Raw genomic sequence first — 454,524 nt, 5'->3', positions numbered from 1 at the left:
TCAACCGCGGCCCCTATCAGGCGGCCAGCGCCCAGCTTGCGGCGAGCCCGATCATGCGCGGCCAGCGCAGTGCGCTGTCCCGCCGCGAAGCGCTGATTTTGCAGTCCCTGATCAACCACCCCTGGCTGCTGCACGACCATCTCGAAGAGGTGGCGGCGCTGGAACTGGCCCATCCGGAGGCCAACAAGCTCCGCGCCGCCATTATCGCGGCCTTCGCCAGCGAACACCACCATTCGCCCGAGCCCGAGGAGCAGGCCGAGAAAATGCGGGCCGATCTTGAGGCGCGGGGATTTTCTCAAATACTTCAAAGGGTTGGGGCTGCGATCACGACCTCGGCGGTGTGGGGCGTGCAGCCGGGGGCAGCAAGGGAAGATGTTCTTTCCACTTGGCAGCAGCTCGTTACCTTGCATCAGAAAACCCACGCCTTACTTAGGGAAAAGAAGGATGCCGAGCTGGCCTTGGGCGAGGAGCCCAGCGATGCCAATTTGGCGTGGCTGGTGGACGTGAGCGCCCGGCTGGTGTCTCTGGACGGCACCGAGGCCCTGATCGAGGGTTTTGGCGAGCTTTCGGGCCGGTTCCGGCGCAGCGTTTGATGAAAAAATGATGCGGACGGCTGCGGCCGGGGCCGTTAAAAGACTCGCCAAACCCATGGTTTGGCTGCAAAAACAGGGTTAAGCGAAACTTAATAGCCGCACCGTTATTGGTGCAGACACCGGCGAGACGGGGGTTCGGGGGTGGCGACAGTCTGCGCCGCCCTTTCCGCGTCGAAAGAGCGTGATCCGGAAAAGTGAAAACCGGTTTTCCGGAAGGATCACGCTCAAACAAAGAATAGAGCGAGATGACGTTTCGAAGAAACGTCGTCGCGCTCGGTGACATTAGTGATTCAATGCGAGATGCGGCCGCATCTCGCATGAGCGCGTTTCGGGAGCTTGATGAATGGCCACCAAGGCAAAGACGCTGCAGGTTAAAGACAAGGAAAAAGACGACAAGGCAGCGGACACGCCTGAGAAGGATTCTCCGGACGCGCCGTCGCCGTTGCTCGATCTGTCGGACGCCGCCGTCAAGAAGATGATCAAGCAGGCCAAGAAGCGCGGCTTCGTGACCTTCGATCAGCTCAACGAAGTGCTGCCCTCCGACACCACCTCGCCCGAACAGATCGAAGACATCATGTCGATGCTCTCCGACATGGGCATCAACGTGTCGGAAGCCGAAGAGGCCGACTCCGAGGACGAGAAGGAAGAGGCCGACGACGAGACCGACAACGAACTGGTCGAAGTCACGCAGAAGGCCGTCACCGAGGTCAAGAAATCCGAGCCCGGCGAGCGCACCGACGATCCCGTCCGCATGTATCTGCGCGAGATGGGCACCGTTGAATTGCTCTCTCGCGAAGGCGAAATCGCAATTGCCAAACGCATCGAGGCCGGCCGCGAGGCGATGATCGCGGGCCTCTGCGAAAGCCCGCTGACCTTCCAGGCCATCATCATCTGGCGCGACGAATTGAACGAAGGAAAGATCTTCCTTCGCGACATCATCGATCTCGAAGCCACTTACGCCGGCCCCGACGCCAAGAACAACATGAACCCGGCGCTGCTGGCAGCACCGCTCGGCCCCGACGGCCAGCCGCTGGCTGCCGCCAACGGCAATGGCGTGGCAGCGCCTTCGCATGTGGCGCCGCCCGCCGCCCCGCCGGCGCCCACTCCGTTCCGCGCCGCGCCCGCGGCTGCGCCCGGTGGCGATACGGAAGAAAAGGATCCGGCCGAGGCCGCCGCCGAAGGCGACATGGACGACGACGAGTTCGAAAACCAGATGTCGCTCGCCGCCATCGAGGCCGAGCTGAAGCCGAAGGTGGTCGAGACCTTCGACAAGATCGCCTCCGAGTACAAGAAGCTGCGGCGCCTGCAGGAACAGGACATCGCCAACCAGCTGCAGAGCGAGACGCTGTCGCCCTCGCAGGAGCGCAAATACAAGAAGCTGAAGGACGAAATCATCGTCGAGGTGAAGTCGCTGCGGCTGAACCAGGCCCGTATCGATTCGCTGGTCGAGCAGCTCTACGACATCAACAAGAAGCTGGTCTCGTTTGAGGGCCGCCTGCTGCGCCTCGGCGACAGCCACGGCGTCGCGCGCGAGGACTTTTTGCGCAACTATCAGGGCTCGGAGCTCGATCCGCGCTGGCTCAACCGGGTCTCGAAACTCTCGGCAAAAGGCTGGAAGAATTTCGTCCATCACGAAAAGGACCGCATCAAGGAGCTGCGCCACGAGATCCAGTCGCTGGCAGCCTTGACCGGGCTCGAGATCGGCGAATTCCGCAAGATCGTGCACGGCGTGCAGAAGGGCGAGCGCGAGGCGCGCCAGGCCAAGAAGGAAATGGTCGAGGCCAATCTGCGTCTCGTGATCTCGATCGCCAAGAAATACACCAACCGCGGCCTGCAGTTCCTCGACCTGATTCAGGAAGGCAACATCGGGTTGATGAAGGCGGTCGACAAATTCGAATACCGCCGCGGCTACAAGTTCTCGACCTATGCGACGTGGTGGATCCGGCAGGCGATCACCCGCTCGATCGCCGACCAGGCGCGCACCATCCGCATTCCCGTGCACATGATCGAGACCATCAACAAGATCGTGCGCACCTCGCGCCAGATGCTCAACGAGATCGGCCGCGAGCCGACCCCGGAAGAGCTCGCCGAAAAGCTCGGCATGCCCTTGGAGAAAGTTCGAAAAGTTCTCAAGATCGCCAAAGAGCCGCTGTCGCTGGAAACCCCGGTGGGCGACGAGGAAGACTCGCATCTCGGCGATTTCATCGAGGACAAGAACGCGATCCTCCCGATCGACGCCGCGATCCAGAGCAATCTCCGCGAAACCACGACGCGGGTGCTGGCCTCGCTGACCCCCCGCGAAGAACGCGTGCTCCGCATGCGCTTCGGCATCGGCATGAACACCGACCACACGCTGGAAGAGGTCGGGCAGCAGTTCTCGGTAACCAGAGAGCGTATTCGCCAGATCGAAGCGAAGGCGCTGAGGAAGCTGAAGCATCCGTCGAGGAGCAGGAAGCTCAGGTCGTTCCTGGACAACTGACCGGCGAGCGCCATGGCCAAATCGCGGCATCTCACAATCAACATGGCGGCCCTGGTGGCCGCCATTTTCATGTGTGCCGCGCTCAACCCCGCGACGGCGCAGCCCGACAAGCGGAGTGGGGTCGGTCCCTGTCGTCAGGGCGAGCTATCGCTCATCGCGAAGCTCGACAGCGGCGAGGACAACACGGCCGATTATCGCGAGGTCTATGAGGCCGTCGTGCAGACCTGTGAGCCGGTGGCGGCGGCGACGGCGCCCTCGCAGCCGCACGCTAGCCAGGCAGAATGCCGCAAACTCGCCGTTGCGGTGCTCGATACCATCGAGGGACGGCAAAATGAACACCAGGGGTTTTGTCCAGGCCCGCACGCACTTCGCGCAATCCTGCGCGCCCCGTTGAGGGCGTAGCATCATGACCGGGCATCGCCTTGTTGTCTGGTACAACACGCGCTGCCCTGTTTGCGACGCCGGGATCGACTGGCAACGCAACAAGCTGCTCGCCGCGGTCATTCCAATAAGCCTAGCGAAAATGAATTTCCCTAAGTCCAATCGCTCCCAAGTCTAATTATTCAAAGAACTCAAACCTACGGTTAGTCCAGACTGACGTATCAAACACCCGTAGAGGGCTTGAACGTAATGCCTCTAAAAATGCCTCACTTCCTACAGTGTAGTCTTCTCCCAAATCTCCCGCTATATGTCTAAGTTGCGTAGTGGCATAGGAGAAGGCCTCATCTGGCGGCGCGTCTGATGCGGTCAAAAATACCGTGCTAAATATCTGGAGACGAGCGACGGAATCTTGATTTTCTCTATCGGGCGATAGATCGCGTAAAAACGCTGCAATCGGAATATCACCTCGTAAAAATATTCTATATTGAGAAATTACGCCAGAGTACTCATCGATTCCGCTGAATGGTGTCTTTGGATAAGCGAGCCATAACTGTCGCGCGGTCTTATTAGAAGCGGGACTGCCAGTTCGTCGGTCTGCCAAGCCTCTTATATGGTGGTCCAGATAATCTGTGACCCTAACATCGCGCCGTTCGGAATTCGGTGCACGCCTCATGAGTTCCTGAACTCTTATCCAGTGTTCAGAGGTGCGTTCACCCCACCTAATGTCGACCCGTCGCAGACTCTCGTTCGCCTTGATTTCGTGTGGCTCAAATTCCAGTTCGACTGAATCGCGGAGCATCGAGCTGATGTCTAGGTTGTACAAGACAGTGTTGCTTGGTAGCTCCTGTGCCGAGTCGTTCAATGCCTTCACGAGATCCGATACAGTTGAGTTTGACTTGGTTTCCCTGACAAGTTGCTCAGCCGATCGAACTAGTTGGCAATCAACTGTCCAAAAAACCTCTTCCTTCGCTAATTCGTTGAAGTTGACATTCGTCCGCCTCCCGTTCTTCTCCACAATGTAGATTGGTAGACCTTTCATGCGATCCCGCAATTCATTCGGCAATACGGCGTCCCCGCCTGCGCCGGAACGAAAACCAAAAGGCACTAGCGTAATCGCGTTGTTGGCTGCCCACGTCAAAGAATAGTTTTCGACTTGAGTGAGACGCTTAATCTCATCTTTGACATGGTCAACGTAAAGCTCATAAAGCGTTGAGTACAAGGCATCACGCTCGGGCGTAGACTCTAGTTGAGCTGCACCCGGTTCCGAGGACACCGAGTTAGGTGTTTTATGGAGCAGGAGGTGTGTCATGGAGAGACGGCAGTTTACGCGAGAGTTCAAGCTTGAGGCTGTACGCCTGATCAAGGAGCGCGGCGTGTCGTATGCGCAGGCGTCAGCAGACCTTGGCGTTCATCCAACGCAGTTGCGCAATTGGGTGAAGCAGCTGGCGGACGATCCGCAGCATGCATTCCCCGGCCAGGGCCAGATGAAGCCGGAGCAGTTGGAGATCGCGCAGCTCAAGCGCGAGGTCGCCAAGCTGAGAGCCGAACGGGACATCCTAAAAAAAGCCGCGGCCTACTTCGCGAAGGAATCAACATGAAGTTCGCCTTCATCGCGAAGCACCGGGGGATCTGGCCGGCGGAATGGTTGTGCGGGGCGCTCGGTGTCTCGCGGGGTGGGTTCTATGCCTGGCTGACACGGCCGCGCAGCCAACGCAGCCGGAGCGATGAGGAGTTGGGCGCGAAGGTTCGCGCCAGTTTCCTCGCCAGCGATCGAACCTATGGCGCGAGGCGAGTGTGGCACGACATGTTGGCGGAAGGCGGGTTGTGTGGACTGCATCGGATCGAGCGTTTGATGCGGCTACAGGCTCTCAAAGCCCGTCCACGACGGCGGCGACTGCCGCCCGATCTGGGTGAGCGGCAGGTCGCCGCCGTCGCTCCCAACGTGCTCGACCGCAGCTTCGATGCGTCCGCTCCCAACCGCAAATGGATCGCTGACTTCACGTACGTGTGGACAGCGGAGGGTTGGCTCTATGTTGCCGCTGTCGTCGATCTCTTCTCCCGCCGTGTGGTTGGTTGGTCGATGAACGCAGCGATGACGGCCCAGCTCGTCACTGACGCCCTGGTGATGGCGATCTGGCGACGGGGCAAACCGGACGCGCTCTTGCATCATTCCGATCGCGGCAGCCAATACACCAGCGAACAGTTCCAGCGGCTGATGGCCGATCACGGCGTCGTCTGCTCGATGAGCCGGTCAGGCAACGTCTGGGATAACGCGGCGATGGAGAGCTTCTTCTCGTCATTGAAGACCGAGCGGACTACGCGCAGAGTGTACCGAACGAGGGATGACGCCAAGGCTGACGTCTTCGATTATATTGAGCGCTTCTACAATCCGAAACGCCGGCACTCGACGATCGGATATTTGAGCCCTATGGAGTTCGAGCAGCAGGCTGGATTAGCTTAAGCAGGTGTCAACAGAACCGGGTGCAGCTCAGTGCCCGCCTCTCAGCGTAAGATGCGAGGGTTAGATCTGTCATCGTTAACCTCTAAAGAGAAAACGCGTAGCGTAAATGATTAGTCCTACACGCGATTAGGTGGGCTCTAAATGAAGCCGTATCGCAATACGCGGGCAATGTAGAGTATATTCTCCTGTTATCCTCAATCATCGGGTGAGTGTCAAAATTCGAACTAGGGGAGTCGTGTCATGGTGCGGCGCGAAAGGAGGTGCTTTGATATGGGCGCAAGGCTCAATGTAGGCATCGTCAGTGCTTCCTTGCTGTTTTCTGCCCTCACCTTCGCCACGCTCTCCTTCGCCTCCCGCCGCCGCGGCGACTGCTGAGCGATGAACGAAGTCACAAAAATCAAATGGCTCGGCGACTATCGCTTGCACGCAACGTTCAGCGATGGGGTAATGGGCGAGCACGACTTTTCCGCGCTGGTTGCGCAGGCTGGACCCATGGTTCAGCCGCTGCGTGACCCTGCGTATTTCGCGCGCGTGTTTCTGGACGATCCATTGCCGGACGTCGGCAGGCGCGGTGCGGATCTGGTCCGTGGTCAGGGTAATTCCGATCATGAAGGCTCTCCTTTTGACCTGCCCTGCTAAGCAAAGCCGCCGCGGAGAATTTGATGCGGATCAATGGTCGGGCGCCGCCACCAGGAAGGCGCAAAAGCTGCGTTTTTGACGCGCCGCTTTCGGTCGTGGCATGGTGGATGCCGTGGGAAGAACTTTTAAGGATTTCAGTATGCTCGGACGTTGCCTGGCCGTCATTGTCGCTGTCTTGTTTGCCGCTACCCCCGCATTCGCCGCCCGCTGTGGCGGCGATTTCAACAGCTTCGTCCAAAACATCTCGGCGGAGGCGGGGTCCGCCGGCATCTCGCAAGGCGTGATCTCTCAGGCGCTCGGCGGCGTGCAGCAGGACATGGGCGTGCTCGCCTTCGACCGGCGCCAGCGCGGCACCTTCAACAAGACTTTTGAGCAATATGTCTCGACCCGCGTCGGCGCCGGGCGGATCAATGGCGGGCGGGCGATGCTGCAGCGGCATGCTGCGCTGCTGTCGAGCATCGAGCAAAAGTTCGGGGTGCCGCGGCAGATCCTGGTGGCGATCTGGGGGCTGGAGACCGATTTCGGCAAGGGCGACATGGGCAAGCTTCCGGTGTTTCGCGTGCTCGCGACCATGGCGCATGATTGCCGCCGCACCGAACTGTTCCAGACCGAGCTGCTCTCGGCGCTGAAGATCCTGCAGCGCGGCGATCTGCGTTTGAACGACATGATCGGCGCCTATGCCGGCGAGATCGGCCAGACGCAATTTCTGCCGTCGTCCTACATCAAATACGGCGTCGATTTCGACGGCGACGGCCGCGTCGACCTCCGCCACAGCGTGCCCGACGTGCTCGCCTCGACCGCGAACCTCCTGCACACCAGCGGCTTCAAACTGGGCGCGCCGTACGGCGAGGGGAGTGCGAATTTCGAAGCGATGCGCGAGTGGAACAGGGCCACGATCTATCGCAAGACGATCGCGTATTTTGCGGATCAGCTGGTGGGGCGGTGATTTAGACTCTGTCATTCCGGGGCGATGCGCAGCATCGAACCCGGAATCTCGAGATTCCGGGTCTGGTGCTAACGCACCATCCCGGAATGACGGAGCCTGAATTCCAGCACTTCCGTCATTGCGAGGAGCGCAGCGACGAAGCAATCCATTCTTTCTTTCTGCGGCTCGATGGATTGCTTCGCGGAGCCTGTCATCGGGCGCGCATTCGCGCGACCCGGTGGCTCGCGAAGACGAGCGCGCGGTTACTTCCCCGCCTGCGCCGTCATCTTCTCGATCCGCCGCTGCAGCACCGCCCAGTAAGTCCCCGGCCGGAACCGTTGCAGCAGATCCATGAATCGCGCGTCGTTGCCGATCAGAATCCGCGGCGCGTTCTTCTCGATGCCTTCGATGATGCGCAAGGCGGCGGCGGTCGGCGTGGTCCTGGCGATGGCATCGAAGCGGTCGATCGATTGCGCGCGGCGGGCGTTGTCGGTGACGCCAACGCCGGTGCGCGAGTTGCGGGCGATGTTGGTGCCGACGCCGCCGGGATGCACGACGGAGAGCCGCACCGGGCTGGTCGCCATCGCAAGCTCATGCCGCAGGCTTTCGGAAAATCCGCGCACCGCGAATTTTGCCGCGCAATAGGCCGACTGGCCGGGCGGGGCGATGATGCCGAAGATCGAGGACAAATTGACGATGTGCGCCGCGGGCTGTTGGGCCAGATGCGGCAGGAAGGCGCGGGTCGCATGCACCACGCCCCAGAAATTGATGTTGAACAGCCAGTCCATCTGGGCCTGGTCGATCTCGTTGAACTGGCCGAGCAGGGCGACGCCGGCATTGTTGATGACGATGTTCAGGCCTGCGTGGGCGGCGATGGCGGCGGCGGCAAAATCCTGGATCTGGCCGGGCTCGCCGACATCGACGCGATGCACGCTGACCTTGCACCTGGAGGTTTTGACGATCTCGGCCGCCACCGCCTGCAGCCCGGCTTCGTCGCGATCGGCGAGCGCCAGATCGGCGCCACGCGCGGCGAGTTCGAGCGCAAGCGCCCGGCCGATGCCGCTGGCGGCGCCGGTCACGGCGGCCGCACTTCCGGAAATCGCAGTCATGGAAATGGGCTCCAAAAGGGGAAGGTCTTAGTCCGCAACCCTTGTACGGCAGGCCGGCTTTGGCAACTGGGCCCGGCGGGACGCGCGTCGCTTCCGCGGCCAGGCCGGCCGTGATATGGCAGCCCGAAATTCACGGGGGATATCGCCGATGACGCTCTCGTTCCTGCTGACCTCGCTGATCGTGGTCGTGTCCCCCGGCACCGGCGTGCTGTACACGCTGGCGGTGGCGCTGACGTCGGGCGCGCGGGCCAGCGTCGCCGCCGCCTTCGGCTGCACGCTCGGGATCGTCCCGCATATGCTGGCGGCGATGCTGGGGCTGGCCGCGGTGCTGCACACCAGTGCGGTTGCTTTTGCGGCGCTGAAATGGTGCGGCGTGGTCTATCTGCTCTATATGGCCTGGCAGGCGCTGCGCGAAACCGGGGCGCTCGCGATCGAGGCGCGGCCTGAGGAGGCGCGTTCGAGCCGGCGCGTGGTGGTCACCGGCTTCCTGATCAACATCCTCAATCCAAAACTGTCGATCTTCTTTCTCGCCTTCCTGCCGCAATTCATCGCGGTCGATGAGGCCCACCCGCTGGGACGGATGCTGGAATTGAGCGCGGCCTTCATGGCGATGACGTTGGCGGTATTCGTGGTCCACGGCATGTTCGCAGCCGGCGTGCGCGACCGCGTCATCACGCGGCCCAGGGTAATGGCCTGGCTGCGCCGCAGTTTTGCATTGGGCTTTGCCGCGCTCGGGGCGAAGCTGGCGTTTGCGGAAAGGTAGGAGGGTGACTACTTCCGTCATTGCGAGGAGCGAAGCGACGAAGCAATCCATACTTCCTTTGCCGCCCCATGGACCCAGAATCAAAAAGGCGGGCCTTGAGCCCGCCGTTTTCGAAAGATCATGCCTGGCGTTGGATGCCCGGGCGGAGCTGAGCGCCCCACCCGGGCCTGAAGTCACTTCTTCGACTTCTTGGCCTTCTTCGCCTTCTTCGCCTTTTTCGCCTTCTTCGCTTTCTTAGCCATAGTATCCTCTCAAGGGTTTAATGGATTGAAACGCGACACCGAGGCATGCTTGGCGGAGGGCTAGCCTCGCAACATCCTCGATCACAATCCCAACAGATTCGCGGCGCGCTGCCGCGTGCTGTCACGCCGCGGTCACGATGTTATCCACAGTTGTTATGCATTTTGACGTGATTTTCTCCGAAAATGCAGCTGCGCGACGCCATCGGCGTCGCCGCGTCACGGTTAACGCGGCCCCAACGCGCTGCGCTCTTCATCAATTTAAAACCACGGTGGAGATTGCGAAGGCCACGGTCAGAGTCCGTTAAGCGGCATGGCTGCAACTTGTCGGCAAGACAACAGGGATTGTCGTGGGGGGAGACGCCTTGAGGCGCGAAAGCTCTGGGCGGGCGGATAACAGGGGAGACGCGGCCATGTGCGTTGCGGGTTTGCGATGCTGAGCGTTCCGACGCTGTGGACGGTGTTCGTCATCAATTTTCTGGCGCTGGGCCTGATCTGGGCCTACGTCATGCGCAGCTATCCGTCGTTCGATGCGGCCCGGTTCTGGACCGGGTCGGCGTTCGTCGCGGCGGTCGGCGCGGCGATGGCGATGCTGCGCGTCGTGATGACGGAGTCGCTGCTGCCGCTGCTCGCCGCCGGCACCGCTCTGGTCTTTGCCGCCTGCCTCGCCGCGATGGGCATCAAGAAGTTCTTCGGCCGGCCGGTGACGTGGCGCGCCACCTTGCTGATCACGGGACTGACCTTTGCGGGCCTCGCCTTCTTCATCTTCGGCAACGACAGCGTGAGGATGCGGGTTTCGATCTATTCGATCGCCCAGTCGCTGCCGCTCCTGCTGACCCTGAGGCTGCTGCTGACGCCGCATGAGGGCCGCATCAATCCGGGCGCCCGGCTGGCCGGTACCGTCTCCATTCTCATCATCTCGTTCTATGCCCTGCGGCTGATCGCTTGCGTCGTCAGTGGCGGCGGCGAATTCTCCTTCCTGCAGTTCGACCAGCTGCAGTCGGTCATGATCCTGGTGCTGGTGTTCCTGTCGATGGCGCTGAATTTCGGCTTCCTGCTGATGGCGATGGACCGGCTGCGCAACGAAGTCGCTGATCTTGCGCTGCTCGACGACCTCACCGGCGTCGCCAACCGGCGGCATCTGGTGCAGCGGCTGACCGAGGAATGCGCCCGATCGGAGCGCAGCGGCCAGCCGTTCGCGCTGCTGGTGATCGATCTCGACGGATTCAAGAGCATCAACGACACCCACGGCCATGCCGCCGGCGACTTTTGCCTGCAGCATTTCACCCTGATGGCGCAGACCCGCCTGCGGCCGGGCGACCTCCTGGCGCGCACCGGCGGCGACGAATTCTGCATCGTACTGCCCTCCTCGACGCTGCGCGAGGGCGCGATGATCGCGCGCCGCGTGCTGGAAGTCTGCCGCCTGGACGCCGAGCAATGCGTAGGCTCCGATATTCCGATCGCGGTCTCGATCGGCGTCGCGCAATGGAGCCGGGAGATCGGCCCATTCCCGGACCGCCTGATCGCCGCCGCCGACCACGCGCTTTACGACGCCAAGAAGAGCGGCCGGAATTGCTTTGCGGCCTACGACCCGGCGCCGCCGCTGGTGCCCGGGATCGAAATCCCGGCGCTGTCGGACGTGACGCTGCGCAGGCGTGCGTGAGCGTGCTATCCAGTAAATTCACTGGATGAGAGAGCGATGATCTTCCGTCTGATTGCAACGGCGCTGTTCGCCATCGCGCTGTTTACTTCGGCCTCCGCGCAGACGCCCGACCTCGCGACGATCGCGCGGTCGTCGGGTACGCCCGACATTCCCGGCCTGAAGATGGTTTGGCTGTCGCCCTGGGGCGACGTCGCAAAGGCCCACCCCTGGCGCAACATCATCGTGCACCAGACCGAGGGGCCGGTCGGTTCCGCGCGCGGGGGCGCCGAGGCGCAGTTCAGGATCCCGACCAGGCGCGGCGTCATGGTCTGGGTCGAAACCGACGGCACGGTCTATTGGGCGGTGGCGGATCATCTCGTCCCCACCCATACCGACGGCGCCGACCGCAACGACAACAAATATATCGACAACGGCAAGACCTATCACCAGGTGAACAAGGACACCTCGATCGGCGTGGAATTCGCGGGCAATTATCCCGATGTCACGCGCGGGCCGACCGACGCGCAGGTCGCGGCGTGGCGGATTTTGGTGAAGGTCCTGCGCGCGCGCTACGATATCCCGCTCGATCGCGTCTATGCCCATAACTGGATCGACTTCAAGGACGCCCGCTATTGCGAAGGCTGCGCGCTGGCAAAAATGGCGCGGGAGTGGGGAGAGTAGGGCCGCGCGCCGCTCAGATCGGGTGCGTCATCCAGCGAAAAATGCGGCTGATCAGTCCGGGCGGCCGCGGCACTTGCGGCTCCGGCCCGGCCTCGTCGGGCGCGACGCAGCGCGCGTAAAAATATTCCAGAAACCTCATGTCGTTCGGCTCGGTGACGGTGAATTTCTCGTCGCCGAAGAACACCGTGTACTCGTAGAAGAACGGCCCGATCAGCGGCACGGTGGCCGGTGTCGCGCGGTCCTTGGAGATCACGAATTCGGTCGGATCGAGCCCGTTCGCGGTCATGGCCTGCTCGAGCTGCGGCAGCCTGCGCATGAATTCGGCGGAAAAGCCGCCGATGGTTGATTGCAGGGTGATCGCCACGATGCGCCTCGTCTGCTGCCGCGCCGGCCGATGGACGGCGTTGGTCTCTCCCTGTCTTAGTCGATTGACCGGACCCGCGGGTTCAAGCAATCTCGGCGCGTGGCCGGGAGGGGCACAACTTGAAGGGTTTTGGATCATGGCCGAATTCACCGTCAATCCGCAGCGCTTCGATCCCTACAAGAATTTCAAATTCCGCGTGAAATGGGATGGCCAGTACGTCGCCGGCATCTCAAAAGTCAGCGCGCTCAGGCGGACCACCGAAGTGGTCGAGCATCGCGAGGGCGGCGATCCCTCGATGTGGCGCAAATCGCCCGGCATTACCCGGTTCGATCCGATCACGCTGGAGCGCGGCGTCACCCACGACCCGGCGTTCGAGCAATGGGCCAACAAGGTCTGGAGTTTTGGCGCAGCACCGGGGTCCGAAGTGTCGCTGAAGGACTTCCGCAAGGACATCACCATCGACATGTTCAACGAAGCCGGTCAGCTCGTGCTGTCCTACAAGGTGTTTCGCTGCTGGGTTTCCGAATATCAGGCGCTGCCCGATCTCGACGCCAACGCCAATGCGGTGGCGATCCAGCATATCAAGCTCGAGAACGAAGGCTGGGAGCGCGACACCGCGGTGGTGGAGCCGGCCGAGCCGAGCTTCGGGTAGTTGAATCTCGATCGTCGTCGCCCGGCAAAAGCGCGAAGCGCGTCTTCGCGATAGGTGTCCGGGCGATCCAGCGTTCCAGAGGCCGTAGCTGTTGCGCGTCGTCTCTCGACCGCCGCGGCGTACTGGGTCCCCCGCTTTCGCGGAGGACGACAGTCCTTGTGTCGAAGCCGAGCGCCCCCAAACAAAAAGCCGGCGTTGCCGCCGGCTTTCGTTACCTCTTGCCTTGACCGCGTGCTTAGAGCGCGGCTTCCAGTGCGGCCTGTTCCTGCCGGGCGATCGTGCCTTTGACGGCCGACTGCACCTTCTCGAAGGCGCGGACCTCGATCTGCCGCACGCGTTCGCGTGACACGCCGAATTCGGCGGCGAGATCTTCCAGCGTCATCGGCTCTTCCGCCAGACGGCGCGCTTCGAAGATGCGGCGTTCCCTGGGGTTGAGCACGCCGATGGCGCCGTTCAGCGCCTGACGGCGATGATCGAACTCTTCATGTTCGGCCATCATGGCTTCCTGGTTGGGCGAGTTATCGACCAGCCAGTCCTGCCATTCGCCGGCTTCGCCGTCGTCACGGATCGGCGCGTTGAGCGACGCATCGCCGCCGAGACGGCGGTTCATGTCGACCACGTCCTGAGCCGTCACGCCGAGGCGCTTGGCAATGATTGCCACCTGGTCGGGGCGAAGATCGCCTTCGTCCAGCGCGGAGATCTTGCTCTTCGCCTTGCGCAGGTTGAAGAACAGCTTCTTCTGGTTCGCGGTGGTGCCCATTTTCACGAGCGACCAGGAACGCAGGATGTACTCTTGTATCGACGCCTTGATCCACCACATGGCGTAGGTAGCGAGCCGAAAGCCCTTCTCGGGCTCGAACCGCTTGACCGCCTGCATCAGGCCGACATTGCCTTCCGAGACGACCTCGGAGATCGGCAAGCCGTAGCCGCGATAGCCCATGGCGATCTTGGCCACGAGCCGGAGATGGCTGGTGACAAGGTGATGTGCCGCGTCGCGATCGTCATGTTCGCGCCAGCGCTTGGCGAACATGTATTCCTGCTGGGGCTCCAGCATCGGAAATTTGCGGATCTCGGCGAGGTATCGGGAAAGTCCGGATTCTCCATTGAGAACCGGTAAGGTAGCTGTACGGGCCATTCTAGCGCCCTCCAGTGGTTCAGGCCCCCGATAGCGGCGGGCCCGGCAGACGGCCGCTTTGTCAAAGCCGGTCGGCCTGCGATGTTCCGCGTTGGATATTCAACGCAGGTGCAACATACACCAAAACGAGGCCGATAGGGAAGGATTGCTGACGTCACGTCCCCGTGTGGCTGCCATAACCTGTTGGCATAACAGCACTTTTCCAAAGGCCCTGCGTCATAGCGCCGCTTCGAGGGCGCTTTGCAGGAGAAGCAAATCCTCCGGCAAAGGCGCTTCCCAATGCAAAAGTTCCCCGGTCCGGGGATGTTCCAGGGCCAGGAGGTAAGCATGTAGGGCCTGCCGGCCGAGGGCGGTCAGGGCCGCCTGGGCCTTCTGCCCGAGGTGGCCGGCCTTGGTCTTGAAGTGCGAGCCGTAAACGGTGTCGCCCATCAGGGGATGGCCGAGATGGGACAGGTGCACGCGGATCTGATGGGTCCGTCCGGTCTCGAGCTGGCAGGCCAGCAGCGAGGCCACCGGCTTGCCGTCGCGCCCGGAAAACGCCTCGCGCAACTCCCAATGGGTGACCGCCTCGCGTCCGCTTTCGCGCACCGCCATCTTTTCGCGGGCATAGGGATGCCGGTCGATCGGCGCGTCCACGGTGCCGCGCTGGCGGGTCGGCACGCCCCAGACAAAGGCCATATAGCCGCGCTGCATCGGCCCGGTGCGGCCGTGATCGGCGAATTGCGCGGTCAGCGACGCATGCGCGCGGTCATTCTTGGCCACCACCATCAGTCCGGTGGTGTCCTTGTCGAGCCGGTGCACGATGCCCGGCCGCTTGACGCCGCCGATGCCGGAAAGGCTGGCGCCGCAATGGGCGATCAACGCATTCACCAGCGTGCCGGTCTCATGACCGGCGGCGGGATGCACCACCAGGCCTTTCGGCTTGTCGATGACGATGATGTCGTCGTCCTCGTAAGTAATGTCGAGCGGGATATCCTCGGCCCCCGGCTCGGGCGGGGTGGCTTCCGGAACGTCGATTGTGATCGTATCGCCTTTCGCGACATGATAAGCGGGGTCGCGGATGGGGGCACCCTTGGCGGCGACGGAACCGGCGAGGATCAGCGCCTTCAGCCGCGAGCGCGACAGTTCAGGGCGGAGCACCGCGAGCACGCGGTCGAGCCGGAGCGAGCCCTCGTCGCCACCGACCGTGACTTCCAGCCGTTGACCGCTATTCGACGAAAAGCCTTGTTCCAAAGCAGAGCCTTGTTCAAAAGAAGAATGTTGCATGACCGATACCGTTGCGCCCGAACCGACCCCCGAGCAGGCCGCGTTGTTCGCGCGGGTGCGGCGGATGATGCTGATCGCAGGCCTCACCTCGGCGCTGGCCGTGGCCGTCGTCCTGATCGCCGTTGGCTACCGCCTTTATCGCGGCGAGGGAAGCGCGACGGCCGCTTCCACCGACATGACCGCGGCCTTGCCGAAGGGCGCCCGCATCGTCTCCACCGGCGTCGCCGGCGACCGGCTGGCGGTGACGCTTGATATAGGCGGTGTGACCGAAATCCACACGTTTGACGCGAAGACGCTAAAACCCGCCGGAAAGCTCAAATTCGTCATCGAGCCCTGAGGTCTCCGTCACCTGACTCGCCGAAGTCCGCCTTCGGACGAAGGCGGTTGGCCGGGCATAGCCGTCCGAAGGACGGCGTCGCTTCCGCTCGCCTATGACCCGGCCATCCACGCCTTTCTTCATTTGGCAGCCAGGACGTGGATGCCCGGGTCGAGCCCGGGCATGACGAATAGAAGCTTCCGTCTTGCAGCCGGCGGAATTCGCAGCTATTCCCTGCCACACACGCTCCCTTCGTCTAGCGGTTAGGACGCGGCCCTCTCAAGGCTGAAACAGGGGTTCGATTCCCCTAGGGAGCGCCAGCGGCTCTAGAAGCGCTGAGATTTCAAAAACATCCCGCAAATCATGGCTTTGACTGCGCTCCGGTGGTAGCACTAGGTCGTAGCTTTGATGCGTGCGTTGATGGGACTGATCAAGGACAGACACGGGACGTACTACGCTCAGCGGAAGGTGCCTGAACGCCTCCAAGAAGTAGTCGCGCGCGTCCTCAATTCCGAGAAACCCAAGCAGGTCTTTCTCAAGAAATCCCTCGGCACCAAGGTGTTGAAGGAAGCGAACGTTGCTGCCACGCACGTCTTGGCAGACTTCAATCGGACACTGGCCACTGCCGAGGCCCTGCTCAAAGAACGTCCCGTAATATCGTCGCTCTCCGATGCGCAGATAAAGCGAATGGCCGAGTGGGTGTACGCCACGGCGCTGAAGGAAGATGAAGCGTTAAGGTTTTCGCGCAGGCTAGAGACAATCGGACCACACGGCGAGAATGTTAACGCGGATGTTCTGAGGGACATCTTACAAGATTGTAGACAGCAGTTTGCTGTCGGGGATGTTTCTTTCGCCGAGCAGCACGCCCAAAACGCCCTAGCAAGCTTTGGTATCACGCTAACCCGGGGTCTAGCATCTCAAGCGCTAGAGCGGTGACTTCGATATCCCTCGACAGGCGCAGCTTCGCCCGGATGATCCCGTCAGCTAAGTTCTGCGCTCGTTCCTCGAGCCAGCTATCTTTGTCAAACGCCTGCTTCTCCTTCCCCTCTAGCGTGTCTTGTGCCTGCCTCCAACTAAGGTCTCCAATCCCCTCGTATTGCCCGCTGTGCAACTTCGTCCACGCATCGCGCATCCGGTTCACTGTGCCTTTCCCGACTCCGCACAGTGCCATTGTCTCGCTGATACTGTCCGGCCAATCTCCCGGCTTGCCCTCCTTCACTAGCCTCCATGCCGCCTCTGTTTTGTCTTTAGTTGTCATGGGCAGCTTGTTTTTAGTGTTGCGCCCCAGTGCCTCCCGGACGGCTTCATCCAAGCTGCCGTTAAACACTATTGCCGGGATATCGCCTTTCCACCCTGCCGTGATGTAGGCGGCTAGACGGTGATGCCCGTCCATCACGTAGTGCTTATCAGCCACTGGAAAGACGAGAATCGGCTCTAGCGCGCCCGTGTTCTGTGCAGCCTTCGCCAATTCGAGAATATGGTCGTCGCTAGGAATCATGTTGTATTGAGGTATTCTCCACTGGAACACCTTCTCAGCCACGCGGATGTCCTTCCGCTTGAGCCCCACTACAGCGCCCGACGCCGCGTGCTTTCGTACCCCCCCGGCATTAGCAGCTAGCTTCGCCGCGAGGGTGTCTACGGTTTGTCCTGTGTCCCCGGGCCTCTTGATGCCTGCGCGTGTGATGGCGCGCCGCCTATCTGTCTCTTTTCGTTTAGTCGCCATCACTGCTCCGTTGGCTCTTCAATCTGATTGGCGTTCTTCCTGTTACTAACTTCCCATGCGCGCCTAACTTTCGAAAGCAAAGCCGCGCCCTTCTCACTGATAAAGGATCGATTAATTCGAAGGTCTTGTCTGTCGCGCCGCTGTTCAATGATGTTCATGCCTTCGCCGCCGCGCCTGTCGCGTTCTCCTAAGTCCAACAGGTGGCGTGTCATGACGGCTTTATACATCCCGGCTTCGTGGGCGTACTCGGAGACCGCGCGCCCTTCCTTTTCAGCGACCGCCAGAAAGCTAATAATGTAGCTGGCTGGGATTGTCGGATTGAGTGCTACGAAAGGCTCTAGTGCCAAGCGCAAGGCTTTAGCTGCCTGTCTAGTCTCGTCCGACAATAGCGACTTGTAGCCAACTGGCGTGTGTGCGTTAGTCATGTGTGCGTGATGCTTTCGCTGGTGTCCCGGCGTTATGCGCCCGGTGTCTCTTGGTTGCTTTGGTGGTGTCGCGTGTACGCGGTGGTACGCCCAGTGGCTTGACACGCGACAAGTCAAGGCCGGGATAGGTGATGCGATTGATGGCGTCAGATAGCGCCGCAGCGCCCCAGCGGGACAGCATGGCATTGGCACCGTAGCCGCCACTAACAGTGGACGCTTGTGCGTGGCCTATAAGGTCCTCACGTATCTCATGGTCAGCGCCGCCCCTACGCAGCGCGTCCTTCACTGTATGCCTGAAGCTATGAAAGACCTTGGCTTTGTCGGTCACGCCCCCTTCGTCACGCAGATACCGACCAAACCATTTCGACCACGCGGGCACACCGGCGCTCCCATTGTCTGGTGCTAGGGAAGGGAATAGCCAAGCATCCACACCATCCGCACTGCGGCGGGCCTCTACGTAGTCCAGAAAACCCAAGTGGATCACTTCCTGGTGGACGGGTACAACGCGCTCTGAGGCGTCTGTCTTAGTCCGCTTGCCCCGTGCTTTCTCGGTCACGAAGTAGAGCAGAGCCACACCAGTCTTGGCATCAACCTTCACGTTGTCAGCGGTGAGGTGGCCTAGCTCTGCCTGCCTCGCTCCGGCGTAGAGCGCAAGCACCGGCAGCCAAAACCCGGCCGCTCCGTGGGCACCAAGTGGAAAGCGGTGTTCGGTGAACAGCGGCGCGTTGAACAGGGATTGTAATTCTGCAACCTCAAACGACGTTCGCTCAGAGCGTTCCGTTGGCAATCTCAGTCTGCTGAAGGGGTCGGCCCACTGCACGTCATCGGGGATCAAGCCATTATCGCTGGCCCATACACAGATGGCTTGCACGCCGCCAAGTTGCTTGTTGATGGTGGCTGCGGTGATCCGTGGCGCTTCTGGGTGCTCGCGGCCCCAGGCGGCTTGCTCCGGCAACGTGGCCCCTAGCAGGCTGCCAGTGCGGTGGCGCGGGACCTCTTGAAGGGCCTTACGGTATTCCAGCGCGTGCCGCTTCTTGATTGCCGCCACAGCCATGTTTCCGTGGAGCTGGATGAACATGTCCACTGCACGGCTCGTCTCATTCACGGTGCCCTTGGGCCTAACGCGGTGCTTCTTCCAGCCTTCCAGCGCCTCTTGCAGTGTCCCGCCTTCGCCATGCCCAGCTAAGGGCTTGGAATCAGGTAGGCGCGGAGTTTCAATAACTGCACCCGCATAACGAAGCCCAATGTCATCAAGGGCCTTCAGAAACGCCTTGGCGCTTTCGATGCAAAGATTATGATAGGCCGTGCCGCTTTGGTTTACCGGAGGCGCTCATGGAGCACTGGGCCCCGCCGCGCCCCCCCTTTGATCCGACTAAGGTACCCGAGGATGAGCTGGACGAAGATGGCCAATCGTGAAAAGCTTTTTCATTTGTAATTGCCCCATGACGCTTCGCTTCTCATCATGTTCGTTAAAGATTGACAACCCGTAAGGCATTTCCGGACCGTCATTGCAAACCGATGCTACCCGCCAAAAATATCTCGCTCCTGCCCAAGGGCAGCGCATAACCCGCCCGCGATGGCGGGAAATGTTACCAAGCGGCTTTGGGAAATGTCTGATATTGTTGATGTGTTGCAAGCTTGGGAAATGTCGTCGTGACCAAAATTTTGGGAGAAATGACCACCGCTGCACTTAGGGATTTTGCAAACGTCGGCGCACTAGCAGGAACTGAGTGTGACCCAAGCAAGATTAGGGTCGAAGTTCTCAACAAGCCCCACAAGCCCAGCGGGCTTCCGACCGGAAAGATGGCGGTTTATTGTTTCTTTCTCAACGGACAAGCATTGAAGGTTGGCATCGCGGGACCAAACAGCGACGCCCGATATCGATCACAGCATTACAATCCAAATAGCGCCGGCAGCAATCTTGCCAAATCTATTTTGACGTATCCGAGCAAAATTGGCATTGCGCCGCTGCACACCAACTTCGTAGGTACTTGGATCAAGGAGCACACTGACCGCATTAATATCTTGCTTCCGGACTCCTTTGAGAGGCGAATTCTCTCTATGCTTGAGACCTTTCTGCACGCCAGATGGAAACCAATATATGAGGGCCGCGAATCTTGATCGCTGATGATGGTCGAAGGGCGCTCAATTGAAACCCCGCTGTGCCATTTCATCGAATGGGACAGTAGTGCTGGCTTGAAGCGCATCGCCGCCAGTCACATTTCATAAGGATCGGGGATCGTTGGCCCGACACCCTGGCAACGCACCCACCGGCCTCATTGAAGGTCGCGTGCGTCCAAATAAGAGCGAGCACGGGCTGCGTTCGAGCACCGCTCGACACAGTACCTCTACGCAAACGCAACGGCACGAGTCGTCGAGGGAGACCTTGGCGGCTTTTTGCGTGTGGCCAGATATGCGCCAAGAAACAGCCTCGGCGCGGACGTCGTGCCGAGGCAGCTATTACACCGGATGATGATAGTCCGGGTGATGATGCTAAAACGATTGATGATCTCGGTGAGCCGAGGTCACACGAAAGGTGTCACTCCCGATCCAGCGCACAGAGATTGGGACCAAACTCAATCCGGCCAGACGGTGATTTTTTCAGCCAATCCTTATACTCAGAACCATCTGGTCCATAGAGACCGAATGCCTCTGTGCACATTTTCGCAGGATTGCTGGTGAGACGTTTCACCATTCCTGACAAGGTTTCATTCAAGGAAGGTGAACCGAAACCATCTGCGCCACCAGCATGGCCTCGACGGAGTCCCTCGGCTTGATGCTCTTCACCATCGAAATCATGAAAGCGAGATTGACCTCGTCGGAATTCCCGCCGCTCACGCTGGCCTTTACCAGCTGTCGGAGGATGCCATGCATCGCATCGCGGTCGGCGACCCCCAGTGCGTCAGCCATGAGCTGTTCGCCGAGCTCCGGATCAGGATGGTCGATCGAGAAGCCGTGCGACAGAAGCGTTATCCGCGGGGCTGCGGCAGCTTTGGCCTGGTCGGTTGAAGCGATCGCCGTTGGCATAGTGAGGTTGGGAGCGATGTTCATGTCCATATTCCTCCATATTCTTTGGCACGCGCCGGCAAGCGCGCCGTTGGGCCACGCGCAGGCGATCGTTCGCCGCGGCGAGCCGGTGCAATTTCAATTGTGGGTGAGCATTTTTGAGCCGCAATCCAACCGAAACAGCCCGCCATTGGCGGAGCGACGGGCGCTTACAAGATTGCGGGATGATGAAGGAATGCCCGTGATTTGCCCGACGTGTCAACGTGCTTTCGAAGCATCCATGCCGGCCGCCTGTTACTTTGCATGGGGTTGTTTTCAATATTTTGGGATCGCGCACCTTCGAAGGGGAGTTATCCGACGTCACCCGCAGTGATGCCGGCAAAGGCGCGGTGCGATACGCATTGGCAGGACCTGCGTCTCAATATCCGCGGGGCGCCTAACAGCATTATACTGCAATCTCAATAACATATGAGTTCGCAGTTTTATTCTGAATGGCGCGCCACTTTACCGCCACTCCGGACAAAACTGCGAACACGGACGCCAGTTCCGTGGGCGGCATGCGGGGAAGCGTCATGCTCTTGCTGGACGGCTTCCTTGACGCGGGGCCAGGCTGACCAGGGCGGAAGCGATCGGCTGGTCCGGCCCTGACCCCAGGCGTTCAGATCAGCTTCGTTCCTCAGTTCCGGGCGAGGGAGTTTCGTGCACCCGCGTCCACCGCCCTGACGCACAATCCCGATCAACGATTCAGGCGGCAGGCGTCCCTCATTTCGGCTATGCTCAAGCCATGACGATCGGGATTACCGGACCCGAACGGAAGGTACCAAGACATAGCGCCTTGGTCGGGGTCATCATTGCGGCCATTGTCGGTGGGATTTGCCTGATCCTGCTTGGGCTCGCGAGCGACTTCCTGGTTGACTGGTTGTGGTTTTCGTCGATCGGTTATCTGCAGGTTTTCTGGACAACAATCGGCGCTAAAGTCGTCGTCCTTTTTGCGGTCTGGATCGGAACTGCTGTCGTCCTTTGGTTGAACGGATGGCTTGCGGGGCGTTTTGCCCGACGGCGGCCGACGCATTCCGTTGCCGCCTTCGTGTCCAGTCTTGCGGGCAATGTGCCGCCGCCCGACCTGTTCTCGGTCATGCGCGATCGGCTGCCATGGTCCTGGATTATCGCGGGCGGCGCAGGTTTGCTCGCTCTGCTGGTTGCCGCGGCAGAAGTCGGTAATTGGGGCGTCATCCTGCGGTTCTTCTATCACGTCCCCTACGGTGCAGACGACCCGCTCTTCAACAACGACATCAGTTTCTATCTCTTCGTACTGCCGGCCTATATCCTCATCAAGAACTGGATGCTGCTCACACTCGTTCTGAGCGCGCTGTTTGCCGCAACGATCTACTGGGTGCATGGCGACATTGAATATGACATTCATCGCCAATCGGTGTCGCCGACGGTAGTTGCGCACGGCTCGGCATTACTCGGCCTCCTTTTCCTCGTGAAAGCCTGGTCCTACGGTCTTGACCGTTATCTGCTGCTCTATGGCGACAACGGCGTTGTCGTCGGCGCAAGCTACACCGATATCCATGTCGGGCTGCCGGGCCTGTGGCTAATGATCGGGCTGTCGGTCATTGCGGCGCTGACTGCGTTGGCAAACCTTGGGATGAGGACCTACCGGCTTCCTGCCGCTGCGTTCATGCTCGTCGTGATCGGCTCGTTCGTGCTGACCGGCGTAGCTCCCGCGTTGTTCCGGCGGGTGTTTGTCAAACCAAGCGAGTTGCAGCTGGAGAAGCCCTACATCGAACGCAACATCGCCGCGACCCGGCAGGCATACAATCTCGATCGGATCGCGGCCAAGCCGTTTGCTGCCGAACAGAAGCTTACTTCCAAGATGCTCGACGCCAACAAGGCGACAATCGAGAATATCAGGCTGTGGGACTGGCTGCCCCTGTCGAATACCTACGCGCAGCTGCAGGAGATCCGCACCTACTACAAATTCCATGATCTTGACGTTGATCGCTACTGGCTCGACGGCTCCTACCAGAGCGTAATGCTCTCGGCTCGCGAATTGCGGCCCTCCTTGCTGCCGCCGAATGCCCAGACCTGGGTCAACCGCCACGTGCTGTTTACGCACGGCAACGGGGCGGTGATGAGCCCGGTTACTCGCAAGAGCACTGAAGGGCTGCCATTCTTCTATCTGCGCGACATTCCTCCGGTGGCGGACGGAGGCCCCCAGATCCATGAACCGCGCATCTACTTCGGCGAAGAGCCCGACAGCTACGTCATCGTCAAGGGAAGCACACCTGAGTTCGACTATCCGAAGGGGAAAGACAATGCCTACGCGGCTTATGACGGTACGGGTGGCATTCCGATAGGGGCGATGGTGTGGAGAGGCCTGTTTGCCTTTTACTTCAACGATCCAAACCTGATTCTCTCAAGCTATATCACCACCGACAGCCGGATCATGATCCGCCGTAATATCGAGGAGCGGGTACGAATGATCGCGCCGTTCCTCATGCTCGATCACGATCCTTATCTGGTCATCGGCAACGGGCGGATGTTCTGGATGCAGGACGCCTATACGGTGAGTTCCTATTTCCCTTCTGCGCAGCCGGCGCAAGACATGGATCTCAACTACATTCGCAATTCAGTGAAGGTGATCGTCGATGCCTATAACGGAACCGTTGACTTTTATCTGATGGACACCGGCGACCCCGTCGCCGGCACCTACCAGCGCATCTTTCCGAACTTGTTCAAGCCGTTTTCGGCCATGCCGGCCGAGCTGCAGAAGCACATTCGCTATCCGGAGGACCTGTTCCTGATTCAGGCGCGGCTCTATCAGAGCTACCACATGGAGGACGCCGACGTTTTCTATAACCGTGAGGATCTCTGGCAATTCCCGCGCCAGCCGGGCGGCGACGGCATCGCAACGATGGCCCCATATTACATCATCATGCGGCTGCCCGGCGAACCGCAGGCCGAGTTCTTCCTCATGCTCCCCATGGTGCCGAGCCGCCGCGACAATATGATCGCGTGGCTCGCTGCGCGTTGTGACGCGCCCGACTACGGCAAGCTGATTGTCTACGAGTTCCCCAAGGAGAGGCTCGTCTACGGGCCGTTCCAGATCGAGGCGCGGATCAATCAGAATACCGAGATATCGCAACAACTCACGCTGTGGAATCAGATGGGCTCGCGGGTGATCCGCGGCGCGAACTTGCTCGTGATCCCGATCGAGAACTCGATCCTTTATGTGACGCCGCTCTATATGCGCGCGGAGCAGGGACACCTGCCGGAGCTGAAACGCGTGATCGCAGCCGACGGTGAACATGTGGTGATGAGGGAGACCCTCGCCGAGGCCTTGTCAGCGCTGTTCGTGGAACCCGGCGCTGCGCCGGCAGTTTCAAACACCACGGAGGGGATGCCCGTGACAGGCGCAGAGGCAAGTCAAGCGCGGGAGGTGCTTGATCGCTACAATCAAGCGGTGGAGCGATTGAAGTCCGGAGATTGGAAAGGCTTCGGCGCGCAGTTCGATGCAATGCGCAAGCCCTTGGAGGAGATGAACCGTCAATCCACGGGCCACTAGCGCGATTGAGCTTCGCTTAAGGGACCGCGGCTGCGCGATCTTCCCCGGCGGATCGCCCACCGTTCGTGGCTTTGGCGCATGACGCGATCGAGCGCGGGACGCGAACCGAGTGTCTTCCCGGGAATGCAGGCGATGACGGCGTTACGGTCCTCGATGCCTTGCTCATCGACGATCCATGTCTGCAATTCCTCACCGGCAAGCCGCGCGGCGATCCGGTCAGGCGTCGGATCAATGTCGTTTGCGACCGTGACGTTCATCACGATCCGCCCGCCCGGTGCGAGGCGGGAACGGATCGCGTCGCAGGTCTCGGTATCGAACTCTTCCATGAAGCGAAATCCGGGGCCGCCGACGTCGATAGCAATGCCGTCATAGTAGGCGCGGTCGTCGAACACGAATTTCCGGAAGTCCGAGACGATGCAGGGCAATTCGTCCGGCAGCTCGAAATATCGTTGTGCGAGGATGAAGCTGATCGGGTTGTTGTCGACGATGGTCAGCCGCTTGCCAAGGCGCGACAGCCTGGTCGCAAGCGTTCCGCCGCCGCAGCCCAGCACGAGGATGTGTCGGGAGCGCAACAGAAGTTCGTCCATCAGCTTGACGTAGGTGAACACGCTTTCGCCGTCGGGCGTTGCCTGGCTTTGCCGCACGCCTTCCTCGAAATACACGCGCGTGCCGTCCCAGGAGCACTCGACGATATCGATCCAGCCGTTCCTGCCTTGATAGCGTCCCAGCAATTTCACGGCGGATAACCACGTAAAGAGTTGAGCATCAGAATAGATGCACAGAACATCTATTATCATGTGACGTGTAGTACGCCAACACTTTCAGGAAGGGCGCATAATGTTTCCGCATCTGGTGCGGGGTTCGCGACAAGCCTCGGACAGCTCGGGGCTGTTCCAAGGGGCCGAACCCCCGATGATATATTTTGCATCTGATTTGATGCTTGAAGCACCAATTCGTATGGTGTAGATATATTCGATGCCAATCTCAGCGGAGACCGCCTTTTCATGATTACGGCCAACCAGCTCAGGGCGGCCCGTGCGCTCCTGAACATTGATCAGCGGCAAACCGCCGACCTTGCAGATCTTTCGGTCCCTACCATCCAGCGCATGGAAGCGAGCGACGGCGTGATCCGCGGCAACGTCGATTCCCTGATGAAGCTGGTTTCGGCACTGGAGAATGCAGGGATCGAATTGATCAATCCGGGGATGACGAGTTCGACAGGTGGTCGCGGCGTTCGTCTCAGGGAACACGTGACGAAGCCAAAGATCAAGAACATCAAGCAGTCCAAACCTTCGCTGCCGCGGACATTGGAACGGACCCGCTGACGTTGCTCTCAAGCAATGGATGTGGCGTCTTTGGCCGTTCGATCGAGCAGGGCGAGCAGTCCCTGCAAAATCGTAACCGGCGGCGGCGGACAGCCGGGAATATGAAGATCGACGGGAACGACCTGCGAGACCCCTCCGACCACCGCGTAGCTGCCGGCAAAACACCCGCCATCCCGCGCGCAATCTCCCACCGCAACGACCCATTTCGGATCCGGGGTCGCATGATAGGTTCGCTCCAGCGCATCGCGCATGTTTTTGGTCACGGGCCCGGTGACCATGAGAACGTCGGCGTGGCGGGGCGAGGCGACGAACCGGATGCCGAAACGTTCGACGTCGTAATAGGCATTGTTCAGCGCGTGGATCTCCAGCTCGCACCCGTTGCATGATCCAGCGTCGATTTCGCGGATCGAGAGGCTTCGGCCGAGGCGCCGCCGCGCGGCGCGCTGCAGCGCCGCCGCGAGTTCCTCGACGGCGGTCGGGTCCAGCGCGGGTGCTGGCTCCGTGAACGGTCCCTGGAAAAAACTTTGAAAGAGAAGTTTGCGCATCGCCTTCTCCTACAGGTCCTGGCCGGAATAGGAACAGTTGAACGATTTGTTGCAGAGTGGAAAGTCGGCGACGATGTTGTCCTCGATGGCCGCCTCGAGCAGCGGCCACTGAAACCAGGACGGATCGCGAAGATGGCAGCGGTCGATGCGGCCGCCGTCGAGCCGGAGCCAGACCATGATGTCGCCCCTGAAACCTTCGACCAGCGCCATGCCCTCGCGCGGTCCCGCCGCGGCGCCGACCGGTACGCGCAGCGGGCCGCCGGGAAGCCGGTCCAGAATCTGATTTGCCAGCGAAAGGCTCTGCTCCACTTCACGAATCCGAATCCAGACCCGGGCGTTCACGTCACCCTCGTCGAGCACCGGTACCTCGAAGCGCAGATCGTCATACGGGGGATATCCGGGAGCGCGGCGGGTGTCGAAGGCGCGCCCGGACGCACGGCCGACATAGCCTCCCGCAGCATATTGCTTTGCCAGGGCCGCCGTGACGACGCCGGTGCCGACGGTGCGATCCTGAAGCGAGGCGGTGTTGTCGTAGAGTTCGACAAGTGCGGGAAAGCGAACGGGGATATTGTCGAGCGTCGCACGGATGGCCGCTTGCCCGTTCTCGTCGAGGTCGCGAACAAGCCCGCCGGGAACGATAACGTCCCGCATCAGGCGGTGACCGAAGGCTGTGTTCGCCGCGCGGAGAACGTCCTCGCGCAGCACGTTGCAATGGGCCTGCATCAAGCCGAAGGACGCGTCGTTGCAGATCGCGCCGATGTCGCCGAGATGATTGGCAAGCCTTTCAAGCTCAGCAAGCAGCGCCCGCAGCCAGACCGCGCGGTCCGGCACGGCAAGTTGCAGCGCCGCCTCGACGGCCTTCGAAAACGCGTAAGCATAGGCGACGGTGCTGTCGCCGGATACGCGTCCGGCCAGTTGCGCGCCGCGCTCGACGCTGGCGCCGCGCATCAGCCCCTCGATACCCTTGTGCGTATATCCCAGCCGCTGTTCCAGCCGGACCACGGTCTCACCGCTGGCGGTAAACCGGAAATGCCCGGGCTCGATGATGCCCGCATGCACCGGACCGACGGCGATCTGGTGCAGGCCATCGCCTTCCGCCGCGAGGAAGCGGTACGGCGCCGTTGTCGACAACGCGCTGATGCGATCCCCTAAGGGAAACCGCACGCTCCAACGGTTTTGATCGAGCCAGGGGCGGCTATCGGGCAAGTCTTGCGCGAACAATCCGAACAGGTCGTTGATCGTGCGCTCCAATCGCAGCGCCGGCGGATGGTATTTTCCGACCGAGGGATAAACGCGATCGGGGCAATCCAGGCTGACAACCGCGATATCCGCTGTGTCCCGATCGATGATCGCCATGTGTACCGTCGAGGGCTCACCCCAGAGGCCAAGCAGGCTCCAGCGTCCCTGCGCCAGTTCGCTTGCCGCAAAATTCCAGAGATGTGCATCGGCTACGGCGCGCGGCCATGGGCTGTGTTGCTGGATCGTGCGGCCTTCCTGCATCAGATCGATCAGCGATGGCATATCCCGTTCATCCCTCAACTATCCAAGCAGACGAGCGACGTGCTGGAACCAGACGACGAGCGGCGCGGGAAGATAGATTCCCGCGCAAAGAACCAGTGCAAGATGCGCGAACATCGGCACGTAGGAAGCGTCCGCCGACGCCGAGCTGCCGCGAGGCTGGCCGAACGCCACGCTGGTCAGGCGCAACGTCAATGCGCCGAAGGCCAGCAGCAGCCCGAACACCAGCGCGATGGCGAGCAGCGGCTGCCGCGCGAAGGTCGAACTCACGACCAGAAATTCACTCATGAAGATGCCGAGCGGCGGCAGTCCGGCGATTGCGATGACGCCCGCCACAAAACCCCAGCCAAGCACCGGATGGGTCACGGTCAGGCCCCGGATCCGGTTGATCCGCTGCGTGCCCTTGATCTGCGAGATATGACCGACGGCGTAGAAGATCGCCGACTTGGTCAGGCTGTGCATCACCATGTGCAGCAGCCCGGCGAAATTGGCCAGCGGGCCGCCCATTCCGAACGCAAACACGATGATGCCCATATGCTCGATCGAGGAGTAGGCGAACAGCCGTTTGATGTCGCGCCGGCGGTACAGCATGAACGCCGCGAAGATCAGCGAGACCAGGCCCATCGTCACCATCAGCGGGCCCGGCGCGATCGCGGAAGGATTGGCGACGAGCAATATCTTGAAGCGCAACAGCGCATAGAGCGCGACGTTCAGCAGCAGGCCCGACAGCACGGCCGATATCGGCGTCGGACCCTCGGCGTGCGCGTCGGGCAGCCAGGCGTGCAGCGGCGCGAGGCCGACCTTGGTCCCGTAGCCGAGAAACAGGAATATGAAGGCGACATTGAGCAGCTCCGGATCGAAGGCGGCGGCATGCCGGATCAACAGCGTCCAGACCATGCCGTCCTGGCCTTCGCCCACGATCGGCCGCGCCGCCATGTAGACGAGGATGGTGCCGAACAGCGCGAAGGCAATGCCGACGCTGCCAAGGATGAAATATTTCCACGCCGCTTCCAGCGCGGCGTGGGTGCGATAGATGCCGACCATCAGCACCGTGGTGAGCGTTGCGATTTCCACCGCGACCCACATCAGGCCGATATTGTTCGACACGAACGCCAGATTCATGCCGAACATCATGGTCTGGTACATGGCGTGGTAGAAACGCATGTACAGCGGCGTCAACTGGCCGGTTTCGAGTTCATGGGCGATGTAGCTAGCGCTGAAGATGCTGGTGGTGAAGCCGACGAAGGTGTTGAGCACGATGAAGACGATGTTGAGGTCGTCGACCAGCACATAGGGTCCCGGCTGCGGACGCTCGATCACGAACAGCGACAGCGCCGCCAGGAATGTCGCGAAACTGGCCACGACGTTCAGGCGCGCGGTGAGCCGGTAGCCGGGCAGCGCGGCCAGCAACGCCGCCGAGCCGATCGGGATCAGCAGCACTGCGGCCACGGGATCGAAGGAAGCCGCGCTCATCGGTGCTCGCCCCGGTAGTCGTCGAGCGCGGAGACATCGACGGAATCGAAGCGTTCGCGGATCCGGAACAGGAAGATGCCGATCACGATGAAGGCGATCAGGATCGAGAAGGCGACGCTGATCTCGACCACGAGCGGCATGCCTTTGGCGCCCGTAGCCGCCAGCACGAGGCCGTTCTCGAGCGACATGAATCCCACGACCTGGCTGACGGCATTGCGCCGCGTCACCATGACCAGAAGTCCGAGCAGCACGACCGAGAGGGCGAAGGCGAGATCCTCGCGCGCCAGCGGATCGGCCTCGGCGGTGACCCGCAGCATGAGCACCATCGAGAGCGCGACCAGGGCCATCCCGGCCAGCATGGTCGGGCCGATGCCGACGGCCGACTCGATGTCGCGATGAATGCCAAGCTGCTTGACGATGCGGTGCAGCGCCACCGGAATGACGATCGCCTTGAACACGAGCGCGATGGCCGCCGTGATGTAGAGATGCGGCGCTTGCTGGACAAAGGCCTGCCAGGCGACGGAAAGCGCGAGCACCACGGCGTGGAACGCAAAGACGTTGAGCAGCGAATAGAGCCGGTCCTGATACAGCATCATGAAGCTGATCAGGACCAGCCCGCCGGCCAGCGTATGCGAGACGTCGAAGGCGAGGCTGTGCATCTGCATCAGAAGCTCCTCGACACGAACAGAAGCAACGTACCGAGCAGGCCCAGCATCAGCGCGGCCCCGAGAAACTGTGGAATGCGGAAAACCCGCATCTTCGCCGTCGCCGTCTCGAACAGCGCCAGCAAAAAGCCGGCGACGGCGAGTTTGACGATGTAGGCGCCGGCGCCGATGGCGTAGGCCAGCGGGCCGGTGCCGAACAGCGCGATCTTCCAGGGCAGGAACACGCAGGCGATCAGCGAGATATAGAGCAGGAGCTTGAGAAAGGCGCCGAACTCGATCATCGCGAGGTGACGTCCCGAATATTCGAGAACCATCGCCTCATGCACCATGGTGAGTTCCAGATGCGTGGCCGGGTTGTCGACCGGAATGCGCGCGTTCTCGGCGAGCGCCACCATGATGAGCGCGATCAGCGCCATCCCCAGCGATACCCGTAAGCCGACGTAGGACGAGGCCAGGAAATTTGCGACCGTCGAAAGCTGGGTCGAGCCGGCAACCAGCGCCATGCAGAACACGATCAGCAGCATCGCAGGCTCCGCCAATGCCGCGATCATGACTTCGCGGCTGGATCCGATGCCGCCAAAACTGGTGCCGACATCCATTCCTGCGAGCGCCAGAAAGAACCGCGCGCTTCCGAGCAGCGCCACGATGGCGATCAGGTCGGCGGTCCAGTTGAACGGCAGGCCGGTCGCAAAGGTCGGCACCAAGGCGGCGGCAACCCAGATCGCGGCGAACGTCACATAGGGTGTCACGCGGAACAGCCACGAGGCGTTGTCGGCCAGCACCACCTCCTTGCGCAGCAAGCGCAGCAGATCGCGATAGGGCTGAAACATGGATGCGCCCTGGCGACGCACCAGCCGCGCCTTGATCTTGCGTACGAAGCCGGTCAGCAGCGGCGCCAGCAACAGCACCAGCAGCATCTGCACACCCTGGACGATGATGTCGGAGATCACGACCATATCGCGAGCACCAGCAGCAGCGTGACGAGGGTGGCGAAGACCAGACTGAGATATTGCCGGATGGTCAGGAATTGCAGGCGGTTGAGCCAATCGGCGGAATAGCCGACCGCGCCCGCGATTGGCGCGTACATTCCCTCCCAAACCAGATCGTGCAATTCGATTCGGAGCCGTGCCGGCCTGGTATCTCCGGGCGCCGGCATCTCGACATGGTCGCGGGCGTGGAACAGCAGCGTGCCGAACACGCGGCGGATCGGCTGCGCAAAACTTCCCGCCGAATACTGCGCCGCGGGCGTGGAATCGGAAAAGCCGCAGCCCCAGGCAGGCCCCCGCCGCAGCGCATGCGAGGCGAAGCGATGGATAAAGAAGACGGCAAGGGAAGCGGATATCGTGATGAACACCATCACCAGCAATCCGTTGTATGAACTGCGGCTCTCCGCGATCGGCACGATCGAAAGCCAGGGTTCATTGGCCTGGATCGGCATCCGGCCACTTAGAATCGCGGTTGTGATCGGTGAAAGCGCGTCGATCACCAGCCCCGGCAGGATTCCGGCCAGCAAGCAGAGCGCGGCAAGGATGAACATGGCGACAAGCGAGTAGCGGTCGACCTCATGGGCGGTTTCAGCCGCCGCTCCGCGCGGCCGTCCGAGAAACGTCACGCCGTAGGCCTTGACGAAGCACGCCGCGGCCAGCGCCGCCGCCAGGGCCAATAGCGCGCCGACCGCGGGCACCGTGATCTTCAGCGCCCATTGCGGCAGTTCCGGACTTTGCAGCACGGCCTGGAACATCAGCCATTCCGAAACGAAGCCGTTGAAGGGCGGAAGCGCCGAGATCGCGACGCAGCCGACGAGAACGGCGAAACTCGTCTGCGGCATGCGATGAATGAGGCCGCCCAATTTTTCCATGTCGCGCTCGCCCGTCGCGGTCAGGACGGCGCCGGCCCCGAAGAACAGCAGGCTTTTGAACAAGGAGTGGTTGAGCACGTGGAACAACGCCGCGGTGAAGGCCAGCGCCGCCGCGAGCTTGAGGCCGTTGGCCTGAAAGGCCAGTGCAAGGCCCAGGCTTGCGAAGATGACGCCGATATTCTCGATCGTGCTGTAGGCCAGCAGGCGCTTCAGGTCCTTTTCCATCATCGCATAGAGGATCCCCATGACGGCGGTGATGCCGCCGAGGATCAGCACGACCACGCTGGCCCACCAGGTAGGCTGTCCCAAGAGGTCGAAGATGACGCGAATGAAGCCGTAGATCGCGACCTTGGTCATGACGCCGCTCATCAGCGCCGAAACATGGCTTGGCGCCGCCGGATGCGCGAGCGGCAGCCACACGTGCAACGGCACCAGGCCGGCCTTTGAACCGGCGCCGAGCAACATCAGGATCAGCACCAACGTTGCTGCATAGGGGGTGTGTTGGGCGATGCGGATGGCGGCAAATCCGTAATCTCCCGCCGGTCCGGCCAGCAGGCCGAAGGCCAGCAGCAAGGCGAGCGTGCCGAAGCTCGCCATCACGAGATAGACATAACCCGCCTTGGCGTTGCCGGGTTCGCGATGATGCGCCATGACCAGCGCCCAGGAAGCCAGCGACATGAATTCCCAGCACAGCAGATAGGAAAACGCATCGTCCGCCAGCACCACCAGATTCATCCCGGCCAGAAAGGCGGGGAAGAACGGCAGCACGCGGTGCGGTGCTGGTTCGTGGTGGCCGTAGCCGAGGCCATAGAGGCTTGCCGACGCACCCCCCAGATTGACCACCACGAGAAAGAACGATGCGAGCGCATCCATGCGGAAATGGGCGCCAAGCCACGGTAGTCCGATCGGCAAGGTCAGGTCGGAGATATCAGGCACGCCGCCGAGCAGCGAGCGGATCGACCCGAACAAGGCGAGCAGGGAAACAGCCAGCGTGAGGCTGTAAACGATCGCCGTGGCGCTCTTGGCGCGGCTCAGGAAGATCGTAAGCCCGGCGATCCCCAATAATCCCGCGACACATGACATTTGCAAGACGACGGGAGCCATCAAACGCGCCCCCGCGTGCCGATCGACGTTTTGTGCTCTGCCTGATTGTCCAGATAGGCCTTATCGTCCAGATAAGCCTTGGCCGAACCCGAATTCATCTTCAGACGCACCCCGCGTCCCTGCGAATGGCTGACGGCTCCTTCTTCAATCATCTCGATCCCGGCGGCGTCGAATGCGGCGATCAACTTGACCAGCGAATCGACATTGCCTCGAACCATCGTTTCGCTCGCCTCCATTTGCTGGAGGGTCGGCACGGAGAGCCCGGAGAGTTTTGCGAGCCGGCGCTGATCGACGCCGAGAAGCAGCCTGGCAGCCCGCAATTGAGCTGCCGTGATCATCGGTCGGAACCCCAGCCAATATCAAACATCATTCCTGCATCCTAACTAATGATGTTAAAGTGTCAATAAATGATATCTGAAATATCTATTCTAAGGGATGCCTCTCGGGCGATGGAATGCGGATTTGGGGGGGCGCGGCATACCGGGCGCCGAACCGTTCAGCGCTGCGATCGTCATGGCAACGTCGCTTGCGCCCGCAGCTACGCCGGCAAGGGCGTTGTGCGGTATGCGTGGTGACGTGGGAAGTGTGGTCGCGATAATGATCCGTGCTGCACCTCATGTTCGACCCCAAGGGCATGCGCCGAATTGGCAGGATGCGGCAAGGTGGCTGTTCGAGCGCGGCTATCGGGAGTCGGTCGGGCGCGTCGTAGACGAAAAAACCAAGGAATTGCCCAGGGCATCGCTCGCCTATCCCGATGTGAACAGCGAGTGGAAGAATCCTGTCGTGTTGCGCTTCATGCCCGTCATTCCCCTGAGCCTCGTCAAAGGCGACCGGCTTTTGAATTATTTCTCAATCATGTCGACGGTTGGCACGCCGCAGGCCGTTGCCGCCCAGGAAATGTGCATCGAATGCCTGTTCCGGCGGACAAGGCGACCGAGTGTCATCACATTGCATTGATGAGCGCTGACTAGTCGTCGAAATCGGCTTGCTGGACATTGAAAGCGCTGCGGCCGCGACCTAACTCGGGTTCCGAGGTATGCATGACGGAACCCACGACAAACAGTTGCGGAGCGGCAGGTCGCGACGTTCAGTGCAGGACGCGCCCGCTTGCCGGCGTCATCGTCCTGCTGGTTTGTCTGACGATCCTGATCACCTTCTCTGTTGCCGGTGATTGGCTGGAAAACGGCATGACGTTGCCGCAAGAGGACATCGTGACGTTGGCGCAAGAGGATATCTCGCCTTTCTGCCCGATGCCTGCGGAGCTCGGGTTTTCTCTTGCTGGCCTGTCGCGAGAGGCGAGACAGCACCCCGCTCGCTCGAAAGCCCATTTTATCAGGACAAGAGATGAGTGACGCAGGCGTGCTCGTTTCTCTCAATGGAGGCTGAGCAATTTTCGGCTCGCTCGCATCGACCTGAGTGAGTTGTTATTCTATCGATGACTCCTGATGCCTGTTCCGGGTATAAAGTGATCCTTCAGAGCCGCTATCGCCCCTGAGAGGTCATGTGACTGCACCCAATCCCGCCGCAGGCAAACCGGTCGATCCCGCTTCTCTCGTCAATGTGCCGCGATTGGTGACGGCCTATTTCGCGAACAAGCCCGATCCGGGTGATCCCCTGCAACGCGTTGCCTTCGGCACGTCGGGACACCGGGGCTCATCGTTCAGGAATGCCTTCAACGAAGATCATATCCTGGCGACGACGCAGGCGATCTGCGATTACCGCCGCGCCAACGGCCTGACTGGCCCGCTGTTCATCGGCATCGACACTCACGCTCTCGCTGAGCCGGCGCTGGCCAGCGCCATCGAGGTATTTGCCGCCAACGGCGTCGACATCATGATCGACGATCGCGGCGGCTTCACGCCAACCCCGGTGATCTCGCACGCGATCCTGAGCTACAACAAGGGCAGGACGAGCGGCCTCGCCGACGGTGTCGTCATCACGCCCTCGCACAATCCCCCCGAGGACGGCGGCTACAAGTATAATCCGCCGCATGGCGGCCCGGCCGATACGGACGTCACGGCGATCGTCGAAAAGAATGCAAACGCCTATCTCACCGCCGGCCTCAAGGGCGTCGCGCGGATGCCTTACGAGCGGGCCCGCAAGGCGCAATCGACGCATCTCTACGACTATATCGGTCCCTACGTCGCCGATCTCGGCAACGTCGTGGACATGGCGCTGGTGAAATCGTCCGGTGTGAAAATCGGCATCGATCCGCTCGGCGGCGCGGCCGTTCACTATTGGCAGCCGATCATCGAACATTACGGGATCAACGCCACGATCGTGAACGACGCCGTCGACCCGACATTCCGCTTCATGACGGCGGACTGGGACGGCAAGATCCGGATGGATTGTTCTTCCCCATTTGCGATGGCCAGCCTGATCCGGATGCGCGGCAAATTCGACGTCGCCTTTGCCAACGATACCGATGCCGACCGGCACGGCATCGTGACGCGCTCGAACGGCCTGATGAACCCAAACCATTTTTTGGCGACCGCGATCGCCTATCTGTTCAAGCATCGGCCGGAATGGGGACAGCGGGCGGCGATCGGCAAGACCATCGTCAGCAGTTCGATCATCGACCGCGTCGCAGCCAAGCTGAAGCGCAAGCTGGTCGAAACCCCGGTCGGTTTCAAATGGTTCGTCGATGGACTTGGCTCCGGCGCATTCGGGTTTGCCGGCGAGGAAAGCGCCGGCGCGTCGTTCCTGAAGCGGGACGGCTCGGCCTGGACCACCGACAAGGATGGCATCGTGATGGGGCTTCTGGCCGCCGAAATCCTCGCCAAAACCGGCCGCGATCCCAGTCAGTTGTTTGCCGGACTGACCGAAGAGATCGGCGTTCCCTTCTACGAGCGAATCGACGTGCCGGCGACGCCGAAGCAAAAAAGCGCCTTGAAGGCGCTGGGGCCGGAGCAACTCAATATGAAGGAGCTCGCCGGCGAACCGGTCCGCGCTGTCAGGACCAAGGCGCCCGGCAACGATCAATCCTTCGGCGGCATCAAGGTCGAGGCTGAGACGGGCTGGTACGCCGCGAGACCATCAGGCACCGAGGACGTCTACAAGATCTATGCGGAGAGTTTTCGCGACAAGAGCCATTTGAGCCTGATCCAGCGCGAGGCCCAGTCCGCCCTCGCGCGGGTGTTCGACTGACCCGCACGGGAGCCCCCTTTTCTAAGCCGGCAGGGAAAAGCATGAAGCAGCCTCACGCCACAGCGGTCTTGCCGGCATTCCTGCTGCGGAGCGTTGCCGCCGCCATCGCGCTGCTGCTGTCGCTGTCCGGCGCTGCGTTGGCCGAGCCGGTTTTCTCCTTCGACAGCTCGCCCGGAAAGCTGCCGAAGACGGTTATTCCCGTCCACTACGCGATCGAGCTGACGCCGGATCTGGAAAGCCTCGCGCTTCCCGGTGTCGAGATTGTCGATATCGAGGTGCGCGAGCCCGTGACGCGGCTGACGCTGAATGCCGTCGACACGAGTTTCGCTTCCGCCGGCCTCGACGACGACGCACAGCGCGCCGATGTTACGCTCGATGCCGGTGCGCAGACCGCGACGCTCAGCTTTGCGCAGCCGATCACGCCCGGCGCGCACCGCTTACGGATCGCGTTCACGGCGCGGATCAACAAATTCGGCACCGGCCTCTTTTACGTCGACTATCCGACCGGCAACGGCACGAAGCGGCTGCTCTCGAGCAAACTCGAGCCGGCCGACGCGCGACGGATCTTTCCATGCTGGGATGAGCCCGCGTTCAAGGCGACGTTCGCGCTGACGGTGACGGTGCCAAGCTCGTTCCTGGCGGTCGGCAACATGCCGGTCGTGCGCGAGGAGCCGGCAGGATCAAACCTGAAAGAGGTCGCCTTCGCGCCGACGCCAAAAATGTCGAGCTATCTGTTCGTGCTCACCGTCGGCGAACTCGAACGCCTGACCGCGGACGCCGATGGCGTGACCGTCGGCGTGGTCACGACATCAGGCAAAAGCGGGCAGGGCCGCTTTGCGCTCGACAGCGCGGTGAAGCTGTTGGCGTATTACAACGATTATTTCGGCGTCAAATATCCGCTGCCGAAACTCGATCTGCTGGCGGTGCCGGGCGGCTTCAGCGGCGCCATGGAGAACTGGGGCGGCATTACCTTCTTCGAAAGCCGGCTGTTGTTCGACCCCGCGACCAACGCGGATAGCGCGCGGCGCGGCATCTTCAACATCCTGGCGCATGAGATGGCGCATCAATGGTTCGGCGATCTCGTCACCATGGGCTGGTGGGATAATCTCTGGCTCAATGAGGGCTTTGCGAGCTGGATGGCGACCAAGGCGTCGGAACAGTTTTATCCGCAATGGCAGAACTGGCTGAACGGCTACGGCCAGAAGCAATTCGCGCTGGCGCTCGACGCGCGGCGGACCTCGCATCCGATCCAGCAGCCGGTCGCCGACCACAGCGAGGCCACCGTCGCGTTCGACGCCATCACCTACAACAAAGGCCAGGCGCTGATCCGTATGCTGGAGAACTATCTCGGCGAGGGAGCGTTCCGCGACGGCATCCGCAAATACATGGTTGCGCACGCCTACGGCAACACCACCACCGCCGATCTCTGGCAGGCATTGGAAAGCGCGGCCGGCAAACCCGTGACCGGCATCGCCGCCTCCTTCACCGAGCAGGACGGCGTGCCGCTGATCACAGCCGAGACCGCGTGCACCGGCGATGCGCAGCGCATGACGCTGCGGCAGGACCGGTTCGTGATCGCGCCGAGGCAAACGACCGGCGCGGCGCCGCTGCCGCCGCGAAGCTGGCAAATCCCGGTCGCGCTCGGGCCGCTGCCCGTCACGCGGCCGGCGGACGTCGTGCTGCTTCAGGGCAGTGCCGACATTGCCGCGGGCAGCTGCGGCGAAGCCATCAAGGTCAATCTCGGCGATATCGGCTATTACCGCGTCGAATACGGTCCCAACAGCCGCGCCGCGCTGATGAAGTCGCTGGCGCAGATGCCGGTGGAGGATCGCGTCAATTTCGTCGCCGATAGCTGGGCGCTGGTGCAGGCCGGGCGAGCCGAGCCGCCGACCTATCTCGCCCTGATCAAGGCGCTCGGCCCCGACGACCGCCGCGCGGTGTGGGACCAGGTGATCGGCGCCCTGACCGGGCTCAATCGTCTGGCGCGCGATCGCGCCGAGCGCCCGGCGCTGCAGGCCTATGCCCGCGCCAGATTGCGCCCGGTGTTCGACCGGCTGGGCTGGGAGGGCAGCGGCTCGGGCGATGATGACACCACCTTGCTGCGCGCCAGCCTGATCGGGGCGCTCGGCGAGTTCGGAGACCAGGACATCCTCACTGAGGCCAAACGGCGGTTCGCGGGCTTCCTGCAGGATCCGAAATCGCTGCCCAACGCGCTGCGCGACGCCGTCACCCATCTCGTCGGCATCAGCGCCGACCGGCCGACCTACGACACGCTGCTGGCGCTGGCGCGCAAAAGCACCGTCACCAACGAGCGCGTGCGTTATTATTACGCGGCGGCCAGCGCGCGCGATGCGACGCTGGCAGGCGACACGCTGGCGCTGACCCTGACCGACGAACTGCCGAGCACGATCGTCTCGGGCCTGATCAGTACGGTCGCTTCCGCCGGCGAACAGCCCGATCTGGCGTGGGCTTTCGTGCAGAAGAATTTCGATACACTGCTCGCCAGACAAGGGCCGTCGTTCCGCGACCAGTTCGTTCCGAACTTCATGACCAATTTCACCGACGACGCCCATGCCGCCGAACTCAAAGCCTTTGCGCCGGCGCAGTCGACCAGCGGCGGCCGGGTGATGGTGGCGCGGGCGCTGGAGTCGATTGCGATCTCGGCCGATCTCAAGGCGCGCGCGCTGCCGCCGGTCGATGCCTGGATCAGGGAGCGCAAATAAAGGAGGCGGTTGCGCCTCGTCTCAATGCGCGGCGTCGAGGCAGGCATTGAGCCTGCCTTCGCTGCCCGGGACGGCCGCGCTCCAGCGCTTGAGTTGCACCTCGCCGACTTTCCGGATGTTGGCTTCGGAATAGTCGCCGCCTAAAAGCCTCCTGGTGCCTCCGAGCACCAGCACGGCCAGCGACGCGCCCTCGAGATGCTGCCGGCGGGGTTCGGCGAGGTCGATGTCGAGACTGTCGACATCCCCAGCGTCTTCTATTCGCCTGCGCTCGTCCAGCAGCGCCTTGTTGAAGGCGATCGATCCTTCGCCAAAATGGTCATAGGGGCCGGTGTCGCCGGCGATGCCGTAGGCGATATGCAATCCCGCCGGCGTCTTGAGGAAACCGATGGCGATGTCGCCGAGTCCGATTCCGCCGAACTTTTCCGTGGGAACGACGAGGAACGGGACCTTTTCCGAATCGAGATATTGCCCCGGCTTGCACCCGTCGGTGCGGGTCGGGCTGGCTTTCTTGAACGTCGTGGCGGAGATGAAATATCCGGAATATTCGGACTCCTGTCCGAACCGGCAGGGATAGCCCTTATGGGTGGCCGGAACGATTTTGGTGTTGAACGCAAAGGTCAGATTGCGTTCCTTCCAGTGGATCAGGTTGAAATCGCGCGGCCCCTCGGGCGCCGCGATCGACTTCAGCGGCAGCGGGACCAGCTTCTGATCGCGGATCAACGGCCACAGCTCGCGCCAGTTCGGCAGGAACGTGGGCGCGTCCGCGGTTTGCGACTTCGGATCGGCGCGCTTCAGCCGCGCGGCACCCAGAAACAGCCGCATGCCGGCATCGGAAAAATTGTCGAGCGCACAGATCCGTCGCGACGGCTGGTCCGCCGACGGGCTGCAATCGCCGAACGGGTCCTCGGCGTGATAGGCGCGGCCGGCGCCGTCGGCGTCGACCGAGATCCGGCCGAGCTTTGCGAACATCTGGCGGACGCCCGAGGGGCCGCCACGATTGTCGATCAGCACCGGAAACGATTTGGAGTCGGTGCCGCGCGAGACCTTCATGGCTGCGGCATTCATCCGGCAGGACGGCGACATCGCCGGATCGACATTGACGAATTCGACGCGGGAGCCTTCCCGGTGGTGGGCGCTCAATTGCTCGATGATGGACGCGAGGTCCGCATCACTGGGGCGTTCCTGCGCCTTCGCGCCGGTCGCAGGCGATCCCAGCAAAATCGCAACCGCGAGGATTGGCGGTAGCGTCAGGAAATACGAAAAAGGGCGGATTGAACGTCGGTGGATTCCTGAATCAATTCTTCCATCAATTTCTGGGTTCCGATGCAACATCGTCCATCACAAGCTGGTTGAGGCCACAGATCAGCGGATATGACACGTAGCCGTCGTGAAGCGCCACCACGTTGTCATAGGCCCTCAGATTCCACATCGGATCGTTCGCCGTGACGATCGATTGGGTCCCGCTTTTCAACAGATATTGCCGGAATTGAATTTCGAGATGGCCGCTGGCGGTCGGTCGCGGCCGGACAGGGGTGACGTTCGGCGTCTCCCGGTCCGGGACGACCTTGCTGTCGGCGTGGACTTGGTGGTCGCTACCCAGACGGATATGGGAATAGCCGCTGTCCCAGCCTTCGTACGGTTTCAGCAGAGGATTGTGCCGCACCTTCCATAGCCAGTGATCGGCCATCGCGCATTCCGAGAAATAGGCCGAGCCGGCGTTGTTGTAGAGGGTCTGATGGCCGATGGTGTTGTTGGCGACCAACTCGCCGGTGGTGCCGAACGGCAGCGGCGATTGCCAATTGGGCTCCTGGAACTTGCCGTAGGGCGGGCGCATCGGGTCCATGTGCCCGATCGTCAGGGTGTCGTCGGAATCCGCATTCGTGAACGGAATGTTGCGAACCACCCCCGCGGCGAATTTCAAGGTGCCGACAATGCTGCGCTCGCAGATATTGGCCAACGGCTGCCATTTTCCGCAGGCGTCCGGCTTGCCCTTCGGAAACCACGCCGCGAGGCGATCGAGGGTTTCCGACAGCGGTTGAAAATTGCCCTTGAACAAAGGAAACGCGTCGTGCGTGGCCCAGTCATAATGGGCCAGTGATTTCATCTCGTCGGTTTCCTCGTCGCGTCCCTTGAGCGTTTTCAACTCGAGCTGGGTCAGGGCTGCCGCGGGCCACGCGAACGCCGACGTGACCGATATGTAGACCGGCGGCTGGTTGGGCGGATAGAATCCGGTATCGGCCTGGGCGCGTGGATCCGTACCCATGGTGTATTCAGGGAAATGCACGCGCAGCCGCATTTCACGCTGGATCGACGTCCACTTCCACGCCTCGGCCGCCGGATTGAGCAACACCACAAGGTTTCCGAGCGGGGGCTGCAGGACTTCGCCGGGCTTGTGCTGTCTGATTTGCTCGATCATCGCGGAATTCAGTCCGGTCGCCAGGATGTTTCCGCCGAGGCTGTGCCCGAGAATGATGAGACGCTCGGACTTCGACATGTCGGCGTTGCGTTGTTTCAGCAGCAGATCGATCTGCCGCAGCGACGAAATGACGGAAGGGGCGATCCTTTCGCTGATCGGCTTGCGGTCGAACAAGGTGAGGAGAGCGGGAAAATCGCCGACCATGGCCTTGAACAGCCCGGCAACGCGGTGGCCCAGAAAGCCCAAATTGCGGTCGGCGAAGGCTTCGATCGCGCGCTCGTTCACCCGGGCGCCGCGCCAGCCGACGAACACGGCCGTGACGGTGTAGTCGCAATCCTTGCCCGTGGTCTTGCAGCGGTAATCCAGCGCGCTGGCCGCATGGGCGGCGTAGATCCTTGCGTTGGCGACGTTGTCGTCGCCGATGCGTGCATCGTGGCGCCAGCCGTGGATGAAGACCAGGACGTAGTTGTTCTTTTGCTTCCGCAGATGTCCCTCGAGGACCTCCAGCTGCGAATGGGCGAGGACGGCGCCGTGGACGCCCTTTTCGACCAGCCGGCCGGACTCCTGGAACTCTACGAAGGAAAGATAATAGGCGATCGGTCCGATCGGCCGGTCGCTGTTGTACCAGAGTGGTGTCGGCTGAGACGGCACGACATGGTACTGCAGCATGCATTCGAGACCGGTCTTGTCCCTGCCGAGCGCCCGTTGCGCGTCGTCCTCGCTGTTCTTGTAGGTCGCCAGCAGCAGGGGATTGTTCTGTTGCAGGTCGCAGGCGTTGGGATGGCTTGTCTCTTCCGGAGAGACGTAGCGGTAGGCGATGTTTCGCGGGGAAACCCACGTGGCTTCGATGAGGAAGACCAGCAGTGCGATCGTCAGCAACACGCCGAACAGGGCCAGCCATGCTCTCAGCAGCAGTCGCGGCAACCCCATGGCCCAGCCGAACGCAACGAGGAGACATACCCCCACAAAGCGGAGAACAACGAGCAATATGGCCATGGTTATCCCTCAACCGGAACACGCACAATCCAACGGGCGTACAACAAAAAATATCAGATAGATCACAGTTGCCGGTGACCGCAGACGACATTCAAGTGGAGCAGGGGTCCGCAGCCGTCCGGTAAACGGCATCATTCTAGTTCGCAATCCGGCAAATAGTAAACGGATGCGTCTTCTACTCCAGCGATAGACGGGCGGCTCCGCGGGCTTTTCGAGCGACGATCCTCGTCAAGGGGTTGCAAATGGTCCTGCAACCGTCTTGCATGACGCGCTTTCCGCAACGCTCTTAACGCTGCCCGACCGTTATATCGGCGCGTCTCAGGTTTGATTTCGCATGGCTGATTTTCACGGCGTCTTTCCCTACCTGGTCTCTCCGGTCGACGCATCCGGCCAAATCCGCACCGAGGTGCTGGGCCGGCTGTGCGACGATCTCATCAAGTCGGGTGTGCACGGGCTGACGCCGCTCGGCTCGACCGGCGAGTTCGCCTATCTCAACAATGCGCAGCGCGCGGCCGTGGTGCAGACCACGATCGAAGCCGCCAAGGGCCGCGTGCCGGTAGTGGCCGGTGTCGCCTCGACCTCGATCGCGGACGCGGTGGCGCAGGCCAAGGCCTGTCAAAAACTCGGCGCCGACGGCATCCTGGCGATCCTGGAGGCGTATTTTCCGCTCGCCGACGCGCAGGTGGAATCCTATTTTCGCAGCGTTGCCGATGCGGTCGATATTCCCGTGGTGATCTACACCAATCCGCAATTCCAGCGTTCGGATCTGACGCTCGACGTCATCGAGCGCCTCGCCGCCCATCCGCGCATCGGCTACATCAAGGATGCTTCCACCAATACCGGCCGGCTGCTGTCGATCATGAACCGGTGCGGCGACAATATTAAAGTGTTCTCGGCGTCGGCCCACATCCCGGCGGCGGTGATGCTGATCGGCGGCCTCGGGTGGATGGCGGGTCCGGCCTGCATCATCCCGCGGCAGAGCGTCGAGCTCTACAACCTCTGCCGGCGTGCGCGCTGGGACGAGGCGATGATGCTGCAGCGGAAACTCTGGCGCATCAACGAAGCCTTTGCCCGCTTCAATCTCGCCGCCTGCATCAAGGCCGGGCTTGCGATCCAGGGCTACGAAGTCGGCGATCCCGTCCCGCCGCAGGCGGCATTGACCGCGGATCAGCGCAAGGTGGTTGAGGCGGCGCTCCGGGACGTCGGGTGACTGGCTTGCGAGTTGCATGGCTTCGTCATTCCGGGGCGCGCGTTAGCGCGAGCCCGGAATGACGGCGGTGGTTGGTTGTTTCCCTCCAAAATTCCGCTAAAACCCGCCCGATCCAACAAGAGACTCGAAGGACAAACTGATGAACATTCTTCCCGGCAATCTACGTTTCGGTGCGGGCCAGCCGGTCAAGCGTTTGGAAGACCAGCGGCTGCTGACCGGGAAGGGACAGTTCATCGACGACAAGCCGGAGGAGGGCGCGCTGTGGCTGTATGTGCTGCGCTCGCCCCATGCCCACGCCAGGATCGTCTCGATCGATACCAAGGCCGCGGCCGGGATGCCGGGCGTGGAAGTCGTTTACACCGGCGCCGACCTGATCAAGGACGATATCGGTACCCTCCCGACATTGGCGATCTTCAAGCGGCCGGACGGCAAGCCGATGACGGTGCCTCCGCGCCGCCTGCTCGCCCATGAGATCGTGCGCTTCGCCGGCGAGGCAGTCGCCGCCGTCGTGGCGACATCGCGCGTGCTGGCGCAGACCGCGGCCGAGGCGATCGAAATCGATTATGAGGTGCTGCCCTCGGTGGTCGATCCGCTTCAAGCCACCAAGCCCGGCGCGCCCGTGGTGTGGCCGGAGGCATCAGACAATATCGTCGCCGCGATGAGCTATGGCGACGCCGCCAAGGTCGAAGCGGCCTTTGCCAACGCCACGCATACCGTCTCGCTCGATCTGGTCAGCCAGCGGCTGATCCCCTCCGCGATGGAGCCGCGCTCGACCATTGCCGAGATCGACAAGAAGACCGGCCGGCTGATCCTGCACGTGCAGTCGCAGACGCCAGGTTCGACCCGCGACCTTCTCGCCGAGTCGATCCTGAAGCGGCCGAAGGAAAGCGTCCGCGTGCTGGTCGGCGATATCGGCGGTGGCTTTGGGCAGAAGACCAGCCTCTATCCCGAAGACGGTGTCGTGGCCTATGCCGCGACAAAACTGGGAAAGAAGATCCGCTGGCGCGGCGATCGCACCGACGAATTCGTCGGCGGCACGCATGGCCGCGACCTGACCTCGACCGGCGAATTCGCGCTCGACGCCAAGGGCCGCGTGCTGGCCTATCGGGTGCGGTCGGTCGGCGGCACCGGCGCCTACAGTTCGGGCACGGCCAATATCATTCCGCTGGTGCTCGGGCCCTTCGTGCAGACCGGCGTCTACGATCTGCCGCTGGTGCATTTCGAGGTCAAATCGGTCATGACCAATACCGCACCGGTCGGCGCCTATCGCGGCGCAGGCCGGCCGGAGGCGGTGTTCATCGTCGAGCGGCTGATGGACGCTGCCGCGCGCCAGATCGGAATGGATCCCCGCACCATCCGCAAGGTGAACTACATCAAGCCGGCGCAACTGCCCTACACCAATGCGGTCGGCCAGGTGTACGATTCCGGCGCGTTCACGCATATGCTGGAGCGCGCCTCCGATCTCGCCGACTGGAACGGCTTTACCGCGCGCAAGAAGGCCGCGAAGAAGAAGGGCCTGCTCTACGGCCGCGGTCTCACCAGCTACATCGAATGGACCGGCGGACGCGCGCACACCGAGAAGGTCTCGCTGCATGCGACCGCCGAAGGGCGGATCATCCTGCATTCCGGCACCATGGCGATGGGGCAGGGGCTGCAGACCACCTACACCCAGATGGTTTCGGAATCGCTCGGCATTGCCATGGACAGGATCGACGTGGTGCAGGGCGACACCGATCTTGCCACCGGCTTCGGCAGCGTCGGTTCGCGCTCGCTGTTCGTCGGCGGCACGGCGGTCGCGGTGTCGACCAGCGACATGATCACCAAGGCGCGCGAGAAGGCGTCGAACGTGCTGGAGACCTCGGTCGAGGATATCGAATATCGCGACGGTTTTCTCACCGTGGTCGGCACCGACAGGCGGATCAGCCTGTTCGAGATCGCGAAAAATGAAGACGGCGCGCGGCTCAGCGTCGACAGTGAAGGCGAAGTCGACGGGCCGAGCTGGCCCAACGGCACGCATATCTGCGAAGTCGAGATCGATCCCGAAACCGGCGTCAGCAAGGTCGTGCGCTACACCACGGTCGACGACGTCGGTATCGCCGTCAATCCGATGCTGGTGGCCGGCCAGGTCCATGGCGGCGTCGCCCAGGGCATCGGGCAGGCGCTGTATGAAGGCGTGTCGTACGATTCCGAAGGGCAGCTGCTGACCGCGAGCTATCAGGACTACTGCGTGCCGCGCGCCGACGACATTCCGCCGATTGCGGTGACGCTCGATGAATCCGCACCCTGCAAGACCAATCCGCTCGGCGCTAAGGGCTGCGGCGAATCCGGCGCGATCGGCGGCCCGCCCTGCATCACCAATGGCGTGATGGATGCGCTCAGCGAGCTCGGCATCAAGCAGCTCAACACCCCGCTGACGCCAGCCAAGATCTGGCAGGCGATCAGGGATGCGAAGGCGGCAGGAGGATAGTTGCCGTCATTCCGGGGCGCGTCGAAGACGCGAACCCGGAATCTCGCGCCACAATTTCGAGGTTCCGGGTTCGATGCTGCGCATCGCCCCGGAACGACGGCGTGTGGCGCCTACAACCCCAGCACCATCTTCGCGACAATATCGCGCTGGATCTCCGATGAGCCGCCGAAGATGGTGTAGGCCCGGCTGTTGAGATATTCCGGCACCACCGGCAACATCTCCTCGGGTATCCCAGGCTGCTCGTTGAGCTTGTAGAACGGCCGCACCGGCTCGACATAGAGGCCGTCGTTGCCGATCACCTCGACGCCGAGCCGGGTCACGGCCTGGCGAATTTCACTGACGCGCAATTTCAGCAGCGACGAGACCGCGCCCGGATTCTGTCCGGTTTGCAGCGCCGACAGCACGCGCAGCTCGGTCATTTCCAGCGTGTCGATATCGACCTCGATCTCGGATATCCTTAACCCGATATCGGGATCGTCGATGGCGCGGCCGGTGGCGTCGGATTCGGCGAGATCGGAAACCGTCTTCAGCGCCTCGCGCAGCTTGGCCGAGGCGATGCCGGAGCCGCGTTCGAACTCGAGCAGATATTTGCCATAGGTCCAGCCCTTGCCCTCCTCGCCGACGCGGTTGGCGACGGGGACGCGGACGTCGTCGAAGAACACCTGGTTGACCTCGTGATCGCCGCCGATGGTCAGGATCGGCCTCGTCGTGATGCCCGGGCTGTTCATGTCGATCAGGATGAAACTGATGCCGTCCTGCTGGCGCTCGGTGTCGTTGGTGCGCACCAATGCGAACATGCGGTTGGCGTGATGCGCATGCGTGGTCCAGATTTTTGTGCCGTTGATGATGTAGTCGTTACCGTCGCGCACGGCCCTGGTTTTCAGCGAGGCGAGATCGGAGCCGGAGCCCGGTTCGGAATAGCCCTGGCACCAGTAATCCTCGCCGGAGAGAATTCGCGGCAGATAGAAATTCTTTTGCTCGGGCGAGCCGAAGCCGATGATGACGGGGCCGACCATCTTGACGCCCATCACGTTGACGTTCGGCGTGCCGGCGCGGGCGCATTCGGCCTCAAAAATCCAGCGCTGCGCCGCCGTCCAGGCGGGCCCGCCATATTCCACCGGCCATCCCGGCGCGCCCCAGCCCTTTTTGTGCAGGGCTCTCTGCCAGGCCATGCCGATGTCGGGATCGGAGAACACCGACGGTGTCAGCGCGGTGGCGCGCTTGATGTCCGGCGTCAGGTTGGCGGCGATGAAGTCGCGGACTTCCCGTTCGAAGGCGCGCTCCTCGGTACTGAAACTGAGATCCATGTCGCGCTCCGCTCAGGTTTGAATGGGACGCCCGCCCAATGCGGCGTGGCGGCGATAATGGTGGGCGCTGCCGCCGAACAGCGTGTCGAAGGCGAGCAACCGCTTGAAATAGGAGCCGATGTCGAGCTCTTCGGTGACGCCCATGGCGCCGTGCAGCTGGACCGATTGCTCGGCGACGAAGCGCGCGCATTTGCCGATTTTTGCTTTCGCGCCCGACGCGGCACGGCTGCGCGCGGTGGGTTCGGCGTCGACCATCAGCGCGGCACGCAACGCCATCGAGCGGGCCTCGTCGCATTGCATCGCCATGTCGGCGAGGCGGTGACGGATCACCTGATTGGCGGACAGCGGCCGGCCGAACTGTTTTCGCATTTTCGTGTATTCGAGCGTGGTGTCGAGCAGGGTCTGCATGATGCCGACCGCCTCGGCGCCAAGAGCGGCCATCGCGCGGTCGACCACGGCTTCGATCGCAGGCAGCGCGTCGCTGCCGTCGCCGAGCAACGCGTCGGCGGGCAGGCGAACATCCGACAAATCAAGATTGCAGGCGCGGCCGCCGCCTAATCTTGGAAAATCGTGCGACGCGAGCCCGGGCGTGCCTGCCGGCATCAGGAACAAGCACAATTTTCCGGGCGTACCGTTGTCGCCGGCGACCCGCGCCGAGACGATGATCTGGCCGGCCGCGTTGCCGTCTAGCACTGCGGTCTTGTGGCCATCGAGACACCAGCCATCGGAGGTCTTGCTTGCGGCGGTTGCGACCTTGGCCAGATCGAAGCGCGCCGCGCGTTCCGAATGCGCGAACGCCAGATAAAGCGAACCGTCGGCGATTTTGGGTAACAGCGCCTGCTTCTGCGCCTCGCTGCCGGATTCCGATATCAGCGCAGCGCCGATCACCACCGTCGAGAGATAGGGCTCCGAGACGAGGCCGCGCCCGAATGCTTCCATCAAAATTCCGGTCTCGATGGCGCCGCCGCCAAGCCCGCCATAATTTTCCGGAATCGGCAGCGCCAGCCAGCCAAGATCGGCGAACTGTTTCCAGATCGCCGCACTGAAGCCGAGCGGATCGCTGGCCTGGCGCCGCCGGTGATCGGCATCATAGGTCTCGCTGACAAAGCGGTCGGCACTTTCGCGCAGCAGCCGCTGCTCGTCGCTCAAGGTAAGGTCCATCTGATTTACTTCGCTACGGCCGGTTTCCTGACGGAGGGATGAAGACCCGCGGGATCCACCACCATTCCGAATTCCTGCAGATTATGCGCGTGACATAGCTGATGCAGCGCGAACGCCTGCTCGATCGCGGCCGGCTGCCCCATGACGTCAACCGAGCGATTGACGGCTTCCTTGGTCAGTTTCAGCGCAAAGGCGGGTTTGGCCGCGATCTTCTGCGCCAGCGCCATCACGAACGACGAAAGCTCCGCGCGTGGCACCACGTGATTGACCATGCCGAGCCGGTGCGCTTCGTCGGCGCTCCAGGCGTCGGCGGTGAACAGCAACTCCTTGGCCTTGCGCGGACCGAGTTCCCAGGGGTGGACGAACCACTCGACGCCGCAGACGCCCATGGTGACCACGGGATCGCAGAATTCCGCGTCCTGGCTGGCGACAATGAGGTCGCAGGCCCATGCCAGCATCAACCCGCCGGCGATGCACTTGCCGTGCACTTCCGCGATCATGGGCTTTGCCAGATTGCGCCAGCGCCGCGTGATCTGCAGGTAAATCTCCTGCTCGCGCGCGAAGCGGCCATGGGCGTTGGGCTCGGCAAAACCGCCCCAATTTCCGACCGGCGGAAAATCGACGCCGGCGGCGTTTTTACCTCCGGGGCGCAGATCGTGGCCGGCGGAGAAATGCGGGCCGTTGCCGGCAAGGATGATGACCTTGACCGAATCGTCCTGCACCGCCTGGTCGAAGGCGGTGTTGAGATCGTAGGTCATCTGCAGGTTTTGGGCGTTGCGCGCCTCGGGGCGGCTCATCACGATCCGCGCGATGGACGGTGCCGGCCGCTCGACGATGATGGTCTCGAACCTGTTTTCTGTTGTTTTCATGGATCCTCCCGGGATCGAGTTGAACCATGATGACTAGTTCGGAGACTGATAGGCAAGAACTATCATCCGCAAAAAATGAATCTGGACGCGGCCGCGCGCGGGATTACCTCGCGAGACTGTTCTGATACGTTGGCGGAAGGTTTCACCGGGAGAACTTCGATGCGTAAATTTTGGACCGTGCTGGCGGCGCTGGCGACGCTGAGTTTAACCAATTGCGGCTATAACACGATCCAGACCAATGACGAACAGGTCAAGTCGAACTGGTCGGAGGTGGTCAACCAGTATCAGCGCCGCGCCGACCTCGTGCCGAACCTGGTCAATTCGGTGAAGGGCTTTGCGCAGCAGGAAAAGGACGTGCTGCTGGGGGTCACCAACGCCCGCGCCAAGGTCGGCAGCATTCAGGCGACGCCCGAAGTGCTCAACGATCCCGCGGCGTTCCAGAAATTCACCGCAGCCCAGGGTGAACTCTCCAGCGCGCTATCGCGATTGCTGGTCGTGACCGAGAACTATCCGCAGCTGAAATCGGATGCCTTGTTTCGCGATCTGATGGCGCAGCTCGAGGGCACCGAGAACCGCATCACGGTGGCGCGCAACCGCTACATCAAATCGGTGCAGGACTATAATGTCGGCATCCGCACCTTTCCGAACAATTTGACCGCGATGATGTTCGGCTACAAGGAAAAGCCGAATTTTTCGGTCGAGAACGAGAAAGAAATCTCTGTCGCGCCGAAAGTTGACTTCAATCCCGCGCCGGCGGCCCCGTCGAAATAGCCAATCGTAATAGCCAACAGCAAGAATTTGACCGCGATGAACGCTGCAAGAGCCATTCTGCTTGCGCTGCTGCTGGGCTGGATTTTTCCAGGCTTGTCGCCAGCTTTGGCCGACGTCGCGGTGCCGCCGCTGGTGGGGCGCGTCGTCGACCAGACCGGAACACTGTCCAGTGGCGAACTTGACTCGCTTCAGCAAACCCTGAGGGCTTTCGAAGCGAGAAAAGGCAGCCAGATCGCGGTCCTGATCGTGCCGACCACCGCGCCCGAGACAATCGAGCAATATTCACTGCGGGTCGCCGAGGCCTGGAAGATCGGCCGCAAGAGGATCGACGACGGCGCTATTCTTGTGGTCGCCAAGAACGACTACAGGCTTCGCATCGAGGTCGGCTACGGCCTCGAAGGCGCGCTGACCGACATCACCTCAAAACGTATCATCGACGAAATCATCACTCCGAGATTCCGCAGCGGCGATTTTGCCGGCGGCATTTCCGCGGGCGTCGATCGGATTATCCGGGTCATCGACGGCGAAAAATTACCGGCGCCGGAGCAGCCGCATCGGCAAGGTTCGACGAGGTCGTTCGATCCGACCGACCTGTTCAATCCGTTCCTCATCATCCCGGTACTGCTGTTCGGCGGCATGATGCGCGGCGTGCTGGGACGGCTGGTCGGATCGGCCGTATCCGGCGGCCTGGTAGCGCTGATCGCCTGGTTCTTCTTCGGTTCGCTGCTCGCGGCGGCACTCTCGGGCGTGATCGCGTCGATCTTCGTGATGTTCAGCGATGCCATCACTGCGCCTGCGCCGGGCGGTCGTGGCAGGGGCGGCTGGTCGGGCGGCGGTTATAGCGGCGGCGGCTCCTGGTCCAGTGGCGGCAGCAGTAGCAGCAGTTCGAGCGACAGCGACAGCGGCGGCGGTGGCGGCAGCTTTGGCGGCGGCGGCGCGTCTGGAAGCTGGTAGAGAGAGCTGGGACATGGGCATCGGACGCATCGGCAAACATCTTCTCCATCACCACTGGTGGCTGCGGCGCTATTTTCCGCGAAGCGTGCTTGATGCGATCGAGCGGGCGATCAGGGCCGGCGAAGCCACGCATTCCGGCCAGGTCCGCTTTGTGGTGGAAGGCGCGCTCGACGGCGCGCCGCTGTTCCGGGATCAGCCGGCGCGGGAGCGGGCGCTGGATATTTTCTCGCAATTGCGGATCTGGGACACCGAGCATAATAACGGCGTGCTGATCTACCTGCTGCTCGCCGACCGTAATGTCGAGATCATCGCCGATCGCGGCATCGACGCCAAGGTCGGCGCGGCCGGTTGGGAGAAGATCTGCAGAGAGATGGAAACGGATTTTCGGGCGGCCAGGTTCGAAAGCGGCGTAATCAAGGGGATCGAGGCGGTGTCGCGGCAACTGGCGGCGCATTTTCCCGGCCGCGGCGGCGGACCGAACGAACTGCCGGATGCGCCGGTGGTGATGTAGCTCACCACACCGGGCCTAAACCAATGGATAGCCGGTTCCATCCGATTCCATGTGCGAGCCTACCTCGGTATCGTTTGGCCATACCCGCGTGCAATGGCGTCAGCCGGCGCTGGGTGCTACCGATCAAGGTAGAAGTAGCAAGCGGAATGCAAAGCAGCGGAACCGGACCCACGAGGCGGCAGCTGCAAGACAAGGTCGGCGGCGTAACGCCCGCCGGCCTTTTTCTTGATCCAGGGGCGAGCTGAACTTCTCGACATTTTGCGAATAGCGCGTCACCTCGCACGATCAAGTTGCGTCACACGATATCTACTATCCCGCAGGGTTATCGCTCTCATAACTTTCACGAACACCACGCCATCCAGCCACGATGCGAAGCCGGCAATGCTCTGAATTTACTTTCGCTTTCGGCGGCTGATGTCCGCTTTGCCGCCGAAAGCGACCAAATAGCAGACATCTCGATATGTCCGTTTCGTGCCGCCAGAAGCGGACGTCGCTGGCGGACCGGTTGCTTGCGCAGTCGCGTACAAATCACCTCAATCGCCTACAAGCTCGATCCTTCGACAGAGCGTATCCTGCATGAAAACTGGTGCGGACGAATTTGTGCTTGCCACGAATGCGAGGCGGACGCATGAGCTTGCGGTTCAACGAATTGGCGCAAAGGCGCCTCAGGACGGGCCCAGAAGATAAAGTTTATCAGGTCGTGAAGCTCGCGAGGGTTATCGACGCGCTGGCGGTGGAGGGAATCTCGGTGGAGAACGCACTTGCTGGCGTGCGTATATCCAGAAATGCAACGTCTTCGCCCGCCACGCGCGTCTCGCTCAATCAAATCATCGAATGTTACCGCAACGCCAATAAGCTTTGTCGTAATCCCCATTTTGCCTATAGCGCTGGCCTGCGATTCCACGTCACCGACTATGGGATGTATGGTTTCGCCATGCTCAGCAGCACGAACTATCGCCGAACTATGCAATTCGCAGTGAAGTACCATCAGCTCGCGACACCACTTGCCGAAATTGACTTTAAGGAGGCGGGCGGCTGCGGGATCTGGACATTTACTCCGATGGCGCATCCACGCATTGATGCCTCCCTTTACAGGTTTCTCGTTGAAATGCAGTTCGGCATTACCGTATCGCTTCACCGCGACTTCATAGGATCCTCGTTTGCCGGGCGGGAGCTCCATGTCACGTATGGTGCGCCGGACGACGCGCCAAAGTATTCGGAGATGTTTGGATGTCCGGTGTTGTTCAGGCAATCCGAGAATCAGCTTCGGTTTGACGCGGCCTGGCTCGATTGCACGCCGAAGCTCGGAAGCGAAATAACTTATTTGGCGGTGGTCGAGCTATGCGATCGCCTGATGGAGGATCTTCAGCTTCGCCTTGGGCTGGCTGGCAAAGTTCGGCAACTTCTTCTGACCAATTTGCTGCGACCGTTAAGTTTCAGCGACGTTGCAAGCAATCTAAACATGAGCGCCCGCACGCTTCGAAGAAAGCTGCGCGAAGAAAAAACATCTTTCCGCAACTTGGTCGATGAATTGCGCATGGAAATGGCAATTAGATATCTGCGTGAAACGGACCTGACGGTCGAACACATTTCCGGGTCACTGGGCTTTAGCGACGTTGCCAGTTTTAGGCAGGCATTCCGCCGCTGGACCAAGGTGGCGCCGCATAAGTTCAGGCAGATGTCCGGCGAGACTTCGGCATCCGCCTAATCACTTGAATATTGGCCGGTTTCACCAGCTCTTTGGCCGAAACCAATCTTTTCTCAGCTCAAACTGTCGCTAAACCCTCTTTTCGGTTTGGACAGCCATGGGAGCTATCGCGAACTGCGGCTGGAGCCGTTTTACTGCGCTCACCGTCTGAGCCGAGGAACTGCACCGCATGAACGAGAGTCCACGGAGAAAGGACCGCTTCCGAGCCGCAAGATCGGGTGACCGAACTCATCGAGCAACAGACGGCCATCTCGGAAGTGCTGCGCGCCATTGCGAGCTCGCCGCACGACTTGCAGCCCATCTTCGACGTCATCCTCGACAGCGCCACACGTCTCTGCCGAGCAGACGCAGGCAGCTTACGTCTCTCTGATGAAAGCGGCTTTCGTCTCGTGGCGGTGCGAGCGGACCCCCTTTGGGTTAGTCAGCTGTGGTCATCATTCTCGGTGCTCGAAATGGGGAGCTTTCGGAGTCGATTGGCCACAAGCAGGTTACCCACCCACATCCCTGACTTGACAGCACTTGAAGGCGATCGTCGGGATGATTTTTTGATCGCGGCGGTGAACGCAGGTCTTCGAACGGGCCTGGTTGTGCCGTTACTCAAAGACAATGAGATAGTCGGGATGATTATTCTGGGCCGCAAACAGGTGCAGCCGTTCACCGACAAACAGATTTCCTTATTCGGGGATTTCGCTGCGCAAGCCACCATTGCCTTGGAGAGCACCCGCCGCGAGCGGCAATATCGCGAGGCGCAGATGGCGCTGGCGCACGCGAACCGCATCACGACGATCGGCCAATTGACGGCCTCGATCACCCATGAAGTGAACCAGCCGATCACAGCAACGGTCACATACGCGTTAGCCGCTCGGCGCTGGCTAAGCGCGGAGCCACCGGATTTCGGCGAGGTGAGCGAGGCGCTCGCCGGTATCATAACGGAGGGTAATCGTGCGAGCCAGGTCATCGGGCGAACCCGCGCGCTCATAAAAAAAGCGCCTCCTCGGAAGGATGCGTTCTGCATCAACAACGCGATTCTCGAAGTCGTGGCGCTGACCCGCACCGAAGCAGCGAACAATGGCGTGTTGGTACGGACGCAGCTCGCAGAAGGGCTGCCGCCTGTCCAGGGCGATCGGGTCCAGCTGCAACAAGTGATGCTGAACTTGATCGTCAATGCCATTCAGGCCATGAGTGGTATTGGGGGAGGCGCGCGCGAATTACACGTCAGCACCGTGAGTATTGAGCCGGAGGGCGTGTGCGTCGCGGTGCGGGACACCGGGCCGGGGCTGAGCCCGGAGAGCCTGTCGCGTCTGTTCGAGCCATTCTACACGACCAAACCCGAGGGCATGGGCTTGGGCCTGTCTATCTGCCGCTCAATCATCGAAGCTCACGGCGGACGGCTGTGGGCGATCCCGTGCGAACCGCAGGGTGCTCTCTTTCAGTTTACGATCCCTGCCACCCGAGCGGACGGATCGTGATCGAGTCGATGTCGCTCTTTGGCACAAACCGGCGGTTTGAGGTCGGGCAGAGCATGTCCGCTCTGCCCGGGTATTTCAGACATCAACTTGGCGAGGTCGCGAGTACGGCCTTCGATCCGGAGTTTCGTCCGGATCGACCAGACGTGTTGAGGTCGCAGCGGTGGCTTTGCCCCGGTCAGCTTACCCTTGTTCCACGGCACTCGCTTGGGCGCGGGGGTCGCATTCACTTGATCCTGCATGGCCATACTCCTCGGCTCGGTTACAGAGGTCGAGAAGCATGTGCCACTATATAGGCGCAGGAATCAGGTCGGTTTTCGGTCCAAAGCGGACTTCGGGTCCGACGTCGCCTGCTTGTGTTGCCCATCTGGCACCCAGGTCCCGCCGAGTTTGCATTGTGGACCTGCCCACCGCTCATTATGGTCGGCGTGTTGCTGAATAGGTAAAGCGGGAGCGGCTTATGAAGCGCCTAATACAACTTATCACTCTGATCCTGCTGCTGCCCCCTGCCGCCGCCGGTGAAACCACCCAAAATACCTTCGCTCTCCAGCTCCGTGAAGAGATATGGGCAATTCCTTCAGCCGTCCCAATGTTGGCGTACATGATCCGTCCGATCGGCGAAGGACCATTTCCGCTTCTGGTCATGAACCACGGAGTTTCGCTTGATCCGAGGGAACGAAGCTACTTTCCCGTGATCGAGTTTCGCGACGCAGCGATTTGGTTCGCCAGGCAGGGGTACGTCGTCGTCGCGCCTGTGCGTCCAGGATATGGCGCCACAGCTATCGAAATCCCCGAGCGAGGCCTGTTCGGGCTCTTTTTCTCAGGCGTCGGCAATTGTTTGGACGCCAACTTTCGAGATGCCGGACTTGCTATTGCCTCGATTAACAAGTGGGTGATCGAATACATGTCGGTTCAGCCGTTCATCAAGCGGGATGAAGTCGTTGTCGTCGGTCAATCGGGAGGCGGCTGGGGCGCGATCGCACTTGCCAGCCAGAATCCAACATCAGTGCGTGCCATTGTTGGCTTTGCGGCCGGGCGCGGCGGCCACTTAAACGGTAAACCGAACAACAATTGCGCCCCGGACAATCTGGTTGAGGCGGCGGCCCAGTTCGGACGAACGGCCAGGATACCGATGTTATGGATTTACACTCATAACGACAGCTACTTCGGGCCCGAACTTACGAAGCGATTGGCGGCGGCTTTTCAAGCCGCCGGCGGCAACGTCGAATATCACCTCCTGCCGGATTTTGGGGGAGACGGTCATTTCATGATCGACTCAGCCGATGCCGTGCAACTATGGGCTCCGCTGGTATCCGAATTTCTGAAGAACCATCGATAGGAACGACCGTCCGTTTGTAAGAGGGGTCTGGCCATGAATCTTCAAACCGCCCGATCAATCAACAGCCCCGAAGCATGGCGATCGGTCCTGGTTGCCTTCATGGCGCTGGGCATTTCAATGGCTGGGACAGTGGCGAATAGCCAACAAGTCATCCCGTTTGGTGACGTACCCGCAACGGCCGATTTTTCCGAAGCCGAGATTGCTGCGCGAGGACAGCAGAAGCTTCCAAACCTTACCTATTCGACCTGGAAGAAACTGTGCTTCCGGGGTGCACAGGGTGCAGATGCGAAAATGGTCTGCCGCACATCCATCGAAGGCAAGTCCGACCTGGGCCAAATAATCCTCAAGGTTGATCTCATCGAACGCGAAGATGCCCCTTCCACACGATTGCAGATCTTCGTTCCGACTGGAAACCTTCTGCAGCCCGGCATCAGACTTACCGTAGATAAGGGTGCCTCAATTCTCGTTCCTTACACGATTTGCTTGGCAAACGGCTGCGTGGCGGCAACTGTTCCCGAACCGAAACTCCTAAGCGAACTCGAAACCGGCAGAATGCTTTCTCTTGAAGCAGTCAATTCCAATGTCGTTACCGTCATTGCTTCGCTGTCGCTCGACAACTTTGCAAGCGCCCGCCAAGGCGTCGCTGCCCAAGTTTTCGAGCAGAAGCTGGAAGGAAATTGGGAACGGCCCACGGACGAAGGCAACAGAAAATAGCTTTGCGAATTCGAGCGGGCGCGCCGTCTTGGCCCAAGCAAAACTAAAAGTTTGTGGATAGGAATTTCCGTTTTGAGAACGGTCGCACTCCCGAGAGCATGGTCTGGAATTGGCACCTTTGAGACATGCTGACGGAAGCCGAGAACGTCTGCTTATTGGGTTAGACCGGAGTGCGCCGGGAAGACCGGCAAGGAGTAGATGGTGCAAGTCCATCACGATGAAGGAGTAGCGAACCGCATCGACCCCGAGTCATGCGCAGATGCCGGCGAGGGCATCGGCGAAGCGTTGACAGGGGAGCGCATAGGCCAGCCATTGAGCCGCGAAAGTACCCTCATCCTGGGTGCCGACGTCGTTCCGGTGACGGAAGGCAACACGGATGGGCGCGACAACGCGAGCGCCCAGACGGCCCGGCGTGGTCTTAGACACTGGCATGTGCGGAAGCTCCTTGTGGGCGCGAGGTAACTCGCGTCCCTACCGCGAAAGTGGCCCTGCTTTTGACCCGTTTAGGACTTGGGCATAGCCGGACATCGGCCGACAATTCTGATATATACCATTCAATTTCCCCGAGCTTGGGGGGTCTTGAGCAGCGAGCACGTAGAGCGGCCGCTGGCAGCTACTCTGGCCGCGGGAGTTCACGGGCATCGCAGGTCCGCAGAAATACAGCGGCAAGGACATGGTGAACCCGCACGGGAGCCTGCCGGTTTTCGAACTACGAGGCTTTAGTATTACGGTTGTACGCGCTGCAATTAAGGCATGCAGCGATGTCCATCGGCCGACGCGTCTGGAGTGACGAGCATGATGTCGACGAAAATACCCCTTTGGCTTCGCTTTTTCCTGCTTGTCAGCGTAGCCGTCTTTGCGGCAGGCGCAGGTCTCCTTGCCTATCGGTACTATACTCATCCGGTAACGCTTAACGTGGCGGCCGGCTCGATCGACGGTGAGGCTGCCAAGGCCATGTCAGCCATAGCGAACGAGCTCGTTTCAACGAACGCGCCGGTACGGCTCAAAGTCATCGACAGCGGCACGGCGCTTGAGGCCGCTAACGCTTTTTCCGCGGGCAAAGTCGATCTCGCCGTGGTTCGCGGCGATGTCGGCGATTTGTCTCAGGCGCAAGCCGTCGTCGTCGTCAGCCATATGGTCGTGCTGATCATCGCGCCGCCCGGATCTTCCATCGACAGCATCGAAAGTCTGAAGGGACATACAGTCGGCGTGGTCGGCGGCGCAGCGAACGCCAAGATTGTCGATGTGCTCACCAAGGAATACGATCTGGCGAGCGCAAAAGTTGCGTTCAAGAACCTTGCTTTGACGGATGTGCGGCAAGCCATTCAGTCAAAACAGGTCAGTGCGCTGCTTGTCGTGATTCCCCTGGCCGAAAAATATCTCTCGCTCGTTCGCGGCTTTTTTCAGCTGGATCACAAGAAGGCGCCGGTGCTGATCCCAATCGAATCGGCGGCGGCAATTGCAGAGGGCGAACGTGCCTTTGAAAGTTTCGACGTCCCGAAGGGCACGCTGCGGGGAGCGCCGCCGGTTCCGGACGATGACCTGACGACGTTGAGGACCTCGTTATATCTGGTAGCGCAGAAGAAGCTCGGCACCGATCTCGTCACCAGCCTGACCCAGGCGATCATGAGGGTGCGCAGGGATCTTCTGCGCGAGCAGCCCATTTTCGCGCAGATCACCGCGCCCAGCACCGACCAGGATGCCTACCTTCCGCTGCACCCTGGAGCGGCAGCCGTTTACAACAGCACCACGCAGAGTTTTATGGATGAATACGGCAACTGGATCTATCTGACGCCGATGGTGCTGGGCGGCGTTGCCACCATGCTTGCCACGGCGTGGAATTTTCTCGGCATCGGCAAGTTCGCACCCGAAGGCCCGCTGGATTCCCTTTATGCCCTGGTGCGCCGGATTCGGAACGTCGACACTGAGGCCGAGCTGTCGGAGATCGAAGAGGAAATCGACAACATTCTAAGGGCGGAGCGCGCCAAATCGGCTGCCGGAGACGAGAGCGCGGTCGACGCTGTCACATTGAACGTGGCAGCCCATCGGCTGGAGAGCTTGATTCACGACCGACGCACATCGATCGCTAAGGGAGCCGCAGTTGCCTCCGCGGCGTAGGCGACACACCGCTAAGTCGCGACACGCCGCGGTACCGCGATTGCCGGAACCACAGAATAACAACCCAAGGAGAGCCGTCATGAAACATCTGATGATTCCCCCGTACTGCTGGCAGGAAGCCTCATCGCCCTTAGCGCGATGGAAGCCGGCGCCGTCGTTTGCGCTCGTGGGGTGGTTCGCGCAGGCTGCGTCGCCGCCGGAGGGGCTGCCGTCGTGATGACGGCGCCCGTGGTGACAGCGCCGGTCGTCCGTCCTGCCGGTGCGGTTGTCGCGCCGCGGGCGCCCGTTGTTCGGCGCAGGGTGTACTGACAGGCCACGACGCATCAGGATGCCCCATCAACGATACTCGGCAGAGACCGAGGCTGCGCTCAGGCGAACGAGCTTGAGGCTACGGCCTAAAACTGGATGACCAACAGAGAGACGGCCGCTGCCTCGCGACACACTGGTGAATCATGAATGCAATCGCGTTATCGTGCATCACGTTTGTATGCATCTCTGGAGGCGCCCTGCTCGGTATGTTCCTTCCTGGGCATCACCTGAGCACAGATGACAAGGATGTGGTCAGGTTGGGCACAGGCCTCATCGGGACGATAGCCGCGCTTGTTCTCGGCTTGCTGATCGCCTCGGCGAAGGGCTCCTACGACACGCAGAGCACTCAAGTCACGCAGATGACGAGTAATGTTGTCGTGCTCGACAATCTGCTGGCGCAGTACGGACCGGAGACGAACGACGTACGCAATCTGTTGCGGCGCGCCATCGTTGTTTTAGCCGATCGAATGTGGCGCGAGAAAAGTTCCGAGGTTGCCAAGGCGACCCCCTTCGAGGCGAGCGCCGCAAGCGACGCATTCTTTGCGAAGCTTCAGCAGCTTTCGCCGCAGAACGATTCCCAGCGCTCCCTGCAAGCCAGGGCCATACAGATCGCCACCGACATTGCGCAAACCCGCCTGCTGCTGTTCGCACAGACGAACAACTCAATCCCTATGCCGTTCCTGGTGGTGCTGATTTTCTGGCTCACCATCATCTTTGGAAGCTTCGGTCTGTTTGCCAAACCCAGCGCAACCGTTTTCGGCTCGCTGTTCGTTTTTGCACTGTCGGCCGCCGGGGCGATCTACCTGGTCCTGGAGCTGGGTCAGCCATTTGCGGGTTTGATGCAAATTTCCAGCGCGCCACTGCGCAACGCCCTCACGCCGCTCAGTCCCTAAGCCATTCGCATCATCGGGGTTGCCGGCCAGAGCAAGCCCCGACTGCTATCGCGGTCGTCGCGACCTGCTGCAGCGGCTTTTCGAATTGATCAAGATGCGCGTCGTGCTGATATGTCCAAATCTGGCACTTTTCACACGTGGCCTCGGTGCACCGGCATGTCCGTTAGCGAGGACAGAGCGGACAACAATATGAAGCGTTCTAATGTGTGCCGATGGTGTTTGCCCAAGCCCGACTGTCACCGCAGGCGCCGTCGAACATTTCGCAATTATAGGGAAAATTGCAGGGCTCGGGACCATAGACCGGGCCGTGATCGAACCCGGAGCAGTCGGTGGTCCTCAGGGGGAAGCGAGCAACCGGACGACGCCTGTGATGCCTGGCGTCATAATTGCTGGCCTGAGCTACCGGTTGTTCTCGGCAGGTTGAACTGCTGCGACTGCAGCGAAGGGCCGACGCATCATTCGAGCCCGCACCTAACACAACGATGATGATTACCGGAACCCACAGAGTTATCCGAAACAACATCGGCACACCTGTTCAAGCTGCTCAATCGCGGTGCGTCGATCAGTTCGAAATGTCATTTTCAATTCTCTATGTCGTCGCACGGAACCGTGGTAGCAGTCCCGGAGTTCGAAGCAAGTAAGCAACGCTGACGCTTGGATACCGTGATTGACAATCTCAATTTCGCCGATGGCGCCCGCATTTACGCATAGCGGACTCTCGCGGGCCCTCCGCCCGGCAGATTTGTGGGTTCACGGCCTGGAGTGCGATGGGCCAGCAGCGCCTTCCTGTATGTAAAAACTGCACGACCGCCACCTTCGAGCGAAGAAAGTCATGCGAGATCGAGGAAGGCGCACAAAAATGCTCTGAATTTACTTCCGCTTTCGGCGGTATAGCGAACATGACTGGACTTGCTACTGGCTCGCCCAGGTCGCGAATGATCCAGAGCGGACCTCCGGTCGTGGGCCATCCACGGATGCGCCAATCTCAAAGGAACGATTCTAGATTGCGCCGCTCGAGACGCGCGCGTCGCCAACAGATGAGTTCGCCGCGCATTCCGCTATCATCCAAATGCATGAAGACGTCGGCTCCGCATGGTGCTTGGCGTTCGGTAGATGACTCTCGGGACGTCCCCTCATGCTCAACGGAGACCCGCTCAGCGAGAGCTATCGCGCCACCAGTCCGCAGATATCGTTGCCGACTATGTCAGCTCTTTCGAAGTGGGCTATTGCGCGGCGTTGTGGCGGAAAGTCGAACAGCCTTTGCTCGAATGCATTCTGCGCCCACTCGGAGGGCCAGAGCGAACAAGCCTCGATTTCGCCTGCGGAGGAGTTTTGCATTGTCGCTCCGGTCGGACGTAGAGGTATCGATCAACCGCTTGGTACACGGGAAACGAGCGATCCTTGATCTTTATCAAGGAGATCATAAGGTCAGTCATGGTGGATGGTCCAGCTGCCTAGTCCGGGCGTCGACGATGTCGGATCCAGGATCACCAACGCCGGAGATAAATTTCCGCCCAGGCATTGGCTATGCCGGCGGCCTGGTCACAATTGGCGTGATTTATTTCGCCCTGGCAAAAGGCGGCCTTGCTCTCGCCTCCATTCATCCCAGTGCAACGCCAATTTGGCCACCGACGGGTGTCGCGCTGGCGGCGGTGTTGTTGTGGGGATATCGGACTTGGCCCGCAATCTTCACGGCGGCGGCGATCGCCAATGCGACGACCGCCGGCTCGGTTGCCACCGCAATTGCGATTGCGACCGGTAACTCTCTTGAAGCGGTTGTTGGCGCTTACCTGATCAATCGATGGTCGAGCGGATGTAATACGTTTTCGAAGCCAAATTCTGTCGCGAAGTTTGCTCTGATTTGCGTCGCGATCGCGACACCGATCAGCGCCAGCATTGGACTGACCAGCCTGGCAACCGCCGGGTACATCGAACGGACGAATTTCGCGAACGCCTGGGTCACATGGTGGCTGGGAGATGTGACCGGCGCGCTGGTCATCGCCCCCGTTATCGTGCTTTGGGCATCAAGGCCCCACCATGCTTTCAACCGCAAGGAATTTTTGGAGACGGTCGGCGTCCTCGCAACAGCGGCAGCTGTTGGACTCATTGCTTTCAGTCCCCTGATCGAGCAAACGCCGAGCCGAACTCCACTGGGTTTTCTTGCGATCCTGCCCATGTTGTGGGCGGCGCTGCGCCGCGGTCCACGTGACACCGCAACGGTTGCGCTGGTGCTTGCGGGCATCACGATTTGGGGGACGCTCACGGGCGGCGGCCCCTTCACGACCGCGGATCTCAACGTTTCATTCCTGCTGGTGTTGATGTTCTTGATCAGTATTACCGTTCCAAGCTTGTTACTGAGCGCCGACGTCGAGGTGCGCAAGAAAGCGGAGGGAAGTCTGCGCCGCGCGCAGATTGGACTCGAGCGGAAGGTCGCAGAGCGTACGCGAGAGCTGGAGCTCGCCAATGCGGCAAAATCGCGCTTTCTTGCCATGGCAAGCCATGATTTGCGGCAGCCATTACATGCATTGGGCCTGTTCGTTGCACAGCTGCGCACGCCGCTCAAACCGGGGGAAAGGACAAAGACGATCGAGCGGATCGATGCAACGCGCAAGGAAATGGATGAAATGTTCAATTCGCTCCTGGATATTTCCAGGCTCGATGCCGGGGTCCTTACACCCAAAATTACCGAATTCCCGATCGCGCGCCTGTTGCAAAAAATTGAGACGACGTTTGATCAGGCAACGCGAGAAAAAGGCTTGCGTCTACGCGTTAGGCGAAGTGACGCCTGGGTGCGGAGCGACGCCATGCTGCTCGAACGCATACTGCTCAATCTGGTATCCAATGCTGTGCGCTATTCATTGCGGGGTGGGATCATCGTCGGATGTCGTCGGCGCGGTGAAATGTTGCGTATTGAAGTATGGGATAGCGGTCCCGGCATTCCTGAGGATCAGAAGCAGAATATCTTTGGCGAGTTTTTTCAACTTCCTGCCCCAGAACGGAACCGGTACGGCGGCCTGGGGCTCGGCCTGGCTATTGTCGACAGACTTCGCGGACTTCTCAACCACCAAATCGAATTGGCTTCGACTGTGGGCCGAGGTTCGCGATTCGCAATCCTGGTTCCGATCGCCGATGAATGCGTCACATCCACCGAGCCCGTCGACTCCCCTCGCCCCGCGGCCTTTGCGGTCGAAGGCAAGGTAATTCTTGTTATTGCCGATGCTTCAATTGTGCTGGAGGGAACGGGCGGATTGCTGGGCAAATGGGGATACTCCGTCCTTACCACCGGATCCGACGAAGCTGCACTTATCAGACTTGCAGAGCGTCAACAACGCCCCGATCTTATAATCTCGGATTATCATCTTGCGAGCGGAAAGACCGGGATCCGGGCAATCGAACAAATTAATGCGGCGTTTGGTTCTTCAATTCCAGCTATTCTCATCACCGGCGATACTGCACCTGAACCATTACGTGACGCCAGGGATAGAGGATACATTTTGCTGCACAAGCCTGTCGACCCAATGCGGCTCCGCGCTGTCATGCACAAGTTCTTTAGGGATCATGACGATAGGAGAGATACCGGGGCGGCTTTATGACCCGGATTTCGGCGACAATTCCCAGCCCAGTTTTCCTACCTTTACTACTGCCTCGGTGCGGCTCGTTACGTTGAGCGCCTTGAGAACGACCGTGATGTGGTTCTTCACTGTCGGCACTGCCATATTGAGGGTCTTGGCAATGATCTTGTTGCTTTTTCCCTTCATCAGGAGCGCAAGCACTTCAATCTGCCGATCGGTCAACCCGAGACCCCTGGGAGAGTCCCGCGTCGCTAGCTTATTTGTAAGCCGCGGAGACGTTGTTTCCTCAAGAATCTCCGAGGGAATGTAAATACCGCCGGAGAACACCAGCTTAATGGCGTTGAGCATGACCTCACGTTCGGTGGTTTTCGGGATGAAACCCAGAGCGCCAAGTTTGAAAGCGCGCTTGACTGTGTCTTGATCATCCGAGGACGAGAGAATGATGATAGCAATGGTCGCATCGCGGTCACGCAGTTCGCGGAGGACAGAGAAGCCATCTCGATCGGGCAAATTGATATCAAGCAAAATCAGGCTGATGTCGGGATGTTGCTCGACCATGTGCATTGCCTGACAGCTGTTCGAGGCTTCGAATATGACGGCTTCTCGCTTCAGTTGTTTCAGGACCGCGTGTAACGCCTCGCGGATCAATGCATGATCGTCGACAATAAGAACTTTCATAAAAGCTCTCCGTCATCCCATTGCACGGAGATCCAATTAAAAAATCATACACCCACCTTCGGGTCTTTGGCGAGGAAGAAGCCGGCGAAAGACTGGCTCCCGAAACCGTCCATCCTCCATCCCTGGCCCAACCGGCGGTTCGCCGTCAGGTACTCAAGGTAGGAGCCGAATGCCGTTGTGTTGCTGTAATTGTAATTACCTCACAGCAGCACACCGAAAAAGGCGAGTACCGACCACGAGACTTTGCCTCTGCGCAATGGCGATTGATAACGAGATCGGTACGGTACCTTGATCATAGGACCTAGGAACCTCTCTCTGTGGACCTCCGGCTGATTTACGCGCTGTGCCGTTGAACGATGATCGTCAACGGAAACTCACGCGCCAGGAGGTTCTACCAAGCGCCGCCATAGATCGTTATCGCAATAGCTTTCGTGGCCGGGTTCGGCGTGAGGCAGCTCTGGACGGCGCCGTTGTCACGACCCGGCAGTGCGGCGGCGAATTTTTTGTCAAATTCGGTCCCTCTTGAAGCGCGCTCGCACGCCGGACGGGGCAACCAGATGCATGATCGAACTGCCAACCCGAAGCCATTGGTAGGCGCGCTGCCGGAGCTGGAAGGCCACGGCCGCGATCTGCGCATTGATGCCTGCCGCGGCATCGCGCTCTGGTGCATCTTTCTTGACCACGTCCCCTACAACATCGGCAGCTGGCTGACGCTGCGCAACTACGGCTTCAGCGATGCCGCGGAAGTGTTCATGTTCGTCTCGGGTGTGACCTGCGCACTGGCCTACGGCAAGGCACGGTGGTGCGGGGGCTGGACCGGCGTGATCGGCCGGACGCTGCGGCGAAGCTGGGATATTTATGTCGCATTTCTGCTGCTCACGCTGGCCTGCGCCATCATGGTTCACCTCGCAGGCAGCGGCCATCTTGCCGACGAGAGCAATACGCGCATTCTGTTGGAACAGCCGGGCGTGACGTTCGCGCACGCGGCGATCCTGCAATACCGCCCCGTCAACACCGACGTCTTGCCGCTCTTCGTGCTTTATCACCTTTTGTTCGCGCCGCTGCTGTGGCTGCTGCTGCGAGTGCCGAACGCAACGCTCGGCGCGTCGTTGTTGCTTTACGCACTGGTGCAGGTCTTCGGCTGGACCATCCCGGCATGGCCGAGCAACCACTGGTTCTTCAATCCGCTGGCCTGGCAGCTGCCATTTGTGCTTGGCGCGTGGTGGATCATCGAAGGCAAGAGAATCCGGCCGTGGGTGACCTCACACAGCGCGCTTGTGGCTGCCGTTCTCTATCTGGCGTTCAGCCTCATCATCGCATTGAGCCGGAGCATCAAACCGCTGGAAGCGCTGGTCCCGCAGGCGCTGCTGGAACTGCTCTACCCGATGGACAAATCGAATCTCGATCCATTGCGACTGCTGCATTTTTTGGCCCTTGCGGTTTTGGTGGTATGGTTCGTGCCTCGCAATTGGCGAGGCCTGACGACGGCGGTGATGCGCGGCGCCATTCTCTGTGGCCGGAACTCGCTGCCAATCTACTGCATCGGCGTTCTCCTTTCGCTCGCCAGCCACCTGGCGCTGCTCGACATCTCGGACGGGCTGACGATGCAGATCGCGCTCAGTGTTGGTGGCGTCCTGGTGATGATCGTGGCGGCGATGCTGCTGAACCTGATCAAGACCAGGCAGCCGCCGCACGCGAAGCCCGTCGAGCAGCCAACCAGGTTTGAGCTGGTCGTCAACCTCAAGAACCTCAAGACGGCCAAGGCGCTCGGCGTTCACATTCCGCCCACGCGGTTCACCCGGACCGACGAAATGATCGAATAAAGAGGCTGCTTGCTCCGGTGCGCGACAGCGGATGTTTGAAGGACTGTGCCTGACGGGTGAGAGTTCTGGTCGGATCCCGTTGGGCCACCGGTAGTTCGCTTGAAATTGCCGCCGTTTGGATCGCCCGCCTCTATGTCGAAGATAGTGGCTGACTGTGAAGTATTTTACATCCCTGTGTTCTTGGCCCGGGCTAGGATAGCGAAAGGCTTCTTGCTCTTTGAAGGAAGCATCCGATGCTCGCGACAATCAAATGGAACTCCCGGTACAACGCTCGCGAATGGACGACGATGGCAGTAGCTCTCGTCGCCCAACTCAGCGTACTGAACACATTGCGACGGAAGAGTGAAAGCAAACCAAGGCGGCCACTCTGGAAACACTTCGACGACACCCATCATTGGGACTCGACCGCGGAGGAATGGGTCCCCAACGATGATCAGTGATCGTGCAACGTGTTGTGCATTGCGCAGGCCGAATTCCGTGGCTTCAATATTCTCTCGCTGACGGGCCCGTCGAGCGCAGCGATCGCCTACAAGTAGTCGGTGGCGATGTGAGTTCGTGCCGGCTTGATAGTGGTCAAGCGTTTTGCTCTTGGTCGTTTGCCGACCGCTTCGGGAAACCAGCCGGATGGCCGATTCCGGTACTGTTCGGACCCCATCGGTCGCGGAGATGGTGCCCGTTCGCGGCGCTAAAGCGGATGTGCCGGGCACATCGTCGGAACGACGCGACTGACCCTCACCGGCCAGGCGCGTTCAGTGCTCATCATGAGAGCCCCGACATTTCCTGCCGTTAGCGTGTTCCGTTGCTACAAGTGCAATTGCGTCGCGGGGGGGGGGTCGTTGCGGATCGAGTGACCCGCTTGCCAAGCAGCCCGAAGCTGAACGGGAATGGTGTTGAAGCCGTCGCCACTTGCATCCGATGGTTTGGCCTTCGGCTAGTAGCGAGGTGCAGAATCTGTTTGCGAAACTGTTAGAAAAACGATTTGACCGTCAGCCCTGCTGCTCGGGCATCCTGTATGAATGTATGCGCTTCCTCACTGGACATTGTAAGGTCAACGCCGCCGAGGAATTCCTCTCCTTTGGCTGTGTTCGCACGGAACATCGTCTCGTGTCTGCCTATATCGACCGTATAATCAATGTCGCTTGGTGCTTCGGGCATGGCATCCTCCTCGATCCCGAAGCGAGCATATTGTGTCGATTTCAACCGTTCCCACAAGGCGGCAATTGCCAGATAGCGCTGCGGCGCGGTCGATCGTGATTGGGGGGTGAAGCAGCGTGCTCAGTATCTGCGGCACATCGCGTCATTTCGTGGCGCTGTGGAATTTGGCGGCTATCGGGGCATAGCGGACTCTCGCGGGCCCTCCGCCCGGTAGATTTGTGGGTTCACGGCCTGGAGTCCGATGGGCCAGCAGCGCCTTCCTGTATGTAAAAACTGCACGACCGCTACCTTCGAGCGAAGAAAATCATGCGAGAGGAGGGAAGGCGCACAAAAATGCTCTGAGTTTACTTCCGCTTTCGGCGGTATAGCGAACATGACCGAACTTGCTACTGGCTCGCCCAGGTCGCGATTGACCCATGCCGATTATCGAGTGATGTCGTTGCGACAATGCGCCTCATCCATCCCCAATGGCCAATTCGCAACGAATACGCCTACTCATTAATACCCAATCATCCGCGTCCGGGTCTGCCAAGCTGGAGCTTGCGGGACTTGGAATCCGTTGTATTGTGAAGCGAAGCATGCGGAATTCGCATGGCTGCAGCCTGAAGGGCGCGGTCACCATAAACAGGCGCGAACCAACGTGCCGGTTTTTGGATGGAGACCGACATGGTCGTTGGCGGATCGTTTGACACGTTCCCCAAATTGCTTCTGCGAAATGCCGCGCAGTTTGGCAGCCGTCCGGCGTTTCGGCATAAGGATCTTGGCATCTGGCAGACGTGGACCTGGACCCAGGTCGCCGAGATCGTGCGTGCTTATGCCGCGGGCATGCAGCGACTTGGATTGCAGCCAGGAGACACCATCGCCATCGTCGGTTCCAACCGGCCGAAGCTCTACTGGACCGTGATGGCAGCGCAGACGCTGCGCGCGATTCCGGTTCCGGTCTATTCGGATGCGGTGGCTGACGAGCTTGCCTATGTCCTCGCTCACGCCGATGTAAAGTTTGTCGCCGCGCAAGATCAGGAACAGGTCGATAAGGTCTTGTCCGTATCGCACCGGGTGCCGCATCTCCACACGATCGTTTATGACGAGCCGCGCGGACTCCGTGACTACGATCACAGCCGATTGACCGCAATCCACGATGTGATCGAAGACGGCCGCGCCGCGCTTGCGGCCAACGCTGCGCTTGGCGGGCAGATCGATGAACTCATCCGGCACGGTGAAGGTTCTGACATCTCGGTCATCCTCTACACCTCGGGAACAACCGGCGCGTCGAAGGGCGTCATGCTGTCGGCGCGGGGCTGCATCGATGCAGCGACGGATACTGTCAGATTCGACCGATTGACCGACCACGACGTGGCGCTCGCCTACCTGCCGCTCGCCTGGGTGGGCGATCATTACCTCAATTATGCACAGGGCCTTGTCGCTGGATTCTGCATGGCGTGTCCCGAGAGCGGTGAGACGATCGAGCAGGATTTGCGCGAGATCGGACCAACTTTCTATTTCGCTCCGCCGCGCGTTTTCGAGGCCATGCTGACGCGGGTGATGATCCGCATGGAGGACGCTGCGGCAATCAAGCGGCGAATGTTCAACTACTTCCTTGGCATTGCACGGCGGCATGGCGAGTCGATTTTGACCGGAAAGCCGACGCCGCTGTCAGGCCGGTTGCTCTATGCGCTCGGGCGCTTGATGGTCTACGAGCCCCTTAAAAACGTTCTCGGCCTGTCTTGCGTGCGCGTTGCCTATACTGCAGGTGAGGCCATCGGTCCGGATCTTTTCGCGTTTTACCGCTCGATCGGACTGAACCTGAAGCAACTCTACGGTCAGACCGAAGCGTTCCTCTATGTCACTTGTCAGCCTGATGGAGAGATCTACTCCGATACGGTTGGTCCGGCTGCGCCGAACGTCGACATCCGCATTGCGGAATCAGGCGAAGTGCAGTTCCGCTCACCCGGCATGTTTGTCGGATATTTCAAGGATCAGGCGAAGACCGCGGAGGCCATGACGTCCGACGGTTACGTCAAGACTGGCGATGCCGGTTTCTTCGACGAGAAGACGGGGCATCTGAAGATCATCGATCGTGCGAAGGATGTCGGTCGGCTGGCTGACGGCACGATGTTTGCGCCGAAGTATCTTGAGAACAAATTGAAGTTCTTTCCCAACATCAAGGAAGCGGTCGCTTTCGGCGATTCCAGGGAGTTTGTTTGCGCCATTATCAACATCGACCCGGTCGCTGTGGCGAACTGGGCCGAACGTAACAACATCGCCTTCGGTTCCTATCAGGAGCTGGCGGGGCATCCGCTGGTCTACGACATGGTGGCGAAAGATGTTGTCGAGGTGAACCGCGCCCTCGCGGAGGGAAAGGTGCTGGCGGGCGCGCAGATCCGCCGCTTTTTCATTCTGCACAAGGAACTCGACGCGGACGATGGCGAATTGACCCGCACGCAGAAACTTCGTCGCGGGTTCATTGCCGAGCGTTATGCGCCGCTGGTCACGGCGCTCTATGACGGTTCGCATGAAGCCGACATCTCCACCGAGGTCACTTTTGAGGATGGCCGCAAGGGCGTGATTGCTGCACGGATCAAGATCCGCGACTTGCAAACAACCGGTGCGAGAGAACCTCTGGGGAAGGCCGCATGAGGATGCCGGACACGAGCGAATTCTTGCTTCAGGTCGAAGGGGTATCGCTGGCTTTTGGCGGGGTGAAAGCCCTGAGGGACGTTTCGTTTGACATCAGGAAGGGCGAAATTCGCGCCATCATCGGGCCGAACGGCGCTGGCAAAACCTCGATGCTCAACGTCATCAACGGCTTCTATCATCCCAATCGCGGCGCCATCACTTTCAAGGGCCGGACCCGCGCCCGGATGCAGTCGTTCGAGGCGTCCCGTGGCGGCATCGCGCGCACCTTTCAAAACGTCGCACTGTTCAAGGGAATGAGCGCGCTCGACAACATTATGGCTGGCCGCACATTGAAGATGCGCCGGGGCCTTCTGTGGCAGATGCTGCGTTACGGCCCTGCGCTGGCAGAGGAGATCGAGCATCGGAACCGGGTCGAGGAGATCATCGATTTTCTGGAGATTGAGGCGATCCGCAAGGTGCCGGTTGCGCGTTTGCCATATGGCCTGCAGAAACGCGTTGAACTCGGCCGTGCCCTTGCAATGGAGCCTGATCTTCTGCTCCTCGACGAGCCGATGGCAGGCATGAACCTCGAGGAGAAGGAGGACATGTCGCGGTTCATCATCGACGTGAGCAATCATTTCGGCACGACTATTGCGCTGATCGAGCACGACATGGCTGTAGTGATGGATCTCGCCCATCGCGTGGTCGTGCTCGATCATGGCGTGAAGATCGCCGACGGCACGCCGGATGAGGTCAAGAAGAATCAGGGCGTCATCGACGCCTATCTCGGCGTCGCGCACTAAGGAGCATTGCGTGATCGCGTTGGGTCAATTTCTCGAAGTGCTGATCGGCGGATTGATGTCCGGCGTGCTGTATTCGCTGGTTGCGCTCGGCTTCGTGTTGATCTTCAAAGCATCTGGTGTCTTTAATTTTGCCCAGGGCGCAATGGTATTGCTCGCAGGGCTGGCGCTGGTCCGCTCGCTTGACTTCCTGGTGGCCAAGGGTTTCCCGCTTTGGGCTGCGATCATCATCGGCATCGGCTTCGCCGTCGTGATCATGGCGATAACGGCTTGGCTGATCGAGCGGTTCGTGATTGGACCTCTTGTCAACCAGGACGGCCTCACGCTGTTCATGTCCACCATCGGCGCGACATTCATCCTCGAAGGCGCTGCGCAGATGATCTTCGGTTCCGATGCTTACCCTTTGCGGCTGTTTCCGACGGATGCCTGGTTCTTGTTTGAAAACCTCTTTCCGGGTGGAATTCTGGTCAACAAGCTGGATGTCTGGGGCGGTCTTATCGCCGGCATTCTGGTCGCGGGTCTGGCGATCTTCTTCCAGCGTACCAAGACCGGTCGCGCACTCCGGGCGGTTGCCGACGACCACCTGGCCGCGCAGTCGGTCGGGATTCCGATCAACTGGATCTGGTTCGTGGTCTGGCTTGTCGCCGGTCTCGTTGCGCTGGTTGCGGCGACCGTGTGGGGCACCAAGCTGGGCGTACAGTACTCCATCACTTTTCTCGCGCTGAAGGCCTTGCCGGTTCTGATCATTGGGGGTCTTACCTCGGTTCCGGGGGCCATTGTCGGCGGGCTCATTGTAGGTGCGGGTGAGAAGATCGCGGAGGTTTTCCTGGGGTCGTATATTGGTGGTGGTATCGAATATTGGTTCGCCTTTGTGCTGGCGTTGGCGGTGCTGCTTGTGCGGCCGCAGGGCCTGTTCGGCGAGCGAATCATCGAACGCATCTGAGGCGAGGAGTTAGTCGTGCTTTATCGCGAGGCTGGCCAATTCAAGACGACCTACGCGGAGGATATGGCGATCTTCCCGATCCGCCAGGACCGTATTGCGCTCGGTATCTTGCTCGGGATCGCCTTCATCGGGGTGCCGCTGCTGGCGACTTTCCACGTTTGGCCGTTCGCCGGCGACTATCTGCTGTGGGCCATTCTGTTGCCTTTCCTGATCCTCGCACTCGCCGCGATCGGCGTGAACATTCTCGTCGGCTATTGCGGGCAGATCTCGCTCGGCAGCGGCGCCTTCATGGCCGTCGGCGCCTATTCAGCTTACAAGTTGGGGACCGGCGTTCATATTCCGCTCGCCTGGCTTGGCTTCGCGATTTCGATTCCACCATTACCTGTGCTGGCATCTATTTTGCTCGGCGGGCTCATGGCGGCGGTCGTTGGAATCCTGTTCGGTGTTCCCAGTCTACGGATCAAAGGCCTCTATCTGGCGGTTGCCACGCTCGCAGCGCAATTCTTCTTCGACTGGGTGTTCCTGCGGGTGCCGTGGTTTACCAATTACGCGCCCTCGGGGTCGGTCAATGCACCGGCACTGAACTTCTTCGGTCTGGTCATAGGCACGCCGATCGAGCGCTATCTGCTGTGCCTGACCTTCGTAACGGTGTTCGCGGTTCTGGCGAAGAACCTTGTCCGCGGCAATCTCGGCAGACAATGGATGGCAATCCGCGACATGGACATTGCCGCCGAGCTGATCGGGATCCGGCCACTCTACGCAAAGCTCACGGCTTTCGCGGTCTCCTCATTTATCGTCGGCGTGGCGGGCGCACTCTGGGCGTTCGTCTATCTGGGCTCGTGGGAGCCGCTAGCGTTCTCGATCGACCGTTCGCTGCAACTCCTGTTCATGGTGATCATCGGCGGGTTGGGATCGATCATGGGGTCGTTCGTCGGTGCGGCCTTTATCCTCATTCTGCCGATCATGCTGAACCTGATTCCAACCGAACTCGGTGTGCCGCTGTCGACAGAAACGATCACGCACCTGGAGTTCATCATCTTCGGATCGCTGATCTGCTATCTTCTGATCAAAGAGCCACATGGGTTTGCCCGACTCATTTCGATTGGCAAGGAGAAGCTCAGACTTTGGCCGTTTCCCTACTGAAGGGGCGGTCGGTGCGAAGGGGGCCGGAGATCGCAACGCGGAGCGGCGGTCGTTGGCAGAAGGAGCAAGCAAGCCCGCAAAACAAAAACAAGACCCGTTACCGCAAAACCGGGCTGAAGGAGGAGGACGTCGATATGGTACGCAACAAACTGATACTGGCGGCAGCCATCCTATCGGGCGCGGCGCTTGCCGCTCCGGCTGCGGCGCAAAACGAGCAGTTCATCCCGATACTGTCCTACCGGACGGGCGCGTACGCCGTGAATGGCGTGCCGTACGCAAACGGCGTGGCCGACTACTACAACCTGATCAACGAGCGCGACGGCGGCATCAACGGCGTCAAGCTTTTGGTCGAGGAATGCGAGACCGGCTACGCCACCGACAAGGGCGTTGAGTGTTACGAGCGTCTCAAGGGCAAGGGGCCGACCGGCGCGGCCTTCTTCAATCCGCTGTCGACCGGCATTACCTTCGCCCTCACCGAAAAAACCACGACTGACAAGATCCCGATTATCACGATGGGCTATGGCCGCGCCGATTCCAAGAACGGAGCCGTGTTCGCGTACAATTTCCCGCTGCTTGGCACGTACTGGTCGGCGGCCGATATCGCGATCCAACACATCGCCAAGGAGGTCGGTGGCTTCGACAAGCTGAAAGGCAAGAAGATTTCGCTGGTCTATCACGACAGCCCTTACGGCAAGGAGCCGATACCGATGCTGCAGGTGTTGGCAAAGAAGCACGGCTTTGAGTTTACGCCGATCCCGGTCACGCACCCCGGTGTCGAACAGAAGTCGCAATGGCTGGCGATCCGCCAGAACCGGCCGGACTATGTTTTAGTCTGGGGCTGGGGCGTCATGAACGGCACGGCAGTCAAGGAAGCGGCGGCCGTTGCCTATCCGCGCGACAAGATGATCGGTGTTTGGTGGTCGGGCGCAGAGCCGGATGTAACACCCGCAGGCGATCAAGCCATCGGCTACAAGGCGCTGATGCTTCAGCATGGTGCCGGCAGGTTTGCCGTGCACGCCGACCTGGAGAAGTACGTCTATGCAAAAGGCAAGGGGGCGTCGGAGCCTGGCAAGGTCGGCGAGGTTCTGTATAACCGCGGCATGGTGAACGCCATGCTCGGGGTGGAGGCGATCCGCAAGGCGCAGGAAAAGTTCGGCAAGAAGCCGCTCACGGGCGAGCAGGTCCGCTGGGGTCTGGAGAACCTCAACCTCTCTGAAGCACGTCTCAGGGAACTCGGCTTCGAGGGCATGTTGAAGCCGATCAGGATTTCCTGCTCCGACCACGAGGGGGCGCGGGACGGGCGCGTACAGCAGTGGGACGGCAAGGGCTGGAAAATCATCTCCGACTGGTACACGGCCAACCAATCCGACACTGAACCGCTCGTCGACGAGGTTTCCGGGAAATATGCCGCGGACAAGAAGATTCAGCCGCGCGATTGCTCGAAAGAAAGCTGAACTCATCTGGGCGATCCGGGAGGAGCGTTCGCCTCCTCCCGGATGTTCCGAAAGTCGCAACCGTTTGGAGGGAGCAGCGTGTCAATCTCCAAGGCCGCCACGGCGACAGAAGCGGCAGCGCCGTTTCTGTCGGTCAACAATATCGAGGTTGTCTACGATCACGTCATCCTCGTGTTGAAGGGTGTATCGCTGGATGTGCCGCGGGGCGGAATCGTCGCGCTTCTCGGCGCCAATGGTGCGGGCAAGACAACGACGCTGAAGGCGGTCTCCAATCTGCTGCATGCGGAACGCGGCGAGGTCACCAAGGGCTCGATCCTGTTCGATGGCGTCGAAGTGCAGTCGCTTTCGCCAAACGATCTGGTGCGGCGCGGCTGCATTCAGGTGATGGAGGGGCGGCGCTGCTTCGCTCACCTTACTGTCGACGAGAATCTCCTGACCGGAGCCTTCACGCGCAGCGACGGCAGGTCCGCGATCGCGCAGGATCTGGAGCGAGTCTATGCCTATTTTCCTCGTCTCAGGGAGCGGCGTGATTCCACCGCCGGCTATACGTCGGGCGGCGAACAGCAGATGTGCGCGATCGGCCGTGCACTGATGTCGCGCCCGAAGATGATCCTGCTGGACGAGCCTTCAATGGGCCTCGCGCCGCAGATCGTGGAAGAGATCTTCGAGATCGTGAAGGATCTCAACGTCAAGGAAAATGTCTCGTTTCTTCTCGCCGAGCAGAACACCAATATGGCGCTCAAATATGCCAGCCACGGATACATCCTCGAAAATGGCCGCGTCGTGATGGACGGCGAGGCGCGGGCGCTCGCCGCAAATGAGGACGTCAAGGAATTCTATCTTGGCGTCGCCGGGGACAAGCGCAAATCATTTCGCGATGTGAAGCACTACAAGCGGCGCAAACGTTGGCTCGTTTAGGCGATGACGCTGAGTGATCGGCCTTCGTTGAGTGGTCCGGAGCAGATGTAATGGAGGGGCCGCCCCTCTTCTAGCCACTGGGTTCGAGTGCAATCCGGTTTGATGATGTTCCGGCTAAAGATAGTTGGTCGATGTCGCTCTTTGGCACATCGCGTCATTTCGCGGCGCTGCGGAATTTGGCGGCTATCGGGGCATAGCGGACTCTCGCGGGCGCTCCGCCCGGCAGATTTATGGGTTCACGGCCTGGAGTCCGATGGGCCAGCAGCGCCTTCCTGTATGTAAAAACTGCACGACCGCTACCTTCGAGCGAAGAAAGCCATGCGAGATCGAGGGAAGGCGCACAAAAATGCAGTTTTTGGTAGCGGGGAGGGCGATCTACCCGCGCGCAAAGGCTGACCTGCGACTATCGCTGAACAGGTCACCACTGTGCCCGACGGGCAAATCAGCAGCCGTGCCGTTCATCTTCGTGTCCAGCCTCTTTCGAAAAAATATTCTGCTTTGCGCATGACCCAAATCAGTGGCTATCTCGGCGCGTCCCGTTCCGACAAGAGGGGCGGATCGCGCGTCGTCACGAACGCGGAGCGGGATGCGGTGGACGCGAGAGCGTCAGGCGTGCAAGATGATCGCAGGGCGAGGCAACTCGTGAGCGGTAACAGTGCGCAGGACGAACGGCGCTGTTAGCGTACGGCAAAACCGTGTGGTCCCGACACCCGTTGCTGGTGTCAAGCTGTCGGTGGCGACGTCGATTCAACCGGATCGATCAGCCGTAGAGTCGACAACGACGGTGACAAGACGAATTCGTCGCCGGGGAGAGCACGGCATAAGCCGTAAAGCCATTGCGCGGGGAATGCCGGATTGCTCCGACTGTACCTGTATGCTCGTGTGCGTCTTCGATGCACATCTTTGCACACGAGACCGCGGGTGCAGCAAGCACCCGGCATTCCCTGCTCCCTCGTTTTCGAGGGTGACACCTTTCAAAACCCGGGCGCTTCGCGCAGCGGGACAGGCGCACCTATGTGTTTTCGGCTGTTCTGGAACTGGACTGCAGGGTTACGCCTTCACCGACGGCCGTTCCGCAACGCGGGCCATCCACGCCACGATGTTGCTGTTGGCTGTGTCCAGCGGCTGCCCGACCTGGCCACCGAAGTCGAGCCAGCAATAGAGCAGGATATCGGCCAGCGTAAAACGCTTGCCGCACAGATACTCCCTGCCGTCCGCCATCTGGCCGTTGAGCCATTGCAGGCGGTTGGCCGCGATCATCTTGAGGCCGGGAGAGGCCTCCGGCGCGCAGGGGATCCGGTTCTGGAAGAACTTCAGCGCCTCGCCGAAGCGATAGCCGTTGGCGAGCGGTTCGCAGATGTTGAGGTCGACCCGGCGCGTCCACATCCGGCACTCGGCGCGCTGCTCCGGCGTCTCACCGATCATCGCCGGCTTCGGATTCTTCTCCTCGAGATATTCGCAGATCGCGGTGACCTCCGAGAGATAATGGCCGTCGTCGAGTTCGAGCGCCGGCATCTGGCCGTGCGGATTGCGCTTCAGATGATCGGCCTCGCGATTCTCGCCCTTGCGCAGGTCGACGGCCTGCTTCGGCATGTCGATGCCCTTTTCCGCCATGAACATTCGGACAATGCGCGGGTTCGGTCCGATCGAATCGTAAAACTTCATTTTGTTCTCTCTCCCTTTTTCTTGCGAAGGCGTCGTTGTTGCTGCCGTTGAACAGGCCGCCGCGGCGTTTGTCAAATGGATGGATCACATTCGGCCGATGGTTCTGATCCGCAGCTTGCCGCTGCTCGTGCAGAATTCAGAGATGATAGGGGAATAAATCAGGACGTCCTGGACTCCGGCGACGCCTCGCGCGCTCTAATTATCGTCGAGCTTGTTGAGGTCGCGCACCGATTGCATGATCGGCTCGAAATTCGCCCGCGCGTCCAGCGCGTCGAACAATTGCGCGGTGTCCGACAACAGCGTGTGCGAGCGCTGGATGGCGATCCGTACGTCCTCCTGCGGCGTGTCGGACAAACGTCCATGGCCGGACAGCAGGATCTTGGAATTCAAGCCCTTCAGCCGCTCCAGCGACTGGATGTAGTCGGCGATGCTGCCGGAGCCGAACACGCCACCCATCACGCCGCCGGGCATCAAGGTGTCGGCGGCGAACAACAGCCCCTTGTCCTGGTCGAACAGCGAGATGCAGGCCGAGGTGTGGCCGGGCGTGTACATCACATTGAGACGGAAATTGCCGAGGTCGATCAAATTGCCTTCTTCGAGCCAGATGTCGACATTGATCGGCACGTTCGGCTCGTTGAACATCTTGCGCAGCATCGAAAAGTCGTCGCGCAGCATGATCTTGTTGGCGGCCAGCCGGTGCGCGGCGATGAAGGTGCGGCCGGAAAAATGCCAGGCCGCGCCGATGTGGTCGAGATGCTCGTGGCTCAGCACCACCATGTCGATCTTGTCGGGCGGGCAGCCGACGTGATTGAGGCATTGCACGAGATGCGGATAGTTCGACGACAGGCCGACGTCGATCATGATGGTGCGCGAACTGCCGCGCACCAGATAGGTGTTGGCCGCGCGGTTCTTAAAGCGGACCTGGTAGACATCCTCGGCCGCCCGGATCAGCGTGCAGGCGTCGGTATCGAGCAGGATCTTGAACGGACTGGGTTTGCGCTCGCTCATGAATTCGCTGCGGCTTTGAAGGTGACGGCGTTCGACGCCCGCAGGCGTTTGCTGAGCGCGTCCATGATCATCAGCGCGAACGCCGGCTGCTGGCTGACCAGATAGACGAAGCGGGCATGGTTGATCCGCATCACGCGGGTATGTGGTGCGGCCGCGATCGCGGTCGCCGAACGGGACGAGCCGTCGATCACGGCCATCTCGCCGAAGAACTCACCCTTGCCGAGCGTCACGATGACGGTCTTGCCGGCGCCCGAGACCTTGGCGATCTCGACTTTGCCCTCGAGCACCACGAACAGCTCGCGCCCGGTCGAGCCTTCCTCAAAAATGACGTCATCGACATCAAATTCGTTGATGCATTTCTCGATGGCCATGGTGCGCGCCCTGCCTTTCTGGCTGGTTGGTCGGCCCATGTTAGTCGGGAAACAGGCCAGCGCAAACGGAGCTGTCGGGATTGCCGCAGGGCAACATTGGGACAAGGGACGAAATCTCAGGCCACCCCGCCGCCTTGTTATGGGCCAGAACCGGCCCGGATCAGTTCCTAAAATTTCGGTAAGGCCTTCAGCAGTAACGATTTCGCAAGCAATAAAAGTTACCAAATGGTCAACCTGATCAGGAGATTTGAACGTGAGTGAGCACCAGTCCGAGCCCATCAGCGGTGAATCCGGTCTCGTTGGCGCCGGGCCGGCCGCTCCTGACGTGTCCCCGGCAAGCGCGCCGGTAGCGGCGCAGGCCAATGTCGAGTCCCCGCTGCTCGCGCCGGAACAGGAAGAGACCGGTCCCAAGCCGGACGCTCCCAAGGTCGAGGCTCCCAAGATCGAGGCTCCCAAGGTCGAGGCTCCCAAGGTCGAGGCTCCCAAGGTCGAGGCTTCGAAGCCTGAGGAAGCCAGGCCGGAGGCGCCGCGCTTCCCCGGCAAGCTCATGATCATGTCCCCAGGCGATCGCACCTGGAACGGCGACCGCACAGGTTCAAAGCCGGAAGCCGAGAAGAGCGCCGAGCCATCGGGCAAGCCCCGGATGGCTGCGATGGCGGCCGTAGTGGCGCTGGCGACGGTAGCGGGTGGGCTCGGCGGCGCTCTGGCAACCGCGGGCCTCGGGCATTTTCTCGGCGGCGAGCAGGCGGTAGCGAAAGACAGCGCGCTGGAAGCCTCGGTGACGCGGATCGATGCCGATATCGTCGCGTTGAAGGCCAGCGTCGAACATACGTCCAAGATTGGGATGAGCCAGTTCAACAAGACCAGCGATCGCCTCGACAAGGTCGAGAAGGCGCAGGCCGAGCCGGCCGCCAAACTCGCAAAACTCAGCGAGGCCGTGGACAAGCTCCGCGCCACGCCGCCGGCCGCCGTTGCGGCGGCGAACTCTGTCGCGGCAAAGGAAGTCACGGGATCGGTAACGCCGCCGGCAACGGCCGCAGCGGCTCTGGCCAAGACTGAAGTCGGCAGGTTGCCGACCGTTGAGGGCTGGACACTGCGCGACGTCGCCAATGGCGGCGCGCTGATCGAAAGCCGGCGCGGCATCTATGAAGTCTATGCCGGCGATCCCATCCCGGGCGTCGGCCGGGTCGACGCGATCCGCAAGCAGGACGGCCGCTGGGTGGTCGTGACCAGCAAGGGCCTGATCGTCGCGCGCTGATTTAAGCGAAATCCAAAGACCAGGGCGCTTCACCGTGATGTGAAGCGCCTTTTTACTTGAATAGGTCTGTTGGCGCGGTGTTAGTGAGGCATGAGCCGCGCGTTGCGATTTCCTGTTATCCTGTTCGCCCTGCTGTGCAGCGCTTTGCCGGCGCGCACGGCGCCCGCCGCGGCGCTGGAGCGCGGGGTGGCAATCATCGATCCCGCAGCGCTGCGCGAACTCGACCGCGAACGATTTGGCCTCAGCGGCATGCTGCTGCCGATGCGATCATCCAATATCCCGCTCACCAACAGCCAGTTGTTCGCGTGGCCGTCGATGGTTCCGGTCCGCCAGGCGATCGACGGCGAATTCGATCGATACATCGCCAGGCACAAGGCTGACATGCCGAACGAAACCATCGGCGTCGGCGACGGCTTTGATTTCCAATTACTCGACCGCACTCAACTTTACTCCCCCGACACGCGTTTCGTGCTGTCGGGCATCGTCAACCGGATGGACCGTGCTTACGTGTCCGAAGCGAGTTGCGGCGAGATCCGGCTGATCTATCGTTTGACCCGCACGGATGTGCCTTTGATCGGCGAAAACGCGGTATCGCAGCGCCTGCCGATGACGCTGAATCTCGTGCTGAAGGCCAAAGGCGGTCTCGGAATCGACCACAGCGGTGCAGCGATCACGTGCTCCGAGATCGCGCGCCGCTGGCTCGCCGCCGGCGAGTTGTCGCTGACGGGCCCGGCGCTTGCGGAAAAGCTCCTGGCGAAGGACGGACCGCTCGATCTGATCGCTCCCGAAAATATTGACCGCATCGAAACCAATCTTCAGATCGCGCACGCGCCGAAATCGGCTCTGCGCGATTTCCGCACCGACTATTTGTTGAAGGTGTTCAACTACAATGCGCAGGCGCAGCGCTTCGAGGAAGCGCCGATGGAGAACCAGATCGACCGCAACCGGATTCTGGCCGATGACAGCCTCAGGCGCGATTTCAAGAATTGGCTGCTCGACCCCAGGCATTTTGGCGAGCTCGACCGCGGTACGATCCTGATCCCGGAAAAGTTCCTGGCCACCGGCGCGATCGCGCCGACGCCGGTTGGATTTGATACTTCCGCGCTGCAGCCGGAGTTTGGTCTGTTGCAAGGCGAGGGGGCTGAGGCCAAGCCCGTCTTTGCGGAGAGCGACGTCGTGGCCGCGCTGAGGAAGGCGGCGGCTGATGGGGTGAAGCTGCAAAACATCCGCTCGGTCGGCGGTTTCGAGCGGAGGCTGAACGACATCACCTGTTCGGGCTGCCATCAGACCCGCGGCATCGGCGGCTTCCATTTCCCTGGTGTCGACTGGATGGCAGCAAAGCCTTCCAATTCAACGGTCGTGCCGGCCTCGCCGCATTTCTTCGGCGACCAGATCCGCCGCCGCGATATTCTTGCCGCATTGCGGGATGGCAGACCGCCGGATTACTCCCGCGGCTTCTCCAGCCGCCCGCAATCGCGCGGTAGCGCGGAATTGGCCGGAACCGAATACGGCGATGGCTGGGGCGCGCATTGCTATCAGCCATCCGCGAAGGGAGCCGATAACGACAAGAGTTTCAGCGCTTGGGGCTGTGCGGAGGGACTGGCCTGTCAGGCGGCCGGCAAGGCCTCGCGCATGGGGATGTGTTTCGTCAAGACCTCCCGGTAAATTGGCCTTTTGTAGCCGTTCGTCAGATTGACAGTAGACTTACTAATCGTGTTCTATCGCGGCGAATTGTTTCAGGGACGGAAATATGGACGAAGTCACTATCGTCGGCGCCGGCATCGGCGGCCTGACGCTCGCCCTTGCGCTGCACGAGGCCAATATTCCCTGCCGCATTTTCGAGTCGGCCGCCGAAATCAGGGCGGTCGGCGTCGGCATCAATCTGCTGCCGCATGCGACCAGGGAACTCGCGACACTCGGTCTTGAACAGGCGCTGGCAAAGGTCGCGATCGCGACCACGGACGCGACCTTCTTCAATCGCTTTGGTCAGTTGATCTATCAGGAGCCGCTCGGTCGTGCGGCGGGCTACGATCATCCCCAATTCTCCATTCACCGTGGCGACCTGCAGCAGGTGTTGCTCGATGCTTTCGTGGCGCGCGCGGGTGCCGACCGGCTGCTCACCAACCATCATTGCGTCGGCGTCGAACAGGATGACGCCGGCGTCACCGTGACGTTCTCTGATGGGCCGGGAGGCGCCAACCGCTCGACCGTGCGCGGCAGCGTTGCGATCGCCTGCGACGGCATCAATTCCGCGCTTCGCAAGCAGTTTTTCCCGAACGAGGGCGAGCCGCGCTATTCCGGCGTCAACATGTGGCGCGGCGTGACGCGCTGGAAGCCGATACTGTCGGGCGCCAGCATGGTACGCGCCGGCTGGCTGGCGCATGGCAAGATGGTGGTCTATCCGATCCGCGCCGCAGGCGCGGATGGACTGCAACTCGTCAACTGGGTCGCCGAAATCGAAACCCCGACCTATCGCAAGCGCGACTGGAACCGGGCCGGTTCGCTCGATGATTTCACCGGCGCTTTCGCCGACTGGCATTTCGAGTGGCTCGATGTGCCCGCCCTGATCCGCGCCGCTGACAGCGTGCTGGAATTCCCGATGGTCGATCAGGACCCGCTGCCGCGCTGGAGTTTTGGCCGGGTGACGCTGCTCGGCGACGCCGCGCATCCGATGGTGCCGCGCGGCTCCAACGGCGCGGGCCAGGCGATCCTCGATGCACGCGCGCTGACCTCTGCACTGAAGGAGCATGCCGATCCGGTTGCGGCGCTGGCGGCCTATGAAAAGCAACGGCTGGAGGCGACCACGCGCGTCGTTCTCACCAACCGCACCAATCCGCCGGATGCGATCCTGCGCGAGGTGTTTCAGCGCACCGGCGATCGGCCGTTTGGCGCGATCGAGGACGTCATCAGCCGCGACGAGCTTGTCGGTCTTTCCGAAGGCTACAAGCAGATCGCCGGCTATTCGAAGGAAGCACTGCGCGGGTAAGGGCCGGAAAGTCCTGCCGTAAGAGTTGAATTCGCGCTAGGCTCGGCAAGACGGTCGACAAGAACCGCGGCCCGGGATTTTTGGGGGAGAGACGATCATGGCGGATTCTCAGTCTCAGGGCGCATCGCTTGATGTCGCCGGCGCATCACTTGATGTCGCCGGCTACATCGATCGGCAGCCGGTCGGGGTTTTTCAGATCAAGCTGCTGCTGACCTGCGCGGCAGTCTTGCTTCTTGACGGCTTCGATACCACCGCCATCGGCTTTGTGGCGCCCTCGCTGGCCAAGGAGTGGGGGCTGACCAAGGCCGCGCTCGGGCCGGTGTTCAGCGCGGGGCTGTTTGGGCTGATGATCGGTGCGCTGACGCTCGGACCGCTGGCGGACCGTATCGGGCGCAAGAAGATCATCGTCTTTTCGACGCTGGCGTTCGGCATCGGCACGCTGGTCACCGCGTTCGTCCCGGACGTCAACGCGCTCCTGGCGATCCGGTTTCTGACCGGGCTCGGTCTCGGCGGCGCGATGCCGAATACCATTGCCATGACCTCCGAGTTCAACCCGCAACGCCGCCGCGCCACCATGGTGATGATCATGTTTTGCGGCTTTTCGCTCGGCGCCGCCCTCGGTGGCCTGCTGGCGGCGGCGCTGATTCCGCAATTCGGCTGGCGCTCGGTGTTCGTCGTTGGCGGCGCTGCGCCATTGTTGCTGGTGCCGATCCTGGCACTGCGGCTGCCGGAATCCGTGCGCTTCCTGGCGCTGACCGGGCACGCCAATGCGCGCGTTGCCGAACTGCTTGCTCTCATCAATCCGAAGGCCGCATTTGCGGCGGCGACGCAGTTCGTCGTGCATGAACCGGTTCTGGCCGGAATGCCGGTGCAGCATCTCTTCAGGGAGAAGCGAACGCTTCCCACGCTGTTGCTGTGGGTGGTGTTCTTCATGAGCCTGCTCGACCTCTATTTCCTGACGAACTGGCTGCCCACGGTGCTCAACGATCTCGGCGCCTCGGTATCCACCTCGGCGGTGATCGGATCAATGCTGCAGGTCGGAGGCGTGGTCGGCGCCTTTGCGCTTGGCAGCGTCATCGACCGCTTCTCGTTTCGCGCGCTGGCGCTGGTGTATTTCATCGCGGTTTTCGCGGTCGGCGCGATCGGCCAGCTCGGGCATTCGACGGTCTTCGTCACCATGGCGATCTTCGTCGCCGGGTTTTGCATGGTGGGCGGCCAGATCGCCGCCAACGCGCTCGCGGCTGCGTTCTATCCGACCTCGGTCAGGGCCACCGGGGTCGGCTGGGCGCTCGGCATCGGCCGGGCCGGCTCGATCATCGGGCCTTTGGTGGGCGGGGCGCTGATGACCGCGAAATGGAGCACGGGATCGGTCTTCATGGCGGCGGCGATCGCGGCTTTGTGCGCGGCGCTGGCGGCATTCTCGCTGAGCCGGCTTGCGGGCATGAGCGGCGGCAAGGGCGCGGCCGACCAGCCGTCATCGTTTGATGCTACACTGCAGCCGGCGACGACAACCGGGTCTTGACCAGGACTTGAGCGGAGACCGGCCGATGAGCTCTTCCGACCAGGACAACAAGCAGCGCAATCGCGAGATCGCGGAAAACGAGGCGGAACGGCAGGCGGTGGGCGACGTCCGCGTCAGCGTCTGGGCAATCGCGCTCACGGTCATCGCCGGCGTGATCGTGTTTGGCATCGTCTGGGCGTGGCTCAATCGATGAGCGGGATAGTCGTCATCCTGAGAGGCTGTGAAGCGATCTCGGACCTCATCCTGAGGAGCGGCGTCTTCGCCGCGTCTCGAAGGATGGCCGCGAGTCCGTGTGTTGCGTCCATCCTTCGAGACGCTTGCTTCGCCACGGGCCGTACTCATCCTTCGAGGCGCGCAAAAGCGCGCACCTCCAGCGGCAACGGCTTCGCCGTTGCGCAGGGATGACGGAGCATGTGCGAGAGGGCCGCTCCGATCTAGAGTCATCATGCCTCAGGCGTAGTGCTTGAGCCGCTTGCCGGGCAATTGAGCGACCGCCACTTGCTCGGTGCCACCTCTCCCATCGACGGCGGATATATCCGACTTCGACAAATTGAGATGCCCAACTCGGGTAAACCCGAGTTGGGGTGGGAGAGGTGACGAAACCGCCGTTGATGCGAGCAAGAAAGTTTAAGCGACAGTGTGGATCAAGCCACCGCGCCGGAGGCCCGCAACTTGCCAATCGCGGCCTCGTCATAACCGGCATTGCGGAGGATCTCGTCGGAGTGCTCGCCGAGGCCGGGCGGCTTGCGGGGCTGGACCTTTTTGGATCCGTCGACCCAGATCGGGCTGCTGATGGTCAGCATGGTGTCGTTCTCGAACGGCACCAGCACTTCGTTATCGATCATCTGCTGGTCGTTCGGAATATCGTCGAGGATGCCGACCACGCCGAACACCAACCCGTTGCCGTCGAGAATCTTGCGCCATTCGGCCAGCGGTTTGGTGGCAAAGGTCTCGTCGAAAATCTTGATCAGTTCCAGCGACCGCGCGTGGCGGTCGGGCTTGGTGGCAAATCGGGGATCGGTGACGAGATCCTCCCGCTCGAGGCAGCGCGCCAGCGTCGGCCACTGCCGGTCTTCATTGAGCAGCGACAGGATCAGCCAGCGCCCGTCCTTGCACTGGTAGTGGTTGGTCACCGCGTTCAGCGCGCGCTCGCGCGGGCGCCGTTCGCCGAATTTGGCGCCGACCAGCTTGGCCTGCGCCAGCACCGACGCCGCCCAGACGCCGTTGGCCATCAGGTTGGAACTGACATGCGACCCCTTGCCGGTGCGTTCGCGCTTGTAGAGCGCGGTCACGATCGCGCCGTAAAATGCCATCGCGCAGGGGTGATCGCCCATGCCGGCGATCGATCGGGCCGGCGTGGTATTTTGATCGGCGCGGACCAGATCCATCAGCCCCGAGCGCGCCCAATAGGCGTTGGAGTCGAAGCCGGGCTTGTTGGCTTCCTCGCCCTTTTCGCCGTAACCTGTGAACGACGCATAGATCAGGCGGTCGTTGAGATGCGCCAGATGGTCGTGGGTGATGCCCAACTTGGCGCGGACCTGCGGCGGCATGTTGGTGATGAAGACGTCGGCCTCGGCGACGAGGCGATACAGCACCGCCTGCGCCTCCGGTTTTGTGAGGTCGAGCGCCAGGCTCTTCTTGTTGCGGGCTTCCAATAGCCACGCGAAATTGTGCTCGCTATGGGGATAGCCCGGCAGATTCGGCAGATTGCGGTAGGGATCGCCCGATCCCGGCGGCTCGATCTTGATCACGTCGGCGCCGAAATCCGACAGCACGGTGGCGGCCGCGGGGGCTGCGATGAAACTCGCGCAATCCAGAACCTTGAGGCCGTCAAAAATGCCTTTTTCCATAGTGGCGTCGCTCCGGTGAGGTTTTGTTGGTTTTATTTCGGGGGCTGGAATTATCCCGCGTGATGATCCCGATGAAGGGCCATTTGACCCATGTTGGGGGCGCGATGCAACGGGGCTCGGCGTCATTCCGCGGCGGTGCGAAGCATCGAACTAGGTGCGCAATTGCGCACCTGAGGTCTGGTGCTAACGCACCATCCCGGAAGGACGAAGACCGGATTGCTTCGCGCTCCTCGCAACGACGGGAACTACTCCTCGCCCGCCATCAGTGCCGCGTTACCGCCCGCCGCCGCGGTGTTGACCGTCACCGTCTGTTCGGTCGCAAAGCGCGCCAGATAATGCGGGCCGCCGGCCTTCGGGCCGGTGCCTGACAGGCCATGGCCGCCGAACGGCTGCACGCCGACCACGGCGCCGATCATGTTGCGGTTGACGTAGATATTGCCGGCCTGAAGGCCATCGATCACGTCGTCGACGGTATCGTCGATCCGCGAGTGGATGCCGAGCGTCAGCCCATAGCCCGAGCGCTCGATCGATTGCAGGACCTGGTCAAGCCGGTTGGCGCGGTAACGCACCACGTGCAGCACCGGCCCGAACACTTCCTCGGTGAGTTGGCCGGCGTCGGACAATTCGAAAATATGCGGCGCGACGAAATTGCCAGCTGGCGCTGCGCCCGCGAAATGTACGCGCGCCTCCTGCTTCATCCGCGCGATATGCGCGTCCAGCCGCGCTTTTGCATCCATGTCGATCACCGGGCCGATATGGGTGGCCGGATCGGACGGGTCGCCGATTCGCAGTTCGCGCGCTGCGCCTGCGATCATCTCGATCACGCGGTCGGCGACGTCGTCCTGCACGAACAGCAGCCGCAGCGCCGAGCAGCGCTGTCCGGCGGAGCGGAACGCCGACGTCACGACGTCGTCGGCGACCTGTTCGGGCAAGGCCGTGGCGTCGACGATCATCGCATTGATGCCGCCGGTTTCCGCAATCAGCGGCACGATCGGGCCGTCCTTGGCGGCAAGCTGGCGATTGATCGCGCGCGCGACCTCGGTCGAGCCGGTGAACACGACACCCGCGGCGTCACGATGCGCCACCAGGTCAGCGCCGATCCGGCCGTCGCCCTGCACCAGATGCAGCGCGGAAGCGGGCACGCCGGCTTGGTGCAGCAAGCTGACCGCTTCCGCGGCGATCAACGGCGTCTGCTCGGCCGGCTTTGCGACCACGGCGTTGCCGGCCATCAGCGCCGCCGTGACCTGGCCGAGAAAGATCGCCAGCGGGAAATTCCACGGCGAGATCGCGATGAAGACGCCGCGGCCGCGTAGAACGAGCACATTGCTCTCGCCGGTCGGCCCGGGCATCGCCTCGCTCTCGCCAAACAGCTTTTTGCCCTGCGCGGCATAGTAGCGGCAGAAGTCGGCGGCCTCGCGCACTTCGGACAGCGCATCGTCCAGCGTCTTGCCGCCCTCGCGTTGCAACAACGCGATGAAATGCGGGCTTCGCTGTTCGAGCAAGTCGGCAGCTCTCTCAAGGATTTTCGCGCGTGTGTCCGCCGGTGTACGGCTCCAGGCCCTGAACCCCGCGCGGGCGGCGGCGATGGCTGCATTGGCATCCGCTGGCGTCGCCGCGACAATGCTTGCCGTCGCGGGCGCGGCTTCCACGGCGACGGCCGAGATCAGTTGGCCCAACGCCGCCTGCTCGCCGAATTCGATGCCGCGGGAATTTTCTCGCTGCGGCGAAAACAGATCGCGCGGCAGCGGGATGTTCGGATGCCGCGCATTCCCGGCCGTGCCGATGACATCGGCCGGACGCCGCAGCAGCGCCGCTACCGGTACCGTCTCGTCGGCGGCCAGTGCGACAAAGGACGAGTTGGCACCATTCTCGAGCAACCGCCGCACCAGATAGGCCAGCAGGTCGCGGTGGCTGCCGACCGGCGCATAGGTGCGAAAGGCGATGTCGGGGCGGTCTTCGCCAAGCTGCGCATACAGCGCTTCGCCCATGCCATGCAGGCGCTGGAACTCGAAATCGCTTCCACCATCGGCGAGTTCGAGAATGGTCGCGACCGTCAGCGCATTATGCGTTGCGAATTGCGGAAAGAGCCGCGGCCGCAAGCCTAACAATTGTTGCGCGCAGTCGATGTAGTTCAGATCCGTCATCGCCTTGCGGGTGAACACCGGATAGCCGTCGAGCCCGCGCTCCTGCGCGCGCTTGATCTCGGTGTCCCAATAGGCACCCTTGACCAGCCGCACCATCATCCGCCGGTTCAGACTGCGCGCCAGATCGTCAACATACGCGATCACATCGCGCGCGCGCTTCTGGTAGGTCTGGATCGCCAGCCCGAAGCCGTCCCAGCCCGCGAGCGATGTGTCCGCGAAGGCCGCGGCGATCACGTCGAGCGACAGTTCCAGCCGGTCGGCTTCCTCCGCATCGACGGTGAAATTCAGATCATGGGCCTTGGCTTGCCGTGCCAGCTCGATCAGCCGCGGCACCAGTTCCGTCATCACGCGCGAAGCGCTCACCGCTTCGAAGCGCGGATGCAGGGCGGAAAGTTTGACGGATATGCCGGGCCGGTCGGGCAGGGGACGGTCATCGGCGGCGCGGCCGATGGCTTCGATCGCGCGCGCATAGGAGTTGAAATAGCGCTCGGCATCATCAGCGGTGCGCGCGCCTTCGCCGAGCATGTCGAAGGAGTAGCGCGGAGGATGCGCAGAATGCGGTTGCGCCCGCGCCAGCGCGGCCTCGATGGTTTCGCCGAGCACGAAATGGCTGCCCATCAGCCGCATCGCTTGCCGCGTGGCAGCGCGCACCGCGGGGGCACCCAGCCGTTTGGTCAATCGCCCGATCGTGCCCTGCGGGGTCTCGCCCGGCTGGATCACGCGGGATGACAGGCCGAGCGCCCATGCCGACGCATTGACCAGGAACGCGCTGGACCTGGTCTCGTGGCGCACAAAATCGCCCTGGCCGAGCTTGTCCTCGATGAACTGGTCGGCGGTGCGGGCGTCCGGCACGCGCAGCAGCGCTTCGGCGAGCACCATCAGCGCCAGGCCCTCTTTGGTCGACAGCGCGAACTCGCGCAGCATGTCTTCGACGCCGCCCAGGGGATCGTCATTGGCGCGGATGGCCGCGATCAGATGCGCCGCCGTGCGGTCGATTCTTTGCTCCTGCTCGGCGCCCAGTTTGGCGGTGGCGAGCAGCCGGGCCGCGATCGCGACGTCATCGGGTGCGTACGGCGCGCTGAACGGTGGAAGCTGTGATGTCTCAGCCGGCATGACATTTCCTGAGCCTTGCCGAAATCTACTGCGGTCCCGACCGCAGTTCGATAGACAAATTGGTCATTTTGCCATAGAAAATTAGGATAAATCAGATACTAGCCGGATAAATGAACGATATTGACAAAATAGACCGCAAAATCCTCTCTATCCTTCAAGGGGATGGACGGATTGCCAATGTTGAATTGGCCGAGCGGATCGGGCTGTCGCCAACCTCGATCGGCGAGCGGCTGAAGCGGCTGCAACGCGACGGGTTTATCGAGGGCTATGGCGCCCGGCTCAATCCGCACCGGCTGGGTCTTGGGCTGCTGGTATTCGTCGAGGTGATGCTCGACAAGACCACGCCGGATATCTTCGAGCGGTTCGCGAAGGCCGTGCAGACCGCGCCGGAAGTGCTGGAGTGCCACATGGTCGCTGGCGGCTTCGACTATCTGGTGAAAGCCCGCGTCGCCGACATGACCGCCTATCGCCGGTTCCTCGGCGAGAGCCTGCTGGCGCTGCCGGGCGTGCGCGAGACGCGGACCTACGCCGTGATGGAAGAGGTCAAGCGCGATGCGCCGCTGCCGGTCGGCTAAGGGATGCTTGAGGAGGCGTGATCCACAGGCGGCGGCAAGCACATTGGCAGCGGGAAACGGTTACGTTAATTCTACGACGGCTTCTTCCAGATGGCAGGGATCATGAGAAACGCCGGAACGCGAATAAGGCTTGCAGGCGCGATCGCGCTATTCGTGATGGCGCTGGCCGGCATCCAGCCGGCGAAGGCGCTCGAGATGAGCCCGGCGATCGCGGCGCTCTACACCACGGTGTCGATCTATCCGCCGTCCGCGAAATCCATGACGGTTTGCTATGGCTTTGTTTGCCGCCGCCGCGAGATCCTCGATTTCACCGCCGGCGATCGCAGCGCGCTGACGCAGATCATGGCGGCTGGCCACGCCTCGGCCGCGGCCGAGCGCGCGGCGGTGCAGAAGGCGGTGATCTGGTTCGACCGGCGCATGGGCCCGGTCATCGGCACCAACAAACGCGTCGCGAAAGCGGATTTCCGCTACTTCGACGACAAGCATAATTTCGATTGCTGGGATACGACCCGCAACACCACCAGCCTGTTGCTGGTGCTGCAGGAATGGCACCTGTTCAAATATCACGTGGTGGGCGATCCGCATTATCGCGGCAACACGCTGGTGCTGCAGACGCCGCACAACACCGCGGTGCTGGTCGAGCGCGCGACCAGGATGCAATGGGTCGTGGATCTCTGGCCGCGCGGCTATCTGCAGCCGCCGGATGTCATGACGGTCGAGCGATGGGTTACCGAAGACTGAGCGCGCGCCGCCGCCCAGTCGACCAATGCCCGGGCCGGCGCGATGTTTTCATGCCAAATTCTGCAACGGTCCGAAGAACGGGACAGGGCCCTTGTTCGGAAAATTCAGGAGTTGTCGAAGAAGGTGCCCTGCGGGGACAGCGGACAACAGCGTGGCACCTGCCCGTGACGCGATCGCGCGGCGCATCGATCGTACAGGTCTAGAGAAAGCCGAGCGAAGGCGGTGCTCGCTCCGCCGAACGCTCACAGTTTTTTGAGAGTTTTTTCAAGCCCCACTCCCGGATCAGGTCCGAGAGTGCGCCGTTGCCGATCGCGCTTTTGCGCTAAACCTTGAGGTTCTCGGCCGAGGTCTTGCCGCGATTGGCAATCTCTTCGTACTCGACGGTCTGTCCTTCGTTAAGCGTCGAAAGACCGGCTTTCTCAACCGCCGAAATGTGAACGAAAACGTCCTTGCCACCATTGCTGGGCTGGATGAAACCATAACCCTTGGTCGGATTGAACCACTTCACCGTACCTTTAGCCATTCACGTCGTCTCCGCGGAATCAAAAAACAAAAACGGACCGCCGGTCCCCGCACACACCGGCCTGCCCGAGGTCAGGATACGCGGGTTGGGGCAAACTGGGTAGCGCAAACGATAGCGGGGATTTGGCAAAAATGAGGTTTATGACACCGCATTTCCGCCTTTTTGCCTGTTTCGCGATCATTTGAGGCGGCCAAAATGCGGCCGGGTGACGCTCCCCATAGCCCGGAAACCGGCCCGGCCGGCCCGCGCAGGCGGGCGCATGAGGTGGCGATAATCCGGCGTCATCGGCGGTGCGCTCCCTTTCCCGCGCTTGCGGGGGAGGGTTGGGTGGGGGTGTTTCCGCGTGCTCGTCGGGTCGATAGCCGTTTCCCCCACCCGCCGCGCTTCGCGCCATAGCCGAGGCTTTGCTTCGGCGTTCCTATCTAAGAACGGCCGCCGAAGGCGGCCTATGCTCCCCCCGCAAGCGGGAGAGGTGACGAGGAGCGAAGACCGGCCGCCGGATTTTAGTACGTCGCGGCGAGATACTCGACGATCTTGCCGACGTCCGCCTCGTCGATCGGCGCGCCATAGACCTTGATCATCTTGGTCACTTCCGCAGCCCAAAAATCCTTTTTGAATTTTTCGCCCTGCGGCTGCGTCTTGATGTAGTCGGCGGAGTGACAGGCGGTGCAATTGTTCTGCACCACTTCGAGATTGGGTCCCGGCTTGAAGGCGGCGGTTTCTTCCGGAAGCGTGTAGTTCACGGGCGCCGCGGCGGCCGCAACGACACCGAGGCCTGCGACGGCGGCGAGCGCGAGGAGAAGCTGATGTTTCATGACCATTGTCCTCACGCCGCGGTGACGCGAACGGTTTCGACGACGTTGCGCAGATAACCGGCGGGATTCCACAACGGATCCATCGGCTGCGTGTCGCCGGCATTGTTGGTGGCGCGCACCTTGATTTCGCTGGCGCCCGCCGCGAGCGCGACCTTCAGCTTCCATTCGCGGAACGAATATTTGCCGAGGTCCTTGCCGAGTTTTGCCGGCGTCCAGGTCTTGCCGCCGTCGATCGAAACCGCGACCTCCTTGATGCCCTTGCCGCCGTCGAACGCGATGCCCTTCAGCGTCGTGCCGCCCGGCTTGAGCCTGGCGCCGTCGGTGACGTTGGTGATGAACGAGCGCACGGTGAAACGGTTGATCGGGATCGTCGCCTTCGGCGCGGTGCCGGGCTCGACGCTGTTGTTGGGCGTGTCCGGAATCCGGTAGGCGGATTTCATCCAGAAGCCGTCGAACACGCTGTCGATCACGGTGATCTCGTTCAGGTGTTTGACCCAATAGGTGCCGTAATAGCCGGGCACGATCAGCCGAAGCGGAAAGCCGTTGAGGAACGGCAGGTCGTCGCCATTCATGCCATAGGCCAGCATCACCTCGCCGTCGCTGGCGTGATCGATATCGAGCGCCTTGACGAAATCGGGCGTCCTGTCGCTGACCGGCCCGTCCATCCCGCCGAAGGTGACCTGCTTGGCGCCCGGCTGCACGCCGGCCATATCGAGCACGGCTTTCAGCGGCACGCCGCGCCAGCGCGCATTGCCCATCGCGCCGTTGGCGAGCTGGCCGCCGGCGACGCGCGGACTGAAGAACCCGCGGCTGTTGCCCGAACATTGATTGACGGCGACGAGCTCGACCGGTTTGAGCTTCTTGATCTCTTTCAGCGAAAGTTTTTGGGGCTTGTCGACCTTGCCCTTGATCTCCAGCGTGAACTTGTCGGGATCGAGATCGTAGGGAATGTCGGCCAGATGATAGCGGACGAAAAACGCGTTGTTCGGCGTGATCGGGCCGTCGTTGAAGATCGGAAACGGCGTTTCCAGCTGCGGCGGCCGGCTGGTCAGGCCGATCATCGGGCGCTTCTGCGGGTATCTCACCAGCGGCCGTTCGCCATTGTCGAACGGCAGCGTCACCGTATCGAGTGCGAGTGCCCTCGACGAACCCAGGCCCGTCACCAGCGCCGCCACGCCGGCGCGTTTCATCAATTCCCGTCTATCGAGCATCGCGCTTCCTCCGAAGCTTTTTCTGTTTGAGTCGGTCATCACCGAACTCATCCAGCAGATGTCGCATCGCAGGGTGCCAAGTCAATTCATGCTTTCGCAGTGTGCGTATGACATTGCGTTGCACAACCGAAAACCCCGGCCGCATCAGGCGACCGGGGCTTCCCGGACTTGACGAACTGCGGTTGGATCAGTAGCCGCAGACGTTGACGGTGCGATACCGGTAGCCGTACGGCGTCATGACCGGGCGGGTCACGTAGCAGCCGCCGTCGACGTCGCCGCCGATAAAGCCGATGCCGAAGCCGTGGCCCCAGTGGTGATGATAGCCACCCCATCCACCACCCCACCCGCCGCCCCAGGGCTTGGCGGAAGCGGCGGTCGGAGCCAGCGCCATGGCGCTGAGGGAAGCTGCGGCAACAAGAGCGAGAGTTACTTTGCGAAGCATGGTCGTTCTCCTTCAATGATGCGCCTCGAACGTTTCGTCTTGGCGCGGGTTTCAGTTTCAGTTCCAGTCTTACCCATCGCCCATCAGTCGCACCCCCAACAAAGGGGGTTCGAGAAAATTGCATTCCGTTCGGGGACAATTTTCTGAATGCTTGTTCAGGTGTGAGAAAGATCACGTAGCGGCAGCGGAGGCGATTCAAGCCGTCGCGATGTGTTTGCCGTTCCCTCAGCGTCATTGCGAGGAGCAAAGCGACGAAGCAATCCATTCTTTCTTCGCGCGGCGAGATGGATTGCTTCGCTTCGCTCGCAATGACGGACCCGTTGATGGGACCGGTGCTGGTGCCCTTATGCCGCCTCGACCTGCTCGCCAGCGACCAGCGCCGACAATGCCCGCGCCTCCGCGACGGTGCGCACGATCATCGGCTCGTTGCGGCCGCGGATCGCGACTTCCTGCTGCGGCAGGGCGTCGGCCGGCAACCCCGCCGTGGCGCGTACCTCGTCGGAGATGACTGCCTCGCATGCGAGACTCTTGGTCATGTCCTGCAGCCGTGCCGCGACATTGACGGCGTCGCCGAGTGCGGTGAACACCATGTGGTCGCGGTAGCCGATGTCTCCGACGATCACCTCGCCGCCGTGAATGCCGATGCCGAAGCGGATCGGCTCGCGCAAATCATGGCTGAGGAATTGATTCAACTCATCGACATTGGCGGCGATCATCGCCGCGGCCTTCAGCGACTGACGGCAGGCATCCTGCCGGCCGGTGGTGAGCCCGAACAGCGCCAGCATGCCGTCGCCAACGAACTGGTTCGGCCTGCCGCCGCTTTCGATCACCGCCTGCGACACCGCGCCGAGGAAGCGGTTGACGATGAACACGGTGTCGAACGGCAGCCGCTTTTCCGCAAGTTTTGTGGAGCCGCGCATGTCGACGAACATGCTGACGAGATAGCGCTCCTGGCCGACCCGGGTCGGATTCGACGCGTGCGAGCCCGCCGACGTCGCGTGCGGCAGAAAAAGCTGGAAGAACGAAAGATCGGTTGTCGGCCGCAACTGGCAGGCCAGGCGAATGGAGGGGTCAGTCGTCCCGACCCGGCTGAGCACAAAAGCCTCGCGCTGCGAAGGCTCCGGGAGCGCGCTGCAGTCGCCGATGATGCGGATGCGGCAGGTGGAGCAGCGGGCACGGCCGCCGCACACGCTGGCATGGGGTACGTTGTTGCGCAGGCTTGCCTCGAGCACGCTCAGCCCCTTCGGCACCCGAACGGTCCGTCCGTTGCCGTAGGACAGATTGACCATGCCGCCGCGGCGCTCGTGGATCGTGCGTGCGCCCTTTGCCAGCAGCACGACGACGATGAGGCCCAGATAGCCGATCAGGAAATAATCCTCGATGTCGCTCAATACGGCCTGTTCGGCCCAGGTGCCGACCTTGTCCGGCACGAGATTCTCCGCCCGCCATTCGGGACTGTCGTTGTCGACGACGTTTCGTCCGCCTTGATAGAGGCCGAGCATCGCCAGCGTCGGAATCAGCACCGCCACGGCGAGCAGAAACGGCGCGGCGGTCTTGAAAAATGCTTTCATCCGCAGCCAGAAATAGAGGCCGATGCAGCCATGGACCCAGGCGATGGTAATGACCGCGAACATCAGCCACGCCTTGAGCGGCCACACGATCCAGTACGCAAAAAACACCTGCGGATAGAGTTTTTGGTGTCCGTATAGCGCCTGGCCGATCCGCACCCCGACAATGTGGGTGATGATCAGCGCCGGAATGCTCAGCCCCAGCACCAGCTGCAGCGGCTCGATCGCTTTCCAGTGGAACTGGCGGCGTTGATACAGCGCCCAGATGCCGAGCGCGGTGTGAACGAGGCAGCAGGCATAGAACACGATCCCGACCGGCGGGAATTGCCAGAACAGGATGTGCCAATGGACGCCGATGGCCAGGGCCTCCATCGAGATATTGCCAAGCGCATGATTGAGGAAATGGCTGACGAGATAGGCGAACAGCACCATGCCGCTGGCAAGACGGATTTGCCGCAGACTGATGCCGCGGACCAACGTCGCCAGTTGCTCTCTAGAAAATTCGGCCATGCGAACCATGTAATACAGTATCGGCGATAGTATTGTTTAATTCCCGTGGTGAATACCCTCCAGGGTCCTCCCGGCGATCAACCATTTTCCTCCGCGGCACGTTGACACCCCCCGAGGCTTCGAGGAGAAAGCGCCGTGACGATGGCCCCGCCCGATAACGGACGCGTGAAACCGGACAGCCCTGCTTTCCGGCAGCTGCTGGCCGTGGTGTCGCTGGTCGCGGTGCTGACATTGATGCGGCTGATCTACGCCCATGTGCTCGATCTGCGCACCGACGAGGCCTATTACTGGACCTGGTCGAAGGAGAGCGCGCTGTCCTTCCTCGATCATCCGCCGATGATCGCCTGGTTCATCCGCTTCGGCACCGCGATCTTCGGCGATACCAGTCTCGGCGTGCGGTTTGCCGGCATATTGGCGATGCTGGTCACGCAGCTGCTGCTCGCCGATATCGTCCGCCGTGTCACCCATGATGTTCGCGCGGTGGTGTTCGCGGTGCTGATGCCGGAGGCGGCGCTGTATTACGGGCTGTTGATGGCGAAAGTGTCGCCCGACACCGCGATGATCCCGTTTGCGGTCGCGATGCTGTGGGCGCTGGTCCGGCTCACCGAGAGTGGCAATCCGCGCTGGTGGCTCGCGGCCGGCCTGTTCGCGGGGCTGGCGCTGCTCTCGAAATTCACCGCGGTCATGCTGGTGCCGGCGGTGCTGGCGTTCGCGCTGGTGCCGGACTGGCGCCGGCGCTGGCTGCTCAGCCCTTATCCCTGGGTGGCGGCATTGATCGCAGTAGTCGTATTTTCGCCGGTGCTGATCTGGAATGAGCAGCACGACTGGGCGTCGTTCCGGTTCCAGTTCGTGCGCGCGGTGGCGACCCATGATGTGTCGCTGCGCACGGTGGGCGAATTTATCGGCCTGCAGTTCGGCCTCGTCGGGTTCGTGATGCTCCCGGTGGTATTGTCGGGCGTGACGCTGACAGCGTGGCGTGGTTATCGCAGGCGCGAGCCGGTCGCGATCCTGCTGTCGACATCGGTGCTGGTCCCCTTCCTGTATTTCTGCTGGAAATCGCTGACGCTGCGGGTCGGCGACACCTGGCCGATGTTCCTCTGGCTCGCCGGCTTTGCCGCCGCCGCCATCAATCTGGCGGTGCTGCCGCGCGAAAAATGGTCGGAATGGATCATCCAGTCGACGTTGTGGTGGGCGAGGGTGGCCGTGATTTCCGGCATCGCCTTTGTCGTCGGCGTGTTCTTCTACTACGTCGCCGCACCCTGGAATCTGATCGGCCGGACCGATCCGGTCGGCGGCGAGGCGGGATACGAGCAGGTCGCGGCGCGCGCACGGGATCAGTTGAAGAGAACCGGCGCGACCTGGATCGCAACCACGGATTATCGCACTTATGCGATGCTGCGTTGGCACTTCAACGGCCGTGTTCCCGTCGTCCAGATCAACGAGCGCGGTCGCTTCCAGGGCTTTGCCGATCCCGGCATGGACCGGATCAAGGATCATCCTGGCCTTTACGTTGCGCGCGAGCCCGACAACCGCCTGCCGCTGTGGAACGAGATCAAGGCGGAGCGGCTACCGCTGGAGCGGGTCGAGCGAAGCTGGCGCGGGGTCGTGATGGATACCTACGCGCTGGAAAAACTGACCGGCTGGACGCCGGAGCTTTCGCCGCCGCCGGAGTCACCGCTGTTTCGCTGGCGCGTGCTGGCCTTCTCCTTCTCCCGGCAGGCGGTGGGGCGTGTCGTGCGCAGCTTGGGAGACGATGACTACTCTCGCGCCTACGTCGTGATGCCTACGCACAGAATTCTTGAAGAATGGGCACGCAGAGTTGAACGCGAGATGAGCCCGACTGCGAGGGCGGAAGGCCGGCCTCCTACAAAGAAGACATGTCCGACCTGCGAGGCCCAAAATCCCCGCGATGCAATTGCATGCGCGGAGTGCGGTCACGAATTTCCGCCTCGACCTCATCAGGCGTTCAAGTCCTGCGATAAGTGTGGTGCATTGAACTTGATGGGAGCCGCGGTGTGCCAGTCATGTGGTCAGTCCTTCCGTTTGGATTTCGAGATTACTCTCAATGAATCGCTACGGGTTGGTGCCATTGTTCGTGGCATGGACTTAGACGAAGATGAGGTGCGCGACGGTGAGGAACACAAGACCGAGATTTTAGCAAACGTACTTGGGAGCGGAGATGACGCCCTAATAAAAGTCATCAAGCAACTACCAGAGGAGAGCTGGGGGCGTTTGCGAAAAATCCTTAATCGCGAATGAACCTCAACCAGTGAGGTTGGAGGTGGTCACAATGGGTGGTCCCTGGGGAGCACCGCCCGAACGTGGATCACCACTAAGGACTGAACAACGATTTGCGAAGACTGGAGCTGTGGAGCGCGCCACATGGCGCAGCGATTGTTGTGGCGTGCGCCAGAACGAGCGGGCCGCTTCTCATCCATTGTGAAATTCTCACCAGGCGCTTCTTCCGGTATCCTTTCTGGAGGTGTATGGTTCGGTGCTACTTTCTGGGAGCTGCCACAGCGGACGTGCCGAGGTCCCCATTTTAGCGGCAGCGTCAGAGCCACCGGCGGGCACTAAGCCTCAATAGGCCACTACTTTTTTGGCTGTTCTGCGGCACTCGATGCATCGAGTGCGCTCGCGCACGCGTTTAGAGGAGACTTCAATGAACAAGCATTTCGTGGTTACGGTTGTGTGTTCCAGTCTCGGCTTGATCGGCGCAACCGGATTTGCGCTGGCGGAAACGGTCGGGCGACTTGAATGCGGCGTTGTTGGCGCGGTAAGCTCGGACCCCATCGGTGACAAGGATGGGCACCTGCTCCGCAGTGTCCAATATTCTTGCCTTGGTGCGGACGGACTGCTGAAAGGCGCACTGTACTCAGGGTCTTCGACCAGTCAGTGGGATGGCCCTCAAGGAACGTATCTGTCTGGCGGCGGAATTATCCGGGTGGCCGGGGGGCTCGCGGTTACCCAACTCACCGAGGGTACAGGGTCCACTATCATGAAGGATGGCAAACCCGCCGGTATCGAAGCCTCTGGAAAAGGGCTGATCAAGTTCGCTTCCGGCACCCTTGCCGCACTATCAGGAAAGGCCGACAGATGGGAAGCCAAACCGGCAGGTTTTGGTCGATTTACCCTCGAAATTACGGCTGACGGCGAACCGGGGACTGTCGGCGCGCGCCAGCAATAGCATCTACGGCGCAACGATGGCTTTCGTCAGCCACGGGACGCTCCTGTCTTGAGTGAAGGTTGCGAAGCCTTCATCTCAGGACAGGACGCCATATAAACCGCTATGGAGTAAACCTTCTCGCCTTGTGGGAGAAGGTGCATTAGGCGGCCTTTGGCCGCCGTCAAAATTAACGCCGATGCTTTGCATCGGCTAAGCGAAGGCTGCCGGATGCGGGGTCTCTCTCCGCGAAGAAAGTGCCTGTTGAGCGAACCCCTCACCCAAGCGAGTTGGTTGTCGGCGCCGCAGTTGCCCTCTCCCACAAGGGGAGAGGGCGTTGCGATTGGCATCGTCTGAACCTCACTCCTCTTCCTCGCGCTTGCGCAGCAAATCCCTGGCGAGGTCGGCGAGCGCCGGGCGCGGCAGGGCGGTGAACGGCAGCGGGCGGGTGACGTCGATGGCGGCGAGGCCCAGCCGCGCCGTCAGCAATCCGTTCAGCATGCCCTCGCCGAGCCGCTGCGAGAGTTTTGCGGCGATGCCGTGGCCGAGCATCTGCTGGATCAGGCTGTCGCTGGCCGCCATGCCGCCGGTGATGGCAAGATGGCCGATGACGTGGCGCATCAGGCGGATCATGCCGAGCGTGCCCGGCCGCCCGCCATAGAGCCGCGCCAGTTGCCGGATCATGCGCAGCGACGCCACGAACACGAACAGGACGTCGAACAGCGCGCGTGGGCTCACGGCGGTCACGATGGAAACCCGCTGCGCCGCTGATGACACCAGCCGCCGCGCCTCCTGATCGAGCGGTGACATCAATTCGCGTTCCGCCAGCTTAATCATGTCGGCGCCGTCGATGATGTCGTCGGTATGGCCCTGCAGCGATGCGCGGGCGCGCGCCAGTTGCGGGTTCTGGTGCGCCAGCTTGAGCAGATCGCCGACGATGGCCCGGCTGGCGGCGCGGTCGTCGCTGAGCAGCACCTCTGCGGCGCGCAGATGCAGTTTTTCGATGGTGGCAAGCCGCGCCAGTCCGAAGGCCTCGCGCGCGATCACGACGGTCAGCGCCAGTGCGGCAACCGACGAAAACGCCAGCCCGAGGAAGCCGAGGCTTTCGCTGCGCGCAAACAGATCCTCGATCAGGTTGACGACGCCGAGTCCGGAGCCGAGCAGCACCAGCCCTGCGACTGCGGCCCAGAACACCGCACCCCAGCGAAGGCCGCGCCGCACCGGGAGCAGCGGCGCGTCGATCGGCACCGGCAGCAGCGCGGGGTCGGGTTCCTTGGTGATCTGGACCGTGCCGCGGGCGGGGCGGCCGGTGTCATCGGGGTCCACCACGATCACGCCGGGATCGTCGAGCTTGAAGGTCGCCGGCCGCCGATGAGACGTTTTCTCGCTCATTGCAGTCTGTCTCCGATCAGGAACTGGAGGGCGCGGTCAAGGCGGATGTGAGGCAAGGCCGGCTCGTCCTCGCTGTCGCGTTCGAGCTGCGGCGGCCGGAACCGCAGGAAGCGGAAATCGGCCTTTTCGGAAGGCGTGCTGGAGAGGCCGCGAAACTCGCCCTTGAACAGCGCTTCGGGGTCGCTGGGCAGATCGCCAGGAAAGGTCGCGACCTCGGTGTTGCCGTCGAACGTCTCGCCATCGGCGATTTCGCCGGGCGCGGGCATCCCGAGGATCGAGGGCAATTTGTCCCGGCCGCGTGCGACGGTTGCCTCGCGGGTGGCGCGCACGGCGGCCAGCGCCACGACGTCGATCGCGGCTCCCGTATGTTCGGCGCGATCGGCGGCCTTGGCGACCGCGCGCCGCAGCACCGCTTCGAGGCGGTCGTGGCTCGAATGGTGCAGATGGTCGGCCTTGGTGGCCGCGAACAAGATGCGGTCGATCCGCGGCCGGAACAGGTTGCTGAACAGCGTGCTGCGACCGATCCGGAAACAATCGAGAATGCCGGTCAGCGCCGCCTCCAGATCGTGCAGCGCTTCGGGCCCGGCGTTGAAGGCGGCGAGCGCATCGACCAGCACGATCTGGCGATCGAGCCGCGCGAAATGATCGCGAAAGAACGGACGAACCACGACGTCCTTGTAGGCCTCGTAGCGCCGCCGCATCATCGCCCACAGCGAACCGTCCGGTGCGGTGCCGTCGGCTGACACGTCCAGCGGCGCAAAGGTCAGCGCCGGGGTATTGGCCAGATTGCCCGGCATCAGGAAGCGGCCGGGCGGCAGCAGGCTCATCGCAAAGCGCTCGTCGCGGCAGGCGCGTAAGTAATCCGTGAACAGTTTTGCGGCCGCGCGCGTCGCCTGTTCGTCCTCGCGGCCCTCGGCGCTCAGCGTCTTCAGATGGTCATGCCACGGCACCGCCAGTTTTGCGCGCGGCCCCTCGCGCGACAGCGCAAGGCTCTCGGCGGACCATTGTTCATAGCTCTTGTGGAGCAGGGGCAGATCGAGCAGCCATTCGCCGGGATAGTCGACGATATCGAGGGTCAGCGTGCGGTCGGCGCCGTTTTGCCGCTGGTAGTCGATCACCAGCCGTAACTCGGAGATATCGACGGTCGAGTTCGGCCAGTGCCGCTCCTCGATCAGGGTGCGGACGTGGTTCTCATAGTCGAACCGCGGCACCGCGTCGTCGGGCTGCGGCTCCAGCCGGGCGCGGGCGATCCGCCCGGTCGCGTAGGGCTCGAACACCGGAAAACGGCCGCCGCGGGTCAGGCCGTGGATCAGCGCCGTGATGAACACGGTCTTGCCGGCGCGCGACAGCCCGGTGACGCCGAGCCGCACCGTCGGATTGAACAGACTGTCGCCGTAGTCCAGCAGGGCCCGCGCCGACAGGCGCGCTTCCTCGATAATATCCTGAATACGGGGGGGCATGCGGGGGCGGCACTCGCGAGAAAAAAGCGGGCAATTGGCGGGATATCACCCCGAAAGTGGCGATTGGCGGGCCAAAATCAAGCTTCACATTTCGGACGCGATGACCGGTCAAGGGTTTGAACGGTTCGTTGACCTCCTGAGACCTATGTTTTATCGCTGACGAAAGTGGCCAGGCCGACATGACTGTCTTTAGACTGAAGCAACTCGCCTCGACGTCGATCCAGGCCGCGGCCGGGGCCATGCATTGGAACTACGACCGGGCCGAGCTGATCGCCGACGGGGTCGTGCATGTCGTTGGCGTCTGTTTTGGCGTCGTGGCCGCCACCGTCCTGATCGTGCTGACGGTGGTTTACGCCACCGCGCTCGACGTCGCCGCAGTGTCGGTCTATGTCGCGGGCCTGCTGGCGATGCTGGTGATGTCGGCGACCTATAATCTCTGGCCGGTGTCGCGCGCCAAATGGGTGCTGCGCCGCTTCGACCATTCGGCGATCTATGTGCTGATCGCGGCGACCTATACGCCGTTCATCATGGAACTGAAGGGCAGCTATTTCGCCATCGCACTCCTGATCGGGGTGTGGTGCGTCGCAATCGTCGGTGTCGCGCTCAAGCTGGCGTTGCCCGGGCGTTACGACCGCCTCGCGGTGGGGCTTTATCTGGCGATGGGCTGGAGCGGCATGATGCTGTATGACAAAGTGGTGAAGGCGCTGCCGGCCATGGCGCTGGGCTTCATCTTCGCGGGCGGTGTACTGTACAGCCTCGGGGTGATCTTTCACGCCTGGCAGCGGCTGCGTTTCCAGAACGCGATCTGGCATTGCTTTGTGCTGATGGGCGCAGCCTGCCACTACACGGCAATCCTCAACGTGGTTCTGACCTGAAAACAAAAACATAAAGGGGAGAACGACCATGCAGGTGGCTGGCAAAGTCGTGGTTGTGACCGGTGGCGGCAACGGCATCGGAAAGGCGCTGTGCGAGGCGTTTCATCGCGCGGGCGCGGCCAGGGTGGTGGTCGCCGATATCGATCCCGACAGCGCACGCGCCGTCGCCACGCCGATCGGCGGGGCGGCCTTCAAATGCGATGTCGGCAAGGAAAAGGACATCCTCCACGTCATCGAGGAGACCGAGCATCAATTCGGCCCGATTGCGCTGTTCTGCTCCAACGCCGGCATCGGCGGCGGCTTCGATCCGCTGTCGGTCAACGCCGGCGGCACCTCCGACGAACCCTGGTCGCGAAGCTGGGCTGTTCACGTCATGGCGCATGTCTATGCCGCGCGGCACCTGATTCCGCGCATGAAGGCGCGCGGCGGCGGCTATTTCCTCAACACGATTTCGGCGGCGGGCCTGCTGTCCCAGGTCGGCAGTCCGGCCTATTCCGCCACCAAGCACGCCGCGGTGGGCTTTGCGGAAAATCTCGCGATCTCGCACAAGGCGGACGGCATCAAGGTTTCGATCCTGTGTCCGCAGGGCGTCGATACCAACATGCTGCGGTCGATCCCGAAGGGCCCGCAATCCGGCGACGGCGACCTGACGCCGGAGCAGGTGGCGCAGGATGCATTGGCGGGGCTCGAGCAGGAGACCTTCGTGATCCTGCCGCACCCGCAGGTGCTCGGCTACATGCGCAAGAAGACCGAGAATTACGACCGCTGGATATCAGGCATGGCGAAGATCCAGGCCAGGATGCGGCAAGCCTACGGGAAGTGAGGGCCGTTCGTCATTCCGGGGCGATGCGCCCTCAACGTCATTGCGAGCGAAGCGAAGCAATCCATAGCGCGGCGCAACGGATGGATGGATTGCTTCGTCGCTATCGCTCCTCGCAATGACGTTGATAGAGCTTAGCTCTCAGCCCTTCTGCGCGTAGAGCAGCGGCACCGCGGAATCCACCGTCACCTCGATCAGGCTGGTGCCGTGACGCCCGAGTCCGCGCTTGAGCGCGGCGGCGAGGTCGGATGATTTGCTGACGCGAACGGCGTCGCAGCCCATGCCTTCGGCGAGCTTGACGAAGTCGATGTCGGGCAGTTCGAGGCCGGGCACGTTGCGCACCTGCATCACCTGGCTGAACGAGCGCATCGCGCCGTAGCCGGAATTGTTGAGCACCACCACCGTCAGCGGCAGCTTGCGTTGCGCTGCGGTCCACAGCGCCTGGATCGAATACATCGCCGAGCCGTCGCCGATCAGGCAGACGGTCCGGCTGCCGGGACGGCCCAGCGCCATGCCGACCGCGGCCGGCAGGCTGTAGCCGAGGCCGCCGCTGGCCATGGTGTAAAAACTGTCCTGCCCGCGCATCGGCATGAACTTTTGCATCGCCGGGCGATGCGACGGGGCTTCTTCCACCAGCACGTCCTGCGGCCCCATGGCGGCGGAGAGCGAATGCAACAGAAACTCGACCGGGATCGGATCGGCTGCAGCCGGCGCCGGTGGCAACATCCGGCCGGTTGGTACCGCACGTTTGGTCTCGGGCAGCATTTCCAGCAGCATCGCCAGTGCCGGCTTCATGGTCGCGATGATGCTGGTGCCCGACGGCGTGACCGCCGCTGCGGTCGGATCGTCGGTGATCTGGAAAATCGTGGTGGCGCCGTCGAAGATCGAAGCGTGGCCTTCGACATGGAAGGTGAAGACCGGCGCGCCGATCACGACCACCAGATCATGCTCGCGCAGCGCATCCGAGAGCTGGCCGGGTGAAGCGTGCAAAAAACCCGCGAATTGCGAATGCCGTTCCGGAAACGAGCAGCGCGCCGAGAACGGACTGGCCCAGACCGCGGCCTTGGCCTTTTCGGCGACCTTCACCATCAGATCGACGGCCTCGGCGCGATCGACGCCGGGGCCGACCACGAGGGCAGGGCGCCTGGCTTCCGAAAGCGCTGCGGCCAGCGCCTTCATCGTTTCAGCATCGGGGCCGAGTTCGCGGCTGACCTTGCGGGCCTCGACCGGTTGCGTCGCGCGCGCCCAGTCGTCGATTGGCACCGAGACGAAGGTCGGCCCGCAGGGCGGCTGCATCGCGACGTAATAGGCGCGCGCGATCGCCGCCGGCACATCTTCAGGTCGCGCCGGCTCGACGCTGAATTTGACGTAAGGCCGCGGGAATTCCGTCGCGCGCTCGGCATAGAGAAACGGAGACAACGGCATGATCGAGCGCGCCTGCTGGCCCGCGGTAATGACGAGCGGCGTCTGGTTACGGTAGGCGTTGAAGATATTACCCATCGCATTGCCGACGCCGGCCGCGGAATGCAGATTGACGAAGCCGGCGTTGCGGCTCGCCTGCGCATAGCCATCGGCCATGCCGACGACGGAGGCTTCCTGCAGGCCCAGCACATAGTCGATGTCGTCGGGCCAGTCGCTGAGGAACGGCAATTCGGTCGACCCGGGATTGCCGAAGACTTTCTTGATGCCGAACGCGCGCAGCAGGCCGAAGGTGGCGTCCTTGACCGTGGTCGAGGCGTTCGTGATTTTGACTGGTTTGCGGGACGACACTTGTGACCCTCAAGATCTGGTTGCGTACTCTGTCATTCCGGGATGGTGCGTTAGCACCAGACCCGGAATCTCGAGATTCCGGGTTCGATGCTTCGCATCGCCCCGGAATGACGTCAACGTTCTACCACGTCGCCGTGCCCTTCATCGTGGGCTGGCCCTGTGAATTCGCGGTCCACAATTCCATGCCGGCGGCGGTGTCGTTGGCATTGACCGAAAACTCGCTGCCTTCGAACAGCGGCTGCACGCCGCGATAGCCAAGTTTCTTCGGCGGCGTGCCGCCATGCAGCTTGGCGGCGAATTCGACAATGAAAGCCGCCTGCAGCGGGCCGTGGAACACGAGACCCGGATAGCCCTCGACCTTGGTGACGTAGTCGCGGTCGTAATGGATGCGGTGGCCGTTGAAGGTCAGCGCCGAATAGCGAAACAGCAGCACGGGATCGGCCATATGGCTTTCGCGATGTTTTGCGACCGGAGCCGGCGGCGGCGCCTTGGCCGGTGCGGCCGGTGCTGCGCCCGACATGTCGCGATAGACGATGTCCTGCCGCTCACGGATCGCGGTGCCGCGCGGCGTCGTGATCGTGTGTTCGACCGAGACGAAGCACAACACGCCGGTAGAGCCGGTCTTCATCGTCACGTCGGAAATGCGGGAAGTGCGTTTCGCCTCATCGCCGACGCGCAAGGCGTCGACAAACTCGAGTTCGCCGCCGGCCCACATCCGGCGCGGCAGCGGCACCGGCGGCAGGAAACCGCCGCGGGTCGGATGGCCGTCCTGGCTCAGCTGCGACATCGCAAACACCGGCTGCGCCAGGCACCAATGCGTGGTGAAGGGGACTGCGTCGCCCGCTTTGGGTTCGCCGATCTCCTGGAACAGCGTCGCGCGCAAACCCTTCACCAGTTGCGCGGTGACGATGTCGGATGCCTCGGTGCTGCGGCCGATCCATTGCCGCAAATGGTCGAGATCGAGTTTTTCGGCGACGGCTTCGGTCATGATGATTTCGCCCGGACACGAGGGGTTTTCGGCAGTTCGCTGTGCTGGCCGATGCCGGGCACCGCGCCGTAGTGGCGGGGTTGGCCGACGAAGATCGCGGCCGGCGCGGCATAGGTCACCTTGCCGTTCGGCGTATCGACCTCGATGCGGCGCAGATGCGGATGCACGGCGAGATCGGCCATGGTGTTGACCTCGGCGAACGCGATGTCGGCGTCGGCGAGCTTCTTCAAAAGCACGTCGCGCGTCATGGCCGCAAAGCTGTCGCCGACGGTCTTGTCGGTAGCCACGCGGTTGCGGACGCGCTCGACCATGTTGGCGAAGCGGGGATCGCCTGGCAGTTCGGGCTGATCAAGCACCTCGGCACAAAGCTTCTTCCATTCGCGCTCGCTCTGGATCGAGATCAGGATGCCCTTGCCGTCCCTGGAGCTGAACACGCCGTAGGGCGCGATCGAGGGATGCGCCAGCGCCATCCGCTTCGGCGGATTGCCGGCTTCCGAATTGATCAGCGGAACCGCCATCCAGTCGGCCATCACGTCGAACATCGAGATCCTGATGTCGGCGCCCACGCCCGTGCGTCCCCGCGCGATCAGCGCCTCGAGGATCGACGCATGCGCGGTGGCGCCGGTGGCGATATCGACCACGGAAATGCCGACGCGCGAAGGCCCCTCCGGACCGCCGGTGATCGAGGCCAAGCCGCTCTCGGCCTGGATCAGCAGATCATAGGCCTTGCGGTCGGCGTAGGGGCCGTCGTCGCCATAGCCCGAGATGGTGCAGCAGATCAGCGCCGGATAATCCTTGCGCAGGCGCTCAAGCGAGAAGCCGAGCTTGTCCATCGATCCCGGCTTTAGATTTTGCAGCAGCACATCCGCGCCCGCGATCAGCGCTTCCAGCGCCGCGCGCCCTTCCCTGGTGGCGAGATCGACGACCATCGAATCCTTGCCGCGGTTGAGCCAGACAAAGTAGCTGCTCTGTCCCTTGGCTGCGGCGTCGTAGCCGCGGGCAAAGTCGCCCTCCGGCCGCTCCACCTTGATGACATGGGCGCCGGCATCGGCCAGCCGCGAGCTGCAGAACGGTGCGGCGACCGCCTGTTCGACGGCGACGACGATCAATCCTTCAAGCGGCAGCATCGGCGTTCTCAGTAGGAGCGGGGCATGCCGAGCACATGCTCGGCGACGAACGACAGGATGAGATTGGTCGAGATCGGCGCGACCTGGTAGAGCCGCGTCTCGCGGAACTTGCGCTCGACGTCGTATTCCTCCGCAAAGCCGAAGCCGCCATGGGTCTGCACGCAGGCATTGGCGGCGTCCCAGGACGCGTCGGCCGCCAGCATCTTGGCCATATTGGCCTCGGCGCCGCAATCGAGCCCGGCCTCGTATTTTCGGGTGGCTTCTTTGACCATCAGCTCGGCGGCGCGCATCGCCGCGTAGGCTTTTGCGATCGGGAACTGAACGCCCTGGTTCTGGCCGATCGGACGGCCGAACACCTTGCGCTCGTTGGCATAGGCGGTGGCCTTGGCGATGAACCATTTGGCGTCGCCGATGCATTCGGCCGATATCAGGATGCGCTCGGCATTCATGCCGGACAGGATGTAGCGAAAGCCCTTGCCTTCCTCGCCGATCAGGTTTTCCGCCGGCACCCGCATGTCCGTGAAGAACACTTCCGTGGTGGCGTGGTTCATCATGGTCCGGATCGGGCGAATCTCCAAGCCGTGGCCCTTGGCCTCGCGCATGTCGACGATGAACACCGACAGACCATCGGTGCGCTTCTTGGCCTGTTCCTTCGGCGTGGTCCGCGCCAGCAGGATCATCAGGTCGGAATATTCGGCGCGGCTGGTCCAGATCTTCTGGCCGTTGACGACATAGCCGTTGTTGCCATCGCGTTTCGCAAACGTCTTCAGCGACGAAGTATCGGTGCCGCTGGTCGGCTCGGTGACGCCAAAGGCCTGCAGCCGCAATTCGCCGCTGGCGATCTTCGGCAGCCATTTTGCCTTTTGCTCGTCGCTGCCGTGCCGCAGCAGCGTGCCCATGGTGTACATCTGGGCGTGGCAGCCGCCGCCATTGCATCCGGCGCGCTGGATCTCCTCGAGGATCGCGGCCGCCGCCGACAGCTTCAGTCCGGCGCCGTCATATTCCTCGGGGATCAGCACCGAGAGGTAGCCGGCCGCAGTCAGCGCATCGACGAACTCGCTGGGATATTTCATCTCGCGATCGAGCTTGCGCCAGTATTCACCGGGGAACTGGGCGCAGAGTTTGGCAACCGCGTTGCGGATGTCAGCAAATTCGTCGTTGTGGTGTTCTGTGGCGGTCATCGGAACTCGGTTGGAGGATCGAGGGTACGCATATTGGCGGTGCCAAATGCGCAGAGGCCGAAGAACTGCACCAGATCGCCGCGCTGCGCCAGTGCAAGTTCGGCATAGCCGGTTTTCACTTCGGCAAAGCCACCCGCGCCGGCAAAACCCTTCGCCGTGATCGATACGGCAAGGTCCGGCGGATCGGGGGCGGCGGCCAAGAAAGGGCTATGCCGGAATACGGACCGGCAACGACTCGATGCCGCGCACAAAACTGGAATAGACCCGCTTCGGCTCGCCGACCACCTCGATGCGGTCGAAGCGTTTCAGCATCTCCTGCCACACGATCTTGAGCTGCAACTCGGCGAGCCGCATGCCGACGCAGCGGTGAATGCCGAAGCCGAACGACAGATGGGTGCGGGGCCGGGCGCGGTCGATGATGAATTCGTCGGGCTTCTCGATGCCCTCCTCGTCGCGGTTGCCCGAGACGTACCACATCACGACGCGCTCGCCTTTTTTGATCTTCTTATCCCCGATTTCGGTATCGACCAAAGCGGTACGCCGCATGTGCGCCAGCGGGGTCTGCCAGCGGATCACTTCCGGCACCATGGAGTCGATCAGCGCGGGATTGTCGCGCAGCTTCTGATACTGGTCGGGATACTCGTTCAGTGCCAGCACCGAGCCGCTCATGGTGTTGCGGGTGGTGTCGTTGCCGCCGACGATCAAGAGGATGAGGTTACCCATCAGATTGTCGGAATCCATGTGACGCGTCGCGTCGCTGTGCGCCATCATCGACAGCAGGTCATTGCGCGGCGGGGCATTGACGCGCTCGTTCCAGAGTTTGCCGAAATAGGCCGCGCATTCGTCCATTTCGGCGCGGCGCTGCTCCGCCGATTCCACGATGCCGCTCTTGGGCAGCGCGGTCGAGACGTCGGACCAGCGTGTCAGCTTGCGCCGCTCTTCCCAGGGGAAGTCGAACAGCGTCGCCAGCATCTGCGTGGTCAGCTCAATCGAGACGCGGTCGACGAAATTGAAGGTCTCGTTGCGCGGCAGATTGTCGAGCACCTTGATCGAGCGTTCACGGATCAGTTTTGCGAGTTCGTCCAGATGCGTCGGCGTGAACATCGGCGACACGGTCTTGCGCTGGGCCGAGTGCCGCGGCTGGTCCATCGCGATGAAACTCGGCCAGTCGTAGCCCACCGGCACGTCGCGGATCGAGATACCGCCGAGTGAGACGTCGGAGGAGAAGATGCCGTGGTTGGTATCGACATGCATGATGTCGTTATATTTGGTGACCGACCAATAGGGCTCGATCGGCGCGTTGGTGCAGTAATGCACCGGCTCTTCCTTGCGCAGCCGTTCGAACCAGGGCCACAGCGTATCGTCCTGGAACAGCTTTGGCGCGCCGGGGTGAAAATCCTTCAGGGGCGTGGCATAGGCTTCTTCGCGCGCGAGGCGCAAAAGTTCGGCCCTATCGGCCCGGATGGCGGTCTGGACGTTCATCGGATCGATCCTTGAGCGCGCGTGAAGGAGTTGATTATCCGGCGATGCGGACCGGCAACGTCTCGTAGCCTTTGACAAAGCTGGAATACACCCGCTTGGGCTCGTCCACCACCTCAATCGTGTCGAAGCGCTTGAGGATTTCTTCCCAGATGATCTTCAACTGCAGCTCCGCCAGGCGCAGCCCAACGCAGCGATGGATGCCGAAGCCGAACGAGATGTGGGTGCGCGGCCGCGCGCGGTCGATGATGAACTCGTAGGGGCGGTCGATGGCCTCCTCGTCGCGGTTGCCCGAGACGTACCACATCACGACCTTGTCGCCCTTCCTGAATTTCTTGCCGCGGAATTCGATGTCCTCGAGCGCGGTCCGGCGCATATGCGCCAACGGCGTCTGCCAGCGGATCACTTCCGGCACGAAACTGTCGATCAATGCGGGGTTTTCGCGCAGCTTCCTGTACTGGTCGGGATGCTTGCTTAAGGCATAGATGCTGCCCGACAGCGTGTTGCGGGTGGTGTCGTTGCCGCCGACGATCAGCAGGATCAAATTGCCGAGGAAGTTCCTTGGGTCCATGTCGCGCGTGGCGTCGCTGTGCGCCATCATCGACAACAGATCGCTCTTCGGCGGCTGATTGATCCGCTCCTTCCAGAGCTTTGCGAAATAGCTCGCGCATTCCAGCAGCTCAGCCTGACGTTCGTCCTCTGTTGCGACCAGCCCGCCTACGCCGGGCAACGTCGTTGCGATGTCGGACCAGCGCGTCAGCTTGCGGCGGTCCTCCCAGGGGAAGTCGAACAGCACGGCCAGCATCTGCGTGGTCAGTTCGATCGAGACCCGATCGACCCAGTCGAACACCTCGTTTCTGGGCAAATTGTCGAGGCACTCGGTGGAGCGCTTGCGGATATTGATGGCGAGCTGGTCGAGATGGGTCGGCGTGAACATCGGGGCTACGGTTTTGCGCTGCGCCCCGTGCCGCGGCTGGTCCATGGCGATGAAGCTTTCGCGCCGCAAATCGGCGGGCGCGTCACGGATGGTAATGCCGCCGAGCGACGCCGCCGACGAGAACACCGAATGGTTGGTCTCGATGTCCATGATGTCGTTGTACTTGGTCACCGACCAATAGGGACCGAACATGCTGTCCTTGCAGTAATGCACCGGCTCTTCCTTGCGCAGCCGGTCGAAATACGGCCAGAAGGAATCGGTCTTGAACAGTTCGGGATCGCCCGGATCGAAGTCGGCCAGCGGCATGGCATAAGCGCGCTCGCGGGCGGCTTCCTGCTGGGCGTCTTTAGCAAGATCGATGGTCCCGTGCATGGGTGTCTCCCTGACTGGTATCCCACCGGAGCGTGGCCGGAGGGGCAATGTTTTACCCAATTACATCCCGAGCCGGGCGTCAGCGCAAGGGCTGCTTGCGCGCATTTGGCCGCATCGGCGACGCGGTCCGGCGAGGGGGCGATTCCGGCCCGTTTCGACCCGTGACAAGGGCATTGGCAGGGACTAAGGCTGTTTGAAACAACGTTTAATTCGCCGGAGGCCGCCCGACCATGATTCCCAACGCGTACCGGATCTTCAATTTCGATCTCGGCGAGACCGCGGATGCGATTCGCGAGACCGTCCATGCCTTCTCCTCGAACGAGATCGCGCCGCGCGCCGCCGAAATCGACCGGAGCAATCAGTTCCCGCGGGATCTCTGGCCCAAGATCGGCGCGCTCGGCCTGCACGGGATTACCGTCGAGGAGGAATATGGCGGCTCGGGCCTCGGCTATCTCGAGCATTGCATCGCGGTCGAGGAGATGTCGCGGGCGTCGGCCGCGGTCGGCCTGTCCTACGGCGCCCATTCCAACCTCTGCGTCAACCAGATCCGCCGCAACGGCAGCGACGCGCAGAAGCGGAAATATTTGCCGAAACTGATCTCGGGCGAACACGTCGGCTCGCTGGCGATGTCGGAACCGAACGCCGGCTCCGACGTGGTGTCGATGAAGACCCGCGCCGACAAGAAGGGCGACCGCTTCGTGCTCAACGGCAGCAAGATGTGGATCACCAACGGGCCGGTCGCCGATACGCTGGTGGTCTATGCCAAGACCGACCTTGACGCCGGTCCACGCGGCATGACCGCCTTCATCATCGAAAAAGGCATGAAGGGATTTTCCACCGCGCAAAAGCTCGACAAGCTCGGCATGCGCGGCTCCGACACCTGCGAACTGGTGTTCGAGGATTGCGAAGTGCCGGAAGAAAACGTGCTCAGCGAAGTCGGCCGCGGCGTCAACGTGCTGATGAGTGGCCTCGATTACGAACGCGCGGTGCTGGCCGCGGGCCCGCTCGGCATCATGCAGGCGTGCATGGACGTGGTGCTGCCCTACGTGCACGAGCGCAAGCAGTTCGGTGAGCCGATCGGCACCTTCCAGCTGGTGCAGGGCAAGATCGCCGACATGTACACCACCATGAATGCGTCGCGGGCTTATGTGTATGCGGTGGCGAAAGCCTGCGACCGCGGCGAGACCACGCGCGAGGATGCCGCCGGCGCCATTCTCTACGCGGCGGAAAAGGCCACCCAATGCGCGCTCGACGCGATCCAGCTGCTCGGCGGCAACGGCTACATCAACGACTATCCGACCGGCCGCCTGCTGCGCGACGCCAAGCTCTACGAGATCGGCGCCGGCACCAGCGAGATCCGGCGCATGCTGATCGGCCGGGAGCTGTTCGACAAATCGGCGTAGAGCTTTTCCGGTTCAGACGACCATGGCCGCGCACCCAGGCGTGCCGCCATGAGTTGGCCCAACCGGAGAGCGCGCAGCCAAATTCGGATTGAAGCGAGTTTGATGAAGGCCAGATAGTTGGCCGCGAGTTTGTCGTATCGGGTCGCGACACGTTTGCTTGATCTTTGTTGAATAACCGTTCGATTAAATTGCGCGCGCGGGCGCGCTATTGGTGTTGCAGTACCGGATAGAACCTCCACGGAGGAAATTCCGATATGCTGAACCGGCCTTAATCTTCCGGCGTACTCCGACATTTGTTATTTTGTCCGCTGGAATGCCAATCAAGAAGCCGGGGCTCACCTGGACTGACAGAAATCAACTCCGTGGACCGCTCATTCGACCGAGCGGTCAAGGCTTACAACGAGGCCGAGCAGGCTCTCGGCCACCATAGCATTAGGAGGTTGATCATGACGCGCATCTCGACATTCCGTTTGGTGAGCGCGTTAGCCGCGCTTGCGTTCGTAGTAGTGCTCGTCGTCCTGGGCGGCAAGGCCATTTCCGCGCAGGACAAATACACTGTGCAAGTGCCGAATGGGCTCGCGTTCTCTGAGTTCAGGGGATACGAGGACTGGCCAGTGATCGCGATCAGTGAGAACGGAGGCAAGATCGCTGTGATCGTAGGGAATCCGGCAATGATCGACGCCTATAAGGAAGGCGTGCCCGGCAATGGCAAGCCTTTCCCGGACGGCGCCAAGATGTCGAAAATTCATTGGAACCCGAAAAAACAAGAGACGTACCCCGGTCAGCCAACGGTGCCAGGTACCCAGCATGACGTTGATTTCATGGTGAAGGACAGCAAGAGGTTCGCGGACAGCGGCGGATGGGGATGGGGCGCGTTCGACTATGACGCGGCGTCCGATACGTTTAAGCCCGCCACTGTAGCGGACGATCCGCCGCAGGAAAACGATGCGAAGTGCGGGTTCGCGTGCCACACGGTGGTGCAGAACCGCGACTACGTATTCACGGAGTATGGAAAGAGGTGAGTATCGGACAGCGGGAGCCAACGAGGTTGATCAGTCCGAACCGGTGCTCGTTCTGGATTGATGTCGAAGCTTAAGGCAGGGCTATGCGCCGCAGTCGGTAGACTCGGTCCAAAATCACCTCCGAAGAACGAAGATGCGTTAGTTGGCCAAACCCCGTCGCAAGCCTTACGGCCGCTCGGCCTTGTCGTCGATCAAATAGCTGAAGCAGAGGCTGATAGCGAGCCAATGCCGGGGTGTTGACGGACGGACTTCAAGGGGCCCACCAAGCTGAATCAGTTTGATCAAGGTCATGACAACTGCGCCGAACAGGTGATGGCTGATGTCCACACATGGCACGTTTGAGACATTCGGCGATGTCTGTTCTTCGGTCGCTAACATGGGAAAAGCGGACGTAACGCGGACATCCCATTTCGGTAGCTATTGACCCATAGCGGAAGTCGCTCGCGCTTCATTCAAAATTGAGCATTCTGCGGGCAAAAGGTTGACGAAACTAGCTTTCACAACCTAGTGACGCTTGGGCGGCTCAACATGGAAGCCGCGTTTGGGAAAACTCCGAAAATGAAGGACATCTCGATAAAAGGGTGTCTCGTCGTGCTCGGAACACCGGTGGTCCTGGTGATCCTTGTGATCGGTTTCTTCTGGCTCAGTTTTCACGATGTTCATGTGCGCTATCGGCTGACCGTCGAAGTACAGGACGGCGATCAGATCAAGACCGGATCGAGCGTCATCGACGCGTCCTACAGCGTACAACCCGATTGGTCATGGAGCGGCCCTGGCGCTGGCCTTAGCAGTTTGACCGGATATGCGCCAACCGTCGACCTGGGTGAAAAGGGGATGCTCTTCCTGACGTTCGAGAGCGTAACGCGAACCCCTGACAATATTCGGGCGCGAAATAAGCAGTTTTTCTGCGCAAATGATGATATCTGGTGCTTGCCCTTCGCGGCCTATGGCAAACCCGGCACGGGCGTAGCCACTGGCACTCAGTTCAGTGAACAGAAGGCCGCGCTTGACGAGTTGCTTCGCCAAAGCGGGCCGCGCGACGTGCCTTTTGCCATGTTGCCCGAGCTAGCTCGGTTCCGAGATATCAACGAATCGCTTTCGCTTACGCCGATCTCACTTAACAATCTTTCTGCGAGCTTTGGACCCGGTGTCGCACTCAAACGCGTCATCCTTCAATTGACAGATGATCGAGTAACGCCGCCGCCGGAAAACTGGCCGAAATGGCTGAAGGAAAAGGGCCAGATGTCTGGCAAACTTAGGGGGTATCCCAATGACTGACGGGACTGCCGCCGCTTTCCATGCCGCAGCGTATGAGTCCGCAGTTGGCACTTTTCGGAAGTGACCGCTCTGACGCGTGATGTCCGTTGTTCGGGGTAGACCGGAAGTCGCGCGGCGGGGCCGTCAGCACGGTTTTTGACCCGAACCGGTCATTGCGGGCGAGAGAAAATCAGCTCTATACTCTCAAGACGCCGACAGCTGTGGAGGCGGTCATGCCCAAAGGAATCCGTCATCCTTCAGGGGATGCTGTAGCTGGAAACGGTCTGATCGACCGGCGTGCACTGCTCGGGCAGGGCGTTGCTATAGCAGGCGCGCTCAGCACGGGCGTCGGGGCCTCGCTGACAAGCGCCGCGGCCGAGCCACTCAAGGATGATCCATGGAGCCTTGAGCCCGGTTCAAGCATCAAATCGTATGAGCTGCCGTCTCGGTTTGAGAAGAACGTCGCGCGGACGCTGAACAACCCCGACGGCCTGCCATTCGTTCAAACTGCGCGTACCCCGCATCACATGCTAAACGGAATGATCACGCCGAATGGCCTGCACTTCGTGGTCGCCTATGGCGGCCCGCCCGACATCGATCCGGATAAACACCGCCTCGTGATCCACGGCCTCGTCAAACGCCCCTTGATGTTCACGCTTGAGGCACTTGCGCGCTATCCGATGGTGTCGCGTATCAGCTTCCTGGAATGCGGCGGCAACAGCGCACCGCTGTTTTCCCCCCAGCCGCTGCAGGGCAACGTTCAGGCACTGCACGGCCTCGCGTCTTGTGCTGAATGGACGGGTGTGAAGCTCTCCACCCTGCTCGAAGAAACCGGCATTGATCCAAAGGCGAAATGGTTCATCGCCGAAGGCGCGGACGCGCCTCACCTGACACGCAGCGTGCCCATGGCGAAGGCCTTGGACGACGCCATGATCGCCCTCTATCAAAATGGCGAGCGCCTCACGCCGAGTAACGGATATCCGGTGCGCCTGCTGTTGCCCGGCTACGAGGGCAACATGAACGTCAAGTATCTGCGGCGCATCAAGCTCGTGGCGGAACCAGCCATGGGCTTCTGGGAGACCAAGACCTACACGCAGCTTCTCCCGAACGGCGAGGCATACCAGTTTTATTTCCTGCAAGAAGTCAAATCGTTCATCACGCAGCCGTCTCCCGGAATGACCCTAAAGCAGCCCGGCCTTTACCAGATTTCCGGTGTCGCATATTCCGGCACCGGCCGTATCGCCAGGGTTATGGTTTCGGCCGATGGCGGGCAGAGTTGGGCCGAAGCGGCGCTGCAGGAGCCGGTATTGGCGAAGGCTTTCACCCGTTTCCGCATGGCTTGGCATTGGAACGGTGGCCCCGCAATACTTCAAAGCCGGGCCTGGGATGAAGCCGGGAACTTCCAACCCACACGCGCCGAGTTCGTAGCTCAGCGCGGCGAGTTGAAGAATGTCCCACCGATCGGGGCGTTTCCCAACCAGCACTTCAACGCGGTCACTAGTTGGGCGGTCGACGCCAAAGGGCAGATCAGCCATGCCTATACATAGAATTTTCGTCTACAGCGCTTCGTTGGTGTTCGCTCTGAGCATCAGCGTAGCGTTCGCCGACGGGCCCAACCTTGGCACGCCTATCGACCCCGCCGACGTCGCGGCTTGGGATATCGGCGTTATGCCTGACGGCTCCGGCCTGCCGGCAGGAAGCGGTACCCCGGCGCAAGGCGAGCGGATATACGCGGAAAAATGCGTCGCCTGCCACGACAAGGACGGCAAGAACAAATTCGGTTTTTCACCACTGTTCGGAGGCGGCAAGATCACGGACATATCGGCCGGGATGAAGACTATCGCGAACTTTTGGCCTTATTCCACGACGCTCTTCGACTTCATCCGGAGAGGGATGCCGTGGCAGCAGCCGAAGTCACTCACCGACGACGAGGTCTACGCTCTGACCGCGTTCATCCTGGCGAAAAACAAACTCATAGGTGAGACCGACACGATGAACCCCGAGACGCTGCCCAAGGTGCGGATGCCGAACCGTGGTGGCTTCATCATCCGTTTCCCCGATAGAATTTAAGTTGAAATGTCGGCTCATGGCCCATCGCGTCATTTCGCTGCGCGGCAGAATTTGGTCGCTATCGGGGGCGTAGCGGACATCGATCAAGCTACACCAATCAAGCTCGATTTATGAGTACGCAACCCTAGTCTGTTGCTTTGACACGTTTTCTTCACCGCATTCCCCCGAAAACGCCGTGAATTCGAACCGGATCACATTCCCCGCGACAAATCTGTGGTCTAATCCTGAATTGCCGCTGCCCTGGAGTTGATCCGTGAACCAGATGAGTTGGACCCCGTCGGGACCGCCGGCGCCGCCCCCCGGTCCGCCGCCGATGCCGGTGGCGTTTGCCGGCGATCGTGCGGATTTCTTTCGCCTGGTGCAGCGCGGCGCCGGGCTGGAATTCGTCACCCTCGGCTTTTACCGGTTCTGGCTCGCGACCGATATTCGCCGTCATCGGTGGTCGCATACGGAGATCGACGGCGACGCGGCGGAATATACCGGCCGGGGCAAGGAGTTGCTGATCGGCTTCCTGATCGCAATGGCGATCCTCGTACCGGTGTATCTCGCCTACTTCCTCGCGGGTCTCGAAGCCGAGCGCGTCAAGGCGTTCGCCAGCTTTCCGCTGTTCGTCTTCTTCTATGTGTTCGGCCAGTTCGCGATCTACCGGGCGCGGCGCTATCGCCTGACGCGAACGGTGTGGCGCGGGGTGCGGTTCTGGATGAGCGGTTCGGGCTGGGCGTACGCCGCGCGCGCGACGCTATGGGGCCTGTTGGTGATGGTGACCCTCGGACTGGCGCTGCCGTGGCGCGAGGCCGCGCTCGAGCGCTACAAGATGCGCCATTCATTCTATGGCGACCTGCAGGGAAGTTTTGAGGGGCGCGGCTGGGAGTTCTTCAAGCGCGGCTGGTGGCTGTGGCTGCTGGCGCCGATCGCCTATTTGGTGTGGCCGATGGCGCCCTTCGTCTATGGCGCGTTCAGGGCGGTGGAATGGCGCTGGTGGCTGTCGGGCATCCGGTTCGGCGGCGTGCGGCTGGAATCGACGTTGCGAAAAAGCGCGCTGATCGGCCTGTACTGGAAGGTGATCGGCTGGATCGCCTTCCTTGCGGCGGTATTCGCCGCCTATCTGGTGATATGCTCGGCGCTGGTCGCAAGCATGAGCGGAACGCCGTTCGAACAGTTCTTCAAATCGCAGGAGTTCCTCAAGAGCATTCCGTTGCTGGTGCTGGCAGGTCTGGGCTATCTGATGGTTGTGCTGGCGATCAACGTGGTGATGCGGGTCTATCTGATGCGCGATCTCTGGGTCAGAATTGTGGGATCGACGATCGTCCTTGACATTGGGGCGGCGGCGAACGTCTCCGCCCGAGGCGAACTGGCGAATGCGCTCGGCGAAGGTTTTGCCGACGGGCTCGATGTCGCCGGCTTCTAGCCCATGACCAGTATGCCCACCGAGAGTGGCGCAACCAGCGTTCCGTCGCCGCCGTTGGGCGGCTCGGCCATTTTTTTCGACGGGACGTCGAGCCAGCGGCGCGCGGTCACGCTCCGCTTCGCCAACCGGCTTGAAATCAGCGAGGGCGAACGGACGCTTGGCGTGTGGGCCTATGCCGACATCCGCCGCGCCGACAGTCCGCCCGGTACGCTGCGCCTGAGCTGCGTGACGGCGCCCACGCTGGCGCGGCTCGAGGTTCGCGACACCACGGTCGCGGCCGAGCTAGTCGCCCGCTGCAACAGAATGGACGAGAATGTTCCCGGCCGCGGCGTTGCGGCCATTGTCGGCTGGTCTCTCGCGGCCACCGCCTCGATCATTGCCGTCGTACTGTTCGGGGTCCCGCTCGCCGCCGATCGCCTGACGCCGCTGGTGCCGGATGTGTTCGAACGGCGGCTCGGCGACGTCGCGGATGGGCAGGTCAAGGCGCTGTTCGGCGGCAAGGTTTGCGACGATGCGGTCGGACAGCAGGCCTTTGCCAAGCTGGTCACAGCGCTTCGTGAACCCGCCGGGCTCGATCCGTCGGTGCAATCCGGCGTGCTGGCGACGCCGGTTCCCAACGCCTTCGCGCTGCCCGGCGGCAAGGTCTATCTGTTCAACGGATTGCTGGCGAAGGCGGAGAATGCCGACGAGATCGCAGGCGTCCTTGCCCACGAACTCGGTCATCTCAAGCATCGCGACAACATGCGGGGCCTCATCCACAACGGCGGCACGTCGTTTCTGATCGGACTGTTGTTCGGCGATATCACCGGTTCCGGCGCGCTGATCTTCGCGTCCCGCACGCTGGTGACGGCGTCCCATTCGCGCGAAGCCGAACAGAATGCCGATGATTTCGCCATCGACATCATGCACAGGCTCGGCCGGCCGACGAAACCGATGGGGGAGTTGCTGTTTCGCGTCACCGGAAAGGAAGGCAAGGGCTTGTCCATCATCTCCAGCCATCCCCTGACCGAGGATCGTCTGGCGCGGATGAGCCGGGAAGACCGGCCAGCCTCAGGGCCGCCGCTGCTGACACCGGAGGAGTGGAAATCGCTGAAATCGATCTGCGGTCCTGATCCGAAATTGTGATCGACCGGTCCGGCCGGATATTCGTTACCGTCCGGCGGTTTTTCGCGACCGCGCCGCGGCGACCGGCGCGGAAGCCGCATTGGCCGGCTTGGCGTCCCAGACCGCCTGCATGATCGAGAAGGCGTGTGAAATCGCCGGCTCATGCCGTCGCGATGTCAGGCAGGCCAGGCTGAGATCGCAGGTCAGCGTCACCCTGTCGGCGATCACGTAGTTCTGCTTGCGCGGCAGGCGTTGTTCGAGCACGACGTCGCGGGCGAGACAGAGGCAGACACCGGATTCGACGAAATCGATCATGGCTTCTTCCTGATCGGTATAGGCGACGCGCTTCGGCAAGGGGCCCAGCGGCCGGAAGATATCGTCGAGCAGCCGCCGGTGCGCCGAAGCGGGCGGCGTGGCCAGCCACGGCAGGCCGGCAAGGTCCGCCCAATCCCTTCCCATCACCTGGTCGCTCCATTCGATGGGGGCGATGACGCGGTAGTCATAGCTCAGCAGCGGAATGAGCTGGAATTTGCCGCCTTCGATCTTGCGCTCGGAAAAGGCCGGCAGCGAAAGCTGCTCGGCGGGCGTCGCATCGACGTAATAGCCGACGTCGAGTTCGCCCTTGCCGATCTGGGTCAGCACGTCGTCGCTCATGCCGTAGCGCAGGAAGACCTCGGTCCGCTGCGATTTGGCCAAGCTTCGCACGAACGGCCCGAGCCGGGTGAACTCGGGATCGAGGATGGTGCCGACCCGAAGCGTTCCGCGCTGGGACTCCTTCAGCGATTCCGCCATCGTGCGGAAATCCGAGGTCGCCGATACCGCCTTGTGTGCCAGCGGGAGCAGGGCGGCCCCGGCTTCGGTCAGCGTGAAACCGCCCGGGGTGCGGTTGAAAAGCTGCAGGCCGGTGCTCTCCTCGAGCCCCTTCAGCTGCAGGCTGACGGCGGGCTGGGTCAGGTTGAGAGACGAGGCTGCCCGCGAGACGGTGCCTTCGCGGGCCACGGTGATGAAGCAACGCAGGGCTTGGGTGCGCGGGAGGTCGTTCATTTGAAAATCTTATATAACATTTCCAAGAACTCATTAGACATGAATCACCCTTGTAAGTCACAACTTTTGGACAACGAAACTCTGCGTTGTCGTGTGCGGAACCCGTCACTCCGTTTCGTGAAAGCGCTGTTGAAGATCGACGATCCGGAAGTCGAGCAGGCGCTGGCCGTCATCCTTGGACCGGCTGGCGGCAGCCCGTCAGGCGGAGAGCGGCATGCCGCCGCCGTCGCCCGAGAGCCCGCACGCCGAGCCGCCGCAGGATTGATTTGATCCACCGTCATTGCCGGGCATAGCAGTCCGAAGGACGGCGTCGCTTCCGCTCGCCTATGCCCGGCAATCCATCATTCTTGAGCGAGAAATCTTTTTGGATGGATGCGCGGGTCAAGCCCGCGCATGACGAATTGGAGATACGGCCATCAGCATCAGCCCGCGCTAGGACTGTTCACTCCGCCAGATTATTGACCTTCTTGACCCAGGCGCGCACGTCCGCGAGCACGTCCGGCAGCACTGCCTTGACCTCCTCGACCGTCATGCCGGCCTTGATCCGGGGGTCGTAGAGCACATTGAGGATGTACTGGTCGTAGACGTCGAAAAAGCCCATCGAGACATTGTCGTTGAACATGGTCCAGGGCACGCTGGAGGTATCGTTGATCGGCCCCAGCGACTGCAGCAATTCCTCATAGGCGCAATCGAGGAAGACGAAGTCGCCATTATCGACGGTGAGGATCACGTCGGAATGTTCGATCTCGAACCGTTCGTTCTTGCGGAAGCCTGACAGGCACTGCGGATCCAGCGACGAGCGGATCTCTTTCGCCCGTTCGCTGCCGTAGAACGTGGTGATGGTGCGATAGAGGTCGCGGTCGCGCACCAGTTTCACCAGCACATTGGCATCGTCGCCGTTATTGGCCATGGCGATGTCGAGATGCTGCACCCGCGCTGCGATGTCGGCCACGACTTTCGCAAGCTGGGCCTTGCGGTCCGCGCGGGTGCCGTCGGCGAACACCCGCACCGGCGTGTCGTATTTGCGGATGCGGTCGACCTTGCCGGCGAGATGATATTCGGCGCCGAACGCGGTCTTCAGAAAGCCGTCGACGATCTCACTGTCGGTGAAGCTCTTCTTCTCGGCGCGCTGGCGTTGCGCTATGGCGGGAATTTCGGCGCCGGCGGCGGGCGGCGCGACAGCCCCGCCGAGTACGGCGGCAACCAAGGCGGCTGCGAGCATTCGCGGAAATAGGGACCGGCCATTGGCGCTCATTGAAATGACGCTGCAGCAATCGGCAGAATCGCGCAAGGATTGTTTCGGGCGCGCCCAACCGCCGGAAAGATGCCGGGTTCCCTGACCGGCACGCGGCCCTAATTCTTCACGACCACCGTAGTGCCGATGGAGACGCGGCCATAGAGGTCGGTGACGTCGTCATTGGTCATGCGGAAGCAGCCCGATGATACCGCCTGTCCGATCGTCTCGGGTTCGTTCGAGCCGTGGATGCGATACAGCGTCGAGCCCAGATAGATCGCGCGGGCGCCGAGCGGGTTGTCGATGCCGCCGGCCATATGGCGCGGCAGATCGGGACGCCGCGCCAGCATCTGCGACGGCGGCGTCCAGCTCGGCCATTCCTTTTTCGCCGTGATGCGGTGGGTTCCGCTCCAGCGAAAACCGTCGCGGCCGACGCCGATGCCGTAGCGCAGCGCCTGGCCCTTTCCGAGCACCAGATAGAGCCGGCGTTCGGCGGTGTTGATGACGATGGTGCCGGGCGCATAATTGCTCGCAAAGCTGACGGTGGTGCGCGGGATCGGGCTCGCGCCGCCGCCGCCGAAGAAGTTCGGACCGCCGCCCATGATGTCGCGCGAGTCGGTGCCGAAGAAGCCAGAACCTCCGAAGTTTTGCGCCTGTACGTGGCCGGCGCCGGCCAGCATGATCAGTGCGGCAAACAGCAAAGCAACGAAGCGGGTCATTTTCTTCCTCGCTAAAAAATCAAATACGCGCAAGACAGGCCATAATCGCCGCGATTTCGCAAGCAACCAGTCCGTGAAGCCGCCTATTTCAAACGGTGCGGTTAAAAAAGGCAACACGCCGCAGGCGATGGCTGCAATGATCAGCTAAACCTTTGACGAAACGTGTGAACAATGATTGATCTTGATCGGCCTTCGAGAAAAATCGCGGACGGGAGCGAGACATGAACGGTGCGGAAAGTCTGGTGCGGACATTGGTCGCGGGCGGCGTCGACGTCTGCTTCTCCAATCCAGGCACCTCGGAGATGCATTTCGTCGCTGCCCTTGACCGGGTCGAGGGCATGCGCTGCGTGCTCGGCCTGTTCGAGGGCGTGGTGACGGGTGCCGCCGACGGCTACTTCCGCATGAAGGGCACGCCGGCCTCGACGCTGCTGCATCTCGGACCCGGCCTCGCCAACGGCCTTGCCAACCTGCACAACGCCAAGAAGGCGAATTCCGGCATCGTCAACATCGTCGGCCAGCACGCCACCTACCACATCGGCTACAACGCGCCGCTGACCTCCGACATCGAGGGGCTGGCGCGGCCGATGTCGGCCTGGGTGCGGACTTCGCCGGATGCCAAATCCGTTGCCGCCGACGGCGCGGCCGCGATTGCTGCCGCCAAAAGCGCGCCGCCGCAGATCGCGACCCTCATTCTTCCCGCCGACACCGCCTGGAACGAGGCCGACGGCATTGCCGAGGCGCCGGCAGAAGGCCAGCGTGCCAATTACTCCGCGCAGGCGGTGGACCATGCGGCCAAGGTGTTGCGCAATGGCGGGGCAGAGACGCTGCTGCTGATGACCGGCAGCGCGCTGACCGAAAAGGGCCTGGCGCTGGCGGCGCAGATCGCGGGCAAGACCGGCTGCAAGGTGATGGGCCAGACCTATAATCCCAGGATGGCGCGCGGCAGGGGCCGGTTCGCGATCGACCGGATTCCCTATGTGATCGAGCTGGCTTTGCCGATCCTGAAGGATTTCAAGAACATCGTGCTGGTCGAGGCCAACGACCCGGTGGCGTTCTTCGCCTATCCGAACAAGCCGAGCATGCTCAAGCCGCAGGGCTGCGAGGTGCATCGCATGACCACGGGCGCCGAAAACTCGGTCGCCGCGCTGGAAGCGCTGGCCTCCGCGCTCGGCGCCAAGCCGGAGAACCGGCAGCCGCAAAAAATGGTCGAGATCGCCAGGCCGACCGGGGCTTTGACCTACGCCTCGATCGCGCAGGCGCTCGCCATGGCGATCCCGGAAAACGCCATCGTGGTCGACGAATCCATCACCACCGGGCGCGGCTTCTTTCCGCCGACGGCGGCCGCCGCCCCGCACGACTGGCTGCAGAACATGGGCGGCTCGATCGGTTTCTCGACGCCGGTGGCGACCGGCGCTGCGGTGGCCTGCCCGGACCGCAAGGTGATCTGCATGGTCGGCGACGGCAGCGCGATGTACACGCTGCAATCGCTGTGGACGCAGGCCCGCGAAGGCCTCAACGTGGTCACGATTGTATTCGCTAATCGCATCTACCAGATTCTGCGCGGCGAGTTCGACGGCGTCGGCGCCGGCGAGCCGGGCCAGCGCGCGCTCGACATGCTGAAGATCGACCGGCCGACCATCGACTTCGTCTCGCTCGCCAAGGGCATGGGCGTGCCGGGCCGCGCAGTCGACAATGCCGACGATCTTAACAAGGCGTTGGCGGAAGCCATCGCCGAGCCGGGACCGCGTTTGATCGAAGTGCTGATGTAAGGGCGGCCGTCGCCGCCCGTCTGTCGGAGGCGACATGCAGGCGGAGTTGCACAAGCTTGTCGGCGCGATCCGGGAGTTTTATGCCCGCGAGGTGCATTTGTTCGAAAAGGATCTGGGCGAGCGCACGCTCACCCACCGCCTGGCGGCACAGATCGAAAAGCACTTTCCGGGCTGGGAAGTCGACTGCGACTATGATCGGCTGGGCGAGCGGACGCTGCGGCTGCCCCATGGGACGGTCGTCTCGACCGACGATCATTTCGGAAAGTCGATCTATCCCGACATTGTCGTGCACCAGCGGGAAATTCCCAACAATCTGCTCACGATCGAAGTGCGCAAGGCGAACAACCATCAGCCGCTCGCACACGACCAGCACAAGCTGCAGGCGCTGACCGATCCGCATCTGTGGTTCGCCTACCGGATCGGCGTGCTGGTAACGCTCGGCAAGCAGCAGGTGACGTCGTCGGAGGTCTATGTCGGCGGCGCGCTGGACATGAGCCTGTCCGGCTTCTTCGCCCAGCAGCTGAAGGATGTGGGGTTGGAAGCAAGGTAGAGCGTGATGGATTTGGACGGGGCGGCCACTTCTCCTTCTCCCCGCATGCGGGGGGAAGGTCGGGATGAGGGGGACTCTCCGCGCATTCGGTGTCGCGGAGAGCCCCCCTCACCCGAAGCCTTCGGCTTCGACCTCTCCCCGCAAGCGGGGCGAGGTGAACCGCACGCCGATCAACGAAAACCCATCAGCCGCTACGCCGCGATGCTCGGGAAGCTCAGTTCGCAGACCAGGCCTTCGGGCTTCCAGTGCCGGCTGATGCTGCCGCTCAGCGTGCGGATCACGCCGTCGACGGCGCCGACGCCAAATCCCTTGCGCACGGGTTCGGCGGTTCGCGGGCCGCCGGATTCCGTCCAGTGCAGCAGGAGATTGTCGGCCGCGTCGGTTTGCCAGCTGATGTCGATCGTGCCGCTCGGTTTCGACAGCGAGCCGTATTTGGCGGCGTTGGTCGCGAGCTCATGCACGGACACTGCGATCGCCTGCGCCAGCGTTGCCGGCAGCCTGATATCGCAGCCCGTGATGCTGACCCGCCTGGCATCGTTGGCGGCATAGGGCCGGAGTTCTTCCTCGATGATGGTCTTGAGGCTGGCGCCGGTCCAGCGCGACACCGAGAACAGCCGCTGCACATTGGCCAGCGCGCTCAAGCGGCCCTGAAACGCCGCCTGAAACTCTTCCGCGGTATCGGCCTTGGTCAATCGCAGCATCGCCTGGATTACGGCGAGCAGATTGTTGGACCTGTGGTCGACTTCCTGGGTCAACAGCATCATCCGCTCTTCGGCCTGCTTGCGGGTGGTGATGTCCACCAGCATGTTGACGGCGCCGATCAGCCGGCCAGACTCGTCGCGAAGCGGCGTCGGATAGGGCATGAAGCAGATGCGCGAGCCGTCCGGCCGTTCGGCGATCGCTTCCATGTCCCGGACCGGGCGATTTTCCTTGAGCGCAATCGCCATCGGACAATCTTCATGGGCCAGCGGCGTGCCGTCCGGCAGGAACAGCTTCCAGGTCACGCACCACATGTCGCCGATTTTCGGCGTCCGTCCGGCGAATTCTACGCAGCCGCGGTTGAAGAACGTGATCCGTCCCTGGGCGTCGGTCGTGTAGATGGCGGCGGGCAGCGCCTGCAGCAGGTCGCGGAATTGCTTTTCGTGGGATTGGGTTTCGTCCGGGGCGCCGGATGCGATGGCGGCGTGTTCGGCCAGGATCCTTTCGAGATCGGCCTCATCCGAATGCCTGAACAAATTCAACATTATCCGCCCTGTCACCAAACGCCACACCGATGGCAATGGTCGCTAATTCGTCACAAAGGCAAAGGTTCCTGCGGGTTGGTTGCACTGGCTAAAAATAGCGGAAATCCGACCCGGGCCGCGATGACGTGCGCAGGCCGGTGCCGGCGAATGAGCCAAGGCCAAGCGACAAGGCCAAGCGACAAGGTCAAGTGACGGGTCAAATGAAAGGGCCGCCCGAAGGCGGCCCTTCTGTGCTGCTCGCTCCGTTACTTCGCGTCGTCGCTCGACTTCTTGGCCGGCTTTTTTGACTTCTTTTTGGATGCCATCTTGGTCTTCGGTGCGTCGCCCTTGCTCATCGTGTCGCCGCTCTGGGCTGCGGGCGCCGTGGTGCTTCCGGCCTTGTCCGGTGTTTGTGCCGAGACGGTCGAGGACACAAAGGCGAGGGCGGTGGCGGCGAGGATAAGTCTGCGCATCAGTTAGATCTCCAAGTGTTTTTTAGTGAAGTGTTTTTCAGTGAAGTGTTTTTTTCCTGGTGCTCGTCCCAGGGGGGTTCTCCGGCATGCGTCAACCGAACCGGTACGCCCTCGGTTCCACAGCCTGGATCAGTTATCCGTGAGCAGCGCGTGTACGGCAGGAGCGGGCAATCCTGCGCATTTCGATCGCAATCGCCGTTCAGACGCTTGCGATTGCGGTCGCCGGGTTCCCGTCGCATGATCGATGCGTGCGCGACGGCTGCAGTGCCGGCAACATGAACAGGGAGCGGAACGATGGCCAAGGGCTGCGACCTATTGGTGGCGGCGCTGGAGAACGAAGGTGTCGACCGCATCTTCGCGCTGCCCGGCGAGGAAAACCTCGACGTTCTGGAATCGCTGCGCCATTCGAAGATCAAACTCGTGCTGACCCGGCACGAGCAGGCCGCGGCCTTCATGGCGGCGACCCACGGCCGGCTGACCGGGCATCCCGGCGTCTGCCTGTCGACGCTCGGGCCCGGCGCGCTGAATTTCACCACCGCCGCGGCCTATGCCCATCTCGGCGCCATGCCGATGCTGATGCTCACCGGCCAGAAGGCGATCAAGAGCGCGCGGCAGGCCCGGTTCCAGATCGTGGACATCGTGGGCGCGATGCGGCCGCTGACCAAGATGACGCGGCAGATCGTTTCCGCAGCCTCGATCCCGGCGATGGTGCGCGACGCTTTCCGCGTCGCCGTCGAGGAACGGCCGGGCCCCGTGCATCTCGAATTGCCCGAGGACATCGCCGCAGAGCCGGCCGACGCGCCCCTGATGTTGCCGCATCCGGTCGACCGGCCGGTGGCGTCCGCCGCAGCGATCGATCGAACGGTCGCGATGATCCTGGAGGCAAAACGTCCGCTGATCATGATCGGCGCCGCCGGCAACCGGCCGCGCCTCGTCGACGCGCTGTCCGATTTCGTGCGCCGCACCCGCATTCCCTTCTTCAACACCCAGATGGGCAAGGGTGCCGTCACCGGCGGCTCGAATCTCTATCTCGGCACGGCCGCGCTCTCGGAACGCGATTATGTCCATGACGCGATCGACCGCGCCGATTTGATCATCGCCATCGGCCACGACACGGTGGAGAAGCCGCCTTTCCTGATGGGCAAGGCCACAGGCGGTCCCAAGGTGATCCATGTCGGCTTCGTCTCCGCCAATGTGGAGGAGGTGTTCTATCCCGACGCCGAGCTGATCGGCGACATCGGCGCATCCGTCGCAGCACTTGCCGGACGGCTGGAGGGCAAGCTTACGCCGGATCAGGGTATGCCGGAGCTTCGCAAAAACATTCTTGCCCACATCAACGAGCGCGCCGAGGACGAGCGCTTCCCGATCATTCCGCAGCGTCTCGTGCACGACGTCCGCGCGGTGATGCCGGAGGATGGCATCGTTTGCCTCGACAACGGCATGTACAAGATCTGGTTCGCGCGCAATTACCGCACCCATGTCGCCAACACCCTGCTGCTCGACAACGCGCTCGCCACCATGGGCGCGGGATTGCCCTCGGCGATCTCGGCCAAACTTCTCAACCCTCATCGCCCTGTGATGGCGCTGTGTGGCGACGGCGGTTTCATGATGAACAGCCAGGAGCTGGAAACCGCGGTGCGGCTGAAGCTTGATCTGGTGGTCGTGATCGTCGAGGATTTTGCCTATGGCATGATCCGCTGGAAGCAGGCGGTCGATCACTTCACCGACTTCGGCATGACTTTTGGTAATCCGGATTTCGTCACTTATGCCGAGTCCTATGGCGGCCACGGTCATCGCGTCGCCTCCGCCGCCGACCTGGTTCCGACGCTGGAAGCCGCGTTCGCGGCCGGCGGCGTCCACATCGTCGCGGTGCCGATCGACTACAGCGAGAACACGCGCGTGCTGGTGGATGAGCTGGGCGGGCGGGTTGGCAATGTGGACGCTGGGTGAGAACCTGACCGAAAGACGATCGGTGTTTTCAGGTCCCGCTAACAACTTGAAAATGATTTGTGCGCCGTTTGAAATCCATAGCGCTGGCGTGCAAGTAAAAGGCAGAGGTCGCCAGCTGAGGCGGCCCGAGGAACGATGGCCATGTGGCTCATCTTGACCGACGCTTGATCCGGTTCTTCGCCGGAGCGGGTCTCTTTGCGTTGACCTTTTCGAGCCAACAGATAGCTGTGGAGCTATCTGTTGGCGTTCATTAGGTGCCGGAGTAGTAGTTGTATCCAGCAAAACGAGAATGGACTTCATTCAGGTGAGAGTTGATCTATCCTACCGTCACTGCCGGTGCGGAGACCCGACTTGGGGACGATAATTTCTAGCCTCGATGCGCACAAGCACTTGCGCGCCACAATGACGGCCTGCAGCTGGCGAGCCGGTTGGCGCTCGCTGCTGATCCGGGCCTATGAGGATCCGGCAGAGGCCGAGGAATTCGTAACTCCCGCTACTCGCGATCATTTGATCGTTCTCGTTACCGGTGGCTCCTGCGACCTGGAGGTCCGCTATCGCAACGGCTGGCAGCACTCTCATTCCGAGCCGGGTCACATTGGTATGACGGCTCCGGGACAAGCCGCTACACTGCGATGGCGGGGCAACACGACACACAGCAACCTGCAGCTCCATCTTCCGGCCGCGACCATCGAACGCGTTGCACGAGAACTCAGGCGTAAAGGTCCCGCGGCCCCGATCTTGCCGAGCGGTATCGGAAGCAGCGATCCCCTGGTGAGCCAGCTGATGCTGAGTCTGAGCGCTGCGTTTCAAGAATCCGCGCCAGATCTTTATGCTCAGACTGCGGGAGAGATGTTGGCCGCCCATCTCTTGGTCAGGTACGGCCGCTACGGGGAGCCGCACTACCGCAATCCGAGCGACGGCCGGCTGCGCAAGGTCGAAGACTTCATGCGCGAGAATCTCGCGTCCGCAGTGAGTCTGGAGGATCTGGCGCGCGAGGCAGGAGTCAGTCGGTTCCACCTGCTGAGATTGTACAAGAAGCTGTATGGGCAGACTCCCCTGCAGCGTCTGACCTTCCTTCGCATGGAAGAGGCAAAGAGCCTCTTGCAGGGCCGGAACGAAACGATTCCGACCATTGCCGCCAGATGTGGATATGAGAATCCATCGCATTTTGCGACCGCCTTTCGGCGGGTGGTGGGGGTGACGCCGAGGTCCTATCGCCGATAGATCCATAGCAGGATCGACGAAACTGGCGGCAATAACGCGGGCATCAAAGCAATCCCGCGAGCGACGGTCCGTTCGGGCTGCAATATAGATCTCGTTCCTCAACACTCTATTGGTGCGGGATTGGTGCGGGATGACATACGTTCTCAAGATAAATGGGAAGTCGCATAAGGTGGACGTGGACGGCGAGACGCCCCTGCTATGGGTGCTGCGCGACGTTCTCAAGATGACAGGAACGAAGTTTGGATGCGGTATGGCGCTTTGCGGCGCTTGTACGGTTCACATAGACGGCGCGGCGACACGATCTTGCATCACCACGGTCGACAGTGTCGGGGAGGCCGCAGTGACTACTATCGAAGCCATCGGCGAGACTCCTGCTGGCCGGAAGGTGCAGCGGGCTTGGCTCGATCAAGACGTCGTTCAGTGCGGATATTGTCAGTCGGGGCAGATCATGGCGGCAGCTGCGCTGCTGGCGAGCAATCCACGCCCGACGGACTCGGAGATAAACGACGCGATGTCCGGCAATGTATGCCGATGCGGCACCTACAATCGCATTCGAGCTGCCATAAAATACGCGAGCGAGGGAGGGCGTTAACAATGCGGCAAACCACCGACACGCTCACGCGGCCAGTATCGGGCGCAGACGAAGCAAGAGTCTCTCGCAGAGCGCTCCTGAAGGTCGGTGCGACCGCGGCAGGGGGACTCGCCCTGGCGGTTGCCCTGCCGTCCTGGTCCATGGCTGATGGAAGCGATAGCGGCGCGATCTTGAATGCGTTCGTGAGAATTGAGCCCGACGGCCGCGTACGCTTGACCATACCGTCAGTCGAGATGGGGCAGGGGGTCTATACCTCGCTCTCGATGCTCTTGGCGGAGGAGCTCGAAGTCAAGCTCGACCAGATCGAGGTCGAACACGCGCCTCCGAATGACGCCCTCTACGCCAATCCGTTCCTGCATTTACAGGCGACAGGATTGTCAGCCTCGATCCGGGGTTTCTGGTTACCCCTTCGGCAAGCTGGCGCCGCGGCGCGCCTCATGTTGGTCGCGGCGGCGGCCCGGCGTTGGAAAGTCGACCCGGCGGCCTGCACCGTCAAGGATGGAGTGGTTTTGCATCCGTCGGGCGCCAGGTCGCTGCCCTATCGGGACTTGCTGCGATCCGCGGCCGAATCGGGACCTCCCGCTCTCGATCGCATCAAGCTGAAGGAGCAAGGACAGTTCAGTCTCATTGGAACATCCCCGAAGAGACTTGAGGCTCCCGACAAGATCAGTGGACGAACGCAGTTCGGAATCGACGTGGTGCTGCCGGGCCTGAAGGTCGCGGCGATAGCAATATCTCCGGTGCTTGGAGGAAGACCCAAGGCCGTGAACCAGAGCGCGGCACTCGCGATCAAGGGTGTGCATCAGGTGGTCGCGGTCGATAAGGCGGTAGCCGTCGTTGCCGACCATATGGGCGCTGCCAAGAAGGGTTTGGAAGCCGCCGCGATACAGTGGGACGACGGTCCTAACGCCTCGATAGATAGTAAGAAGCTCGTCGAGCAGCTCAAGAAGGCATCCGAAAGCCCGGGGGTCGTGGCGAGAAACGAGGGCCAGTTCGAGCAGGCGTTCTCCGGCGCGGCTCGGCGTTTGGACGCGGTCTATGAGTTGCCGTTTCTGGCTCACGCAGCCATGGAGCCGATGAATTGCACGGTGCACTATCGGAAGGACATCTGCGAAATCTGGGTCGGCACGCAGCAGCCCACCGTTACGCAGGCGCGGTCGCGACGCTCACTGGAATGCCGAAGGAAGCCATTGTGATCCACAATCAGTATTTGGGTGGAGGCTTCGGCCGTCGGCTTGAGCCAGATGGTACCCTTCTCGCGGTCAAAATTGCCAAGCAGATCGACGGTCCCGTCAAGGTGATCTGGAGCCGCGAGGAGGACATCCAGCACGATCTATACCGACCCTACTACTACGATCGGATATCGGCGGGTCTCGACGAGGCGGGAAGACCTGTCGCGTGGCACCATCGGGTATGCGGCTCTTCGGTCGTGGCCCGGTTTTCTCCGCCCCTGTTCAAAAACGGTTTGGATTTCGATGCGATCGAAGGGGCTGCCGAGCCGCCCTACGCAATTCCCAACATTCTCGTCGAATACGTTCGGGCCGAGCCGCCCGGCATTACGACCGGGTTTTGGCGTGGTGTAGGACCGGTACACAACGTCTTCATCGTCGAGAGCTTCATGGATGAGCTGGCCTCAGCGGCCAGGCAGGATCCCGTCGAATTCCGCAGGAATCTTCTAGCTCACAATCCCCGAGCTTTGGCGGTCCTGGATCTTGCCGTGCAGAAGGCCGGCTGGGGTCAGCCGATGCCTCGCGGAAAGGGCAGGGGCGTCTCACTTCAGTTCGCCTTTGGAAGCTATCTTTCGCAAGTGGCGGAGGTGGCCGTCGACGAGAAAGGAAATGTGAGGGTGGAACGTATCGTCTGCGCGGTGGATTGTGGATTGCCGGTCAATCCGAAGATGATCGACGCACAAATACAGAGCGGAACGATCTTCGGACTCACGGCTGCGCTGCGCGGCGCGATAACGATCAAGGACGGCCGAGTCGAGCAAGGCAACTTTGACTCTTATCCGCCGCTGCGCATCGATGAAACGCCACCAATCGAGACCCATATAGTGGCGAGCACGGCTGATCCTGGCGGCTTGGGCGAAGCGGCTACAGCCGCTGTGGCCCCCGCGGTCACGAATGCCATTTTCGCGGCGACGGGGCGCCGCATCAGAAGGCTGCCGATACAGCCGGCCTAAAATTGGACGCCGATGGGGGCGCATTGCCTCATCAATAATGTTACCGGAGAACTGACCGTCAGGATTAGGGCGGCGATACCGAATCGGATCGGTGTCGCCGATGGCAGGACGGATCAGCATGGGTGCGCGGCGCGAGATCACGGCGGCGGTGGTAGACCGCTATCGATCTGCGGGGCGGGCAGATAAGGGGCGCATTCTCGACGAGCTTTGCGCGGTGACGGGCTGGCATCGCAAGCACGCGGTTCGGGCGCTTGCCATCCATGTCGCAATTTCGCCGGAGGCCCGGCGGCAGCGAAGGCCGACCTATGGCGCCCCTATCAGGGATGCGCTGGTGGCGCTGTGGGAGGCCTCGGATCGGATCTGCGGCAAGCGGCTCAGGGTAATGATTCCGACGTTGCTGCCTTCGCTGGAGCGGCATGGCCGGCTCAAGCTCGACCATGCCGATCGAGCGCTGGTGCTCGGCGTCAGCGCAGCCACGATTGATCGCCTGCTGGTCGAGACCAAAATTGCCGCAGCCGGCGGTAAGCGCCGGCGGGTCGGCTTTTATTCGGCGGTACGGCGTGAAGTTCCGATCCGGACGTTCAACGACTGGCACGATCCGCCGCCGGGGTTCTGCGAGGTCGACATGGTGGCTCATGGCGGCACATCTGTAGCTGGCTCGTTCATTCAGACGTTGACGATGGTCGACGTCGCGACCGGTTGGACCGAATGCATGCCGTTGGTGACGCGCGAGAGCGGCCTCGTCGTGCGAGCCATGGAGTGCGCACAGAACCTGTTTCCCTGGCTCATTCGTGGCGCCGACTTCGACAACGACAGCGCGTTTATGAACGATGTCGTCGTGCCCTGGTGTCGCATGCAAAAGATCGAGGTGACACGCTCGCGCGCCTACAAGAAGAATGATCAGGCGTTCGTCGAGCAGAAGAATGGCGCGGTCGTCCGGCGACTGGTGGGATACGGTCGCTTCGATGGCGTCGAGACGACACGCGTGCTGGAACGCTTGTATGCCGCATCGCGGCTGCACACCAACTTCTTCCAGCCGTCCTTCAAACTGAAGGACAAGCGACGCGAGGGCGCGAAAGTGATCAAGCGCTATCATGTTCCGGCCACGCCCTATGCGCGCGCACTGGCGCATCCGAAGTTGAGCAAAGGCGTCAAACGGCGTCTTCGAGAGCTTTATCGCACGCTCGATCCCGTGGCCCTGCTGGCCGAGATGAGGGACGCCCAGACGGAGCTCGGCACGCGCGTCGGCGCCCGAGCGGGCAAGCTCGCGGCAGCAGCCAGCCCACCGGCTCCGGCAACGAACGCGGCAGCGTTCGCGAAGGGGCTCGGCAATGATGTGCATCTGGGGGAGCAGCGCATCATCCATCGGCGCATGCACAAGCCATACAAAAAGCGCATGAAAATGCCATCGATGCTCGATCCGCACCTCGCCGACATCGAGCGCTGGCTGGCGGCCGAACCTCGTCTGACCGCGCTGGCCATCCTCGGTCGTCTCGCCGAACACTCCCCCGAACAATTCGGGCCGCCGCAGCACACCATCGTGCAGCGCTTGTTGCGATCACTCAGACGCAACGCAGCCGAGGTGATCATCCCGCGCATGGCCGGGGGTACGGCACCGGCCACCATTGGTGATCCCGGGACTGGGGCCGGCGCTGCGTGTGATGGGCACTCCGCGACGTCCCCAGTCCCTCCGATCCTGCGAGCAACGACGCAACCTCGGCCCGGCCGACAGTCGGAGCTACATCCGTCAAGCGAAAGTAACATCCTCAGATGAGGCAATACGGGGGGCAAAGTTGAACGCCGATCGACACTTCGGTCCCGGTCCGCCGAAGCTTTAGCGAAGGAGGGCACAAGGCCGGGCATGATGAGAGTCTGAGGTGGAACCGGCGACCGTTGCCGGCGTTGTCGTTGCGGGCGGGTCTCGAGGAGAAGCGCCATGCACCGGCGATCAGCAACGGGACCGACCGACGCGATGCTCGGCCCCGGCGACGATGAAGCCCCTTATGCCGTCGGTTGGACCCTCAGCGGCCTGGTAACGCTGGGCACGATCGTCACGGTCTGGGTGTTCGGGATGTGAGGCGTCGTATCGATGATCGACACAGGGGATCGAACCGCGGTGATACCCAACCCACGAGAAACCAGGTGGATGCCATGACCTTCGGATATCTCCAGCCGTTTTCCTTCCAGATCTGTCCTCGCACCGGCCCGACTGTTTCCCACATCCGCCATGGCGTGACGGAAATAACCCTGAGCGACGGCCGATCGGTTCGCGCCACGTTGCACGTGCGGTCCGTCACAGCCGACCCGAAAAAGCCGGGTAAGATCGACGTGTCTTACAATGTGGTCGCAGAAGTCATCAACACGCCGGACGTCCCAATTCTTGATGTGCACGAAACGATTCAGTGATGGCCGGACAATTTTCGATGTGAGAATGTTGCGTTCTCGAAGTCCTGCTGGCGCTACCTCTGCAGCGCCCGCTTGCCGCCGGTCAGGAGCAGCCCCAGCCGACGTCCGATCAATAATCCCGCTACCAGCAGCACGCACCACACCGGAAAGAAAAACAGCGTCAGGATTCCGGCGTCCTCGGGCTCTTTCTGCAGCAGCCATTTGACGACGCCGACCGGTGCGAACAAGCCGATCGCGCCGCCGGTCAGGCTGGTGATGAGGATGACGAGTTTTTGCAGGCTCATCGGCGGCTAGTTCGGCAAGCGTCTGGTGAGGTCCGACTCGCCAGGGAATTTCATCCGGATCGCCAGCGCTTCCCGGTACAGATGTGAAAAGCAGATCAGCAATGAGCTGCACAACACGAAGATCGCAAGACTGTCGTAGTCTTCACGGGTGAGGGGATTGAATTCGAAGATCGGCGGCATGAACGCCCACCACACGATCGGGATCGCGAGAACGGCCGCAAAAATGCCGGCCGGAACGCCGCCCAAAAGGCTCGCCATCAGGATCGCAGGAAAGAACGCGGCGAAGTACAGCGTGGCGCCGAAAGAGGCCAACACCTCCTGCATGGTCGCTGCAAAAACGACGGCCAAAAATGCAGCCATGAAGGTGGAGAGCGACCACGGTTTTAGCTTGAGGATGTAATCGGCACCATTACCCATCGAACGCCCCTGAAATCCAACGCTTAAAACTCAAGGGTATCGGAGGCGGAACACAAATAAAAGCCCGGTAAAAGCCCGGATCGGCGTGACGGCCGGGGCCGGTTTCCGGGAATTGGCCGGCGCTAGAGCCTGCGCGCGCAGGGCGATTTCGTAAGCCGATTCAACGTGATTTGCCCTGTCCAGACCTTCCCGCGAAAATATTCCTCTTCCCACCTCCCCCAAATCACCGGTAGAAACCCCGCCGTCTCATCCCTCAGAGGGGCGTTGGCCATCGTCACGAACGTTGGGATGGGATGCGGTGGACGCGGCAGCGTCGTCGCGCGAGGCGATCGCAGGGCGGGCTTCGGCTTGTGAACGATCGGCCAGCGCGTAGACGAACAGCGCTGAAGCGTACGGCAAAACCGTGTGGTCCTGGCACCCGTTGCTGGTGCTAAATCGGCGGAGGTCTTTCGAGCCCAACCGGGCATTCGAAATACCTTAATCCGCCGATGACGGTGACAAGACGAATTCGTCGCCGGGGAGAGCGCGGCATAAGCCGTAAAACCATTGTGCGGGGAATGCCGGAATGCTCCGACTGTACCTGTATGCTCGTGTGCGCTTTCTTTTGTGCATTTTGCGCACGAGACCGCGGGTGCAGCAAGCACCCGGCATTCCCTGCGCCCTCTTTCGGGCGGAAGATTTTTCAACAGCTCGGGCGTATCACGCCGCGAGACGCGAAGGCATGTCATGGGAGCGTCATTGCGAGCGCAGCGAAGCAATCCATTTGGCCGCGCAAAAGAAAGAATGGATTGCTTCGCTGCGCTCGCAATGACGTGGATAAGTCAGTGCCACACCCCTGGTCGTCATCACCCGCGCATGCGGGGGATCCAGTATTCCAGAGACGCGAGCGATTGAACCGAGAGGCCGCGGCGTACTGGATCCCCCGCATGCGCGGGGGATGACGGCTCTGTCGTCATTGCGAGGAGCGACGCGACGAATTGGTCGCGGGGCGAGATGAGGCATGCGGTCGCTCGGCATACGGAACCTGCTGCGGTCAATTCCTCGCCGCAATTATTGAGGTAAATGAACCGTGGCAGGGCAACACAGGACGACGACATGGAGTTTCTCATCCTTGCTGTCATCATCGGCGCGAGCTTTGGCTTGGGGTATGGCGCACGCGAACTCGTTTCCCGCCAACGCCGTCACAGGCGCAGACACAGGCTCCGGGACTGGCCCGGCGAGGCGGTCCCTCGTCCGAACCCAGAGCTGCAAAATCCAGAACCGGATCGGCGGCCTGTCGAACCGGCAGGGGATTTTACCATCGATCTCGATCGCCTGCAGATCGCAGCGAACGACGATCGTGCCGGCCGCGACCGGCGATCGCGGGACGGACGGCGTGTCGATCCGGGAATCCGGCGAAACGAGCTTGATGTCGCCGTGCAGGATTTACTGGTCGAACTCAACCGGCTCTCATCTCACGAAGACGCGTCGCCTGGTCCGGCCAATTTCCAGCGGTCGGGTTAAAGCCGGGATCGCGCTTTGCGCTCTGTCTGTGAATGTCTCTGCCGGGCCTGGCGGCAAAATCAAATATGGTGGACGCACAAGGGATCGAACCTTGGACCTCTCCCGTGTGAAGGGAACGCTCTCCCGCTGAGCTATGCGTCCGGGATTTTTGGCGCACGACCAGAGGCCCTAAAGCGGCGCCGGATCGCAAAGATGCCTCGTCAGAGCCCGCGATTTACGAAGTGCAGGCCCATAGTGTCAAGCGATCAGTCAGGTCAAGGGCGAAGAGATTTACGCCCCCTGCTGGCGAGCGCGGGAGGCATGCGACTGCAGCGCCCGGATCCGTTCGGCCAGCGTGCCGCCGCCTTCGGGGATGGCGGCTGGCGCCGCGGCGCCATTGGCCGGTTTGGGCGGGGTTTTGGGCGCCGCCGGTTCCGCGGCCAGCATGGCCTCGATCGCCGAATTCGGACCCTCGAGCTGCATCGCGAGTTTTGCGACTTCGGCGGCGATGTCGTTGATGCGCTCGCGCAGCAGCGCGTTTTCCATCCGCTCGGTCGCCCAGGAACTCTCGGCCTGCTGCTGGATCGCGTTGATGTCGCGCTGCAATTTGGCGCGTTCGTCGCGCGCGACGCGGAGTTGATCCTCGACCGCGGCCTTCTCGGTGCGCAGCTTTTCGATCGCGGGCGAATTGCCGCCGCCGCTCAGGGCGGCGATCTCGACGTGCAATTCCTTGGCCATGCGGTCGGCGGCCTCGTTGGCCTGCTTGAGCTGGTTGTTTTCATATTCGCGTTCGGCGAGCAGCTTGCCTTGCGTCGCCAGCCGGCCTTCGAGATCGTTGACGCGGTTGCCGAGCATCTCGGCTTCCTTGACCTGGACGATCAATTGGCGGTCCAGATCGGTGACGCGCTGGCTCAAATTCTCAACCTGGCTGCGCGCCTCGTTGAGTTCACGCGTCGCGTTTTCGGATTCGGTCCGCTCCTGTGCGAGACGGGCCTGGGTTGCCGCGAATTCCTTTTCGGCGTCGCCGACGCGGCCCTTCAATTCCTCGATCTGCGTGCGCACCGCGATCAGTTCGACCTGGCGGCTGTCCGCCATCAACGATCGGTTGGACAATTCGTGATTGATCTTGGCAAGCTCGCCTTGCTTGTCGGTCAGCGCGTGTTCGGCATTGCGCAGCATCTCGGTCTTGGCGGCGAATTCCTCTTCGGTCGCGCGCAACTGCTCCTTGACCGCCTTCTCGCGGGCTTCGAGCGAAAAGATCGTGGCGTTCTTTTCGCCAAGCTCGATCTTCATGCGGTTGATCGCATCGGATTTCTTGCCGAGTTCGGCGAGCTGGCTGGTGGTCTTGTTCTTGAGCTGGTCGACGCTCATCTCGAGCCGCCGCGCCGACATCGCGAATTCCGCGCGCAACTGGTCCTTGTCGGCCTGGATTTCGGCCATCGACAGCGGGGTGGCGGCCTCGAGACGCCGGGTCGTCAGCCGGACCGCGCGGTTATGCACCAGCGGCACGATCATCAGACCGAACAGCATCGAGACCAGAAAACCGATCGCCAGATACATGATCGGTTCGATCATGGATGGTTACTCCCCGCGGCAATAAACAAATCGTTAATCACAATGCCATGGCGGACCGGCAAAAGGCCAGCCCAATGCCGCGTTAACGTGAATCGTCAACCGGAGGCGTTGCTGTCCCGGACGTTGCCCCGAAAGAGGACGTCAGAACGGGTTCCAGGTCGCGCGCGGGGTGTATTTGAGGTAGCCGATATTGGCGCCGAGCCTCAAGCCGATGCCGGAGCGGATCGGCACCAGCACGATGTTGTTGGCGGTCAGCGCGGTCATGCCGAAGCCGCCGACGATATAGGCCGAGCCGTCGATGCCGACGAAGCGCTGGTAGATCGCGTTGGTGGCCGGCAGATTGTAGACCAGCGTCATGGTGCGAGCGCCGTCGCCGCCCCAGTCGAAGCCGACCGAGGGACCCTGCCAGTAGACCCGCAAGTCGCCGGCATTCTTGGTGTAGAGCGTGCCTTCGCCATAGCGCAGGCCGGCCACGAAGGCGCCCGAGCCTTCTTCGCCCAGCACGTAGCCATTGGGCAGGCCCCATTGGCTGACCGCGCGCTCGATGATGGAGGCGAGCCCGCGCGAGACGTTGCCGAAGAATTTGTGCCCGGCGCCGACCAGTTCGTCCGGCCCGTAGGTGTTGGGCTGGCGCTGTGGCGGAGGTGCCTGCGGCGGCAGCTGTTCCGGTGGCGGTGCCTGCTGCGCCGAGACGGGCACGGTCCAGCACATCAGCGCGGCGAGCGCTACCGCGGCTAGGCGTGATGCGAAAATCATAAAGAACCCCTGGTATCGAATTCTGGCCGCCACCTTAACCTGTCACCAACAAGCACGGCTCTAGGTTGCGTCCAGTGTCCCCTCGACTCGAATGTTATCGGTACCAACTATGACGGCACAACGGCAGGAAAGATACGGTTGGCCCCTCGGCAAGGCCTTTTTGGCCCTATTGGCGGGCTTTTTCGCGTCTATTTGCCTTGATTTGCCCGGCTGTGATTTATCGGCCCTGGCCGCGACCACCGAACGGGTGGTGGTGAACCACTATTCGGGCCTCGCCATCGAAGGTTTCGACCCCGTCGCCTATTTCACCGATTCCATCGCGGTCCAGGGCGTGGTGGACTTCGAGGCCTCGGAATCGGGCGCGGTCTGGCGGTTCCGCAACGAGGGCAACCGCGCCTCGTTCGTGGCCCATCCCGAGGTCTACAGCCCGCAATTCGGCGGCTACGATCCGGTCGATCTGGGGCGCGGCGTGACCTATGCCGGTAACCCGCGGTTTTGGCTGGTGACGGGCGCGCGGCTTTATCTGTTCGGCCGCGAGCAAAGCCGCGACGCCTTCGCCGCCGATCCGGCCCGTTTCCTGAAAGGCGCCACCGCGCGCTGGCCGGAGCTGGAACAGACCCTGGCGCAGTAAATCAGGACGCTGCCGAAGGATCGCCCCAGGCGATGAACTCCGGCACGATGAAATCCGCAGCACCCGAGCCGAAATGCAAGGCGGCGCCCTTCGAATCCGTGATCTTGCCGCCGGCGGCCGTGACCACCGCATGGCCCGCCGCGACATCCCATTCGCAGGTCGGCGACAGGCGGGGATAGATATCGACGCCGCCCTCGGCCACCCGGCCGAATTTGACCGCCGAGCCGAGCACGGCCCGAACCGCGCCCGATCTCGCCGCGATAAACGCTTCGGTCCGCTCATCGCCATGCGAGCGGCTGACCGCCACGGTCCAGGGCGCGCCACGCGGCGGGCAGGGACGCGTATGGATCGGCTCGACGCGTGGGGCCGCCCCGTCGCGCATCGTCAGCCGCTCCGCGCCGCGGCCGACGATGCCGCGCCAGATCACACCGAGCGCCGGCGCGCCGACGATGCCGAGCAGCGGCGTCCCGTCGGTTATCAGCGCCAGATTGACGGTGAATTCGTTGCGGCCGGCGACGAATTCCTTGGTGCCGTCGAGCGGGTCGATCAGGAAGAAGCTGCCCTTATATGGTAGCCGCGCCAGCTGGACGCGCTCCTCGGACAGCGAAGGCAGGTGGGGGGCCAGCCGCGCGAGGCCGTCGGCGATGATACGGTCGGCTGCGAGATCGGCTTCGGTCACCGGCGATCCGTCGGACTTGCCGTCGACCTGCATGGCCGAACGGTTGACGGCAAGGATAGCGGCGCCGGCCCGGATCACCAGATCGGTCAGCGGTTCGATCAGGCTGGCGGCGGCGTCGCGATCGATCACGGGGGGAAGTGCCTCATTCATATGCGGGGCTCATAGGCTGTTCGTGTTCCCCTGTCATGGCCGCAAGCTGGCCGCACGCGCGTCCACAGTGTATCAAGCCAGCGCGCATGCGTGATTCGTAACTGCCCGCTTCTCGCGCGGCCCTCCAGGAACATCTGATGTCTGCCACTCCGTCTCCCGGTCCCGCTCCCGATGCCCTCGAACTGGCGGCGTTGTTGTGTTCGCGAGTCTGCCATGATCTCATCAGTCCGGTTGGCGCGATCGTCAATGGGCTTGAGGTTCTCGACGATAATCCGAAGCCCGAAGACCGCGAATTCGCCCTCGATCTGATTCGCAAGAGCGCCAAGACCGCCTCGGCACGATTGCAGTTCTGCCGGCTGGCGTTCGGCGCCGCCGGATCGGCCGGCGCGCAGATCGATCTCGGCGACGCCCAGAACATGGCGCGGGGCCACATCGAGGACGGCAAGATCACCATCACCTGGAATTTGCCGCGCCTGCTGTTGCCGAAGAACCGGGTCAAGCTGCTGTTGAATATGCTGGTCATTGCGCAGCAGACGATCCCGCGCGGCGGCACGCTGACGATCGATCCGGTCGGCGACGGTGAGACGATGAGCTTTCGCGTTACCGCCGCCGGTCTGAACGCCCGCCTGCCGCAAAATATCGCCGACCTCCTGAGCGCGAGTTCGACCGCTTCGGTCGATGCGCATGCGGTGCAGCCCTATTACACCCGGCTGCTCGCACAGGCCTGCGGGCTCAGCGTGACGCTTGCGCCCGACGGGGAAAAAGTGGTCGTCGCCGCCTCCTGAAGCGCGGCCCGGCGCGAACATGGTTAACCAAAGGTTGATCGCCGGTAATCGGATTCGATGAAGCCGTCTTATCTCTTTGTTGATCCCGTTCTTTTCCAATTGCTCAACCAATATTAAACGGTTTGCATAGAAGCTGGCCAAATTCCGTAAGGCGCGTCGATGTCGCGTGCCCGTACGTGCGAAGGCCAGTTTCATGGATGATTTGTTGCGTGAATTTCTGACCGAGACCAGCGAGAGCCTGGATACGGTCGACAATCAGTTGGTGAAGTTCGAGCAGGACCCGAGCGACGCCAAGATTCTGGATAACATCTTCCGTCTGGTTCACACCATCAAGGGCACTTGCGGCTTTCTCGGCCTGCCGCGGCTGGAAGCGCTGGCGCATGCCGGCGAGACGCTGATGGGCAAATTCCGCGACGGCATGCCGGTGACCGCGGGCGCCGTGACGCTGATCCTGTCGTCGATCGACCGCATCAAGGAAATCCTCGCCGGGCTGGAAGCGACCGAGAACGAACCCGAAGGCACTGACGAAGACCTGATCGAGAAGCTGCATGAGATGGCCGAAGGCGGCGCCCATGCCGCAGCGGCCGAGGTTGCAGCGGCAGCCGTACCGGTTGTTGCGTCGCCGCCGGTTCAGCCCGCGGCGCAGGGCACGCTGGTGAATCAGGTGCTGGAACGGCCGTTGCGACCCGGCGAAGTCTCGCTCGACGATCTCGAACGCGCCTTCCGCGAGACCGCCATCGAAGTCGCGCCCGCGCCGCAGGCTGTGGCTCCCGCCGCCAAGCCGGCTGCACCGGCGCCGAAGCAGGAGGCGGCCCCGGCCGCTGCGGCCGAGCCCGCCGCCGCATCGAAGGAGAAAAAGCCGTCCGTGAGGAAGGCCCCTGCCGCCGCCGACGGCGATGTCCAGGAAGCCGACAAGATCGCCAACCAGTCGATCCGAGTCAACGTGGATACGCTGGAACATCTGATGACCATGGTTTCCGAACTGGTCTTGACCCGCAACCAGCTGCTGGAGATCAGCAGGCGCAACGAGGACACCGAGTTCAAGGTGCCGCTGCAGCGATTGTCGAACGTCACCGCCGAGTTGCAGGAAGGCGTGATGAAGACGCGGATGCAGCCGATCGGCAATGCCTGGCAGAAATTGCCCCGCATCGTGCGCGATCTTTCCGGCGAACTCGGCAAGCAGATCGAACTGGAGATGCACGGCGCCGACACCGAGCTCGACCGCCAGGTGCTCGACCTGATCAAGGATCCCCTGACCCATATGGTGCGCAACTCCGCCGACCACGGCCTGGAGACCCCGGCCGAGCGCGCCGCGGCCGGCAAGGGCGAGCAGGGCACGATCCGGTTATCCGCCTATCACGAGGGCGGCCACATCATCATCTGCATCGCCGACAATGGCCGCGGCCTCAACACCGAGCGGATCAAGGCCAAGGCAGTCCAGAACGGTCTCGTCAGCGAGGCCGAGCTGGAGAAGATGACCGAAGCCCAGATCCACAAGTTCATCTTCGCGCCGGGCTTCTCGACCGCCGCCGCCATCACCTCGGTGTCCGGCCGCGGCGTCGGCATGGACGTGGTGCGCACCAATATCGACCAGATCGGCGGCACCATCGACGTCAAGTCGGTGGCCGGCGAGGGTTCAAGCGTCACCATCAAGATCCCGCTGACGCTCGCCATCGTCTCCGCCCTGATCGTGGAAGCCGCCGGCGACCGCTTTGCGATCCCGCAATTGTCGGTGGTCGAGCTGGTGCGCGCCCGCGCCAACTCCGAACACCGCATCGAGCGCATCAAGGACACCGCGGTCTTGCGGCTGCGCAACAAGCTGTTGCCGCTGATGCATCTGAAGAAGCTCTTGAAGATCGATGACGGCACCTCCTCCGATCCCGAGAACGGTTTTATCGTGGTGACGCAGGTCGGCAGCCAGACCTTTGGCATCGTGGTCGACGGCGTGTTCCACACCGAAGAGATCGTGGTCAAGCCGATGTCGACCAAGCTGCGCCACATCGACATGTTCTCCGGCAATACCATTCTGGGCGATGGCGCCGTGATCATGATCATCGACCCCAACGGGATCGCAAAAGCGCTCGGCGCCGCCGGCTCGACCGCCCAGGGGATGGCGGATGAGAACGCCGCGTCCCATGCCAATTCCGGCGAACAGCTGACCTCGCTGCTGGTGTTCCGCGCCGGCAATGCCCAGCCCAAGGCGGTGCCGCTCGGCCTCGTCACCCGTCTGGAAGAGATCTCGACCGACAAGATCGAACTCAGTAACGGCCGCTACATGGTGCAATACCGCGAGCAGCTGATGCCGCTTGTGCAGATGCACGGAGTCAATGTCCAGACCGCGGGCTCGCAGCCGATCCTGGTGTTCGCTGATGACGGCCGCTCGATGGGCCTTGTGGTCGACGAGATCATCGACATCGTCGAGGAACGCCTGCACATCGAGGTCGCCGGTTCCGGTGAGGGCATTCTGGGGTCGGCCGTGATCAAGGGTCAGGCCACCGAAGTGATCGACGTCGGCCACTTCCTGCCGATGGCGTTTGCCGACTGGTTCTCGCGCAAGGAGATGCGCCCGGCCGCGACCGCGCAATCGGTGCTGCTGGTCGACGATTCCGCCTTCTTCCGCAACATGCTGGCGCCGGTGCTCAAGGCCGCCGGCTACCGGGTGCGGGTCGCCCCCAATGCGCAGGAAGGCCTGACCGCCCTGCGTTCGGGACAAGTCTTCGACGTGGTGCTGACCGACATCGAGATGCCCGACATGAACGGGTTCGAGTTCGCGGAAGTTATCCGCGCCGACCAGCATCTGAGCACGATGCCGATCATCGCGCTGTCCTCGATGGTGTCGCCGGCGGCGATCGAGCGCGGGCGGCAGGCCGGCTTCCACGATTACGTCGCCAAGTTCGACCGTCCCGGCCTGATCGCGGCGCTGAAGGAACAGACCGCCGAGACCAGGCGCGCGGCTTAAGGGAATGAGATGATGACAAGCAAGACCGATACCATCGAGGGCACGGTTGCCGAATACGTCACCGCCGTGATCGGCGGGCAGCTGTTCGGCCTGCCGATCTCGCGGGTGCAGGACGTGTTCATGCCGGAGCGGCTGACGCGGGTGCCGCTGTCGTCGGCCGAGATCGCCGGCGTGCTCAATCTGCGCGGCCGCATCGTCACCGTGGTCGACATGCGCGCGCGGCTGGGCCTGCCCAAAAACGACGACGGCAAGCCGCCGATGGCGGTCGGCGTCGATTTGCGCGGCGAATCCTACGGGCTCCTGATCGACCAGATCGGCGAGGTTCTCAGGCTGCCCGACGACAGCCGCGAGGAAAACCCCGTCAACCTCGATCCCCGCATGGCCAAACTCGCCGGCGGTGTCCACAGACTGGACGGACAGCTCATGGTCGTCCTCGATGTCGATCGCGTCCTCGAAATCGTGCCCGCCCTGGTGGCGGCGTAACAGCAACGCAAGCGTACTAAAAACTGAAAATGGAAACGTCCCTTCGCGGGATTGGGAAGTAGAGGCCGAAAATGAGAACATGTCTGGTCGTCGATGACTCCAGCGTCATTCGAAAGGTCGCACGTCGTATCCTGGAAGGTCTGGATTTCCAGATCGTCGAAGCCGAGGACGGCGAGAAAGCGCTTGAAGTCTGCAAGCGCGCCATGCCCGAGGCGGTTCTGCTCGACTGGAACATGCCCGTGATGGACGGCTATGAGTTCCTCGGCAATCTGCGCCGCATGCCCGGTGGCGACGCGCCCAAGGTGGTGTTCTGCACCACCGAAAACGATGTCGCGCATATCGCGCGTGCGCTGCATGCCGGCGCCAACGAATACATCATGAAGCCGTTCGATAAGGACATCGTGACCGCGAAGTTCCAGGAAGTCGGCCTCATCTGATCTCGCGTATCCGGTCCGGCGGCAGAGCGGCCTTCGGCGTTAGTGTTGTAACCGTGCCGTTTGAGCCGTTGGTGAAGTAATGAGCGTTGCGTTGACAAGTTCCCCGGCTCCGACTTCGACACGGCAAGAGCCGCTGCGGGTGATGGTGGTCGACGACTCCGTCGTGATCCGCGGCATGATCGCGCGCTGGATCGGCGCCGAACCGGATATGGTGGTCGCGGCCTCGCTGCGCACCGGCCTGGATGCGGTCAACCAGCTCGAGCGCATCAACCCCGACGTCGCCGTGCTCGATATCGAAATGCCGGAACTCGACGGCATTTCCGCGCTGCCGCAACTGCTGGCGAAGAAGCGCAACCTCATCGTCATCATGGCGTCGACCCTGACTCGCCGTAACGCGGAGATCAGCTTCAAGGCGCTGTCGCTGGGCGCATCCGATTATATCCCAAAGCCCGAAAGCACCCGCGAAGCCGCCGCCGCCGAGACCTTTCGCCACCATCTGATCCAGAAGATCCGTCACCTCGGCGCCAAGGCGCGCCGCGGCGCGTCCACGCCGGCGAGCCCGCCTCTGGCGCCCGTGCTCGATCGGTCGCGCGACCCATCGGCCCGTCATACACCGGCGCCGGCGGCGCAGCCGCAGCTGATGCGCCGTCCGTTCAGCATGCTGGCGCCGCGCGTGCTCCTGATCGGTTCGTCGACTGGGGGACCGCAGGCCCTGATGTCGCTGGTCGCCGAGATCGGACCGGTGATCGATCGTTTTCCGGTGCTGATCACCCAGCACATGCCGCCGACCTTCACCACGATTCTTGCCGAGCATCTGGCGCGCACCAGTCGCCGTCCGGCGCACGAGGCCATTGACGGCGAGATCGTCAAGGCCGGCCAGATCTATCTGGCGCCCGGTGGCCGCCATATGCGCGTCGTGCGCCATGGCGCGGATGCCGCGATCGCGCTCGACGACGGACCGCCGGTGAATTTCTGCAAGCCCGCCGTCGATCCGTTGTTCAGCTCCGCGATCGATGTCTGGCAGGGCGGCATCATGTCGGTGATCCTGACCGGTATGGGCTCCGACGGCATGCGCGGCGGCAAGGACATCGTCGCCGCCGGCGGCAGCGTGATGGCCCAGGACGAGGCGACGAGCGTGGTCTGGGGCATGCCCGGTGCGGCCGCCAATGCAGGCATCTGTGCTGCCATCCTGCCGCTCAATCAGATCGGGCCGAAACTGGTTCGGGTGTTTTCGGGAGATCGTTCGTGACGCCTTCCGACTATGAGTATCTGCGCAGGCTTCTGAAAGAGCGTTCTGGCCTCGATCTGTCTGCCGACAAGCAATATCTGGTCGAAAGCCGCCTGGTGCCGCTGGCGCGCAAGTCGGGCCTTCCCGGTATTCCCGAACTCGTCCAGAAGATGAAGAGCGGGGCCGACGCCTTGACCGCCGAAGTGGTCGAGGCGATGACCACCAATGAGACGTTTTTCTTTCGCGACAAAATTCCGTTCGATCATATGAAGGAGACGGTGATTCCGGCGCTGGTTCAGGCGCGGGCTGCCCGCCGCAGCCTGCGGATCTGGTGCGCGGCTTCCTCCACCGGGCAGGAGCCGTATTCGATCGCGATGTGCCTGAAGGAGTTTGGTTCGGCGCTTGCGGGCTGGCGGACCGAGATTGTCGCGACCGACCTGTCGCAGGCCGTGCTGGAAAAATCCAAAGCCGGCATCTTCAGCCAGTTTGAAGTGCAGCGCGGTTTGCCGATCCAGATGCTGGTCAAGTATTTCACCCAAACCGGGGAGCTTTGGCAGCTCAACGCCGAGATCCGCGCCATGGTGCAGCACCGCCAGCTCAATTTGCTGCAGGATTTCTCCCACCTCGGCACCTTCGACGTGATCTTCTGCCGCAACGTCCTGATCTATTTCGACCAGGACACCAAGGCCAATATCTTCGATCGCCTCTCGCGCATGCTCGAACCCGACGGCGTGCTGGCGCTGGGTGCCGCCGAATCCGTGGTCGGCATCACCAACACCTTCAAGCCGTATCCGGAGCGGCGCGGGCTTTATCGTCCGAACGCCGCGCCGGCGGCGCGCGCCGGCGTCACGATCATGGCGCCGCCCGCGTTGAGAGTGGTGGCTTCGGCGCGTTGAGCGCGACGGCTGAGAGGCCGTCGTCTTCGCTTGATGATGCTCTACAGGATCGCGTGCGGCAGGAACCGCGACGTATTGCCGGTGATCGGATTCTCGTCCTCGCGGATCGACAGGCCGCACGGCGCATGGTCGACCAGCCAGCTTCCAAGCACCGGATACTGACCGGAAAAATTCGGTAGCTGCGCCAGCGCCTGCCGGACGAAACCCTCGGCGCCATACGGTCCTTCCTGCTCGACGAGCGTGGTGCCGGCGCTGACCAGCGCGATGTTGGCGCCCTCGCGCGAGTATAGCGGCTTGCGCACGAACGACGTGCCGAGCTTCGCTGCGTTCGGATCGTCCTCGAAATAGGCCGGCAGCAAATTGGGGTGGTTCGGAAACATCTCCCATAGCAGCGGAAGAATGCCCTTGTTGGAAAGGATCGCCTTCCATGGCGGCTCGATCCAGCGCGTCGGCGCCTTCGCAAGTTTTGCGCCGAACGCGTCGCGAAACATCCATTCCCAGGGATAGAGCTTGAACGCGAGCTCGATTTCGCGATCGTCGAGATCGACGAAGCTGCCGTCGTCGCGCAATCCGATGTCCTCGATGTCGATCAGCGTGGTCCCAAGTCCGGCCTGGCTTGCGGTATCCTCCAGATAAGCCAGCGTGCCGGCATCCTCGGTATTGTCGGTCATGCCGGCGAGATGAAGGTGATGCGCGCCGCCGAGTTTGTTCCAGGCCTCGATCAGGCGTTCATGGATCGAATTGAATTGATCGGCGCGCCTGGGGATGATGTTTCGTTCGATCGCCTGTTCGAGCCAGGTCCACTGGAACACCGCCGCTTCGAAAATCGAGGTCGGAGTGTCCGCGTTGTATTCCAGCAATTTTGCCGGGTTGCGGGCGTCGAAACTTAGATCGAGCCGGCCATAGAGGCTGCCATCGTCGCGGTGCCAGCTCTCCGAAATCAGCGGCCAGAAGGCTTCCGGTATCTTCAACCGGCCGAGATAATCCTCATCGTCGACGGCATGGCCGACGAGTTCGAGGCACATCGCGTCGATCTCGCCGGTCGGCTGCTCGATCTGGCGTTCGATCTCATCGAGCGTGAAGGCGTAGTAGGCCCGCTCGTCCCAATAGCGCTCGCCGTCGATGGTGTGAAAATCGAACCCGGCGCTTTCGGCGGTCGCACGCCAGTCGTCGCGTTCGGGACAGATGATGCGCTGCATTGGCGTTATTGGCGCACGGTCTTGTCGAAAAGCCGATTCCCGCTTTTTTGGATCATGCGTCAGCCGCCGCCATGGCCGTGACCACCGCCGTGACCATGGGCGTGGCCGTGGAAGCGAACACCGCCGAAGCCGCCATAGGCCGCGCGGCAGTAAGGCTTGCCGCCCGGACCGGGCACGGCCGTATTGCCGGGACCACAGTCCCTTCGCGGCACCAGGCCCATCGATACGGCCCCGATCGCCGCACTTCCCATCAATGTCAGCACCACACGACGCGAGCGTTTCATGGTTGCGATCCTGCTTTCTGAGGGTCCGGAGCGGGTGCGAGTTTCCATCACCTCGTGGCGTCGGGGCAAGCAAAAGCGCTCCGTTTCACGGCAACGTGCGGGAAAAAGCTGGTGTGATCAACCGCCGCCGGAAAAATGCGCGGCAAAGCTGTGCGCAAACGAGCCGAAGCCGCCGCGCGTCACCCCGCCCGAGCCGGAATCGGAGCCGCCCGATGACGCATGGCTCGAGGTGGAATCGCCCGAGAAGAAACTGCTGCGGGAGGAGTAGCCTCCGCCACCCGAGCCACCGGATGAGGATCCCCGCGGGGGACATTCGGCGTTCATTTGCGGGATCGCCGGACCCGCCATTCCCGGAGAAGATGGCCGGCAATTCTCGTTTGGCATCAGCGCGTAGGCGCCGCCGCCGATCGCGAGCGTGCCCATCATGAGCAGCCCGACGTGTCCGGAACGCTTCAACGGTGGCTGCGGGCCCGGCCGCGCCACAACCGGCCGGCGTTTCCCGAATTCCTTGTTCGGAGACTTATCCATGGTCAGTAGATCATGCAGGCGGCGTTGAGCGCGCCCGCGGCCAGCGAGGAAAGTCCGAGCCAGATCGCGGCCGCAAGTTCGCCCGCAGCGATCCGCGCCGACAGGTTCGGCACCGGTATCTTGACGATGTAATAGACGATGATCTGGACCATCAGCGCGATCGTGCTCCAGATCAGGCAATCCCAGACATTGGCGGCGTGGGCGATGGCGCTGACCACCGGCAGCACGAAGCCGAGCAGGCTGAGCCCCAGGGCGATCGCCGCCGCCGGGTCATTCTCCCGGATCAGCTTGAATTCATCGTGCGGCGTGACGCGGGTGTAGACGAAGAGATAGGCGACGACGGCGACAAGCGCCGTGCAGAAATAGACCAGGAACGCCGGCAGCCCGGCGAGCGATTGTAGGATCATTGAGGGCGCCCCGACTCGTCCCGCTTCGCAGCAGCATAGCGCATTGGTCGATGGACGCGAAGCGCTGGTTCAATTTCGAAAGATCGATGGCCTTTCGATCCTCACGCCGCCGCAACGAACGGCCCGTGTCTGTGATCGGCTTCACAGAGAATCCCGGAATGGTCGTCTATAACGCATGCAACCTGCAGTGTTATTCGAATTGGATGACCGACGGATTCCAGCCCTGACATTTTGGAGGAGAGCGACGATGAGACGATCGATCAATACCGCACTCGTTTGTGGTTTATTTCTTCTCCCCCATCTCCCGGCTGCGGCGCAGTCGACGCCGAATCCGGCGATGACGGCGCCGGATCAGGTGGCCTGGCAGCTCTTCATCCAGGCCAATACCCGGGCCGGCGGCAGCAACTCGACATTCGAGACCTGGGCGAGCGACAGCGACACGTTCAAGCCCACCCCGCAATTCCCGACCGGCGCGACGCCGCCGGCATTGCGGCGGCCGATCCTGCCGGCGCTCGCGCGCGAGGGCGTGCAGCAAAGCGGCGGACTGCTTCCCGCGTTGCCGCCCGGCATCGCGCAGGGCGCCACCGAAGAAACCCGCCACAACAAGGCGACGTTCGACTTCATCGTGCAAAACAACCTCTACAAGGTCTCCGGCCTCAAGGCCGCGTTCGGCAAGAATTTGCAGTTCCCGATCGACTCCACGGAGGTCAAGGCGAACTGGATGGCGGTCAGCGATATTCCAGCCTTCACCAATAACCGGGTCACGCTCGCGCAGGTGCCGCAACTCTACCACGTCAACAGCTCCGGCGGCGTCCAGTATGCGATGGTGGCGATGCACGTCATCAGCAAGCTGGTGCCGAACTGGACCTGGGCGACCTTCGAGCACAAGCTCAACCCGGCCAGGTGCGATATCCTCGGCTGCAAGGATGCGTTCGGGGCGCAGACGGCGTTCGTGGCCTCGAACCCCGTCGCTGGCCAGGGTTATCCCGATTGCACCAAGACGCAGGCACTGACCGCCATGCTGGCCAACGCGGACATCGATCCCGTCTATTCGAATTATTGCCTCAAGGGCTCGCAGACCGACTTTGTCGATAATGTCGGTCTCGATATTCGCGTGGGCAATTCCGTGACCGAGGACACCTTCGTGGCCACCGCATCATGCATGACCTGCCACGGCCGGGCCGTGTTCGACAAAACCGGCAAACCGACATCGGTCGCCGGATTCCTCTCGTTCACCGCCAACGGTCCGATCGGTCCGATCGGCCCGTTGCTGCCCGCATGGTACTGGACCTTCAACAGCCAGCCGCCGATTTTCGAAGGCAAGCCCGGCCTCAGCCAACTCACCACCTCGGCCGATTTCGTCTGGTCGATTCCATTATGCGCGATCGACGATACGCAGAATCCGATACCCGCCAGCAATTGCGCCGGAAAATAAAACGGGCTGAAACGTGGGCAGGACCGGGCAAAAGGTAGCGCTCGCCGGCGGTTATCGCGCCGAACCGGAAGGCGCGACTTACGTCGGCGACGTCGACCCGGATCAGCGGATCGTCATTACTGTGCACCTGAAGCGGCGCTCGCCCGACCAATTTCAGCCGGGCAGCGCCGGCGACCTTGCTCGGCTTTCGAAGCCGATCACGCGCCGCGCGCTTTCCGCGCAGCGCCGCCGCACCCACGCCCGGGCGGCGGCGCGGATCAGGAAGCTCGCGAAGGCAAACCACGTCACCGTGCGCAGCTTCGATCTGGCCCAGCGGATCGTGGTGCTGGAAGCAACCGCGCGCACCTTGGCCGAGGTGCTGGGCGCGACGCTGCGGATCTATGATGACGGTCAAAATCGCTTTCGCGCGCGCGTCGGCCAGTTGATGATCCCAAAAGAGATCGCGCCGTGGACCCGTGCCATTCTCGGCTTCGACACGCGGCCGTTTGCGGTGAGGCCGGTGAATGTCGTGCGGCCGCTGGCCGGCGCGGGAGGCGGACCCGGATTGTGGCCGACCGAAGTCGCAGCCCTTTACGGCATCCCGCTGGACCACGACGTGTCGTCGGTCTGCGTCGGCATCATCGCGCTTGGCGGCGGCTATCTTGGCTCCGATCTCGCCAAGGCGCTGGATGGGATGGGGCGGACGGCCCCTCGCATCATCGACAAATCCGTCGTCGTCGACACCCCGGCCGCGGAAGAGGGGTCGGTACCGGCGGCGAACGGCAACAATTTCGGCGGCGGCACGGTATCCGACCAGGAGATCGCGCTCGATCTCCAGATCCTGGCCGGTCTGCTGCCGAAGGCCAGGATCGTGGTCTATTTCGCCGGCAATACCACCCAGAGCCTGGTTGGCGCGATCAATGCGGCGATCTTCGATGACGTCAATCGGCCGCAGGTGCTTTCGGTCAGCTGGGGCAGCGCCGAGAAATTCTGGTCGGATTCGGCGCGCGACGCCATGCAGGCGGTGCTGGCCGATGCGAAACGGCTGCAAGTCACCGTGCTGTTCGCCGCCGGCGATGAACTGGCGACGGGCGGATTGACCGACGGCAGGGCTCACGTCTGGTTCCCCGCTTCCAGCCCCTATGCGCTGAGCTGCGGCGGAACGTCGCCGACGCTGGGTGCCGGCGGGACCGGCATCGGCGCGGAAGCGGTCTGGAACGACGGATCGAGCGGGACCGGCGGCGGAATCAGCGATGCCTTTCCGGTGCCGGCCTACCAATCCGGTCTGGCGCTGCCGCCCTCGGTCAACGACGGCGCCAGGCGGCGGGGCGTCCCCGATGTCGCCGGTGCCGCCGCCGGCACGCCCGGTTATCGCATCGTCCTCAATGGCGCCGAGGTGATCAAGGACGGCACCAGCGCGGTCGCCCCCTTATGGGCAGGCTTGATCGCGATCGCCAACGCCAGGCGCGGCGCGCCGCTCGGCTTCGTCAATTCCACGCTCTATGCCAACCCGTCCTCGTTTCGCCAGATCGACCAGGGCAACAACCGCGTCGGCGGCAAAGGCTATGACGCGGGGCCGGGCTGGAATGCGTGTACGGGATTGGGCGTGCCGAACGGCGCCGACGTCATCGCCGCACTCGCCGCGGCGCCGGTGGCATGACGGCGTTGGACGCGATGACGGCCGAACTACCATGGGCTTTTGTGCTAGTTAATGTTCCTTAAAGTTGCATCGAGAAACTGGTTTTGCTAGGCTAACGACGTTGTGGGAGCAAGCGATGGTTTGGGCTCTCGACAAGCAGGACTCGCCGGCAGCTGGGTCGCCGCGCGAGCAGGTTGCTACGGAAGCTGCCGGGATCGGCACGACCGTCCGCCCGGGCAAGGTGGGCAGCTACGCCCTTCCGCTGAATGACCCTATCGCGCGCAACGACTGGGCCTGGTTCGGCGGGGCGATATTCAACCCGATGCACCGGTTGTGCGGGCAGGTCGAAGTCGAAGACCGATTTTTATGCTGTGACTGAATTTTGGCTCCCGCGCGTTTGCGGCGCGGGCGCAACGGAGTTGCCGCTGAAGTAAGAGATTTTGGCCGAGTGAGGCTGCAATGAGCGTCATTGAATATCAAGATTTCGAGCTAGAGATCAGTTCCGATCCGGCCGGCAGTGGGCCGCAACAATACTATGGCAAGGTGCTGCGGTCGCCGGCCGGGGAAACGCCGCGATGCAAGGTGAAGTTCTGGTTCTCGGAGCCGGGCGCGCTCGCCAAGCTGCGCGGCGATCTGGAAAATGCCGTTCTGGAAATCGACGACAAGAATCGCCATGGCCTCGCCTCGCGCGGGGAAAAAGTCCTGCGCGAGTTTGGACAGGAGGTTTTTCGCAGCATCTTCGTGAATACGCCGTCGATCCAGGATCTTTACGCGCGGAGCAAGAGCAAGGACCTGAGAATCAAGCTACGCATCGAGTCCGCTGAACTGGCCGGACTGCCTTGGGAATATCTCTACGAAGAAAACGAGATGCCAAGCTTTGTCAGCCTTCGGCTGCCGATCGTGCGCTATCTCGAGACGGCGGGACAGGCCGCGCAAATGGGCGTCAAGGGCCCGCTTCGGATTCTCGGCATGATTGCCGATCCGGCGACCGCGGGCTGGCCGAAACTGGACGTCATCAAGGAAAGGGAACGCATCAACAGGGGAACGGACAGGCTGCAGCGTGAAGGGCGTGTCGACTTCCAATGGGTTCCGGGCGGGACCGGAAAAGACCTGATGACCAAGCTGCAGGAAGGCGAGTGGCACATTTTTCATTTCATCGGGCATGGCGGCGTCGAGGAACTGGATGAAGACGGCGGTGCGAGCAGTTTCGACGAGACCGGTTTCATCGTCATGGTCGACGAGGACGGCAAGCCGGTAAAGAAGTTCGCTTCCGATCTCGCGGTGATGCTGACCGGTGCACGCAAATCCCTGCGTCTTATCGTTCTTAACTGCTGCGAGAGCGCCAAGATCAATGTCGGCGACCGGTTCGGAAATCCGGCAATAGGTCTGATGCGGACCGGATGGTTGCCGGCAGTCGTCGCCATGCAGTTTCCGATCACCGATACTGCGGCGATTTCGATGTCGGAGGGATTTTATACCGCCTTGGCGAGTAACAGCCCGGTCGACAATGCGATTACGACGGCACGTCAATTCATCCAGAACGGATCGCGGGTCGAATGGGGAATTCCGGTTCTGTACATGCGTTCGGCCGACGGGAAGATTTTCGACGTCGAACACAACCCGCCCCTTGAAGCGACGGCTGCAGCGGTCAAGCCTTCCAGGGAAGTGCTGCTGCTGCAGCGCGCGGAATTCATGCTCGTCGCCGACGCGGCTTCCGGCTCTTCGGAAGAACTCGAGCAACTGTGCCAACGCGGCCAGGCACTGCTTGCCGGCCTTGAGGGCGACACGGAACTTGCCGCGCGTCTTGCAAAAATCTATCTCGATCTGGGAACCCTGCAACAGCGTCAAAAGCTGATCCCGAAAGCCGCTGCCAGCTTCGCCATGATGCTGAAGCTGGATCCTGCCAGGGCCGAGTATCGCGTACGCCGCGCCAATTTCAACGCGATGGTGGGACTCTACGAAAACGCGTTGGCCGATATTACCGAGGCGATCAAGCTCCAGCCGGACAACCCCGAGTTCTACTGGATCAAGGGCATCATTTGCGGCATGTCTTCGGGTCCCGACAACAGGCGCGGCTTCCTGGATGAGGCGATCAAGGCGTATGGCGTTGCGATCTCGCGGAACGCGCAAGAACCGAAATACCTCGTCTCGCGCGCGAACGCCTATGCGCAGATCAAGAATCCCGAGAACGCGCTGAAGGACATGGACGCGGCGATCGCGCTGGCGCCGGATAACGCGGATTTCATGTCGCAAAGAACGAGAATCGAGCGCCAGGCGAACGCTAGTCAGACAGCGTAAGAGAGGTCAGATGCCCGCCGTGGCTGGCCTGCATTATCGAGCGTAGCCGCGCATAGGAGGCCACTGTGTCGCTTGAAACGCTTCTCGAGGGATTGAACGATCTTGGTACGCATCTGGGCGGACCGCTGATCGTCGTCCTGTTTTATTGGTTCAGGTTCCGTACGCTGAAGGGTACCCGGTCCTACACCACGCGTGCATTGTTCTATTTCGGCGTCACCACCTTCATCATTCCGTTCGTCGTGATCTACGCGTTGCTTCCGGCCAAGCTGTCGCCCCTGGCGGCAATGTGGCTGGCGATCTTCGTTTGGCTGGTACCTGTTATTCCCCTTGCGTGGCGCAACTTTTGTCAGGGCATTGCCGGGATTCCGACCTGTGCGTTCGACCTCCGCGACGAGTTGGCAGGATCCCCCTTCGAACTCAGGCCTGAAGACTGCGACGTCATCCGGCGAAAGTTCGGGCGGATCGGCTACCAGATTGACGATTTTGTCGCCGTGCAATCAACCGCCATCCAGTCTCGCCTGCTGAAGGTCGCCGCCATCATGCACCATCTGGAGCAGTGGTGCGCGAACGGCGAAACGTTCATCGAGCGCAACTCCGAACATTATGCCGAGCTGCTGCGCGTCTTTGACCTGGTTTCGTTCAAGGCGGTTCGCACGCTCAAGAGCAGCGCGGCAGTCTACGGGGCGATCATGCATGAGGGCAAAGTTGAGCCCGACGACTGGCACGCACTCGACACGCTTGCCGCGCAAGACAGTCCGAGCAATCAACTTCAGCTGGCGGCCCAGAACGCGGCGGGAGGCATGCTGGAGGATTTGCGCAAGGACCTGGATTTTATGCTCGACAATCTGTTGCTGTTCATTGCGCGTGCCGCATTGGCGGGGGAGGGGGATTTTGCCGGCCGCAAACGCCGGCTGGAAGCAATCGGATTCACGATGAAGGCGCCGCCACCCGGCATCATGTGGACCGTGGCGACCGCGGTGGCGGTGACGGTGGCGTGGTCGTTGCTCTGGCTGATCGTCCTGCGCGGTAAGATTGATATCCCGGGCGCCTTCGGCATCGCCCGCACATTAACGGTCACGCCGGTGGAATTCATCGTCACTTTCTGGCTGGTCCATCATCTCAAGCGTCAATACGCGTTCGCAAACGAGGGTATCTTCGGTCGAGCTCCGATCGGGTTTATCCTGTCGGCCGGTCTTTTGGTCGTGCTGCCGATTCTGCCGCTTCAGGTCTATTTCGACTACAATCAGTTTTACGACCGAAACTTCTGGCAGGTGGTTTTGGGCGATCTGCCTGTGTTGCTGTTTCCCTGGAGCATCGGAACGATGACCGCCCTGCTGGTGCAGGATTCGATGTGGAGCAGCTACAAATCCCGGCGGATGAAGCGCGTGCTGGACGGCCTGGTGTTCGGAGCCGGCATGGTGGTGGCGGTGCTGTTGATCTCGGCCATTCACAGGGTGTCGGATATTCCGGTCATGGAGCTGCTGGACCGTACCTCCGCGGTCGTGATGGTCCTGGGCGTGTTCGTTTGCACCTTCGCCTTTGGATTTGTCATCGGATATCTGGTGATCGCCCGGATCCGGGAGAGCTCGTCGTCATCATACGTGGCCGACAAGGCTTTGATGCCAGACCAGGCGCTGGTGCGCGCGTAGCCGCGGCAGCGGTGAGGGGCTGGGACAGCCTCTCCGCAAACGAAAACCCCGCCATTTGCGGCGGGGTCCAGTCGGGAGGAGCGAGCCTCGCGGCGCGCGGAAAACCCTGAGAGATCAGGCGGGGATGCGTTCTTCGACTTCGTGCGGCTCGCGCAGCACATAGCCGCGGCCCCACACGGTCTCGATGAAGTTCCGGCCTTCGGAAGCGTTCGCCAGCTTCTTGCGCAGCTTGCAGATGAAGACGTCGATGATCTTCAGCTCCGGCTCGTCCATGCCGCCATAGAGATGGTTGAGGAACATTTCCTTGGTGAGGGTGGTGCCCTTGCGGAGCGAGAGCAGCTCCAGCATCTGGTATTCCTTGCCCGTCAGATGCACGCGCTGGCCGCCGACCTCGACCGTCTTGGTGTCGAGATTGACCACGAGGTCGCCGGTCTGGATCACCGACTGGGCGTGGCCCTTGGAGCGGCGCACGATCGCATGGATGCGCGCAACCAGTTCGTCCTTGTGGAAGGGCTTGGTCATGTAGTCGTCGGCGCCGACGCCGAGACCTTTGACCTTGTCCTCGATCCCGGCGAGGCCGGAGAGGATCAGAATGGGGGTCTTGATCTTCGACACCCGAAGCTGCTTCAGCACGTCATAGCCGGACATGTCGGGCAAATTGAGGTCGAGAAGGATAATGTCGTAGTCGTAAAGCTTACCGAGATCGACGCCTTCTTCCCCGAGGTCCGTCGTATAGACGTTGAAACTCTCGGATTTAAGCATCAATTCGATCGACTGCGCGACGGCGCTGTCATCTTCTATCAGCAAAACGCGCATGCCAGTCCCCTATAGTCGCCGCTCCGGGCGTCAGGTCGGCCGCACTTGCGGCACTCAAAACGCCTTTGAACAACTGATTCGGATCCTGACCGGATATGGTTAACAAAAACTGATTCCTGTTCGCAAGCTCTAACCGTGCAATTTTTGTCGAATCGCCATAAGATATTGCGTCGAAGCAGCTTTTCTTATCCGTTCTCGTTCAGGTTCCACTTTAAGAGGCGGGCCTAACCGACTCCCCCGACTCATCCTTCTTCTGATGGACGAGCGTTCTCAGTCACCAAAGACAGTGACGTAATGATTAACGATGCGGGTAAACACGAGGTTAAGCGCCCCGTTCAAAAAAGCGGAAACTTAAGGTTTTCGCAATGAAGGCGCTCGCGGAGCAGATCGGCGACATCGACGGCGTCAATATATATGGCCGCGTGGTCGGCGTGCGCGGGCTGATGGTCGAGATCGCCGGACCCATCCATGCGATGTCGGTCGGCGCGCGCATCGTGATCGACACCGGCGGCAACCGCTTCATCCCCGCCGAGGTGATCGGCTTTAGTGGCAACAATGCTGTCGTGATGCCGTTCGCGGGCCTCGAAGGTGTCCGGCGCGGCTGCCGCGCGGTGATCGCCAATGCCGCCAGTCAAGTGCGGCCGTCGCCGTACTGGCTCGGCCGCGTCATCAACGCCATGGGTGAACCGATCGACGGCAAGGGGCCATTGGCGCAGGGCCCGTCGCCGATGCCCTATCGCAACTCGCCGCCGCCGGCGCATTCGCGCCAGCGCGTCGGCGCGCCGCTCGATCTTGGCGTGCGGGCGCTGAATACCTTCCTGACTTGCTGCCGCGGTCAGCGGCTCGGCATCTTCGCCGGTTCCGGTGTCGGCAAATCGGTGCTGCTGTCGATGCTGGCGCGCAACGTCGATGCGGACATTACGGTCATTGGCCTGATCGGCGAACGCGGCCGCGAGGTGCAGGAATTTTTGCAGGACGACCTCGGCGATGAAGGCCTGGCGCGCTCGGTGGTGGTGGTCGCGACATCAGACGAGCCGGCCTTGATGCGGCGGCAGGCGGCTTATCTGACCCTGGCAATCGCGGAATATTTTCGCGACGAAGGCAAGGACGTGCTGTGCCTGATGGACTCGGTGACGCGGTTTGCGATGGCGCAGCGCGAGATCGGGTTGTCGGCCGGCGAGCCGCCGACCGCCAAGGGCTACACGCCGACCGTGTTCACCGAATTGCCGAAGCTTCTGGAGCGGGCCGGACCGGGCACCAGCGCCGGCACTATCACCGGTATCTTTACCGTGCTGGTCGATGGCGACGACCACAATGAGCCGATTGCGGATGCGGTGCGCGGCATCTTGGATGGCCACGTCATGATGCAGCGATCGATCGCCGAGCGCGGACGGTTTCCGGCAATCAACGTCCTCAAATCGGTCTCCCGGACCATGCCGAAATCGGCCGACCCGGCCTATCTGCCCGTCATCACCAAGGCGCGGCAGGTGATGGCGACCTATGCCGATATGGAGGAACTGATCCGGCTCGGGGCCTATCGGGCAGGTTCCAGCGTCGAGGTCGACGAGGCGATCCGGCTGCACGAGCCGCTGGAGGGGTTCCTTCGCCAGGCCAAGGAGGAAAACGCCAGCCTGGGCACCGGTTACCAGCAACTAGCGCAGATCCTCGCGAATTTGGAAACGGAACGCTAACTTTGTCAGGCCATCATCCCCGGCGCACCATTAGCTATGCCGGCGGGGCCCTCGGGGGGAGCCGGCTTTGTCCCGCGTTCAAAATGGGACTTCTGGGGAGTATGAGTCGATGAAGTCACGTGAAACGCTGATCCGCCTGAAGAAATTTCAGGTCGATGAAAAGCGCCGAAGGGTCACCCAGATCGAAGGCATGATTGCCGACTTTCAGCGGATGTCGGTCGACCTCGAGCGCGAAATCCAGACCGAACAGGACCGGGCCGGGATCAACGATCCCACCCATTTCGCCTACCCGACCTATGCCAAGGCGGCGATCCAGCGGCGGGAGAATCTGACCCGCTCCGCCGACGAACTGCGCATCCAGCTCGAAGACGCCAAGAGCCTGCTGAGCGAAGCCTTCGAGGAGCTCAAGAAGGTCGAACTGCTGGACGAGCGTGATCAGGCGCGCGAGCGCGCCGAAGAAAACGCCCGGGAGCAGGCCGACATGGACAGTATCGGCCTGATGCGCGCCCGCATCGGCGCCATCGCCTGACGCCTCCGCGCCAATCCGAATATTCAATCGAAAGCCCGGGCCCCAAGGCCCGGGTTTTTAGTTTGATAATGCCCCTCCGTCCGGCGAGTTGGTGGCCGATTTGGAGCAGGGTATGCTACCAAGGATTCTCGACACCTCCCGGCGTAACAAGCGATGGGGGATCGCGATTGGGGGACGCTGAATGCTGACGCCAGCTGAGCTGGTCTGGCTGATTGCCGCTGTTGCCAAGGGGGATGAAGCCGCTTTTGAGCGGCTTTACGCCGCCACGCGCGCGAAACTCTTCGGCGTGGTGCTTCGTATCTTGCGGCGACAGGATCTAGCGGAGGAGGTCATTCAGGAGACTTACGTCAAGATCTGGAACAGTGCCGGACAGTTCAATCCGGCGCTTGCTTCGCCGATTACATGGATGGCGTCGATCGCGCGCAACCGCGCCATCGACGTGGTGCGCAAGCGCAGTGAAACCTCGATCGAGGAGGAGCCGACGGCGATGGAAGTGGCCGCCGATTCGCCGGATCCGTTGGCGCGCCGCGAGATGACGGAAGAGTTGAAGCGGTTGCTGGAGTGCGTCGGCCGCCTGGAGCCGGATCGGCAGAAGCTGGTGCTGCTGGCCTATTACAACGGCTGGAGCCGCGAGCAGCTGGCCGCGAAGTTCGAGACGCCCGTGAATACGGTGAAGACCTGGCTGCGCCGCAGCATGATGGATATCCGGGAGTGTCTCGGGCTTTGAAGGTTCTTGGACTCTGAATGATGGCCTATAGCGAAGATCATATCGCGCTCGCCGCGGAATACGCCCTCGGCACCCTCGATGCCGACGAACGCGCGCAGGTCGAGACCATGATGGCCGTCGACACCGAATTCACCGCCATCGTCCGCGCGTGGGAGCACCGGCTCGGCGCGCTCAACCAGATGGTCGGATCGGTCGAGCCGCGGCCGATCGTCTGGGAGAACATTCGCGCCACCGTTGGACACGCCGAGCCGCAGACGCCGATGGTGCTGCCGGAAGCGCCGCCGCCGCCGGCAGCACCCGTCGTCGCCGAACAGCCTGCCGCCGCCGTCGAGTCCGCTCCCGTCGCGGACAATTCGAACGTGATCCAGTTGGCAAGCCGGGAGCGGCGGTGGCGCAATATCGCGTCCTTTGCCAGCGCAATCGCGGCGGCGCTGATCGCGATGCTCGCGGTGCAGGTCTTCCAGCCGGACCTGCTGCCCGAGGGCCTTCGCCCGAAAGCGCGCACGCAGGTGGTCGAGGTAAAGACCCAGGTTCCGCCGGCACCGCCGTCGGCGCAATATGTCGCGCTGCTGCAGCCAAACGGCGGGGCGCCCGCGTTCATTCTGACGCTCGACGCCGCCACCATGAATTTCACCGTGCGCAAGGTCGGCGCCGCCGCCGAGCCCGGCAAGAGCTTTGAGCTCTGGCTGATCTCCGACAAGCTGCCGCAACCGCGTTCGCTCGGCGTGATCGGGGCTGCCGATTTTACCGCGCGGCCGGTGCTGGCGTCCTACGATGCCAATACCGTCAACACCGCGACCTATGCGGTGACGGTCGAGCAGGAGGGCGGATCGCCCGATGGCAGGCCGCACTCGGCGCCGGTGTATACCGGCAAGCTGATCGAGACCGTGCCGGCGCGCTGAGTTCCTGACCCCCCAAAGAGAAAACGCCCGTGGGGAGCGGGCGTTTTCGGTAGTCAACTTGGGGTAGTTGGGGTCTTATATATCCACGTTGGCGACTTTGGGGGGCTATTAAAGAGCCAGCGTGAATTGGTGAATTCCGTAGGTCCTCTTAGCGTACGAGTGAATTGTTCGAACTGGTGACCGCGACCGGCTTGCCGGCCTTCATCACCCGCGCCGTCTGGGTATAGCCTTCGTCCGAACCGGTGTAGCGCGCCGAGATGCTGACGCCAGCGACCAGGATACCCGCGAAGAGGGCAACGACCACGATCTTGAGATGGGTCATGCGGTCCGCGCTGTAGAACGAATGGTTCATGGAAGTCTCCTGCCGCCTTCCTGCGTTGAGTCTTCGTCGATCTCGTTCGCAGGCAGGTTCAACACCTCACGTCAAGGAACGTAGGGATTCCTCTTTTAGTTCCACAGAGGCGATCACAAGGCGGTGAAAAGACTTGAACGGGCGCGATTGAGGAAATCACGCACAACGCGAATATCAAGTTTTATATAATCATTTCAATTAGTTAAATGCGTCGAAGGCGAGTGGTCGAAACCACCCGCCCCACTGGCTCCCCCGACAAACCATTTGCCTGTGGCGAATAAGTCTCGCCGCCGGCGCTTGATTTGCCGCCAGCCCTAGACACTGCCGACCGTTTTCAGCCGCGCCCGCGGGTGGATTTCCGCCTGCGACAGCACGGTCGTCTGCGAGCGGAAGCGCTCGACCAGCGACCGCACGAACGGGCGGATCGAAGCCGAGGTCACCAGCACCGGCGCCTCGCCCTCGCGGGCGGCCTGCTCAAAGGCGTTCCGCACCGCGGTCATGAACTCCGACAGCTTTGACGGCTGCATCGCGAGGCTGCGATCGTCGCCGGTGCCGACCAGCGACTCGGCAAAGGCCTGCTCCCATTTGGCCGACAGCGCGATCAGCGGCAGATAGCCGTTGTGGGAGGTGTTTTGCGCGCAGATCTGCCGCGCCAGCCGGGCGCGGACGTGCTCGACCATGGTGGCGGGACTGCGCGAGAACGCCAGCGCATCGGCAATGCCTTCGAGGATGGTGGAGAGGTCGCGGATCGAGATGCGTTCGGCCAGCAGCAATTGCAGCACGCGCTGGATGCCCGATATCGTGACCTGGCTCGGCACGATATCCTTGACCAGTTCGCCCTGTTCCTTCGGCAGGTCCTTCAACAGCTTCTGCACCTCGCCGTAGGACAGCAAGTCGCTCATGTTGTTCTTGAGCAACTCGGTCAGATGGGTCGACAGCACGGTGGCGGCGTCGACCACCGTATACCCCTTCAGCGAGGCTTCCTCCTTCAGGCTGGCATCGACCCAGGTGGCGGGCAGACCAAAGGTCGGCTCGATGGTGTGGATGCCGGGCATGCCGACCTGGTTGCCGGCGGGATCCATGACCATGAACTGGTTCGGCCAGATCTTGCCGGAGCCTGCGTCCACTTCCTTGATCTTGATGATGTAGGTATTGGCCTCGAGCTGCACATTGTCGAGGATGCGCACCGCCGGCATCACAAACCCCATTTCGACCGCGAGCGAACGGCGCAGCGCCTTGATCTGCTCGGTCAGCCGATCGGTGCCGTCGGGGCCGTTGACCAGCGGCAGCAGCGCATAGCCGAGTTCGATCTTGAGATCGTCGATCTTGAGCGAGTTCGAGATCGGCTCTTCCGCCGCGGCACTGGCCGCTGCCGCCGCTGCCGCCGGCGCATTCGCCTCGGCCGCCGCCGCAGCCCGGGTGGAGCGGTTGTGGTTGCGCGCCTTCCAGGCCAGCGCAGCCGCGCCGCCGCCGAGCGCCAGGAAGGGGAGCATCGGAATGCCCGGCAGCAGCGCCAGCACCAGCATCACGCCGGCCGACATGCCGAGCGCCTGCGGATAGCCCGAGAGCTGCCGGATCAGCGCCTTGTCGGCGGCGCCGCTGATGCCGGCCTTGGAGACCAGCAAGCCCGCCGCGGTGGAGACGATCAGCGCCGGCACCTGCGTGACCAGGCCGTCGCCGACGGTCAGCACGGTGTAGGTCTTGGCGGCTTCGCCGAACGAGAGGCCCTGCTGGGCGACGCCGATGATGATGCCGCCGATCACGTTGATGAAAACGATCAGGAGGCCGGCGACCGCGTCGCCGCGGACGAATTTCGAGGCGCCGTCCATGGCGCCGAAGAAGCCGCTTTCGTCCTCCAGCGCCTTGCGGCGCTCTTTTGCGACCTTCTCGTCGATCAGGCCGGCGGACAGGTCGGCGTCGATCGCCATCTGCTTGCCGGGCATCGAGTCCAGTTGAAAGCGCGCTGCTACTTCGGCGATGCGGCCCGAACCCTTGGTGATGACGACGAAGTTCACGATCACCAGGATCGCAAACACGATAATTCCGATCACGAAATTACCGCTCATTACGAAATTGCCGAACGCCTCGATGACGTGGCCGGCCGCCGCCGTCCCTTCATGGCCGTGCGCCAGGATCAGCCGCGTCGAGGCCATGTTGAGCGACAGCCGCAGCATGGTCGAGATCAGCAGGATGGTCGGGAACGAGGAGAATTCCAGCGGCGCCTGGATGAACAGCGACGTCATCAGGATCAGGATCGACACCGTGATCGAGATCGCCAGAAACAGGTCGAGCACGATCGAGGGCAGCGGCAGGATCAGCACCACCAGGATGGTGAGAACGCCGAACGCCAGCGCCAGATCGCCGCGCCGCAGGATGTCGCCGATTTCACTTAAACTGGGAAACTTGTTGCTGGCGGCTGCGCCCTGACCAGCGGTGACATCGACCATGGTAGCTGCTTCCCCCCGCGAATGCCGGCTGCGGGCGCCAAACGTCTGCGCGGCGGCCGATAGACCACCGTTTCGAAAGTGAGGCACCGCATTGGCGTCCACGGGGGTACTCCCGTCTCTCGCGCGACCGACGACACTCGACTTCACTCGGCAATTTTTGCCGTGTGTATGGTTAGCAAAGGGTTAATTTCCAGCGTCATTCCGGGATGGTCCGAAGGACCAGACCTCAGATGCGCAATTGCGCATCGGGGAATCTCGAAATTGTGGCGCGAGATTCCGGGTTCGATGCTGTCGCATCGCCCCGGAATGACGCTGGATGGCTTCGCCCCACACCCACCGCTGTCATCGCCCGGCTTGACCGGGCGACCCAGTACGCCGCGCCTTCTCGGCTCAAACATCAACCGCCAGCCCCGTCATTGCGAGCGAAGCGAAGCAATCCATTCTTTCTTTGCGTGGCCAAATGGATTGCTTCGCTTCGCTCGCAATGACGACAAAACACACCTCCGCATTCCCGCGGCGCGTTTCGCCCGGGCCTTGCAAATCGTTTCGCCCACAGAGAAGAGGGCGCAGGGAACGCCGGGTGCTTGCTGCACCCGCGGTCTCGCGTGCAAAAAAACAATAGCAAGCGCACACGAGCATACAGGCACAGTCGGAGCATTCCGGCGTCCCTGCGCAATGGTTTTACGGCTTATGCCGTGCTCTCCTCGGCGACGAATTCGTCTTGTCACCGTCATCGGCGGATTGAAGGAATTGCCGCGCCCGGTTGGGCTCGAAAAACCTCCGCCGACTTGACACCAGCAACGGGTGCCAGGACCACACGGTTTTGCCGTACGCTTCAGCGCCGTTCGTCTGTCGCGCCGGCCATTCGCTCACAGGCGTGAAGCCTGCCCTGCGAACCGTAGCCAGGTGAACGACCCGTGGTATCGCGGTCCGAAGTTGGGCGCACCGCAAGGCTCAATCGCCCAGGGCGATACGCTCGACAACACGCTGACCTTCGACCAGCTGCCGTGACCGAGGAGGCCGCCTCGGTTGGCGGCCTCTTTCATTTCCGATGTTTGCGCCGGGATAATTAGAGTTACGGTGACTAAGCGGCGTTGCGGACCGCGAGGCCGCTGGCTGAGTACCCACCTTCTGCATTGACTCATTGTTCATGTTTTGTTCTTAATATGCCTCTCCCGACCTGGAGGCTCCCATGGACAACAGACTTAACGAATTACGACGCAAAATCAAAACTTTACGCCTGGAAATGCTGGACCTGGAAGCGACCACCCGCGGCCAAATCCGGCAAGACCAGGATTGCACGGCCTCAGCCAGTCAGACGATGGCGATGAGGAAGGAATTGGCCGGTCTCGTCCGGCAATGGGGCATTCTCGGCGGCGGCGATCGGCTTCCGACGATCACGGAACGGCTGCGGGAAACCTACCGTCCGGTCGTCAGGCCGAAGCCCGTACCGGAGAAAATGCAAAAGCGCCGGCTCGTCGCCCGAGGCCGCTGATCGGTTACGGTGACAGTGCACTCAATTGACAATCGACAACTAAATGCACTGTCACCGCAGTAACCGGCGACGCTCGCTCTCGCCGGGTCACTCACCTTGTTATTGCCGCGTCAAGCGAACCAGGTCCTGCCTCAGGAGATAGAACGAGACGGCGAGCAGAACGACGTCCTTCATCAAGAAGGGGACGTTGCCGGTCATCGCAGGGAAGCCGCCGGCGGCGAGGTCCCAGCCCTCCGGCATGAACGGAATGATGGTGACGGTCGCGATGAAGGTGCCGGTCGAGCCGAGGGCGCCAAGAACGCCGAGCCGCTTGTCCCAGAAGCCTGCGAGCAGCAGGGACCCGAAGGTCCACTCCGAGACGCCCAGGAAATAGCTGGCGCCGGCGTGGCCGAACACCGGATACAGCCACCAGATCAGCGGCCCGTTGTCGATGAACGGCACCAGTCTTTCGAACTCGTACGGAAACCACTTCTGGTAACCGAAGAAGAAGAACATGATCACCATCGCGGTCCGGACGACGTGGTAGTCGAGATCCTCCGCAAGCAGGCCGGATCTGTGCAGTGCGCGCACAAGCGGATTTTGAGTGGTGGTGGAAAGCGTAGTCATGGTCGTGATCCTTTCATTCGAGATTTGACGGGAGATCGGCTTCACGCGACTGCGGGGAAGTCGATCTCGGTGTCGTTGATGCGGTTGAAGACGTTGGTGAAGACGGTGGTCGCGAAGGCCAGGCTGATCTCCACCAGTTGGGCGTCGCTGTAGCCCGCCAGCTTGATCGCGGCGAAATCCCCGTCGCTGACGGTGCCGCTGGACTGCGCGAGCTTGCGGACGAAGCCGACCAGCGCATCGCGCCTGGCGTCGCCGGTGGGCTGACCCTCGCGGATCTGCTTGAGTTCCTCCGGCTTCACGCCGGCGAGCCTGGCCAGATGGTTGTGGGCGGCGACGCAGTAGTCGCAGCCTCCGGCGGCGCTGATGACGAGCTTGATGACCTCCTGATCGCGCTTGGTCAGGGTGCCGGTAGCGAGCGTGGAGTCGGCGAACAGGATCGACTTGAGGGCGCCGGGGCCATGGGCGGCGATGGCCGCGAAGGTGTTCGGGACGCTGCCGATCGCCTTCTTGATCTGGGCATAAACCTGGCCCGACGGACCGGTGTCAGATTCGAGGTTGGGAACTGAAAGACGGGACATGGTGGCACTCCTTGTTTGGGGTTGGTGAATGATTGCGGAGTCACAGTATGGTCGGGTCTTGATACTTTGAATGCCGCGTTGTCTTGACTATATGCTCCATCGTCTCACGATGGGTACTTTCAGGAGGTCGCGATGGATTGGCTAAGCCGGCTGTTCGAAATGATGCCGGTGCGCGGGCGGCTCGACCTGCGCTGCAACTACGGCACCCCCTGGCGCATCGACCAGGGTCCGGGCGAGGCGAACGAAATCCCGTATCACGCCGTGCTCGCCGGCTCCGCGACGCTGGAGGATCCGGCGGGAGGCCGATCGCTGCAGTTGAGTGCCGGCGACATTCTTCTGCTTCCCGGCAACCCACGGCACGTCATGCACGATGGCAGCGGGGCCGCGTCCCTGCCGGCCCGCAACCGTGCGTCCCTCAACTTCACGATCAGCGAAAACCTGGGCTCGGACGAACGGCTCGATCTGTTGTGCGGACACTTTGCGATCGCGCCTCCGCACGACCGGCTGCTGCGCAGCTATCTGCCGCCGCGCCTCGTCGTGCATGCCGACACTCACACTGGACAGAAGGAAACCGTCGCGCAGCTCGCAGGCCTTGTCGCGCTGATGCGAAGCGAGTCCGCGGACGATCATCTCGGCGGCCGCGCGATGCTGAACGCGCTGTCGACGGCGATGTTCGCGCTTGTGCTGCGGCTCGCCAGCGAGACCGAAGATGCGCCACGCGGCATTCTTGCCTTGGCTGGTCATCCACGCCTCGCACCGGCGGTGGCCGCTCTGTTCAACGAACCCGCGCGCGCATGGTCGCTGCCCGACCTTGCCCGCCTGTGCAACATGTCGCGGGCAACGCTTGCGCGGCAATTCCAGGAGAAGCTCGGGCGCTCGGCCAGCGATCTCCTGACCGACATCCGGATGGCGCTCGCCGCGAACGAACTGAAAAAATCTTCTCTTTCCACCGGCGCCGTGGCGGAGGCCGTAGGCTATCAATCGGAAGCGGCGTTCCAACGCGCCTTCAAGGGCTACATGGGCATCACGCCGGCGCAGTGGCGCAAGATGCAGGAGCCACCCGGCCAGGATATCTTTGCAAGGCTGGCGGTCCCGGGCGACGCGAATCTGATAGAGGCCGAGGGTGGCGGAGCGGCTACGGTGCCAGTGCACTCAATTGATAATTAAACTGTCGCCGCAGTTCCCCGAACGGCTCTCGCCGGGTCATGTGCGGCGGCGTTGGGGCGGCCTACGGCGGCGGGGCACATCCAACCGTTGCCAGAGTTCCGCCCGGCATTGGTTTCAATCGGGCCGTCCAAATTCTCAGCCCCAAATTTTATTGAACCTTGGCATGGCCTTTGCTGACCTAATATCGTCGGGGGGATTTCAGGGGCCCCGGGACTGAACCAACGCCGCCAAGCGATCATATTCCGCTTGGGCGGCGTTGTGCTTTTCTCAGGTGTCCTGATCTGGAATGCGGAGTGTCCTAATTTGGACAAGCACCCGCCCTCCCGGGTACCGGCCAGTTTCGACCCCTGGTGGCCCAATTTATTTTGGCCGTGGCCTGATTTGAAGCTGTCACGAGCGTGCGACAGTTTTCGCCCGTAGTTTTCCGGTCATGAACAAAGTTCCGCCACCGAACCTTAGGTAAATCGGGTTCGGGACAAGATAGAGGCGGGGGCGAATGAAAAAGGGCGATGTGACTTGCTCTGCGTGCGGAGCCGGTTTTCGGCGGCTTGAGCTGGCATCTGGGCCCGCGACCCAGGGCGAATACCGTTGTCCCACCTGTGGCGAGATTTTGGAAAAGTTCGACGGCAACGCGTTCGTCGCCTATCGCCTCACAATCCAGCCTTCGATAAGGGGCGTGCGCGATTAAGGCCGCCCTCAGCTGATGAACTTCTTTAACTATCTGTTAAATTTCGGGCAGCATGATGCTCCCATGAGAGTAATGACGGCCACTATGGTTGCTCTCCTCATACTCAATTTTGTGGATGAGCATTTCAACGGCGCCCAATATTCCCGCGGGGCGATGGCCGTCATTGCGCACATTGCGAGATCGTTCGGCTAGGCCGCCTCAGTTGGCGGTCTTTTTCATGACAGACCCTTGCCGTCCCCTTGCCGCCGAAAATGCCGGGATTTTCGACACGGGCTTTGATGCTGCTCAATGCTGCGTTCGCCGACAATCGTAAGAACCCTCCAACGTCACCACGAACTGCCTGGGGAGGGAGCCTCGGCGATCCCGTCCGACCGACCGACCGCGGGTTAGCACCTCCGGGAACCTGCGCTCGCTAGATCCGATGTGGTGCCGACGAGTGGTCGGAGGCGCGGGCGCGCAGGTCGTCTGCAGTGTTGCTGCGCCTTCCAATCTTGCAGGAGGCTAAGATGTCAATTGCCACCGATCTTGACGATCTCGAGTCCGCGGTGCGCGGCGCACTATCGACGACACGGGCGACCGCTGCCTGCCCCTTCCATCCCGACGTAACGATCCGGGTCGGCGATGACGCGGCCGAGACCCATGCCTTCTATCGCGCGAGGAACCTGGTCAAGAGCGACGGCCGCGGCTGGAATCATGAGTTGCTGATCGAAGAGATCGCTCGCCAGCTCGCCGACGCTGCCGACCGCGTGTGTCCTCGATGTTCGGATGAGTCTTGTGCTTAAGGCCGCTGCGTGCGAATCTGCGACCGATGGAATTCGGATCCCAAGTTGCTGAAAGGATTCTCGACCAGGTCGCGGATGCCGTGATCTATGCAAACCGTTCCGGCGAGATCATCCTGTGGAACCGCGCGTCCGCCGCGCTGTTTGGCTACCCGGCGAAGGAGGCGCTCGGCCAAAGTCTCGACCTGATCATTCCCGAGCATCTGCGAGCCTCGCACTGGCGTGGCTTCAACGCTGCGATCGGGAACGGCCATACGAAGCTCGAAGGCCGGCCTACGTTGACCCGCGCGGTGCATAAGAGCGGACGCAGGATCTACGTCGAGATGACCTTCGCGGTCGTCACAGGCGACAAAGATGAGGTGATCGGCTCGGTCGCGGTGGCACGAGACGTAACCGACCGCATCGAAAGAGAGCGCTCTGCGAATCGCGCCTCCTGAGCCTTAACCCCCGATTTTGGCGGGAGCCCTTTGGCAAAGGGCGAGCACGCACCAGGAAGTGACGGAAGCCGCGCGCCAACTGAGTGTGCCAAAGCGATATTCGGCCCCTCGCGATGTCCCATTCTCCACAGCGCCATCCTGTATGACGTTTTTATGTATTGACATCCTCGAAAATTTTTTGATCGAGAGTCGCAAAGCGAACGGACAGCTCGCCTTTCGTCGAGACATAGTTGCATCCGGGCTGGATGGAAGCTCAAACAAAACTGATCGAACCCGGGAGCGGACAGTCTCCGCCTCCACGCACTTTCGTGACGCAAACCAGCGTCGCGGGAAATGATGTCGCTTGAACAGGAGATGGTGCCGTGAGTGAAGCTGAAGTGAAAGCCGGACTGAACGGAACGAACGGTTTTGCGATGCCGTTGTTCGGACTCCCGAAGATCGCGTTGCCCAGCATGTTCAGCGAGCTTTCCGAGCAGGGCGTCGCCCGCGCAAAGGAAGGCTGCGAGAAGATCAAGGCCGCGTCGGAGGAGATGGCGGAGGCGTTGCGCGAGACCTATTCGAGCAATGCCCGGAGCACGACCGACTACGGGCTCAAGGTCATCGAGATCTCGAACGCCAATACCGCCGCCGCGATCGATTTCTTCGCCCATCTGCTGGGCAGCAAGTCGCCGACGGATGTCTTCAGCCTGTCGGCTGCGCAAGCGCAAAAGGCTTTCGACACCGCATCGGCCCAAAGCAAGGACTTGTGGGAGCTTACCCAGAGGCTCGCGGCGGAAACCGGCGAGCCGATCAGGAAGCGCGTCGCCAAGGTGCTCCACCAGAGCAACTAAAAAACGGGCGCTCAATATCCAGCGTTCGTTCAGGAGGGTGACCCGGCCGGTTGGAATAAGCCCCGCCACGAGCAAGCTTCCCCAAGCTACCCGATGCTCGAGCAGACAACGGGCAGGTGCGCGATGCCCCCCAAGTAGGCGCACCGACAAGAGGCGCAAATCCAACCGGCCGGCTTTTTTGCTTCAAAACCAAATCCAGGGGAGGTTCACATGGGTATGGTCATGGTCAAATGCCCGCAAACCGGACAGGCGATCCCTACCGGCATCAAGACCGATCGCGAGAGCTTTCGGCAGAGCCCGGTGTTTTTCGCGCGCACCCGTTGCCTGATCTGCCACACCGATCACAGCTGGTTCGCACGCGAAGCCTGGGTCGATGAACCGAGTGCGCGGGCGCTGCACCGGGGCGCGGGCTCTCTCGCGTAATCACCGCGCGAAAACGGGCTCACATCGCATCATCAGTTTCACGCACTGCAGCAGCCGGCATCGCCAAAACGCGAGATTGGGCCGTCGAGAAGATCTGCTCGACTTCGAGATGCATGGCGCCGTGGCATTCGCAGGCCGCCGCCGCGAGCCGCGATCGGTCGACCTCGATCTGGCCTCGACGATCGGATCTGATCGCTCCCGACGCGCGCAGTTTGCGCATCAGGAGCGTTACCGTCGTTCGTCGCACACCAAGGATTTGCGACAGCGTCTCCTGGGTGAGCGGGAATACGTCGTGGTCGATGCGGTCGCGAAGATGGAGCAGCCAGCGTGCCATGCGGGCTTCGACCGGATGCAGCGCATTACAGGCCACGCCAAGCTGAAACTGTACCAGCATCGCCCTGAAGTGAATCAGGACCGCGTGCCGGATCGCGGGGCTGCGGTTGAACGCGGCGTGGAATCGCGACGCGGGAATCCGCGAGGCGGTGCCTGCCGCACGAACGATGGCGGTAATGGCCGAAGGTGACGGCCCCAGCACGGAAAGAATACCGATCGCCCCCTCGTGCCCGATTGCTGCGGTCGCAACCGTCTGCCCGTTCGCCATATCGATCATCAGCGAGATGGCGCCGCTGTCAGGGAAGAAGACATGCTCGATCGGGTCACCCGCTTGCGAGAGAACCGAGTCCTGATGGAGTGCGACCGTCTCCAGCTCGGGCGCCAGCAGATCGAAGTCCGCCGGCGGTAGGGCTGCGAGAAGGCGGTTACCAATTCCGCCGGGGCGCGTCACACCGGGTGACCCGCAATCAGGCGTCCTTCTTCATTTCGAGCGGCGCGGAACGGCGGCCCTGGCTTTTGTTCAGATCGGTTTTCTCTATCCGCACCGGGATCCGACTCACTTGCAGACGCCTTGGCTCTCAACAAACAAAACTCCAACCACTCGCGACCGCGAGACAGAAAATTCTCAACATTCTTAAACGACTAGATGCACTCAACATTCTTAAACGACTAGATGCAAGCGCGCGGCCGGAGACAACTGCAAAATGCGTATGGGTCAAAGTGCCGCTCCGCATGAGTTCCAATTTCCGGCACGCGGCAAATGCTGCTGTCAGCAGAAAAGGCGAATGAAAGGCATGTCTCCGTGACACGCTGATGTGGCTGCCCACGATCAGTGGTCTGCCTGGCAAACGGCGGATTACGCTTCGCCAATCAACCTCACGCGCTGTTCCGCCGTTTTTGTCCGGCGCCAGAGCGGGATGTATCGTCGAATGGACGATGATGGCTGCCGAGAGGATTCGATTGCGAGCAGCAGGATCGTCACCAGAGTTCCCTGTAGTCCGGAAACAGTTTGAGTGTCGCGTCGTAGCGCACCGGCACGATCCAGGGTAGCGCCAGCCTGAATATCACGTTCGCAAGGGCGGACGTATGGCGTGCATAGAGATCGATGGGATCGAGCCGGTGTCTCATATGCAGCTTCGGATCATAGTTTAGACCGCTGCTGCGAAACCATTTGTACCCGTTGCTGATCCCCCAACTGATCATGTCGCGAACGATGTAGTGATAAAGATGCAGGTCGAGTGCAACGGTGTAGTCGAAACCCACGTACTCCGCGTACAGCGAATCTCCTTGCACCATGCAAAGGCTGAAGGCCACCAGCGTGTTTCCGCGACGCCAGGCGAAGAACCGAACCTTATCGCTCATTCGCTGGCCGATCTGGCGGAAAAAGTCCCTGGTCAGCTTCTCGAATTGCATTTTCGAGCGCTCGAACACCTGAAGATAGAGGGGGTAAATCTCATCGACGAAACTTGCGGCATCGTCGGTGACGCTCATGCGAATGTCCGATACGCCGGCCGTCGCCGCGAGCTTCTTGCGCAATTTCCTTCGCGATGAGCTTCTCAGCGCCTTTTCCGTGTAGGCGTCGAAGCTGTCATATCCGATGTCGAGCATCGTCATGGGCATGCTCGGCGCCCGCGTGAAGCCGCGTTGCACGAAGCAGTGAAGTACTTCGCGATAGCGAGAAGGAAATTCCTTCAATACGATGAGTTGCGCGTTCAGCGATCTCGCTTGCCTGACGATGCCGTTCGACAAGGTCTCCGCGACGATGTCTGCAGGCAGAGTTTCAGTGGTTGCGAGATGAGCCTCCCCGGCGGAACAGCCGACCATCAAAGCGCGCAGTTTAAGGAAGCGCGGATAGAAGCGCCGGACGAGCGAAATCCAGTGGATTCGTTCAGCGCCAAGCCCTTCGAGAATATCCTGATCGACGAGGAAGAACGGCTGGATCGCCCGTACCTGGCCGTTGTTATCGACAATCGCAAAATACCGGTACTCGAAGTTATCCCGGAGAGTGTCGTCAAGGATCTCGTAGTACCGATGATCTTTTCGCTGGTCGGCGAAAGTAGATGTCCAGGGCGCGCATCCGGACAATTCGGCGCGCGACACTACGGAAATCGAGAACGATTCACGCGGCGTGCGGGAAATGCCCGGAATAATAGCGCCCATCTCACAACTCCGCGGGGCTCCACTAAGATTCATGACCCCGCGCGAAGCTAATTATTTCCCGCGTCTTCAGTTGCGGCCGCGCCGGCGCGCAAGAAGCGTAAGAGAGAGTTTCTGACTTGGAATTCTGACTTGGAATTTAGAAACCAACATGCGCGCCTCTGGAGGCCGCGCTGGTTTGTCGCAACGGTGAAATGAACCTGACTGCAAAAAAGAAAACTCGGTATTTACGCTCAGTGAGCGCGCTGCGCGTGCACCTCGCGGGGCGAGTACGGCTGCGTCAAAAAGTCGGAACTGACACATCGAACAGGCGTTGAAGCTTTTGGGGGCAGGTTTCCAGGTTCAGACAAGCCAGGGAGGAGAGTTCATGTCAGTCAAGGCAGTCTTTCGATCGGTCCTTTGTTCTCTCGTGATGGTCGGCGTGTTCTCGCCCGCCCAAGCCCTGACCCAGCAGGAGCTTGTCGCCAAACTTGAATCCGCGGGCTATTCGCAAGTCCGGGATATCAAATCCACCGCTGAAGGCATAGCCGTCAAGGCGACCAAGAACGGCAAGGAGGTTTCCCTCGTCGTCGATAGCAGCGGCCAAATCAAAGAGCGACAGTAAGCGGGGTGGCCGAACGGGTGCGCGTGAGGCGCGCAGCCAGCGCGTGGGGGCGGGTTCATCGAAGGCGTAACCGGCCAGTTCGCGTTGGCAACCGGTGGGTTCGGAACAAGTCTTTCGTCCACGCCCGCCGGTTTCACGCCCGGCGGGCTCGGTGGCCGCATCCAAACTCTCATGAGGCGGAAGGGCTTCAAGCAGTCTTGTTTCAAGCTGTCTTGTTTCAAGCTGTCTTGTTTCAAGCTGTCTTGGCAAACATCGTCAGGACACCGTCGACGATGTTGATAGCCACGACTTGTGACGAGTTCAGGCCCTTGGCCTTAAGCACAGCCGCCGCCTCCGGCGTCGCGTCAATAGACTTCCGGAGCGACCGAATATCTTCCTCGCGTGTGTTGGCCACGAGTTCATCGACTTTCGAGCGCACCGCCGGTTGCAGATCCTTGACGTCGACGACCTGTATGCTCCGTATGACCGTGCTGGACTGAGGAGTCTGTGCCTCGGATTGCGAGGGCGCTCCTTGTGCCTGCGCGAAAGCCGGCGTCCCCAGGGAGAGGGCTGCAATGATGACGGATGCTGTAACGATGCGCATGCTCACTCCTTTTCAGTTTGCCTGGAGCGTGATGACTTCTCTTCGAATCGTCATCTCGCTCCAGCTTTTTGCTTGAGCATGATCTCCGCGCAAACGCTTCGCGTTTGTCACGAAGGAAAACCGGTATCCATTTTTCCGGATCATGCTCTGGAAAAACTTCTATCCACGAAATTTGGTTGGCGTCTGATTCCCATGTGGCCATTCAGTGAAACCAATGCGGCTGCAATGCGCGCGAAAGCCCGCCGGTTTACGCCGGCGGGCTTTCGCGGACGGAACCTTTGCGCGGCTCGGCAGTTTTATGATGACAGCGGCGGAACCGGGAAACCGGCAGTCGCGTATAGAGCCGCACGGAGTAACGCCCGGGGCGGCTTTATGCGTTAGACCACCCTGCGCTCCGGAGAGATATCGTGCGAATAATGAGTACACTCCACGATCGCCGAGAGTGCGGCCCGTCTCAGCGCTACCGGATCTCGCTCGCCTTTCGCGGCGCATGCAAGTATGTGAGACGCCATTTCGGCCTTCGTCGTCGACGTGCGCTTTGCCTCGGGGAGCATGACCGCGGCATCGTCAAGGACTGCCCTCATCAGTTCGATTAGCTCGGGCTGAAAAACCGCTCCAGTTGCACCCATCGCCGTCCTCCCACTCGCTACCCGTTTTCTTCTTTATCCGATGCGGTGATTTGAGCGCGTCTGTTGAACGGACGCAAAGCTTATTTTTCATTGCGGCTGATCGTCGCTGGGCGTGCGGCGCAACAAGTCGACATCAAGTCTGCACCGTGGTTTTCCGGATAGACGCCGCGTCGTCGTTCCCCTGAGAATAGGGGCATTCATCTCCTAATCGTTCATGCAGTAATACTGGCGCGGTTGCCCGGCGGTTTATCAAAATCGCCGGGCTTTAAATTTGCGGGATCTTGCTTGACCGTCGCAACTGGCATCCGGCGCGGGGGCGATTGAATGAGGCTCCAACTGCGGCGGCCTTACTTTGGCGGCTGTAGTTCGCTCTTGAGCCAGCCCGTGGCCTTTTCAGTCTTCAGGGGATCGGGTTCGAACGTCGCTATCTTGCGGTCCAATTGCCAGAGCTCGATGGCGTGACCCGTTACCAGCGACGCGGCCTGTTCCCTGGCCGCGTCATCGTCGGCGCAGGTGAGATCGATGCGCTGCTTGATATGGCCATCCTCGCCTAGGACGTAAGCTTGATACTCAAGCATCTGGCGGCCTCCGTAGCCGCAACCGATGGAACTTACTTGGTGTCCCACCTGGTTCCTTGGCAAGGAACCTTCTTCATCACCGGAGACCCTTTGGGGGTACCCCATAATTTCCATGGAGAACGCACGGCCGCAACCTCATGACGCTTGTTAAGCGTCAGATCAGGCCACGGCTAAATTCAACCTGAACCACGCGTCGGAACAGGCCAATGCGCGTTCCGCTGGAAGAAGCACGGTTTGAAGCGCATATTCGGCGAATGACGACGATTGTCCGATGTACCAATTGCGGCGCCGAGTACAGACGCACTGAAGAAAAGTTCTTGGTGCCACACACCGGTCACGCAAACTGTAAGGTCTGCGGCGACACGCTGGAGTCCTGGCTGGAAAACACCCATGTTCCCATCTTCGAGTTGATCAAACGTGCGGACGGAACGCCTGAATGAGGCCGCGACCTGTCGGCGCCAGGATGGCTTAACCTGGGCAAAATGAATCGCGGCCAGGAAATTGGCGCGGTCCGACGAGAGGTGCAGTGGCACTGTAATTCTGTCAGCGTAGTTCTTCAGCCTTCGCTATTCGCGCTTCCGCCGGACAAGCCGCTCATCCACGTCGGCACCGGAAAAATGATCGCTCGCGCCGGGAACGTTATGGTGTCGTGATCATTCCAAATCCAAGGCGTGCGAAGCAAAACGCCAGGCAGGGGTCTCCCTATCAGGGATTTCCATTTCGTCAGCAAGAGATGGAGTTCCGCCAGGCAGGCAGAGCAACCTGATGCTTGCCGCCGCGACAAGCCTCGGATGGGCATTTCCTGCCGGGGCGTAACCATCAGCGAAAACAGGTCTGGCAAGGCTGCGCGCAGACCGTCAGCAATCGGGGCAGGGCGCAATCCAAACGGCTGAAGGAAAGACAGGCCATGAAACTGAATTCGACACAGCTGGAACGAACCCTGAGCCAGTTTGCGGCGGAAGTGCTGCCAGACGATCATCCGGCCCTCAAGCAATTGAGCAACATTTACGGGGATCACACGTTCTTTCTGGACGGGAGCGGCCTCAACGTGCTGGAGCCCGCAGACACTGCGGAAACGGACGCTCAGACCGGCGAAATTGTGAGCCTTGCCGACTGGAGCGATGCGACGCTCACAAGCCTGCGGCCGCACGAGCCGGAACCGACCGGTGTGCTCGTCGTGCTCGCAGCAAAGCACTGATCGGTTGCGACCCTGTCATTCCGGGTTCGATGCTTCGCATCGACCCGGAATGACGGTTACTGCGAAAACCGCTGCCGATTCCGCTTCATCAAGAACCCGCCACTCGCGCCTACCCCGCCGCTCGCCGCGGCATCGCATCCGCGGCAACATCGGCCGGCGCGGGCACCTGCATCAGGATCGTCTGGTTCGCCGTTGCGATCTCGATCCCGCATTCCTGGAATCGCCGCTTCATGCGGCGGTTGAATTCGCGCTGCACCGGCCAGCGGCCGGCGTCGGTACAGCGGATCTGACCGACGATCGAGGCCATCGCGCCGTCCACCCGGTCGACGCCCCACAATTCGAGTTGGCCGCGGATCATCGAGCGGTATTCGGCCTCGTGGCGCATTTCGTCGACGATGTCCTTCAGGATCTGGCCGGCGCGGTCGGTGTCTTCCTTGTAGGCCACGTTGACGCTGACGGCGGCATTGCCGGCACCGCGGCTGGCATTGGTGAGCGTCGTCACCGCGCTGAAGGGAACGATGTGCACCGCGCCGTCGGCGGCGCGCAGGCGGATGGTGCGGATCGAGACGTTCTCGACCGTGCCCGATAGCCCCGACACCGTGACGTTGTCGCCGACCTGGACGGTGTTCTCCAGCAGCAGAAACAAGCCGGTGATGAGATCCTGCACCAGCTTCTGCGAGCCGAAGCCGATGGCAATGCCGACGATGCCGGCGCCGGCCAATAAGGGTGCTACGTTGACGCCGATTTCGCTCAGCGCGGTCAAACCGACCACTGTCACGATCAGGCATAATAGCGCCGTCCGCAGCATCGGCTGAAAGGTGCGCAGCCGGGCCGCGCGGGCGTAATGGCCGTCGCGCGACAGCGCATTCACCTGGCGGTCCATCAGCGCGTTTGCGATCTCCCAGATCGCCGCCGCCGCAAGCGCTGCGATGCCGATTGTCACCACCGCCGACAACAGCCGGCCGCCGATCTGCCCGCCATAGAACCAGACCATGGCGTCGACACCCCAGACCTCCAGCATGGCCACGAAGCCGATGAAGGCAATGACGGAAGCGACGATCCTGCGCAGCAGCGGGAGATAGCGGTTGGCGCGGATTTCCAGCCCGGGGAAGCGCTGCAGGAGTTCCGGGCTGATGCGGAAGCCGCGATCGATCAGGCTCAGCACCACGATGGTGGCGAGACGGCTGATCAGCGCGACCGCGACGGTGCCGACGAAATATTGCAGCAGCAGCGTGTAGCCGTTGTGGATATTGAGCGCCCACACCGCCCACAGCGCGAGGTCGAGCGCGATTGCCAGATAGTGCCACAGCCCGGCGAGACGATTGCGCACACGGGCCGCGGCGCCGTCACGGCCGGCCGGCGCGCGAATGGCCTCGGCGACGGGCCGGCGGCACTGCAGGATGATGACGACGACAAAGAGATGCACGACCAGCATCACCAGGTGCAGCAGCGCCGCATAGCCGACGCGGTGCAGGCCGAGCAGCAGCGCCACGTTCGCAAAGGCGATGCCCGACACGGCGACGGTGACAATGCGCCGCGCCCAGATCTCGATATAGACCGCGGTTTCGGCGCTGGCACGGAACAGACCGAACGGCCCCGCCAGAGCCCGCACGACGCAGATCAGCCCGCGCGACAGCGCGTAGGCATTCACCACCGCGAGGATCACGAGGCGGGTGGTGGCGAGATCGCCGATCCCGGTCCCCAGCAACATTGTGGCGACGCCGACGAAGACCAATACCGGAAGCAGCTCGAGCGCGAGACGTCCCAGCACGAATGGCAGCCGGACCAGCGATTGCCAGGCGCGCGCCAGGCTGAGGTGCCGTCGATTCCGTTCGCCCGCCGCGGTCACATCCGCGGCCGAGGAGGGCGGATCGGCCATCGCCTGCGTCTGCGCCGGCGCACGCGCGGCTTGCGGAATGCGCGCTTCCAGCAGCGCCACCGGCCGCCTGATCAGGCGGAAGATCAGCCATTCGGCAGCCAAGGCGCAACCGAACACCAGCGCCAGTTTCCAGGCGATATTGAGCAACTGGTCATAGGCCGCGGGATCGTTAGCGGTCCGCACGATCCAGTAATAGAACGCCGGAAAGTGCGTCAGCGACCGCGCCATATAAGCGAACTCGTGCGAGATATCGCCGACCTGCTCGGACACCGTCAGCAGGAGCTGGGCGCCAAGGCTGTCCGCGGTGAGCGGAATCGCGTGGTGCGGTTCGGGCGCTGGCGGTGCGGCTTGCGACTGCGGCGCGGGTTGGGCCTGCGGCGCGGCCTTGGCGATTGCGCGCAAGATATCGATCATCTGCGCGCGCTTGGTGTCGTCCAGCAGCGTGTCGAGGGCGCGGTTGGCCTGTTCGGGCGTCAGCGTATCGCTGCCATGGGCGGCTGAGGCGGCTTTGTGGGGAGCGGCGCCGGTCTGTGCCAGAGCAGGCCCGGCGAGCAGCGCGAAGGTGAGCAGGATCGCGGACAGGAGTTGGCACAGACGTTGGTGCGACACGAAAGCCCCTTTTTGAAAATTGTGCACGACGGCAAGGCCGGAGCCGGTATTGCCTTCGCGCAAGCGTCATGTCGGATCGCCCCTTTTCGCCGTTATCCTGTGTCGGAAGTTGGCCAGTGAGACGGCTTTGTCTTGGTATTTATTGTTGTATTTTCAATTGCAGTGCTGGGCTGCACTGTCATGGTATTACGTATACGCGGAAGTGCTGACCACCGTGAGAGATCAGTCTACCTGGCGCAGGGAACTTTCGGTTCCTCTCGGCGTCATCTAAAGGTGACGCGATGAGGCCTGGCGCGGGAGGGTGCCATGTCGAGGTTCCGGATTGGAATTGCCGTTGTCGTTCTGGCAACCCTGCTGTCGAGTGCGGCCCCGGCCGGAGTGCGTCTTGGCATCAGCCCCCTTGGGGTCGCGAGATTCGCGGTAGGGCGCGTATTGTCGCTGGGTGGGTTACATCACCGTCGTGCCTTTGCCCGTCACGGCCAGATCCGCACGGCCTCCCTCAGGCCGCAAGACGTCCGCATTGCCATGGATTCCGGGCTTGGCAGCCCGGCGGCGCGCCGGCAGATCGTCGCGGCTGCAGCGCTGGCCGGCTGGCATGGCGGCCGCGACGCGAACGGGTGGTGGCGACACGGCGACGGCGGATATGGCTGGGTCGGGCCGCTGTTTTGGCCATTCGCCATCTACGATATCTACGACTACGCCGTCTGGGGCGACGGCACCGGCTTCTGGGACTACGGTTATCCGGACATCTATGCCGCGATCTTTGCGCCTTACGGCCATGATGATCTCGCCGCCTATGCGGGACGGAGCCCGCACGGCCCAGGACAGCTCAACTCAAGACATCTCAGCTCGAGATATCGCAGGGTCCCCTTGCTGCAGCAGCTCTGCGGCGATGACAGAAACGACGTTGCCGGCCTCGCCATCGATCAGATGCAGCAGGCGATCCAGCCGAACGAGGTGCTGCGCGCCGCCCTGGACGGTCTTGCCAACGCATTGATCCCGGCCGCCCAGATGATTCAGGCGTCGTGTCCGACCCAGACGGCGTTGACGGCGCCGGGCCGATTGGCCGTCATGCAGCAGCGCATCGGGGCGATGATCATGGCGGCGTCAGCCGTGCAGCAGCCGCTGGGGAAATTCTATGACCTGCTGGAAGACGAGCAGGAAGCACGGCTCAATGCCCTCGCCGAAGACCGGCGCAAGATCTCCGCCGCGAACGGGGCCACGGAAGCGCCTGCCCAGGCTTGCGGCGTGGCGCAGCCGGCCGCGTTGCAATGGCCGGCGGACGAGATCGAGGCCAGGCTGCACCCGAACGATACGCAACGCGCCGCGCTCAAAGCGCTGCAGGACGCCAACGCCAGGGCGGTCGACATCCTGAACGCCGGCTGCCAGCCGGACGACGCCACCACACCGCCCGCGCGTCTCGACGCAATGCAGGGGCGGCTCGAGGCTCTGCAGCGAGCGGTCTATCTGGTGAGCGTCGCGCTCGAAAATTTCTATGCGACGCTGAGCGACGAGCAGAAGGCGCAGTTCGAGGCGATCGGACAAAAACGAACGGCGTGATTTCCGTTTCCATTGCCGTCACTGAGCCACTGAGTTACGGCCACAGAGTTAGGGGGACCGTGCACTTAACACTGCGCCCATTCTTCAACATGCTTCGCGGCCGCCATGTTCATGTTCCCATCGTCCCAGGCCAGAGCAATCGGTTGCGATTGATGAGCTTCCCCGAGGGATATCGCCACCTTGCCTACCTGCAGATAGCGATCGGTTATTCGGTCAGCCCCGACATGCCGGGCGTGACGGGACCGGAGGTCGAATCGCTCCATGTTAAAGGCGCTCAATGGCTAAAGGGCGCATCCATCGAAGTGATCGACCGCAAGGCGCAGCGTCTTGCGGCTTGGCCGCTATCGCTACTGCCGGTCTCCTGGGCTAGAACAGCAAGATACAGTTTGAGCTGGTGCAGCCCACGCTGCCGAGCCAGGATCATGAAGAGACGACAATGACCACACCTTGCATCATTACGGTCGCCATCACCGGTTCACTTCCGCAGAAGTCCGACAACCCGGCCGTGCCCATAACCGTCAGCGAGCAGATCGAGTCGACCCAGGCGGCTTTCGAGGCCGGCGCCACCCTGGTCCACGCGCATGTGCGCAAGGACGATGGTTCACCCACATCCGACCCAGAGCGCTTTGGGAAGCTGGTAGAGGGCCTGCGCAAGCATTGCCCCGGCATGGTTATCCAGCTTTCGACGGGCGGCCGCTCCGGCGCCGGGCGCGAGCGTGGTGGCATGATCCCGCTCAAGCCTGACATGTGCTCGCTTTCCACCGGCTCGTGCAACTTCCCGACACGCGTCTACGAGAATAGCCCGGACCTGGTGGAATGGCTCGCATCCGAGATGCGCACATATGGCGTGAAGCCCGAGATCGAGGCCTTCGATCTGTCGATGATCTTCAAAGCCGTCGAGATGCAAAAAGCCGGCAAAATAACAGGTCCGTTGCACGTTCAGTTTGTGATGGGCGTGAAGAATGCCATGCCGGTCGACCGCGAAGTATTCGAATTCTACACTGCGACGCTAAAGCGCCTCGCCCCGGACGCGACCTGGACAGGCGCCGGTATTGGTCGCGACCAGATCACGCTCAATCGCTGGTCGCTTGAGCTTGGTGGCCACTGTCGCACTGGTCTTGAAGACAATGTGCGCCTCGACCGCGACACCCTTGCGCCGTCCAACGCGGCACTTGTTGAGCGCATCGTCGAAATGGCCGGTTCGTACGGGCGCCGACCCGCTACCGTAGCAGAGACAAGGCAGTTGCTGCGGCTAAACGCCTAACGTAGCGTCCGCCGTAGCTCGGAGCGCGAAGGCGGAAGGCGTAATCCGACATTTTGTCTTCGATCGAACGGCGGATTACGCTGATCCGCCGTACGGGCCGCATGAGCACAGCGATATGCGGGTGCCTGAGGAAATCCCGGATCTCCGCCGCCGAAAAGCCGCGCCGTTAACCAGCCGTTAACCAAGGACGCCGATCTTTAACCATTCACTAAGAATGGCGAGTCGAGCACGATGGACGCGATTGCGAAGGCCACACGTCAGCCAATCCGGATGAGGGGCCGCTCATTCGTTGCGTTTACATTCTGTCCGGTGGTTCCGATCGCCGGCTGGCTGGAGGAAATAGACGTCACGCTCGGCCGCTCGCCCGGCTTTTTCGTCGGCAAGCCGGTGGTGCTCGACCTGTCCGCCGTGGACCTCAGCCAATCGGCCATCGCTCACCTCGTCACCAGCCTCGAGCAACGCAATATCCGCGTCCTCGGCATCGAGGGCGTGGATGAAGCCCGCCTCACCACCAGCATGCCGCCGCTGCTGACCGGAGGGCGCAACTGCATGATCGCCTCGAACGAACCGAAAAAGCGCGAAGCCAAGCCGAAGCCGGCGTCGCTCCTGCTCGAAAGCCCGGTGCGCTCCGGCCAGTCGATCTTTTGCGAAGGCGATGTGACCGTGCTGGGTTCGGTCGGTTCGGGCGCGGAGATCGTCGCCGGAGGATCCATTCACGTTTACGGCGCGCTTCGCGGCCGCGCGATGGCTGGTTTCAGCGGCAATTCGTCCGCGCGGATATTCTGCCAGAAGATCGAAGCCGAACTGCTGGCCATCGACGGCTACTACCGGACCGCTGAACAAATCGACTCCGCCTTGCGCAACCGACCGGCTCAGGCCTGGCTCGAGGGCGACATCATGAAGATCACACCGCTGAATTAATTCGACTGAAGGAGATAGCGATGGCCAAAGTCTTGGTCGTGACGTCTGGCAAGGGCGGGGTCGGTAAGACGACTACCACCGCGGCGCTCGGTGCGGCGCTCGCGCAAATGGGAGAAAAGGTCGTCGTCGTCGATTTCGACGTCGGCCTGCGGAATCTCGATCTCATTATGGGGGCGGAGCGACGGGTCGTATTCGACTTCATCAATGTCGCGCAGGGCGTGGCCAAGCTTTCGCAGGCGCTTATCCGCGATAAGCGCCTCGAGAATCTGTGGTTGCTTCCGGCATCGCAGACCCGGGACAAGGATGCCCTGACCGATGAAGGCGTCAGGAGTATCATTGACGATTTGCGAACCAGATTTGACTGGGTTCTCTGCGACAGTCCGGCGGGCATCGAGCGTGGGGCCATGCTGGCGATGCGCTATGCCGACGAGGCTGTTATCGTCACCAACCCCGAAGTCTCCTCCGTGCGCGACTCCGACCGCATCATCGGAATGCTCGATTCAAAGACGGTGAAGGCGGAGCGGGGCGAGCGGGTGGAGAAGCATGTGCTGATCACCCGCTATGACCCGGCGCGCGCGGCGCGGGGAGAAATGCTCAGCATCGACGATATCCTCGAGATACTGGCGACGCCGCTGCTCGGAATCATTCCCGAGAGCCAGGACGTCCTGCGCGCGTCGAACGTCGGATCGCCGGTCACCCTGAATAATGCCGCCTGCGCGCCGGCGTGCGCCTATACCGACGCCGCGCGCCGTTTGATGGGCGAAACCGTCGCGATGATGGTTCCGACCGAGCGAAAAGGCCTGATCAACCGGTTACTGGGACGGAGGGCGGCATGATGGATCTGCGGCGGCTCTTCGGCGGCCGTACTGCTTCCGCGCCTGTTGCACGGGAACGGTTGCAGATTTTGCTCGCGCACGAGCGCGGGTTGCGCGGCCAGCCCGACCTGCTGGGACTGCTGCGGTCGGAGATCCTGGCCGTGGTATCCCGGCATGTCGTGCTCGATCCGGACAAGGTCATCGTCAGGATGGAGAGGGGCAAGACGGTCTCGACGCTTGAAGTCGATATCGAGGTGCCCAACAATTTCGAACGATCAAGAGCCGTGGCTGCGACATGATCGCCGACAGCAACAGCAACATCGCCTGGCACAGGGTCCAGCTGAAGAAGAACCGCGACGCCGTGCGGGCGCTGGAAATTGCCCGGTTCAGGACCGGCGAAATCGGCGGTGCGAGCGGCCAGACGCAAAGCACGATCGCCAAACTGAAGCAGAGGATCGCCGAATCCGAGCGATGCATCGCTGCCCATGAGCGGCGAACCAAGCGGCCGGTCGCGACCGACCTGCAAAGCCTCGCCCGCGTGAGCTGGAGCAGCTGGAACGGGCTCGGCGCCAGCCGGCGCTGAGGAAACGGCTGAACGGCCTGAAATTGGTGGCAGCGCTGTCGGCTGCCACCAATCTACTTACTTGAAGGGCGGGTCGTAGGAAGCGCGAAGCTGAGCCGCTTTTTGCCGAATCGGTATGATCTCGTCCTGTGTCAGCAGGCGGGTGAGCTTCACGTTCTGAAGGGTGCCGGCTGCGACAACGATGCCAGCGATCGCCGGCGCTGCACCAGGATCAGGCACGTCGAAGATTGTCAGCACTCCAGGGCCGTCGACCGGGGTGCTGTACATCGAGATCAATTTGCCGCCGGCAGCCTCGATCAGTTTCTTGGCCGCTTCGGCGCGACTTTGGGTCGGGTTCTCCAAAATGCCGTTGAGAGCGCGTGGCGTGTATTGTCCGGTGAGGCAGAAATGCATGGCGATCTCCTCTGGTGTTTGGTTCAAACAACTAGGTCCCCATTGGGGCACCGCCGCCCGATCTTCCCTGCACAGACCGCATGCGATGATTCTCGGCGCTTCGTTCCGCCGGATTTTTCAGGTTCACCGCAACGAAAGGGAGGCCTCAGCTACTTGGGGAAACTGAGGCCTCTTCGCGGCTCCTTGCGGGAGCGCCGGACGTTTCAGGGGGCGATGTCCGGCTCCGGAAATGATGCGGAGGTTTCGGAATTCCGGCAATGAACTTTATGAAGCTGTGCAGTTTCTTCGGAAGTAATCCGAATTAGTTTCGGCCCGGTCACCCGCCGCCGGCGATCTGCTCCCACCCCTTCAGCGGCGGCTGCGCAAGCGTTTTCCTGGCTTCTTCCAGTTCGGCGGCACGCTGTGCGGCTGACGTCATGGCGTTGGCGGCGACATTGTAACGGTCCGCCATATACTGAATTGGAAATATGAACTGTCCGTTCGTCACCTTGTAGATGCCGAATTCCGCCAGCAGCGCTGCGACGCATTTATCGTACGCGCGATAATATTCGGCCCGGGCCGCCAGCATTTTGGAGATCACAGCGGCGATTTCCGCGTGCCGCCTGTCGATGTCCTGCATAAACCTGTTGGCGACATTCTTTTCCATACTCAGTGAGAGCGCGTAATTTTCGAGCCTGTCGCGCTCGGCCTTGAGGAGGGCGAGGTAGCGCGGCATGAATGTCGTCGCGTTGGTTTCCGCGACCTTCAAATCGCGGCGAAGGGCCTCGAGATCGGCGCGGCTCGCTGCCGCCAGGGTGATACCCCTCGAAAGCGCCGGTGGTTCAATTTCACGGGACAGCTTTTCACTGGCAGCGCTGGTCTCCAGGGCGGCCGTGGTCGCCATCGCCATCAGCTTCAGGAATCTGTTTGCCGGATATCGTGCCAGCGCCTCGTCGATCGAGGCCGCATTGTTGATGGCTTCGAGCGCCATCCGGCTTTCCTGAGAGGCGATATTTTCCTGAAGCTTGCCCAGGTAATAGACCCCGACCGAGAGCGCCGCCGCAACGACGAACAGGAGCACGAAGGCGATCGCAATGCGCGCCTTCGCCCTCTGATCCGAAAGTGCTGCCACGGTGTCCCTTCCTGCTCGAGCAGCGTTGTTTTACGCTTTTTCTCCCTGCTTGGCGATTGTCGGGCCCGGATGGGCAGTGGATTACGCTTCGTTTACTCAAGGCGCGCGCGCCAGAACGATCAAGCCTGATGCAATCAGGCCCACGCCGGCGGCGCGGCTGAGCCGGTGGCCGAGCGGCAGCAACTTCTCGCACGCGACATAGAGGGCGATGCCGGCGATCCAGAACAGGTTCATGATACCGCTGACGAACAGCAGCGCCATCAGGAACCAGCAACAGCCGAGGCAGTAGCTGCCGTGCCGGAGCCCCATACGCAATGCACCCGCTGCGCCCGGCCGCCAGTGCCGGCTCAGGAACAGCACCGGGCTCTGGCAGTAGCGCAGGCAAACGCTCTTGACGGGCGTGAACTGGTAAAACCCCGCCAACAGCAAAATGACGCCGCCAAGCACGGCGCTGGTGCTCGCCATCGCCATCGACAGCAGGCCAGCGCGTTCGAGTGCCCACTGGGCCAGGGTCGCAACAAGGCTGAAGCCCGCCCATATCAGGAGATAGCCACCGAGAAAGATCCAGGCATCGACGAAGGGGGACACCGATGCCGCTTGCCTGCGCTTGATGGCCGCGAATAGCAGGACCATGGGCGCTGCACTCGACACCATCATGGCGATCATCATGATCGACCACATGATGAACATCAGCGCGGCATAGGACGGCGACCATGGCATCGGGTCCATCGGCATGTCGGCCATGCTCATGTCGATGCCTGCGCCGGCAAACAGATAGGTCCAGGCCAGCGCCGTCACCCCGGCAATGCCGCCTGCAACGATCAGGCGGTCATGCCGCAAGATTTGTTCGAGCGCTGACGTGTCGCTCATGCCGTCACCTCGCTAGAGCGTTTTCGAGCGAAGGCTCCGGCGCAGCGTCAAGCTGCAACGCCATCGGGGGTCTGGACGACGTTGGCAAGCGAGCTATGCGTGCCCTTCGTTTCAAACTTGATCGCCCCGGTCGAGCGGATGTTGGCCGAGGCGACTTCGGCGGCCCTGTGCTCAAAGCCTTCCGGCATCACGACCTGAATGCGATGCGCAGCGCCCGTCACCGGGTTCTTGATCGGCTCGACCTCGGTCTCCAGCACACCCTTGGCGACGACACGCGCGACGCGCCCGTTCTTGTCGAATGAAAACTCGAAGGGCGCAAACACCGGATCGTGGATCTTGGTTACGATCACGCTGAGGATCTGGAACAGCGTGCCCTCGGCGGAATGCTTGCCCGACATGATTTCGAACAGCGCCTGGCGCTGTTCCGGGGTAGCGCGCTCGTCGATAATCGGCTGCAGTTGCCCATTGCCCTCATGCAGCGCTCCGGGAAAATGTACGGTTCCGGCGAACACGAGACCATCAAGCCCAGTGCCCTCGAAGTGTCCCTTGGTAATCCTCATGCCGACCATGCCCTTGCAAAAGCCGTGGGTCGGCAGGGCATTGAAATCGCAGGGACAGCCGAACGCGCAATTGCAATTCTTGATCCATTCGCCTTCGAGGCGCCAGTCGGATGCAGCCATAGTTACACCTCCCGCAATACTTTTGGTTGGATGATGCAGCCGCTTGAGAATCCCCTTCGGGTTGGAAATGTCCGGGTCAATGTGAACGGAATCAGGACCTGTGTTGCTCCAGCAAGCCACACTGGATTAGCGGACTGCCATTGCGTCCTGATCGCGGCTAAGCATATCAGCGAGCATCCGCGCCGTACAGGACACCACTCCTGTCTTAATTTCGATCGTCGCCCTCGCTCAAGCAAGGCGTGGATGCCCGGCTCAAGCCAGCTCAAGGCCGGGCATGACGGCGCTTAGGTAGCGGATCATTTGCCGGTCTTTTGTCGGGGCAGCTGCACGGTTTCGCCCGGGCCGGTCGTCCTTCGTCTCGAATCCGGGCTCGAATTTGGCGGGGTTGAACCAGCGATGATGCTGAAAAGACCGGGGCCTTGTTGGTGGTCCCTGACGACGCTGCCGGGAATGGAGGCGACGGCCCCGGTTCCGCCGGAGGTGCCTTGGGCCAGGGAAGGTTGCGTTAACGCCAGCACGGCAGCAGCGGCGAGCACGAAACAGGCTATGTGCGATTTCATTTGGGTTTCCTTTTGAAATCGTGTCGAAGCGCGTGTGTAGTCGTCATTAGGCTCGAACTCCCCGACGGACTTCGTTTCAAAGAATATACATTCGCTTGGCTGCGGTAAGCGCGCCGCTGCATCCCGTGCGATCGCCCCTGGCATCCAACCGCTTGGCGCGGGCCATCGTCGTCGAGAATTTCGATTGCAGGCGCTTTTGGGCCTGCTTCAAGGAAGCGGGTGTTGGCTGCCGATTAAGTTGGGCGCCAACCGACTGTGGCGCCGTCAATCCCGCGTTCGGATTTCCCGCCGACTGGCGTATGGCGGCTTCGAATTGAGCAATGTCTTCGCTGCAAGGACCGGCCTTCGCGACCGGAATACTGAAGCAGAGCACCGCGCAAACGATCAGTCCCGTCGTTCCCAAAAGTTTTGGCATCGGACCTCGCCTCCCTCATTGCTCAACTTGGGATCGTCATTGATCCCCGCTGTTATAGCCCAAATCCGGATTGCCCATAATGATCCTGTGATGCCGCGCGCCTATGCCCGGACGGCGCCGGCCGATCCGCCCTGCGTGCCCGCCTTGTGGAGTCGCGCGGCTGGATGCACTCTGGTTCGGCATTTGATCGCTTCGGGGAGCGAACGGTTGACCGATGCACCGCACGAGATATTCGATCAGTTGACGGTCGGCAGGCTGCCCGACAAATTGCCCCATGAACTCGAGCTCTCGCTCAAGCCATCCGGCAGGGCTTGCCGCAGCTTAGGATTTGATCGGGCCGCATCCCGTGCGGCAAGCGGTCGGCTAACAGGGAGGAGCGAGCATGACTTCGCTGTATTTTCCGCTCTGGCTTCGCTTCGTCGTGCTGGTCGGCGCGGTCGGTCTTGCGGCCGGCGCCGGCCTGTTTGCCTATCGGTACTATACCCGCCCGGTGACTTTGAGCGTGGCGGTCGGCTCGATTGACGGCGAAGCTGCCAAGGCCATGTCGGCCATTGCAAGCCGGCTCGCGACTACCAACGCGGCGGTGCGGCTCAAGGTGGTCGACAGCGGCACCGCGCTTGAAGCGGCTAATGCGTTTGCAGCCGGCAAGGTGGACTTGGCCGTGGTTCGCGGCGATGTCGGCGACCTGTCGCAAGCGCGCGCCGTGGTCGTTGTCAGCCACATGGTCGTCCTCATCGTCGCGCCGCCGGGTTCAAGCGTCGACAGCATGGACAAACTGAAGGGACGCCGTGTCGGGGTGATTAGCGCGAGCACCAATGCCAAAGTCGTCGAGGCGCTGAGCAAGGAATACGGGTTGGATCGGCAGAAAGTGTTCAAGGATATCGCCTTGACGGATGCCCGGCGCGCCCTTCAATCCAAAGAGGTTGCAGCACTGCTCGTCGTGATTCCCCTGGCGCAAAAATATTTGTCGCTGGTGCGAAGCTTGTCCCAGCAGGGGTCGAAAGCGCTGCCGGTGCTGATCCCGGTCGATTCCGCGGCGGCGATCGCCGAAACCGAGCGTGCCTTCGAGAGTTTCGACGTCCCGAAAGGCACCTTGCGCGGCGCGCCGCCGGTGCCGGATGACGATCTGACCACCCTGAGAACATCACTCTATCTGGTTGCGAACAAGAAGCTCGGTTCGGATCTGGTCGCCACTCTCACGCAGACCATCATGAACGTCCGCAGGGATCTGTTGGCCGAGGATCCGATCTTCGGGCAGATCACCGCACCCAGCACCGATCAGGATGCCTACCTTGCGCTGCACCCCGGGGCGGCCGCCGTCTACAACGGCACCCAGCAGAGTTTTATGGATGAATACGGCAACTGGATCTATCTGACGCCGATGGCGCTCGGCGCCGCGGCCACCGTGCTTGCCGCGGCCTGGAAGTTCCTGGGACTTGGGGCGCCTTTCACCGGACAGGGCCCGCTGGATTCGCTCTATGCCCTCGGGCGCCGGATTCGCAAAGCCGGCACCGAGGCCGAGCTTTTGGAAATCGAGGAGGAGATCGACGCCATTCTCGGCGCGCAACGCGCCAGGACGGCGCGCGGGGACGAGAGCGCAGTGGATGACGCGACGCTGAATGTCGCCGCCCATCGGCTGGAGGGCTTGATTCACGATCGGCGATCCATGCTTGCGAAGAAGCCTGCTGTGGCCTCTGCCGCCTGATCCGGGCGCCTAGAGCCTTTTCCGTTCCGATTGAATCGGAACGGGGCTCTATTTCTTTTTTTTGACGCGTTTTCTTGGCGCGAACCGGTATCCACTTCGCTGGAAAACGCTCTAAACCTACAGCTTCAGCACATCCGCATACACCAGCCGCTGCTGCGATTGGCCCGCGGTGCCGGTCTGGTAGATCTCGAACTCCTCCAGCCGCAGCCGGAACGCGCGTGTGCCGCGCTGCGCCGGCAAAATGATGGGCGAAGTCCACAGCGTTGTCGCTCCCGGCCCCTTGATCGGCGTCAGCGTTTGCGTCGACAGCGGCACCCACGCGGCATCGCCGGTGGCGTTCTTGGCCTGGGCTTCGACCGTTACCTGCAGCAATGATTGGGCGGTGTTCGCGAACAGCACGCCGGTCACCGCCAATTGCAACAGCGTCGGGTCGAAGCCGTCGAAGGCGATGCTCGCCGCCCGATCCGGCACCAACTGCACGTAATCGGCGAGCACGACGCGCGAGAGGTGGGCGTCGGGCAGCGATTTCGGCTGGTAGCGCGCCAGCGCCAGGCGGATGAAGGGGAAATAGGCGACGCCGGAATCGAGCTCGATATCGCAATACCACAATTGCCGGTCGACGTCGTAACCGACGGAATGTCCCGCCACCGAGATCGGTATGTTGCCGAAGCCCGGCGGCCATTCTAGCGTGAGCCCGCTGGCAATGTCGACTGCGTTGCGGAAATGCTGCGGCAGCGGCACCGCTTGCGACGGTGGCGGCGGCGCGTCCCAAATCGGGTCCATGCCCCACTGCGTCACGACGGCCGACAAATAGTCGGGGACGGTGAACGCAGTGAAGGTGCCTTGCTGCGGCGGCACGCAACCCCACAGCACGACGCCGAGCAGTTCGCCCGCGCCGGAGGAGAACCACGGCCGATCGAGATAGACCCTGAGCCCGCCGCCGCCGCGCGCGCTGACGTTCCACGTGCCTTCGGTCTTGTCGGACCAGCCGAAGGTCGGCAGCACATACAACACCTTGGGCGCCGCCGGGCGCGCGGTGTTGAGGATGTCGAGCGTCAGGGGCACGGAGTCGCGGGTGAAGTCGCTTGCCGGCCGCGTCAGGCTGTCGGCAAAATACTCGCGGAAGCGCGAGGTCGCCGTGGCGACGTACGTTACGCTGCGATATTTGGTGTCGTGAAATTCATGGGCGCCGTCGATCTTCTGCGAGATCGCGTTGCGCTCGACCGGAGTCTCGAAGGCGCGGGTTTGCGCCGGCGGCGTCTTCGGCTGCGGGCCGGGGCCGCCGTCGTCGATGGTCTCGACCCAGATCGCATTGATGTCGAGCCTGATCGTGCTCTTGCCGCTCAGCGGAATGTCGTCGGTCAGCCGCGCCTTGGTGCCGCCGAGCGTGCGCGCGGCGGCCAGATCCTGGAATTGCGGCTCGATCAGCGGCTGCTGCACCGCGTGCACCAAGGTCAGGACCCGCGGCGGCGTCAGCATCCAGTGCCCGCCATTGTCGGCCAGTTGCTGCAGCACCGCGAGATTGGGCGGGCCAGCTTCCAGGATCCAGCCCCAGATCGCCAGCTTCGCCAGCGCGTCGGCGGTGGGATAGCAGCTCAGCACCACCGCGATCTCGTCCGCCTTGGCGATCCGCACGGTCAGGAAGCGCTCTTGCGCCGTCTCGGTCAGCACCGGCGCGCCGGCGCCTTCCGCCAGCACGATGCGGAACGGCCGCTCGTTCGGCCATGTCCCGGTGAAGGGAACGGTGAAGACCGTGCCCGCAGCTACGCCGGGAAGGTTGACGAAAGCGGCGCCGGCCGCGAGCGGATCCGGCAGATAAGGCAGCACGAGCTGCGCCTCGGGATGCGGCACCGGCTGGTCGGGATGCGCGGGGTCGACGCCGAGATCGCCGTCCTTCTGCGTCAGCATGGTGTAGACGGTCTTGTCGAGCCCCGTCGGCGTGTCGAACATGCCGTGCACCTCGGCCGTCTCCTGCGACACTTTTGCGGGCGCGAGGTGGCGTTCGGAGGGCGCTGCGGCCGGCGTGTTGAAGTTGCTGCGGATCACGATGCGGTCGACGGATTCGCCGGGCGTCGTGGTCGGGCTCAGCGCCGCACGCAGCACCACTACGGGCGCCGCGATCGGCTCATAGCGCAGATAGGGCACCGGCTGCGGCGGAATGCTGAAAGAGGCGTGGATCGACGCGTCGGGCGGCAGGCTGTTGCCGGCAAGGTCGACGGCACGCGCGCGGAATTGGTAGCTGGCGCCGAACCGCAGCCGCGGCAGCCTGTTGTCGTTGGGCGTCAGGACCGGCTTGAATGTCACCACCAGCTTGAACTCGGTCTGCGCCGGGTTCTCTGGCGTCGCCGCGGTGTCGCTCGGGCCCACCGTCTTGCCGATCCGCGGCACCGCGAGGCTCCAGCCGGCCCAGCGGAACAACGATTCCGGCAGATAGAGATCCGGCGATGTGCCGTCGGCCGATTGGCTGGTGGCGAGCGCGGTAAAACCTTCGTCCGGATCGAGGTGGCGGACGAGGTTGACGTTCTGGAAATCGTAGGTGCCGTCGCGCCGGCACAGCGAATGCCATTTGCCGCTCAGGCTGTCCCAGACATCGATGCGATAGCCGCGCGTGAGGTCGTCGGCGGCAAGCACCGGTCCATTTTGCGGGTTGGCGACGATGGCGCCATTTTGCGCGCTCGCGGCGCCGAAGCGGTCATGCAGCTGCACCGCACGTCCCTGGCGGGTGGCGGCGAAGCCGGCGGAGCGCAACGAGGGAAAGCCAAAGCGCTTGGCGCTGCCAGGGGTTCGCGTGACATGGTCGAGGCGGCCGAGGTTGAAGGCGAAGTCGAGCATCTTGTGCGCGGCGCCATCCACGTCGACCTCGACCGCGTCGTAGTTGCCGCCGCCAAGCTGCAGCATGCCGTCGGCGACCTCGGTGCCTGCCGCCGGCTGGAAACGCCGGCGCGTGGTGTCGACCTGGTAGGCGGTCCACGGAGACATCGGCGCCGGTCCCGCGAGCTGCGGAATGACCTGGATGTTTCCGGCCGCCGGAACGGTTGTCGGCAGCTCCAGGTCGACCACCAGGCCGAGCCGCCGCAGCAGTTCCGGATATTGCGAGAGCCGGCTCACCACGTCGTGGAAATCGAGTTTTGGCAAGGTCTGCTTTTGCAGCGGCGCGGGCGTGCCGTCGGGGTTACGCCGCGACAGGAACTGATGGAAGGTGCGGACCTGGTAGAAATCGGTGGCGGGTGTGCCGAAGGCGGGCGGGATGGCGTGGCCGTCCAACAGCCGGACTTCGATCGCGGCAGCGGTGCGCTGTTCGAGCTCGGGCAGCACCAGGGAGATCGTAACGAGGTCGGTGATGGTGCGCGGCGAATCCTCGAAATTGAGATCGCCGCGCGTCGGCGGCTGGTCCGGCGTCTGGATCGCCACCGCCTGGTAGGCGTTCTTCAGGAACGCCAGCACCTTGCGCACGGGATAGGAGCGGATGTTCTGCGTCGTGCGCTGCTCGAATTGGTAGGAGCGCACATAGGTGTCCTTGTTGAACAGCGCCGCCCACAGCGGCGATTCCAGCGGAATCGTAGCGGCGCGCGTCACCGTGAACGCCGGTCCGCCCTGAACCTGTACCTTGAACTGCAGCGGCCCGATGGTCGCCGGCCAGTCCTGCAGCTGCGGGAAGAACTGCTGCAGCGTGCCGTCGACGCCATTGTCGGTCACGAGCCGCGGCGAGAGATAGACCGACAGCACGAGCTTGTCGCCGACGGTCGTGAAGCCGTTGGGCAGCGCGGTCCACATCATGTTGCGAATACTCATGGCCTTCGCTCCTTACGCGGCGAACGCGTCGCAATACTCGTTCCAGTCTCCGGGCGCGATCAGATCGGCAAACGAAACGGTCGGGTCGCCGAACTCGCGCCGCAGCGACAGCGACACCGAGGCGCTGAACATCAGCACGTCCACTTCCACGGTAACGGAGGCCTCGCCGGCGATCTTGCAGGCGGCGCCGCCGCCGGCGGGATAGAAGGTGAAGCCGAGGTAGAACTCCACCGAGAGCGTGATCAGCCCGAGTACGTTGGCGGAGCCGCCCGCGCGCAGATAGCCGGTGAGCTGCGAGTGCTGGGTGGCGAAGTCGAGCTTCAGATAGACGCCCGCCATGATGTGGACGTTGGCGCTGGCCACCACCAGATCGATCGAGACGTTGGCGCCGAACTCGATCGATGCCTCCAGCATCTCGATGCCGTCGGGGCCAAGCTCCAGCCCGAAGAACCCGCCGCCGCCGAGCAGCGACACGCTGACCAGGAACGGATGCTGGCGTTCGCTGAAGGCGAAGCGGAAGCGGATCGGAGCGCCGACGAACGACAGCTCCAGCGCGGCGCCGAGCCGAATGTTCTCGATGCTGAAGACGCCGACGCCGATGCTGGGGATCGCCAGCGAGTATCCGACCGTCACCCCCTGCGAGGTCACCTCGATCGCCGGCGGGTCGGAGAAGCCGCTGGAGGGAATGAGTTGCTGCAGCTGGTTCAGGAACGCCAGATCGCCCTCGAAACTGATGTCGCCCATATTGGCGCTGAGGTCGAGCTTCTTGCCGGGCGAAGCGGTGAAGTCGACGGAGTTGAAATGCAGCTTGATGACGCTGAGCAGATCGAGGTCGAAGCTGCGCATATGGCCGGTGACCGTCGCATCCGGCGTTCCGCCGCCGATCGGCGTGGTGATGACGACGTCGAGCTCCAGATTCTTGGGCGCGTCGGGCGCGGTGAAATGCAAATTGGCCACGCCGCCCGCCCAGTCCTGCACGTCGGGCTTCCACGCCAGCGTCGTCACGATCTGGGTGGGCGATCGGGTGGTCACGAGCTGCGGCGCCTTTTCCGGGGCGCCGGTGATGTCCAGGATCACCTGGATGACGTCGGAGAGCGGAACGACGCCGAGCAGCTTGGCGTCGGCGATGGCGCCAAAATATTGTTTCGGATCGAATTTGCCCTGGGAGAAGGTGTCGAGCGCGCCGCCGGTGCCGGAGACCGTGCCGAAATCGCGCGACAGGCCGCCGACGTTCAAATTCGGCGTGGCGACGCCGCCGGTCTTGTCGCCGCCGAAGGCGACGCCGAGCGCGTTGACCAGTTGGATGAAAACGCCGCCCTTGTCGAAATTGCTTTGGACATAATGCGGATAGAACACGATCTGCACCGGGCTGGACGAGCCGGTGATCTGTTGCAGCGCCGGGATGGTCACTTGTGCCGCCGAAATCGTATCGAGGATGGGATAGAAGATCGGCTGACCCGGCGGCGGCGGGATAAAGACGTTGAAGAGCGCGGCGTTGAAGGTCATGGTCGACGTGTTGAACGTCGTGCCGCCGGGCTTGGTGCTGGCCGCGAAGGCGATCGACTGGCCACCCATGTCGCGCTGGCGGATCGAAAGATCGGAGCCGGTGTAGAGCGCGTACCCGCCGGTCTGCGACTGCATGTCGCTCAGCGCGATCACCAGCGGCATCGAGAAGTCCGAATTATTGCCGTCCCAGTCCGTCGCGACGATGTGGAACAGGAACGGCTGTCCGCTGACCGTCGGTATGAAATAATTCCAGTTGCCGCCGGGCGGCGTGTCGAGATTCGGCGTCACCAGCGTCGTGATGCGAATCTTTTTGAACGGAAAGTTGCGGCCGCCGCTCGCCGTCGTAGTCGCGAGAAAACTGTAGTCCTTCTCCGGCTCGGTGATCACGACGTAGTGGCGCTGCATCTGATAGGCGGTGGTCGGGCCAGTGGGGTTATCGAGAAATTTGCGCTCGGTCACCTTGACCCGCACCGCGCGGTTGCCGACGGGACAGGCAAACGCCGCGTCGATCACCTTGACGTAATTGTCCCGGCCTGTGGCCGCGCGGTGGCGCCATCCCACGATCGTGAAGGCGCCGCCGGGGGGCCAGCGTCCGTCGAGGTCGAGCCAGGCGCCGAGCGACGACAGCATCAGGCGGTCGACCTGGACGGCCTTGGGCGGCAATTGCGGATTCGAGAAGTCCGATGAACGCACCACGATCTGGTCGCGGTCCATCGTGCTCAGCGACATCAGGAAGGGTGAAGAGTCCGTCGTGGGCGGCGGCCCTGGTCGGTAGTCGGGAGACCACAGCGCGCGCACCGTCCGTGTTGCCGCGGACTGCTCGTCGACGATGGGCACGCCACCCTGAATTTTCTTGACCCCGAGCCGGGTGTGCCAGAGTTCGGTCTGGGTGCCGTGCGTGACCGCGTCGGTTTGATTGGCCCAGCCGGCGGTGGCATTGGGCGAGAGAAACAGCGACCACGGCGCTTCGATCGCGGTCTCCGTCGGCTGCGGCGGCGTCGGCGCCGGACCGTTCGCCGGCTGGGGCGGCGGATCCGGCAACGCCGCGGCGCGCGACACGTTGAGATCGTAGGCCGCCCATTGCAGCAGGCCCGCAAGATCGTACGGCACCTGGCTCACGCCGGTGCCGAGCTTGAAGACGAGGCGACTCGGCCCCGCCGCCAGCGCCTGTACCGGAGGGCTCGCCGGCAGCGGCGGCGGCACCTCGGGAAAGGCCTGGTCGACGATATTCTGCGGCCCGTTGAAGCGCGCGGTCAGCAATCCGTCGGCGGTGGCGTCGATGCGCGCAAGGCGCGGCGCCAGCCCGCCGCCGCCTTCGAGCGCGAGATTGCCGAACAGAAAATCGAGCGCCAGCAAATCGTCGCGCCGGAGCAGCGCCACGGCGAATTCCGGCAGCGACAGCGTTGGCTGCGTGGCAATGGCGGCGGCGGCCAGCACACCCCAGCCCGGTGTCGTGCCCGGCTTGGCGACGAAGTTCAGCGGCGACGTTCCGCTGAGCGGCAACGGCGTTGCCGCGGCGGCGCCGGCGAGCGGTGCGGCCGCCTGCAGCAAAGCCGGCGCGCAGCGGCGCGTGGTCACCGAGCCGCCGGTCGCATCGAGTTCGAAGGCGGAAGCGCCGGCGGGGTTGCCGACCTGGAGCGCAAAGCCGTCCCGTTGCAGCCATAGCGGGGTTGCCGGAAACTGAGCGGAAAGAAACGTCTGGTTGGTCTCGAAATCGATGGCAAAGCGCGCCGCGGAGAGCGGGACGACCAGCGCATGGCCGTCGAGATTGGTGATACTGCCGCCGGGCGCGAAGGCGAGCTTGTCGGTGCTGGTCGATTGCGCCAGCAGCGTGTGATCCGCGTCCGTCGCCGAGTTCTCGCCGGCCTCGATGTCGATTTCGTCGAACAGGTTCGGTTGCGGCGTCAGCGTGCCGATATCGAGCGCCAGCGGCGACGGCTTCAGGTCCCAGTTGAGGCTGCGGCGGTGCAACGTCATCAGCGTGCGCTTCTGCTTGGGCGCGCTGCGCAGGCTCGGTTGCCCCGGCGTCAGCACGCGGAGCAGGAAGCTGTTGGCGGATTGCGATGTGGCGCCGAGCCCTGTGACGGCCGCGATGCCGTTGCCGGCATAGGTCGTCTGCCATTCTGGCGCAAACATCGCGGAGGCGGCGTTCTGAAGCGCGAGCTTGCCGGCGGCACCGAGCGTGCAGGCGGTCGCGGCGAGGGTGACCGGCGAAGCCAGCCGCTGACTGCCGGCGAGCCAGCGCTCCAGCACGGCTTGACCATGAAAGCCGCCCAGCGACATGGCCATGTCCATCGGTGTGCCGGTTGCGGTCTTCGCTGCGAGCGTCATGACGAAATCCGCCGTCAGGCTCGTCCCGGCGTAGAGCGCGCCCTTCAACTCGATGCGATACCCTGTGAGCAGTGGACCGTAGGTCAGGACCGGAGTGCCGCCGAACCACTTCTCATCGACAAGCCAGCGGAGCACACCATTGAGCTTGAAGCCGACGAGGCCGGGGCCGGTGACGATTTGCACGGTTCCGGGCAACGGAAGCGGAATCGGCGGCGGCTCGGGGATCAGCGTGGCAAGATCGCCGCGCAGGAGCGTCAGGTTCAGTGGCATCGTCCACCTCCTGTTGCGGTCCGAACGTTGCCAAAAGCGCATCTTTCCTGGGTGACGCGTTACGGCAACCCGGAGACGAGAAGTTATACTATCACACGCTCGTGGCGATTGCATGATAGGCGACGTTTTTTCTTTTTCGGCTCGCCGCGAAACGGCAGCAAAGCTCCCCCATTCGAGAGTTCTCGCGGTTATCGATGCATCCGGATTGGCGTGACGGGTTATCGCTGTTCGCGCGCGGCGACAGTCCGCTGCCGCCACGCCATGGCCGCAACGCTTCGGCCGGCTATGACGATCCTGTGATCTGGTTTCGCGGCGAAGCGGGCGAAGAAACATTACACCCGGTCGACGAAACCATTTTTGCGGAGCCTCGAAAACGGCCGGAAATCTTGGTCGGGCACGATGATGCGATTGAACCGCCAAATAATGGGAGCGCTGCCATGCTCGCCGAAAAGTTTCTTTTAATTGTCGAATCCCTGATCCGGGCCCAGGGCCAAAGCTACCCGGATGGCAGCACACGGGTCGTCAGCACGTCGCCGCACGTCCCTGTCCAGCTGCCGGCCCGGAGCGGCAAGTAAATTTGATGAGCCTGCGCGCCGGCGTTGAGGGGGCGATGCCGGTGAATGGCCGGACAACGGTTCTAGGCGCGTGAAGAACTTGTGCGAAACGCCGGTTCAGCGCCGCACGAAGAGTATCGCGCCGTAGGTCAATCCGGCGCCAGCCAGCACCGGTGCGGCCTGATCTGTCCCGCAGGTGAGGCGGTTGGTGCCGCCTAATCCCCACGCATCTGCATGCCCAATATCGCGCCATGGCGGTTGACCTCTGGGCAATTGCCGTCGAAGTTGCGCGCGCCGTGGATATTTCTTCTGATCTTGCCCCAAATTCCGAGCTGTTCGTTCCCGACTCGCGCCGGGCATGGGCGCGGCTTGCCGTCGCCGTCCTGATCGGCTCGCTCGGCAGCGTCGGCATGTGGTCGGTCGTGGTCGCGCTCCCGGTGGTGCAGACGGAGTTCGGCGCGGGCCGGGGCACGGCCTCGCTGGCCTTTACGATGGTGATGCTCGGCTTCGGCTCCGGCGGAGTGCTGACCGGCAAGATCACCGACCGCTACGGCATCGTCACCGCGATCGGGGTTGGCATCGGCATCCTCGCTCTCGGCTATATCGGCGCCGGCATGTCGTCGTCGATCTGGCAATTCATCCTGGTGCATTTCGCCATCGGGCTGTCTTCGTCGGCGACCTTCGGTCCGCTGATGGCGGAAGCCTCGCACTGGTTCTACCGCTACCGCGGGCTCGCGGTCGCGATTGCCGCCAGCGGCAACTACATCGGCGGCACGATCTGGCCGCCGCTGGTGAACTTTGGCATGCAGTCGATCGGCTGGCGCAGCACCCATATCGCGGTCGGCCTCTTCGCCGCGGTGGCGATGGCGCTGGCGCTGGTGGCGCTGCGGCTCTTGATGGGCGCCGGCACCCGCCGCAATCATCAGAACGCGCCGCCGCCGCGGGTCGATTTGCGGCTCTCCACCAATGCGCTGACCGCGATCCTGGCGCTGGCCTCGATCGCCTGCTGCGTGGCGATGTCGATGCCGCAGGTTCACATCGTCGCCTATTGCGGCGATCTCGGCTATGGCGTCGCGCGCGGCGCCGAGATGCTGTCGCTGATGCTGGGCTTTGGCATCATCAGCCGCATCGGCTCTGGCTTTCTGGCCGACCGGATCGGCGGCATCGCCACGCTCCTGATCGGCTCGATCGCGCAAGGCACCGCGCTGTTGTTCTACCTGTTCTTCGACAGCCTGACCTCGCTCTACATCATCTCCGCGATGTTCGGCCTGTTCCAGGGCGGCATCGTGCCGAGCTACGCCATCATCGTGCGCGAGGCGATGCCGGCCTCGGAAGCCGCCACGCGCGTCGGCATCGTGATCTTCGCCTCCGTGTTCGGCATGTCGTTCGGCGGCTTCATCTCCGGCGTGATTTTTGACGCCACCGGCTCCTACGGCGCCGCCTTCCTCAACGGCATCGCCTGGAACGCGGTCAACGTCACCATCATGCTGTCCTTGCTGTGGCGCGCGCGGCAGCGGCTGGCGATGGCGTAGTCTCTTACCTCGCCCCGCTTGCGGGGCGAGGGAGAAGAGCGCCTCACACCGCCTGTCCCGCCTTCAACAGACTGCACCCCGTGATCTTCAAACTGCCGTCGGGCTGCTCCTCCAGCGTATAGAGCGCTTCCCAGGCCTCGCCGTCGGCGTCGATGATATGGACGCGCTGGGCGATCTGGCCGTCGGCGGCGCGCGCCTCGCCAAATTCGAAGCTCTTGTGGCGGTAGACCGGCGCGTAATTGTTCTGCACCATGTACATGAAGATGTCGGGCTGCCGGAACATCTGCTGGATCTCGGGCGCCGCATAGGAATAGGCGGCTGCAGCGTCGTCGTGGCTGAAGGCCTGCTCCTGCGAGCGGATCACGCTTTGCGCGGCGGCGATGTCGTCCGCCGCGCGGGCGGGCAGGGCGATCGAAACCAGGAATGCGAGAAGCAGGACGATGGCGCGCATGGGGCTGCTCCGTTGCCGATGCACCTGTTACGTTTTACATCGAATGCCGGCTTCCCGCCTGCGCAATTAAATTGCACCGTAGATGACGAGGCCGATGCCTGCGGCGATGAAGATCAGGCCGAGGACACGCATGTATCTTGTGTAGTTCTCTTCCGAGAACATGCGGATCGCGGTGCTGGTCTTCATCCACAGGCCGCGACGAAACATCGTCGGCTTCCAGAGATAGATCAGGCCGATCAGGATCAGCGCGATGCCATAAATCGTCCCGGTCATGGTGGCTCCCGCGGTTCTTTGGCGGTGCAGTCGCCGCAAAAGCTATATCGGCGGGAATGCGGGCGGAAGGGGTTATTGGCCCAGCGTCAGGCGCCGCGTGCCGGAGGCGGTCAGGCCGAGTTCGCCGAGCCGCCGGACCGCGTAGCCGAGGCCAACCAGGCGCTCCCAGTGCAATTGCGGGATTTCAAGCTGCGCGTCGCCCTTGCTGACTTCGCGCAAGGAGGCGAACTCTTCCATACTCAGGGCAGGGTGCTGATCTGTCATTCGGCGACCTCGTCGGTCCAGACCTTGAAACTGACCAGCGTGTTCGGTCCGAACGTCTGGGTGATCGGAACGTCGGAAGCATCGCGTCCCTGCGCGATCAGGATGCGGCCGATCCGCGGCACGAAGCTGCGGGGATCGAAAGTGTGCCAGCGGCCGCCGAGATAGGCCTCGAACCAGCCGGCGAAATCGCCGGCGGCCCAGGGTTTTGGTGTCCCCATGTCGCCGAGATATCCGGTGCAGTAGCGCGCCGGAATGTTCATGCAGCGGCAGAACGTGATGGCGAGATGGGCATAGTCGCGGCAGACGCCCTGGCCCTCGCTGTAAGCTTCGAAGGCGGTCTTGGTGGCGCGGGCGTGCTCGTATCCGAACGCGATGTGGCGATGGACGAACTCGCAGATCGCCTGCACCCGGGCCCAGCCCGGCGGCGTGTTCTCGAACAATTTCCACGCGATGTCCGAAAGCCGGTCGGTCTCGCAATAGCGGCTGCCGAGCAGATAAACCAATGTGTCGGTGGGCAGGTCCTCGACGGCATGCTGAGTCGCGGAAGCAAACACCGGATCCGGCAGGCCGCTGTCGCGGACGACGCCATCGGCGGCCAGACGCATCCGGCCGGCGGGTGCGACAATACGGCTGCACCAATTACCGAACAGGTCGCGGTAAGGCGTGATCGGCACCGAAGGGTTGGTGGTCAGGAAATCGGGCACGATGACGTCAGAGGCGCGCGTGAAATGCGTGCCCAGCACCATGATCATCGGGGTTGGCTGAGGGAAATCGTACAGCATTTCGAATCCGACGCGAATCTTCATTCGAAATGCTTTCCTGACTGGTATCTTGTCGAAATGGCTACGAAGCCGTCGAATACAAGGCGTTGGCTGCCTTATTCGATCAAATGCGGTCGAAAGCCGAGAAAACGATAGCTAATTGCCGCAAAAGCGCGCACGCTGCGCCGATGTCCGAACATTCAGATGTTTCGTCGCGCAGGTACGCTGGGCTGTGGGCATGACCATGCGCTCGCGGCGGGAAACGGTTCATTTCAGGCATTCGTTCCGCATCAAGGGGATCGATCGCCAGCTCGCGCCCGGCGACTACGAGGTCATCACCGACGAGGAAATGATCGAAGGTCTTTCATTTCCGTGCTATCGGCGCGTCGCCACCATGATCATGGTTCCCGGTGCGCCGCCGCAGCGTTCGGCTATGGAAATGATCTCGATCAGCTCGGTCGATCTGTCCGACGCGCAGCGCATCGACGCGAGCGCACCCCGTGACTGAAATCCCGATCGATCTCGACAAGCATCGCGGCATGGCGGCGCAAAAGGCCACCGATATCCGCCGGGTGCTCGCCGACGTCGAGGCCAACGCAAAACTGCTGCGCGAAACACAAGGCGTCGTCGAAATCCAGCTCCTTGCCGTGCCAGCCACTTCATGGCCCGAGGCGGTGGCAAAGGCGCGTTACGTGCTGAACCTGTATTCCGCCAGCCTCGCGCCATCCGACACCCATCACCGCGATCTCGTGACAGCGGTGCTTGCGGACCTTACCCGGCTCTCCGGTGAGAACTGAACGAAACGATTGTTCGACCGAACAACTGAAAACTTCATCCATCCCGCTCGATGCAAGATCGAACGGCCCAACCGAAAGCAACTGATGCAAAATCTCTCGCCCCGTCACGTCAAGACCGAAGAATCGCTGCGCCTGGGTGTCGTCTCCGGCTGGTACTCCACCAAGGTGAGCGGAACTTTCGTCTCGGGCCCGCATGATTCCGAGGCCGCCTGCCTCAGCCGGATCGCCGAGATCGATCCGCCGCCGGCCAAGAAAAAAAGATGAGCGGAGAAACAAGCAGGGTCGTTGCTCCGCTCAAGGAGGAAAGTCCGATGACGCTCGCACGCGGCAGTATCAGAGGTTACGAATACGATCGCATGGTGCTCTCGTTTTCCATGATGGACGGCGCGAGGGAAGTATCCTGCGCCGTCAGTGCCTCGGCGATGGATGATCTGGAACACGTCTCGCGCACCGCGCCGGAGCAACGCGAAGCGCAATTCCTGCGATTGCGCGACCAGATCGAGCAACGCGCGTCGCGCAAGTTCGTTGCGAGAGAGTTCGAGGGCAATCCAGCCGGCATCATCCTGCGCAGCATCGATTTTCGCGGCTGATCCGGCGACGGTTTCCGGCGTCAAAACCGACCGCCGGCGAACTGCTCACGCGTCACCTTCGCATCTCCCGCAAATTCTGCTTCGCTTCGGGATCACCCAGCGCCCCCGCCTTTTCGAACCATTGGCGGCCGACCTTGAGATCGCGTCGCACGCCGTCGCCCTCGTTGTAGATCGCGTCGGCGTCGTTCCTTGCCTCAATTGAAGCGCCCTTGTGCAAAATACAGCAATACCTGCGGAACCCTGCGTCTCCAGCGCCGTTGCCACCTGATCCCCAAGTGTAGCGGGATTGGCGACCAGCCGCAGTCAGCAGTCTGAAAAATGATTAACTCTCTCACGGCCGTGATACCACAGTGCGCGAGGCCCGTCTGGTGACGGCGCGACGCTGAGGCCCCCTTCATGATGGCTCTCGATCATTCCCGCATCCCGCCAATTGTGCTCGTCGTTGAAGACGAGATGCTGCTGCGTATGCGGGTGGTCGGTATGGTGGAAGACGCCGGCTACATTTCGGTCGAGGCCGTGGATGCGGACGAGGCCTTTGCCATCCTGCAGTCCAGGTCCGATATCGCGCTGCTGTTCACCGATATCCAGATGCCGGGCAGCATGAACGGGCTCGAGTTGGCGCACGCCGTCCACATGCGCTGGCCGCCGATCAAGATCATCCTGGCGTCCGGGCAGTTGCACCTATCTCGGAGCGATATCCCGCCTGACAGCCGCTTTTTCGGAAAACCGCTCAAGTCCGGCGAAATGATCGCCGAGATGCAGGATATGCTGGGCCATGCCTGAGGTCGGCGAGGGCAAAAAATCGCGAATATCGCTGCATTTCCTGGCCAGGCTGCTGGAATCATTACCCTAAAGAAATGTCCGGAACCGGACAGATGGTGGTATTTGTTGACGATGTTCAAAATCGACCATGATGAGGACGCCTCCGGCCTGGAGTCCGATCCGACGTCTCCCCAAGAGCTTTTGGTGGCAGAGAACGTCAGCCTCCGGTTGCTGCTGACGCAGGCGAAGCTCAGCGCCGAGACCCTGCTGGCCCAGGCCGGCATCGACGCCAAGGAACGCGAGGCGTCGGACAAGCTGCAAAAGCTGATCCTGGAAGAGCTTCACCATCGCATCAAGAACACGCTCGCAACGGTGAGCGCCATTGCATCGCAAAGCCTGCGCAATGCGCCGAGCACGCAGCATGCGCAAGCCGCGATCGAAGGCCGTCTGCTAGCGCTCGGCCGCGCCCACGATCTTCTGTTGCAGGCGCGCTGGACCGGCGCGGACTTGCGAACGATCGTTCGGGGCGCGACCGAACCTTTCGATAATCCGGATACGCCCAGATTTTCGATCGATGGGCCCGACGTCCAGATCGCTTCAGGCGCCGTCATTGCGATCGCAATGACCCTCAACGAGCTCTGCACCAACACCACGAAATTCGGCGCCCTGTCGGTGCCCGCAGGACATGTCGACATTAGCTGGGCAAAGGACGCCACGGCGTCGCGGCTGCACTTCGTCTGGAAGGAACAGGATGGTCCGGTGGTCGAGGCCCCGACCAGGCAGAGTTTTGGTACGCGTCTGATCGAGACGCTCGGCAGGCAACTGAAGGGCGACGTCAAGTTGACCTACGAATCGAGCGGATTTGTTTACTCACTCAATGTTCCTCTGGACTCTCTCGCATTGTGAGCGGGCTCGCGCATAATGACTTTGAGTCGAATCGGTGCCGGCGTTCGGGCCACCTCTCCCCGCTTGCGGACCGCAAGCGGGGAGAGGGAGAGTTGGTCAAGTTCTCTCAAAACGTCGGCGGCGTGCAGGCGCTGATCACTTCGCAGGGCTTTGCGCCGACGCAGCGGAAACGGTGTGGCCGGCGGCTTTCGAAATAATAGGCATCGCCGGGATCGAGGATGTGGCGCTCGTCGTCGACCGTCACCTCCAGCCGGCCGGAAACGACGACGCCGCCTTCCTCGCCCTCGTGAACCAGCGGCACCCGGCCGGTGTCGCTGCCGGGCTCGTAGCGCTCCTTCAGGATCTGCAAGGCGCGGCCGAACAGATTGTCGCCGACCTGGCGATACGAAATCGGCTTCTTGCCGATTTCGGTCAATTCGTCGGAGCGGTAAAACGCTTTCTGCTTCCGCTCCGGCTCGAGGGCGAAGAATTCGGCCAGTCCCATCGGAATGCCGTCGAGGATGCGCTTGAGCGCGCCGACGGAGGGATTCATCTGGTTGGATTCGATCAGCGAGATCGTCGAATTGGTCACGCCGGAGCGCTTTGCGAGTTCGCGCTGCGAGACCTTGTGACGCGCCCGAATGAATCGCAGCCGTCCACCGATATCGACGCTCATCGAGAAATCCCTGTTGCAGGTGTTGCGGATCGCGCAAATATGCACCTCACCCCTCAACAAGATCAATGGGTTGCGGCAGCGCAGAAAAGGGCTTGTTGCGGTCCCATTAGCGTGGTTCGGCTGCTTCAGTCAGCAATGGAGCGACGCCGTGACCCTTCATCAGATTCCGAACACCCTGCAAACCGATTCGTTCTGGATGCCGTTCACGGCCAACCGGCAGTTCAAGAAAGCGCCGCGTCTGTTCGCCTCGGCCGAGGGCATGCATTACACGACCGTCGACGGCCGGAAGGTGATCGATGGCTCGGCCGGCCTCTGGTGCGTCAATGCCGGCCACGGCCGCCGCCAGATCGCCGCCGCCGTCGAGCGGCAGCTGACGAACCTCGACTTCGCGCCCTCGTTCAACATGGGCCATCCGCTCGCCTTCGATTTCGCCGAGCGGCTCGCCGAGATCGCGCCAAAGGGCCTCGACCGCATCTTCTTCACCAATTCAGGCTCCGAGTCGGTCGATACTGCGCTGAAGATCGCGCTCGCCTATCACCGCGCCGCCGGGCAGCCGACCCGCACCCGCCTGATCGGCCGCGAGCGCGGCTATCACGGCGTCGGCTTCGGCGGCATGTCGGTCGGCGGCATGGTCGCCAACCGCCGCGCCTTCGCAACCCATTTGCCAGGCGTCGATCACATCCGCCACACCCATGACCTTAAGCGCAACGCCTTCGCCAAGGATCAGCCGGAGCATGGCGCCGAACTCGCCGACGACATCGAGCGGCTGGTGGCGCTGCATGGCGCCGAGACCATCGCTGCCGTGATCGTCGAGCCGGTGCCGGGCTCGACCGCCGTGCTGCCGCCGCCGAAAGGCTATCTGCAGCGCTTACGCGAACTGTGCGACAAGCACGGCATCCTCCTGATCTTCGACGAGGTCATCACCGGATTCGGCCGGCTCGGCGCGCCGTTCGCCGCCGATTTCTTCGGCGTCACGCCGGACCTGATGACGACTGCGAAGGGCATCACCAACGGCACCGTGCCTTGCGGCGCGGTGTTCGCGAGCCGCAAGATCCACGACGAGCTGATGAACGGTCCGGAAGGCGCGATCGAACTGTTCCACGGCTACACCTATTCGGCGCATCCGGTGGCTTGCGCCGCGGGTATTGCGACGCTCGATATCTACAAGGACGAGGGCCTGCTAACCCGCGGCGCCTCGCTGGCCGAATACTGGCGCGATGCCCTGCATTCGCTCAAGGGCCTTCCGAACGTCGTCGACATCCGCAATGTCGGCCTGATGGGAGCCGTCGAGGTCGCGCCGCGCAAGGACGGTGTGGGCGCGCGCGGCTATGACGTGATGGTCGACTGCTTCAATCGCGGCCTTTACCTGCGCATGAGCGGCGATTCCTTTGCGATGTCGCCGCCGCTGATCGTCGAGCGCAGCCATATCGACGAGATGGTCTCGATTCTCGGCGACGCCATCAAACGCGTGGCCTGATCCTTGCTCCAGCTGCGGTATCGAACATCGAGCGGCCGCGAGGCGATGCCGCAGCAGGAGCTTGAAGGATCGTGAAAGTTATCGTTCTCGGCAGCGGCGTCATCGGCGTCACCTCGGCCTATTATCTCGCCAGGGCGGGCCATGAGGTGACGGTGATCGACCGTCAGCCAAAACCTGCGCTCGAGACCAGCTTTGCCAATGCCGGCGAGGTATCGCCGGGCTATTCCTCGCCCTGGGCCGGTCCCGGCGTCCCGGTCAAGGCGGTCAAATGGCTGTTGATGAAGCACGGCCCGCTGGTGATCCGGCCGAAGCTCGATCCTGTGATGTGGATCTGGCTCTTGAAGATGCTGCGCAACTGCACCTCCGCGCGTTACGCCGTCAACAAGAGCCGGATGATTCCGATCGCCGAATACAGCCGCGACTGCCTGCGCGCGTTGCGCAGCGAGACCGGCATTCACTACGACGAGCGCGAGCGCGGCACGTTGCAATTGTTTCGCTATTCTGCGCAGCTCGACCACACCGCCGACGACGTCGCGGTGCTCAAGCAAAATGGCGTTCCGTTTGAGGTGCTGGATCGCGACGGCTGCGTCGCCGCGGAGCCGGCGCTCGCTGCGGTGAAGGACAAGATCGCCGGGGGCTTGCGGCTGCCGCAGGACGAGACCGGCGACTGCCACATGTTTACCCAGGCGCTCGCGGCTGAGGCTGAAAAGCTCGGTGTGCGCTTTATGTTCAATGTCGGGATCGAAGGGTTGAACGCCGACGCCATGCGCATCACCGGCGTTGTCACCTCGACTGGCGTGATGCAGGCCGATGCATATGTGCTGGCGCTCGGCAGCTGGTCGCCGCGGCTGGTCAGGCCGCTCGGCATTTCACTGCCGGTGCATCCCGTGAAGGGCTATTCGATCACGGTGCCGATCACGGATCCCGATGGCGCGCCGGTGTCGACGGTGATGGACGAAAGCTACAAGGTCGCGATCACGCGGCTCGGTGACCGCATCCGCGTCGGCGGTACCGCCGAAATCTCCGGCTATTCCGACAAGCTTTATGCGGCACGCCGCGCCACGCTCGACCATTCCCTGACCGATCTGTTCCCGCGCGGCGGCGATCTCAAGAAGGCGACGTTCTGGTGCGGCCTGCGCCCGATGACGCCCGACGGCCCGCCGGTGATCGGCGCGACGCGTTACAGCAATCTGCATCTCAACACCGGCCATGGCACGCTCGGCTGGACCATGGCCTGCGGGTCGGGGCGGGTGCTCGCTGATTTGCTGTCGGGGCGGAAGCCCGACATCGATACCAGCGAGCTTGCGATCAGCCGGTATGATCACAGGTTTGGGTGACGGGTCGGGACCGCATCGTCGTCATTACTGGCACCAGACCAAGGCGCGATTGGCGCACGGTCCAGGACGCGCCGGGCTACACGCGATTCAGTGCCTGCTCGTGAGCGTTCAGAGCCTTCTTCAATAGCGCCGGCAACGTCTTGGCATACACTTCAATGAACGTGGCGTCGCCGTTCGACTGAGGCTCGTACGCGGCTTGCGCGGCGACGCGTACGGCCTTGGCTTCGCACTTCGCGAAGAGATGCCAGAACCAATCCGGCTTCTCGTCCATCGCCTCTTTGTGCATCTTGATAACGGCGCCGCCTACGGCACCCATGGCGCTTACGACACCCGGGCTCATGGCGCTGATGGCGGCCGGGCTCATGATATCTTCGCGGGCGTCGGTCGCGGCTGCTCGTGCTTTGCCATGCTTCGCTTGGTTCGGCATGCTCGGCTCCCTTGATTTACCCTGCATAAAAGGAGCCTAGACCGCGAAGGTTGACGGCCTCTGAAGCGACAATCCTAAATTCATATTTTCGATTTCGTTCGAGTATATCTAAATTTTTTCATCTCGGCCTTCGCCTCGGCCGTAAGGCTGCGTTGCGTCCGCCTTCGCTCGCGAGCTTCGGCGGACAAGTCGTCGCTGGCGCGCATCGCGATGACGATGAAGCTTTCTATCGATTCCGCTTCACGCCCGGCTTGGCGCGGCCGGGTTGCGACGGTGATGTCGCCTTGCGACCGGCATCGGGCTGCACGCGAAGCCCATCGATGAACACATCCATCAGCCGCAGCACGGTCGACTGCCAGCCGGGCTGTTCGTGCATGTAGCACATGCCGATCAGGGCGCGCAGTACGTCTTCGGGGCTGATATCGGCACGGATCTCGCCGGCGGCGACGGCGCGATCGAGCAGGGTGCCGACCGCCTTGGTCAGGCGATCGAACGAATAGGCGTACAATTCCGAAGAACCCTGCACGACCAGCGCCAGCGCCGTGATCATCCCCTTCTTGGTGGCGACGAGTTCGACGTTGGATTTGAGCCAGCGACGCAAGGCGTCAACCGGTGAGGCGGCGCTCTTCAACTGTTCGGCCAGCTCACTGAGTTGCTCCACCTCGCGGCGATAGACCGCTTCGAACAGCGCCTCGCGTGTCGGAAAATGCCGGTAGAGCGTCCCGATGCCGACGCCGGCGCGCTTGGCCACCGCCTCGAGGCTGGCGTCCGGGCCGCCGGCGCTGAACACCGCCTTGGCGGCCTCCAGCACGCGTTCGCGATTACGCGTCGCGTCCGCGCGGGGCTTGCGAAGGGAATCTGCGGACGGACCGGCCATCAAAAAATAATCTCGATCACGATTTGGTTAGGCTCTGTCGGATCATGCGCCCATCGCGTTGTTTGAGCACGATCTTTTCGGAAAACCAATTGCCGTTTTCGCCGTTATCCCGGCGGCGTGCGTCTTGCTAAACGGAGGATGCCTCCGTATATGGCGATGAGCGCCAACTCCCGGCGCCAGACCTGAACAGGCTCGCCGGCCAATGCCGACGGGCAACGTTGCAGATTTGTCTCCAGCATCGTCGGAGCATTGCATGAATTTCCCCATCAGCCTTACCGTCAACGGCGTGCGGCGGGACATCGAACTTTCAGACCCGCGCGTTACGCTGCTCGACCTCTTGCGCGAGCGCCTTCAGCTCACCGGAACCAAGAAGGGCTGCGATCGCGGCCAATGCGGCGCGTGCACGGTGCTGGTCAACGGGCAGCGGATCAATTCGTGCATGGCGCTCGCGGTCAGCCACGATGGCGCCGAGGTGATGACGATCGAGGGCGTCGCGCGCGGTGATCAACTGCATCCGGTGCAGGCCGCGTTCATCGCCCATGACGGAATGCAATGCGGGTTCTGCACCCCCGGCCAGATCATGAGCGCGATCGGCCTGATCGAGGAAGGACAGGCCGGTGACGACCCCGAGCGCGTGCGCGAGGGCATGAGCGGAAATCTGTGCCGCTGCGGCGCCTATGCCGGGATCACCGACGCCGTGCTCGAGGCCCAGAAGGTTCTTGCAAATTCCGACCAGAGGCGCTCCGCATGAAAACCTTCGATTATTTCAGGCCCGCGACCGTCTCCGACGCCATCGCGGCCGCTGCCGAACCGGGCGCGGCCTATCTCGCCGCCGGCACCAATCTGCTCGACCTGATGAAGGGCGGCGTCAGCCGTCCGGATCGCCTTGTCGACGTTACCCGCCTGCCGGGGCTCGACCGCATCGAGCGGATGCCCGATGGCGGCGTTCGCATCGGCGCCATGGTCCGCAATGCCGACCTCGCGCATGATGTGGACTTTGCGCGGGCCTTTCCCGCGGTCGCCGAGGCGCTGTTGTCGGGCGCTTCCGCCCAGCTTCGCAACGCCGCGACCGTCGGCGGCAATCTGCTCCAGCGGACGCGATGCGGCTATTTCTACGACACGGCCAGCGCCTGCAACAAACGCGAACCCGGGGAAGGCTGCGCTGCCCGCGACGGCGAGAACAAACTGCACGCGGTGCTCGGCTGGAGCGCCTGCATTGCCACCCACCCGTCGGATTTCTGTGTGCCGCTGGTCGCGCTCGATGCCGTCGTGGAGATCGAGGGCAGGAGCGGAAGGCGCGAGATTGCGCTCGAGGCGTTTCATCGCCTGCCTGGCGACACGCCCGAGCGCGAAAGCGTGCTTGAGCCCGGCGATCTGATCGTCGCGCTGCGGCTGCCGTCCGAAGCTCGCGGGTTTTCGGCGCATGCGCGCTATCTGAAAGTCCGCGAACGCACGTCCTACGCCTTTGCCGTTGTATCAGCCGCCGCCTGCGTCAGGATCGAACATGGTACGATCCGCGAGGCCCGGCTCGCGCTTGGCGGTGTCGCTGCCAAACCATGGCGCGCCCGTGCGGCGGAGGAAATTCTGGCGGGCGTCCGTCCCGATCCCGCAATCTACCGCAAGGCGGCGAAGGCCGCGCTCGCGGATGCAAAGCCCTCCGGCGACAACGCGTTCAAGATCGAGCTCGCCGAGCGGATCATCGTGCGCGCCTTGATGCTCGCGGCGGCCGGAACGCCGCAGCGTCTTCCCGCCCTTCCGGCATCCCCTTTCTCGTCCGTTCCCGGAGTCCTTCATGACGCCTGAGATCATCAACCTTTCCCGTGATCCCGCCCACGTCAGGCACGGCTCGAATGTCGGTCAGCCGCTGACCCGTCGCGACGGCATCCTGAAGGTGAAAGGCGAGGCGCGCTACGCCGCCGATAATCATCCGCCTGGAATGCTCTACGCCGTCCTGGCGGTCAGCAGCATCGCCCGCGGCCGCGTCAGCTTTCTTGACGTGCCCGCGGCCAAGCGCCATCCCGGCGTGGTCGAGGTCATGACGCCGGCGAACCGGCCGCCGCTTGCGGAGAATCCGGACGCCAAGACCAATCCCTTCATGTTCCGGCTCGATCTCTTGCAGAACGACAAGGTGCGCTATGCCAACCAGTCGATCGCGGTGGTGATCGCGGAAACGCTGGAGGCCGCAACGGAAGGCGCCGCGCTGCTGGCGCCGCAATATGACGTGCTGCCGGCCCGCATTGGTCTCGATTCGAACGAAAGCTTTGTGCCGCCTGTCGTCGGCATCGGCAATCCGTCCGAGGTTCGCCGCGGCGATGTGGAAGCTGGCCTTGCGGCCGCATCGAAGCGCATCGAGGCGACCTATGAGACGCCGGCGCAGTATCATAATGCGATGGAGCCGCACGCGATCGTCGTGGCCTGGGACGGCGACAAGCTGTCGATCGAAACGCCAAGCCAGGGGCTGGCGATGGCGCAGGGACGGATCGCCGGGCTGTTCGGCATTTCGCCTGCGAATATCCATATCCGCAGCCCGTTTCTCGGCGGCGGCTTCGGCTCCAAGGGCTTTATCTCGGGACCGCAGCTTCTGGGCATCCTGGCGGCACGGTTGGTCGGCAGGCCGGTCAAGCTCGTGCTGCGCCGTGAGCAGATGTACGGTCCAGTCGGCTATCGCGCGCCGACGCGCCAGACCATGCGCATCGGCGTCGACGGCGACGGCATGCTCACCGCGATGGATCACCACGCCAAAACGGTGTCGAGCACGTTCGACGATTTCTTCGAGCCGGCGGCCGACGCTTCGCACACGCTGTATGCGAGCCCTGCGATTGCGACTTCGCATGAAGCGGTCCGCGTCGACACCGGGACGCCGCTGTTCATGCGGGCGCCGGGCGAGGCGACGGGATCGATCGTGCTGGAGAGCGCGATCGATGAAATGGCCTTTGCCTGCGGTATGGATCCGCTGGCGTTTCGCCTCAAGAACTACGCCGATGTCGAACCGATCTCGGGCAAGCCGTTTTCCTCGAAGGCGTTACGCCAGTGCTACGCGCAAGGCGCCGAACGCTTCGGCTGGGCAAAGCGACCGCTCGCCCCGCGCGCGATGCGGGACGAGGCGGGTCTGCTGGTCGGCTGGGGCATGGGTACTGCGACGTTTCCGGCGCTGATGTTCCAGGCCGAAGCGCGGGCCGTGGTGCGCAGCGACGGATCCGGCGTGATGGAGACGGGTGCCCACGACATGGGGCAGGGCGCCTGGACCGCGTTCGCCCAGATCGCGGCGGATGGGCTCGGCCTCGATCTCGAACAGGTCGAGTTCAAATCCGGCACGTCTGATCTGCCGGACGCAGGGATCGCCGGCGGCTCGGCCCATACCGCGACCGCCGGCACGGCGATCCACAATGCCGGCGCTGCCGTTATCGCCAAGCTCGCCGATCTCGCGATGGGCGACAAGCGCTCGCCGCTGTTCGGGGCCGGCAATGCCGGCGTGATCGCGCGTGGCGGCCGCTTGCACCGTCGCGACGACGAGACGCGGAGCGAGAGTTATGGCGATATCCTCGGGCGAGCCGGCCTCGCAGAGATCGAAGCCCGCGACAATAGCGCCGCCGACCCTGCGGCGCAGTCGAACTACGCCATGCACGCGCATGGCGCTGTGTTCGCCGAGGTCAAGGTCGATCCTGATTTGGGCCAGATCCGCGTCACCCGCATGGTCGGCGCTTTCGCCGCGGGCCGCGTCATCAATCCGCGCATGGTCCGCAGCCAGCTGTTCGGCGGCATGATCTGGGGCATGTCGTTTGCGCTGCACGAGCAGGCCGTGATGGACCCCCGCTCCGGCCGGATACTGAATGCGAACCTTGGCGAGTACCACATCCCCGTCAACGCCGACGTGCCGTCGCTCGACGTGCTCACGGTCGACGAGCACGATCCCCACGTCAACGCGCTCGGCATCAAGGGCGTCGGCGAGATCGGCATTACCGGCTCAGCCGGCGCCGTCGCCAACGCGGTCTGGCACGCGACGGGTGTGCGCGTCCGGCGTTTTCCGATCGGCATCGACGACCTCGTGATGGGGCTTACAGGCTGATCGTACATCCGTCATTGCGAGCGAAGCGAAGCAATCCATCTCGCCACCAGAAGAAAGAATGGATTGCTTCGTCGCTTCGCTCCTCGCAATGACGGTGTTTGAAACGCCTAGCCCGTGGGCGAAACGCAATTCACCCACAGCACCACGGCCTTGGCGTCATCGGCGGGATTTGAGAAACGGTGCGGGCGGCGGCTCGCGAAGCGAAAGCTGTCGCCGGTTTTCAGCGACCATGTCTCGGCGTCGACGGTCAGCGTCATCTCGCCTTCCAGCACGAGGCCGGCCTCCTCGCCGTCATGCGTATAGAGCTCATCGCCGGTGCTGCCGCCGGGCTCCATATGCACCAGAAACAGATTGAGGCGGTTCTCCGCGCCGGCCGGGCTCAGCAATTGTTTCGAGATGCCGGTGCGCCAGAGTTTCAGCTCGGCGCGCTGCGCCTCGCGCGTCACCACGCCGCCGGAAGCGCCGTCGTCGTCCGGTTTGGCGCCGAACAATGCGGCAATGCCGACGCCAAGCACATCGGCCAGCGTCGCCAATACACGCAGCGAAGGCGACGACAGGCCACGTTCGATCTGACTGACAAAGCCGATCGACAGATCGGTTCGCGCCACCACCGTCTCCAGCGATAATTGGCGCGCGCGGCGCAATTCGCGGATCCGGCGCCCGACCGCGAGATCCATCGCCGGCTCGGCTGCCTTGACGGATGCCTTCAGCTTTCTTGCCGGCTTGCCCGCGGCCTTCGCATGGGCCTTCCTTTGGGCCTTCCTTCGGGCCTTGCCAATTGCTTTGGGCGCCGGTTTGCGCATTCTCTTGCGGCCGCTCACGTCAATCCGCTTCCTTCATGTGCATGAAAATCGCTTGCAATGACTTTGGAAATGTGACCACAATTTCATATTAGTGAAAATAGGCCTGAACGGCCTTGTCCGCAACCTTCTCGTCGAGAAGCCTTCTCGTCGAGAATCGTGTGGGCGACCGCTCGGCCTTCCCTGGTACAGGAGGTAATGCGATGCCCCTCAAGCGACTCGTTCAGGCCGCTATCGCGGTTGTTGCCATTGCCGCCGGCGTGCCGGCCTCCGCGCAGCAGGTGTTAAAGGTGGGCTCGACGCCAACCGGCATTCCCTTCACCTTCCTCGATACCAAGACTAACAGCATCCAGGGCGTGATGGTCGATCTCATCACCGAGATCGGAAAGGACGCCGGCTTCACGGTGCAGATCGAGCCGATGCAGTTCTCGGCGCTGGTGCCGTCGCTGACGTCGAACAAGATCGACATCATCTCGGCCGCGATGTTCGCGACCGCCGCACGGAAAGAGGTGATCGATTTCTCCGAGCCGGTCTACACCTATGGCGAAGGTCTCGTGGTGCCGAAGACCGACGCCAAGAATTACGCCTCGCAGGAAGATCTGAAGGGCGAGACGGTCGGCGCCCAGGTCGGAACCGCCTTTGTCGATGCGCTGAAGAAGACGGGATTGTTCAGCGAAGTGAAGGTCTACGACACCATTCCCGACATCCTTCGCGACGTGAATGCGGGCCGCCTTAAGGCCGGCTTCGCGGATTATCCGATCCTGGCCTACAACCTCAAGCAGGGCGCTTTCGGCGAGGTGCGGCTGGTCGATTCCTACAAACCGGCCACGGTCGGCACGGTCGCGATCGGAATCCGCAAGAGCGATTCAGAATTGCTCGGCAAGATCAACGCCTCGCTCGCCAAGCTGAAGGCGAACGGCGCCCTCGACAAGATTCTCGACAAATGGGGCCTGAAGCCAAAGGCCGCCTGACGCAGGGTGCAGCCGTGATCTGAACCGATGCAAAAGTTCCTGAACGACGCCGCCGAGTTCCTGCCGATCCTGCTGCAGGGCGTCTGGCTGACGATCGTCGTCACCATCGGTTCGCTGCTGTTGTCGACATTTCTCGGATTGCTGTGGGCCTTGATGCGGGTTTCCGGCGTCCGTGCGCTCACGCTGCTGAGCGGCGGCCTGATCAATGTGATCCGCGGCATTCCGATCATCGTGCTGTTGTTCTACCTCTATTTCGTGATGCCCGATTTCGGTGTGGCGATGACCGCGCTGCAGGCATCGATCCTCGGACTCGGCATTGCCTATTCGGCCTACCAGGCCGAAAATTTCCGCGCCGGCATCGAGGCGATCGACAAGGGACAGATCGAGGCCGCGCAGACCATCGGCATGGGCTGGTGGCTGACCATGCGGCGTGTGGTGCTGCCGCAGGCGGTCAAAATCGTGCTGCCGCCCTACGGCAACATCATGATCATGCTCTTGAAGGACTCTTCGCAGGCCTCGACCATCACGGTCGCTGAACTCGCACTGCAGGGAAAATTGATTGCGTCCTCGACCTTCAAGAACACCTCTGTGTTCACGCTGGTCGCGCTGATGTATCTCACCATGAGCATTCCACTCATCCTGCTGGTTCGCCATTTCGAGAACAAGGCCAACCGCAAATGATCGAGCTTCGCGACGTCCACAAGCGATTTGGTGCGAACGAGGTGTTGAAGGGCATCACCGCCGCGGTCGAGAAAAGCGAAGTGGTCTGCATCATCGGCCCATCGGGCTCGGGCAAATCGACCATCCTGCGCTGTATCAATGGTCTGGAGAGTTACGAGGCCGGCGACATCCTGGTCGAGGGCGCGCGGGTCGACGCCCACTCGCCGTCGATCGTTGATATCAGGACCCAGGTATCGATGGTGTTCCAGCGCTTCAATCTGTTCCCGCACCGGACCGCGCTCGAAAACATCGTCGAAGGCCCGATCTATGTGAAGAAGGAGCCGCGTGCGGAAGCGCTGGAGCGTGGCCGCGATCTCCTGGCGCAGGTGGGCCTTGCCGGAAAGGCCGATGCCTATCCGCCGCAGCTTTCCGGCGGCCAGCAGCAGCGCGTCGCGATCGCGCGGGCGCTGGCGATGCAGCCGAAGGCGATTTTGTTCGACGAGCCGACCTCGGCGCTCGATCCGGAACTGGTCGGCGAAGTCTTGGGCGTGATGCGAAAGCTGGCCGATGACGGCATGACCATGGTCGTCGTCACCCACGAGATGGCCTTTGCCAAGGACGTCGCCGACCGCGTGCTCTTTATCGACGGTGGCGTCATCGTCGAGCAGGGCGCCGCCAAAACCGTGCTCAACCAACCCCAGCATGCGCGCACCCTGGACTTCTTGCGCCGCGTGCTGCATCCGCTCTAGATATCCGGTTGTCATCCATGAATGCGTCCGCCCGATTACCGCTGCCGCCAAGCCTTTACGCCGATACGGCGGTCGCGCCGATACCAACGCCGCCGCTTGATGCGGACAGGAACGTTTCGGTCGCGATCATCGGCGGTGGCTTTACCGGGCTCTCCACCGCGCTGCATCTGGCCGAGCAGGGCGTGCCGGCGACCGTGCTGGAAGCCCAGGAGCCGGGCTGGGGCGCGTCCGGCAACAATGGCGGTCAGGTCAATCCCGGCCTCAAGCATGATCCCGATCAGATCGAAGCCGATTTCGGCGCCGAACTCGGCCGCCGCATGATCGATTTCTCCTACGGCGCCACCAATTTCACGCTCGATTTGATCCGGCGCTACCAGATTCCGTGCGAGGCGCGGCAGAACGGCACGCTGCGCGCCGCCTATAATGCCGCAAGCGCCGCCGCGATCGAAGCCACCGCGAAACAATGCATCCGGCGCGGCATGCCGGTGACGCTGCTGGATGCTACGAAGATGCGCGAGATCACCGGCACCGACCGCTATCTCTGCGCCATGCTCGATGCTCGCGGCGGTGACCTGCATCCACTGAGTTATGCGCGCGGCCTGGCGCGCGCCGCGATCGCGGCGGGCGCTGCCGTCCATGGCGAAACGCCGGCGCTGTCCTTGTGCCGTGACGGCGCGCGCTGGCGGATCGAAACCCCGCGCGCGGTCGTGCATGCCGAAAAGGTGCTGCTGGCGACCAACGGCTTCACCGACAACCTTTGGCCGGCGCTCCGCCGCACCATCGTGCCGGTGTTTTCGTCGATCGCCGCGACCGCGCCGCTGTCAGATGACGTCGCGCGCGCGATCATGCCGACGCGCTCGGTTTTGTATGAAAGTGGTCACATCACGGTCTATTACCGCATCGATCAGCACAATCGCCTGCTGATGGGCGGCCGCGGGCCGATGCGCTGGATCCGTAAGCCTTCCGACGTTTCCTATTTCATCCGCTACGCAGAGCGGCTGTGGCCGCAACTGAAGGGCGTCACCTGGACGCATGGCTGGAACAGCCGGCTCGCGATCACCGCAGATCATTATCCGCACGTGCACGAGCCCGCGGAAAACCTCCTGATTTCGCTCGGCTGCAACGGCCGCGGCGTCGCGCTCTCGACCGCGATGGGCGCGCAGCTCGCGCGCCGCCTGATCGGCGGCGCGAATGCGGAGATCGACATGCCCGTGACCGGCATCAAGCCGATCGCGATGCATGCGTTCTGGCCGCTCGGCGTCACGGCCGCGGTGCTGGCGGGGCGGGTGAGGGACCGGCTGGGGATGTGAACCCTGTTCGGTTCCGATTGAATCAGAACCGAGGCTCCAGTCTGGTAACCGACGCTCAGATTTCCGGAAATCCGAGCAATCCATTGGTAGTTCCTGTCTGACCGCACGATCCTGGCAGGACAAAGGATTTGCAGACCGCGTTACTGACGGTGTAATCTGCTCGTCGCGTAGAAGTGACTCGATTGATAGACCATGACCCTCTCCGAGTTCGAAATTAAGCGCTGCGAGAAGCTGGTTTCTGAATTCATTTCAAAGCGGCGTCCGCCGCTGCATATTCGGGCCAAGCTCGACCTCGCATTCCGTATCCGCGCACAGAACATCGAGATATTCGAAGTTCGTCCTCACTGGAAAGAAAAGGATAAAACGGTCGAACAGTCCGTTGCCAAGGCGACCTACAATAGGACCAAAGGCAATTGGAAGATATTGTGGCAGCGTGCCGATCTAAAATGGCGCAGCTATCAGCCGAGTCCAAACGTTGCATCGGTCGAGGAATTTCTGAATATCGTTGATCGCGACGAACACGGCTGCTTTTTCGGCTAGCTGCAGATTATGTGTTCGTTCCGCCGCTCTTGGTCACGCATGGGATGATGTTTTGCGTTCTGTTGCGCGCAACAAGCGCCGGGGATGCAGCCCGTTGACGTGCCCCATGAACGGCGGATGGATCGAATAGCCGATCAGTTCGCGGGCGCGTTCCGGCAATTGCGCCGCGACGTCGGCGGGAACGGCGAGCGCCATGTTTTCCAGCTGCCGCACCCAGCCCGCGCAATATTGCGGCGTGATGATGAGGCGCGGCCGGTCCGAGCGATTTGCGCCGCCGCGGTGCCACAGCGTTCCCTTGGTGATCGCGAGCGAGCCTGATGGCATCACCATTTTGATCGCGTCGGGCCGCTCGCCTTTATCGCGATCGGCGCCCTTGCGGGCGAAATCCGACGGCTGCACCGCGCCCTCGACGATCTGTCCGTCCCACAAATGGCTCCCCGGAATGATCTCGGTGGCGCCGTTCACCTCGGTTGTGTCGTCGATCGCCCAGAACGTGCTGATCCCAAGCGCCGGCCGCGGCCGTGGCACCTTGGCGCCGTTGTCGTCGAAGTGCCAGGGCTGCACGGTCTCGCCCGGATGCAGATTGATCGCGAGCAGGGCGGACAAAAGGCAGCTCGGTCCCAGTTCCGCCTCGGCAAAGGCCAGCGCCAGCGGATGGATCGCGAGCTCCGCGAACACCGGAGACTTGGCCAACAGCGCATAGACCCGATTGGTCTTCTCGCCCTCGAAATCGTTGCGGCCCTTGAGATCGCGCGCCAGGAACGGCGCCAGTGCACAACGAATATCGGCGACCTTGGCCGGCGACAGCACGCGCTCGAAAATCAGATAGCCGCGACGATCGAATTCCTCGCGCCAGGATTCGAAGGTCCGGCCCTTGAGCCACGGGGATGCTTGCTCTGCTGCGCTCGTCATGGGCCTGCGCTCCCGGTCAATCAGATTTTGTTTATCGGCGTTTCCTCCACCATCTTACCGCCGCCGGTCGGCCCGACAAGCCGGGATCGGCGGCGGCAAATAAGACCGGACGGCGTCGTCAGTGAGCACATTCGCGGGAGAATGCCGCATGTCCGGAGCTATGGCCCAAAGTTGGTGACGGCGTGAATCGGGAAGGCGGCATATCGTGGGGGTGTTCAACGCCTCCACTTCTCCACCAAAGGAGCGATATGCCGTGTCTAAGGATACCGTCGTAAAACTGATTCAGCCAGGAACTTTCAGCGACCAACTCACCGACATTTTGCGCGATGGGGCGCGTGCCCTTCTCGCCCAGGCGGTGGAGGCCGAGGTCGCCGGGTTTCTTTCCAAGCATGCCGATTTGAAGACCGAGGATGGCCACCAACGCGTGGTGCGCCACGGTCATCTGCCCGAGCGCGAGGTGATGACGGGCATCGGCGCGGTCCCGGTGCGCCAGCCCCGCGTGCGCGATCGCGAGGCCGCAGCCGGCGATCCCCGCCGCATCCGCTTCTCGCCATCGATCTTGCCGCCCTATATGCGCCGCTCGAAGTCGATCGAGACGCTGCTACCGATCCTCTACCTGAAGGGCATCTCGACCGGCGATTTCTCGGACGCTCTGGCGGCCTTGCTCGGCAAGGATGCGCCCGGCCTCTCGGCCAGCGCCATCGGCCGCCTGAAGGACGGCTGGCAGGATGATCATGCCCAGTGGCGCAAGCGTGATTTGTCGGGCAAGCGCTACGTGTACGTCTGGGCGGACGGCATCCACCTCGAGGCGCGGCTGGAAGATGAAAAGCAGTGCATCCTGGTGCTGATCGGCGCGACGCCCGAGGGCAAGAAAGAGCTCGTCGGGTTCACCGATGGCGCTCGGGAAAGTGCGCAGGATTGGCGCGATCTGCTGCTGGATCTGAAGCGATGCGGGCTCGATGCCCGGCCCGAGCTGATGATCGCCGACGGCGCGCTCGGCTTCTGGAAAGCGGCCGGCGAGGTCTGGCCGAAAGCACGCGAGCAGCGCTGTTGGGTGCACAAGACGGCGAACGTGCTGGGCAAATTACCCAAGAGTGTGCAACCAAAGGCCAAGCGGGCGCTGCAGGAAATCTGGATGGCCGAGACCAAGGCCAATGCCGAAGTCGCCTTCGACGCCTTCATCGAAAGCTACACGCCGAAATACCAGAAGGCCGTCGATTGTCTGACGAAGGATCGCGACCTGCTGCTCGCCTTCTACGACTTCCCGGCCGAGCATTGGAAGCACCTGCGCACCACCAACCCGATTGAAAGCACTTTCGCGACCGTCCGCCACCGCACGATCCGATCGAAAGGCTGCCTCTCAAACAAGACCGCTCTCGCCATGGTATTCAAGCTGGTCGAAGGGGCGCAACGATCCTGGCGACGGCTCGACGGACATGCACACTTGCCAAAGATCATTCTCGGTGTGAAATTCACCGACGGGATCGAGGTCACCGCCAAGCTGGCCGCCCCTCAGCCCGCAACCGCCGCCGCCTGACTGATCAGGCCGTCACCAAAAATTGGCGATAGCTCCGCATGTCCGCAGCCGCAGGCTGTGCCTTTAGCGGGCTGTGTCCTTAGAAGGATTATAAATCTCCGACGCCTGCATGCGCGCGATGTACTTCTCGTAGAACCATTCTAATTTTTTCGACGATTTAGTTTCGTTCTAAACTTCGATGTTAGACAGATTCCAATTTCGAAAACCTCTTCGGTTTTCGGAAACGCTCCCGAGCGGTGCTAGCTACCTATCGTCGCGGGGTATCGACCCCGGCAGTCTGGGGGCCTCATGTCTTTGCGTCATTTCACGCCGCGATCCAATCCGTCAAAGGTTGCTCGAACGGGCTATCGAAACAGAGTGAGTCTGTTTGTGGCCGCGGGCGCGCTGTCGACCTTCACCGGCGGAGCGGCGCTTGCCGTCGATGGCGATGCCAACGACATTCTCCTGAAGAAAATGGAGAAGATGGAGCAGCGCATTCAGTCGCTCGAGGCGGAGCTGAAACAGAAGCAGGTCGTCAAGCACGAAGAGCCCGCCAAGCCTGCCCGAACATCGGCGCTGCAGGCAAATGCCAAGGATCCGAATAAGGATCCCAATAAGGATCCAATTAAGGATGCCGATAAGGACACCAGCAAGGGTGGCAATAAGGACGCCGGCAAGGGTGGCAATAAGGACGCCGGCAAGGATCCCAAGGCGACGGCCAGCCCCGCCGATGCAACCGATCTCCGCACCAAATCGACCGGCAAGGCGCTTCCTACGCCGGCTTCCTCCCCGGATCTTCCCATTCTCGGATTGGCGGCCTCGCCGGTAAACGGCCTCAGTATCGGTGCCTATGGCGAGATAAAATACGGCGCGATGCAAAATCCCGCCGCCAACGGCCAGTGGCAGAACGGCTTCGATGCCGCCCGGTTCGTGCTGCTGCCGACCTATGCGATCACCGACAACATCATCTTCAACGCCGAGATCGAATTCGAGCACGCCGGGTCAGGTTTCGACGCCGATGACAAGCTGCACGGAACGGCGGAAATCGAGCAGATCTGGATCGACTTCAAGATCATCGATCAGTTCAACTGGCGATCGCCGGGCATCGATCTGGTCCCGATCGGCTACATCAACCAGCATCATGAGCCGACCCAGTTTTACAGCGTCAATCGGCCGGAGCTTTACAACGGGCTGATTCCGTCGACGTTCAAGGCCGGCGCGAGCAGCGTTTACGGCACCATCGCGGACGGCTTGAGCTATCAGGTCCAGGTCAGCACCAGCCTGGAGGACTTTGGCGGCGACTTCGGGCTGCGGACCGATGCCAACACGGTGCCGCCGTTTCCGATCGGTTACGCGCCTGGCATTAGCGGTCTCGATGCACTTGCTTTCGCGGCTCCGGTCCGGGGTGGTTTTGCACAGCTCAGCGACGCGCTTGCCGTTGCCGGAAAACTTGATTTTGCGCCGGCGTTCGTTCCGGGGTTTGCCGGCAGCGTCAGCGGCTATTACAGCCCCAATGTCACGCCGCGCGGTGCCTATGCGGACACCGGGGCTTTGCTCGGCCGCAACAGTCTTGGCATCTTCGATGCCGAATTCCGTTACCGTGTCCCCACCAGCGGCCTCGAGCTGCGCGGCGAATATGTGCGGGTGAATTTCGGCCACCCCGAAAACCTTCGCGCCAACAACGACACCGATCCGATCAACAATGTCGGCAAGACGATGTATGGCTACTCCGGCGAAATCGCCTACCACGTTCCCTTGGGAACGATCCTGAACAGCGAGTGGGAGGCGGTGCCGTTCTATCGCTACACCTATGAGAACCTGCAGACCGCCGGGTTTGCCGGAACGGACGCGAATATGCCGACAGGTGCCGGGCAGCGGACCTTCCATACCGCGGGCGTTGCGGTGTTCCCATCACCCAAAGTGGTGCTCAAGGCGACGTATCAGAGGGTCGTCGACAAGAGTGTCGTCGGGGCGCTGTCGGATTCGTTTCTTGGCGGCATCGGCTTCTTTTTCTGATCCGGTCAGGTTCGATCAAGCCTGACGCCACAATGGAGGCAATTGAAAATATGACGAAATGGGCTCGGTATACCTTGCCGGCTGCGGCGATCGCGTCGATCGCATCTCCGGCCTATTCGATGCAGTACCTTTCGATCGCGGAAGCGCAAAAGCAGGCGTTTCCATCGGCGACCAATTTTTCGGAGGTCCAGGCGGGTCGGGTCTGGAAGGCGGAAGCCGGCGGACGCGCGGTCGGATTCTTCATTTTCGACCGCGTCGTCGGCAAGCATCTGCTGATCGATTATGCCGTCGCGCTGACGCCGGCGGGGGCCGTGCACAGCGTCGAGATCCTGCAGTATCGGGAATCCTACGGCGGCGAGATCCGGAGCGCCAGCTGGTTGGCGCAATTTGTCGGCAAAACCAGCGGCAGTCCGCTCAAGATCAACGGCGACATTCGCAACATTGCCGGCGCGACGCTGTCGTCCACCCATGTCACCGAAGGCGTCAAACGGGTATTGTCGGCCTATGGCAATCGATTGCGGTAACATTCGTCGCGCCAAGCCGCTGCTCGGCACGTTTGTGGAAATCCAGGCGTCGGGTGCGAGCAGGGCCGATGTGAATGCGGGCATCGAGGCCGCCTTCGAGGCGGTCGCGAAGGTGCATCGCTTGATGAGCTTTCACGAGCCGGACAGCGATGTCAGCCGGCTCAACCAATTTGCCTCCAGTCATCCCGTGAGTGTCGACCCCTGGACCTACGAGGTTTTGCGGATTGCGATCGATCTGCATTTCCGGTCGCGCGGCGCGTTCGACATTACAATTGCCCCGGTTCTCCAGGCGCTTGGGTTGCTTCCCGGACCGGACGAAGGATCGCGGGACGTCCCGCAAGCGCGAACCGCGCACCAGGTCGAGCTGCTGGGCGATAAAATGGTGCGCTTTTCCGGTCCCGGGATCGGAATCGATCTCGGCGGTATCGCCAAGGGTTTTGCGGTCGATCGCGCACTGGACGCCTTGCGCGGCTTCGGCATTGCCAACGGCCTGGTCAACGCCGGTGGCGACCTCGCGGCATTCGGCCCGGATCCGCAGGCGGTTTCGATTCGCAATCCGGTCGATCCGCAAAACTTCATGTGCGGCATTCGCATCAGGAATGAAGCGCTGGCGTCATCGGCGCGCCGGTTTGATCCCTTTCGATCGGATGAAACGACGAATTCGGCGATCATCGACCCGATCACGTCCGAGCCGGCCTGCGCGATTCAGGGAACGACGGTGCGCGCGCCAACCTGCGTCATCGCGGATGCGCTGACCAAAATCGTGATGATTGCCGGCACTTCCGCGGCCGATTTGCTTGAGCACTATCGCGCAGGCGCGCTATTGGTTCTGGCAGACGGCGACATCCAGATTTCCTCCGACCTGAAAGACCAGGTTTCCCTTGCGGCTTAATCCTCAATTTCGCTACGGCGTTTACGCCGCGGTCGCGGTACTTTTTTTGTCAGGGGGTGGCTGGTTTGCGGCCGATTGGCAAAAGGAGGGCGTGAACGGCGAAGCCTGGCAGCAGGTCGCGGTCTATCTGCTGATGCTGCACGGCGGCGCCGCCATGGTGACCCTGCTGCTGCTGGGCGCGCTCGTCCCCGTTCACGTGCTGCGCGCTTGGCGGCGCGGCCACAATCTCGTGATGGGGTCGGTGATGGTCGCGCTGAACGCGATCCTGATCGTGACGGCGTTCGGTCTTTACTATCTGGGATCCGAAGCCGTGCGGCCCTGGATGAGCTGGGTGCATCTGGCCTTCGGGGTTTTATTGCCGGCATTGCTGGCGCTGCACATTTTTCTGGGACGGCGCCAGCGGGCATGAGCGCCTCGCGCGAACGTTAGTGCTCCGCCACCGCGTCGCCCCAGGGCTGGACCGGCTCGGTGGCGCCGCTGTTGGTGGTGCCGTCGCGCAGCACCACGCTGGGACAGGCGAACTTCATCGGCATGGTCTGGGCGCGGGCTTCCTCGTAATCGAAGCGTGCGCGCAAGGCCTCGCGCATCAGTGTCGGCAGCCGCACATCGCCGATCACGATCGCGCCTTCGCTGGCATCGATGCGCGGCTGATGGATCGCGGCGTCGAGGTCCATGCCGTAATCCATCACAAAGGACAGGATCTGCGCCACCGCCGGCAGGATGCGCCGCCCGCCGGACGCGCCGACGGCGAGACGCCTGCCATCTGCGGCCTGCGCCAGCACCGGCGTGTAGTTGGTCAGGCAGCGTTTGCCGGGCGCCAGCGAATTCGGCGTACCCCGGGGTCGGATCGAACCACATGATGCCGTTGTTCATGGGCACGGCGGATTGCGGCAGCACGTATTTGGAGCCGAACAGCGACAGCAGGGTTTGCGTCACCGCCGCCATGTTGCCGTCGCGGTCGACCACCGAAAAATGCGTGGTGCAGGCTGGCGCCAGCGCCTCGGCGCCCAACGCGCGGCGGCCGTCGGCGTCGCCCATGTCTTTCAGGCGTTCGCGATAGGCCGTCTGCAGCGCCAGCGCGTAAGCGCTGTAGGCCGCGGCGTCCGGTCCGCTTCGTGCCGGCTGCAGGCTTTGCTGCAGCAGGCGCAGCGTATGCGAAAGCGTCGGTCCGCAGGTCAATTCCGGCGTCGCGTAGACCTTGCCGCCGCGGTAGGGAATGACCAGCGGTTCGCGCCCATGGGCGCGGAAGGACGCGAGGTCTTCGACCGACAGCGCGCCACCGCCGGCTCTCACGTCGGCCGAGATGCTGCGCGCCAGATCGCCTTCATAGAAGTCGCGCGGGCCCTGGGCTGCGAGATGCGCCATCGTTGCTTTCAATTTTTCTTGCGGCAGGCGCACTTCGGATTTGATGCCCCATTTCGCATCCGGCGGCAGCCCGTCGTGAAGATAGGCAGCGGCGCTGGCGGGATAACGCCGCAAGTCGGCGGCCGAACCGGCAATCATCAGCGTGGTCCACCAATCCACCAGCAGGCCTTCATCGGCGAGACCGACGCTCGGGCTCACCAATTCCTTCCAGGACAGTTTTGCGTGACGGCGATGCGCTTCTTCCATGCCAGCAACCACGCCGGGCACCGCGATCGAACCGGGACCATGAAGATTGCGGTCGTCCTTGACGCGCGGCCAGGGGAAGAGATCGGAGGCCGCACCGTCGCCGGTGAGCGGATAATCCGCGGTGCGAAGACTGTTCGGCGCGCGCATACCGTAATCGATCACCTCAAAGCGGTTTTCACGCGCGCGGTAGAGCACCATCGCCCCGCCGCCGCCGACGCCGCTCATCCAGGGCTCCAGCACGCCAAGCGCGAATGTGGTCGCGATCACGGCATCGACGCAATCGCCGCCGGCCGCCAGCACCGCGGCGCCGACTTCAGCGGCTTTCCGCGACTGCGCGGCGACGATGCCGCCTTTGGAGGTCACCGCAGGTTTGCGGATCTGCTGGGCGTTGGAGAAAAGGTCGTGCATGGTACGGGCTTTCGCTGGCTTGAAGATGGCGCGCGAAAACTAGGGAATCGACGCGGCCTCGTAAAGGCATTCGATGGGGCCGTGACGCAAGGGATTGCAGGTATGCAAGCTTTGCCAACCAAATCGTTACCGCGTTGCCCGAAACGTCCGGATATAAGCGCAGAAGCGATGTTTTCGGGAGCCTTGCTTGACCCAGGACGCCTTCATCCATCTGCCGCACCTTCGCGACCGGGTGACGCCGCCGGAGAAATCATTGCTGCGCCTTACGCCGGAGATGTTCGCGATGTGGGAAAAGCGCGCCCGCGCCGCGGGATTCCCGGCGAACTGGCGATTGTCGGATGAAATCATCGAAGAGTCGCGGCTTGCGCTGCTCGGCAACCACGGCAGCACCGACGATCTCTGGATCTACTCCTACGGATCGCTGATGTGGGACCCCGGTTTCCACTTCGCCGAAGTCCGGCTGGCCGACGTCGATGGCTATCAGCGCCGCTTCACCCTGAAGATCGATCTCGGCCGCGGTTCGCGGGAATACCCGGCACTGATGCTGTCGCTGGAAGCGCGAGCCGGGTGCTGCCGCGGATTGGCGTTCCGGATCGCGGCCGGTTCGGTGGCTGCGGAGTCGGCGATCCTGTGGCGGCGCGAGATGCTGCGGGGCGGCTATGCGCCGGCGATGGTGCCGATGGCGACGCCGCAGGGGCCGATCACGGCGCTCGCCTTTGTCGCGAACCCTTCGCATCCGAGCTATGTCGGCGAACTGCCGCTCGGCGAGACCGCGGCGATCATTGCCAGCGGCAAGGGCATTTTGGGCACCAATCGCGAATACCTCGCGCAACTGGCGACACAGTTGCAGGCGCTCGAGATCGAAGACCGCTATGTCGAGCAATTATATGGGCAGGTCAATGAGGGCGTGGGCGCCTGACGCCTCCCGAGCCCTGGTGGTGAAGGTGCCGTTATCGCGGTGCGAACCGGTAGCGGAAGGTGCAACTCGGGGCGCCCTGCATGATCGTCTGCTCGCGCGTAAGGCTGACCTCGCTGCCGCCCGTTGCCGCAATATCGAAGTCGGCTTCGCATATCAAGAGCGCGCCGAGTTCGGGTTCGCCCAATGCGCGGAAGAATTCGGCGAAACGGCAGCGCGTCACGTCGATATCCAGCGCCTCGTTGTCGTGGCGCAGAATCTCGACCTCGACATCCCGGCCGGAGATCTCGCCGAATACGGCCTGGATGGCCGCCCATTTCTTCCGCGGGCTGCCCGCGATGCCGTCGCCGATGGCGGCGAACAGCTGCTTCGACCAGTCGCGCAAGGCTTGCTTGACGATGGCGTCAGCCTTGTCCTTTCCCAGTTCCGAACGCAACGCCCGCAACACCGGCACCAGGACCTGGGCCTGGATCCGCGTCTTGTCGAGCAGCGACAGATTGGGATCGACGAGATAGTCGTCGAGTACGCTCATCGCCATTGCCTCCCGGAGCCGGTTATTCCCGCATTTCGGTCATGAAAACCTTTTGCGCGATTTGCCAGCTTCCATCGATCTTCAGCAGCGACAATTGATCGGTGAAGAAGCGCGGCGGGATCGCGCATTTGAGCTTCACATAGGCCATGGTCGGACTGACGAGGTCGATGGTCAGCACCTGATCGTGGCGGGGTAGGCCCTGCTGCTTCGGCGACGGCCTCGCGCGAACCTTGTCCAGCCAGATGTCACGGGGGGTGATCACCAGTTCGCCGTCGTCGGTGACGCTGGTCAGGGCGCTGGTCGGATGAAATACGCTGGCGATCTTGCCGGCGTCGCTCTCGTAAAGTCCATCGAGATAGGACTGGATCACGCCTTCGATGATCTTGACGTCGTCGGTGCCGGTCATGGAGCGGTCCTCCAAGGTTGATCGCTTGCGACGCAGACCATCGCGTTCGAAATGCGCAATGCGGCGTCGCAAGCACCGATATCGTGGGCTTCGAGCAAGGCGCAAACGATTTAAATTGAACGATTGACCCAGAAAATCTGATGCATGACACTCCGCCGATCAGGGCCGAGAAAATTCCGGGAGCGACATGAGCCATCGACTGCCACCCCTCAATGGTTTGCGTTCGTTCGAGGCGGCGGCTCGCCATCTCAGCTTCACCCGCGCCGCCGACGAGCTCTGTGTAACGCCGGGGGCCGTGAGCCAGCAGGTGAAATCGCTCGAGGGCGCGCTCGGGATCGCGCTGTTTCGACGTCTGCCGCGCAGCCTGGTCCTGACCGACGCGGGCGAGGCCTATCTGCCCGCCATCATTTCCGCGTTCGACATTATTTCAAAGGCGACGGAATCGGCCGCGCCGGCATTACGGGGGCGAACGCTGCGTTTGGGCATCGCGCCGCACATCGCGCGAACGGCCGTCTCGACGGTGCGCAAGCTTCGTCAGGCCGCAACGGTCAAGGAAGCGGTGAAGTTGAGACTAACCGACGATCTGGCCGAGCTGCTGAATGGCAAACTGGATGCCATGCTTCGCGTGTCCGGCGGCTCCCACCCCGGTCTTCATATCGATCGCCTTGTTTTGGCCGGTGTCGGTGGGTCGGAAACGCCCGTCGTGCTGTTGACGCATCCCGGCCTTGCCGGGTGTAGCGAACATCGCAGGCTCTTGAGGCGGTTGAAGGAAATGGCGTAACCGTCACCGGCGACCGATGACGGCGCTTTGGGTCAGGGTTGGTTGCAGTGCAGCGGAACGTAATCCATGCCGCGCCGTCAGATCCCGAAGGCCCAGACCGCGATGATGGTCCCGAGCACCGCGAGGCCGGAAATCGTCCAGCCGGTCGCGTAAACCGCATCATCCGTTTCGGGCCTGTCCACCATACTATCGTGCCAGTGGGTCATCACAGCCTCCTGGAGTTCCCCTCTTAGCTAGGTCTCCGCCATCGGCAAAAGGTTCAAATGCTCTCTTTGCGATAATCCCCGCGGGGCCCGGCGGGTTCCAGGTCGCGCGGGTTATTTCGTCTGTTAGAGGAAAACGAAGGCGGCAGGGGCTGCGCTCAGGCTCTGTCCGGGAGGGCGAATATGGCGGCGCAGCAACGGCATTGCTCCGCGCTCACACCACCCCGCCGAGATAGAGCCGCTTGACGATGTCGTTGCCCTTCAATTCGTCGACCGAAGCGGCCGCGACGACGATCTCGCCGTGGACGATGATGTAACCGCGGTCGGCGATGCGGATCGCCTGATTGAAGTTTTGCTCCGCCATCAGCACCGTCAGGCCGACGCGCCGGTTGAGCTCGCCGATCTTGGCGATGGTCTGCGAGACCAGCAGCGGCGAAAGACCGACCGACGGCTCATCGATCAGCAGCAGCCGTGGCGACGACATCAGCGCGCGCGCAATCGCGAGCATCTGTTGCTGGCCGCCTGACATGGTGCCGGCTAGCTGGCTCTGCCGCTCCTTCAGCGCCGGAAACGTGTCGAAGGCGAGCGCAAGGTTGCGATCGATGTCGCGGCGGGCGGCCTTGCGGAAGGCGCCGAGCATGAGATTTTCCAGCACGGTCAGTTTTGGAAACAACCGCCGGCCCTCAGGGACCATCGCCACGCCGAGATCGACGATGGCCTCGGGCGACAGCTTTGTCAGATCGTGCGGCTTGCCGTCGATGGTCAGCGAGATGCTTCCGCGTCCCGGCCGGACCAGGCCCGCGATGCACTTCATCAGCGTGCTCTTGCCGTTGCCGTTGGTGCCGAGCAACGCGACGGTCTCGCCGGCCTCGACATGGAGACTGACGCCGCGCAGCGCCTTCACGGCGCCGTAACCCGCATCGAGGTCGTTGATGGCGAGGCTAAGTGCCAAGATAGGCCTCCTGCACCCGCTGATTGGCCATCACCTCGTCCGGCGCCCCGAGCGCAATGATCCGGCCGGCGTCGAGGCACATCACGCGCTGCGAAAAGCGCATCACGGCCTGCATGATGTGCTCGATCATGATGATGGTGATGCCTTCGCCGGCAAGTTTGATCAGGAGATCGAGCACCTCGTCGACTTCCGAAGAGGAGAGGCCCGCCATGGCCTCGTCGGAAATCAGCAGCTTCGGGTGCGTCGCCATCGCGCGGGCGAGTTCCATCTTGCGCAATTCCACCTGGCTGAGCCCGGTGGTCGGCAGGTCGGCCTTGGACGTGAGGCCGGTCTGCGCCAAAATCGCCATCACGGTGTCGCGCCGATGCGCGGCGGGGACGAAGCCGCCGGCAACGGTCGCAAAATCGAGCGCCACCATCAGGTTTTCGACGACCGTCATGCTTTTGAACGGCCGCGGGATCTGGAAGCTGCGCGCAATGCCGCGGCGGGTGCGCATATGCGCCGGCAGCGGCGTGATGTCCTCGCCGCGGAACAGCACGGTGCCGGGCTCGGTGCGGAACGCACCGGAGATGCAGTTGATCAGCGTCGTCTTGCCCGAACCGTTCGGGCCGATCAGGCCGAAGCGCTCGCCGGCGCGAATATCGACGCTGACATTGTCCAGCGCAGTGAAGCCGCCGAAGCGCTTGGTCAGCCCGCCGATCCGCAGCAAAGGCAGTTCGGGTTCAGTGGATGTCATGCTTCGCGCTCCGCGCGCTTGCGGCTGGCCTTGCGGATCAGGCCGATCAGGCCTTCGGGTGCTGCGACCACGAACACCACCAGCATGATGCCGAGCACCAGCAGGTTCACTTCCGACGAGATGGTGACGGTCAGGAGCTGCTGCGTCGTGCCGAGCAGGATGGCGCCGATCACCGGGCCGGCCCAATGCGCGGTGCCGCCGATCAGCGACATCGCGAGCACCGAGACGGAGTAATTGAGATTGAAGGCGGACGACGGGTCGGCGTATTGCAGGTACATTGCCGCGGGCGCTCCGGCCGCGCACATCAGCGCGCCGGAGATCACGCAGGCCAGCACCTTGAGCCGCAGGGTCGGCACGCCCGTACATTCAGCGGCGAGCTCATCGTCCTTGAGCGCCTGCAGGCCGCGGCCGATCCAGGAGCTTTGCATGTAACGCGCGATCGCGATTGCCAGCACCACCAGCAGCGCCTGAACGAAAACCAGCATCTGCACATAGCTGTCGAATGGCGCCATCACCGCGGGCCGCTGCATCTGGATGCCGGCCGCACCGCCGACGAAGCGCCAGTTCGTCACCGAGGTCTCGATCACGATGGTCAGCGCAATGGTCGCGATCGAAAAGAAGATGCCCTGCATGCGCAAGGTCAAAAGGCCCACTGCGAATCCGAGCAATGCGCCGACGGCGGCGGCGGCGGCGATCTGCACCGCGAGCGGCGCCCCCGTCGCCTTGAACAGGAATACGGCGGTGTAGACGCCGACGCCGAAAAACGCGCTGGTGCCGAAATTCACGTAACCGGCATAGCCGCCGAGGATGCTCCATGCCACGGAGAGCACGATGAACTGGAGGATCACATAGGCGGCAAAGAAGGGATATTCGTTGCGGATGAGTTGCGGCAACAGCGCGACGACGACGAGAAAAAGCGCCGCCCCGATCCAGAAAGCGATGCTGTTGCGATTCATGACCGCCTGCCGAACAGGCCCTGCGGCCGGATGGCGAGAACGCCGAGCAGCATGGCGAACGAAATCGCCGGCGCCCAGGAGGCGCCGAACAAGGTCAGCACGATGGTTTCGACGACGCCGAGGATGATGGCGGCGATCAGCGTGCCGGTCATGCTGCCGAGCCCGGCCATGACCACCACGCAGAATGTCCGCCCGATATAGGCGCGGTCGAGGATCGGATCGACGGGAGCGACGATAATCAAGAGGGCGCCGGCGATCCCGAGCACGGCGGTGGCAATGCCGAACGCCCATTGCTTGATCTTGACCGGGTTGGCGCCCATCAGCCGCAGCGCCTCCTGGTCCTGCGCGACCGCGCGAATCGCGCGGCCCATGAATGTTTTGGACAGGTACAGCGACAGCAGGATCGTCAGCCCGGCGGCGACCGCGAACGCCACGAGCAACCGGAGTGGAATCCGCATATCGCCGATCCGCCAGGCCTTGCCGATATAGGTCGCGGTGACCGAGCGCTGGTCGACGCCGAATTGCAGGATGATCAGCACTTCGATGATGAAGGCGACGCCGAAGAAGAACGCGATCCCGCGCACCCCGGCGTCGCTGCCGCGCTTTTCGAATGTCTCGTAATACAGCCGGTAGGCGACAAGACCGAACAGGAACAGCAGCGGCGTGATCATCAGCCCCGCCAGCAGCGGGTCGATGTCAAAGCGATCGTTGAGGAAGAACACGGCGTAGGACGCCATGACCAGAAAGGCCGGATGCGCGACGTGCGGCACGTCGAGCAGGCCGAACGAGACCGACAGCCCGAGGCTGACGGCTGCGTAAAAGCAGCCGAGCAGCACGCCGATAACCACCGCATCGAGCAGCAGGGCCATTGAAAACAAGTAAGATCCCCCTTGAACCGGTCGCCGCTTCCCGCAGGTCGCGCCGTCCGGTTATTCCATCGCCCTGACCGGGGCGCATTTGCCCCGATCATGGCCGGCAGTGTGATCCACAGAGAAAGTCGCGAGGTTACGTCCGGGCGGCCTCAAATGGCGTGACGAGCTCGCCGGACTTCAATCTCTCCGGGAACAGGATCACCTGCTTGCCCGGGCTGCGGAACTGCTCAACGTTCTTGTCCTTGACGCCGCGGAACTGCGCCATCAGCGTCGCGGTTTCCTTGCGCTCGCCGTCCGCCGAAAACGCGATCGGACCGACGATGGTCTTGACCTCGTTGGCGTGCAGATATTTTGCGATCGCCTTCTGGTCGAGCGACCCTACGGCCTTGATGGCCTGCTCGACGAGTTGACCCGAGGCGTAGCCAAACGGCGCCAGATAGTAGCCAAGCGGATCGACCTTCGCTTCCTTGGCGCGTGGCGTATAGGCATCGAAGAATGCCTTGGTGCCGTCGAAGTACATGTTCGGTTCCGGCAGCCACGTGTTGTAATTGACGACGCCGTTGAGCAGCGAACCCAGATTCTCCATCACGGCCGCGAATTGCAGGCCGACCATACCCCCGCCGAAGATCTTGACGTTGTCCCCGACCCCGATCTCGTTCACGGCGCGCAAAATGCCGGCCGAGTCCGGCGGATAGGACGCGACATAGACGATGTCAGGCTTCGCGGCGTTGAGCGCACGGAGAATGCCGGAGAATTCCACGGTGTTTGGCGGATAGGACTGGTCGAAGACGACAGACATGTTGAGCTTCTTTGCGACCGCCTTCGCGGTCACCGCCAGATTCTGGGCGAATTCCTGGTCCGCGGCGAGAAGCGCCATGGTCTTGCCGCCGGCCTTCTGGCCGAGATCAAGGAACGCCGCCGCCCAGCTGTCGGCCGGTCCCCAGGGCGCATTGTTGAACCACATGTCGTGGCCGACCTTGCTGTTCACCTGAAACGAGAAGTTGCCCATCAGCAACAGGCCGCGCTGCTTGACGAGCGGCATGAGCGGCGCCGTCGGCACCGTCGCGTAGGGCGCGAACAGCAGATCGACCTTGTCGACATCCAGAAGCTTCGAGTAGATCGCCGGGGTCTCGGAAGCGCTCGACTTGTCGTCATAGACGATCAGTTCGACCTTGCGGCCGAGCAGGCCACCCTTGGCGTTCACGTCGTCACGCCAGATATCGATGCCAAGCTGCGAAGCCTTGCCGCCGCCCGCAAGGCCGCCGGTTTGCGCCATGCTCATGCCGATCTTGACCGGCGGCTGCTCGGCGACAACGCCCGAGGTCCGTCCGACCACCGCGGCGGCGATCGTTCCGCCGAGAAATGTCCTGCGTTTCATCGATCCTCCCCAAGTGTTTTTGTTGCCTGCCCGCGTTCGGATTCTGTGCTCCGATTGTCGCGGACGGAAAGTTAGGACGAAAGCGCGCCCGGCCACAAGCCACAATAAGTCTCGGGTGCGGTCGTCGGCGCTTAACGTTTGTGCGAATCGCTTGCGGCGAAGCTGATGCGAACGTCAAGTCCGCAGCCCTAGCTCGCCGCTGGCGCCGACGCGGGCGAATGCCCGTTCCCGGTCCCGGCCGCCGGTTTCAGGATCGCGGACGGGTCGGCGCCGACGCGTCCGCTGATCTTGTCGACCGCGCTCTCGCGTGACAGCCGCATGTCGAAGCGGATGCTCGGCAGCCCCTTGATCGGGCAAGCGGGATCGTTCGGCTGGATGTCGACGGCGAGGTCGCCCGACGAGCCGAACACGACGTCGTCCTCGAGATGCGGATCGTCGCGCAAATAGAGCGCGGTCACCAGTTCGCGATAGCCGGTAGCCTACCGCCGTCGGGAGACGACCGCTAGTTGAGGATTGCCGGCGGGGCCGTTCCTGATCCGTCTTCGCTCTCGCTGCGCCGGACATGCTCCGCGCTGGCAATCTCAGGGTGGCTGCGCCACGCGTAGCCCGTGGGGGACGGCTCCAGTCCGTCTTCGCTTTCGCTGCGCTCAAGCTTCGCCGGACACGCTTCGCCCTGGCAGTCTCAGCGTGGCTGCGCCACGCGTAGCCCGCCAGGGCGAAGCGTGGCCCGGATCCTGCTTTGACAGGGGGGTGCTAACCTGATCCATTTCCGGTCGCTCTGGGCCTCTGCGACGGCAGAGGCATCGAAGGGTGGGAATTCAGCACCAGCGAGGAGCCGAACCGATGCAAGAGCGGGAACTTCGAGATCTGATTGCAGACGTCAAGACCGGCCAGCTGCCGCGGCGGGCCTTTGTCCAAAAAATGATCGCCGTCGGCCTGACGGCGCCAATGGCCAGCATGATGCTGAGCCATTCCGGGGTGGCGATGGCCGCGACTGCGGTCCCGTACAAGCCAACCAAGGCCGGCGGCGGCGGCCTTCTTAGACTTTTGTATTGGCAGGCCGTGACCCTGCTCAACCCGCATTTCGCCGTCGGCACCAAGGACCAGGAAGGCTCCCGGATCTTCTACGAGCCGCTGGCCGGATGGGACAATGATGGCAATCTGGTTCCGTTCCTGGCCGCCGAAATTCCGAGCAAGGAAAATGACGGATTGGCCGAAGACGGCCTCTCGGTGGTCTGGAAACTGAAACGCGGCGTCAAATGGCATGACGGCATGCCGTTCACCGCGGATGACGTCGTATTCAACTGGGAATATGCGCGTAACCCTGAGACCGCGGCGGTCTCGATCGCCAGCTACAAGGATATCACGGTCGATAAGGTCGACGATTTCACCGTTCGCGTGAAGTTTGCAAAGCCGATGCCGTTCTGGGCCGATGCCTTTGTCGGCACGGCCGGCATGATCATCCCGAAACATTTGTTCGCGGATTACATCGGCGGCAAATCGCGCGACGCGCCGGCCAATTTGAAGCCGGTGGGCACCGGCGCCTACATGTTCGTCGATTTCAAGCCGGGCGACATGCTCCGCGCCAAGCTCAATCCCAATTACCACGTTCCGAACCGGCCGCATTTCGATACGGTGGAAGTCAAGGGCGGCGGCGACGCGGTGTCGGCGGCACGCGCGGTGCTGCAGACCGGCGAATATGATTATGCCTGGAACATGCTGGTGGAAGACGAAATCCTGACCAAGCTGGAAAGTGCCGGCAAAGGCAAGGTGAGAATCGATGAGACAGGCGCGGTCGAGTTCATCATGCTCAACGCGACCGATCCGGCGGTCGAGGTCGACGGCGAGCGTGCGAGTCTGAAGACCAAACATCCGCTGTTCAGCGACCCGGCGGTGCGTCAGGCCATCAATCTCCTGATCGATCGCGCCTCGATCGAAAAATACATCTACGGCCGCACCGCATCCGCCACCGCAAATTTCCTGAACGCTCCCGAACGCGTCCGGTCGAAAAACACCAAACTCGAATTCAACATCGAGAAAGCCAACGCGATTCTCGAGGCCGCCGGCTGGAAGAAGGGTACGGATGGCGTTCGCGCCAAGGACGGCAAATCGCTGAAGTTCGCGTACCAGACGTCAATCAATGCGCCGCGGCAGAAGACCCAGGCCATCGTCAAGCAGGCGTGTCAGAAGGCGGGTATCGAGATCGAGTTGAAGTCGGTCGTGGCATCGGTGTTTTTCTCCTCCGACACCGCCAACCCCGATACCTACCCGCATTTCTATTGCGACGCGCAGATGTACAATACCACCATGACGCAACCGGACCCGCAGCTTTTCATGAACCAGTACACGTCGTGGCAGGCGGCGACCAAGGAGAACAAGTGGCAGGGACGCAATGTCTCCCGCTGGCAAAGCAAGGAATATGACGAGGTCTACAAACAGGCCGAACAGGAACTCGATCCGGTGAAGCGGGCGGCGATGTTCATCAAGCTTAATGATCTCGTCGTCGGCGACAATTACATTCTGCCCTTGCTGCGCCGACCGAAGGTCTCGGCCCTGAGCGGCAAGTTGATCGCGTATTTGACCGGCTGGGACAACGATCTGTATCAGCTCGCGAGCTGGTACCGGGAAACGTGAGGCCTGATGTGAGATTTACGATGCTAACGATCTGAACAGGCGACAAGCGGGACGACGATGGGAAAATACATTCTCCGGCGCCTGATCATCGCTCTTCCCAGTCTGCTCGGCATCAGTCTCGTTCTGTTCGTGCTGCTGGCGCTGGCACCTGGCGATCCGTTCGGCGAGCTCGCCACCAACAGCAATATCCCGCCCGAAGTGCGGGAGGCGTTGCGGGTGAAATTCGGGATCGACGATCCTATTTTCGTTCGCTATCTGCGCTGGCTGGTCGCCATGCTGCACGGCGACTGGGGTTTTTCGTTCTCGAGCCGCATCGATGTCGACAAATTGATCCTGCAGCGCGTCCCGACCACGTTGTTCGTGGTCGGCTCCTCGCAGATCCTGGCGTTGGCGATTGCGCTGCCGGTCGGCGTCTATGCCGCCATGCGGCCCTATTCGATCTTCGACCAGATCGCCAACACCTTCGCCTTTGTCGGCTTTTCGCTGCCGACTTTCTTCACCGGCCTGTTGCTGATCCTGATCTTCAGCGTCAATCTCGGCTGGCTGCCGTTCGTCTATCGCGTCGATATCCCCGCCACCGGCTGGCACTGGTATTGGGAATATTTCAAGCAGGGCATCATGCCGGTCACGGTGCTCGGCCTGTTTCAGGCCGCATCCTATACGAGGTATGTGCGCTCCGCGGTACTGGATGTCATCCGCCTCGACTATGTCACGACCGCGCGCGCGAAGGGCATTGGCGAAGGCAAGGTCGTGATCAAGCACGTGGTCCGTAACGCGCTGATTCCCGTGGTGACGCTGGTCGCGCTGCAGATGCCCGCGGTGTTCGGCGGCGCCATCGTCACCGAACAGATTTTTCGCATCCCGGGCATCGGCTCATTGCTGATCACATCGATCCTCGCCAACGACACGCCTGTCATCATGGCGGTGACGTTCGTGTTCGCCTGTCTCGTCGTCATCTTCAACCTCCTGGCTGATATCATCTATGGCTGGCTTGACCCACGCATCTCCTATCGCTGACGTCGCCGTCCCGCTTGAGGGGCGCCGGCGGCACATTTCGCCCGGCTTCGAGGCGTGGCGAAAGTTTCGCCGCCATCGCATGGCCGTTGCGAGCGTGGTGATCCTGGCGCTGCTGGCGGCGGCGGTTTTGCTCGGGCCGTTGGTCTGGCGCCTGCCGATCAACGAAATCGATTTCACCGCGCGGCTCAGTTCGCCGTCCTGGCAGCACCCGTTCGGCACCGACGATCTCGGCCAGGACCTGCTGGCGCGCATGCTGTATGGCGGACGCATTTCGCTTACGGTCGGCTTCGCGGCGATGACGGTCGCCATCATCGCCGGCACCCTGATCGGCGCGATATCGGGCATCTCCCGTGGCAGCGTCGACGCCGTGCTGATGTGGATCACCGACCTGTTCCTGGCGCTGCCGCAGTTGCCGCTGCTGTTGCTGGTGATCTATCTGTTCCGGGATTTCCTTAAAGCCTTGGTCGGCCCGGAAGGCGGCGTCTTCATCCTGATCGTCCTGGTGATCGGAGCCTTTCGCTGGATGCCGGTGGCGCGGCTGGTGCGGGCGCAATTCCTGTCGCTGCGCGAGAAGGAATTCGTCGAGGCGGCGAGGGCGCTCGGCGCGACGACCCCGCGGCTGGTGCTCAGGCATATCCTGCCGAACTCGCTCGGGCCGGTGATCGTGGCCGGCACCATTGATGTTGCGGCGGCGATCATCGCGGAATCGACGCTGTCGTTTCTGGGTCTTGGTTTCCCACCGGATATTCCGACCTGGGGCCGGCTTCTGTTCGACGCCAAGGATTACCTCGACATTGCACCGCATTGGGCGCTGTTCGCGGGGGCTGCGATCTTCCTGACCGTGCTCGCGATCAATTTCATCGGCGACGGGTTGCGCGACGCGCTTGATCCCAGGAAAGTCATGTAGATGTCGAGCGACGCGCCCGTGATAGAGCTCGACCAAAAACCTGCCGGCGAAACCGCGCTGCTGGATATCAGGGGCCTCAGGACTCACTTCGCCACCGACGACGGCATCGTGCATGCGGTGGATGGCGTCGATCTCACCGTCGGGCCCGGCGAAACCGTCTGCGTCGTCGGGGAGTCCGGCTGCGGCAAGACCGTCACCGCGCTGTCCGTGCTGAAACTCATCGCGATGCCGCCCGGCCGCATCGCCGGCGGGCAGATCCTGTGGCAGGGCCGCGACCTTGTTCCGCTGCCGGCCAACGAGATGAACAAAATTCGCGCCCGGGAAATCGCCATCGTGTTCCAGGAGCCGATGACCTCGCTCAATCCGGTCTACACCATCGGCGATCAGATCGGCGAGGTGATCGCGCTGCACGAAGGATTGAGCCGCCGCGCCGTGCTGGAGCGAACCATCGAGATGCTGGCGCTGGTCCAGATCCCGAATCCGAAAGCCCGCGTCAACGACTATCCGCATCAGTTTTCCGGCGGCATGCGTCAGCGCGTGATGATCGCGATGGCGCTGTCGTGCCGCCCCAAACTGCTGATCGCCGACGAGCCGACCACGGCGCTCGATGTCACGATCCAGGCGCAGATCCTGGATCTGCTGCAGGACATGAAATCCCGCTTCGGCATGTCGATCTTGCTGATCACTCACGCCATGGGCGTCGTCGCCGAGGTCGCGCAGCGGGTCGTGGTGATGTATGCGGGCAAGGTGGTGGAGGAAGCCTCCTGCGAGAGGCTGTTCGCAAATCCCCGGCATCCCTATACCCGGGGCCTGATCCGCTCGATCCCGCGTCTCGATCTGGCAGCGGTCCGCAAGACCCGCCTGCAGACGATCGCGGGCAGCGTGCCGAAGCTGATCGATCCGCCGGCCGGCTGCCGCTTCGCGCCGCGCTGCAGTTTTGCGACGGATGAATGCAGGCACACGCAACCCGCCTTGCGCGAGCTCGAACCGGGCCACAAGGTTGCGTGTATCCATGCCGAACAGACGGTCGTCCAATGAGTGAGCCGTTGCTCAGGGTCTGGAACCTGACCAAGCAGTTTCCGATCAAAGGCGGCCTGTTCGGCCGTCAGGCCGGCAGCGTCCATGCCGTCGACGGTGTCGATTTCAACGTCGACCGCGGCGAAACCCTCGGGCTGGTCGGCGAATCCGGTTGCGGAAAGTCGACCACCGGGCGTTGCGTGCTTCGGCTGATCGAACCGAGTTCCGGCGAGATCCATTTTGAAGGCAAGAATGTCAGGCGGCTGCAGGCCAGCGAGCTACGGGCGCTGCGCCGCGACATCCAGATCATCTTTCAGGACCCCTATGCGTCGCTCAATCCGCGCATGAATGTCGGCGCGATCGTCGGCGAAGCCCTGATCATTCACCGCTTGACGAAAACCAGACGGCAGTTCGAAGAGCGTGTCGTGAATTTGCTCGAGACCGTCGGTCTGCGAGCGGATCATATGGGGCGCTATCCGAACGAGTTCTCCGGGGGCCAGCGCCAGCGCATCGGCATCGCGCGCGCGCTCGCCGTCGAGCCCAAGTTGATCATCTGCGACGAGCCGGTGTCGGCGCTGGATGTGTCGATCCAGGCCCAGATCATCAATCTCCTGGAGGACCTGCAGCAGAAATTCGGGCTGGCCTATCTCTTCATTGCCCATGACCTGTCGGTGGTCGAGCATATCAGCCGGCGCGTCGCCGTGATGTATCTCGGCCGTATCGTCGAGACCGCGCCGGCCCGCGAGTTGTATACCTCGCCCAAGCATCCCTATACCGAAGCGCTGTTGTCGGCGGTCCCGATTCCGGATCCGAAAGTAAAGCGCCAGCGCATCCGGTTGCAGGGCGAGGTGCCAAGCCCAATTCATCCGCCGTCCGGCTGCCATTTTCACACCCGATGCCCGATCGCGCAGTTTCCGTTATGCAGCAGCCAGGTGCCGGCGCTCAAGCAAAGCGCCGACGGGCATTGGGTCGCCTGTCATTTGCGGTGAGAGCCGGTGCCTCGTCCTGACGGTCCCCGCGTGGCTGCGCCAGGCATAGACTGCGTGCAACGGGGCCCGCCTTCGTCTTCAGTCCGTACGGGTATTCCAGGCCTCAAACCGATTTGACCTCGCCGCCATCCATCCGCAGCGTCGAGCCGGTCATCCAGCGGGCGCCCGGCGATACCAGAAAGGCCATCAGTTCGGCGATCTCCTCCGGCTCGCCATAGCGTGCGATGCCGGCTTCCTGCGGGAATTTCGCGGTCGCCTCCTCCACGGTCATGTTGTGCAGCGGCGCCCAATGCGCGAGGTAGGAACGCCGCCGGCCGGTCATGACAGGGCCGGGCAGAACACTGTTGACCTGGACCCCGTCGGCGATGCCGCGATCCGAAAAAGCCTTGGCGAGCGCCACGATCGCCGCGTTGATCGTGCCCACGGCCGCGTACGGCGCCTTGGGGAACAGCGCCGAATTCCCCGACATCAGCACGACCGAACCCTTGGCTTGCCTCAACGCCGGCCATGCCGCGATCGTCAGCCGGCGGGCGCCGTGCAGCTTGAGCGCAAGGCCGCCATCCCATTGCGCGTCGGTCATCTCGAAGAGATCGATCTGCGGCACCGCGCCGGCGATGTTGAGCAGCGCATCGATCCGGCCGAATGCGGAGAGCGTCTGATCGACGATGCTTTTCGCGGCCGCTATCTCGGAAAGATCGATATCGGTGACGAGCGGTTCGGCGCCGGCCGCCTTCACCGCCTCGGCCGTCTTGTCGAGATTGGGACGGTCGCGCGCGGCGAGCACGATCGACGAAAAGTCACGTGCGAGTCGGATGGCGGTGGAACGGCCGATGCCCTGGCTCGCGCCCGTGACGATCGCTACGGATGTCGACATGTGATGTCTCCCGGTCTTTAGATGTGGACGGCGAGGAATTCGCGAATCGCTGCGGCGATCTCTGCGGCATGCGTCTCCAGCGCGAAATGGCCGGTGTCGAAGAAGCGGACGACCGCACCGGGAATGTCGCGCCTGAAGGCCTCGGCGCCGGGCGGCAGAAAGAACGGATCGTTCTTGCCCCACACCGCCAGGAATGGCGGCTTGTGCGTGCGGAAGTAGTCTTGGAAAGCCGGATAGAGCGCGATGTTGCTCTTGTAGTCGCCGAACAGGTCCAGCTGGATCTCATCGGCGCCGGGGCGCGCCAGATAGAAATTGTCCAGCGACAATCCGTCAGGAGAAACCGTGACCTCGTCAGCCACGCCGTGGGTGTATTGCCAGCGCGTCGTTTCGGGCGCGAGGAAGGCGCGGAGCGCTTGGCGATTGGCCTGCGACGGCTCCTTCCAATACGCGCGAATCGGATTCCAGCCCTCGCTCAGCCCCTCCTCATAGGCGTTGCCATTCTGCGAGATGATCGCGGTGATGCGGTCGGGATGTTTTGCGGCGATCCGAAAACCTGTCGGCGCGCCATAGTCGAAGACATAGATCGCAAAGCGCTTCAGCCCGATCACTTCGGTAAAGCGGTCGATGATTCCGGCGATGTGGTCGAATGTGTAGGTGAAGTTGCTCCGCGCCGGCATGTCAGATTGGCCGAAGCCCGGCAGGTCGGGTGCGATGATGTGGAAGCGATCGGCGAGAAGTGGGATGAGATCACGGAACATGTGGCTCGCGCTCGGAAAGCCGTGAAGCAACAGCAGCGCCGGTGCATCGGCGGCCCCGGCCTCGCGATAAAAGATCTTCAGGCCGTCCACATCCGCGGACCGGTATTTGATCGCAGTCATTGGGGTTCTCCTGGGTTTGTAACCATATTGAAGGGCAAGGAAGGTTATTGGCCGTCTTGTGTAGCTGCCGTTGGCGCGGGATCGCGGTGCCTTTTGCAGTTCCTTGAGATGGGGGGTGGCTATCTCACCGGCCTGGCGTACGGACCGCCGTTGCGGCGCGCATCGCCTCGCGGATGATGTCCACGACGACGCCGGGCGCGGTCACGATCGGCGTATGATCGACCGGATGTGAACGCACCTTCGCCTGCATGCGTTCCGCCATGAAACGCTGGGTGTCTGCGATGATCATGCGATCCTGCTCGGCCACGAGGAACCAGCTCGGACGATCCTTCCAAAGCGGCCGGCCCACCTTGACGCCGATACAGGCAGCAGCGATCGGCCGCTGAACGGCAGCCAGCAATGCCCGCTCTTCGGTGGAAGCATGCTGAGCGAACGCCTCGGCAAAGGCGTGTTCGGGAAGCCAGATCGCGCCATGCTTGTCAGGGGCCAGCAAGGGCGCCTGCGGATGCGGCGCGGCGCGATAAAACACATCCGCGACCGTCTCCCCTTCGTCGGGGGCGAGTGCCGCGACATAGACCAGCGATCCGACTTTCTCGTCGCGGGTCGCCGCAATCACGGCGCCGGCATAGGCATGGCCGACCAGCGCGACCGGGCCTTCGATCCGCTCCAGGGTCCGGTCAAGCGCGGCCACGTCGTCGGCCAGAGAGGTTAGCGGCAGCGGTGCGGCAACGACCCGGGTGCCTTCAGCCCTGAGCGGGCCGATCACCTTGCTCCAGCTCGATCCGTCGGCCCAGGCGCCATGGACGAGCACCACGCTCACATCGTTGACAGACATTTCTCACCTCCTTGCTGGTTCTCTTTGTAGTAACCTGTCTAAATGCTATAGAGGGGTTACTTCCAACAAGAATAACTTGTCAAGAGGGCTCAGAGGGGTTATTTTGTGACTGAAAGATGACCAAGGCGCAGAGATGACCAAAACCCCGCACGCTCAAACGGTGCCTCAACGCCCGCCCGCGATATTCGTCGCCGACGCGCTCGGTCTGGATTTCCTGAATTCGGTTGCGACTCCGGTGGACACGGAAATCGACTGGATCGACGACGGCGATGGTCTGCTGGCCTGGCTGGCGCAGGCGCAACTCGTACCGGCCGAAACGCTTGAAGCTTTGCGGGCACAGGCGATGCCCGGAGAGTTCGACAACGTCGCGGCTCAGGCGCGAAGCCTGCGTGAATGGTTCAGAGGATTCGTCCGGCAGCGCAAAGGGCGGCCGCTTGCTTCAGCAGACCTGCGCGAGTTGGCGCCGCTGAACCGGCTGCTCGAACGCGATGAAGGGTTCGGGCGAATCGTAGCTCACGACCGCGGCCATGGCGCGGGTCTGGCGTTTCGAACGATGCGCCGATGGAGGTCGCCGGAAGCGCTGCTGCTGCCGATCGGTGAAGCGCTGGCGAAATTCGTTTGCGAAGAAGACTTCTCAAACGTGAAGGCGTGCGAGGGGCCGGCCTGCACGCTGATGTTCGCCGACCATACGCGAGGCCGTGCGCGCCGATGGTGCATCATGGCGATCTGCGGCAACCGCGCGAAACAGGCTGCTCACCGACACCGGCTCAAGATGCAACAATAAAGCCGGCAGACGGCGGTCCGCTTCTGCTCCGTCGATCTGATGAACCCCTGAGGTGCCTAGGCCGAGCTAGCCAGATCCTTGGCCAGTTCCAAACCTTGCTTGCGACCCTCCGCGATGCCCTGCGCGATCGCCCTCGCAATGATCTCAGCTTCATCGCAGGAGAGCCCCTTAAGGGGCGGCGTCCACGAGCGCTCGATTTGACGGGCGCGCATCAGGTCCCTGTCCGTAACAGCGAGCGGTTTAATGGGCATGTGATTCCCCCACCATAGACCAGAGGATCAAGCAGGCAGTCGTCTGCAGATCAAACTGACCCGCTCGGTGCATCTAATCTGAAACCTTTCAGAAGAGACCGCAAGGGATCAGCCATGCTATCGGAACCCAGGTTTCGCCGGACGTTGGTGCTGGCAAGGCATAGCTCCGGCATCATTTTTCGATCCAGCGGGCTGAGCCGAGTCGAGTGCCGTGCTCGGTGTTGGCGGGGTCGTTGCTCTCCGTGCGTCGAGGTGTCCGCGGCCAGAACCGACAAGCGCCGGAATACCCTGCTCAAAGGGCCAAGCCAGAGCGACGTGCCTCGATCAAAGCGGACGTCCGCAGACACCTTTGATTCATGAGTTCACGCTCATGACGCGAGCGTGGAATTGGATCAACCTCGCATGATGCGCTGCATCATGGGCCGGTCCGCATGACGGGATCGCGCGATCGCAACGCCGGGTTGAGCTCTAAGGGTATCGCTATGCGAACCGTCAAGCCACGGCTATAGTCCGTCGCGGACGTCGAAGAAATCCGACCTCAAAGAAACCTCACCAAGTTTGGGAGTGAATCAAGAACACGTAGGGAGGAAATCAAAATGTCGCTGACCCGTCGTCAAGCGCTGGCGTCCGCCGCCGCCGCGATTGCAAGCACCGTCGCCAAGCCCGCGATCGCCGCCAAGGAGCCGATCCTGATCGGTTATCTACCGGCACTCACCGGTCCCTCATCCTCCACCGGGATCGGGATCAATCGCGGAGTCCAGCTCGCTGTGCAGGAGATCAACGCGGCCGGTGGCATCGACGGGCGGCAGATCGAGCTGATCGTCCGCGACACCCAAAGCGAGCCGACCAAGGCCGTGAACGGAGCCGCCGAGCTCATCCACGCCCACAAGGTGAGCGTCGTCCTGGGTCCAGTCAATTCCGGCGAGTCGCTCGCGGTCGTGCCGCTGCTCGCCCGTGCGAACACGCCGCAGATCCATCCGTGCTGGGTCGACAGCCTGACTGATCCGAAAAAATATCCGATGTGTTTCCGCAACGCCTCCACCAACCAGCAGATCGGCGCCGCCGCCAACCGTTATGTTGTGGACGTGCTCAAGTGCAAGAAGGTGGCGGTGATCAGCGATACCACCGGCTACGGCACCGCCTCGGTCAACGCCTATGTGCCGATGCTCAAGGCCAGGAACGCGGAAATCGTCTACCAGGGCAACATCGACGCCGCCAATCCGGATCTCACAGCCGAAATCCTGCGCATGCGCTCCGCCGGAGCGGAGGCGATCATGCCCTGGAGCGTGAATCCCGGATTCCTCTCGCGTATCATCAATACACGTGGGCAGACGCAATGGGACGTGCCGATCGTGGGCCAGACCACGCTCGGCTCCGGCCAGACCCGGGCCTTGCTGGAAAAGCCCGAATACTGGGCCAGGGTCTATCCCAACAATTTCCGTCCCGTCTGCTATGACGCCGACGACAAGCTCACCGATCGCACCGCCGCCTTCCTCGACCGACTGAAGAGCGCCAGGATCGAGCTCAGCGATACGCTTCTGTGGTGGGTCGCGGTCGGCTATGACTCGCCGAACATGATCGCGCAGGCGGTGAAGAACGCCGGCGCCGAACCGGAACAGATCGTCGGCTATCTCAACAAGCTGAACGGCTATCCCAGTGTCTTCGGCGACATCTCATTCACGCCCGAACGCCACGACGGCTATCCGGACGAGGGTATCGTCATGGTCGAGGCCAATTCGCTCAAGAATGGCGCGTTCAAGCTGGCGCCGGGTTACGGGGCTTAGGACAAACGCCTCCACCAAGATTCGTCATGCCCGGCCGTAGCAGTCAAGCGTGCGCAGACTGCGTAAACTTGTCTGCGATTCCGGGCATCCACGTCTTAGTTTCCGCATGAAAAAGACGTGGATGGCCGGGTCATAGGCGACCGGAAGCGACGCCGTCCTTCGGACGGCTATGCCTGGCCATGACGATGCGGAAATACCTTACTGCATCATGGCTTCGGCGATCTTCTCGGCAGCCATCAGGGTTGGGAAGTTGGTGTTTGCGCATGGCACCACCGGGAAGATCGAGGCGTCGACGACGCGCAAACCCTGGACGCCCTTGACGCGGCCCTGCGTATCGACGACCGCTATCGGATCGTCGGCCCGGCCCATGCGACATGAGCACGAGGCGTGCCATACGCCGATTGCCGCCTTGCGCACGAAGGCTTCCAGCGCGTCGTCGTCGTTCATCACGTCGTCGAACGTAAATCCTTCGACGACGAACGTATCGATCATGTAGTGGCGTAGCGCCGCCGGCCCGTCCATCAAGGCGGCGGCAATCGAGGTGAGGATTTTGTTCTTGGCATTGACCACGCCGATCTTGCGCACACGGTCGGTGTAGGAAGCCGGGAACGGCTTGTCGGTCACGGCTCTGACAGGCGCGGTCATCTGTAGTGCCGCCATCTTGCGAAAACCGCTCATGAGGCGGTCAAGGTCGCGCCGGTCCGACAGGAGGTTGAACTCGACGACCGGCTCCGCCTCCGGATTGCGCGAGGCGAGCTTCACCTGTCCGGTCTCAGAGTAGGTCTTGTTGACGAAGGTGAGCAGCGAGGCGATCTGCGCGCCGACCGCATGCCAGGCCGACTTGCTGAGGACGGCAACGAACATGTCGCCTCTTGGCACACCGGGCAACCCGGAGGAGTAACGCAGCCCAAGCTGGATGTGGCGTCTTGTGTGCTCATTCATGCGTGCGCTGCGGCGGACGAATGACGACAATGAGATCGAGGGATGATCCATCAAGCGCTGGCCGACACCTTCAAGGCCCATCAGGACGGGAATGCCCATGTCCTTCAGGTGACCGACCGGGCCGATGCCGGAGCGCAGGAGATGCGCCGGCGAGTGGATCGCGCCGCAGGAGAGCGCGACTTCGCGGCCGCGGAACTCCTGCTCTCTGCCGTCGACCACCGCCTTCACGCCGACACAGCGCGTGCCCTCGAACAAGAGCTCCTTCACCTGCGTATTGGTCGAGATGGTCAGGTTGGCGCGCCTGCGCGTCTCGCGATCGAGATAGCCCATCGCGGCCGAGACGCGCTGCTCGGCCTGATTGGAATGCGTGACCGGGAAATAGCCTTCAACGAACTCGCCGTTCTGGTCGGGCAGGAAATCATAGCCGGCGAGTTCGCAGGCCTCGGCCACGGCTTGCGAATGTCCTGTCCAGTGCTCCCGCGGGATGCGGCGGACGGGGATACGGCCGTCTTTGCCGTGGAACGCCCCGTCGAAGTCGAGGTCGCGCTCGACCTTCCTGAAATAGGGCAGCACGTCGTTCCAGCTCCAGCCGGCAGCGCCGCGCGCTTCCCATTCATCGTAGTCGGTCGGCGCGCCACGATTGGCCAATTGGCCATTGATGGAGGAGCCGCCGCCCAGCACGCGCGCTTGCTCATATTTGCGCAAGGGCGGGCGTTCCTCGGGGTTGTTGTGGCTGACGACCTGGGTCGTGACTTTGAGCCCGGTCCAGTGGAAGCGCGGATCGAAATAGGCCAGGCCCGAATAGCTATCCAGAATCTCGGACGGCTCGTTGCCGGGCGGTGTGTCCTGTCCCGCCTCGCAGAGGAGGACCTTGTTGGCGCTGCTGGTGGACAGCCTGTGGGCCAGTACGGATCCCGCCGACCCGCCACCAACGATGATGAAGTCGTACACGTTTTGCGCTTCCCCTCGTTTTTATCTTGGCAAGGTAGCGCAGTTCCGTCTTTGGGTCACGCAGGTCGATTGCTTGCGCGGCTTGCCGAGCCGTAGCTCGCGGGCCGAGCAGCCCGCCTTCGCCAAGAGGCTCCGGCGCGGCAGCCTTCACTCGCTTCGCGAGCGAAGGCTGGCGGGCACGGCAGTGCTGACGGCTTGCAGAGAAATCAAGCACTTATCATTTCTTGAGACAATCGGAACTCCCGATGTTTCCTGATGTTTGTCTCAGTTCATTGTCTCGCTTGCCCCTGACGGCGCGGCAAGCGGCAGTCTCATGCGAAACGCCGCGCCGCGTCCCGCCAGGTTCTCTGCCGACAGCCGTCCGCCGTGGGCTTCGACGATGGTTCGCGCAATCGACAAGCCCATGCCCATGCCTTGGGGTTTTGTCGTGAAAAACGGCTCGAACACCTCCTTGAGTTTCTCAACGGGAATGCCCGGACCGACATCCGAAACAGAGAGCTCGGCAGAATTGCCGTCACGTGCAGTCGTGACGGTAATCCTGCGTTCAGCGCTCGGCATGCCTGACATCGCATCCATAGCGTTGACGATCAGATTCAGGATGACCTGCTGAAGTTGAATTAGATCACCTTTGACGGGAAGTGGCGTCGGTGCAATGAAATTGGTCAAGCCAACTTCCCGCGCAATCGCCAGCGCCGAAAGAAACTGCATGGTCTCGCGCACAACATCGTTGAGATCAATATGTTTGGGCTCAAATGGTGCCTTCTTCAGCAGGCTCCGCAATCGGCCAATGACTTCGCTGGCGCGCGCGTCGTCCCGGCGTATGTCGGCGAGGATTTCCCCGATCTCCTGCAGATCGGGGGTCGGAGATTTGATCATGATTTCAGCTGTTTCGATGTTGGTCAGAATAGCGCCCAGCGGCTGGTTGATCTCGTGCGCGATCGTGGCGGTAAGTTCACCAGCCGTGGAAAAGCGGTTCATGTGGGCCAGCTCCGCCGAGCGTTGCCGCGATTGAACTTCGGCATAGAGGCGCCGCCGCCGCTGATACAACAGGCCGGAGATCAGCACGCCCTGCAGCAGGAACACCGCGCACATCAAGGCGATCTGCCAGCGATATTGCTGCCACACCGTCGGCTCGCGAAAACGAACCATACTGCCGGCGGGAAGCCGATCCTCGCTGATGTTCCAATGCTGAAGTTCCCGCCAGTCGTACTGCGGTACCCCAAGGGTCACCGGTTGCATTTTGAGGTCGCCTGGGGATTCGCCGCTCAGGATGCGAACAGCGGCTTGTGCCATCCGTCGTCCAACTTCCTCGCTGGAGAGCATCGGCCCGCCAACGATGCCCGACCCGAGGTAGCTGTCAATATAGCTGAAGATGGGCGCGTTGGTAGCCTCTCTAAGTTTCGGTAGAACCAGATCCCAGTCCAGCGGAACGCCGGCTGCGTCGACACGAAGGTCCACGTAGAATGCGGCAGAGTGCGGCGGCAGTTGCGATATGCGTTTCAACATATCTTCAAATCGCAGGTCATTGAACCATTCGAATGATATTCTGTCCGTGAACGGCTGCGATGTACGGCGGAACTCCTCCGTCCAGAACCTCTCAAGGGGAGATGCACCAACAACCCATGCGATGTGGGTCGTGTTCGGGAGAACTTCCAGAATATTTTCGATCCACTTCCTGAAGTCCAGCGTCACCGGGACCGGTGCATCAAGCGAAGTGAGCGTGCCGTAGTTGATGGCTCGCTGCTCCGGCCCACCGATGACGAGCGGGATGGAGGGGAAGAACTGCGCCCGGTATTTCTGAACAAAAAAAGCAGCCGGCGCGCCAATCGTCACAATCAGGTCGAGCTTTCGCGTGCCGAAAAGAGCCGCCAGATAATCGACGATCGGGCCTTGCTCGTCCGGTTGTTGAAATCGTGCCCCTTCGAGCGAGGCTTCATAGAGATCGATCTTGTCTGGCGATTGCTTGAAGAGTTCCTCTCGGAAATGTCCTGCAAAGAAGGCCCAGGGTACAAATTGCGGACCGAACGAGTGCAACAGCAGCACGCGCTTCGGCTCTGCCGCAGCAGGGCCGATCGTGGAAAAAATCAGCATTATTAGAATAAGCCAACCCCGCGTCGAGCATGCCATGGCTCACGGTCCGCAATCACGCCTGTGCCAGAGTGACGGTAATGTGCCACGGTGCGATGCTGACAGCAACTCAGCATCGGAGCATGTGGCGAGCTGGTCAGGAGCCGCAGAAGTATCAAAGTCTGACAACGACTGAGCGTCGCCGAAGCTGAGGGGCATCGCGGCGACCGTCATCGTTATGATCGCGCCGCAGGTGCATTCAGGGCGACGAGCGCCGACGGACTTCTTGTGTTACGACAGGGGAAAATAACAAAGAGGCAGCTCGAACAGCTGCCTCTTTCACTTCTACTGGCAGGGGTGCTGCAAGCCGTCGTCGAGGCGTACCAGGGTGCCGGGCCGGCAGACAAAGCCATTGCGCGTCGCGTAGTCCTGCACGGGGTAGCCGTAAGCCGCGTAAGGACCACCGGAATAATAGCCCGCTCCACCATAGTAGGGTGCGGCAGCGATCGCGCCGGCCGTGCCGATCACGGCGGCACCTGCGATCCCAGCGCCGTACACCGCCCGCCGCGTCTGGCGGCGCGCGACACCCGCAACGCTCACGGGTGTCAGCGGGCGGCCGACCCGTGCCTGGGCGCTCTCGACTGACAGTGAGATGCCGCCTTGTTCAGACCAAGCGAAGGACAACAATGCCGCACACGCGAAGGAAGAAGCTGCGAGGGCGGCCTTTGTGACATATCTCATCGGCTTTCTCCATTTGCAAAGAACACCATGTGCATCCTACTTGCATCACAACGGAGAGTTTGGGTGTTTCAGCCATGGTAAATCCTCATGTCCAAGCGACAGGCGTTCAGACAATCGGGGGAGCAGCCAGGGGGACATCGTCACCCGCACGGCTTGAGATTTCCTCGAATCAACGCAGGCACCCGTTGATCTAGATCAACGTGAGTTGCGCAGCGGAGACTTGTCCTACGTTCAATGTCCGCTGAGCGCTCAATGTCTTCTCAACGAGGACCCGACGGCCGAGTGATTGCCAGGAAGCTGCCATGCGTCGTGTTGCACGTTTTGTCCACACTATTCCCGATGAACGCCCGTTAGGTGCAAAACCGTGACCGGCGGTTCATTCCTCGTCCAGTCCGCGTGGGTGACCTCAAGCGTGAACTCGCTCATCTCTGACGACGGTCAAGAAGGAGGCGCCCATTATCATGAACCCTCTGCTAAGGGAAATCCGACACACCCCGTTGCTCTGGACGCTGATATTTGTACCAGTCGTGCTGGCCGCAGCAAGGATCGTGCCCGAGGCTCACACGCTCCTGTTTGTGCTCGCGGTCCTCGCAATCGTTCCGCTTGCCGCCCTTCTCAGTCATGCAACCGAAGCCGTCTCCGAAAAGACGGGTGACGCGGTAGGCGGGTTGCTGAATGCGACGCTTGGGAATCTGACGGAGTTGATCATTGCGGTGACGGCGCTCCGTGCCGGAGAGTACATGCTGGTGAAGGCGTCGATTGCCGGCGCGATCGTTACCAATACGCTCTTCATGCTGGGAGCGGCATTTCTGTTGGGTGGCCTCCGGTACCACGTTCAGGAATACAATCGCGCCGGGGGAAGGATGTATTCGGCGTTGCTGTTGATGGCGACGATTGCGCTCCTCGCGCCGGCGGCGGTCTCCGAACTGGATGTGACGCGAGGCGAGGCGATGGCCCAGAAACTCAGCGCCGGCCTCGCAATATTGCTGATCGTGGCCTACGGATTGAGCCTGCTGTTCTCGCTAAAGACGCACAAGGAACTCTTTGCGAACGAAGCGCATGGCGAGACCGAGGAGGCCAAGTGGCCGATCGGCCTCGCGGTCGGCACGCTCCTCGTCGTCACGGTGTTGGTGGCACTGGTGAGCGAAATTTTCGTTGAGTCCGTGCAAAAGGCGGCCGAGACGTTGGGGATGAGCCCGGCTTTCGTCGGCTTCATCATCGTCGCGCTCGTCGGCGCCGCGGCCGAGATGGCGGTGGCATTTTCTGCTGCGCGCAAGAACCGCCTGGACATGAGCGTCAGCATCGCACTCGGAAGCGCTTCCCAGATCGCGCTGTTCGTCGCACCGGTACTTGTGCTTCTCAGCTACGTCATCGGGCCCAAACCGATGGATCTGCAGTTCTGGCCGGGCGCAGTGACGATGGTGATGATCGCCACCGTCACGGCCACTTTCGTCACGAACAGCGGTCGTTCGGCATGGTTCATTGGCGCTTTACTGGTGTTCATCTACGTAATATTCGCCATGACACTTTATATGGTTCCACCGGGATCGCACGGACCGGTGTGATAGAGGAGGACTGCAAATGAGTGATCTCGTCGTGATCGCGTTTCCTACGGAGGCGAAGGCGGAGGAGGTTCGTCAGAAATTGCTGGCAATGCAGAAGGAGTATCTCATCGAGTTGGGCGATGCGGCGATTGCGGTGAAGGACATCCAGGGACGCATCAAGCTAAATCAATTGATCAACACCACGGCTGCTGGTGCGGTCTCGGGCACCTTTTGGGGAACCCTTATTGGCCTGATCTTTTTAATGCCGTTGGCCGGGGCGGTCCTCGGGGCAGCGTCTGGCACGCTTGGCGGATATTTGACAGATGTCGGTATCGACGACAAATGGATGAAAGAAACCGCTGCTGCCATCCAGCCCGGAACGGCAGCGCTCTTCGTGCTGGTGCGGAAGGTCACCGCAGACAAAGTGCTTGAGGGCCTCAAGGGAGAGGGTGGTACGGTACTAAAAACGTCTCTCGACCATACCAAGGAAGCGGCGTTGCAGGCGGCCCTGGCAGGGGTCCAGGCGGCCGTTCCTTCACCGCCGTCATGAGTGCATCATTCAGTACGAGGCACCTGCGGACGCCCCGGCTGTTTAGAGGTTATTCCTGCCCAACGCTTACACGCGTCGGTAAACGGCGTTGAAGGCTCAAGATTGGGATAAGGGGCGTCACTGTGTACCAGTTTGAGGCCAACGAAAACAGGCGCGACATGCGACTGTACTTCTACAGCTGTTCCGTTACGTTTTTTGCCCTTATCTTATGTACGCCACAGAGCACGATGGCGCAAACTCTTGCGCCGTTCCGCTATGAAGCCCAGGCGCAACGCCATTGTCCCGTGGACACTGTCGTCTGGCTCGATTTCAGAAGCGGACGCTATTACCTGAAAGGTCAGAGGCGCTACGCGTCGGGACATACCGGCAGCTTCGTCTGCAGGAATGAAGCGCGCGATAGCGGTTACCGTCGCTCGCTGCTGGGCCTGAGGTAGGCTTATGCAAGCATTCCGGAGCGGTCCTACGTGAGCTCCAGCACCAGATGCACTGTCTGGGGGTCTCGGCGCGTCGCGGGCTTGAAGCCGAACTTTCCAAATACCTTTAACATCGGTGCGTTTTCGGGCAGCACTTCTGCCGTCAATTCCTGCAGTCGGGCATCGCTCGCGATCTTGACGAGATGACGCATCAGGATCGAGCCGATGCCGCGTCCCTGCCAGGTATCGACGACGACAAATGCCATCTCGGCCCGTCCGGGCTCGAAAACAATGTACCGGCCGCCCCCGACGATGACCTTGCGGCCGGCTTCCTCCGCGACCGCGACAATAGCGACATGATTCTTGAAATCGATATCCATGAAGAAGGCGCGCTCCTTGTCCGAGAAGTGGCGCTTCATGACGAAGAAGCGGCGCTGCAGCGACTGCGCGCTGGCCTTTCCGACGGCAGCGAGCATGTCAGCCTCATCCTCCGGCCGAAGAGCGCGGATATCGATTTGGCTGCCGTCGCTGAGAAGCTCGCGCGCGGTGTAGTTGGTGGCCTCGGACATGGGGCCTCATATGCGGACAACGAGGCGTCGGCCTCGATCGGCGCCTGCCGATGAAGCCTGGGCCGGCTTGCGGTCGCTTGATCTGGATCAAGACTACTGCGCGAGAGCGGCAGGTAGCCTGACGGACAGCATGCCCGCTCTCAGATGAAGGCGCGCCCTTGAAAACCCTTCGCCAGTACTTGCCCGGAGACGACGTTATCCAGCTCATGATCCGGCTTGGATTGCTCGCTTTCCTGATCTACTGGACGTTCGTTCTGATCCGTCCCTTTATGCCGATCCTGGCCTGGAGCATCGTCCTCGCCGTCGCGCTCAATCCTGTCTTCGGTCTTCTTGCGAGGCTGCTCGGCGGTCGCCCGAGGCTCGCGGCGGTAATCCTCACCGCCGTCAATCTCGGGATAGTCATCGGGCCGGCCACCTGGCTCGGGTTGAGCGCGGTAGACGGGGTAAGGGACCTCGCCGAAAAACTCAGTGCTGGCGATCTGATAGTTCCTTCACCGCCAGGCCAAGTCAAGAATTGGCCGCTTGTCGGTCCGCAGCTTTACGAGATCTGGAATCAAGCATCCAACAACATTCGAGCAGTCTTGCGCGAGGTTGCTCCTCATCTGAAGCCCTTGGCGGGCATCATGCTCACCCTTGCGGGCAATGCCGGCCTGGGAACACTCAAGTTCCTTTTGTCTGTGGCGTTGGCCGGCTTTCTCTTTTCCCGCGGGCCGCAACTCGTGGCGGCGGGCAGGGGTTTCCTGTCCCGGGTAGTGCCCGAGCAGAGCGAACATTTTCTGGAACTGGCAGGAGCGACCATCCGCGCGGTATCCCAGGGCGTCATCGGCGTCGCAATTATCCAGTCCTTGCTGGCCGGTATCGGGTTCAAGCTGGCAGATGTTCCCGGCGCCGGCCTGTTGGCTTTCGCGGTCATGATCCTGACGATCGTGCAGATCGGCGCGGCAATCGTCCTGCTTCCCGTGATCATCTGGATCTGGGTGGACAAGGATTTCACCACGGCGCTCCTGCTGACATTGTATCTGGGCATCGTCGGCATACTCGACAACATCCTGAAACCGCTCGTCATGGGGCGCGGCCTGACGACGCCCACACTCGTGATCTTCATCGGGGTGATCGGAGGAACGCTCGCGCACGGAATCATTGGTCTTTTTATCGGACCGATCATTCTCTCCCTGGCCTGGGAACTGACGGTGGCCTGGATACGCACCGATCGCGCCGGCGCGACGCCATTGCCGGACTGACTGTCGAACGTTGACCTAAGTCAACGTTCGACTCCGCGGAGGCACCTTGAATGAATTACACGACAGTGAGGGTCGAGACATGTCGATGGACAATGCAACGTTGCCGGGCGGACCGATGTCAGGGCTTGTCGCTTCGGCCGTAGAGTACATGATGGATGCGGGCCAGCGGAGTGTCCTGTTCCTGGATGTCATGCGTCGGCGCGGCGACCAGTATCGGGAACATATTGCCCAAACCGCGCCGCATGTCCTGCAGTATGCCGCCGAGCTGATCGTCGACGGCCGCAAGCTGGATGAGCCGGTAAATTATGCGCTCGTGCGCATCATTCCTCCCAAAGATGTCGAAATTGATCTCAACCGACGACCCTTCATCGTGGTCGATCCGCGCGCCGGGCATGGTCCGGGAATCGGCGGTTTCAAGGCGGACAGCGAAATCGGCGTCGCGATGAAAGCAGGCCATCCCTGCTATTTCATCGGCTTCCTGCCGGAACCGATGCCTGGACAAACGATCGAACGCATCGCGCGCGCCGAAGCGGTGTTCATCGAGAAAGTCATCAGCCGCCATCCGCAAGCCGACGGCAAGCCTTGCGTGATCGGAAACTGCCAGGCCGGCTGGGCCGTCATGATCCTTGCGTCGCTGAGGCCGGAACTGTTCGGACCGATCATCGTCGCCGGCGCACCGCTTGCCTATTGGGCGGGTGTGCATGGCAAATACCCGATGCGCTATTCCGGCGGCCTGTTGGGAGGAAGCTGGCTGACTGCGCTGACCAGTGATCTTGGGGGAGGCAAGTTCGACGGCGCATGGCTGGTACAAAACTTCGAGAACCAGAATCCGTCGAACACGCTGTGGACCAAGCAGTACAACGTCTACTCAAAGGTCGATACCGAGGCCGAACGATACCTCGAATTCGAACGCTGGTGGGGCGGACATGTCAACCTGAATGCCGAGGAGATTCAGTTCATCGTCGACGAACTCTTCGTCGGCAACAACCTCGCCGCCGGCCGGATCAAGATGTCTGACGGTCAGACGGTCGATCTGCGCAATATCAGATCGCCGATCCTGGTATTCTGCTCCAAGGGCGACAACATCACGCCACCGCAGCAGGCGCTGGACTGGATCCTCGATCTCTACGCCGACGTTGATGAAATCAGGGCCTACGGGCAGACGATTGTCTACACGGTTCATGAAAGCGTCGGCCATCTCGGCATCTTCGTTTCCGGCGGCATCGCCAAAAAGGAACATGCGGAATTCTCCAGCAACATCGACCTGATCGACGTATTGCCGCCCGGCCTCTACGAAGCAACGTTCGAGGCCAAGGGTGACGATACCGCGAATGCCGATCTCGCCGTCGGGCAATGGGTGATGCGCTGCGAGGCCCGGACGCTGGATGACATCCGCGCCATGGGCGGCAATTCGCCGGAGGATGAACGGCGGTTTGCCGCCGCCAAGCGCGTGTCCGAGATCAATCTCGCCAACTACCAGAAGTTCGTCCAGCCCTGGATCAAGGGCCTGGTGACGCCGCAGATGGCGGAGTCGATGCGCAATCTGCATCCGCTACGGCTTCAATACGAGCTTTTCAGCAGCCGCAATCCCTTCATGCCCGCGGTTGAGTCGCTGGCGGACAAGGTGAGCGAGGATCGCAAACCTGTCTCGAAGGACAATCCGTTCATGGCGTTTCAGGAGCAGGTCTCCAAGCAGATCGTTCATGCGCTCGACGGCTGGCGCGATTCGCAGGAGGCGCTCAGCGAAGCGATCTTCCTTGCCGTCTACGGCTCGCCGGCGGTTCAGGCGGCCGTCGGAATCGATCCGCAGTCGGTACCGTCGCGCCGGCGGGAAATGTCGGCCAAGCACCGCGAGATGCTGCAGGCGCGGATCGCCGAGTTGAGATCCAGGGTCGGCGAGGGAGGTCTTCGGGAAGCGGCCGTTCGCGGCCTGCTGTATGTCGGGTCCGCCCGGGGGATGGTGGACGAGCGCAGCCTTGAAGCGCTGCGTAACCTTCGTCGCAGCGACACCGGCGCGCGGCTGACGCTGTCCGAGTTCAAGATGCTGGTCCGCGAGCAGTTCTTCATGTTGCTGCTGGATCGGGAAACTGCATTGGCCGCCATTCCGAAACTGTTGCCCGACGATGCCGATAATCGCCGTACTGCCTTTGCTGCGATCCGCGAAGTGTTGTCCGCCAGCGCCGCGATATCGGGCGAGGTCGCAAACCGTCTGCAACGCGTCGCGGAGCTGTTTGGCGTGGATGCTGAGGGATCCTCGGAGAGGGCTTCGAACGTTGCCCCTTTCGATCCCAAGGCGAAGGCGTCGTAACGCCGGTTGGAAGGATTGGGAGTGAAACGATGTCAGCCGAGACACGCCAAGCGGGAACGCCCAGCAAATATGACCGCTTGATCGCGGCGGCCAAGGCTGTTCCGCCGGTGCCGACGATTGTCGTGCACCCCTGCGACGAAACCTCGCTGCGTGGTGTCGTGGACAGCGCCGCGGTCGGTATCATCCGGCCGGTGCTGGTCGGACCCGAAGCAAAGATCAGGAGTACGGCAAGCCGGTTTGGGCTCGATATCTCAGGCTTCGAGATCGTCGATGCAGCGCATAGCGAGGAGGCGGCCGCAAAGGGCGTAGAGCTCATTCACGCTGCCAAGGGCGAAATGCTCATGAAGGGCAGCCTGCACACCGACGAATTGATGCGGAGCGTTACCGCAAAGGTGGGCGGCTTGCGGACCGCCCGGCGGATCAGCCATGTGTTCGTGATGGACGTGCCGGCCTATGCCGAGACCCTGTTTGTCACGGACGCGGCCATCAACATCTTTCCCGATCTCGATGCCAAGCGGGACATTATCCAGAACGCTATCGATCTCTATACGCAAGCCGGCTTCGGCAAGTTGCCGCGTGTGGCGATCCTGTCGGCGGTCGAAACCGTCACCTCCAAGATCCCATCCACGATCGAGGCGGCGGCGCTCTGCAAGATGGCCGATCGCGGGCAGATTACAGGCGGCATGCTTGACGGACCGCTGGCCTTCGACAATGCGATCGATGTGGAGGCCGCACGGATCAAGGGAATCAAGTCTGAGGTTGCCGGCCGGGCGCAGATCCTGCTCGTTCCCGACCTCGAGGCCGGCAATATGCTGGCGAAGAATCTCGCCTACTTCGCCAAGGCGGATGGTGCCGGCATCGTGCTCGGCGCCCGGGTACCCGTCGTTCTGACGTCGCGCGCTGACTCGGCGCGCGCACGGATGGCGTCCTGCGCGGTGGCGGGGCTCTATGCCCATGCAAGGCGTCAGCATGCTCCAACAGTTGCCGCGTGATCGCCATGGATACGATCCTTGTCGTCAATGCAGGCTCCTCAAGCGTCAAGTTCCAGGTCTTTTCGATTGAGGGAGAGGGGAAGCTACGCCGGCTGATCAAGGGCCAGATGGATGGCATTGGCAGCCGTCCTCGTCTGCGCGCGAGTGGTGCGGACAGCGATCCGCTGGCCGACCGCGCCTATCCGATCGAATCGGTCCCGGACATTCCGGCCGCGATGGGTATCGCCGGCGCATGGCTGCGGGACGAGCTTCGCATCAACCCGATGGCTGTCGGACATCGCGTCGTTCATGGCGGTCCAGATTATGACCGGCCGGTGCTGATCGACCATGGCGTCGTCGCCAGGCTGGAGCGGTTCGTCGCGCTGGCCCCGCTTCATCAGCCGCATAACCTGGCCCCGATCCGCTCGCTTTTGGCCAATTTTCCGACTCTTCCGCAGGTGGCCTGCTTCGACACCGCGTTTCACCGTACGCATGACGCGGTCGCGGATTACTATGCGATCCCGCATCAGCTTCATGCCGAAGGCGTGCGGCGTTACGGATTTCACGGTCTCTCGTACGAATATATCGCGAAGACCTTGCCTCAGATCGCACCCGAAGCCGCAAAGGGGCGGGTGATCGTCGCGCATCTCGGTAGCGGCGCTTCCATGTGCGCGCTGAAGCAAGGACGCAGCGCCGAGAGCACCATGGGCTTCACCGCCCTCGACGGACTTCCCATGGGAACGCGCCCGGGGCAAATCGACCCCGGCGTCGTGCTCTATCTCATCTCCGAAAAGGGAATGTCGGCATCCAACGTGCAGAATTTCCTCTATCGCGACTGCGGATTGAAAGGCCTCTCCGGTGTCAGTAACGATATGCGCGAGTTGGAGGCGAGCAAGGATCCCAAGGCGAAACTGGCGATCGATTATTTCGTCTACCGGATCGGGCTCAACGCCGGCATGCTGGCGGCTGCGTTGCAGGGCCTTGACTCCTTCGTCTTTACAGCCGGTATCGGGGAAAACTCGGTGGGCATCCGGGCTCGCATCGCCGATCAGCTGGCATGGCTCGGCGTTGCGCTCGATCCAGCCGAAAATTCTCGCCACGCGCGCCTGATATCGCGTTCCGACAGCCGTATTCCGGTCTACGTCATACCGACCGACGAGGAACTGATGATCGCGCAGCATACATTGGCGCTGCTGTTGAACAGGCCATCGTCCAGTGCCAGACATGAGAGGGTTTCATGATCCCCGTATTCCCCGATACCAAGGTCGCGCTGAAGGGCAAGAAGGGCCTGATCGTCGGCATCGCCAACGATCAATCGATTGCCTGGGGATGTGCCAAGGCCTTTCGTGCGCTTGGCGCCGATCTCGCCGTCACCTATCTGAACGATCGCGCTAAAAAGCATGTCGAGCCGCTCGCAAAGGCATTGGAGGCGCCGATCTTCATGCCGATGGATGTCATGGTCGAGGGCGAGACGGAGCAGGTGTTCGAACGGATCGGGAAGGAATGGGGGCAGCTCGATTTCCTGCTGCACTCGATCGCGTTCTCTCCGAAGGAGGCACTGCATGGACGCGTGGTGGACGTAGGCCGTGACGGCTTTCTCAAGACCATGGATGTCTCATGCTGGTCGTTCATGCGGATGGCCCATCTGGCCGAACCGTTGATGAAAAATGGCGGAACCATATTCACCATGACCTACTATGGCAGCCAGATGGTGGTGGAGAACTACAACGTGATGGGCGTGGCGAAAGCTGCGCTTGAAGCTGCCGTACGGTACGTGGCTGCAGAACTGGGCCCGAAGGGCATCCGCGTTCACGCGATCTCGCCCGGGCCGCTCGCCACGCGCGCGGCGTCGGGGATCCCCGAATTCGACGAGCTGATGGACAAGGCGCAATCGAAGGCGCCGGCGCGCAGTCTCGTCAGCATCGACGACGTCGGTAAAGCAACCGCGTTTCTGGCGCTCGACGGCGCCAAGCTCATCACCGGCAGCGTCCTCTACATCGACGGCGGCTATCACATCATCGATTGAGCGCGCTTGGCGCGCTCCGGCGCACCGCTTTAGCGATAGTGCAGGGCGATCAGTTCGGCGACGCAAGCCGGGCGCTTGCCGCCCTCGATCTCGATCACGAGATGATAGTTTACGCGCAAGCCATCTGGCGGCACGTCCTCCGCTTCTGATATCGTGACGCGGCCGCGCAGCCTTGAGCCCGCCGGAACCGGCGCCAGATACCGTATCCTGTCCGCACCGTAGTTCAGGGTATTGCGCAAGCCCTTCAAACCGATCACCGATCGAATGAAGAGCGGCGCGAGCGCCAGCGACAACAGCCCGTGGGCGATGGTGGTGCCGCCGGGCAACTCCCGCTTCGCGCGCTCCTGGTCGACATGGATCCACTGCTCGTCACAGGTCGCTTCGGCGAAGAGGTTGATCCGCTCCTGCGAGACCTCGATCCAGTCGCTCGCGCCAATCTCTGTGCCGACGGCGGATTTGATCTCTTTGAAGTCGCTGAATATCCGCATGTGCGTTACCCGGTCAGATCTTCATTTCGGGGACGGCGTCGGGAATGACGAGCTCCGCTTCCGTTACGGCCATAACCTCGGCGATGCTGACGCTCGGCGCGGTTTCCAGCAGGGTCGCCTTACCGTCGAGGAACGCGATGACCGCCATGTCCGTCACGACCAGGCTCACCGGCCTTGTCGATGTGAGCGGCAGGGTGCATTTGGCGACGATCTTTGATTTGCCCTTCGCGGCGTGCTGCATGGCGACGATAACCCGCTTGGCGCCGCTGACGAGGTCCATCGCTCCGCCCATTCCAGGGACCATCTTGCCGGGGATCATCCAATTGGCGAGATGTCCATGCCCGTCGACCTGCAGGCCGCCCAGGACGGTCACATCGACATGGCCGCCGCGGATCAATCCGAAGGACATCGCGCTGTCGAAGGTGCTGGCACCCGGCAGGGCGCTGATCGGTCGGCCGCCCGCATCGGTCAGAAGCGGATGAGCCAACCCTTGTTCCGGTATCGGTCCGGTGCCGATCAATCCGTTTTCCGACTGGAAGAACACCTTGAGCTCAGGCGGAACATAGTTGGCGACCAGCGTCGGAATGCCGATCCCCAGGTTTACAAGGTCGCCGGTATGGAGCTCCTGTGCGACACGCCGGGCGATGATTGTCTGTGCATCCATGGTTCACCCGTTCGTAATGAGGTAGTCGACGAGCGGCGCCGGGGTCATGACGTGGTCGGGTGCAATGACGCCCACAGGCACGATGTGTTCCGCCGTCACGATCACGGTGTCGGCGGCCATCGCCATGATGGGATTGAAGTTGCGTGCGGTCAGCGCGTAGGTGAGGTTGCCGAGGTAATCTGCCAGAAAGGCGTGAACCAGGGCGAACTTCGCCCGCAGCGCGGTTTCGAGCAGAAATGTCGTTCCGGCTACCTCGATCTGGCGCTTGCCTTCGGCAACCAGGGTGCCGACGCCGGTCGGCGTGAGCACCCCTCCGAGACCGCAACCACCGGCACGAATGCGTTCGACAAAGGTCCCCTGGGGTACGAGATCGACGGCGACCTGGTTGGCCAGCATCTGCTGCTGCGCCTTAGGATTGAGGCCGATGTGGGTTGCGGTCAGGCGCGATACGAGAGTCGCATCGAACAGCTTGCCAACGCCTTTCCCGGGTACTGCAGCGTCGTTGCTGATCACCGAAAGGTCGGTCTTTCTCTGTCTGACGACTTCGTCGAGCAGGCGTTCCGGTGTTCCGACACCCATGAATCCGCCAACCATGATGCTCGAACCGGGCGGGATCATCGCAACGGCTTCTTCAACGGAAACGGCCCTCATGACTGAAACTCCAGCCAGTAAGCGATCAATGAAAGGGCGGACGTGACTGACATGTTGATGAAGCCCTGCAGCGCTCCTTTGATCTGCATCAAGGCTTTCCGCTATTCCGCGCGAGGGATAGTAATGCCGACGCCTTCGAGCGCTTCGGCCCATAGCTTGCCAATCCCGGCGTGACGCCTTTCAAGGGCTGCGCTCAAGGTGTTACGAAACGGCGCGAGTTCCGAGCCCTTCAGGAAGAGGATTTGCGCCTGCAGCAGGCGGCCGCTCTCGAACTCGATGCGGCGCAGCGCCATCACAAAGGGATCGTCGGCGTTGGCTTCCACCGGGAGCAACGCGGCCGGCCGGATGCCGGCATGCACGGCATGCGCAAGCGTTGCCAGGCCGGCTGCCACCGCGAAGCTCCGATCCGGGATGCCTTCCATCGGCGCTGGAAACCATGCCGTCTCCCAGGACGCAGCCATATAGCCCAGGGTGAGGTCCGGCACCCACGAGGTTGCGCGCTGCAGCAGGGAAATGATTTCGCTCTCGCGATAGAGCTGCGCATTCAATTCGGTTTGCCAGGCGGAATCGAGCTTCATCGGCAGGGCGAACGCGAACTGCCTCGCCAATGCGCCGTGGGCCGAGATCAGGAACGCAGCGACGCGCGTTTGCTGTCGCGGCGGCACGCGGCATTGGGAATCCAGTGGTCCGAAAAATTCGCTCATGGATTCATTCCCTGCGTGGGAATGGCGCGTAGATGATCGTAGCCGGCTGGAAACGGAGCAAGCGCGCCGCCGGCTTCTTCCGGGGCGATCCAGACGGCCTTGTTGCCCTGCCAGCGTCCGGCCAGCACGTCTTCGGCGAATCGCGCCAGCAGATCTGCGGTCAGAGCCGGCTTCTCCAGGGTGAAGGCGTGATAGACACGTGGAATGATCACGAGCGAACTGTTGGGAATGTGGACGCGCAGGGTTTCGTGCAGGGCGCGTGGCGTCAGAAAGTCGAACTCGCCGTTCAGGATCATGGTCGGCACGCCGATTGAAGCGAGCTGCGGCGTCAGCGGCTCGAAATCAAGGAAGGATTCCATCAGGTTTTGCAGGGCGTAGACGTCGTTGACCAGCCAACCCTGGCGCTTCACGCTGTCGAGCTTGTCCAGCAACGGCTTCAGCCACTGATCCGATAAATTCATCGGCAGCAGGAGATCCTGCAGATAGCTGGTGCCGCCGAGGATCAGCCCGGTGCGCATGGCGTTGCCGAGCAGAAGGAGTTGCGGCGAGAGCTCCGCAAAGCAACTCATCGGCACCAGTCCGGAAAGCCGTTTGCCATGCGTAATGGCATAGCGAAGCGCGATCAGGCCACCGAAGCTGATCCCGCTGAGAAAGACAGGGCCGTCGCCGAGCTCGCCGATTAAGAGATCAAGCGCTGCAACCTGGTCGTCCTGATTGATGAACAGCGCCGGCTTGTCGGAAGTGCCCTGGCCAAGCAGATCGAATGTTGCGACGCGAAATTGCCTGGCGACCAGCGCGTCGCGATAGGCCGCCCACAGCTCGGCATATTGCGTGAGCCCGTTCACCAGGACATACGCGGGGCCGATGGCGGGACCGTCGAGCTCGTAGCGGATTCGGTACGATCCGTGGCTGAGGAAAGGCATCCCGGCGGTCCAGCGATATTGGTTCGCAGATCGTTGCTCGCGCCGTCCGGATTCTCTTGAGTTAGATCAAGGGTCGGGCCGGCACCGTACCTAGCCTCCGGCCAAAGGATTGCCAGGAGGAATTCGCCATGGTCGGAAGACACGCTATGCGGCGTTGCTTCATCACCCTGCTGTTGCTTTTGGTCGGTACCTCGCTCGCTGTCGCACAGCCGTTCACGCGGCGCTCATCGCAAGTGCAGCACGACGGGTTGAAGAAAACCTACGAGATCGCGGACTTCCGCCTCGGCGGCAGGTACGACCTCGCAGATCCCTCGAAGTGGGAAAATGGCGGTGAGGGTGGAACGACCCTGGAATCGCTCGGTGCCGGCAAGCTGCGGACGGCCTACATCGCAATCGGCACGCCGCGCCGCAACGCGGCAGGCGAAGTCACCAACGCCGTGATCATCAACTCGTACTATTCCGGCGATTCCACTGACATGTACGAGCAATGGGTCAAGGGTACCGCGCTGTCGGGCGGCGTGCCCGTGATCGGTTCGGGCAGGCCGATCGATACCGACCGCTACTACGTCATCATGGTCGATCCGCTCGGGACCTGGGGCGCCAGCAAGCCATCCGACGGGCTTGGCATCAAGTTTCCGCAGTACAGCTATTACGACATGGTGCAGGCGAACTATCGCATGCTGCGCGATCATCTGAAGGTCGCGCGGGCAGCGCTGATCACCGGTGTCTCGATGGGCGGCACGCAGACCTATGTCTGGGGCGTGATGCATCCGGAATTCATGGGCGCGCTGATGCCGATCGGCGGTACGACGCAATCGGACGCCGAGGATCCGGTCGGCAACTGGACCTTCCAGATGAAGACCGCCGCAATCGAGTCCGATCCGGTATGGCAGGCCACCAAGGGGGACTACTACAAACTACCCAAGGAAAAACATCCCGTGCCGGGCGTTGCCTTCGGCTGGTCGGTGCTCGGCCTGACCGGCTATGATTTTGCGTTTCGCACCACCCAGAGCTTCGCTTCGGTGCAGCCGGAAGTCTTCTACTGGGATCCGCCGAACGAGAAGGCCGGTCTCAACGTGACCAATCGCGCCAAGATTTACGACGCGGTCGATCTCGTGTGGCGCAACCGGGTCGGCGAGACCCATAACGTCAATCCCTATCTCGGCCGCATCCAGGCCCGCACCTTGGTGATGCACATCACCAATGACCTGTGGCTGAACTTCAAGCTGGCCGAGCGCGCGGTCGACCGCGTGCCGGGAGCGCAGTTGATTGCCGAGGAAAGCCCGGTCGCCCACTACGGCGTGTTCTCGATCGTCAACCACCGGAAGAACGATCCGAAGTTCGTCGCGTTCATGGACGACGTTGCGAGCCTCGACCGCGCGCAGCAGTTCGTGGACAAGAACTATCGCGTGCCCGGCGTGGCCGCGAACATCGATCCGAAGAAGTCGTTCTGGAAGGATTTCGTCACCTATCCCTATCCGGTCAAATACGCGACCGCGAAGGACAGTCGCGGCACGTCCTGGCAGATCGGCTACATGGATGAATATGCCGGCACCGACAGCAATCCGAAGGTTCTGGTCATCATCCATGGCAAGGGGGCGTTCGGCGGGCACTACGGCAACATCATGCAGTACGCCCTGCGCAGCGGCCTGCGCGTGATCGTGCCCGACCTGCCGCATTACGGTATGTCCGGGCCCGGCAATCTCGACAAGAGCCCGGCTCGCACCATGCAGGACATGCGCGAGGTCGTGTATGACCTCGTGGTCAACCAGCTCGGCGTCAAGAAGGCAGTCTATCTGGGCCACTCGCTCGGCGGCCAGCTGGTCCTCGGTTACGCCTTGACCTGGCCTGATGCAGTGCAAGCGCTGGCGCTCGAGGCGCCCGCCGGTCTCGAGGAATATCCGCGCGAGATCGCCATTTCCAAGGACAAGAAGCTGCCCCTGTTCGATGCTTCCTTCGCTCGCGACTTCGACAAATGGAAGCAGACCTGGGATCAGACCGGCATCCTTGCCTCGGAAATCGCCCGTTCCGAGCAGAACATCCGCGACTTCTACTATTTCAAGAAGCGAGATCCAGTGACCGGTGTCGTAGCTGCTTCCAAGAGCGGCTATTTCATGAACGACAGCGAGTATGCCAATTTTCATACCGACCAGCGCGTCGGGCTGACCATGGGTAATCCGAAGGAGCTCGAACAGTGGTCCAACGTCTTCATTTTCGACATCTACACCATGGTGGCGGAGCTTCAGCAGGACGATCCGAAGAACCTTTACGAACGACTCACCCAGATCAAGGTCCCGATCTTCGTCGCCTTCGGTGACAAGGAGCCGTTCATTCCGGGTACCGCCTTCAATGGTCTGACCGACCTCGGACGCGATATCATTGCGCCGTTCATGACCCGCATGACGAATGCAGGTAACCGGCCGATCCTGAAGATCTATCCGGACACCGGGCATTTCATCCACACCGACAACCCGGTGGAGTATCCCGTCGACGTCGTGGACTTCGTGACCAAGGGAACGATCGACACCAGCTCACCGCTGGCGATTGATCGAATGATCCGCGGGGCTGTCGTATCGGCACTTCCGGTGGCGCCGACGCCGCCCGGCGCGTCGCCCACGGCCGGCCTGAACAAATAGGACCGCCATGGCACGGTTGCAGGCGGGCGAGGTTCGTCTAGGCTGGCGGGAATGGGGAAGAGGCGACGTCACCGTCGTCTTCATCCACGGCAATCTCGCCAGCAAGGACTGGATCGAGCTTGCCGCACCGCTGTTTCCGAGCGGCCTGCGCGTGATCGGAATCGATTGGCGTGGCTGTGGCGAAAGCGATCGCCCAAAGCCGAATGCCGACTATTCCAATTACTCGATGCAGCAGCATGCTCAGGACATGCTGGCGGCGCTCGACGCGCTGGATGTCAGGTTCTGCCATCTCGCCACCCATTCGACCGGTGGCATCATCGCCGCGCGGATGCTCCTGATGCAGCCGCCGCGGTTCGGGCGGGTGTTCGCGCTCGATCCGGTCACGCCGCTTGGCATGTCGTTCAATGCCGAACAGATCGGTCTTTTCCGTTCGATGATGGCGAGCAAGGAATTGACGCGGGCGGTGATGGCGACTGCGGCATCCTCGTTGTTCGTGCCGGAAAGTCTCGCGCCGAGCGTCACCCCAAGGTTCCGCGACGGGCTCGGAGAGATCCAGGCGCTCTTCGAACGAATTCTGGAGCAAACGTTTGGTGTCTCCGAAGGCATCTGGATCGGCACGCCGGTCAATCTAACCCGCGAGCGGGAGAGTGGCGAACTTGAGCACCGGATGCCCGATATCCACCATCCACACCTGGTGCTGTGGGGCGAGTGGGATGGCTGGATTCCTCCGGCGGATCTCCGGGCGATGGCTGCGGCAATGCCGGACTGCCGGCTCGTTCTTGTGCCCAGCATCGGGCATTCGATGAACCTGGAACTGCCGGCACTCTACGCCGGTTATTTCGGTGCATGGTTCGGGGGGCTTTCAAAGTAGTCGATCGGGTGCGTTCTTCAAAAGGAGTTAGTCATGTCAGATGCCAACCTTTCCGCCGACAAGATCCGTGCGATGCTGGCCGAGGCCAACGGGCGCCTTCGAAAGGCCAGCGCGGAGTATTTTGACCTGCTCGAGAAGGGCCTGAGTTCCTCGCCACTGCCGGTCGCCGACCAGGCCAAGCAGTTCTGCGGCTACATGCAGCGCAACGTCACCGCGACCTTCGATCTCGGCGATAAGCTGATCACAGCCAAGGACATGCAGGACGCGGTCAAGATTCAGTCCGAGTTTTTCCAGGACCAGATGCGCTCGCTGACCGACCATGCAAGGACCATGGGCGAGTCTGCCATGAAGGCCGCGACAGGCGTCTTCACCCCAAAGAGCTGAAGGTAGTTGCAGGGCCGGCCGAGGCGCTCGAAGATACCTCTGCCGGCCTGATCAAGCGTGGGACGGCTATGGCGCTTCAATTCCTGGTCGGCGGCGTCATCGGTGTGGTCAACATCATGATCCATGCGCTGGTGACCGTCGGCGCGGTCGGCATTGCCCGCTCCGCGGGGTTGCGGCACACCCTGTGGCCGAGATCGCACTTGATGGCGGTGATGGTCGCGACCGCCGCGGTCCTGATGCTGGCGCACACGCTGGAGGTCTTCGTTTGGGCGCTGGCCTATGCGATCGTCAGTGCGGCGCCGGCCGGCAGCGATCTGCTTTATTTCGCTTTCGTCAATTACACCACGCTCGGTTATGGAGATATTACGCCTGTGCAAGCATGGCGACTGACGGGTCCGATGACCGCGATGAACGGCATCCTGATGTTCGGTTGGTCAACGGCCGTTCTGTTCGAGGTGCTGCGCAAGACGCTTGAGCACCTCGCGTCGGTCGGCGCCCCCGCGCTCAGTTCTGAAGATCGAGGCTAGCGAGCTGCGGGCGATCCAGGAGCACGATCTGGCGCTGATTAGTGCTGATGAATCCGATGATGCCGAGTTCATGCAGTCGCGATAGCGCGCGGGATACCGTCTCCAGTGTCAGGCCTAGATAGTCGGCGATGTCGCGTCGGGACATCGGCAGAGGCATGACGCCGGCCGCCGTCAGTCGTCGGTCCATCTCGATCAGGAAAGCGGCGACCCGCTCCAGCGAAGTCTTGCGGCCGAGCAGCAGCATGTGGTCTTCCGCATGCTGCAGGTTGCACGTGGTCATACTGAGCAGGTTTCGCGAGACCATGGCGTCGCTCTCAGCCACCATCTCGAGGCTGCGCCGCTTGATCAGGCGAACCGTAGTGTTCACGATCGCCTCCGCCGTAAACCGATGTTCGCTTCCGTTTTCCAGCCCGAAGATGTCGCCGGCCAAATGAAATGCGCCGATCTGTCGACGGCCGTCGGACAGCAGCTTATAGCTTCGCACCGCACCGATCTTGACCTGATAGACGTAGTCCGCCGGCTCCTTTTCGCCGTAAATTTCGGCTCCCTTATTGTAGGTAAATTCGTTTAAACTGACTTTTGGGTTTGAATCACTCGTTATTCCGAGTTCGCCGAGAGAGGTGGGACGGGGTGCCGGATCGGTCGTGATGCGGACAAACATGGCCAACTCCTGAACTGGTCGTTGAGATGGTTCCTCAGCCTTTATGGATATTTCGCCGCAAGGAATGCGCCGCCGCTTTACCACTCCCGTTCAAGTTGATGTACGACGAAGGCGACATTTCGAACCATTGTCTCAAGGTTCATTGTACCAAAGGACAGGACTGCGATACGATGCCTGAAATGAGATGACCGGTCCTGACACGGATATCATACCGGCACCACGGTGATCACGCTTTGACCTTGGTCAACCGGAAGGGCGTTAAGATCGCGGCCACGGCGTGCCGCCAAATGGTTGAACTGTTTGTCGAATTGAGAATGCAGCTTTACCTGCGCACTTGAGGGCGACGGAGACCCTCGGTGATCGAGGCGATGCGGGAGCAAGATTTTGGCGGTCTTGAATGTCGGCCAGGAGGCGAAAAATTGAGTGGCCTGGTTCACGTGGTGGACGACGATGCTTCGTTTCGGACGGCGATCGGGCGTCGGCTGAAACTCGCAGGCTATGAGGTCGAAACCTATTCGTCGGCACAACAATTGCTGGACGTCTTGCCGGGCGTTGAAAAGCCGGGATGCATCCTGCTCGACGTGCAGATACCGGGATTGAGCGGCCCCGAACTGCAAGGTCGCCTCATCGAGCTCGGTTCGATCCTGCCGATCATCTTCGTCACCGGACATGCCGACACGCCTACGACCGTGCGAGCCATCAAGGCGGGCGCCGAGGATTTTTTGACCAAGCCGGTATCGTCAGAACAACTGATCGAGGCGATCGAGCGCGCCATGACGCACTACGAGTCGGCACGCCATCAACGGAACGAGCTCGATTCCATTCGCAGGCTGGTGGCGAGCCTGACGCCACGCGAGCGGCAGGTTTTCAATCTGATCGTCCGCGGAAAGATCAACAAGCAGATCGCCTACGAGCTGGGAACAACCGAGCGCACGGTGAAGGCACATCGCCACCAGGTGATGGAGAAGATGCAGGTGCATTCGCTTGCCGAACTGGTTTCGAACGCGGAGCGGCTTGGCATGCTTGAACCCAACCGTGATTCAAGCACCTAGTCGATATCCTGACTCTGCGCTCTGCGTTCCCCCCAAACGATCCTGTACATAAGGACAGTATGAAGCTTTCGTGACGATGTGTTAAAAGGGGGTGAAATGGCCAAACCTAGAAAATTTGCAGGTAGAGCGACATCTTGCCAACACGCAGGTCCATTTTTGTTGTGGACGACGACCCGTCAATGCGCACGGGCATCAAGCGGCTGCTGAGAGTTCACGGCTTCCATTCAAAATTGTTCGAGTCGGCCAGTGCGCTGCTCTGCCACGAAGATTTCGGCGAGGCGCTTTGCTTCATCCTCGACATCAACTTGAATGGAGAATCGGGCATCGCGCTGTGCCGGTCTCTCTCGGAGAAAGGGGTGAGGCTGCCGGTCATCTATATCACCGGCAACGACAGCGAGGCCAACCGCGCGGCCGCGATCGCGTCGGGTTGCATAGCCTACCTGACCAAGCCGTTTGCTGCACCCTCGCTCATCGAATCCATCGAAAAAGCGCGCGCCGCCGCCGCTTAGGCGATCCTTGGCTCATTCATCAATGTCCTGTTCAAACGTCTGCGCGGGCGCTCCCTTGTGTGCCGAGGCGAACTGACCAAGCGGCAGCGACGTCGTGAGCGTTAAGAGGCTCGAATCGACGAATTCCAGCCGCAGCGTCTGCCCGGAATCCATTTCCTCGACCATATTCGGGTCTGCGACAGCGCCTGCGATGCAGGCATTGGTGAGGCACCAGGTATAAGGCACACTATGGGGGTTGCCCTGGTCGATCGTAAGCTTGGCCGGCTTCGGCAGATACATGCCGACGGGGGAGAACACCTGCAGCCGCGCATTGGCGTCGCCTTCACGCTCCACGATATCGACGCGGACCGCCACCTGGCCGGTCGCGAACGTGCCGGTGATCGAAGTCCGGCAGATCATTTTTGCGCCGCCCGGCTTGAAGCACAGCTTCTTCCAGTCTCCATAAGCAATGTCCTTTACCTCTCGCTGGCCGCGGGGCGCGATTTCTGTCGCCGCGGGTTTCTGTGCGGCGGTCGAACTCTGTTGCGACACGGCCGGCTGGCTGACTGCAATGCTTGCGGCTCCCGCCAACAACAACGCTGCGACGGCAGGGATCGCATGAATGCGTCCTGGCCGCGGGTCGGTGCGATGTGATCCCGTCATATTTGCGCCTCCGGTGGTGGCCCTTTGCTATCCCTGCTCATCGAGAAATTTCGTCACGACCGGCGACCAGATCGGGATGGCGTCGGGGGAGCCGATGAAGAAATGCCCATCGTTGCCGAACGGGGGCATCAATCTGTATTCGGCTTTGCCACCTGCCGCGGTAAACGCCTCATGCATGCGTTTGGACAGGGCAGGGCCGAAGAAGGTATCGTTCTCGATATAGATCCACAGCATCGGTACGCGCGACGTGCGGCCGAATTCGCCGGTCGCCTCCACCAGTTTGTCGGGAGCGCAATTGTTGTTTGGCTTGTCGTCGACACGCCCGCCACGGCCGGCGGCGAAGGTGATGATCGCCTTGACCTGGGGTGGGTTCAGGCTGGAAAGCGCGATCGAGGCCCACCCGCCGGCGGATTGCCCGACGACGATGACGTCCTTCGGCACGATGCGCTTTTCGGCGGTCATGTAGTCGATGATCCAGAGGTCAACTTGCGCAACCGCCAGGCCGGGAGCACGGAAATTGGGATTGCTGCACTTCCCGACCTTCGAGAAAAACGGGCCGTAGAGACCATGCTCGGGTATGTCGATGGCCGCTGCGCCATATCCGGTGCCGACGGGGGCCACCACGAGGTAGCCGCGTTTGGCAAACCACTTGGCTGCGTCGCGGAATTCCACAAGCGGGAAAAAGCTGCGGCCGGTCGGACTCATTGAAACGCCATGATTCATGATCGCGAGCGGGAACGGCCCGTCGCCGACCGGCCGCACCAGATAGGCGAACATCGGGAGCGGCAGCGGCAGCGCCCAGATCTCTTCCTGGATGGGGCGGGATTTGGCCTGATCGTCCGCGCGCGACGGCGTGATCAGGGTGGCGAACAGCAGCAGTAGCGCAGCGACCGGGCTTCGTAAGTTCTGCTGACACATTTTACGACTCCCTTGATGTAGCAACCTGACCAAATGCTCAGCCAACAAAGGTGCAGGCAACGATGATCGGCCCGAGCACGGTCAGGACAACGTTGCCGACGGCGTAAGGCACGGCGACGCCGAGCACCGGGGTCTGGCTTTCGGCAATCTCGCAGCATCCGGTCACGGCGGCGTCGACCGTCATGGCGCCGGCGAGCGCGCCACAGGTGACGACCGGGTTCATGCGAAGCACGTGATGCGCAAACAGCGTCGCGACGATCAGAGGAACCAGCGTGACAACAAGGCCCATGCCGACCAGCAGCAAGCCATGCGCCTGGATCGCAATCCACGCGGCGTGGCCGTTGGCAAGCCCGACGGCCGCGATGAATCCGCCAAGTCCGAGGTCGCTGAGCGTCTGCTGCGCGGCGGGTGGCATTGCGCCCATGGTCGGCCGGCGCGAACGTATCCAGCCGCAGACGAGGCCAGCGATCAGCGCCCCTCCGCCGCCACCGAGCGTCAGCGCAACGGAGCCGACCTTCACGCTCAAGAGACCTGCGAGCAGGCCGGCCGCGATGCCGGCGGCGAGGAAGGCGATGTCGGTGCGGTCGCCCGAGCGCAGCATCTGCCCTACCTGCGCAGCGGCGCGTTCGATGTTCCGGGTGCTGCCGACCAGCGTCATGACGTCGCCGACATAGATTCTGGTGTCAGGGCTCAGTGGAACTTCCCGGCCCATCCGCGTGAGTGCGCGCAGGAACACGCCACGCGCGTTGTCGCCAACGCGTTCGACGACCTCCTTGAGGGACCGCCCGTGGAGCTTGCGATTGTCGACCAGCACCTCAACCACATTGCCGGGGATCGCACGCAGGATCTCGTCCGCATCGATCTCGGTACCAATGACGGGTTTGGCAGCGACAATGGCGGCGGTCGGGCCGGCAATGACAATGTCATCGCCTTCCTCGATAACCGTGTCCAGATGCGGCTGGATATCGGCGCCTTTCCGGACAATTCGCTCGATGACGGTTCGTCTGCCGACCTCGTCTTCGATTGCCTCAACGGTTCGGCCCGCGCCGGCCGACACGCGATAGGCCCGCGCCTGGAATTTGCGATAGGCGAGATTCTCGGTCTTTGGCGGCGCACCACCCGAGAGCTCCGCCTCGAGCTTGGCCGCCTCCTTCTTCAAGTCGATCCGCATCAGCTTCGGTGCGACGAACGGGACGAACAGCAGCGTGAGGATATAACCGGGCACATAGGTGACGGCATAGCCGGCGGCGATGTTCGCCTCCTGCTGGTCCAATACATTCTTCGGAAGCCCAAGCTGTGCCAGCGCACCCGATGCGGTGCCTATGACAGAGGATTGCGTCAGGGCGCCGGCGGCGAGACCGGATGCGGTGCCGGGATCAAGCGCAAAGATGTAAGCGAAACTGAGAACGATGACGAGACCGGTGCCGCCGAGCACGAGTGCCATGGCCACCTGCGCCAGCGTCCGCACGCTTAGGGAGGCAAAGAACTCAGGCCCCGATCGGTAGCCAATGGTGAACACGAACAGGCTGAAGAGCACGACCCTTAGCATCGGGGGAAACGTAAAGGTGCCGAGCTGCCCTATGAGGACGGCGACGATCAGTGTGCACGCCGTCGTGCCGATCGAAAATCCGCGAATCTTGACACGGCCGAGAACCGTGCCGATGGCTACCGCCAACAGCAGATAGATTTCCGGCGCGGTGGAGATGGTCCACCTGACAATGTCCATGATCACATTCCCCCGGGGCGCGGCGGTTTGATCGTGCATCAATTTGATTCCCGGGAACTCACGGAAAGCTTGATCCAGATCAAGCCGCGCCAAGCCCGAGGGCGTCGCTTATCGAGCCGTACCGGATCCGCGACAGCCTGCGTCTTGACATGAGTTCTCTGGATATTGCCGCCAGTCCGCAACTTGGTCTTGCTCTGGGTTTACGGCACGGTTGGCGTGCTGATCGTCTTGCTTCGTTGCGAGATACTCCCCACTGAGGAGCGTACATGAGATTCCGCGCGCTTCAGGGAACCGGCTGGACACGGTTTTTTCCGCCCTCGAAGTGGCTTGCTGAATACAGACGATCCTGGTTGCGCCATGATGCAATCGCCGGAGTGACGCTCGCCGCCTATGCGATCCCGGTGTCACTAGCCTATGCGGGCCTTGCCGGGTTGCCGCCGCAGGTCGGCATTTACGGCTACATGCTTGGGGGCCTCGGCTATGCCCTGTTCGGGTCGTCGCGCCAGCTTTCGGTTGGCCCGACATCCGCGATCTCGCTCATGATTGCCGGTACCGTCGGGTCGCTCGCCGGGGCAGACGCGGCGCGATATGCACAGATCGCAAGCCTTGCTGCATGTGCCGTAGCGCTGCTTTGCGCGATCTCCTGGCTGTTCCGGTTGAGCATTCTCGTCCGTTTGGTCAGCGACAGCATTCTCGTCGGCTTCAAGGCGGGGGCCGGGCTCACAATCATCATGAGCCAGTTGCCAAGCCTGTTCGGCGTAGCCGGTGGCGGCCACAATTTCTTCGACCGGGTAATTCGGCTCGCCGGTCAGCTTGCCGACATCAACCCGCTCGTATTGGCAATAGGGGGCGTTGCGATCCTGCTCTTGCTCCTCGGCGAACGGCTTCTGCCGGGGAGGCCGGTCGGCCTCACCGTGGTGGCATTGTCGATCCTCACGGCAACCTTGTTGGGGCTTCCGGCACTGGGCGTACCCGTTACCGGGATCATCCCGGAAGGACTGCCGGCCTTCGAGGTGCCCACATTCGGCATGCTCGAATTCGAAGAGCTATTTCCCATCGCAGCCGGATGTTTACTGCTGGCCTATATAGAAGGTGTTTCGGCGGCCCGGAGTTTTGCAGCGAAGCATGGATACAGCCTTGATGTCCGGCAGGAGTTTCTGGGGCTGGGGGCCGCCAACCTCGCAGTTGCGTTTGGCCATGGCTATCCCGTCGCCGGTGGCTTGTCGCAATCCGCCGTCAATGATTCGGCGGGAGCGCGCACGCCCCTGGCATTGGTGTTTTGCTCGTTTGCCCTTGCGCTCTGCCTGCTTTTCTTTACGGGGTTGCTGACCAACCTTCCCAAGGCAGTATTGTCTTTGTTGCCGTTTACAAGCTGGTCGACATCCGCGCGCTGCTTCGGATGTGGAGAGTTAGCCGGATCGACTTCTATGCCGCGGCTATCGCGCTTGTGTCCGTTCTGCTGCTTGGAATCCTGCAAGGCGTCCTGCTTGCTGCCCTCGCATCCATCTTCCTGCTGCTTGGCCGGGCGTCGAATCCCAACATCGCGTTTCTCGGACGGCTTCCCGGAACGGGTCGCTATTCCGACAGCGCCCGTCACCAGGGTGTAGAGCCGCTGGTTGGCGTCATCGCTTTCCGCCCGGAAGCCTCGCTGCTCTATATCAATGCCGAGACGATCTTGGCGACGGTTTTGCAGGCGCTTCGCAACGCGTCCGACATCAAGCTGGTTGCCTGCGATCTCTCGGCATCTCCCTACATCGATCTGGCGGGGGCGCGCATGTTGCACGATCTCCATGATGAGCTGGCGTCCCGTCATGTGGCGTTCTGCATCGTCGGCGCCCATGCGCAGTTGCGTGATCTGCTGCTGGCGGAAGGACTGGCGGAGAAAACGGACAGCAGTGAGTGGCTTCGGACACTCGACAGCGTGCTGGGCGACGGCAACGCCGAGGAACGATCCGATCTCCGCGAGCAAAAGCGGCCTGGAGCGTGAATGCGCCCGGGGCTTAATGCCGATCAATCCCGAGCCTCCACGGAAAAATGGGCGACGGCCAGATATTCCTGACGCCCTATTGCATTGCAAAGTGCGGCATTCGCCGTGGGTTGGCGCGAATTCGTAGCGAGAGAGTGCGACCATTGACTTGGATCAAGGGAGCAAGGGAGCAGGGGGGCACGGTTCGACAAGCCATCAACCTCGCAAAGACGGGAGAGGGAGACATGTCCAAGGACGACAGGCCCGCACAGAAGCGCATCGATCAGTTCTTTTCCGGCCCCGGAGGGCGGGCAGACGACTGGCGTGAACTCGTGGAAGGCGCAAAGGCGTGGGCCCAAAGCGGGGACCGCGCGAAATGCGACGCGGCGCTGTCGAACCTCTCGGTGATGGAAGAGTTTCATGGCTATCCGGGTGTCCATTTGATGGCGGCCCTAAAAGAGGCTGCAGCGTCGGGAGACGCTGCGACCTGCTTCGCGCTCGCCACGAAGATTGCGCAGGCCCTGACGACGAAGTCCTTCCGCCAGCATGCCGGCGACTGGAATTTGCACGATGAGGGCGACGGAGACGTTCCCGAACTGCTGCCGCCGTCGTTCGGGCGAAAAGAGGCGCATCGCCCCTATTTTGAAACCCTGATCGTCACCGGCGTCGCTCCCAACAATTGGCCGGCGCTCTGCACGGAATGGCGCAAGCTGAGGCGTCCGATCGATTCGTTTGTCTATGAGCCTGTCATCGTCGGCAGTCTCGAAGACGCATTCTGCGCGGCACTGCTTAACCCTGACCTCGGCGCCGTCGTGATCAACGAGGGCTTTGCGCTTCGCTCGCGCCATGACGCACCCGTGCTTCGAACGCTGACGAACTCGATCGGCCCGCACGAAGAATCCAGCGTTTCAGCGCTTCGGCTCGCCCGCATCCTGAAGCGGGTACGCCCTGAACTCGATCTCTACCTGATATCCAATCGCAACGTGGAGGAGATGGCCGGAAACCCGGAAGCCAACGTGCTCCGCCGGATCTTCTATTCTGTCGAGGAGCTTCTCGAGTTGCACCTTTGCATTCTGGAGGGCGTGCAGGATCGCTTCGACACGCCATTCTTCGACAATCTCAAAAAGTATGCGCAACGCCCGATCGGGACCTTCCATGCGCTGCCGATCGCGCGCGGCAAATCCATCTTCAAGTCGGACTGGATTCGCGACATGGGCGAATTCTATGGCCCGAACCTGTTCCTTGCCGAGAGCAGCGCGACCACCGGCGGCCTTGACAGCCTGCTCGAGCCGACCGGCAATATCAAGAAGGCGCAGGACAAGGCGGCCCGTGCGTTCGGGGCAGACCACGTCTTCTTCGTGACCAACGGCACCTCGACTTCGAACAAGATGGCGGTTCAGGCGCTGCTCGCGCCAGGCGACATCGCGATCGTCGACCGCAATTGCCACAAGTCGCACCATTATGGAATGGTGCTCGCAGGCGCACAGCCGCTCTATGTCGAAGCGTTCCCGATGACGGAATATTCGATGTACGGCGCCGTTCCGCTGCGCACGATCAAGCAGGCACTGCTTAACGCGAAGGCGGAAGGCCGGCTCGGCCGGGTCAAGATGGTCGATCTGACCAACTGCACATTCGACGGCCACATCTACAATACCCGCCGGGTGATGGAGGAGTGCCTCGCGATCAAGCCGGACCTGATCTTCCTGTGGGACGAGGCCTGGTTCGGCTTTGCGCGATTCTCGCCGTTCCTGCGTCCGCGCACCGCGATGGGTGCCGCCAATGACATTGAGGCATGGATGCACGATCCGAAGTCGACGGCGGCCTACGAAAAGCAGCAGGCCGAACTCGGCAAGAATCCGTCCGACGAGCTGCTGCTCAAGACCAGGCTGATCCCCGACCCGCGCCAGGTACGGCTGCGGGTCTACCAGACCAACTCGACCCACAAGTCGATGTCCGCGCTGCGTCAGGGCTCCATGCTCTTCGTCAAGGACGTCGAATTTCACACCGTCGAAGCCCAGTTCCACGAGGCGGTCTTCACCCATGCCTCGACCAGTCCCAATCAGCAGCTGATCGCGAGCCTCGATGTCGCGCGGCGCCAGATGGAACTCGAGGGCTATGGCCTCGTGGCCAATGCGATGGAAATCGCGCTCGCGATCCGTCAGGCGGTCAATGGCAATCCGCTGATCTCCAAATATTTCCGTATCCTCGGCGCGGACGCCATGGTGCCGGCGCAGTATCGGCAGACCGGTTTTGTCGACTACCTCGCTTCGGGCACGAATTGGGCGGCTGCGCTGCTGAGCTTGCAGGATGATGAATTCTGCCTCGACCCGACCCGCATGACTCTGGTGTGCGGCACCGCCGGCTTCGACGGCACGCAGTTCAAGGGCATCCTGGCCAACCAGTACGGCATCCAGGTCAACAAGACCTCGCGCAACTCGGTTCTGTTCCAGTCGAACATCAACAACACCCGCAGCGATGTTGCGCATCTGATCCGGGTGCTGGCCGAGATTGCCGGCGAGGTCGATCGCGGCCTGAGCCAGGGCGGTGCCAATGCGCGAAAGACCTTCGAGGCGCGGGTGAAGAGCCTGATGACGGATGTGCCGGACCTGCCCAACTTCTCGCACTTCCACCAGAGTTACCGCGGTGATGCGGGAGCCAAGACCAACGAGGGCGACATCCGCAGCGGCTTCTATGCGGCCTATGACGCCGCAGGCTGCGAATATATCCGGCTCGCCGATCCCGAGATCAATCGCCGCTTGAAGAGCGGCCCCGAGCTCGTCTCCGCCAATTTCGTGATCCCGTATCCGCCGGGCTTCCCGATCATGGTGCCGGGACAGGTCATCACCCAGGAAACCATCGACTTCATGCGCAAGCTCGATGTGAAGGAGATCCATGGCTACGACGCCGCCGAAGGCCTGAAGCTTGTGCGCTCCGAAGCCCTGGCGAAGATGGGCAAGCGCCAACCGCCCGCCGTGCCGAAGCTGAAAGCCGCATCATAACGGGGGGCCAACATGCACGGCGTCTTTAAGTTGCCGCAGCAGATCTGCCGCGTTGGGAAGCGCCGGTGAGGCGCTCCGACACTTTGACGCAACGTATCGCTTGAACGCCGTTTGGAACCAAACGGAAAGCTATCACATGAACAGGTGATGCCATGATCGACTGGTTCGTCAGCACGCTTCGAAGCTATCCTGAAATTGCAATCTTCCTTTCCTTGGCCCTTGGGTATTACTTCGGCTCCTTTACCTACAAAGGTCTTGGCCTTGGGGCGGTGACCGCGACCCTGATTGCGGCGGTGATCATCGGACAGCTTGAGATCAAGATAGGTAGTCCTCTCAAGCCGACCTTCTTCCTGATGTTTCTTTTCGCTATTGGTTACGGGGTTGGACCACAATTCGTGCGTGGCATCGCACAGGACGGAATTCCGCAGGCGTTGTTTGCCGTTGTGGTGTGCTTCTTCTGTCTGGGGGCAGCCTATCTGGGCGCGAAGCTGGCGGGGTATGACGTAGGCTCGGCCGCAGGACTCTACGCCGGATCGCAGACGATCTCGGCATCGATGGGCTTGGCGACCGATGCAATCAGCCGCCTGGGTCTGTCGCCCGAAGACAGCAAGAAATTGCTGGATGCAATGCCGGTCGCCTACGCCGTCACGTACATTTTCGGAACGATCGGATCGGCGGTTGTCTTGGCGCTGATAGGTCCGGCGCTCCTCCGCATCGACCTTGAGGCAGCGTGTAAGCTGTACGAGGAAAAGCACGGAGGCAAGAAGGAAGCCGGCGGCCCTGGCACGGCGTGGCACCAGTTCGAGTTGCGCGCCTTCCGCGTTAACGAACGCGGGCCTGCCGTCGGAAAGACAGTGCAGCAAGCGGAAGCGTTGATTCCGGATCAGCGTGTGTTTGTGCAACGCATTCGGCGGGACGGCCAGGTCCTGGATGCCACGACAGACGCCGTGATCCATGCAGGCGACATCGTCGCGCTGGCTGGCCGGCGCGAAGTGCTGGTGAACCTGGTCGGCTCCGCTGCGGATGAGGTCAACGATCGCGAACTGCTCGCGGTACCGATAGAGGGTGTCGATGTCTATGTGACAAGCAAGGAAGTCGACGGAAAGACGTTAGCCGAGTTGGCGACCCGGCCGGCAGCGCGCGGCGTGTTCCTGCGAAGAATTGTCCGTGGTGCGACTGCGACCGAGATTCCGATTCTGGCTGGCACAGAGCTGCAACGGGGCGACATCGTTACGCTCGTCGGACGCACCCCGGACGTGGCTGCTTCAACCAAGATGCTGGGTTATCCGGACCGGGCAACAGACGTGGCGGACGTGGCATTTATTGGAGCCGCGATCACGATCGGCGCCTTGCTCGGTGCTCTGGTCTATAAAGTCGGCAGCGTACCACTTACCCTCTCCACCTCCGGCGGCGTATTGATTGCCGGCCTTTTCTTCGGCTGGTTGCGCTCCGTGCACCCGACCTTCGGTCGAATTCCGTCATCGACGGTCTGGTTCATGAACTCGGTCGGCCTGAACGTGTTCATTGCCGTGGTCGGCATCTCGTCCGGGCCGGGCTTTGTCGCCGGACTACAACAGCTCGGGTTCAGCCTGTTTCTGTGGGGCGTGGCCGTCACGACCGTGCCGCTGATCCTGGCGATGTACATCGGAAAATACCTGTTCCGGTTCGACGACGCCATTGTGCTCGGATGCTGCTCCGGTGCACGCACCACAACAGCCTCACTCGGCATGATCAATGATCGGGCCAAGAGTCAGATCCCTGGCCTCGGGTATACCGTCACCTACGCCGTTGGAAACACGCTGCTGACCGTGTGGGGCATGGTGCTCGTGATGCTGCTGACTTAGCCGCGAAAGGCGATGGATCGGCTTTATCTGCGTTTTAATGTTCCATAACAGGAGCTAGTCATGGCTGACGAACTTACCTTGCGCAAATTCGAGGCTCTGAGTCCGTTCGAGATCAAGGATGAGTTGATCAACCTGGCCAAGAAGACCTCCAAGACCACCCAATCCACATTTCTGAATGCCGGCCGCGGCAATCCCAACTGGGTCGCCACCACGCCGCGCGAGGGCTTCTTCCTGCTTGGCCAGTTCGCTGTCACCGAGAGCAAACGTGTATTCGAACATGCTGCCGGGATCGGCGGAATGCCGCAGGCAAAAGGTATCGCAGCGCGATTCGAGGCGTGGCTCGCAAAGCAGGCGGACATGCCCGGCGCCGGCTTCCTTTCCTCGGCGATGCAGTTTGCGACCAAGACGTTCGGGTTTGATCCAGACGCATTCGTCCACGAACTCGTCGATTCAATCATCGGCGACAACTATCCAGTGCCGGATCGAATGCTGGTCCATAACGAGCGGATAGTGCACGAATATCTGATGTGGGCGATGTGTGGCAAGCCGCGGCCGCCCGGCAAGTTCGATCTTTACGCGGTCGAGGGTGGTACCGCGGCAATGTGCTACATTTTCAAATCGCTCAAGGCCAATCGGCTGCTGCATCCCGGCGACACCATTGCGCTCGGAACTCCTATTTTCACACCCTATCTCGAGATGACGCATCTGGAGGACTATGACCTCAAGGTTGTTCACGTGAGAGCTCCGCAGGAGAACCAGTTCCAGTTCACCGACGACGAGATCAAGAAGCTCGAAGATCCGAAGATCAAAGCATTCTTCATTGTCAATCCCGGCAATCCGACCGGCATGGCACTGAGCAAGGAAACCATCGGCAAGCTTACGAAACTGGTGAAGAACAAGCGTCCGGATCTGATGCTGTTAACGGACGACGTGTATGGCACATTCGTCGATGATTTCCGGTCCTTGCTCGGCGAACTCCCCCAGAACACGATCGGTGTTTACTCCTATTCGAAATATTTCGGCTGCACCGGGTGGCGGCTCGGTGTCATCGCCACCCATGAGGACAACATTTTCGACAAGATGATCGCCAAGCTGCCGGACGCCGAGTTAAAGGCATTGGACAAGCGTTACGGCGCGCTGACACTGGAGCCGCGCAAGATCAAATTCATCGACCGTATTGTCGCCGACAGCCGCGATGTGGCGCTCAACCACACGGCGGGGCTCTCGCTGCCACAGCAGGTGATGATGAGCCTGTTCTCCCTCAGCGAGATGATGGATGGACAAAAGCGTTACCAGGCCGCTTGCAAGGAGATCGTCAATCGCCGCGTCTGGACCATGATAGACAGCCTGGGCCTAAAGCTTTCTCCAAACCCGAACTACGACGCCTATTACGGCTTGGTCGATTTCGAGTTCTGGGCTCGAAAGAATATCGGCGACGAGGCGGTCGAATACCTGAAGAAGCACGTCCACCCGCTCGATCTTGCTTTCCGGCTGGCCGAGGCACACGGAATCGTGCTGCTCAACGGCGGCGGCTTTGAGGCGCCTGACTGGTCGCTGCGCGTTTCCTTGGCGAACCTGCCCGACGAAGCGTACGAAGACATCGGGCGCGGCGTGCGGACAATTGCCCGGGGCTATCGAGATGCGTTCGAGGCATCGAAAGCCGGACACAAGAAATGAAAGCAAGAGGGATGACCGGGGTTCGGTACATCGTCACGAGCGCGCCTGAAGCTGCGGCGGAGATCCAGAGTGTGGTACCCCGGATCGGAGTCTTCGTCGGTTACGCAATGTCCGGCATCGTGCCTACCGTGTTTGGGTATTTCGCGATGCTCCTTGCGCCATAAGTTGCCATCACACGCTGCATCATCTTTGGAGGAAAAGTCATGGGAAGAATTGGAATGCGCGTCGCTCTGCTTGCCCTGCTCGTTGGGTTGACCGGCGCCAGTACGCCATCGCGGGCTGAAACCGGCCAGGTCGCAGTCGTCTTCACCAAGGGCGGCTTCATCGTCGGAGTCGGTGGCGGTGAGGGCGTGCTGGTCTTGCGCGGCCACCGCTATCCGTTCACCGTATCCGGCATGAGCGTCGGCTTCACGATCGGAGCCTCGACCACCAAGTTCGTTGGGCGGGCGCTCAATTTGAGGGGGCCAGCTTCGATCGAAGGCACCTACAGCACGGTCGGAGCCGGCGGTGCCGTCGCGGCCGGCGCCGGAGGCGTTCAACTGCAGAACGCCAATGGCGTGATCTTGCAGCTCAGCGGCCCGAAGGTCGGCGCGGAAGTGTCGGCTGCGGTTGGCGGGGTGACGATACGTTTGAAGTAAATCTTGAACCGGATCAGGCCGCGATTGCGCGGCCCGATCCTTTCAGTAGCGCTGCGCGACGAACTTTACCCTTCGCAAGCCCGCCTGGTCATTATAGCGTCCCTTGTCGGAACGCTTCGGCAGCTTGACCTTGTCCTTCCGCATGCGCTTGTACGGGATCAATTCCAGCAGATGCGCAATGCAGTTCAGTCGCGCCCGGCGTTTGTCGTCGGAGCGAATGACATACCATGGTGCGTGCTTCGTGCTGGTCGCCCTGAGCATCAGGTCGCGCGCGCGCGAGTAGTCGTACCATCGTCGGTACGATTCCAGATCCATCGGGCTCAGCTTCCATTGTCGGAGCGGATCCGCGATCCGCGCCTCAAAACGGCGCTCCTGCTCGTCCATCCCGACCTCCAGCCAGAGCTTGATCAGGATGATGCCGCCTTCGATGATGTATTGCTCCATCTGGGGGCAGAGCGAAAGGAACCGCTTGTGCTCGGCCGGCGTACAGAAACCCATCACATATTCCACGCCGGCGCGGTTGTACCAACTCCGGTCGAAGATCACGATCTCGCCTGCAGCCGGAAAATTCTGCATATACCGCTGAAGGAACAGTTGCGACTTTTCGCGATCCGACGGCGCGGGAAGGGCGATCACACGAAACACGCGCGGGCTGACCTTTTCCGTGATCGCTTTGATCGTGCCGCCCTTGCCGGCGGCATCCCGGCCTTCGAACAGGACGATGACCCGAAGCTTGTTCGCCTTCACCCATTCCTGGAGATGGCAAAGCTCGACCTGGAGCTTTGCCAGCTCCTTCTCGTAGACCTTGCGCTTCATCCGTGTTGCAGGCGCTTTGGCTGACATGCTCACCATTCCGTTGCTTGAGGTTGAATTCGGCCGAACTGCCCTCAGTCTCCCCATGCAATGGTGACGGCGATGTCACCCGGCACGCCTCCGGGGTAATCGATGATCTGGTAGCTGATGCGATAGCCCCGCGGTTTCAGGTAGTCGGCCCAGAGCTGAAATATTTCCTTTGGAATTCCGGTCAGCGTGTTTTCCCAGCCCGCCTCCTGCTGATTGATGGCGCGGCCCTTGTCGGTGCACAGCGAGTTGGGGAACCGATATACTTGCACTTCCGTCAATCCGTTTCGCACCGCCCGCTGGATGATGGTCGAGGCGAGCTGGATTTTTTCTTCCTCGGATTTGCCTGACGGGCGGTTTAGCCGCTCGATCAGGGCCCGCTTCTCGGCTTCGGCGGCAGCGGCAAGACGCGCGTATTCGTCTGCCTTTTCGGCCTCCTTGAGGGCCGCTTCCTTACGAATCTGTGTCGCGCTGGGGATGAGATCATCGATGCTGTCGGGCATGGCTGATGGCTCCTGAATGGTTGTTCCGTTCGAGGGTTCGCGCTAGGCTAGTTTCGGTCGATGTTGTTCCCTTGATCCAAATCAAGAAATCCCGCGCGCGGCGTACCCAACCTGTATCTACCCACTCAGGTCTTCTTGGGGAGAAAGCATTGAGCGAGCAGCTTCATCCGATGGCCCCGCACCATCTGCCCTTCTACCTCGCGCCGGGAAGCGGGGTCGATACGCTGATGGTGGTGATGGGAATCTTCCTCGTCGGCGTCGTGCTTTGGGTGGGCACGTTGTACTGGCGCCTGCATAGCCTTCCCGAACGGATGGCGCACAAGTCACAGAAGCTGCAGTTCGAGATCGTGGCCGTCCTAGGCCTGATCTCGCTCTTCACGCATATCCATGCGTTCTGGGTCGCGGGCCTGCTGCTCGCGCTGATCGATATCCCCGATTTCGGTACGCCGCTGCGCAGCATTGCCGATTCCGTCGAGAAGATCGCCGATGCGGCGCCGGGAGAGGCGAGCGAGGCCGGTCAACCCGGTCCGCCGTCGACGGAACAACCCCGTCCCGCCAAGGAGAAGGAGCGCGGCCATGTTTGAGCTCATGTTCTGCTCGCTCCTGACGATATTGCCTGATTACCTCTTCCGCCGCTATGTCCAGGGCAAGCGGTTCGGCAAGGAAATCACGTTCTTTTCGATCTGGTACGAGTTGCGATGGGGCATCACGGGTTGCCTGATGCTCACGGTGTCGCTGATCACCATGATCTTCTACTTTCATCCTTCAACGACCAGCGCCGCGCTGTATTTTCGCACGGTCCCGATACTCCCCGAGGGATCTGGACGAGTCGCGGAAGTCAATGTCGGATTCAGCGAGCCGGTGAAGAAAGGGGAGGTCTTGTTCCGGCTGGACAGTTCGAAGCAGGAGGCTGCTCTCGAAACAGCCAAACGGAAAGTCGCCGAGGTTGATGCCTCGTTCACGACGGCACAAGCCGACGTGACCAAGTCCGAAGCCCAGATCCAGGAGGCGAGGGCCGCGCATCAGCAGGCCAAGGACGAATTGGACGTCAAATCCGACTTACAGCGTCGCAATCCCGGTATCGTGCCGCAACGCGATATCGAAAAGTTGCAGGTGTTGGTCGATCAACGACAAGCCGGGATCGATGCCGCCACGGCCGCGAAGCAATCGTCGGTTCTGCGGGTCTCAACCCTGTTACCGGCGGAGAAAGCAAGTGCCGAGGCCGCGTTGGCTCAGGCCCAGGTGGATCTCGACAAGACCTTCATTCGCGCCGGTGTCGATGGGCGTGTGGAGCAGTTCCTTGTTCGTGTCGGTGACGTGGTCAATCAGCTGATGCGGCCCGCGGGGGTGCTCATCCCGGAGGGCGCCGGCCAGCAGTCTCTGCAGGCAGGCTTTGGCCAGATCGAGGCCCAGGTCATGAAGGAAGGGATGGTCGCGGAAGCGACCTGCATATCGAAACCCTGGGTGATCATTCCGATGGTCGTCACGACCGTGCAGGATTACATCGCCGCCGGACAGTTCCGAACCGGGGAGCAGCTGATCGATCCGCAGAATATCGCCAGACCGGGCACCATCCTTGTATTTCTGGAGCCGCTCTATAAGGGCGGTCTCGAAGGTGTGACTGCGGGCAGCAGCTGCATCGTCAACGCCTATACCGGCAACCACGAGGAAATCGTTGCGAAGGAGACCAGCACGGGCCGGAAAATCGTCCTGCTTGTCATCGACGGCGTCGGACTGGTGCATGCGTTGCTGCTGCGCATCCAGGCACTGCTCTTGCCGATCAAGACACTGGTACTCAGCGGTCATTGACAGAGGCTCAAGGGGAAAGCCGATGATTGCGCTTCGAAAGCTGGTTCTTGCTGCAGCAATCGCGGCAGGCTCCGGCCTGTCAATACCGCAGCAGGTGAACGCGTTCGAGCTCACCGGCGCATGGGCCACGAGTGCTGACCAATGCAGCAAGGTATTCGCCCGCAAAGGGCGCGCGAACCAGGTCAATTTCACCAATTTCTCCGGCGTGTACGGCGGCGGCTTCATCGCCGAAGCCAATCGCCTGAGAGGGAAGTTCGAGAGCTGCCTGGTCAAGTCGAGGAAGGAAAGCGATCAGATCATCAATCTGGTCGTCGCCTGTGCTTCAGGCATCATGGTTTCAAACGTCCAGTTCTTCCTGAAGGTGGTCGATGACAACACCATCACCCGCGAGTTTCCGGGCATGGAGGGAATGGACGTGACGTATCACCGTTGTCAGATCTAGCGGGCGAACGACCGCACCATTGTCGAAGCATAGCACAAGCAGATTTCTGCGGAGAGCCGCGTGTCGGGTAGTGCGCTTTTCACGATCAGGCTTCCGATTGCCGCGGTAGATCAACTTCAGCCTGATCCAGGCGGCCGCGCTGCTCTTGCGCTGCAGCGAGCGGTAACGGGGTTTCCTTGATCTTTATCAAGGAACGAGCTTGCCTCGGATCGATGCTTGCCGCGAGGAACCCCAAAGGAGGGTGTGATGTTCCGCTGTGGCAAGACCCTGATCGCGCTTGCGCTGGTGATGGCAATCCCTGTCGCCGCCTTGGCGCAGACGGTCGACAAGCCATCCGCTCCCAGCAGCCAGGCACAACCGGCGAGCCAACCTCCTCCGCCGAGTGCCGAACTGTTGAAGCCCGAGCAACTCGAAGCACTGGTTGCGCCGATCGCGCTCTATCCTGACGAGCTGCTGGCAAACGTACTGGCGGCCTCGACCTATCCACTGGAGGTGGTGCAGTCCGATCGCTGGCTGAAGGAGCGCAAGAACCTGAAGGGTGATGCCTTGAAGAAGGAGGTCGACAAGCAATCCTGGGACGACAGCGTCAAGGCGCTTGCCAGCACGCCGGACGTCATTTCGATGATGAGCGACAAGGTCGACTGGACCAAGAATCTCGGCGACGCGGTTCTGGCGCAGCAGCCGGACGTGATGGACGCGATCCAGCGCCTTCGCTCCAAGGCCTATGACAACAAGAAGCTGGTCACCACCAAGCAGCAGAAGGTCAGCGTTCAGACCCAGGAAAGCAGGCAGGCGATCGTCATCGAGTCGGCCGATCCAGATACGATGTACGTGCCGTACTATGATCCGGCGACGGTTTATGGAAGCTGGCCCTACACGGATTATCCACCCTACTACTTCGGCTACCCGTCCTATATCGGCGCGGGCGTGATCGCGACGGGCCTCGCCTTCGGCGCCGGCTGGGCGATCGGGCGCTGGGGCAATTACTGGGGCGGCGGATGCAACTGGGGCAACCGCAACCTCTACGTCAATCACTACAACAAGATAAACAACATCGGGAACAACTGGCAGCACAATCCGGTGCATCGCCAGGGGGTGCGATACAACAACGCCAACGTTCAGCAGCGCTTCGGCAACAACAATCTGAAGGCCGGCGCCTCGAATCGGATGGATTTCCGCGGCCGCGACGGGCAACAGGTGCTTCGTCCGGGGCAGGATCGGCCGGGCGGAGGAGATCGCGTTGGAGATCGCGCCGGCGATCGCACTGGCGACCGCGTCGGGGATCGTGCCGGTGGTGCTGGTGACCGCGGCAATCGCCCGAGCACAGCGGATCGCGCCAAGGGCGGCGGCGATCGTGCCAAGGCCGCCAAGGGTGGCGGGGATCGTGCCAAGGCCGCCAAGGGTGGTGGCGATCGTGCCAAGGCCGCGAACCGCGGCGGCAATGCCGCGCGTGGTGGCGGTAGTCGCAGTTCCGCCCTGAACGTGTCGTCGGGTAGGGCGGCCGCTGCGCAATCGGCCCGCGGTCGCGCCAGCATGGCTAGCATGGGTCCGCGGGGCGGTGGTGCTCCCAGCTTTGCCGGCCGTGGCGGCGGCGGCGGTGGTGGCTTCCGAGGCGGCGGTGGCGGAGGAGGCGGTTTCCGCGGTGGCGGCGGTGGTGGACGGCGCTCCGACATTGCATTGAAGCACGATGTTGTATTGCTCGGTCATCTCGCCAATGGCCTCGGCTACTACCGCTTCAGCTATCTCGGCAGCAGCAAGGCCTATGTTGGCGTCATCGCGCAGGAAGTGCAGAGCCTGATGCCGGCAGCCGTGACCCGCGGCCAGGACGGGTATCTGCGGGTCTATTACGAAAAGTTGGGGCTGCAGTTCCGCTCCTACCGCGACTGGCTTGCCGGCGGCGCGAGGATCCCGACGCCATCGGAGGTCTTGCCATGATCATGTTTCAACCGCTCCGATTTCATCGCGCATCGGCGACCGTCGCTGCCATTCTGATGTTGGCGCTGTCGATCTCCATGGCCCGGGCTCAGCAGGCCTATTCCTCGCCGGAGGACGCCGCGGCGGCGCTGGCCGCCGCTGTCAAGACCGGCACGAAGGGCACCATTATGAATGTGCTTGGTCGCGGCGCCGAAGACATTGTCGAATCCGGCGACGATGTCGCCGATGCCGAGATGCGCCAACGATTCCTCTCCGCGTACGACGCGAAGCATTCTGTCAAGGCGGAAGGAAACAAGAAGGCCACGCTCATCCTGGGCGCGGATGACTTCCCGTTCCCGATCCCCCTGGTCAACAACAAGAGCGGCTGGGAATTCGACTCGGATGCGGGGCGTATCGAAATTCTGTATCGTCGCATCGGGCGCAATGAACTGGACGCCATCCAAACCTGTCTGGCCTTCGTGGATGCCCAGAATGAATATGCCGAAAAGGATCGTACCGGCGAAGGGGCGGGAGTCTACGCCCAGCGCATCGTCAGTAGCCCCGGCAAGAAGGACGGGCTGTTCTGGCGCGACGATCGCGATCCGAGTCCGCTCGGCGAACTGGCGGCGCAGGCGTCGGCCGAAGGGTACAAGGTCGGAGAGCAGGCGGCGCCCTATCATGGATACTATTTTCGAATCTTGAAGGGGCAGGGTTCCGACGCGCCGGGCGGAGCTTTGAACTACGTCGTCAGGGGAAAGATGATCGGCGGCTTCGCGCTGATCGCATATCCCGCCGAGTACGGAAATTCCGGCGTCATGACCTTCATGGTCAATCATGCCGGTACCGTTTACGAGAAAGATCTCGGAAACCGGACCGAGGGCATCGCAAGGCGTACGTACCTGTTCGATCCCGATCAGACCTGGAAGAAGATCGATGTGGCGGTTCCTTGAACGCGGCAAAGCTGCAACGATGTTGTCTGCATTTCGCGTCGCCGTAATCGCGCTCTTCGCAGTAGTTGTTCCGGCAACATCATCGCTCGGACAGGCGGCGGGCTACGTCCGGGTCAAGTTCGTGAAGGCGGGTCTGATGATGGGCGCCGGTGGCGGCAGCGGCGTTCTGTCGTATCTCGGTCGCGACTATCCATTCAGAATTTCCGGTCTCAGCCTCGGTGTTACAGCTGGAGCATCTGTCATTCGGCTGGAAGGATGGGCTTCAGGCATAAGGGAGGTGAACGACTTTGCCGGCACCTACAGCTCCGCCGGTGCTGGCGGCGCCTTCGTTGGCGGCCTCGGAGGCATTCACCTGCGGAATGCGAAAGGCGTCGTCATCGAACTGCAAGGACCGAGAGCGGGAATGGAGTTCGCCGCTAACATCAGCAGGATCGCGATATCGCTGAAGTGATGGCCTATGATTTCACTTCTCCCGCTCCGTCCCTGAAGCGCCGTGACAGGCAAGCGAGGCGGTCTTACCGCATGAACAGCACAATAAACGCTAGTGCGACCGGCACCAGTCCCAGGCCAATGACGCAAATTTGGAACACAAGGTCATCTTTCATAACGCCAGTAAGACTAGGTCCAAATCGGCGGGCAGCCCAGTGCAGTTTGTGCCACGGACCGAATTAGGACCGTGCTGACCCTCAAACCAGCATTGGAGAAGGCTGTGCGCCGCAGACGATACAGTTGTACCGCGAGTGGGGATGGACAGAGCGTCCGCGCCGCGCAGCCACGCCGCTTTGGCAATCGGGGCTCCGGATGCTTAGTCGGACCATGCGGTTTGTGCCACCTTGCGGGGTAGCCTCACAATTCCCCACTCAATTGATCCAAATCAAGCCGAGAACCAGCTGCGTCCTAAAACTGACCGCACTGTTTTAACCCGCCAAGGGAGGTCGCCATGAAGACGTTTAACGTGAAACGGATGCTGCTTGCCGTTGCCGTCCTGGGTTTTGGAATATTTGCCTCGATCGACTTGCCGCAAAGCGGCGGCCTTGGGCTGTCCATCCAAAGCGCCGAAGCCAGGGTGGGACGACCAGCTACCCCCGCTAGCGTTGCCGGCGTTGCGCGTCGAACAACGCGCCGGGCGGTCGTGGGAGGAGCGGCTGTCGGTGCCGCAGCTGCGGGCACGGCTTGCGTCCGCGTTCTCGTAAATGGCGCATACGTGTGTCGCTGATGCACTTCTTGCCAGTGACCTCAAAGTCACTCGTAAGGAATGTTGACGATATTTACCGCGAAGGCACTTCCAGCCTGGTTGGAGCGCCGCTGACGGGAGAATTGCTGTTGCCTGACGATGGCTTCGTCAGGCTTGAAGCAACCAGACATCATGATGGTTTCAGGAGCGACGAGAATTCTCGTCTTAGATACGAATACGTCGCTCGTCTGTATTCCGAAACCGCAAGCAAGACCAACCTCCAAAAGCCAAACACGTTCGTCGTAATCGTTTCAATCTGCATCGTTTGGAATGCTACGGATGGCGTTGATCATGGGTCACTGAGGGCCAATTCTGGGTCCTGCCATTGGCTTACAGAATACATGCACGACGGTACTCGACGTCTCGCTTGAATCGCGACGGTCGCGCGCCAGGTCCGGCGAAACCAGATAACCATTGACCTATATCAATAAGTAGAAGGCTTTGTGGCAAACCATAGCAACCTCGAAGGCGGATTATTCGAGGCATGAAGATGAAGTTGGCGGGCCGTCTGCTCCTTGTTCTCGCAGTAGCGCTGGTGTCGGCTAGTGCGATGTCTCCGCAATCCTCAACCGAAACGGAGATCCGTATCGGCAATCTCATGCCTTATACCGGACCGTTGGCTGAGTTTGCAGCTATCGGAAAGGCCGAGTCCGCGTATTTTGACATGATCAACGATCGCGGTGGCATCAACGGCCGCAAGGTCCGTTTCATTTCCCTCGATGACAAATCCGATCCAACCGTTGCGCTCGACCTGACCCGTGGATTGGTCGAGAGAGACAACGTCCTGCTGATGTTCGGGTCGTTTGGATCGGCCGCGAATCTGGCGGTGCGAGGCTTTTTGAATGAAAGGAAGGTTCCCCAACTGTTCGTTGACTCGGGCGCCGAGCAGTTGATCGCGCCGGATGCGTTTCCCTGGACCATGGGCTGGCAACCGTCGTTCCGTGCCGAGGGTCGCATCTACGCTAACTACATCGAGGCCTCCTATCCGCAGCGCAAGATCGTAGTGCTTTGGCAGAATGACCAGTTCGGGCGGGACATCTTCAAGGGAATTGAGGAAGGACTTGGCGATTTGGCCCACCTGATCATTGTCGACGTCGCCTTCGATATCGCGGACCAGTTTATCGATGGACATGTCTCGATCCTGAAGCGCTCGGGTGCCGAGATTTTGGTTTTTGCGGGCGTACCGTCCACCGCCTCTCATGTCATTCGATTGGCGGCGGATATGCATTGGCACCCAGTCGTCCTTCTGAACGATGCGGCCGCCTCGATAGGTAACGCCTTGAACCCGGCGGGTATTGAAAACTCCGCGGGCGTGATCTCGGCATCCTTCCTGAAAGATCCAAGTGACCCGGCATGGAAGGATGATGCGGGGATCAAGAACTGGCTGTCCTTCATGGAGAAGTATTATCCGAACGGAGACAAGGGCAGCAACGCCGCGCTTTACGGCTACGCAGCCGCTGAAACGCTCGCGCAGGTATTGAAACAATGCGGCGACGATCTCTCGCGCGAAAACGTGATGAGACAAGCAACCTCACTGCGGGAAGATGAGCCCTCCGCGTTGCTGCCGGGCGTCAAGATCAACACGGATCCTGAGAACTTTCGTCCGATAAGACAGCTGCGATTGGTTCAGTTCGACGGTCGGACTTGGCAGCCAATCGGCGACGTGATTGAAACCGCGTTTTCTGACGCGCGGAAAAGATAGCTGTCGTCGGCGCGACATAGACGAAGTCCCGCGCAACCAATGGCGTTCATGCCCGATGTCATAGGCTTCGGTAGATAGATCGTGATCCCTGCTTCCCCTAGCACTATTCCGCGGGCGAATCGGGAGCTTGACCGATCTTATGGACGGCGACGTTGACCGTCATGCCCAAGTAGCTTTCGCTTCACCCAACCACGAGTCTGCCAGGGGAATTGCCTGACCTGGATGTCGGGCGACCGCCACCGGGATCAAACCAAAGCCGGCACCGATTTGGTTGGTTGGGTCGTAATCCAGCCAGCCGGCACCTGACCGGCACCTGGGAGAAATACCTGTAGCCACGCGTGGGTTGCTCCAGACCCGCTCATGCCGACCGCGCCGCTATCCAGCGCCCCATCGTACATCCGGATCCTCGGCGTGAGGACGCAGATAGCTGGCAAGATCGGTCCACTCGTCGGGTGTGTAAAAGAACTTTGTTAGCAAGCACCGTCAGTGAGTCCCTGACTCCATTTCTGCGAAAACCTGCTCACCGGTGTTGATCGGCGTATCTCAATGATTTCAATGGTCTGGCCCAGCCTCGAAAGCCGCGTTCGGCGAACGGCCGCCTGTGGCACACAGTAGCCACGTAAGGAACACACGCCGAGGTGCTCCTTGCGCTTTGAGCCTCGATAGGTTTTAAGCCCGGTGACTTCATGACCACAGGCATGAACGAGAAGCGAACTGCGTGGGTTTGCCGCGCTTTAAACAGAGTGACGCACTCCCCCCTAGCTCAAGCGCTTTAAAGCTGTTCTGAGCCTCCACAAAGGAATCCATCATGGCCAAGATGACCAAGAATCAGTTGATTGATGCAATTGCAGAGGGAACGCAGGTTTCCAAAGGAGACGTAAAGGCCGTCATCGAGCAGATGGCGACTGTAGGCTATAGGGAACTGAATGAATCCGGCGAGTTCGTCATTCCCGGCTTCGTCAAAATGTCGGTCGTGAACAAGCCTGCTACTGAAGCCCGCAGCGGTGTAAATCCCTTCACGAAAGAGCCTATGGAGTTTGCGGCCAAGCCAGCCAGCAAGTCGGTCAAGGCGTCACCCCTGAAGGTTGCCAAAGATGCTGTTTGAAGCGGACGGGTTGGTTGAGGCGTGTTCGTTCGCCTGAACTGTGGGTAATTCCATCACACCCTGGACAGGCACTTCCACCCGCACACTATGCGCCCCGAGACGGAATCTCTGGAGGGCCTAGGGGAACAGTCTCGCAAAGGCCATGCGGTGTAATGCCCGCGTGGCCTTTCGTCTTTTATTGTCTGACCGTAAAAATAGGGACCCTGGGTGAACGGCCGCGCAAAGCGGACGAAGCCGCCTCGTTTCAATCCGGCTCACCGGCGGGGGCGAGTGTTCGCGCGACCTCGTAGGGGGCAAATTTGGCGATCGTGAGCGCCTCCTGAAGAAACGGAAGTGGACCAGGGTCCTGACGCATCGACTGGTAATGATCGATGTTCTGCCATTGCGCATACATCGTGACCTTTGTGCGGTCCTTACCGCGGTGGAGGCTGGCTGAAGCAAAGCTCCGCGCCCGGCGCACCGAAACCTCCGTGGCTTCGGTTAGAAGTTCAACGAGCCGTTGCTGGTAAGGGGGTGAAACCAAAGCTCACCAGCGCCGATGGTTTATGAATTCGGGTCTCTCAAGCTGAAGTTGACCGCTTCAATGCGTCAACCACTCTTTTATGGTTCAACCGCTCTGCGTCTTCGAGCGGTGTTGCGAAATCGTCAATTCGCGTCCTCGCGTCGACGTCAGCTCCATGCGCCAATAGGAGCTCTATTGCAGGGACGTCGTCTCGGCTCACTGCGTAGTGCAACGGGGTCCAGTCATTTAATCCACGCTGCGTGATGTCGGCACCGCGGGACAGCAGCAGATGCAAAAGCTCGAGCCGGTCAGGCCGGTCGGTCGAAAGCGCCGCAATCAGTGAAGGGAATCCGGCTCGATCCGGGTAGTTGGGATTTTCCCCATGGTCGAGGAGCGTTTCAATGAACGCAAGCGGGCTCCAATAAATCGCGTACTCAAGCGGACAGTCGCCCAGCCCTAAATCCCAGGGATGCAGGCTATTCGGGAAATCGGCGGGATCCCCCAGAGCCACAACAGAGCGTCGATGTCACCCTTCCGGTAGGCATCGTCGATCGCCTTGAAAACCCTATACTTCCTACACCGCTCCTCTTCTTTGGCTTTGATATTTGCCGCCATTCTAGCCTTCGATACGGCGGACGGATTTCCAGGACGTGGCATGGGCGCCGCTCCAGCGAACGAGCCGAAGATACTAAATTCTCAGCGCGGCTGGTAGTGGTCCAAGCCTCTGCCCTGCCAGCAGCTGGCAATCTGGCCAGCGGCCGACCGGGCTCAAAATAACTCCGGATTAAAACTCAGCTCAGCCCCGGTGCAATCTAGCCTGTGTCCCGCTTACGCTGTCGCATAGAACTAGATGTTGTTCTGCTGAAGGAATGGGACGTTGCGTTGCAAGGCCGCTACAAAATTTTCCGCGATCCGGGCTGTTGATCAAGCTTTTGCCGCTGCATCGGCTGTTCCCAGGACACCGGGTGCGACGGTAAAAAACCATGCCCAACGCAATGCGCGTTAAGGCGTCAGCGATGGCCTGCGGTCACGCCTTAAGGCGGGAGTGAAGTGACAACTCTGGACCGGGCGGTGTTGCTCATTTAGCACGCGGCGTCGAAAAATCGTCTGATCGCAGAAGGTGTGCCCGGTAGTCGACAGACGATCGGTGAATCGCGAACTAGCCTCATGCCCGCAGTATTTGAACGCCTTGCGGGTCAGGGGCGGGTAGTGAGTTTTCAGATTACAGTTCTCAAGGTGTTGGCCGGATATCCAGAAGGACGCGCTTCGCTGGAAGAGCTGAGGCGCGCGGTGGCCATTCTAATTTCCAGTGGCCCAGACTGGACTGACCGGACAAAACGTTTGGCGGCGCGTGTGCCTGGCCTCGATATCTTTACCCAAGCATTGGTCTTGCGTGACACGTCCGGCTGGCAGATCACTGAAGCTGGCCGAGCTTTGCTCGCCTCGATCGAGGCGTCGCTACAGAAGATAATACCAGAAGAGCCGAGCGGCGCCGTTGTTTTACTTGTCCGACCTCCCGCTGCACCACCTCCACTCCAGCGCGCGGGCACGGAGCGTCGCCGGGTGCGTCACCGCCGGACGGCCGGCGCCAGCGCCTAGGTCAGTGACATTGGCCGAGCGGCCTCATTCTGGACCAATTTGATCACGAGGCTTGGAGCCTCTCTGCTTAGGGGGCTCCCACGTGATTAGAGCCGTCGCGCTTGGAGTGGCTTGCCTGGCTGGACTAGGTGTTATTGCTGCAGCTGCGAAGAAATCCGCGCCGCCCGCGCCAGAAGTTGTCATGCCTGTAGTGGCCGGTAACAAGGCTGATCGCCTGCCGCTTGTAATCAATCAGGACACGCCGACTGCCGCTGAGAGGGTGGATGTTGTGTATGTTCAGCCTAACGAACAAGGCCAAGCCGATTTGCCACCACCAGCACCAAAGCAAGCCGCTATTCCACCGCATCGCGACATTATTCCTCGTCATTGGCACGATCCGCATGATCTCAAGGCCAAGGCCGCAAACAATAGAGCCAACATCATAAAGCAATCAAAGATGGACGCTGCTGATAAGCCTCCAAAGCAGGTTAGTGACGTTAAGCGGTGTCGTTCAGACGGGCTGGATCCACTCCTAAGAAAGCTGAACTTATCACCCCCGTGTGATTCCTGACGTCACTTCAGCGATCCGGCTCCATTGCGATTAATGATCGCCCTCCGCCCAATTTATTCCAGCCCAAGCCTTGCGGCTGATTCGCCGTTAATAGTTGGTTTAGTTCCAAGCATGATCATTGGGGACCACAAGGAGTCCGATCATGCAATTGCACCAGGCGAATACCTTGGAAAGGATCGAGTCGGCTGGAGATGAAGGCAGTAGCGAAGTCATAACGCAGCCTGCGACCGGGGAGCCATGGGATTTCTCAAGTCCCAATGGAGATGAAATCCTGGCGTTGTTGAAGCCAGACGGCGATCGAAAGCGCACTATTTGGCTGGTCGCAAGCGCACTGGTTGCGGGCTTTGCATTGGGATGGGCTGGCGGCTTTAGTTGGCACAGTCCTGCAAATATCTTGGCCCTCAATCCAATCACTCAGACAGAAGCGCCTTCACATCGAGTTGCCGAAACAAGGTTGGGTGGGAGGATCGAAGGTGCCCGAAAGACGACGTCCACGTTAGGTTTGCGAACACCATCAGGCGCAACTCAGATCTCCGCAGTTGGAGCGAGCGTTTCCGCCAAGTCTCTAGCCGCGGCTTCGGATGGGGCTCAATTATCTGTGGAACAAGCAGATATGACGCCGACCGGCTCGATAGCGCCCAAGGGACCTATGACGCCGGCGCCAGAGACAGGACCGACGACCATTGAGGGTTGGACAGTTCTTGACGTTCGAGGCGGAACCGCGGTCCTCGGAGGGCCCGATGGGGTTCGGATGGCAAAGCGCGGCGACACGGTGCCCGGCATTGGGCGTATCGACTCTATCGTGCGTTGGGGCAACCGCTGGATAGTTGCAACAGCTAGCGGATTAATCGCGACGCCGTAAGCCCTGCAAACGCAAAGCGGCTCAAGATCGATCGCCCCAACGAACTATAACGCTCAATTGCCGTAAGTCAGAATTGCCCGGCAGTCATCGTCGGTCGGTGTCGCTTGAGCACCGGCATCAGCGCTTGGGTCAGTACGTCACGGCACTAGCGCGCTGACCATGGCCATGCCGATGACGGTTGCGGCTTTTTAGCTTGCGGCCGCGCCGGGGTTGGCGCCGGCTTGTGCGTCTGGGCGACATTGGTCGACGGCCGCGGACGCGGCACTGGTATTTCGGGCATCACCTTTGGCTCTTCGGGGCTCACCTTTGGCTCTTCAGGCGTTACCTTTGGCTCTGAAGCGTTGGCGATGACGCGGGCCAGTTGTTCCTGGCTTGCGTTGAGCCGCTCGGTAACCGCCGCGCTTTCGCGCGCCATCTGTATTTGGGTCGCCTTGATCTGGTCGATGATATTGTTGTTGCGTGCCATTTCTGCGTTGCTCGCCTTGAGTTGGCTCGCGACATTTTCATTGTCGCGGACCAATTGTTCTTGCCTCATCTCGAGTTGTTCGACCGCTTGCCTCAAGGCAGCGAGATCGCGCGCTATCGGTTGGAGCTGCTGCGCGAAGTCGGACGACAGGGCGACCGCATTCGGCGCGACATTAGTCGACGCGGCGTCCTTCGGCGCGGCCAGTGTCGGAGGTGCTGGGTCTGAGGGGGCCATCGTCTCCGTATGAACGGAGGACGACCACCACCAGGCAGCGACACCAATGGATGCTGCCAACAGAGAACCGACGAAAGCCAGGTAGCGCCAATCCGCCAATCCATGAATTGTTGCCGGCGGAGCGCGAAACGTCTTCATGCTGGTCGGCGGGTCCGAAGGATTGACTCCCGCTTCGCGCGCCAGGTTCGAAAGCTGCTCCTCGAAGCTCGCGAACTGCCCTTCCGCGAGTTTGTCGTCCAGCGTGGAATCCATGTGGGTGCTCCGTATCAAACGCAATGTCTCCCGCCTGAGAGCGATCCGCGCATCTGCGCTACGGCGAGCTGACATTCAACGGAACGCAGATGGCTTTTGCAGCCTGCGTAGCTTCCTAGGGATGAGCATGCAGCCTGCACGTCACATCGCCTCTTTTACAAGCTCACACCTGAACTGTCCCTGCGTTTTTAACGCAGCCGACGAGGCGGAACTATGTTCACGGCCGGAGAACTACGGAAGGAACCCTTACTCTTCCATCTGGTCCCAGCGCATCCAAGTTGAGCCCCGTCTCGCTGCGGCATCTCGGTCGACTGCATTGGTTGGGGTGACGGCACCGATATTGACGACCCATTAGTGCTTGACGGCCCGGCTCGGCAGGTCGTTTCCAGAGGCGAGGTCCTTTACTGATGTTTGGCATTTTTTCGCTTCATGTTGGTAGACGAGTAATAAATTGCTTGGATTGCTAGAACTTACTCTACTCCTGTACCCGGCTTTGTTTCAGACGCGCCCGCGGAGCGTCCTGCGGCGAAACAACAGCCTCCAACCTTGATGATACGGACGGACTAGTCGGCGGAATTTGGGTGCTTTGCTCCCTTGCAGGGACGCGGCAGAGCTCCCTCATTCGTTTGATCTCTGCGAGTGTCACGAAATCCCGCTGGGGGAAGACCGGACTGGGTTCGCGAGATCCGTTACTATCGGGTTTGCCTCATCGCGTTGGGTGCATAGAATTGGCCGGCGTGCTTTGCCTTGTGCGAGTGACTAAGCGTAACGCTGGATAAATTGTCACCTTGATCAACAAAGTCAGAGCCAACGAGGAGTATAAACTCCTTCAATTTGGCTTCCGGGAAAGCGCACGCAAATGGTGCGCGCGTAAGGTTGCAGCGGCCATTGCCGGCGGCGGATAGCAGTGTCGCCCCTAGTTTCGATTTTCCACGTTAGAGGTGGCCGAATTCTTGCCGGCTGAATTCTGCGCCTCTACGAACAGGAAGCAGCGTCACGCGAGTTGGAAGAAATCGGTTTCGGCAACAGCGCGATCAATGTTTGGGTGCGGGATGCCGATTGCGAGCGTTTTCACTGCTTGCCAGGAGCTGATCGTACAATCGGTCGATCTCGCGCGCCTGATGGGGCGTGACATCCTCCTGATGCAAGGCTCTAAGCTCATGCTCGGTTGGCTGGTAATCGCGACCATTGCGAATCGGCCATGGTCCCTTGTGAAGTGACGAGGCGCCCTCTGCAGATCCGATGTTTGCCAGCGATAACGACGCCAGAGCCAATGCGACCCCAAAGACAATCTTGCTTGACATGGCTCCCTCTCAATCAGCTATCGAGCTCAGACGTGAACCCGGCTTACCCGGACCGGTACACCATCGTCGGGATAGTCCAAATGCAATGAATGCCGATCTTGCGGGAATCAGAATTCCCGACAGCAAACTCGCTCGCGAAATAATGGAGCTGGTGCGGGACACGGAATCACCGCTGCTGTACAAGATCAATATTCATTGCACGACTCCTGGCGATTGATCATGAGAGAAGATCGCCAATGCGAAAGCGACTTTTACCGAGGTGTTGGACATGAGGAAGTTCCACTATGTTCACGAGAACGCCGAATGCGTGAAGCTGAGGTAGGTTCGCAGTCCGCCGGCGCCATTAACTTTTGATTTAGAAAGCACTTCGGTGCGGGCGTTCGGTCATGGAAGCCCACGGTGGCCGGCTGTGGGCCACGGCAAACCTACCCCACGGTGCCACGTTTCAGTTCACCCTGCCGGTGAACGCAGACACTGCGTCGTGAGGTTGCGCCCGTAAGTCGTCCAAAGAACAGGCGGTCCGGCCACGAGTTCAGCTCTGGGTCAAAAGCCACATTTGAGGAAGGTCCGGTTTTGCAAAGCGGACATCCTGACTACAGACGCTGGCGCCATCGAATGGTCCACTCAGTACTGATTGGCGCCGCTGTTTGATCCCATCATGCGGGTTTTGTTTCGCGGGCTGGCACATCCGGGACGACGGTGACGGTACCGTCAGAAAAATCCGGCACCGATATCAAGACCGAAAGATGCCATGCAAAGAGAGGCGGCCAAACCAATACCGCAAAACAGTGCGACGGTCTTGAGGGGTTGAACGCTGGTCTGCGTTTCGGGAATGACGCGCATGTAAACGTTTGAAATGACGTTCATAGCAATCTCCAAAATGTCCGCCCTAGAAATGCATCGGGCGCGGAGTTTGTAGGCTCAAAAAATTTAAGAAAGCCCCTTCTTTCAATTTGAATGAAATGCATCAATCGGCGAGACACCAGCGACGTTCATGGAGCCAGCGGCGCGGCGTGGCAGTGGAGCGCCGGTTCAGCGCCCAAGTCTCACCGCATCTTGCGGCAACGCGCTCGTTGCGATTGGATAAGCCCTTAAACGGGGGAATTTCATAAATGACAGGTCCACGCCCAGCCGGGCGCCCTTGGACACCCGCGGAGGAGGCTCAATTACGTGAGCTTATTATATCCCGGGTCAAGGTCGGTCTGATTGCCAAGAAACTGAAACGCTCTCCGGGTGCCGTTTATGCCAGGATAAACTCGCTCAAAAAGCCGCCCCGCGACTTAGCGTTCGGTAGGACCCAACTGAGACATTGGCGCGGGGCTTCTGTCCCGCGTTTTGCATTTAGGACCACGGCGGCTCTTCGCTCGCCCCGGCTGCCTCGTGGTGGATCGTGACACCTGCCGAACGCAACCCGGTCAGCAATACAGTTCTTACAGAGGCAGGATCGAATCCAATATCCTTGGCGTTTGGTGGATGTGCTTCGCTGCCCTTCAATCGGAGCGCCAAGTGCAATTGCTCGCAAAGGTGCTGAACGACGAGATTGACCTGATCGTCAGTCATGATCTGCTTTTCCTGTCACCATTTTGCTACCCAACTAGGTAGCACACATGAAAATAGGGCGGTACGTGATTGGACCCCCCAAGGATCAACGTCTGGGATGGAACCGTCTGGCATGTGTCATATCTGTCTCACGCAGACGTATTTCCCCAAGGGGGGCTGTTCTGCCGCACTCTGGACGTATTCGCAGGTCGATGCTCACTCCTTGCTTTGGAGGGACTGTCAGCAGGTTGCTGTCTGTTCTTCTAACCAAAAGGAGACGTACCGTGATGAAAATTGTGACTGTTGCGTTTGCAACGCTTGGCATGATGGCTGCCGCGAGCGCTGCCGACCTCCCGCACCGACAGCCGGTGCCCGTCTATCCGCAAGCTCCTGTTGGCAAGATGCCGATTGGCAAGACCCCGATCGGGAAGACACCGATCGGCAAGACGCCCGTCGCGGCACGATACTGACAGGCCTCGCTGAATCAGTGAACGGACGAAGCGTGGCCAATAGAGCGAGGAGACTATGCCGGCTTGGGGGATTCGCGCTGGCTGTTTTGTTGCCGTGCAATTTCCAATCGGCTTCCGCACGCGAGATCGACACTCGCGTCGGATCGGAACGCTTTACGTCCCAGGAACTCCTCAAGCGCACCGCTAACGCGAATGCGCTTGAGTCCCGTGAGGCCAGTCAATCCAAACCGGCAGCACAGTCGACGGCAAGGCTGGGATCAGCAAAGGGCCCGTACTACGTCGATTTCCGAGCCAGAACGGCGGCAAGCTGGGGCCACGCCTTCGTCTGGTATGGGAAGACGAGCGAGCGACAAGTTGAAGTCGCAGGCCTCACCCCTGCGGGAGACACCTTGGCTTATGTACTTGGGCACGTGACGTGGGTGCCGTCCGAGACCGGCGCAAGTTACGGCGATCTTGATCCGCAATACCTGACTGCGAGTTACCGAGTCTACTTGAGTGAGTCAGACGCAAAAAGAGTTTTCGCCTATATCAAGAAGTTGCAGGCGACTTCGCCGGTGTGGAACGCTGAAACGTTCAATTGCACAGGATTTATCGGCGACATCGCAAGTTTTATGGGATTGAAAGTTCCTAATCGCTGGCAGCGCCCTGAGAATTACGTCAACAGCCTCAAGGCGATGAATGGTGGGCGCCAGATGGTCCACCTGTCGTCAGAACAATAGCTCGCGCTTGGCAAGATATAAGCCCGCCCTATCGGTTGCCATCGAGCGCATGAGTCCGCTGTTGGCACAAAGCAGACGTGCTGAAGGCCAGCCCAAATGTCCGCTTCTGAGCGTGATGCAGACATCCGCAAGCCCTTCGCGCTCATCGCGTCATCACGACCGACGACGACAACAGCGACATGTGACCAGGGTCACAGTAGCGGCGGAAGTGTTGGGCCAGTGTGCCCGCACAGCGAAGGATGATCCGCGCTGGCTTGAATGGAGAAGACCGTGAGCAAGACCAACGACACTTCGAACATGAACACGGAACGTGAACTGAGCAACGACGAACTGGATGCGAAAGCGTCGCCGAGTATCTGCTGCAACACCCAGAATTGAGTTGGGACGCAGCGGTCGCCGCGATTGCTGATGAGGTTGATTTGGATGAAGGGGTCGGCGACTGAGCGAACCTATGCGGCGTGTGGGTGGGCGGCCAAAACGACGCGAGTGACCCCAACTCGGACATCGCACCGTCGCGTCAGATGTCGGTCGGCACCATTTCTTCCTCGCTGTCCGATCGCAATTTTGCTGAGTTTCCTCATTTGCTTTGCTTGAGCATCGCTTCGAGTTCTTCTTCGAGCGATCGCGGCGAAATGCCGAGCATACGAAACCCCGGCAAGTTGTCCGAGGCTGTGGTGTCGATCTGCATAAGCTCGACCTGATTGCGGGTGAGGGGCGGGTGCGGCAAGATTTCAGCGACGCCGGCAAGTGCCTCCCATAAGGCAAACGGCATTCGCATCAGCACCGGCCGCAAACCTGCGGTACGGGCAATGGTCCGCAACAACTCCTCGTATGAATAGACGCGTGGGCCGGCCAGTTCGTAGACAGGATACGGCTTTTTGCTCTGCCGCAGAACTTGTGTAATCGCCGCAGCAACATCATCCGCGTACGCCGGCTGGAGCCTCGTCCTGCCGTCGCCGAATATCGGATAAGCCGGCAGGACCCGAAGCAGCCTGAGAATTGTCGTGAGAAAGCCGTCGTCCGACGCAAACATCACCGCTGGGCGTATGATAACCGCGCCAGGGAATGCGGCCTGCACGGCCGCCTCGCCTTCGCCGCGACTGCGAATATAAGGCGAAGGCGAGGCCGCGTCGGCGCCGATTCCTGATAGGTGAACTAGCCGTTTGGCCCCGACCCGCCGCGCTACGCTCGCGATCCTGGCGGCCGTTTCGACGTGCGCCGAATGAAATGTATCGCTTCCGTGCTCGACGTACAGGCTAATGGCGTTGACCACGCCATCGGCGCCCGCAACGGCGGCCTCTACGGAGCGCTCGTCGTGTGCGTCGGTGGCGATCTGTTTGACGTCGTCGCCCTCAACCCCCCTGGGATGCCGCGAGGCGACGCGCACCTTGGCGCCGGACTCGCACAAATAGCGCACGACGCGACGGCCAACAAAGCCAGTTCCCCCAAACACGGTTACGCAGCTCATTCGCTGATCGATCCAATGATCCTGGGCGACGCTCTTGATTGAGCCGTCAAGCGCAGTGCGGACTGCCTCAGCGGCCTCTGCCGGCGAACTACCTTTGTTGACATGATGCCCGATAACATCGATCAAAATTTGCGCCGCGGGGCCGACAGTCTGCCACTCTTTCTTTGCTTCATCGATCAGCGGCTCAGCTTCTGCGTACAGCTTGTGCGCCTGTTCGATGATCGGCTGTGCCCTATTGAGAAGATCGATCAGCGCCTTGCTCGCCGGCAACGATTTCTCAATTTGCCTAAGTTGTGCATCGCTGAGACCGGAAACGTGACCAATGAGGTCAATGAGCCAGTGCTTCAACATAGTCCACCTTGCTGTTGGCTTTACCGCTGGCCAATTACCCGTTCTAAACGGGCAGACGACCTGCGTCCTTTGGGTATCCGTTTACACCAAATGGCCCGCGAAGGCTGCTGTTGGCACCCTTGAGACATGCCCGCCTATCCTGAGAATGTCCGTTCACCGGGGTAGACCGGAGTGCGCCGGTGTCCGGTCAAACTGACGCGGATGACCCCACACCGGACGTTGCGCGCCCCAAGGCGGAAACTGTGGTATCCTCCGTCAAACGCGATCGGACGGTTCAATGAAGCGGCGGACCCTCAAATGGCACTTGCTGCTCGTGCTGGGCGTCCTCCTGTCCTGCGATTGCACAGGAATCTAAAGATAGCTCTCCCGGGTATCGAGGAGGACCAACGTCGTGAAGCGAGACTTCGACCTCATCGTCTATGGCGCGACGGGTTACACCGGCCGTCTCATTGCCGAATATCTGGCGACGTCCTATCGCGGCGACGATGCTCCGTCCTGGGCGATCGCAGGACGCTCGACCGACAGGCTCCAGAGGGTGCGTGCCGACATCGGCGCACCAGACGATTTGCCTTTGGTTAAGGCGGATGCCGCCGAGCCGGCCAGCCTGCGTTCGATGTGCGAGCGTGCGGCCGTGATCATCACGTCGGTCGGGCCTTATCAACTCCACGGTCCCGAGCTTGTGGCGGCCTGCGCGGCCACGGGCACGGCCTATGTTGATCTGTGCGGCGAACCGGCTTGGATGCGGCGCATGATCGACGCCCATCACGAAGAGGCGAAACGGACCGGCGCGCGCATCGTCTTCTCCTGCGGCTTCGATTCCATCCCGTTCGATCTTGGCGTGCTCACGTTGCAGGAGAAGGCGCGCGAGAAATTCGGACGCCCGGCGCGGCGGGTCAAAGCTCGCCTGCGTAACGTGAAAGGCGGCATGTCTGGCGGCACCGCGGCGAGCGCTCAGGCGACGTTGGCCGCCGCCGCGCGCGACCCGGCGCTGATCCGGCTGCTGACCGATCCCTTCGCGTTGACGCCGGGGTTCACCGGGCCGTCTCAGCCGTCGGGCCTCATCCCCCATTACGACCCGAGCATGAACGCGTGGCTCGTGCCGTTCCCAATGGCGCCGATCAACACCAAGAACGTGCACCGCACGAATTTCCTGTTGGGTCATCCCTACGGCACGGACTTCGTTTACGACGAGATGATGGTCGCGCCGGGATTTGGGGAAATCGCTCGCGTGTCGACGGAGACGTTCGCCACGATGGTTTCCTTGTTCAGGACCGGCGGCCTCAAACCCGGCGCAGGCCCGACTCGGGAAGAGCGCGAGAAGGGCTTCTACGACATCCTCTTCCTGGGCGAGCTGCCGGATGGCCGACGGGTCGAAGCGGTAGTTACGGGCGACCGCGATCCGGGCTACGGCTCGACCAGCAAGATGATCGCCGAGAGCGCTCTCTGCCTCGTGCGCGACGTGCAGGGCGAGGGCGGCACCTGGACGCCCGGCGCGCTGATGGGGCCGGCGTTGCGCAAGCGTCTGAAGGAGCGCGCCGGCCTCACCTTCAGCGCGCGTTGAGCTAACGCTCGGAACCGCAGCGGCGTGCTGGATTACGGATCGTAACCCCAACGAAAGCGCGGCCTGGCGAGCGTGAGCCTCAAATACGGGTTCAAGGGCCGCTTCTGGCCCTGATTGGAAGAACGCGGCGACCATTGGATACGTCGGCTTCCGCGCGTAGCCCGGACGCGGCTGGCGCCGGCCCGGACTTCCGCGTCGGACCCAGCCGACATCGTAGCGCGGCTGCCGTTCGTCCGCTTCTCGGCGACTTCGTGGCTGGGATCTAACAAGTCGACGATCTCGGAGTCCGTGGATAGCACTATATTTCGACTTCGAGGCCAACCTCCACGACCTGGGCGGGCGGAACCCCGAAATACGCCGCCGGGAGGTTGGCGTTGAGGTGCATTGTGGCGAACAGGGATTTTCTCCAGACCGCCATGCCCGCTACTTTATCGGTCGCGATCACCATCACGCGCCTGAAATAGTAGGTAATGTTATCAGGATCGATGCCGGCAAGCTCGGGCTTGCGGCAGGCAAGCCTCAGTCCCTCCATCACATCAGGTGTTTCCATGAAACCGAAATGGAAGAGGACGCGCGTACTGCCCGCGCCGACCGGGACAAGCTTGACCCGCTCACTGGCTTCGACCCGCGGCTCGTCGACAATGATAGACGCGATAAACAGCACGCGCTCATGCAGCACGCGATTATGCCTGAGGTGATGGGTCAGGCAGAGCGGGATCCCGGTGGTCGCCGCGGTGAAGATCGCCGCCGCCCCGGGTAGCCGTATGGGCGGCGTGTTGATGACCCACTCGATGAATGCGTCCTCCGGCTGGCGCAGCTTGGAGCGCTCCTGCTCAAGCAACTGCCATCCGGTGCGCCAGGTCAGCATCAGGAATGCAATGACGCTTGCCAGCAGGAGCGGGAACCAGCCGCCTTCGACCAGCTTCGCCATGTTCGCGGCAACGAAAACCAGCTCGATGACGAGGAAGAACCCGTTCACCCCCACGACCAGAAGCGGGTTGTAGCCCCATCTCAGGGCGACGAGAGCGGCCAGCACCGTGGTGATCGCCATCAGCATCGCGACGGCGATGCCATACGCCCCGCCGAGGGCGTCGGACGAGCCGAACTGGAGCACGGCGGTGAGCGTGCCGGCCGCCAGCAGCCAATTCACCACGGGGATGTAGATCTGCCCCTTCTCATGGCTTGCCGTGTGGTGCACCCGCATGCGAGGCAAGAAGCCGAGCTGCATTGCCTGTTGGGTGAGCGAATATGCGCCCGAGATGATAGCTTGTGAGGCGATCACGGTGGCGATGGTCGCGAACGCCACCATCGGGTAATGCGCCCATCGCGGCACGAGCAGGTAGAATGGATTCTCGGCCGCATGGGGATCGGCCAGAAGCAGCCCTCCCTGGCCGAGATAATTGAGCATTAAGGCGGGTGACACGATCGCAAACCATCCGAGCTGGATGGGCAGCCGGCCAAAATGCCCCATGTCGGCATACATGGCCTCCGCGCCCGTGAGCGTCAGAAAGGCGGCGCCGAGCACGGCGAAGGCGATGCCGGGTCCCGCGTGACTGAGGTAGAGAACGGCATGATGGGGGCTGATCGCGGCGAGGATGGCTGGGCTTTGCATGATGCCCTTGAGGCCGAGCAAGGCAATTGCGACGAACCATATGAACATCACCGGCCCGAAAATGTTGCCGACGAACTCCGTTCCCTTGCGCTGCACCAGGAACAGGCCGACGAGGATCGCGATGGTGATGGGAACGACCATTGGTGCCAGGGCGGGAGCGTCGATCTTCAGACCTTCGACGGCGCTGAGCACCGAGATCGCCGGCGTGATCACGCCATCGCCATAGAGCAACGCGGCCCCGATCAGGCCGACGACGAGCAGGGAGGCGCGCGCGCTTCCGCGCGGTGCGTGCCTTGCATCCAACAGCGCGAGCAGAGCCACGATGCCGCCCTCACCATGATTGTCGGCGCGCAGGATCAGAATGGCGTATTTGAGTCCGACGATGAGAAGAAGCGCCCAGAAGATAAGCGACACGGTGCCAGTGACCGTTTCTGGCGTGGGCGCCCCGCCGGCCTCGACGGCCTGTTTCAGCCCGTACAGCGTGCTGGTGCCGATATCGCCGTAGACAACTCCAAGTGCCGTCAGCACCGCGGCGGCGGGCAGCTTCTGGGGATCTTGCCGCGGCCTCCCCTCAGCCTGAAGGACCTGGGCCATGCGCACGTCCCTTCCGACGGTTGCGCAAAGTATGCATGAAAATGCTGCGCTGGGAAGCGGGCCGTGCGGTCAACTACGGTATTGAGCTAACAGGCGCATCGGCCAAGTGGTATCTCGCAAACGCGAGATGTTCGGTCGCAGAAGGCTTGCCGTCACGCGCTGCGGGTCCGCGGAATGGCGAAACGCTCGCGTCCGCTTTCAGCTTCCCCCCATCTGGGACGTGATGCTGAGGCCCGTGAGGCCGCGGCGCGTCTGCTTGAGGTCGATCCCGCCTTCACAATATCTGCGTGGATCGGTCGGGGCGGGACAGCAAACATAAAGCTGTCGATTGAGGGTCTTCGGAAAGCGGGGTTGCCCGAATGAACCGTGCTCACTGGCGTCGACGAGGTGATCGAACAGAACGCCCTTTTTGCTTCGGTCATGAGTCTGGATTTGGTCCGTACACGATGAGCCCGATCCATGGCCCAGCGTCGGCTTTCAGGGACAGACCGGGCATGATCGAGATTGGGCCAAATCGACGCGAATGACCCACACCAGAAGTCACCCACTGACTCACCCTGACGGTATCGACAGCTTTATTGCTGACGCTGCAGTCTATGTTTTGGCGGGTCTGTCCCCGTAATTGCCCGATACCACGCGGCGTCTGATTGAACGCGCGCTCTGGCAGCGGCAAGGTCCGATTGTCCCCGATAGAACTGACTTAGGGCGAGATAGCAATCGGTGCGCGCCGGTCCGTGAGGTATCGCGTCGCATCTCACCTGCGCGCTCGCGACGCCGGAAAAGCTTGCCAGCAAAATTACGACGACACTTTCGGTCCAATGTGTCATGCCACCTCCAGATCGGATTTCAGCTTGGGCCCAAGCCGACATGCGAAGTGATCGCCACAAGGTATGCTGTCAGGGGTCGAGCGGGCAAGGCCGGATGGAGCGACGGCGGTTGACCCATCGCCGCACTCAAGGCTTGCTTCCCTCCGCTTTAGATGCGCTCAATCGGAGCGAAAGTCGCAGGGCTGGATGCAACTCTCACGTCCTCATAAGTCGATCGGACGGCATTGAGTACCGCTTCGTCCGACGACGTGACCTCATAGAAGGTGCTGTCTATCGCGCGTATGACGACCCATGCGTCGCTCTGTTCTGGAAGTGTCGCGGCGAATTGCCCCCAAATGACCTGCCATGCTTCATGAGCGGCCTCCGAAAGCGCTGCACCGCTAACCGATGAACCACTGGCCGCAAGTATCTCCAGCTTGTCTTGTCCCGGCTGACCTGGTCCCGTGATCATGAATTCATCAAAGGAACGGCCAAGTGCCTGATGATATGCTTGAGAATGCGCCCGACTTCGCGGGCAGCCTTGATGGGAGCCGGAAGTTTCTGGTCAAACTGGGTGGTGTTCCAGTTGACCTTGGTCAGAGCAAGAACCTCTTCGGCGCTAGACGCGCGAATTTTGTTGTTTTCCCCCGCACGCTACGCAGGCGAACGAGATGGCCCGCAACCTTGCACAGCCGTCGCCCACTGGTTGGCGGTTCGGCCGCGCGAAACCCATCCGGCATAGCGATTGCCAGACACTAGGCACAGACCATAACCTGTCAATTTTGGCCACAATATCAACTATTTACACAATATCGTATGCAACATACAAAAAATGATTGCTGATACGCGCCAAATAAACCAGACTTCGATTGCCGGTAATTGGAGAGAATAATGAGCAATACAATCTCAGCCGTCGCGGCGACCGACGTAGCCAAACCAACCGGTGTTCGTTGGAAGATTTTTCTTCTGATGCTGTTTCTGATCTCGATCAACTATATCGACCGCGCGTCGCTCTCGGTCGCGATGCCGCTGATCTCCAAGGAATTCGATCTCGATCCTGCGATGCAGGGCTTGATTCTCAGCTCGTTCTTCTGGACCTACGCGTTCATGCAGGTTCCAGGCGGCATGCTTGCGGATCGTTTCAAGCCGCGAATCGTCATCGCATCGGCGACGATTTTCTGGGGAGCGTTCCAGGCTATTGCGGCGGTGGCCACGAACTGGCCGGTGTTGCTGTTGACCCGGCTTGGACTGGGTGCGTCGGAAGCGCCGATTTATCCCGCGGGCGGCAAGCTCAATGCCATCTGGATGACGCAGACCGAGCGGGGGCGCGGTGCGACGCTCCTCGACGGTGGCGCACCGCTGGGCGCGGCACTGGGCTCGATCGTGATCGCGTGGCTGATTGCAGCCTTCAATTCCTGGCGCATCGCTTTCGTCATCGCCGGTGTCGGAACCATGCTGTGCGGACTGCTGGCCTGGTACTACATTCGCAACGCGCCGCGGGAGCATCCGTCAGTCAACGAAGCGGAGGCGCGTTACATCGAACAGTCGCACGCGCTGGAAGACGCAGCCACCCCGGCGTCGCGCGGCGGAAGCTGGATGTCCTACTTCCGGTATCGCTCGGTCTGGTGCATGTGCCTCGGCTGGATGTTCTTCAACACCACCTTTTATGGCTTGCTGACCTGGATGCCGACCTATCTGTTCAAGGTTCACCACTTTGACATCAAGACGCTCGGAGGTGCTTCCTTCATCATATTCTTCTCCGGCTTTGTTGGCGAACTGGTCGGCGGCTGGATTGGTGACTTCTGGCGCAGCCGCGGAGGTTCGCCAAACCTGGTATTCCGGACCTTGTTCGGCATTGCCGCCATATCAACCACGATATCGATCTTCTTCGTGGCCTATGTGACAGATCCGGTCGCCGTCGTGGTGTTGCTGTCCGCCACCCTGTTTTTCCTGCGCTGGTGCGGGATGTATTGGGCCATTCCCTCCGCGCTCGCGGGTCGCGAAAAATCCGGATTCCTCGGCGGGTGCATGAATCTCGGCGGCAACATTGCCGGCATCCTGACGCCGCTGATCGTCGGCTTCATCGTTCAGGCTACCGGATCCTACTTCCTGGCGTTGATGTACTTTGCCGCCGCCGGCGTTGCGCTGCTGATCTGTTCGACCTTGATCGATTACAGTCGCAAATTGCCGGTCTGAACACGGTATCGGTGGGGTGGAGATGACCGCCCCACCGGGTTCATAGTCATGAGGCTTTGTATGATCACGCGGCCGGTCCGTCTCGGTATGCTGACCCCATCGTCCAACACCGCGCTTGAGCCGATCACCAACGCGATGCTGGCCGGCAGTACGGATATCTCGGTGCATTTCTCGCGCTTCAAGGTCACTGAAATCGCCTTGTCGGAAACCGCGCTGCGCCAATTCGACGACAGTGAAATCCTGCGTGCGGCAGAGCTTCTGGCGCATGCCAAAGTCGACATCATTGCCTGGAACGGAACATCGGCAAGCTGGCTGGGGTTCGAGCGGGACGAGCGCTTGTGCGAACGTATAACCGAGGCGACCGGCATCCGCGCGTGCACCACCGTGCTCGCCTATCGCGATCTGTTCCGGCGCCTCGGGATCACGCGCATCGGACTGGTGACGCCCTATCGCAGGGAAGTCCAGGACAAGATCATTGCCAACTGGGGCTCCGAAGGACTGCAGTGTGTCGCGGAGCGGCACCTTTCGCTGCAGGATAATTTTTCGTTCGCGGAAGTGCCGGAAGCCGAGGTGGCCGGCTTGATCGAAGACGTCGTGCGCGAGGGCTGCGACGCCGTAGCCGTGGTCTGCACCAACATGCGCGGCGCCGGAGTGGCGCATCGTCTGGAACAGCAGCTCGGAGTCCCGGTATTCGATTCGATTGCGGTAACGCTGTGGGCGTGCTTGATCGCGGCCGGAATAGATCCGCGGCGTATCCAGGGCTGGGGTAGCTTGTTCACGAGGCCTGGTCTCGCGGGTCCCGCGAGCCCGCTCGTGGATCGTCCCCGGGATGCTCAAAGGCACCAATCCTCATGAACCGTACGAAATCGACCGCGATCGGGACCAAGGCCAAGACCCGGCCCAAGCGGCCACGGGATGTGGCGGCGCTTCCGCGACGGCTGCTCCGTGTGCCGCGAACCGGCCTCCATGAGCGGGCCGCGACACGGCTTCGTCTGTTGATCGTCCGCGGCGATTTCGCGCCCGGACAACAATTGCTTGAAGCCGATCTGTCCGATGCGCTCGGGGTCTCGCGGACGCCGTTGCGCGAAGCCTTGAAGCAATTGGCATCCGAAGGTCTGGTCGAGCTTCGCCTCAACCGAACTGCCATCGTCGCGCCGCTGCGGCGTGACGAATTGACCGAACTGTTCGAGGCGCTGAGCGGCATCGAAAGGTGCGCGGCGGAACTCGCCGCAACACGGATGGAGCCGCGCGATCTGGAGCAGCTCGAGGCGCTGCAGGCCAGCATCGAATGGCATCACGGCCGCGGCGAAATGCGTCACTATTTTGAGATCAACCAGCAAATTCACCGCGCCATCGTCGGTTTTGCCCGCAACGGCGTGCTGAAGGCCACCCATGACGTGTTGCTGCCGCGCGCGGAGCGCGCGCGCTTCTTTGGCCTGTCGGTTCTCGGACGATGGGATGAATCGGTACGCGATCATCAGGAGATTCTGGAAGCCCTCAAGGCTGGCGACGCCAGCCGTGCAGGACAATTGCTTGGGCACCATGTCCGCCGCACCGGTGAGGTCGTGGCCAGTGCGCTGCCGATGCAGGCGGACGATGCGGATGCCGCGAAACCGCCGCGCAATGTCCGGGCCGCGATGACGAGAAAGGCCGGTCCGTGAAGATCCTGCTGCTCAATCCCAACACCACCCGCGCCGTGACCGATCTGCTCTATAGCGCCGGCACAAAGGTCATTTCGCCGGGGACCGAACTGGTTGCAGCGACCGCCGAGCGCGGCGTGCCCTATATCGCCACCCGGGCCGAAGCACAGATCGGCGGCGCGATTGCGCTCGAAATGCTGGCTGCGGCCGATTCCAGCGTCGACGCCGCGATCATCGCAGCGTTTGGAGATCCCGGCCTGTTCGGGGCGCGAGAGTTGTTCGACATTCCGGTCGTCGGCCTTGCCGAAGCGGCGATGCTGACAGCCTGTATGCTGGGTCGCCGGTTTTCCATCGTGACGTTCGCTCGCGCGCTGGCGCCCTGGTATCAGGAATGCGTCACCATGCACGGGCTCGATGCCCGCTGCGCCGGCATACGCACGCTCGACGGCACGTTCGAGTCCATTTCCAATGTCCAGGCCGAGAAAGAGGACATGCTGGTTTCACTGGCGAACCGCGCGGTCGAACAGGACGATGCCGATGTCGTCATTTTGTCCGGCGCACCGCTGGCTGGCCTGGCAGACAAGGTCCGTGATCGAATTCCGGTCCCGGTGGTCGATCCGACCGCGGCCGCCGTGCGCCAGGCTGAGACGCTGGTCACGCTCAAGCCGCGCAAGGCCATCACCGGGACGTTTCGTCGCCCGGATCCGAAGCCGACGATCGGATTGGCGAAGGCACTGGCCGCGGTGATCGAGCACAGGCGGTCTTCCGACGCGAAAGGAGGGTCGCTCTGATGCCGTTCGACACCATCATTCGCGGCGGCACGATTGCAACCGCCGCAGACACGTTTGCCTGCGACCTCGCCATCCGTGACGGTCGAATCGTGGCGCTGGGCCACGATCTCGGGGCGGCGGAAACGATCATCGACGCGACGGATCGGCTGGTCTTGCCGGGCGGCATCGACAGCCATGTTCACTTCGCCCAGCCCTCGGGCGACGGCATCGTCATGGCCGACGGCTTTGCCACAGGCACGCGTTCGGCGGCATTCGGCGGCAACACCACAGTGCTGCCGTTTTGTCTTCAGCAGAAAGGCCAAACGCTCCGCGAGGCGTTGCGGAATTACCACGCGCAGGCGGACGGAGAATGTCATGTCGACGTTGCCTTTCATCTCATCGTCACCGATCCGACGGATCAGGTGCTCGGGCAGGAACTGCCGGCGCTGGTGCAGGATGGCTACACCTCGCTCAAGGTGTTCATGACTTATGAAGGCATGGCGCTTTCGGACCGCGAGCTTCTCGAAACGATGGCGGTCGCGCGCGAGACCGGCGCGGTGCTGATGGTGCATGCGGAAAATTTCGATGCCATCCGCTTCCTCACCGACCGCCTCGAACGTGCCGGCAACACCGCGCCGCGCTTTCATGCGACCTCGCGGCCGATCCCGGTCGAGCGTGAGGCCACGCATCGCGCCATTTCGCTTTCCGAACTCGTCGACGTGCCGATCATGATCGTGCACGTATCGAACCGCGGGGCGATGGAAGAAATCCGCCGCGCCCAGCAACGCGGACTCAATGTGATGGGCGAGACTTGCCCGCAATACCTGGTTCTGACGGAGAAAGACCTCGACCAGCTGAACATGGAAGGCAGCAAATACGTATGCTCGCCGCCGCCACGCGACGTTGACAGTCAGAAGGCGTGTTGGGAGGGCCTGCAGCAGAACGTTTTCTCGGTGTTCTCTTCGGACCATTGTCCGTTCCGCTACGACGATCCGCACGGCAAGCTCGCGCCCAAGGGGCGTACCAGTTTCCGCTGGGTGCCGAACGGAATTCCAGGCGTAGCGACGCGTCTTCCGATCCTGTTCTCGGAAGGCGTCGTCAAGGGCCGAATTGACCTCAATGCTTTCGTCGCGCTGACCGCAACCAATCACGCCAAGATTTATGGTCTCTATCCGCGCAAGGGAACGATCGCGGTGGGATCGGACGCCGACATCGCATTGTGGGATCCGAAACGAAAGGTCACGATCCGCCACGACCTCGTCCACGACGGTTCGGACTATACACCGTATGAAGGGCTCGAAGTGACGGGCTGGCCGGTCCTGACCATGGTCCGCGGGCGCGTGGTCGTCGATGACGGCGTCCTGGTCGGCGCCAAAGGCCACGGCACCTATTTGCAGCGAACCAGGCCGCCGGCTCGACCCGACTCGGCGCAACGATAAACCAATAGCTGGACGGAGACCGACATGCCCTATGCCACCACGGACGACGGAGTGCGCTTGTATTTCGAGGAAACCGGATCGGGCCGTCCGCTGATCCTGGTTCACGAATTCGCCGGCGATTTGCGCAGCTACGAGCCGCAGATGCGCCATTTTGGAAAACGCTATCGTACCATCGCCTTCAACGCACGTGGTTTCCCGCCGTCCGACGTGCCGGAGCACGTCTCCTCCTATTCGCAGGCTCGCGCCGCCGATGACATCCTCGCTGTGCTCGATCATCTCGGCGAGCCGCAGGCGCATGTTATCGGACTGTCGATGGGTGGATTCGCGACGCTCCATTTCGGTCTGCGACATCCGCATCGAGCGCTGTCGCTGTGTATCGGTGGCTGCGGTTACGGCGCAGAACTCGACAAGCGCGACACATTCCGGGCCGAAGCCGACGTGATCGCCGGCATGATACGGACCGACGGCATGCCGGCATTCGCCGAACGATACGCTTATGGGCCGACCCGCGTTCAGTATGAAAACAAGGATCCCCGCGGCCACGCCGAGTTCAAAGCGATGCTGGCCGAGCATTCCGCGGTCGGATCAGCTAACACTCAGCAGGGTGTTCAGAAGGAGCGCCCGTCGCTTTATATGCTAGTCGAAGAAATGCGGCGCATCATCGTGCCGACGCTTATTATCACCGGCGATGAGGACTGGCCGTGCCTTTTGCCGGGCATCCTCATGAAGCAAAGCATTCCATCGGCAGCCCTCGTGGTGATGCCGAACGCGGGTCATGCAATCAATATTGAAGAGCCGGGTGAATACAATCGGATCGTCGGCGATTTCCTTTCCCAGGTCGAAAGCGAGCGCTGGCCGAGTCGCGATCCTCGCGCCGTCAGCGCTTCCATTACCGGAATGCAAAAGGGATAGCGTCGCCTGTACGCGACGGAGATCGTTGCCGTCCTTTCTCGAATCAGAACCTGCCCTGCATGTGGACCAGCGCGATGGCCGTCTGCTCGGACCTGTGAGTAGGGGAAGCGTTCGCCCTTGTATTTTTGACGATTGCAAACCTTTCGTTCGATTTTGCAATCCGTGAGGGTGAGTGACGTGACCCCAATTGTTATAATCTGCGCGAGCGCCAACGTCTTCCGCTCTTGTAGTCGATAGCAGCGTCGAAGTGTGCCTCGTCGCGGCGCCCGTTAACAATCTGTTAACCAACGCAGCCTAGCTTGCGGTCATCGCCCGGTCATCATCAGCCGATTACCGTCCGGTTCGTTCTAGGAGAACAGCCGATGTCCGTTGAGGCGCTGACATATACCGCTCTAGGTGCCCGCCTGACAGTCTCGCCAGAGGCCGCTCGTTCGCTTGCCAAGCGACGCCGGTTGCCGCGCTCACTTTCGGATGATGGCAAAGCCCTGGTGAGCGTTGATCTCGCTGAAATACGGCATACGCCCCGGCCGCCACGTGGTCGCCAGGCAGCCAAGGTCGCCCCATTTGCAGCAAAGATCGAGGCCTTGAAGGCGGAGATCGTGCGGCTCGAAGCAAGGGCAGCGGATGACAGAGCAGATTTCGAGCGCGAGTGCGAGCGCTCAGCTCGCCTGACGGTTGAGCTGCTGCAGGCGACTGCCGAGACTATGGCAGCTAAGGAAGTGACCGCACGGCTTGAAGATGAAGTGGCGGCTCTGCGAGCTGGCGGCTCGGTCGACAGCCACGGACAAGCTGCGCGCCGACTGGGACATCTAGCCGCGACCATCGTGGAAGCCGACCGCAAGGCTTGTAGGTAGCAAGCCGTGTCCTCTCATTTCCCAACGGCCAGAGCAAATTGAGGCAAAAATGACCGACATCACCGATATTCGCGAGATGAAGGCGCGTATTATCGTGTTTGGGGTCGGCGGCGCCGGCGGCAACGCCGTCAACAACATGATCGCGGCCGGGCTGCAAGGCGTCGACTTCATCGTCGCCAATACCGACGCACAGGCGCTCACCATGTCGATGGCCAAGCGCGTCATCCAGATGGGTACCCGGGTGACCGAAGGCCTTGGCGCCGGCTCGCAGCCCGAAGTGGGGCGCGCCGCAGCCGAAGAGGCAATCGATGTGATCCGCGATCATTTGACCGGTGCACACATGGTGTTCGTTACTGCCGGCATGGGCGGCGGTACCGGCACCGGTGCAGCCCCCATTATCGCCAAGACCGCACGTGAGCTTGGCATTCTCACCATCGGTGTAGTCACCAAACCATTCCACTTCGAGGGCCAGCGCCGCATGCGTTTTGCCGAAGCCGGCATCGCCGAATTGCTGAAGGTGGTGGACACCCTGCTGATCATCCCAAACCAAAACCTGTTCCGGGTGGCCAACGAAAAGACCACGTTCGCCCATGCCTTCGCCCTGGCCGATCAGGTGCTTTATTCGGGGGTGGCCTGCATCAGCGACCTTATCGTCAAGGAAGGTCTCATCAATCTGGATTTTGCCGACGTTCTCGCCGTGATGCGCGAGAAGGGCAAGGCCATGATGGGCAGGGGCGAGGCTTCTGGCGAGAAGCGCGTGCTCAACGCCGCTGTGGCTGCGATCTCCAATCCATTGATCGAGAATCCCTCGATCAAGCGCGCCAGTGGCCTCATAATCTCCATCACCGGCGGCAAGGACCTGTCGTTATTCGAGGTCGACGAAGCTGCCACCCGCATTCGCGAAGAGGCAGACCCGGACGCCAACATCATCGTCGGCGCGTCTTTCGATGAAAGTCTGGAAGGTATCGTCCGCGTCTCGGTGGTGGCGACAGGCATCGATAATCTCGATCCGGCGCACCAGACGCAAGCAGCGGAAAGCTCACTCACGGAACTCGCCGGCAGGCTGCGCAACGACAGCCGTCGCATCGCCGGCCGCATCGAGCGTAGTCAACTGCTGCCGCAATTAGAGAGTCCGCCGGTCCTCCCAGCGGCCCAACACCCCGAAGGGTGGGCGGCAAACCCGAATGCGGAACATGCGCGCCCCGCGGCTCCGCAGGGCCTCGATCCGTACGGTCGCTCCTTTCCTGCGCGTAATTTGATCGAGGAAAACGTTCTCGATATCCCGGCCTTCCTGCGCCGCAAGGCCAACTGAGCCGTCGCAAGAACGGGCGCAACTCTTCTCATGCGGTTTTGCACGCGAGCGAAGTACGGATCGCGCGGATCGCTGGAAAATGCTCGACTGGGAACAGAGGAGGGCCAACATTGGCAGGGGGCAGCTCGCTCTTTTGCAGCTGCAATTGGGGATGGCTTGTTATCGCGAGCTTTCCCCATAGAGGCCTATCATAGCCGATTTCGGCCCGCCGAACCTGCGAATGAGCATCGAGGCTCTGTGAGGTCCGCAGCGCACCGATAATTCACGCGGCTGTGCTGTGCGGGTTCTCCGCAGTTTCTCTTTTTTCCACCTCCTTGGACCGAGACAGCCATATTGGAAGGCGGATTAAGCGAAGTAAGCGATCATTATTATCTTTTGGCAGTTCGGTCGGCGCCTCATTGGCTAAACACGGGAGATCCAGTGCAGCGTGGCCGACTCGCACCGCATCCGCGCGTCGGTCCAGTTCGCGCAATAAGGGATCGACTACGGTTTCAACTTCGGCCGCGACGGACGACAGAAAGTTATTAAGCTCGCGAGCTTCGGGCACGACTGCCGCCGCCATCTCGGTCGCCTCGCAGAGCTCACTGACGACAGGCGCAAACGCGCTGGCAGTTTGTATGATTCGTTTTTTTATCGCTTCGATTTCGCCTAAGACGTGATTGCGTTCCCGCCGTTTTTTTTCCTCAGAAAGGCGGGCTTCGATTTCGGCGATCTGAGCCGTCAGTGCCGTGACATCAGATGCAAGTGCGTCGCGCTTTCCGCGCGCGCGATCGAGATCGCGGCTGAGATTGTCCACTAAGTCGTTCTCTCCGAACATTTTTTGCTCCGCGTAGGACAGCCGGAACGTGAACTGCCAGCCTGGCTAACGAACGAAAAGGCAAGATCGGCCGACAAAGGCATAGACTTCGTTCGCGTCGCAGGGGGCCGACATGGTGAGTCAAATTCCCTCCAAATCATTTGCATTAGGCGACCGTAGGGTTAACAAATGGTTAATTTCAACATCTGATGCAGCAGTGGTTCCCCACAGCGGACTCTAGCGATCTACAAAACGGAAAAAGTCCCTGCTACCCGCGTGCAGTGGAATCTCACCACGCACTGAGCAGGGCATTTTTAAGTTAGCACTAGCAGCCGGGTTAAAATTCGAGCACCGACAGAGCCGATCAGCTGGCAAACGAGCTGTCGCCGGTGCAGCCCGAACCGAATGCAAAAGGCTGTGCCGTCCGGGTCACCGACGCCGACAACAAGGATCTGCTGTATCGCGCGCCGCTCGATCCTGTCCCCAAATGGCTTTCAGCGCACAGGACGGAATAGCGCAACGTCATCCGCCAATCGCTCGCGACAGGTCAAGCCCTGCTCCGCCAGGCCGCCGGAGTGGGGCGCAAGATGCCCGCTGGAGTTCATTCTTCAAAATGTAGACACACGACCGTCACGCGAGGAACAAGGCACAACCGCGAATCCAGCACAAACAGGACGAAGGCTTGTGGCTTGATTCATACTTGAAATCTGGAGCGATCCCAATGTTGAATGCAGGTGGGAATAAAGCAATCGGGAAGTCCAGCCCGCGCAAGGGGAAGACAGAGCGGCAGGGCAGGAAGGTCGAGCCGCGGAAGCAAGCCGGCGAACAACAAGGCCCCGAGGCGGAGCCCAGGCCGGATCATTTGCAGGACGCCCAAGTACAGTTCAACGAGCAGATCAACGAGCAGATCAGCGCACCGGTCGCGTCGATCGACATCTCTACACGTGAAACTTCCGCAACTGATATCATCCCGACCGTCCCTGCCGTATCGGCCGAGCCCGTGGCGGTCAGCATTGCAACGATCGCCAATGCCTATGGCGCCTACACCGGGAAATCGGTCGAACTCACCTGGTCCTTCCTGGAGAAGCTCGCGGCCGCACGGTCGCTCGATAAGGCGTTTGAGGTTCAGACGGAATTCGCGAAGCAGGCTTTCGAGACCGTTTTTGCCGAGTCGCGGAAGATTCACGAACTCCACAGCGAATTGGCCAGACAGAGAGTTGTGCATCTCGAAGGCTTCGTGGCCAGGATGACCCAAACCACGTTCGTGCTGCGCGCTACACGTCACTAGCGCGCAGGGCGAATCGGCGCGGCGCCAGTCGCGCCGCGGCGCGCTGCTACCACGGTGCGACCGTCAAAACTCTGCGAGTGCATGCACGACGCTGTCGTACCCAAAGGCCGTGCTGTCCGCGTCACCGACGCCGACAACAAGGAGCTGTGTCGCAGTCGATCCTGTACCCAGATGGCGTTCAATGCGCAGGGCAGAGCGCGCAGAGCGCTACGTCGTTCTTCCTGATGGCGGCCATGCATAGATCGGGCGGCGGTTCACAACCTCGATCGTCCCGAGCGCCAGCACGACGATCACGACGAACACCAGCACCACACCGTACGGCCTGACCGACCGCTCCGCTTTGCGTTCGATGATGGGCGGCCGCTCCACCGCTGCGATATCAACCCAGCGCGCGGCAAGAGGGGATGGCTCCGCGTCCACCCAACGATCTATCCATGGCTTGCCGGTGACAGCATCGTCGTCCCCATCACGACGGGCATCCGCGGTCACCCCGAGCGGCTGCACAGGTCCGTTGTCAACCAGCACTTCCGACCTGGAATCGCGCCACTTGGGCTGGTCAGTCGATTGTTCAACTTCACGAGCGGGAGTTTTTTGACGGGCGGGAGTTTTTTGCTGAACCTTTTGGAGGCTGAGGCGTCGTGTCGGAGTCGCATCCCAGCAACGATCTGGGCCGTGCCAGTAGATGTGAACAGAACCGAACTGCTGACGCGCTTCAGCCTTGGTCATGCAGGACTTCGAGGCTTCTGATGGCGTGGTCACCACCAACACCGCCACAATGTACATCGCGACACGCATGGGTCGCTCCGTGTTAGCTCAAAGCATACTGAAATTGTCTTCGCGAACTATCACTCCAATTGAATGTTTTGAGGCGCAGGCCGCGTGTTCTTCCAAACTGCGCTGCCATTTCCGAGATCTAGGGCGCGGTCAATAGGATCAACTGGCGCATCCTTGCTTTGATGGACGAACAGCCACTTCTCTACGGCTTTGATGCGGAACAGGTCTGATCCATCGCTTCGTGAACTATCGATGTTTTGCTGACGGATGAACCCATTGAGCTTCCGCATTACAGCAACCGCGGCTTGGTATTGGGCGGAAGCGTGATCACTACCACCATCATACAGCACATCAAGCTGACGAATCGACATATCCGGCGTCGCTTACTTGAATCTCTCGTACGAATTCCCGCTGGCGAAGAAACCGGGAGGATAGGTTGCTCCCGTGACCTTCGGCGTGGCAGTACGGAGTGTCTTTATGAAACGCCTCGCACCAGCGACCAGTCGCAAAGTAGCCGGTTGGACACCCGCTACCGTCTTCGGAATGCGGTTGGTGCCGTCGGGTTTCGGCGTGCGGTACGGAGTCTCGGCAAGCGAGGGAGAAGCGCGGAGGAGCAAAGTTGAAACGGCCCGCGAAGCGGTCCGCAAGAAAATCTGCTCCTTCACTAAGTAATTGTCGGTTTGCTAGGTCATAGACTCTGACCGCCCCTGAATAGTCTAGGGATTTTCAATGCAGTAGACTCCTCAATATGCAGCGCTTCGGACTCCCGAACGGAGTTTTTCGCGATTCACTGACTCTTGCCGCTTAACTGGCTGACGGAGATGGCTTTTCTAAACTCGAGGTAGGAGAGGGGTCCTTATAGAGAGGCGAGGGCGACTAGGAGACGAGTCCGCATCACGCGAATGGGGGCGCGCAGAGCGGACGGGAACGCTGCGCTTGCGGGGGGACCCGCGACGCCAGCTATGCGTCATTTTGTTGTGGCTGCGAGGTTTTTAGAGCCCGACAATGCCGCTTCCACCAGCTGTCTGGACCATACGAAATTGCCGTCAGCTGGGGCTCTCAAGATTGGCTCAATTCCGAGACTAGCCATATAACGTGGTACTTGCCCGTATGTGATGCCAAGTCGTTTCGATAGCTCCGATGTCAGCATCTTCTCTTTGATAAAACGAATGACATCAGACCTCTCAAGTTTTAATCGAGACTGGTCGGTAGCAGCGAGCTGATTGGCACGGACGAGATGAGCAATGGCCACCTCGCAAGTCCCAATAATGTCAGCAGCTTCCCGGTAGGTCACGAAGCCTTGTTGTTCCGAATGAAGGTGGAGGCGAGCGGGCGCAACGAGCTCGTACACTTGGTCGATGTGTTCAACAGCGTTACGTTTCGTGGCTGCCGTGATGCGTTCTTCTATACGCCAAATTTGCAGCTTTCGATCGAGGATAGCTTGGAACACGTCGCCCCACGGCTTCGGTCCCGGAAAACCAATACGGTTTACCGCTTTCGTGATTGTCACGTGCGTCTCAGGAGGCGTACCACAATTTGCCGCAGCTTCGATCGAAGCGATTAAATCATCAATGCTCTTCGTCTTGTAACAATCATTCGAGCCCAGCAATCGTATCTCCGGCCCCTTCACCTCGGTAATCATTCCCCGCCTTGCAAGATCGGGCATAGCACCAATTGGAATGCCGAGCCTCGTTGCCGCCTTAATGCTCCTTTCAGCTTCGGAAGCCCTCTCAACCAGGTCGGCAATCTCGGCATCGTACAGAAGCAGAGGAGCCAGTCTGCAGCCGTCGGCCCTGATTGATTTTAGGATTCCTTCTCTCGCGAGACGTCCAAGGAGCGCGCGCTCGCAATGATACTTTTGGCTCGCTTTGCGGCAGGTTATCAGTTCTCGAGTCCTATAATCCGCACGCCTCGGCGTTGGTGAAGACGCCGCTGTTTCTAGCATGTCTCTATCGATCGCATCTTGCACCAGATTCCCGATGCCTAGCGGTAGGGTGTTCAGTCGCCTTACTGCTGCCAGAGGGCCCAACTCCTTCCCAATTCCGTAAAAGGCCTTCCGTTGTTCTGCTTTAGCTCGGATACTGTCAGTGATCGAATGCAGACCGCTTGGCCAATCCAAAATAGCTCGCCCGGCGTGTGCCAGGATCTCTGGCGTGAACCGTGCATAGTCTTCGAGACACTTGGGTCGCTCAAGCGTCTTCTGCGTCCGAGTTGGCTTCATCGTCTCCGCGCAACATAGCGCAATTCCAAATTCAAAAATGTCGTCGTTCGAATATTCAACTAGCGGAGCGCTGATTGACCTTCGAGCCTTTTCCCTTCGCTCAGACAGGGGGTGGATCAAGTCGCACATGATTGAAAGCCCAGCTTCATCCTGAGTTGCAACGATTGGTTGAGGAAAGTCGCGAAGGTCAGTTGCTCTTTCGCCTTGTTCATCCTTGCAGCTGTCGCAATACTCGATGCCATGGGTTCGGCGCCATCCCAGCTTTTTCCGGCATACCGGGCATGTTTCGAGCAACACTTCTTTCGTGTCCGCGCAAAATCCGAATATCCGGATATCCCAGATCGCCCGATGATGTGCAGAGGCTACTAGTGCCCGGGGTGCAACTCTCCTGATCTTACTTTGTCGATACGTCTTTCTAATCTTCGAACCGAAGAATTCGATCTGACGATTTCGCCCGCTAGTCTGGTGCACGGCCCCGTAGATCCGAGCTTCGACTTCTGCTCTCGGAGCTTTGAGCAAGAATGAAATCTGATCGCATATCTGATGGCCCAAAAGGGGAAGAGTTTCTGGGCTGCACTTAAGAACGCCAACCTTCTCCAGTGCGCGACTGATAGAACGAAAAGCATGGTCTTCAGCGGCACGCGCCACCCAGCCCACGAGACTTTCATCCGGTGCTGGTGCCGGCGGATCGAGAAATGAAGTGACCTCCATTCCATCGATCGTTGTCCGGTAAATGCCGACCTCACCGGTCACCGCAAGTCCCCGCTATCGCGCTCGTCTAAAGCCGTGTTGACCGCCAAGGTTAAAAGCTTGACGAGCGCGGCGAGAGCGATCGACTCTCTCCCGGACGCTGGTGGGAGTCGGCGCTGGATGTCATCAACGATGATCGTACAATCTAGCTTCTCAGCGTACCGGCATAATCGCACCTGATCGAGGTAAACAACTTTGTTTTCGCTCATTTTGCTCTCCCAATCGCACCGACACTAAAGCCTATCTCCTCTTTGACAATTCGCACGGACCGAGCGCCGTCGCTGAACGGATTTGAGCGCGCGATGCCTAGTTCCAAGGCCCAGTTGTCCGTCGCTTCGGCTAGGAACTCCTTTGGAACGACCGAAATGCCGAGCGAGTAAGCGTACTCCCAAGCGACACGGACTAGGCGAGATACGATGCCGACCACGCCGCCAGAGACCTCCCAAAAGGAAGCGATCAAGGCTGCGTCATCGAAGTGGGACAGTTCAGTTGTAATTCCGTGTTCGACGAGCTTAGCATCAAGCATCACGACGTACCCGGCGAAGAGTTCGGCTTCGTGTGGACGCTCGAAATCAAGCGGGTTTAGAAATATCGGCGGCCGCGATCGGAGTGGTAGCTGCTTGTTGTTAGCCTGGAAGATCGCCCACGTTTCGGGGACGCCCAGAACGATGAACGACGCCGCGCCTTCGATTGCCATTAGCTTGATTGACTCTGCCACTGCAATGGCCGTCTTCCCGGCGTTCCGGGTGATTAAATGTTGGGCTTCGTCGAGCGCGATTACTTCGCAGGAACGCTTCTTCGCGTATCGTCTGACTTTGGCTCGGAACTGTACCTGTGTTTTTACATCAAGAAGTTCGCGCTCGACCACCTCTCCGTTTTCATCCACGACAAGGGGACCGAGGATATCAGCCTGCAATTGCTTCAAAGACGAGCCGTTCGAGATTCGAACTTGCAGCAAAGGGATTTCTCCCTTCGGATGCCCTTCGTTTTCGATCACGGTCTCGCAGTAATGGTCCAAGGCGATCGACTTTCCACTTTGCGAGGGTCCGATGATCGGCAATACGTATTGCTCTTCCCGTGGCTCGAAATCCGGTGCTCCCGCTGCAAGACGCCGAGCGACGTCGATCTCGCCGGCATGAAGCACCCGCCGACCACCTTCGTGCACGACCTGGTGAGCAGGCTGCGGTGCCAGAAGTGCCCGAAGGTGGGGCGGCGTCCGGCGGCGACTCTTCTGCAGCTTGCGTGGCAACCGCGCCACGCCCGACCGGAACCCTGAAATGTTGCGGCGCTGACAAGAATCATCGACCGTCAGTTTTCTCGGACCATGAACGGAATCGCACGGTGCAGACTGCCACGGGCTACCTCGAAACGCTCAATTCAGAGCAACAGCGTGCTGTCGAGCACGGTGAAGAGGAAGGGCTGCCTGCGTGCCCGCTATTGGTCATCGCTGGCGCCGGATCCGGAAAGACGAACACTCTCGCGCACAGGGTCGCCCATCTGATCGTCGAGGGAGCCGATCCCCGTCGGATTCTGCTGATGACGTTCTCCCGTCGCGCAGCTTCCGAGATGACCAAGCGCGTCGAACGGATCGCGCGCAAGGTCATGGGCGACAACGGTGGCATCATGACCGACGCGCTGACCTGGGCCGGCACCTACCACGGCATCGGCGCCAGGCTGCTGCGCGAGTACGCCGAACAGATCGGGCTGGATCCCGCCTTCACGATCCACGACCGCGAAGACTCAGCCGACCTCATGAACCTGGTCAGACACGAGAAGGGATACTCCAAGACGGAGAGCCGCTTCCCGACCAAGGGAACCTGTCTCTCCATCTACTCGCGCTGCGTCAATGCCGAGATGCCGATCGAGCAGGTCATCGGCGCCTTCTATCCGTGGTGCTCCGGCTGGGCGGCGGAGCTCAAGGAGCTGTTCGCCGCCTACGTCGAGGCCAAGCAGAAGCAGAACGTGCTCGATTACGACGACCTACTGCTCTACTGGGCGCAGATGGTCGGCGACGCCGGGCTCGCCGACGACGTCGGCGGGCGCTTCGACCACGTTCTGGTCGACGAGTATCAGGACACGAACCGACTGCAGTCCTCGATCCTGCTGGCGCTTAAGCCCGGCGGCCGCGGCCTGACGGTGGTCGGGGACGACGCCCAATCGATCTACTCGTTCCGCGCCGCGACCGTACGCAACATCCTCGACTTCCCCGAACAGTTCTCGCCGCCGGCGAACATCATCACTCTCGACCGCAACTACCGCTCGACCCACACGGTCCTCGCCGCGGCCAATGGCGTCATCGGTCTGGCCAAGGAGCGCTTCACCAAGAATCTCTGGACCGAGCGCGCCTCCGCGCAGAAGCCGCAACTTGTCTCGGTCCGCGACGAGGCCGACCAAGCGCGCTTCATCGTCGAGCGCGTTCTCGAGAACCGGGAATCCGGCACCCTTCTGAAGGAGCAGGCCGTGCTGTTCCGGACGTCCAGCCACAGCGGGCCGCTCGAAATCGAACTGACGCGCCGGAACATCCCGTTCGTGAAATTCGGCGGCCTGAAATTCCTCGACGCCGCCCACATCAAGGACATGCTGGCGCTGCTGCGGTTCGTGGAAAATCCGCGCGACAGGGTAGCCGGATTCCGCCTTCTGCATCTTCTGCCCGGCATCGGATCGGCGACAGCGCAGCGCGTGCTCGACCGCATGGCCGAGTCCGCCGACCCCATCGCGGCACTCGCGGACGTTCCAGCACCTGCCCGCGCCGGCGCCGACTGGACAGCCTTCGTCGAGGTGGTGGGAAACCTCCGCTATTCCGAATGGCCCGTCGATCTGGAACGGGCCCGCCTCTGGTACGAACCGCATCTCGACCGCATCCACGAAGATGCCGAGACGCGGCGAGCCGACCTGTTGCAACTCGAGCAGATCACATCCGGATATCCTTCGCGCGAACGCTTCCTGACCGAACTCACGCTCGACCCGCCGGACGCGACGAGCGACCAGGCCGGGGTACCCCTGCTCGACGAGGACTACCTGATCCTGTCGACCATCCATTCCGCCAAGGGCCAAGAGTGGAAGTCGGTCTATCTGCTCAACGTCGTCGACGGCTGCATGCCTTCCGACCTCGGCGTCGGCACCTCCGCGGAGATCGAGGAGGAGCGGCGGCTGCTGTACGTCGCGATGACCCGCGCCAAGGACGACCTGCATCTGATCGTCCCGCAGCGGTTCTTCGTCCACGGGCAGCACGCCCAGGGCGACCGTCACCTTTACGCCTCACGGACTCGTTTCATTCCGGAAAAGCTGCTCGGCCTGTTCGAACGGGCCGCGTGGCCCGTCGTTCCTGCCGGCGCCGGCGCGCGTGCCGCCAGCCAGGGACCGAAGGTAGACATCGGCGCCCGGATGCGCGGAATGTGGCGATAACCGTCCCGGGGTTCGAACGTGTGCAATCTGTACTCGATAACGACGAACCAAGAGGCCATCGGCCGGCTGTTCCGCGTGGTCAATCGTTACGTCGGCAACCTGGCTCCGATGCCGGGCGTGTTTCCTGACTACCAAGCGCCGATCGTGCTCACCGGCGCCGACGGCCGCGAACTCGCGACGGCGCGGTGGGGTATGCCGTCGTCGGCGCATGCTCTCATGGAAGCGACCAAGAAGCGCGCAGCCAAGCTGGAGGCGAAGGGCAAGCCGGTCGACTTCAAGGAATTGCTCCGAATGGAGCCGGATGGCGGCACGACCAACATCCGGAACGTGAAGAGCAAACATTGGACGAGATGGCTGGGTCCGGAGAACCGCTGCCTGGTACCGTTCAACAGTTTCAGCGTATTCAACAAGGAGGAGGGCGGCGACATCTGGTTTGCGTTCGACGAGAGCCGCCCGCTCGCCTGCTTCGCCGGCATCTGGACCAACTGGACCTCGGTGCGGAAGCTGAAGGAGGGCGAGACCACCAACGACATCTTCGCGTTCCTGACGACGGAGCCGAACGCAGAAGTTGGCGCCATTCATCCGAAGGCCATGCCCGTGATCCTGACGACGCCGGACGAGGTCGAGACCTGGATGAGCGCGCCTCCGAACGAAGCGCTTAGGCTGCAGCGGCCGCTTCCGGACGGTTCACTCCAGATCGTCGCCCGCAGCGCAAAGGAAGATCCAATGCGGTCGACGGTCTGATGAGTGCAGAAACGACACCCTCTTGCGAGCGGCGGCACAATCTGGGAGTGTATTCGGCAATCACGGACCGGAGTACGGCGAAAAGAACTGAACCTGGGCCTGCCTTAAGAATTCCAGACGTGCGACGTCGATCCGACGTTCGTGGTGCACTACGGCTGAACTCATCCGGCTATCGACGGCATCAAGCCACTCGTGTTCGGCATCAGACTCGCCAACGCGATGGTGTCCGCCAGCCTGCTGGCGGTCATCTCCGGAGAAGCGTTGGGACGCCTAACCTACCCGGAGGTTTTCGGCGGATTCCTTGCCGCGGTTCGCTACCACTTCGTAGCTCACCTTGGCACCTTCATTCAAATTGCTCAGCCCCGCCTTTTCGACGGCTGAGATATGTACGAACACATCCTTGCCACCACCATCAGGCTGGATAAAGCCATAGCCCTTGGTCGAGTTGAACCACTTTACGGTACCTGTCGCCACGCCGTCTCTCCAATTTGTTCCTCGGTCGCATTCTGGGCGGCGCGACGCCGCCGCGTGAACTCGTGTTCACTAAGATGAATGACATTCGTATGTGGACCCACTGCGACCGGCGCAGCGGACGCATCAAAGACAGGTTCGAGCCTGGCCTCCATGACCGGCGTTTCGATTGAGGCAAGAAACCTTCGGCCAACATCGGTGATCAACCAGCCGCTGTCTTCGCGTAGAACGTAGCCGCTAGAAAAAATATCCAAGCCAGGGGCTCGCGCCGCTAAGCGTTTCATCCGCTCGGACCAATCAGCCCCACTGCACGACAAAACCGCAACATATCGCGTCAGGTCAGCGACAGACGCCCGCCCCTCGGGATGTCCAGCCAGCACTTTCAGGACCGTGATCTGAAAACTCACGCGTGCGCTCGCAACTAAAACTAAATATGACGTCCAAAATATCGCCAAACTGATCGGGAAGTCCAGCTGCCCAAGGCTCCACGCAGGGATGGCTCGTTGACTTCCGCCCAGTGCGCCAAATTGGCAACATCCAAATGCCATTCTCGCGGGGCGGCGGTTGAGCGGCGCGCAACCGTACACGCAGCCATCGGATCATTTGGCGCCCCGATTGGTCCACTTAACTTAAGGCTTACGTCGCTCAGGCCGCCCGCTCGGCGCGATCGGGCGCGCAACTTTCACGCTTGACGTTCATGAGGCTCAATAGATGGCCGGTCGCCCTCGCATCGCATAGCGCACGGTGAACCGCTCGACCCACTTAACTCGTTCGAATCGAGTCGGCTCATCGGGGCTTCCTTTATCAGCCCCTTATGCGGCCGCCCGTCAGCTGAACACGAAAAGCGTCGAGCGCGACCAAGTAGGTCGCCGATTGAAAAGCAGGTTTGTTCCAAAACAGCGTTTCTGTCCACGAACAATAGCCCCTGCCCGCGTAGCTTACTCTGATTAGGTGCGACAGAAGCGAATGACCGCATTGCCGCCCGCCTCTCGATCCGCCGGCACGGTTGTCGGCGCACGGTTCCTCTAAGAAAGAGCAAGCTCCATGACGAACTCCTTCGCCGACCTTCTGCAACTTCAGAAACGCTATTTCGCCACAGGCGTCACGCGCAGCTACGAGTGGAGGATCGAGCAACTCGATCGCATGGCGCGGATGATCAGCGAGAACGAGGCCATCTTACAGTCGGCGATCGCTTCGGACTTCAAAACTGCCAGTCAAGAAAAGATCTTTGAAACCCAGGCATGTCTCGCCGAGATTGATTTCCAAAAGAGCCAGCTTCGTGACTGGATGAAACCAACCGAAGGTCTAATACCGAAGCCGTTGGCGGCAACAGGCCATCGTGGCGTAATCTACCGAGATCCTTATGGAGTCGCGTTGATCGTCGGTCCTGCGAACGGTCCGCTACTTCTACTGTTACGTCCCGCCATTACGGCACTCGCCGCCGGCAATTGCTGCACCCTGAAGTTAAGTGACCGCGTAAACGCTTCCACTGAGATTCTGTCCAGACTCATTCCGGTCTATTTCGAGCCCGGGGCGGTTCTGGCGGTGGAGGGCGGCCCCAAAGAGATGGTTGCGATACTTAGTCTGCCCTTCGACTTCATCTTCTTCACGGGCAGTACCAAGGTTGGCAAGATCGTGGCTCGCGCGGCAGCCGAGAATCTGATCCCTGTCTTACTGGAACTTGGAGGACAGAATCCAGCCTTAGTCGATGAGACAGCAAATATCAAAGACGCCGCTAAAAAGATTGTCTGGGGCGCTACTGCCTGGGGTGGTCAGTGGTGTACCTCTCCCGGTTATGCCTATGTACACGAGTCGGTAGCCGAGGCCTTCGTCGCCGAAGCAAAGGCGGCACTGGTGGAGCTTTACGGTAAAGAACCGAAGGCCAATCCCGACTATTCGCGCATGATCGGCGAAAAAGATGTCGCTCGTCTCGCCGCTTTGATTGACCCGACAAAACTCGTTGCTGGAGGGCAATCCGACGCGGCCGCCCGATATTTGGACCCGACCATCCTTTACCCGGTGCAGTGGGAGGATCCGATCATGGAAGACGAGATATTCGGACCTATCCTACCGGTTCTCACCTACCGGACACTGGACGAGGCTATGGCGCGGATCGCCCGAGGGGCGGCTCCGCTTGCCGCCTTCATCTTCAGCAAAGACCAGGCCGCTATCGACCGTTTCATTGGCCAACTCTCTTTTGGAGGCGGTGCGGTCAATCAGGTCAACATCCACCTCTTCTTGGTCACGATGCCCTTCGGTGGCGTTGGAGCGTCGGGCATAGGCCACTCCTATGGCAAGTACGGATTCGACGAACTAACGCACGCCAAGTCGGTGCTGGTATCACCCCCAGATGTGTCCATCGACCATCTTTTCCCTCCCTATTCCGACGCCAAGAACAAAGACCTCAAAATTTGGTTCGACTACTGATTCTTGTTCATCGCAAGCCCAAATGACGGCCTTCGGCAAGTGAGAAAAGCGCGAGGGCGGAGGACAATCGACAACAGGCGCGACGGCCCGACAATATCACTGCTGCATCGCGTCGCTCTGTGAAGGAGCATGAAATGAACTTTGATCCTGTTTTGCTATCACGGTTGCAATTCGCCTGGGTCATCGGTTGGCACATCCTGCTGCCGGCGTTCACCGTCGGCATGGCGGCATTCGTCGCCGTGCTGGAGGGCTTCCATTTCTTTACCGGGCGCAACGTCTATCTCCGCGTTTCGATGTTCTGGATCAGGATCTTTTCGATCGCATTCGGGATGGGCGTCGTCACCGGCATCGTTATGCCGTTTCAACTCGGCACCAATTGGAGCCGCTATTCGGACGCCACAGCCAACGTGTTGTCGCCGCTGTTCGCCTATGAAGGCCTTACCGCGTTTTTTCTCGAGGCCGCTTTCCTCGGCGTGCTGCTGTTCGGACGCAAACTGGTGCCGGCCTGGACACATTTTGTCGCAGCCTTGATGGTGTCGCTTGGCACACTGTTCTCATCGTTCTGGATCCTGGCGGCCAATAGCTGGATGCAGACCCCGGCGGGCTTTGAGCTGATCGACGGCCGGTTCTTTCCGAAGGACTGGCTGCAGGTCATCTTCAGTCCATCGTTTCCATTTAGGCTCGGGCACACCGTGGTCGGGTTTTTTATCACTACCGGCTTCGTCGTGCTGGGCGTCGGCGCCTATTTCCTCCGGCGAGGCAAGTTCACTGCAGAAGGCCGGACCATGGTGTCGATGACGCTGTGGCTGCTCACCGCACTGGTCCCGCTGCAAATCTTCCTGGGCGACGCACATGGACTCAACACGCGTGAACACCAGCCCGCCAAACTCGCGGCGATCGAGTCGCGCTGGGAAACCGGGCGCGATATCCCGATCACGCTGTTCGCCATCCCCGACGAGAATGCCGAGACCAATCGTTTCTCGATCGACGTGCCACATCTTGGCAGCCTGATCCTGACCCACGAGTTGAATGGCGAGGTCAAAGGTCTCAAGGAGTTCCCAGCTGACCAGCGGCCGCCGGTGCTGATTCCCTTCTTCGCCTTCCGCGTCATGGTTGGCTGCGGCATGTTGATGCTCGGTGTTATGCTATTAGGCGGATGGCTGCGTTGGCGCGGCCGGTTGACCGACACGCCATTGTTTCTGCTGCTCTGCCAGATACTGACCCCGATCGGCTTCCTTGCCGTCATCGCCGGATGGCTTGTGACCGAAGTCGGACGCCAGCCCTGGACTGTCTACGGCCTATTGCGTACCGCGCAGTCGGTGTCGCCATCCCTGACCGGCATCGACGTGCTCATTTCGCTGCTCTCCTACATGGCGGTCTACCTCTTCATGTACCCGACCGGCGTATTTCTGATGTGGCGCATCGTGCGCAAGGGGCCGGCCCCGACGGACGAGGCGCAGCCCGCCATCGAGGCGGGACGGCCCAAGGCGCCGGTACTCGCCGGAGCGATCGTCAGCGGAGGAGACGGACAATGACCCAAGTCCTCGACTTCGTTCCGATCTGGACGCTGATCCTCGGGATGGCGGTGTTTTTCTATGTGCTGCTCGACGGTTTCGATCTCGGCGTTGGCATTCTCTACGGCCTTGCGAAGGATACCGCCTCCCGCAACACCATCATGAATACGATTGCGCCGATATGGGACGGCAACGAGACCTGGCTGGTGCTGGGCGGGCTCGGCCTGCTGGCGGCATTCCCGCTGGCATTCGCCGTCATCATTCCGGCGGTCTATTTCCCTATCCTGGTGATGCTGCTGGCGCTGGTGTTTCGCGGCGTCGCCTTCGAGTTCCGCTTTCGCGATGCCGAGCACAAGACATTTTGGGATCACGCCTTCAACTACGGTTCGGCGATCGCAACCTTTGCGCAGGGAATCGTGCTTGGTAGTTTCATTCAGGGATTTGAGGTCACCGGTCGGCAATTCTCCGGCAGTTCGCTGGCGTTCCTGACACCATTCTCACTGATGACGGCGGTGGCGCTGCTGTTCGGTTACGGGCTGCTCGGCGCCGGCTGGCTGATTCTCAAGACCGAAGGCGACATTCAGGCCGCCGCGCGCCGCCATGGCCGGATCTGTCTGATTGGCGTGCTGGCGGCCATCGCCGTCGTCAGCATCTGGACCCCGGTCGCGAGCCCGGTCGTGGCCGCGCGCTGGTTCAGTTGGCGGAATATCCTGATCCTAGCGCCGGTTCCAATCGCAACCGCCGGCGCCGCATTCGCGACATGGCGGGCGCTGGGCAACCGCGCCGAAGTCCTGCCGTTCGCGGGCGCGATCCTGCTATTCGTCATGTCATATGTTGGCATCGCGATCAGCCTTTACCCGATGATCGTGCCTTACCACTTCACTCTGTGGGAGGCAGCCTCCTCCGAGCGCACCCAGGCTTTCCTGCTGGTCGGCACGCTGGTTCTGTTGCCGGTGATCATGATGTACACTGGATGGTCTTACTGGGTGTTTCGCGGGAAAGTCCGGGCCGACACTAGCTACCACTGACGTCCTTCTGGAGAGCAAACGCGTCCGAACGAACACCTGCTTTCCAAGCCACGCTCCGCTAATGGCTCACGTGTGGACGGGCGCCGTGGGAAGACCTTTCTGACGGCTTGCAGCACTGGTCGAGCGCAGTCACAGGTCCGGCCTTTTGATGCGGCGGATTTGACCGCTATTCCCAATGCTCGGCGCAGAGCGGGCCCCAATGAAAGCCCACTCTTGGAAATACGATGATCCAAGCGAATTCTCCCGGCCCCCGAAACGACCGAATCTGTGTCGTGGTGCCCTCGTCAAGTCAGCTCTGCCGATCAAATCCGCTGCCTTACGCCGCCGGCAGCAGCTCTGGCTCCTTGTATCCCTCGCTCATGATGGTCCAGGCGATCCGCAGCTTCTTGTTGAAAGGCGATAGCGGTCACTGTTGTTGGTCGGCGCTTCGTCGATCGCCCGAGCCACGGTCGCTTCGTGCCCTGAATGGAGCTGCCCCCGTTGGCCCAAGGCCATGTGTGGGCGCGAGCGCGCCGAAAAGAAGAAGCATGTGTGGGTCGCCACGCGATGGAAGCCTGAGCCGGCAGAACATAGCTCGATGTGTGGCCTTCGTAGGCGCCTCTGTGGTAGCGGTGAGGCTTGTTGACTGGGTTAGGGGGAATCCACCATTCGCTCTCTCCAGATCGCGAACGGTGACCGGCACAACCACGCGACCTACGCCTCGAACACCGATCGCATGTTCGTGCGTAATCTTCGTCGCCCATGCGGGTTCTAGCATCAATCAAGCCCTCGGCGTCATTGCCGACCACGTAGCGTAACGTGTCTTGTCCATCCGTCGCGGCAACGTAAATCGTTTCGGCGACCCGTTCAGCGGTTGCCAGATTTTCGTACATAGCCGCGAAACGGTTGTTGAATGCAGCGACGTAGGTATCGTAATCAGCGAGCGCAGAACTGGTGGCGTATTTCTCGGTAGATACCTCGTGAAACGGAGTTGCGATACCGCCTGACTCGACTAATTTGAGCACGATGTTTTGGGTCGCCAACTCGTAAGCGACAGCTTCCGAAAAGCCCTCCAGTGCGAACTTCGATGCAACGTACATGGAGATCAGCGGAAAGCCGACACGGCCGCCGCGGAGCTAACGTTGATGATCATGCCGCCCTTGTGGACGCGGAAATACGGCAGCTCGGCGCGCATGACGTTCATGGTGCCGAAAACGTTGACGTCAAATTGCTTCTGAAATCTGCTCGGGCGTCAGCGCTTCGAACAAACCGTACTGGCCGAAACCGGCGTTGTTGATCAGCACGTCCATTCTGCCGACGTTCTCCATAGCTTCCAGCACCGCGCTATCGATGGAAGCCGCATCCTCGACGTCCAGCCTAACGATAAGAACGTTTTCGTGGCACGTCAGCTCCGTCTCCTTTTCGGTCGAACGCATCGAAGCGATGACATTCCAGCCCTTGGTAGCGAAGAACAAAGCCGTTGCCCTGCCCAAACCCTTCGACGCACCGGTGATCAAAACGGTCGTGCTCATGAAAATGCGCTGGAAAGCGCGGCTGCTTTCTACTCCGCTGCCCATTGCCCGGCGGATCGGTGTGCCGGCGCCTTACCAGGCCGGGCGGCGGCCAGCTGCGAGAGAGCATCTGCGACGCCCTTGCCGTAAGCCGGATCCGCCTTGGCGCAATTGGCGATGTGGCGTTCCTGAATGTGTGTCGCCGCGCCGCCTAGCTGGCGCGCCGTATTGTCGAAAAGCGTCTGGCGCTGATCCGGGCGCATCTTCCGGAACAAATTGCCCGGCTGCTGCCAGTGATCGTCGTCCACCCGGTGATCCCAGTGGCCTCCGGCGCCGATGATCTCGAGCGGCGGCTCGTTGAGGTGCGGCTGGTCGGTCCACTCGCCCCGGCTATTAGGGAAGTAGGTCGGAGTTCCACCTAGGTTGCCGTCGGTGCGCATGGCGCCATCACGATGATAGCTGTGGAATGGGCATTTCGGCGCATTGACGGGGATGTGGTGATGATTGACCCCCAGCCGGTACCGCTGCGCATCGCCGTAGGAGAACAGCCGCGCCTGCAGCATCTTGTCAGGCGAATAGCCGATGCCTGGGACGATGTTGGCGGGCGAGAACGCTGCTTGTTCGACCTCCGCGAACACGTTTTCCGGATTTCGGTTAAGCTCGAAATATCCGACCTCAAGCAGAGGGAAATCGCCTTTTGGCCAGACCTTGGTCAGGTCGAAGGGATTGAAGGCGAAAATCTTCGCCTGGGCGTCCGTCATCACTTGGATGAAGAGCGTCCAACGCGGAAAATTGCCGGCCTCGATATTTTCGAATAAGTCGCGCTGATGCGTTTCACGATCCTTGCCGACGAGCGCCTCGGCTTCCGCGTCCGTCAGGTTCTGGATCCCTTGTTGGGTACGGAAGTGGAATTTGACCCAAGTGCGCTCGTTCGCGGCGTTGAGGAAACTGTAGGTGTGGCTGCCGAAACCATGCATGTGGCGGAAACTCGTTGGAATGCCGCGCTCGCTCATGGTGATCGTAACCTGGTGCAGGGCTTCGGGGAGTAGCGTCCAGAAGTCCCAGTTGTTGTCGGCGCTGCGCATACCAGTTCGCGGATCACGCTTGATAGCGTGATTGAGATCGGGAAAACGCAAAGGGTCGCGGAAGAAGAACACCGGCGTGTTATTGCCGACGACGTCCCAGTTGCCCTCCTCAGTATAGAACTTCATTGCAAAGCCTCGAATGTCGCGCTCGGCATCCGCTGCTCCGCGCTCGCCTGCCACGATTGAGAACCGGGCGAACATCGGCGTCTGTTTGCCGATCTGCGAAAAGATCTTGGCCTTGGTATAGCGAGTGATGCCATGGGTCACGGTGAAGGTACCGTGCGCGCCGGAACCCTTGGCATGCATACGCCGCTCAGGAATCACCTCTCGGGCGAAATGGGCCAGCTTTTCGATCAGCCAGACATCTTGCAACAGGGCGGGACCGCGTGGCCCGGCGGTCTGAATGTTGAGATTGTCGGCGACCGGCGTGCCTGAAGCATGGGACAGCGATGGTCGTCTGCTCTCATTGCTCATTGGATTTCTCCTTGCTTATTTTTCTGAGTAGGGCCGGATTGGACTAGCATTGGTCTCGATCAGCGCTGAGCACATCGCATTGAAGGCGCTGCCAATTACTTTTTTGTCTGCACTCCGCTGAACTCAGTGCGTCTCTCAGCGACATCGTGGCAAGATCCGACTATTCCGTGATCTTTATGAATCCCTGTTGAACCAACTGTATGGTCCTCGCCATTGCGTCGGTGTTGACCCGGACCTGGGGAAGCAGGTCCGCGTTGTCCCACCCATGGACCTTCGCCGTGGCTCCGCATAGTTCGATTTGCACGCCGCGCTTCATCAGGTCAGAGACGAGACCCTTGTAAGGGTTGCCCGTGGCAATGCCGCGGTCGGTGTTGTAGGCACTGTCGTGCAGCGTGACGTGGCCGGCATTTGTGTGAAATACGGCGACGACCTCCGATATGGCCTTCCAATCGGCAACATCGTTCTCGATGAGCTGAAGGTGGAATATGGAAGCGGGCAGATCGCCTTCGAACGCCAAGGCGCCGATGCTGAACACGACCTTCGCTTCTGTAAGCTTAACCGGAATGTCGATGTGAAGAGATTTTTTCGAGACTGTCACTTTCTAGCTCCTTTGTTGAGGCCGACGCTCGCGTCGGTGCAGATTGCCCGATGGCCAGCGTCAGACGCCTTGGTAGACTAAGCGAGTGAAGAGGGCCGGTGTGATGAGGAATTGACCCCACTTCGCGTCGAACGCCGCCGTGGGCTTGGCGGTTATAATCTCGTCGAGAGAACTGCCATGGCGCTTGAGCCTGGCAACATTCTCGCGGATCGCGACGAGCATATCGCGATAGGCCGCGAGCTCAGTCTTGTTGCTTACCGGGCTGTCGTGACCGGGCAGGTTGTGTCCGGGGATGACGATCGTCTTGTCGCTGACGGCGGCGATGTTCGCCTCCGTCGCCTTGATTATCCCGTCGATGCTCCCGCCGGTCGAATAATCGATGAAGGGATAGATGCCGTTCCAGTACGTGTCGCCGCAATGGAGGATGTCGGCCTCAGTGAATGTGACCGATATGTCGCTGTCCGTATGCGCGGGATCGTAATGTTTCAGGTGCAGGGTGGAGCGATTCAGGGTCAGGGTCTTCTCTGAGGAGAAGACTTCCGTCGGAACGGCCGCCAGCGGTGACGAGGGGAAGTTGAAATCCCAGTCTTCGACCCTCTGGGCAGCCAGGAGATGTTTGTGCGTGTTCTCGTGCGCGAGAATAGCCACCCCCTCCGCGTTCAACCACTGGTTACCGTCCGTGTGATCGAAGTGCCAATGGGTATTGATTAAGTGCTTAATCGGGTCACGGCTAAGGCTGTTGGCGGCTTCCAGGATTCGTGAGCGGGACGCGGTTATTCCAGCGTCGATGAACACCTTGCCATCACCGCCGGTCAACACAGCGATATTGCCGCCCGAGCCCTCGAGGATGCTGACGTTCCGGCGCAGCTTGTGGACCTTGATGGGCGCCTTTGCCGCGTCGTCACGGATAAGATCCACGATGTCGCGTGCCTCGGCGAAAGCTTGCGAGGGGTTCAGCCACGCGCCCGTGACGGCGAAGCTGGCAGCGGCCACGCAGCAGGTGCAGAAGCCCCGACGTGACAGAGTGGTATTGCTGATCAAAGACATGATAGTTCCTTTCGCTGATGACAATAGGACCGGGCCACGCTCGAATTTCATTTTGCAACCGACATCGAGGCTTCCATTGTCGTCCCGCCTAGAACGGCAGGCCGGGCCGATGACTTACGCAGATAAACGCGGGTGAATTCGCGTGGATATCGATCTCATTCTTGGTGGATATCGTTCAATGGATCAGGCACTCCCGGTGCCGAATAACGTTCACTACCTCTCATGAAGAAAGCCACGTTTTTCGATACCCTGGCGGCGTGCTTCATGATCGCGCCGCGGTAGCTTTCTCTAAACGGCACGGCGGCGACCGTTGCAGGGTTCGCGACGCAAAAGGCTGCGCGGCCGGACGCGGAGGCCCGGCACTGCTCAAGGGTCGCATAGCCGCACCACGGCTCAGTTTCCTCGACCAGGCAGAAGGGGTACGCTTTTGCAGACGTCGTGATAGCGAAGCCTGCTATCGCAATAGAAGCTGCCGCAAGGCCGATGAAAAGCGGTCGCATATCGTCTCTCCATTTTCTCGGTGTGTGCAATCTGTGCGCCAATGGTGCGCAATGGGTTCAGCTCGTCGGGATTTCGCGATAGACGGCTGAACCCATCGGGCAATGCTGTCGCTACTTCGCGCCCGATCCGAGTTCGAGCGGGCTTGCGGCCTTTTCGATGGCGGCTACAAGACCGTCGGGATCAGTGAGAAACGCGGTGTGGCCGGTGTCGAGCGTCAGCTCGAGGCGAACCGGAGTGGCTGTTACCATGGACGCCTGAAGGCTGGGGCTGACCACCACATCCCGGGCGGTGTGAACGTACACCTTGTCGACTTTGCCGAACCGGTCGGCGGTCAGGTGCACGGGTGTCACGAGCGGCGCCAGCGGCTCATCGACGATGAGATTCGGAATTGCGGCGCGCAGTTGGGGTGAACAAAGGTTGCAGAACAGATCTGCTCGACCGGATCGATCGATCACCGCAATGCCCTGGTCCTTCATGATCTTCAGGAATGGGCCAATCTTGCTGTCCTTATCCGAATTGCCGAGATCAAGGAGAGACTGGCCGTCCTTCGGCAGATAGGCCGCCAGATAAACGAGCGTCTTGATCTTAGAGGGAGCGGTCTCAGCAACTGCGGAGATGGTCATGCCGGCGAAGCTGTGCCCAACGAGCACGACCGGATGCCGTTCCTTGTCGATGGAATTCAGAATCGTGTCGCGATAGAGGTCAAGGCTGACCTTGTTGAGGGGGAACGGATCGCTCGGACGGCCCGGCATCGTGATCACGACGACTCGGTAGCCATCGGCCCTGAGTTTTGGCGCCACGTTGCCCCACACGTTAGATTCTTCCCACGCTCCGTGAACGAGGGCGACAGTGGGCTTTTGCGCGGCCCGGGCACCGTCACAAACGAGTGCTGTCGACAAGGTGGCTGCCGCGACGGCAACCTGAATGAGACGTTTCATCGTAAGTCCTTTCCATGATCGAGAAGTGCTGAGCGGCTCCGTGACGGGACCACCGGCTTGTGATGATCGGTCTAGGGAAAGAACGACGTTAGAGATTGGATTTCTGTGAACCTTTTTTAAGAAGGCTGCGGTGACGGTAACGGCAAGTCGGCGGCTTCGTGCACTAAGCCTGCGCAGATCATGAAACGACAACTTGGCTCATTGCGGGTCAATCAAGACGGTGATTTGTGTGAGAGCTTTGCGCTATCTGAATCATGGGAGATGAACATGCGCGAAGTTGCTGATTATGTCGTTGTCGGTGGAGGTTCGGGGGGATGCACGGTTGCAGGTCGTCTCTCGGAAGATCCGCATGTGAGCGTGGCGCTGCTGGAAGCCGGCGGACGGAACGACGATTGGATTACGAAGACTCCGTTCCTGCTCTTCATCATGGTGGCCACCGGAATTCACAACTGGGCATTCAAGACGACCCCACAAAGGGGACTGGGTGGCCGGCGAGGATACCAACCTCGCGGCAAAGGGCTGGGTGGCTCATCCGCCATCAACGCCATGGTTTATATTCGCGGGCATCGAACGGACTATGATCGATGGGCTGCAATGGGTAACACGGGTTGGTCGTACGAGGATGTGCTGCCGTATTTCAAACGGTCCGAAGACAATCAAGAATTCTCCGGGAAATATCATGGCAAGGGCGGACCTCTTAAGGTCTCCAGTCTTCAGACCGACAATCCCACCGAACAGGTCTATCTCAAGGCTGGGCGTGAAGCCGGCTTTCAGATCAACGACGATTTCAACGGGAAGCACCAGGAGGGTATCGGCATCTATCAAGTCACCCAGCTCAACGGTGAGCGCTGGAGCGCCGCCCGAGGGTACATACATCCGTACATGGGAAAGCGCCAAAATCTTCGCGTCGAGACTGCGGCCTACGCGAGCAAAATTTTGTTCGAAGGCAAGCGCGCCGTCGGCGTCGAGTACGTGCAGCGCGGTCAGGTCCGGCGCATCTATGCGAACCGGGAAGTCATTCTCAGTGCCGGGGCTTTTCAGACGCCGCAGTTACTCATGCTGTCGGGTGTCGGAGCTGCCGCCGACCTACAGAAGCTTGGAATACCGGTCATATGCGACCTGCCCGGCGTTGGACAGAACCTGCATGATCATCCCGATTTCGTCTTCGGGTACACCTCAGACGAGCCTCACCTGATAGGTATTTCCGTCGGAAGCGTGGTTCGCCTTGTCCGAGCCGTGAAACAATATCTATCTACGCGGCGGGGGCCGATTTCGTCGAACTTTGCCGAGGGAGGCGGCTTTTTGAAGACCCGGCCAGAACTCGAAGCTCCAGACCTCCAACTCCATTTCGGGATCACCGCTATCGACGATCATGGTCGAAAACTGCATTTGGGTGGCGGCTATTCGTGCCACGCATCTTTGCTGAGTCCAAAAAGCCGTGGTTCTGTCCGTCTTGCCGATACGAACCCGATGAGCCCGCCGATCATTGACCCCAATTTTCTTGGCGAGCCTGAGGACATGGAGAATATGGTCGCCTGCTTCAAGCTGACCCGCAGGCTGATGGACGCACCTTCGCTGCGCAACATGAGAACTGGCGACATGTTCACGGCCAACGTTAGCACTGACGATGATATCCGCAAGATCCTGACGGAGCGTGTGGATACGGTCTATCACCCCGTGGGAACTTGCAAGATGGGCGTGAATGACGAATTGGCGGTGGTCGATCCGCGTCTCAGGATTTACGGCCTGGAAGGGATGCGCATCGTCGATGCATCGATCATGCCCGTGGCTCCCGGAGGCAATACCAACGCTCCCACGATCATGATCGCGGAGAAAGCGACGGACATGATTCGTGAGGATTGGAACCGCAGTCGTGCCACAACAATCGCACGAGACCGAGTTATGAATCGGCAAGCTGACGGCGCCGTGTCAGCCATTCGGGTAGCCGAATCCATTGAGACGAGCGGCGCAATGGCCTCTATGCCAAATTCCTGGTTTGGGTTTTATCGACCGATAACTGCTCGGTTGCTTACGCCCGGTGCCTGGGCGACCTGGGCTGCGCTTCTGGGCTTGCTAGGCCTGGCTCTTGTTATTGCCATTCTTGGATGGAAGTCGGCCGCCCAAACGGACGTGCCAACTTCTGGATATGTGGCTCTCGCGCTCGGCGTCACATTCTCGTTGGCTGTGGGGATCGGGCTGATGGCGCTCGTCTTTTACAGCAGCCGCGCTGGATTTGACGAGCCGGCGAAGTTGGTCGAAGCCGACAAGCACGAGCCAAGTTGAGCAGCGAATGCCAACTTCGAAAAGGCCAACATTTGTCGCCAAATCTCAGCCAGTTTGGTCAATCGCGAGACTGCATTTTGCGTCAGCATCTGTCTACAACTTGTTCAGACAGGAGACCTGAAATGTACTTCCATAGCTTGCTGCAACTGCTGTCCTCGCCGCTCTCTAATCGCCTCGGGATGTGGACCACTCGTCTCGCGATCGCCGTCGTCTTCATTTGGATCGGCGCCTTGAAGTTCGTGCCGTACGAAGCCGACAGCATCACTCCGTTCGTCGCTAACAGTCCTGTGATGTCGTTCTTTTACAATCATCCGAAGGAATACAAAGCGCACCTGACCAGGGAGGGTGAGCTGAAAGCTCCGGACCGCGAATGGCAGACCGCGAACAATACTTATGGCTTCTCTGAGGGTCTTGGGACGCTAGAATTGACGATCGGCTTCCTCACCCTGGCCGGATTCATATCCACGCGAGGTGGCCTGATCGGCGCCAGCCTTGCATTCTGTACTCCGATCGTAACGCTGTCATTTCTTGTCACGACACCTGAAGCTTGGGTACCCGCGCTGGGCGACGGCGCACATGGCTTTCCCTTTCTATCCGGAGCCGGCCGGCTCGTCCTCAAGGATACAGTGATTCTGGGCGGATCTTGGCTGCTGATGGTCGATGCAGCACGACTTCTACTCGACCGCGGCCTGGGTCCACGAACGACAGGACTGGATTCGGTCAAACCTACCCTGGTGCCGTCGAGAGCGATGGGCAACCGGCGCTCCATCACCCGAACCTGAATCATTACAGGCGACGCGTCCGGCCCTCAGCTTCTAATGCTGGGGGCCATTTCCTTTTTAAACTTCGACTCGCGCGATGTGTGTTATCTCATGTCGCGGTAATGGCCAGAGTCCATCGCGCGGAGTACGCGCAATAACTCGGCGCCCGGTGTGACTTGCAAACCGTCAACGTTGGGGCAACCCAAACGTTAGTGCGTTCGCGATTAAGTTTCGGACACGACAATCCCTTACGCCTTTCATCACTTAATCGACCTGCGTGAAGTGCTGTAGACGGACTTGTGCCCCTCTTTATTCAGGCGACGCCAACTATTCGGATTTTGACCAACAGTTTTTCGGAACAAGCGCGAAAGGTGCGACTGATCTGCCAGTCCGCAAGCCGCGGCAATCTGGCTCAACGGGTCGGTCGTCGTCAGCATCATTTGCTGCGCGCGTTTGACACGCTCTTCGCTGATATATGCATGAGGAGGTACGCCAAAAGTCCGCTTGAAAGCGTGGCAGAAATATCCAGTGCTTAGTTTCACGGTACGCGCCAACTGAGCCGTGGTTAGCGTGCTATCCAGATCCTTCTGAATTTGCTCTTGAAGACGACGGATTTGCCAGGGCAACAAGCCGCCACTCACAAGAGCTTCCGTCGCGTTTGATTTTGGCGGCAAGCTTCGTTTTTCGACGAAGACAATAGCTTCCAGGATTTGATGTTTGGCCAGGCGCGCGTCCAACGACAATAGCCGCTCAGCATCCTTCAACATTACCAGCAGATCCTGTGCAGGTTGTCCGCAGTCCGCGGAATTCAGATCAGGACTGCGACGTGAGACGGGTCCAGCACCGATAAAATCTGTAATATTCTCGTTCACGGCGGCGAGTCCCTGCTAATCTTCCTTGTCCAAAAATCGAGATAGGCCAGTCGTTGGCCGAGCATCCCTACTGCTTCGTTGCGCTCCGCGTAAATTCGTCGATATGGCGTTTCACGAACTCGCGCATGTTGATCGGCATTTCACCGGTGAGTTCGAACACGTCGCTGGTCAGTCGGTCGTAGCGGCCCTGCTTGTTTAGCTCTGTCATTACTCCGAGATGCTTGACGATATGGGTCGGTATCCCTGCCGCCAAAAGCTTTTCGCTCCATCCGGCAAGCGGTACATCCCGATAACGGATGGGCCGGCCGAGCGCCTCGGAGAAAGCCCGCGCGTAGTGCGCGAGGTCGACCGACTCAGGTCCGGTCAGATTGTAGATCTGGCCGATATGCGGCGCTGGGTCGGCGAGAATGGCCGCCACTGCGCGGGCCACATCCACCGCCGAGATCGGCGAGGTCTTGCCGTCGCCCATCGGCAACGCCAGCTCGTCTGTTTCCCGCACGCCGGGAGCAGCGAATAGTCGAAAAACGCCCTCGAGAAAGACCGTCGGCCGCACCGTAACGACGGGCAGACCGGACCATGACAACGCCTGCTCCGCCAGCCAGTGCAGCTTGTGCTGCGGACTGTTGGTGCTCTCGGTGATGCTCATCTGCGTCACGGTCATCTGCGACATGTTCACGAAAGCCTCGACGCCGTGATTGCGCGCCACCGCGGCCGTGTTGACAGTCGCGGCCAGATAGTCAGCGGAGACCGACATTCCGAAATAGATGCGCGCGCACCCTTCAACAGCGCGATGCATCGAGGCGAGATCGGTCAGGTCGCCCTGCACCACCTCGGCGCCGAGCCGGCGCAAACCTTCTGCACGCTCGTCCTCTTTCCGGACCATGGTGCGGACCTTGTGGCCCTTCGCGAGCAGCATTTCACTGACGTTGCGTCCGATGGCGCCGACAGCTCCGGCTGCTCCGGTAACCAGGATCGGGGTGTTTTGGGTGTGTTTCACGAGAATCTCCATAATGGGCTCAGCCAGCAGATGGATCGCACCTAGGTCATTTTGACGTCGTGGACGTCGATGGAGAGAACGACACGCTCTGGCAGCGGCCGGTTATCAGGTCTGGTCACGTAGATCTGACGCTGCGTCCGCCGAACCACCTTGGACCGAGGGCGTATTTCGCCGACTTGGCCGCTGACCGAGACGCGCGCCGCGAGCCGCCTGAGCTCCTGCCAAACCGCCCAGCCGCGATGTGCTGCAACTGACATTTCCAATAAATCGCTCATTGCTTATCAACTTTGAAGACATGGCCGGATGTCGAAAGCGCCGGCCACGTGGATCGAGGATATCTGGGGTGCTCTCGTCGCTATCTCCGCCGACTTGAACGTGATCTTCGGATTACAGGATGTCGAGAGCCCTGTTCTCGTGGAGAGTAAGAGGCATGGCCTCACAGTTAGGCTGCGCAGAGCGCTCATGAACATGCGATGCCGGGGTCCGGTCGATCAGCAGGCTGAGCAACTCGGGACGGGCATAGTGGCCGCGCGAGTCCATCTGCTGCTTGCGCCGGTAAATCCGCGTGAAATCGAGATCGGCAATGACTTCACCTTCGCCGGACCGGAGCGGTTCGCCCAGCAACGTCGCGTCGGGCGCCACGATCGCGGTGAAGCAGCCGCCCGAGATCGGACCGATTTCACAACCGGTATCCTTCATGATCTGAGCCTGCTGATCGGCGTCGAGCCAGGCGGTTGCGTTCACGACGAAAGCACCGGACTCCAGAGCGTGTTGACGGATATTGATTTCCATCCTCATGGCAAACCCGTCGCCGAAAGCTGAACCCGGATACATGGCCGAATGGATGTGCTCGCCGTCCGCCATCAGCGCATAGCGAGCCAGGGGATTGTTGTGCTCGAAGCAAGCCAATTGGCCGATGCGGCCGACCTTGCTGTCGACGGCGCGAAGGCCCGACCCATCGCCCTGGCCCCAGATCATGCGCTCAAAATGAGTTGGCGTGATCTTTCGGCGCCGCTGGATCAGGGTGCCATCGGCGTCGAAGAGCAATTGCGTGTTGTAGATGGAGCCGCCGTCGCGCTCATTGACACCGATCGATACCACCATGCCGGCCTTCCGGGCAGCCTCGCCGATCGCGTCGGTGGCTGCGGACGGCACCGTCACGGATTGATCAAGAAGCCTCAGATACTCGTCGCCGAACAGTTGCGCCATTGGCGTCTGGACGGCAGAAAAGTACGGATAGTATGGCACCACTGCTTCGGGGAAGGTCGCGAACTGGACGCCCTTTTCGCCCAGCTCGCGGATCTTCTTCACCACCTTCTCGACGGTGCCTTCGCGGCTATACAATACCGGGCTGATCTGGACGGCGGCTGCTTTGACGATGGTGTTCATCGGATACTCCTTGGAGGATTGCGTGGACTTTCTGTTGGCAACGGGCGACGCGCAGCGGGCGCGGCGGTCTTTCAAGTCGACTGGCGCAGCGATCGGAGACCCGCGCGGAGCTCGGCGCTGAAAAGCGCCGGCTGCTCCCAGGCGGCGTAATGCCCACCTTTCTCGACGTTGTTGAAATAGATCAGCTTGGGATACGCCCGCTCCGTCCAGCTCCGGGGGGCCGGATAATTCTCTCCGGGAAATACGCTTACGGCGGTCGGGACCGAGATGTTGGCGGCGTTGTAGAGGTTGAGCTTGTTTTCCCAATAGAAGCGGGCCGACGAGACCGCCGTCTTGGTCAACCAGTACAGAGTGATGTCATCGAGGACATCATCCCGGGTAAGGCCATCGGCGGGATGTCCGTTGACGGTACGCCCGAGCGCCGCCGACATGATTGCTGCCGCGGGCTGGCCGTAGCCGTCGCCGTGGTCAAGCATCCAGGTCGCCAGACCGACCGGGGAGTCCGCCAGGCCGTACAGCGTTTGTGGTCGCGACCCCATCAGCGCGGCGTAAGCGCGTTTCTTCGCGAAGAGGACCGCGAGCTGCTGATAGGCAAGCTTTTCGTCGGCCGAGAGATCGGGAGCCGGCGGGTGGCCGGCCTCCAGCGCCTTCGCGATGTCCGGCGGAACGACGGCGGGAAAGTTCGTGTGAATCCCTAGCAACTCCCGCGGGGCCAGCTTGCCCATCGCGGTGACCACGCCTCCGCCGAGATCGCCGCCCTGTGCCGCGAACCGGGCGTAACCGAGACGCTTCATCAGCACGATCCAGGCGCGTGCGGTACGGCCCGTCTCCCAACCGCCGGTCGTCGGCCTGGCCGAAAATCCGTAGCCGGGAATCGACGGGATCACCAGGTGGAACGCGTCCGCGGCCGTGCCGCCATGCTCGGTCGGATTGGTCAGCGGGTCGATGATCCGGAGCTGTTCGATGATCGAACCGGGCCAACCATGGGTGACGATCAACGGCAAGGCCTTTTCGTGTTTCGAGCGAACGTGGATGAAGTGGATGTCCAGCCCGTCGATCTCGGTGATGAACTGCGGCAGCGCGTTGAGCCGCGCCTCGATCTTGCGCCAATCGTATTGTGTCGCCCAGTAACGCGCGATCTGCTGGATCGCTGCGAGCTGGACGCCTTGCGATTCATCCGCGACCGTCTCCCGGTCGGGCCACCTTGCGTCCTTGATACGCCGGCGCATATCGACCAACGCTTTTTCCGCAACCTGAACCCGGAACGGGCGGATGGCCTCGGTTGCCACCACCGGAAGGGAGGAAGCAACGCTCACGACACCAGCGGCCGCGATTGCCGCGGCGGTCGTGCCGAGACTTTGCCGCTGATCGAGGTCGGCGATTTTCGAACTTGATGACACAGCCATGGTTGATCTCCTGCCTGTTTGAAATATTTCTGTCAGCTCGCCTGTCGCAACGTCTTGAACGCGGCGCGAAGCTCCGCGCTGAATAGCTCAGGCTGTTCCCAGGCGGCGAAATGGCCGCCCCGATCCGCTTCATTGAAATAAATCAGCTTGTGATAGGCCCGCTCGGTCCAGCTCTTCGGCGCCTGATAGATTTCGCCGGGAAACACGGTCACGGCCGCAGGGATCGAGACGTTGACCGCGCTCAACAGCCGGCGCTTGTTTTCCCAGTACAGCCGCGCCGAAGAGACCGCCGTATTCGTCAGCCAATAGAGCGTGATGTTGTCCAGGACGTCGTCCCTGGTGACGGCTCCGGCCGAGTGGCCGTTGACCGTGCGCCCGAGGACGGCCGACATGATCGCCGCCGCCGGCTGAGCGTAGTTGTCGCCGTGGTCGAGCAGCCAGGCGGCGAGACCGACGGGAGAATCCGCCATGGCATAGAGCGTTTGCGGGCGCGTCCCCATCTCGAGCGTGTAGGCCAGGTGCTTGGTGCGCTGTGCGACCAGCTGCTCGAACGCGCGCTTTTCGTCGGGTGCGAGACCGGATGGCGGCGGACCGCCGGCCTGCAGCGCCATGCCGATTTCGGGAGGGATCGTCTCCGGAAAGTTGACGTGAATGCCGAGCAATTCCGGCGGCGCTTGTTGAGCCATCACGTTGGCAACCACGCCGCCCCAGTCGCCTCCCTGCGCGACAAACCGCGCGTATCCCAGGCGCTTCATCAGCGCCACCCAGGCTCGCGCGATCCGGTCTGGATCCCAGCCGGTCGTGGTCGGCTTGGCTGAAAAGCCGTAACCCGGCATTGACGGAATCACGACATGGAAGGCATCCGATGCGCTGCCGCCATGGCCGGTGGGATTGGTCAAGGGATCGATGATCTTGAGCTGCTCGATGATCGAGCCGGGCCACCCGTGTGTGACGACAAGCGGCAATGCATTTTCATGTTTCGAGCGAACATGGATGAAGTGAATGTCCAGCCCGTCGATCTCGGTGATGAATTGCGGCAGAGCGTTGAGCCGCGCCTCGATCTTCCGCCAGTCGTAGTCCTTCTGCCAGTAGTGCGCGAGCTCCTGCAACGTCGCGAGCGGCACGCCCTGGGAATCATCGGCGACGGTTTCCTTGTCGGGCCACAAGGTCGCAGCCAGACGCCTGCGAAGGTCCATCAGGTCCGCCTCGGGAACGTGGATGCGGAAGGGACGGACCGCATCGGCGGCATCGGCCAGTACCGGACAATTGACCAACAGACCCGCCGCACCCGCAGCAAGCGCCCCCCCTGCGACAGCGCGCAACAACTGACGGCGTTCTCGATTGAATACCTCAGGTTTCACATGCGCTCTCATTCTGAAGCTCCTTTGGCCTTGCTCGAACTGCTTGAATCAGACACGACGGCGGGTGTGTTTTGGAGAGGCTCATTCGGGCTTCTGCGTTAGTTGCTATGGGTCTTGGCGGTGTTAGCTCAGCGCCAGCCGCCCGAAGCCGAAATGCGTTCGCCGGTCAGCCACGACGCTTGGTCGGACGCCAGGAAGACGGCAACTTTTGCGATGTCCGCGGGTTGACCCATGCGGCCGAGGGGTGTCATTCGGACGACCGCCTTTTCCATCTCGCCGCCGACGATACCGGCCGCTGCTGAGCCCTCGGTTTCGACACCGCCTGGGGCGATGGCATTGACGCGGATATTGCGGGCACCCAGTTCTCGAGAAAGCGCGACAGTCATGTTGTCGACAGCCGCCTTGGTCGACGCGTAGACGACCGAGTGAGGCGTTGGGTTCTTGCTCACAACCGAGCTGATGTTGATGATGCTGCCGCCGCCAGGACCGAAGGCCTTGAGCGCCTCTTGCGTGGTCAGGAGTGGCCCGAGCACGTTGGTATTGAACTGGCGATGGAATTCAGCCTCCGAGATCGCTTCGACAGGCTCAAATGCGAATACGCCGGCGTTGTTGACGACGACGTCGGGTGCGCCAAACGCGGCAGTTGTCTCAGCGAACAGGCGCTTCACGTCGTCGGGCTTGCCAACATCGGCCTGCACGGCAATTGCGCGACCGCCAGCGTTGATGATCACTGCGACAACACGATCGGCTCCTTCTTTCGAGCCGTTGTAGCCGACGGCGACCGCCGCCCCGGCCGCGCCGAAGCTCCTGGCGATGCCTGCGCCGATCCCCTTGGAAGCGCCGGTCACGATCGCAACTTTGCCGTTGAGGGTATTCATTTGCTTGCTCCTGTTTCGATACAGGGCTTAAATATCCTTTGATCAGAAGGCTGATTAGCCTTTCGTAAGGCAAAGGATTTGTGCCTAATTGTCTTGAGTGTTTTCTTGCTGGAAGGCTCAGGCGGGAGCGTAGGGGCAGTATGACGACCATCCTCGAGAAGACCGCAGGCTTGGTCGCGTTCGTCCGGACGGCCGACTCCGGGTCTTTTAGTGCTGCGGCGCGCTCGATCGGCACGAGCCCTTCGGCGGTTTCGAAAAGCGTTGCGCGCCTGGAAAAGCGCCTAGGTGCGCGGCTGGTACAGCGCAGCACCAGAGCCTTGAAACTCACCGCGGAGGGCTCGGCATACTACGAGCGCGTGGCTCCGCTACTTCGCGCAATCGAGGACGCGGAGGATGTCTTACAGTTGTCCGGCGAAGCCAGCGGGCTTCTACGGGTCACGGCACCGATCGAATTCGGCCGAACCGTTATTGCCCGCTGGCTAGAACCGTTCGCGGCGCGGCATCCCCTGCTCAAGATCGAGCTGCGCCTTACGGACAGACAGGTAGATTTGGTCCGCGAAGGCTTCGACGTCGCTGTCCGGATGGGCCACTTGCCCGATGGCGATCTCGTGGGACGAAAGCTCGCGCATTTCGAGACAGTCCTCATCGCGTCACCGATCTACCTCGCAAACCGCGGCCATCCGAGGGATGTCAATGATTTGAAAGATCACGCGATACTCCGCTATCTGCTCGGCCAGGAACCCCAACCGATCCCCTTTGCAGATGGATCGACTCTTCTTGGCGACGGTCCTTTCGACGCAAACGACGGGGCCACTCTAAAGCAGGCTGCGGTCTCGGGCGCCGGCATCGCTTACATGATGCGTCTGGCTGTCGAAGACGAGATTGCTTCAGGCCGGTTGGTCCAGGTGCTGCCGGACGTCGCGCTACCAAAGGTGCCGGTCTACGTACTTCACGCTTACGGCAGGATGCTCCCAGGGCGCATTCGGCTGTTCACTGACTTCATGGTCGAGCAGGCCAAGGCAATGTTGAAACCCTGATCTCAGCCTGCTGCCTGTGTTCGACGTCCTGATGGAGTGACCTGACGGATTTTTTGGGCCAGCGGAATAGAGAATACTGCATTGCTGCGCTCTGATCCAGATGAAGGATGTCAGATGCTGTCGTTTGCGCCGCCGATGGTTGGTAGTTCAGCGATTAGTGCGGTCGGATCATGTCCTAATGCCTGCGCCATTGCTCGACCACGACGAGGGCTTCCTTCAGGCTGTGGAACAGTTTCCCGTTGAAGCATTCGTCGCGTAGCTTGCCGTTGAAGGACACGCAGTAACCGTTCTCCCAGAGGACTGTAGGGTTCGATGTAGAGCATCTTCGCTCCGAGCTTGGCGAACCGGCGCACGATCTTGGCGGTCATCTCCGCGCCGTTGTCGGACCGGATGTACTCTGGCACCCCCGCGTTCAGCATCACGTCGGCCATCTTTTCGATAACGCCTAGGCTGTTGAATCGACGAGCCACCCTGATCGGCTGGCCTGCCGGGGTGAACGCATCGATCAAAGTCAGAAATCTGAGCCGTCGACCGTCATGGGTCTGCGCCTCAACAAAGTCGTAGCTCCAGACAGGTTGCGATGCTCCGGTCTCAGCCGGATGCGGGGTCCGTCATTGAGCCAGAGCCGGCCCCGTGGCCGTTGTTTTCCTGGGTACTTTCAGCCCCTCACAGCGCCAGTTCCGCTGACCCGATCCATCCGAACCTACCCGGCGTCGGCAGGCAGGGATGCGATCCGGCGATAGCGGTAGTGTCCATATTGGGAGGCCAAGGAGATTATCGCCCTTGTCAGCGAAGGCGCGCGAGCTTGGGAGTTGCGAGCCGCAACCGATCTTGCGTGGGACTGGATATGTTAGCTCCGAAGGGTGCCGAACGACTGTCGAGGACTGGGCTAGTTCGATCTCGGCGCGCGCCAACGATTCTCGGAAATTCCTGCTTACTCTCATTTCGTCAAATATCAGCCAGTTTGATCAATCGTGAAACTGCATCTTGCTTCAGCTTCTGTCTGCGATTTTCTCAGCCAGGAGACCCAAAAGTGTACATTCGTATATTTTGCACCAGCTGTGGCCTTCGTCGCTTTTTAAACGTCTCGGGATGTTAGGCATGCGTGCCGCGATACCGTGGTGACGCCGTCGAGCGCATTTTGTGATGCGCGTTCCGTGACCAATGGGGCCTGAGCCGAGCTTTGGTGGATCGAGTTCGCTCCTTCAACATTTCGGATAGTGGCTCGACAGACGTCGAGCCACTATCGCTGCAATCTCGCAAGAGGACTAGAATGCCATATTCAAACCAAAGTTACATAATCAGTCGGTCGTGCAACGAACCGGCCGAAGAGAACCTATTGCTGCGGGAGCTTACTCATCGCATCAATAACGAGATGGCGTCAACGATCGGCTTCATAGGGTGCGCTTCGGCCCGGTACCGCAGCGAAGAAGTCAAGGCGGCATTGGACAGCGTGATCCGGCATATAAGCGATTCGGCCCTCGTTTACCGCTCTCTTCAGATGCCTATTGCTGACGAACCGATCGATGCCGCGAATTATCTGCACGAGCTTTGTCGAGCCATTAGTCGCGCGAAACTGCAGCACAGGGGGATCGAACTCCTATTCTTGCAAAGTCCGCTCAAGCTAAGCGCCGCTCGCTGTTGGCGATTGGGAATGATCGTATCCGAATTGATCAACAACGCTTCGCGTCACGCATTTGGCGGCGACGCCGGAAAGATTGAGGTCAAATTGGATCACCGCGGTACGTTCGTGAATTGCACCGTCAGCGACAACGGTCCTGGGTCTGACAGAATCACGCCCGGTCAAGGCTTGAAGATCATTCACGCGCTCGCGCGCGGACTTGATGGAACGGTCGAGCATCGATCCGGCCCATCGGGTACCATCGCGATACTCTCGTTTCCAGTGCGAAGTTTGGCGGGAGATTTGACACTTTGCTCAAGAGACTTGGCAGACGGATTCGCCAATCGCCAAACTGGCGGCGTTGCTCGGGAGGAGGAACTGTGACTCTCCAGATCAGCTCATCCGAGATCGGGCATCCCGTCACTGCAGCCGATGCAGCCAGGGAGATGTCGCCCGGTACCGCCGAGAAAGATCGAGTAGGTTCGCGGATGTTTCCTTCCGTAAATCAATTCAATGTTCGCAAGGCGCTGGCTGGCTGCGCCGCATTGGCGGCTCTTGGAGCAACCATATGGTACGGCTGGGACTACTGGATGGTTGGTCAGTATCTGGTGACGACTGACGATGCCTATGTGAAGGCTGACAACACCACGATCGCGCCGAAAGTATCGGGCCACCTGACCAACGTGCTGATCGGCGATAATGAACTCGTGATGGCAGGGCAGGTGCTGGCGCAAATCGACGACCGCGATTTCAAGGTGGCGCTCGACCAAGCTAAGGCCGATGTCGCCGCAGCGCAGGCTACCGCCGAAAGCAAGCAGGCGCAGATCGACGTGCAGCAGGCTGTGATCGCAGCGGCGAAGGCGACCATCGAGGTCGACACTGCAACCCGGACATTCGCGGGCCAGGAGAACAAGCGCTACACCGATCTCGCCGCCACCGGATACGGCAGCGTGCAGAATGCTCAGGCCGCGCAATCGCGCAACGCAGGCGCGGAAGCCGCCATTCGGCGCGACCTCGCCAATCTCGCCTCGGCGCAAAAGCAGGTCGAACTGCTGAAGGCCGAGCTTGGACAGGCCGTCGCGGCCGCTGCGCGTGCTGACGCCCTGAAGCACCAGGCTCAGCTCAATCTTGGTTACACCACGATCACGGCGCCAATCGACGGCGTCGTCGGCAACCGCACGCTCCGGACCGGGCAATTCGTGCAGGCCGGCACGCAACTGATGTCACTGGTGCCCGCTACCGGCGCCTACATCGTCGCTAACTACAAGGAAACCCAACTCACCAACGTGCAAAAGGGACAACTGGTCACGATCGCCGTCGATATGTTCCCCGGCCGGATCGTTCATGGCCATGTCGACAGCCTTGCGCCGGCAAGCGGCCAGGAGTTCGCGCTGCTGCCGCCAGACAACGCCACTGGCAACTTCACCAAGGTGGTTCAGCGCATCCCGGTCAGGATCGCGCTCGACGGTGCGGCATCGATCGAGTTGCGCCCGGGCATGTCGGTGATCCCGACCATTGGGACGCGCGCAGAACGGTCCGGCAGCGCCGAGACTATCCCCGTCGCTTCCCAGCGGTGATGCCATGTCCGCCCTCCCCGCGTCCGCTTCCACAGCTGTCCTTCGGACCGCGCCGCACGCGGCCCCGCAAGATCCCGATCGCGCCCGGCCGGTGGTATGGATCTCATTGGTCGCAGCGATGATCGGCGCCTTTATGGCGATCCTGAATATCCAGATCACGAATGCTTCGCTGCTCAACATCGAAGGCGGCATCGGCACCGGCGTTGACAACGGATCCTGGATCTCGACCTCCTATCTGATCGGCGAAATCGTCGTTATCCCGCTCACCGACTACCTCAGCCGGGTGTTCTCTTTTCGCAGGATCATTCTCGCTCACGCCACGCTTTTTGGGATGTTTTCGGTTGCCTGCGCCTTCGCCCATGACTTGCCAACGATGATCGCGATGCGCGCTCTACAAGGCTATTTCGGCGGCGTCCTGATCCCGATGGCATTCACACTGGTCTTCACCAAACTGCCGAAGGGCCAGCAGCCCATCGGGCTTGCGATGTTCTCGCTCGCAGTGACCTTTGCACCCGCGATCGGTCCCACCATCGGCGGCTATCTCACCGAGAACTACGGCTGGCAGACCATTTTCTTCGTCAACGTCATACCTACTGCGGTGATGGTGACGACGCTGTACTTCACGCTTGAGCGCCAGCCCATGCAACTCGGCCTGCTCCGGGAAGGCGATTGGTTCGGTATCGTCACGATGACAATCGGGCTCTCGGCGCTGCAGACCGTGCTGGAGGAAGGCAACAAGGACGACTGGTTCGGCTCTCCCCTTATCGTGAGGCTCGCCGTCATCTCCGGGATCAGCCTGTCTCTTTTCATCACCAACGAGTTGATCGTGGAAAAGCCGCTGCTGCGCCTGCGGCTGCTGACCAGCCGAAACTTTGGCTTAGGAACGATCGCCGCGGTCTTTCTTGGCTTCGGGCTATTCGGCTCAATCTACCTTCTGCCGGCCTATCTTGGCCAAGTACAGCGCTATAATGCCGAGCAGATCGGCGAAGTCCTAGCGTGGACTGGCCTCCCTCAACTTATATTAATCCCGCTGGTACCAATGCTGATGCAACGGATCGATGCGCGCTATCTTGCCGCATTCGGGCTGCTGCTGTTCGCCTACAGCTCCTTCATGAACACGGAAATGTCGCTAGACTATTCCGGCGACCAGTTCTGGATCCCCAATATCGTTCGCGCCATCGGCCAGGCATTGACGCTGGTACCGCTCAGCAACGTCTCGCTCGGCGGCATCGCACCGCAGGACGCTGCAGCCGCGTCCGGCATCTCCAATATGATGCGCAACCTTGGCGGTGCGGTCGGCACCGCCGTGCTCGCGACTATCGTCACCAAGCGCGAGCAGTTCCATTCGAATATTATCGGCCAATCAGTCGATCTCGGCCGCGAAGAGGTGCGCAACCGTATCACGGATCTGACTAACTACTTTCTTAGCCACGGCTTGACTGACCATGCTGCCGCCCAACATCAAGCGATCGTCGCGCTTGGCAATACCGTCAAGCGCCAGGCGCTCGTGCTAGGATATGGCGACACTTTCATGGTGCTCGGCGTGGTGTTGTTGCTTTCCGCCCTGGCCATACTTTTGACCAAGAAGCCGAACGCCGGCGCTGCGGCGGCCGGCGCCCACTAGAGCGAGGAGCCTAGCAATGGGTCTTGCCCCGCTCACAACACCTAACAACCTCTAGCGGGCTATTGCGTCGACGAGAGAGTAGCGTTGCCGACAGCGAGGATCACGGATCCGTCGATTTCTCGCTGACATTCAACCGCACTGAAATGCGGCGCTTCGACCACCTAATGCATCAAGGAAAATCCAAATGCCGACGACCGAAACTGACGGCTCTGTCCACGACCGTGTCACCCCTGCCATCGCTCGAAAACTCCTCGCTACTGGCAAGACCCACAATACCAACGGGCGTTCCGGCGGTGCGCGTAGCAGCGACGGCCATCTCGATATCAGATTGCCGGAGCCCCACCCGGCCGCCGAGCAGCTCTTTGGCGCGGCTTGGTCGGCTTGTTACATGGGCGCGATCCAACTCGCCGCCGCACAGCGAAAGGTCAAGCTTCCGGCGGATATGGCGGTCGACGCCGAAATCGATTTGAATCAGGCAGATGGCGCGTTTTTCCTCCGCGCGCGCCTCAACGTGAGCGTCCCGGGCGTCGAGCGCGAGCAGGCGCAGGCATTGATCGAGGCTGCGCATACGATCTGCCCATACTCCAAGGCAGTCCACGGCAACATCGACCTGACGACGACCCTCGTCTGAACGGAGGCTCGCGGGCGAGCGCTCGCGAGCGTCGACATCTCTCCGCGTCGATCCATACGCGCCGCAGAGCGACACTCGGAGGGGAGGCATCATGAAATTCGCTTCCGCCGCCGCATTGGCACTTATCGGCTGCCTTGCATGGAGTCGCTATGAGAACGACGCCGACCACAAAAATTCTCGCCATCCGGTTTGAACAATCGCAGGCGTTCGGTGTCCTACCGAACGAAGTCGGGAAACCGTCGACCTCTACTTCGATGGCAAGATCGAGCAGTGGTACTCACTGCAGATAAAGCGGGGCGCAGCGTTCATCAACGCCACCGATCCCGGCCGTCACTCACGAAATGGTCGAAAAACTGCCGTTGCGCATATGATGAGCTTCGAACTGATCCCCATCCGTCCGCTGAACCCACTTCGCTTTTTTCAAGGTGTGCAGCCGAAACCTTCAGTTCGACGACAAGGTGATGCGCATCAGCGAGATCCAGCCGACCGAGAACCTCTAGATCACGTCCTGGTGGACAACGGACCAACTGTTAACTGGGTAGTTTAACGGGGCACTCCCGCGCGTCACGGAACAGCGTTATCGCGCTGAAGTTGGGCGGCCTCCTCAGTGCGGAGCTTGCGCAAGCCAACGCTGCCTCCGCGCGCGCTACTGACATGCTGCGGCAAGGCTGCTCTCCATTTCAGCGGCATGACAATCACTTGCTCCAAACGAAGGTGAGAGTGAGGCTGATTAGAACTGCTCCTTTTGCAGCCGCTCGGCCAAATATTCGACAAATAGCTGAGTCCTGGCCGGCAACACTTTGGTCGCGGGCCAAACGGCGTGTATCGGCACGGGCGGCGGCTCGAAGCGCGTAAGCAACAACTCGACATCGCCACGCTCGACTAACGACCTGACTTGCCATAAAGGCCCGACGGCAATGCCGAGACCCTGCACGGCGGCCGCGTTCGCGGTGGCAGCTCCGCTGGTTCGCACTCGACCAGTAACCTTGATGGTCTTTGTCCGTCCCTTCGCTGGAAACGGCCAATCATTGCCGAAGCGGGTTGTGGTACGGACGATGCATTGGTGATGCTTGAGATCGTCAGGACTTCGCGGCCGGCCGAACTTGGCAAGGTAACTTGGGGCGGCAAATACAACGCGACGCGAACTTGCCAGCCGCCTTGCCTTCAGGCCCGAGTCCGGCAGGTCGCCAATTCTGATCGCGAGGTCAAGTCCCTCGCCGACGAGATCGACAAAGCCATCCGACAATTCGAGCTCGATTTCAACTCCCGGATATCTTGCAAGGAATTCCGGCAACGCCGGAACGATGTGATGCGGCGCAAAGGTTGACGAGGCGGAAATGCGCAAGAGCCCGGTAGCTTCGGCGCGTCGGTTGGCGGTCTCGAGCTTGGCGGCTTCTATCTCGGAAAGCGCCGCGCTCAGCCTACGATAGAATGCAAGCCCGGCGTCGGTCGGATTCGAACGGCGCGTCGTGCGGCGGATGAGTTCAACGCCGACCTCCTGCTCCAACGCGGCCAGGGAGCGGCTCACGGATTGCAACGAGCGTCCGAGGTGACGAGCGGCGGCAGTGAGGCTCCGCTTTTCAACGATCGCCGCGAGCGCTTGGTAGTCTTCGATCCGGTTCATCGGAATTCTCCCGTTCAGTGGAAGACTATATCGCTTTTGGCAGGCATTCTCACGGCGCAATCTATCTCCTATCTACGGCGTCCCAGCTGTCCCTCCACCCCAGCCCACAACAGCTAACGTCGCCCCGAGCGCCGTGCGCGACCGGTCTTGGCTCGGTCAGTACCGTCACGTTTATTTGCAATTCGACGCCTTCGGAGCGTCCCGCTGAGAGGAAGATGCCATGACTATTGTCAAAGCTGCCGCCGTGCAGATCAGCCCTGTGCTGTACAGCCGCGAGGGGACCGTCGAGACAGTCGTGAAGAAGATCCGGGAGTTGGGCGAGAAGGGCGTGCAGTTTGCCACGTTTCCCGAGACCGTGGTTCCACACTACCCGTACTTTTCCGCCGTCCAGACCCCAATCGCGCAACTTTCCGGCGATGAGTATCTGAGGCTGCTTGATCAGTCCGTGACGGTGCCATCCGCAGCTACCGACGCGATCGGCGAGGCTGCCCGCACAGCAGGCATGGTGGTTTCGATCGGCGTCAACGAGCGCGATGGCGGCACCATCTACAACACGCAGCTCCTGTTCGACGCCGACGGCACCTTGATCCAGCGCCGCCGCAAAATCACGCCTACCCATTTCGAGCGCATGATCTGGGGCCAGGGCGACGGGTCTGGTCTCCGCGCCGTCGACAGCAAGTTCGGCCGCATCGGCCAGCTCGCATGCTTTGAGCACAACAATCCGCTGGCACGCTATGCGCTGATGGCGGACGGTGAGCAGATCCATTCGGCGATGTACCCGGGCTCCGCCTTCGGCGAGGGCTTTGCGATGAGGATGGAAATCAACGTCCGTCAACACGCCATGGAGTCGGGCGCCTTCGTCGTGAACGCAACCGCTTGGTTGGATGCCGATCAGCAGGCGCAGATCATGAAGGATACCGGTTGCGAAATCGGCCCGATCTCGGGCGGCTGCTTCACCGCGATCGTAGCGCCCGACGGCACGCTGCTGGGCGAACCGCTCCGGTCCGGCGAAGGTGAAGTCATTGCCGATCTCGATTTCAAGCTAATTGACAAGCGCAAGCAGCTCATGGACTCGCGCGGCCATTATGCCCGTCCCGAACTGCTTAGCCTGTTGATCGACCGCGCCCCGACGGCGCATGTCCATGATCGTACAGCACATCCGCTCAGCGATGCCCGGCGCGGCACCGAAATTCTGTAATCGGCCGTGCCGAAGCTCCCGCGTTACCGGGTCATCCCTTCTGCGCCGGAGGGCCAATATACCGACGAGGCACACGAGACTGGTCAGGGAGATTACGGAGGCGGTCGCGCGGGTCGGGAATGCTCCCTACAAAGACATCGCGCCGCGCGTGTGGGTCTTGGCGTCATTGCCGACCACGTAGCGCAACGTGTCCTGTTCCCGCAGCGATATCGCCGGAAGACCCGACTACTCCGTAATCTTTATGAATCCCTGTTGAACCGCCACTCGACCCCGCGTCCGTGTTCTCCGTGCTGAGATTTGGCGGTCAATTAGCCCTTTTTTGTAGGCTTCTGTAGCTGGCGCTCCGTACCTGCGTAGTCGCGGCTCGAAGCATTTGTTCTCCAAAGGCCGGCTATTCTCCAAGCCTCTGTACCTCGGCGCATTGGTACGGATTACATTTTTGTGTCCCGCTGCCGCTTCATCCTGCGACGTTTCCAACGCGGTTCGAAATCGTCTCGGGGAAGCGTTCGGACCAATGTTCGAACTCAACGCATAAATTCCGAAGGTGGAGGTTCGATCCCTGTGAGCCCAGCGAGGCAGTGCCGAGGTCGGCGAAGCTCCCCAGGACGCGCGCGAATAGGCCGGAAATCGCGGGTCTCCGGAGCTTCGATGTGCCGAACTCAAGGAGGAAATCGGGAAAAGTCTCCAGCCTGTCCGCGAATATTCCCGTTTTGCGGAGACTAACGGCGGAGGCGGGTTCGATCAGGACTGCCGCCCGACCTTGGCACTCGGTTTCGGCCCGATCTCAGGTCTCGACTGCAGGGAATCGGGAATCTTTCAACTGGACTGCCGCCCGAACCCCGCAGTGTCGCCAACCGGGCTCAGTTCTGTAGCGTTTAGATCGGACTCGCCTGTCTCCGAACCTCATCTGCAACCGGCCTCAAGGATTCCGGAGCGGCGCGACCGACCAGACTATAGCCGACGCCGTCGTCAGCCCAGGCGAAGCTTCCGACATCGCCCTGCGAATGGGACGTCATTGGCGCAGTCTGGTCCGCGCTACTCATCGGTCGAGTCAGCACGACAATCCGACTGCCGCGGTCATCATCATACATGAACATTGCAGCGGGGCCATGCGAGGTGGCGACAAGGCGCCCTCCCATCAGCCGATAGCCCGACTTGGTCAGATCCGGGACCTTGACCGGCCGATGCAGCCGGTCGGAGACCCATTGCACGAGTTGGGCAGAGTCGGACGCGCGAACCTCGACGGGTCGGACGCGGTCGGGTGCGTAGACGGCATACGAAACAGCCGCCTCCTGAGCGAGCGCAACCAATCCGTCCGGCGACGCCTGCAGCGCGCCGCGCACGGCCCAGCCGCCCAGACCGCCGATGCTCAACAGCAGCATTGCCGCCATCGCCCACCGTACCACGGAAGGCCGTCGCGCGCGTTTCTCAATGATTCGCGACAGATTGAGCTCCGGCGGCAGCGGTTCTTCGGCGATCGGCGCGAGTGCCGCGCGCAGCAGGTCCCGTTGACCGGTGAACGCGGCGAAGCGTTTGGCGACGTCCGGATGTTCGCTAAGATAGTCGGCGACTTCTGCCTGCCGCTCCGGCTCGAGGACACGATCCACATAGGCGTGGAGATCATCTTCCGTGATCGGTCGATGGCTCATTTCTCACTCCGAAGTGACACGACGTTAGTCGATGCATTGTCCGCAATCCCCTCGATCTCCTGCCGTAGTCTTTCGCGCGCCCGGGAAAGTCGCGACATCACCGTACCCAAGGGAATGTTAAGCACCTTCGCGGCATCCGCATAAGAGAGGTCCTCGACCGCGACAAGCAACAGCACGGCACGCTGGTCTTCGGGGAGTCTTGCGAGCTTGTCCAGGACATCTTGATACATCAGTTTTTGTTCCTGCGCGGCTGCCTCGCCGAAATCGTCCTGATTGGCTTCGTCGATCGGGACATGCCAGCCGCGCGTCGCCGATTTTCGAAACTGATTGATCGCCAGGTTGTGGAGGATGGTGAAGAGCCAGGCGCGAACATCGCCGTCGCGCCGCTGGTACCAGCGGCTGACGGCGCGCTCCAGGCAATCCTGCACAAGGTCGTCGGCATTCGCGCGATTGCGAACGAGGGCGCGGGCATAGCGGCGGAGCGCGGGTATCAGTGGTTCGACCTGCAGCAGCATGTCTTTCATTGCGCGCTCCGCCTGCGGCTTGCTTCAATCTAGCATTATCTGGTTTGCACCTGTACTGCCTTTCCGAACGTCGTCGCATCTCCGGGGGCAACGACCAGATAGCGCCGCTCCGAGCTTGCGGGATCCTGGACGATTTGCCGGATCTGGCCGGTCGCATTGACGATCGCCGATCCTGCCGGATTGGTCATGAAGGCCGCCAGCGGTTGCAAGGAGCCGCCTCCGTCCACGCGATCTGCCAGCGCGAGCACATATTTTTGTTTCGGCTCGAGCCCGGTGACCGACGCCTGCAACACCTGGATCAATCCCTGGTCGAACAGCGAAACGCTGGTTTGCGCCTGTCCGTCCTTGGCGTCTGTTGCCGCCAGCGCCAAGTGCGAGACCTGGCCAGCGACACCGAGAGGCTGCAGGTTCTGGCGATCGTCGGGATTCGGGGCGGCATTGGGAACATAGGCGATCGCCTGGGGCGCCTGTCCGATCGGAATGTTTGCGATCACGGTGTTAGTTGCAGTGTCGATTGCCGCAAGTGCATCGGCGTTCTCGAGTCCGACATAGATGCGCGAGCCGTCGCCTGACGGCCACACGCCGTGCGGAAGATTCCCGATCGGGATGCTTGCAACTTGCGAAAAATCGTCGGTGCGGAAGACCTTGACTTCGTTCAGGCCGCCGATTGTGACATAGGCAAACGTTCCCTTTGCCGTATGAGCAAAATTCACGTGGTTGGTAATCGGGCCCGTGTCGATGGTCTTGATCAGGTTGAAGGGCGGCTTGGCGTTGAACACCTGGGTCCTGCCGACATCCTTGAGTGTGAACCAGACCTGGCTCCCGTCCGGTGTTGCCGCGATGTTCGGACAGAACGGGCTCTCCTGCTTGACCTTTGCGATGATCTTGTGATCCGCAACGGAGACGACGTCAGTCTCCGGGTTGAAGGACGAGCAGATATAGCCGTATTTGCCATCAGGCGAGAAAATCTGCATGCCGGGACCGTTGGGCGTGATGATGCGGGTCTTCTCCATGAACGTCTTGGCGTCGAGCACGGAGATGTAATTCTCACCGCGCACGGTGACCCATACCTCGCGACCATCCGGCGTGAAGAAGGCCTCATGCGGTGAGCGGCCGACATAGGTCGTGTTCTTCACGCCATTCGTGGCGGTGTCGATGAAGGTCACGGAATTCGATCCGATCGAAACCACCGCCAGCGTCCGATGATCGGGCGAATAGCCCATCCCATGGACGAGAACCTGACCCTTGTAGAGCGGGCTGAAACTAGCCGGCTGCGGATCCCCCAACCTGATCACGCCGAGGAGCTTGTTATCGATCGGGTCGGTCACCGAAACCGTGTTCGAGAACTGCTCCGCTGCGTAAACGCGGTCGTGATGGCTGATCGGGACATCGGGTGCGGATAGCGCGCCGGGCGCCTGACCTGCCCACGTACTGCTAGAGGTCGCAAGAATCGTGCCTGCAAGGAGAAGGGTTTTCCAGATCGTCATGTTTGGCTCCTAGTTTTTCATTCCGGCGGACATGCCCATCTGCATGCCCGAATGCTGGTGATCGTGAGCAGCCGGGGCAACCTGCGGCTGGGTCGGCGCCGGGGTGGTATCGGTCGCCGGTTCACCAATCGCGAGCTTCATGGCGGCTATCTCCTGCATCTGGTCGACGATGATCTCTTGCGCGATCCGCCGGAGCTGCTCGTTCTTGCCGTAGCGCAATTCGATCACGGCCATATCGATGGCGCCCTGATGATGCGGATTCATCATCGCGACAAAGTCACGGTCGATGTCGCCGGTCGGCTTCGCCGCCATGGCGGCCATCATCTTGTCCATCGCGACTTCGTTCTCCTTGTAGAACGGTGCTTCGGCTGCAGCCGCCGGTGGCGCAGTAGGGTGGGCTTCGTGCGCAAGCACATGCGATGGAAGGGCAAACGCGACAAGAAGGCGTGCGCCAAGGATCGCCGGGCCGAGACCGCATCTAGGCAGCATGCCCGAGAGCGCCGCTACGACGGGGCGAATTGACAGCGGATACATTGTGGACTCCGTGGTAATTGCATTGAGGATGCGACGTGCTGGTGCGCTAAGTGGTGAGAGCAATCAATGCCAATCCCGGGGCCGCGCGGCTGGCGCGATACGCGCACACTCGCCAAGGCCTCCCGCTGCAGTCGCTTCACACTGATTCCGATCGATGAAAGAACAATCGTTGACACCCGTGCTGTCGTTTTGGAGACACCACGAATAGTCGTTGGTCCGCATGGCGGCGACGGCAACTGCGGTCGGCCGAAGCGCGGCCGCGTGGGCTTCATGCCCGAGGACAAATGGCAAATACGCAAGAGACAGCGCCGTCACGACGCCGCGAAATGATGGCCGATACATTGTGTGCTCCATAGTTGGTTGTGTTGGGGGATGACGTGCCGGGGTGCGTCCTATTCCGTCGGGCCGCGACTAAATTCTGGAGCAGCGGCTCGCGATCGTGAAAAATGCAATCTTTGCAAAGGCAAAGCGCCGCCTGGATGCCTGATCACAAAAGCGTTAGAATTGTCGGCGCCGGAGATAATTCCGCTTCCGATAGCTGCGCGGAACGAGCCGAGCTAAGGAGACTTCTGGTTTGGGCCCTTCGCGGACACGCCCCGTGCCGTGCTTCCAGCCCGGCGAATCGCAGAACTAACGGCCGACTGAGTCAAATTAAGTGCCTCCGCCGCCCCCGTGACACGTTGGCGTTCGGCGACCGCGACGAAGACACGAAGCTGTTCAAGTGTCATTAAAACACTACCGGGCTCAGCGCCTTAGGCTACACGAACTCTGTGTCAAGCCCGTCGCGCGTCCTATACAGAAACGCGAAACCGTACGCGAGTATCATGAAGAAAATGGAATGCGCGGCCGCGAACCAGGCGATGCCGGCAAGCGTTAGGTTTGCGCTTCCGGCAAACCCTTCGCCGGTCGCTGGCAAGACAATGAGAGCATTCATGAGCCAAACAACGGTTAGATACACCAATCCCTTGACCGTCGTGCTCCACGGCAACGCGGGCTCGAGCACAAACGCATAGAACAGGGCCATCATCAGCCCGATCAGGATATGAAAGCCAATCTGGAAAGTTTGAGTAGCAGGGGCAGGTGCACCGAAGGCCCCCCAGATGAACGCAATTCCCGATTGTTGAAGCGGCTTCGACAAACCGAGAGACAACAGACGTAGCAGGCCACCATGCGCGGTAGGAAGGTGGATGAGATCCGCGGCCTTGAGGACGATGGTGTTCAACGAGATGGCCAGTAATCCGGCCACGACTGCCGGTGTTAGCCTTTGCCAAATTGGGAGAAGTCGTCGCATCTCGTCTCACCAGTTGTCTGTTTCGAGCGCGGAGTCTTAACCAAGGGCAGCCTGCGGACTCCTGTAGCAATCCGCAGGCCCTTGATGCCGATCAGCCTTCGGCGACGTCGATGACAGCTCCGGCGAAGGCCTGCGGGGCTTCCTGAGGCAGATTGTGTCCAATGCCGCCCTTGATGGTCCGATGTTCGTACTTGCCCGAGAATTTCTTCACGTAAGCGCTGGGGTCTGGATGTGGCGCGCCGTTGGCGTCACCTTCGAGGGTGATGGTCGGCACCGTGATGACGGGAGATTCCGCAAGCCGCTTGTCCAGACCGTCGTATTGGGGCTCGCCCCGGGCAAGGCCGAGTCGCCAGCGATAATTGTGGATCGCGATCGCGACCTGATCCGGATTATCCAGGGACGCTGCGCTGCGATCGAATGTGGCGTCGTCGAAGTCCCATTTCGGCGAAGCGAGCTGCCAGATGAGCTTCGCAAAATCGTGCCGGTATTTGTCGTAGCCGGCCCGGCCGTTTTCCGTGGCAAAGTAATATTGGTACCACCATGCGAGTTCAGCCTTTGGCGGCAACGGCACCATGTTGGGGCTGCCGATCAGATAACCACTCACGGAGACCATGGCCTTGCAGCGCTCCGGCCATAGCGCCCCGATGATGTTGGCCGTCCGCGCTCCCCAATCAAATCCGGCGAGGGTCGCCTTCTCGATCTTGAGCGCGTCCATGAGAGCGACGATATCCATCGCGACCGCCGCTTGCTGGCCGTTCCGGAATGTTTCACTTGAAAGAAAGCGCGTCGTGCCATAGCCGCGCAGATAGGGTACGATTACCCGGTAGCCCGCCGATGCCAGCAAAGGTGCAACCTCGACAAAGCTGTGAATGTCGTAGGGCCAACCATGCAGAAGAATGACGGCAGGACCACCGGCAGGACCAGCTTCTGCATATCCAACATTCAGAAGGCCGGCGTCGATCTGCTTCAGTGAGCTGAACGACATGTTGGTCCCCGGTTTGATCGTGCGCACACCTGCCAGCTTTGCTTTGCTTGGTTGCGCCTCGGCAAAGCTGCTCAAGGCCAATTGGGCAGCAGCGATCGTCAGCGCTGCCGTGCCAAAAAATCGCCGGCGCGGCTGGTTGATTTCTTCGGACTTCTTGATTGTAACCATGGGTTAATCTCCTTGGTTGGTCAGACGTGGACCAGGGTTGATCGCGACATTGCCGCGTGTGCGTGGGAATACGGCCGCACGATCAATCGTTGGGGAAGCGCCCGCGCGCCGCTCAAATCGCCGATGCGCGCGGACCTTGTTGCAGCTGATATCAGGGCTTTGCGAGATGCCAGGTGCCGTTCAGAAATCCGTCGCCGGTGATGTCGCCGGCCTTCTGATCCTTGGCAAAGGTGTAGAGCGGCTTGCCCTTGTAGGCCCACTGCCTGGAACCGTCGTCGCGCGAGATGATCGTGTAGTTGTCGCCCGGCTTGTCGCCTGCTTCGGCCTTCAGCACCGGCCAGTTGGTCGCACAGGGGCCGTTGCAGGCAGACTTGCCCTCGGTGTCCTTGTCGAAGGTGTAGAGCGACATTCCCCTGGCGTCCGTCAGGATGGGCCCCTTGTCGCTGGTACCGGTCTTGGTTAGCGGGGCCGCATTCGCGGCCGAAATTGTGGCGAATGATGCCGCGACGATGAGAAGGCTGCGGATTGTAAGCTTGGTCATTTTAGCTCCATGATGCAAAGGATTGCATCGGTGGTGACGTTTGACGAAGCGTTCTATTCCGCCGGCCAAGGATATTTTGCGACCCGTTTGCTCCTAGGAGTCCGTCCAGATAGGTGCTGCGACGGGCATTTATTGGCATGTTAGCCGGCTCAGGCAGCCTTTGCGAGGGTGAACAGCTTCAGGAGGTTGTGGGCGGTGCAGATCATGGCCCACTCGGCACGCACTTTTTCGACACCCCGCAACAGGAACTGGCGGAAGCCGCGCGCCTGTTTGATCTGTCCGAAGACCGGTTCGACCACTTGCTTTCTCAATCGGTAGGGCGTTTCGAAGCCGCCATCGTCGATCTTCTTTCGCATCCGTTGGGTCAGCGGTCCGCCGATTTTTCCGTTCGCGGCTGTCGGGTGCTTGGCGCGTCCAGGCGCGACATAGCCGTCAACGCGATGTGCTTCGAGCGCTTCGAGATTGGATTCGCTGCAGTAGCCGGAGTCCGCTGAGGCCTGCTCCGGCGTGCGGCCGAGATTGTTCTCGATGGCCTCGATCAGGGGCACCAGCTGGCCCTGATCGTTGCCGCACTGCGTCAGTTCGTGCGCGACAATGATCTGGGCGCCTGCGTCGACGGCGGCCTGTGCATTATAGGCCTGAACGAAGCCATCCTTCGACTTCATGATGCGGCTTTCCGGATCGGTGAAGTTGCGTTGCGACTTGGGATCAGGCTGGTCCGATGCCGGCGCCGCCGGTTTGCCCGGCTTCTTGCGGCCTTCGGCTTGGCGCTGCTGTTCCTTTTCGGCCTCGATGCGACGCTCTTCCTCCGCGGCCAGCCTGGCGTCGGCCTCCAGCGCCGCCATCGCCTGCTGGATCTTCGCCAGCCGCTTCTCCTTGTCGCCAGCCCAATCCGGCAGCTCGTCGCCGCGTTTGTCTTTGCCGAAAGTCTCGTCCTCCTGAGCATCCGCCGCCTCAGCGGCCGCCAGCATGCGAGCGACCTCGGCTTTCAATTCCGCCTCGCGTTTCTTCATGCGCTCATAACTCATCGCTTTATGTTTCGACGCGTTCGCTTTGATCTTCGTGCCATCAAGCGCGACATGGCCGAGTTTGACCAGCCCTGCCGTCTCGCACAACTTCAGAACCTGCAGGAACAGTGCGCCGAGCGCCTTCAAATGCCGCTTGCGGAAGTCGCTGATCGTGCGAAAATCCGGCGGATCGAGCGCGACAATCATTACAAAATCATTCCGTTCGCGGCAGGCCTTCGCGATCCGCCGCGATGAATACAGCCCACTCGCATAGCCGTGCAGCACAAGCGCCACCATCATGCGCGGGTCGAACGGCGGCTGCCCGAGCCCGCTCACATAGCTGCCCGTGATCTCCTTGAGATCGAGGCTCTCCCGCACCAGTTCAACGATAAACCGCGAGACATGGCCTTTCGGCACGAAGTCCTGCACATTCGGCGGCAGAAGCAGCGTCTGATCGATATTCCAGGGGCGAAAATACTTGCTCATCGCCCAAGGTTGAATCAGACTCGCTCAGAATTGAACAGCCACTATTCGGACAGGCTCCTAGCTGCGCGCAACGGCCTACACGCCGTCGCCGTCTCTTTTGCTCACACAAACGTGAAAAACGGATCGCGCTCCCAACTGTTCGCTTTTACGAAGGAAGTGCCGGGCCCCACCGCGAGAGGGCTGGTCCATGTCGGTTGGAAATCAAGTTGGCGGGCAGATCGCCACAGCACGTATCAAGCCATTCGCTGACTACACGCGCGACGTCATGATACCGACCGAGCATTGGCAGCAAGGCCTAGAAATCTTGCCAAATAAGCAAACAGGTAATGACCGAGTGTCTTACTCGGCCTGCACCTGAACCGGCTTGCCAAGCTGCGCCGCTGACCACGGTGCGATAACCAGATAGCGGCGGGGTGCATCGGCTTCGCCTTGCACGATCTGCCGGATCGGGCCGATCGCGTTCATAATCGCCGAGCCAGCCGGATTCGTCATGAATCTGCTTAGTGACTGGAGAGCGCCGGAACCATCCGCGCGGTTCGCCAGCGCGATCACATAGGGTTGCATCGGCTGGAGCCCGGTGACGGAGGCCTCTAGTACCTGGATCAGCCCTTGATCGAACAGCGTCACGCTGGTTGGCGCTTTGGTACCGATGGCACCCGCGTTGCGTTCCGGCGGCACCATCGTGAAGTGAACCGTCTGACCGGCGATCCCCAGCGGCTGCAGGTTCGACGTTCGGGCACCTTCGGGGGCGAAGTCTGCAATGCCAGCCATATTGGTCATCGCCGCATTGCCGGTGTTGCCCGCGGGTAGGGCGTCAGGCACATAGGTCACGGCCTGCGCGGCCTGACCGATCGCCACGGTGGCAATTACTGTATTCGTCAGCGTATCGATCGCGGCCAGCCTATCGTCGTTCTCGAGCCCGACATAAACGCGGGTGCCGTCGCCCGACGGCCAAATACCATGCGGAAGGCTCCCGACTTGAATCGTCGCGACTTTGTTGAAATCGTCGGTGCGGAACACCTGAACCTCGTTGAGACCGCCAACGGTGACGTAGGCGAACTGACCACGGGCATTGCGCACGAAATTAACGTGATTGGTGATCGGACCGGTGTCGAGCGTCTTCAGTATGGAAAACGGTGGCTGCGCGTCGAAGACCTGCGTTTTGCCGGTATCCTTCAACGTGAACCAAACCTGCGCGCCATCGGGCGTTGCGGCAATGTTTGGGCAGAACGGGCTCGCTTGTGGCACCCTCCCAACGATCTTATGGTCAACGACCGTGATCACGTCAGTCTCAGGGGTAAATGACGAACACACATAGCCGTATTTCCCGTCGGGCGAGAAGATCGTCATGCTTGGGCCATTTGGAACGATGATCCGCGTCTTTTCCTCGTAGGTCATTCCGTCCAACACGCTAACGTAATTCTCGCCACGGACGGTGACCCACACTTCCTTGGCATCAGGCGTAAAGAAGGCCTCGTGCGGCGCGCGGCCGACATAGGTGGTGTGCTTGACTGCATTGGTTGCGGTATCGATGAAAGTGACGGAGTTGGAGCCAATCGATACGACGGCGATGGTGCGATGGTCAGGTGAGAAACCCATGCCGTGCACCAGCAACTGTCCTCTGTACAGTGGGCTGAAGTTCATCGGAGATGGATCGCCTAGCCTGATTAGTCCGAGCAGCTTGTTGTCGACGGGATCGGTGACAGAGACCGTGTTCGAGAACTGCTCGGCCGCGTAGACCCGGTCATGGTGGCTTACCGGAATATCGGGCGCGGAAGCTGCGCCGGGAGCCTGCCCCGCCTGAACATCTTGCATAGTTACCAGAACTGTTGCGATCAGCAACGCGGTGGTAGCTGATGTGCTTTTCATGTCACGGCTCCTCGCCTAGATGCGTCGGAAGCTGATTGAATCTCGAGTCAATCGGTGCCACCGAAGAGATCTGGTTCGACGGGGAAACCGATTTGCCGAGCGCCAGCCGCATCACAACGATCTCTTGTTGCTGGGTGACGATGATCTCTTGCGCCATGCGTTTGAGCTGCTCATTGCGACCATAGCGCAGCTCCGCCTGCGCCATCTCGATCGCTCCTTGATGGTGCGGTGTCATCAGCGCAACGAAGTCAATGTCTACGTCCCGGACGGCTGAATGCCCATGTCGATCATCATCTTCGTCATCGCGCTGACATTTTCGGCCAAGAAGGGCGCTTCATCCTTGGGGGATGAACGAAACTGCTTCGAGCAGATGGCGGCAATATAGTCGGCGAGCGATGCTGGTTGCTCAGAGCATGAACACAGCGCGGACGCGGTAGCGAGAAGAGCGGCGCCAAGCAATGCTGGCTTAGGGCGCCTCAGCGATCGCCAGAGGTGAAGCATCCGGTTTCCAGTCGGGATGGCACGCCGGAAATTCATGGCTCGACCTCCAGAAGATCACCAGTGTCCAACCTATCCCAATCTGACGGCAGTCGCCTATGAAATTGGGTCAGAGGGGCTCACATAAGCGACTGACCCGACGCTATGTTACCGTGATCGGTCATTGTGGAGAGTTAAGCCGCTTCGCCACTAGCATTACATTCGGTCTGAAGTTTCGATACTAGAGTCTTTCCGATTTAGACAGAAGCATATCCTGAGTTGCGGAGGTAGTTTGCGCATTCTTGCGGTGTGAATTGTGGGAGAAGGCTGCCAATGCGACGCCACACGCCGTCGACGGTGCGTTCTTCAGCCTTTCGGAGCAGGATTTTGAGCTTTGCGAAGACCTGCTCGATCGGATTGAGGTCGGGGCTATAGGGCGGCAAGAAGACGAGCCGTGCGCCCGCGGCGCGGATGGCGCTTCGGATAGCGAGGCCCTTGTGGGAGCCGAGATTGTCCATGACGACGATGTCGCCGGGTTGAAGTGTTGGCACCAGCAACTGCTCGACATAGGCACGGAAGCTCTCGCCGTTGATCGGCCCGTCGATGACGCATGGCGCCGCGATCCGGTCGTGCCGGAGTGCCGCGAGGAAGGTCATCGTGCGCCAATGGCCGTGCGGAACCTGAGCCCTGAGAGGGGCGCCCCGTCGCCACCAGCCATGGGTCCGGGCCATGTTGGTCTTTGCCCAGGTCTCATCGATGAAGACGAGACGGGCGGGATCGATTTTCGATTGGTGTCGTCTCCACCAGGCATGGCGGCGCGCGATGTCAGGACGATCCTGCTCGGTCGCGAACACGGTTTTTTTTGAAGCTGATGCCTTGGCGCTTGAGGAACCGCCAGAGTGTGTCGCAGGACACCACGACGTCACGGTCGCCAAGCTCAAGCGCCTTCACTAGATCGACGACAGATTGAACTGGTTCGGTTTTTTGCGACTCGCAGATCATGCCGCGAAATTTGGCATATCCGGAGCACAAGCAAAAATAGATATAAAGACCTATCGCCACCTGTCGGCAACTCCTCCACCGGAAAGAAAGCCTGGCCCTGCCGCCGCCGGCTTTCCAGGGCGGGGACCTATCTCCGCCCCGGAAAATTCGTCCCGGTGTTCGACGTGCCTAGCTCGCTGGACGACCTGTGGCTCACGAAATTTCCGGACGCGCGGCCGGACGAACCGCTGTCGGTTGAATTGCTCGCCCCGCCGGAGCACCGGATCGAACCTGACAACGTCAGGGCTCTCCTCGCCGCTACTGAACTGCGCGGAAGTTGCCGGTTGAAGTATCAGTCGATGACGAGCACCGAAGCCAGCGAGCGCGTGGTCTGCCCGCACACCGTCGTGAAGGCGTCCGGTCGCTACCATGTCCGCGCCTTCGACTTCTCCCGGAAGCGCTTCATCGACTTCTCCCTCTCACGCGTGCTGGTTTCTGATTCCCTTCCCGACCATGCGCCCCTCCCTGCCACGTTGGACGACGACTGGCACAAGACCGTCGAGGTCGAGTTCGTGCCGCATCCGAGACTGTCGCCGACCCAGCGCTCGACGATCGCTCGAGAGTACGGAATGAAGCAGGGTCTTTCGGTCATCGCGGTCCGACGGGCGATGTTGTTCTATCTGCTGGACGAAATGCGCCTGTTGAAGGCCATCAGGGGGCAGGATGCGGACTTGGCCGACGTGCCCGTCTGGGTGAAGAACTCGAAGCACATCCGCGACGCATTGGCCTCGATGGAGGGTGACAACTGACCGAATCCGCGAGGTCATGCGTCCAGACGGATGCTCCTGCCGCATGCGAGGCACGTGAACTTGGCCGCTTCCTGATGCCTTCGCCGAGGGGGTATGCGGCCCATCGGCCAACCGGAATAGGTTTCGCAGCGCCCTTCCATTTGGGTTTGATTTGGGTAAAAAGGGGGCCACCCGAGGGGCTACACCCTGGGGCTACACCGGGAATCCCGGTCGTGCAAGAAGTCCTTATTTTACGGGGCTTTCTCGAAGCCTTTTTAACGTGGCGGAGAGGGAGGGATTCCCCACCGGTCAGAACCAAGTTGCCGAAAACCCAGAAAAATGAGGCTCACGGAACTACCGGCTTTATTTCTGCGTACCACTCTTGAGCCGATCCGAGACCCCCGATATCGTCCAACGCCGCGACAGGCTCGATCTGATAACGGCCGAATGACGTGGCGTTCCGCGTTTGCGGCGCGTCGTGAAACGCCTCGAAATCGCTCGAAAAACGAGTCCTTCGGACCCTCAGGCGGTGGTACACGGCGGTGGTCACAAATCGCGACGGGACTTTTCGCGAACGCCTTGTTTTACGGGGTTTCCTGAGAAAAATGCGATGGGGGAAGGGAATCCCACTCTCTCCACCACGTTATAATGGCCTCGAGAAAGCCCCGTAAAATAAGGGTTTCTTGCACGCCCAGAGCTTCTGGTGTGGCCCCTGGGTGTAGCCCCAAGAGAACCTTCCATTCTGGCAAAACGTTAGGATTCATGCCGGTCCCGGGTCGCCTGGGTTCCGATAGCGGCGTAGGGCGCGCGCTGACGCGCAACAACACAGGGAGGAATTATATGAAGTGCATCTCTCTAATGCGGGCAGCCATCAACGCCGCGCCTCCGCGGATGAGCCCTCGGGCGTGATCGCGTAGCGATCGGCGTCCCGTTTCAGCCATCCCTCGCGCGCCATCGCTTCCGCGGTCGCGACGCGGCACAGGGCCTTGTTGCCGCCCGGATGAAACAGCCTGCCGTCGCGCGCCTCTAGGTATCCGTAGAGGCGGGCCTGGCGCAGGACCCGGCGCATTTCCGGAGATGGGACGTCCATGCGCCCCAAGCCTTCAGCGGCATCGGGTGTTCCACCGGGTGCCGGATCATTCTTCGCGGAACAGGGTTTGTTGCGGAGACTTGATCCACAGGACCACTCGTCAGTTCGGAGACCGATCATGAAGACTATTCTGGCCGCGGCGTGCGTTCTCGCACTCGCCTCGATCTCGCCGGCGGAAGCCAAGGGATGCATCAAGGGCGCCATCGTCGGCGGCATCGCCGGCCACATGGCTGGACACGGCAAGGTCGGCGCCGCGGCCGGCTGCGCGATCGGCCATCACGAAGCCAACAAGCGGAACCCGAACAACTCGAACGCCCAGGCGCCGGCGCCACAGAAGTAGGCTTGCGCGTCTTCGTGCGTTCCGCGCCAGAGCCGCGCTCCATAGGCTAGGAACCCGGACCGATGGACCGCAGTTGTCTTGCATGGCCGATGACCTCGAAACCCATGTCGCTCCCGCTGCCGTCGAGAAGGTGGTGGAAGTCTTCGAGGCCTTGAAGGACCGGGATCACGCCTCGGTGGTCCAGGCCCGCAAGGCGGCGACCGAGCACATCTTCGGCCAGGTCGCGTCCGGCCAGACCGACGAGCAGCGGCTGGTCGTCTCCGGACTATCCCATCTGAAATCGCGCGAGAGACCGCGGAAAGCGCCGAAACGATGAAGATCCGGTCCCATTCCGAGAGCCACCTCGTCGAACTGGACGACGGCTCGCGATGGCAGATCTTCCCCGGCGACCTCGACATCACCCTTAACTGGAAACCTGAGACCGAGCTCTCGGTCGTTACCGTCGACGACGAGGTGAGTTCGCATGCGCTCGTCGGCGGGGGCGGAAAGGTCCGCGTCATCCGCGAGGACGAAACCTGGCCGGTGCGGGAGGTCAAGTCCGCCCTCAAGGAGGGTTAGGTTTTCGCTATCCTCCCCTTGCCGCCGCACTTCCTGCAGGGCGCAGGATAGATTCTGCGACCGGGAGCGGGTTGCTTCACGGGAGGGAAACCGGTGCCGTTGCAGGCGTCGCATCTGATCTCGCCGGGGGCCGGCCTCTTCATGCTTCTCCCGACTGCCCATGACGCACCGGGCCCACGCGTGAAATCGGCAACGGCCCTCCGATGATCCGGGAGGCCCGGCGGTCGCGATCGGCACCCGGACCAGCTTTATAATCCTGATTATTATAATTCAGATTATAAAGCGCTCAGATCTTCGGGCACGTCGCCGAACTTCCGGATCACCGTCGCCTCGCCGAAGTCGCCGGTGGCGGGGTCGCCGGTCCGGCTGAAGGCGAGGGCGCCGATGTGCCCCGGTTTGCGCGACAGCGCCTCCGCCTTCATGACCGCGGCGGTCGGGTTGAAGCATTCGATGGCCTCGCCGGCGGCGACGCCGTCGTCCGCGGCGACGAAGGGGAGCGCGACGTAGTAGGTGACCTCGCTCATGTCAGGCCTCCATGTTGGCGCCGCGGCCATCAGCCATGCTCACAGCTTCGGCTCCGGCTGGAAATCGACCTCGTCCGTCTCGGCAACTGCCCGAAGGAGCCTGTCCTGTTGCTCCAGGTCGGCTTTGAGCTTCGCCACGTCTTCGCGCTTGGCGAGGCGCCGAGCGCCTTCCTTGCGAAACGGGAGCCGCCCATCGTCCATCCGGCGCAACACCAAGGGCGCTGCGATGCCGAGCATCTCGACTGCCTCTCCGACATCGACCTCAGCGCCCGCGGCAAATTCTTTTGGACTATTCCCGTCGCTCATCTCGATCACTCCTGCCGATCCTGCCGAGCGCCGTGACGCCCGCGCGCATAGCCACTCGACACCGCGCCCCGGAGCTCGTCGACCTGGGCCTCGAGAAAATCGTTGGCGACCAAGGGCGCCTTGACGGTCTCCCGGGCGTCGCCGCCGCAGGCCGCTGCGGCACCGGGCATAGTTCGTCCCCTATGGCCCTTACAAACCGTTGAAATCGTTAGTCCGAGATTTGACCTTCTGGCACGCCAACATGGTTAGCCGGGCAAAGTAAGCCCCCTAATCGCTGCATCCGCCGGCACCCTTAAAAATTCAGCATCTTCTATTGAAGTTATCATTTTTGATAACTACAATATGAGTTATGAAAAGGTCCGATCTATCGAAAATGCTGCTTGAGGCGGACCGCAAGTCGGTCTGGGCCTTCACGCCTGCCACGTTCGGCGCGCTTCTGGGCCGGGTAGAACCCAACTACCTCAAGCTGATGATGAAGCGGCTCACCGATCAGGGCGTCCTGATCAGAGCCGCTCGGGGCGTATACGTCAATCCCCAGGCCCGCTCCCTTCCGTCCGACATCCGCCGCGCGCTCATCCGCTTCCTGCGGCCGCGGGAGATCAGCTACGTCAGCCTGGAAAGCAAGTTGTCGGAAGCGAGCGCGATTTCGCAAATCACCACCGCGCTCACCTGCATGACCACGGGATCCCCCGGCACCTTCGAAACGCCATGGGGCATTATCGAGTTCACCCATACCGATCGCGACATCGATCTCGAAAAAGACGTCTACCGGCGGGACGACGGCACGCTTGAGGCGACCGTCTCCCGGGCCGTGCGCGATCTGCGCCGCGTCGGCAGAAACGTCGATCTCATCGATCCCGAAACGCTTGCCGACGCAATTGCCGAGGAAGAAACCCATGAGCAACAAAGCTTCCAGCCTTAAGAGTCAAATCGAGGAGTTCAGTCGGCGGCAAGGCATCGCCGGCGAGATGGATCAGAACCTCGTCAAAGAGGCGATCCACCTCCATCTCCTATCTGCCATGTCGGACGCAGGCATCCTGCGACATGCTGTCTTCCAGGGCGGTACTGCGTTGCGTCTCTGCTACGGCGGCGATCGCTACAGCGAAGACCTCGACTTCGTCTGCGGAAAGGCCGGCTCCTATTTCACCGACGTCGAATTCAAGGAGCTCATCGAAGCGGCGCTGGAAACGACCAAGAAGACGCTCAATCGCGACTTCGGCATCGCTCCCGACCGGATCTCGCTAAAGAAGCCGCCGCATCCGGATCTCGTCAAGCAGGAGCCAATCACCGTGGCCGCCTGGCAAATCATCGTCCCGATCGAAGCGACGCCGCGCGCACCGAAATCGCTTATCAAGATCGAATTCGCGAACGTTCCCGCCTATGAAACCAAGCCGATGCCGGTGCGCGCGACACCCGGCCTCGTCCAAGTCCAGGACGTGATCCTCACGGTCGAAACGCCGAACGAGATCCTCGCCGACAAGGCCGTCGCCCTTACCGCCCGGGAGGTGCTCAAATTCCGCGACGTCTGGGACGTCTGGTTTTTACAGAACAAGCTCGATGCGAAGGTTGATCGCGAGGTCGTCCAGAAGAAGTTCGCCGATTACGGTACCTCGGACATGGAGGCGAAGGCCGAGAAGCGTTTGGCGGAGCTCTCCAGCGAGGCGACCCCGAACGCCTTCCTGAGCGAGATGAAGCGGTTTCTGCCGGCAAAGCGAGTGGCTCAACTCTCGGAAACAGGCCTACAACATTCCATCCTGACGGAAAGCGGAGACCTGCTTCGACGCGCCGTGTTGCCGGTGTCTTCGTACGAATTCAGGTAGCACCTCGTCAGGGCGGGCTGAAACCGCGCGGTACAAAAACCCCCGCCGTTTCCAGCGGGGGTTTTTCGTTTTCTGACATGGGGACCTACTTTGCCCGGTAAAGGGGACAAACTTGTAGGGGACGAGCTATGCCTGTAGCTGCAGCCGCGATGGCCTGGTCGGCCACGAGGTCGAGGGCCTCGATCGGACGACTTGATGTTTCCGGAGCGGCAGACATGCCATAATGTTCCTTGTTTGTTCACGGAGAGTCAAGCGTCCGCCCGTGAGTCCGCTGGCGCAGCGCGCCCCGTTAGGGAGGAAATGCGGTCCGGACGGGGGCGCGCTGTCGGAACCGGGCCGCCTTGTTCGTCTTGAATCCGAGCCGCCCCGAACCGGAGTTTTGCGTATGGCCCCGCGTGCCAATTGGAAAGGCTTCTTGCGTCTGTCCCTCGTCACCTGTCCGGTTGCGCTCTATCCGGCCACCTCGGAGAGCGAGAAGATCTCGTTCAACCAGCTCAACCGCAAAACAGGGCACCGCATCAAGTACGCCAAGGTCGACGCCGACACCGGCGAGGAGGTGGACAACGAGGACATCGTCAAGGGGTACATGTTGGACAAGGAGACCTTCGTCGAGGTGACCAAGGAAGAGCTCGAGGAGGTCGCGCTCGAGTCCACGCGCACCATCGAGATCGACGAGTTCGTCGAAAAATCCGAGATCGACCCGCGGTATCTCATCCGCCCGTACTACCTGCGGCCGGACGGCAAGGTCGGCCACGACGCCTTCGCGGTCATCCGCGAGACCATCCGCGAGATGGACAAGGTCGCGATCGGGCGGGTGGTGCTGACTATCCAGCCACTTCCAAAGAGTCATAATCACTGTGACGGGGTACTAGTTGACCATGTTCCGGGAGATCGGCGTGGCGGCGTCTTCGAAGGCGTTGCCCAGCAGCACCGTCCGCAGATCCGCAGCCGCAAGGGGCCTGCCGGCATGACGCGCGATACGGCGGGCATCGCGGACCAGCATCATGATCTCGGCGCCGGTCGAGCCCTCAGCCAGCGCGGCGATGTCGGCGAGGGCCGCATCGTCGAGGGCTCCGTCCACATGAAAACGGAGGATGTTGAGCGCGCCGGCGAAGTCCGGCCTGACGATCTCGATGATCTTCTCCAGCCGCCCGGGACGGAGCGGCGCAGGATCCAGTGCGCCGACGTTGTTGGTAGCAGCGATGGTTATCAGCTCGCGGGATTGCGCGATTCGCAAAAGCAGGTCTGCGACGAGCCAGCACCGCGCGCGTCGGGTCGCGCTCGGAGCGGACGCTGGCGAGCAGGCGTCCGAGTTGCATCGGCCCGTCGTCGAGCAGGACCTGCAGGATGCGCATGCGGACTTCGATCGGAACGAAGACGCCGTTGTACGACCAGACCAGGCGCGCGTTGGCGTAGCGGGGCTCGCGGCGGAGGTCTTCGGCGGTGACGGTCAGCGTCTTCAGCCCGAGGTCCGCCAGCGCGATCAGCGCCAGCCCTTCGTCCTCCAGGTCCCTGATTGGCCTGGCCGGCACCACGTCGAGCACGTAGGTGCCGTCGTCGCGGTGCAGGACGACCGCGCCGAGATCTACCGGCTCGGACGCAACATGCGCCGTCGCGACATAGCGGATCGTGCGTACCTGCGGGTCCAGCGATGCCTGGATAAGCGCTTCGCGAAGCGCAGGCTGTCGCGCGGGAATCGCAGCGCCGGTCTTGGCGGAAACGAACAGGTTGGGGCGGCCGCGGGCCGCGTTTCTGTTGAGCATGAAGTATCACTCGAAACCGGAGGAAGGGCAGGGCGGCTGGCTTCGAAGTGCTGCTGATTGTCGGTATCGGTCATGACGGCCCCCTCGGTTAGATTTCGATGACGTAGTTCGGATTGAAGTTCGCGTTGTCCCAGGTCTCGCCGGCGTTCCACGGGCCGTACCCTTTGGCGTTGCTGACCAGGCGCGTGGCACCGACGGTCGTATCCACGGACTCATGGGTATGGCCGAAGATCCAAAGATCGGCGGGCCGCAGCGCGCCGCGGCCGTCGTCGGGCGCGGGCACCATCAGCCTCCTCAGATCGCTCCGGAAGGCCGGGTCGAGGGTGGGGTCGTTGCCCGATCCGCCGGGTTCGTCCGACATTTCGGGCACGGGCGCGTGATGGCTGATAATCACCAGCTTGCCCTCGCGGGCCTTGTGCATCTCGGTTTTCAGAAACGCCACGGATTTGAAATGCCGGGTGAGCGCGTGATGCGGCAGGAAGCGCTGCCGGTAGGCGGCGGTCCTGATCTTCTTGAAGTCATTCATCCGGTCGCCGGCCACCACCATCGCGCGATGCGCGTCGCCGTTGAGGGCGAAGTCAGTCCAGAGCGTGCAGCCCGAGAAGGTCACGTCGCCGATCTGGACGGACTTGTTCTCCAGCACGTGCACGTTCGTGCCGGCGGCCGCGGCCATGGCCTTCTCGAGCGTCCGCTGGATGTCGGTACCGTACGCCTCGTGATTGCCCCCGACGTAGATGACGGGCCGATCCGGCACGCGCTCCAGCAACCACTTCACGCCGCGCTCCGCCCTGGGGATCAGGTCGCCGGCGACGATCAGGACGTCGAAATTCGGACGCGCATCGCCGGACGGCAGGTCCCAGCCGCGGGTCAATTCCAGATGCACGTCGGACATGATCCAGAGGCGCACGTCAGTCCTCGCTCGTCTCGTCGGTTTCGTCGTCGAGCCGTTCGGCTCGCAGCAGCATCTCGACGAATTCATCGGGCAACTCCTCGATGCCCAGCGCGAACTGGACGTCGGTCGAGCCGCAGCGTGGACATTCGTGACGTCCCGCCTGGTAGACAAAGTCGCCTTTCTGGCCGCAGGCGGGGCAGCGAAAACGCGCCATAGCTATCCCTCCGAATTCGCGGACGGCGGCGACACCTCGGTCAAGGTGTCGGCCGTGCGGTCGTAGTGCGCGTAGTACATGTCGGCTTGGCCGTGCCACCGGCGCAGCCGGCGGACGTTCTCGAAGCCCGGCCTGTTCGGAACCCTATCGCCCGCGGCGTGCTGGTCGCAGCGCGTGGCGAACCATCCGCGATCGATGTAGCGGCCGCCTTCTGCGCCGCAGATTTCGCAGGTACAGGAGGAGCGGGCGGTCGCCAGATTGACGGCTTCGAGGATCTTGGCGGCGGTCCCGTCGGACACATCTCCAGCCCAGTCGACGCGCAGAATGCCCATCTTCTGCTTGATGCGGACGAATTCGAACGTCTCGCGGTCGCGCAGCGCGTTCTCGATCCGGCTGCAGAGCCGCTCCAGGATGTCCTGCCACCCGCGCTTGCAATGCGGGTACCCGCCGCTGCGGGGTACGGCGATGCGCCTCGACGATGCCCAAACCATTCTCTACACGCGCGGCAGCGTCGACTTCTTCCGGACCTACCCCGGTCTCTACGTTCCGAATCCGCTGCTGCTGCACGCGCAACGCCGCGATACGCCGGACTGGAATCTCCTGCTGAAGGAGACGCTGGCGCTGACGAAGATGAACTGGAACGGGACGCAGTTCGACGGCGCCCTGCCGATCACGCTGAAGGCGGCTCGGCAGGTCGGCGACATCCTCAAATACGTTCCGGACGGCACGACGCCCGATCCGCGGTATCGGTTCTACATGTGAGACGGAGCAGCCTCCATGGCACGCATCGTGACCATCCCGACTGCTGGCGTCAGCAACGCCATGGCGGCCTACACGATCGGCTTCGCCAGGCTCGAGGTCCACGACCGCGTCGAAGACGCGGTCGGCGCTGGATCCGGAACGCTGGTCTCGATCGGCAAGGTGCGCGGAATCCTGACGGCCGCGCACGTCCTCACCCACCTCCCGGACAGCGGCGCGGTCGGTATCGTCGAATACCGCGGCGAAGGCATCCACTACCGGAAGCGCACCATCGAGATGGCGAACACCACCAAAATCGTGCTTAGTGGCGATGCCTTCGGACCGGACGGTCCGGATCTCGGCCTCCTGCGGCTCGCCACCGATACCATCGGCTGGTTCGATGCCATCGGTTCGTTCTACAACCTGCTGAAGCATCGCTCCGACGCGTCGCAGTCGGCGCCATCCGACCATTCGACCGACGCGGTTGTCGGCATGATCGACGAGCGCACGAAGGACCTGCCGGCGGAGCGGAGGGGCGAGCGGAGGAAGGGATTCGAGGCACTGTTCTCGAACGGCACGGTTTCGGCCGAGCGCGAGGTAGGGGGCTACGATCTCTTCGATTTCGCGCCGACCGACTATCCGGACTTCAAGCTACCCGGCGACTATTCAGGAACCAGCGGCGGCGCGGTCTGGAGGATTTATCTCAAAATCGACGGCGAGAAGCCGGAGGTCGCGGGATCCAGGCTCTGGGGCGTACCGTACTACCAGACGAGGAAGGAGGGCGGTGGCCACGTTCTGGCCTGTCACGGCATGGCCGGCGTCTACGGCGTGCTACTCGATGCCGTCATTGCAAAATGGCCCGAAGAGACAAGCGAAAAGTGAGGACGGACTATCCGAGCGCCAGACTCGGCCTTGGAGGCGGAACGTAAATGCGCCTGAAGGATTCGTTCCGGCAAAGGAGCAATCCGATGCCGATGGGCAGTGAACTACGGAAGGCTATCCGGACGCCACGGGGGTGGGCGATATCCGTGCTGCAGCAAGCCGGCGCCATCCGCGAATGCGAAGAACACGGATGGATGCGGGACCGCACGGATCCCCACGCCAAGGAGCAAGCCCTCGAGATCGCCAGGCAGGAGCCGCCGCCGGGCCTCTCTGCCGACGCCGCCGCGGCGGAGGTTCGAGAGATTCTGGATTCCATCGGGGACACATGCCCCGAGTGCCCGCCGCAATGACGGCGGGCCAAACCCTACTTCTTGCGGGTTAGACGCTTTTCCACGCTCTTGCGGACATTCCCGACCTTCTTGACCGCCTTCTTAACCGCCGTCGCGGACTTTTCGGTCTTCTTGGATTCGTAGCGGACTTCGTAGTCCTGGTTGCCCGCCACCTTGGCCCGATCCTGCTTGCGTCCGCGCGCCGTCTTCGCCTTTTTAGCTGCCGCCATTGGCTCCTCCCGTTCACTGTGTGCCGAAGCAACGCAGCAAGGATTCTCGGGTTCCGGAACAAACCGATCCTTGCCAGTTTGAGTCGCTTATTGCGTCGTGGCGTTTCAGCGTAGGAAATCTGCCGAAATCGGCGTCAAGGCGAGGCGGTGCAGATATTCACCCGGCGCGGTCACGACTGGACGCATCGTTTCACCATGAGGCCGCGTCGGACGTCGGAGACCGCCTAGCCCGTATACATCTTCAGCAGAATTCCGGCGATCGTGCCTGAGATGACCTTGAGCCCGACATCTTCCGTGATTTTGACCAGGCGGTCTCCCCAGCGCTTCAGCTTGCCGGTGTCGGGTTCGGCCTTCTTGGCCTCTTCCTTCACAACATCGGCAATGTCGAGAACGCTGACCTTGTCTTCGGACTTCAGTGCGTTGAATTCCGGCGATGCCACCGCCTTCTCAATCTCCTGCACGAGCGACTGGTGGTTCTGATTGTAGGCCGACTGGTTGAAATTGCCTGACCCGACCTGAAGAACAGCCCCAGGACTGTTGTTCTGGACCACGCTTATGACGCCATCCTGTTTCATTTTCTCACTTCCCATCATTCCGTGTTTGAAGTCATCGAGCAGCCGGTCGCGCGTTTCGTTCATACCCGTCAGCATCCGGTCAACAATCTCGGTATAACTTCCGCCACCGAAGGTCTGGTCGTTTTGTCCAGCCCGCTGCCTGACACCCTGCATGATCCTTTCGAGCATCTGCTTGGAACAGAACGCCACTTGGTCGTAGACCTCGCCGGAATGCTCCCCAGTGACGTTATAAGCGAACTGAATAGCGTCCTTTACCTCGCGCTCCAGCACAGCCACGCCGGCTTCCCACAACTGGATAAATGTCCTGGATCCCGTCAGGGATCCGTTAGCCGCGGCGGTGCGGGTTATCCGGGCTTCTTCAGCCATGTAGTCCTGAAAGGCCTTTTGGGTGCGACCATTCAGATTTCGACCCAGATATTGCAGATCATAAGCCATGCCGCACCCCGTGAATCTGCACTGTAATAGCCCACACTCGCCGTGGTAGGAACGCCGATATTCATTCTAAGAAGTGACAGGCCATGCTCGATTTGAAGACCAAGGCCGACCTCAAGCAGCTCGTTGACGAGGGATTGGAGGAAAGCCTCACTCTTGATTATAAGGATTCACGCGCCCTGACCCGTGACGGCAAGGGTCCGGACGAGATGTGCAAGGACGTCACCGCCCTGGCCAATTCGGCCGGCGGGCAGCTCGTCTACGGCATCGAGGAGGACAAGGCTACCAAGAAGCCCAGCCGGGTTGATGACGGTGTTGCCGATCCCAAAATCACCAGGGAATGGATTGAGCAGATTCTGAATTCCCGCGTCCAACCCCGCCTGAGCGGCGTCACCACAACCCGCATCGATATGGAGAATGGGCAGTTCGGCTACGTGCTTACCGTACCGCCGACGCGAACGGGCCCTCATCAGGCGCCTGACCAGAAGTATTACCGCAGGTTCGACCTCCAGTCGGTGCCGATGCACGACTATGAGATCAAAGACATTATGCGGCGCGCGTCGACCCCTCACCTTGAAGTTCTGGCTTCATTTTGGGGTACAGGCTCGCCTACCGAAGCCCTGATGACGCGCAGTAGCGAAGAGTCTCGCTCCGAGCCCATCCGCATAGAGTTTATCGTTTCAAACAGGGCCAACCAGCCGGCTGAGTATGCCGTGATGCTAGTACGCCTCGACATAAACCTGAAATTCACAGGACCCGAACACTTCGAAGTTGGCTCGGTCGATATCATCGATCAACATGTCTACCAGACATTTGCAAGAAATCTCGGCTTTCCAGTCCACCCTCCGCTATTCAAAGAAAATCCCGAAAGCGGTGGCTGGTTAGAAATCATCGTTCAAGAGCCGAAGAACCGCATCGCCAAGTTCGCGATCATTATAGATATTTTGACGCCGGGATATTCGCGGCGGACGCGCTGGTTCATCCAACAGGTTGATATGCGGCTCTCGCTCTACGAAGATACTAGTTACAGCCCACCTGGCCATATCCGACCGGACGAAGAAACGACTGGGTGAAGAAGACCTGCGCGCAGCGGGAGACCCTGACCATCGCCGGCTTCGCGCTCGACGGCCGCAAGTGGGACGGGTCTTCGTCGGCCGGCGCAAGGGCGGCGATCTCGTCTACGCGGGCAAGGTCGACCACGGCTTCGACAAGGTCTCGGCCGCCGACCTGCGGAAGCGCTTGGAGCCGTTGGTTCGGAAGACGCAGGCTTTCAAAAAGCGGGTCGCACACAAGGGCATCTGGGTCGAACCGAAGCTGCTCGCCGAAATCGAGTACCGCGCGAAATTGGCTGAGGGAAAGGTCCGGCATCCGTTCTTCCGGGGCATACGCTAGGATCTGTAGATCGCCCGCGCGGCAATTACTTAGCTTCGTGCCCTCTTCAGCGCCGTCGCCAGTCGCTCCTTTTCCTTGCTCCAACGGTCCTCTTCGGCCTGCGATTTCTTCTCCAGCGCCTCGGTCGCGGCTCGGACGGCCGCCGCCCTTTCGGAGTGCTCCGCTTCCGCCCGGTCCAGTGCGGCCTGCGCCTTGTCGATGGCCTGCTGGCGGCGCTCTCGCTCCTTCTGCCGAGCGGCCTCTTCCTTCGCCTGTTCGCGCTCGCGGCTCTTCCGTTCCCGTGCGTAGGCGAGGGCGGCCTTGCGCTCCGCCGCCTCGTCGACGGGCCGGGCGGCATCGTTCTTCGGTTTCCTGCCTTCCGGCTTGCGTGGAGCCTTCATCGGTTTTCCGGCGACGCCCAGCTTGGCGGGCAGTTCGGCGTGCTCGCGGAAGGGACCGGTGGATCCGACGGGGCGCTTGAGAACGACGCCGGGCTTCGCCATCGTGGCCGCGACGACGTCCGGATCGTCGCTCTCCCTCGCCGCACCCTGGTGGAATAGATTGCTGTCGGCGCCCCACGCTTCCAGCGCCGCCTTCATCGATGGAGCGGCGATCGCCTGGTCGAAGAAGCCCAGCGACGTCTGGTAGGTCTTCAGCTTTTGCGCCATGGGGTCCATTTTGCGAGGAGCGAATCTCCGAAGCAAGCAAGTAGGGCGGCCGGCCCCGGATACACCTCGACGCATCCGGCCTGCCGCAGCGAGTCCTCCGTGAACCCGCCGTCGCGGACCACGAAGTAAAGGCCGTCCGGCGCGACGGGATGCTTCACGATACCCTAGGCCGACTTCCGCTGCGATTTGGCAGCCGGCTTCTTCGCCGCGGCCTCCTTCGGCGGCTTCTTTCCGGCGATGGGCATCAACATCTCCTTCTGGCCCGGCGCGGCCTTCTTGGACTTCTTGGCCGGCTTTTTCGCGGCCTCGGGCCGGGCGGCTCCACCGCCGATGCTTTTGCGCAGAGCATCCATCAGATCGACGACGTTTTCGCCTCGCGGACGCTCCTTCGCGGTGACGGGCTTACCGGCTCGCTTCTGGTTGATGAGATCGAGCAAGGCACTCTCATACTGGTCCTCGAACTTTTCCGGCTCGAAGTGGCCCGCCTTCTGGTTCACGATGTGCCTGGCAAGGTCGAGCATGTCCTTCGTGACTTTGACGTCTTGTATGTCGTCGAAATACTCGTCGGCGGACCGGACTTCGTAGGGATAGCGCAGCAGCGTTCCCATCAGGCCCTTGTCGAAGGGTTCGAGCGCGATGATGTGCTCGCGGTTGGTCAGCACCACGCGCCCGATGGCGAGCTTGTTCATTTCGCGGAGGGTTTCGCGGATGACTGCGAAAGCGTCGTGGCCGACCTTGCCATCGGGAGTCAGGTAGTAGGGACGGATCAGGTAGCGCGGGTCGATCTCGCTGCGATCAACGAACTCGTCGATCTCAATGGTTCGCGTCGATTCCAGCGCGACGTTTTCGAGCTCGTCCTTCGTGACCTCGATGAAGGTGTCGGTGTCGACCTTGTAGCCCTTGACGATGTCTTCGTTGGCCACCTCCTCGCCGGTGTCGGCGTCCACCTTCGCGTACTTGATGCGGTGGCCGGTCTTCCGGTTGAGCTGGTTAAAAGAGACCTTCTCGGATTCCGAGGTGGCCGGGAATAGCGCGACGGGACAGGTGACGAGCGAAAGGCGGAGAAAGCCTTTCCAGTTCGCGCGAGGAGCCATGGCGGGGGAAACTCCAATACTGATGCCGGATTCAAGACGAACCAAGGGCGTTGGTTCCGACATCCCCGGCTTCCTAACAGGGTGTTTCTTTTACGGAGCCGCCCTCTGGCGCTGGACTCGATCGTTCTTGGTATGTTCTAATTGCGTGGATGACCGACCGACCCGCGAGCTGGCGCATGCCGACACCGAAGCAGATGGAGAAGCTGGCCGCTGCGGTCGGCAGGGAAGCCCGTACGGCGCGGTCGCCTGGCCCGGCCGACGCGATGCCTCCCGAATACTGGGAATCGATCCTGAAAGACCCGCGCGCTGACGCCAGACCGGACCGGCCCGGAACGTCCATCCGGGCGCTGCGGCTGGCGGAAATTCCTCAACATATTCTGAGGTTGTCGTGCTCCCGCTGCGGTCGGATCGTCGAGATCCAGAAGGCTGATGCCGTTCGGCTTTACGGACAGGCGGCGGTCTGGAAGGACGTCGGTCAGCGCCTGTTGGACAACACCTGCCCGGTCCGGACCGGCCGTCACGAAGAAGACGGCTGCTGGCCGAACTTCGGAAACACCTGATCTGCCGTCTCCGGAGGCTGTCGGATGGCTCCAAAATATCATCCAACGCCGCTATCGGGCGGCGACCGTAAGGCGCTTGGCAAGGAACTCGGCAATGCGCGCGCGATGACGAGAATCTTGGCCACGCAGTCGGCCGAGATGCGAGCCAAGGGCGAAGCGATCATCCGGCAAGCGGATAAACTCCTTTGCGAAAGCTGGAACGAACGCATGTGGTCAGACGGCGAACCGCTCGACCCGTCTCCTACCATCGACCAGGCGATAAACGGCGGCTATCCTTGGCTCGAAATCCAGTGTGCGCGATGCAAGACTCCAAGCGATGTCGACCTTGCGGCGATGAAGCATCCGCCGACCACGGCGGTACATGACCTAGCCAGCCGGCTTCGATGCCGGAAATGCGCCAAGACCGGGCGGCGTCCGTCAGCGACCTTGCTCCAGCTTGGTTGGCAGCCGCGCCACCCTCGGGCGGAACCTTGAGATGTTGCGGGCGCAGCAGGAATCATCGACCGTGAGCCTTCTCGAACGTGAACGGACTCCCGACGTGCAGACCGCAACGGCCTACCTTGAATCCCTCAATCCGGAACAGCGACGGGCCGTCGAGCACGGCGCGGCAGGTGGATTGGCCGCGGCGCCCCTGCTCGTCATTGCTGGCGCTGGTTCCGGAAAGACCAACACCCTGGCCCACCGGGTCGCCCATCTGATCGTTCAAGGCGCCGATCCCCGGCGAATCTTGCTGATGACGTTTTCCCGTCGTGCGGCTTCCGAGATGACCAAGCGCGTCGAGCGCATCGCCCGCAAGGTCATGGGCGACAACGCCGGCATCTTTACAGACGCGCTCAGTTGGGCCGGAACCTACCACGGCATAGGTGCGCGGCTCCTGCGCGAATACGCCGAACAGATCGGCGTGGATCCCGCTTTTACGATCCACGACCGCGAAGACTCTGCCGACCTCATGAATCTTATCAGGCATGAGAAGGGTTTCTCGAAGACCGAAAGCCGCTTTCCTACCAAAGGGACCTGCATCTCGATCTACGCGCGCTGCGTCAACGCCGAGATGCCGATCGAGAAGGTCATTGGCACTTTCTATCCGTGGTGCTCGGGCTGGGCGGCGGAGCTCAAGGAACTTTTCGCAGCCTTTGTCGAGGCCAAGCAGAAGCAGAACGTGCTCGATTACGACGATCTGCTGCTCTACTGGGCGCAGATGGTAAGCGACGCCAGCCTCGCCGACCACATTGGTGGCCGCTTCGACCACGTCCTTGTCGACGAATACCAGGATACGAACCGTCTTCAATCCTCGATCCTGCTGGCGCTCAAACCTGGGGGGCGCGGTTTGACGGTGGTCGGCGACGACGCCCAGTCGATCTACTCATTCCGCGCCGCGACCGTGCGCAACATCCTCGATTTTCCGGACCAGTTCTCCCCTCCGGCGCACATCATCACGCTCGACCGCAACTATCGCTCGACGCAAACGGTTCTGGCTGCGGCCAACGGCGTCATCGGTCTCGCCAAGGAACGCTTCACCAAGAACCTTTGGACCGAACGTACCTCCGCAGCAAAGCCGCAACTCGTCTCTGTTCGGGATGAGGCCGACCAAGCGCGCTACATCGTCGAACGTATCATGGAAAACCGAGAATCCGGCACGCTTCTCAAGGAACAAGCCGTGCTGTTCCGGACGTCGAGCCACAGCGGCCCGCTCGAAATCGAACTGACACGTCGAAATATTCCCTTCGTCAAATTCGGCGGCCTGAAGTTTCTAGATGCCGCCCACATCAAGGACATGCTGGCGCTGCTGCGGTTTGTAGAGAACCCACGCGATCGGGTCGCCGGATTCCGCCTGCTGCACCTCCTGCCCGGCATCGGATCGGCAACCGCTCAGCGTGTGCTCGATCGCATGGCCGAGGCAACAGACCCTATCACCGCGCTGGCGGGTCTTCCGACGCCACCGCGCGCCGGCGACGACTGGAAAGGCTTCGTCGAGACACTAGGCAACCTCCGATATTCGGAGTGGCCCGTCGATCTGGAGCGGGCCCGTCTTTGGTACGAACCGCATCTCGACCGCATCCACGAAGACGCCGAGACTCGAAGGGCGGACCTGCTCCAGCTTGAGCAGATCGCGTCCGGGTATCCCTCGCGCGAACGCTTCCTGACCGAGCTCACATTGGACCCACCGGGTGCCACCAGCGACCAGGCGGGCGTGCCGCTGCTCGACGAGGACTATCTGATCCTGTCGACGATCCATTCCGCCAAGGGCCAGGAATGGAAATCAGTTTATCTACTCAATGTCGTCGACGGCTGCATGCCTTCTGATCTCGGCGCAGGCACCTCCGCGGAGATCGAGGAGGAGCGTCGTCTGCTATACGTGGCCATGACCCGCGCCAAGGACGACCTGCATCTAATCGTACCGCAGCGCTTCTTCGTGCACGGCCAGCTTGCGCAGGGCGATCGACACCTCTACGCCTCAAGGACCCGTTTCATTCCCGAGAAGCTCCTTGGTCTGTTCGAACAGACCGCGTGGCCCATTGTGCCGGCCAGCGCCAGCGCACGTGCCGCCAGTCAAGGGCCCAAGGTGGATATCGGCGCCCGGATGCGCGGAATGTGGCGATAACCTTACCGAGGTTCGAACGTGTGCAATCTCTATTCGATCACCACCAACCAAGCGGCGATCATCGCGCTGTTCCGCGTCGTGAACCGGTACGTTGGCAACCTCGCACCAATGCCGGGCGTGTTCCCCGACTATCAGGCGCCGATCGTGCGCGCCGGCGAGGGTCGCGAACTCGCCACCGCGCGGTGGGGAATGCCGTCGTCGCAGCATGCACTGATGGAAGCGACCAAGAAGCGCGCCGCGAAGCTAGAAGCGAAGGGCAAGCCGGTCGACTTCAAGCAACTGCTCCGGATGGAGCCGGATTCCGGAACCACCAACATCCGCAACGTGAAGTCCAAGCACTGGACGCGATGGCTAGGTCCGGAGCACCGCTGCGTGGTGCCGTTCAACTCGTTCAGTGAGTTCAACAAGGCCGAGGGCGGCGACATCTGGTTCGCGCTCGACGAGACGCGCCCTCTCGCCTGCTTCGCCGGCATCTGGACCAACTGGACGTCGGTGCGGAAGGTCAAGGAAGGCGAGACCACCAACGATCTCTACGCGTTCCTGACGACGGAGCCGAACGCCGAGGTCGGCGCCATCCATCCGAAAGCGATGCCGGTGATCCTGACGACATTCGACGAGGTCGAAACCTGGATGACGGCACCTCCGGACGAGGCGCTGAAGCTGCAGCGGCCGCTTTCGGACGGTTCGCTCCGGATCGTCGCCCGCGGCGTAAAGGAAGATCCGGCCGGACAGGCAGCGTGAGCGGCGACGGCAACGACCAGGCGGCCGACCCGCCCCGCCAGCGGAAGATCATCCACGTCGACATGGATGCCTTCTACGCCTCTGTCGAGCAGCGCGACAATCCGGAGCTCCGCGGCAAGCCTGTCGCGGTCGGCGGATCCCGCGAACGCGGCGTCGTGGCAGCCGCCAGCTACGAAGCCCGCAAGTTCGGCGTCCGATCGGCGATGCCGTCGGTGACGGCGAAGCGGCAGTGTCCGGACCTGATCTTCGTGAAGCCCCGCTTCGAGGTCTACAAGGCGGTCTCGCAGCAGATCCGCGAGATCTTTGCGGAGCACACCCCGATCATCGAACCGCTGTCGCTTGACGAGGCCTACCTCGACGTCACGGAAAACCTGCAGAACATCCCGTTCGCGCGCGATGTTGCGCTCGCGATCCGTGCGAAAATCAAGGAGGTGACCGGCCTCAACGCATCGGCCGGCATCTCTTACAACAAGTTTCTGGCGAAGCTCGCCTCCGACCACCGCAAGCCGAACGGCCAGTACGTCATCACGCCCGAGATGGGACCGGCGTTCGTCGAAGCGTTTCCCGTCGGAAAATTTCACGGCATCGGTCCGGCGACCAGCGCGAAGATGAACTCGCTCGGACTCCATACCGGCCTCGACATGCGCAACCAGTCGCTTGAGTTCATGCAGGCGAACTTCGGCAAGGCCGGCGCTTACTATTACTGGATCTCGAGAGGCGTCGACGACCGCGAGGTTCGTGCCAATCGCCTCCGGAAATCCGTCGGCGCCGAGAACACTTTCTCGACCGACCTCACCGAATCCGAACTCATGCTGGCCGAACTCCAGCCTTTAATCGACAAGGTCTGGCGTCACTGCGAGGAGAAGGGATCGCGGGGTCGTACAGTGACGCTAAAGGTGAAGTTCGCGGATTTCGAACTGATCTCGCGCAGTCGAACGGTTGCTGGCGCTGTTAGCAGCTACGGCGAATTGGAATCGCTATCGGCCGAGTTGCTGAAAGCGCTTTTCCCCATGGAAAAGGCGGTTAGGCTATTGGGTGTGTCCATCTCAGGTTTTGTGAGCCAGCGTACGGAAGGCCAGGAACAAGCGTCTCTTGGATTTTAATGGTGGCCCGTATTCTCGTCGCCAGTCCAAAGAAAGCGTATTCTCGGCCGACATCGACGCACTCATAGTCTTAGCCAGCAAAGTTGGACTTGATGTTTCGCAGAAATTCGGAATAAGGCATGCCGCTGGCACGCACGGCGAGTTGCTGCGCCAGCAACAGCGATCCAAACATGTAAAGGAACGACAACGCCCACTTGCCCCGGGTCATCAAGCTATTTCGGACCGCATAGCTGATGCCGTAGAGCGACAGCGGCAGAAGCACGAACAACGCAGTCACAAGTCCCGGAGAATAGAGCTTGTCCAGCTTGAACATCCAGATTGCCGCGGTGTGAGCAATGGCCTCGAGAATTCCGAGAAGCAACGAGGCCATCACCAAGAACGGAACCCGAGGAAGAAACAGCGGCACAAAAGTCAGCGCAAGAACGCCTGCCGCTAGGACCATTTCGCCGAAATGCGGATTGGTTGCGGTGAAGCCGACCTTGTCCGTCATCAGCTGCGTGAAGCCTCCGGGAAACCGCTCCTCCTCCCATAAGTGAGCGACGATCCCAATGAAGAAGAGGGCGGCGAGGCGTTGCAGTACCGGCATCGTCGACCAGCGCACGGCGATGAAGACCGCAACCAGCATGGCGAGCCCGGTTAGGAGGTCAAGCGTGTGGCGGGTGACGAAGTCCATCATTGTCGTATTCCGTCATCTGCAGGCAGGGTGTTCATCGATCGCCATTAGCTGCATGCTTGCCGCTGACGCAACCCGTCGCTAGTCGAGGGTACGGCGGAAGCGGGACACCGCGATCACCATGACGACGATCATCAGCCCGGTTAGCGCCAGCGCATCGTATTTCAGTTCGAGCAGCGTCGAGCCCTTCAGCATGATTGCACGCACAATCCGCAGATAGTGCGTCAGCGGCAAGCATTCGCCGACCCACTGCGCCCAGGCCGGCATGCCCGCAAACGGAAACATGAAGCCCGACAGCAGCATGCTCGGCATCAGAAACGTCATCGCCATCTGCATGGCCTGCAGTTGCGTCTGCGCGATCGTCGAGAAGGTGTAGCCGACCGCAAGATTGGTCGCGATGAACAACGTGCTCAGCAACGCCAGCAGCCACAGGCTGCCTAAAATAGGCACGCCAAACAGAAGTGTACCGGTGCCGATGACGAGCGTCGCCTGGATGAAGCCAACCATGACATAGGGTGCGATCTTGCCCAGCATGACCTCGATCGGGGTGATCGGCATGGACAGCAGGTTTTCCATGGTGCCGCGCTCGATCTCCTTGGTGACGGACAGTGCCGTGAAGATCAGCATGGTCATGGTGAGGATGATGCCGACCAGCCCCGGCACGATATTGAGCGCGGTGTTCGCCGCCGGATTGTAGCGCGCGTGGGTGCGGAATTCGAACAGCGGCGTGCCGCTCTCGGGCAAGCCTCTCTCGTGCACCAGCGCGTTTTGTACCAGCCCGCCGAGTGCGCCGAGGGCCGCGCCTGAAGCAACGGGGTCGGTGGCGTCGGCTGCGACCAGGATCGCAGGCCTATCTCCCCTGCGCAGCGCGCGCTCGAAATCGCGCGGAATTTCGATGGCGAACAGCACCTGTCCCGAAGCCAGCACCCGGTCGAATTCGTCGTCATCATGCAGGATGCGCGTAACCTTGAAATACCGGGTGTTCTCCAGCGCCTTGAGGATCCGTCGCCCGATGTCGCTGTTCTCCTGGAGAAGCACGGCCGTCGGCAAATCGCGCGGCGTGGTGTTTATGGCGTACCCGAACAGCAGGAGCTGCATCAGCGGCATCAGCACGATCATGCCAAACGTGCCGCGGTCTCTCGTGAGCTGAATGAATTCCTTGATGACCATCGCCCAGATGCGATGCCAACTGATGCCCAGCACCGGCCGCGCGCTCATTGAAAATTATCCTTCGCACGCCCCACCAGATCGATGAACACGTCCTCGAGCGACGGCTTCGAGGGCGACCATTGATATGGCGACGTCCGGTAGGGCGCGATCTCCGCCTCCAGCGCCGCAGCATCACGGCCCGAAACATGGAGACTTTCACCGAATGGTGCGAGTGAATCGACGCCCGGCTTGCCCGACAACGCAGTAGATAGAGCCAGCAGATCTCCGCCCCTCACGGTGAAGGTCGTCAACCCCGAATGGCTGACCACCTCGTCCACCGTGCCATGGGTCAGCAGCGTGCCGTAGGCGATGTAGGCGATCTCATGGCAGCGCTCGGCTTCGTCCATGTAATGGGTCGAGACCAGCACCGTGAGCCCTTCCGCCGCGAGCGCGTGGATCTCGTTCCAGAAGTCGCGCCGTGCCTTCGGATCGACGCCCGCGGTCGGCTCATCCAGCAGCAGCAGGTCCGGACCGGGCAGCGTGCAGGCGCCGAGCGCCAGGCGCTGCTTCCAGCCGCCGGAAAGTTCGCCGGCCAGCTGTTCCTCGCGGCCGGTGAGGCCGAGCCGCGCAATCATCTCGCGGGCTGCACGGCGCGGGTCGGCAACCTCATAGAGCCGGGCGACGAACTCCAGGTTCTCCCGGACCGACAGGTCCTGATACAGCGAGAAGCGCTGGGTCATGTAGCCGACCCGGCGTTTGATCTTGTCGGCTTCGGTGCGGATGTCGTAGCCGAGGCAGGTCCCGGTGCCGCCGTCCGGCGTCAACAGCCCGCACAGCATGCGGATGGTCGTCGTCTTGCCGCTGCCATTGGGGCCGAGAAAGCCGTAAATGGCGCCGCGCTTGACATGCATCGACAGGTCACGGACGACGGTGCGTTGGCCGAATTTCTTGGTCAGGCCCTCTACGTCGATGACGATTTCGGAGGCACCTGTCATCGCAGCCGCTCCGGAAAACGCACGTCGACGGGCTGGCCAACGCGTAACTCGCTCGGTTCGCCGGTGCGCGCCTCGACCAGGTAGACCAGCTTTGAGCGCTCCTCGAGGCTGTAGATCACCGGCGGCGTGAATTCCGACGTTCGCGAGATGAAGGTCACGCGAGCCGGCACATTCGCCTTGCAGCCGTCGCAGTGGATCTCGACTGGCTGACCCAGCGACACCTTCGGCAGCAAGGTCTCCGGCACGAAGAAGCGGATCTTGATGTTGTTCGGCGGCAGCAGGGAGAGCACCGGGCGGCCCGCGGAGACGTATTCGCCAGGCCTGAAATAGATTTCCTGGACCGATCCGTTGACGGTGCTAACGAGCTTCCGGCGGTTCAAGCGCGTTTCGGCGGCACTGACGCGGGCCATTTCGGTGCGGATGACCGCTTCAGCGTCGTCGACGGCCTTCTGGGTGCCGGACGAACTCTTCAGCAAAGACGTGGCCCGATCGAACGTGACCTTGGCGTTCGTCAAAGAGGCCTGAGCCATGTCGACATCGGCCTGCTGCATCTCCGGGTCGACCGCGAATAGAGGCGTCCCGGTCTCGACCTGATCGCCCTCGCGCACCTTGAGCCATTCGAGGCGCCCGGCCTCATCCGGACCAACGAAAATCAGATCGGCTTCAACCCATCCCTGAAAACCAGCGTCACCTTTTTTGGCGCATGCTCCAAGAACCAACCCTGCAGTCAGAACAACAATGCAAGTCAATCTCATGCATTCCCCCGCGCAGAAACTCGATCATAAAAGGCTCACCTGCGTTCGTCGCTTTTGATTTAGATCAAGAGGCGCGGGCTCGACCGGTTCGACAGATCACGGCCAAGCGAGCATCCATTCGGCGGCCTAGACCGATGAGCGTTCGACAAAATCTCGATCCTCATCGCTCAACATGCTCTCCATGACCTTCAGAAACCCTTTGACGGCTGTAGCACCCGCTAGATCGAATGCTTCTTCGAGGCGGCCATGCTGGCGGCTGGACAGTCGAGCGACGAGCGCCTCCCCTTTCGGCGTGATGAACAGACGCCGTTTCCGCCGATCCACACTCGAATATCGTTGTTCGACATAACCCTTGTCATTCAATTGTCTCATGGGTGACTGCACGGCCTGGGGTGTCAGGCGGAGGGTGCCGATGAGGTCACCCACGCTTGCGCCAGGGTGTCCTGCCACAAGATACAAAATCCTGTGATGGGTTCGATGAAACCCAAGGGACGACAGCTCCGCTTCGGCGTCGGCCGCGAGATTGAGGTGGGCAAAAAGAAACAGTTCCAGCGCCCTTTGGACATCCTGGGTGGTGTCGCCGGCCTTCAATGTCGTTTTCTTGAGACGCTTTGGCTCGACGGTGCCTTTCCGCACGTTGACCAGGCGGAGTTTGCGATCGGCGACTTCAGATCCCATTGTAATTCCTAACCTACGCCGCTCGTTACATCTGTGCTCAGAATTCATCCAGCGCGCGGTGTTGTCGACGTTGCGACATCGGGTATGATCTCGACTTGAAGTTTGCCCAGACCCTCAATCTCGGCCTCGATCCTGTCTCCTGTACTCAGGTACGTGTCAGAAGCCAGGCCAACGCCTGCGGGCGTGCCCGTGAGCAGGATATCTCCCGGCTCCAGCGTGACGTGTTCGGAGAGAAGAGAAACCAACTCCGTTACCGACCAGATCATATCCCCAGTATTGCAATGCTGCTTTATCACGCCGTTGACCGATAGTTGAAGTTCAAGGTTAGTAGGATCGACGAATCGCGCCGGTACGAGCTTAGGTCCCAACGGACAGCTATCGTCAAACCCTTTCCCGGTGAAGAGATCGAACTTCCAGGGATGTTTGGGGTTCATCTGCCAGTCGCGCGCGGAAAGGTCGATACCGACCGCATAACCCGCGATCGCTTCGGATGCCTGTTGTTGCGACGCCCGTCTAAGCGTCGTTCCAATGACCACAGCCAGTTCGATTTCCCAGTCGAGCTTGCTCGACTGAACCGGATAGCGAACGGCTTTTCCGCAGCCGACCAAACTTGTCGTCGGCGGTTTGAGAAAGAACACTGGCGTGCCGTCTTCCTTGCTGAAGTTCGGTATCTTGGCTTCCTTGATCATATGCTCGTAGTAATTTGCGCCTCCGAGGATCAGCTTGGAAGGAAACTGCAGCGGAGTCATAAAATCGTCTGTACCTGGCTGCGGCGACAACAGCCCTACATCGGATTTGGCGATCTGATCGGACAGTTCAGCGAGACGCCCCTCAGCACGTTTCCAGTCGTCGAACAGTCCCATCAGCCCGGGTCGGCTGGCATGTTCGAGCAGATCAGGCGCGACCTGCTTCAGGGCGTAGTACCTGTTCGCGATTTCGATGACAGGCGTAGGCACGCCGTTGTGTCGGATAGTAGCCAGAGAATATTGCATGTGAACGTTTCCGAATTGGTAATGATCGGTTCGGCTTGACCAGCGCTCGGAGCTAACGCCTCAGCGATTTCAGCATCATGCTGTCGTAGCCATATTCCGCAACCTGCCACCACTGATAGGCATTTGCGGTAAAGTCCCGATAGTGCGTGTAGATTTTCTTGAAGTCCTCGCTCTTGGCTGAAAGTTCATCATACAACGCCAGTGCTTCTACTCTCGCCGCGTCCGTTATGTCGCTCGGCACCTGCCTGAGCTGGGTGCCGTTCGCGAGCAGCCGGCGGAGCGGCTCGGTTTGCTCGCCGTCATATCCGGCAAGCGCTTCGTCGGCTGCGAAGCTGCAGGCCGCCCTTATGGCGCTCTGATATTGCTTTGGCAGACCGTTCCACTTGCTCAGCGAAATGAAGAAGCCGAGTTCGACATTTCCCTCGCTGAAGCTCGGATAGTAGTAGAACGGTGCCACCTTCTGAAATCCGAAGCGCTCGTCGTCGAACGGACCGGTGACTTCCACGGCGTCGATCGTTCCCCGTTCCAGCGCCGCGTAGGTGTCGCCGGTGGGGAGTTGCTGCGGGACGACGCCCAGGCGAGAAAGAATCGTGCCTCCCAGGCCTCCGACGCGCATCTTCAGTCCCTGCAGGCTTTCCTTGCTTTTCAGTTCTTTGCGAAACCAACCGAACATCTGGGCGCCGGTATTACCGCCCGGAAACATGATCGTGTCCTGCTTCTTGTAGAACTCGTTCAGGAGATCGAGGCCGCCGGCCCTGAACCAGGCGTGCTGCAGGCGCGCGTTCGGACCGAAGGGAAGCGAACTGCCCAGAGCGAACGTCGGCTCTCTGCCGATCGAGAAATACGAAGCCGTGTACCCCATCTCGATAGTCTGGTTCTGGACCGCGTCGAAGATTGCGAGCGCAGGGACGATTTCGCCCGGCCCGAAGACTTGAATCTTGAATTTTCCATCGGTGAGGTCTGCGACCATTTTCGAGAAGGTCACGCAGGCATTATAAAAAAGAGCCTGCGTTTTCGGCGCCACGGATACGATGCGCCAGTTGAGTTCCGGCTGCTGCTGCGCAATGGCCGGCGCACTGAGGATCCCGGCCGCAGCGGCCGTTCCGATCCCCGTGATGAGTTCGCGACGCTTCATGTGGCTCCTCCCTGCTTCGGACTTTTTTTTGAGTTCGCTCAAGAATATACCAAGCGGCTTGCTATAATCAATCAGATTGGCATATCATGGCCCCGCCCCGAACAAGAGCCAAGCAAAGAATGATGGGGCTTAGCGGGAGGAAATTATGTTGTGGCAGCGCATCATTTCAGTCGCGGTCCTGGCTGCGTCGATCGTCATTCCGGGTGCGGTCAAGGCAGACCCAGCCGGCAAGCCGGTGAAAATCGGTGTTTTGAACGATCAGTCAGGCCCGTACGCTGACATCACCGGACAGGGATCGGTTGTTGCAGCGCAAATGGCGATCGACGACTTCGGTGGCAAAGTCCTCGGTCAACCGATCCAGCTCGTGTTCGCTGACCATCAGAACAAGCCCGATGTCGGCGTGGCGATCGCCGGCCGCTGGCTCGACAATGAAGGTGTCGACGCCATTGTTGATCTGCCGAATTCCGGCGTCATGCTGGCGGTTCAGGAACTGGTCAAGAACAAGTCCGGCATCGTGCTGGCCGCAGGCGGAGCGGCGGCAAAATTCAATCAGTCTTCCTGCACACCCTACAGCTTTCAATGGGTGTACGACACCTATGCGCTCGCCAATGGGACCGCGACGGCGCTAACGAAGTCTGGCGGCAAGACCTGGTACTTCGTGCAGGTCGACAATGCCTTCGGTACGGCCATGGCTGCCGACATGAAGAGCTTCATCGAGAGCGCGGGTGGAAGCGTCGTGGGGTCGGTGAAGCATCCGCTCAATACGTCGGACTTCAGCAGCTTCATTCTGCAGGGGCAGGCATCCAAGTCGGACGTACTTCTCATGATCAACGCCGGTGCCGACACGATCAATTCCCTGAAGCAGGGTGCCGACTTCAATGTCGTCGGCGGCGGACAGAAGCTCGCGACGTCGCTGTTCTATCTGATGGATGCGAAATCGCTTGGATTGGCGGCAGGTCAAGGTCTTACCATCACGGACGGCTATTACTGGGCGCTGAACGATGCCACCCGTGCGTTCGGAGACCGCTTTGCGAAACTGCATCAGGGACGCAAGCCGACGTCGGTCCAGATCGGCGTCTATTCCGCGGTCACGCACTACCTGAAGGCGGTCGCAGCCGCCGGCAGCCACGATCGGGCTGCGATCGCGGACAAGATGCGGGAACTGCCGGTCAACGATGTCTTCGTGAAGGACGGCAAGGCCCGGAAGGATGGTGTGATGCAGCACGACATCTACCTGCTGCAACTGAAGAAGCCGAGCGAGGCGACCGGAGATCCTTGGGATATGTTCAACGTGCTGCGCACGATCCCGGCCGAAACCGCTTTTCGTCCCATCGAAAAAAGCGAATGCCCTTTGCTGAAGCAATAGAGGGGAAGCGTCGTGAGGTTGATCGACTATTTCGACAACAGTGCTACGAGCCATCCGTCGAAGGTTGCCTTCGTTCAGCCAGACGGGTCTTCCCTGACCTATGCGCAGGCGCAGCAGCAGTCGCTTCGCATCGCGTCCGCGATCGAGGGGGCCGGCATTTCCAGGGACGGAAAGATCGCCGTTTACAGCCCGAACGACGCCCGGGCGTTCATTGCGATGCTCGGCATCTTCCGCTGTGGACGCGTCTGGGTTCCTCTGAACGCCCGCAACACGGTCGAGGATAACTCGGCCTTCATGAATTACACCGATGTGGAGTGCATCTTCTACCACAGCACTTTCGAAGCCGAAATCCGGCAGCTCAAGGCCAGCGCGCCGCAATTGAAGCTGATGATCTGCCTGGACGACCGCAGCGGGCCAGGACCGTCATTGTCCGAGTTCTGCGACGGCGCGACGGCGGCCATTCCCGATCTCCCTGACGATCCTCTACGACCCTGCAATATTCTCGCGACGGGCGGTACCACCGGACGCTCCAAGGGCGCCGTGTGGACCAACCAGACCTGGGAGACGCTGATCGCGAACTTCTGGACGTGCAACGACGCGACCGGGCCTGCTCCCGTGCATCTGTGCGTCGCGCCGATGACACACGGCGCCGGCGTGCTGGCGCTGATGCTGATGCCCATGGCACCCACCAATGTCATCCTCGACAAGGTCGACCCGGCGGTGATCCTCGACGCGATCGAAAAGCATGGCGTCACGCATCTCTATCTGCCGCCGACCGTTCTCTACGCTCTGCTGTCGAGTCCGGAGCTGCGGACGAAGAAACTGTCGTCGCTGCGGTTCTTCCTGATCTCGGCCGCGCCGGTGGCGCCCGAAAGGCTACGCACCGCGGTAGAAGTCTTTGGTCCAGTGATGGCTCAAGCCTTCGGTCAGGCGGAAGCGCCATTCTTCCTGACGTTCCTGTCGCCCGATGACCACAAGCGGGGCCTCGCCGCCGGTTCCGACCTGCTGCGAAGTTGCGGGCGTCCGACCATGTTCAGCCGCGTCGAGATCATGGACGAACATGGAAGTCTTCTCGCACCACGCTCCGTCGGTGAGATCGTCGCCCGGGGCTGCTTGGTGATGAAGGAATACTACAAGGATCCCGAGGCGACGCGCGCGGTTTCCGGCTTCGGCTGGCACCACACCGGCGACATTGGATTCAAGGATGAGGACGGCTACGTCTACATCGTCGACCGCAAGCGCGACATGATCATCTCCGGCGGTTTCAACGTGTTTTCGACCGAGGTCGAAGCGCGACTGCTGGCGCACCAGTCCGTGCAGGATTGCGCGGTCATCGGCATACCTGACGAGAAATGGGGCGAGGCGGTCACCGCGGTCGTCGAACTCAAGGCCGGCGCAAGCGCCACAGCGGATGAACTGATCGCGTTCTGCCGCGCGACGCTGGGTGGCGTGAAGACGCCGAAGGCGATCGAGATCTGGCCGACCTTGCCCCGCAGCCCGGTCGGCAAGGTTCTAAAGCGCGCAATCCGCGATCGCTACTGGGAAGGCCGCTCGCGCGCCGTCTAGAATTGACCGAGGTAAGTCATGGGTGACGTATTCATCATCGGTTCTTTTTCTACCGATTTCGGCCGGTGGATCAGCAAGGATCATCGCGCGCTGGCCCGGGAAGCCGTACACGGCGCCCTCGGTGACGCCGGTCTTGGCGATGGGCTGGCCGTAGGTCAGGCCTATTTCGGCAATTGCCTGCTGCACGTCTCCGGCCAGACCATGATCCGCGGTCAGGTCTGCCTGTCGCCGCTCATGGATGAAGGCGTCCTGCCGGAGCGGCTGCCGATCGCCAACGTCGAGGGCGCGTGCGCCACCGGTTCGATGGCGCTGCATCTCGCATGGAAGGACGTTTTGTCCGGCCAGACCGACATTGCGCTCGCGGTCGGTGTCGAGAAGCTCTACGACCCATCCGCCCCCGGGCAGATGCTCAAGGAGATCGGCGGCGGCTTCGACCGGTTCGATCAGGAGCGTTGGCTGAACGAGTACCGCGATCTCGCGGAGCGTTCGGGTGCGGTCTGGGCGCCTTCGCCCGACCGGTCGATCGCGATGGATACCTATGGTGTCCAGGCCAGCTATCACATGCATCGCTATGGCACGACCCGCGAGCAGATCGCGATCGCCGCCGCGAAGAATCATGTCCACGGCTCGCTCAATCCCAAGGCCCAGTATCGCTTCCGGATGACCACGGACGAGGTTTTGGCCGACCGGCCGGTCAGCGGCCCCCTGACGCGAGCGATGTGCGCTCCGATCGGCGACGGAGCCGCGGCAGCTATCGTCTGTTCGGAGGAGCGGCTCAGGAAATTGCCCCCGCAGGTCGCTGCCCGCGCCATCCGGATCAGGGCGAGCGCCATCTCCGGTGGAAAGCATCGCGCGCCGGACGAGCCAAGTCTGAGCCGAGTTGCCGGCGATCGCGCATACGACATGGCAGGGGTTGGTCCCGAAGACATCGACCTTGCCGAGGTGCACGACGCAACGTCATTTTGCGAGGTCTACCAGATGGAAATGCTGCGCTTCTGCGCCGAAGGCGAAGGCGGGCGTTTCGTCGAATCCGGCGCGACGGCGCTGGGCGGCAGGCTTCCGGTCAACACGTCCGGCGGTCTGGTCTCGAAGGGGCATCCGATCGCCGCCACGGGGCTGTCGATGGTGTCGGAAATCGTTGGCCAGCTTCGCCGCGAGGCGGGAGCGCGCCAGGTTGAAGGTGCGAACATCGGCCTGATCGAAAACGGCGGCGGCGTGATTGGCCTGGAAGAAGCGGTTTGTGCCGTGACAATTCTCGAAGGTTCGGCATCCAAGAACTAAAGAAGCTCTGTCGGGACTATGGAGGTTACATGAAAAAATCACTGCCACTGACTGTCGCGGGTATACTTTTGCTTTCAGTTGGAGCTTGGGCTGAACCGGCGGTCGTAAGCACGTTTCCGTTGGTGGACAGCGACACCACCGATCCGGTCACCAAGCCGATGTTCGATGCGATGAAAGCGAAGAACGCCGGACCGCTCAACATTCACCGAACGATTGCCAACGCGCCCGAAGTGTACCGGGGCTTCGCAGCTTTTGCGACAGCGCTTCGGCAGAATGGAGAGACGTCCCGGGCCGACCGCGAACTGGTGATTATCCGGACGACCCAGCTGAAGGGCGGCGACTACGAATTCGCCCAGCACCGTAGAATAGGGCTCAGTTGCGGATTGACTGAGCAGCAGGTCGATGGTCTTCCGGATTGGAAGAGCAAGGCAATTTATAGCGATCGACAGCGACTGATCCTGCAATACGTCGACAGCATGCTTGCCAATGGGACGGTCGACGATCCGACGATGTTGCAGGTCAGGCAGGTGTTTTCACCGAAAGCGATCGTGGAATTGACGATGACCTCGGCATTCTACACGGCCGTGGTCCAGTTCTCGCGAGCTGTCCGAGTAGAACCAGAGAAAGTTGAGACGAGTTACGCTGGCTGCTGAGCCCCTAACGAGAAGAACAAGTGCGCGAGCCCGGCTGCTCGAACGAGCTGCCGCCGAGTCTTCCTCGAGTAATTGCCTAGCCCCTTCCGCGGACACGACAGCGGTGCCAAGTCCCCCGCGGTGCCCGCAACGCCGCCAAATCCGCCCAATTTCCGCGAAAAGCCTGCAGATCGCCTACTTTTTCGATACCTAGCGGTCGCCGTGCCGTTTAGGGTGCGCCTTCGCCGGATCTACCGGTCCACCCGCAATCTACATTCGGAATGAGATGTTTCAGGACACCATCAGCCTGGCCGCGATGGCCGACACGTTAAGCCGATCTCCGGATTATCGCGTCCTGCGACGGCTGGTCCCAAGGATTTCCTCTGTGCCCACCGGTCACGACACGCGGACCGCCGTGCTGCTCGACACCGAAACCACGGGCCTCGACACTCAGAAAAACGAGATCATCGAGCTCGGGATGGTCAAGTTCGACTACTTTCCGGACGGTCGCATCGCCGGCCTCATAGACACGTTCTCCGCCTTTAACGAGCCGTCGATCCCGATTCCATCCGAGATCACCGCGCTAACCGGAATCACCGACGAGATGGTTGCCGGGCACCGGATAGAGGAGGCAGCGGTGGCGGCGTTCGTCGACGACGCCGTGATCGCGATCGCACACAATAGTGGGTTTGATCGGAAATTCGCCGAACGTTATTGGCCGGTGTTCGAACAGAAGCCTTGGGCCTGTAGCGCCACCGAGATCGAGTGGAGAAAGCACGGTTTCGCGGGCGCGCAACTCGGCTATCTGCTGAACGGCGCGGGCTATTTCCATGCCGCCCACCGCGCCGTCGACGATTGCCACGCGCTGCTGGAGGTCCTCGCGTTCGAACTGCCGGCGACCGGCGCGCCGGCGCTCGCGCTGCTGTTGGAGACCGCCCGCAGGCCGACGGTGCGCGTCTGGGCCGAGCAATCGCCGTTCGAACTGAAGGACTCGTTGAAGCGCCGCGGTTACAAGTGGTCCGATGGCAGCGACGGCAGACCGAAGAGTTGGTACGTCGACGTCTGCGAGACCGTGCTGCAGGACGAGATATCTTTCCTGCGGACTGAGATCTACCTTCGTGACGTGGAGCCCCGCCAGCAGTCCTTGACGGCGTTCACGCGGTTCTCGGCGAGAATTTAGCGCGCCACCATTTTTCAATTCGATGTTCCGAGCCATGCCGAGCGTGTACCGCCGCTGGTTGCGATTTCGCGAATGAAGCGCGCACAGGCAAGAACTCTTAAACGAGACGTCTTTCTGCAGGTCAATAAGGCTTCGGAGTATCCGGCGGACAGTAGAGTTCGATAAGCCTATCTGTACCTGCACGCAAACTTAGGAGTTGATCGTCGTCGGGACCCTTCCGAGCATCGCGAAAATCGATCTGGTTCGGATATCCATTCACGCCTCTAACAAGGAAGGTAATATCCGGATATCCGAGGTCGCGCTCCTCCTTCGCGATCTCGTTAAAATGGGTCTGGTAGGGAAAATTGCCCATCTGCCTTCCGGGGTGGATCCGATTGAAAAACTCCGTGTAGGTCGGGAAGGTCCCGGCAACCGCACAACGGAACAGTTCGGCACGAATCTTCGCCTTCAATGCAGTATCCATCTGTACCCCTCCCGGATCCGCTCCTTTTACGGCAGCATAGACAATGCCCGTATGCCGACCATTAGCACAACGGAAGAATTTCGAAGGGTGGACAGCGAACTTGAAGTTGTATCTAAATTGGAGACATATTGGGGAGGAGCATAGGTGATTTCCGCCAACCAACACGCCGTGGCCGACGTCCTGGGCGATACCTTCGTCCACGAAATACCGCCCTACCAACGTCCCTACGCCTGGCTTCCAGAACATGCCTTGCAGCTGTTCGAAGACCTCCGTGAGGCAATGCAGTCGGGCGATGGCGAGCCGTACTTTCTAGGTAGCATCGTTCTCATCAAGCCGCACGGCCAAGTAATCGGCCAGGTCGTGGATGGCCAGCAGCGCCTCACCACGTTGACGATTCTCGCCGCGGTTCTCCGAGACGCAGCCACGGAACAGCAGGAACGTGATGCGCTTGGGGCCACCGTCTACATCGAGCCAAACCCGTTCATGGATCAAGTCGAGGCTGTGCGAGTCATCGCACACGTGGAAGATCGTGTCTTCTTTCGAGAAGCAATCCAAGTCCCCGGCGCCACAGCCAAGACCGAGCCACCTCACAAGCCGAAGAACGAGTCTCAGCGTTTGATGTGGGAGAACGCGGTCAAGTTGCGTGCGAGCGTCTCGTCGTTGAACGACGTCGATCGTCAGTTGATCGTCAAGTTCCTGTTGAGACGGTGCGTCCTCGTTGTCGTTTCGACGGAATCGCGAGCCGCCGCCCTGAGGATATTCAGGGTGTTGAACGACCGCGGTCTGGACCTGTCGAACGCCGACGTGATCAAGGCCGACCTACTCAGCAAGGTCGCGCCGGCGGAGATCGCGCATCAAGCCGCACGGTGGAGAGAATTCGAGGCCGACCTGGGACGCGAGGAGTTCGAGGGGCTTCTGGAGAACCTCCGTTTCATCCGTGAGGAAACCAAAAACCGGCGCTCCCTGAGCGAGGCATATGAAGAGCGGTTCAAGGGAGCCTCTTCCGCGGAAGTCAAAAAATTCTTGGACGACGAGCTTGCACCGGCGAAGCGTTGGATAGCTGAGATCTTGGACGGCGACGGGGAGGACTTCCCCGAAAGTTTGAGGCGCGACGGCATGGAAGCGCTCTCCGGACTTCGTCTTCTGCCCAACAGGGACTGGATGCCACTTGCGCTCGCGGCAGCGACGAAATTTGGATCGTCGGAAAGGCTGATCTTCGTCTTGACAAAGCTAGAGGGGCTCGCGTGGATGATGCAGCTTGCTCGGCGATACGACACACAACGGCTGAACCGGTATGCCGAGATAATTCGGGCTTTGCGCGGACTGGACGCGAAGTTGGACGCCTGCCTGACGCCGACCGCAGAGGAAAACGAGGATGCGTGGCTGGCGTTGAGCGGTCCGATCTATAGCCGATTCCCCGTCAGAGTCGTGCGCGCCATACTAGAGCGGCTGGACCGGCTCCTCGCGGAGCAGCCCGTCGTTTGGGAAGGTCAAAAGACAGTGGAGCACATTCTTCCTCAGAACCCGGAGAAGGGTGAATGGATCGAATTCGATCAAGCGCGCCGGAGCGCGGTGACGGACACTATCGGCAATCTCGTTCTGTTGACCTCCCGCAAGAATTCCAGCGCTTCGAACGCACCCTTCGCCGAAAAGAAGAAGATCTACTCTGGTCAAGGAAATACAGCAGCCGGGAAAAAGAGAGCCACTTACGCGAGTGCGCAGGAACTGGTTGGTCTGCCCCGATGGGACCTCGATGCCTGCGAACAACGGCAGAAGCGGCATCTTTCATTGTTGGCCGAACAGTGGGGGATCAAGGAAGTTTCGATGAGTCCCGCCCGGGCTGCGGCGCGCGATGTCGTCGCCGAACTCATCGCGAGTCGACCACTATAGCGCGGCGTCAGATCAAAACCCTTCGTCTCATGCATAAGGTTGTTTGCAAAGCGCTGCCGTCCCGCTGCAAGTTCGCGAAATTTTTGCCACCTACCCCAGTAAGGACTTCGTAGGTCGGAACATCGCTGTGTGGTAAACTCGGCAAGATGATAGTCGTTCTATTTATAGAGAGGGAGGGTCGTTTTATGAGGAAATCGAAGCAAAGAGGATCCTCAAATGACCTTTGAAATCACACGCTCTAAAAATCTGGTATCTCGTTCGCTGCAGCCTAGAACTGCCTCCATCCTTTGTGGGGCTCTCTTGTGGGCTCCGTTCGCCAATGTCGCCTTCGCAGTCGAAGCGAAGGTCGTTTTAGACCAGATCCTGGGCGAAGCAATCCCTCAGCTCCAAAATGTAATGGCGTCGGTGAGCCAGGGTTGCTCTGGCGGGTCGAGCGGATTGCCCCCAGTTGGCTGGAGTGAAAAGCAGAAATCCGGCAACTTGGCTGTCAATGCATTCAGCGCCGCAAGAACGGCTTTGGCAACAGGCCAGACATCGGATGCTGTGCAACAGATCAACACTGGTGTGAGTCAGTTGGACGCATTAATCGTCGGTTTGCATAACAGTTGTTCTGGGGGTGCGAGCGGCGTGGATCCCGTCTCCTATAGCAACTACGTGCGGTTTCGGGATGTGCTGAAGGAGCGACTGGAGACTGCGAAGCGCTTTTTATAGAGATCGTTTTTCCGCCGCGACAGCCGCGCTGGAGCGGCGTCGCGGGTGGCTGAGTGTAATTGCACCATCGTGCGCTGTACGAATAATGGCATCCGGCCAACCGCATGAGAAATCGAAGCGTAAGTCGGCATAGGTACAAAATCGGCTTTCGCGTTTGAGAGTATTGGGTTGGATGATGTGATGATTCTTGGCAGGGGAGGAGGCCCGGCGTGAAACGTCCGTCCAAGCTCGATTCGTTTCTCGATGCAGAGAGAACTTCGGACCGATTGGGAGCTGTTGCGATTACCGGCAACGCAAAGTCTCACGTGACTGCGAAAGCAATGCAGGGTCGGCGCGACCATTTCGAACTCTCGCACCCGATCCGATGTCTACTAATGCGTAGCGGCGTCCTTCTTATCGGCGTGATCTTGTCCGTGCCAGCGCTGGCGCAGTTCGACGCCCAGCGTCGACCACCGGATTGGATGGAGCGGGGGTTTGAGGCAGCTATCAACGATTTGGCCTCGACTCGGGGCGGGATCGCGCTCGACGCCGATTTGTACCTGTCCAAGTTTGTGCCCTCCGGGCGTGCGGGGCCCGTCATCGACAAGCTGCTGCCGCTCCTCAGTGACCGCGACCCCGCCATAAGCGCCGCTGCGGCACAAGCCCTCGGTCGGATTGCGATCGGCGAGCGCGCGGGCCCCGTCATCGACAAGTTGACGCCGCTCCTTGGCGATCAGAACAACGTCGTTAAAGGCGCAGCGGCCCAAGCCCTCGGTCAGATTGCGACCGGCGGGCGTGCGGGGCCCGTCATCGACAAGTTGCTGCCCCTCCTCGGTGACCAGGACACGTCCATTGTATACGCAGCGGCCCAAGCCCTCGGTCAGATTGCGACCGGTGAGCGCGGGGGGCCGGCCATCGACAAGCTGCTGCCCCTCCTCGGCGATCCGAATAGCTCCATCAGGGGCGCGGCGATACAAGCCCTCGGTCAGATTGCGACCGGCGGGCGCGCGGACCCCGTCATCGACAAGCTGCTGCCCCTGCTCAGGGACCAGGACGCCTCCAGCAGCGCCGCAGCGGCACAAGCCCTCGGTCAGATTGCGACTGCCGAGCACGTGGGCGCGGTCATCGACAGGCTACTGCCGCTCCTTGGCGACCGGGACTCCTCCGTCAGCGCTGCAGCGGCACAAGCTCTCGGTCAGATTGCGACCGGCGATCGCGCGGGCCCCGTCATTAACAAGCTGCAGCCGCTCCTCGGCGGTCAGGACAAGATCGTCAAGGGCGCAGCGGCACAGGTCCTCGGTCGGATTGCGACCGGCGGGCGCGCGGACTCCGTCATCGACAAGCTGCTGCCCCTCCTCAGCGACCAGGACCCGTCCATCGTGTATGCAGCGACACAAGCCCTTGGTCAGATTGCGACCGGCGCGCGTGCGCGCGCCGTCACCAACAGTCTGCTGCCACTCCTCGACAACCCGAATAGCTCCATTAGGGGCGCAGCGATAGAAGCCCTCAGTCAGATTGCGACCGGCGAGCGCGCGGGCCCAGTCATCGACAAGCTGCTGCCCCTCCTCAGCGGCCAGGACCCCTCCATTGTGTACGCAGCGGCCCGAGCGCTTGGTCAGATTGCGACCGGCGAGCGCGCGGGCCCCGTCACCGACAGTCTGCTGCCACTCCTCGACAACCCGAATAGCTCCGTAAAGGGCGCAGCGGCACGAGCTCTTGGTCAGATCGCGACCGGCGAGCGCGCGCGTCCCGCCATCGACAAGCTGGTGCCGCTCCTCGGCGACCGGGATCCCGACATCAGCGCCGCAGCGGCCCGAGCGCTCGGTCAGATTGCGATCGGCGAGCGCGCGGGCCCCGTCATCGACAAGCTGCTGCCCCTCCTCAGCGACCAGGACACCTCCATCGTGCGCGCAGCGGCACAAGCCCTCGGTCAAATTGCACAGGGCGAGCGTGCGGGCCCCGCCATCGACAAGCTTGTGCCGCTCCTCCACAACACAAACAGCACTGTTAGGGGCGCGGCGGCCCTAGCCCTTGGTCAGATTGCGACCGGCGATCGCGCAGGCCCCGTCATCGACGAGCTGCTGCCGCTCCTGGGCAACCCGAATAGCACCGTCAGAGGCGCAGTGGCAGAGGCCCTCGGGCGGATTGGACCGGGCGGCCTAAGTGCTGCGTTAACCGCCGTTCGCCTTATCAACTCTCGTGAGGACGAAGTGGCAGGGGTGCTTCGGGCCGCGGCGCATGTCGCGACCGGAGCGGACAGCAAAAAGGACGGTAGCGAGCTGCTCTTTGCGTGGCTGGGACGCCCCGATGCGTTGCCGCTGGATTCGGTTGGGAACAATCCCGCCGAAGCCCACAGAGTCCTTCAGCTGCTGACAGATAATTGGGCGGCGCTGTCGAGTTCACAGCGTACCCGTGTAGAAGCCGAAAACGCCGCGATGGCTGCAATCGAAGCAGCCTGCCAGGTACCCACCGAAACGAGCAGCCTCGCCGAGTTCGTCCGCTCCTCCATCGCATGGCTGCGCGACCTGCCAATTGAGGGCCCCTTTCACCGCTGCTGGACTTCTGACGAAAGGCGGACGGTGGAGGCGCTCCTCGCCCAGCTTAAGAAGTCCCATTCGACCCATGCGCAGGCGCTCGCTGCGCATCTCAGGGGCGAGAACATTGCTCCAATCAGCCTCTGGCTGACGTGGTCACTCGTCCTCTGGACGTTGTTCTGGACCGCCTTCCTCGTCGCCTTTCCCTGGTCGCGCACCATCCAGGCAATCTTCTTTTGGAATCCGCGGGCCCGGCAGTTTTTCAGCGCTGGCTTCGTGCCGCTCGTGCTGCTGATCCTACCGCCGCTGCGACGACGTCTCCTTGCGCCGTTCCGGGACGACCTCGTTGCGCAGGCCAGGCTCGAGGATTTTGCTGAGCTTGCCTATTTCGCAGACAGTCGCGCGCGTGTGGATGACGGGGAGGTCATTCGTCTCTCCCAATTGCAGTCCGACCTCACGGGGGTCGTCGTGCTTCAGGCTGATTCCGGGCTAGGCAAGACCAGCTTCCTGCGTGAGATCGCAGGCAAGGCGACGCGGCCGGTCGCCTTCCTACACGCGCGCGACTGCGCCGATGGCGTCGACGTTGCCATCTCCCGCATCATTCACGACGTGCAGGAAGCGGGCTTCGTGCGAAGTCTCGTCCATACGCGCACACTCCAGGTAATCGTGGACGGCCTCAATGAGGTGGAAGCCGACACACGCGAAAAGATCCGGGCCTTCGCCCGCGACATGTCGAAGGGTGACGTGATCGTCGCGTCTCAGCCGATCGAGTGGCGCCCGCCAGCGAATTCCCGAAAGGTCGAAATCCTACCGCTGGACCGCAGCGAAGCGACCGAGTTCCTCATGTCACGGCCGGTCGGTGCAGACGAGACGCAGCCGTGCCGAGGGGAGGCCTACAAGGAAGCCGTGCAAAAGTTTGTCTCGACCGCATTCCACCAACCGCAGCAGATCGAACGTGAGACGGCGGAGCTGATGCTGTCGAACCCGTTCGACCTGACTTTCGCAGCCGAGCTTATGGCGCGCGGGCACATGCCTTCGCCGACTGCGCTCGTAGACGAGGCTTTTCGGCTGGCAGCCGAGCGCTATCAGATGATCAACGTGGTTGCGTTTCCCCTGGAGAAATTCGGCCAACATGCCGTCACAATGCGGCTCGAGGATCGCAACAAACTGAACCCCGACGAATTCCCAGCCGAGGCTTCATCCTTGCAGGAGCAACGGCTTCTTGTGCCACGGGCGATCAGAGACGCCCAGGGCAAGGAGAAGAATTGGCTCTTGTTCCGGCACGAACGCGTGTGGGATTTCTTCATAGCAGCGGCTTTCAAAGATCCGGACCTTTGGTCGGAGCACATAAGCGACGCGCGCTTCCGCGGCGTTTACCTACGGATCGCCGAGACCTGGGACTCCGAGAGCGCCGAGAGGGTCAGAGATTATTTGTACGTTTCGGCAGCGAATTCGGGCGACCATTCGACGAGTGACGAGTTCATCAAGCGGCTCGACAAGCGATTCCCCCGAATAAAAAAGCCGCGGAAACTTCAAGTGGTCCCTCGAAGTTGACCGATCGGAAAGGATGTTCCTGTGAGGCGCCGGGGGCGTGTGCGCGCCGATTGGTCTGCGTCAACTGATTTGTATGAGCGGTTTGGTCGCTTTCACTCCAGTGATGGAGGGGGCTACGCTAGACTATCCGGCACGATCGAGCGCACGCTGCTTCGAAGACGCGCCAACTGCCACGAGAGCGCATGAGGTTCACGGCCGAACCGGCCAATCCAGTGGTACACAGCGGTGGTCACAAATCGCGACCGGGCTTTTCAGGAATCCTTGTTTCGCAGCGGTTTTCGCGCATTCGCGGCATCGGGGGAGAGAGTCCCTCCCTCTCCGCCACCCCTATGGGACAGCGCAGAAGTCCTTCAGAAACAGGCATTTCCCGAACCGCCGGTTTTTGGCGGTGGAGCATCACGGTGGAGCACCGTGTTCAGCAAAACTTTGCCACCGTCAGGGCAAGCGTGCCAGCAAAAAATGGAGATTGGCGGCGAGAATCCCTCCCTCTCCGCCAATTAGCTCGCACCCCAATTAGCAGTCCGAAGGGCCCTTAAGGCCCGTGTTTCGCGCAGTTCGACGCCCAACCAGAGGCGATGCGCGTGACTGTACCGGGGTCTGTACCAGCAAAAGTACCAGCGAAAAAACGCCGCGACCGGCAGCCCGCCGGGCGGCGGCCGCCGCGTTATTTGACCGGCGACCCCTCCGGCTGGCGCTTTCAGCTGCGGCTTTCCCCGACATTCTTCGGAAACGGTATTTTGGCCGGATCCCAACTTGCAGGGCCCGCCCGTATCGTCCGGGCTCAGTTGGGCCCGCGTAGCCGCGGCGAGGCCAAACGCCTGGCGGTGCTGCTTGCAAGCCTCTGCCAGACCATCTGCAGCTTCGCGGCCGACACCTGGAAGGGGACACCGATGACCACGTTGCACTTCGACGACAAGCAGAACGACCTGATCAGGCACACGATTGATGCGTGCCAGAATGCCATCACTCGTGCGCTCGAGAACCCGTCTCAAGCCATTGGGCTGGCGCGCGGGCTGGACGCGGCGCTGGCCTCGCTTCAGCTCGTCCAGCGGGAGGTCGCCAAGGGCGATGCAGGTGCGGTCGCCGTGACTACCAATGCCGACGCCCTGGCCCGGCAGGCGCTGACCGATGTGCTGAAACTCGCGGCCAAGCCAGAGCAGGCGCTTGCCGCCTTGGCTGCGGTTGAGGATGTCGGTCCCCCAGCGCCGACGGTGCGCAACACGCCGGCGCCGGCTGCCGAGCCGAGGGCGGCAACACACGACTTGCCGCTCTTCAGCGAGATCTCGCAGGCCTATATCGACATGAGGAACGACAGGGATCGTAACCATCCCGACATTCCGATCCTGACCCTGCGTCGCCAGATGTTCCTCGATGTCATCGGCGATCGCACGCCGAACCAATACTATCCGAGCGATTTGCAGATCTTCGTCAACAAGATGCAGTACTGGCCCGCCAACGTGACCAAGCGTTCGGACATGCAGGACCGGTCGACGCTGGAGATTCTGGAGGCGAACAAGAATTTCGCGATGAAGCCCATGGCCGAGAACACCATGATGAACGGCTACATCGCGAATATCCGGACGATGATGCGCCATCGCATTCAGGACCTCAACTATCGTGATCCGTTTGCCGGCGCAAAGGTCTCGTTGCCGCAGGCCTACAAAGCTCCGCGGCCCCGCGAAGGCATCTCGATCGAGGTCACCAACCGCGTGTTCGGCAACGGCGTCAAATCCGGAGTTCTGGACGAGGCGATGTTCCCGCTGTTGGCCAAGCTCACCTCGCGGCGGCTCGGTCTGCTTGCCTATCTGCAAGGCTGTGACATCCGTCAAAAGTATGGTGTCTGGGTGGCGCAGACCAACGGCATCGTCGAGGTGGTGAACGAGAAGACGGGAAAGAAAGAGTGGCGGCGCGTTCCGATCAAAACGTCGGAATCGATGTCATTCTACGTGCTGCACAACTACCTGGATGAGATCGGCTTCATCTCGTGGATGCGGGCGCGCAGCGGCTTCATCTTCGAGGCAGCGCACGAGCATCCCAATCCGTCGAAGTACATGTCGAAGACGATGCAGAACATCATGAAGCGCTGTGGGGCCAAAGGCGGCGAGGTATTCCACTCGTTGCGCGGCGATGCGATCGACGAAATGCGCGATGCGGACGTGGAGGGCCGTGCCCGGCGGCTGCAGTCCGGACACGAGCTCGGCGACGTGCACGACCAATACGGCTTCCGCGCGCTCACGGCCAAGCAGTGCCAGTACCTCGCCAACCTGCCGCTGCAGGAGGATATCAACTGGACCGTGTTCAAGGGGCTCGATTTCGATGCGATGGCCAAACGCCGTCGCACGCGCGGCCGTCGCCCCAAACAGATGGAGGACTAGCTTGTTAGCAGATGAGCTTCAGCCGACAACACCGCCGTTCATTGCTCCGCAAAGTGCGGGCTCGGCCGAGACGTTGCTGGTCAAGCCTTTGGCCGGCGACGCGGCTGCGAGCAGGAAAGCCTCACTGCTTGCGACCGTCGCGTGCGTTGGCAAGGGCGGCAGCGGCAAGTCGACCACGAGCACCAACCTCGCCGTGATCGCGCGCATGGCAGGCCTCAGGGTAGCGATCATCGATGCCGACCCGCAGCAGTCGAGCTTCGTGTGGAAGTGCGTGCGCGGCCGGAACGACATTCCCGTCTGCCGCTGCGGTCCCGAAGGCCTCAACGATGCGATCGAGGCGGCACGGCGCGCCGGCATCGAGATTCTCTTCGTCGACATGCCGCCCGACCTTCGTCATGTGCCTTCCGCCGCGCGCCATGCCGATCTGGTGCTCATCCCGATGCGCCCCACTCTCTTCGACCTGAAGGTCACACGCGGCCTCATCCCATTGTTGGCATCGGCGGGCGTGAGCTACGCGGTGGTGCTTAATGCAGCTCCCCCGATCCGTGATCTAGGCGAGTCGCCGATGGTGCGACAGGCGCGAGAGGCCTTGGCCGATATCGGTCCGCGGCTGTGGCGGCGCCAGATCACCCACCGCGTGACGGTCCCCTACGCCGCCGTCCGGGGTGCCGGCGTGGTCGAGACCGAGCCTGCGGGGCACGCAGCCTGCGAATTCCGCTCGCTCTGGAATGCCGTGCGCAACACGCTGAAGCTGGAAGGACCCGTCCATGAGATCGCCTAAAGAGACACTGACCGCAGCGCTTGCTGCCACTGCGATGCCCGCCGCTGACGACACGTTCGGAGCTGACGCCTGCGACGCCCAGACCGATGCCGGCCGTTGCGGCGTTCTGGTCCGCGTCAGCCCCGAGCTCCGCCGCGAGCTCAAGCTCGCTGCGATCGCGCGCAACACGACCGTGCAGGACCTGATGCTGGAGGCGATCGCGATCGTCCTGAAGGCGCCCGTTCAAGCACCGAAACCCTGAAGATCGCTAATCGAAGGCCGACAATACGGGCCGACAAGACAGGACAGGAATAGGCCGACAATAACGAGGGGTAGCAGCGATGATTGATATCGAGAACCTGATCCGGAAGGCGAACAGACTTTTGGATCTCATACCGCCACGCGACGTCAGCGATGGAACGGCTGAAGCATACAGAGAGACATTCCTCCGGATGTGGAATTCAGGGCACCTCGATCCGCTTCAGGACGGGATCGCTCTCGACACCTATTATCATCGGCGCGCCGCATTGCACTGTGGTGCGCGGCTATTCTTGACCGCCGCCCGCTCTGGAGGCCGCATGGTCGTCAGCACCAAATCCAAGAACGCAGTCCGTAAGGCGTTGGCGAAACTTGGAAGCAAAGCACTGCCCGAGCTCGGCGACGACGTGCTGATCACGCCCTATGTGCTGAGGCATCAGATCATCGCGGATATCAAGACCACGTTCGGAGGGGGTGAAGAGGTAGCCGCGGCTGCCGGTCAGGGCACCGATCGCACCCAGGCACATTACGCTGACATCAAGCATGGACGGAAGCGGAAGGGCTATCTCAGCATCAAGGCGGCGCACCGGCCGCGCTGCGGAAATGTCGAACGCGGGCGACATCTCTCGCGTACTAAAGCGCCCCGCAAGAAGCGGTGAATGGCTTCAGCGAATAGCTGTGTCAATCGGCTTGCAAATTTGGCTCTGACGCAGTTTTGGTGCAGCTGCGTTTATTCTGCGCCGATTAGCCTGGCTTGAAGCAGATCGATTTTGCCACGGCCGTACATTTGGCGTCTGACGAGCTTGAGGCGCGTGATCTGACCCTCAGTCTGTCCGTTGGACCAGAGCGAGGTGATCGCCGCCCGAACCGCGGCTTCATCGTTCGTTACGCCGCGGGCGAACGATGCGACAAGACTGGCGCGAGCGCGCTCGATCCAGGGTGACAATTCGGCGGCGGCTCGGCGCCGGATCATCATGTGGAATTCGGCGATGATCTCGCGTGCCTCGACCAGGGGTGGCACGCCAGCTTCTACCGCCGCGACGGTCACCGTCTCTGCCTTCGATAGCGTATCCCGTCCGACGGTCATGAGACGAGCGATCGTTCTGGCCGATGGAATCCGATGAAGAGTTTCGACATCAGTCTTTTCGGCCCGCCGTCTACGGGTCGTCCATTCGCCGACAACGCGAAGGGAGCCTCGGAAACCGCGCGCCCGTAAGCGGCGCCAAAGTTCAGCGCCGTTTCGGCAACCGGCTGCCCATTGATCGTCGAGCCATGGCAGGTGCTGATCGAGAGAACTCTCCCGGGTCCGGAAGACATCATGGCGTTCGCCGCGGATCACCTGTCGCACCAGCCCCCTGCTGTGGCCCGTCTGGCGCACGATCTGCTTGATCGGCATTCCACCTTTCGACAGGCCCAAGATGGTCGCGTTGGCCTCCTCGCGCCGGAGATAGCCCTCATATTGGAGCCGCTCCGCAGCTGTAAGCAGCTCGGGATCGATCGTCGTTGCTCCGATTGCGCTGCGGATCTGACGCATCGATTTTCGGACGGCATCGAGGAAGGCCCGACTGGCGTTCTCCATCAGATGCCAACGATCTGCGACCTGTACCGCGTGCGGCAGGGCTCTAGCTGCGGCTTCGCCATATCCTCCACCGCGGTCACGGGCGACGATCGCGATCGTGGGATGAGCAGCGAGCCAGGCCTGGGCGGTCGCGGGCTCACGGTCTGGCAGCAGGGTGACCACCCGGCGCCTTTCCAGGTTGCAGATGATGCTGGCGTATCGGTGATTGCGCCGCCAGGCCCAATCATCGATGCCGATAACCCTGAGCGGGTCAGCTGGTGGACGGCTACGGCGTCGAACCACGCGAAGGAGCGTATCCTTGCTTACCGGCAGCATCAGCCGTTTTGCGAAGCCTGCGGCCGGTCGTCCGCCAAGCGCCAGACCGAGGTGATGGACAATGGAGTCCAGCCTCGCCGTGCGTCGCGCCGATGGAGCCAGCACCCCTTCGGCGAAGCGCTCAGTAAAGATTTGGCGCCCGCACAGAACGGCGTCGCAGCGGAAGCGGCGGGCGACCACCAGGAGCTGTACGATACGCCCCGAAAGCGGGAGGTCAGTTACGCGTCGCCGATACCGGCTATGGACACGCCGGGAAACTGTTCCGCACAAGGGACACAGACCGACGCTTCCGGACGCCCGGATCTCAATAACGGCCTTATCACCTTCGTAGTACGCACTCTCTACAACAAACCCACGCGGCACCAGACTGGAGCGGTGGAGTGCTTGCTGCATGGCGTTGATTCTCCTCCAATCAAAGCGCCACGCATCCCCCAAACTGCATCAAAAGTGAGTCAGAGCCCAATTTTGACCCCTTTGCGCGGCGGGCTTTGCTGGTAGCGCTCGTCTCGTCGGAGCTGGCCGGGATAGCGGAGGCGAGACGAACGCGGGTGGCGTGATCGTCGTCTCGGCTCTTGAACCGCCAGCTATCGTTGCCGGTCTCGACGATGTCGCAGTGATGGGTCAATCGGTCGAGCAGCGCGGTGGTCATCTTGGCGTCGCCGAACACGCTCGGCCGCGCGCAAGATTACCTGACTCGCCGTTCGCAGCGGCTGAATTTCCCGCCTCGACAACTTCTTGTTCAAACAGGAAGAGCTTCTGTCGAGCCCGACCTCATTTGTAGCGATTGGAGACAAATTCATTGGATCATGTCGCGATCGAATAACTGATTTGCTGTCGATCCGTCGGCATGGTTTTCGATGATACGAAGTTGCGCCCCGGCACCGACAACCTCAAAGAAGACCTTGTCATCCTTGGGGTCGTCTCGCCAACGCCCTGGTTCGTTCGCCCATACGATTCGATTGCCCTCTATCCTGCATCTATATGTCCAAATGAAATTGTCGATTGGACGCACATAGATCAATAGCAGAACGCCGTCGGTCGTTCGGGTCGTTTGAATTGCCTTTGGATCGCGATCCATAATCGATGCTATCGCCGTTCGGCAAATTGCCACGGGTTCAAACGGCGGTTCAGCCGATGCCGGCGACAAGCTCGCAAGGAACATCGTGATTGCGAGTGATTTAGAAGCAAATAGCATCACCAATCCGCATTTGTCGTGGCTATGATCTCGTTTCGCTTGCCCTGAAAATTGCAGCCACTATTCGGTGCAAAGCGGGCCATCTTTCGTTTTCGACGACCAGCCGAAAGCCGAGGTTGGCGGGAGGTGCGCCGGCGGCGCAGCCGCCGGTGCGGGGGTCGCGGATGAAGTCGGTCATATAGGTCCGGTGTGCCCCCTGCACGACGCGAACGCCGCAATTGGTGTTCGTAACGCGCGAACCGCCCTTCGGCTCAAGGTTCATGCGAACGAAGCAGGTGTTGGTCCATTCCCAGACATTGCCGCCGATGTCCTGCAGGCCGTTCGCGTTGCGCCCGAAGGTGCCGACCGGCTGGGGGTCGACCGCGAACGGCCGCGCGCGGTTGGCTTCAGCCTCGTAGCGCGCGATCCAGGCCTGTGCCGGATCGACCGGATCGACCAGAGCGAAAGCGTCGTCGCGGACTTTCTCACCTGCTGCAAATACCCACTCCTCGTCAGAAGGAAGACGATGCAGCACTCCGGTCTTCTTCGTTATCCATTCGGCGTAGGCCGTCGCGTCGCGCCAACTGACGCCCACCACCGGACGGTCCGCCATCCCGGACGGGATCCGAGGGCAGCCGCCGTCGTCGACGCAGGCCGCGTATTCACCCGCGGTCACCTGGCGATTCATGATTTTGAGCTTGCTTGTCAGGCGTTCGTTACGGAGCGGCGCTTCCGCAGGCTTGCCATCGTGGGAAAAGTCGCCGGCGGCTCGATACTGGAAACTTGTCGCGACGATGTCGGCCAGCTCGGAATTGATGGCATCATCCGCCGACCGGACCGGAGCTATTGTCAGCGCGAGCGGGCTTGCCAATGCCGCGACGGTCATCGCGACCTTGATCTTCATTGCGAGCAGCATGATCGGTCCTCCGCAATTCGCGGCCTGCGGCTTTCACCGCAGGCCACGTCGTCCTCACCGCAACAGAGTCTGGTTCGCAGGCTCCGCCCCTCCAAGCTTGGCGGGAGGAATTGGTCCGGGAGGTTGCACTTGCTTCATCAGGTCGTTGTTCCATTCGCCTTCGACCTTGAAGTGGGCGGTGGCGCCGAGCTCGGCGGCCTCGATCAGATTGTGGCTGACATAGGCGTAGATGCCCGGCTGACGGAAGGTGTAGAGCGCGGCGCCCGCCGATCCGCCACGAATGAACCAGGTTTCGAGGTCCTTCTGCGGCGGGTTGGCGAATTTGCCGGTATCCCAGACATAGTCGCCGTGGCCTCCGATCAGATGCGGACGGGTGTCACGGTTGGCTTCCGAGTGCACGATCATGACGGTCTCGCCGACCTTGGCGGTCATGGCGTTCTTGCCGGTGAGGGCGCCGACCTTGCCGTTGAAGACGACGTGGGTCGGGGTCAGCTTGCGCATCACTTCGATCGTGTCGGCGAAAGCTTCGCCAGGAGAGTCGTAGGTTTTGTATTTTCCGTTCTCGTCCTTCGGGATGTAGAGGTCGTTCTCGCCGACGTAATAGATGCGGTCATAGTGCAGCGGCTTACCTTCGCGATCCTTCAAGCCGGCGCGCGGCAGCACCATCACCGTACCGTGCATGCCGGATACGACGTGCCAGGGAATCATGCCCTCCGGGGCGCAGTGATAGATAAATACGCCAGTCCGCGTCGCCTTCCAGCGCAGCACGACTTGCTCGCCGGGGCTGACGTGGGTCAGGGCACCGCCGCCGAGGCCTCCGGTGGCCGCATGGAAGTCGATATTGTGGGGCATCGTATTGGTCTCGGGATTGACCAGCGTCAGCTCGACATAGTCGCCTTCGTGCACGACCATCATCGGGCCGGGCATCGAGCCGTTGAACGTCATCGCTTGCAGCTTGGTGCCGGCGTCGTCAATGACGACTTCCTTCTCCTTGATGGTTAGCCTGAATTCCATGATCTTCGGGCCTTCCTTGGTCGCTTGTTCGTGCAGATGCACGAAGGGCGGTGCCACCAGATCCACGGCCTGGCGTGGCAGCTTGAGATCGTCAGCCGCCAGTGCGGGAGCCGCAACGAGAAGGGCGGCTATCGCTGCGCCCAGCAACGCGGTTCTTCGGGTGATCATGACCTCTCCTGTTTCGGTGCCTGTGGTTCGTGAAATCAATATGTCCGGAAGCACGAAGCGCTCTTTGCGCCAACGCAAGCTTTCGAGGAGAATCCGGAAAGTTGTTTGTTGCCGCACAAAGAAGTGTGCGGATGGCCGCCTAGACTGGCATGATGAAAAAAATTACAGTTACAGCGGACACGATGGTCGACCAGGTAATGAACCGCTGGCCTGCCTCCATACGCGTCTTCATGGACTTCAAGATGAGCTGTGTCGGCTGTCCGATCGCGGCCTTTCACTCAGTCGACGATGCCATCCGGGAGCACAAGGTCGATCCGGCCGCGTTTATGGCCGCGCTGCAGGCGGTCTCGAGTTGAGTTCGCTTGAGCTCATCGCCAAATTCGCCAATGTGTCGGATAAATCAGAACTGGTTCGTTTGCCCAAACATTGAACCACAGGGCCTGGCGCCTCCGGCACGGAAACCCCAGGGACGAATGCCATCCTTGCCGATCGCTCTGAGTTGAAGGTCGCAATCTTCGGGCGCGATGGAAATGGGAAGCCACTGATGGGGCGAAGGACGTGTCTCAGACATTCTGGCCGTATGAAAAAGCAACGGCCGATACGCATTGATCCTCGTCAATGTTCATACAAAGGAAGTTTTGGTCGACAAGCCATCAGTCGATAGCCGGGCATGCCTAGCCGCGTTCACCGTCTGGCTTACCGTGCCCTTCTGCGAGCCCGAACAGCTTGTGCGGATCGCGGAGCACGATGCGCTGCCGTCCACCCTCGACCAGACCCTGTTGCTCCCAGGCGCTGAGAATACGGCTCACGGTATGCAATGTGGTGCCCGTCATCTCGGCAACGTCCTGCCGGCTGATCGGAAAATCGATTTCGACGCCATGTTCGACCTTTCGGCCGGCTTGCTTGGCCAGCCGCAGAAGCGCGTGCGCGACGCGCCGCTCGACCTGTTCGCTGGACATTTCGAGGACACGGGCCTGCGTGTCCTGTAACCGGTCTCCGACCGTCTGCAATGCGCCTGCCGCGATCGTGGGAAATCTTGCGGTGAGCCGGGTCCACGCCGTCGATGGCCATGACAGCGCCACGCTGTCGACGACCGCAATTGCGGTCGCTGGGTAGTTCCGGAGGGCGATCGCCTGCGCGACACCGAACAATTCGCCCGCCGAGACGTATCGAACCACGATCTGCTGACCTTGGGGCGTCGTCTTTTCAACGCGCAAATGGCCATGCAGCAGCACGAAGAACGCATGAGCCTCGGCGCCCTGGTCGAACACGCTGCTGTCCTTCGGGTATCTCACCGATCGGGCGTCGCGCAGGATTTCGTCGAGATCGCCGGCGCTCAACCCCGCGAAGATGGGGATATTTGCGACGATTGAACGGTTGATAGGGGCCATTGGAGTTTTCCGGATGTCGCTCTGAAACGGCGGAACAGTAAGGCCAAGGGTTGCAACCGCCGCCGCCATTCGGCGGGATCGCGACCCAGCCTCACTATACATCGCCGAAATCGGCCGTGAGCTTGCGCTAGAACAAGTTCTGTCCGGCGCCGGCGGGCTAGAAGGCGCGCATGGGGTCTGGGTCGAGACCAAAGGATTAGCAGGAGATCGAGATGCGCAAGTATTTAGTGATGGCGGTGGTTGCCGCGGCGATAGCGGCGGCCGGTGGCGCAACCGCGGCCGAAGTCGAAGTCAAGATGCTGAACAAGGGGACCGAGGGAATGATGGTCTTCGAGCCGGCATTGGTGAAGATAGCGCCGGGCGATACCGTGAAATTCGTGGCGGCCGATAAGGGGCATAATGCGGAGAGCATCAAGGGCATGCTGCCGGACGGTGCGGAGCCCTTTGCCGGAAAGAGCGGCGAAGAGATCGCCGTCAAGTTCGATCAGGCCGGGATTTACGGCGTCAAATGCATGCCACACTACGGCATGGGCATGGTGGCGATGATCGTGGTGGGAACGCCGGCCAACGAGGAACAGGCCAAGGCCGTGCTCCAGGTCGGCAAGGCCAAGCAGGTCTTTGCCGCGCTGTTCGAGAAGCTTGCCGCCACAAAGACGGCCGCAAAATAGCTCCATCACGAGCGAGAAAAGGAAGCGGTTTTGCTGGCCGCTTTCTTTGTTTTCGCGACCTGTTTGTGCTCTGACAAAGAGGCGCCGCGTTGTCCGCTTACAATCCCGGCGAGACCGGTCGAGACAAGGTCAAACTCATGCCGATACCTCGTCTGAGAGACTATCGAGGCCCTGCTTTGTTTTCGTACGGTTTCCGGCCGTTCTTCTTCTTCGGGTCTGTTTACGCCGGCGCCAGCATCCTCGTGTGGTTGCCGGCCTTTTACGGTCACCTGAAGCTCGGCACGGCGTTTGCGCCTCGGGACTGGCATGTCCATGAGATGCTGTTCGGATACATTGCCGCCGTCGTTGCCGGTTTCCTGCTGACGGCCGTGCCGAACTGGACCGGACGGCTGCCGCTGCAGGGCAGGCCGCTCATCTTGCTGTTCTCGGTCTGGGTCGCTGGCCGAGTTGCCGTCAGCACGTCGTCCTGGATTGGCTGGGCTCCCGCCGCGGTCATCGATGTCGCCTTTCTCATCCTGCTCGCGGCTGCCGCTGCGCGGGAGATCATTGCGGGCAAGAAGTGGGACAATCTCAAGATCGTTGCTGTCATCAGCCTGCTCGCCGTCGGAAATCTTGCGTTTCACGTGGAGGCGCATCTGGCGGGGCTGGCGGAATACGCCACCCGTAGCGGCATTGCTGTCGTGATCGTCCTGATCGCTCTGATCGGCGGCAGAATTATCCCGAGCTTTACCCGCAACTGGCTCGCGAAACGGGCGCCAGGTCGGATGCCAACGCCGTTCGGCCGGTTCGATGTCGCGACCCTCGGATTGAGCGTGCTCGTTCTCTCGTTCTGGATCGCTTTGCCGCTGGAGCGGACGACCGGCGGGTTGCTGCTGGCTTGCGGCTGTATGCACTTCGTCCGCCTCGTCCGCTGGACCGGATATCGGACCTTCGCCGATCGCATGGTGCTGATCCTGCACGTCGCCTATGCGTTCGTCCCGGTGGGCTTCGTTCTCACGGCGCTCGCCGCTTTCGAGCTTGTTGCTCCGAGCGCCGGAATCCACGCTTGGACCGGCGGGGCGATCGGAACCATGACGCTCGCGGTCATGAGCCGGGCGACGCTCGGTCATACCGGAAGGCAACTGGAAGCATCGCCGGCGACGCACATCGTTTACGCGTCGGTCATCGTCGCAGCCGTGGCGCGGGTCTGCGCCGTGCTGGAACCCGATCATATGGGTCCGCTGCTGGCGATCGCCGGCATTGCATGGGCTGTAGCGTTTCTCGGATTTGCGGCGGCTTATTCGGTGGCCTTCTGGTCACCACGCCGGTTCTGATCCGATTTCCCAGCCCGCTATCTCGCCCTGCCAGACGTTGACCAAGCTCCTGAGCATTCACTTCGTTCAGTGCAGACTCATTCAATCATATCGCGATCGAACATCTGCTGCGTGGTCGATCCGTCGACATGATTTTCGATGATGCGAAGCTGCATGCCGGCGCCGACGACTTCAAAGGAGACCTTGTCGTCCTTGGGATCTTCCCGCCAACGTCCCGGTTCCATCGCCCATACGATTCGATCGCCCTCGAGTCGGCATCTATAAGCCCAAACGAAGTTGTCTATGGGACGTAGATAGGTCAACAACACGACGCCATCAGAGCTGGCGGTCGTTTGGATGAGCTTTGGATCGCGGCCCATGATCGATGCGATCGCTGTCCGGCAGATTGCCCGGGTTTCGAACGCAGGTTCGGCAGATGCGGGCGACGCAGCTGCAAGCAACATCGCGACTGCGAGCGGGACCGAACGCATCTCCACTCCTCACTGTCCAGAGGCATGTCTGTTTTAACTTTGTCTGCGATTCAAAAGGCCTCGGCTACCAGCCGCAACGAGGCGCGTTTCCTTCCACATACGCACAACGATGCTTTGGCGCTGGCTTAAACTGAAGGCTTGAGCTGCCGCTTAAGCGTCCATGTCTGCCAGGCGCTGGCGGTTGCGGAGAACGATTTGACGAGCACCGGAAAACAACAGGATGCCCTGATCGTTGAGCTGTGAAAGCGCGCGCGACACGGTTTCCAAGGTAAGACCCAGGTAGTCTCCGATATCACGCCGACACATCGGCAAGGCCATCATGCCGGCCTTCGCCAGCCGACGATCCATTTCCAAAAGAAAGGTGGCGACACGCTCCATTGCGGTCTTTCGGCCAAGGAGAAGCATATGATCTTCCGCCCGTCGAAGGTCAGATGCGGTCATGGTCCAAAGGTTGTGGGCGACCTGAACGTTCGAGCCCGCTGCCGCTTCGAGGCTCCGCCGTTTGACCAGGCGAACGGTGGTGTCGGTGATCGCCTCAGCGGTCAGGCGATGGGCCGAACCGGCATCGAGCCCGAAGACGTCTCCGGGCAAATGGAACGCACCGATTTGACGTCGTCCGTCGCTCAACAGCTTGTAGGTGCGGACGGCGCCGCGGATCACCTGGTAAACGTATTCGCAAGGCTCACCCTCTCCATAGATTTCCTCTTCCTTCCGGTAAGTGAACTCGGTCGCAATCACGCCCGAACAGCTGGCGATGACACCGAACTGGTCGGTTGACGGAGGAATTTGCGGGAGGCGGCCGTTGAGAACCGTGGCTGCCGGGGCGCTGATCGTCTGGGTGAGCATTTCGCCATCTCCTCGATGCGGTGATGGCTTGGTTTACTGAGGATATTCGCTCCTGAATATTTCGGTCGATATCCTAGGGAGGTTTCCCTACGGGGTTTTACGGAGGCGGTTTTGCAGGCCTAGCCGGCGGGCGAGCTGGGATCCATGACGTTGCGGACGGACGCCAGCAGGCTGTCCCCGAGATCGGGCTTTCTTAGCACCTGACGCACTCCCGCGGAGCTGGCTTTCGCGGGAAGGCTCTCGTCGGCATAGCCGGTGATCAAAACGATCGGCGTCGTGATATCGAGATCGCGCAACCTCTGCGCCAATTCCAGGCCGTCGATTCCCGCCATCTTGTAGTCGACAATCAGACAATCGGCCTCATGCCGGACCCGAGAGCCGAGCAAAGCCGTTGCGCTGCGGTATGTCCGTACATCGAACCCCTCGGTTTCCAACAGAAATCGCAACGATTTGAGCACGTCGAAATCGTCATCAATGACGTAAATCATCGATTTCCTGGGCGGAGGGCCGATTTCCGCACGACCAGATGGAATGTGTCGGGCATCTATCATCGGAGCAGAATAACGCGTCTCCCTCGGCTCGACTTGATTTGGCTCAATCCTTTAGGATACCGGCCCGGATCGCAAACCTCACGAGTTCAGAGAGACTGCCCGCCTGCATTTTGGTCATGACGTTGGCGCGATAGACCTCGACGGTGCGCGGGCTGATTTCGTATTCCCTCGCGATTACTTTGTTCGACTGACCAGTCACCAGGCCCTGCATCACCTGGCGTTCCCGCGGGGTGAGGGAAGCCACCCGCGCGGTCATTTCATCCGTGATTGCCTCGCTCTTCGAGCCAACGTCATTCTGCGAAAGGGCGGTTTGGATCATGCTGACGAGCCGCTCGTCCTCGAATGGCTTCTCCAGGAAGTCGAGCGCTCCCAGCTTCATGGCTTCGACGGCGAGGGGAACGTCGCCATGCCCCGTCATGATAATGACCGGGAGCTTGCGAACGGCCGAGTTCGAGTTCAAGTGACGCAGCAGCTCGATGCCATCGATCCCCGGCATGCGGATGTCCGTGACCACGCACCCAACTTCTACGTGAGGGAGCTCGTTCAGAAAGACTTGTGCCGAATCGAAAAGCCGCACCTTGAAGCCCGCGGCACCCAGCAAGAAATCCAGCGAGTCGCGCATCGCCGGATCGTCATCGATGACATAAACTTTATCGTTCTGCGACATGTGTCAGGTCCCTGGCAGACGCGGCCGGCAACGTGAAACGAAACGTCGCGCCGCCCGCTCCATTTGTCTCGGCCCACATCCGGCCGCCGTGGGTTTCGATGATCGTTCGGCTGATCGAGAGGCCCACGCCCATGCCGGTGTCTTTCGTCGTAAAGAACGGTTGAAACAGATTCATCTTGGTATCCTCGCCGAATCCGTGTCCGGTATCAGATACCACGATTTCGATCATATCATCGGCAGCTTTGGCGTTCGAAGCGATCAGTTCCCGGTGGGTCGAAGTGGCCATCGCTTCAAGCGCATTGCGGAAGAGATTGACCAGGACCTGCTGGATCTGGACCCGGTCGGCAAACACCAGATCGCACGCCGGATCGAGGTTGAAGCGTAGCATCACGCCTTGTTCACGGGCGCCAGTGAGGCCGAGGGCGCCGGCCTCTTCGACCAATTTCGAAAGACTCTCGACGCGCTTCTCGGTTTCATCTCGTGCAACGAAGCTGCGCAATCGCCTGATGATCTCGCCGGCACGTATAGCCTGCTCCGCGGCGCGATCGAGCGCGCCTTCGATCTTGGACGCGTTGGGGTCGGTGCTATCAGCCAGCAGCCGGCGCGATCCCTTCATGTAGTTGCTGATGGCCGAAAGCGGCTGATTGAGCTCGTGGGCAAGTGCGGATGCCATCTCCCCCATCGCGCTTAGGCGCGAGACGTGAACCAGCTCGGACTGCAATTCCTGCAATCTCGCCTGGGTCTGTTGCAGCTCCGTGAGATCGCGGACGAAGCCGGTAAAATAAGGCTGCCCGCCCGATTGCATCTCGCCGATGGTGAGGTGCATGGGAAATGTGGTTCCGTCCTTGCGCATGCCGGTCACAATGCGGCCGATGCCGATGATGCGCCGCTCGCCGGTCCGCAAGTAGCGGGCGAGATAGCCGTCGTGACGACTTCGATCCGGCTCCGGCATCAGCGCGCTGATATTTTTCCCGATCGCTTCAGCCTCGGTATAGCCGAACTGCCGTTCGGCGGCGCTGCTGAAAAATTGCATGATGCCGTGCTCGTCAATGACGATCATCGCGTCCGGTACCGTGTCGAGGATCGAGCGAAAGTGCCGCTCACGCGTCCTCAAGGCATCCTCGACGCGCTTCTCATTGTCGATGTCGAGCACGATGCCGCTGAGCCTTGCGGGTTCGCCATCCGCACCGTTGACGATCGCTCCCAAGGTACGCACCCAGTGCCCAGCGTCCGAGTGCCTGTGTATCCTGTACCGGACGTCGAAATTACGCCCGGTCTCGATCGATTTCTGCACCGCCTGCGCCGTGCGATCGCGATCTTGCGAATCCAGCAGGGAAAGGAAGAGTCCGTAATTGACGGGCTGCTCCGGCGGGACGCCAAACAGCTTCCTGGTGGTGTTCGACCAGGTCAATTCCTGGGTCGAAAATTCGAGGCTCCAGGTGCCGACACCGGATCCTTCGAGCCCGCTGCGCACGTTGTCGTCGAGCGGATCCTGACTGCGAAATGGCCGGTCGATGTCAATCATGCTCCGCCTTCGGCTCTGCGAACTCGCTACGTATCATACCTGATCGATCAGCGGGAAATTGGAATACCGACGAAGCTGTTAGAAGTGCTTATCTCTTTGAAGTAAAAGGCATTATCGATCGGGCGACCGCGAATTTGACGCTCGCGATTGCAGCCCGACACAACCTCCGAAGCGTATCGTCTTGATCTAGGTCAGATTCGATCTGGAGTCGCTCCCCTAAGGTCTTGATCGCCGTCAGCGGTATTCCATCGAGCCAGGGCGTGGAGCAGGACATGAACTACAAAACCGTAATGGTCAGCCTGGCGCTGGACAAGCCGAATGATGCCTGCCTCGCGGTGGCCGGAGATATCGCGGAGCGCTTTGAAGCAAAGGTTATCGGTATCGCAGCGTCCGAGCTCAGGCCGCCGTTGTATTTCGCCGAAGGCCAGTTTGCGCAAAAGCTGATCGATGAGGAAGGACAAGCGGTTCGGAAGCGGTTGTCCGAGCTCGAAGCGGAATTTCGAGCGTCGGTTCAGAAGCGTGCGAAATCCGTGGAGTGGCGTTCGACCCTGGCCCAGCCGGTAGCTTACGTCGCACAGCAGGCCAGGACCGCGGACGTTCTGGTGGTCGGGGCGCGCGCTGAATCCATCGTGGATCCGTGCGCCGCCCCGGATCCGAATGGCCTGGTGATGCAAGCCGGTCGTCCGCTCATCGTCGTGCCGCCGATGATCCAATGGCTCGATCTGAGAAGCGTGCTGGTAGCTTGGAAGGACGTGAGGGAAGCGCGAAGGGCAGTCTTTGACGCGCTGCCGCTCCTTTCCGCCGCCAAAGACGTCACGATTGCGGAAATCGCGGAGGAGGGCACCCATCCGTCGGACGCGCTCCGGCATGTCGAGGACGTGGCGGCGTGGCTGGTCGGCCACGGGATCGTGGCGAGCACGGTCGTTCCGGAAGCCAAGGCTAAAGCTGCCGATCAGCTTGACGAGATTGCCGGTGACATCGGCGCCGGCGTAGTTATCGCGGGCGCCTACGGTCATTCGCGCTTCCAGGAATGGGTGCTTGGTGGAGTCACGCGCCACTTGGCGACGGAGCCGCGCCGATGTTCTTTCCTGTCCCGCTAGGACGCAAACGATGAAATGGACCAGCCGTGTATAGATTTCTCGAGGCGACCGCTGGAGAGTACATGACGCGTGCGGTGAAGACCGTGACGCGGGACGTGACGATGCGCGAGCTCCAGAAGATGTTCGAAGACGTGGATTTCAACGCGTTTCCTGTGTGCGAGAATGGTGACACCGTCGGCCTGGTGACCAAATTCGACTTTTTGAAGTGCTTTGCATTTACCCCGGCACGGATGGTCCCGGGCTACGACGAGCTGATGGCACGGTCCGTAGCAGACGTGATGACCCCTGAGTTCATCTATGTCGATGCCACGACAAAGCTGACGCGGGTATTACAGCTGATGGTGGTTCATCGGATGAAGAGTATCCCTGTGCTGAATGCCGAACAGCGGCTGGTGGGGATCATCGCGCGTGAGGATATCATGCAAGCGCTGGCGCGCAGCGAGTGAACAAGCTGCATAATTTATGATCGGCGCATAAGTCGATACCGACGGCTTGTACTTAATTTGGCAAGTCATCAGGTACGTTGCCAAATTTTCTAAGCACCGTAGTGGCAGTTACCGGATAACCAGTGCGGATGAACGCGACGGCTCCGGCATGACCGAATATCTTCCATAACCCTTGGGCGCGCGATATCGCCGCGGCAGGGCTGGCGCACTTAAAGGACTCACCCGGAATGAGGCCGTCGTTGGTGACGTCGAATGGCAAAGCCACGAATTGAGTGATGTCGCCCATCGGCTATCCTCTCATCGAAAGCACTGCTCCGCACCCGTCACGATTCGTCAATGGCTGGATCAGCTTGCCTTTGCCATCCCGGCGTCTTCCGTGGACTCCAGATACATCCCCGACATGGCATCAACCCAGCACAGATGGTCATGAACCTTCTTCACGCCAGCAACGTTTTCCGCGCCGACAATCGCTGCCTGCCGTGAGCGCTCATCGGTGATGACGCCGCTCAGGTGCACGATGCCGTCGCGCACGACGACGTTGAGGCCGAACGGGCACCAGTCGTTCTGTTGCAGGGTATCTATGATACGGCGGCGAATGTGGTCGTCGTCGGCGGTCGGATCGGGGATTTCGCGAACCAGGCTCGCGACCCCCTGAAGCAGGTTGGCGCGCGACACGATGCCGACGAGCGCCTCTCCGCGCATCACCGGCAGGCGCTTGACGTGATTGTTTTCCATCGTCCTCACGATCTCTTCGAGCGCCGTATCCTCGGTGATCGTGATTGGTTCCCTGGTCATGATCTCGGATACCTTGCGGCCGTGTTCGTGAACGAAGGCGGTTGCCTCTTCCCCCGTGCCAAGGATGAATTTGAGCCACCGGCCGCGTTTGCGCTGAGTCCCGATTTCACTGCGGCGCAAGAAGTCGCCTTCCGAGACGATGCCGACGAGTTTGCCGTTCGCATCCACCACCGGAAGTCCGCTGACATGCTGTTGCAGCATCTTGTTCGCGGCTTCGAGGATGATGGTTTCCGGCGTGACGGTAACGAGGGACCGGGTCATGATCTGATGGGCGCGCATTGCTGATCTCCTTGTTCGTCTTCAGAAATGGCGGAGCGCCGCTGAAAAGCCGACGCCCCGCACGCCCCTTGTTAGGCGGCTGTCTTGGCGGAGGCATGTTAGAGGGGCACGGTCGGCCCACTTTGACGGGGATCAAAGTGTGGCCGTGGAGTTATAGATACGCTGCGAAGGCTAGTTGTGAGGGCAGCGAACGAGATGCACGCCATGGTCCTGACCGCGCCCGGCGCGCCGCTCCAGTTCCAGCAACGGGAGGATCCAACGCCCGGCCCGGGCACCGTGCGCATCAAGATCAGCGCGTGCGGCGTTTGCCGGACCGACCTGCACGTCGTGGATGGCGAGTTGCCGGGCATCAAATATCCCATCGTTCCCGGCCATGAGGTGGTTGGTCGGGTGGATGCGCTCGGCCCCGGTGTAATCCCGCTCAAAATCGGCGAACGCGTCGGGGTTCCCTGGCTCGGTTACACCTGCGGCGAATGTTCCTACTGCAAAAGCGGAAGTGAGAATCTTTGCGATCGGCCGCTGTTCACCGGCTACACGCGCGACGGCGGCTTTGCCACTCACCTTGTTGCGGATGCCCGTTATTGCTTTTCTCTCGGCGAGGTCGGTGACGACGTCGCTATCGCACCCTTGCTCTGCGCGGGCCTGATCGGCTGGCGCTCGCTGGTCATGGCGGGAGACGGCAAGACTCTTGGTATCTTCGGCTTTGGCGCCGCCGGACACATCGTCGCCCAGGTGGCTCGCTGGCAGGGACGCTCGATCTATGCGTTCACGCGCGCGGGAGATACCGAGGCGCAAGCTTTGGCGAAATCCCTTGGCGCGGATTGGGCCGGAGGATCGGAAGAACGGCCCCCAATTCCACTGGACGCGGCCATCATTTACGCGCCTGTCGGCTCGCTCGTGCCGATGGCGTTGCGGGCCGTGCGAAAAGGCGGCCGCGTGGTTTGCGCCGGCATTCATATGTCGGATATTCCCTCCTTCCCCTACAATATCCTCTGGGAGGAACGGCAGCTTCTTTCCGTTGCCAACCTCACGCGTAACGACGGCGTGGAGTTCTTCAAGGTCGCCACACAGGCGGGCATCAAGACGCATACGACCGTCTTCCCGTTACAGGAAGCGAACGAGGTCCTGTCGAAATTGCGATCGGGGCAGATCACCGGCGCCGCGGTGCTGCGGCCATGACACCGGAACCGCCCGCCGATGCGGCTGCAGCCCTCGAAGCTGATCGCCAGCGACGAGTGCTCGATTTTCTCGATGGCTCCCGGTTTGGTACTGCGAAAGGCGGCAAACGGATCGACACTCATGCCTCGGTGGTTTTTCTCGACCATGACAGCGTATTGAAGATCAAACGCGCCGTACGGCTGTCATTTCTCGATTATTCGACCCTCAAGAAGCGCAGGCGAGCCTGTGAAGAAGAATTGCGAGTCAATGCCGCCAATGCGCCAGAACTCTACCGGCGGGTCGTCGCCATCACGCGCGGTAACGATGGTGCCCTTGAAATCGACGGAGCTGGTACTCCGGTTGAATGGGCAGTCGAAATGGCGCGTTTCGATGAGGAACAGACTCTTGATCGCATCGGCGAGTCGAATCCGATCGACCCGTCGCTCGCGGTTGCCCTTGCAGAGGCGATCTTGCAATCCCACGACAAGGCACCGCGCGCCAATGGCGAAAGCTGGCTCGCGTCCATCCCTTCCATCATCGACCGCAACACTGCGAAGTTTCGCGTCGTGCGTGGACTTGAAGCTGCCGTCATAGACCAGCTCGATGCCCGCAGCCACGATCATGCAAGCGCACTTCGCACATTACTCAGCCGGCGCGCCGCGCAAGGTTTTGTCCGGCGCTGCCATGGCGATCTCCATCTGGCCAACATTGCGCTCATCGATGGCAAGCCGTTGCTGTTTGACGCCATCGAATTCGATCCGGTCATTGCCACGACGGATATCCTCTACGATCTTGCCTTTACGCTGATGGATCTGATCCATTTCAATAACGGTTCGGCAGCCAACACACTATTCAACTGGTACCTAGCCGGAGCGTCGGCTGAAAATCTTGATGGTCTCGGTGCGCTACCCCTGTTGCTTTCAATGCGCGCGGCAATCCGCGCGCACGTGCTATTCATGAAGAGCGAGCGGTCCGCGAATGAAGAGGCAGCCTGGGGTGAAGCGAAGCGCTATTTCGATCTGGCGCTGCGCCTTATCACGCCAAATCCGCCGGTACTGGTCGCGATCGGCGGCTTGTCGGGGACGGGGAAGTCGGTCCTTGCGCGCTCGCTTGCGGGCATGATCGAGCCGCCGCCCGGGGCCGTCATCGTTCGCTCGGATGTGGTTCGCAAGCTTCTGTTCGGTGTCAGTGAAACCACCGCCCTGCCAGCCGAAGCCTACCGGGCTGATGCGTCGTGCCGGACATACGAGGCTCTTTCAAACACCGCGCAACGGGTTCTTGCCCAGGGAGCCTCTGTCATCCTCGACGCCTCGTTCATGCAGGAAGCCCAGCGGACCGCGCTTTTCCATCTGGCGCGTGAGCGCAGTGTGCGCTTCGTCGGCTTGTTTCTCACGGCGGATCTTGCGACCCGGCTGGCGCGGATCGCGCATCGGGAACACGATGCGTCGGACGCGACGCGGGACGTCGCCCTGAAACAGGAAACCTCCGCAATTGGTGCCATGGACTGGCATGTGGTCGATGCGTCTGGCGCGCCAGAAGATACGCTGCGCCGAAGCGCCGCCTGTGTCCCCGAAGCCAACTGCGCATCGGCCAATGGCGGGAGGCTCGCGTACCAGGCTTGATGTGCATCAACTGTGATGCAGCGTCCATCGGCTACTCATCGAAAATGAGGTTGATGGGCCCTCGGGCCACATCTGCTGGTGGCTACCCATGACGCGGGCTACGCGTCTTCGCGAATGCTTGGGAGAGCAACGATGTTCAAGAATATCCTGGTTCACATTCCGACCGAGCGGCCGGCAAGACCGGTGATTGACGTCGCAGTCTCGCTGACGGCAGCGCGCGGATCGCATCTTGATGCGATCGCGATCGGCTATGAATCCACGAGTGCCGCCGGGTTCGCGGTCGAAGGCGGCACTGCTGTTGCCGCCTTGATGGAAATGGAACACGAGCGGGCGTCGGAAAGGGCCGATTCCGCGATCTCTGTGTTTGCGACCGAAGCCAGGCTCGCCGAGATCTCGTATGGCGTCAGGACTGTCGCTGCGATCCCCGCAGAGGCCGAAGAGACCATCGGAACGCTTGCGCGGCTCTACGATTTGACAGTCGTGCTCCAGCCGGAGCGCTCGTTTTCAAGCTATGACAACATTATTCCTCAGGGGATCCTTTTCAATTCAGGCGGGCCCATGCTGATGGTCCCCTACATCCATAAGGGACCCTTTGACGGCCGTCATGTCGGAATCGCCTGGGACGGAAGCCGGTTAGCTGCGCGCGCGTTGCGCGACGCGATGCCATACCTGACAGCCGCCGAAACCGTGACGGCGATTGCCGTGAACGAGGATCGGGAAAATGCGGGTGAGGTATCTTTAGATCGACTCGTCAGTCATCTCGATGGGCGCGGCATCAAAGCCCGCACTGAACGGCTGACCGCAGACCAAGGCAACGTTCACGGCACCATTCTGTCGATCGCGGCCGACAGCAGTATCAGCTTGCTGGTGATGGGCGGATACGGTCATTCACGATTTCAGGAGAGAATTCTCGGTGGCGTCACCCGCGGCATGTTCGATTCGATGACGGTCCCGGTACTGATGTCGCATTGACTTCCTCGCGCGGCATGCGCTGCGAAAGGCCCGGGGTTCAAACCTCGTTTCAACCATAGAGAAAGCCATGACTGTTCATAACCACGCCGTCGTCTGGATCGACCATCTCGTCGCCAAAGTCTTCTTTCTGGGCCTGGATGCGGCTGATGAGTTGACGATTCATGCGCACCCGCCGACCGAGCATCTGCATCACAAGGCCAATACCATCGGCTCCGGTAAAGCGTCGGATGACCCGGCCTTCTTCCAGCAGATCGAAGAGGCGCTCCAACACAGCGAAGCAATCCTCATTCTGGGTCCGGGAAACGAGAAAACGTTGCTGCTGAAATATCTCCGGGAAAGCCAGCGCTCCCCCAAGGCGCGTAACCTCCGGGTCGAAGCCTGCGATCACCCGTCCGATCGCGAAGTCATCGCGCTCGGACGCCGGCACTTCCATCTCGGCGAGCCTGCGCGCTGAGGCCTGCCTTGGAGGGGTCGTGTGGTGGATTCCAACTCTATCGTGCTGCGCATGAATGCCCTGGCGAAGCCAATCATGAGCAGCGATCACGCAAGAGCGGAATCCGTGGATCGCGACGGTCTGCTCGCGGCCATCAGCCGACTTCAGCCTGATGCGCTCTTCGCTGAGCTCGCCTCAAATCCAGTTGGACTTTCTGAAGCCGAGGCTGAAGCACGGTTGAAGAAAATCGGGCTCAATCTCATCGCCCGGGAACGCAAAGCGACGATCCTTGAGGAACTCTGGGGCCGAGCACGCAACCCGTTGAACGCCTTGCTGCTGACCTTGGCGGGCACGTCGTATGTTTTGGGAGACGTCCGCGCTGCGATAGTGATCGCGGTCATGGTCATCCTAGCAATCACAACGGCCTTCGTCCAGGAGCACCGGTCAAACGAAGCAGCGGCGCGGCTGCGGGCCATGGTCCACACCACCGCAAGTGTCAGGCGTACCCCCGGCCGAGCGGAGGAGGATCCGTTTCATGAAATCCCCCTCGAGCAACTGGTTCCGGGCGATGTCGTGCGCCTTTCCGCGGGAGACATGATACCGGCCGACCTGCGCCTGCTCGAAGCCAAGGACCTGTTCATCAACCAATCCGCGCTTACGGGCGAGTCCATGCCCACGGAACGGCACGGTCACGCGTGCGACGGCCAATCCGAGAATGTCTTCGGCCTGCCAAATCTCTGCTTCATGGGCGCCAACGTGGTCTCGGGCTACGGCACCGGGGTGATCGTACAGACCGGGTCGAAGACATTCTTCGGCCAGCTTGCGCACGAGATTGCCGGGCGACGCGTGCCGACGGCCTTCGACAAGGGTATCAACAAGTTCACCTGGCTGATGATCCGCTTCATCCTGGTTATGGTGCCCGCGGTTTTTTTCATCAACGGTTTCACGAAACACGATTGGCTGGAAGCGCTGCTGTTCGCCGTGGCCGTGGCAGTTGGTCTCACGCCCGAGATGTTGCCGATGATCGTTACGGTGAACCTGGCCAAGGGTGCGATAGCCATGTCGCGCCAGAAGGTTATCGTAAAGCGCCTGAACGCCATTCAGAATTTCGGAGCGATGGACGTCTTGTGCACGGACAAGACCGGCACCCTCACACAGGATCGTATTATCCTGAAGCGGCATCTCGATATCTGTGGACGTGATTCCGAACGCGTCCTTCAGTACGCGTTCCTGAACAGCCATTTCCAGTCAGGGCTCAAGAACCTGCTGGACAAGGCAGTTCTGGCTCATGCCGAACTCCACGAACAACTGAGCATTGCCGGCGGGTACGCCAAACTCGATGAAATTCCCTTCGACTTTTCGCGGCGCCGTCTATCGGTCGTCGTTTCGCGCGAGGATGGCAAGCACATTCTGATTTGCAAAGGCGCCGTCGAAGAGATCTTTGCCGTCTGCTCCAAATACTGCCTGCAAACGGAATCGGGCCCGCTCGACGAAAATCATTTTACCGCCGCCAAGCAGCAAACGATTGCGCTCAACTCGGACGGCTTTCGGGTGGTTGCGGTTGCCTACAAGGAGATGGATCCGGAAAAGACGACCTATTCGGTTGGAGACGAGGCCGATCTGACGCTGCTCGGATACATCGCTTTCCTCGATCCACCGAAGGAAAGCGTGCGCGCGGCCATCGCGGCGCTGGCGGCCAAAGGCGTTCAAGTCAAGGTCCTTACCGGCGACAATGAGATCATAACGCGCAAGATTTGCCGCGAGGTAGGACTTGACCCTGGAGAAATCCTGCTCGGCTATAGGATAGCTTCGATGAACGACGCTGATCTTGCCGATATTGCCGATAGCACCACCGTCTTTGCAAAATTGACGCCGGAGCAGAAGGAGCGCGTTGTGCGCGCCCTTCACGCCAAGGGGCACGTCGTCGGGTTCCTTGGTGACGGCATCAACGACAGCCCAGCGCTGAAGGTAGCTGACGTGGGAATCTCGGTCGACACGGCGGTCGACATTGCCAAGGAATCGGCTGACATCATCCTGCTCGACAAGAGCCTGATGGTCCTCCAGGAGGGTGTCACGGAGGGCCGCAAGGTATTCGCTAATATCACCAAATACATCAAGATGGGGGCAAGCTCCAATTTCGGAAATATGTTCAGCGTGCTCGGAGCGAGCCTGTTTCTGCCGTTCCTGCCGATGGCGCCGATCCAGGTTCTGACCAACAATCTGCTCTACGATTTTTCCCAGACCACGATTCCGACCGACAACGTCGATGAAGAGTATCTGGCATCGCCGCGAAAATGGGATATCGGCAACATCTTCAAATTCATGGTCTTCATCGGACCGATCAGTTCGTTGTTCGACTACGCCACCTACGGCATGATGTTGTATGTGTTCGATGCTTGGAGCAATCCGTCGTTGTTCCAGACCGGATGGTTCGTCGAATCCCTTCTGACGCAAACTCTCATCATCCATATCATCAGAACGGCGAGAATTCCGTTCATCGAGAGCCATGCCAGCCCGGCCTTGATTGCGACGACTGTGATCATCTGCGCTGTGGGAATGACGTTGCCCTTCACATGGGCAGGTTCCGCGCTCGGTTTTGTGCCGCTTCCCTGGCTCTACTGGCCATTGGTCGCGGCCATGATGGTGACCTATGCCGCACTCACTCATCTGGTGAAAGTCTGGTTCATGCGGAAGTGGGGACTCTAGGCGGCACGAACCTAGTCGACCGGGTCGGTAGAGGTTGCCTGATCATTGACCTGCCGCAAATCCCATCAGCCGGCCATCGCCTAGAATGGACCCGTGGTCGCGATCGTCGCGCAATACTCAAGAGTTCCGAAAGCAAAGCGAGGAAGACGCCATGATGCGTGTTGCGTTGGTGACGGGAGGTACGAGAGGTATTGGCGCCGCGATCAGCAGGGCGTTGAAGGCCGCAGATTACAAGGTCGCGGCGAGCTATGCGGGCAATGACGCGGCGGCGGAAAAATTCAAGGCCGAAACCGGCATTCCCGTCTACAAGTGGGATGTCAGTTCGTTCGACGCCTGCGCCGCCGGTGTCAAGCAGGTCGAGGCTGACCTCGGTCCGGTCGAGATCCTCGTCAACAATGCTGGCATCACCAGGGATACCGCGTTCCACAAGATGACGCTCAAGCAGTGGAACGCCGTGATCAACACTAATCTCGGCTCGCTGTTCAACATGACGCGTCAGGTGATCGAGGGCATGCGCGCCCGCAAATTCGGCCGCATCATCTCGATCTCGTCGATCAACGGCCAGAAGGGTCAGTTCGGCCAGGTCAATTATTCCGCCGCCAAGGCCGGAGACATTGGCTTCACCAAGGCGCTCGCGCTGGAGAATGCCAGGGCCGGTATCACGGTGAATGCGATCTGTCCGGGCTATATCAACACCGAGATGGTGCAGGCGGTGCCGAAGGAGGTGCTGGACAAGAGCATCCTGCCGCTCATCCCGGTCAATCGCCTCGGCGAGCCCGGTGAAATCGCCCGCGCGGTTGTTTTCCTCGCAGCCGCCGAGGCCGGTTTCATCACGGGGTCGACTATTTCGATCAACGGCGGGCAATTCATGGTCTGAGGATGCAACGGTGGTGGCCCGATTTGAGTTTGATGCAGCTCAAAGTGTACGCCGGCGCAGAGTCGTATTGTCTTGCATGAAACTCTCACCGGAGGTCGTCATGTCCATGCCAGAATTTTCCGAAGCAGTTGGAGCGACAGCTGAGCAATCGGCGGCCGAGGCCGCGACCAGCACCGACAAGGCCAGCAATCGCGCCACCAACTTCATTTTCGGCGCCGAAAAATTGATGCTTGAGGAGCTGGTGTTCGCCGGCAACGAGATGTTTGAACGGGCGCAAACCGAGACGCACCTGTTGTCGGAATTCGTGTCGAAGATGGCCGGCGCGCACTCCATGAAAGACATCGGGACGATGTACGAGGAATGCGCCAGGCATCAGATCGAGTTTGTTCGCCGCGACTGCAATCGGCTTTTGAGGAATGGCGAACATCTTATCGAAGCCGCTTCGAAGCTGTTCAAGAGCCATCCGTTGAACTGAGCAGTATCCATGCGACCGATATCGACCTCGCCGAAGGTGGAAGCACCAGCGTTGCCTTGTCCGGCGCATGACGCGGTTGACGTGCCGACAGCGCCCAGCAGCGAACAAGCACCCCAGGCCGGCCAGCAGCGGGAAGGCGAGGCACGTCAGGCCGACCGCGCGTTTCATGCGATGCTGGCGCGCTTGACCGGGGGCATTTCACCGGCAGCCCTGTTGCTTGCCTATACGGACTGGCTCTCGCATCTGGCGGCGTCGCCGCAGCGGCAGATCGAGATATCGCAGGATGCATTGGTGGGCGCGAAGCGGTTGTTCGAGTCCGCGCAGCATTATTTCTCGCCCGGGCAGGGGCCCTGGTCCTTGATCAGGCCGCAGCCGCAGGACCGGCGGTTTGAGCGGCCAGAATGGGAGAGCCCACCGTTCAACCTGTTCGCACAGGCATTTTTGCTGGGAGAGCAATGGTGGCACAACGCAACCACCGGCGTGCGGGGCGTTTCCAGGCAGAACGAGGCGATCGTCGAGTTTTCGATCCGGCAGTTGCTGGATGTGCTGGCCCCGTCCAATTTCGCGGCTACTAATCCCGAAGTGTTGCAGAAGGCGTTCCAGAGTGGCGGCCAGAATTTCGTGTTCGGCTGGCAAAACTTTTGCAGCGACTGGATGGGCCTTGTGTCGGTGGGCAGGCGATCAGCTGACGGCGACGATTTCGGCGTCGGTGAGACCGTTGCGACGTCGCCAGGCAAAGTCGTGTTTCGCAACGAGCTGATCGAACTGATCGAGTATTATCCGACCACCAGCAAGGTGCGTCCGGAACCGATCCTGATCGTGCCGGCCTGGATCATGAAATACTATATTTTGGACTTGTCGCCGCACAATTCGCTGGTGAAGTATCTCACCGGTGAAGGGTTTACCGTGTTCATGATCTCGTGGCGTAACCCGGACGCTGGAGACCGCAATATCGCCTTCGACGACTACCGCAAGCTCGGCGTGGAAGCCGCGCTCGCCACGATAGAAGACATCGTGCCCGACCGCCAGGTTCATGCACTGGGCTATTGTCTGGGCGGAACATTGTTGTCGATCGCCGCCGCGACCATGGCGCGGGATGGCGACAAGAGATTGAAGTCGATCACCTTGCTTGCCGCGCAAACGGACTTCACCGAGGCCGGCGAATTGACCTTGTTCATCAACGAAAGCCAGGTCGCATTTCTCGAAGACATAATGTGGGAGCGCGGCGTACTCGACACCACGCAGATGGCCGGCGCGTTCCAGCTGCTGCGCTCCAATGATCTGATCTGGTCACGGATCACCCGCGACTATCTCATGGGAGAGCGGGCGCCGCCCAGCGACCTGATGGCCTGGAACGCCGACGCCACCCGCCTCCCATACCGGATGCATTCGGAATACCTGCGCAGGCTGTTTCTCAACAACGACCTGGCCGAAGGCCGCTACCTCGTTGAGGGGAAGCCGATCTCGCTGTGTGATATTCATACGCCACTATTCGTGGTCGGGACGGTTCGCGATCATGTCGCTCCCTGGAAATCTGTCTACAAGCTCCACTATCAGGTAGATGCGGACGTTACGTTCCTTCTGACCAGCGGGGGCCACAATGCAGGGATCGTGGCGCCGCCGAGCGAGCAGGCGCATAGCTATCAGGTCAAGACGAAGGCGGCAGATGCTCCATATACCGGGCCTGACGAATGGTTGAGGACGGTACCGCAGGTCAAAGGATCGTGGTGGCCGGAATGGACCAGGTGGTTGGCCGCACGATCCGGTGAGCCATCGGAGCCGCCACCCATGGGCGTTACGCCTGCTGACGGCGGCAGGTTGCCGGATGCTCCCGGCGACTATGTCCGTGAATGAGGGAGCGCGCCGCTCGGTACCGGCGCGCGATGACGGCGGATCCTTGGCAACACCGCGTGAGCTGATTGCTTCTGCGCGCCGTTCGCAGGTGGCGCGGTTTATTTTCCGATTGATTTCGCTCAAAAGCCGCGCCGGCGATCTCGGCCAATCTTGCTGATCTCGGCACTCGCAAGGATATGGTCAATGTCGTTTGAACGCGTCCTGCGATGGACACTCGTCTCGATCGCGGTTGTGGGGCTGGCCGCGGGCGGCGTCGGCTATGCCAAGCACCGAAGCGACATCGCCGATCTCAGCTTTACGCTGGCGACGGTCCCTGTCATCGCGGGTTTGGCAATTTCGATGATACGGGACTTGCTGGCCGGCCGCTTGGGCGTCGATGCGATCGCGCTGATATCGATGAGCGCCGCTCTGGCGCTTGGACAGCCGCTTGCCGGCGCCGTGGTCGCGCTGATGTATTCCGGCGGAAACGTGCTCGAGGACATTGCGGTCGCACGGGCCGAACATGATCTGCGCTCGCTCGTCGACCGTGCCCCGCGCGAGGCCCATCGGCGGGATGGCGATCGGATCGACGAGGTACCGATCGCAGAGATCGCTGTGGGTAACCAGCTTCTGGTCAGGGCGGGCGAAATCGTTCCGGTTGACGGCGTCCTTGCTTCGGGTGCTGCAACGATCGACGAGTCAGCGCTGACCGGCGAACCGATTCCGGTCGCGAAAACACTTGGCACCGCCATCCTCTCCGGTTCCCTCAATGCCGGCGAAGCCTTTGAGCTGACCACGACCGCTCCCGCCGGCGAAAGCACCTATGCTGGCATCGTGCGGCTGGTGACGGCGGCGCAGACCGCAAAAGCGCCCTTCGTGCGGCTGGCCGACCGCTATGCGCTTGTTTTCCTGCCCGTCACGCTCGCCATCGCCGTACTGGCTTGGCTGATCTCCGGTGACCTCATCCGCAGTCTCGCCGTGCTGGTCGCGGCGACGCCGTGCCCGCTGATACTGGCGGCGCCGGTCGCTTTCATCGCCGGTGTTGCGCAAGCGGCCCGGCGCGGCATCCTGGTGAAGGGCGGGGGACCTTTGGAAGCGCTGGCGCGCGCGCATACCGTGCTGTTCGACAAGACCGGGACGCTGACGGTCGGCGGCGCGCGGCTGCTGTCGGTCGAGGCCGCGCCGGGCGAGGATGCTGAGAAGGTGCTGATGCTGGGCGCTTCGCTCGAGCAGGCCTCGCATCATGTGCTGGCCAAGGCCGTGGTTGCGGCGAGCGTCGAGCGCGGCCTCAAGCTCAGCATCCCCGCGCAGGTCAAGGAATCCGTGGGTGCCGGGCTGCATGGCGTGATCGACGGTCGCCATGTGAGCGCAGGTTCGCGCGACCTGGTGCTCGTCGGCGGCGAACTCACGCCTTGGGAGTTGCGGGCGATCCGGCGCGCCTCGTGGCGGTCGGCGCTGGTTGTCTTCGTCGCGGTTGAGGGGCGGCCGGTCGGTGCCTTGCTGCTTGCCGACGAACTTCGATCCGATACGCCGCGGGCGATCCGTCTTTTGCGCGACGCCGGTGTTGCGCGCATGGTCATGGTCACCGGCGACCGCGCCGCGGCGGCGCAGGCCATCGGCGCGGCGCTCGATCTCGATGCGGTGCTGTCCGATCGCGTTCCCTCCGACAAGGTCGACGCGGTGCGCTCGGAGCAGCGGCTTCATCCGACCATCATGGTCGGTGACGGCATCAACGACGCTCCAGCGCTTGCCGCGGCGGATGTCGGGATCGCGCTTGGCGCCCGCGGCGCCAGCGCTTCATCGGAGGCGGCCGACGTAGTGATCCTCACCGACCGGCTCGATCGCGTTGGCGAGGCGATCGCGATCGCGCAGCGGGCGCGACGCATCGCGGTCGAAAGCATCGTCGCGGGCATGGGCCTGTCGCTGCTGGCGATGCTGGCCGCAACCGTCGGCTGGCTGCAGCCCGTGCCGGCGGCGATCGTCCAGGAGGTGATCGACGTTGCCGTGATCCTGAATGCGCTGCGCGCGCTGACCCCGGCCCATCGCAATGGCGGCCGGCGCATCACGGCGGAACGCGGACGCGAGTTGCATCGCGACCATCTGGCGCTCCTCAAGAATCTCGACCGCCTGCGCACGATCGTCGATACGCTCGACGATGCTGCCCCCGAAGCCGCTGGCGCGCTGATCATGGAAGCCAACGCACTGGTGCAGGAACGCGTGGTGACGCATGAGCGTGACGACGAGGGCAGCGTCTATCCGCGGCTCGCCAATGTGCTCCGGGAACGCCACAGTCTCTCCGCCATGAGCCGTGCGCACCGCGAAATATTGCATCTCGCCCGGCTGCTGGGCCGCGTGGCGGCAGATCTCGCTTCGGAAAAGATCGACCGCTATCTGATCCGCGACGCCCAGCGGGTGATTGAGGCGATTGAAACCCTGGTGCGCATGCACACGGCCCAGGAGGAGGATATCTACGAGGCGGTGGAGGGGCACGGGCCGGCCTGAGCGGCGGACATTCAAAGCCAGCGCAATCCGCAATCTCTCAAGTCTAGGGCAAATGGTAACGCGTAGACGAAATTCCGCAGCGCCATCACTCTAATTGGCTGACATAGGCCGCAACGGCCTTGATCTGCGCTTCAGTAAGATCGTGGGCGATCGGCTGCATAATCGCCGACGTGTCGGGCTGATCCTTGTTCTGCCCTCTTTCCTTTTCCCAATTCGTAAGCTTCCTGAAGATGTAGTCATGAAGTTGACCTGCCAGCCGCGGAAATGCATCGGCCCCCTTCGCATCCGGCCCGTGACAGGAGGCGCAGGGAGGAACGTTGGCGCTCGGAACACCTTCCTCGTAAATCTTCTTGCCCTCAGGCACGAGCTCCTTTGTGGCACCTCCCAACGGCTTCGGATTGAGGTCTTTGAAATATGTGGTCAAGGCCGCGACCATCGACGGCTTCAGAACATGCGCGACATTGAACATGACAGGGTTCGTGCGCCGGCCCTCGATAAACGCCTGCAATTGATTCTGGAGATACTCCGGCTGCTGTCCCGCAAGCCGCGGCATCGGAAAAGACCCGCGAAAACCTTGCGCCACCAAGCCATGGCAGGTCTTGCAATAATCTGTCTTGGCCTTGAGTTCTTGCCCAGAGACGGCGGACGCCGCCTTGTCCTCCGCATGCGCCAGCGCGGCGAAAATGGAGAGGACGACGGCAAAGGCTGCTGTCGGCGATACCGATCGTACCCTCATGGAACCCCGCCTTTGATCGGCTCAAGCTACGCTGCGCCGGGGACTTTGGTCCAGCCTGATTTTTCCGGTGGCGGTTGATCCAGATCAAAGCCAGCCGGACGAATTTCGCGTTTTTGCTGATACACGACGAGGGATTCTCGTTGTATCAGTGGTGTTGCCCCGCGACGAAACGCAGCGTTTCGCCGAACGTTCTAGTGTTGGCTGCAACCTATAGTTGCTAAAATGTCTCGCCGCCATTGAAATCGGATTCGACCCAGCGAATGTCGCTTGGCCAAGCTCTCCACTCTTGGCCTATTGTTCGCGAGCGCGCCTGGCAATTCGATTCCTGTTTGCCGTGAGCGCACCGCGATGGGACAGCGCGCGATGCGGGGGTACCGTTCTAGTCGACTCTCCGGGAATGGCAGGCTATTCGCTGCGCTCGTGCTTGCTGCAGTGCTGGCGGGCTGCATGACAATTGGCTCTACTTCGCCAGCACAAGCGCTGCCGAGCTTCGCACGTCAGACTGGACAGCCCTGCGGTACCTGCCACACCGATTTCCCCGCGCTTACCCCTTACGGAAGACGGTTCAAGCTGCTCGGATACACCCCTGGCGGCGGCGAGTTTCGCACGACGCCGTTCTCATCCAACGCCGGACGCGACGCACGCGCCGAACTCGACAAATTGCGCGGCTATGCCAAGGCGATTGAACCTCCGGCGAGTGATGGTAACAAGGAATACGTGCCGCCGCTCTCGATGATGGCGATTGTCGGCTTCACCCACACCCAAGCGCCACTGCCCCCGCCGACGGACCCCTACAGCCCAAACGACAACACCGTGCTCTCGCCATTCAGCGCGTTCTGGGGCGGAGCCATCACCAACGATATCGGCGCGTTCGCGCAGGTCACCTATAACGCGCCGCCTGCCGGCGGATTCGGGGATCCGTTCGGACACACCTGGACCTGGGACAATACCGATGTTCGTTTTGCCAGGACGGCGAGCATCGGCCCGCTCGACCTTGTCTACGGCATCACGGCCAACAACAATCCGACCGTCCAGGATTTGTGGAACACTACGCCGGCCTGGTCATTCCCCTATGCGGTATCGACGCTTGCACCGACCCCCTCAAGCAAGACGATGATCGAGGGCGCTTTCGCCGCGCATGTCGGTGGCGTCGGCGCCTACACCTTGATCAACGATCTGCTCTATCTCGAAGTCACGGGTTACAAGACGCTCGGGTTCAGCCAGCAGAACGCGCTGGGCACTGACCCGTTCGGCGCGCCCGGTCTGTTTGGCAGCGTGGCGCCGTATTGGCGCGTCGCCCTCGAGCCGCATTGGGGCAGGCACTCGCTGATGGTCGGCACCTTCGGAATGTACTTCGATGTGCATCCTTGGCTCGATACAAGCTTCGCGAGTTTTTCGACCGGAACGTTTCCGCTATCGGATAAGTTCACGGACATCGGCTTTGATACGCAATACCAGTATCAAGGCGACAATTACTGGCTGACGTTGCGCGGCAGTTATATTCGCGAGTTTCAGCGGCTCGATTCGAGCTTCGCCAACTTTGCTTCGTCCAATCCGACCAACCTCCTGAACAGCCTGAAGCTGCAAGCCTCGTTCGCTTATGGCGGCGACAACCGGATCGTTTTCACCGGACAATATTTCAATATCTGGGGCACCGCCGATGCGACCCTGTTCGGGACCGATCCCGTCACCGGGTTGGCCATGACCCCGAACAGCGACGGCTTCCAGGCTGAAATCGCCTACATCCCGTTCGGGCTCAGCAAGTCGTTCGGCTGGCCATGGTTCAATGCCCGCATTGGCCTGCAATACACCTATTACAACAAGTTCAACGGCACCACGGTCGGGGCCCACGACAACAACACGCTCTTCCTCCACGCCTGGTTTGCCATGTAGGCGGGCGCGCCCGCAGACGGAGATCGTCAGATGAGAAAACTGCTTTTGGCAAATGCCGCAGCGCTTGCAATGGCCGTCGCGGGACCCGTGCTCGCCGCCGACATGCCGCTCAAGGCGGAGACGCCGTTCGCAGCGCGCTTCAGCTGGACGGGTTGCTACGTTGGCGGCCACGTCGGCGGCGGTTTTGGACGCAAGGACATTACCGATCCGGTGCAGCTGGTGCAGGATTCGTTTCTGGGCGCTGGCTCTACTGTGGACGTCACAACGGTCAGTCCATCGCCGACCGGTGTGGTGATTGGCGGGCAGATCGGCTGCGACTACCAGTTCGCTCCCTCCTGGGTCGTCGGCATCGAGGGTGCCGCGTCCGGTTCGACCATGAGGAACACGAGAACCGTCGGGCTGCCGCTCAGCCCCCCCGACACGGCCCTGGTGAAGGCCAATACCGACTTTCTGCCGAGCCTGACTGTTCGCCTGGGCTACGCCATCGACAATGTGTTGCTGTACGCCAAGGGGGGCGTCGCGCTCGCCGGAGATAAATACGATGTCACCGGTTCATTCGGCGGTACCCCGTTTGCCTTTGAGGGGTTGGACAATCGCGTGGGGTGGACCGTCGGTGGCGGCGTGGACTGGGCTTTCACGCATCATTGGTCCGCCTTCGTCGAATACGACTACTATCAATTCGGACATGGCAACGTCTTGATGTCCGATCCGGTCAACGTTTTCTCGGGCCTGGTCGACGTCAAGCAAAACATCCAGGTCGTGAAAGTCGGGCTCAACTTTCACGTCTGGGCAGCCGGCTGGTGACGGTCGAACTATGCTAGGGGAGGAGGACAGCGCGGATGTCACCTGACAGGCGCAAGCGCCGTATCTTAGGGGTCACCGGCTTGCGGTTCGTGTGGCCCGCAGTGCTGCTGGCTGTCGGTTTTTCAGTCGTGGGTCGCGCGGAGGACAGAGTGATCGTCGCGAGGCAGGGCGGCCTGGAGGCGAAACTGGAATATTGCAAAACCTGCCACGGGTTGTCAGCGCAGGGGTATCGTGGATATTTTCCAATGCCGCGACTGGCAGGACAGCAACCGCAATATATGGAGAATCAGTTGCGGGCTTTCATCGAGCGCCGGCGCACGAACCCCATCATGGCCAACGTCGCCCACGTGCTGAGCCCCTCAATGGTCTCGGCCTTGGCGACACATTTCAGGAATCTCGATCCCAAGCCGATCGGAGGCGCGCCAAGGGGTTCATTGGCGTTGGGCAAGAGGATCTTCGAGGACGGGCTTCCCGATGCCAATGTGCCGGCCTGCGCGGCCTGTCATGGCTCCGAAGGCAGGGGCCAGAACGAAATTCCGCGGCTGGCGGGCCAGCTCTATGAGTACTCCGTTGGACAGCTCACTGGTTGGACGAAGGTGCGAGGCCAAGGATCGGCAGTCGACACCTCCGCGATCATGGCGCCGACAGCACATAATCTGACGCGATCACAAATTGAAGCCGTCGCGGCCTATGTCAGCTATCTGCAATGAGCGTTTGGATCCCGCATATGCTGCGTCGGCCAATTGAATTGAGCTTTGAGGTCATGAAGCGCACCGGATTGAAAGCCGCGGTCCTGGCGATGGTCGCCTCAATCGCTCCCGCGATGGCCTGGGATGGCGACAGCAGCGTCCGCAACTGCACCTGGTGCCACGGAACATCGGCACAGGGTTACATGGTCGCCCCGAGGTTGGCCGGTCAGCGTCCGGCCTATACCGAAAGCCAGATCAGAAGCTTCCGCGAGCACACGCGTGACAATCCTTTTTCGAAGCAATACATGTGGGGCGCGGTGGCCGCGCTTGATGCTCGCGCCGCCCGCGAGCTCGCGGCCTACTTTGCGACGATCGCGCCCAAACCCGCCAATGACGGCGACAAGAATCTCGTGGCCACGGGCAGAACGATTTATATGGAGGGAATTCCGGAGGCCAACATTGCATCCTGCTATGCCTGTCATGGCCCGAACGCCGAAGGCGTGCGGGAAATTCCTCGCCTTGGGGGGCTTGCTTATTTCTACCTGAAGGCGCGGCTCGAGCAGTGGGGCCAAGGATACCATTCAGGTCCGGCCTCTCCGATGCCGCTGGTTGCGCGACAATTGGGCCCGAACGAAATTGAGGCGCTGGCTTCTTACCTCAGCTTTGTCAAGTAAGCCGTCGCCGTAACACCTCGCTCCAAAGTTCTGGTGATCTCGCCCGCTCGTGCCCGCCGTCAAGATCGCGCGGCACGCCCGGTTCATTGCGCTCGAAAGCGTCATCATTGGGATAGACTCTCGATCCTCGGCATGGCCGCTGCCGCGGATCAGAAGCGCTGGACAGATTCCATGATGCGGTTCTCGGCCGGTCTTGATCAGCTCGTGATCTTCAGCTCTTGAACCTCACCATGTCGATTGTATCCGCGTTCCCGCAATACTCCACATAGTTTGTCGCAGCAGTCCCGGCCGCGAGCTCCTGATGGCACCGACGCTTGTGCGTGCAGAACGAACAGACGCGCTCCATGTCGCGCAATAAGGCCGGCTCCGCCCGCCATACGGCCGCTTCGTCGATGCCCAGCGCCGTGAGCGTGTACGGCAACTCGTTCGCGCCGTCCGACCCCTGCCGCACCAGCATCTCGAGATCGGCGGGCGTTACATTGAGATCGCGCGCCACCCGCTCCAGCTCACCCGGATCGGCTGCGTACCCCATCAGCTCGTTCAACTCCCGACGCTGCTTGAGCCAGTCGCCAAACAGGTCGATCACTTTCGTGACAAAAGGATAAGGTTCACGCTGGGTTGTCGTCATCGCACCCTCCATCGTCTGAAATACAAATTCTGGCCAGCTGCGCCGCCGCTGCGTCAGCAATACGCCGATCGTTCCGCCTCAGCCTCCTGCTCCAGCTGCAAGATATGCCTTCGCACGACCTCGAACCTCTCTTCGACGACCTCACTGAAAAGCGGGTTCCTCTGATCAGTCAGTCTCGAAGCGATCTCCGCCCAGTCCCGAGCTTGCAGAGCCTTGACCGCGGCCGGAAAGAAATCACGCTCTTCCATGGCGATATGGCGCCGTTCCTGCTCGATGAAGTCGCGAATGATGTCGTTGATGTTTTGCCGCAGGAGTTCCTGGTCAGCTAGTACGCTCTCGACCGCCCGCGCGACCCGGCGCAAACCTTCGGCGCCCCTCCGGTGATCGGCCGCGAGATCGCCGACCTTCGCGGCCGCGGCGGGATCGCGTACCTTCAGCTTCTCGAATACCATGTCCTCCGTCGGATGGTGGTAGGCATCGGGATAGACTTGGAAATAAGCGATAACCGCATGGACTACCTCGTAGTCAGGGCGGTCTCCGCGAGCGAAGACGCTCAGCTCGCGCTCGAGAACGAGGAGCAACTTTTCAATGTTGCGATGTTCCTGGCACAAGATTTCAATGACCATTGTGCCCTCCTCAAAGATGATATTTTCTATGATAATTGCCGATGTCGCGCTGTAGGACATTGCGATAGATCAACAAAGTGGGAAAGCGCAGTTTGGCGGACCATCGCGGCTAATGAACCCGAAGCCAACACGCGCCTCGCAACGTCTGCTCATGGCCCATTTGAGACGTCCGGCGATGTCCGCTGCCCGGTCGCTATCGGGGGAAAAGCGGTCGTAACGCGGACAGAACAAAAACGACGGGATTGACCCTTGGCGGACATGGGCCGATCAACAATCCGCGGATGGATGAAGGTGAACGAGCTAATTTAATCCGAGAACGCCAAGACAGCGATTGACCGGGGCTCCCCTTCCTGAAACGATAGTTTCATTGAGGGAACTACCTGTACTCGCATTGAGCTTTTCTTTGAGATCAACCGGCAGATATGCCGCTCCACGGACAGTGAGGGCTCGACGTGATCGGTTTGGATGGAGTCTCCGCCCAGGCGTTATCTGACACGATCGGCGCGATTTATGATTGCGCGCTCGATCCGCATCAGTGGCCGGACACTTGCCGGAAGATTGCCGATCTGTGTGAAAGCACAGCGGGCGGCATCTGCGTTCACGATATGCGACACGTGCAAAATGACCAGTTGTTCGTGTTCGGATACCAGCCGGAATTCCTGGAAAAGCTGGGAAAGAACTATGCACAAACACCAATGGCAGCAGCGGACATCGTCTCCAATATTGGCCACGTCAGCGCCCTCTCCATGGAACCCCACGAATTGCTTGAAAGCCGGTTCTATAGAGAAGTGCTAAAGCCGTTCGGACTACTGGATATAATCTGGTTTCCTGCGTTGCGGACCGGCGGCCGCATGGCTTCCATGCACGCCTCCCGGAGCGAGAAGGCCCCGCATTACCAACAGCTAGATATCGGCCTGTTCAAGCTCCTGTCCCCGCACGTCTGCCGCGCACTCACCATCTCGGATGCGCTCGATATCAGGGCGCTGAGGTCGGAGATGCTGGAAAAGACGCTTGATGTACTTGTCGCGGGTGTTTTCCTCACGGCACGCGATGGCCGCGTTGTCTATATGAACGACGCTGCTGAGCGCCAGACCAGGACCGGCAATTCCATTCGCATCGTAAACAACCGGATTTCTCCCACCGATCCCACCGCGCGCGCGGCCCTATCGAAAGCCATTGACGAGGCGTCGCGCGACGACATCGACATGGATATGAGCGAACATTCCCTGGCAATCCCGGATGTCGACGGCGCCGGCTACATTGCAACCCTGCTTCCGGTGGATCGTGGTCAGCGCAGCGGCATTATCGCGCCGTTTGCAGCATCGGTCGCTGTGTTCACGAAGGATCCTGCTCAGGCGCCCCTCATGCCGGGCGAGGCCTTTGCTAGGCTTTACAGGCTGACCGGCGGCGAACTTCGCGTGCTCCTAGCGCTTGCCCAGGGGCTCGGCGCCAAGGAGGCGGCCGACATGCTCGGCATCAGCGAGCCGACCGTGCGCACTCATCTGCAGCACATGTTCTCCAAGACCGACACGCCCCGGCAGTCCGACCTCCTGCGCCTGTTGCAGAACTCGACGCCCCAAATCCGGGCCCCACAGCAGCCTGTTCATTAATTCCTGAGGCGACCTGTCTCTATCGCTAACGCGCCCTATGGGCGACGGGACCGGTGCAGCTACGTTCTGACCTAGCCCGGATATCTCACACAGTTGAGCGCAACGGAGCGCCGAATCAGCGAAAGTTGTTGTGCCGCAACCACTTTCCGATGATTCGAGGAGCGCCCCGATGCCGACAGAGTGTAGCGCAGAACTGTTCGAGTTTGCACCCGTAGCAAGCCGTCCGGTGATAGCGGGTTTTGATGGTGGAGCGATCACGTCGGACGCCGGGGCGCTGCTGTTGGGCGCAACCGATCGGGCGATCGGGCTGGTTGGTCGGTTTGCCGAATGCTTCATCGATCGGCGGCACCCCCGGCTCGTCGAACATCTTGTACCGACGCTGGTCGGGCAGCGGGTCTTCGGGATTGCGCTCGGTTACGAGGACATCAACGACCACGACGAGCTGCGGCACGATCCGGTGATGGCGGTGCTGGCGGGCAAGCTGGCGGCCCGGCGGGGGGACTGCGCACCGGTGGCCGGCAAATCGACGCTGAACCGACTGGAGCTGAGCCGGGATGTGGCGACGCGTTACCACAAGATCGCGCACGATCCGTCGGCGATTGAAGCCTTGTTTGTCACGCTGTTCCTGGAGGCGCACAAGACGGCGCCCCAGGAGATCGTCCTCGATCTCGACGCGACCGACGATCCGCTGCATGGGCACCAGGAGGGGCGGTTCTTCCACGGCTACTACGACTGCTACTGCTATCTGCCGCTGTACATCTTCTGCGGCCGTCACTTGCTGGCGGCGAAGCTGCGGCCCGCCAACATCGATGCCGCGGCCGGTTCGGTCGAGGAGATCGCCCGGATCGTGGCGCAGATCCGCGCGCGCTGGCCGCACACGCGCATCATTCTGCGCGCCGACTCGGGCTTTGCGCGCGACACGCTGATGAGCTGGTGTGAGGCCAATGGGGTCGACTTCATCTTCGGGCTTGCCAGGAACGTCCGTCTTGCGCGCACGATCGAGGCCGAATTGGCCGAGGCCCGCGACGAGAGCCAGGCGAGCGGGGAGCCGGCGCGCCGCTTCAAGGAGCTGATCTGGTCGACCCGCAAGAGCTGGAGCCGCAAGCGGCGGGTCATCGTCAAGGCGGAGTGGACGAAAGGCGAGGCCAATCCGCGCTTCATCGTCACCTCGCTGACCGGCGCCGATGGCGAGGGCCGGCATCTCTACGAAGCAGTCTACTGCGCCCGCGGCGAGATGGAGAACCGCATCAAAGAATGCCAGATGGACCTGTTCGCCGATCGCACCTCCACCGCCACCATGAAGGCCAACCAGTTGCGGCTTTACTGCGCCTCGATGGCCTACGTGCTGATCGAGGGCCTACGTCGCATCGCTCTGCAGGCGACCGACCTGGCCGATGCCAGCTGCGGCACCATTCGCCGCAAGCTGTTCAAGATCGGCGCGCTCGTCACCATCAGCGTTCGCCGCATCAAGTTCGCCATGGCGTCCGGCTGTCCCTACAAGGCCGTCTTTGCCACTGCACGTCAGGCTCTCATCGCTGCCGCCAACACGAGCTGAGCCGCGGGCCTCGCCGAGATCGCCGAGGTTGGCCCACAACGGGACCGGCGCGCCCAGATTTACCCGCATGCCGCGCACGACCAAACCCAGACTCGCTTGCCGCGAGCCGCTTGGCCATAACCGCCCCTCCACCTATCCAGAGGCCGCGACAAGGCACCGCTTGACGCCGTACCCGTGCCTTATCAATGGTGGTGTGAGATATCCGGGCTAGGTCCGTTTCGCCCGCCAGACTACCCCGCCATCATTCGCAATGTCGGCCGCGCGGCCAGCAAAACGGCTTTTTCTGGATGCTTTCCTCGCGTTTGAAATTCTCGCGCGAAACCACCGGGGCGCTGATGCTGGTCGGCGGGCTCGCGAATACATCTTTTGTCGGACTGCCGATGATCGAGGCCTTTTTCGGCGCTTCCAATATGGCGACCGGCATCCTGATAGATCAGCTGGGTAGCTACCTGGTCCTCAGCACATTGGGGATCACGGTCGCCGCCATTTATTCGGCGGGCACGGAATCCAAAACCGTTGTCTTCAAGCGGGTCCTCACATTCCCACCTTTGCTTGCCCTAATCGCGGCATTCATTCTGTTGCCCTTCGAGTTTCCCGATTGGGTTTCCGACGCGCTCAAGCGCCTGGGTGACACGCTTGCCCCGCTTGCTCTCGTTTCAGTCGGCTTCCAATTGAGGTTTGACCAAACCAGCGGACTTAAGACCGCGCTTGCCACAGGCCTGGGGTTCAAGCTGTTCCTTGCACCTGTTGTGATCGCGTCCATTTACTTCACCTTGTTGGGCACCGGCGAAGAAATCACCCGAGTGACCCTGTTTGAAGCTGGGATGGGCCCGATGATTGGCGGTGCAATCGTCGCGGCCCAGCACGGCCTGAACCCGCCACTGGTCTCGTTGATGGTCGGAGTTGGCATATCACTTTCGTTTCTCACACTGCCGCTGTGGTCCTACGCCTTGCACCACCTTTGACGGATGAAATCGATGACGGCTCGCAAAAATGAAAGGGAAACGAATGAAAATCCTTGAAGCGCTACAGTCATACGAAGTTCGCTCCAGTGGAAGAGATCTGCACTTCATTTTCGGCTATTTCGGATTGGCAATGTGTATGTTGGGTGCGATCTATACCGCCGCATTATCTCCCGGAAACACGCTGGGCGACTTGGCATTGATGTCCGTATTTCCCTGACAATTGCAATAATCCCTTTTGTACTTTGAGGCTACTTTGATCCTCGCAGTCGAACGGCGTCGGCGTGATTTCGCGTTTATTTCGCATTCACTTTTTCAATCAATACCGGCGGAACTGTCACTTCCGAAAAAGCCTGGTCGTTAGGGGAGACTGATCTTCTGTGCACGGAACGCAGCAGCTTCGCTAACTGCGCTGATCATTTAAGCCAAATCATTTTGGTCGATACATTTGGAGACTTACGATGCTTCCAAAAACTGGAACGCTACTCTCACCCCATGCTCCTTCAGCCAATGCTTACCCTTCAGCAAACGCGCATTCCAAACTTTTCTATCCTTGGAGTTTAAAAAATAGGGATCGTCCCGAAAACTGTGATGACCGGATGGTCCTCAAACAATGGCGACTGGGATTTTTCGCCCTTTATGCCGCAGTTGCCTTGCTACTTGTCGGACTTGCGATTGCGGATCAGCCAGGAACGGTCACCATCGCGTCAGCGCGGCTTGGCCAGGCCAATGCCACGATTCGATATCAGCAGACATCCAAATCGAGTGACCCAAGCGGGACAACGGCATGTCGTCGATTGACTTGTTAGGCTTCTCGGCCGCTCTTTGCGTTCTTGCCAGTTTCTGCTTGACGACGATTGTGGCGCTTCGAACTCTCGCGCTTTTAAGCAACGTGCTCTTCATTCTCTATGGATCGTTGGCTCACATCAAGCCGGTACTTTTCCTCCACGTTGTTTTGCTTCCGGTAAATCTGGTCTAGCTTTCCCGAATTGAGGTCGATCCGGTTTTGCGATTCAAAAAGGCCTGGCGACGGAGCGTACGGAAACGACTCGAGCGACATCTCAGGCTGACCGTCAACCAGCATCATTTTGGAACCGACTTGGGCGCCGGTTGGGTGCTTCACGCTTGGCATCATCACTTCCGATGATGCGGCGATTCAGGAAGTACTGACCTAATACTGACGTCGAAATTTGGAGGCCGCAATGGCTACTGTCGCAAGAGCTTTCTCCCGTGCGTTTCCGCCCATATCGCTGAAGTTCGCCGGTCTCAAGCAGCTCGCCCTTATGTGCGGGGCCGGTCTATTCGTGCTGCTCCTTTTGGCGACCTAGGGCCTGGATTTGAGTCCGGGATTTTTCTGAACTTCGCGCGAGGAGTAGCGCCGGATCCCTACGCCTGATTTCAGCGAGCGGAACTGTAAGCAGGGGAATGGTGTCGCTGGTCAACGATGTTGGTGTGATAGGTGCGAAGCCCTGACAGCGATATTGGACTAGTTGAACGCTCGGTTACAGGGCACCGTCACGCGGTTGGCACGTTGCGTGAATAGTATAATCGCCCTTCTGATGGAGGAAGCTATTGGATCTGTTTGCCGTCCGTTGGGCAGTAGCTGCCCTTTTGTTGAGCGTTGCCATTTGGGGATCGCTCGGTTCTCCGAAGCCGGCGGTTACGCACACCCATCGACTCGTCGCGCCTTAACTCGAGCTGGCCGCGGTAATAAAAAATCGACGGGCCGATCGTGCCTGCGACCATCTGTTCTGGGTTCGCCAATGCTTGTCGCTCCCGCCTCAAAGCGTGACCCGTCCCACATATTCCCTGTTTAGTCGGGTGCATTGCGGGCTCGGCTGAAGGGAAAAGTACCATGACGTATTCGATGGTCCATCTCGGAACCATCGCAGTTGGATCCATCAACGATGGCATTCGTCTTTTGCCTCGGCGCGTGCTTCATCCGGACAATTTGGGAGATCGAGCAGGCGCGCGCCTATCGGCGGCAACAACGAATTATCGAGCGACCGAAGAAATCTCAGCCAGGATAGGCAGTAACCGTCCCGTTGGATCGGGTCAGGGGTTCAATCGATCAGGGGCTCGCTTCGACTTATGCTGTTGGCACGAACCGGACCTTCAGCGATGTCCGCTATTCGGTCGCTATCGGGGGAAGACCGGACATGGCGCAGACAGCCTAATTCGGTCGAGAATGACCCAAAAGCGACATCGCCTGATTAGCAGGCCGGCCCCAGAGCGGAGTACGCCGCGATCTCTGGCAAGACGGGTCTTTCTTCGTGCACTGGAGGGGCGCGCTTGAGGCGGCCCGGATTACGATGCCGCGCGCCGATCCGCGGGCAGCCAAAGTGCGGGGCCGAACGGCCCCGCACGCAGCCTATATTATTGCCAACTTGCCGATAACGCCTATGCCGCGTCGGCACCCCAGATTTTCATATGGCGCGTCTCCGGCATCAAGAACAGGGAGAGCACCAAGCATACCACAGGAACAGCGATCGGGTAGATCAGAGCATAGGCGAGACTGCCCGTTGCCGTGAAGGCCGCCGTGGTGATGAACGGCACCAAGCCACCGCCCCAGCCGTTGCCGATCATGTACGGCATGGACACCGCCGTGTAGCGGATCCTGCCGGGGAAGAATTCGGCCAGGAACGCGCCGATCGGCCCGTACACCATGCCAACGTAGCAGACGAGGATCGCGATGATCAAGATCGCGATCGGATAGTTGATATGGCCTGGCTGCGTGGCCGCCCCGAGCCAGGTGAACAGCGGAAAGTAGGTGAGCGCCGCCAGGAAGAAGCCGCCCAGGATCACCGGCTTTCGGCCGATCTTGTCGGACAGCCAGCCGAAGAAGATGAGTGACGGGGTGCCGATGACTAGGCCGATGCCCACGATGAAGGAGCTGGACAGCGTGTCCACTTTGGAAACCGTCTGCAGGTAGAACAGGGGCCAGAACTGGCTGCTGTACCAGACCACGCCCTCGCCCAAAACGACAATGGTCGCGATCACCACGTACTTCAAGTT

General features: G+C 61.4%; 427 protein-coding genes, 2 tRNA genes and 15 pseudogenes (2 of these 444 only partly in view). 243 read left to right on the top strand and 201 right to left on the bottom strand.

The genetic code is table 11. The features are described 5' to 3' along the window. The 4 genes and pseudogenes from dnaG to NL528_RS38890 form a co-directional block, all read left to right on the top strand. Window positions 1–593: the end of a DNA primase gene (gene dnaG, locus NL528_RS38905; RefSeq protein ID WP_309179624.1), read on the top strand. 1,423 nt of this gene lie to the left of the window's left edge; 593 of the gene's 2,016 nt are visible here — the last part of the coding sequence; the start codon falls outside the window, past its left edge; the stop codon is at window positions 591–593. 343 nt (window positions 594–936) lie between these two features. Beyond that, window positions 937–3,072: an RNA polymerase sigma factor RpoD gene (gene rpoD, locus NL528_RS38900; RefSeq protein WP_309179623.1), complete on the top strand. Its 2,136-nt coding sequence runs from the start codon at window positions 937–939 to the stop codon at window positions 3,070–3,072. Window positions 3,073–3,084: 12 nt separating this feature from the next. After that, window positions 3,085–3,474: a hypothetical protein gene (locus NL528_RS38895; RefSeq protein WP_309179622.1), complete on the top strand. Its 390-nt coding sequence runs from the start codon at window positions 3,085–3,087 to the stop codon at window positions 3,472–3,474. Window positions 3,475–3,478: 4 nt separating this feature from the next. Continuing rightward, window positions 3,479–3,574: pseudogene (locus tag NL528_RS38890) on the top strand (thiol-disulfide oxidoreductase); the annotation flags it as partial. Window positions 3,575–3,631: 57 nt separating this feature from the next. Here NL528_RS38890 and NL528_RS38885 read toward each other — a convergent pair. After that, window positions 3,632–4,672 carry a hypothetical protein gene (locus tag NL528_RS38885; RefSeq protein WP_309179621.1) on the bottom strand — a complete coding sequence of 347 codons (1,041 nt, stop codon included), beginning with the start codon at window positions 4,670–4,672 and terminating at the stop codon, window positions 3,632–3,634. A gap of 88 nt (window positions 4,673–4,760) precedes the next feature. Between NL528_RS38885 and NL528_RS38880 the strand changes: the two genes are divergently transcribed. Further along, window positions 4,761–5,914, top strand: a protein-coding gene (locus NL528_RS38880; RefSeq protein WP_309177055.1) for an IS3 family transposase whose coding sequence is annotated in 2 segments (ribosomal slippage) — window positions 4,761–5,019 and window positions 5,019–5,914 — 1,155 coding nt in all. Because the reading frame shifts where the segments join, the coding sequence is not laid out codon by codon here. A 198-nt stretch (window positions 5,915–6,112) separates the two neighbouring features. Here NL528_RS38880 and NL528_RS38875 read toward each other — a convergent pair. Beyond that, window positions 6,113–6,523: a hypothetical protein gene (locus tag NL528_RS38875; RefSeq protein WP_309179620.1), complete on the bottom strand. Its 411-nt coding sequence runs from the start codon at window positions 6,521–6,523 to the stop codon at window positions 6,113–6,115. Between the two features lie 169 nt (window positions 6,524–6,692). Here NL528_RS38875 and NL528_RS38870 point away from each other — a divergent pair, with 169 nt between their 5' ends. After that, the gene (locus tag NL528_RS38870; RefSeq protein WP_309179619.1) at window positions 6,693–7,499 is read left to right on the top strand and encodes a lytic murein transglycosylase; all 807 of its coding nucleotides are present in this window, start codon (window positions 6,693–6,695) and stop codon (window positions 7,497–7,499) included. A 242-nt stretch (window positions 7,500–7,741) separates the two neighbouring features. Here NL528_RS38870 and NL528_RS38865 read toward each other — a convergent pair whose 3' ends face one another. Then, on the bottom strand, window positions 7,742–8,587 hold the full coding sequence (locus NL528_RS38865) for an SDR family NAD(P)-dependent oxidoreductase (protein ID WP_309179618.1): 846 nt from the start codon (window positions 8,585–8,587) through the stop codon (window positions 7,742–7,744). Between the two features lie 148 nt (window positions 8,588–8,735). On the opposite strand from NL528_RS38865, the gene NL528_RS38860 reads away from it, so the two are divergent. The 3 genes from NL528_RS38860 (at window position 8,736) to NL528_RS38850 (ending at window position 11,912) form a co-directional block, all read left to right on the top strand. Beyond that, entirely contained in the window at window positions 8,736–9,350 is a 615-nt protein-coding gene (locus NL528_RS38860; protein WP_309179617.1) for a LysE family translocator, read from the top strand. 672 nt (window positions 9,351–10,022) lie between these two features. Continuing rightward, the gene (locus NL528_RS38855; RefSeq protein ID WP_309179616.1) at window positions 10,023–11,252 is read left to right on the top strand and encodes a GGDEF domain-containing protein; all 1,230 of its coding nucleotides are present in this window, start codon (window positions 10,023–10,025) and stop codon (window positions 11,250–11,252) included. 36 nt (window positions 11,253–11,288) lie between these two features. Continuing rightward, window positions 11,289–11,912, top strand: a complete 624-nt coding sequence (locus NL528_RS38850; protein ID WP_309179615.1) for a peptidoglycan recognition family protein — start codon at window positions 11,289–11,291, stop codon at window positions 11,910–11,912. Window positions 11,913–11,925: 13 nt separating this feature from the next. Here NL528_RS38850 and NL528_RS38845 read toward each other — a convergent pair whose 3' ends face one another. Next, window positions 11,926–12,276, bottom strand: coding sequence for a hypothetical protein (locus NL528_RS38845; RefSeq protein WP_309179614.1), 351 nt, complete (start codon window positions 12,274–12,276; stop codon window positions 11,926–11,928). 136 nt (window positions 12,277–12,412) lie between these two features. Here NL528_RS38845 and NL528_RS38840 point away from each other — a divergent pair, with 136 nt between their 5' ends. After that, window positions 12,413–12,928: a phage tail protein gene (locus tag NL528_RS38840; protein ID WP_074273323.1), complete on the top strand. Its 516-nt coding sequence runs from the start codon at window positions 12,413–12,415 to the stop codon at window positions 12,926–12,928. 235 nt (window positions 12,929–13,163) lie between these two features. Here the strand turns inward: NL528_RS38840 and rpoH are convergent, their stop codons facing one another. Further along, window positions 13,164–14,063 carry an RNA polymerase sigma factor RpoH gene (gene rpoH / locus NL528_RS38835; protein ID WP_309179613.1) on the bottom strand — a complete coding sequence of 300 codons (900 nt, stop codon included), beginning with the start codon at window positions 14,061–14,063 and terminating at the stop codon, window positions 13,164–13,166. Window positions 14,064–14,279: 216 nt separating this feature from the next. Beyond that, on the bottom strand, window positions 14,280–15,329 hold the full coding sequence (locus tag NL528_RS38830; protein WP_309179612.1) for an RluA family pseudouridine synthase: 1,050 nt from the start codon (window positions 15,327–15,329) through the stop codon (window positions 14,280–14,282). Here NL528_RS38830 and NL528_RS38825 point away from each other — a divergent pair. The 3 genes from NL528_RS38825 (at window position 15,328) to NL528_RS38815 (ending at window position 16,581) form a co-directional block, all read left to right on the top strand. Then, window positions 15,328–15,666 (top strand): hypothetical protein, encoded by a 339-nt coding sequence (locus NL528_RS38825; protein WP_309179611.1) that lies wholly within the window; start codon window positions 15,328–15,330, stop codon window positions 15,664–15,666. The two genes, NL528_RS38830 and NL528_RS38825, sit on opposite strands and share 2 nt — an antisense overlap. Window positions 15,667–15,890: 224 nt before the next feature. Further along, window positions 15,891–15,965: transfer RNA gene (locus NL528_RS38820), tRNA-Glu, on the top strand. A gap of 100 nt (window positions 15,966–16,065) precedes the next feature. Further along, a complete protein-coding gene (locus NL528_RS38815; protein ID WP_309179610.1) occupies window positions 16,066–16,581 on the top strand; it encodes a DUF6538 domain-containing protein in 516 nt (171 codons plus the stop codon). Here the strand turns inward: NL528_RS38815 and NL528_RS38810 are convergent. The 3 genes from NL528_RS38810 to NL528_RS38800 all read right to left on the bottom strand — a co-directional run bounded on the left by NL528_RS38810 (window position 16,538) and on the right by NL528_RS38800 (window position 18,871). Beyond that, window positions 16,538–17,185, bottom strand: coding sequence for a ParB/RepB/Spo0J family partition protein (locus NL528_RS38810; RefSeq protein WP_309179609.1), 648 nt, complete (start codon window positions 17,183–17,185; stop codon window positions 16,538–16,540). The genes NL528_RS38815 and NL528_RS38810 overlap by 44 nt on opposite strands. Window positions 17,186–17,367: 182 nt before the next feature. Beyond that, a complete protein-coding gene (locus NL528_RS38805) occupies window positions 17,368–17,793 on the bottom strand; it encodes a hypothetical protein (protein WP_309179608.1) in 426 nt (141 codons plus the stop codon). Beyond that, window positions 17,786–18,871 carry a site-specific integrase gene (locus tag NL528_RS38800; RefSeq protein ID WP_309185184.1) on the bottom strand — a complete coding sequence of 362 codons (1,086 nt, stop codon included), beginning with the start codon at window positions 18,869–18,871 and terminating at the stop codon, window positions 17,786–17,788. Before NL528_RS38800 ends, NL528_RS38805 begins: the two co-directional genes overlap by 8 nt. A 575-nt stretch (window positions 18,872–19,446) precedes the next feature. Here NL528_RS38800 and NL528_RS38795 point away from each other — a divergent pair. Next, entirely contained in the window at window positions 19,447–19,914 is a 468-nt protein-coding gene (locus NL528_RS38795) for a hypothetical protein (RefSeq protein WP_309179607.1), read from the top strand. A gap of 591 nt (window positions 19,915–20,505) precedes the next feature. Here NL528_RS38795 and NL528_RS38790 read toward each other — a convergent pair. Continuing rightward, window positions 20,506–20,844 (bottom strand): hypothetical protein, encoded by a 339-nt coding sequence (locus NL528_RS38790; RefSeq protein ID WP_309179606.1) that lies wholly within the window; start codon window positions 20,842–20,844, stop codon window positions 20,506–20,508. Between the two features lie 739 nt (window positions 20,845–21,583). Here NL528_RS38790 and NL528_RS38785 point away from each other — a divergent pair. Continuing rightward, window positions 21,584–24,370: a UPF0182 family protein gene (locus tag NL528_RS38785; RefSeq protein WP_309179605.1), complete on the top strand. Its 2,787-nt coding sequence runs from the start codon at window positions 21,584–21,586 to the stop codon at window positions 24,368–24,370. Here NL528_RS38785 and NL528_RS38780 read toward each other — a convergent pair. Next, window positions 24,367–25,107, bottom strand: coding sequence for a class I SAM-dependent methyltransferase (locus NL528_RS38780; protein ID WP_309179604.1), 741 nt, complete (start codon window positions 25,105–25,107; stop codon window positions 24,367–24,369). The genes NL528_RS38785 and NL528_RS38780 overlap by 4 nt on opposite strands. Before the next feature lie 267 nt (window positions 25,108–25,374). Between NL528_RS38780 and NL528_RS38775 the strand changes: the two genes are divergently transcribed. Then, a complete protein-coding gene (locus NL528_RS38775; RefSeq protein WP_309179603.1) occupies window positions 25,375–25,695 on the top strand; it encodes a helix-turn-helix transcriptional regulator in 321 nt (106 codons plus the stop codon). A gap of 8 nt (window positions 25,696–25,703) precedes the next feature. Here the strand turns inward: NL528_RS38775 and NL528_RS38770 are convergent, their stop codons facing one another. The 7 genes from NL528_RS38770 to NL528_RS38740 are packed head-to-tail and all read right to left on the bottom strand — an operon-like array spanning window position 25,704 to window position 33,196. Further along, on the bottom strand, window positions 25,704–26,240 hold the full coding sequence (locus NL528_RS38770; protein ID WP_309179602.1) for an NADH-quinone oxidoreductase subunit B family protein: 537 nt from the start codon (window positions 26,238–26,240) through the stop codon (window positions 25,704–25,706). A 9-nt stretch (window positions 26,241–26,249) separates the two neighbouring features. Then, complete coding sequence (locus NL528_RS38765; RefSeq protein WP_309179601.1) at window positions 26,250–27,761, bottom strand: NADH-quinone oxidoreductase subunit C; 1,512 nt, start codon at window positions 27,759–27,761, stop codon at window positions 26,250–26,252. 18 nt (window positions 27,762–27,779) lie between these two features. Next, window positions 27,780–29,231 carry a hydrogenase 4 subunit F gene (locus NL528_RS38760; protein WP_309179600.1) on the bottom strand — a complete coding sequence of 484 codons (1,452 nt, stop codon included), beginning with the start codon at window positions 29,229–29,231 and terminating at the stop codon, window positions 27,780–27,782. After that, the gene (locus NL528_RS38755; protein ID WP_074278117.1) at window positions 29,228–29,890 is read right to left on the bottom strand and encodes a hydrogenase-4 component E; all 663 of its coding nucleotides are present in this window, start codon (window positions 29,888–29,890) and stop codon (window positions 29,228–29,230) included. Before NL528_RS38755 ends, NL528_RS38760 begins: the two co-directional genes overlap by 4 nt. A gap of 5 nt (window positions 29,891–29,895) precedes the next feature. Beyond that, window positions 29,896–30,852, bottom strand: a complete 957-nt coding sequence (locus NL528_RS38750) for an NADH-quinone oxidoreductase subunit H (RefSeq protein WP_309179599.1) — start codon at window positions 30,850–30,852, stop codon at window positions 29,896–29,898. Next, a complete protein-coding gene (hyfB, locus tag NL528_RS38745) occupies window positions 30,843–32,858 on the bottom strand; it encodes a hydrogenase 4 subunit B (RefSeq protein WP_309179598.1) in 2,016 nt (671 codons plus the stop codon). Before hyfB ends, NL528_RS38750 begins: the two co-directional genes overlap by 10 nt. Next, the gene (locus tag NL528_RS38740) at window positions 32,858–33,196 is read right to left on the bottom strand and encodes a helix-turn-helix transcriptional regulator (protein WP_309179597.1); all 339 of its coding nucleotides are present in this window, start codon (window positions 33,194–33,196) and stop codon (window positions 32,858–32,860) included. Before NL528_RS38740 ends, hyfB begins: the two co-directional genes overlap by 1 nt. Before the next feature lie 175 nt (window positions 33,197–33,371). Here NL528_RS38740 and NL528_RS38735 point away from each other — a divergent pair, with 175 nt between their 5' ends. From NL528_RS38735 to NL528_RS38720, 4 genes are all read left to right on the top strand, one after another. Continuing rightward, window positions 33,372–33,815: a hypothetical protein gene (locus NL528_RS38735; protein ID WP_309179596.1), complete on the top strand. Its 444-nt coding sequence runs from the start codon at window positions 33,372–33,374 to the stop codon at window positions 33,813–33,815. Window positions 33,816–33,898: 83 nt separating this feature from the next. After that, on the top strand, window positions 33,899–34,210 hold the full coding sequence (locus tag NL528_RS38730; RefSeq protein WP_309179595.1) for a hypothetical protein: 312 nt from the start codon (window positions 33,899–33,901) through the stop codon (window positions 34,208–34,210). Window positions 34,211–34,361: 151 nt separating this feature from the next. Continuing rightward, entirely contained in the window at window positions 34,362–36,005 is a 1,644-nt protein-coding gene (pgm, locus tag NL528_RS38725; RefSeq protein ID WP_309179594.1) for a phosphoglucomutase (alpha-D-glucose-1,6-bisphosphate-dependent), read from the top strand. Between the two features lie 41 nt (window positions 36,006–36,046). Further along, a complete protein-coding gene (locus NL528_RS38720; RefSeq protein ID WP_309179593.1) occupies window positions 36,047–38,728 on the top strand; it encodes a M1 family metallopeptidase in 2,682 nt (893 codons plus the stop codon). Window positions 38,729–38,749: 21 nt separating this feature from the next. On the opposite strand, the gene NL528_RS38715 is transcribed toward NL528_RS38720, so the two are convergent. Beyond that, the gene (locus NL528_RS38715) at window positions 38,750–39,946 is read right to left on the bottom strand and encodes a hypothetical protein (protein ID WP_309179592.1); all 1,197 of its coding nucleotides are present in this window, start codon (window positions 39,944–39,946) and stop codon (window positions 38,750–38,752) included. A gap of 88 nt (window positions 39,947–40,034) precedes the next feature. Further along, window positions 40,035–42,140, bottom strand: a complete 2,106-nt coding sequence (locus NL528_RS38710; protein ID WP_309179591.1) for a hypothetical protein — start codon at window positions 42,138–42,140, stop codon at window positions 40,035–40,037. Between the two features lie 334 nt (window positions 42,141–42,474). Here NL528_RS38710 and NL528_RS38705 point away from each other — a divergent pair, with 334 nt between their 5' ends. Both NL528_RS38705 and NL528_RS38700 read left to right on the top strand, forming a co-directional pair. Next, complete coding sequence (locus NL528_RS38705) at window positions 42,475–43,350, top strand: dihydrodipicolinate synthase family protein (RefSeq protein WP_309179590.1); 876 nt, start codon at window positions 42,475–42,477, stop codon at window positions 43,348–43,350. 139 nt (window positions 43,351–43,489) lie between these two features. Next, window positions 43,490–45,817, top strand: coding sequence for a xanthine dehydrogenase family protein molybdopterin-binding subunit (locus NL528_RS38700; protein WP_309179589.1), 2,328 nt, complete (start codon window positions 43,490–43,492; stop codon window positions 45,815–45,817). A gap of 110 nt (window positions 45,818–45,927) precedes the next feature. Here NL528_RS38700 and NL528_RS38695 read toward each other — a convergent pair whose 3' ends face one another. Genes NL528_RS38695 through NL528_RS38685 form a run of 3 tightly spaced genes read right to left on the bottom strand, consistent with a single transcriptional unit; the run spans window position 45,928 to window position 49,154 of the window. Then, entirely contained in the window at window positions 45,928–47,124 is a 1,197-nt protein-coding gene (locus tag NL528_RS38695; protein WP_309179588.1) for an acyl-CoA dehydrogenase family protein, read from the bottom strand. A 12-nt stretch (window positions 47,125–47,136) separates the two neighbouring features. After that, window positions 47,137–48,285 carry an acyl-CoA dehydrogenase gene (locus NL528_RS38690; RefSeq protein WP_309179587.1) on the bottom strand — a complete coding sequence of 383 codons (1,149 nt, stop codon included), beginning with the start codon at window positions 48,283–48,285 and terminating at the stop codon, window positions 47,137–47,139. A gap of 5 nt (window positions 48,286–48,290) precedes the next feature. Continuing rightward, window positions 48,291–49,154: an enoyl-CoA hydratase gene (locus NL528_RS38685; protein ID WP_309179586.1), complete on the bottom strand. Its 864-nt coding sequence runs from the start codon at window positions 49,152–49,154 to the stop codon at window positions 48,291–48,293. Window positions 49,155–49,313: 159 nt separating this feature from the next. Between NL528_RS38685 and NL528_RS38680 the strand changes: the two genes are divergently transcribed. The 7 genes from NL528_RS38680 to NL528_RS38645 all read left to right on the top strand — a co-directional run bounded on the left by NL528_RS38680 (window position 49,314) and on the right by NL528_RS38645 (window position 56,617). Next, window positions 49,314–49,925 carry a LemA family protein gene (locus NL528_RS38680; RefSeq protein ID WP_309179585.1) on the top strand — a complete coding sequence of 204 codons (612 nt, stop codon included), beginning with the start codon at window positions 49,314–49,316 and terminating at the stop codon, window positions 49,923–49,925. Between the two features lie 36 nt (window positions 49,926–49,961). Continuing rightward, the gene (locus NL528_RS38675) at window positions 49,962–50,879 is read left to right on the top strand and encodes a YgcG family protein (protein WP_309179584.1); all 918 of its coding nucleotides are present in this window, start codon (window positions 49,962–49,964) and stop codon (window positions 50,877–50,879) included. A 13-nt stretch (window positions 50,880–50,892) separates the two neighbouring features. Beyond that, complete coding sequence (locus NL528_RS38670) at window positions 50,893–51,390, top strand: TPM domain-containing protein (protein ID WP_309179583.1); 498 nt, start codon at window positions 50,893–50,895, stop codon at window positions 51,388–51,390. 628 nt (window positions 51,391–52,018) lie between these two features. Beyond that, entirely contained in the window at window positions 52,019–53,098 is a 1,080-nt protein-coding gene (locus NL528_RS38665; protein WP_309179582.1) for an AraC family transcriptional regulator, read from the top strand. 218 nt (window positions 53,099–53,316) lie between these two features. Further along, a complete protein-coding gene (locus NL528_RS38660; RefSeq protein WP_309179581.1) occupies window positions 53,317–54,567 on the top strand; it encodes an ATP-binding protein in 1,251 nt (416 codons plus the stop codon). A 457-nt stretch (window positions 54,568–55,024) separates the two neighbouring features. Further along, a complete protein-coding gene (locus NL528_RS38650; protein ID WP_309179580.1) occupies window positions 55,025–55,903 on the top strand; it encodes a dienelactone hydrolase family protein in 879 nt (292 codons plus the stop codon). 33 nt (window positions 55,904–55,936) lie between these two features. After that, entirely contained in the window at window positions 55,937–56,617 is a 681-nt protein-coding gene (locus NL528_RS38645) for an invasion associated locus B family protein (RefSeq protein WP_309179579.1), read from the top strand. 249 nt (window positions 56,618–56,866) lie between these two features. On the opposite strand, the gene NL528_RS38640 is transcribed toward NL528_RS38645, so the two are convergent. After that, a complete protein-coding gene (locus NL528_RS38640; RefSeq protein ID WP_309179578.1) occupies window positions 56,867–57,049 on the bottom strand; it encodes a hypothetical protein in 183 nt (60 codons plus the stop codon). Window positions 57,050–57,412: 363 nt separating this feature from the next. Here NL528_RS38640 and NL528_RS38635 point away from each other — a divergent pair, with 363 nt between their 5' ends. The 4 genes from NL528_RS38635 (at window position 57,413) to NL528_RS38620 (ending at window position 63,530) form a co-directional block, all read left to right on the top strand. Further along, window positions 57,413–58,735, top strand: a complete 1,323-nt coding sequence (locus NL528_RS38635) for a TAXI family TRAP transporter solute-binding subunit (RefSeq protein WP_309179577.1) — start codon at window positions 57,413–57,415, stop codon at window positions 58,733–58,735. A gap of 79 nt (window positions 58,736–58,814) precedes the next feature. Then, window positions 58,815–58,952 (top strand): hypothetical protein, encoded by a 138-nt coding sequence (locus NL528_RS38630; RefSeq protein WP_309185351.1) that lies wholly within the window; start codon window positions 58,815–58,817, stop codon window positions 58,950–58,952. Between the two features lie 349 nt (window positions 58,953–59,301). After that, complete coding sequence (locus NL528_RS38625; RefSeq protein ID WP_309179576.1) at window positions 59,302–59,937, top strand: DUF4239 domain-containing protein; 636 nt, start codon at window positions 59,302–59,304, stop codon at window positions 59,935–59,937. Between the two features lie 1,472 nt (window positions 59,938–61,409). Beyond that, a complete protein-coding gene (locus NL528_RS38620) occupies window positions 61,410–63,530 on the top strand; it encodes an MASE1 domain-containing protein (RefSeq protein ID WP_309179575.1) in 2,121 nt (706 codons plus the stop codon). On the opposite strand, the gene NL528_RS38615 is transcribed toward NL528_RS38620, so the two are convergent. Next, the gene (locus tag NL528_RS38615) at window positions 63,525–64,187 is read right to left on the bottom strand and encodes a response regulator transcription factor (RefSeq protein ID WP_309179574.1); all 663 of its coding nucleotides are present in this window, start codon (window positions 64,185–64,187) and stop codon (window positions 63,525–63,527) included. The two genes, NL528_RS38620 and NL528_RS38615, sit on opposite strands and share 6 nt — an antisense overlap. A gap of 557 nt (window positions 64,188–64,744) precedes the next feature. On the opposite strand from NL528_RS38615, the gene opgC reads away from it, so the two are divergent. Continuing rightward, window positions 64,745–66,010: an OpgC domain-containing protein gene (gene opgC, locus NL528_RS38610; protein WP_309179573.1), complete on the top strand. Its 1,266-nt coding sequence runs from the start codon at window positions 64,745–64,747 to the stop codon at window positions 66,008–66,010. A gap of 966 nt (window positions 66,011–66,976) precedes the next feature. Here the strand turns inward: opgC and NL528_RS38605 are convergent. Continuing rightward, entirely contained in the window at window positions 66,977–67,165 is a 189-nt protein-coding gene (locus NL528_RS38605; protein ID WP_309179572.1) for a hypothetical protein, read from the bottom strand. A gap of 666 nt (window positions 67,166–67,831) precedes the next feature. Between NL528_RS38605 and NL528_RS38600 the strand changes: the two genes are divergently transcribed. From NL528_RS38600 to NL528_RS38575, 6 genes are all read left to right on the top strand, one after another. Further along, window positions 67,832–69,802 carry an AMP-binding protein gene (locus NL528_RS38600; protein WP_309179571.1) on the top strand — a complete coding sequence of 657 codons (1,971 nt, stop codon included), beginning with the start codon at window positions 67,832–67,834 and terminating at the stop codon, window positions 69,800–69,802. Continuing rightward, window positions 69,799–70,584, top strand: coding sequence for an ABC transporter ATP-binding protein (locus NL528_RS38595; protein WP_309179570.1), 786 nt, complete (start codon window positions 69,799–69,801; stop codon window positions 70,582–70,584). The genes NL528_RS38600 and NL528_RS38595 overlap by 4 nt, the downstream gene beginning before the upstream one ends. 55 nt (window positions 70,585–70,639) lie before the next feature. Continuing rightward, the gene (locus tag NL528_RS38590) at window positions 70,640–71,524 is read left to right on the top strand and encodes a branched-chain amino acid ABC transporter permease (RefSeq protein WP_309179569.1); all 885 of its coding nucleotides are present in this window, start codon (window positions 70,640–70,642) and stop codon (window positions 71,522–71,524) included. 15 nt (window positions 71,525–71,539) lie between these two features. Continuing rightward, window positions 71,540–72,667 (top strand): branched-chain amino acid ABC transporter permease, encoded by a 1,128-nt coding sequence (locus tag NL528_RS38585; protein ID WP_309179568.1) that lies wholly within the window; start codon window positions 71,540–71,542, stop codon window positions 72,665–72,667. A 134-nt stretch (window positions 72,668–72,801) separates the two neighbouring features. Continuing rightward, on the top strand, window positions 72,802–74,121 hold the full coding sequence (locus NL528_RS38580; protein WP_309179567.1) for an ABC transporter substrate-binding protein: 1,320 nt from the start codon (window positions 72,802–72,804) through the stop codon (window positions 74,119–74,121). Window positions 74,122–74,205: 84 nt separating this feature from the next. Beyond that, window positions 74,206–75,039: an ABC transporter ATP-binding protein gene (locus NL528_RS38575; protein ID WP_375144103.1), complete on the top strand. Its 834-nt coding sequence runs from the start codon at window positions 74,206–74,208 to the stop codon at window positions 75,037–75,039. 1,050 nt (window positions 75,040–76,089) lie between these two features. On the opposite strand, the gene NL528_RS38570 is transcribed toward NL528_RS38575, so the two are convergent. From NL528_RS38570 to NL528_RS38560, 3 genes are all read right to left on the bottom strand, one after another. Beyond that, window positions 76,090–76,704: a glutathione S-transferase family protein gene (locus tag NL528_RS38570; protein ID WP_309179565.1), complete on the bottom strand. Its 615-nt coding sequence runs from the start codon at window positions 76,702–76,704 to the stop codon at window positions 76,090–76,092. 195 nt (window positions 76,705–76,899) lie between these two features. Continuing rightward, window positions 76,900–77,712, bottom strand: a complete 813-nt coding sequence (locus NL528_RS38565) for an MBL fold metallo-hydrolase (RefSeq protein ID WP_309179564.1) — start codon at window positions 77,710–77,712, stop codon at window positions 76,900–76,902. After that, a complete protein-coding gene (locus NL528_RS38560) occupies window positions 77,709–78,083 on the bottom strand; it encodes a cyclic nucleotide-binding domain-containing protein (protein WP_309179563.1) in 375 nt (124 codons plus the stop codon). The genes NL528_RS38565 and NL528_RS38560 overlap by 4 nt, the downstream gene beginning before the upstream one ends. 253 nt (window positions 78,084–78,336) lie before the next feature. Between NL528_RS38560 and NL528_RS38555 the strand changes: the two genes are divergently transcribed. From NL528_RS38555 to NL528_RS38535, 5 genes are all read left to right on the top strand, one after another. Further along, window positions 78,337–79,341 (top strand): hypothetical protein, encoded by a 1,005-nt coding sequence (locus NL528_RS38555; protein ID WP_309179562.1) that lies wholly within the window; start codon window positions 78,337–78,339, stop codon window positions 79,339–79,341. A 90-nt stretch (window positions 79,342–79,431) separates the two neighbouring features. Further along, complete coding sequence (locus NL528_RS38550) at window positions 79,432–81,006, top strand: hypothetical protein (RefSeq protein WP_309179561.1); 1,575 nt, start codon at window positions 79,432–79,434, stop codon at window positions 81,004–81,006. 85 nt (window positions 81,007–81,091) lie between these two features. Then, complete coding sequence (locus NL528_RS38545; protein ID WP_309179560.1) at window positions 81,092–82,327, top strand: flavin-dependent oxidoreductase; 1,236 nt, start codon at window positions 81,092–81,094, stop codon at window positions 82,325–82,327. Window positions 82,328–82,424: 97 nt separating this feature from the next. Then, window positions 82,425–83,849 carry an MFS transporter gene (locus NL528_RS38540; protein ID WP_309179559.1) on the top strand — a complete coding sequence of 475 codons (1,425 nt, stop codon included), beginning with the start codon at window positions 82,425–82,427 and terminating at the stop codon, window positions 83,847–83,849. Between the two features lie 25 nt (window positions 83,850–83,874). Further along, window positions 83,875–84,042: a hypothetical protein gene (locus tag NL528_RS38535; protein WP_309179558.1), complete on the top strand. Its 168-nt coding sequence runs from the start codon at window positions 83,875–83,877 to the stop codon at window positions 84,040–84,042. A 451-nt stretch (window positions 84,043–84,493) separates the two neighbouring features. Here the strand turns inward: NL528_RS38535 and NL528_RS38530 are convergent, their stop codons facing one another. Both NL528_RS38530 and putA read right to left on the bottom strand, forming a co-directional pair. After that, on the bottom strand, window positions 84,494–85,699 hold the full coding sequence (locus NL528_RS38530; RefSeq protein WP_309179557.1) for a CoA transferase: 1,206 nt from the start codon (window positions 85,697–85,699) through the stop codon (window positions 84,494–84,496). Window positions 85,700–85,944: 245 nt separating this feature from the next. Continuing rightward, the gene (putA, locus tag NL528_RS38525; RefSeq protein WP_309179556.1) at window positions 85,945–88,956 is read right to left on the bottom strand and encodes a bifunctional proline dehydrogenase/L-glutamate gamma-semialdehyde dehydrogenase PutA; all 3,012 of its coding nucleotides are present in this window, start codon (window positions 88,954–88,956) and stop codon (window positions 85,945–85,947) included. Window positions 88,957–89,066: 110 nt separating this feature from the next. On the opposite strand from putA, the gene NL528_RS38520 reads away from it, so the two are divergent. After that, window positions 89,067–89,531: an Lrp/AsnC ligand binding domain-containing protein gene (locus NL528_RS38520; protein WP_309179555.1), complete on the top strand. Its 465-nt coding sequence runs from the start codon at window positions 89,067–89,069 to the stop codon at window positions 89,529–89,531. A 102-nt stretch (window positions 89,532–89,633) separates the two neighbouring features. After that, a complete protein-coding gene (locus tag NL528_RS38515) occupies window positions 89,634–90,272 on the top strand; it encodes a hypothetical protein (protein ID WP_375143934.1) in 639 nt (212 codons plus the stop codon). Window positions 90,273–90,594: 322 nt separating this feature from the next. Here the strand turns inward: NL528_RS38515 and NL528_RS38510 are convergent, their stop codons facing one another. The 5 genes from NL528_RS38510 to NL528_RS38490 all read right to left on the bottom strand — a co-directional run bounded on the left by NL528_RS38510 (window position 90,595) and on the right by NL528_RS38490 (window position 95,341). Continuing rightward, on the bottom strand, window positions 90,595–90,795 hold the full coding sequence (locus NL528_RS38510; RefSeq protein WP_027539571.1) for a cold-shock protein: 201 nt from the start codon (window positions 90,793–90,795) through the stop codon (window positions 90,595–90,597). Between the two features lie 503 nt (window positions 90,796–91,298). Beyond that, window positions 91,299–91,610 carry a cytochrome c gene (locus tag NL528_RS38505; RefSeq protein WP_309179554.1) on the bottom strand — a complete coding sequence of 104 codons (312 nt, stop codon included), beginning with the start codon at window positions 91,608–91,610 and terminating at the stop codon, window positions 91,299–91,301. 11 nt (window positions 91,611–91,621) lie between these two features. Then, entirely contained in the window at window positions 91,622–92,821 is a 1,200-nt protein-coding gene (locus NL528_RS38500; RefSeq protein ID WP_309179553.1) for a molybdopterin-dependent oxidoreductase, read from the bottom strand. 187 nt (window positions 92,822–93,008) lie between these two features. Next, window positions 93,009–93,263, bottom strand: coding sequence for a hypothetical protein (locus NL528_RS38495; RefSeq protein WP_309179552.1), 255 nt, complete (start codon window positions 93,261–93,263; stop codon window positions 93,009–93,011). Window positions 93,264–93,607: 344 nt separating this feature from the next. Then, entirely contained in the window at window positions 93,608–95,341 is a 1,734-nt protein-coding gene (locus NL528_RS38490; protein WP_309179551.1) for an adenylate/guanylate cyclase domain-containing protein, read from the bottom strand. 141 nt (window positions 95,342–95,482) lie between these two features. On the opposite strand from NL528_RS38490, the pseudogene NL528_RS38485 reads away from it, so the two are divergent. From NL528_RS38485 to NL528_RS38475, 3 genes and pseudogenes are all read left to right on the top strand, one after another. Next, window positions 95,483–97,066 (top strand): annotated as a pseudogene (locus tag NL528_RS38485) (glycosyltransferase family 39 protein); the annotation flags it as partial. A 54-nt stretch (window positions 97,067–97,120) separates the two neighbouring features. Then, window positions 97,121–97,600, top strand: a complete 480-nt coding sequence (locus NL528_RS38480; RefSeq protein WP_309185181.1) for a zinc ribbon domain-containing protein — start codon at window positions 97,121–97,123, stop codon at window positions 97,598–97,600. Between the two features lie 403 nt (window positions 97,601–98,003). Next, window positions 98,004–98,528 carry a hypothetical protein gene (locus NL528_RS38475; protein WP_309179550.1) on the top strand — a complete coding sequence of 175 codons (525 nt, stop codon included), beginning with the start codon at window positions 98,004–98,006 and terminating at the stop codon, window positions 98,526–98,528. Between the two features lie 336 nt (window positions 98,529–98,864). Here NL528_RS38475 and NL528_RS38470 read toward each other — a convergent pair whose 3' ends face one another. Both NL528_RS38470 and NL528_RS38465 read right to left on the bottom strand, forming a co-directional pair. Continuing rightward, complete coding sequence (locus NL528_RS38470) at window positions 98,865–99,896, bottom strand: TIGR01620 family protein (RefSeq protein WP_309179549.1); 1,032 nt, start codon at window positions 99,894–99,896, stop codon at window positions 98,865–98,867. Next, complete coding sequence (locus tag NL528_RS38465) at window positions 99,893–101,356, bottom strand: YcjX family protein (RefSeq protein ID WP_309179548.1); 1,464 nt, start codon at window positions 101,354–101,356, stop codon at window positions 99,893–99,895. Before NL528_RS38465 ends, NL528_RS38470 begins: the two co-directional genes overlap by 4 nt. A 179-nt stretch (window positions 101,357–101,535) precedes the next feature. On the opposite strand from NL528_RS38465, the gene NL528_RS38460 reads away from it, so the two are divergent. Together NL528_RS38460 and NL528_RS38455 are read left to right on the top strand one after the other, a co-directional pair. Beyond that, a complete protein-coding gene (locus tag NL528_RS38460; protein ID WP_309179547.1) occupies window positions 101,536–102,231 on the top strand; it encodes a hemolysin III family protein in 696 nt (231 codons plus the stop codon). 28 nt (window positions 102,232–102,259) lie between these two features. After that, the gene (locus NL528_RS38455) at window positions 102,260–103,054 is read left to right on the top strand and encodes an SDR family oxidoreductase (RefSeq protein ID WP_309179546.1); all 795 of its coding nucleotides are present in this window, start codon (window positions 102,260–102,262) and stop codon (window positions 103,052–103,054) included. 138 nt (window positions 103,055–103,192) lie between these two features. Here the strand turns inward: NL528_RS38455 and mdlC are convergent, their stop codons facing one another. The 7 genes from mdlC to NL528_RS38420 form a co-directional block, all read right to left on the bottom strand. After that, entirely contained in the window at window positions 103,193–104,821 is a 1,629-nt protein-coding gene (gene mdlC / locus NL528_RS38450; RefSeq protein WP_375143933.1) for a benzoylformate decarboxylase, read from the bottom strand. Between the two features lie 121 nt (window positions 104,822–104,942). Continuing rightward, window positions 104,943–105,809, bottom strand: coding sequence for a MaoC family dehydratase N-terminal domain-containing protein (locus NL528_RS38445; protein ID WP_309179545.1), 867 nt, complete (start codon window positions 105,807–105,809; stop codon window positions 104,943–104,945). Continuing rightward, on the bottom strand, window positions 105,806–106,936 hold the full coding sequence (locus NL528_RS38440; RefSeq protein WP_309179544.1) for a CaiB/BaiF CoA-transferase family protein: 1,131 nt from the start codon (window positions 106,934–106,936) through the stop codon (window positions 105,806–105,808). The genes NL528_RS38445 and NL528_RS38440 overlap by 4 nt, the downstream gene beginning before the upstream one ends. Before the next feature lie 8 nt (window positions 106,937–106,944). Then, the gene (locus NL528_RS38435) at window positions 106,945–108,117 is read right to left on the bottom strand and encodes an acyl-CoA dehydrogenase family protein (protein ID WP_309179543.1); all 1,173 of its coding nucleotides are present in this window, start codon (window positions 108,115–108,117) and stop codon (window positions 106,945–106,947) included. Further along, on the bottom strand, window positions 108,114–108,317 hold the full coding sequence (locus NL528_RS38430; RefSeq protein ID WP_309179542.1) for a hypothetical protein: 204 nt from the start codon (window positions 108,315–108,317) through the stop codon (window positions 108,114–108,116). Before NL528_RS38430 ends, NL528_RS38435 begins: the two co-directional genes overlap by 4 nt. A gap of 7 nt (window positions 108,318–108,324) precedes the next feature. Further along, complete coding sequence (locus tag NL528_RS38425; protein ID WP_309179541.1) at window positions 108,325–109,599, bottom strand: cytochrome P450; 1,275 nt, start codon at window positions 109,597–109,599, stop codon at window positions 108,325–108,327. 34 nt (window positions 109,600–109,633) lie between these two features. Next, the gene (locus NL528_RS38420) at window positions 109,634–110,905 is read right to left on the bottom strand and encodes a cytochrome P450 (protein ID WP_309179540.1); all 1,272 of its coding nucleotides are present in this window, start codon (window positions 110,903–110,905) and stop codon (window positions 109,634–109,636) included. A gap of 230 nt (window positions 110,906–111,135) precedes the next feature. On the opposite strand from NL528_RS38420, the gene NL528_RS38415 reads away from it, so the two are divergent. Beyond that, window positions 111,136–112,308, top strand: a complete 1,173-nt coding sequence (locus NL528_RS38415; RefSeq protein ID WP_074273421.1) for an isovaleryl-CoA dehydrogenase — start codon at window positions 111,136–111,138, stop codon at window positions 112,306–112,308. A 71-nt stretch (window positions 112,309–112,379) separates the two neighbouring features. On the opposite strand, the pseudogene NL528_RS38410 reads toward NL528_RS38415, so the two are convergent. Then, a pseudogene (locus tag NL528_RS38410) lies at window positions 112,380–112,507 on the bottom strand (IS5/IS1182 family transposase); the annotation flags it as partial. Window positions 112,508–112,754: 247 nt separating this feature from the next. Here NL528_RS38410 and NL528_RS38405 point away from each other — a divergent pair. Then, window positions 112,755–113,330 (top strand): cytochrome P460 family protein, encoded by a 576-nt coding sequence (locus NL528_RS38405; RefSeq protein ID WP_309179539.1) that lies wholly within the window; start codon window positions 112,755–112,757, stop codon window positions 113,328–113,330. A gap of 165 nt (window positions 113,331–113,495) precedes the next feature. Here the strand turns inward: NL528_RS38405 and NL528_RS38400 are convergent, their stop codons facing one another. Then, window positions 113,496–113,621: a hypothetical protein gene (locus NL528_RS38400; RefSeq protein ID WP_309179538.1), complete on the bottom strand. Its 126-nt coding sequence runs from the start codon at window positions 113,619–113,621 to the stop codon at window positions 113,496–113,498. 267 nt (window positions 113,622–113,888) lie between these two features. Here NL528_RS38400 and NL528_RS38395 point away from each other — a divergent pair, with 267 nt between their 5' ends. The 5 genes from NL528_RS38395 (at window position 113,889) to NL528_RS38375 (ending at window position 119,190) form a co-directional block, all read left to right on the top strand. Beyond that, complete coding sequence (locus tag NL528_RS38395) at window positions 113,889–114,608, top strand: hypothetical protein (protein WP_309179537.1); 720 nt, start codon at window positions 113,889–113,891, stop codon at window positions 114,606–114,608. A gap of 212 nt (window positions 114,609–114,820) precedes the next feature. Beyond that, a complete protein-coding gene (gene soxC, locus NL528_RS38390; RefSeq protein ID WP_309179536.1) occupies window positions 114,821–116,134 on the top strand; it encodes a sulfite dehydrogenase in 1,314 nt (437 codons plus the stop codon). Further along, complete coding sequence (locus tag NL528_RS38385; protein WP_309179535.1) at window positions 116,121–116,657, top strand: c-type cytochrome; 537 nt, start codon at window positions 116,121–116,123, stop codon at window positions 116,655–116,657. Before soxC ends, NL528_RS38385 begins: the two co-directional genes overlap by 14 nt. A gap of 262 nt (window positions 116,658–116,919) precedes the next feature. Next, window positions 116,920–118,065 (top strand): DUF898 family protein, encoded by a 1,146-nt coding sequence (locus NL528_RS38380; protein WP_309185179.1) that lies wholly within the window; start codon window positions 116,920–116,922, stop codon window positions 118,063–118,065. 3 nt (window positions 118,066–118,068) lie between these two features. Continuing rightward, complete coding sequence (locus NL528_RS38375) at window positions 118,069–119,190, top strand: M48 family metallopeptidase (protein WP_309179534.1); 1,122 nt, start codon at window positions 118,069–118,071, stop codon at window positions 119,188–119,190. A 24-nt stretch (window positions 119,191–119,214) separates the two neighbouring features. On the opposite strand, the gene NL528_RS38370 is transcribed toward NL528_RS38375, so the two are convergent. Next, window positions 119,215–120,213, bottom strand: a complete 999-nt coding sequence (locus NL528_RS38370) for a LysR family transcriptional regulator (RefSeq protein ID WP_309179533.1) — start codon at window positions 120,211–120,213, stop codon at window positions 119,215–119,217. Between NL528_RS38370 and NL528_RS38365 the strand changes: the two genes are divergently transcribed. Further along, on the top strand, window positions 120,214–120,483 hold the full coding sequence (locus NL528_RS38365) for a hypothetical protein (protein WP_309179532.1): 270 nt from the start codon (window positions 120,214–120,216) through the stop codon (window positions 120,481–120,483). 172 nt (window positions 120,484–120,655) lie between these two features. On the opposite strand, the gene NL528_RS38360 is transcribed toward NL528_RS38365, so the two are convergent. After that, window positions 120,656–121,435, bottom strand: a complete 780-nt coding sequence (locus NL528_RS38360) for a DUF2927 domain-containing protein (RefSeq protein ID WP_309179531.1) — start codon at window positions 121,433–121,435, stop codon at window positions 120,656–120,658. 131 nt (window positions 121,436–121,566) lie between these two features. Further along, window positions 121,567–122,166 carry a L,D-transpeptidase gene (locus NL528_RS38355; protein ID WP_309179530.1) on the bottom strand — a complete coding sequence of 200 codons (600 nt, stop codon included), beginning with the start codon at window positions 122,164–122,166 and terminating at the stop codon, window positions 121,567–121,569. A gap of 221 nt (window positions 122,167–122,387) precedes the next feature. Between NL528_RS38355 and NL528_RS38350 the strand changes: the two genes are divergently transcribed. Next, window positions 122,388–123,935: an acetolactate synthase large subunit gene (locus NL528_RS38350; protein WP_309179529.1), complete on the top strand. Its 1,548-nt coding sequence runs from the start codon at window positions 122,388–122,390 to the stop codon at window positions 123,933–123,935. A gap of 34 nt (window positions 123,936–123,969) precedes the next feature. Further along, window positions 123,970–124,485: a hypothetical protein gene (locus NL528_RS38345; protein ID WP_309179528.1), complete on the top strand. Its 516-nt coding sequence runs from the start codon at window positions 123,970–123,972 to the stop codon at window positions 124,483–124,485. Between the two features lie 191 nt (window positions 124,486–124,676). Here the strand turns inward: NL528_RS38345 and NL528_RS38340 are convergent, their stop codons facing one another. Next, window positions 124,677–125,729 carry an HWE histidine kinase domain-containing protein gene (locus tag NL528_RS38340; protein ID WP_309179527.1) on the bottom strand — a complete coding sequence of 351 codons (1,053 nt, stop codon included), beginning with the start codon at window positions 125,727–125,729 and terminating at the stop codon, window positions 124,677–124,679. Between the two features lie 245 nt (window positions 125,730–125,974). Further along, complete coding sequence (locus NL528_RS38335; protein ID WP_309179526.1) at window positions 125,975–126,181, bottom strand: hypothetical protein; 207 nt, start codon at window positions 126,179–126,181, stop codon at window positions 125,975–125,977. A 294-nt stretch (window positions 126,182–126,475) separates the two neighbouring features. Here NL528_RS38335 and NL528_RS38330 point away from each other — a divergent pair, with 294 nt between their 5' ends. The 8 genes and pseudogenes from NL528_RS38330 to NL528_RS38295 all read left to right on the top strand — a co-directional run bounded on the left by NL528_RS38330 (window position 126,476) and on the right by NL528_RS38295 (window position 134,535). Then, window positions 126,476–128,131, top strand: coding sequence for an acetolactate synthase large subunit (locus tag NL528_RS38330; protein ID WP_309179525.1), 1,656 nt, complete (start codon window positions 126,476–126,478; stop codon window positions 128,129–128,131). A 351-nt stretch (window positions 128,132–128,482) separates the two neighbouring features. Further along, window positions 128,483–129,355 carry an AraC family transcriptional regulator gene (locus NL528_RS38325; protein ID WP_309179524.1) on the top strand — a complete coding sequence of 291 codons (873 nt, stop codon included), beginning with the start codon at window positions 128,483–128,485 and terminating at the stop codon, window positions 129,353–129,355. A 130-nt stretch (window positions 129,356–129,485) separates the two neighbouring features. Beyond that, window positions 129,486–129,947, top strand: coding sequence for a 2Fe-2S iron-sulfur cluster-binding protein (locus tag NL528_RS38320; RefSeq protein ID WP_309179523.1), 462 nt, complete (start codon window positions 129,486–129,488; stop codon window positions 129,945–129,947). Beyond that, window positions 129,881–131,559, top strand: a pseudogene (locus NL528_RS38315) (molybdopterin cofactor-binding domain-containing protein); the annotation flags it as partial. The gene NL528_RS38320 and the pseudogene NL528_RS38315, both read left to right, overlap by 67 nt. A 6-nt stretch (window positions 131,560–131,565) precedes the next feature. Beyond that, window positions 131,566–132,129 (top strand): molybdopterin cofactor-binding domain-containing protein, encoded by a 564-nt coding sequence (locus NL528_RS47360; RefSeq protein WP_375144102.1) that lies wholly within the window; start codon window positions 131,566–131,568, stop codon window positions 132,127–132,129. 100 nt (window positions 132,130–132,229) lie between these two features. Continuing rightward, complete coding sequence (locus NL528_RS38305; RefSeq protein WP_309179520.1) at window positions 132,230–133,903, top strand: transposase family protein; 1,674 nt, start codon at window positions 132,230–132,232, stop codon at window positions 133,901–133,903. Window positions 133,904–134,065: 162 nt separating this feature from the next. Next, the gene (locus NL528_RS38300) at window positions 134,066–134,206 is read left to right on the top strand and encodes a hypothetical protein (RefSeq protein ID WP_309179519.1); all 141 of its coding nucleotides are present in this window, start codon (window positions 134,066–134,068) and stop codon (window positions 134,204–134,206) included. Window positions 134,207–134,271: 65 nt separating this feature from the next. Continuing rightward, window positions 134,272–134,535: a hypothetical protein gene (locus tag NL528_RS38295; protein WP_309179518.1), complete on the top strand. Its 264-nt coding sequence runs from the start codon at window positions 134,272–134,274 to the stop codon at window positions 134,533–134,535. Between the two features lie 53 nt (window positions 134,536–134,588). Here the strand turns inward: NL528_RS38295 and NL528_RS38290 are convergent, their stop codons facing one another. Then, on the bottom strand, window positions 134,589–134,819 hold the full coding sequence (locus NL528_RS38290; protein WP_309179517.1) for a hypothetical protein: 231 nt from the start codon (window positions 134,817–134,819) through the stop codon (window positions 134,589–134,591). Between the two features lie 6 nt (window positions 134,820–134,825). After that, window positions 134,826–135,236, bottom strand: coding sequence for a DUF4118 domain-containing protein (locus NL528_RS38285; RefSeq protein WP_309179516.1), 411 nt, complete (start codon window positions 135,234–135,236; stop codon window positions 134,826–134,828). Between the two features lie 565 nt (window positions 135,237–135,801). Between NL528_RS38285 and NL528_RS38280 the strand changes: the two genes are divergently transcribed. Together NL528_RS38280 and NL528_RS38275 are read left to right on the top strand one after the other, a co-directional pair. Beyond that, window positions 135,802–136,047, top strand: coding sequence for a hypothetical protein (locus tag NL528_RS38280; protein ID WP_309179515.1), 246 nt, complete (start codon window positions 135,802–135,804; stop codon window positions 136,045–136,047). Between the two features lie 284 nt (window positions 136,048–136,331). Continuing rightward, window positions 136,332–136,739 (top strand): hypothetical protein, encoded by a 408-nt coding sequence (locus tag NL528_RS38275; RefSeq protein WP_309179514.1) that lies wholly within the window; start codon window positions 136,332–136,334, stop codon window positions 136,737–136,739. A 66-nt stretch (window positions 136,740–136,805) separates the two neighbouring features. On the opposite strand, the gene NL528_RS38270 is transcribed toward NL528_RS38275, so the two are convergent. The 3 genes from NL528_RS38270 to NL528_RS38260 form a co-directional block, all read right to left on the bottom strand. Next, window positions 136,806–136,880, bottom strand: a tRNA-Val gene (locus NL528_RS38270). A gap of 129 nt (window positions 136,881–137,009) precedes the next feature. Continuing rightward, on the bottom strand, window positions 137,010–138,293 hold the full coding sequence (locus NL528_RS38265; RefSeq protein WP_309179513.1) for a hypothetical protein: 1,284 nt from the start codon (window positions 138,291–138,293) through the stop codon (window positions 137,010–137,012). A 141-nt stretch (window positions 138,294–138,434) separates the two neighbouring features. After that, complete coding sequence (locus NL528_RS38260) at window positions 138,435–139,049, bottom strand: DUF1134 domain-containing protein (RefSeq protein ID WP_309179512.1); 615 nt, start codon at window positions 139,047–139,049, stop codon at window positions 138,435–138,437. Between the two features lie 109 nt (window positions 139,050–139,158). On the opposite strand from NL528_RS38260, the gene NL528_RS38255 reads away from it, so the two are divergent. Next, the gene (locus NL528_RS38255) at window positions 139,159–139,680 is read left to right on the top strand and encodes a YHS domain-containing (seleno)protein (RefSeq protein WP_309179511.1); all 522 of its coding nucleotides are present in this window, start codon (window positions 139,159–139,161) and stop codon (window positions 139,678–139,680) included. 1 nt (window position 139,681) lies between these two features. On the opposite strand, the gene NL528_RS38250 is transcribed toward NL528_RS38255, so the two are convergent. Continuing rightward, a complete protein-coding gene (locus tag NL528_RS38250) occupies window positions 139,682–140,509 on the bottom strand; it encodes a 3'(2'),5'-bisphosphate nucleotidase CysQ (protein ID WP_309179510.1) in 828 nt (275 codons plus the stop codon). A gap of 137 nt (window positions 140,510–140,646) precedes the next feature. Between NL528_RS38250 and chpT the strand changes: the two genes are divergently transcribed. From chpT to NL528_RS38220, 6 genes are all read left to right on the top strand, one after another. Further along, complete coding sequence (chpT, locus tag NL528_RS38245) at window positions 140,647–141,294, top strand: histidine phosphotransferase ChpT (protein WP_309179509.1); 648 nt, start codon at window positions 140,647–140,649, stop codon at window positions 141,292–141,294. Between the two features lie 193 nt (window positions 141,295–141,487). After that, entirely contained in the window at window positions 141,488–144,253 is a 2,766-nt protein-coding gene (locus tag NL528_RS38240) for a hybrid sensor histidine kinase/response regulator (protein WP_309179508.1), read from the top strand. A 12-nt stretch (window positions 144,254–144,265) separates the two neighbouring features. Then, entirely contained in the window at window positions 144,266–144,736 is a 471-nt protein-coding gene (locus NL528_RS38235; RefSeq protein ID WP_074278131.1) for a chemotaxis protein CheW, read from the top strand. Window positions 144,737–144,807: 71 nt separating this feature from the next. Then, the gene (locus NL528_RS38230; RefSeq protein ID WP_074273443.1) at window positions 144,808–145,173 is read left to right on the top strand and encodes a PleD family two-component system response regulator; all 366 of its coding nucleotides are present in this window, start codon (window positions 144,808–144,810) and stop codon (window positions 145,171–145,173) included. A gap of 79 nt (window positions 145,174–145,252) precedes the next feature. Then, the gene (locus NL528_RS38225; RefSeq protein WP_309179507.1) at window positions 145,253–146,422 is read left to right on the top strand and encodes a chemotaxis response regulator protein-glutamate methylesterase; all 1,170 of its coding nucleotides are present in this window, start codon (window positions 145,253–145,255) and stop codon (window positions 146,420–146,422) included. Further along, window positions 146,419–147,297: a protein-glutamate O-methyltransferase CheR gene (locus tag NL528_RS38220; RefSeq protein ID WP_309179506.1), complete on the top strand. Its 879-nt coding sequence runs from the start codon at window positions 146,419–146,421 to the stop codon at window positions 147,295–147,297. The genes NL528_RS38225 and NL528_RS38220 overlap by 4 nt, the downstream gene beginning before the upstream one ends. A 41-nt stretch (window positions 147,298–147,338) precedes the next feature. Here the strand turns inward: NL528_RS38220 and NL528_RS38215 are convergent, their stop codons facing one another. The 4 genes from NL528_RS38215 to NL528_RS38200 all read right to left on the bottom strand — a co-directional run bounded on the left by NL528_RS38215 (window position 147,339) and on the right by NL528_RS38200 (window position 149,715). Continuing rightward, window positions 147,339–148,496 carry a glutathionylspermidine synthase family protein gene (locus NL528_RS38215; protein ID WP_309179505.1) on the bottom strand — a complete coding sequence of 386 codons (1,158 nt, stop codon included), beginning with the start codon at window positions 148,494–148,496 and terminating at the stop codon, window positions 147,339–147,341. 59 nt (window positions 148,497–148,555) lie between these two features. Continuing rightward, complete coding sequence (locus tag NL528_RS38210; RefSeq protein ID WP_309179504.1) at window positions 148,556–148,780, bottom strand: hypothetical protein; 225 nt, start codon at window positions 148,778–148,780, stop codon at window positions 148,556–148,558. Window positions 148,781–148,897: 117 nt separating this feature from the next. Continuing rightward, window positions 148,898–149,308, bottom strand: a complete 411-nt coding sequence (locus NL528_RS38205; protein ID WP_309179503.1) for a hypothetical protein — start codon at window positions 149,306–149,308, stop codon at window positions 148,898–148,900. Window positions 149,309–149,310: 2 nt separating this feature from the next. Beyond that, complete coding sequence (locus tag NL528_RS38200; RefSeq protein ID WP_309179502.1) at window positions 149,311–149,715, bottom strand: DUF350 domain-containing protein; 405 nt, start codon at window positions 149,713–149,715, stop codon at window positions 149,311–149,313. A 247-nt stretch (window positions 149,716–149,962) separates the two neighbouring features. Between NL528_RS38200 and NL528_RS38195 the strand changes: the two genes are divergently transcribed. The 5 genes from NL528_RS38195 to NL528_RS38175 all read left to right on the top strand — a co-directional run bounded on the left by NL528_RS38195 (window position 149,963) and on the right by NL528_RS38175 (window position 156,715). Beyond that, window positions 149,963–151,150, top strand: coding sequence for a hypothetical protein (locus NL528_RS38195; RefSeq protein WP_309179501.1), 1,188 nt, complete (start codon window positions 149,963–149,965; stop codon window positions 151,148–151,150). 13 nt (window positions 151,151–151,163) lie between these two features. After that, window positions 151,164–152,789, top strand: a complete 1,626-nt coding sequence (locus NL528_RS38190) for a S53 family peptidase (RefSeq protein ID WP_309179500.1) — start codon at window positions 151,164–151,166, stop codon at window positions 152,787–152,789. 115 nt (window positions 152,790–152,904) lie between these two features. Beyond that, window positions 152,905–153,147: a hypothetical protein gene (locus tag NL528_RS38185; RefSeq protein ID WP_309179499.1), complete on the top strand. Its 243-nt coding sequence runs from the start codon at window positions 152,905–152,907 to the stop codon at window positions 153,145–153,147. 80 nt (window positions 153,148–153,227) lie between these two features. After that, window positions 153,228–155,066 carry a CHAT domain-containing protein gene (locus NL528_RS38180; protein ID WP_309179498.1) on the top strand — a complete coding sequence of 613 codons (1,839 nt, stop codon included), beginning with the start codon at window positions 153,228–153,230 and terminating at the stop codon, window positions 155,064–155,066. Between the two features lie 251 nt (window positions 155,067–155,317). Then, a complete protein-coding gene (locus NL528_RS38175) occupies window positions 155,318–156,715 on the top strand; it encodes a hypothetical protein (RefSeq protein WP_309179497.1) in 1,398 nt (465 codons plus the stop codon). 114 nt (window positions 156,716–156,829) lie between these two features. On the opposite strand, the gene ctrA is transcribed toward NL528_RS38175, so the two are convergent. Beyond that, the gene (gene ctrA, locus NL528_RS38170) at window positions 156,830–157,531 is read right to left on the bottom strand and encodes a response regulator transcription factor CtrA (RefSeq protein ID WP_007600544.1); all 702 of its coding nucleotides are present in this window, start codon (window positions 157,529–157,531) and stop codon (window positions 156,830–156,832) included. A gap of 365 nt (window positions 157,532–157,896) precedes the next feature. On the opposite strand from ctrA, the gene fliI reads away from it, so the two are divergent. From fliI to NL528_RS38150, 4 genes are all read left to right on the top strand, one after another. Then, the gene (fliI, locus tag NL528_RS38165) at window positions 157,897–159,222 is read left to right on the top strand and encodes a flagellar protein export ATPase FliI (protein ID WP_309179496.1); all 1,326 of its coding nucleotides are present in this window, start codon (window positions 157,897–157,899) and stop codon (window positions 159,220–159,222) included. Between the two features lie 109 nt (window positions 159,223–159,331). After that, complete coding sequence (gene fliJ / locus NL528_RS38160; protein ID WP_074273457.1) at window positions 159,332–159,751, top strand: flagellar export protein FliJ; 420 nt, start codon at window positions 159,332–159,334, stop codon at window positions 159,749–159,751. A gap of 181 nt (window positions 159,752–159,932) precedes the next feature. Beyond that, complete coding sequence (locus NL528_RS38155) at window positions 159,933–160,478, top strand: sigma-70 family RNA polymerase sigma factor (protein WP_074273458.1); 546 nt, start codon at window positions 159,933–159,935, stop codon at window positions 160,476–160,478. A gap of 20 nt (window positions 160,479–160,498) precedes the next feature. Beyond that, window positions 160,499–161,380 carry an anti-sigma factor domain-containing protein gene (locus NL528_RS38150; RefSeq protein ID WP_309185178.1) on the top strand — a complete coding sequence of 294 codons (882 nt, stop codon included), beginning with the start codon at window positions 160,499–160,501 and terminating at the stop codon, window positions 161,378–161,380. Between the two features lie 148 nt (window positions 161,381–161,528). On the opposite strand, the gene NL528_RS38145 is transcribed toward NL528_RS38150, so the two are convergent. Next, window positions 161,529–161,732: a hypothetical protein gene (locus tag NL528_RS38145; protein WP_309179495.1), complete on the bottom strand. Its 204-nt coding sequence runs from the start codon at window positions 161,730–161,732 to the stop codon at window positions 161,529–161,531. A 314-nt stretch (window positions 161,733–162,046) separates the two neighbouring features. Further along, complete coding sequence (gene flhA / locus NL528_RS38140; protein WP_309179494.1) at window positions 162,047–164,179, bottom strand: flagellar biosynthesis protein FlhA; 2,133 nt, start codon at window positions 164,177–164,179, stop codon at window positions 162,047–162,049. A 1,192-nt stretch (window positions 164,180–165,371) separates the two neighbouring features. On the opposite strand from flhA, the gene NL528_RS38135 reads away from it, so the two are divergent. Beyond that, window positions 165,372–165,674: a hypothetical protein gene (locus tag NL528_RS38135; protein ID WP_309179493.1), complete on the top strand. Its 303-nt coding sequence runs from the start codon at window positions 165,372–165,374 to the stop codon at window positions 165,672–165,674. 99 nt (window positions 165,675–165,773) lie between these two features. Here the strand turns inward: NL528_RS38135 and NL528_RS38130 are convergent, their stop codons facing one another. Continuing rightward, window positions 165,774–166,280 carry a DUF417 family protein gene (locus NL528_RS38130; protein WP_309179492.1) on the bottom strand — a complete coding sequence of 169 codons (507 nt, stop codon included), beginning with the start codon at window positions 166,278–166,280 and terminating at the stop codon, window positions 165,774–165,776. A gap of 41 nt (window positions 166,281–166,321) precedes the next feature. After that, on the bottom strand, window positions 166,322–166,858 hold the full coding sequence (locus tag NL528_RS38125) for a carboxymuconolactone decarboxylase family protein (RefSeq protein WP_309179491.1): 537 nt from the start codon (window positions 166,856–166,858) through the stop codon (window positions 166,322–166,324). Window positions 166,859–166,990: 132 nt separating this feature from the next. Between NL528_RS38125 and NL528_RS38120 the strand changes: the two genes are divergently transcribed. From NL528_RS38120 to NL528_RS38100, 5 genes are all read left to right on the top strand, one after another. Further along, a complete protein-coding gene (locus NL528_RS38120) occupies window positions 166,991–168,025 on the top strand; it encodes an AraC family transcriptional regulator (protein ID WP_309179490.1) in 1,035 nt (344 codons plus the stop codon). A 1,194-nt stretch (window positions 168,026–169,219) separates the two neighbouring features. Then, window positions 169,220–169,495: a hypothetical protein gene (locus NL528_RS38115; RefSeq protein WP_309179489.1), complete on the top strand. Its 276-nt coding sequence runs from the start codon at window positions 169,220–169,222 to the stop codon at window positions 169,493–169,495. A gap of 26 nt (window positions 169,496–169,521) precedes the next feature. Further along, complete coding sequence (locus NL528_RS38110; RefSeq protein ID WP_309179488.1) at window positions 169,522–169,929, top strand: PAS domain S-box protein; 408 nt, start codon at window positions 169,522–169,524, stop codon at window positions 169,927–169,929. 362 nt (window positions 169,930–170,291) lie between these two features. Next, a complete protein-coding gene (locus NL528_RS38105; protein WP_309179487.1) occupies window positions 170,292–170,759 on the top strand; it encodes a phasin family protein in 468 nt (155 codons plus the stop codon). 210 nt (window positions 170,760–170,969) lie between these two features. Next, a complete protein-coding gene (locus NL528_RS38100; RefSeq protein ID WP_309179486.1) occupies window positions 170,970–171,182 on the top strand; it encodes a hypothetical protein in 213 nt (70 codons plus the stop codon). A 19-nt stretch (window positions 171,183–171,201) separates the two neighbouring features. On the opposite strand, the gene NL528_RS38095 is transcribed toward NL528_RS38100, so the two are convergent. Then, window positions 171,202–171,966 carry a Crp/Fnr family transcriptional regulator gene (locus tag NL528_RS38095; RefSeq protein ID WP_309179485.1) on the bottom strand — a complete coding sequence of 255 codons (765 nt, stop codon included), beginning with the start codon at window positions 171,964–171,966 and terminating at the stop codon, window positions 171,202–171,204. 527 nt (window positions 171,967–172,493) lie between these two features. Then, complete coding sequence (locus tag NL528_RS38090; RefSeq protein ID WP_309179484.1) at window positions 172,494–173,675, bottom strand: GNAT family N-acetyltransferase; 1,182 nt, start codon at window positions 173,673–173,675, stop codon at window positions 172,494–172,496. A gap of 364 nt (window positions 173,676–174,039) precedes the next feature. On the opposite strand from NL528_RS38090, the gene NL528_RS38085 reads away from it, so the two are divergent. Continuing rightward, window positions 174,040–174,276, top strand: coding sequence for a PepSY domain-containing protein (locus NL528_RS38085; protein WP_309179483.1), 237 nt, complete (start codon window positions 174,040–174,042; stop codon window positions 174,274–174,276). Between the two features lie 232 nt (window positions 174,277–174,508). Here NL528_RS38085 and NL528_RS38080 read toward each other — a convergent pair whose 3' ends face one another. Beyond that, window positions 174,509–174,859 carry a hypothetical protein gene (locus NL528_RS38080; protein WP_309179482.1) on the bottom strand — a complete coding sequence of 117 codons (351 nt, stop codon included), beginning with the start codon at window positions 174,857–174,859 and terminating at the stop codon, window positions 174,509–174,511. 976 nt (window positions 174,860–175,835) lie between these two features. Then, window positions 175,836–176,066 (bottom strand): hypothetical protein, encoded by a 231-nt coding sequence (locus NL528_RS38075; RefSeq protein WP_309179481.1) that lies wholly within the window; start codon window positions 176,064–176,066, stop codon window positions 175,836–175,838. 206 nt (window positions 176,067–176,272) lie between these two features. Here NL528_RS38075 and NL528_RS38070 point away from each other — a divergent pair, with 206 nt between their 5' ends. After that, entirely contained in the window at window positions 176,273–176,506 is a 234-nt protein-coding gene (locus NL528_RS38070; RefSeq protein ID WP_309179480.1) for a hypothetical protein, read from the top strand. A gap of 467 nt (window positions 176,507–176,973) precedes the next feature. Further along, window positions 176,974–177,264 (top strand): hypothetical protein, encoded by a 291-nt coding sequence (locus NL528_RS38065; RefSeq protein ID WP_309179479.1) that lies wholly within the window; start codon window positions 176,974–176,976, stop codon window positions 177,262–177,264. Between the two features lie 109 nt (window positions 177,265–177,373). Here NL528_RS38065 and NL528_RS38060 read toward each other — a convergent pair whose 3' ends face one another. Continuing rightward, window positions 177,374–179,752, bottom strand: coding sequence for a mechanosensitive ion channel domain-containing protein (locus tag NL528_RS38060; protein WP_309179478.1), 2,379 nt, complete (start codon window positions 179,750–179,752; stop codon window positions 177,374–177,376). Window positions 179,753–180,058: 306 nt separating this feature from the next. On the opposite strand from NL528_RS38060, the gene NL528_RS38055 reads away from it, so the two are divergent. The 6 genes from NL528_RS38055 to NL528_RS38030 all read left to right on the top strand — a co-directional run bounded on the left by NL528_RS38055 (window position 180,059) and on the right by NL528_RS38030 (window position 184,895). Further along, the gene (locus tag NL528_RS38055) at window positions 180,059–181,312 is read left to right on the top strand and encodes a Spy/CpxP family protein refolding chaperone (protein ID WP_309179477.1); all 1,254 of its coding nucleotides are present in this window, start codon (window positions 180,059–180,061) and stop codon (window positions 181,310–181,312) included. A 436-nt stretch (window positions 181,313–181,748) separates the two neighbouring features. Then, window positions 181,749–182,576 carry a 3-keto-5-aminohexanoate cleavage protein gene (locus tag NL528_RS38050; protein ID WP_309179476.1) on the top strand — a complete coding sequence of 276 codons (828 nt, stop codon included), beginning with the start codon at window positions 181,749–181,751 and terminating at the stop codon, window positions 182,574–182,576. Window positions 182,577–182,807: 231 nt separating this feature from the next. Next, the gene (gene minC, locus NL528_RS38045; protein ID WP_309179475.1) at window positions 182,808–183,497 is read left to right on the top strand and encodes a septum site-determining protein MinC; all 690 of its coding nucleotides are present in this window, start codon (window positions 182,808–182,810) and stop codon (window positions 183,495–183,497) included. Window positions 183,498–183,517: 20 nt separating this feature from the next. Next, window positions 183,518–184,333 carry a septum site-determining protein MinD gene (gene minD / locus NL528_RS38040; protein ID WP_309179474.1) on the top strand — a complete coding sequence of 272 codons (816 nt, stop codon included), beginning with the start codon at window positions 183,518–183,520 and terminating at the stop codon, window positions 184,331–184,333. Continuing rightward, complete coding sequence (minE, locus tag NL528_RS38035) at window positions 184,333–184,611, top strand: cell division topological specificity factor MinE (protein WP_309185177.1); 279 nt, start codon at window positions 184,333–184,335, stop codon at window positions 184,609–184,611. Before minD ends, minE begins: the two co-directional genes overlap by 1 nt. Then, complete coding sequence (locus NL528_RS38030) at window positions 184,608–184,895, top strand: hypothetical protein (protein ID WP_309179473.1); 288 nt, start codon at window positions 184,608–184,610, stop codon at window positions 184,893–184,895. The genes minE and NL528_RS38030 overlap by 4 nt, the downstream gene beginning before the upstream one ends. 57 nt (window positions 184,896–184,952) lie before the next feature. Here NL528_RS38030 and NL528_RS38025 read toward each other — a convergent pair whose 3' ends face one another. From NL528_RS38025 to NL528_RS38010, 4 genes are all read right to left on the bottom strand, one after another. Further along, window positions 184,953–185,288: a GYD domain-containing protein gene (locus NL528_RS38025; protein WP_309179472.1), complete on the bottom strand. Its 336-nt coding sequence runs from the start codon at window positions 185,286–185,288 to the stop codon at window positions 184,953–184,955. 316 nt (window positions 185,289–185,604) lie between these two features. Next, window positions 185,605–186,399: a hypothetical protein gene (locus NL528_RS38020; protein ID WP_309179471.1), complete on the bottom strand. Its 795-nt coding sequence runs from the start codon at window positions 186,397–186,399 to the stop codon at window positions 185,605–185,607. A gap of 96 nt (window positions 186,400–186,495) precedes the next feature. Beyond that, window positions 186,496–187,269, bottom strand: a complete 774-nt coding sequence (locus NL528_RS38015) for a DUF2182 domain-containing protein (protein ID WP_309179470.1) — start codon at window positions 187,267–187,269, stop codon at window positions 186,496–186,498. A 47-nt stretch (window positions 187,270–187,316) separates the two neighbouring features. Further along, entirely contained in the window at window positions 187,317–187,949 is a 633-nt protein-coding gene (locus NL528_RS38010; protein ID WP_309179469.1) for a DUF1326 domain-containing protein, read from the bottom strand. A 1,357-nt stretch (window positions 187,950–189,306) separates the two neighbouring features. Between NL528_RS38010 and NL528_RS38005 the strand changes: the two genes are divergently transcribed. Beyond that, window positions 189,307–190,629 carry a TAXI family TRAP transporter solute-binding subunit gene (locus NL528_RS38005; RefSeq protein ID WP_309179468.1) on the top strand — a complete coding sequence of 441 codons (1,323 nt, stop codon included), beginning with the start codon at window positions 189,307–189,309 and terminating at the stop codon, window positions 190,627–190,629. A 117-nt stretch (window positions 190,630–190,746) separates the two neighbouring features. Here NL528_RS38005 and NL528_RS38000 read toward each other — a convergent pair whose 3' ends face one another. Next, window positions 190,747–194,421: a hypothetical protein gene (locus NL528_RS38000; protein WP_309179467.1), complete on the bottom strand. Its 3,675-nt coding sequence runs from the start codon at window positions 194,419–194,421 to the stop codon at window positions 190,747–190,749. A 12-nt stretch (window positions 194,422–194,433) separates the two neighbouring features. After that, entirely contained in the window at window positions 194,434–198,528 is a 4,095-nt protein-coding gene (locus tag NL528_RS37995) for a hypothetical protein (RefSeq protein WP_309179466.1), read from the bottom strand. A gap of 194 nt (window positions 198,529–198,722) precedes the next feature. Between NL528_RS37995 and NL528_RS37990 the strand changes: the two genes are divergently transcribed. Together NL528_RS37990 and NL528_RS37985 are read left to right on the top strand one after the other, a co-directional pair. Then, window positions 198,723–199,103: a hypothetical protein gene (locus NL528_RS37990; protein WP_309179465.1), complete on the top strand. Its 381-nt coding sequence runs from the start codon at window positions 198,723–198,725 to the stop codon at window positions 199,101–199,103. 230 nt (window positions 199,104–199,333) lie between these two features. After that, window positions 199,334–200,614: an MFS transporter gene (locus NL528_RS37985; protein ID WP_309179464.1), complete on the top strand. Its 1,281-nt coding sequence runs from the start codon at window positions 199,334–199,336 to the stop codon at window positions 200,612–200,614. 43 nt (window positions 200,615–200,657) lie between these two features. On the opposite strand, the gene NL528_RS37980 is transcribed toward NL528_RS37985, so the two are convergent. The 4 genes from NL528_RS37980 to NL528_RS37965 form a co-directional block, all read right to left on the bottom strand. Further along, the gene (locus tag NL528_RS37980) at window positions 200,658–201,065 is read right to left on the bottom strand and encodes a DUF4864 domain-containing protein (RefSeq protein WP_309179463.1); all 408 of its coding nucleotides are present in this window, start codon (window positions 201,063–201,065) and stop codon (window positions 200,658–200,660) included. 66 nt (window positions 201,066–201,131) lie between these two features. Next, window positions 201,132–201,338, bottom strand: a complete 207-nt coding sequence (locus NL528_RS37975; RefSeq protein WP_309179462.1) for a hypothetical protein — start codon at window positions 201,336–201,338, stop codon at window positions 201,132–201,134. A gap of 72 nt (window positions 201,339–201,410) precedes the next feature. After that, a complete protein-coding gene (locus NL528_RS37970) occupies window positions 201,411–201,602 on the bottom strand; it encodes a hypothetical protein (RefSeq protein WP_309179461.1) in 192 nt (63 codons plus the stop codon). Then, the gene (locus tag NL528_RS37965) at window positions 201,599–202,408 is read right to left on the bottom strand and encodes a transglutaminase family protein (protein ID WP_309179460.1); all 810 of its coding nucleotides are present in this window, start codon (window positions 202,406–202,408) and stop codon (window positions 201,599–201,601) included. Before NL528_RS37965 ends, NL528_RS37970 begins: the two co-directional genes overlap by 4 nt. Window positions 202,409–202,601: 193 nt before the next feature. Between NL528_RS37965 and NL528_RS37960 the strand changes: the two genes are divergently transcribed. The 6 genes from NL528_RS37960 to NL528_RS37935 all read left to right on the top strand — a co-directional run bounded on the left by NL528_RS37960 (window position 202,602) and on the right by NL528_RS37935 (window position 205,418). Further along, window positions 202,602–202,871: a hypothetical protein gene (locus NL528_RS37960; protein ID WP_309179459.1), complete on the top strand. Its 270-nt coding sequence runs from the start codon at window positions 202,602–202,604 to the stop codon at window positions 202,869–202,871. Beyond that, the gene (locus NL528_RS37955) at window positions 202,864–203,160 is read left to right on the top strand and encodes a hypothetical protein (protein ID WP_309179458.1); all 297 of its coding nucleotides are present in this window, start codon (window positions 202,864–202,866) and stop codon (window positions 203,158–203,160) included. Before NL528_RS37960 ends, NL528_RS37955 begins: the two co-directional genes overlap by 8 nt. Window positions 203,161–203,244: 84 nt before the next feature. After that, on the top strand, window positions 203,245–203,424 hold the full coding sequence (locus NL528_RS37950) for a hypothetical protein (protein ID WP_309179457.1): 180 nt from the start codon (window positions 203,245–203,247) through the stop codon (window positions 203,422–203,424). Window positions 203,425–203,471: 47 nt separating this feature from the next. After that, entirely contained in the window at window positions 203,472–203,750 is a 279-nt protein-coding gene (locus tag NL528_RS37945) for a DUF1488 family protein (protein WP_309179456.1), read from the top strand. Between the two features lie 396 nt (window positions 203,751–204,146). Further along, the gene (locus NL528_RS37940; RefSeq protein WP_309179455.1) at window positions 204,147–204,533 is read left to right on the top strand and encodes a response regulator; all 387 of its coding nucleotides are present in this window, start codon (window positions 204,147–204,149) and stop codon (window positions 204,531–204,533) included. Between the two features lie 111 nt (window positions 204,534–204,644). Next, the gene (locus NL528_RS37935) at window positions 204,645–205,418 is read left to right on the top strand and encodes a sensor histidine kinase (protein WP_309185176.1); all 774 of its coding nucleotides are present in this window, start codon (window positions 204,645–204,647) and stop codon (window positions 205,416–205,418) included. A 106-nt stretch (window positions 205,419–205,524) separates the two neighbouring features. Here NL528_RS37935 and NL528_RS37930 read toward each other — a convergent pair whose 3' ends face one another. Continuing rightward, the gene (locus NL528_RS37930; RefSeq protein WP_074278142.1) at window positions 205,525–206,073 is read right to left on the bottom strand and encodes a cupin domain-containing protein; all 549 of its coding nucleotides are present in this window, start codon (window positions 206,071–206,073) and stop codon (window positions 205,525–205,527) included. Between the two features lie 148 nt (window positions 206,074–206,221). On the opposite strand from NL528_RS37930, the gene NL528_RS37925 reads away from it, so the two are divergent. Together NL528_RS37925 and NL528_RS37920 are read left to right on the top strand one after the other, a co-directional pair. Next, entirely contained in the window at window positions 206,222–207,550 is a 1,329-nt protein-coding gene (locus tag NL528_RS37925; RefSeq protein WP_309179454.1) for an aspartate aminotransferase family protein, read from the top strand. A gap of 71 nt (window positions 207,551–207,621) precedes the next feature. Then, a complete protein-coding gene (locus tag NL528_RS37920; RefSeq protein WP_309179453.1) occupies window positions 207,622–208,887 on the top strand; it encodes a D-amino acid dehydrogenase in 1,266 nt (421 codons plus the stop codon). 76 nt (window positions 208,888–208,963) lie between these two features. Here NL528_RS37920 and NL528_RS37915 read toward each other — a convergent pair whose 3' ends face one another. Together NL528_RS37915 and NL528_RS37910 are read right to left on the bottom strand one after the other, a co-directional pair. Next, window positions 208,964–209,314 (bottom strand): hypothetical protein, encoded by a 351-nt coding sequence (locus NL528_RS37915; protein ID WP_309179452.1) that lies wholly within the window; start codon window positions 209,312–209,314, stop codon window positions 208,964–208,966. Between the two features lie 226 nt (window positions 209,315–209,540). Continuing rightward, window positions 209,541–210,191 carry a TetR/AcrR family transcriptional regulator gene (locus tag NL528_RS37910; RefSeq protein WP_309179451.1) on the bottom strand — a complete coding sequence of 217 codons (651 nt, stop codon included), beginning with the start codon at window positions 210,189–210,191 and terminating at the stop codon, window positions 209,541–209,543. Window positions 210,192–210,444: 253 nt separating this feature from the next. Between NL528_RS37910 and NL528_RS37905 the strand changes: the two genes are divergently transcribed. From NL528_RS37905 to NL528_RS37895, 3 genes are read left to right on the top strand one after another with little or no spacing between them, the layout of a single operon-like run. Further along, window positions 210,445–210,942 (top strand): 2Fe-2S iron-sulfur cluster-binding protein, encoded by a 498-nt coding sequence (locus tag NL528_RS37905; protein ID WP_309179450.1) that lies wholly within the window; start codon window positions 210,445–210,447, stop codon window positions 210,940–210,942. Continuing rightward, complete coding sequence (locus NL528_RS37900) at window positions 210,939–211,994, top strand: xanthine dehydrogenase family protein subunit M (protein ID WP_309179449.1); 1,056 nt, start codon at window positions 210,939–210,941, stop codon at window positions 211,992–211,994. The genes NL528_RS37905 and NL528_RS37900 overlap by 4 nt, the downstream gene beginning before the upstream one ends. Then, on the top strand, window positions 211,984–214,257 hold the full coding sequence (locus NL528_RS37895; RefSeq protein WP_309179448.1) for a xanthine dehydrogenase family protein molybdopterin-binding subunit: 2,274 nt from the start codon (window positions 211,984–211,986) through the stop codon (window positions 214,255–214,257). The genes NL528_RS37900 and NL528_RS37895 overlap by 11 nt, the downstream gene beginning before the upstream one ends. 107 nt (window positions 214,258–214,364) lie before the next feature. Here the strand turns inward: NL528_RS37895 and NL528_RS37890 are convergent, their stop codons facing one another. Further along, the gene (locus NL528_RS37890) at window positions 214,365–215,078 is read right to left on the bottom strand and encodes a helix-turn-helix domain-containing protein (RefSeq protein WP_375143932.1); all 714 of its coding nucleotides are present in this window, start codon (window positions 215,076–215,078) and stop codon (window positions 214,365–214,367) included. A gap of 182 nt (window positions 215,079–215,260) precedes the next feature. On the opposite strand from NL528_RS37890, the gene NL528_RS37885 reads away from it, so the two are divergent. The 5 genes from NL528_RS37885 to NL528_RS37865 all read left to right on the top strand — a co-directional run bounded on the left by NL528_RS37885 (window position 215,261) and on the right by NL528_RS37865 (window position 219,287). Continuing rightward, a complete protein-coding gene (locus NL528_RS37885; protein WP_309179447.1) occupies window positions 215,261–216,028 on the top strand; it encodes an ABC transporter substrate-binding protein in 768 nt (255 codons plus the stop codon). A 27-nt stretch (window positions 216,029–216,055) separates the two neighbouring features. After that, a complete protein-coding gene (locus NL528_RS37880; protein ID WP_309179446.1) occupies window positions 216,056–216,709 on the top strand; it encodes an amino acid ABC transporter permease in 654 nt (217 codons plus the stop codon). Beyond that, entirely contained in the window at window positions 216,706–217,437 is a 732-nt protein-coding gene (locus tag NL528_RS37875; RefSeq protein WP_309179445.1) for an amino acid ABC transporter ATP-binding protein, read from the top strand. The genes NL528_RS37880 and NL528_RS37875 overlap by 4 nt, the downstream gene beginning before the upstream one ends. Window positions 217,438–217,454: 17 nt before the next feature. After that, window positions 217,455–218,747, top strand: coding sequence for an FAD-binding oxidoreductase (locus NL528_RS37870; RefSeq protein ID WP_309179444.1), 1,293 nt, complete (start codon window positions 217,455–217,457; stop codon window positions 218,745–218,747). Window positions 218,748–218,939: 192 nt separating this feature from the next. Beyond that, window positions 218,940–219,287, top strand: coding sequence for a DUF3024 domain-containing protein (locus NL528_RS37865; RefSeq protein WP_309179443.1), 348 nt, complete (start codon window positions 218,940–218,942; stop codon window positions 219,285–219,287). A gap of 33 nt (window positions 219,288–219,320) precedes the next feature. Here the strand turns inward: NL528_RS37865 and NL528_RS37860 are convergent, their stop codons facing one another. Further along, window positions 219,321–220,199 (bottom strand): phytanoyl-CoA dioxygenase family protein, encoded by an 879-nt coding sequence (locus NL528_RS37860; protein WP_309179442.1) that lies wholly within the window; start codon window positions 220,197–220,199, stop codon window positions 219,321–219,323. 253 nt (window positions 220,200–220,452) lie between these two features. On the opposite strand from NL528_RS37860, the gene NL528_RS37855 reads away from it, so the two are divergent. The 5 genes from NL528_RS37855 (at window position 220,453) to NL528_RS37835 (ending at window position 225,556) form a co-directional block, all read left to right on the top strand. Beyond that, window positions 220,453–221,736, top strand: coding sequence for an IS256 family transposase (locus NL528_RS37855; protein ID WP_309176722.1), 1,284 nt, complete (start codon window positions 220,453–220,455; stop codon window positions 221,734–221,736). Between the two features lie 357 nt (window positions 221,737–222,093). Beyond that, window positions 222,094–223,731: a hypothetical protein gene (locus NL528_RS37850; RefSeq protein WP_309179441.1), complete on the top strand. Its 1,638-nt coding sequence runs from the start codon at window positions 222,094–222,096 to the stop codon at window positions 223,729–223,731. A gap of 50 nt (window positions 223,732–223,781) precedes the next feature. Continuing rightward, the gene (locus NL528_RS37845; protein ID WP_309179440.1) at window positions 223,782–224,255 is read left to right on the top strand and encodes an FMN-binding protein; all 474 of its coding nucleotides are present in this window, start codon (window positions 223,782–223,784) and stop codon (window positions 224,253–224,255) included. Beyond that, entirely contained in the window at window positions 224,236–225,147 is a 912-nt protein-coding gene (locus NL528_RS37840; protein WP_309179439.1) for an FAD:protein FMN transferase, read from the top strand. Before NL528_RS37845 ends, NL528_RS37840 begins: the two co-directional genes overlap by 20 nt. A 91-nt stretch (window positions 225,148–225,238) precedes the next feature. After that, on the top strand, window positions 225,239–225,556 hold the full coding sequence (locus tag NL528_RS37835; RefSeq protein WP_309179438.1) for a hypothetical protein: 318 nt from the start codon (window positions 225,239–225,241) through the stop codon (window positions 225,554–225,556). A gap of 16 nt (window positions 225,557–225,572) precedes the next feature. On the opposite strand, the pseudogene NL528_RS37830 reads toward NL528_RS37835, so the two are convergent. Then, a pseudogene (locus NL528_RS37830) lies at window positions 225,573–227,166 on the bottom strand (gamma-glutamyltransferase). Window positions 227,167–227,353: 187 nt separating this feature from the next. On the opposite strand from NL528_RS37830, the gene NL528_RS37825 reads away from it, so the two are divergent. Next, complete coding sequence (locus NL528_RS37825) at window positions 227,354–228,085, top strand: gamma-glutamylcyclotransferase (RefSeq protein ID WP_309179437.1); 732 nt, start codon at window positions 227,354–227,356, stop codon at window positions 228,083–228,085. Between the two features lie 31 nt (window positions 228,086–228,116). Here NL528_RS37825 and NL528_RS37820 read toward each other — a convergent pair whose 3' ends face one another. After that, complete coding sequence (locus NL528_RS37820) at window positions 228,117–228,614, bottom strand: L-2-amino-thiazoline-4-carboxylic acid hydrolase (RefSeq protein ID WP_309179436.1); 498 nt, start codon at window positions 228,612–228,614, stop codon at window positions 228,117–228,119. A gap of 22 nt (window positions 228,615–228,636) precedes the next feature. Then, window positions 228,637–229,020, bottom strand: coding sequence for a nuclear transport factor 2 family protein (locus NL528_RS37815; RefSeq protein WP_309179435.1), 384 nt, complete (start codon window positions 229,018–229,020; stop codon window positions 228,637–228,639). 217 nt (window positions 229,021–229,237) lie between these two features. Between NL528_RS37815 and NL528_RS37810 the strand changes: the two genes are divergently transcribed. After that, window positions 229,238–229,801, top strand: coding sequence for a LysR family transcriptional regulator (locus NL528_RS37810; RefSeq protein ID WP_309179434.1), 564 nt, complete (start codon window positions 229,238–229,240; stop codon window positions 229,799–229,801). 77 nt (window positions 229,802–229,878) lie between these two features. Here the strand turns inward: NL528_RS37810 and NL528_RS37805 are convergent, their stop codons facing one another. The 7 genes from NL528_RS37805 to NL528_RS37775 all read right to left on the bottom strand — a co-directional run bounded on the left by NL528_RS37805 (window position 229,879) and on the right by NL528_RS37775 (window position 235,356). After that, entirely contained in the window at window positions 229,879–230,007 is a 129-nt protein-coding gene (locus NL528_RS37805) for a hypothetical protein (protein ID WP_309179433.1), read from the bottom strand. A gap of 211 nt (window positions 230,008–230,218) precedes the next feature. Next, entirely contained in the window at window positions 230,219–230,956 is a 738-nt protein-coding gene (locus NL528_RS37800; RefSeq protein ID WP_309179432.1) for an ABC transporter ATP-binding protein, read from the bottom strand. After that, window positions 230,946–231,692: an ABC transporter ATP-binding protein gene (locus NL528_RS37795; protein WP_074273514.1), complete on the bottom strand. Its 747-nt coding sequence runs from the start codon at window positions 231,690–231,692 to the stop codon at window positions 230,946–230,948. The genes NL528_RS37800 and NL528_RS37795 overlap by 11 nt, the downstream gene beginning before the upstream one ends. After that, complete coding sequence (locus NL528_RS37790; RefSeq protein WP_309179431.1) at window positions 231,689–232,648, bottom strand: branched-chain amino acid ABC transporter permease; 960 nt, start codon at window positions 232,646–232,648, stop codon at window positions 231,689–231,691. Before NL528_RS37790 ends, NL528_RS37795 begins: the two co-directional genes overlap by 4 nt. Next, window positions 232,645–233,517: a branched-chain amino acid ABC transporter permease gene (locus tag NL528_RS37785; RefSeq protein WP_309185174.1), complete on the bottom strand. Its 873-nt coding sequence runs from the start codon at window positions 233,515–233,517 to the stop codon at window positions 232,645–232,647. The genes NL528_RS37790 and NL528_RS37785 overlap by 4 nt, the downstream gene beginning before the upstream one ends. Before the next feature lie 136 nt (window positions 233,518–233,653). Beyond that, window positions 233,654–234,898 carry an amino acid ABC transporter substrate-binding protein gene (locus tag NL528_RS37780; RefSeq protein ID WP_309179430.1) on the bottom strand — a complete coding sequence of 415 codons (1,245 nt, stop codon included), beginning with the start codon at window positions 234,896–234,898 and terminating at the stop codon, window positions 233,654–233,656. Between the two features lie 188 nt (window positions 234,899–235,086). Continuing rightward, window positions 235,087–235,356, bottom strand: a complete 270-nt coding sequence (locus tag NL528_RS37775; RefSeq protein ID WP_309179429.1) for a hypothetical protein — start codon at window positions 235,354–235,356, stop codon at window positions 235,087–235,089. Between the two features lie 385 nt (window positions 235,357–235,741). On the opposite strand from NL528_RS37775, the gene NL528_RS37770 reads away from it, so the two are divergent. Genes NL528_RS37770 through NL528_RS37750 form a run of 5 tightly spaced genes read left to right on the top strand, consistent with a single transcriptional unit; the run spans window position 235,742 to window position 241,462 of the window. Beyond that, window positions 235,742–237,532, top strand: coding sequence for a peptide ABC transporter substrate-binding protein (locus NL528_RS37770; protein WP_309179428.1), 1,791 nt, complete (start codon window positions 235,742–235,744; stop codon window positions 237,530–237,532). Window positions 237,533–237,589: 57 nt separating this feature from the next. Next, on the top strand, window positions 237,590–238,549 hold the full coding sequence (locus NL528_RS37765) for an ABC transporter permease (protein ID WP_309179427.1): 960 nt from the start codon (window positions 237,590–237,592) through the stop codon (window positions 238,547–238,549). Next, window positions 238,515–239,456, top strand: a complete 942-nt coding sequence (locus NL528_RS37760; protein WP_309179426.1) for an ABC transporter permease — start codon at window positions 238,515–238,517, stop codon at window positions 239,454–239,456. Before NL528_RS37765 ends, NL528_RS37760 begins: the two co-directional genes overlap by 35 nt. Next, window positions 239,457–240,494, top strand: coding sequence for an ABC transporter ATP-binding protein (locus tag NL528_RS37755; RefSeq protein ID WP_309179425.1), 1,038 nt, complete (start codon window positions 239,457–239,459; stop codon window positions 240,492–240,494). Further along, a complete protein-coding gene (locus tag NL528_RS37750) occupies window positions 240,491–241,462 on the top strand; it encodes a dipeptide ABC transporter ATP-binding protein (protein ID WP_309179424.1) in 972 nt (323 codons plus the stop codon). The genes NL528_RS37755 and NL528_RS37750 overlap by 4 nt, the downstream gene beginning before the upstream one ends. A 103-nt stretch (window positions 241,463–241,565) precedes the next feature. Here the strand turns inward: NL528_RS37750 and NL528_RS37745 are convergent, their stop codons facing one another. The 3 genes from NL528_RS37745 to NL528_RS37735 all read right to left on the bottom strand — a co-directional run bounded on the left by NL528_RS37745 (window position 241,566) and on the right by NL528_RS37735 (window position 244,049). Continuing rightward, window positions 241,566–242,336, bottom strand: a complete 771-nt coding sequence (locus tag NL528_RS37745) for an SDR family oxidoreductase (RefSeq protein ID WP_309179423.1) — start codon at window positions 242,334–242,336, stop codon at window positions 241,566–241,568. 17 nt (window positions 242,337–242,353) lie between these two features. After that, window positions 242,354–243,214, bottom strand: coding sequence for an alpha/beta hydrolase (locus NL528_RS37740; protein WP_309179422.1), 861 nt, complete (start codon window positions 243,212–243,214; stop codon window positions 242,354–242,356). A gap of 124 nt (window positions 243,215–243,338) precedes the next feature. After that, the gene (locus tag NL528_RS37735; RefSeq protein ID WP_309179421.1) at window positions 243,339–244,049 is read right to left on the bottom strand and encodes an alpha/beta hydrolase; all 711 of its coding nucleotides are present in this window, start codon (window positions 244,047–244,049) and stop codon (window positions 243,339–243,341) included. Window positions 244,050–244,182: 133 nt separating this feature from the next. On the opposite strand from NL528_RS37735, the gene NL528_RS37730 reads away from it, so the two are divergent. Next, window positions 244,183–244,833, top strand: coding sequence for an ABATE domain-containing protein (locus tag NL528_RS37730; RefSeq protein ID WP_309179420.1), 651 nt, complete (start codon window positions 244,183–244,185; stop codon window positions 244,831–244,833). Window positions 244,834–244,889: 56 nt separating this feature from the next. Here NL528_RS37730 and NL528_RS37725 read toward each other — a convergent pair whose 3' ends face one another. Further along, window positions 244,890–245,084, bottom strand: a complete 195-nt coding sequence (locus NL528_RS37725) for a hypothetical protein (protein ID WP_309179419.1) — start codon at window positions 245,082–245,084, stop codon at window positions 244,890–244,892. 596 nt (window positions 245,085–245,680) lie between these two features. Here NL528_RS37725 and NL528_RS37720 point away from each other — a divergent pair. Continuing rightward, window positions 245,681–246,868, top strand: a complete 1,188-nt coding sequence (locus NL528_RS37720) for an ABC transporter substrate-binding protein (protein WP_309179418.1) — start codon at window positions 245,681–245,683, stop codon at window positions 246,866–246,868. Between the two features lie 198 nt (window positions 246,869–247,066). On the opposite strand, the gene NL528_RS37715 is transcribed toward NL528_RS37720, so the two are convergent. From NL528_RS37715 to NL528_RS37705, 3 genes are all read right to left on the bottom strand, one after another. Beyond that, complete coding sequence (locus NL528_RS37715) at window positions 247,067–248,761, bottom strand: GMC family oxidoreductase N-terminal domain-containing protein (protein ID WP_309179417.1); 1,695 nt, start codon at window positions 248,759–248,761, stop codon at window positions 247,067–247,069. 264 nt (window positions 248,762–249,025) lie between these two features. After that, on the bottom strand, window positions 249,026–250,852 hold the full coding sequence (locus NL528_RS37710) for an ATP-binding protein (protein WP_309179416.1): 1,827 nt from the start codon (window positions 250,850–250,852) through the stop codon (window positions 249,026–249,028). 321 nt (window positions 250,853–251,173) lie between these two features. Further along, complete coding sequence (locus NL528_RS37705; protein WP_309179415.1) at window positions 251,174–251,569, bottom strand: hypothetical protein; 396 nt, start codon at window positions 251,567–251,569, stop codon at window positions 251,174–251,176. Window positions 251,570–252,030: 461 nt separating this feature from the next. On the opposite strand from NL528_RS37705, the gene cax reads away from it, so the two are divergent. The 3 genes from cax to NL528_RS37690 all read left to right on the top strand — a co-directional run bounded on the left by cax (window position 252,031) and on the right by NL528_RS37690 (window position 254,097). After that, window positions 252,031–253,134, top strand: coding sequence for a calcium/proton exchanger (cax, locus tag NL528_RS37700; protein WP_309179414.1), 1,104 nt, complete (start codon window positions 252,031–252,033; stop codon window positions 253,132–253,134). Between the two features lie 16 nt (window positions 253,135–253,150). Beyond that, window positions 253,151–253,663: a DUF1269 domain-containing protein gene (locus NL528_RS37695; protein WP_074270941.1), complete on the top strand. Its 513-nt coding sequence runs from the start codon at window positions 253,151–253,153 to the stop codon at window positions 253,661–253,663. Between the two features lie 122 nt (window positions 253,664–253,785). Then, window positions 253,786–254,097: a hypothetical protein gene (locus NL528_RS37690; protein ID WP_309179413.1), complete on the top strand. Its 312-nt coding sequence runs from the start codon at window positions 253,786–253,788 to the stop codon at window positions 254,095–254,097. A 26-nt stretch (window positions 254,098–254,123) separates the two neighbouring features. On the opposite strand, the gene NL528_RS37685 is transcribed toward NL528_RS37690, so the two are convergent. Then, window positions 254,124–254,645, bottom strand: a complete 522-nt coding sequence (locus NL528_RS37685) for a GNAT family N-acetyltransferase (protein WP_309179412.1) — start codon at window positions 254,643–254,645, stop codon at window positions 254,124–254,126. Window positions 254,646–254,803: 158 nt separating this feature from the next. Here NL528_RS37685 and NL528_RS37680 point away from each other — a divergent pair, with 158 nt between their 5' ends. From NL528_RS37680 to fabI, 5 genes are all read left to right on the top strand, one after another. Next, a complete protein-coding gene (locus NL528_RS37680; RefSeq protein ID WP_309179411.1) occupies window positions 254,804–255,886 on the top strand; it encodes an AI-2E family transporter in 1,083 nt (360 codons plus the stop codon). Window positions 255,887–255,965: 79 nt separating this feature from the next. Continuing rightward, complete coding sequence (locus NL528_RS37675) at window positions 255,966–258,194, top strand: DUF3141 domain-containing protein (protein ID WP_309179410.1); 2,229 nt, start codon at window positions 255,966–255,968, stop codon at window positions 258,192–258,194. A 29-nt stretch (window positions 258,195–258,223) separates the two neighbouring features. Further along, the gene (locus NL528_RS37670) at window positions 258,224–259,186 is read left to right on the top strand and encodes a phosphate acetyltransferase (RefSeq protein ID WP_309179409.1); all 963 of its coding nucleotides are present in this window, start codon (window positions 258,224–258,226) and stop codon (window positions 259,184–259,186) included. A 5-nt stretch (window positions 259,187–259,191) separates the two neighbouring features. After that, on the top strand, window positions 259,192–260,406 hold the full coding sequence (locus NL528_RS37665; RefSeq protein ID WP_309179408.1) for an acetate kinase: 1,215 nt from the start codon (window positions 259,192–259,194) through the stop codon (window positions 260,404–260,406). Further along, on the top strand, window positions 260,403–261,191 hold the full coding sequence (gene fabI, locus NL528_RS37660; protein ID WP_309179407.1) for an enoyl-ACP reductase FabI: 789 nt from the start codon (window positions 260,403–260,405) through the stop codon (window positions 261,189–261,191). Before NL528_RS37665 ends, fabI begins: the two co-directional genes overlap by 4 nt. 29 nt (window positions 261,192–261,220) lie before the next feature. Here the strand turns inward: fabI and NL528_RS37655 are convergent, their stop codons facing one another. The 5 genes from NL528_RS37655 to NL528_RS37635 all read right to left on the bottom strand — a co-directional run bounded on the left by NL528_RS37655 (window position 261,221) and on the right by NL528_RS37635 (window position 264,621). After that, on the bottom strand, window positions 261,221–261,679 hold the full coding sequence (locus tag NL528_RS37655; RefSeq protein ID WP_309179406.1) for a MaoC family dehydratase: 459 nt from the start codon (window positions 261,677–261,679) through the stop codon (window positions 261,221–261,223). 13 nt (window positions 261,680–261,692) lie between these two features. Further along, window positions 261,693–262,343: a 3-oxoacid CoA-transferase subunit B gene (locus NL528_RS37650; protein ID WP_309179405.1), complete on the bottom strand. Its 651-nt coding sequence runs from the start codon at window positions 262,341–262,343 to the stop codon at window positions 261,693–261,695. A gap of 3 nt (window positions 262,344–262,346) precedes the next feature. Continuing rightward, the gene (locus NL528_RS37645) at window positions 262,347–262,994 is read right to left on the bottom strand and encodes a CoA transferase subunit A (RefSeq protein ID WP_309179404.1); all 648 of its coding nucleotides are present in this window, start codon (window positions 262,992–262,994) and stop codon (window positions 262,347–262,349) included. A gap of 101 nt (window positions 262,995–263,095) precedes the next feature. Further along, window positions 263,096–263,698: a hypothetical protein gene (locus NL528_RS37640; protein WP_309179403.1), complete on the bottom strand. Its 603-nt coding sequence runs from the start codon at window positions 263,696–263,698 to the stop codon at window positions 263,096–263,098. Next, complete coding sequence (locus NL528_RS37635; RefSeq protein WP_309179402.1) at window positions 263,695–264,621, bottom strand: alpha/beta hydrolase; 927 nt, start codon at window positions 264,619–264,621, stop codon at window positions 263,695–263,697. The genes NL528_RS37640 and NL528_RS37635 overlap by 4 nt, the downstream gene beginning before the upstream one ends. Before the next feature lie 128 nt (window positions 264,622–264,749). On the opposite strand from NL528_RS37635, the gene NL528_RS37630 reads away from it, so the two are divergent. The 4 genes from NL528_RS37630 to NL528_RS37615 all read left to right on the top strand — a co-directional run bounded on the left by NL528_RS37630 (window position 264,750) and on the right by NL528_RS37615 (window position 269,039). Then, the gene (locus tag NL528_RS37630; protein ID WP_309179401.1) at window positions 264,750–267,257 is read left to right on the top strand and encodes an alpha/beta hydrolase; all 2,508 of its coding nucleotides are present in this window, start codon (window positions 264,750–264,752) and stop codon (window positions 267,255–267,257) included. 7 nt (window positions 267,258–267,264) lie between these two features. Continuing rightward, window positions 267,265–268,128 (top strand): alpha/beta hydrolase, encoded by an 864-nt coding sequence (locus tag NL528_RS37625; protein ID WP_309179400.1) that lies wholly within the window; start codon window positions 267,265–267,267, stop codon window positions 268,126–268,128. 33 nt (window positions 268,129–268,161) lie between these two features. Beyond that, complete coding sequence (locus tag NL528_RS37620; protein ID WP_309179399.1) at window positions 268,162–268,512, top strand: phasin; 351 nt, start codon at window positions 268,162–268,164, stop codon at window positions 268,510–268,512. A 68-nt stretch (window positions 268,513–268,580) separates the two neighbouring features. Continuing rightward, window positions 268,581–269,039 (top strand): potassium channel family protein, encoded by a 459-nt coding sequence (locus tag NL528_RS37615; protein WP_309179398.1) that lies wholly within the window; start codon window positions 268,581–268,583, stop codon window positions 269,037–269,039. Here NL528_RS37615 and NL528_RS37610 read toward each other — a convergent pair. Next, the gene (locus NL528_RS37610) at window positions 269,017–269,700 is read right to left on the bottom strand and encodes a helix-turn-helix domain-containing protein (RefSeq protein ID WP_309185173.1); all 684 of its coding nucleotides are present in this window, start codon (window positions 269,698–269,700) and stop codon (window positions 269,017–269,019) included. The two genes, NL528_RS37615 and NL528_RS37610, sit on opposite strands and share 23 nt — an antisense overlap. Before the next feature lie 419 nt (window positions 269,701–270,119). Here NL528_RS37610 and NL528_RS37605 point away from each other — a divergent pair, with 419 nt between their 5' ends. Both NL528_RS37605 and NL528_RS37600 read left to right on the top strand, forming a co-directional pair. Then, window positions 270,120–270,752: a response regulator transcription factor gene (locus NL528_RS37605; RefSeq protein ID WP_309179397.1), complete on the top strand. Its 633-nt coding sequence runs from the start codon at window positions 270,120–270,122 to the stop codon at window positions 270,750–270,752. 179 nt (window positions 270,753–270,931) lie between these two features. Continuing rightward, window positions 270,932–271,261: a response regulator gene (locus NL528_RS37600; protein ID WP_309179396.1), complete on the top strand. Its 330-nt coding sequence runs from the start codon at window positions 270,932–270,934 to the stop codon at window positions 271,259–271,261. Window positions 271,262–271,273: 12 nt separating this feature from the next. Here NL528_RS37600 and NL528_RS37595 read toward each other — a convergent pair whose 3' ends face one another. From NL528_RS37595 to NL528_RS37585, 3 genes are read right to left on the bottom strand one after another with little or no spacing between them, the layout of a single operon-like run. Continuing rightward, the gene (locus NL528_RS37595) at window positions 271,274–271,903 is read right to left on the bottom strand and encodes an invasion associated locus B family protein (RefSeq protein WP_309179395.1); all 630 of its coding nucleotides are present in this window, start codon (window positions 271,901–271,903) and stop codon (window positions 271,274–271,276) included. A 27-nt stretch (window positions 271,904–271,930) separates the two neighbouring features. Continuing rightward, complete coding sequence (locus NL528_RS37590) at window positions 271,931–272,821, bottom strand: dienelactone hydrolase family protein (RefSeq protein ID WP_309185171.1); 891 nt, start codon at window positions 272,819–272,821, stop codon at window positions 271,931–271,933. Window positions 272,822–272,858: 37 nt separating this feature from the next. Continuing rightward, window positions 272,859–274,547: a TrkA C-terminal domain-containing protein gene (locus NL528_RS37585; protein WP_309179394.1), complete on the bottom strand. Its 1,689-nt coding sequence runs from the start codon at window positions 274,545–274,547 to the stop codon at window positions 272,859–272,861. 266 nt (window positions 274,548–274,813) lie between these two features. Between NL528_RS37585 and NL528_RS37580 the strand changes: the two are divergent. From NL528_RS37580 to NL528_RS37560, 5 genes and pseudogenes are all read left to right on the top strand, one after another. Continuing rightward, window positions 274,814–276,534, top strand: a pseudogene (locus tag NL528_RS37580) (SulP family inorganic anion transporter). Between the two features lie 224 nt (window positions 276,535–276,758). Next, window positions 276,759–279,512 carry a decarboxylase gene (locus tag NL528_RS37575; RefSeq protein ID WP_309179393.1) on the top strand — a complete coding sequence of 918 codons (2,754 nt, stop codon included), beginning with the start codon at window positions 276,759–276,761 and terminating at the stop codon, window positions 279,510–279,512. A 152-nt stretch (window positions 279,513–279,664) separates the two neighbouring features. Next, window positions 279,665–281,356 (top strand): aspartate-alanine antiporter, encoded by a 1,692-nt coding sequence (aspT, locus tag NL528_RS37570; protein ID WP_309179392.1) that lies wholly within the window; start codon window positions 279,665–279,667, stop codon window positions 281,354–281,356. A 60-nt stretch (window positions 281,357–281,416) separates the two neighbouring features. Beyond that, window positions 281,417–283,033 carry an aspartate 4-decarboxylase gene (aspD, locus tag NL528_RS37565; protein WP_309179391.1) on the top strand — a complete coding sequence of 539 codons (1,617 nt, stop codon included), beginning with the start codon at window positions 281,417–281,419 and terminating at the stop codon, window positions 283,031–283,033. A gap of 203 nt (window positions 283,034–283,236) precedes the next feature. Further along, window positions 283,237–283,671: a hypothetical protein gene (locus NL528_RS37560; protein ID WP_309179390.1), complete on the top strand. Its 435-nt coding sequence runs from the start codon at window positions 283,237–283,239 to the stop codon at window positions 283,669–283,671. A gap of 42 nt (window positions 283,672–283,713) precedes the next feature. Here the strand turns inward: NL528_RS37560 and ppk2 are convergent, their stop codons facing one another. Both ppk2 and NL528_RS37550 read right to left on the bottom strand, forming a co-directional pair. Continuing rightward, window positions 283,714–284,514: a polyphosphate kinase 2 gene (ppk2, locus tag NL528_RS37555; protein ID WP_309179389.1), complete on the bottom strand. Its 801-nt coding sequence runs from the start codon at window positions 284,512–284,514 to the stop codon at window positions 283,714–283,716. A 44-nt stretch (window positions 284,515–284,558) separates the two neighbouring features. After that, complete coding sequence (locus NL528_RS37550; RefSeq protein ID WP_074270916.1) at window positions 284,559–285,014, bottom strand: hypothetical protein; 456 nt, start codon at window positions 285,012–285,014, stop codon at window positions 284,559–284,561. Between the two features lie 170 nt (window positions 285,015–285,184). On the opposite strand from NL528_RS37550, the gene NL528_RS37545 reads away from it, so the two are divergent. The 9 genes from NL528_RS37545 (at window position 285,185) to NL528_RS37505 (ending at window position 294,170) form a co-directional block, all read left to right on the top strand. Further along, window positions 285,185–285,598 (top strand): hypothetical protein, encoded by a 414-nt coding sequence (locus NL528_RS37545; RefSeq protein WP_309185169.1) that lies wholly within the window; start codon window positions 285,185–285,187, stop codon window positions 285,596–285,598. Continuing rightward, window positions 285,591–286,823: a biotin/lipoyl-binding protein gene (locus NL528_RS37540; protein ID WP_309185168.1), complete on the top strand. Its 1,233-nt coding sequence runs from the start codon at window positions 285,591–285,593 to the stop codon at window positions 286,821–286,823. Before NL528_RS37545 ends, NL528_RS37540 begins: the two co-directional genes overlap by 8 nt. Before the next feature lie 22 nt (window positions 286,824–286,845). Next, entirely contained in the window at window positions 286,846–287,265 is a 420-nt protein-coding gene (locus NL528_RS37535; RefSeq protein ID WP_309179388.1) for a hypothetical protein, read from the top strand. Window positions 287,266–287,511: 246 nt separating this feature from the next. Further along, the gene (locus NL528_RS37530; RefSeq protein WP_309179387.1) at window positions 287,512–289,200 is read left to right on the top strand and encodes a DUF3300 domain-containing protein; all 1,689 of its coding nucleotides are present in this window, start codon (window positions 287,512–287,514) and stop codon (window positions 289,198–289,200) included. A gap of 56 nt (window positions 289,201–289,256) precedes the next feature. Beyond that, window positions 289,257–290,129 (top strand): DUF2950 domain-containing protein, encoded by an 873-nt coding sequence (locus NL528_RS37525; protein WP_309185166.1) that lies wholly within the window; start codon window positions 289,257–289,259, stop codon window positions 290,127–290,129. Then, window positions 290,113–290,580, top strand: a complete 468-nt coding sequence (locus tag NL528_RS37520) for a hypothetical protein (protein WP_309179386.1) — start codon at window positions 290,113–290,115, stop codon at window positions 290,578–290,580. Before NL528_RS37525 ends, NL528_RS37520 begins: the two co-directional genes overlap by 17 nt. A gap of 489 nt (window positions 290,581–291,069) precedes the next feature. Next, window positions 291,070–291,345: a hypothetical protein gene (locus tag NL528_RS37515; protein WP_309179385.1), complete on the top strand. Its 276-nt coding sequence runs from the start codon at window positions 291,070–291,072 to the stop codon at window positions 291,343–291,345. A gap of 508 nt (window positions 291,346–291,853) precedes the next feature. Further along, complete coding sequence (locus NL528_RS37510) at window positions 291,854–293,065, top strand: ABC transporter substrate-binding protein (protein ID WP_309185165.1); 1,212 nt, start codon at window positions 291,854–291,856, stop codon at window positions 293,063–293,065. Window positions 293,066–293,873: 808 nt separating this feature from the next. Continuing rightward, complete coding sequence (locus NL528_RS37505; RefSeq protein ID WP_309179384.1) at window positions 293,874–294,170, top strand: HU family DNA-binding protein; 297 nt, start codon at window positions 293,874–293,876, stop codon at window positions 294,168–294,170. 244 nt (window positions 294,171–294,414) lie between these two features. On the opposite strand, the gene NL528_RS37500 is transcribed toward NL528_RS37505, so the two are convergent. Next, on the bottom strand, window positions 294,415–294,630 hold the full coding sequence (locus NL528_RS37500) for a hypothetical protein (RefSeq protein WP_309179383.1): 216 nt from the start codon (window positions 294,628–294,630) through the stop codon (window positions 294,415–294,417). A 100-nt stretch (window positions 294,631–294,730) separates the two neighbouring features. Then, window positions 294,731–295,183, bottom strand: coding sequence for an ankyrin repeat domain-containing protein (locus NL528_RS47355; RefSeq protein WP_375143931.1), 453 nt, complete (start codon window positions 295,181–295,183; stop codon window positions 294,731–294,733). A 1,170-nt stretch (window positions 295,184–296,353) separates the two neighbouring features. Here NL528_RS47355 and NL528_RS37495 point away from each other — a divergent pair. Further along, a complete protein-coding gene (locus NL528_RS37495; RefSeq protein ID WP_309179382.1) occupies window positions 296,354–296,821 on the top strand; it encodes a hypothetical protein in 468 nt (155 codons plus the stop codon). 1,007 nt (window positions 296,822–297,828) lie between these two features. Here NL528_RS37495 and NL528_RS37490 read toward each other — a convergent pair. Together NL528_RS37490 and NL528_RS37485 are read right to left on the bottom strand one after the other, a co-directional pair. Then, window positions 297,829–298,635 carry a hypothetical protein gene (locus NL528_RS37490; protein WP_309179381.1) on the bottom strand — a complete coding sequence of 269 codons (807 nt, stop codon included), beginning with the start codon at window positions 298,633–298,635 and terminating at the stop codon, window positions 297,829–297,831. A gap of 1,034 nt (window positions 298,636–299,669) precedes the next feature. Continuing rightward, window positions 299,670–299,939, bottom strand: a complete 270-nt coding sequence (locus tag NL528_RS37485; RefSeq protein WP_309179380.1) for a hypothetical protein — start codon at window positions 299,937–299,939, stop codon at window positions 299,670–299,672. A gap of 85 nt (window positions 299,940–300,024) precedes the next feature. Here NL528_RS37485 and NL528_RS37480 point away from each other — a divergent pair, with 85 nt between their 5' ends. Then, on the top strand, window positions 300,025–300,156 hold the full coding sequence (locus NL528_RS37480) for a hypothetical protein (protein ID WP_309179379.1): 132 nt from the start codon (window positions 300,025–300,027) through the stop codon (window positions 300,154–300,156). Between the two features lie 494 nt (window positions 300,157–300,650). Here NL528_RS37480 and NL528_RS37475 read toward each other — a convergent pair whose 3' ends face one another. After that, a complete protein-coding gene (locus NL528_RS37475; protein ID WP_309179378.1) occupies window positions 300,651–300,806 on the bottom strand; it encodes a hypothetical protein in 156 nt (51 codons plus the stop codon). A gap of 474 nt (window positions 300,807–301,280) precedes the next feature. Beyond that, the gene (locus NL528_RS37470; RefSeq protein WP_057855775.1) at window positions 301,281–301,499 is read right to left on the bottom strand and encodes a hypothetical protein; all 219 of its coding nucleotides are present in this window, start codon (window positions 301,497–301,499) and stop codon (window positions 301,281–301,283) included. 266 nt (window positions 301,500–301,765) lie between these two features. Between NL528_RS37470 and NL528_RS37465 the strand changes: the two genes are divergently transcribed. Together NL528_RS37465 and NL528_RS37460 are read left to right on the top strand one after the other, a co-directional pair. Further along, a complete protein-coding gene (locus NL528_RS37465; RefSeq protein WP_074279014.1) occupies window positions 301,766–301,948 on the top strand; it encodes a hypothetical protein in 183 nt (60 codons plus the stop codon). Window positions 301,949–302,034: 86 nt separating this feature from the next. Then, a complete protein-coding gene (locus NL528_RS37460; protein ID WP_375144101.1) occupies window positions 302,035–302,667 on the top strand; it encodes a hypothetical protein in 633 nt (210 codons plus the stop codon). A 577-nt stretch (window positions 302,668–303,244) separates the two neighbouring features. Here NL528_RS37460 and NL528_RS37455 read toward each other — a convergent pair. Beyond that, on the bottom strand, window positions 303,245–304,483 hold the full coding sequence (locus tag NL528_RS37455) for a complex I NDUFA9 subunit family protein (protein WP_309179376.1): 1,239 nt from the start codon (window positions 304,481–304,483) through the stop codon (window positions 303,245–303,247). Between the two features lie 394 nt (window positions 304,484–304,877). Here NL528_RS37455 and NL528_RS37450 point away from each other — a divergent pair, with 394 nt between their 5' ends. Then, entirely contained in the window at window positions 304,878–306,047 is a 1,170-nt protein-coding gene (locus NL528_RS37450) for a saccharopine dehydrogenase NADP-binding domain-containing protein (protein WP_309179375.1), read from the top strand. Between the two features lie 298 nt (window positions 306,048–306,345). On the opposite strand, the gene NL528_RS37445 is transcribed toward NL528_RS37450, so the two are convergent. After that, window positions 306,346–308,253 carry a KUP/HAK/KT family potassium transporter gene (locus tag NL528_RS37445; RefSeq protein WP_309179374.1) on the bottom strand — a complete coding sequence of 636 codons (1,908 nt, stop codon included), beginning with the start codon at window positions 308,251–308,253 and terminating at the stop codon, window positions 306,346–306,348. A gap of 975 nt (window positions 308,254–309,228) precedes the next feature. Further along, window positions 309,229–309,531, bottom strand: coding sequence for a hypothetical protein (locus NL528_RS37440; RefSeq protein WP_309179373.1), 303 nt, complete (start codon window positions 309,529–309,531; stop codon window positions 309,229–309,231). A 419-nt stretch (window positions 309,532–309,950) separates the two neighbouring features. Here NL528_RS37440 and NL528_RS37435 point away from each other — a divergent pair, with 419 nt between their 5' ends. The 8 genes from NL528_RS37435 to ftsZ all read left to right on the top strand — a co-directional run bounded on the left by NL528_RS37435 (window position 309,951) and on the right by ftsZ (window position 318,182). Beyond that, a complete protein-coding gene (locus NL528_RS37435; RefSeq protein WP_309179372.1) occupies window positions 309,951–311,255 on the top strand; it encodes an MFS transporter in 1,305 nt (434 codons plus the stop codon). A gap of 63 nt (window positions 311,256–311,318) precedes the next feature. Next, window positions 311,319–312,110: an aspartate/glutamate racemase family protein gene (locus tag NL528_RS37430; RefSeq protein ID WP_309185163.1), complete on the top strand. Its 792-nt coding sequence runs from the start codon at window positions 311,319–311,321 to the stop codon at window positions 312,108–312,110. After that, window positions 312,107–312,916, top strand: a complete 810-nt coding sequence (locus tag NL528_RS37425) for a GntR family transcriptional regulator (RefSeq protein ID WP_309179371.1) — start codon at window positions 312,107–312,109, stop codon at window positions 312,914–312,916. The genes NL528_RS37430 and NL528_RS37425 overlap by 4 nt, the downstream gene beginning before the upstream one ends. Next, on the top strand, window positions 312,913–313,686 hold the full coding sequence (locus NL528_RS37420) for an aspartate/glutamate racemase family protein (protein ID WP_309179370.1): 774 nt from the start codon (window positions 312,913–312,915) through the stop codon (window positions 313,684–313,686). Before NL528_RS37425 ends, NL528_RS37420 begins: the two co-directional genes overlap by 4 nt. After that, entirely contained in the window at window positions 313,686–315,104 is a 1,419-nt protein-coding gene (gene hydA, locus NL528_RS37415; RefSeq protein WP_309179369.1) for a dihydropyrimidinase, read from the top strand. The genes NL528_RS37420 and hydA overlap by 1 nt, the downstream gene beginning before the upstream one ends. A 24-nt stretch (window positions 315,105–315,128) precedes the next feature. After that, on the top strand, window positions 315,129–316,016 hold the full coding sequence (locus NL528_RS37410; protein ID WP_309179368.1) for an alpha/beta fold hydrolase: 888 nt from the start codon (window positions 315,129–315,131) through the stop codon (window positions 316,014–316,016). Window positions 316,017–316,378: 362 nt separating this feature from the next. Next, complete coding sequence (locus tag NL528_RS37405) at window positions 316,379–316,870, top strand: hypothetical protein (protein ID WP_309179367.1); 492 nt, start codon at window positions 316,379–316,381, stop codon at window positions 316,868–316,870. A gap of 49 nt (window positions 316,871–316,919) precedes the next feature. Then, complete coding sequence (gene ftsZ / locus NL528_RS37400; RefSeq protein WP_309179366.1) at window positions 316,920–318,182, top strand: cell division protein FtsZ; 1,263 nt, start codon at window positions 316,920–316,922, stop codon at window positions 318,180–318,182. A 262-nt stretch (window positions 318,183–318,444) separates the two neighbouring features. On the opposite strand, the gene NL528_RS37395 is transcribed toward ftsZ, so the two are convergent. After that, complete coding sequence (locus tag NL528_RS37395) at window positions 318,445–318,999, bottom strand: hypothetical protein (protein WP_309179365.1); 555 nt, start codon at window positions 318,997–318,999, stop codon at window positions 318,445–318,447. A 700-nt stretch (window positions 319,000–319,699) separates the two neighbouring features. Between NL528_RS37395 and NL528_RS37390 the strand changes: the two genes are divergently transcribed. Next, entirely contained in the window at window positions 319,700–320,266 is a 567-nt protein-coding gene (locus NL528_RS37390) for a phasin family protein (protein WP_309179364.1), read from the top strand. Between the two features lie 207 nt (window positions 320,267–320,473). Here NL528_RS37390 and NL528_RS37385 read toward each other — a convergent pair whose 3' ends face one another. The 5 genes from NL528_RS37385 to NL528_RS37365 all read right to left on the bottom strand — a co-directional run bounded on the left by NL528_RS37385 (window position 320,474) and on the right by NL528_RS37365 (window position 325,155). Beyond that, entirely contained in the window at window positions 320,474–321,061 is a 588-nt protein-coding gene (locus tag NL528_RS37385) for a hypothetical protein (RefSeq protein ID WP_309179363.1), read from the bottom strand. 50 nt (window positions 321,062–321,111) lie between these two features. Then, window positions 321,112–321,411, bottom strand: coding sequence for a hypothetical protein (locus NL528_RS37380; RefSeq protein WP_309179362.1), 300 nt, complete (start codon window positions 321,409–321,411; stop codon window positions 321,112–321,114). A gap of 596 nt (window positions 321,412–322,007) precedes the next feature. Further along, window positions 322,008–324,014 carry a TniQ family protein gene (locus tag NL528_RS37375; RefSeq protein ID WP_309179361.1) on the bottom strand — a complete coding sequence of 669 codons (2,007 nt, stop codon included), beginning with the start codon at window positions 324,012–324,014 and terminating at the stop codon, window positions 322,008–322,010. Continuing rightward, complete coding sequence (locus NL528_RS37370; protein WP_309179360.1) at window positions 324,011–324,220, bottom strand: hypothetical protein; 210 nt, start codon at window positions 324,218–324,220, stop codon at window positions 324,011–324,013. Before NL528_RS37370 ends, NL528_RS37375 begins: the two co-directional genes overlap by 4 nt. Then, complete coding sequence (locus NL528_RS37365; RefSeq protein WP_309179359.1) at window positions 324,217–325,155, bottom strand: ATP-binding protein; 939 nt, start codon at window positions 325,153–325,155, stop codon at window positions 324,217–324,219. Before NL528_RS37365 ends, NL528_RS37370 begins: the two co-directional genes overlap by 4 nt. Here NL528_RS37365 and NL528_RS37360 point away from each other — a divergent pair. From NL528_RS37360 to NL528_RS37350, 3 genes and pseudogenes are all read left to right on the top strand, one after another. After that, window positions 325,084–325,287: pseudogene (locus NL528_RS37360) on the top strand (hypothetical protein); the annotation flags it as partial. The gene NL528_RS37365 and the pseudogene NL528_RS37360 overlap by 72 nt on opposite strands. 65 nt (window positions 325,288–325,352) lie before the next feature. Continuing rightward, a complete protein-coding gene (locus tag NL528_RS37355; protein WP_309179358.1) occupies window positions 325,353–327,416 on the top strand; it encodes an ATP-dependent helicase in 2,064 nt (687 codons plus the stop codon). Window positions 327,417–327,434: 18 nt separating this feature from the next. Next, entirely contained in the window at window positions 327,435–328,160 is a 726-nt protein-coding gene (locus NL528_RS37350) for an SOS response-associated peptidase family protein (RefSeq protein ID WP_309179357.1), read from the top strand. Window positions 328,161–328,430: 270 nt separating this feature from the next. Here NL528_RS37350 and NL528_RS37345 read toward each other — a convergent pair whose 3' ends face one another. Both NL528_RS37345 and NL528_RS37340 read right to left on the bottom strand, forming a co-directional pair. Next, entirely contained in the window at window positions 328,431–328,634 is a 204-nt protein-coding gene (locus NL528_RS37345) for a cold-shock protein (protein WP_309179356.1), read from the bottom strand. Further along, complete coding sequence (locus tag NL528_RS37340; protein WP_309179355.1) at window positions 328,616–329,038, bottom strand: hypothetical protein; 423 nt, start codon at window positions 329,036–329,038, stop codon at window positions 328,616–328,618. The genes NL528_RS37345 and NL528_RS37340 overlap by 19 nt, the downstream gene beginning before the upstream one ends. 637 nt (window positions 329,039–329,675) lie before the next feature. Here NL528_RS37340 and NL528_RS37335 point away from each other — a divergent pair. The 3 genes from NL528_RS37335 (at window position 329,676) to cydB (ending at window position 333,600) form a co-directional block, all read left to right on the top strand. Next, window positions 329,676–331,058 carry an aldehyde dehydrogenase family protein gene (locus NL528_RS37335; RefSeq protein ID WP_309179354.1) on the top strand — a complete coding sequence of 461 codons (1,383 nt, stop codon included), beginning with the start codon at window positions 329,676–329,678 and terminating at the stop codon, window positions 331,056–331,058. 134 nt (window positions 331,059–331,192) lie between these two features. Next, window positions 331,193–332,593: a cytochrome ubiquinol oxidase subunit I gene (locus NL528_RS37330; protein ID WP_309179353.1), complete on the top strand. Its 1,401-nt coding sequence runs from the start codon at window positions 331,193–331,195 to the stop codon at window positions 332,591–332,593. Next, window positions 332,590–333,600 (top strand): cytochrome d ubiquinol oxidase subunit II, encoded by a 1,011-nt coding sequence (cydB, locus tag NL528_RS37325; RefSeq protein ID WP_309179352.1) that lies wholly within the window; start codon window positions 332,590–332,592, stop codon window positions 333,598–333,600. The genes NL528_RS37330 and cydB overlap by 4 nt, the downstream gene beginning before the upstream one ends. 302 nt (window positions 333,601–333,902) lie before the next feature. Here the strand turns inward: cydB and NL528_RS47350 are convergent. The 7 genes and pseudogenes from NL528_RS47350 to NL528_RS37295 all read right to left on the bottom strand — a co-directional run bounded on the left by NL528_RS47350 (window position 333,903) and on the right by NL528_RS37295 (window position 339,733). Next, window positions 333,903–334,774 (bottom strand): annotated as a pseudogene (locus tag NL528_RS47350) (SDR family NAD(P)-dependent oxidoreductase). Between the two features lie 28 nt (window positions 334,775–334,802). Next, a complete protein-coding gene (locus NL528_RS37320) occupies window positions 334,803–335,156 on the bottom strand; it encodes an SDR family NAD(P)-dependent oxidoreductase (protein WP_309179351.1) in 354 nt (117 codons plus the stop codon). Beyond that, window positions 335,141–336,649, bottom strand: a complete 1,509-nt coding sequence (locus NL528_RS37315) for a catalase (protein WP_309179350.1) — start codon at window positions 336,647–336,649, stop codon at window positions 335,141–335,143. The genes NL528_RS37320 and NL528_RS37315 overlap by 16 nt, the downstream gene beginning before the upstream one ends. A 160-nt stretch (window positions 336,650–336,809) precedes the next feature. Continuing rightward, on the bottom strand, window positions 336,810–337,247 hold the full coding sequence (locus tag NL528_RS37310; RefSeq protein WP_309179349.1) for a DsrE family protein: 438 nt from the start codon (window positions 337,245–337,247) through the stop codon (window positions 336,810–336,812). Window positions 337,248–337,307: 60 nt separating this feature from the next. Beyond that, the gene (locus NL528_RS37305; protein ID WP_309179348.1) at window positions 337,308–338,294 is read right to left on the bottom strand and encodes an MBL fold metallo-hydrolase; all 987 of its coding nucleotides are present in this window, start codon (window positions 338,292–338,294) and stop codon (window positions 337,308–337,310) included. Between the two features lie 155 nt (window positions 338,295–338,449). Further along, on the bottom strand, window positions 338,450–338,794 hold the full coding sequence (locus NL528_RS37300) for a DUF3551 domain-containing protein (protein WP_309179347.1): 345 nt from the start codon (window positions 338,792–338,794) through the stop codon (window positions 338,450–338,452). A 111-nt stretch (window positions 338,795–338,905) separates the two neighbouring features. After that, entirely contained in the window at window positions 338,906–339,733 is an 828-nt protein-coding gene (locus NL528_RS37295; RefSeq protein WP_309179346.1) for an alpha/beta fold hydrolase, read from the bottom strand. Window positions 339,734–340,000: 267 nt separating this feature from the next. On the opposite strand from NL528_RS37295, the pseudogene NL528_RS37290 reads away from it, so the two are divergent. Continuing rightward, window positions 340,001–341,593, top strand: a pseudogene (locus tag NL528_RS37290) (GMC family oxidoreductase); the annotation flags it as partial. 545 nt (window positions 341,594–342,138) lie between these two features. Then, entirely contained in the window at window positions 342,139–342,798 is a 660-nt protein-coding gene (gene rclC / locus NL528_RS37285; RefSeq protein ID WP_309179345.1) for a reactive chlorine resistance membrane protein RclC, read from the top strand. A 239-nt stretch (window positions 342,799–343,037) separates the two neighbouring features. Here the strand turns inward: rclC and NL528_RS37280 are convergent, their stop codons facing one another. The 7 genes from NL528_RS37280 to NL528_RS37250 all read right to left on the bottom strand — a co-directional run bounded on the left by NL528_RS37280 (window position 343,038) and on the right by NL528_RS37250 (window position 349,680). After that, window positions 343,038–343,649: an AraC family transcriptional regulator gene (locus NL528_RS37280; protein ID WP_309179344.1), complete on the bottom strand. Its 612-nt coding sequence runs from the start codon at window positions 343,647–343,649 to the stop codon at window positions 343,038–343,040. A gap of 67 nt (window positions 343,650–343,716) precedes the next feature. Then, entirely contained in the window at window positions 343,717–344,646 is a 930-nt protein-coding gene (locus NL528_RS37275) for an SDR family NAD(P)-dependent oxidoreductase (RefSeq protein ID WP_309179343.1), read from the bottom strand. A gap of 41 nt (window positions 344,647–344,687) precedes the next feature. Further along, complete coding sequence (locus NL528_RS37270) at window positions 344,688–344,921, bottom strand: hypothetical protein (protein WP_309179342.1); 234 nt, start codon at window positions 344,919–344,921, stop codon at window positions 344,688–344,690. Window positions 344,922–345,033: 112 nt separating this feature from the next. After that, on the bottom strand, window positions 345,034–346,035 hold the full coding sequence (locus NL528_RS37265; RefSeq protein ID WP_309179341.1) for a carbon-nitrogen hydrolase family protein: 1,002 nt from the start codon (window positions 346,033–346,035) through the stop codon (window positions 345,034–345,036). A gap of 71 nt (window positions 346,036–346,106) precedes the next feature. After that, complete coding sequence (locus NL528_RS37260) at window positions 346,107–347,441, bottom strand: alpha/beta fold hydrolase (protein ID WP_309179340.1); 1,335 nt, start codon at window positions 347,439–347,441, stop codon at window positions 346,107–346,109. A gap of 32 nt (window positions 347,442–347,473) precedes the next feature. Then, window positions 347,474–348,814 carry an epoxide hydrolase gene (locus NL528_RS37255; protein ID WP_309179339.1) on the bottom strand — a complete coding sequence of 447 codons (1,341 nt, stop codon included), beginning with the start codon at window positions 348,812–348,814 and terminating at the stop codon, window positions 347,474–347,476. A gap of 116 nt (window positions 348,815–348,930) precedes the next feature. Continuing rightward, on the bottom strand, window positions 348,931–349,680 hold the full coding sequence (locus NL528_RS37250) for a glucose 1-dehydrogenase (RefSeq protein ID WP_309179338.1): 750 nt from the start codon (window positions 349,678–349,680) through the stop codon (window positions 348,931–348,933). Window positions 349,681–349,820: 140 nt separating this feature from the next. Here NL528_RS37250 and NL528_RS37245 point away from each other — a divergent pair, with 140 nt between their 5' ends. Beyond that, window positions 349,821–350,717 (top strand): LysR family transcriptional regulator, encoded by an 897-nt coding sequence (locus tag NL528_RS37245; protein ID WP_309179337.1) that lies wholly within the window; start codon window positions 349,821–349,823, stop codon window positions 350,715–350,717. 184 nt (window positions 350,718–350,901) lie between these two features. On the opposite strand, the pseudogene NL528_RS47345 reads toward NL528_RS37245, so the two are convergent. Beyond that, window positions 350,902–351,507, bottom strand: a pseudogene (locus NL528_RS47345) (integrase core domain-containing protein); the annotation flags it as partial. Window positions 351,508–352,056: 549 nt separating this feature from the next. Here NL528_RS47345 and NL528_RS37235 point away from each other — a divergent pair. From NL528_RS37235 to NL528_RS37220, 4 genes are all read left to right on the top strand, one after another. Then, on the top strand, window positions 352,057–352,722 hold the full coding sequence (locus tag NL528_RS37235) for a sensor histidine kinase (RefSeq protein WP_309179335.1): 666 nt from the start codon (window positions 352,057–352,059) through the stop codon (window positions 352,720–352,722). Window positions 352,723–352,784: 62 nt separating this feature from the next. Beyond that, the gene (locus NL528_RS37230; protein WP_375144100.1) at window positions 352,785–353,915 is read left to right on the top strand and encodes an HlyD family secretion protein; all 1,131 of its coding nucleotides are present in this window, start codon (window positions 352,785–352,787) and stop codon (window positions 353,913–353,915) included. Window positions 353,916–353,919: 4 nt separating this feature from the next. After that, on the top strand, window positions 353,920–355,539 hold the full coding sequence (locus NL528_RS37225; RefSeq protein WP_375144099.1) for a DHA2 family efflux MFS transporter permease subunit: 1,620 nt from the start codon (window positions 353,920–353,922) through the stop codon (window positions 355,537–355,539). Window positions 355,540–355,774: 235 nt separating this feature from the next. After that, window positions 355,775–356,170 (top strand): Ohr family peroxiredoxin, encoded by a 396-nt coding sequence (locus NL528_RS37220; RefSeq protein ID WP_309185160.1) that lies wholly within the window; start codon window positions 355,775–355,777, stop codon window positions 356,168–356,170. Window positions 356,171–356,900: 730 nt separating this feature from the next. Here the strand turns inward: NL528_RS37220 and NL528_RS37215 are convergent. Continuing rightward, a complete protein-coding gene (locus NL528_RS37215) occupies window positions 356,901–357,794 on the bottom strand; it encodes a LysR substrate-binding domain-containing protein (protein ID WP_309179333.1) in 894 nt (297 codons plus the stop codon). Between the two features lie 220 nt (window positions 357,795–358,014). Here NL528_RS37215 and NL528_RS37210 point away from each other — a divergent pair, with 220 nt between their 5' ends. Next, the gene (locus tag NL528_RS37210) at window positions 358,015–358,992 is read left to right on the top strand and encodes a carbon-nitrogen hydrolase family protein (RefSeq protein WP_309179332.1); all 978 of its coding nucleotides are present in this window, start codon (window positions 358,015–358,017) and stop codon (window positions 358,990–358,992) included. 875 nt (window positions 358,993–359,867) lie between these two features. On the opposite strand, the gene NL528_RS37205 is transcribed toward NL528_RS37210, so the two are convergent. The 14 genes and pseudogenes from NL528_RS37205 to NL528_RS37150 all read right to left on the bottom strand — a co-directional run. Then, complete coding sequence (locus NL528_RS37205) at window positions 359,868–360,641, bottom strand: anti-sigma factor (protein ID WP_309179331.1); 774 nt, start codon at window positions 360,639–360,641, stop codon at window positions 359,868–359,870. Continuing rightward, window positions 360,638–361,165 (bottom strand): sigma-70 family RNA polymerase sigma factor, encoded by a 528-nt coding sequence (locus NL528_RS37200; protein ID WP_309179330.1) that lies wholly within the window; start codon window positions 361,163–361,165, stop codon window positions 360,638–360,640. The genes NL528_RS37205 and NL528_RS37200 overlap by 4 nt, the downstream gene beginning before the upstream one ends. A 35-nt stretch (window positions 361,166–361,200) precedes the next feature. After that, window positions 361,201–362,652 carry a YncE family protein gene (locus tag NL528_RS37195; RefSeq protein WP_309179329.1) on the bottom strand — a complete coding sequence of 484 codons (1,452 nt, stop codon included), beginning with the start codon at window positions 362,650–362,652 and terminating at the stop codon, window positions 361,201–361,203. Between the two features lie 9 nt (window positions 362,653–362,661). Beyond that, on the bottom strand, window positions 362,662–363,141 hold the full coding sequence (locus NL528_RS37190; protein WP_375144098.1) for a DUF305 domain-containing protein: 480 nt from the start codon (window positions 363,139–363,141) through the stop codon (window positions 362,662–362,664). Between the two features lie 108 nt (window positions 363,142–363,249). Further along, window positions 363,250–363,408 carry a DUF3551 domain-containing protein gene (locus tag NL528_RS47340; protein WP_375144097.1) on the bottom strand — a complete coding sequence of 53 codons (159 nt, stop codon included), beginning with the start codon at window positions 363,406–363,408 and terminating at the stop codon, window positions 363,250–363,252. A 376-nt stretch (window positions 363,409–363,784) separates the two neighbouring features. After that, window positions 363,785–363,914, bottom strand: a pseudogene (locus NL528_RS47335) (LysR family transcriptional regulator); the annotation flags it as partial. 29 nt (window positions 363,915–363,943) lie between these two features. After that, the gene (locus NL528_RS37180; protein WP_309179327.1) at window positions 363,944–364,477 is read right to left on the bottom strand and encodes a hypothetical protein; all 534 of its coding nucleotides are present in this window, start codon (window positions 364,475–364,477) and stop codon (window positions 363,944–363,946) included. Window positions 364,478–364,568: 91 nt separating this feature from the next. Beyond that, the gene (locus NL528_RS37175; RefSeq protein ID WP_309179326.1) at window positions 364,569–365,630 is read right to left on the bottom strand and encodes an alpha/beta hydrolase; all 1,062 of its coding nucleotides are present in this window, start codon (window positions 365,628–365,630) and stop codon (window positions 364,569–364,571) included. Between the two features lie 151 nt (window positions 365,631–365,781). Further along, the gene (locus tag NL528_RS37170) at window positions 365,782–366,171 is read right to left on the bottom strand and encodes a hypothetical protein (RefSeq protein ID WP_309179325.1); all 390 of its coding nucleotides are present in this window, start codon (window positions 366,169–366,171) and stop codon (window positions 365,782–365,784) included. A 149-nt stretch (window positions 366,172–366,320) separates the two neighbouring features. After that, entirely contained in the window at window positions 366,321–367,664 is a 1,344-nt protein-coding gene (locus NL528_RS37165; protein ID WP_074272158.1) for an IS1182 family transposase, read from the bottom strand. A 339-nt stretch (window positions 367,665–368,003) separates the two neighbouring features. Then, window positions 368,004–369,533, bottom strand: a complete 1,530-nt coding sequence (locus NL528_RS37160; protein WP_375143930.1) for a YncE family protein — start codon at window positions 369,531–369,533, stop codon at window positions 368,004–368,006. A 1-nt stretch (window position 369,534) separates the two neighbouring features. Then, complete coding sequence (locus NL528_RS37155) at window positions 369,535–369,768, bottom strand: DUF305 domain-containing protein (protein ID WP_375143929.1); 234 nt, start codon at window positions 369,766–369,768, stop codon at window positions 369,535–369,537. Between the two features lie 20 nt (window positions 369,769–369,788). Further along, complete coding sequence (locus NL528_RS47330) at window positions 369,789–370,070, bottom strand: hypothetical protein (protein WP_375143928.1); 282 nt, start codon at window positions 370,068–370,070, stop codon at window positions 369,789–369,791. A 197-nt stretch (window positions 370,071–370,267) separates the two neighbouring features. Further along, window positions 370,268–370,949: pseudogene (locus NL528_RS37150) on the bottom strand (IS630 family transposase); the annotation flags it as partial. A 218-nt stretch (window positions 370,950–371,167) separates the two neighbouring features. On the opposite strand from NL528_RS37150, the gene NL528_RS37145 reads away from it, so the two are divergent. Further along, window positions 371,168–371,800, top strand: a complete 633-nt coding sequence (locus tag NL528_RS37145; protein WP_309179324.1) for a WYL domain-containing protein — start codon at window positions 371,168–371,170, stop codon at window positions 371,798–371,800. A gap of 850 nt (window positions 371,801–372,650) precedes the next feature. On the opposite strand, the gene NL528_RS37140 is transcribed toward NL528_RS37145, so the two are convergent. Then, window positions 372,651–372,869, bottom strand: coding sequence for a hypothetical protein (locus NL528_RS37140; RefSeq protein WP_309179323.1), 219 nt, complete (start codon window positions 372,867–372,869; stop codon window positions 372,651–372,653). 118 nt (window positions 372,870–372,987) lie between these two features. Between NL528_RS37140 and NL528_RS37135 the strand changes: the two genes are divergently transcribed. The 3 genes from NL528_RS37135 to NL528_RS37125 all read left to right on the top strand — a co-directional run bounded on the left by NL528_RS37135 (window position 372,988) and on the right by NL528_RS37125 (window position 373,767). After that, window positions 372,988–373,209 (top strand): hypothetical protein, encoded by a 222-nt coding sequence (locus NL528_RS37135; protein ID WP_309179322.1) that lies wholly within the window; start codon window positions 372,988–372,990, stop codon window positions 373,207–373,209. A gap of 82 nt (window positions 373,210–373,291) precedes the next feature. Next, entirely contained in the window at window positions 373,292–373,525 is a 234-nt protein-coding gene (locus NL528_RS37130) for a hypothetical protein (protein ID WP_309179321.1), read from the top strand. Next, window positions 373,522–373,767: a hypothetical protein gene (locus NL528_RS37125; RefSeq protein WP_309179320.1), complete on the top strand. Its 246-nt coding sequence runs from the start codon at window positions 373,522–373,524 to the stop codon at window positions 373,765–373,767. The genes NL528_RS37130 and NL528_RS37125 overlap by 4 nt, the downstream gene beginning before the upstream one ends. A 275-nt stretch (window positions 373,768–374,042) precedes the next feature. On the opposite strand, the gene NL528_RS37120 is transcribed toward NL528_RS37125, so the two are convergent. The 3 genes from NL528_RS37120 to NL528_RS37110 are packed head-to-tail and all read right to left on the bottom strand — an operon-like array spanning window position 374,043 to window position 374,767. Next, window positions 374,043–374,291, bottom strand: coding sequence for a hypothetical protein (locus tag NL528_RS37120; RefSeq protein ID WP_309179319.1), 249 nt, complete (start codon window positions 374,289–374,291; stop codon window positions 374,043–374,045). 39 nt (window positions 374,292–374,330) lie between these two features. Then, complete coding sequence (locus NL528_RS37115) at window positions 374,331–374,606, bottom strand: hypothetical protein (protein ID WP_309179318.1); 276 nt, start codon at window positions 374,604–374,606, stop codon at window positions 374,331–374,333. Next, window positions 374,603–374,767 carry a hypothetical protein gene (locus tag NL528_RS37110; RefSeq protein WP_309179317.1) on the bottom strand — a complete coding sequence of 55 codons (165 nt, stop codon included), beginning with the start codon at window positions 374,765–374,767 and terminating at the stop codon, window positions 374,603–374,605. The genes NL528_RS37115 and NL528_RS37110 overlap by 4 nt, the downstream gene beginning before the upstream one ends. 179 nt (window positions 374,768–374,946) lie before the next feature. Here NL528_RS37110 and abiEi point away from each other — a divergent pair, with 179 nt between their 5' ends. From abiEi to NL528_RS37095, 3 genes and pseudogenes are all read left to right on the top strand, one after another. Further along, window positions 374,947–375,519 carry a type IV toxin-antitoxin system AbiEi family antitoxin gene (gene abiEi / locus NL528_RS37105; protein WP_309179316.1) on the top strand — a complete coding sequence of 191 codons (573 nt, stop codon included), beginning with the start codon at window positions 374,947–374,949 and terminating at the stop codon, window positions 375,517–375,519. Next, window positions 375,494–376,417: a nucleotidyl transferase AbiEii/AbiGii toxin family protein gene (locus NL528_RS37100; protein WP_309179315.1), complete on the top strand. Its 924-nt coding sequence runs from the start codon at window positions 375,494–375,496 to the stop codon at window positions 376,415–376,417. Before abiEi ends, NL528_RS37100 begins: the two co-directional genes overlap by 26 nt. Window positions 376,418–376,802: 385 nt before the next feature. Beyond that, window positions 376,803–377,243: pseudogene (locus NL528_RS37095) on the top strand (Ku protein); the annotation flags it as partial. A gap of 1,025 nt (window positions 377,244–378,268) precedes the next feature. On the opposite strand, the gene NL528_RS37090 reads toward NL528_RS37095, so the two are convergent. Genes NL528_RS37090 through NL528_RS37080 form a run of 3 tightly spaced genes read right to left on the bottom strand, consistent with a single transcriptional unit; the run spans window position 378,269 to window position 379,777 of the window. Beyond that, the gene (locus NL528_RS37090) at window positions 378,269–379,087 is read right to left on the bottom strand and encodes a metallophosphoesterase (protein WP_309179314.1); all 819 of its coding nucleotides are present in this window, start codon (window positions 379,085–379,087) and stop codon (window positions 378,269–378,271) included. Between the two features lies 1 nt (window position 379,088). After that, window positions 379,089–379,286, bottom strand: coding sequence for a hypothetical protein (locus NL528_RS37085; RefSeq protein WP_309179313.1), 198 nt, complete (start codon window positions 379,284–379,286; stop codon window positions 379,089–379,091). Between the two features lie 2 nt (window positions 379,287–379,288). Continuing rightward, window positions 379,289–379,777 (bottom strand): hypothetical protein, encoded by a 489-nt coding sequence (locus NL528_RS37080; protein WP_309179312.1) that lies wholly within the window; start codon window positions 379,775–379,777, stop codon window positions 379,289–379,291. Between NL528_RS37080 and NL528_RS37075 the strand changes: the two genes are divergently transcribed. From NL528_RS37075 to NL528_RS37065, 3 genes are all read left to right on the top strand, one after another. Continuing rightward, the gene (locus NL528_RS37075; RefSeq protein ID WP_309179311.1) at window positions 379,752–380,048 is read left to right on the top strand and encodes a hypothetical protein; all 297 of its coding nucleotides are present in this window, start codon (window positions 379,752–379,754) and stop codon (window positions 380,046–380,048) included. The two genes, NL528_RS37080 and NL528_RS37075, sit on opposite strands and share 26 nt — an antisense overlap. 15 nt (window positions 380,049–380,063) lie before the next feature. Then, window positions 380,064–380,906, top strand: a complete 843-nt coding sequence (locus tag NL528_RS37070; protein ID WP_309179310.1) for a hypothetical protein — start codon at window positions 380,064–380,066, stop codon at window positions 380,904–380,906. Between the two features lie 86 nt (window positions 380,907–380,992). Beyond that, window positions 380,993–381,256 carry a hypothetical protein gene (locus tag NL528_RS37065; RefSeq protein WP_309179309.1) on the top strand — a complete coding sequence of 88 codons (264 nt, stop codon included), beginning with the start codon at window positions 380,993–380,995 and terminating at the stop codon, window positions 381,254–381,256. Between the two features lie 14 nt (window positions 381,257–381,270). On the opposite strand, the gene NL528_RS37060 is transcribed toward NL528_RS37065, so the two are convergent. Further along, window positions 381,271–381,465, bottom strand: coding sequence for a DUF3606 domain-containing protein (locus tag NL528_RS37060; protein WP_309179308.1), 195 nt, complete (start codon window positions 381,463–381,465; stop codon window positions 381,271–381,273). Between the two features lie 224 nt (window positions 381,466–381,689). Further along, complete coding sequence (locus tag NL528_RS37055) at window positions 381,690–382,475, bottom strand: hypothetical protein (protein WP_309179307.1); 786 nt, start codon at window positions 382,473–382,475, stop codon at window positions 381,690–381,692. Between the two features lie 83 nt (window positions 382,476–382,558). On the opposite strand from NL528_RS37055, the gene NL528_RS37050 reads away from it, so the two are divergent. Next, the gene (locus tag NL528_RS37050; protein WP_309179306.1) at window positions 382,559–383,545 is read left to right on the top strand and encodes an ATP-binding protein; all 987 of its coding nucleotides are present in this window, start codon (window positions 382,559–382,561) and stop codon (window positions 383,543–383,545) included. After that, a pseudogene (locus NL528_RS37045) lies at window positions 383,515–383,864 on the top strand (DNA ligase); the annotation flags it as partial. The gene NL528_RS37050 and the pseudogene NL528_RS37045, both read left to right, overlap by 31 nt. Window positions 383,865–383,893: 29 nt before the next feature. Here the strand turns inward: NL528_RS37045 and NL528_RS37040 are convergent. Continuing rightward, window positions 383,894–384,511 carry a cell envelope biogenesis protein TolA gene (locus NL528_RS37040; protein WP_309179305.1) on the bottom strand — a complete coding sequence of 206 codons (618 nt, stop codon included), beginning with the start codon at window positions 384,509–384,511 and terminating at the stop codon, window positions 383,894–383,896. Window positions 384,512–384,675: 164 nt separating this feature from the next. Beyond that, window positions 384,676–385,605 (bottom strand): Ku protein, encoded by a 930-nt coding sequence (locus tag NL528_RS37035; protein WP_309179304.1) that lies wholly within the window; start codon window positions 385,603–385,605, stop codon window positions 384,676–384,678. A gap of 149 nt (window positions 385,606–385,754) precedes the next feature. On the opposite strand from NL528_RS37035, the gene NL528_RS37030 reads away from it, so the two are divergent. The 5 genes from NL528_RS37030 (at window position 385,755) to dinB (ending at window position 390,611) form a co-directional block, all read left to right on the top strand. Continuing rightward, window positions 385,755–386,165, top strand: coding sequence for a hypothetical protein (locus tag NL528_RS37030; protein WP_309179303.1), 411 nt, complete (start codon window positions 385,755–385,757; stop codon window positions 386,163–386,165). 24 nt (window positions 386,166–386,189) lie between these two features. Next, entirely contained in the window at window positions 386,190–386,639 is a 450-nt protein-coding gene (locus NL528_RS37025; RefSeq protein WP_309179302.1) for a hypothetical protein, read from the top strand. A 64-nt stretch (window positions 386,640–386,703) separates the two neighbouring features. Further along, window positions 386,704–388,767: an ATP-dependent helicase gene (locus tag NL528_RS37020; RefSeq protein ID WP_309185157.1), complete on the top strand. Its 2,064-nt coding sequence runs from the start codon at window positions 386,704–386,706 to the stop codon at window positions 388,765–388,767. A gap of 18 nt (window positions 388,768–388,785) precedes the next feature. Further along, window positions 388,786–389,508: an SOS response-associated peptidase family protein gene (locus NL528_RS37015; RefSeq protein ID WP_309179301.1), complete on the top strand. Its 723-nt coding sequence runs from the start codon at window positions 388,786–388,788 to the stop codon at window positions 389,506–389,508. Between the two features lie 62 nt (window positions 389,509–389,570). After that, window positions 389,571–390,611, top strand: coding sequence for a DNA polymerase IV (gene dinB, locus NL528_RS37010; protein WP_309185156.1), 1,041 nt, complete (start codon window positions 389,571–389,573; stop codon window positions 390,609–390,611). A gap of 70 nt (window positions 390,612–390,681) precedes the next feature. On the opposite strand, the gene NL528_RS37005 is transcribed toward dinB, so the two are convergent. The 7 genes from NL528_RS37005 to NL528_RS36975 form a co-directional block, all read right to left on the bottom strand. Next, window positions 390,682–391,287 carry an HXXEE domain-containing protein gene (locus NL528_RS37005; protein WP_309179300.1) on the bottom strand — a complete coding sequence of 202 codons (606 nt, stop codon included), beginning with the start codon at window positions 391,285–391,287 and terminating at the stop codon, window positions 390,682–390,684. Window positions 391,288–391,365: 78 nt separating this feature from the next. Further along, window positions 391,366–392,502, bottom strand: a complete 1,137-nt coding sequence (locus NL528_RS37000; RefSeq protein WP_309179299.1) for an ABC transporter permease — start codon at window positions 392,500–392,502, stop codon at window positions 391,366–391,368. Then, window positions 392,499–393,428 carry an ABC transporter ATP-binding protein gene (locus NL528_RS36995; RefSeq protein WP_309179298.1) on the bottom strand — a complete coding sequence of 310 codons (930 nt, stop codon included), beginning with the start codon at window positions 393,426–393,428 and terminating at the stop codon, window positions 392,499–392,501. Before NL528_RS36995 ends, NL528_RS37000 begins: the two co-directional genes overlap by 4 nt. Further along, window positions 393,425–394,183: an efflux RND transporter periplasmic adaptor subunit gene (locus NL528_RS36990; protein WP_309179297.1), complete on the bottom strand. Its 759-nt coding sequence runs from the start codon at window positions 394,181–394,183 to the stop codon at window positions 393,425–393,427. The genes NL528_RS36995 and NL528_RS36990 overlap by 4 nt, the downstream gene beginning before the upstream one ends. Window positions 394,184–394,309: 126 nt before the next feature. Continuing rightward, window positions 394,310–394,861, bottom strand: coding sequence for a MarR family winged helix-turn-helix transcriptional regulator (locus NL528_RS36985; protein WP_309179296.1), 552 nt, complete (start codon window positions 394,859–394,861; stop codon window positions 394,310–394,312). 44 nt (window positions 394,862–394,905) lie between these two features. Continuing rightward, window positions 394,906–395,853, bottom strand: coding sequence for a fumarylacetoacetate hydrolase family protein (locus NL528_RS36980; protein WP_309179295.1), 948 nt, complete (start codon window positions 395,851–395,853; stop codon window positions 394,906–394,908). A 52-nt stretch (window positions 395,854–395,905) separates the two neighbouring features. After that, window positions 395,906–396,988, bottom strand: a complete 1,083-nt coding sequence (locus NL528_RS36975; protein WP_309179294.1) for a TRAP transporter substrate-binding protein — start codon at window positions 396,986–396,988, stop codon at window positions 395,906–395,908. A gap of 145 nt (window positions 396,989–397,133) precedes the next feature. On the opposite strand from NL528_RS36975, the gene NL528_RS36970 reads away from it, so the two are divergent. The 5 genes from NL528_RS36970 to NL528_RS36950 all read left to right on the top strand — a co-directional run bounded on the left by NL528_RS36970 (window position 397,134) and on the right by NL528_RS36950 (window position 403,013). Then, window positions 397,134–398,354, top strand: a complete 1,221-nt coding sequence (locus NL528_RS36970; RefSeq protein WP_309179293.1) for an ABC transporter substrate-binding protein — start codon at window positions 397,134–397,136, stop codon at window positions 398,352–398,354. A gap of 12 nt (window positions 398,355–398,366) precedes the next feature. Next, a complete protein-coding gene (locus NL528_RS36965) occupies window positions 398,367–399,920 on the top strand; it encodes an AMP-binding protein (protein WP_309179292.1) in 1,554 nt (517 codons plus the stop codon). A gap of 18 nt (window positions 399,921–399,938) precedes the next feature. Then, window positions 399,939–401,201, top strand: a complete 1,263-nt coding sequence (locus tag NL528_RS36960; RefSeq protein ID WP_309179291.1) for a thiolase family protein — start codon at window positions 399,939–399,941, stop codon at window positions 401,199–401,201. A 29-nt stretch (window positions 401,202–401,230) separates the two neighbouring features. Next, complete coding sequence (locus NL528_RS36955; RefSeq protein WP_309179290.1) at window positions 401,231–401,854, top strand: carboxymuconolactone decarboxylase family protein; 624 nt, start codon at window positions 401,231–401,233, stop codon at window positions 401,852–401,854. A gap of 265 nt (window positions 401,855–402,119) precedes the next feature. After that, a complete protein-coding gene (locus NL528_RS36950; protein ID WP_309179289.1) occupies window positions 402,120–403,013 on the top strand; it encodes a 3'-5' exonuclease in 894 nt (297 codons plus the stop codon). Window positions 403,014–403,134: 121 nt separating this feature from the next. On the opposite strand, the gene NL528_RS36945 is transcribed toward NL528_RS36950, so the two are convergent. Beyond that, window positions 403,135–403,476: a hypothetical protein gene (locus NL528_RS36945; RefSeq protein WP_309179288.1), complete on the bottom strand. Its 342-nt coding sequence runs from the start codon at window positions 403,474–403,476 to the stop codon at window positions 403,135–403,137. 144 nt (window positions 403,477–403,620) lie between these two features. Here NL528_RS36945 and NL528_RS36940 point away from each other — a divergent pair, with 144 nt between their 5' ends. From NL528_RS36940 to NL528_RS36910, 7 genes are all read left to right on the top strand, one after another. Then, the gene (locus NL528_RS36940) at window positions 403,621–405,366 is read left to right on the top strand and encodes a DUF262 domain-containing HNH endonuclease family protein (RefSeq protein WP_309179287.1); all 1,746 of its coding nucleotides are present in this window, start codon (window positions 403,621–403,623) and stop codon (window positions 405,364–405,366) included. A gap of 216 nt (window positions 405,367–405,582) precedes the next feature. Then, window positions 405,583–406,077, top strand: a complete 495-nt coding sequence (locus NL528_RS36935) for a hypothetical protein (RefSeq protein WP_309179286.1) — start codon at window positions 405,583–405,585, stop codon at window positions 406,075–406,077. Between the two features lie 209 nt (window positions 406,078–406,286). Beyond that, a complete protein-coding gene (locus NL528_RS36930) occupies window positions 406,287–410,144 on the top strand; it encodes a HEAT repeat domain-containing protein (RefSeq protein WP_309179285.1) in 3,858 nt (1,285 codons plus the stop codon). Window positions 410,145–410,929: 785 nt separating this feature from the next. Continuing rightward, window positions 410,930–412,519: a hypothetical protein gene (locus NL528_RS36925; protein WP_309179284.1), complete on the top strand. Its 1,590-nt coding sequence runs from the start codon at window positions 410,930–410,932 to the stop codon at window positions 412,517–412,519. Between the two features lies 1 nt (window position 412,520). Next, window positions 412,521–413,300 carry a ParA family protein gene (locus NL528_RS36920; RefSeq protein WP_309179283.1) on the top strand — a complete coding sequence of 260 codons (780 nt, stop codon included), beginning with the start codon at window positions 412,521–412,523 and terminating at the stop codon, window positions 413,298–413,300. After that, complete coding sequence (locus NL528_RS36915; RefSeq protein ID WP_309179282.1) at window positions 413,287–413,541, top strand: ribbon-helix-helix domain-containing protein; 255 nt, start codon at window positions 413,287–413,289, stop codon at window positions 413,539–413,541. The genes NL528_RS36920 and NL528_RS36915 overlap by 14 nt, the downstream gene beginning before the upstream one ends. 316 nt (window positions 413,542–413,857) lie before the next feature. Further along, on the top strand, window positions 413,858–414,196 hold the full coding sequence (locus NL528_RS36910; protein WP_309179281.1) for a hypothetical protein: 339 nt from the start codon (window positions 413,858–413,860) through the stop codon (window positions 414,194–414,196). Window positions 414,197–414,267: 71 nt separating this feature from the next. Here NL528_RS36910 and NL528_RS36905 read toward each other — a convergent pair whose 3' ends face one another. From NL528_RS36905 to nirK, 5 genes and pseudogenes are all read right to left on the bottom strand, one after another. Continuing rightward, window positions 414,268–415,824 carry an ISL3 family transposase gene (locus tag NL528_RS36905; RefSeq protein WP_309185154.1) on the bottom strand — a complete coding sequence of 519 codons (1,557 nt, stop codon included), beginning with the start codon at window positions 415,822–415,824 and terminating at the stop codon, window positions 414,268–414,270. 19 nt (window positions 415,825–415,843) lie between these two features. Next, a pseudogene (locus NL528_RS36900) lies at window positions 415,844–416,104 on the bottom strand (ATP-binding protein); the annotation flags it as partial. Window positions 416,105–416,227: 123 nt separating this feature from the next. Then, entirely contained in the window at window positions 416,228–416,632 is a 405-nt protein-coding gene (locus tag NL528_RS36895; RefSeq protein WP_309179280.1) for a hypothetical protein, read from the bottom strand. A gap of 16 nt (window positions 416,633–416,648) precedes the next feature. Next, complete coding sequence (locus NL528_RS36890; RefSeq protein ID WP_309179279.1) at window positions 416,649–417,521, bottom strand: SUMF1/EgtB/PvdO family nonheme iron enzyme; 873 nt, start codon at window positions 417,519–417,521, stop codon at window positions 416,649–416,651. 54 nt (window positions 417,522–417,575) lie between these two features. Continuing rightward, window positions 417,576–418,703, bottom strand: coding sequence for a copper-containing nitrite reductase (gene nirK / locus NL528_RS36885; protein WP_309179278.1), 1,128 nt, complete (start codon window positions 418,701–418,703; stop codon window positions 417,576–417,578). A 149-nt stretch (window positions 418,704–418,852) separates the two neighbouring features. On the opposite strand from nirK, the gene NL528_RS36880 reads away from it, so the two are divergent. Continuing rightward, a complete protein-coding gene (locus NL528_RS36880; protein ID WP_309179277.1) occupies window positions 418,853–419,059 on the top strand; it encodes a DUF1858 domain-containing protein in 207 nt (68 codons plus the stop codon). 318 nt (window positions 419,060–419,377) lie between these two features. Here NL528_RS36880 and NL528_RS36875 read toward each other — a convergent pair whose 3' ends face one another. Next, on the bottom strand, window positions 419,378–420,094 hold the full coding sequence (locus NL528_RS36875; RefSeq protein WP_309179276.1) for a Crp/Fnr family transcriptional regulator: 717 nt from the start codon (window positions 420,092–420,094) through the stop codon (window positions 419,378–419,380). A gap of 212 nt (window positions 420,095–420,306) precedes the next feature. On the opposite strand from NL528_RS36875, the gene NL528_RS36870 reads away from it, so the two are divergent. Together NL528_RS36870 and NL528_RS36865 are read left to right on the top strand one after the other, a co-directional pair. Next, the gene (locus NL528_RS36870) at window positions 420,307–420,762 is read left to right on the top strand and encodes a pseudoazurin (protein ID WP_309179275.1); all 456 of its coding nucleotides are present in this window, start codon (window positions 420,307–420,309) and stop codon (window positions 420,760–420,762) included. A 137-nt stretch (window positions 420,763–420,899) separates the two neighbouring features. Beyond that, window positions 420,900–422,075, top strand: a complete 1,176-nt coding sequence (locus NL528_RS36865) for an NnrS family protein (protein ID WP_309185153.1) — start codon at window positions 420,900–420,902, stop codon at window positions 422,073–422,075. 77 nt (window positions 422,076–422,152) lie between these two features. On the opposite strand, the gene NL528_RS36860 is transcribed toward NL528_RS36865, so the two are convergent. The 5 genes from NL528_RS36860 to fixL form a co-directional block, all read right to left on the bottom strand. Further along, the gene (locus tag NL528_RS36860; RefSeq protein WP_309179274.1) at window positions 422,153–422,545 is read right to left on the bottom strand and encodes a hypothetical protein; all 393 of its coding nucleotides are present in this window, start codon (window positions 422,543–422,545) and stop codon (window positions 422,153–422,155) included. A 150-nt stretch (window positions 422,546–422,695) separates the two neighbouring features. Next, entirely contained in the window at window positions 422,696–423,391 is a 696-nt protein-coding gene (locus NL528_RS36855; protein ID WP_309179273.1) for a helix-turn-helix domain-containing protein, read from the bottom strand. 119 nt (window positions 423,392–423,510) lie between these two features. Beyond that, the gene (locus tag NL528_RS36850) at window positions 423,511–423,879 is read right to left on the bottom strand and encodes a response regulator (RefSeq protein ID WP_309179272.1); all 369 of its coding nucleotides are present in this window, start codon (window positions 423,877–423,879) and stop codon (window positions 423,511–423,513) included. A 106-nt stretch (window positions 423,880–423,985) separates the two neighbouring features. Continuing rightward, a complete protein-coding gene (gene fixJ, locus NL528_RS36845) occupies window positions 423,986–424,609 on the bottom strand; it encodes a response regulator FixJ (protein WP_309179271.1) in 624 nt (207 codons plus the stop codon). Then, a complete protein-coding gene (gene fixL / locus NL528_RS36840) occupies window positions 424,593–426,134 on the bottom strand; it encodes a sensor protein FixL (protein ID WP_309179270.1) in 1,542 nt (513 codons plus the stop codon). Before fixL ends, fixJ begins: the two co-directional genes overlap by 17 nt. 272 nt (window positions 426,135–426,406) lie before the next feature. On the opposite strand from fixL, the gene NL528_RS36835 reads away from it, so the two are divergent. Beyond that, window positions 426,407–427,234 carry a universal stress protein gene (locus NL528_RS36835; RefSeq protein ID WP_309179269.1) on the top strand — a complete coding sequence of 276 codons (828 nt, stop codon included), beginning with the start codon at window positions 426,407–426,409 and terminating at the stop codon, window positions 427,232–427,234. 26 nt (window positions 427,235–427,260) lie between these two features. Then, the gene (locus tag NL528_RS36830; protein WP_309179268.1) at window positions 427,261–427,680 is read left to right on the top strand and encodes a CBS domain-containing protein; all 420 of its coding nucleotides are present in this window, start codon (window positions 427,261–427,263) and stop codon (window positions 427,678–427,680) included. A 52-nt stretch (window positions 427,681–427,732) separates the two neighbouring features. On the opposite strand, the gene NL528_RS36825 is transcribed toward NL528_RS36830, so the two are convergent. Together NL528_RS36825 and NL528_RS36820 are read right to left on the bottom strand one after the other, a co-directional pair. Further along, window positions 427,733–427,966, bottom strand: a complete 234-nt coding sequence (locus tag NL528_RS36825) for a hypothetical protein (protein ID WP_309179267.1) — start codon at window positions 427,964–427,966, stop codon at window positions 427,733–427,735. Between the two features lie 59 nt (window positions 427,967–428,025). Continuing rightward, window positions 428,026–428,754, bottom strand: a complete 729-nt coding sequence (locus tag NL528_RS36820) for a CBS domain-containing protein (RefSeq protein WP_309179266.1) — start codon at window positions 428,752–428,754, stop codon at window positions 428,026–428,028. A gap of 195 nt (window positions 428,755–428,949) precedes the next feature. On the opposite strand from NL528_RS36820, the gene NL528_RS36815 reads away from it, so the two are divergent. The 3 genes from NL528_RS36815 to NL528_RS36805 all read left to right on the top strand — a co-directional run bounded on the left by NL528_RS36815 (window position 428,950) and on the right by NL528_RS36805 (window position 432,506). Next, window positions 428,950–429,933, top strand: coding sequence for a zinc-dependent alcohol dehydrogenase family protein (locus NL528_RS36815; RefSeq protein WP_309185151.1), 984 nt, complete (start codon window positions 428,950–428,952; stop codon window positions 429,931–429,933). Next, window positions 429,930–431,534, top strand: coding sequence for an AAA family ATPase (locus NL528_RS36810; protein ID WP_309179265.1), 1,605 nt, complete (start codon window positions 429,930–429,932; stop codon window positions 431,532–431,534). The genes NL528_RS36815 and NL528_RS36810 overlap by 4 nt, the downstream gene beginning before the upstream one ends. A gap of 132 nt (window positions 431,535–431,666) precedes the next feature. Next, the gene (locus tag NL528_RS36805; RefSeq protein WP_309179264.1) at window positions 431,667–432,506 is read left to right on the top strand and encodes a universal stress protein; all 840 of its coding nucleotides are present in this window, start codon (window positions 431,667–431,669) and stop codon (window positions 432,504–432,506) included. Between the two features lie 49 nt (window positions 432,507–432,555). Here NL528_RS36805 and NL528_RS36800 read toward each other — a convergent pair whose 3' ends face one another. Then, window positions 432,556–432,939 (bottom strand): hypothetical protein, encoded by a 384-nt coding sequence (locus NL528_RS36800; protein WP_309179263.1) that lies wholly within the window; start codon window positions 432,937–432,939, stop codon window positions 432,556–432,558. Between the two features lie 96 nt (window positions 432,940–433,035). Here NL528_RS36800 and mgtA point away from each other — a divergent pair, with 96 nt between their 5' ends. The 5 genes from mgtA (at window position 433,036) to NL528_RS36775 (ending at window position 441,332) form a co-directional block, all read left to right on the top strand. Further along, a complete protein-coding gene (mgtA, locus tag NL528_RS36795) occupies window positions 433,036–435,645 on the top strand; it encodes a magnesium-translocating P-type ATPase (RefSeq protein WP_375144096.1) in 2,610 nt (869 codons plus the stop codon). Window positions 435,646–435,796: 151 nt separating this feature from the next. After that, the gene (gene phbB / locus NL528_RS36790; protein ID WP_309179262.1) at window positions 435,797–436,522 is read left to right on the top strand and encodes an acetoacetyl-CoA reductase; all 726 of its coding nucleotides are present in this window, start codon (window positions 435,797–435,799) and stop codon (window positions 436,520–436,522) included. A 10-nt stretch (window positions 436,523–436,532) separates the two neighbouring features. Beyond that, complete coding sequence (locus tag NL528_RS36785) at window positions 436,533–436,997, top strand: hypothetical protein (protein ID WP_309179261.1); 465 nt, start codon at window positions 436,533–436,535, stop codon at window positions 436,995–436,997. 171 nt (window positions 436,998–437,168) lie between these two features. Continuing rightward, window positions 437,169–438,851: an alpha/beta fold hydrolase gene (locus tag NL528_RS36780; RefSeq protein WP_309185148.1), complete on the top strand. Its 1,683-nt coding sequence runs from the start codon at window positions 437,169–437,171 to the stop codon at window positions 438,849–438,851. 183 nt (window positions 438,852–439,034) lie between these two features. Further along, window positions 439,035–441,332: a heavy metal translocating P-type ATPase gene (locus NL528_RS36775; RefSeq protein WP_309179260.1), complete on the top strand. Its 2,298-nt coding sequence runs from the start codon at window positions 439,035–439,037 to the stop codon at window positions 441,330–441,332. 85 nt (window positions 441,333–441,417) lie between these two features. Here NL528_RS36775 and NL528_RS36770 read toward each other — a convergent pair whose 3' ends face one another. Continuing rightward, entirely contained in the window at window positions 441,418–442,068 is a 651-nt protein-coding gene (locus tag NL528_RS36770) for a c-type cytochrome (protein WP_309179259.1), read from the bottom strand. 447 nt (window positions 442,069–442,515) lie between these two features. On the opposite strand from NL528_RS36770, the gene NL528_RS36765 reads away from it, so the two are divergent. The 4 genes from NL528_RS36765 to NL528_RS36750 all read left to right on the top strand — a co-directional run bounded on the left by NL528_RS36765 (window position 442,516) and on the right by NL528_RS36750 (window position 446,128). Continuing rightward, the gene (locus tag NL528_RS36765; protein WP_309179237.1) at window positions 442,516–443,961 is read left to right on the top strand and encodes a cytochrome C; all 1,446 of its coding nucleotides are present in this window, start codon (window positions 442,516–442,518) and stop codon (window positions 443,959–443,961) included. Window positions 443,962–443,991: 30 nt separating this feature from the next. Continuing rightward, window positions 443,992–444,765, top strand: coding sequence for an outer membrane beta-barrel protein (locus NL528_RS36760; RefSeq protein WP_309179236.1), 774 nt, complete (start codon window positions 443,992–443,994; stop codon window positions 444,763–444,765). A gap of 245 nt (window positions 444,766–445,010) precedes the next feature. Next, window positions 445,011–445,475: a c-type cytochrome gene (locus tag NL528_RS36755; protein ID WP_309179258.1), complete on the top strand. Its 465-nt coding sequence runs from the start codon at window positions 445,011–445,013 to the stop codon at window positions 445,473–445,475. 17 nt (window positions 445,476–445,492) lie between these two features. Beyond that, complete coding sequence (locus tag NL528_RS36750; protein WP_309179257.1) at window positions 445,493–446,128, top strand: c-type cytochrome; 636 nt, start codon at window positions 445,493–445,495, stop codon at window positions 446,126–446,128. Between the two features lie 211 nt (window positions 446,129–446,339). On the opposite strand, the gene NL528_RS36745 is transcribed toward NL528_RS36750, so the two are convergent. Both NL528_RS36745 and NL528_RS36740 read right to left on the bottom strand, forming a co-directional pair. Continuing rightward, complete coding sequence (locus tag NL528_RS36745; RefSeq protein WP_309179256.1) at window positions 446,340–446,756, bottom strand: hypothetical protein; 417 nt, start codon at window positions 446,754–446,756, stop codon at window positions 446,340–446,342. Window positions 446,757–446,809: 53 nt separating this feature from the next. Next, entirely contained in the window at window positions 446,810–447,382 is a 573-nt protein-coding gene (locus NL528_RS36740) for a hemerythrin domain-containing protein (protein ID WP_309179255.1), read from the bottom strand. A gap of 452 nt (window positions 447,383–447,834) precedes the next feature. Here NL528_RS36740 and NL528_RS36735 point away from each other — a divergent pair, with 452 nt between their 5' ends. The 5 genes from NL528_RS36735 (at window position 447,835) to NL528_RS36715 (ending at window position 452,318) form a co-directional block, all read left to right on the top strand. Beyond that, a complete protein-coding gene (locus NL528_RS36735; RefSeq protein ID WP_309179254.1) occupies window positions 447,835–448,992 on the top strand; it encodes a LuxR C-terminal-related transcriptional regulator in 1,158 nt (385 codons plus the stop codon). Window positions 448,993–449,161: 169 nt separating this feature from the next. Then, window positions 449,162–450,547 carry an IS1380 family transposase gene (locus NL528_RS36730; protein WP_309185146.1) on the top strand — a complete coding sequence of 462 codons (1,386 nt, stop codon included), beginning with the start codon at window positions 449,162–449,164 and terminating at the stop codon, window positions 450,545–450,547. 287 nt (window positions 450,548–450,834) lie between these two features. Beyond that, a complete protein-coding gene (locus tag NL528_RS36725) occupies window positions 450,835–451,512 on the top strand; it encodes an AEC family transporter (protein WP_309179253.1) in 678 nt (225 codons plus the stop codon). A gap of 43 nt (window positions 451,513–451,555) precedes the next feature. Continuing rightward, on the top strand, window positions 451,556–451,729 hold the full coding sequence (locus tag NL528_RS36720; protein ID WP_309179252.1) for a hypothetical protein: 174 nt from the start codon (window positions 451,556–451,558) through the stop codon (window positions 451,727–451,729). A 241-nt stretch (window positions 451,730–451,970) separates the two neighbouring features. After that, the gene (locus NL528_RS36715) at window positions 451,971–452,318 is read left to right on the top strand and encodes a hypothetical protein (RefSeq protein WP_309179251.1); all 348 of its coding nucleotides are present in this window, start codon (window positions 451,971–451,973) and stop codon (window positions 452,316–452,318) included. Between the two features lie 74 nt (window positions 452,319–452,392). Here the strand turns inward: NL528_RS36715 and NL528_RS36710 are convergent, their stop codons facing one another. Then, window positions 452,393–452,641: a hypothetical protein gene (locus NL528_RS36710; RefSeq protein WP_309179250.1), complete on the bottom strand. Its 249-nt coding sequence runs from the start codon at window positions 452,639–452,641 to the stop codon at window positions 452,393–452,395. Window positions 452,642–453,909: 1,268 nt separating this feature from the next. Continuing rightward, on the bottom strand, window positions 453,910–454,524 hold the 3' portion of the coding sequence (locus tag NL528_RS36705) for an MFS transporter (RefSeq protein WP_309185145.1). 726 nt of this gene lie beyond the right edge of the window; only the last 615 of its 1,341 coding nucleotides appear in the window; its start codon lies off the right edge, out of view; the stop codon is at window positions 453,910–453,912.

Source organism: Bradyrhizobium sp. Ash2021, assembly GCF_031202265.1.
Taxonomy (GTDB): domain Bacteria; phylum Pseudomonadota; class Alphaproteobacteria; order Rhizobiales; family Xanthobacteraceae; genus Bradyrhizobium.
Note: the sequence above shows the minus strand (reverse complement) of the source record. Positions and strands in the feature narration are given on the sequence as shown.

Excerpts from the sequence above, each read along its gene's own strand:
- rpoD (WP_309179623.1), top strand. The coding sequence starts at position 937 with ATGGCCACCAAGGCAAAGACGCTGCAGGTTAAAGACAAGGAAAAAGAC.
- NL528_RS38895 (WP_309179622.1), top strand. The coding sequence starts at position 3,085 with ATGGCCAAATCGCGGCATCTCACAATCAACATGGCGGCCCTGGTGGCC.
- NL528_RS38875 (WP_309179620.1), bottom strand. The coding sequence starts at position 6,523 with ATGATCGGAATTACCCTGACCACGGACCAGATCCGCACCGCGCCTGCC.
- NL528_RS38870 (WP_309179619.1), top strand. The coding sequence starts at position 6,693 with ATGCTCGGACGTTGCCTGGCCGTCATTGTCGCTGTCTTGTTTGCCGCT.
- NL528_RS38865 (WP_309179618.1), bottom strand. The coding sequence starts at position 8,587 with ATGACTGCGATTTCCGGAAGTGCGGCCGCCGTGACCGGCGCCGCCAGC.
- NL528_RS38860 (WP_309179617.1), top strand. The coding sequence starts at position 8,736 with ATGACGCTCTCGTTCCTGCTGACCTCGCTGATCGTGGTCGTGTCCCCC.
- NL528_RS38855 (WP_309179616.1), top strand. The coding sequence starts at position 10,023 with ATGCTGAGCGTTCCGACGCTGTGGACGGTGTTCGTCATCAATTTTCTG.
- NL528_RS38850 (WP_309179615.1), top strand. The coding sequence starts at position 11,289 with ATGATCTTCCGTCTGATTGCAACGGCGCTGTTCGCCATCGCGCTGTTT.
- NL528_RS38840 (WP_074273323.1), top strand. The coding sequence starts at position 12,413 with ATGGCCGAATTCACCGTCAATCCGCAGCGCTTCGATCCCTACAAGAAT.
- rpoH (WP_309179613.1), bottom strand. The coding sequence starts at position 14,063 with ATGGCCCGTACAGCTACCTTACCGGTTCTCAATGGAGAATCCGGACTT.
- NL528_RS38825 (WP_309179611.1), top strand. The coding sequence starts at position 15,328 with ATGACCGATACCGTTGCGCCCGAACCGACCCCCGAGCAGGCCGCGTTG.
- NL528_RS38830 (WP_309179612.1), bottom strand. The coding sequence starts at position 15,329 with ATGCAACATTCTTCTTTTGAACAAGGCTCTGCTTTGGAACAAGGCTTT.
- NL528_RS38815 (WP_309179610.1), top strand. The coding sequence starts at position 16,066 with ATGGGACTGATCAAGGACAGACACGGGACGTACTACGCTCAGCGGAAG.
- NL528_RS38805 (WP_309179608.1), bottom strand. The coding sequence starts at position 17,793 with ATGACTAACGCACACACGCCAGTTGGCTACAAGTCGCTATTGTCGGAC.
- NL528_RS38800 (WP_309185184.1), bottom strand. The coding sequence starts at position 18,871 with ATGTTCATCCAGCTCCACGGAAACATGGCTGTGGCGGCAATCAAGAAG.
- NL528_RS38790 (WP_309179606.1), bottom strand. The coding sequence starts at position 20,844 with ATGAACATCGCTCCCAACCTCACTATGCCAACGGCGATCGCTTCAACC.
- NL528_RS38785 (WP_309179605.1), top strand. The coding sequence starts at position 21,584 with ATGACGATCGGGATTACCGGACCCGAACGGAAGGTACCAAGACATAGC.
- NL528_RS38775 (WP_309179603.1), top strand. The coding sequence starts at position 25,375 with ATGATTACGGCCAACCAGCTCAGGGCGGCCCGTGCGCTCCTGAACATT.
- NL528_RS38770 (WP_309179602.1), bottom strand. The coding sequence starts at position 26,240 with ATGCGCAAACTTCTCTTTCAAAGTTTTTTCCAGGGACCGTTCACGGAG.
- NL528_RS38765 (WP_309179601.1), bottom strand. The coding sequence starts at position 27,761 with ATGCCATCGCTGATCGATCTGATGCAGGAAGGCCGCACGATCCAGCAA.
- NL528_RS38760 (WP_309179600.1), bottom strand. The coding sequence starts at position 29,231 with ATGAGCGCGGCTTCCTTCGATCCCGTGGCCGCAGTGCTGCTGATCCCG.
- NL528_RS38755 (WP_074278117.1), bottom strand. The coding sequence starts at position 29,890 with ATGCACAGCCTCGCCTTCGACGTCTCGCATACGCTGGCCGGCGGGCTG.
- NL528_RS38750 (WP_309179599.1), bottom strand. The coding sequence starts at position 30,852 with ATGGTCGTGATCTCCGACATCATCGTCCAGGGTGTGCAGATGCTGCTG.
- hyfB (WP_309179598.1), bottom strand. The coding sequence starts at position 32,858 with ATGGCTCCCGTCGTCTTGCAAATGTCATGTGTCGCGGGATTATTGGGG.
- NL528_RS38740 (WP_309179597.1), bottom strand. The coding sequence starts at position 33,196 with ATGATCACGGCAGCTCAATTGCGGGCTGCCAGGCTGCTTCTCGGCGTC.
- NL528_RS38735 (WP_309179596.1), top strand. The coding sequence starts at position 33,372 with ATGGCAACGTCGCTTGCGCCCGCAGCTACGCCGGCAAGGGCGTTGTGC.
- NL528_RS38730 (WP_309179595.1), top strand. The coding sequence starts at position 33,899 with ATGACGGAACCCACGACAAACAGTTGCGGAGCGGCAGGTCGCGACGTT.
- NL528_RS38720 (WP_309179593.1), top strand. The coding sequence starts at position 36,047 with ATGAAGCAGCCTCACGCCACAGCGGTCTTGCCGGCATTCCTGCTGCGG.
- NL528_RS38710 (WP_309179591.1), bottom strand. The coding sequence starts at position 42,140 with ATGGCCATATTGCTCGTTGTTCTCCGCTTTGTGGGGGTATGTCTCCTC.
- NL528_RS38705 (WP_309179590.1), top strand. The coding sequence starts at position 42,475 with ATGGCTGATTTTCACGGCGTCTTTCCCTACCTGGTCTCTCCGGTCGAC.
- NL528_RS38700 (WP_309179589.1), top strand. The coding sequence starts at position 43,490 with ATGAACATTCTTCCCGGCAATCTACGTTTCGGTGCGGGCCAGCCGGTC.
- NL528_RS38695 (WP_309179588.1), bottom strand. The coding sequence starts at position 47,124 with ATGGATCTCAGTTTCAGTACCGAGGAGCGCGCCTTCGAACGGGAAGTC.
- NL528_RS38690 (WP_309179587.1), bottom strand. The coding sequence starts at position 48,285 with ATGGACCTTACCTTGAGCGACGAGCAGCGGCTGCTGCGCGAAAGTGCC.
- NL528_RS38685 (WP_309179586.1), bottom strand. The coding sequence starts at position 49,154 with ATGAAAACAACAGAAAACAGGTTCGAGACCATCATCGTCGAGCGGCCG.
- NL528_RS38680 (WP_309179585.1), top strand. The coding sequence starts at position 49,314 with ATGCGTAAATTTTGGACCGTGCTGGCGGCGCTGGCGACGCTGAGTTTA.
- NL528_RS38675 (WP_309179584.1), top strand. The coding sequence starts at position 49,962 with ATGAACGCTGCAAGAGCCATTCTGCTTGCGCTGCTGCTGGGCTGGATT.
- NL528_RS38670 (WP_309179583.1), top strand. The coding sequence starts at position 50,893 with ATGGGCATCGGACGCATCGGCAAACATCTTCTCCATCACCACTGGTGG.
- NL528_RS38665 (WP_309179582.1), top strand. The coding sequence starts at position 52,019 with ATGAGCTTGCGGTTCAACGAATTGGCGCAAAGGCGCCTCAGGACGGGC.
- NL528_RS38650 (WP_309179580.1), top strand. The coding sequence starts at position 55,025 with ATGAAGCGCCTAATACAACTTATCACTCTGATCCTGCTGCTGCCCCCT.
- NL528_RS38645 (WP_309179579.1), top strand. The coding sequence starts at position 55,937 with ATGAATCTTCAAACCGCCCGATCAATCAACAGCCCCGAAGCATGGCGA.
- NL528_RS38640 (WP_309179578.1), bottom strand. The coding sequence starts at position 57,049 with ATGCCAGTGTCTAAGACCACGCCGGGCCGTCTGGGCGCTCGCGTTGTC.
- NL528_RS38635 (WP_309179577.1), top strand. The coding sequence starts at position 57,413 with ATGATGTCGACGAAAATACCCCTTTGGCTTCGCTTTTTCCTGCTTGTC.
- NL528_RS38630 (WP_309185351.1), top strand. The coding sequence starts at position 58,815 with ATGAAACATCTGATGATTCCCCCGTACTGCTGGCAGGAAGCCTCATCG.
- NL528_RS38620 (WP_309179575.1), top strand. The coding sequence starts at position 61,410 with ATGTCGGATCCAGGATCACCAACGCCGGAGATAAATTTCCGCCCAGGC.
- NL528_RS38615 (WP_309179574.1), bottom strand. The coding sequence starts at position 64,187 with ATGAAAGTTCTTATTGTCGACGATCATGCATTGATCCGCGAGGCGTTA.
- opgC (WP_309179573.1), top strand. The coding sequence starts at position 64,745 with ATGCATGATCGAACTGCCAACCCGAAGCCATTGGTAGGCGCGCTGCCG.
- NL528_RS38605 (WP_309179572.1), bottom strand. The coding sequence starts at position 67,165 with ATGCCCGAAGCACCAAGCGACATTGATTATACGGTCGATATAGGCAGA.
- NL528_RS38600 (WP_309179571.1), top strand. The coding sequence starts at position 67,832 with ATGGTCGTTGGCGGATCGTTTGACACGTTCCCCAAATTGCTTCTGCGA.
- NL528_RS38595 (WP_309179570.1), top strand. The coding sequence starts at position 69,799 with ATGAGGATGCCGGACACGAGCGAATTCTTGCTTCAGGTCGAAGGGGTA.
- NL528_RS38590 (WP_309179569.1), top strand. The coding sequence starts at position 70,640 with ATGTCCGGCGTGCTGTATTCGCTGGTTGCGCTCGGCTTCGTGTTGATC.
- NL528_RS38580 (WP_309179567.1), top strand. The coding sequence starts at position 72,802 with ATGGTACGCAACAAACTGATACTGGCGGCAGCCATCCTATCGGGCGCG.
- NL528_RS38570 (WP_309179565.1), bottom strand. The coding sequence starts at position 76,704 with ATGAAGTTTTACGATTCGATCGGACCGAACCCGCGCATTGTCCGAATG.
- NL528_RS38565 (WP_309179564.1), bottom strand. The coding sequence starts at position 77,712 with ATGAGCGAGCGCAAACCCAGTCCGTTCAAGATCCTGCTCGATACCGAC.
- NL528_RS38560 (WP_309179563.1), bottom strand. The coding sequence starts at position 78,083 with ATGGCCATCGAGAAATGCATCAACGAATTTGATGTCGATGACGTCATT.
- NL528_RS38550 (WP_309179561.1), top strand. The coding sequence starts at position 79,432 with ATGAGCCGCGCGTTGCGATTTCCTGTTATCCTGTTCGCCCTGCTGTGC.
- NL528_RS38545 (WP_309179560.1), top strand. The coding sequence starts at position 81,092 with ATGGACGAAGTCACTATCGTCGGCGCCGGCATCGGCGGCCTGACGCTC.
- NL528_RS38540 (WP_309179559.1), top strand. The coding sequence starts at position 82,425 with ATGGCGGATTCTCAGTCTCAGGGCGCATCGCTTGATGTCGCCGGCGCA.
- NL528_RS38535 (WP_309179558.1), top strand. The coding sequence starts at position 83,875 with ATGAGCTCTTCCGACCAGGACAACAAGCAGCGCAATCGCGAGATCGCG.
- NL528_RS38530 (WP_309179557.1), bottom strand. The coding sequence starts at position 85,699 with ATGGAAAAAGGCATTTTTGACGGCCTCAAGGTTCTGGATTGCGCGAGT.
- putA (WP_309179556.1), bottom strand. The coding sequence starts at position 88,956 with ATGCCGGCTGAGACATCACAGCTTCCACCGTTCAGCGCGCCGTACGCA.
- NL528_RS38520 (WP_309179555.1), top strand. The coding sequence starts at position 89,067 with ATGAACGATATTGACAAAATAGACCGCAAAATCCTCTCTATCCTTCAA.
- NL528_RS38515 (WP_375143934.1), top strand. The coding sequence starts at position 89,634 with ATGAGAAACGCCGGAACGCGAATAAGGCTTGCAGGCGCGATCGCGCTA.
- NL528_RS38510 (WP_027539571.1), bottom strand. The coding sequence starts at position 90,795 with ATGGCTAAAGGTACGGTGAAGTGGTTCAATCCGACCAAGGGTTATGGT.
- NL528_RS38505 (WP_309179554.1), bottom strand. The coding sequence starts at position 91,610 with ATGAAACATCAGCTTCTCCTCGCGCTCGCCGCCGTCGCAGGCCTCGGT.
- NL528_RS38500 (WP_309179553.1), bottom strand. The coding sequence starts at position 92,821 with ATGCTCGATAGACGGGAATTGATGAAACGCGCCGGCGTGGCGGCGCTG.
- NL528_RS38495 (WP_309179552.1), bottom strand. The coding sequence starts at position 93,263 with ATGCTTCGCAAAGTAACTCTCGCTCTTGTTGCCGCAGCTTCCCTCAGC.
- NL528_RS38490 (WP_309179551.1), bottom strand. The coding sequence starts at position 95,341 with ATGGCCGAATTTTCTAGAGAGCAACTGGCGACGTTGGTCCGCGGCATC.
- NL528_RS38480 (WP_309185181.1), top strand. The coding sequence starts at position 97,121 with ATGCCTACGCACAGAATTCTTGAAGAATGGGCACGCAGAGTTGAACGC.
- NL528_RS38475 (WP_309179550.1), top strand. The coding sequence starts at position 98,004 with ATGAACAAGCATTTCGTGGTTACGGTTGTGTGTTCCAGTCTCGGCTTG.
- NL528_RS38470 (WP_309179549.1), bottom strand. The coding sequence starts at position 99,896 with ATGAGCGAGAAAACGTCTCATCGGCGGCCGGCGACCTTCAAGCTCGAC.
- NL528_RS38465 (WP_309179548.1), bottom strand. The coding sequence starts at position 101,356 with ATGCCCCCCCGTATTCAGGATATTATCGAGGAAGCGCGCCTGTCGGCG.
- NL528_RS38460 (WP_309179547.1), top strand. The coding sequence starts at position 101,536 with ATGACTGTCTTTAGACTGAAGCAACTCGCCTCGACGTCGATCCAGGCC.
- NL528_RS38455 (WP_309179546.1), top strand. The coding sequence starts at position 102,260 with ATGCAGGTGGCTGGCAAAGTCGTGGTTGTGACCGGTGGCGGCAACGGC.
- NL528_RS38445 (WP_309179545.1), bottom strand. The coding sequence starts at position 105,809 with ATGACCGAAGCCGTCGCCGAAAAACTCGATCTCGACCATTTGCGGCAA.
- NL528_RS38440 (WP_309179544.1), bottom strand. The coding sequence starts at position 106,936 with ATGCTGCCGCTTGAAGGATTGATCGTCGTCGCCGTCGAACAGGCGGTC.
- NL528_RS38435 (WP_309179543.1), bottom strand. The coding sequence starts at position 108,117 with ATGACCGCCACAGAACACCACAACGACGAATTTGCTGACATCCGCAAC.
- NL528_RS38425 (WP_309179541.1), bottom strand. The coding sequence starts at position 109,599 with ATGAACGTCCAGACCGCCATCCGGGCCGATAGGGCCGAACTTTTGCGC.
- NL528_RS38420 (WP_309179540.1), bottom strand. The coding sequence starts at position 110,905 with ATGCACGGGACCATCGATCTTGCTAAAGACGCCCAGCAGGAAGCCGCC.
- NL528_RS38415 (WP_074273421.1), top strand. The coding sequence starts at position 111,136 with ATGATTCCCAACGCGTACCGGATCTTCAATTTCGATCTCGGCGAGACC.
- NL528_RS38405 (WP_309179539.1), top strand. The coding sequence starts at position 112,755 with ATGACGCGCATCTCGACATTCCGTTTGGTGAGCGCGTTAGCCGCGCTT.
- NL528_RS38400 (WP_309179538.1), bottom strand. The coding sequence starts at position 113,621 with ATGACCTTGATCAAACTGATTCAGCTTGGTGGGCCCCTTGAAGTCCGT.
- NL528_RS38395 (WP_309179537.1), top strand. The coding sequence starts at position 113,889 with ATGAAGGACATCTCGATAAAAGGGTGTCTCGTCGTGCTCGGAACACCG.
- soxC (WP_309179536.1), top strand. The coding sequence starts at position 114,821 with ATGCCCAAAGGAATCCGTCATCCTTCAGGGGATGCTGTAGCTGGAAAC.
- NL528_RS38385 (WP_309179535.1), top strand. The coding sequence starts at position 116,121 with ATGCCTATACATAGAATTTTCGTCTACAGCGCTTCGTTGGTGTTCGCT.
- NL528_RS38380 (WP_309185179.1), top strand. The coding sequence starts at position 116,920 with ATGAGTTGGACCCCGTCGGGACCGCCGGCGCCGCCCCCCGGTCCGCCG.
- NL528_RS38375 (WP_309179534.1), top strand. The coding sequence starts at position 118,069 with ATGACCAGTATGCCCACCGAGAGTGGCGCAACCAGCGTTCCGTCGCCG.
- NL528_RS38370 (WP_309179533.1), bottom strand. The coding sequence starts at position 120,213 with ATGAACGACCTCCCGCGCACCCAAGCCCTGCGTTGCTTCATCACCGTG.
- NL528_RS38360 (WP_309179531.1), bottom strand. The coding sequence starts at position 121,435 with ATGCTCGCAGCCGCCTTGGTTGCCGCCGTACTCGGCGGGGCTGTCGCG.
- NL528_RS38355 (WP_309179530.1), bottom strand. The coding sequence starts at position 122,166 with ATGACCCGCTTCGTTGCTTTGCTGTTTGCCGCACTGATCATGCTGGCC.
- NL528_RS38350 (WP_309179529.1), top strand. The coding sequence starts at position 122,388 with ATGAACGGTGCGGAAAGTCTGGTGCGGACATTGGTCGCGGGCGGCGTC.
- NL528_RS38345 (WP_309179528.1), top strand. The coding sequence starts at position 123,970 with ATGCAGGCGGAGTTGCACAAGCTTGTCGGCGCGATCCGGGAGTTTTAT.
- NL528_RS38340 (WP_309179527.1), bottom strand. The coding sequence starts at position 125,729 with ATGTTGAATTTGTTCAGGCATTCGGATGAGGCCGATCTCGAAAGGATC.
- NL528_RS38335 (WP_309179526.1), bottom strand. The coding sequence starts at position 126,181 with ATGCGCAGACTTATCCTCGCCGCCACCGCCCTCGCCTTTGTGTCCTCG.
- NL528_RS38330 (WP_309179525.1), top strand. The coding sequence starts at position 126,476 with ATGGCCAAGGGCTGCGACCTATTGGTGGCGGCGCTGGAGAACGAAGGT.
- NL528_RS38320 (WP_309179523.1), top strand. The coding sequence starts at position 129,486 with ATGACATACGTTCTCAAGATAAATGGGAAGTCGCATAAGGTGGACGTG.
- NL528_RS47360 (WP_375144102.1), top strand. The coding sequence starts at position 131,566 with ATGGATGAGCTGGCCTCAGCGGCCAGGCAGGATCCCGTCGAATTCCGC.
- NL528_RS38305 (WP_309179520.1), top strand. The coding sequence starts at position 132,230 with ATGGCAGGACGGATCAGCATGGGTGCGCGGCGCGAGATCACGGCGGCG.
- NL528_RS38300 (WP_309179519.1), top strand. The coding sequence starts at position 134,066 with ATGCACCGGCGATCAGCAACGGGACCGACCGACGCGATGCTCGGCCCC.
- NL528_RS38290 (WP_309179517.1), bottom strand. The coding sequence starts at position 134,819 with ATGAGCCTGCAAAAACTCGTCATCCTCATCACCAGCCTGACCGGCGGC.
- NL528_RS38285 (WP_309179516.1), bottom strand. The coding sequence starts at position 135,236 with ATGGGTAATGGTGCCGATTACATCCTCAAGCTAAAACCGTGGTCGCTC.
- NL528_RS38280 (WP_309179515.1), top strand. The coding sequence starts at position 135,802 with ATGCTCCGACTGTACCTGTATGCTCGTGTGCGCTTTCTTTTGTGCATT.
- NL528_RS38275 (WP_309179514.1), top strand. The coding sequence starts at position 136,332 with ATGGAGTTTCTCATCCTTGCTGTCATCATCGGCGCGAGCTTTGGCTTG.
- NL528_RS38265 (WP_309179513.1), bottom strand. The coding sequence starts at position 138,293 with ATGATCGAACCGATCATGTATCTGGCGATCGGTTTTCTGGTCTCGATG.
- NL528_RS38260 (WP_309179512.1), bottom strand. The coding sequence starts at position 139,049 with ATGATTTTCGCATCACGCCTAGCCGCGGTAGCGCTCGCCGCGCTGATG.
- NL528_RS38255 (WP_309179511.1), top strand. The coding sequence starts at position 139,159 with ATGACGGCACAACGGCAGGAAAGATACGGTTGGCCCCTCGGCAAGGCC.
- NL528_RS38250 (WP_309179510.1), bottom strand. The coding sequence starts at position 140,509 with ATGAATGAGGCACTTCCCCCCGTGATCGATCGCGACGCCGCCGCCAGC.
- chpT (WP_309179509.1), top strand. The coding sequence starts at position 140,647 with ATGTCTGCCACTCCGTCTCCCGGTCCCGCTCCCGATGCCCTCGAACTG.
- NL528_RS38240 (WP_309179508.1), top strand. The coding sequence starts at position 141,488 with ATGGATGATTTGTTGCGTGAATTTCTGACCGAGACCAGCGAGAGCCTG.
- NL528_RS38235 (WP_074278131.1), top strand. The coding sequence starts at position 144,266 with ATGACAAGCAAGACCGATACCATCGAGGGCACGGTTGCCGAATACGTC.
- NL528_RS38230 (WP_074273443.1), top strand. The coding sequence starts at position 144,808 with ATGAGAACATGTCTGGTCGTCGATGACTCCAGCGTCATTCGAAAGGTC.
- NL528_RS38225 (WP_309179507.1), top strand. The coding sequence starts at position 145,253 with ATGAGCGTTGCGTTGACAAGTTCCCCGGCTCCGACTTCGACACGGCAA.
- NL528_RS38215 (WP_309179505.1), bottom strand. The coding sequence starts at position 148,496 with ATGCAGCGCATCATCTGTCCCGAACGCGACGACTGGCGTGCGACCGCC.
- NL528_RS38210 (WP_309179504.1), bottom strand. The coding sequence starts at position 148,780 with ATGAAACGCTCGCGTCGTGTGGTGCTGACATTGATGGGAAGTGCGGCG.
- NL528_RS38205 (WP_309179503.1), bottom strand. The coding sequence starts at position 149,308 with ATGGATAAGTCTCCGAACAAGGAATTCGGGAAACGCCGGCCGGTTGTG.
- NL528_RS38200 (WP_309179502.1), bottom strand. The coding sequence starts at position 149,715 with ATGATCCTACAATCGCTCGCCGGGCTGCCGGCGTTCCTGGTCTATTTC.
- NL528_RS38195 (WP_309179501.1), top strand. The coding sequence starts at position 149,963 with ATGAGACGATCGATCAATACCGCACTCGTTTGTGGTTTATTTCTTCTC.
- NL528_RS38185 (WP_309179499.1), top strand. The coding sequence starts at position 152,905 with ATGGTTTGGGCTCTCGACAAGCAGGACTCGCCGGCAGCTGGGTCGCCG.
- NL528_RS38180 (WP_309179498.1), top strand. The coding sequence starts at position 153,228 with ATGAGCGTCATTGAATATCAAGATTTCGAGCTAGAGATCAGTTCCGAT.
- ctrA (WP_007600544.1), bottom strand. The coding sequence starts at position 157,531 with ATGCGCGTTTTGCTGATAGAAGATGACAGCGCCGTCGCGCAGTCGATC.
- fliI (WP_309179496.1), top strand. The coding sequence starts at position 157,897 with ATGAAGGCGCTCGCGGAGCAGATCGGCGACATCGACGGCGTCAATATA.
- fliJ (WP_074273457.1), top strand. The coding sequence starts at position 159,332 with ATGAAGTCACGTGAAACGCTGATCCGCCTGAAGAAATTTCAGGTCGAT.
- NL528_RS38155 (WP_074273458.1), top strand. The coding sequence starts at position 159,933 with ATGCTGACGCCAGCTGAGCTGGTCTGGCTGATTGCCGCTGTTGCCAAG.
- NL528_RS38150 (WP_309185178.1), top strand. The coding sequence starts at position 160,499 with ATGGCCTATAGCGAAGATCATATCGCGCTCGCCGCGGAATACGCCCTC.
- NL528_RS38145 (WP_309179495.1), bottom strand. The coding sequence starts at position 161,732 with ATGAACCATTCGTTCTACAGCGCGGACCGCATGACCCATCTCAAGATC.
- flhA (WP_309179494.1), bottom strand. The coding sequence starts at position 164,179 with ATGGTCGATGTCACCGCTGGTCAGGGCGCAGCCGCCAGCAACAAGTTT.
- NL528_RS38135 (WP_309179493.1), top strand. The coding sequence starts at position 165,372 with ATGGACAACAGACTTAACGAATTACGACGCAAAATCAAAACTTTACGC.
- NL528_RS38130 (WP_309179492.1), bottom strand. The coding sequence starts at position 166,280 with ATGACTACGCTTTCCACCACCACTCAAAATCCGCTTGTGCGCGCACTG.
- NL528_RS38125 (WP_309179491.1), bottom strand. The coding sequence starts at position 166,858 with ATGTCCCGTCTTTCAGTTCCCAACCTCGAATCTGACACCGGTCCGTCG.
- NL528_RS38120 (WP_309179490.1), top strand. The coding sequence starts at position 166,991 with ATGGATTGGCTAAGCCGGCTGTTCGAAATGATGCCGGTGCGCGGGCGG.
- NL528_RS38115 (WP_309179489.1), top strand. The coding sequence starts at position 169,220 with ATGTCAATTGCCACCGATCTTGACGATCTCGAGTCCGCGGTGCGCGGC.
- NL528_RS38110 (WP_309179488.1), top strand. The coding sequence starts at position 169,522 with ATGGAATTCGGATCCCAAGTTGCTGAAAGGATTCTCGACCAGGTCGCG.
- NL528_RS38100 (WP_309179486.1), top strand. The coding sequence starts at position 170,970 with ATGGGTATGGTCATGGTCAAATGCCCGCAAACCGGACAGGCGATCCCT.
- NL528_RS38090 (WP_309179484.1), bottom strand. The coding sequence starts at position 173,675 with ATGGGCGCTATTATTCCGGGCATTTCCCGCACGCCGCGTGAATCGTTC.
- NL528_RS38085 (WP_309179483.1), top strand. The coding sequence starts at position 174,040 with ATGTCAGTCAAGGCAGTCTTTCGATCGGTCCTTTGTTCTCTCGTGATG.
- NL528_RS38080 (WP_309179482.1), bottom strand. The coding sequence starts at position 174,859 with ATGCGCATCGTTACAGCATCCGTCATCATTGCAGCCCTCTCCCTGGGG.
- NL528_RS38075 (WP_309179481.1), bottom strand. The coding sequence starts at position 176,066 with ATGCTTGAGTATCAAGCTTACGTCCTAGGCGAGGATGGCCATATCAAG.
- NL528_RS38070 (WP_309179480.1), top strand. The coding sequence starts at position 176,273 with ATGCGCGTTCCGCTGGAAGAAGCACGGTTTGAAGCGCATATTCGGCGA.
- NL528_RS38065 (WP_309179479.1), top strand. The coding sequence starts at position 176,974 with ATGAAACTGAATTCGACACAGCTGGAACGAACCCTGAGCCAGTTTGCG.
- NL528_RS38055 (WP_309179477.1), top strand. The coding sequence starts at position 180,059 with ATGTCGAGGTTCCGGATTGGAATTGCCGTTGTCGTTCTGGCAACCCTG.
- NL528_RS38050 (WP_309179476.1), top strand. The coding sequence starts at position 181,749 with ATGACCACACCTTGCATCATTACGGTCGCCATCACCGGTTCACTTCCG.
- minC (WP_309179475.1), top strand. The coding sequence starts at position 182,808 with ATGGACGCGATTGCGAAGGCCACACGTCAGCCAATCCGGATGAGGGGC.
- minD (WP_309179474.1), top strand. The coding sequence starts at position 183,518 with ATGGCCAAAGTCTTGGTCGTGACGTCTGGCAAGGGCGGGGTCGGTAAG.
- minE (WP_309185177.1), top strand. The coding sequence starts at position 184,333 with ATGGATCTGCGGCGGCTCTTCGGCGGCCGTACTGCTTCCGCGCCTGTT.
- NL528_RS38030 (WP_309179473.1), top strand. The coding sequence starts at position 184,608 with ATGATCGCCGACAGCAACAGCAACATCGCCTGGCACAGGGTCCAGCTG.
- NL528_RS38025 (WP_309179472.1), bottom strand. The coding sequence starts at position 185,288 with ATGCATTTCTGCCTCACCGGACAATACACGCCACGCGCTCTCAACGGC.
- NL528_RS38015 (WP_309179470.1), bottom strand. The coding sequence starts at position 187,269 with ATGAGCGACACGTCAGCGCTCGAACAAATCTTGCGGCATGACCGCCTG.
- NL528_RS38010 (WP_309179469.1), bottom strand. The coding sequence starts at position 187,949 with ATGGCTGCATCCGACTGGCGCCTCGAAGGCGAATGGATCAAGAATTGC.
- NL528_RS38005 (WP_309179468.1), top strand. The coding sequence starts at position 189,307 with ATGACTTCGCTGTATTTTCCGCTCTGGCTTCGCTTCGTCGTGCTGGTC.
- NL528_RS38000 (WP_309179467.1), bottom strand. The coding sequence starts at position 194,421 with ATGAGTATTCGCAACATGATGTGGACCGCGCTGCCCAACGGCTTCACG.
- NL528_RS37995 (WP_309179466.1), bottom strand. The coding sequence starts at position 198,528 with ATGCCACTGAACCTGACGCTCCTGCGCGGCGATCTTGCCACGCTGATC.
- NL528_RS37990 (WP_309179465.1), top strand. The coding sequence starts at position 198,723 with ATGCATCCGGATTGGCGTGACGGGTTATCGCTGTTCGCGCGCGGCGAC.
- NL528_RS37985 (WP_309179464.1), top strand. The coding sequence starts at position 199,334 with ATGGCGGTTGACCTCTGGGCAATTGCCGTCGAAGTTGCGCGCGCCGTG.
- NL528_RS37980 (WP_309179463.1), bottom strand. The coding sequence starts at position 201,065 with ATGCGCGCCATCGTCCTGCTTCTCGCATTCCTGGTTTCGATCGCCCTG.
- NL528_RS37975 (WP_309179462.1), bottom strand. The coding sequence starts at position 201,338 with ATGACCGGGACGATTTATGGCATCGCGCTGATCCTGATCGGCCTGATC.
- NL528_RS37970 (WP_309179461.1), bottom strand. The coding sequence starts at position 201,602 with ATGACAGATCAGCACCCTGCCCTGAGTATGGAAGAGTTCGCCTCCTTG.
- NL528_RS37965 (WP_309179460.1), bottom strand. The coding sequence starts at position 202,408 with ATGAAGATTCGCGTCGGATTCGAAATGCTGTACGATTTCCCTCAGCCA.
- NL528_RS37960 (WP_309179459.1), top strand. The coding sequence starts at position 202,602 with ATGACCATGCGCTCGCGGCGGGAAACGGTTCATTTCAGGCATTCGTTC.
- NL528_RS37950 (WP_309179457.1), top strand. The coding sequence starts at position 203,245 with ATGCAAAATCTCTCGCCCCGTCACGTCAAGACCGAAGAATCGCTGCGC.
- NL528_RS37945 (WP_309179456.1), top strand. The coding sequence starts at position 203,472 with ATGACGCTCGCACGCGGCAGTATCAGAGGTTACGAATACGATCGCATG.
- NL528_RS37940 (WP_309179455.1), top strand. The coding sequence starts at position 204,147 with ATGATGGCTCTCGATCATTCCCGCATCCCGCCAATTGTGCTCGTCGTT.
- NL528_RS37935 (WP_309185176.1), top strand. The coding sequence starts at position 204,645 with ATGTTCAAAATCGACCATGATGAGGACGCCTCCGGCCTGGAGTCCGAT.
- NL528_RS37930 (WP_074278142.1), bottom strand. The coding sequence starts at position 206,073 with ATGAGCGTCGATATCGGTGGACGGCTGCGATTCATTCGGGCGCGTCAC.
- NL528_RS37915 (WP_309179452.1), bottom strand. The coding sequence starts at position 209,314 with ATGCCGAACCAAGCGAAGCATGGCAAAGCACGAGCAGCCGCGACCGAC.
- NL528_RS37910 (WP_309179451.1), bottom strand. The coding sequence starts at position 210,191 with ATGGCCGGTCCGTCCGCAGATTCCCTTCGCAAGCCCCGCGCGGACGCG.
- NL528_RS37905 (WP_309179450.1), top strand. The coding sequence starts at position 210,445 with ATGAATTTCCCCATCAGCCTTACCGTCAACGGCGTGCGGCGGGACATC.
- NL528_RS37900 (WP_309179449.1), top strand. The coding sequence starts at position 210,939 with ATGAAAACCTTCGATTATTTCAGGCCCGCGACCGTCTCCGACGCCATC.
- NL528_RS37895 (WP_309179448.1), top strand. The coding sequence starts at position 211,984 with ATGACGCCTGAGATCATCAACCTTTCCCGTGATCCCGCCCACGTCAGG.
- NL528_RS37885 (WP_309179447.1), top strand. The coding sequence starts at position 215,261 with ATGCCCCTCAAGCGACTCGTTCAGGCCGCTATCGCGGTTGTTGCCATT.
- NL528_RS37880 (WP_309179446.1), top strand. The coding sequence starts at position 216,056 with ATGCAAAAGTTCCTGAACGACGCCGCCGAGTTCCTGCCGATCCTGCTG.
- NL528_RS37875 (WP_309179445.1), top strand. The coding sequence starts at position 216,706 with ATGATCGAGCTTCGCGACGTCCACAAGCGATTTGGTGCGAACGAGGTG.
- NL528_RS37870 (WP_309179444.1), top strand. The coding sequence starts at position 217,455 with ATGAATGCGTCCGCCCGATTACCGCTGCCGCCAAGCCTTTACGCCGAT.
- NL528_RS37865 (WP_309179443.1), top strand. The coding sequence starts at position 218,940 with ATGACCCTCTCCGAGTTCGAAATTAAGCGCTGCGAGAAGCTGGTTTCT.
- NL528_RS37860 (WP_309179442.1), bottom strand. The coding sequence starts at position 220,199 with ATGACGAGCGCAGCAGAGCAAGCATCCCCGTGGCTCAAGGGCCGGACC.
- NL528_RS37845 (WP_309179440.1), top strand. The coding sequence starts at position 223,782 with ATGACGAAATGGGCTCGGTATACCTTGCCGGCTGCGGCGATCGCGTCG.
- NL528_RS37840 (WP_309179439.1), top strand. The coding sequence starts at position 224,236 with ATGGCAATCGATTGCGGTAACATTCGTCGCGCCAAGCCGCTGCTCGGC.
- NL528_RS37820 (WP_309179436.1), bottom strand. The coding sequence starts at position 228,614 with ATGAGCGTACTCGACGACTATCTCGTCGATCCCAATCTGTCGCTGCTC.
- NL528_RS37815 (WP_309179435.1), bottom strand. The coding sequence starts at position 229,020 with ATGACCGGCACCGACGACGTCAAGATCATCGAAGGCGTGATCCAGTCC.
- NL528_RS37805 (WP_309179433.1), bottom strand. The coding sequence starts at position 230,007 with ATGACCCACTGGCACGATAGTATGGTGGACAGGCCCGAAACGGATGAT.
- NL528_RS37795 (WP_074273514.1), bottom strand. The coding sequence starts at position 231,692 with ATGACATCCACTGAACCCGAACTGCCTTTGCTGCGGATCGGCGGGCTG.
- NL528_RS37790 (WP_309179431.1), bottom strand. The coding sequence starts at position 232,648 with ATGAATCGCAACAGCATCGCTTTCTGGATCGGGGCGGCGCTTTTTCTC.
- NL528_RS37785 (WP_309185174.1), bottom strand. The coding sequence starts at position 233,517 with ATGGCCCTGCTGCTCGATGCGGTGGTTATCGGCGTGCTGCTCGGCTGC.
- NL528_RS37780 (WP_309179430.1), bottom strand. The coding sequence starts at position 234,898 with ATGAAACGCAGGACATTTCTCGGCGGAACGATCGCCGCCGCGGTGGTC.
- NL528_RS37770 (WP_309179428.1), top strand. The coding sequence starts at position 235,742 with ATGCAAGAGCGGGAACTTCGAGATCTGATTGCAGACGTCAAGACCGGC.
- NL528_RS37765 (WP_309179427.1), top strand. The coding sequence starts at position 237,590 with ATGGGAAAATACATTCTCCGGCGCCTGATCATCGCTCTTCCCAGTCTG.
- NL528_RS37760 (WP_309179426.1), top strand. The coding sequence starts at position 238,515 with ATGGCTGGCTTGACCCACGCATCTCCTATCGCTGACGTCGCCGTCCCG.
- NL528_RS37755 (WP_309179425.1), top strand. The coding sequence starts at position 239,457 with ATGTCGAGCGACGCGCCCGTGATAGAGCTCGACCAAAAACCTGCCGGC.
- NL528_RS37750 (WP_309179424.1), top strand. The coding sequence starts at position 240,491 with ATGAGTGAGCCGTTGCTCAGGGTCTGGAACCTGACCAAGCAGTTTCCG.
- NL528_RS37745 (WP_309179423.1), bottom strand. The coding sequence starts at position 242,336 with ATGTCGACATCCGTAGCGATCGTCACGGGCGCGAGCCAGGGCATCGGC.
- NL528_RS37740 (WP_309179422.1), bottom strand. The coding sequence starts at position 243,214 with ATGACTGCGATCAAATACCGGTCCGCGGATGTGGACGGCCTGAAGATC.
- NL528_RS37735 (WP_309179421.1), bottom strand. The coding sequence starts at position 244,049 with ATGTCTGTCAACGATGTGAGCGTGGTGCTCGTCCATGGCGCCTGGGCC.
- NL528_RS37730 (WP_309179420.1), top strand. The coding sequence starts at position 244,183 with ATGACCAAAACCCCGCACGCTCAAACGGTGCCTCAACGCCCGCCCGCG.
- NL528_RS37725 (WP_309179419.1), bottom strand. The coding sequence starts at position 245,084 with ATGCCCATTAAACCGCTCGCTGTTACGGACAGGGACCTGATGCGCGCC.
- NL528_RS37720 (WP_309179418.1), top strand. The coding sequence starts at position 245,681 with ATGTCGCTGACCCGTCGTCAAGCGCTGGCGTCCGCCGCCGCCGCGATT.
- NL528_RS37710 (WP_309179416.1), bottom strand. The coding sequence starts at position 250,852 with ATGCTGATTTTTTCCACGATCGGCCCTGCTGCGGCAGAGCCGAAGCGC.
- NL528_RS37705 (WP_309179415.1), bottom strand. The coding sequence starts at position 251,569 with ATGAGATATGTCACAAAGGCCGCCCTCGCAGCTTCTTCCTTCGCGTGT.
- cax (WP_309179414.1), top strand. The coding sequence starts at position 252,031 with ATGAACCCTCTGCTAAGGGAAATCCGACACACCCCGTTGCTCTGGACG.
- NL528_RS37695 (WP_074270941.1), top strand. The coding sequence starts at position 253,151 with ATGAGTGATCTCGTCGTGATCGCGTTTCCTACGGAGGCGAAGGCGGAG.
- NL528_RS37685 (WP_309179412.1), bottom strand. The coding sequence starts at position 254,645 with ATGTCCGAGGCCACCAACTACACCGCGCGCGAGCTTCTCAGCGACGGC.
- NL528_RS37675 (WP_309179410.1), top strand. The coding sequence starts at position 255,966 with ATGTCGATGGACAATGCAACGTTGCCGGGCGGACCGATGTCAGGGCTT.
- NL528_RS37670 (WP_309179409.1), top strand. The coding sequence starts at position 258,224 with ATGTCAGCCGAGACACGCCAAGCGGGAACGCCCAGCAAATATGACCGC.
- NL528_RS37665 (WP_309179408.1), top strand. The coding sequence starts at position 259,192 with ATGGATACGATCCTTGTCGTCAATGCAGGCTCCTCAAGCGTCAAGTTC.
- fabI (WP_309179407.1), top strand. The coding sequence starts at position 260,403 with ATGATCCCCGTATTCCCCGATACCAAGGTCGCGCTGAAGGGCAAGAAG.
- NL528_RS37655 (WP_309179406.1), bottom strand. The coding sequence starts at position 261,679 with ATGCGGATATTCAGCGACTTCAAAGAGATCAAATCCGCCGTCGGCACA.
- NL528_RS37650 (WP_309179405.1), bottom strand. The coding sequence starts at position 262,343 with ATGGATGCACAGACAATCATCGCCCGGCGTGTCGCACAGGAGCTCCAT.
- NL528_RS37645 (WP_309179404.1), bottom strand. The coding sequence starts at position 262,994 with ATGAGGGCCGTTTCCGTTGAAGAAGCCGTTGCGATGATCCCGCCCGGT.
- NL528_RS37640 (WP_309179403.1), bottom strand. The coding sequence starts at position 263,698 with ATGAGCGAATTTTTCGGACCACTGGATTCCCAATGCCGCGTGCCGCCG.
- NL528_RS37635 (WP_309179402.1), bottom strand. The coding sequence starts at position 264,621 with ATGCCTTTCCTCAGCCACGGATCGTACCGAATCCGCTACGAGCTCGAC.
- NL528_RS37630 (WP_309179401.1), top strand. The coding sequence starts at position 264,750 with ATGGTCGGAAGACACGCTATGCGGCGTTGCTTCATCACCCTGCTGTTG.
- NL528_RS37625 (WP_309179400.1), top strand. The coding sequence starts at position 267,265 with ATGGCACGGTTGCAGGCGGGCGAGGTTCGTCTAGGCTGGCGGGAATGG.
- NL528_RS37620 (WP_309179399.1), top strand. The coding sequence starts at position 268,162 with ATGTCAGATGCCAACCTTTCCGCCGACAAGATCCGTGCGATGCTGGCC.
- NL528_RS37615 (WP_309179398.1), top strand. The coding sequence starts at position 268,581 with ATGGCGCTTCAATTCCTGGTCGGCGGCGTCATCGGTGTGGTCAACATC.
- NL528_RS37610 (WP_309185173.1), bottom strand. The coding sequence starts at position 269,700 with ATGTTTGTCCGCATCACGACCGATCCGGCACCCCGTCCCACCTCTCTC.
- NL528_RS37600 (WP_309179396.1), top strand. The coding sequence starts at position 270,932 with ATGCGCACGGGCATCAAGCGGCTGCTGAGAGTTCACGGCTTCCATTCA.
- NL528_RS37595 (WP_309179395.1), bottom strand. The coding sequence starts at position 271,903 with ATGACGGGATCACATCGCACCGACCCGCGGCCAGGACGCATTCATGCG.
- NL528_RS37590 (WP_309185171.1), bottom strand. The coding sequence starts at position 272,821 with ATGTGTCAGCAGAACTTACGAAGCCCGGTCGCTGCGCTACTGCTGCTG.
- NL528_RS37585 (WP_309179394.1), bottom strand. The coding sequence starts at position 274,547 with ATGGACATTGTCAGGTGGACCATCTCCACCGCGCCGGAAATCTATCTG.
- NL528_RS37575 (WP_309179393.1), top strand. The coding sequence starts at position 276,759 with ATGTCCAAGGACGACAGGCCCGCACAGAAGCGCATCGATCAGTTCTTT.
- aspT (WP_309179392.1), top strand. The coding sequence starts at position 279,665 with ATGATCGACTGGTTCGTCAGCACGCTTCGAAGCTATCCTGAAATTGCA.
- aspD (WP_309179391.1), top strand. The coding sequence starts at position 281,417 with ATGGCTGACGAACTTACCTTGCGCAAATTCGAGGCTCTGAGTCCGTTC.
- NL528_RS37560 (WP_309179390.1), top strand. The coding sequence starts at position 283,237 with ATGGGAAGAATTGGAATGCGCGTCGCTCTGCTTGCCCTGCTCGTTGGG.
- ppk2 (WP_309179389.1), bottom strand. The coding sequence starts at position 284,514 with ATGTCAGCCAAAGCGCCTGCAACACGGATGAAGCGCAAGGTCTACGAG.
- NL528_RS37550 (WP_074270916.1), bottom strand. The coding sequence starts at position 285,014 with ATGCCCGACAGCATCGATGATCTCATCCCCAGCGCGACACAGATTCGT.
- NL528_RS37545 (WP_309185169.1), top strand. The coding sequence starts at position 285,185 with ATGGCCCCGCACCATCTGCCCTTCTACCTCGCGCCGGGAAGCGGGGTC.
- NL528_RS37540 (WP_309185168.1), top strand. The coding sequence starts at position 285,591 with ATGTTTGAGCTCATGTTCTGCTCGCTCCTGACGATATTGCCTGATTAC.
- NL528_RS37535 (WP_309179388.1), top strand. The coding sequence starts at position 286,846 with ATGATTGCGCTTCGAAAGCTGGTTCTTGCTGCAGCAATCGCGGCAGGC.
- NL528_RS37530 (WP_309179387.1), top strand. The coding sequence starts at position 287,512 with ATGTTCCGCTGTGGCAAGACCCTGATCGCGCTTGCGCTGGTGATGGCA.
- NL528_RS37525 (WP_309185166.1), top strand. The coding sequence starts at position 289,257 with ATGTTGGCGCTGTCGATCTCCATGGCCCGGGCTCAGCAGGCCTATTCC.
- NL528_RS37520 (WP_309179386.1), top strand. The coding sequence starts at position 290,113 with ATGTGGCGGTTCCTTGAACGCGGCAAAGCTGCAACGATGTTGTCTGCA.
- NL528_RS37515 (WP_309179385.1), top strand. The coding sequence starts at position 291,070 with ATGAAGACGTTTAACGTGAAACGGATGCTGCTTGCCGTTGCCGTCCTG.
- NL528_RS37510 (WP_309185165.1), top strand. The coding sequence starts at position 291,854 with ATGAAGTTGGCGGGCCGTCTGCTCCTTGTTCTCGCAGTAGCGCTGGTG.
- NL528_RS37505 (WP_309179384.1), top strand. The coding sequence starts at position 293,874 with ATGGCCAAGATGACCAAGAATCAGTTGATTGATGCAATTGCAGAGGGA.
- NL528_RS37490 (WP_309179381.1), bottom strand. The coding sequence starts at position 298,635 with ATGGATTCCACGCTGGACGACAAACTCGCGGAAGGGCAGTTCGCGAGC.
- NL528_RS37485 (WP_309179380.1), bottom strand. The coding sequence starts at position 299,939 with ATGTCAAGCAAGATTGTCTTTGGGGTCGCATTGGCTCTGGCGTCGTTA.
- NL528_RS37480 (WP_309179379.1), top strand. The coding sequence starts at position 300,025 with ATGAATGCCGATCTTGCGGGAATCAGAATTCCCGACAGCAAACTCGCT.
- NL528_RS37475 (WP_309179378.1), bottom strand. The coding sequence starts at position 300,806 with ATGAACGTCATTTCAAACGTTTACATGCGCGTCATTCCCGAAACGCAG.
- NL528_RS37470 (WP_057855775.1), bottom strand. The coding sequence starts at position 301,499 with ATGACTGACGATCAGGTCAATCTCGTCGTTCAGCACCTTTGCGAGCAA.
- NL528_RS37465 (WP_074279014.1), top strand. The coding sequence starts at position 301,766 with ATGAAAATTGTGACTGTTGCGTTTGCAACGCTTGGCATGATGGCTGCC.
- NL528_RS37445 (WP_309179374.1), bottom strand. The coding sequence starts at position 308,253 with ATGGCCCAGGTCCTTCAGGCTGAGGGGAGGCCGCGGCAAGATCCCCAG.
- NL528_RS37440 (WP_309179373.1), bottom strand. The coding sequence starts at position 309,531 with ATGATCACGGGACCAGGTCAGCCGGGACAAGACAAGCTGGAGATACTT.
- NL528_RS37435 (WP_309179372.1), top strand. The coding sequence starts at position 309,951 with ATGAGCAATACAATCTCAGCCGTCGCGGCGACCGACGTAGCCAAACCA.
- NL528_RS37425 (WP_309179371.1), top strand. The coding sequence starts at position 312,107 with ATGAACCGTACGAAATCGACCGCGATCGGGACCAAGGCCAAGACCCGG.
- hydA (WP_309179369.1), top strand. The coding sequence starts at position 313,686 with ATGCCGTTCGACACCATCATTCGCGGCGGCACGATTGCAACCGCCGCA.
- NL528_RS37410 (WP_309179368.1), top strand. The coding sequence starts at position 315,129 with ATGCCCTATGCCACCACGGACGACGGAGTGCGCTTGTATTTCGAGGAA.
- NL528_RS37405 (WP_309179367.1), top strand. The coding sequence starts at position 316,379 with ATGTCCGTTGAGGCGCTGACATATACCGCTCTAGGTGCCCGCCTGACA.
- ftsZ (WP_309179366.1), top strand. The coding sequence starts at position 316,920 with ATGACCGACATCACCGATATTCGCGAGATGAAGGCGCGTATTATCGTG.
- NL528_RS37395 (WP_309179365.1), bottom strand. The coding sequence starts at position 318,999 with ATGTTCGGAGAGAACGACTTAGTGGACAATCTCAGCCGCGATCTCGAT.
- NL528_RS37390 (WP_309179364.1), top strand. The coding sequence starts at position 319,700 with ATGTTGAATGCAGGTGGGAATAAAGCAATCGGGAAGTCCAGCCCGCGC.
- NL528_RS37385 (WP_309179363.1), bottom strand. The coding sequence starts at position 321,061 with ATGCGTGTCGCGATGTACATTGTGGCGGTGTTGGTGGTGACCACGCCA.
- NL528_RS37380 (WP_309179362.1), bottom strand. The coding sequence starts at position 321,411 with ATGTCGATTCGTCAGCTTGATGTGCTGTATGATGGTGGTAGTGATCAC.
- NL528_RS37370 (WP_309179360.1), bottom strand. The coding sequence starts at position 324,220 with ATGAGCGAAAACAAAGTTGTTTACCTCGATCAGGTGCGATTATGCCGG.
- NL528_RS37335 (WP_309179354.1), top strand. The coding sequence starts at position 329,676 with ATGACGAACTCCTTCGCCGACCTTCTGCAACTTCAGAAACGCTATTTC.
- NL528_RS37330 (WP_309179353.1), top strand. The coding sequence starts at position 331,193 with ATGAACTTTGATCCTGTTTTGCTATCACGGTTGCAATTCGCCTGGGTC.
- cydB (WP_309179352.1), top strand. The coding sequence starts at position 332,590 with ATGACCCAAGTCCTCGACTTCGTTCCGATCTGGACGCTGATCCTCGGG.
- NL528_RS37320 (WP_309179351.1), bottom strand. The coding sequence starts at position 335,156 with ATGGGCAGCGGAGTAGAAAGCAGCCGCGCTTTCCAGCGCATTTTCATG.
- NL528_RS37315 (WP_309179350.1), bottom strand. The coding sequence starts at position 336,649 with ATGAGCAATGAGAGCAGACGACCATCGCTGTCCCATGCTTCAGGCACG.
- NL528_RS37305 (WP_309179348.1), bottom strand. The coding sequence starts at position 338,294 with ATGTCTTTGATCAGCAATACCACTCTGTCACGTCGGGGCTTCTGCACC.
- NL528_RS37300 (WP_309179347.1), bottom strand. The coding sequence starts at position 338,794 with ATGCGACCGCTTTTCATCGGCCTTGCGGCAGCTTCTATTGCGATAGCA.
- NL528_RS37295 (WP_309179346.1), bottom strand. The coding sequence starts at position 339,733 with ATGAAACGTCTCATTCAGGTTGCCGTCGCGGCAGCCACCTTGTCGACA.
- rclC (WP_309179345.1), top strand. The coding sequence starts at position 342,139 with ATGTACTTCCATAGCTTGCTGCAACTGCTGTCCTCGCCGCTCTCTAAT.
- NL528_RS37270 (WP_309179342.1), bottom strand. The coding sequence starts at position 344,921 with ATGAGCGATTTATTGGAAATGTCAGTTGCAGCACATCGCGGCTGGGCG.
- NL528_RS37265 (WP_309179341.1), bottom strand. The coding sequence starts at position 346,035 with ATGAACACCATCGTCAAAGCAGCCGCCGTCCAGATCAGCCCGGTATTG.
- NL528_RS37260 (WP_309179340.1), bottom strand. The coding sequence starts at position 347,441 with ATGGCTGTGTCATCAAGTTCGAAAATCGCCGACCTCGATCAGCGGCAA.
- NL528_RS37255 (WP_309179339.1), bottom strand. The coding sequence starts at position 348,814 with ATGAGAGCGCATGTGAAACCTGAGGTATTCAATCGAGAACGCCGTCAG.
- NL528_RS37250 (WP_309179338.1), bottom strand. The coding sequence starts at position 349,680 with ATGAATACCCTCAACGGCAAAGTTGCGATCGTGACCGGCGCTTCCAAG.
- NL528_RS37245 (WP_309179337.1), top strand. The coding sequence starts at position 349,821 with ATGACGACCATCCTCGAGAAGACCGCAGGCTTGGTCGCGTTCGTCCGG.
- NL528_RS37230 (WP_375144100.1), top strand. The coding sequence starts at position 352,785 with ATGTCGCCCGGTACCGCCGAGAAAGATCGAGTAGGTTCGCGGATGTTT.
- NL528_RS37225 (WP_375144099.1), top strand. The coding sequence starts at position 353,920 with ATGTCCGCCCTCCCCGCGTCCGCTTCCACAGCTGTCCTTCGGACCGCG.
- NL528_RS37215 (WP_309179333.1), bottom strand. The coding sequence starts at position 357,794 with ATGAACCGGATCGAAGACTACCAAGCGCTCGCGGCGATCGTTGAAAAG.
- NL528_RS37210 (WP_309179332.1), top strand. The coding sequence starts at position 358,015 with ATGACTATTGTCAAAGCTGCCGCCGTGCAGATCAGCCCTGTGCTGTAC.
- NL528_RS37205 (WP_309179331.1), bottom strand. The coding sequence starts at position 360,641 with ATGAGCCATCGACCGATCACGGAAGATGATCTCCACGCCTATGTGGAT.
- NL528_RS37200 (WP_309179330.1), bottom strand. The coding sequence starts at position 361,165 with ATGAAAGACATGCTGCTGCAGGTCGAACCACTGATACCCGCGCTCCGC.
- NL528_RS37195 (WP_309179329.1), bottom strand. The coding sequence starts at position 362,652 with ATGACGATCTGGAAAACCCTTCTCCTTGCAGGCACGATTCTTGCGACC.
- NL528_RS37190 (WP_375144098.1), bottom strand. The coding sequence starts at position 363,141 with ATGCTGCCTAGATGCGGTCTCGGCCCGGCGATCCTTGGCGCACGCCTT.
- NL528_RS47340 (WP_375144097.1), bottom strand. The coding sequence starts at position 363,408 with ATGCGGACCAACGACTATTCGTGGTGTCTCCAAAACGACAGCACGGGT.
- NL528_RS37180 (WP_309179327.1), bottom strand. The coding sequence starts at position 364,477 with ATGCGACGACTTCTCCCAATTTGGCAAAGGCTAACACCGGCAGTCGTG.
- NL528_RS37175 (WP_309179326.1), bottom strand. The coding sequence starts at position 365,630 with ATGGTTACAATCAAGAAGTCCGAAGAAATCAACCAGCCGCGCCGGCGA.
- NL528_RS37170 (WP_309179325.1), bottom strand. The coding sequence starts at position 366,171 with ATGACCAAGCTTACAATCCGCAGCCTTCTCATCGTCGCGGCATCATTC.
- NL528_RS37165 (WP_074272158.1), bottom strand. The coding sequence starts at position 367,664 with ATGAGCAAGTATTTTCGCCCCTGGAATATCGATCAGACGCTGCTTCTG.
- NL528_RS37160 (WP_375143930.1), bottom strand. The coding sequence starts at position 369,533 with ATGAAAAGCACATCAGCTACCACCGCGTTGCTGATCGCAACAGTTCTG.
- NL528_RS37155 (WP_375143929.1), bottom strand. The coding sequence starts at position 369,768 with ATGACACCGCACCATCAAGGAGCGATCGAGATGGCGCAGGCGGAGCTG.
- NL528_RS47330 (WP_375143928.1), bottom strand. The coding sequence starts at position 370,070 with ATGAATTTCCGGCGTGCCATCCCGACTGGAAACCGGATGCTTCACCTC.
- NL528_RS37140 (WP_309179323.1), bottom strand. The coding sequence starts at position 372,869 with ATGGACGTCCCATCTCCGGAAATGCGCCGGGTCCTGCGCCAGGCCCGC.
- NL528_RS37135 (WP_309179322.1), top strand. The coding sequence starts at position 372,988 with ATGAAGACTATTCTGGCCGCGGCGTGCGTTCTCGCACTCGCCTCGATC.
- NL528_RS37130 (WP_309179321.1), top strand. The coding sequence starts at position 373,292 with ATGGCCGATGACCTCGAAACCCATGTCGCTCCCGCTGCCGTCGAGAAG.
- NL528_RS37125 (WP_309179320.1), top strand. The coding sequence starts at position 373,522 with ATGAAGATCCGGTCCCATTCCGAGAGCCACCTCGTCGAACTGGACGAC.
- NL528_RS37120 (WP_309179319.1), bottom strand. The coding sequence starts at position 374,291 with ATGAGCGAGGTCACCTACTACGTCGCGCTCCCCTTCGTCGCCGCGGAC.
- NL528_RS37110 (WP_309179317.1), bottom strand. The coding sequence starts at position 374,767 with ATGCCCGGTGCCGCAGCGGCCTGCGGCGGCGACGCCCGGGAGACCGTC.
- abiEi (WP_309179316.1), top strand. The coding sequence starts at position 374,947 with ATGAAAAGGTCCGATCTATCGAAAATGCTGCTTGAGGCGGACCGCAAG.
- NL528_RS37100 (WP_309179315.1), top strand. The coding sequence starts at position 375,494 with ATGAGCAACAAAGCTTCCAGCCTTAAGAGTCAAATCGAGGAGTTCAGT.
- NL528_RS37085 (WP_309179313.1), bottom strand. The coding sequence starts at position 379,286 with ATGGCGCGTTTTCGCTGCCCCGCCTGCGGCCAGAAAGGCGACTTTGTC.
- NL528_RS37075 (WP_309179311.1), top strand. The coding sequence starts at position 379,752 with ATGCGCCTCGACGATGCCCAAACCATTCTCTACACGCGCGGCAGCGTC.
- NL528_RS37080 (WP_309179312.1), bottom strand. The coding sequence starts at position 379,777 with ATGGTTTGGGCATCGTCGAGGCGCATCGCCGTACCCCGCAGCGGCGGG.
- NL528_RS37070 (WP_309179310.1), top strand. The coding sequence starts at position 380,064 with ATGGCACGCATCGTGACCATCCCGACTGCTGGCGTCAGCAACGCCATG.
- NL528_RS37065 (WP_309179309.1), top strand. The coding sequence starts at position 380,993 with ATGCCGATGGGCAGTGAACTACGGAAGGCTATCCGGACGCCACGGGGG.
- NL528_RS37060 (WP_309179308.1), bottom strand. The coding sequence starts at position 381,465 with ATGGCGGCAGCTAAAAAGGCGAAGACGGCGCGCGGACGCAAGCAGGAT.
- NL528_RS37055 (WP_309179307.1), bottom strand. The coding sequence starts at position 382,475 with ATGGCTTATGATCTGCAATATCTGGGTCGAAATCTGAATGGTCGCACC.
- NL528_RS37050 (WP_309179306.1), top strand. The coding sequence starts at position 382,559 with ATGCTCGATTTGAAGACCAAGGCCGACCTCAAGCAGCTCGTTGACGAG.
- NL528_RS37040 (WP_309179305.1), bottom strand. The coding sequence starts at position 384,511 with ATGGCGCAAAAGCTGAAGACCTACCAGACGTCGCTGGGCTTCTTCGAC.
- NL528_RS37035 (WP_309179304.1), bottom strand. The coding sequence starts at position 385,605 with ATGGCTCCTCGCGCGAACTGGAAAGGCTTTCTCCGCCTTTCGCTCGTC.
- NL528_RS37030 (WP_309179303.1), top strand. The coding sequence starts at position 385,755 with ATGACCGACCGACCCGCGAGCTGGCGCATGCCGACACCGAAGCAGATG.
- NL528_RS37025 (WP_309179302.1), top strand. The coding sequence starts at position 386,190 with ATGGCTCCAAAATATCATCCAACGCCGCTATCGGGCGGCGACCGTAAG.
- dinB (WP_309185156.1), top strand. The coding sequence starts at position 389,571 with ATGGATGCCTTCTACGCCTCTGTCGAGCAGCGCGACAATCCGGAGCTC.
- NL528_RS37005 (WP_309179300.1), bottom strand. The coding sequence starts at position 391,287 with ATGATGGACTTCGTCACCCGCCACACGCTTGACCTCCTAACCGGGCTC.
- NL528_RS37000 (WP_309179299.1), bottom strand. The coding sequence starts at position 392,502 with ATGAGCGCGCGGCCGGTGCTGGGCATCAGTTGGCATCGCATCTGGGCG.
- NL528_RS36995 (WP_309179298.1), bottom strand. The coding sequence starts at position 393,428 with ATGACAGGTGCCTCCGAAATCGTCATCGACGTAGAGGGCCTGACCAAG.
- NL528_RS36990 (WP_309179297.1), bottom strand. The coding sequence starts at position 394,183 with ATGAGATTGACTTGCATTGTTGTTCTGACTGCAGGGTTGGTTCTTGGA.
- NL528_RS36985 (WP_309179296.1), bottom strand. The coding sequence starts at position 394,861 with ATGGGATCTGAAGTCGCCGATCGCAAACTCCGCCTGGTCAACGTGCGG.
- NL528_RS36980 (WP_309179295.1), bottom strand. The coding sequence starts at position 395,853 with ATGCAATATTCTCTGGCTACTATCCGACACAACGGCGTGCCTACGCCT.
- NL528_RS36975 (WP_309179294.1), bottom strand. The coding sequence starts at position 396,988 with ATGAAGCGTCGCGAACTCATCACGGGGATCGGAACGGCCGCTGCGGCC.
- NL528_RS36970 (WP_309179293.1), top strand. The coding sequence starts at position 397,134 with ATGTTGTGGCAGCGCATCATTTCAGTCGCGGTCCTGGCTGCGTCGATC.
- NL528_RS36960 (WP_309179291.1), top strand. The coding sequence starts at position 399,939 with ATGGGTGACGTATTCATCATCGGTTCTTTTTCTACCGATTTCGGCCGG.
- NL528_RS36955 (WP_309179290.1), top strand. The coding sequence starts at position 401,231 with ATGAAAAAATCACTGCCACTGACTGTCGCGGGTATACTTTTGCTTTCA.
- NL528_RS36950 (WP_309179289.1), top strand. The coding sequence starts at position 402,120 with ATGTTTCAGGACACCATCAGCCTGGCCGCGATGGCCGACACGTTAAGC.
- NL528_RS36945 (WP_309179288.1), bottom strand. The coding sequence starts at position 403,476 with ATGGATACTGCATTGAAGGCGAAGATTCGTGCCGAACTGTTCCGTTGT.
- NL528_RS36935 (WP_309179286.1), top strand. The coding sequence starts at position 405,583 with ATGACCTTTGAAATCACACGCTCTAAAAATCTGGTATCTCGTTCGCTG.
- NL528_RS36915 (WP_309179282.1), top strand. The coding sequence starts at position 413,287 with ATGAGATCGCCTAAAGAGACACTGACCGCAGCGCTTGCTGCCACTGCG.
- NL528_RS36910 (WP_309179281.1), top strand. The coding sequence starts at position 413,858 with ATGGTCGTCAGCACCAAATCCAAGAACGCAGTCCGTAAGGCGTTGGCG.
- NL528_RS36905 (WP_309185154.1), bottom strand. The coding sequence starts at position 415,824 with ATGCAGCAAGCACTCCACCGCTCCAGTCTGGTGCCGCGTGGGTTTGTT.
- NL528_RS36890 (WP_309179279.1), bottom strand. The coding sequence starts at position 417,521 with ATGCTGCTCGCAATGAAGATCAAGGTCGCGATGACCGTCGCGGCATTG.
- nirK (WP_309179278.1), bottom strand. The coding sequence starts at position 418,703 with ATGATCACCCGAAGAACCGCGTTGCTGGGCGCAGCGATAGCCGCCCTT.
- NL528_RS36880 (WP_309179277.1), top strand. The coding sequence starts at position 418,853 with ATGATGAAAAAAATTACAGTTACAGCGGACACGATGGTCGACCAGGTA.
- NL528_RS36875 (WP_309179276.1), bottom strand. The coding sequence starts at position 420,094 with ATGGCCCCTATCAACCGTTCAATCGTCGCAAATATCCCCATCTTCGCG.
- NL528_RS36870 (WP_309179275.1), top strand. The coding sequence starts at position 420,307 with ATGCGCAAGTATTTAGTGATGGCGGTGGTTGCCGCGGCGATAGCGGCG.
- NL528_RS36865 (WP_309185153.1), top strand. The coding sequence starts at position 420,900 with ATGCCGATACCTCGTCTGAGAGACTATCGAGGCCCTGCTTTGTTTTCG.
- NL528_RS36860 (WP_309179274.1), bottom strand. The coding sequence starts at position 422,545 with ATGCGTTCGGTCCCGCTCGCAGTCGCGATGTTGCTTGCAGCTGCGTCG.
- NL528_RS36855 (WP_309179273.1), bottom strand. The coding sequence starts at position 423,391 with ATGCTCACCCAGACGATCAGCGCCCCGGCAGCCACGGTTCTCAACGGC.
- NL528_RS36850 (WP_309179272.1), bottom strand. The coding sequence starts at position 423,879 with ATGATTTACGTCATTGATGACGATTTCGACGTGCTCAAATCGTTGCGA.
- fixJ (WP_309179271.1), bottom strand. The coding sequence starts at position 424,609 with ATGTCGCAGAACGATAAAGTTTATGTCATCGATGACGATCCGGCGATG.
- fixL (WP_309179270.1), bottom strand. The coding sequence starts at position 426,134 with ATGATTGACATCGACCGGCCATTTCGCAGTCAGGATCCGCTCGACGAC.
- NL528_RS36835 (WP_309179269.1), top strand. The coding sequence starts at position 426,407 with ATGAACTACAAAACCGTAATGGTCAGCCTGGCGCTGGACAAGCCGAAT.
- NL528_RS36825 (WP_309179267.1), bottom strand. The coding sequence starts at position 427,966 with ATGGGCGACATCACTCAATTCGTGGCTTTGCCATTCGACGTCACCAAC.
- NL528_RS36820 (WP_309179266.1), bottom strand. The coding sequence starts at position 428,754 with ATGCGCGCCCATCAGATCATGACCCGGTCCCTCGTTACCGTCACGCCG.
- NL528_RS36815 (WP_309185151.1), top strand. The coding sequence starts at position 428,950 with ATGCACGCCATGGTCCTGACCGCGCCCGGCGCGCCGCTCCAGTTCCAG.
- NL528_RS36810 (WP_309179265.1), top strand. The coding sequence starts at position 429,930 with ATGACACCGGAACCGCCCGCCGATGCGGCTGCAGCCCTCGAAGCTGAT.
- NL528_RS36805 (WP_309179264.1), top strand. The coding sequence starts at position 431,667 with ATGTTCAAGAATATCCTGGTTCACATTCCGACCGAGCGGCCGGCAAGA.
- NL528_RS36800 (WP_309179263.1), bottom strand. The coding sequence starts at position 432,939 with ATGGAAGTGCCGGCGTCCGAGCGCGATGACTTCGCGATCGGACGGGTG.
- mgtA (WP_375144096.1), top strand. The coding sequence starts at position 433,036 with ATGAGCAGCGATCACGCAAGAGCGGAATCCGTGGATCGCGACGGTCTG.
- phbB (WP_309179262.1), top strand. The coding sequence starts at position 435,797 with ATGATGCGTGTTGCGTTGGTGACGGGAGGTACGAGAGGTATTGGCGCC.
- NL528_RS36780 (WP_309185148.1), top strand. The coding sequence starts at position 437,169 with ATGCTGGCGCGCTTGACCGGGGGCATTTCACCGGCAGCCCTGTTGCTT.
- NL528_RS36775 (WP_309179260.1), top strand. The coding sequence starts at position 439,035 with ATGTCGTTTGAACGCGTCCTGCGATGGACACTCGTCTCGATCGCGGTT.
- NL528_RS36770 (WP_309179259.1), bottom strand. The coding sequence starts at position 442,068 with ATGAGGGTACGATCGGTATCGCCGACAGCAGCCTTTGCCGTCGTCCTC.
- NL528_RS36765 (WP_309179237.1), top strand. The coding sequence starts at position 442,516 with ATGACAATTGGCTCTACTTCGCCAGCACAAGCGCTGCCGAGCTTCGCA.
- NL528_RS36760 (WP_309179236.1), top strand. The coding sequence starts at position 443,992 with ATGAGAAAACTGCTTTTGGCAAATGCCGCAGCGCTTGCAATGGCCGTC.
- NL528_RS36755 (WP_309179258.1), top strand. The coding sequence starts at position 445,011 with ATGCCGCGACTGGCAGGACAGCAACCGCAATATATGGAGAATCAGTTG.
- NL528_RS36750 (WP_309179257.1), top strand. The coding sequence starts at position 445,493 with ATGCTGCGTCGGCCAATTGAATTGAGCTTTGAGGTCATGAAGCGCACC.
- NL528_RS36745 (WP_309179256.1), bottom strand. The coding sequence starts at position 446,756 with ATGACGACAACCCAGCGTGAACCTTATCCTTTTGTCACGAAAGTGATC.
- NL528_RS36740 (WP_309179255.1), bottom strand. The coding sequence starts at position 447,382 with ATGGTCATTGAAATCTTGTGCCAGGAACATCGCAACATTGAAAAGTTG.
- NL528_RS36730 (WP_309185146.1), top strand. The coding sequence starts at position 449,162 with ATGCCGACAGAGTGTAGCGCAGAACTGTTCGAGTTTGCACCCGTAGCA.
- NL528_RS36725 (WP_309179253.1), top strand. The coding sequence starts at position 450,835 with ATGCTTTCCTCGCGTTTGAAATTCTCGCGCGAAACCACCGGGGCGCTG.
- NL528_RS36720 (WP_309179252.1), top strand. The coding sequence starts at position 451,556 with ATGAAAATCCTTGAAGCGCTACAGTCATACGAAGTTCGCTCCAGTGGA.
- NL528_RS36715 (WP_309179251.1), top strand. The coding sequence starts at position 451,971 with ATGCTTCCAAAAACTGGAACGCTACTCTCACCCCATGCTCCTTCAGCC.
- NL528_RS36710 (WP_309179250.1), bottom strand. The coding sequence starts at position 452,641 with ATGCCAAGCGTGAAGCACCCAACCGGCGCCCAAGTCGGTTCCAAAATG.